Raw genomic sequence first — 461,373 nt, forward strand, 5'->3', positions numbered from 1 at the left:
CGGAATTGGCAGACGCGCACGGTTCAGGTCCGTGTGGGCTAACCCCCCGTGGAGGTTCGAGTCCTCTCGACCGCATCCTAAGTTAGAAGAGACTGTCGCATCCTTGTGATGCGGCAGTCTTTTTGCATATGCACAATTAAACAAGGCTGCATCGGCATCAAAGGGCACTCCGCAACCATTCGCGAAGTGCCTTTTTGCATGTATAGATTATTGGGCATCCCCGTTTCCCTGTATCGTTTGTATCACATATTTCTTGAACTGCTCGCGAAGCGGTGTCAGCGGCTGGTCCGAAGGGCTTGCAAGCACGCCGTAAACGGCCCGTTCCGCTTGTCCGGGCAGAGGCAGCGACTGGAGGGCACCCGAAGCAAGTTCGGCCCGAACGCACGATACAGGGAAGATGCTGATGAAGCCGCCAGCCTGCACCATGCTTTTCATCATCTCCGGCGAGTCGGTCACGGTCCGCTCCCACAGATGGATGCCGCAAGCGGCCGCGTACGAGCGTGTATATTCCATCATGTACGTGCCTTCGCCGTGCTGCACGAAAAACTGCTGGGCGAGCAGCTGCTGAGACAGCGCTTTGAGTCCGGCAAAAGCATGACTCTTCGAAAAGATGACGGCGGCTTCATCGGGGACGATCGTTTCTTCTTGTACCGTCTTCGCTGATTCCGGTCCGGGTGGAGCAGAATAATAGAAGGCCAGATCGATCTCCTGACCGAGCAGCAGCTCCCGGATCGCCCGGGTAGGCTTGACGCTCAGCTCGATTTGAACGCCAGGATAACGGCAGCAGAAACCGTTGATCAAGGGCGGGAGGATGTACGACCCCATCAGACTGTCCGCACCGATATGCAGATGCCCCTTGTTAAGATCCGCATAGTCCTTCACCGCCTTCCTGGCTTCAAGAGCCATCGCCGTCATTTTGACCGCATAGGGATAAAGCGCCTTTCCCGCCTCCGTTAACCAAATCCGGCCCCTCTTCGATTCGAAAAGGGCCACACCCAGATCCTCCTCCAGGCTTTTCATGTGAAAAGTAACCGTCGGCTGCTTCATATCTAACTCCCTCGCCACGTCGGTTACCTTCTTCAATCTCTCTATCAGGACTAAAACCTGCAATTTTAACAAATTCACGGATATTCCCTCCCGATAAACCCGTCTCTAACACTAATTATAGAATTAATCTATGGGATTATAAACATTTTGTATGGATTTTTATTTTTCATTTTACAAAACGCGTCATTTTCCAAAATGATAGAGAACTACAATGAGTTTGTCGGCAGCAAGTGATAGAGTTGCCATGACAAACACAGAACAGGGGGAAACAAAAAACGATGAAACTCAAAAAACCATTACTTATGATGTGTACGTTGGCACTGGTGGCTGTGCTGGCCGCCTGCGGTAGCAAAGATACGCAAGGAGACAGCAGCGCTTCGGGAACGGCGAATAACGATAAAGCAGCAGAATTGAGCGGCTCCGTTCTGGCGGTAGGCTCGACGGCCCTTCAACCGCTGGTTGAGCAGGCGGCCCAGAAATTCATGGCGGAATCCCAGTATTCCAAAATTCAGGTGCAGGTTCAAGGCGGCGGCAGCGGCACGGGGTTGACGCAAGTGGCGGGAGGCCAAGCGGATATCGGCAACTCCGACGTCTTTGCGGAAGAGAAGCTGAAGGATGAAGCGAAAGATCTGGTAGACCACCAAGTCGCGGTCGTAGCGATGGCTGCGGTAACGAACCCGGACGTCGGCGTGGACAATCTGACGAAGCAGCAGCTGGTCGATATTTTCACGGGTAAAGTGAAGAACTGGAAGGAAATCGGCGGAAAGGACGAAGCGATCGTCATCGTGAACCGTCCTGCAAGCTCCGGTACGCGCAAAACGTTTGAAAAATACGCACTGGGTACATCCACCGAAGACCTGAAAGGTTCAATCCAGGAGGAATCCTCCGGTACGGTCAAAAAAATCGTGTCCGAAAGCCCGGGCGCCATCGGTTACCTGGCTCTGTCCTACCTGGACGACAAAGTGAAAGTCGTTAAATACGAAGGCGTGGAAGCAACGGTGGAGAACGTGGCGGCAGGCAAGTATCCGGTATGGGCTTACGAGCATATGTACACCAAAGGCGAACCGAAGCCTGAAGTCAAAGCATTCCTGGACTACATCACATCGGATGCCGTACAAAACGGCGACGTGGTCGAGCTCGGATATATCCCGGTTTCCAAAATGGAAGTGAAGCGCGACGTTGACGGCAACATCACGAAATAAGCAGCCCTGATGGAACCATGAAAAGCATGAAAGAGGCGGAAGGAGCATTCTGCCTCTATTTTCACATTAGAAAGAAGGACAACGATGAAAGCTATGGATGAAAGGCCCGTTCAGATTGAACCCGCCCGTTCGCACCGCTTGAAAAAACATCATGCTGAAGATCTTGTCGGCCGGAGCTATACGTTTATTTGTGTGGCTTTGCTCATTGTCATCATCTTATCAATCGTATATTTCGTCGCATCCAAGGGGCTCGCGACGTTCTTTCGCGACGGCGTCAGTCTTGGCGATTTTCTGTTTGGCACCACCTGGGATCCGGAGGGCAATAATGGGGAACCGATGTACGGCGTGCTGCCGTTTATTTTTGGCTCTTTCGCTACCTCACTGCTCGCCGCGCTGATTGCCAGTCCGCTCAGCATCTGTGCTTCTTTGTTCATGACCGAAATCGTTCCCGGCTGGGGCAAGAAGCTGCTGCAGCCGGTCATCGAGCTGCTGGCGGGCATTCCTTCGGTCGTGTACGGCTTTATTGGCCTGACGGTCGTCGTTCCGGTTCTACGGGATATATTTCCCGGTCAAGGCATCGGGATCGCTGCCGGCGCGCTGGTGCTTTCCGTCATGATCCTGCCGACGATCACGAGCGTAGCCTCGGACGCGTTGTCCGCGCTGCCGCGCGGCCTCAAGGAGTCCTCGTTCGCCCTGGGAGCGACACGCTGGCAGACGATCTCCAGAGTTATTTTGCCAACGGTGCTGCCTTCGATTCTTACCGGGGTCGTACTGGGGATGGCGCGCGCGTTTGGCGAGGCGCTGGCGGTACAGATGGTGATCGGCAACGCGCCGCATATTCCGCGTTCCCTGTTTGAATCGGCATCCACGCTGACCAGCGTCATCACGCTTGACATGGGCAACACCGTCATGGGATCCGTACACAGCAACGCGCTCTGGAGTATGGCGCTCGCGCTGATGTTCATGACCTTTATTTTCGTAGTGATCGTACGGCTCTTGGAAAGGAGACATCGGATATGAAAGCGAAACTGACCGACAAAATTGCAACTTTTTTCATCGTGGTGTTTTCTTTGCTCATCGTAGCGGTGCTGGTGGGATTGATCGCATTCATTCTGGTGCGCGGCCTTAGCCACATCAATTGGACGTTCCTGACTTCGGTGCCGCAAACCATCCGCGCGGGCGGCGGTATTGGGCCGCAGCTGTTCAACTCACTGTTCCTGCTCGTGCTGACCTTGATCATCACGGTTCCGCTGGGACTCGGCGCAGGCATCTACATGGCCGAGTATGCGAGGCCCGGCAAAATTACGGGAACGATCCGGCTGGTCGTCGAAGTGCTGTCATCCTTCCCGTCCATCGTGGTCGGCCTGTTCGGCCTGCTGCTCATCGTCAATACGTTCGGATTCGGCTTCTCATTGTTCTCGGGGGCGCTGGTGCTGACGATCTTTAACCTGCCGCTCATGGTCCGCATTACGGAGCAGGCGTTCCGCAGCGTACCGAAGGAGCAGAAGGAGGCGGGGCTCGCGCTTGGACTTTCCAAGTGGAAAATCATTTCGTCTGTGCTGTTCCCGGTGGCTCTGCCGAGCATCGTGACGGGAACGGTGCTGGCCGCAGGCCGCGTGTTCGGGGAAGCTGCCGCGCTGCTGTTCACGGCAGGGATGTCCACGCCGCGCCTTGATTTTACTAACTGGAATCCGCTCAGCCCGACATCGCCCATCAATCCGTTTCGTCCGGCCGAAACGCTGGCGGTGCATATCTGGAAGATCAACAGCGAAGGCCTCGCGCCCGATGCCGCGGCGATTGCCGCAGGGGCTTCGGCCGTGCTCGTCATCCTGGTCCTGCTGTTCAATCTGTTTGCCAGATGGATCGGCGGCGTGCTGTATAAAGCTATGACGGCTTCGAAACGAATGGGATAGGGGGATACCATCATGCTAACCATGAACAATACATCTTTTCGTACAGAGCATCTCAGCGTATTTTACGGACAGTACGAAGCGGTTAAAAATATAAGCCTGAACTTTCCCGAACAGAGCGTAACCGCCCTGATCGGTCCGTCAGGATGCGGCAAATCCACGTTTCTGCGCTCGCTCAACCGGATGAATGACGAAATCACGCAGGCGAAAATCAAAGGACGCATCTGGATAGAGGGCGAGGACATCAATGACCCTTCAACCGACGTGATCCAGCTGCGCCAAAAAATCGGAATGGTGTGGCAGAAGCCGAACCCCTTCTACAAATCGATATACGAAAATATCGCGTTCGGTCCAAAATATCACGGGATCAAGGATAAGAAGAAGCTTGACGAGATCGTCGAATCGAGCCTGCGCAAGGCGGCGCTGTGGGATGAGGTCAAGGATCGCTTGAAGCAATCGGCATTATCCCTCTCCGGAGGTCAGCAGCAGCGTCTGTGCATCGCCCGCGCGCTTTCGGTGAACCCGCGAATTCTGCTGCTGGATGAGCCGGCGTCCGCGCTGGACCCGGTGTCGACTTCCAAGGTCGAGGAGCTGATCGTCGAACTGAAAAAGGAGCTCAGCATCGTGATTGTGACCCACAACATGCAGCAGGCGGCGCGCATTTCCGATTACACCGCATACTTTTACCTGGGCACCTTGATGGAGCATAACGAAACGGAAATTATTTTCACCAATCCGGAACAAGCCATGACGCAGGAGTATATTTCCGGGCGGTTTGGTTAATCGCATGAAGAGATCCGCAGCATTCGCTTCGAAGATTCGCTGCCATACGTAAAAAGGTATCCCCAGGTTCATAACCGTAAAGGGATACCTTTTTTAGGTTGTGCTGTTATCGTACAGCTTATCTGACGATCATGACCGGACAATGCGCGTGCTGCATGACGCTGTGGCTGACGCTGCCGATCAGCAGCTCGGACATCAGACCGATGCCGCGGCTGCCCATGATAATCAGGTCCGCGTGCTGCTCTTCCGCCGTCTGGCAAATGGCGGCAGCGGGATCGCCGGTTTTGATGAAGGTTTCAAAGGAGACACCCTGCTTGGAGAGAGATTCCGTAGCCGGAGCGAGAATGTTATCGCCCTCCTCCCGGATGCGCTCCTCAAGATCAATGCCGACCGGGGGCTCATTGATCGAAATGGAGGGATTAACGTGCAGGACGGCCAGTGCAGGTTCCTTTTTCAAACCTTGGATCAGCGAGACGGCTGCTTCCAGCGCACGCTGGGCGTGCGCGGAACCGTCAACGGGAACAAGAATGCGTTTATAAATATGTGTTTACCTCCTTTAGTGACCTTCGGCTCTGTCCACATGCGTGAGATGCCGGCGGCGGACAAGCAATGTGACTACACCTAGAAATACCATCAAGGCGCCAAAATAAAACGGTGTTTCCGGATGGTACCATTCGGACAGCTTGCCTGCGAGCCAAGGAGACACAGCACCACCCAAGAAGCGGACAAAGCTGTAGGAAGCCGAAGCGACGGAACGCTCGACGGGGGCTGCCTGCATGACGGCTGTCGTAATCAGCGTATTGTTGATCCCAAGGAAAATACCGGCGACGATGACGCTGACGATGACGGTTTTCGGAGAGTGATTGTACGTGCCGATCCCCATGACGATCAGAACGATGGTAAAGAGGGTAAGCACCGTACAAATTGACTTCACGACGCTAAAACGCTTTTGCAGCTTAGGGGCGACGAATACGGATGTGAAAGCAAGCAGAATGCCCCATCCGAAGAAGACATAGCCAAGGCCATGCTCGTCGAGTTCCATCACGTACGGAGAGTATGCCATCAGCGTAAAGAAGCCGAAGTTGTACAGGAAGGCCGTAATGCCGAGCGTCAGGAGTGCCGGATAGGAAAGTGCCTTGAACGGATCGGCTAAGGTACTGGCCTTCTTGGGCTTCGGTACGGATGGAAGCATGAAGATGACGAAAATAAATCCGACGAGCATCAGTCCGGCAACGCCGAAGAAAGGGCCGCGCCAGCTGATGGAACCCAGTTCGCCGCCGAGAAGCGGCCCGACCGAAATGCCCAGGCCAAGTGCGGCCTCGTACAGAATAATTGCTTTGGCTGTGCCGGACGTGGAGAGGCCGACGATGGCCGACAATGCCGTCGCGATAAACAGGGCGTTACCCAGCCCCCATCCGCCGCGGAAGCCGACGATTTGTCCGATGGAGCTGGAGAAGCCGCCGAGCGCAGAGAATATAATGATAAGAAAGATACCGGCAAGAAGCGTTTTTTTGATGCCGATCCGGCTGGAAATGACGCCCGTGATCAACATGGCGATGCCGGTAACGAGGTTATAGCTCGTGAACAGCAGGGATACCTGGCTCTTGCTCGCATGCAGCTGCTCTGCGATGGCAGGCAGGATCGGGTCGACGAGACCCAGCCCCATGAAGGAGATGACGCAGGCAAAGGCAATGGCCCAGACGGCCTTCGGCTGGGAGAGCAGCCCGGCTTTCCTTTGTTCAAGTTCTAACGGTTGTGAGTCTTCCGATTTCATAAAGTTCATGACCTCCGATGATGTAAATAGTTTTCATTTTTTCAACACTGCCCATCACAAATAAACGCCGTCATGAATGGTGGCGATTATAGTCGCTATGCTCCCGGCTGTCGATCCGGATACCGCCATCGCTCTAGCTTCCGGTGCAGGAAAGACGCCTGGCTCTTCGTGGTACCGGATCGTTCTCTTGGTCAAGCGGCATGTTTTGGCTGCGTCATCAAGTTTGTACTCATCCATGTCTTTCCTCCCTTTTCGTATGTTGTTCCTGACATACATCATTCTAATACTATCTAACGTTAACGTCAACGTTAACTTTAGGGGGATTTCCATTATTTTATGGGAACCTGTCTATATGTGGTGGGTGCAATAGCAAGCTTGCATCAGCTATTTGCGGTGGGTAGAAAGAAATCGCGGCCACAGGACGGTTATCGCAATTCCTGCTGCCGCTCCTGCCACGGCGCCAATGCTGACGCACCATATTAAAGAAACGGGCTCCAGCCGAAGCAGAAAGGCCCAGCCGCTGGCCATCGTCGTTCCCGACAGAATCCCCAGCGCAAGTCCGACGTCTTTTCCGATCTTCATGCAGTGTTTCTCCTTCCGGCATTCCTTCGCTTTACCAATTTGAAGCTTACTATGCCCAAAATAAAACAGCTCTATAAGCCGGGTCAGTACCGGTTCATAGAGCTGTTTGCCATGTATGGCTTATGAGTGGAGCAGCTTACGCGGAATTACATATCGTGAAGAATGCAATCCGCAAACAAAATGGATTTCGGAATGCGGAAGAAAAGCTCCGCGCGGTCCTGAAAGCTAGGTGAAGGCAGGGTTCCTTGGTGCAGCCATTTGCGGAACGTTCCCGGGTGGATATGCATCCATTCGCTGACGTCGCTGACGGACAGATCATGTACCATGCAAAGGCCGGTAAGAATTTTGTTATCCACGGGCGAGCGCGTCAATGTTCTGCGCATGAAACGCGATGAGGATGGTTGGCAGATAATCGGACTGTTCGCGGTAACCGAGCGGTTAAAAAGAATATGATGCGGATAGCCGAGGAACTGGCACACTTTGTCCAAATTCTTCTTGCCGGGAATGCGTCCTTCATACACCCATGCGCTAACGCTGCGTGAAGAGACGCCGAGCTCCTCGGCCAGCTGGGAAAGCTTGATGTCATTCGCCATCAGTACGGCCAAGAGGACCCTGTTGCGGATCTGGCAGCGGGAAGGCTTGCGGAAGCGCTTAACGCGTATGCCTTTGCCCAAATATTTGCGGTTGATCAGAGACCACGCCTGAATTGAATGCTGTTCTTGTTGTCTAGGCATATTTCCTCCGAAGTTTTTCTTAAAATTCTACATTTTTATCGCTCTTATTTCAATAGTAACTATCGCCCATTTATCCGTCCTTTTTCCTACCAAAATGCAGGTCACAACGGCAAAAGCAGGTAGTCTGGCATAGACAGGCACCTATCATTCTCCTCCATATCCTGAAATTACCGAAAAGATGACGAAAATGGTTACTGAATTGAAATTGAAACGCTGCAAGGATTCAGGGTACAATGCAGTGGAACTATTATCAATTGATAGTTTGATATTGTTTTATACTGGATTGCTAGATTCGAAAGAATAGAAGGAAGGTAGAAACACCGTACTCCTCCTCCGAAATCTATGCAAAATACGCAGAAAAAGGTTGGTAGAGAGATTTGAAAAAGCTTTTGCAAGGCTTCAAATGGTTCTTATCGTTTGTACTCATCTTCAGCTGCGTTCTTTACGCGGCAAACAACAATGCAACAGCGGCGGGAAGCTCGGCAAAACCGGTGAAGTATTCCGTTTTTGCAGCCGTGAATGACAATCTTGTTACATATCCGATGTCTCCAGTCATACATACAGGCACTTTATATGTTCCAATCGTGCAAACGGCGGCGGCCATGAACGTGACCGTGCAGTACGCCCAAGGAAAGGTCACTCTAACTCACAGCGGGGGGAAATCCGTGAAGCTGCCGGCTGACGGCAAGAGCACGTTCGTAAAGAACGGCAGAACGTTCATCTCGTTCCGTGTCATCAGCGAAACCTTCGGTTACCAGCTGTCTTACCTATCGAAACAGAACGTGTACCGCGCCATCAATGGCGGTGCATCTTTGACGGATGCGCAGTTTGCAGCCAAGTACAGCAGCTTTATCCAGCAGCATAAGGCTGCGTCTGGAACGAAGGCCCCTGCGGCTTCGGGATCAAGAACGATTTATATTACATTTGACGATGGTCCCTCCCCATATACGCCTCAGCTGCTGGATGTGCTGGACCAGTATCATGTGAAAGCCACGTTCTTCATGCTGGGCAAACAAATCGCCAGTCATCCGGCTTCTGCGGCGCGTATCGTCAAAGACGGCCATAGTGCTGCACTGCATGGCATGACGCATGTGAAGAACAAATTTTATGCTTCCCCGTATTCGGCGCTGAACGAAATGAATATGGATAACAACAAGCTGCACCAGGCAGCAGGGGTATATTCGAAGCTGATTCGTGTGCCATATGGCAGCAAGCCGTATTTTACGAAGGCTTACCGAGATCAGACGGCCGCATACGGGTACCATCTGTGGGATTGGAACATCGACTCCAACGATTGGAGATATCAGAGCAACCCGCAAAAAATTTATGATAATGTCATGAAAGACTTGAAGAACATGAAGAGCAAAGGGGTGACCCCGGTCGTGCTGTTCCATGATCAGCATGCGACGGTTACCATCTTGCCGAAGCTGATCAAGGCCATCCAGGCGGAAGGCTATACGTTCAAGCCGATCACGAAAGACATGACACCGCAAAATTTCTGGCATGACGAACGCTGATAGACAAGAATCTAAAGCCCCGGGACTCCGGGGCTTTTTTGAAGAGATAGGCTTAAGCAGGACTTTCGCTCTGTTTTTGTTTTTGGTAAGGTAAAGGTATGGAGATGAACGTTCAGTAGGGGGGCTTTCATGACAAGCGAGGGCTTGGGATCAGGGAGCGGAGGAAGTCTTCTGTTCGGAGGTGTGCCCTCTATATCACGCTGATTAATGCATTTACGGGTGGGAGGACAGACCATGAACATAGAAGATCAGGTCATGACGGGTTTCAGAGACTTATATAACAAGATCGTATGGCTTAATAAGGATAAGATGGAGGACAGTCTGAAAGGGTACACACCTTCGGAAGTACACTGCATTGAATACATTGAAAAAAATGCGGATTCTAACGTGACAAAACTTGCGGAGTCCTTTTACATGACCCGCGGTGCTATAAGTAAATTAACGAAGAAACTCATAGAAAAGGGCCTTATCGAAAGCTATCAGAAGTCGGACAACAAGAAAGAAATCTATTTCAAGCTTACAGAGAAGGGAAAAGTCGTATATCAAATCCATGAGGATCTGCACAAACAGTTTCAAGAGCGGGATAAAGCCGTCTTTGAGCAGGTCACCGAGGAACAATTGGATAGTATGCTTAGCTTCATGGACATGTACAGCAGACATTTGGATGCGGAAATCAAGAAAAAAGGTGTCGGCATGAAGCCTTAATACATTTGAATATAAAATATTCGAACCAAAAATTCGAACCCACAGGCAGTCTACTCCATGAAGGAGGGCTGTTTTTTTTGTTGATAATTTGTTGACAAGGAAACAAAAATACAATACGATGAATTTGTTTCCTGGGAACCAAAATCTAGTTTTAAGGGGAGGATATCATGTTCAAATGTAAATCACGTCTTAAGCGGGACGTAGAACGAACCGTGGATAAGCATGCTTTAATATTCGGTCTCATCTCTGTGTTCCTTTGCGGAATCGGCTTCAGTATTATCACGCCGGTCATCCCGTTCCTCGTGCAGCCTTATATCAGCCGTCCGGGCGAACAAGCGATCGTCGTAACGCTGCTGACCTCCGTTTACGCATTCTGCGTGTTTTTCGCAGCACCCGGACTTGGCGCTTTGAGTGACAAATATGGCCGTCGTCCATTGCTTTTATCATGCCTTTTGGGCTCTGCGATCGGTTACTTTGTTTTTGGCATCGGAGGAGCTCTATGGGTACTGTTTGCCGGACGCATCATTGAAGGCGTGACAGGCGGGAGTATAAGCACGATATTTGCCTATTTTGCAGACATCGTCCCTGCGGAACAGAGAACTAAATACTTCGGATGGTTGAGCGCGGTTGTGGGCGTAGGCACCGTCATCGGTCCAACGATGGGCGGACTGCTCGCGAAGTTCGGTTATTCGGTACCCATGTATGTCGGAGCCGTCATCACGCTGTTGAATGTGGTTTATGGATTCTTTTTCATGCCGGAGAGCCTTAAAAAGAAAAATAGAATCAAAGAACTGCCGTTTTGCAGACTGAATCCGTTTACGCAACTTGCAAACGTGCTTTCCGTGAAAAACTTGAAAAGGCTGCTTGTCTCGGCGTTTTTGCTTTGGCTCCCGGGCGGCTCCCTGCAGTCCGTTTTCTCTCAATTCACGATGGATACATTCCATTGGAAGCCAGTACTCATCGGGCTCGTGTTTTCAATTATGGGCGTCCAAGACATCATCTCCCAGGGTCTCATTATGCCCAGACTTTTGAAAAAACTCAGCGATGTATGGATATCCATTCTTGGAATGGTTGCGGAGATGCTTGGCTATGGCCTGATCGGACTGTCTGCTTTGTTCTCATTCTATCCTCTTATGATCGCCGGAATGTTCATGTTCGGATTTGGCGATTCGATCTTCGGGCCTTCGTTCAACGGGATGCTGTCCAAATCGGTCGATTCCAGCGAACAAGGAAGGATTCAAGGAGGTAGCCAATCCATTCAGGCTTTAGCGAGAATGATCGGACCTCTTATTGGAGGCCAAATCTATGTATCGCTTGGTCATGCCGCACCCGCTTTTATGGGGACGATACTTCTCGCAGCAGCCATCGGCCTTTTATGTAAGGGGACAGCGTTTGTAAAATAGCAAATATGAAATAGGCTTCGTGTAGATGATGTATGGCTTCGCGCACCCTTGCTCCCTTTCATACGATATACCAGATGATAGAAGGAGGAGGGGAAGGGATGAATTCACTTGCCGTTAACAGCATCAGCGCACTCGCGGGAAGCGTGATTACTGCCGCTTTCGGAAAATGGGATCAGCTGCTCTGGATCTTTTTGTTCATGATCGTCCTGGATTACGTTACTGGCGTTCTTGCTTCCATCAAGGACGGCACGGGGCTGAAGAGCGAAATCGGCTTTTGGGGGCTGACGCGCAAGGCGTTAATGTTGGTCGTTATTGTTCTTGCGCATCAGTTGGATCTGCTGCTCAGCGGTGGGACGGACGTGATCAAGACCGGGGCGATATACTTTTATATGTCGAACGAGCTCATTTCGATTACGGAAAATTACGGACGACTGGGCCTTCCCATGCCCTCCAAATTGCGAAAGGTGATTGCCGTCCTGCAGAACAAAGACGATAAAGACGAACGGCAGAAGCAATAAGGCATTCATAACTTCTCTTTTCCTGCGCGGGTGGATATGGTATATTTTTTTTGTAACCTTTCGATTGGGACAAGGAGAATGCATGCCATGATTAAACATATCGTTTTTATCAAGCTGAAAGACAGAACTCCGGAAAGCGTTGACAAAACAGCCGGGATTTTGCGCGCCATGAAGGGACAGATTCCGCAGCTGCTCGCCATCGAGGTGGGCGTGGATATCGTTCATTCGGAGCGTTCCTTTGATATTGCTCTCGTCACCGAGGTAGCCTCTCTGGAGGATTTGCAGGCCTATCAGGTGCATCCTGTTCATCAGGAAGTGGTTCGCCATTTGAATGAGGCAAAAGAAATATCCTTTGCCGTGGATTATGAAATCTAGCAGATAGGAAGACTGATTATGAGCGATTTGGAATACCCAATGGAAACATTGACTCTGCTTGTCGTCTTTGTCGTGGCTATTTTCGTCATGTTTTTCTGGCTGAAGCGCCGCGGTAAAAAAGGCAAATAATTATCTGCAGCTTGGAGGTACAGGCCGTGTACTATGTGAATAAGGAACAGATTCAGCAGCGGCTGGATGCGATTCCTGAGATTGCCGCTGGCTTGACGAAAGCAGCCGAATCATGGGATGGTGGCGTCGTGCTGGGCATGGTTCAGGAGCGCGCACTGCATTTGGCGATCGAGGTCGTGACGGATGTAGGGAGCTATCTGATCGACGGCTTTATTATGCGGGATGCCAGCAGCTACGAGGACATTATGGAAATCAACCACGAAGAGAAGGTATTCGACGGGGAGATTTATCAGGTCCTGCTTCAGCTGGTCAGCCTCCGCAAGCCTTTGGTTCAGGAGTATTATACGTGGAACCGCAGCGAGCTCCATCCGCTTACGGCGATGCTGCCCGGTGTTCTTGAGAAGTTTGCCGAGCAGGTCCGGGAATATATCCAGCAGGAGCTCGTGATGTAATTTCGGTTTTGCGATTGTTTGGTTATTGGAATCAAGTCAAGCCCATCCGGAAAGGCCGGATTGGGCTTATTGTTTTGTTACGGAATATTTTCCGTGAAAAGAAAGGATGTCCGCTGTGTCAGGACAATCTTCCCCTGCTTATAATATCCTACAAATAGGCATTAGCCCGTAAGGGCGAAGGGAGTGACACACCATGGCGGAATGGGGAGCAGTAATACTGGCTTGCGGGTTTATTCTGTTCGCCGCTGTAGCAATCATCCTTCTACATACGCTGCGAAGAGTGCTGCTGCGGACCGAAGACGTACTAGGCAAAGCGGGACTTGAAATATCGCAGCTGGCCTCCGAATCGAAGGAACTGCTCGTGCAGGCCTCGGCCACCTTGACGCTTCTTCAGAGCCGGGTAGAGGAAGTGGAGCCGTTCTGTGAATCGCTCAGGATGGCAGGAGTCAGCCTGACGAATACGATTCAGCGGGCCGATTCCATCAGCCGTCAGGTAACTGATTCTGCCATGGAACGCTTGGAAAGAGCCCACCGGGAGAACGAGCTGCGTTTCGCGGAAGCTTTCCGGTGGCTGGATGCCGGATTATCGGTATGGCATTCGTTCAAGCGCCAGTCACAACCACCCGCGGACGACCATGCCTGAGCCGAAGGAGAGATGAGCGATGAAGGAAAAGAACAAAAGCTTGTTGTGGGGCGCGTTAATCGGTAGCGTAGTAGGTTCGGTAACGGCACTGCTGCTGGCGCCAAAATCGGGCAAGGAGCTTCGCCAGGATATCGCTGAAGGCGCCAAAACAGTCGGCAGCAAAACGACGGAGCTCGCGGGCAGAGTCGGCGAGCAGGGGGCATTCCTGATCGGTAAGGTCAAAGATACGGCTGGCGGTGTGATTTCGGATATCCGGAGCTGGCGCAAATCGGAAGATGACCAAGACGATGCGGAGGATTCCATCGGGCTGGCCCAGATCTCTTCGTTAAGGAAAAGCAGCGGGGATGACAAGGCGGATGAGAAGAAGTTCAAGCAGGATAAGGAAGAATTGTAAAAGCCGAATTGTAAAGCGCGATGTATTCCGGGCAGGCTCGCTTCCCTCTAATTCAGAGAAGCGAGCCTGCTTTTGTGTGGGTTAATTGCAATCATAGCATTGCTAGCCATGCGGAATTGATTTATGATGTGAGGTACGTTTGTTTTGTTATTTTCATATGATAGAGAGCAGAGAGCATAAATCGACAAGAAGGAAGCGGTGTGTTCGTGCAGCAAGCAATCGCTATATTAGACTCGGGTGTAGGGGGCTTAACGGTCGCCAAGGAAGTCATGCGGCAGCTCCCAAGGGAGAAAATCATCTATTTCGGAGATACTGCCCGCACACCCTACGGACCCCGTTCGTCCGAAGAAGTGAGACATTTTACAGAACAGATCGTGGATTTTCTGACCCAATTCAGCCCCAAAGCCATCGTAATTGCCTGTAATACGGCAACGGCAGCGGCACTTGACTATATTTCGGAAAAGGTGCCGATTCCGGTGATCGGTGTCATTCATCCCGGTGCCCGCGCAGCCATCAGCGCCACCAAGACAGGCAATATCGGAGTCATTGGAACTTTAGGCACGATCCGAAGCGGCGCTTATACGGCAGCCCTGCGGCAGCTTTCGCCCTATGTGCATGTGGTGAGCGAAGCTTGTCCGGCGCTGGTTCCTTTGGTGGAGATGGGACAGTTTCGTTCGGAACAGACGACGGCTGTGGTGCAGGATTCGCTCCGCAGCATCAAGGGCTCCTCTATTGACTGCCTAATTCTGGGATGCACGCATTATCCATTCCTTAAGGATACGATCCAGGAGGTCATGGGAGATCAAGTGAAGCTGATCAGTTCCGCGGATGAGACCGCCCGTGAAGTCAGCACGATCTTGTACGACAAGGGACAGCTGGCCAGCGGCAACGAAAGCCCGGTTCATCAATTTTTTTGCAGCGGAGATGCGGATATCTTCCAGAAAATTGCCAAAACCTGGCTTGGAGAGCAGATTCAACGAACCCCTGTGGTTTGGCAGGTCTCCAGGTTTATGGAATCCACAACTTAAAAGGAAAACGCAGATGAGAGCTCCGGTATCCGGGGCTCTTTTTTTCGCATGGGCCAAGGCATGGTCGTCATACAATTTTCAAAAGAGGATTGAGCAGCAAGCAGCTTTAACGCATGAAGACGCGGGAAAGGAAGAAGCCTATGCAGCAGTATACCGTATGTAAAGGGGATACCCTGGAGCGAATTGCCGCAAGCCGTGGGTTAACCAAGGCTCATATTATCAATGCGAATCCCTGGGCAGAAGAGCAGCCGTACCTTATGCCCGGGCAGATTATTTTTTTACCGTCCACACCAAGAAGGAGATATGTGATTCAGCCCTGTGACAGCCTGGAAAAGGTAGCAGCCGCGTTTCAAGTGAGCGAAGTTTCGTTGATTGAAATGAATCCAGGCCTCTCCCGAAGTTATTTTCCGGAAGGACGCGTACTTGTATTGCCCCATGCCGAAAGAAATTGCATCGTATACCCGGAGGGGGAATACGGATACCGGCATTTAAACCGTGACATGGAACGGCTCGTGCACACCTATCCGCAGATACAGTCGGGAACGATCGGGGAAAGCGTCCTTGGAAAACCGATTCCTTATGTGAAGATCGGAGAGGGAAGCAGAAATATTCATGTTAACGCTTCCATCCATGCGAATGAATGGCTGACAACTCCCTGTATCCTGCGTTTTGTGGAAGAGTACGCGGCGGCGCTTATGGCAGGTAAGCGGTGGAATGGCTATAATCCAAGACACTGGTTCGCGCAGTGCACGCTTTGGGTCGTGCCCATGGTCAATCCCGATGGGGTGGAGCTGGTTCAGGAAGGGGTTCAGCCGAGCAATCCCTTTTACAGCCTGCTGACGGAATGGAATGGGGGACGAATTGATTACCGGCACTGGAAGGCCAACATGAACGGTGTCGATTTGGGAGACCAATTTCCCGCCCATTGGGAGGAAGAGGTACAGCGCCGCGGCAAGAAGCGCCCTGGACCAAGGGATTACGCCGGAACGGCTCCGCTTAGCGAGCCGGAAGCAGCTGCGCTGGCGGCTTTTACCGTGAAGACTTCCCCGGACGCGGCGATTTCGCTGCACAGCCAGGGACAGGAGATTTATTGGAATTACCGGAACTACGAGCCGAAGGAAAGCAGGGAGTGGTCGCGCCGGCTGGGCCAGGCGAGCGGGTACCGTCCGGTTAAGCTTGAAGGCAGTGATGCCGGGTACAAGGATTGGTTTATCCAGGAGTTCCGGCGTCCGGGATTTACCGTCGAGATCGGGCTTGGCAAAAATCCGCTGCCGCTGGAGGACTTTGAGAATGTGGCACTGGAAACCGGGCTGGTCGTAGCGGAACTGCTGTCGATATGAAAAGTATTTTGAAACATTTTCTGTAAATATACGTATAATACAGTAGAGGGAGCGGCCGTCAGCAACTGTGAGCGATCGTTTCCTCTTTTCAAACGTCTGCTGGCAAAAATTCATGATTTGTTCACAGGAAGGGGTCATGCGCGTGAAATGGAGAAAGCTGCTTTCGATCCGGCGCTGGTCGCAAATGACAGGCCAATTATGGCGGTACCTCGGCTCCTCCCAGGTTTCGATCGGGGACAAGCTTCTGTTTCTGGTTCCGGTGCTGCTGTACTGGGTTTTGCCGGACGTCATGCCTTTTGTGCCGATTGATGATATCGGTGTTACGTTAATCGTTATGGGGTGGTTCGTTACACGGATGGAAAAGAAGTATCCGTCGCTGTCGGGACCTGCCATACACCAACCGCCAAAGGGGCGGGACCGTTAAGCCGTCTTGCGAAGCGGTGTCCGTTTCTTTACAATAAATGCTGATGAATACCATTATCTAAAAAACAGGAGATGCAGCCGCAATGAAATGCAAAATTACACGTAATGCTGCCAAGGTGCTTCAAAAGGAACTGGAAAAAGAAGAGAACAGCGGTTTGAAGGTGCGCGTGCTGGTGACCCATGCCCATGGTGATCATGCCCACTATGGCCTCGATTTGGACAAGCCGGGCGAGAACGATGAGGTGGTAGCGACGGATAAGAATATCGATGTGCTCTTGGACCGCAGCGAACCGCTGCTGGACGGAGTAAAGGTCGATTATTTGTATTTTCCGAATGAAGGCTTTGTCATTACCAATCCGTCCCAAGGAAACCACGGCGACCACTAAAATAAAAAGGTGTCTGAGATCGAAGAAAAGGGTGCGAATCATGGCCAACGATATCCGTATATGCGACAAATGTAATCATATACAGCTGAAAAGCCTCGTTCCGAAGCTGAAGAAAATGGCTCCGGACAGCGAAATCCAAATCGGGTGTAAATCGTACTGCGGGCCTTGCGGCAAGCGGGCTTTTATTTATGTGAACGGGCGCTATATCAGCGCGCCGACAGAAGCGGAAGTGCTCGCGAAGATGGAGCCCTTCATCAAGCAATCCTCTTGAGGCAAATTGGAAAATGCTTACGGGATTGCCGTGCATAGATCCTTTCAGGAAGCTCCATCCTACTAGGTGGATAGGAACTTACGAGTGAAGGAGAGAGCAGCCCATGGCATCCAGATATGATTCCAGTCTGCAATCGCAAAATCCGATTTCCCAAGCACAAAATTCGGTGGAAAAGCTGCATTATGCCGTCTCCCAGGCGATGTCCCATCCTACGGGACAAATGGTGGAGCAGGCTCAAAGCAGGCTCGCCCGTACGGAGCGTGCGGTTGACCAGGCAGGCAACAGCCTGAGTGGACAAGCGGTCGAATTGGCGGAGGAAATGCTGGCAGAAGAGAAAAGCCGTCTGGCTTCCATCACTTCTGACTTGCAAGGAGATCAAACGAAATAAGGACCTGTCTAATCCTGCAGAGAACTTCTCTTTGCAGGATTTTTTGCGTGCAAGAAGAGAGGGGCTTTTTGGGAATCATTCACCGCTATGCTATAATGGACATGCTTACGAAATCATGCATCTCATTATACGTGGAAGGTTGTGAAGAACATGAAACACATTACGGACTGCACCATTCTGAACAACGGAGTAACCATGCCATGGCTTGGGTTCGGTACATACCAGGCGAAAGGCAATGAAGTGTATGAAGCCGTCAAAGTCGCGCTCGAAACAGGATACCGCAGCATTGATACCGCTGCCGTGTACGGAAATGAGCAGGAAGTGGGCAAGGCGATCGCCGAAAGCGGTATCGCCCGAAACGAAATTTTCGTCACGACCAAAGTATGGAACGATGATCAAGGCTACGATTCCACGCTGCGTGCGTTTGAAGAAAGCCAGAAGCGCCTTGGTCTTAATGTGATCGATCTGTATTTGATTCATTGGCCGGGTAAAGATAAATTCAAGGATACATGGAAAGCCATGGAACGTCTGTACGATGAAGGCAGCATCCGCGCCATCGGCGTCAGCAACTTCCATGTCCACCATTTGAAAGAGCTTATGAAAGACAGCAATGTCATGCCGGCCGTCGACCAGGTCGAGCTGCATCCGGGGCTGATTCAGCAGGAGCTTCAGGATTTCTGCGGCGCGCAGGGCATTCAGATTGAGGCGTGGAGCCCGCTCATGAAAGGGAAGCTGAGCGACAACACGACACTGCTGGGTATTGCCCAGAAATACGGCAAAACGCCTGCCCAAATCATCCTTCGTTGGGATATTCAGAACAAGATCGTGACGATTCCCAAATCGGTCACACCTTCGCGCATCCGTGAGAATGCGGAAATATTCGATTTTGAGCTGTCGCAGGACGAACTGAAACAAATCGATGCGTTGAATGGAAACAAGCGGATTGGCACTGATCCGGATAAACTGATTTTTTAGAACCGCATCAAGCGAAATTCATACCAAAAAACCCGGCTCGCCTTTTCCATGCGAACCGGGTTTTCTTTATTTACTCTATTGTCAAATCAATGCTTGCGCGGGGGAAGTGGGCCAAGGAACTGAAGATACTGGCATTCGATCCGGCCGTTATACAGCTTACGTCGTTTGTCGGCTTTGCGTCCGAAGTAGTGCTCGAACTGCTTCGTCGGACTGATGGCGAAGAAGGACCAGGTCGGAAGCTGAGCCGCGGTGTGTCCAAGCTGGCGGATCAGCTTCTCCACTTCGTTCTTCTCGCTCAGGCGTTCGCCATACGGCGGGTTGGTGATCAGGCAGCCGTATTCGCCTTCAGGCTTGGCTTTGGCCGCAGGCAGAACCTTGAAGGTGATTTCGCGTCCGAAGCCGGCGCTTTTGGCAGCGGCCTTGGCGACTTCAATCGCCTGCGGGTCGATATCGCTGCCCGTAAGCTGCAGCGGCTCGTCATCCTGCACAGAATCGAATGCCTCCTCACGCGCTTCGGTCCACAGCTCCTCTGGGATTATGCGCCAGTGCTCCGAAGGGAAGGAGCGGCGCAGTCCGGGAGCGATGTTCCATCCCATCATGGCGGCTTCGATCAGGATCGTACCGGAGCCGCAGCAAGGATCGTACAGCGGGCGGGACGCATTCCAGCGGCTCAGCTGCAGCATCGCAGCCGCCATCGTCTCCTTGATCGGCGCTTCTGTCACAAGCTTGCGGTAGCCGCGTTTATGAAGGGCAGGTCCGGTCGTATCCAGCGTCAGCAGCGCAACGTCTTTATGAAGGTTCACTTCGATGACATAACGTGCGCCGTTTTCCTGGAACCAGTCGGTGTGGTAGCTTTGCTTCAACTTTTCGACGATCGCTTTCTTGACGATTCCCTGGCAAGCCGGCACACTGCTCAGCTGGGATTGATGGGAGCGTCCTTCAACAGGAAATTCCCCGTCGGAGGGTATCCAGTCCTGCCAAGGAAGCGCTTTGGTGCCTTCGAACAGCTCGTCAAAGGTTTTGGCCGGGAATTCTCCCATCTTTACAAGAATCCGGTCCGAGGTACGCAGCCACAGATTACAGCGGCAAATATCCTTCAATTCTCCGGCAAAGGTGACTCTGCCGTTCTCGACCTCCAGGTCGTTGTAGCCCAACTCTCTAAGTTCTCGCGCGACGATGGCCTCGAGGCCCATCGGTGCGGTGGCAATCAATTGTAAGCGTGGCATTTAGCGGTTTCAACTCCATTTTTATTCGTGCTGTATTCCGTTCGTTAAATTAAAGGGATAACATCTGAGCCTGTGATTAACAAATGAATTGAAGCTCGAATTCGTCTTCCATTCATTCTATAATAGTATAGGTGAATGTGAGGCCGGAAACAAACATAATGTTTACGCCCCATCGTGCATTGAACGTTGAAGATGAAGGAGAGTTTATACATGAGTCCTGAAGAATATGCGGACCATTTTATGGAAAATGATGAACAGCTTGCCCGGGTTAAAGAGCGGATCGCCGAGAAGGGCATGCGGGATATTTCAATCGCTCCGGGTTACGGGCGCCTTCTGACCATGCTGGTGGCGGCTGCCAAGGCGTCGCAGGTACTCGAAATCGGTGCTTTGGGCGGTTACAGCGGCATTTGCCTCGCCAGAGGCCTGACCGCGGGAGGACGACTGACCTCCCTGGAGCTCAAGCAGGAATTCGCTGATGTTGCGCTGGAACAGCTGACCGAGGCAGGCTATGGCGACCAGGTCGATTACATGATCGGCCAAGCGGCCGACAGCCTGGAACAGCTGAAGCAGGAAGGACGGAAGTTCGACTTCTTTTTTATCGATGCCGATAAGGAGAACTATCCACGATATCTGGAATACGCGATCGAGCTATCGAATCCGGGTGCTATCATCGCCGGTGACAACACATTTTTGCGCGGCAGAACGCTCAATCCGGACAAGAACGGCCCGTCCGTACAGGCCATTCGCCGCTTTAACGAGCAGATGGCGACCGATGAGCGCCTGATCGGCACGATCCTGCCGGCATACGACGGTTTGGCCGTCGCATTGGTGAAGCCGCAGGCATAACCGGAAGTCCCTGCATACAAAAAGGTGGCGCAGGATATATCCTGGCCACCTTTTTATGGAATTATAGAGATCGACCGTCTAAACCTATGCATCGTTTGAGTCGGTTTTTTGAACATTCGACACCGCTGCAAACGGTTATTTGCGTCTAACGGTACTGCGGCGATTTACGGTTTTTGTAAAGCTTCATCCGCACCCATACCATGTTCAGCAGCAGGAGGCAGCCGGATATGATGAATAGGCCTTCGATTCCGATGAAGCCGGACAAGAAGCCGCCGACCAGCGCACCCAGCATGTTGCCGAGCGCGAGCGTACTCGTATTGAACCCGAATGCACGGCTCTCCATACCGTCAGGCGTATACGAGCGGATCAGGGCATTCACGCTTGGGAGCAGGCCTCCCATGAAGATGCCCATCAGGAACCGCACGACGATAAGCTGCCATACCGACTGTACGAATGCCTGCGGGATGAGCATCAGCCCGGCGCCGATCAAGGCGTAAGTCAGGATGCGGTGAGCTCCGACCTTGTCGCTGACCTTGCCGAGAATCGGCGAGGTAATCATATTGGACAGGCCCGTCACGGCAGTGACCATGCCGGCCCAAAAGGCAAGATTGACGGTCGATGCGTGCAGCTTCTCGACATAAAGCGGAAGGAGCGACATCGGGCTCATCATCGCAAACTGCAGCAGGAACGTCACGGCGAACAGCGCAGGCAGCTGCGGGATTTGCGCCAGTTCTTTGAATCCCTCCAGCACGGAAACCTGCGGCGCTTTCGCGGCCTCTTCGCGGTTAAAGTTCTCTTTGACAAGGAAGAGCGCCAGCAGCGAAGCGGCGAAAATCAGGATGCCGATAATGTAAAAAATAGGCCGGAATCCGAATATATCCGCGAGGCTGCCCCCGATCAGGGGACCTAGAATGGTTCCTGCTACGGAGCCTGACTGCATGATCCCCATCGCAAAGCCCATCCGTTCCTTCGGGGTCGTGCTGGATACCAGCGAGATCGAGGCTGGATTGAAACCGGATATCGTCCCGTTCAGCAAACGAAGCAGCAGAAGCTCCCATGGACTGCGGGCAAAGCCCATCAGTGTGATGACGATCGCCATGCCGAAGCCGGAGCGCAGCAGCATGATTTTGCGTCCGTAGCGGTCGGCGAGCTTGCCCCATAGGGGCTGAAAAATAAACGAGGTCAGGAAGTTGGCGGCGAATATTAAGCCCGCCCACATCCCGATGTTATGTTCACCCTGGACGCCCAGATCCTTCGCAAGGTACAGGGACAGGAACGGAGTGATCATCGTCATTCCGGAATTGACCAGAAACTGGCCAATCCATAGCACAAGTACATTGACTTTCCACGGATTCAATGTGCTTTTCACTTCCTTTCTTGTATGACTGAATGCTTCATGAAAAACACAGGTTATTCCAGTATATCATATTTACCCAAGCGAGCCGGACACAAGACGCCATGCCTTGAATGTCATACTATTGTCATGGGATGTAAGGAGCAGCCAGTTGTTACTTACTTTTAAAAAGGGCATAATATATATAAAATGAACTAAAGTTCAATATTCCTTCTCCTTGAATTCATGATGTTACCGGAGAAGTCTTCGCCCATTCTTTAGGTCAATTTATAAGATTAGAGTTATTTTAAAAAACATTGGAGGCCTCTTGATGACCTACAACGATACACTCATACAAGCCAGCTACAAAAAGAAAACCGATCATGTTCCGGTCTGGTATATGAGACAAGCCGGCAGGTACGACCCTGAATACCGCAAAATCAAAGAAAAATATACACTCCTTGAAATTTGCCGGCAGCCGGAGCTTGCAGCGGAAATCACCATGATGCCTGTGCGCAAGCTTGGTGTGGATGCTGCTATTCTGTATTCGGATATTATGAACCCGGTCGCTTCCCTTGGCGTCGATTTTGACATCGTCAAAAATATCGGTCCCGTCATCGATAATCCGATCCGCAGCAAGGCGGATGTGGAGAAGCTGCGTCCGATCGATATCGACAAGGATTTGTCTCATATTATGGAGACCATTCGTATCCTGGACCGTCAGCTGGAAGTTCCACTGATCACGTTTGCGGGTGCGCCCTTCACGATTGCCAGCTACCTGATTGAAGGACGTCCTTCGAAAAGCTATATTTTGACAAAAACGCTGATGTACAGTGAGCCCGAGGTTTGGAATCTGCTGATGAACAAGCTCGGTGATATGGTAATTACATACGTGCGTGCCCACATCCAAAACGGGGGCAAAGCGTTCCAGCTCTTTGACAGCTGGGTTGGCGCACTTGCGCCAAAGGATTTTCAGAAGTATGTGCTGCCTACCATTACCCGTATCTTTGCCGAACTTTCGGATTTGAATGTACCTAAAATTTATTTCCCTGGCGTAAGCTCAGGCGAGCTTCTTCCTACCCTGACCGAACTTCAGGCCAACGTGATCGGTTTGGATTGGAGAGTCTCCATTTCGGAAGGACGCAAGCGGACAGGCGGGAAATTTGCCATGCAGGGCAATCTGGATCCGTACATTTTGACCGCGCCGATGGATATCATCAAGCAGTATGCCAAAGATATTATAGATGAGGGGATTCAGGAGCCAGGATACATTTTCAATCTGGGACATGGACTGTTCCCTGAAGCTTCGCTCGACAAACTGAAAGAACTCACCGAGTACATCCATGAGTATTCGGCTTCCGCCTTGCAAAGCAGCAAGTAACAAATGCAACAGAACATTTAATGATGAGGTGATCGTTTCGTGAAAACTAAAGTAGGCGTGCTCGTAATGTCCTATGGAACCCCGGAAAGCATCGAGGGAATAGAAGCGTATTATACACATATCCGCCGCGGCAATGCTCCATCTCCCGAGCAGCTTGAAGAGCTGGTCGACCGTTATAAAGCTATCGTGGGCGGTGTTTTTCCGCTGCGTGAGAATACAAATCACCAAGTGGACAGCCTGCAGCAGGCGCTGAATGCCGATACCCGCCTGACAGACGTTGAATTTGTGTGCTATCAGGGTCTGAAGCATGCCAGCCCGTTTATTGAAGACGGTGTGGAGCAAATGGCCAAGGATGGTATTCAAAAGGCGGTTGGCATCGTGCTTGCGCCTCATTACTCAACCATGAGCGTGGAAAGCTACATCAAGCGCGCGCAGGCCAAAGCGGATGAGCAGGGCGTGGAAATTACATTCGTAAAAAGCTATCATCTGCATCCGCAGCTGATCGAAGCGCTCAGCAATCGGGTTAATGCGAAGCTGGATTTGTTCAAGGAGGCTGGAGCCGAGCGCGACGAGGTGCGCGTACTGTTCAGCGCACACAGCCTTCCGGAGAAAATTCTGGAGCTTGGCGATCCGTATCCGGAACAGCTTCTTGAAACTTCCCGGGCCGTCGCAGAGAAAACGGGCGTTACCTCGTGGCAGTTCGCTTGGCAGAGCGCCGGCCGGACTTCCGTGCCATGGCTCGGTCCGGATATCCTGGATACGCTTCGCAATCTCAGCAAGGAACAGGTCGAGAACGTGCTCGTGGCTCCGATCGGCTTCGTATCCGATCACCTCGAAGTGCTTTACGATCTCGACATTGAAGCTCAGGAAGTCGCCAAGGAGCTGGATATGCGCCTTATGCGCATCGACATGCTCAACAGCGATCCTTTGTATATGGAGACGCTTTGCGATTCCGTAATTAATCAGCTTAAACAAGCCAAAATCATTTAATATCCGGCATTAATAAATAGAACCCCCCGCGCAGCGGGGGGTTCTATTTGCTTGTGCGTGCCTGATATAATAGTATGGATTCTGGAAGGCAAATCTATGAAAATATGAAATCTTTAAGGAGGAACGATGTATCCGCCGAGATCGAAGAAAAAACGTTCCGGTCAGACCAACCGGAAGCTCCGGCAGAGGCGCTTGTGGCTGACCATGAACGCTGCGCTGCTGTTGATGATTGTTATAGTTGTATCTTTTTACTTTATTCAAGACCGCCAAAGCACAGCCGGGCGGAAGCCGCCGAATCCGGCTCCGGCAGCCATAGAGAAGAACGAGGATCCGCCGCCGGGCCAAGATAAGACAGATGCCGCGGTTTCCGAACCGAAGGACGACGAAACGGAACAAGCGGAGGATGCGATAAAGCAGCCTCCACCGGAACCGGTCAAGGAACCGGCAGCAAAACCTGATTCTTCTTCAGGCACCAATGCCAAGGAAGCGCAAACTGGGAAGGATCCGAAGGAAGAGTCTGCTGGGAACGGTGAAGCCACTTCCCTGGACAAAGGCGGGAAGAGCCCCGCCAAGGAGAATACCAAGCAGGAGGACTCCGGACGTGAGAAGGAACATAGTATAGTGGAGGATAACGGCAAGGCGGTTACGATCCATTTTGTAGGCGACATGATCTTTTCTGGCAAGGTGGAGACGCTGCTGGAGAAGAAAGGCTATTCATACCCTTTTCAATATTTAGGTGATACGTTCAAGAAGGATGATCTAACGCTTGGCAATCTCGAGACGCCTGTTACGACTGGCGGCGTAAGTGCCCAGAACAAGCAATATGTCTTCAAGTCTTCGCCGAAAGCGCTGGACGCGCTGCGAGCGGCAGGCATGGATGTCGTCAACCTGGGCAATAACCACATTCTCGACCAGGGTGAAGTCGGTTTATTGGATACGATCAAACATCTGGATCAGAGCGGCATCCAGTATGTTGGTGCAGGCAAAAATGCGGACCGTGCATACCAGCCGCTGTACATCAAGCGCGGAGGCATGACCATTGCGGTGGTAGGATGCAGCCGCGTATATCCCGAACCGGGGTGGGCTGCCGGGAGCACCAAACCAGGTGTGGCGAGCGCGTACAATGGCAAAGGCTATCGCGACCGGGTTCTGACAACGATTGCCAACGCCCGCAAGAAGGCCGATTTGGTCATCGTCATGACCCATTGGGGGATTGAACGGTCCCTGAATCCGGATGCCAACCAGAAGAAGCTGGCTCATGATTTCGTCGATGCGGGAGCCGATTTGATTGTCGGCGGACATCCGCATGTCCTGCAGGGGCTGGAGCAATATAAAGGAAAGTGGATCGCATACAGTACAGGGAACTTCATCTTCACGAAATCCAATACGGCATCAACTTGGAAGACGGCCGTTTTTCAGGCTACCTGCAAGCCAAAGAGCGGATGCAGCATGAAATTGACCCCTTATCATGCAGAACTGGGGCAGCCGGTGCCGATGAACGCCCAGGATGGAAGCAAGCTGATGAATGAGCTTCAGAATCTTTCGGTTGGCGGTGTGAAGATTTCAGGGAAAGGCGTAGTTACGCCAGGAATTTAGGGGGATAAGGCTGATCCTTTTGGCATTTCGCACAGTTTGGAGGTAGAGGGATGAATAATCTATGTGTAGCGCATCGCGGTTTTTCCGGGAAAGCTCCGGAAAATACGATGGCCGCCTTTCGTATGGCCGTCGCCGAGCCTTTTGTGCAGTGGATGGAAATCGATACACAGCTGACGGCGGACGGAATTCCCGTCGTTATACATGATTTTAGTCTGGACCGAACGACGAACGGCAGCGGGAAGGTTAAAAACCATACCTGGCAGCAGCTGCTGCGCCTGGACGCAGGCAGCTGGAAGAGCAGAGAGTTCCATGGAGAGCGGATTCCTTCGCTGGAAGAAGTGCTCCGCCTGAGCTGCGGACGCGTGCGTCTGAACATCGAACTGAAAACCTCCGGCAATATGTACCCCGGTCTTGAACAGGCGGTCATCGACCGTGTTTGCTCCTATCATATGGAGCAGGACGTCGTGTTGACCTCATTTGATACCGGAGCTCTTATTAAAGTAAAACAAATCAATCCAGACATCCAGACCGGACTCATCATCGATGCACGGCCCAAGGATCTGGTGGAACGATTGCAATCGCTGCAGTGCTCCTTCTTGTCGATCGGGCATCCTCATCTGGACCAGGAGCTTGCCTTCAGGCTGAAAGAAGCGGGAATTACGGTCATGGGGTGGACAGTGGACGATGCCAGACGCATGAAACGGTTGGCGGATATTTCCCCGGAAATTCTCATTTGCACCAATCGGCCTGATGTATGGAAAAAAACGTTTATGCGCTAGGGAACTTACTACAAAAAAGGATGAGATGATGATGATTCAAAACGTATACTGTGTTGGACGTAATTATAAGCTGCATGCTGCCGAGCTCGGTAATGACGTGCCTGATGAACCGATGATCTTCTTGAAGCCGTCTCATGCGGTTGCTGCGCTGGATGGACAGTCTCTGGTGCTTCCTCGGGACAAAGGGGATGTGCACTACGAAGGCGAGTTGGTTCTTCGGGTGAAGCGTGCTTACGAGCCAGGCCTCCGGGCGGACGAATTGATCGGAGATATGGCGCTTGGAATTGACTTTACACTCCGCGACGTGCAGACGGTCATCAAGAAAAAGGGGCATCCATGGACGGCAGCGAAAGGCTTCAAAAATGCTGCCCCGGTTTCCGGATTCGTGGATTTCCCCGGCGTAGAAGGCGCAGGAGCACAAGATTTTACCGTACATAAAAACGGCTCCGAAGTGCAGCGCGGCAATACCAAAGACATGATTTTCTCCATTCAGGAGATTGTTGATTATGTCGGTCTGAATTACGGACTTGGCGAGGGAGACGTGATTTTTACGGGTACGCCAGCCGGAGTGGGACCTTGTAATGCAGGTGACACATTCGAGCTCTATTGGGGAGAACAGCTTCTTGGAAGCTGCGTAATCGACTGATCATGGCCTGGCTGATCGGCGCCCTGTGCGCCCTGATCGTTGCCGGCGGAGCGTATTGGAAGCATTCACTGACGTTATCCGGGGCGGTCGCCGCTTGGATAATGGGCACCGTCTATTTCGGTGCGGGGAATTTGCTTTGGTTCGGTATTCTGCTTGTCTTTTTCCTCAGTTCGTCGCTGCTGTCGAAGTTCAAACAGGCCAACAAGGCGGAGCTGGAAAAGTCCTATGCCAAAACAGGCACGCGTGATGCGGGCCAGGTCTTTGCCAACGGCGGCGCCGGCATGATGCTGTGCATCCTGAATGCGATCTGGCCGAGCCCAGGCTGGGTGTACGCCTTTATCGGCGTTATGGCTGCAGCTACCGCTGATACCTGGGCGACGGAATGGGGGGGACTGAGCCGCAAAGCCCCGCGTTCTGTTTTAACGGGTAAGGTGGTGCCTCCAGGCACGTCCGGCGGCGTAACTCTGCTTGGAAGCACCGCAGCAGCGCTTGGCGGAGTAATGATTGCCTTGTTCGGATGGCTCTTTACCCATTGGACAGGCATGGAAGTCATGGCCGGTGGCATACTCCTGGCGGGTCTCGCGGGTGGTTTGGCAGGAGCCTTTACCGATTCCTTCCTGGGAGCGACCGTACAGGTGATGTATAGATGCCAGGTCTGCGGCAAAGACGTCGAAGTCCTGACGCACTGCGGGAAGCCAACGAAACGAATCCGGGGATTCCGCTGGATGAATAATGACGCCGTAAACCTGCTATCGTCATGCGTGGGCGCTTTGATAGCATGGGCATTAACCCTGTGGGCGTGATAGGACCCGAGCTATTCCGGCTCGGCCAAAGAAGGAACCGTCCTGTATATCAAATGGAACGCAAGTGAGTTCTCATGATATACAGCGGCGGTTTTTCTTCTGGCGCACGGTTTCGGCCTAAGGTTCCTTCGCCTGTGTGTTTATTACCGCCCATGCCATATGCTAAAATAGAGATCATGCATTCCAATTCAGAGAGATAAGTAGGGAAAACATATATGAATATCATGACTGTTGAACATATAACCAAAAGCTATGGCGAAAAAATTCTGTTCGAGGATGCCTCGTTCGGGATGGAAGATCAGGACAAAATCGGCATCGTCGGTGTGAACGGTACGGGAAAATCGACATTTTTACGCGTTATCGCAGGGCTTGAGCAGCCCGATGAGGGCAGCGTTTCGATCGGCAACCAGGTGAGAGTCCGTTTTCTCGCGCAAAACCCGGATTTTGAACCGGCAAATACGGTGCTTCAGCAGGTATTCGAGGGGAACGACCCCAAGCTGAAGGCTGTGCGGGATTATACCGAGACGATGGAGCTGCTGGAACTGAATCCGTCGGACGCCGGGCTGCAGGATAAGCTTCTGAAGCTGAACCAGCAGATGGAATCGCTGCAGGCTTGGCAGATGGAAAGTGAAGCCAAAACGATTCTATCGAAGCTCGGTATCGAGAATTTTGAAGCGACGATGGGCTCCTTATCCGGGGGACAGCGCAAGCGCGTGGCATTAGCCCAAGCTTTGATTGAGCCTTGCGAGCTGCTGATTCTCGACGAGCCCACGAACCATATCGACAATGAATCGGTCATCTGGCTGGAGCAGTATTTGCAGAAACGCCGCGGCGCGCTGCTGATGATCACGCATGACAGGTACTTTTTGGACCGGGTGGCGAATGTCATGCTGGAGCTGGATCATGGGCGTTTATACCGGTATGAGGCCAATTACTCCAGATTTCTCGAGCTCAAAGCCGAACGGGAGGAACGGGAAGAAGCATCCGAGCAAAAAAGGCAGAATCTGCTGCGGAACGAGCTGGCGTGGATCCGCCGTGGTGCGAAAGCCCGTTCGACCAAACAGAAAGCACGGATCGACCGTTTCGAAGCGCTCAAGGAACAGCAGGGACCTTCCCGGAGCGGCAGCGTCGACATGTCTGCAGCTTCCACGCGTCTCGGACGCAAAATTATTGAGCTGGATCATCTCGGCAAAAAAGCAGGCGACAAGGTGCTGATTCAGGATTTGAATTACATCAGCGTTCCGGGGGACCGGGTGGGTATTGCCGGGCCGAATGGCAGCGGCAAATCGACCCTGCTCAACATGATCGCCGGAAGATTGGAGCCGGATGCGGGTGAGGTCGTGACCGGGACAACCGTAAAAATCGGCTATTTTACCCAGGAGCATCAGGATATGGACGGCAGCATGCGGGTGATCGAATACATCAAGGAGGAAGCTGAAGTTATCCGTTCAGATGACGGCAGCAGCATTACCGCTTCCCAGATGCTCGAGCGTTTCCTCTTTGCTCCCGCGATGCAGTGGACTCCGATCGCAAGGCTGTCCGGAGGGGAGAAGCGCCGGCTCTACCTGCTGCGTGTGCTGATGTCTGCCCCGAATGTACTGCTGCTGGACGAGCCTACCAATGATTTGGACATCCAGACGCTCGCCGTCCTGGAGGATTACCTGGATGATTTTCCGGGTGTTGTTTTCGTCGTATCGCATGACCGGTATTTCCTTGACCGGACCGTGGACAAGATTATGGCATTCGAGGGAGACGGACGCATCCGGGTGCATGTCGGGAACTATTCGGAATACAGCGAATGGATGGAGAAGAACGGCGAGTCGGAAGTCGAGCGTCCGGCGGGCAAGGTTAAGCTGGCTGCGCAGCCTGCACCTGAAGCGGCTCCAAAGGAAAAGCTGAAATTCAGCTATAAGGAGCAGCGCGAATACGAGCAGATCGATGAAATGATTGAGGCCTGCGAGAACAAGCTGGCAGGGATTCAGCAGAAGATGGAGGAAGCCTTCAGCGATTCGGCGCTGCTGCAGGAACTGATGCAAAAGCAGCAGGAAACGGAACAGGAGCTGGAGCATCTGATGGAGCGCTGGACTTATTTGAACGAGCTGGCCGAAAAAATCGAAGCCAGCAAAAATTGACGCAAGTGGATAACACGCTGAATCGGCCGATTCAGCGTGTTTTTTAATCTTTTCTTAAGGTGAGGCAGTTCAATTTTGGGCTGACGCTTGGTTGACTTTCTTGATTACATGTGTAATATTGGGTTTGTGGATTACAGATGTAATCTCGGTTGAGGAGGAGCGACAGTGAACAAAATGCCAATCATTTCCGAAGCGGAGTGGGAAGTCATGAAAATTTTATGGCAGAATTCTCCGATGACTGCCGGTGAAGTCATCCATGCTCTCGCTTCCCGTATGGACTGGAGTCCGAAGACGGTAAGAACTTTATTGAACCGGCTCGTCGCAAAGGCGGCGGTTACCTATGATCCGGCCAGCAAGCCGTATTCCTATTTTCCGTTAATCTCGGAAGAAGAGTGTCAAAAAGCCGAAACCAAAAGCTTCCTGAGACGGATATACAGCGGATCTTTCAAACCGCTGATGGTGAATTTCTTAAAGGATGAGGAGCTTTCGGCGGCTGATATTGAAGAGCTCCGAAGACTACTGGATGAAAAGTCGGGTCCGGTGAAAGGGGAATGAGCATGGCGGAAATTCTCTCGAACCCTTCGCTTAACGTTTTTTTTGATTGGATCATCAAAACAACCGTGTTTGCGAGCGTGATGATCTTGCTGATCCTGATCATCAAGGTTATTTTGAATGATCGTCTGAAACCAGGATGGCACTATCTGCTATGGCTTCTGCTCCTGTTAAGGCTCATTATTCCCGCAGGTCCGCAAAGCTCCTTCAGCATTTATAATCTATTTCCGTGGGCAGGGAGTGCATCCAACAATACGGCTCATGTATCGACGCACACGGGATTCGGTGAACCGGCCGCTTCTGATCAGCCCGTCAGCCTAGACGCTGTCCCCTCAACTGAGGTACCGGGGCCAGTGATTACAAGTGAAGGCGGAAGCGGCGAGGCAAGCTGGAATGCCAAGAAGGCATTTATCGCCTTGTGGCTTATGGGTACGGGAGCTATGCTGATTCGTTTGCCGCTCTCACATGCTTTATTCTCCATACGGCTTCGTCGTCGGCTTATCGCAGCTTCTCCGGCCGAAGTGAGCCTATTGGAGAAGGCTCAGAGAACCATGGACATCAGACGCCATGTCCGTCTGAGCTTCTCGCCGCTTGTTTCTACCCCGACGCTGTTCGGTTGGATTCGTCCACGTCTCATGATGCCTTTAAGCAGCCTTGAGCTGGATGACGTGAGGAAGCATCATATTTACATGCACGAGCTGGCGCATATGAAGCACGCGGATATTTTGGTGAATTGGTTTATGCAGATTCTGTTGGCCTTGCATTGGTTCAATCCGTTGCTCTGGTATGGAATATACAAAATGAGGGAGGATCAGGAGCTTGCAGCCGACGCATCCGCTCTTCGGAACATCGATTCCGCGGGGATATCCGACTATGGGCACACGATCATCACCCTGCTTGAAAATAACCGGCTGCATCGAAGTATTCCCGGAGCCGCTGGACTATCCGGCTCGAAACAGCAGCTGAAACGGAGGATTCTTATGATTAAGACCTTTAGACACAAATCGATGGGATGGACAGTTGCGGGGCTTGCTCTCGTGCTTGCACTGAGCGGCTGCGCTTTAACAAACGGTACGACAGCCAATGATAATAGCGAATCGACGCCATCTGTAACGACGCCATCTGTAACGACTCCATCTCAAGAGGCCGTCCCGGAAACTCCAGAGAATGATGGGGCTGAGGACGGCGGGGGAGCTTCACAAGACGGTATGGATCATTCAAACGGGGCAGCCTCAAATGATGCTTCGGGTGGAGGCAAATCATCCGATTCAGGCGCTTCTTCCGGTATCAAGGAACAGCCTTCCTCCGGATCGAAGGTCACCCGTGGACATGAACAACAAATCCAGGATATTTATGCATTAGCCAAGAAAGGGAAAGTAAAGGGAGCGGACTTTGTTTCCGGCAAAACGACCATCGATGTGGTCCATAAGCTCTGGGGCGATCCAGATCGCCCTTGGCAGCCGAACGATGCCTACGCATACGATACGTATTCTCCCGGAGCAGGGAGGGGTTCTTATGCCTTTGGCATCGGCCGCGGTGAGGTCGTTTACGATATCCGGTATTTTGGACCGGGAGCGGATGAAAGCACGGCTTTCCGTCAGATCAGCTTGGCCGAAATTAAACAAACGCTCGGCAAGCCTAGCTCCATAAAAACGAGCGGCGGCGATGACATCCTGAATTACAAGGTAGGGGAGTACGAGCTTAAGTTCGTTGGCCCGCAGAAAACCGGACGCCTTGATCATATCTCGGTCTATTCGCCGCGAGCGGCTGCAACGCCAAGCGATATTAAATAACAGAAACTTCATATTTAGCCCACAAAAAACGGCTACCCGGTTCTTCATGACCGGATAGCCGTTTTATTGTGTATGCTTGCCCGTGAAATAGCAAGGGGCATAAAGCGGGAGGCTCTGCCTGTACTAGGCTTTTACGTACGCAGCAAGCAGCTTGGTCGTATTGAATACCGCCTGTTTGTGAGTACGCTCCATAGCATGGGAAGCATGGACGCCTGGCCCGATCAGGGCTGCCCGAATGTTGTTGCCGGCAGACAAAGCAGCGGAGGCATCGGATCCATAATGCGGGTAGATATCCACGGCGTATGGAATGCCTTCGGCTTTCGCCAGCTCGATCAGTTTACTCGTCATATCGTAGTCGTAAGGCCCCGAGGAATCCTTGGCGCATATAGACACGTCGGTTTCTTTGCAGCTGAGGTCGTCTCCGATGCAGCCCATGTCGACGGCGATCATTTCATCAATGTCGGAAGGGATATAGGCGGCCCCGTGACCGACTTCCTCATAGTTCGAGATGAGAAACTTCAGGTTATGCTTCGGCTTCCAGCTCTCGCGCTTCATTGATTCGAGAAGGCCGAAAAGAGCGGAAACACTGGCCTTGTCATCAATGTGACGGGACTTCACGAAGCCGCTGTCGGTAATGACCGCGCGGGAATCGAAGGAAACGAAGTCGCCGACTTCGATGCCGAGCTTCAGCACGTCTTCTTTGGAATGCACCAGCTCGTCGATGCGGACCTCCATATGGTCCTCGGAACGCTTGAAATCCCGGGCGTCGCTGTATACATGCACGGAAGGATGGGTGCTCAGAATCGTACCGGTGTATGTATGGCCGCTGCGGGTATGAATGACGCAGTATTCGTTCTCGATGCTGTTCATCATGAAGCCGCCGACGATCGTCAGGCGCAGCGTACCTTCGGATTTTACGGCACGGACCATGGCACCCAGCGTATCCACGTGAGCGCTGAGGCCGATCGTGCGGGAACCATCTTCGCCTTCAACTTCAAGAATCGCTCCGCCTTTTTGGTTCCAGGACAGCTTTACGCCAAGCGAAGCCGCTTCTTGTTCCACAAGCTTCATAACTTGCGCGGTAAACCCGCTGGGGCTTGGCGTATCCAGCAGCTTTTTTAAAAGGGTCAATATGTATTCTTCATTCGGTTGTATCGACATGGTCAAGTCCTCCAGTATAAATCGAAAATAAAGTAAAAAACGCAACAAATTTGGAAAAGGAGCCGTCCTGATAAGGGCTGAACAAACACAGCTCCATGAAACGCAGAGCGAAATCAGGATGTCGGCAGCTGATTCTTGTCTTTCGTATCAACCGCCCTGCCTTCTTCGGGCAAAGGCTCCGTATAGCCTGTTGCGGTCTGAATATGCGCGAGCTGAGCGGAAAGAGCCTTAATCTCTCTTTGGAGCTTATATTGCCTGAAAATACCGAAAGACCCCACGATAATTCCGCCGATCAGTGTACAGCCGACAATCAGCAGGATCAGCGGGATACTCACTTCACTGAAAATAAAGTTCACGGGCACCGGATCCACGTTAAACACGGCGAAGATTGCCGTCAACAGCGCAAACACCAGACCTGCGATAAGCCACCACTGAATTTTCATATGGACAACTCCCTCTCTACAAACAGTATAAAATCCCTTGACCGCTGAGGACAAGGGATTTTGTACCACCGACTTCATTCTTTATTTCGTCAGCTGCTCCAGCTGTTCGATCACATTTTCAAAGACGCTCATCGCTTCGCGAATCGGCTGCGGCGAAGACATGTCGACGCCTGCCTTTTTCAGAATATTGATGGAGAAGTCGCTGCCGCCGCTTTTGAGGAAGCCGAGATAACGGTCTACCGCAGGCTGGCCCTCTTCGAGAATTTGCTTGGAGAAGCTTGTCGCAGCGGAAAAGCCGGTCGCGTACTTATACACATAGAAGCTCGTGTAGAAGTGAGGGATGCGTGCCCATTCCATTTCGATATCCTTATCCACCGCCATGCCTTTGCCATGGTACTTGACGTTCAGGTCATAGTAAATTTCGGACAGCGCCTGCGGCGTCAACGCTTCACCGGATTCGGCGCGTTCATGGATAAGCTTCTCGAACTCGGCGAACATCGTTTGACGGAACACGGTCGTGCGGAATTGATCCGCATAGTATGTCAGAAGATACATTTTTTCTTTCGGATCCGTCGATTTCTTCAGCAGGTAATCCATCAGCAGCGCTTCGTTGGTCGTGGAAGCAACCTCGGCCAGGAAGATGGTGTACTGCGCGTCGCGGTACGGAAGCGTGTTGTCCGAGTAGTAGGAATGAAGCGCATGGCCCATTTCATGGGCCAGTGTGAACATGCTGTTCAGGTTGTCCTTATGGTTCAGCAGCACGAACGGGTGCGTGCCGTAGGCTCCCCAGCTGTATGCGCCGGTACGCTTGTTTTCATTTTCGTAAACGTCAATCCATTTATTGTCGAAGCCTTCCTGAAGGGATTTCAGATAATCTGGCCCCAGCGGCTTAAGTCCTGCGGACACGGTTTTCTTGGCTTCCTCGTAGGTGATGTCCATTTTGTATTCATCCACAAGCGGAGCGAACAGATCGTACATATGCAGCTCGTCGACGCCCAGCAGCTTTTTGCGCAAATTCATGTATCTGTGAAGCAGCGGCAGACTTTCATGGATCGTGTCGATCAGGTTGGTGTACACATCCTTCGGAATGTTGTCGCCATAAAGGGACATTTCCAGTACGGAAGGATATTTGCGCACGTTCGCGTAGAACATGTTTTTGTTGACGTTCGCGTTCAGCGTGGCGGCTATGGTGTTCTTTTGCTTGGCATAGGTAGCGTAGACGGCTTTAAAAGCGCGCTCGCGCACTTCGCGGTTCGGGCTTTCCAGGAACTGAATGTAGTTGCCGTGGGTGAGCTCAACTTCCTTGCCTTCTTCGTTTTTGATTTTTGGGAATTTGATGTCCGCATTGTTCAGCATGCCAAAAATCGTTTGCGGCGCCTGGGACAGGTTGCCGACCTGCGCAAGCAGCGCTTCTTCGTTCTTGGAAAGGATATGCGCTTTCTCGCGCTTCATTTCGGTCAAGGTAAATTTGTAGGCGGCAAGCTGCGGATCGGCAATGAATGCATCCAGCTTGTCGTCCGGCAGGGCGAGGATCTCGGGCGTAACGAAAGAAAGGGCCTCGCCGATCTGCACGTTCATCTTTTTGGCCTTTTGGGAAAGGGCTTGGTATGTAGGGTTGGCTGTATCTTCATCATGGTGCAAATGCGCATACACATATAGACGTTCCGTTTTGAGCGAAATGTCGTCCTCGAGGGCAAAGCATTCCTTAACGGTTTTGGCGTTATCCAGCTTGCCTTGGAATTCAGCAATTTTCTTCACTTCCTGCTGAAGCTCGGCGTAGGTTTGATCCCAGGCCTTCTGGCCGTCGAACAGATCCTCGACATTCCATTTGTTCTCTTCAGCTACTTCAGAACGCTTCAATAATTGTTCCATGGGAATCCTCCTTAAATGTTGGGATGAATAGTTATGGGCTCCACTTGACGAAACCGCGGGAGGAAAGAGGGGGACCGCACCCAGTGTGAACGTGAATGCGATGGCAAGCCTGAACGTCTTGTTGAAGTTCACAAGCAGGGAACCTCCTTATCAAGGAAATATAACCCTTAGTATGAACTTTCCCCCGGAATAATATTTATACTTTCCTTCAAGGGCTGGAACCCATGGTGAAGAGACTGTATACAATAAGGAAAAAGGCAAACAGGATCATGACGACAGCGATGGTCGCCAGGCCCCGTTTCAGCTTCTGGGGAACGGAATTTCTCATCAGGATGAGAACGATTCCGAGGCAGAAGGCTGAGATGATAAAAATAAGATTGTTATTATCCATCGGAAGGGCTAAACTCCTTTAAAAGCGGCCATGATGGAGCGCCATTCATCCATGTTGTCTTCGTACTCCTCTTTGGGGAAGCGGGTGTCAGCCCACTGCATGAGAGCCGGGCGGCTCATAAAGGTATGCGTTTCCTCACCCCATTGATCGGAAATTTCCCGAAGGACAATATATCGTCCCTGTACCTCTACGGTCATCATATTCCATTTGTCTTTTTTGTATATTTCATGTTTTTTGATCATATGCATTCTCCGTTTGCTCTTTTGGTAAAATGATACCGCAGAGGTAGCTTCAAAAGCAAATGAAAAGATGGAATTCATCAAAAGAGCGATTGCATTGTCAAGTTTCATGAAGTATAATGTACTTATTCGCCACATATGGCGGTATTTTTAGGAGGTTGTTCATTTGAAAGGTACAGTTAAATGGTTTAACGCAGAAAAAGGCTATGGCTTTATTCAAGTTGAAGGCGGCGAGGACGTATTCGTACATTTCTCCGCAATCCAAGGAGACGGCTTCAAAACTTTGGACGAAGGTCAAGAAGTTGAATTCGAAATCACTGAAGGCAACCGTGGCCCTCAAGCTGCAAACGTAACTAAATTATAAGATCGACTCCGATAACGGATTTCTTATAGCTTTGGTTAAACAAAAGCCTATAAAAGCACAGTTCTCCTCGTGAGAACTGTGCTTTTTTGTCGCTTATCGGCCGGCTACGGCGCCTGCAGCCCAGGGGATGATTCGTTGTCAGTCTGCAGTCCGGAATCGCCGCGTTTTATACTGCTGGCAATCAGAAACTGGGCGGCGTAATAAGTGGTCATGATCAGAATACCGGAATGAGGAACATCCGAAATGAACTTATTCCATGCCAGAATGGAATCGGAGGCGATGAACAGCATCGCGCCGAAGCTGGCCGAAAAATCACGCGACATGACGGCAAAGAATCCCATGGCTGTAATGACGGTCAGATACAGGAACACCGGGGCCGTCATATTCGCCTGTCCGCCGCTCTGGAGCCCCTCATACAGTCTCCAGCCCATAAAGGCGGCAAAGCCGCATAAGGGAATGAGCGCAGCCATACGGACGGCTGAGAATGTCCAGCGGGTGATAAAGGCGGAGAGGTAGAACAGATGGCCTATGAGGAAGGCCGAAAGCCCGATGAGAAACCAGTGCAGAAGCCCGTCTCCCAGCATGCAGAAGAAAAGGCCGGTTCCGATCAGCAATGCATACCTTCTGTGGACGGCCGGCTTTAGCGTGTAGGCATAAATCAGCATCAAAACCATGGGGATCAGTTTGAACACCATGCTGTGAAGCAGGAAAATATAGAGTAGTCCCATGATGAGGATGGCAGCGGGAAGCAGCCGTTTGATCATACTTTAGTCCTCCTTCGACTTGTCAATCTGGCGAATTTTAAATATATTTCGTGACATCGACAAAATAATCCTTTTCCTTGAATGGAACGCTTACACTCAGTGTTCAAGGCATTGTAAGCCCTTACTTCACAGTGTATTTTTGCTTTTTTCCTTCCATGACGTGATCTAGTTTATTTGTGCTATTTTGACGACCATATTATAATAAAGAACATTAGGATAGATATAAGTAGACAACAATGTGGAGGCACCGTCTTGAATGAAAATGGGCAAAGTCAATATCAAGTTCCCCGGAACCCTATAAGCTTAATGGGACGAGTGTACAAGCATATTCTGCCGGAAGTGCGGAAGGAATTGGATGGATGGCGTAAGGCTGCCGGACAGATTCCGGACCCGGAACTTCGCAAGCAGGCGCTTGCGAGCATTGAAACGAAACAGTTTCATTGCGAAGGCGGAGGCATCTATGCTGCTGTCCCTTTGCCGGACAGGCTTGTTCTGACCAAGCTGATTGTTGCCTATCAGACGATCAGCGACTATTTGGATAATTTATGCGACAGAAGCACTTCCATGGATCCGAATGATTTCCGGCTTCTCCATCAATCGATGCTGGATGCAACCGATCCGGAGGCGGAGCCGGTAAATTACTATGCGCTGCGTCAGGAGCAAAATGACGGAGGTTATCTGCATCGGCTGGTTACGACATGCCAGCACTGCATCCGTCAGCTTCCCGGCTATTCAGCGGCCATGCCTTATGTCAGGGATTTAGCGGGTTTGTATACCGACCTGCAGGTCTACAAGCATATCAAACCCGAACTCCGGGAACAGGCCCTGCTGGACTGGTGGGAACTTCATCGTGACCGGACTCCGCAGCTTCAGTGGAATGAATTCGCTGCAGCCACGGGCTCAACTTTGGGCGTTTTTATGCTGTTTCAAGCCGCGAGCGACAGGCACTTGAACGATACGGCTGCGGCCTCCATTCATGCGTCATACTTTCCACATGTTTGCTGTCTGCACATTATGCTGGATTACCTGATTGATCAGGAAGAGGATCGGCTTGGCGGAGATCTGAATTTTTGCAATTATTATGAATCTCCCGAAGCCATGCTGGACCGGATTGCCTTGATAGTGGAATCGGCGCGCAGGGACGTTTTGACCATCCCGGTGCCGCCTTTTCACCGGATGATCATTGAGGGATTACTGGCGATCTATTTGTCCGATCCGAAAGTCAGCGAGCAGCAGGAAGTTCGCTCCGTATCCAGACGCCTGATGAAGGGTAGCCCGCTTACAAGGCTCTTCTTTTTCGTCAACAGCCGCTGGATCCGCAAACATTTGTATGAGTGATTACGAGGAGGAATTTTTCATGACAGTGAAAAAGATTGCAGTACTGACCAGTGGCGGGGACTCCCAAGGGATGAACGCGGCGGTTCGCTCGGTTGTCCGCAGCGGGCTTTATCATGGACTTGAGGTGTATGGCATTCAGCGCGGGTATCATGGGCTGCTGAACGACGATATTTTCTCCATGGATTTGCGAAGCGTTGGCGACATCATTCAGCGTGGCGGAACGGTTCTTCAGTCCGCACGCTGCAAGGAATTCATGACAGCCGAAGGACAGCAGAAGGGTGCCGAGATTTTGCGCAAGCATGGGATCGACGGACTTGTTGTCATTGGTGGCGATGGGTCGTATCATGGCGCGAACAAGCTGAGCAAGCTGGGCATCAAAACGATGGCGCTGCCGGGCACCATTGACAACGATATTTCCTTTACGGATTTTACGATCGGATTTGATACCGCGGTGAGCATCGTCGTTGACGCGGTGAACAAGCTGCGCGATACGATGTCTTCCCACGAGCGTTCTTCGATCGTCGAAGTCATGGGTAGACATTGCGGCGACATCGCCCTTTATGCAGGTCTGGCTTCAGGTGCCGAAACGATACTCGTTCCGGAAGTGCCTCATGACATGGATGAGATCACGGAGCGTATGAAACAAAACTTTGCACTTGGCAAGCGCCACAGCATTGTCATCGTCGCTGAAGGCGTCGGCAGTGGTGAAGATGTAGCCAAAGCGCTTACCGACCGCTGCCCGACCCTGGAGCCGCGTGTAACGGTACTGGGACACATCCAGCGTGGCGGCACGCCGACACCTGCCGACCGGAACCTGGCCAGCCGCCTCGGCGATTTCGCCGTACGCAAGCTGATTGAGGGAGAATCCGATAAAGCCTGCGGCATTATCAAAGGCGAGCTTGTGCTGACGGACATCGATAAGGTTGTGAATAGCAAGAAAGAATTCAACATGGAATTATACGAATTGGCATCCCGGCTTTCGCAATAATCCGGTGCCTCATGATTTCGATCAAAAGACCTTGCAGAGCACTTCTGCAAGGTCTTTTTTCATGTTTTATGCGGCAGAGCCAGAAGCCTTCTGATGGTTCTGTTGGACTGTGATGAGCCTCCAGAGCAGAAGGGAGGCACCGGCTGCAAGTCCGGTGATCAGGCCGATCCAGAAGCCGTAGGCGCCAAGCGACGTGAAGGTGGCAAGCACGTATCCGACGGGGAGTCCGATGACCCAATACGAAATGAATGTAATGATAAATGCAGGATTGACGTCCTTGTACCCTCGAAGTGCCCCTTGAACCGGCGTGGCGATGGCATCGGAAATCTGAAAGAAGATGGCATATATCAGAAAATGCTGTGTCAACGCGATCACGTTGGCTTCGTCGGAATACAGACCAGCAACATACTTGCCAGCCACAAGCAGCACAACTGCCGTCAGAAGCGATAGAGCGACCGCTGAGGCGATTCCAAGCATGCTGTACTGGCGTGCGTCCTTCAACCGGCCGGAGCCTTTCTCGAAGCCGACCAGGATCGTAAGCGACATGCTAATGCTCAGCGGGATCATGTACAGCGTCGTGGCAAAATTCATGGCAGCCTGGTGGGCGGCGATCGTCATTGTGTCAAAGCGGCTCATGAGCAACGTTACGCCCGCAAACACCGCCGTCTCGAAGAAAATCGAAAATCCGATAGGTACCCCGATTTTCAGCAGTTCCTTCCAAGCTTTTAAGGAAATGCCGTGAAAGGTGCGGAAAATGCCGAAGGAAGTGAAAGGCTTAAGACGGGTGACAAAAATGACGGCAATGATAAACACGCACCAATACGTGATGGCTGAGGCAATTCCGGCACCCGCCCCGCCAAGACGCGGGAAGCCCCAGTTACCGAAAATGAGCAGGTAATTCAGGAACACGTTAATAGGGAGCGAAATCAGTGTAACCAGCATCGATATCCGGGTTTGGCCGAGCGCATCGATATAGCTGCGAATCACCGTATATCCGAACATGGGTATGATACCGATGGACAAAAAGCTCAAAAATCGGAACGCGATCCTCCGCACATCGTTGTCCAGATTCATCGCATCCAGAATCGTCGGCAGCAGCAGGCTTCCTAATGCCAGAATGGCAAGTGCGAGCAGAAGAGCGAGCCAGATGCCCTGCATCACATGGTAAGCGACTTTTTTGGCTTGCCCGCCGCCCACCAAATGGGATACGATCGGCGTCATGCCCATCAGGATACCGCTCAGCCCGGTTTGGAGTGGAATCCATAGGCTTGAGCCGATGGCAACGCCAGCCAAATCGGTAGAGCTCGCTTTGCCGGACATATTCGTATCGAAGAAGGTGATGGCTGACAAGGCAATCTGAGTAATGAGGATCGGAAGCAATATAACGAGAAACTGTTTGGATTTTTGTTGAATGGTCAAAGTTGGTTTCATTGCAAGCAGGCCTCACTGTAATTGAATTCTGACATCGAGATGACAGTAGTCTATTCTAGAGCATAAGATGCGGTTTGAACAGGGCAATCATGAAACAACCGAGAGCCGTGGAAAACAGCATAAAGCGGACGTATCAAACGCCCATGAGAAAACCCGGCTTGTTCAGCCGGGTTTCATGAGGTGATTCATAGCGATTCGTATTATTTGTAATTCACGCCTTGGGAATAGCGGTTTGTCGCGTTCCACAGCAGATACTCGTCGATTTTCATATCCTTCAAGGCACGGATTTGCTCCTCAACCTGAGTCTTGCCGTACTTGACGTAATGCCCGCTGCCAAGCCAACTGGCGGTGAAATCCTGAATCCAGGGACGAACGATCGGTTTTTGCTCCTTGAGAGGATCGAGCTTTTTGAAGGTATCCGTCATCGAACCCTTAATTGTTTTGTAAGGCTCCTTGTCGGGGTCCTTGGCTCCAAACCAGCCTGTCGTATAATGACTTGGATAAACCATGGGGCTGATGACGTCGACATTCTCGGAAATTTTGTTGAAGTCCTGGCCGATGCCTTCAGCCGCCGGAACCGAAGCGGCATAGCCGAAAATGTCAACCGAGACGCGGACGCCCAAAGGAGCGAGCTGCTTACGGGCGTACTGCACAAATTCCGCAACGGCATCTACGCGGGACTTGCCGTTCTTGATGTATTTCAACGACTCGGCACGCTTCTCGAATCCTTCAGGGAACCGGACATAGTCAAACTGGATTTCCTTGAATCCGAGCTTGGCTGCTTCCTTGGCGATCTCCACGTTGTAATCCCATACTTCCTTGCTGAACGGATTGACGAAGCTGTCGCCTTTGCCGTTTTTCCATACGGTTCCGTCACTGTTAACAAAGGATAGATCAGGACGTTTCTTGGCAAGAACCGTATCTTTAAATACGACGACGCGAGCAATCGGATATACATTATGTTTTTTCAGCCTGTCCATGAGTCCGTTGATGTCACGGATAAACGGCTGCGGATTTCCCTTTTTGATCAGATCAGGGTTGTCCGTCTTGTAGGTTATGTATCCGGCGTCATCCTTAATGTCGATGACCATTGCATTCAGGTCCGTCTTGTCCACCAGATCAAGAAGCTGGGTCATTCGGGAGCCTCCGGCGCTGTAGGCTGTCACGTAAACACCTTTTACCTTGGGAGCGGTCACTTGCGGGTCGATTTTGGCGGGCGGATTGTCCGCGCTCACCGCAACGTCCTTTTGCTGAGAAGCGATGATGGCTGAGTTGATGGAAGACTCGATGATTTTTGCAACTTGTTGATTGTCGTTCTGCGGATGATGAGTCGCGCTGCTGCCCAAAATCATCAGCAGAGCCCAGATGATGTTCATAAACAATTCTCTCCCTTGTTAGCGTTCACATTAAGATTATATAAGAACAAATGCGCTTAAAAACAACAGGTTTGTAACAATTTGGCGGAATTTTGCGAATTCAGGCAAGCCCCATGTTTTCTTAAACGGCTCGCGGATTTCTTAAACTTTCCGGTGTGCCTTAGCTTTGCCCTTACGGCGAGTAATTACGTGCCCGGCAAGGGATTGGCAACATTTTTACATTTTTGCAGATCCAGGCCAAAAACAAAAAAGCCGCCGCTTTTCAGTATGAATCAGGGACTGAAAAGACGAACGGCATGATCAATCTTATTGCTTGGGAAAATTAGCTTACTGAAGGAGCGCAGAGCTTTGATGTTCACAGATACTGTACTGGATAATCTCCATAGCATCATCCTGTTCCAGAATACCGAGTCCGTCTCGCAGCACAATGAGCGAATTCAGTTCATTTTGCTTCAAGAAAGGCATCATATCCGGGAACCATTTCATGACGATTTGGGATAACTTTACCGTTTCCACTTCCACAAAAATCACCCTTTCCTCTCTAGATTCTTTAAGCCCTGATGCTCTAAAGCCAAGGAGAATCGGAAAAGCGTTTAAGTGCTTTGGAAAATTCGGATCAAGCCTAATCTCATGGAACTTATGCAGGAACCGCGCACCTTTAATATACCACAAAACACGTAATTTTTACACCGCGGTACCTGAAAATCAGCTTCTGCGGAAGGAACCCATAACGCCGACGGTCTCCACAATATTGACGAAGGCCTTCGGATCGGTCTGTTTGATGATCCTTTTCAGCTCCTGCAGCTCGTATCTCGTGGTTACCGTCATGAGCATGTCTTTGGCTTCATGGGAAAATGCGCCTTCCGTCTTGATTTTGGTCACGCCGCGCGGGCGCACCAGCAGCTGGGTCAAAAGGGCTTCGGTCTCGTTGGTAATAATGTATACCGTAACCTTAAAGTGGCTGACATGAATCATGTCGACCACCTTGCCTGTCACGAAAATCGATACCATGGAAGCCAGTGCAAGGTTCCAGTTGCTCTGGAGATAGCCTGCGGCCAATATGACCAGACCGTTCATTGCCACGAGCACGTTCCCGACCGGAAAATCCCGGTATCGGGTCACGATGGAGCCGACAATATCGAATCCTCCGGAAGATCCGCCGGCCCGGAATGAAATGCCTGCCCCGATACCGACGAGCACGCCTCCAAATACGGCCGCAAGAAGTGTATCGGAAGCGAGCGGAGTGACGGGCACGAGAGCGATGAACCAGGTAGTGGCCACGACGGACACGATGCTGAGCACGATGAATCTTTTGCCCAGCATGAACCAGCCTGCCACGAGGATCGGCACATTAAAGACGAAATACAGTATGCTGAGATCCACGGGAGTAAAATAATTGACGAGCATGGACAAGCCCGATACGCCGCCGCTCAGGAGTTGCTGGGGAACCAGAAACAAATTGAATCCACAGGCGATTAATGCGGCGCCCAAGATGACTACAAGATACTTCCATATGTTTCCGAGCCGCAAAGTACTACACCTCTGTTCGTTAGTTGTTTTGTAAAGTGAAAAGAAAATGAACGTTTGTTTTCAAGCCGCTGGTGTTTACAATTTATTTTGTGATATAATGGATTGGATGTTCTTGAGTAGGCTTGTACAATAGTATTATTCTAACATTGTTTCAGGAGAAAAATTACCGTTTACTAAAATCTGTAGGCTGTTTTTGCCCTGGATAAACGCTATAGAGAATATAAGCCATGCAATATTTTTTGAAGAATGGCTAACCTATATATGTTTACCGCTACTTAAGAATACAGACAAGATTGTGGAATGTCCACTATATAGAAGGAGTATGAATATTTTGAAAAATTTCGCAGAATTAGGTCTTGAACCAAAGGTTCTTCAGGCCATTACAGAGCTTGGATTCGAGGAAGCTACACCGATCCAGGCACAGTCGATTCCGATTGCTATGTCGGGACGCGACATGATCGGTCAAGCTCAGACCGGTACGGGTAAGACTGCCGCTTTCGGCATCCCGCTGATCAACAAGATTTCCAAAGACACCGACAAAATCGTAGCACTCATTATGACTCCGACCCGCGAGCTTGCCATCCAGGTTGCCGAAGAGATCGGAAAGCTGACTCGCTTTAAAGGCATCGGATCGCTTCCAATTTACGGCGGTCAAGATATCGGACGCCAGATTCGCGCCCTGAAGAAGAAGCCGCAAATCATTATTGGTACGCCAGGCCGCTTGCTTGACCACATCAACCGCAAAACCATCCGTCTGGATGATGTCGAAACGGTTATTCTGGACGAAGCCGACGAAATGCTCGACATGGGCTTCATGGAAGATATTCAATCCATCCTGAAGCTTGTACCGGAAGAGCGCCAAACCATGTTATTCTCCGCAACAATGCCGCCAAACATTCAAAAACTGGCTCAGCAATTTTTGAAAAATCCTGAACACGTATCGGTTGTGCCTAAACAAGTCAGCGCACCTTTGATTGACCAAGCTTATATCGAAGTGCCTGAACGCCAGAAATTCGAAGCGCTTTGCCGCTTGATCGATATGGAGTCTCCAGAGCTTGCGATCGTATTCGGACGCACCAAGCGCCGTGTCGACGAACTGTCCGAGGCTTTGCAAAAACGCGGATATTCCGCAGACGGCCTCCACGGGGACCTGTCGCAGAACCAGCGTGATACCGTTATGCGCAAATTCCGCGACGGCAGTATTGACGTGCTCGTGGCGACAGACGTTGCCGCACGCGGACTCGACGTTTCCGGTGTAACCCATGTCGTGAACTTCGACCTTCCGCAGGATCCGGAGAGCTACGTACACCGAATCGGCCGTACCGGCCGTGCAGGCAAGGAAGGAACTGCTTGGTCCTTCGTTACACCACGCGAGATCGATCACTTGCACCTGATTGAACGCGTGACGCGTCACCGGATTACCCGCAAACCGCTTCCTACCCTTGCAGAGGCAATTGAAGGAAAACAGCGTATTATTGCTGAACGCCTGATGGAGACGATTGAATCCGGGGAACTTAACGAATATAAAGGTCTTGCGATTCAGCTTCTGGAACAGTACGATTCCGTACAGCTTCTCTCTGCTGCAATGAAGATGCTCACAGGGGAGAAACGTGATTCTGACATCCAACTGACTCCAGAGGATCCGATCCGCGTTAAACGTCGTTATAACAACGGCAAGCCAGACCTGCGCAATGGCCGTAAGCCTTCCGGCAACTACGGCGGATTCCGCGGCGGCAACGGCGGCGGCAGCCGCAGTGGAGGCGGATATAACCGTGACCGCGACGGACGCGGCGGGTACAACCGCGGCGGCAGCGGCGGACGCAGCGACTCCTCCTACGGCGGAGACCGCAAACCGCGCACGAACAACAGTGAAGGAAGACGTCCATCCAAGCGTGACGATTCCTATAATAAATAAGTAATTAATAAGTACGAAATATAAAGAGACGAAGTGTGCACTTGCACACTTCGTCTTTTTTAGATATCGGAGGCCTTCCAGAGCCTGCAGCCCGATATCATGAGTTTTTCAATGTTGATGAACCACTCCGTGAATGACGATGATTCATCCGAATGAACTAAGAGAAGGGATTAGTAAATGAATGCGCGGGTGATGATGACCAGCAGGATGAACAGCACCAGAATTGCTCCCGTGGAACCCCACAACCCCATACCAGCACCATAACCGTATCCGTATCCGCCAACGTTAGACATTGAGAATTACCTCCTTAAGTGTTTGTTTCCTTTGGGTTACGGTGTATATTATGTGGCATTGTGCCCGCTGGTATAGACCATGACCCAGTTCCCGGAAATTAGGCGCTGGCAATAGTAGGCTAATATGCGGTATATTATTAGTACAGGCATAGATAGTGGAGGAGGAGGCTTTTTCTTGGAATTTAAAGGTGCAATGGGCGGTATTTACAAAATTACAGAATGGATTACGCGCTTTGCTTACAGCAACATCCTGTGGCTGTTGTGTTCGTCGCCGTTTTTCTTTTTCTTGGTGACCAAATTGCTGGTAACCGGTGCGAACGAGTCACTTCAAATGAATTGGGCCATGGGTATTGTGGCACCGTTTACATTGTTTCCGGCTACAGCCGCATTGTTCGCGGTTGTCCGTAAATGGGTGATGGGGGATCCGGACGTCAAGATTTTCAGCATGTTCTTCAGATCCTATAAGGAAAATTATAAGCAAAGCATGATCGGCGGCATTTTCTATGTGCTTCTGCTGGTCATCATGCTGGTCGACTATACCGTTTATATGACGCAATTCAGCAATTTGCAGATCGTCGGTATCGTCATGCTGATTTTGCTGATCGTGCTGTTCGTTTCGCTGTTCAATTTCTTTTCCATGATCGTGCATTATCATATGGGGATTCTTCAGGTTCTCAAGAACGCGGTACTGATTACCATCATTCGTCCGCTGCGCGTCATTACGACCGTTGTCGGAAGTGCGGTTGTTCTGTTTATCGGTGCCAAATACCCGGCGATTATCTTTTTCTTCGGGGGAAGCCTGATTGCCTACTGGGCATTCTTCAATTTCTACGCGACGTTCACCAAAATGCAGGATCAGGCTGAACGGATCAAGCAGAAAGAGCTGGAAGAACAGGAGGCGGCTGAGCTCGAAGGGAATTCGGACGAGGAGGACTTTGCGGATCGTACTGTTTCGGATGATGATGTTTCGCTAGATAAGGAATCGGTTAAAAAAAGCTAAGACGTCATTCATTAAACTCGTATATTCGATACCTTCCAGAAGTTTCGCCATCAACATTTACATTCTGTTGAAATGGGTCTATAATAAGACTACATCCTGCGATGTTCGCCACGGTTAATCGTTGTTTTGAACCAATGATAATGTCTAGGGAGATCATTACGAAGCGCAGCTGAAAAGCCCTGTCTATATGACATGGGGACTTCAAACCCGCATCCGAGGTCACCCACCTGCTCAAGCAGGTTCAGAAGACAATTTAACCGGACGGCATAGGCGGGTTTTTATTTTGAACTATTACAAACACTCCGTTTGCGGAATTATTTCCGAAACAGGGGTGTTTTTTTGCCTGTATAAGGATATTTAACCCTTCTTAAAAGGAACCGAAGTTTTAACGATGCTCCTTCTTGATTTCATCTGAAAAATGGAGAAGTGCTTTCCCTTTCTTTCATTCAATTTATGATAGTAAGTCTTTTGTTCTGACCCTAACAATGATACACTGTTAAGTATTGATGATGCTTACTACAAAGGGGGAAAGGTCTTGTCGTTAAAGAGAGTTCTAGTGGGAGTCGTCCGAAGCCAGGAGGGTACAAGCGACCGGGCGAAGGATCCTAAGATGAAGACGCGCTATTACAATTTATCGAGAGACAAGGCATGGGAGGAAATATCCTCGACACTAAAGAAGATTCCGGGTTATAAGGTTCTTCATGAGGTTCCTTCCGTCGGTGAAATTACGCTGGAGAAAAGAACTTCAATGGGACGCACGGTGGATATCACGGTGTCTGTACTGTCCGTGGGACCTGTACGCAGCGCAGTTGACATGTATTCCGCTTCGAGAGGCTCGATGGGCGATCTGGGGGCTAACTACCGCATTATTCTGAATCTGTTTGCGGCGCTCGACAAGAAACTGGCTAAATACAAAACGAATCCATAATAAGAATGGAAAAGCGAGAGAAAGGACAAGGCTCTTTCTCCCGCTTTTTTTAGGGATCGGAAAACTTTGTAAGAGTAACCGAGAGATCCCCGATAAAAACTTTTGTTTTATTTTGATCAAACGGTTTGACGGCATATACTATATAAAAGGATCAGCTGCTTTAGAGCAGTTCCTTTACAGCGGCCACCGCTTTTTCGTAGTTCGGATGCTCTGTCATTTCAGGCAGATATTCGACGTAGGTGATCTTGTCGTTCTTATCGACAACAAAGATGGAACGCATATCAAGGCGGAATTCCTTGATGTGAACGCCATATGCTTGTCCGAAGGACATATCCTTATGATCCGAAAGGGTGACGACGCGGTCCACGCCGGCAGCGCCGCACCAGCGAGCTTGAGCGAAGGGCAGATCTGCGCTGATCGTCAGGACGATCACGTCGTCTCCGAGCGCGCCAGCCTCTTCGTTGAAGCGGCGAGTCTGCGCATCGCATACGCCAGTGTCAAGCGAAGGGACAACGCTGATCAATTTGATTTTGCCTGCATAATCCTGAAGGGTTGCTTGCTCAACGAGATTTTTGCTGACGGTAAAATCCGGGGCCTGGTCTCCTGCTTTGAGTTCGGGTCCTACCAATGTAAGCGGGTTGCCTTTGAAAGTGGCAACGCCTGTACGTTCTTGTGCCATAATGATTCTCCTTTCGAATATGTGGAATTGGTGAATCGTGCCAAGAATCATTATAATCTTTTTAAAATGGCATTGTCCAATCAGTTTGCTTGGGTTACTTAGAGGCTTGTGCAATCAAAGGGTGAGCGGATCCGTCAAGATTGGCAATATCCTACTTGCCCGAAGCAAAGGAAGTGTAGCATGTTATTCGTTCGTTACGAAAACTGGAAAAGTTATTTGAAATACTATCCCATTACGACGATCTTATTTGTCGCCAACATCATTATGTTTCTGGTATTGGTGTTTAATGGGGGCGCCGGAAATAATGAGACGCTCATTAAGTTTGGCGCTTTGACCAATGTGGAAGGCTACAACGAGTGGTGGAGATATATCACGTCGATATTTCTGCATGGAGGCTTTTCGCATCTTCTATTCAACAATTTCTCGATTCTGGTGTTTGCTCCGCCGCTGGAGCGGCTCCTTGGGGCTTGGAGATATGCGTTGCTCTATCTGCTGAGCGGTGTCATCGGCAACATTCTGTCCGTGGCGCATTACAACCGGATTGGAGACACGCTGCTCACGATTGGGGCTTCAGGAGCGATCTACGGCGTCTACGGGGCGTTTCTGTACATTGCCCTGCTGCAGCGTAACTGGATGGACGAATCCTCCCGGAAGACGGTCTACGCTCTGCTGGTGATCGGCATTGTATTTTCATTGATCAGTCCGGGAGCGAATATTAACTGGATGGCTCATTTGGGCGGTTTGGTCGGCGGATTTTTTATTTACGGTTTAATGGCGAGAATTGTGAAGAAACGGGTGAAACGGTCGAGCTAGCGGACTCCCGTAAAAGCAGAATGGAGCGAGTAACAGGTGGAATTAAGACAGTTGCAGTATTTTTTGAAGGTAGCGCAGAAAGAGCATGTCACCCAGGCGGCGGAGGAGCTGCATGTGGCCCAGTCGGCGGTTAGCCGCCAGATTCATCAGCTGGAGGAAGAACTGGGAGTCCAATTGTTTATGCAAAAGGGCAGAAACCTGCAGCTCACGCCAGTAGGACAATTGTTTTGTAAACGGGTGGACAGCATTCTGAAGGATCTGGATAAGGCTGTCTTAGAGGTTCATGAATTTTTGGACCCGGAGCAGGGAGAAATACGGATTGGTTTTCCGCACAGTTTGGGTATCCATCTCATTCCGTCTGTCGTTGCGGAGTTCAAGCGGCGGTATCCGAACGTGAAATTCAGATTCAAGCAAGGCATGTTCCCTTCGTTAATCCGGGACGTGATCTCCGCAGAGGTCGATTTGGCTTTTATATCACCGTTTCCTGAAAAGCATGAGCAGGTGGAGGGCGAAATTATGCTGACAGAAGAGCTTTTTGCGATTCTGCCTCCGAATCATCCGCTTGCCGGGGAAGAGAGCATTACCCTGAATCAGCTGAAGGAGGACAAATTCGTTCTGTTCAGCAAAGGGTATTCCCTGCGGCCGATTGTATGGCATGCTTGCCTCGAAGCCGGCTTTACGCCTAAAATCGCTTTTGAAGGAGAGGAGACGGATACGATCCGCGGCCTTGTTGCTGCCGGAATGGGTGTCAGCATACTGCCGGAGATGGCATTGTTCCAGACCAACCCCCTGCAGCCTGCGAGGGTGAGGATATCGGAACCGAAGGTGACACGCACCATCGGTCTCATCCACCGTTCCGATGATAAGCTCCCGCGTGTCGCGCAGGCGTTCCGCTCCTTTCTCCTCAGCTACTTCGGACTGCAGCAGCAAAACGGAAATCAAAAAAACACCCCGGTCGGTTCCTAACCGATCAGGGTGTTTTTATTATCTTAGTCGCGGTTGCTGTTCGTAAAAATCATGATATAGCGGAGCAGCTCCAATACGGAGATCAGCGCAGCGGCTACATAAGTTAGGGCAGCTGCGTTCAATACCTTGGCGACGCCTCGTTCCTCGTCATTCGATATATAGCCTTCCGACACCATAATGTCGCGTGCGCGGTTGCTGGCATTAAATTCGACGGGGAGGGTGATCAGCTGAAAGGCCACGGCAACCGAGAAAAAGATGATGCCGATGCCGAGCAGTCCCATCCATTGGAACAAAAATCCGGCGATGATGAGCAGCGGCGCGATCCCGGATGCGAAGTTGACGATCGGGAAGATACGGTGACGGAGCACCAACATCGGATAATGCTGCTTATGCTGAATCGCATGCCCAATCTCATGGCAGGCCACCGATATGGCCGAGATGGAGCTTTCATAGTATACCGGTTCGGATAAACGTACGACGCGGTGAATCGGATCGTAGTGGTCAGACAATGCACCCCGTACCGGCTCGATCGGAATATCCTGCAGACCGTTGCTGTCCAGCATGTGACGCGCGGCTTCGTAACCGGTCATACCGCTGGTTGCCGGTACCTCGGACCATTTATTGAATGTTCCTTTTACGCGGAATTGAGCCCACAAGGAAAATCCGAACGCGATAATGATTAAAATATACATTCCCATGTTACACCCTCCTGCTTGTTCATAAAATGATACCTGTAATGCTGTAGCTAAAGCGTCGGTCCCTGCTCAAGGAAGAGTCTGATGGCTTCGATGCATGCAGCTCCCTGGGGAAGCAAGTTCAGCATCAGGTGGCGGGCTTGCCCGGGCTTCATCTTCTTCAGCATAGGGCTCAGCTCCTTGACCTCACGTTCCAGCTGCTGCATATGAAGCTCCAGATAGGACAGCTTATCGGTTACCTGATGGATCTCAGGCGCAGCGTCCCACTTCTCCAGCGTCTGCCGGATCTCTTCCAGAGTATATTTCTCTTGTTTCAAATCATTAATACGTTGAAGGCGGAGCAAGGTTTCATGGCTGTACAAACGATAATTTTTAAGAGTGCGCTGTTCAGGGGAGATGAGTCCCAGTTTTGTATAATAATCGATTGTACGCTCGCTTACGCCAGCAGTTTTAGCCAATTCTCCGATACGGTACAGCTTTATATCCCCATCTAAAATCACCTCTTCAAAAGTAAATGAAACGATTATAGCCTAACTCATTTTAATATAAGATTTATGAAAATATGATACATGAAAGTTAACCATACAGTCAAACGTCACACTTTTAAATATTACAATAAATGTTATGTATAATTACATATTGGTATTTTTATAAAAACATCTTGTCAATTTTACCCCTTTCTGCTTATAATGTGATTAATAATTTCGTTTCATGTTATAAAACATAACATTAAAGAGGAGTGGGGAGTATGAAAAGAAAGTGGTTTGGCGGTGCATTGGCATTTCTTGCTTTGATGGCTTTTCCGGCTACGGTATTTGCGGATGACGGGCCGACTACGGTTCAATTGCAAGCGGGACTCAATACCTTTTTTGTTTTCATGGCAGCTATGCTCGTGTTCTTTATGCAAGCGGGTTTTGCTTTACTCGAGGCGGGCTCGGTACGCATGAAAAATGCAGGTCATATTGCTGGTAAGACGGTATTGACGCTGGGTATCTCCATTATCGTGTTCTGGGCTTTCGGTTTTGGGCTCGGGTTCGGTAATGGCAACAGTCTTTTCGGAACCACCGGATTTTTCATGACGGGCGATTCAATGGCCAAATCCTTTGATGCGCTGTCAGCATCCGATGTTTCCCTATCCGTCAAATTTTTGTTCCAGCTTTCCTTCGCGGCGGTTTCACTCGCGATTGCCTGCGGCGGTATGGCCGAACGCGCCAAGCTGAGCGTATATATTGTTTTCGGAGCTTTGTTCATGCTCGTCATTTATCCGGTCATTGCGCACTGGGTATGGGGCGGAGGCTGGCTTGGCCAACTCGGGATGCAGGACTTTGCGGGTTCCACGGTCGTCCATCTCACAGGAGCTACGGCTGCGCTGGTCATCACCTATATGTTGAAACCGCGTCTTGGCAAATACAATAAGGACGGCAAACCGAATAGCATTCCGGGCCATAATCAGGTTTTGTCCGTTCTGGGCGTATTCATTCTCTGGATCGGTTGGTTCGGATTCAATCCAGGCAGTACCTTGTCGGCAATGATGGACGGTTTCTTCGGTTACGTTGCACTGACGACCAACATAGCGGTTGCTGCCGGAGCTGTCGCCGCGCTGCTCATTTCGTGGGCGGTATTCGGCAAGGCGGACATTCCAAGCATGCTGAACGGGGTATTGGCTGCGCTCGTTGCCATCACAGGCTCCTGCGCCTTTGTGGACGCCTGGGCTGCTGTCGTCATCGGTGCCGTGGCCGGGATCGTGACCTTTTTTACAGCGCAGTGGTTTGAAAGAGCCGGTATCGACGATCCAATCTATGCTTTTTCCGTACACGGCATTGCCGGGATCTGGGGGGCGATCTCCACGGGGCTGTTTGCGACGCCTAAGCTGGTAGAAACAACGGGCATAGGTAAACCGGGCCTTTTCTACGGAGGCGGATTGGAGCAGCTTGGGGTTCAGCTGCTGGGCGTTCTCGGGGCGTTCGTATTCGTGCTGGTCGTTTCATTCATCATCATCGGCATCATGAAAGCCACGATGGGTATCCGCGTTTCGGAAGAAGAGGAAATGATGGGCCTGGATATCAGCGAACATGGTTCTTACGGTTATCCGGAGCAAATGAAGCTGATCGCTGACGCAGCGGCCGCTAAGCCTGCACCCGAGCTCACTGCGGTGAAGCCGGTGGCGGGAACCGGAGAGGCCTTTAATTAAGGAAGAAGGTCACTGCTGTATGATTCCATAATACTCGGGTGATACGACGCTATGGCGGCGGTATGGCAGGGAGGTGCGGCGATGGAGCCGATCAGGAATGCCGAGAGCGAACCGGACATTGAGAGCATCCGATATGCTGCTTCGCGTGAGCATTTAAAGGAAAGAAGGCTGGAATGCCAATCACAGCTGGAGCATCTGTATAGTCTATTACCGATTGCAGCATGGACGGTGCTTGTGAACGATATGCATGACGAGGTGATGAAGAGGGCGGCAGAGGTGTGCGAGCTTGAACTGGAGGCGGCGGGTTATGGTCCGCCCCCTGTGCCCTATGCATTCGTCGTATTTGGAAGCTCCGGGCGCAGAGAATCCACGCTGTGGAGCGATCAGGATAATGGGCTGATCCTCAGCGACCAGCCGCATGAAGACAAAGAAATGTACTTTCACGCATATGGACGCCATTTGTCCAATTTGCTGGAATTTTTGGGTTACGAAAAATGCAAGGGCAAAGTGATGTGTTCCGAGACGCTGTGGCGCAAGACGCTCGATGAGTGGAAGCGGCAGATCGAGCGCTGGCACCAGGACTTCAGCTGGGAGCCTGTCCGCAGCCTGATGATTGCTTCGGATATGCGATTCATTTATGGAGAGCTAAGGTTAGCTGCCGAGTGGAAGCAATGCTTCGCGCAGAACATGAACGATTCTCCCGATATGGCGACAGCGATCCTGAGAAATACCGTCAGGCATAAAGCGACGCTGAACGTGCTCGGGCAGGTGGTGACGGAACGATTCGGAGAGCATGCAGGGGATTTTGACGTTAAATACGGGGTATACATCCCATTGGTGAACAGTATCCGGTACATGGCTTTACAGGAGGGGATCGGAGAGACCTCTACCTTGAAGCGCCTGGAGAGGCTGACGCTGCTTGATGGCGGGAACATGCTGTTTGAAAACTGTCAGCGGGCTTTTCTGACAGCCTTGTCGCTTCGCGCCGCTGCTTCTTTTACCCTCATTAACGGAGTTTATTCCAGCAGCGGATATCTGCCGCAAGCGGAGCTCAAGAAAAAGACGCTGCTTTATAAGCTTCGTGACAGTCTGACAACGGTCAGACGCATACACCGGGCGCTGCAGCGGAGGCTTCGTTTTGCGGAGAGGAGAAAAGCATGAAGACGCCGGAACGCGGAAACGGCGGTTTCTGGAGCATGCTTCGCCAAGGCGGGGTACCGTCAGCCATCGCTTCCGTTATGGGAGGCACTTCAGCCCAGCAGATGGCCTTCATTCGGTCTTTAATGAGGGAACAGCGCCGGCCGGAAATGCTTCATACTCCTCTGCATAAGCTTAAAACCGTCATTTTCGATCTCGAAACGACCGGCTTCCATGTTCAACAGGGTGATGAAATCTTGTCGATTGGAGCCCTTAAGGCAGAAGGAGACAGCATCATGGAGGGGGAGCAGTTTTACACGCTGGTTCAGGCCAAGCGGCCGGTCCCCAGCCACATTACGGAGCTTACCGGGATTACGCAGCCGATGATCGACGAGGCGCCACCGCTGATTGACGGCCTGCATGATTTTATGAATTTTGTCGGTGACCGGGTGCTGGTGGCTCACGCGAGCGCTCATGACAAGTCTTTTCTGAATGCGGCACTTTGGAAAACGTCCAAGGTCAATCTGGGCCACCGGGTCATTGATACGATGATGATTGCGCGCTGGCTGGAGCCTTACCGTCAAAGCTATGCGCTGGACGCGCTGTTGTCGGGTAGAGGCATTCCGATTGAAGGCAGGCATCATGCGCTGGAAGACGCGAAAATGACCGCGAAGCTATGGGCTTCCTATTTGAAGGATATTGCAGACAGCAAAAAGGCCGAGACGCTCGGCGATCTGTATGCCTGTCTCAGCCATGCCTGATGGGGCAGGGACGAAGCGAATAACCGGCATCCGTCTCCCTGTGAATCATATAACCGTTAAGAGAAATTGTTCCATCGTTGTCACAAGGGCTGCCGACCAGATACACGCTGAGCATATCGGCGAATAAGGGCAGCTGCAGCACATCCTCTTCCGAAGGGACCGGCTCCGAGTGAGGATGCGAATGAAACAGGCCGATCAGTCCTTCACCCCGCAAGCATTCTTTCGTCCAATCCTCTGGGTGTAGAGTGAAACGGTGCAGCGGGTCAGGCGCTACGTTGCGCATCGGAATGAAGGTATCGATCCGCATGCCGCCCGCTGCAGCTTTACCCCGCAATACACCGCAGGCTTCATGTGGCAACCGGAGAAACAGGTGCTCGGCTATTTGCCTTCCGCACGAGGCGCTGAGCCAAATTTCTTGCTGGGTTCCACGGGGCTCTGTCAACCGTAGTTCTCCCCTCTCGTATGGCCTCTGCTATGAAGCAGGGGCATTTTTTTGTTTATTTCAGGACGGTTTGGCGCATTGCGCAAATTTCCTGCAAACCATTTGTAAGTTACGGTGAAAAGAGGGTACAATAGTTCATAGAATCTTTGATGAAAAGGAACGAAGACAACCATGAAGCGTAATCTATATATACTTCTTGGCGTCATCGTGCTCATCGGCATCGCGATTTATCAAAATGCGGGTCCCGGCATTCAGTCGGTATTCCAGCAAGAAAAACCGATGCCGACCGAAACGGGACCCAAGGCCGGGCTGCTCGCTCCGGCGTTTACGTCGCAAGGGCTGGACGGAAAAGAGTATCATGTCGGAGGACAGCAGGACAAGGCGATTTTGCTCAATTTCTGGGCGTCGTGGTGCAGTCCGTGCCAGCAGGAGGCGCCCGAGCTCAACGCGCTTGCCGAGAAATACAAGGATAGCTTGAATATTTACGGCGTCAATGTGACCAAATACGATAATACAAAGAATGCCCAAAAGTTCATCGAAAAATATAGCGTGAAATTTCCGGTGATGCTTGATTTGAAGGCCGATATCTACGAGACGCAGTATAAAGGAATCGCCTTCCCGACCAACGTGCTGATCGACAAGCGCGGGGTCGTGCAGGAGGTCGTGCTCGGCATTCTGCCTCCAAAGGATCTGGAGAAGAAAATAAAGCATCTGGTCAAGTCCTGACCTTTCAAGTCAAAACCCCGACGTCCAGCACGGACATCGGGGTTTTTGCGTGGATTCGCATATTAGTGATTAACGAGGCCGCGCTTCTCTTCGGAAGTCCCGTCCGGGTCGTTCTCGCTGTGGAGGATTTGTCCAAGCAGCGCGTACCGCATACTGTCAACCAGGGCTTCCCAGCTCGCTTCGATGACATTGCCCGATACGCCGACGGTATTCCACGAGTTGTTGATGTCCCGGGATTCGATCAGCACCCGAACTTTGGCTGCTGTCGCATCCTTCTCGTCCAGGACGCGGACCTTATAGTCGGACAGATGCATTTCCTTGATCGCCGGAAAATATTGAACAAGGGCCTTCCGCAGCGCATTATCAAGCGCGTTGACCGGTCCGTTGCCCTCGGCTGCCGTGTATACATTGTTGCCGGCTACGTTCAGCTTCACGAAAGCCTCCGAGACGACCGGCCGCCCGGCGGTTTTCTCCACGAGCATTTTAAAGGATTCGAAGGTAAACAGCTCCTTCATGTCCTCGCCGGCTTCGCGGAGCAGGAGCTCCAGGGAAGCGTCTGCCGCTTCGAACGTATAGCCTTGATGCTCAAGATCCTTGATTTTGTCGATGACTTTGCGGGAGTGTTCATTCGTTTGGTCGAAATCCAGGCCCATCTCATGAGCTTTCGAGACAATGTTGCTTTGCCCCGCAAGATCCGATACCAAGACCCGCTGCTTGTTGCCGACAAGCTCAGGAACGATGTGCTCGTAGGTGCGGGAGTCGCGAAGAATGGCAGACACGTGGATGCCGCCTTTATGGGCGAAGGCCGCGTTACCGACGTATGGCTGATTGACCGGCATGTTGACGTTTGCAATTTCGCTGACGTAACGGGCGGTGTTCGTGAGCTGCTTCAGGCGTTCCTCGCCGATGCACTCGTATCCGAGCTTCAGCTGAAGATTGGGAATGATGGAGCAGAGATTGGCGTTGCCGCAGCGTTCGCCGTATCCGTTAATGGTACCCTGCACCTGACGTGCCCCGGCCTGTACCGCGCTCAGCGTGTTCGCCACGGCGAGCTCGCAGTCGTTGTGGGTATGGATGCCAAGGTTCGCCTGCGGCAGCCCTTGATGCAGCGTTGTCACGATCCCGCTGATTTCATGAGGCAGCGTACCGCCGTTTGTGTCGCACATGACGAGCCAGTCCGCGCCGGCTTCCTGGGCTTTTTTCAATACGGAAACGGCATATTCGGGGTTGTTCTTGTACCCGTCGAAGAAATGCTCCGCGTCAAAAATGACCTCCATTCCCTGCTGCTTCAAATAAGCGATGGAATCAAAGATCATGGCCAGGTTCTCTTCTAGCGTCGTCTGCAGTGCGGTGTGCACGTGGAAATCCCAGGATTTCCCGACCAGCGTTGCTGCCTGGGCACCGGATTCGATGATGCGTTTCAGGTTCGCGTCCTGATCCGCATGGCTGTCTTTCCGTCTCGTGCTCCCAAACGCGGTGATTTTGGCGCGGAGTCCGAGCTGCTGGACCCTTTTGAAAAATTCGATGTCTTTGCTGTTGCTTCCCGGAATCCCACCTTCAATATATTGAACACCAAGATCATCGAGCTTTTTGGCAATTTTGAGCTTATCGTCCGCCGACAAGCTGATTCCTTCGCCTTGGGTGCCGTCGCGCAGGGTTGTATCGAAGATGGATATGGACTTAGACATGAAGCGTCCTCCTTTGGAAGTCTTATAAATTCGATTTTTATTTATAGTTTATTATTATAGCATTTTTACGCGGGAATGTAACAAAGAATTCCGGGATTTCCCGGCATGCCGATTTCTTGACCTCCTTTTCCGTGAACGTTATGCTGGAGATAACGAAAGTAGTGAAGGTGAGAAGGACTCATGAAGAGTGACGTTGACGCTTATTATCCACCGAACGGTAGAGTCATTTTGCATGTGGATATGAATGCTTTCTACTGTTCGGTCCATGAGGCGGAAGAGCCGGAGAAATACAGCGGAAAGCCAACGGCGGTTGCCGGAAGCATCGAGCTGCGCAAAGGCATTATCGTAACCTGCTCTTATGCCGCAAGGCAGCGGGGAATATCCACCGGCATGCACGTGAACCGGGCGCTGAAGCTGTGCCCGGACCTGATAATCATTCAGCCCGATTTCCATTTATACCGCAAGTACTCGAACGCATTCATGAAAATAGCCTATTCCTATACGCCGTTGATGCAGGCGACTTCCATTGACGAATGTTATCTCGACATTACCGGATCAAGGCAGTTCGGTACGCCGCAGTCCATCGCCGAGGAGATCCAGCGCAGAATCGGCGAAGAGCTTGCCCTGCCCTGCTCAGTCGGTATCGCCCCGAACAAGCTGCTGGCCAAAATGGCCTCGGATATGAAAAAGCCGCGGGGAATTTCGATACTTCGCATTCGGGATGTTCCCCGCATTTTGTGGGAGAAGCCGTGCGGTGAGCTTTTCGGCATCGGCGGAAAGACAGCCGAGAAGCTGCGAAAGCTCGGGATCTATACGATCGGGCAACTGGCGAGGACGGAAGAGGAGACGCTGATTCGGGCTTTTGGCGTGGTTGGAGCCTGGATGAAGCAGGCGGCCAACGGAATCGATCATTCGCCCGTGCTCGAGGAGCGCGAGCAGAACAAATCCATCGGTCATACGACGACGCTTCCGACCGATATTCAGGCCCGCGAGGACGTGAACCGGGTGCTGCTGAATATCAGCGACCAGGTTGCAAGAAGGCTGCGGCGGCAGGAGCTCGTGGCGGGCGGGGTACAGATCACGATTCGCACGCCGGACATGAAGACGATCACCCGCAGCCGGGCCTTGACGACGCCTACAGATATCGCGGGCGATATCTACGATGAGGCGCGCCGCCTGTATGCGGAGCATTGGAGCTGGGAGAAGCCGGTGAGACTACTCGGCATCACGCTGCAAAGTTTGACGCCGAAGAACGAGTCGGCCATCCAGCTTGACCTGTTCGAATATGAAAAACAGCCGAAAAAGGAGTCCTTGACCCAGACCATGGATATGCTTCGCAACAAATTCGGAGAAAATGCGGTCGTGACCGCAGGCATGCTGGGCGATGATCCATCTGTGCTGCTGCGCAATCACAAGGTAAGGGGAACTTCGCTTCAGATGGATTTCGTGAATAAAGAGGAGCTGGATCTCCCTTGAGTGATTTTTGTCACAGGTTATTCGGATGGAATGCGTTACGATTAGACTTGCGGCCGTTTCAGGGCCGATGAATACTCGTTACTTGCAATAGGGGGTAAAAGCACAATGGCAAAATACTGCTGGGTTGATAAGGATACATGCATTTCCTGCGGGGCATGTGGGGCTACGGCACCGGATATATACGATTATGACGAGGAAGGGCTCGCGGAAGTGGTATACGGCGGGGACGGCAACCAGGGCGTCACAGAAATTCCGGAAGACATGTACGACGATCTTCAGGACGCAGCGGACGGCTGTCCGACCGATTCCATCCAGATCGCGGATGAACCTTTTAAAGTCGCGGTCGAACAATAGAGTATGGCATAAAAACATCCTTGCATCGGGATAGGCCCGATGGAGGATGTTTTTTTATGCTCCTTCAGCCGATATATATAGAAAATAAACATTTATATCACATGAACCAAAGCAAATTTTAGGCATGCATTACCTGGATTACACTTTGTCTTTCTTTAATTCAATTTAACTAAGCGATGGAGGAACCCGTGGGAAACTCTCATTATCTTAAAAAATACGTACAGATGCACCCGGATAATAAAATGGGATGGTATCTGCTGGGCAAGGAATACGAAAAAAACGGGCAGCACGGCAAAGCGAACTACTGCTTCAATCAATCCGGCGGCGTGTTCGAGGCGTTTGAAACGAGCAAAATGCCGTCCGATATATGGCAGGAATACGAGAACAAGCTGCTCCAGCAGGCAGCGGAAAAAGACCGCCGCGCGCTGCGGATCCGCCGCACGCTTGTCGTCATGCTGCTCATGCTGCTTGCCTTGATTCCTTCCGTAGACGCGCCGGGCCTTGGCATGGTCGCGGAGAAGGAGCAGATAAGCGATCCGCCTGAAAAAGAAACAGCCGAAGTGAAACCGCAGAATACAGATCAGGACGATCGCCATGCAGCTGCCGACATTCAGGCTGTGTTCACCGCAGCGCAGGAAGGCAGCCTTGGAGGCGGAAATCCGCAGATCGAACCGGGTCCTTTTACCCATCCAGAACGTCTGAGAAAGAAGCTGGCCGTGCTGGAGATGAGAAAAAAGGGGAACTGGTTGATATGGGGCCGCAAGCTTCCGCTAGGTTATACCCTGAAAAATAACGGACCCGGCGCCTTAGCCTATCAATCGTACCATTCCAAAACATGCAATTGTCAGCCGCCGGATGGAGATCAGCTGGCAGGAGCGGCATATCAATGGACGGGAGAACAAGAAGAGCAGGCGCTGCTGTCTAGTGCCATTCAAGCGTATAAGAACAACACAGGGAGTTTACCCGGTAAACTCGAAGACCTGCTGCGGCCATTCCCTGGAAACTGGATATCAGGGACGACGGATGGCATGCGGGAAGCCTTTCAGCCGCTCCTGCAGCGAGCGAAAATAGCAAAGGGTGAGGAGCCTTCGGCTTCGGCCAAGGGTGGCAGCGACGGCGAGAATGGAAAAGGACCGTTTGCAAGCACCTGGGGAAATAAGCCGTTTTTCGAAGAGCCGCTGAAAATCATCGTGGATACAAGCCATCACCGGCTGGCTGTCGTCAGCGGGCGCGTGATTTTACGGAATTATAAGGTAGGGCTTGGCGGTACACGTACTCCGGAGGGCCGCTATGTGATTACGGATAAGGTGATGAATCCGAACGGCCGATCGGATGGGGAGTTCGGCAGCAGGGGAATGCAGCTGTCCGGCACGAATTATGCGATACACGGGACGAATGATCCGTCCAGCATCGGGGCAGATGAATCGCAGGGCTGCGTGCGGATGAGCAGGGCGGACGTGGAGGAATTGTTCGATCTGGTTCCGATGGGAACCCCGGTCATCATAAGCAAAGGGGGATTGCCTGAAGATGTGCTCGTTCCGGAGGAAAGATTCCATACGGAGCGGGAACAGGATCAGACAAACCCCCGGAAAACGTACCACTGGCTGTAATCAGGTGTTAAAGATAATCAGCACAACAATCAGCAGAATGAGAAGCAATAAACTGAGGCCGGACCAAAAAATCGCCTTTCTGTTCACTTCTTCCTTTTTTTGCTGAAGTGTCGGAGGCTTGCGCTTGGCTGCCATAGAGTTCAACCCTCTTTCTATCAAATTCAGTGGACACCCTCATTGTAATGGGTTTAACCCTAAATTACCAGTTGGACAAGGGAAGCCGGGGGGAATACATACAGGCTAAAAAACTTTTCTTTTATCCCGGAAAAGGATAAACTTATGGATAGAGAACACAACTGTGGATGGAGAGGAAGAGTAGCTGGTGCTGTACCGAAATGTGGGAAAACCAATTTTTTTTAAGATGGACCCGGAAAAGGCTCACCATTTGGTGATCGGAGGTTTACATACAGCAGGTTCCCTGCCCGGAGGACCCGGCATGCTGCGAAGCATGTACGGGGTGAGTGAAACGCAGGATCTCGCAGTCGATTTGTTCGGACTTCATTTTCCGACGCCGGTGGGACTCGCGGCCGGACTGGATAAGAATGCGGCTGCGGTTGAAGGCTTCTCTTCGATCGGCTTCGGGTTCATGGAGGTCGGGACCGTAACGCCGAAAGGGCAGCCGGGCAACGATCAGCCCCGCCTGTTCAGGCTGCCTCCCGATGAAGCATTGTTAAACCGGATGGGCTTCAACAACGAAGGCGCCGAAGCGATGGCGCAAAAGCTGTCGAAGCTGAAGGCCCGTCCCGTCCCCGTTGCCGTTAACATCGGGAAAAACAAAATAACGCCGAATGAAGAGGCCTATAAGGACTATCAGGAGTGCATTCGCACGCTGTATCCTTACGGGGACTTTTTCGTCGTGAATATCAGTTCGCCGAATACGCCGGATTTACGGAATCTGCAGTATGGCAGCGAGCTTTCCTCGCTGATCGCGCATATTATGGAAGAGATGCACCGGCAGGCACAGAGCTTCGGCCAGTCCAAGCCGATTCTCGTGAAAATCGCTCCGGACGTAAGCGACGAGGAGCTGGAGATGATGGTGGAAGCACTCGCCGTCAGCGGGATTTCAGGTATCATCGCCACGAATACGACGATCGGAAGGGACGGTTTGACCCATCCGAACAAGAAAGAGACAGGCGGAATCAGCGGCAAACCGCTTCGGGCACGCTCCACGGAGGTTATTTCCCGTGTTTACAAACAGACGGGCGGCAGGCTGCCGATCATTGGCTCCGGAGGGATATTTACGGCCGAGGATGCTTACGAGAAGATTCGTGCCGGAGCAAGTCTGGTTGAAATTTATACAGCACTAATATATGAAGGGCCCGAAGTGAACCGACGGCTGCATGCCGGTCTCAGGGAGCTTCTGCGCCGTGACGGATTATCGCATATTTCCGAAGCCGTAGGAGCTGCCCATCGCTAAAGGGAGATAGACAGGAGGCATGTGAATGGACGGCAGGGATTGGGGATTGTTTTTACTACCGTATGAGCAAACCGTTGAAGAACTTAAAGTCAAATTCAAGACCATGCGTGCGGAACTGAAAAAACGCGAAGAATACGCGCCGATCGAATTTGTGACGGGCCGCGTTAAACGGATATCCAGCATTTTGGAGAAGGCCAAGCGTTTGAACGTGCCGATGGATCAGCTGGAGACCGGAATCGAGGACATCGCAGGCATCCGCATCATGTGCCAGTTTGTGGAGGATATCCGGCGTGTGGCCGAATATATCCGCAAGCGTAAAGACCTGAAACTCTTATACGAAAAAGACTATATTACAAACTACAAGGAAAGCGGCTACCGCAGTTTCCACATGATCGTCGAATACCCGGTGCAGACCGCGCTCGGGCAGAAGCAGGTACTCGCCGAAATCCAGATCCGGACGCTGGCGATGAACTTCTGGGCAACGATCGAGCATTCCTTGAGCTACAAATACCGGGAGAGCCTTCCGGAAGAAATGCGCAGACGACTGCAGAAGGCCGCCGAAGCCGCCGCCGTTCTCGATAACGAGATGTCCAGCATCCGCGAAGAAATTTTGGTGGCGCAGAAAAAGTTTGAAGACGATTCGAACGTGACTTCCCGCGTGCTCACCTTAATCCATCAGCTGTATTTCTACAACCTTGTCAACGAGGCGATCGCGTACCAGGAACGGTTCAACCGGATCTGGGTCAATCAGGGCGCGGAAAGGGACATGGAGGAGATGAAGGAGCTGCTGGAGGATGTGCAGAAGCTCATGAAGGCTTACCGGAAAGAGGATTCGCAGGAGGACTAAAAGGTATACCGTTTAACGAATCCGCAATCACACAGCATTTGCAGCCTGCAGGTCTTTAGGGACCGCAGGCTGTTTTCTTGCATGACCCGCGTGCTTTGTCGCCAAATATGTTAAAATGGGACGGATTCACTTTAACCAAGACAGAACAGGATGATGAATGACATGGCACTGCAGCTGCCCGCCGCTTTTGAGGAGCGGATGAAGTCGATTTTGCAGGATCAATACGACCGCTTTATCGCATCATATGACCAGGATCCTTACAGTGGGATCAGAGTCAATACACTGAAGATTTCCGTGGAAGACCTGCTTGCGATAAGCTCTTGGCGGCTTAAGCCGATTCCATGGTGCCCCACGGGATTCTATACGGAAACAGGCGATAGACCGGGTAAGCATCCTTTTTATCATGCCGGTCTCTATTATATACAAGAACCCAGCGCCATGGCGCCGGTAGAGCTTCTGGACGTACAGCCGGGTGAGCATGTGCTGGATCTCTGCGCCGCCCCGGGTGGAAAGTCGACGCAAATCGCAGCCAAGCTTCAAGGTCAGGGCTTGCTGATCAGCAATGATCTGAATTCGGAGCGCACGAAGGCGCTGGCCAAAAATTTAGAGCTGTACGGCGTCCGTAACGGTATCGTTCTGCAGGAACATCCCGACCGGATCGCCGGCAAGTTTCCTGCTTTCTTCGATAAAATACTTGTCGATGCTCCTTGTTCGGGGGAGGGCATGTTCCGTAAAGACGAGGATATGGTGCGGCAGTGGGACGACCAGTCGCCTGCCAAATATGCCGCCATGCAGCGCGATATCCTGAAAACGGCGGCGGTCATGCTGAAGCCGGGCGGGCGCATGGTCTACTCCACCTGTACTTTTTCTCCTGAAGAAAATGAAGCGATCATTGCCGAGTTTCTGGCGGAGCATGAGCATTTTCATGTGCAGGCTCCGGCTCAAGAAGGACTTTTCGCCCAAGGTGAATGGGAGTGGCTCCAGAGCCATGATGGACAGGCGCATGCTATCCCGGCAGCTATCCGTGAGCAAACGAAGCATACCGCTCGCCTATGGCCCCATTTAATTAAAGGAGAGGGTCATTTTCTTGCGGTACTCCAGCACGGGACTTGCAAGGAAGAGCCCAAGGTCCTGGCGATCCGAACTTCATCCGATACAGCTGGAACGGAGCGCCTTCGAAGTAAGGAACAGGCACGGCCTGAACGAGGCCGCAGCAGCGGCAAGAAGGGAAAGGCACCCGCTAAAACAGCCTCTGCCCATCAGGCCGATCCGCTTGATGCCTACGAGCAGTTTATCAAGAGCCATATGAGCTTCACGCCGGAAGGCAGCACTATTGTGTATGGCCAGCATATTTACCAATCACCGCTGTCTTCCAGTGCGCTGGACGGTCTCAAAGTGGTGCGTCCCGGCTGGTATGTCGGAGATGCCAAGAATGGACGTTTCGTGCCGGCGCATCCGCTGGCTACGGCGCTGAAGGCGCACGAGTTCTGTCGCGTGCTGTCTTTGTCATCCGCAAACGGCGAAGCGGTACGTTATTTAAAGGGCGAAACGCTAGACGTGGATTCGGGCCGTATCGTTTGCTCGGACGGAGCGGGGGCAAAAGGATACGTACTTATTTGCATTGATGGATATTCGGCAGGGTTCGGCAAATGGCAGGACGGATTGTTGAAAAACGAATACCCGGCAGGGTGGAGGTGGACCTCGATATGAGCGGAAAAGGGAGAGCGACCCTGAGACTGGACAAGGTGCTGACCCACATGGGGCTCGGCAGCCGAAGCGAAATCAAGAAATACGTTAAACAAGGATTAATTACCGTGGGCGGTGTCCGGGTGAAGGACAGCGGAATGCATGTCCATCCGGAAACGGACGAGATTGTTCTGGACGGGGAAAAGGTCGTGTATAAGGAGTTTATTTACGTGATGCTGCACAAACCTCCGGGTGTGGTATCGGCTACCGAGGATCATCGCGACCGCACCGTCCTGGACCTGCTGGCTCCCGATCTGCTGGCTTTCGAGCCTTTTCCTGTCGGCCGGCTGGACAAAGATACGGAAGGGCTGCTGCTGCTTACCAATGACGGCAAGCTCGCGCATGAGCTCCTCTCCCCGAAACGGCATGTACCCAAAACGTATACGGCGCTCGTGTCCGGGGATGTAAACGAGGAGGATGTGAGGCGGTTTGCCGAGGGGGTCACGCTGGACGACGGCTATGTCACCCTGCCGGGAGAACTGGTGGTTCTGCACCAGGAGGAGCAAGCAGGCGAGGTGCTTTCGCGGATCGAACTGACGATTCATGAAGGAAAGTTCCATCAGGTCAAACGGATGTTTCAAGCTGTCGGCAAGAAGGTCGTATATTTGAAAAGGCTCCGTATGGGCAGCCTGAATCTGGATGAGGCTTTACCGCTTGGCGATTACCGTGAATTGACGGCGGACGAGCTGGCACGGCTGAGAACGGGCGAATAAACTTGTTGGTTCTATCCGGCAAGGAAAACGGAAATGGCAGCAACATACTGTAGAATAATCATGAGAATAGACATAAAGGATGGATGGAGAAGTGAAGTATAAGCTGATAGCGCTCGATGTAGACGGAACCCTGCTGAATGACAACCATGAATTGAGCGAACAAACAAAGAAAACAATCCAGGAAGTATCCCGAAGCGGGGCGGAGATCGTGCTCTGCACCGGGAGAGGGCCGCAAAATTCCATCCCTTTCATGGAGCAAATCGGATTGACGGGCTATGTGATCAGCCATAACGGAGCGGCAACGGTGGATGTCGTCACCAAGGAAGTCGTGCATCAATTTGCAATGGATACGAAGGCACTGCTGCCTTACATGGATTATTTCCGCAAGCAGCGCGTTCATTTTGACGTGAATACCGCTTTTCATATGTATGTGGATAACGTGGAAGGTATGGCTGTCGAGGTTCGCAGCATGTATGAGAATTTTTTGATGCTGCCGGTCAACCTGCCTCCGCTGGAGGAATTCACGGAACCCGTCGTCAAAGTGACTGCGTTTGACCATGCGGATATTCTGGACAAGGTGCATGAAGAGATTGGCAAGTGGACGCCGGAATTCAATATTTTGCGAAGCGGCGAGTATTTTGTGGACCTGATGCATCCGGACGCTTCGAAAGGCAACGCGCTCAAGCAGCTGGCCGAGCGCCGCGGCGTTAGGCAGGACGAGATTCTTGCGATCGGAAATTACTACAATGATATCACGATGTTAACCTTTGCAGGTTTAGGGATCGCGATGGACAATTCCCCGCTTGAGGTAAAGGCGGCAGCGGATGCACTTACATTATCCAACAATGAGGACGGGGTGCATGCAGCGCTCTTAAAATATTGCTTGTCCTAAAGCCAAATTCAACCTCAATCATTGATCTAAAAAAAGGGTGCCCGGTCGGCATAAGACCGGGCACCCTTTTTGGTCGTCATTCAGAATTGGCGGAGTCCCTTGGGGATATGGTTCTTTAATTGGCCGCCGCTTGCTTTGCCCCATCCCAAAGGCAGGCCATTCACTGTGACAAGCGCCCACCCGCGAAGCGAAGGATCCACGGGCAGCGTTTCGCCGCGCAGGAATGCCTCTACCTGGGGATCCTCTGCCGTAAGCTGGACCGAATGCTTGGCTTGCTCGGGTGCCAGCGCCATGGCGAGGGCATGAGCGGGCTCGATGCGGTTTTTCTTGATATGGGCAAGGTGAAGGCCGGCTCGTGGAATTTTGAGTCTACTGAGCGGCAGTGGTTCATCTGTAGGAAGCAGGTACAGAGACTCGCCGAACAGGACCGGAGTGCCGGTCGGCAGGCGGTATCCGGGGAGTTCCTCATCCGCCCACGCGGCAACATCGCTCAGCGCAGCCTGCTCGGCGCTGCCCTTCCCTTTATCCGGCATTTTACGGGAGCGCTTCTTGCCGCTCGCCGAATTGGAATTTGAACGGGAATTGAATTCAGACTCGTTCTTCTTCAGCAGCGCCACGAAATGTCCCTCTCCGGCTTCGAGATGAGGCCATAATCTTTTCATTTCGATGATTTCCATGTCCGGGTAAGCCTCGACGAACTGCTCCATCATCCCTTCATTTTCCTGCAAGTTGAAGGTGCAGGTCGAATACGCGAGCATCCCTCCGGGCTTCAGCATCACATAGGCGTGATCCAGAATATCACGCTGCCTCGAGGCGCACATGTCTACCATGGATGGAGACCATTCCGCAAGCGCCTTGGGGTCTTTGCGGAACATGCCTTCGCCGGAGCAAGGCGCGTCGAGCATGATCCGGTCGAAGGTCTCCGGGAAGCGCCCGGACAGCTCATCCGGTGCAGCGCTTGTTACAAGCGCGTTCGATATGCCCATTCTTTCCACGTTCTCAGCCAGGATTTTAGCGCGTTCAGGGTGAATTTCATTGGATATGAGCAGCCCTTGGCCGTTCATTTTGGAGGCAATGTGGGTGCTCTTACCGCCTGGCGCAGCTGCCAGGTCCAAGATGGTCTCACCCGGCTGCGGATCCAGCAGCTCTACCGCCGACATGGCCGACGGTTCCTGGATGTAATAGAGCCCGGCCTGATGGTAAGGATGTTTACCGGGTCTAAGGTTTTCTGCGTAATAATAGCCGCTTGGGCACCATGGCACGGGCTTTAGTCCGAATAGGGATATCACCTTTTCCTTTAGCTCAGGCGTCGCCTTCAGCTCGTTAAAGCGGAGACCCTGCGTACGAGGCTGATCATAACTGTGCAAGAAAGCGGGAAGATCCCCGCCGAGAATCGGTTTCATTTGTTCAATATATGTGGAAGGCAGCGTCTCTTTGCCCATGGTTCAGACTCCTTTGTCAATCATGTATGTTAGGGAATAGGCACTCCCTCAAGTAAGTATTTGTATGGAAATACGACTTATGTATGGGTTCCTGCGGGTTATGCTCCGGTCTCTGCTGCTTCTTTTCTGGACGGTGTCGTCCGGTAAGGGGAAACTTTATTTTTGCCTGTCGTTTTGGACTTGTACATGGCCTGGTCGGCTTGGGACACCAGCTCCTCTGCCGTGACGTTCTTGCGCAAGGAGCTATATCCTACACTTAGAGTGACGATGGATTCCTCCGCTACCCGAGCCCTGATGCGCTCTGCAATTTGCGCGACCTTGGCCCGTTTGTCCACGATCAGCGCCACCAGTTCCTCTCCGCCGAAACGGCCGCTAAGGCCAAACTCGGATACTTCTTCATCGATAATGGCGGCCACCTGCTTGAGTACCAGATCGGCACGGTGATGGCCTTGGGTGTCGTTCAGCTTTTTGAAGTTGTCGATATCGCAAAATATCATCGATACCTTTACCCCTTGGTTCACATAACGGTGAAGCTGTTTGGTGAAATAGCGCCGGTTGTACAAATTCGTCAAGCCATCCGTAATGGAGGAGCGGTAGATCGACTGCATCAGCTCGACAATCCGCTCAAACAGGATAAGAAATACAATCGTATAGTAAGCCAGCGGAAGCCAGATCAGCAGACCGCTCGTCCAGGTTTCGTGAACATCGGCATATCGTGCAAGCATTCCGGTCGCGGCATAGACAAAGTACACGGTCATTCCGGCTGAATATTTGAATCGCTGCCCGATTCGCGGAGTGATGAAGATGGCGCCTAAGAGCAGGATGCCCAATCGGTACACATCCCAATAAAGCGGTTGCCAGGTTGTTCCAGCGAGCGGAAGGAAAACGGACATGACCGGAACCGCGAACAGCAGCACCAAAACGGCAAGAATCGTATAAGATGCCTTGTTCATGCGCCTGTAAAGCTGATAAACCGAGAGATTCAGGAGCAGAAACGAGAAAATGTGCATGGATTGGGCCCAGCCGTATCCACTGCCTGGGTTCCGGTTTGGCGAAAAGGCGAAATGGATGTTCAGACTCTCATATGTCATAATGAAAAGAAAGGCAGCAACCATCGATAAATAGGCTTTTTTTCGCTGCTTGCTGTACATAATGAGGCACATCAGGCTCATCATGAGTATGATGTACAGACTGCATGCTGACGCGATCCCCGCCAGGGTGGCGGAAAAGGACCCAGGTATGTAAGGCATAATCATATATCGGCTCCCGAAAATGGTTTTCCTTTACTGAAACATATGTTCCAATATATCATATTTCCTAAGATCCTGAAACGAAAAGAGAATACGGAAAGGGGCGTTTTTCCCCATGAGATTACTGCAAGCACTCTTCTTTCCACCGGAACAGCCGGGTGGTGTATCTTCGATGATTCCCTATATGCAGGAGCGGTTCCAATCATCGAGATGGGATATGGAAATGTTCTGGCTGCCTAAGCGCATCCGCAACAAAGGCCATGAAGAAATCCGCTTTGAAACCTTCGACTGGACGGAGTATGGGGACAGCCCCACGGTTCAGAAATATATTCAGACCTACAGGGACTACTTATGGTGGACGAAGCTTCGCATTCAGAAGCCTTACGACTTGATCCATGCCCATCATCCGATTGCCGGGCTTGCGATGAAACAGGCTTTTCCTGAGGTGCCTCTGATCCAGACCATCCACTCCAGCTACGAAAAGGAGCTGATCCTCAACGGGAAAATTGATGTCGGCGGCCCCGAGCACCGCTTTCTCGTGTCCCTGTACCGTGAACTGGAGCGGCGAAGCGAGAAGATGCTGACGGTGTCGAAGTCATTCGCCGATTATCTGGGAGCCTACGTGGACCAGCCGGAGAACATCGTGGTTACGCCGAACGGATTCGACGAAAAACGGTTTAAGCCCGTTCCCCATGAAAATGAGGTTCCCCAGCTGATTACCGTATGCCGGCTCGTGCCCGCCAAGGGTCTCGACATTCTGCTCAAAGCCTGCGCGGAGCTGAAAAAAAGCAATCTGGATTACGTGCTCCATATTATTGGCGATGGTCCCTACCGCACGGAGCTTGAGACGCTGGCCAAACAGCTCGGCATCTATAACGAAACGATTTTTTACGGCTATACCCTCCACCCGGAAGAGTTCATGCCCTTCTTTGACATTTTTGTGCTCCCGTCCCGGGCGGAAGCCTTCGGCTCCGTCTTTGCCGAGGCAGCGCTCAGCTGTCTTGCGCTGGTAGGAACGGATGTCGGCGGCATCTCCGAGCAAATCGAGGATGGGGTCAACGGCCTGCTGGTGCCGCCGGAGGACTATATGGCGCTCAGCGAGGCATTGGAGAAGGTCATTACCGACCCTCTTTACCGCTACGATTTGGCGCGCACCGCGTGGGACAAAGCGAAGAGCCACTACTCGCTCACCTATGCGGTCAATGAACTCAAGAAATTATACTTACAATATTCTTCATGAGAGAGGGATGGAATGGTTCCTTTTAAGTTCATTCATACGGCGGATCTCCATCTCGACAGCCAGTTCAAGGGAATTAGCGGGCTGTCGGAGGGCATCCGCTCCTTTTTGCGTGAATCCACATTTGCTTCACTGGACCGGCTGATCGAGCTGGCGGTGACCCAGGAGGCGGATTTTATCGTCATCAGCGGCGATGTTTATGATGCACAGGATTCATCCCTGCAGGCTCAGCTGCGCTTTCAGGAAGCATTGGACCGGCTGGGTGAGCACGGCATTGGAGTATATGTCATCCATGGAAATCACGATCCCCTGGACAGTCCGCGCATGAAAACCGAGAAAAAAGCGCATGTGCATGTGTTCGGCCCTCATTTTGAACGGGTGACTGCACTGCGAAGGCGAGATGGTAAACCGGCTGCTGTCATCGGCGGCATTTCTTATCCGACCTCGAAAGTCATTGAAAATACATCGCTGCGGTTTCAAAGGGACAAGGACTCGGACTTGTTCCATATTGCGCTTCTGCATGCAAATGTGGAAGGGGACCCGGCACATGAAACCTATTCTCCGTGTACCTTGCAGGATTTGTCCGGTTCGGGCTATGACTATTGGGCACTGGGGCATATCCACACCAGAAGACGGCTGCAGGAATCTCCGGTCATCGCTTATCCGGGGAACATCCAGGGCCGGAGCATTCGTGAAACCGGTGCGAAAGGGTGCTATGTCGTTCAGGTGGATGAAGCCGGAGAAGTGAACATGAGGTTTCACGAGCTGGATACGGTTCGTTGGTTCCATGAAACGATTCCGATTGATGATTTGGATGGCGAAGAGGATTTGGCGCGGCAGGTCGACGATAAAATGGAGGCAATCCGCAGCGAATGTCCCGGCAAAATGAGCATCGTCAGATTTGTGCTGACCGGCCGCGGCCGTCTGCATGAGAAACTGGAGGAAGAACGCGCGGCGGAGGAGCTTCTGCATGAGCTGCACCGCAGGGCATTGCGTACGGCTTCCGTTCCTGACGGGTTTAAAGGACTCATCTGGGTGGAGAGCTTCGAGATCCGTTCGGGTCCGTGGCTCGACCGTGAGGCGCTGCTGCTGGAAGACAGCTTTCTGGGCGAGCTGCTGCGTTTCAGCGGGCAGGCGAAGGAAAACCCGGAGCTTAGCGATGAAATGCTGCAAGGGGCGCTGGCCCCACTCCTATCCAGCCGGGAGCTGCGAAGGCTTGTGAATGATGCGGGAGAGGAAGAACGGGCAGGCTGGCTTCATAGAGCCGAAGAGATGGCTGCGCTGCTGTTGTCTGGCCATGGAGACGTAGGGGGCGAGGGAAAGCATGAAGATTGAGCGCCTGCAGATTCACGGGTTCGGCAGGATGAAAGATACGGATATTAGGTTCGGTGCACCCCTGACTGTACTGAACGGCCCGAATGAAGCCGGCAAGAGCACGATCCTGCAGTTTGTCCGCGCCATGCTGTACGGCATTCCAAGCCGGGCGTATCCGGCAGAAAGGTACGAGCCGCCGGGAGGAGGGCGTCATGGCGGCGTCCTGACGGCGAGAGCCGCTGACGGTTCGGTCTGGACCGTTTCCAGATATGCGGCACCCGACCAGCGCATGCCCTCCGGGCGTTCGGAGCAGCTGACGATCATCAGGACAGACGAAAAGGGAACGGCCAACCCGATGTCGCAAAGCGACCTGGAAAGAGAGCTGCTGGGCGGCATGTCGAGGGATATGTTTAAGCAGCTATTTGCCGTGACTTTGACCGAGCTGCAGGAGATAAGGACGCTTCAATCCGATGAGATGGGCAGCTATTTATTCCATGCCGGGTTCGGCGGCGGCGGGGAAATCATGCGGGCGGAACGCGTGCTTTCCCAGAGGATGGACAAGCTGTACAAGCCCCGGGGCAGGGTTCAGGAAAGTGCCAAGGTGCTGCAGGCGATCGAGCGGCTGCAGCGGGAAATAGCCGAGAGCCGCTCGTATCTCTCGCAGTACATGGACGCGGAGGACAAGCTCCTTGAAGCGGAAAGAAACTTGAAGGATGCGGATCAGCGCAGGACAGACGCATCGAGGAGGCTCGTTATTCTGCGCAAAGCCGCTGAAATCCGTCCGCAATGGCTTGCCTGGCGGGAGGCGATCTCGGAACGGGATCTGCTTCCGGAGGCGGTGCCTTTTCCCGAAGAGGGACTGCAGCGCTGGCGGAAACTGCGGGATGACCAGGATCGGATACAGCTTCAGCTGCATTCGCTGGAGCGAAGAATCGAGGAAACGACAATGCAGCTGTCTCATCTCCGTACCGATGAGGAGCTGATCAGCCAAGGCCCGCTCATTGAGAAGCTGGCGGGCCGCCGCGAATATATCGAAATGAGGATGAAGGAGCAGCAGGAGCTGTTCGGGGAGGAATCGGCACTGCAGGGGCAGCTGCAGAGGCTGCTGCGGCAGATTCATGCGGAGTGGGGCGTTTCCGAGCTGAGGGACTTTTCCGGCTCCGTTCCGGAACGAGAAGCCGTGCGGCGTTATGCCTCCGGGTTCGCCGGATATGACCGCCGCATCGAGGGGCTCGCACAGGAACGGGAGCAAAAGGCCATTCAGCTTGCTTCAGCCGATGATGAGCTGAAACGGGCTGAGGCCACCTGTTCCGAACTAACGGCGGCTGGAAAGAGACGCTTTGACATGCTTCGGCCGCAAACGAAGCCCGAGCTTTTATCCGCCTGGAATGAGCTTCAATCCGCAGCCGAGCTTTGGCGGGAAACGAGGCTGGACCGGTTATCTCAAAAAGGGCTGGAAGAGCGGGAAGCCCTGATCAGCGGCAGGATGAAGGCATTGTACCGGAAGCTGCTGTGGGGAAGCGCTGCGCTTACATTGATCCTTCCTGCCTTGTTATGGACGTTTGGCTCGGCATGGGGAGCCGTATCGGTATTGCTCGTGTTGATCTTCGCCGACGGAATGCTCTGGCGGGGGAGCCTTGCATCAGGGAGCAGCCGCTCCCGAGGCCGAAGGGAGTATTCGCATGAGCCGCATACAGAAGAAGAGCGCCTATCCGCTCTAATGGCCGATTTGATCACTCATCCACTGGCGACTGCCGCTTCTGCGTCAGGTTCATTGGGCGGGAGTTTGACGCATTCCGAGGATTCGATCGAGTCTTCGCTGCGCGAGCTGCGGAAGCTTGTCGATGCCTGGCTGGCTTGGCATGACGATTTGGAGCGCTCCCGGGGGGAAGCTGGAGCGGCTAAGAGGCGTTCGGAAGCGCTCCGGCACGATCTGTCAGCTCTGACGCGCAAGATGGAGGAAGAGCATGGTATCTTCACGAAGCTGGAATCCCAGTGGCAAATGTGGCTGCAAGAACGGGGACTGGAAGCCAGCTGTTCGCCAGACGCCGTCATGGATATGTTCGGATTTGCCGAGCAGGGGATGGAGATCGTTCGGCGTATGGATGCACTCGAACGCAAGGGGCAGTTATTGTCACAGGAAATCGCCGCATTTAAAAAGGACTGCCTGTTCATCTCGATCCATGGCGAGGAGCGTGATGGCGCAGATCTGCTGATGCGGCTGGAGCTGAAGAAAAAGGAATGGGAAAGGCAGCAGGAGCTGCTGCGCCGGAGAGAGGCTGCCAGCATGAAGCTGGAGCCGCTGCAGGAGGAATTATTCGCATTAAAGGAAGAACAGGGCAGGCTGGAGCTTGCGGCGAAGCATCTATTGGCCGAAGGCCAGTCGGTGGATGGAGAGGCATTTCTGCGGACTGGAACGTCCATGGAACGCAGAAAAGAGCTGGACCGCAGCATCAGGCAGCTGGAGATCGGCATGTTCAGCGGATGGTCAGGCGAATCAGAGCGGAGTCTGCGGGAGACACTCGAGCAGTATGATGCCGCAGCATTGGATGAGGCATGCCGGAGTGCCGAGCAGCGTCAGGTGAAGGCTGACAAAGAATGGAACGAGCTGCAGCAGCTGCGGGGCAGATGGCTGCAGGAAAGGGACCATCTCGTGAAGCTGTGTGCGCATGACACCGCGCTTCAGCAGCTTGAGGAGCAGAAGGCGCTGCTCAAAGGAATTGCCGGAGAGTATGCGGTGCTGGCCATCTGCGCCGAAATGATTGGAAGAACGCGCAGCGTTTACGAACAGGAAAAGCAGCCGGAGGTGCTGAAGCTTGCCTCCTCGTATTTCAAAGCACTGACTGGGGGGAGCTACAGCCGGATCGTCATGAAGCTCGGGGAGAAGAAGCTGCTCGCTGAGCACCGCGAGGCGGGGCTGCTTGACAGCTCGCTGCTGAGCCGGGGAACAGCGGAGCAGCTTTATCTCGCGATGCGCTTCGCTTTTGCCGGCAGCATGAATGGCAGGGCGTCCGTTCCCCTGCTGCTGGATGATCTGTTCGTGAATTTCGATGAGGAGCGCTTGTGCAGCGCGCTGGATCTCGCCGGGAATTTGTCTGCCGACCGTCAGGTCATTATGTTTACATGCCACCGCTACATGGTCGATCATGCTGTAGCCCGCATACCTCACGCTGAAATTATTCGGATTTAAGCATGAGCTTTACCGACCAAATGATAGCCAGGCAGCCGAAAAGCGGGTACAGAACGGACAGCAGCGAGCTGAACCCGAATTGGCTGAGCAAAAAGCAGATAAACATGACCCCGACGGAAATGAGCTTTGGAGATAACGGGAGATGCTGCTGGAGTTGAAGCGTAATTCCATAGATGTCGGCGACGAACGTACTGAATATTTCCATAAATATGAGAACGACATATATGATTTGAATCGCAGCGCCGAGATGATTCGCAATGCTGCCCATCGGGATTTCGTATTGTCGGATGCCTGGCATGTGCGCTGAAATGGCAATATGGGCGGAGAGGAGCATCAGCCCGACGCCGACGCCTCCCGCGATGCCTCCCCATTTTACCGCTTTGGCGCTTTCCGTCTTGCTACCCAGAGGGACGAGCACCGCTTGAGCCATGACCAGGTTAAATGAGGTATAAATCAAGGGCGAGAGCCAGACCGCCACCATGTTGTGTTCCGTTGGCAAGCTGAGGAAGCGGTCTGCGGTCGGAAGCTTGAGGGTATTCAGCACAATCACCGCGGACAGGGTCAGCATAATGGGCACGACGATGCTGTTGATGTGCAGAATGGCGTTCATGCCTCTTTTCAGCAGGAGATAGGTTCCGATAACGGTGAGCAGCAGCCCGGTCTGATAGTGAAGGTTCAGATGCTCCATGAAAACCGAGCCCGCTCCGGCGAGCATGACGCTGTTGACTCCGATCAGGATAAGCAGCATCACGATGCTGATCACGGCTCCGGCTTTGGGGCCAAAGAGATGCTTGTTTAAATCTTCATAGGATCTGGCCGAGATGCGGCGCGACATCAGCATCATTTTCGTCCCGAGCCAGATGAACAGGGCGGTGGCCGCCATGATGGTGAGCGCCCCCCATTTGCCGTATTGGGTAAAAAACTGGATAATCTCCTGGCCTGTCGCAAAGCCCGCTCCGACAATCGTTCCGATGTATGTAAAAGCGATTTGAAAGATACGAACCCCGTTTTTCATTATGATCCTCCCTGCTTTAAAGCGGCACTATTGTGTCCTTCGCTTAGTACAGGTTATGATGGGGACAGGAAGGACATGACTCAACATGTCCGAAAAACGGTTAGACCTTGTCTGAGACGAACTTTGCGGCCGCATGGATTGTGTCATTTTAACTTGAATAGTGGACAAGAATTATGGTATTTTAACGTCAAAAAAAGAAGTGCCGCCTTGGGGGTTGAGGGAATGGATAAGTTAAAGCAAAGAATTGTTGAAGAAAGCTCGGTCATGTCTGAGCAGGTCCTGAATTTGGACGGTCTCTTGAATCATCAGGTTGATCCGGAGCTGACGATGGAGATGGGCAGGGAGTTTGCCGCCCGCTTCGCGGATGCGGGAGTGACCCGTGTTATTACGGTCGAATCCTCAGGCATTGCTGTCGCCTTCGCTACTGCGCTGGAGCTGGGTGTTCCTCTCGTGTTTGCGCGCCGCAAAAAAACGCTGCTGGCCGATCCTGACGCCCTGTGTGAGCGTGTTCCGTCCTTCACCAAAGGAATTGTCACCGATATCATGCTCTCGCGTAAATATATCCATGAACAGGATAAGGTATTGTTTATCGACGATATTATCGCCAATGGGGACGCCGCAAGGGGACTCGTCAAAATTATCAGCCGTTCAGGCGCTGAGCTCGTCGGTCTCGGCGTCGTAGTGGAAAAATGCTTCCAGGCCGGCGCTCGCGCCATCCGGGAACAAGGCATCCGCCTGGAATCGCTGGTAAGAATCGAGTCGCTTGACGAAGGCGTTATTACATTTGCCGACTAGTCTAAATTATAAACAATACCTTTCAAGTGGCGATCTTTTCGCTTATAATAGACTTGAGAACACGAAGAGGGGAGGCAGCACAATGGGGAAAGAACCGGTAACCGAGCAGTATTTCGTCGATAAACTGTCTGCAGCGAAAGATCATTTCGAGCGTGCACTCGATTGCAAACACACGGAGTTTGATGATCTTTATCCCTATATGATGGAGCATCCTCAGTTTTTCTGGTACAAACGCTACGTCGCCTGGTCAGAGCTGCTGACCATCGTGCGCATGTGTGATGAGCTTGACTATTCCTGGAAGGAATTGTTCACCCCTCATCAGGTGGAGTATGTTGAAAAACGGGTGATGTCTTCGACCGTGCTAGATTTTTGGTTTGAGAAAAACGACAGCAGAGAACATGCGCAACGTTAATTTGCCGTTTAGATAAGCTGCAGCAGATACGACCTAAATGAGCCCATTTAGGTCTTTTTTTGTGAATAAGTATGGAGAGGGGGACGCGATCTTGATTACCGATGAGCAGCTGAACAACTACCGGCTTTCCGGTGAAACGGTCCGGGTGGTGCGCGATCATATCGAGGATAACGATGTGAAGGGCATCGTTGTCGCCTGGAACGACGAGCAGGTGATGATCCGCCGCCGCAACCGCAAAGTGGTCAAGCTTGACCGGAATTATTCCTATCAGCCGGTGGATGAGCCACGGGCCAATCCGGAAGAATAACAACGTCTTCGGCATAGTTTTTTCTTTTCGGGGAGAAAGTAAACGGGCATGCGCACCGATAGACAGAAGCCTTTACTTTGACGAAAAGAGGATGAGCCGGAGATGGATTTGATGAATGATAAAATACAGGCATACAAAAATGAAGTAACCCAATTGGGGCAGACGATGCCGAATGTGGCCAGCGCCTATCACCAATTCACGGGGGAATGCATGAACGAGGGGGCGCTGGATGCCAAAACGAAGCAGCTGATTGCGCTTGGCATCAGTTTGGCCTCCAACAATGAAGTCTGCACGTATTACCACCTTGGCGAGGCCCGCTCCAAGGGAGCAAGCGAGCAGGATATCATGGAGACCGTTGCCGTCGCAGGTGCCGTGGGTGCAGGACATGCCTTTTCCCAAGGATTGACCCGCGTCCAGCATTCCTTGAAGAACGGATCGGTCCAGTAACATTGGACGGCACAGCCGCCTGGAGCCATCAAGCGATGCTTGAGGTTCGGGCGGCTTTATTTTTGATTCAAAGCCTCTTCGCCATAGGCATGGGCCGACAAAGGCTGTGTTGGTTCCATAAACAGGCTGGATGCAGCGGTTGGACGCAGTCCCAAATAAGCCCTCATCCGTGCCAGCATCTCGCTGCGGAAGGCCGGCCATAATATATTCATTTCGCCTGTATAGCCTCTGCAAACATATTCCGCCTCAATGCCCCGGTCGCTTTGTTCAATCCGGCAGATCCGGATGCGGCGGGTCTTGAATTCCCTTTTGACCCCGGATAACAGCATCTGCGTCTGCTTGTCGCCGCAGGCGAGCACCTCCATGTATAACTCGGGTGTTTTGAACACGCCGCTTTCTTTCATGATCCGAAGGTCTCTCTCGAATACTTTATGGATAAACTCCAGGAGCAAGTAGCTTTTGATGAGGGATTGCTCATCAGGAGTGATGCCTGTTGTTGTCATATTGATCACCGCCATTATACGAACTTATGTTCCTATTTCACCCTCGCCAAGGCCTTTTAATCAATACAGTTGAACTGGAATTTGATGCCTGCAATAATTATGGCAAAACAATTCAAAAAAAATGTTGACTATAATTTAAGTGCATGGTATGATCTATCTTGTCGCCGCGAAAGAGTGATAAACGCGGAGCTGACAAATACATATGCGGTCGTGGCGGAATTGGCAGACGCGCACGGTTCAGGTCCGTGTGGGCTAACCCCCCGTGGAGGTTCGAGTCCTCTCGACCGCATCTTATGGAAAGACGCTTTGGATAACCTCCAAAGCGTCTTTCTTTGCGTGCATATTTCCTCCTGCTTTCTCAAACAATGAGGTTAACGAGAACTGCTGTAACCACGAAGGAGGAAGATGCGATTGAAAACGTTATATGATTGGCGCGGCTTGCTTACCGCTGCAGGCCTTACGGTGCTGCTGACGACCGGATCTGCTTCTGCCGCATTTGCGGAACATTCAGAAGAAACGAAAACTGCTGCTGCCAACGCTTCTTTAGCAAGCGCGATATCCGGTGAGAAGACGCGGGCCGAACAGAGTCCGGCGAATAAAGGGGAAAAGAAGGTTGCCGTTATTATCGATGATTTCGGTAACGGGCAGGGTGGAACGGAAGAAATGCTGTCCATGCCGATCAAACTGACGGTTGCCATTATGCCGTTCCTTCCGACGACGCGCAGTGATGCGGAGCTGGCTCACCAAAAAGGCCATGACGTCATCGTCCACATGCCGATGGAGCCTAAGCAGGGGAATCCGAAATGGCTCGGCCCAGGTGCCATTACAGCCAACATGAGTGATGAAGAAGTGCGCCGAAAGGTTGAGGAAGCGATTGACAATGTACCGTACGCCATCGGCATGAACAATCACATGGGTTCCAAAATAACGGGCGATGAGCGGATCATGTCCATCGTGCTGAAGGTTTGCCGCGAAAGAGGCCTGTTTTTTATAGACAGCAAAACCAATTACCATTCCGTTGTCGGCAAGCTTGCCGTCAATATGGGGATGCCGCCTGTCGCCAATCATATTTTCCTGGATGACCTTCATACAACAAGTCACATCAGCAAACAATTGCATGCCGTCGAAGAGTTTGCAAGCACGCATGATAATTGCGTGACGATTGGGCATGTCGGGACCCAAGGCAAGAAAACGGCTGAAGTTCTAAGAAGCAGTGCGGCCAACATGCAAGAACGCGTGAGCTTTGTGGGCATCAGCGATCTGGTAAGGGACATCTGGGGCTGGGAGCCATCCCCTATATGGCCGTCAAATAATAATTGATACCATTCGCGATCGCCTCTGCGATCTGAAGCTGGCCTCTGCGGCTCGTCAGCATGCTGCGATCCTCAGCGTTGCTTAGAAAGCCGGTCTCGACGATGACCGCAGGGTCAGCCACTTGGTTCAGCAAATAAAAGGGTCGTCCATGCTGGATGATGCCTTTATTGCCGTACAGCTGGTCAAGCTGCTGTTGGATGGCGGAGGCGAGAAGGACGCTGCGGCCTTCATCCTGGAAAAGAACGAGCCCACCGCGTTTGGCGGTATTTCGCCCCCAATTGACATGCAGGCTCACCACGATCTGGGTAGGGATTTGTTGGCTTAGCTCTTTGCGTTGTGCCAAATCGCGGAGATGCCTGGATCTGCTGTTGAGCCAATGATTGTCGTCGCTGAGAGCGTAGTCCCCTGTCCGGTTCAGAACGGCGTGATATCCTTGGCTGCGCAGCAGCATGAACACTTTTTGGGCGATGGCAAGATTGATATCCTTCTCAAGGAAATTCTGAAATGAAGTTCCTCCGTCAATGCCCCCGTGTCCTGCATCGACGATGATCAAGTCTCTTGGAAACGCCGGATGATCTTTCACCTCATCGGATGTACGCGGATGTGACATCGCATGATCTGGGGAGGTAAAGGCGAGAGAAGCCGCAATAAGGGCTGAAAAGGTAAGCTGCAGAAACTTGTTCATTGGACATGGCCATCCCTTCATGGAATACAGTACAGCATTATGTTGTGCAAAAATCGGAAATAAATGCATTAAACGGGAATGGGATGGGATACAGGGATGCGAGGAGATTTTCAAGCTTTCTTAGCCGGAGTTTAGTTTAAAAGCAGGCGAATCTGCGCAAGCTATGAACATCACAGCTGCGGAGGGGATCGCGGATGGCCAGTGGAGACGAACTCGTCAAATACATTACCGAACGCGTCGTGACATTCATGGAGACGCCCAAGGAAGAGCGGAAGCGCAACAACAGGCCCAAGGAGCCTTGGGCTGAGAAATGGTTTGGCATGATACCGCTCGGACTCTCGCTCATGAAGCGGGAACCCCGAAGAAAACGCAAGGATTAAATACAAAAGACGCCTCGCCGAATCAAACGGCTGAGGCGTCTTTTTAGTTACCTGCGGGTCGGGACAACACTCCGGAGCTCACCGTGCGCCAGCAGGGAAGAGGCGGGCAGAAACCGGCTTCCGGCTTTGCCTGAGGCAGCGTAAAGGACAGAATCGTCCCTGCCGGCCGTGGACCAGGAATGGATCCCGGTGATGGCAAAGGGCGCTCCATAGTTGGCGTTATGTCCCGGAGAGCTGAATACGAGGCGGTTATGCCCCGTCTTGACGGCTTGGATCAGATCACGGTTCCCTTTGAACGTTAATTTAGGCGATGCAAGCCATGAAATATTGTCGTACGGGTCGCTCGTTCCGTAAGGCTCTGAAAGCGTACTGGCTGACAATTGATATCCCTTGCGCGAAGTCAGGCCGCCGATAGCGGATTCGATCTGGTCTGCATCAAGAGGCAGCTCCTCCGCCGTAATGGCGTTGATGTATAAAGTTAAATTTCCCGGCTCTGACACTTTCCAATAGGGAAGAAGCGCGGAATATTGCGCGGAAATGCTCAGGTCCGCCGGGAGTTTGTTTCCTGCGGGCAGGATGCCTAGCTGCTCCAGGCGATTGAACAGCGCCTGGACATTGTAAGGCATGGAATCCGCTTGCCCGTATTCGCTCAGCATATAGCTTCCGTCATCGGTCGAGGTCAGGATCAGATAGCCGACAGGCTTGCCGTTGTTGCTAAGCGATGCCAGCCAGCTGTGCGTTCCCGGACCGAGAGGAACTAGCGATAGGCTCGCATGCTTCCAAGACTTAAAGGAAACCTGCCGGGATAGCTCGCTGACGACGCCTTCCGTGAAGCTTAGGAGATCCGAAGGAGCGGCTGCCATTAGGCCTGAACCCGTATTACTCAGTAGGGCTGTATTTATCGTTACACTTTGCTTGGCGGATGCGTTCTTGCCTGCCGGTTCAGCAGCGGCCGTACCTGCAGATATCAGGCATTCAGCGAGAAGAAGCACAGCGGCTGCTTTTGCAGTGAAGGAGAGCAAGTGGTTCATTCGTTTCACCTTTCTTGTGTTACCGGAGTTTCCCCTAGTGTATCGGACAAGCCTTAAAAAGGCTGTTGCAAGCTGTCGCGCGTCAAAACGTCCATCCGGTTCTATTTTTGCCTTCTTTTGTCTAAAGTCAGCTACCGGGAAGCGCGCAGATGAAAGAGACCGCAGGTTATGGCGGACAAATGCACTTTCGGCTCGTACTGCCATGTCGTTTCACTGCGTCTGTTGGCATATTGCTCACGGATCCCCGTCAGCTTTTCCTCATCCGGTTCCTTGAGCAAATCGTCATAATAGATATCGATGACAGCCAGCTCCTCCTTTAAACGTTCCCTGGCCTGTTCAGCCCACCCGTAATCCATTTCTGCGAGCTGCCGGGACATATAGGCTTCAAGCGCGTCTGCGGCCTTTGAGAGGGTGATGGAAGCAGGCTGAATATGAATATTTTCGGGCAGGCGCGGGCTCAGGGTTTTTCCCTGCAGCTGTTCCGGGAAAGGAGAGACGATCTGTCCGGTGACTAGGGACATGCCGATGAAATGAAGTTCCTCCTTTTTGACGTCGCAGCTCAGCTCCACCTTGTAGCAGATTCCAAGCCAAGGCTCGTAGGCGGCTGAGAAGAGCGTTTCGCGCTGCAGTGCCGCCGGCTGCTCGAACAGATAGAGGCATGAGCCATCCTGACGGGCCGCATTCCAGATCTGCTGCAGCCTGCCGCTCCCGTACAGGACGTCCTCGCGCTGTATCCGTCCGGGACCGATGCGGGGCACCATGGGCGCCGTCCCGAAATAACGGGAAAGGATGTCCTGCTGCTGGGGCTGCTCGTCGCGCGACTGTTCATTCTTGTCGTATTGTTCCGGATCGAACACGAAAGTAAAAGAAAGCGTCTCGGGCTCTGCCCCGGTTCTTTCGACAAATCCCCAGTAATAAGGCCTGTTCGTCAGCTGCTTATCGGCCTGCGGCGATAGTTTGACCGTAACGTGGCATGGCGATTTCTCGATGATTTGGCATTCCGTGCTCTTGAGATAGGTCAGCATATGATCCTGAACCTGCTGCGGCGACATGCTCATGCTATGCCTCTTCCTCCCTTAGCGACTCCGATTCGTAATCGACCTCGCGTTTGATCTGGTCCAGGGTCTGGCCTAGCGTGCTGACTTTCTGCCTGATTTCTTCATTGGACCCAGACTCGAGGAACAATTTGTAGAGGCTCTTCTCGAGCGACTCTTGTTTCTCGAAACGCTCGAGAATGACGTCCAGACCGCCGATGACCATTTCGAACATATTGATTTTTTCGTGAAGCAAGTGCAGAATGTGTTCCTCGATCGTTCCGGAGGTGGAAAGGTTGTAAATCTGCACGTCCTTCTGCTGTCCGAGACGGTGTACGCGTCCGATTCTTTGTTCCACTCGCATCGGATTCCAGGGAAGGTCGAAGTTAATCATATTGTGGCAAAATTGCAAATTGATGCCTTCTCCGCCGGCCTCCGTGGCGATCATGACTTGTGCGCGTCCGCGGAACAGATCCATCATCCAGTCCTTTTTGCCCCGGTTCATGCCCCCACGGTAGGGTACGCAAATCAGTCCGTGCTTTTGAAAATACTGCAGCAGGTATTCCTGGGTCGCGCGGTATTCGGTAAAGACGATGACCTTCTCATTGACCTGTTTGATCAGCTCGATCGTTTTTTCTGCTTTCGTATTGGCTTTAATCGCCTTGATGGCGGTGACGAGTTCCCATACCTTGGCCGTGAGGGGCGACTCATCGGGTATTTTTTTCGACAGATTGACGAGCGTAAGGAATACGGCATCCCGGCTGCTGCATACTTCACGCTGCAGGGTAACCAGGGAGAGCATGCTGCTCAAATTTCCCCCGGAAGCCTGATATTGGTCTTTGACAAAGGCGGTTACGCCGTCATATAATGCTTGTTCTTCGGGTGAGAGCTGGAGGCTGACGTTGCTGACATGCCGTTTGGTAAAATGGACAGGTCCTTCGCCCCGGCGATTGCGGATCATGACCTTGGCGAGCTCGTCTTTTAGCTGGTCCTGATTTTTCGGCTGGCGTTTGCCCACCACGAAATTGGTTGCGAAATCGCCCTGGCGGCCGAGCTGCCCGGGCTTTAGCAGCGTAATGAGATTAAAAAGCTCGCTCATGTCGTTCTGTACCGGCGTCGCGGTCAGCAGAAGGCAGTATTTTTTGCGGAGCTTTTGAATGAACTGATAGTTCGTCGTTTTTTTGTTTTTCAGCTTATGGGCCTCGTCGATAATCAGCATGTCGTACTCCTGCTCCAGCAGAAAATCCTTATGCGGATCACGCTTGGCCGTGTCGATGGAGGCCACCACGATATCCGAATGCCAGCTGTATGCCTTCTTCTGGGCCACGGCAGGAATCCCGAATTTGCTGTTCAGCTCTCGGACCCACTGCAGCACGAGGGATGCAGGCACAAGAATCAGCACCTTGGACACGAGTCCGCGGATCAGGTATTCTTTCAGAATCATTCCAGCCTCTATCGTTTTGCCAAGCCCGACCTCATCGGCCAGGATCGCCCTGCCGGACATCTCGAACAGCACCTTATGCGCCGTATCCAGCTGATGGGGGAGCGGGGAAAGACCTTGCAGGTGCTTCAGGCACTGCAGTTCGTCGAAGCTTGTCACCAAGCGTGCTTCTTCTCCTTGAATGGCCAGCTGGGCAAGACGCCAGTCTCCCCAAGGCCCGCCCTTTTCGAGACGGCTATTCAGCTGCTCAAGCCAGCTGCGGTCGATGTGCAGCGGAACCGGAAGTTCCTGCGGCTGTCCGTTACCTCTGGTCTCGGAAGTATTCATGCCTTACCTCCTTATACATGTTCTACATACGTGTTGAAATTGCCATGCGTAGTCCGAAACCTTTTTTTCTATTGGATAGTGACGGGGAACAATTAAGATGAAATTGTGCAAAACCCTGGTATGCGTAGTATGCACGTAAACGGAAGAGTTCATAACATGCCTGGAACGCGGAGCTATAGCTGAAGACAGGAAGGATTTTCATAAAATATTTTCAAAGCCCGATTGTCAAAAAAGTGAGATTGGTGGAGAAAAGAAGAGGTTGTCCGCCATTGAAGAGCTTACATGCCTTAAATTTCAGGATTTGATTGTAGAGTTACAATATGTGGTATAGTATAATGTGTAACGCACACAATATATTGTACGTAATGAGCGGAAAACGTGGTTTAAGCCTTATATCTTGTTTAAGGGAATGCAGCGATAATTCATAGATTGGCTGAACGGCTGTGTTCATACGTAATCAAACAGGATTGAATAATACCATTATCGTGGGAGGTCGTTTCGTTTGGGTATGATTCAGCAGAAACAAAAGCTTGAAGGATTGAGCGAGAAAATATTTTTGGACCGTTATGCTTGGAAGGATCCGGATCCGAGTCATGCCAAGGTCGGAGACGTCGTGCTTGTGCTGACGAAGGATGATCCGAAGTTCCCTACCAAGGAAGTCGGCGAGATCGTAAGCCGTGACGGAAGCATCGTGACGGTCAAAACCCGCCGCGGAGAGCTTGTCGAATCCCATGTCGATAAATTGACGTTAAATATAGAGAAAACACCGGAAGAAATGTGGGACCGCCTGGCGGGAGCCATGTCTTCCGTTGAGGAAACCCCGGAGCTGCAGGAAGAGTGGCAGGAGAAGTTCCGTTACATTCTGGATGACTGGAAGCTGGTGCCGGGCGGACGCATCGCGGCTGGCGCAGGAGCAAGCGATGAGCTGACGCTCTTCAACTGCTATGTCATTCCATCCCCGAAAGACAGCCGCGGCGGCATTATGGCGACGCTGTCCGAGATGACGGAAATTATGGCTCGTGGTGGCGGTGTCGGCATCAACCTGTCTTCTTTGCGTCCGCGCAGATCGGTTGTCAAAGGCGTGAACGGTTCTTCCAGCGGTGCCGTATCCTGGGGCGGCCTGTTCAGTTACACCACGGGCTTGATCGAGCAGGGCGGAAGTCGCAGAGGCGCGCTGATGCTGATGATCAACGACTGGCATCCGGACGTCCTCGATTTCATTACGGTGAAACAAACGATGGGACAGGTTACCAACGCGAATTTGTCCGTATGCGTGAGCAATGATTTCATGAAGGCGGTCAAAGAAGACCTTGATTGGGAGCTCGTGTTCCCGGATACAACGGAGCCGGATTATAACGAAGTATGGGACGGCGATCTTGACAAGTGGAAAAAGGAAGGCCGCAGCGTTATCCATTACCGCACAGTCAAAGCGCGTGAAATTTGGCACACCATCATTGAATCGGCGTGGAAATCGGCCGAGCCGGGCGTGGTATTCTTGGAATACTACAACCAAATGTCCAACAGCTGGTATTTCAACCCGATCATTTGTACGAATCCTTGCGGCGAGCAGGGGCTGCCGGCTTGGGGTGTCTGCAATCTGTCCGCCATGAACCTCTCCAAGTTCTACGATGAAGAGAAGCATGACGTGGCTTGGGACGATCTGGCACTGACGACGCGTTATTCCGTCCGTTTCCTGGATAACGTCATCTCCAAGACGCCGTACCATTTCGAAGAAAATGAAGCGAACCAGAAAAAAGAACGCCGCGTAGGTCTGGGAACGATGGGCTTGGCCGAGCTGATGATCAAGCTTAACATCCGCTACGGCAGCCGCGAGTCTATGGCGTTCCTGGATAAGCTATATGGATTTATTGCCCGCGAAGCTTACCTGGCTTCCTCCGAGATCGCAGGGGAAAAGGGTGCTTTCCCGGCATTCGACGCCGAGCTGTATTTGCAAAGCGGCTTTATGAGAAACATGACCGAAGTATATCCGGAAGTCGGCGAAGCAATCCGCGAAAACGGCATGCGCAACGTCACCGTCATTACGCAGGCACCGACCGGAAGCACGGGTACCATGGTAGGAACGTCCACAGGCATTGAACCTTATTTCGCCTTTAAATACTTCCGCCAAAGCCGTCTCGGCTTTGACGAGCAGTTCGTGCCGATCGCCCAGGACTGGCTTGATGCCCATCCGGGCGAGGAGCTCCCGGATTACTTCGTTACCGCGATGGATCTGTCGGCAGAGGATCATATCCGCGCGCAGGCAGCTATTCAGCGCTGGGTGGACAGCTCCATCTCGAAAACGGCGAACTGTCCTGCAGACTTTACCGTTGAAGAAACGAAGCGCCTGTATGAGCTGGCCTTCGATCTGGGCTGCAAAGGCGTAACGATCTACCGTGACGGCAGCCGCGACGTGCAGGTCCTGCAAACCGAGAAGAAGGAAGACAAAAAAGAAGAAACAGCTGTACAAGAAGTGGCGAGCGCGAAAGAAACCGAAGCTCAAGAGCCTGCAGCCAAGCTGCAAGCCGCTGTGGCCGAATCCGGTGCGAAAGTGGTCGACAAGCAGTACAAGCGCCGTCCGCAAGTGCTGCGCGGGGCGACTTACAAAATCAACACACCGTTTGGCATGGCGTATATCACGATCAATGACCTTGACGGCATTCCGAGCGAGATCTTCCTGAACGTCGGCAAAGCCGGTTCGGACGTGTTTGCGATGGCCGAAGCTCTTGGCCGCGTCTGCTCACTGTTCCTTCGGTACGGGGATCATGGCCAGAAGGTGGAGCTGTTGATCAAGCACCTCAAAGGCATTGGAGGCTCGGGAGCCATCGGATTTGGCCCGAACCGCGTCGAGTCTATTGCGGATGCCGTGGCGAAAGCCCTTGAAACGCATGTGAGTTCCGGCTATGACGAAGAACATGACCCGGCTCCGGTTGCAGCGACACTCGCACCGGAAACGGCCGATCACGGCGGCGGTCACGACCACCGTTACGATGATCCCCAAGCTTCGCGCGATCTATGCCCGTCCTGCGGATCGGCGACGCTGATCAATATCGAGGGGTGCAAAACCTGCGGCAACTGTGGGTATAGCAAGTGCTCTTAAGCTGTAATAAAGAAAACTTAGATAAAGATAGATAGATAGAAAAATGATAAGATATGAAAAAGGTTAAAATCAGATAACCGAAAGAAAGGAGTAAGGGGGAACCCTTACTCCTTTTCTGCATTTCTATAGTGTGTTGTCATATGTAGTGCTTTTTTTATAGCATTTCGATCCGCTCCATACAATCCAATAAACCCTTTTGGCTCCGTGTCCTCGTTAGTATCATGCATATCTCCACTTCTTTTATCAACGTTGTACGCAAATATCAGGATTCAAAAAACGACATTTCACTTAAAAATCGGAGAATATGGTGGTAATTATCTAAAGGCTTGATTTGTAGCGATATCTTAGTACAATGGTTTTATGACTACTCAAAAAATGATAAATGATGAGCTTAGAGTCAAAATATTTAAGGCGTTAGCCGATGAAACAAGATTGGACATCATCCGAGCTCTATACACCAGCAGAAAGGAGATGAATTGTGGAGAAGTAGGAGACATTCGCGATACTACGAAATCAAATACTTCGTATCACTTGCGTACTTTAAAGGAGGCGAAATTGATCAAGGTACGAAAAGAAGCTCAAGCGAAGTATATGAGCATCGATTTGGAGACATTTCAAACTTACTTACCCGGATTTCTGGATACGTTGTAGAAAGAAATTCTTTTTTTTTATTCGTTAGTTCAATAATATTTGAACTATAGAACTAACTACAAAGGGTGAATAGAATGATCAAATTAACTGCTCTGTTTTTCCTCATCATGTTTGTTATTGGTACGGATACGTTTTTGATTTCTCCGCTTATCCCCACTCTTCAGGACTTGTTTCATATCCCGACCGAATATTCCGGTTGGATGGTTGGGGCTTATGCTTTAGGTTATGCCATTTTTGCATTAATCGCTGGACCGCTTTCCGATGGATGGGATCGCAAAAAAGTAATGCTTTTTGGCATGGTCTGCTTCTCGGTTTCAACCATATTATGCGGCTTTGCCACAAGTTTTTGGTCGATGTTCGTATTCCGGTTTTTAGCTGGAGTCAGCGCAGCATTTACGGCGCCTCAAGTCTGGGCATCGATCCCTGCTCTGTTTCCAACACCAAAAATAGCCAAAGTATCAGGAATCGTCATGGCAGGCTTAGCTGCTTCCCAGGCGTTCGGCATCCCTATTGGAAGTCTGCTTGCCTCAACCCATTGGTATTATCCTTTCTTTACAATCGGTGCATGTGCACTTTTGGGGGCGGTATTCATCTTCTATGCTTTGCCCGAAATGAAACCAAATCAAGGCCAACAAACCAAGACTCCGATTTTCAGTAGATACATCCCCTTATTGAACAGCCGAATGGCGAGAAGGGCTTTCCTCGCTCACTTCTTATTTCAGTGTGGATTCTTTGCTGCCTTTTCTTTCATTGGAAGATGGGTGACAGATCGCTTTCATCTTTCCATTGATCAAGCGGGGTACGTGATGTTTTTTCTTGGTCTCGGGAATATAGCCGGAAGCTTCGGCGGTGCCTATGTGATCAAAACGTTTAACCGTTTCAATACGCTGGTTGTGGGCTTTCTTGTCTCTATCGCATGTTTTATTGTTTTGCCTCACTTGCCATCGGTTGCGGCTTTCGAAAGTGTTTACTTTTTCATATTCGTTAATATGGGGATCGCATTTCCCCTAATATTAGGAATGCTGAATTCATTAAATCCAGCCATCCGCGGCACGATCTCCAGCCTGGCCAATTCAATCATGTATGCTGCGACAACGCTCGGTTCTTGGGTCGCTGGCCTTATTTACGCGGTTTTTAACGGTTTTTCCGCCGTAGGCATGTTTGCGGCTATATGCTTTGCCGGTTCGTTGTTATCTTTCATATTCAGCGGTATTTTGACCAGCCAAGCGAAAACAAAGAAGGAGATTGCATCATAAATGCATAGAAGAAACTCCTATGGATATTCTAAATCTTTCAAAATTTAACATCCTAAGTATTTGTGAGAATGAATTTGAATTTCTAATTCAAATGGTGACGAACTCTCCACCTTTGGCTTGCCCTCATTGTGGAAGTATAGCCAACCTCTACAAACATGACAGCAGAGAACAGATTTGTATGGACTTGCCTCTTCACGGCAAGCATGTAGTCCTTCTCATAAAGCGTCAGAGATATTGCTGTAGAGACTGCAATCGAACCTTTTGGGAACACTTAGACCACACCATAGACAAAAAGCGAAACTGCACCAAACGATTATTGTCTTATATAGAGACGCAAAGCATTGAACGTACATTTGTTAGCATATCCGAGGATGTTGGAGTACATGAAAAAACAATACGCAACATCTTTCGTGATTACATCAACCGTCTTAGAGAAACGCATCGATATGAAACTCCCAATTGGCTTGGGATTGACGAAATTCACATCATTAAACCAAGATGCGTTTTAACCAACATTGAGGAATGTACTTTGTTGGATGTTTTGCCCAACCGTAACAAGGAAACCGTTGTAGATTACCTCTTACGCCTTCCAAGTATAGGACGAATCCGATACGTCACTATGGATATGTGGCAACCGTATAAGGACGCCGTAAGGGCAGTATTACCAAAAGCTTTTATCATCGTAGATAAATTTCACGTTGTCCGTATGGCAAACCAAGCGTTAGAAACCATTCATAAGCAGATCCTTGAAGGATTATCGCCAAAAGAACGCCGCGGGCTGATGCAAGGCCGTTTTATCCTCTTAAAACGGGATATAGAGCTTACAGAGAAGGATAGGATGACTCTAGACCTTTGGGAAAAGAATCATCCGTCTCTCGTCACTGCTTATGACTTAAAGGAATCCTATTTGGATATTTGGGAATGTGATAGCAGACAAACGGCATTTCTTAAATACAACGAATGGAAAGCTAAAGTACCAACGGAACTGCAATCCGCTTTTGAACCACTGACAAAGGCTATGAAGAATTGGGAGGAAGAAATATTCGCTTATTTCGACCATCGCATTCCAGATGCTTATACGGAATCTCTAATTAGCCTTATTCGAGTCATTAATCGATTAAGAAGGGGATACTCTTTTGAGGCCCTAAGAGCCAAGATACTCTTTGAGGTTCCCACCTTAATCGATAAATTGGGGAAGGACGAATGATAAGGTCTCGAACGATTACACGATCATTACAATCTTTATCGAAAGTCAGAAGGGGTTTCTTCCCATCGGATAGCGTATTGTCTCCGCCGCTATATGTCGAATTAGAACCGGACAGCTAGCTCCGCGGTAGTCCGAAGCCCAGCTTCTATAATGACGTTGGAGTCGCCGCCATGCTGTTGATGACCTTCGATCACCACCACATCCGGATTCTGTATTCCCCACAAACCGATCATGTTCCGCATATAAGTAACTGCCATCTCATAAGGCGCCATATAATCGATTGAATAGTTACCGCCCCGAGCGTTGAGGAGTGCAACCTTCTTATCCGCCGCCAGTCCGATCGGGCCTTCCGAAGTGTAACGGAATGTCTTTCCTGCTTGTGTAAGGTAGGAGATATAAGTAATCAGCGGGGCAGGGACCGTACTGTTCCATAGCGGAAAGGCGAATGCGATCTTATCCATTTCGAGGAAATGGTCCAAATACCGATTGACCAGTTGGGCCGCTTTATCTTCGTTTGGAGTGGGTTCTACACCTTGATTCAACTTGTTAAGTCCACTGATGGCCTTATCGCCATAATACGGCAGTTCGACATCGTAGAGGTCAAGCACCTCCACCTGATCATCCGGGTGCGCTTCTTGGTAAGCCTGCAAGAAAGCTTCGTACATTCGAACACTTACGGATTGATCGGCTGGCCGATCATTTGCTTTAACCATCAATAGTTTTGCCATTTGTAAATCTCCTCCCAAGGTTCTGCCTCACATTTGTTTTTGACAACCTTAAGATAATCTAAAAAGTATGACATCTTACCGTCATACTTAGGAATATCAATTTATCATTTTTTCAATAATGCGGTAAAAACTCTTGGCTGAGAGTGAATGAAGGTTTTTTCTTGCTTGAGCAGCCGCTATTCCCTTTTTTCGATGACAATAAAACAAGTGCTGTCGGGTAATTTCACTTCATTGTAATTCGTATCCAATAGCGTGATTTTGGGAGCCAACGCTTCCTCATATCCCTGCTGCAGATAACTTTTAAGGACTACGATTTTCGCACTATCGCCACAGGTCTCCTCAATGGTTTCGCGGTATTCCTGCGGGGTGAAATATCCGAACTGCTCCTGAACCTCATGAGCATACGCCTCGGGCCCCCAAGTGTACGTATAAAGGAACTCCATGACATCGTTGACGGGAAGCCGCACATGAGTGATGCCACCTGCCGTTTTGAAGGTCTCATACTTTATGGTTCTCCCCTTGAAGTCACGCGCGTATTGATTGAAGATGTCCAAATCGGCAGGGTTAGCGAAACGGATCAGACGTTCCATATGTTCAGGTTCTGTTTTCACTCCGTCACGAATAATAATCCTCCCGCCACGTGCCAGAACTGAATAAGCTTCCTTGAGGATTTTCTTGATCACATCTGCATTAAATTTGGATCCCTCATAGGGGATGTATGAATAAAGCTCATGAAGTACGGAGCTGAAAATGAAAGTGGATACTTCCCCGGCTGGAAAGGTATCCGACAGGTTTAAAGCATCGCCGCGCCGGATATTCCAGCTGCGCCCTTCTTCAAATTTCCGCTTATTTAATGCCGCAATGACGTTTTCTGCAATATCCATTCCTATGATATTTTTCCCGGGAAAAGCAAGGGAAAGCTCATCCAGTAAAGCGCCTCCTCCAGGACCGATGTCAACAACCGTATCGCCGACAACGTAATCAAGAATCAAGCGTTTATGTTCCAACGAACCGTTCATGTCGTCCAGATAGCTTTCTTCATTCTGCAGCCGGTCGTAGGCATCTCGGCGAAATTGAAACAGATCGTACAGCATTACAATCGCTTTCTCGAACAGGGGTCCCGAATTTTCCGCCTCCATGCAGAAGCTGAGCAGGCTTTCGCTGACATTTGAAAAATGGAAATTAAAACTGGTGACATGGCCGTTCAGATCGGTGACGCAGTCCAGGCGGATATGATCATTGACAGGGAAAGCGTGGTTTACAATTTCGGCAAAGCTAATCTGGTCTAAGTAGTGCTCGATAATGCGCTGCCGGTAGACATTGAGAGTCTTCTTACCCTTCGACTGATAATAAAGCCCCACCATCAAATGTTCAAAAGAGATGTGATTACTGGATTGGCCGGCTTCGATGAGCGCAATCATCATCATTTTAATAAAATGCTCGTCAGAAAAACCGCTAAGTGCGGCCTCCACATACCAGAACGTTTTGCCGGGCATCCCATCATCGATACACTGTTTAATCTCAGGATGCTCTAACCAATGGGACAGCTCACCAGTATTATGGCTGCGAAGCTTAACCAAACGCTGAAACGGGGTTTCCGGAGCGAGGTCTCGGTTCAATAGTTGTTCCAGAGCGTCTAACACAAACGTATCGAGCTCTAACCAGAGCTTCTCTGACACGGCCCGAATCATGCACTTATTGTATATGTAGAGTGTCTTCGCCAGTTCATCACGGGTTAGAATTTTCCCGTCGATAATGCGGAGTAATGGTAAGCTTTCATGGAGTTCGACTTCGCCACGCAAGTATTGGCCGATTAAACCATGAGTGAGGATCATGAGGTAAATGATCTGGGACCGTTCATCGGGGAACTCTTCACAGTCAAGAGCTTTCTTGTAAAGCTGAGCCGATCCCACATTATGCACCACCAAGTTTATCCCTTCGTCAGCCCATTGTTTCCGGCGCTTAGTGGATCCGGCTTTGGCTGCATCCGACCATAGCAGCACTTCTGCGAGCAGATCACGCTGCCAATAAGATATATCCTCGTTTTTCAATAGCTCCAGCGTATGAAGTACATAATCCAGAACAGGATTCCGGTAGTGCTCCGCACTTAAGGAAGAAACACGCTCATAATTAATGATGGGCCGTTCAGCTTCAACCAAATATTGCAGTGCGACGTTAGAATACGGTTTATGATTTTGGTATGCAGATATCTCACTTAATACAGACATGGCATTTCCCCACCTTATGATGATTAAAATTTAAGGATATTTTACCACTTTTCAGCTGAGTTCTGATGCAGTCCGAGACCCCTAAATTTTCACCGTGAACCTGATTCCCCGCAAGTGATGATCTGTATCTATGTTTACACTAAAAAAGTGCCCTATCATAAGGGCACTTTTCGTTTCAATATTACATCCATGACAGGATACGAACAAAGCTTTTCAGCGCATGCGGCATACGACAAAAGGATCGTGCAGCGCCTGGATTGCCGCCGCAAGCTCTTCCTCCGGCTGTGCCGACTGTACACTAACATGGTACGTAAATTCATAAAACCCGCCCAGCGTCGCTTTGAAATTGGTTTCCCAGTAGTTGGTCATCAGCCACGCGTAGGCGGCAGGCTTCTCATCAGCGGGCTGCTGGGTATGTACCCGCCGCGTGCCATACTCCAGCGGACCCCACTGCATGAGCGGTGTATCCGGCGACGCAAGAAGCAGCGTGTTCTGCTCATCCTGCCAGGCGATGCCGGCTTGAACGCAGGCGTAATCGAGGCAGGTTCCCGGAATCTGATCTATCCACGGGCGGACCACCCCTCCCGGTTTGTCGGCATACAGCGTGTCTCTAGATGGGTTACCGCTCGTAAACGGCAGCGCGAGGTAGAGGTTTTCCGGACTCCATACGCTGTCCTTGTGAAAGCGCGCGGACACGTCCACCCGGTTCCGGCCTGCATGCACCCGCAGGAACAAGGCGAAATAGGAGAGTCCATCGAGCTGATAGGCCAGCTCCACCGACGCATACAGCGGTCCGTTCTCCAGGGTGCGTACCGATACGAGGCGTCCGGAGAAACGTTCGGCGTGGATGCCTTTACGGTTGCGCCCCATGCGTGCACGGGTGCTCCATACTTGGGAGGCGTCCGTCGGATCGGCAGGCCGGGTCACCTCGTAGATCGGGGTGAAGGCCCCGTACGGATCCTCGCTGCGCAGCATTTCAAGGCCTTGCTCCTTGTTGAACCAGGAGCGGATGCCGCTCTCGGACCAAGTCAGCCGGACGTATGGGGACTCCAGGCTGCCGCGGGTCACGCGGATTGGCGGGTGGCCGCTTGCTGTGTCTGATAATGGGGCAACGATATCGTCCATATCATAGACCTGATCGGCTCCGATCAGACGGGTGTTGGACGTCGTCGTCCCCTCGTGATGGCCCTTCACCAGCGGGCGAAGGAACAGGAAGCAGGTTTCCTGCGCCCCTAGCTTCAACTCGGTCACGATGGTCTGCGGATGGGAGGATTGCTGCGGCAGCACCTCTCCGGTATCCTCCCGCACAACTTCGACGCCTTCGCGAAGGGCGCCGGGTTCCCAGCCGTCCAGCTGGAGCGTGACGAGCTCCATGACTTCGCGCCCGGACAGATTGCTGATCCGGAAACGGTACGGCCGGCCGGGGTAGAGCGCAGCGCCTCCCTGAGACAGCAGCACCTTGTCCAGGGCGCGATAGGCTAGGCGGCTGGCCTCGGCCGCATGTGCCTGCTTGCGGACTTCCAGCAGCTGGACGTTCTTGTGCCACGGTTCATAGATGGAGGAATGGTAGCCCCAGGTATGCTCGGCGTACAGCGCCAGCTGCTGCTCCACATCATCCAGCTCTGCCCGGCTTACCGAGATTGCATCAGGGTCCAGCTTTTCAGCCTTGCGGAGCGTGCGCTGGGCATCCCGGTAGATTTGGGTATGCATCGGGGTAGAGCTGACGCCGTCTGTCCACCAGTCGGGCCAGTCTCCAAGGTGGACGGGGAGCGTGTTCAGATCTTCCTGTTTCAGACGGTCGAAAAAGCCGCTCAGGCTGGTCATTTCGATCGATATCTGCTCCCCGTTTTGCTCGTTCCAGGCCGCGATCCATTCGATGATCCGGCTGTTGGGCGCGCCGTTGTCCGTGCCCAGGCCGGACAGCATGACCGGCGCGAACGTGTACGGATACTGCTCGGCTTCGAGCTGCGCCAAATATCGGCGAATACGGATGGTGGCGATGGCATCATGGATGGCTTCGGGCTCGACCAGCTGATGGTCGAATTCGTCGCGGATCATGTATTTGCCAAGCGCGTCCGGGCAGAGACCCAGCTCGTTGCCGATCATGTAATGCTCGCCGTTCCAGACGAGAAGACGGCGGCCGTCACGCGTCTCCCACCAGAAGGGAGCCTGCTTGCGGCCGAGCGCATACATGCCGTGATGCGTGTGAATGCAACTGAACAAGTGCTGGATGCCGTTGTTCAGCAGACTGTCGGCATAACCCCAGCCGTAGCCGTTGATATCCGCGGTCATGGCGCTGTCCACGCTTGCGCCGATGGAGGCGGCATAAGCTTGGGCTTTGCTGTGGATGTTTCCGAGCAGGCGCTCGTCAGGGAGCTCCGTCATGTTCAGGTAGGTGCCGGACAGCTCCAGATCGCCGCGAAGGACGGCACCTGCAAACGATTGCTTCTCTTCGGGTGAAGCCGTCTTCAGGAACTGCTCGACGGCCCAGAACGTTTCGCAGGTCCAGCGGAATCCTTTCCATTCGGGTCTTGTGCCATCATGGGCGGCGTTCGCGATGTGAAGCGCCTGACGGATGAAATCGACATGGTACTGCTCGATTTTCTCCTGACGTTCGGTGTATCCGATGTCGGTATGGGAATGGTGAATGACGTAAATCGTCCACTTACGCTTCGGCAATGGCGCGTCGGCAAGTTTGATTTGTTGTTCTAATGACATGATTGAACCTCCTTGGGAGACAGGAATGTGAAATATTGGGTTATAACAACCGCATAAGCCGGAAGACCGCCGCATAACCGAAGAAGCCGGGTAAGTCCGGCAGCCCGGGGCAGCTTCATTCAGCCGTAGCCTTGCCTTTGCCTGTAAAGAGCAGGTCGATTCCGCCGAAGACCTGCGGCTGCAGATCTTCTTCATATTGAAGGGGCAGCAGTACCGGAAGCAGTGCCTCTGTCAGGGAAGTGCCGAATAACGGCAGGCTCCTCGCAATTTGGCCGCCCAGAACGAGGCGGTGCGGACGAAATGCGGATGCATAAGGGCGCAGCATCCGTCCGAGCCGCTCGCCGTAAGCATGCCAGACCCGGAGAGCTGCGGGCTCGTTCCGGGCGGCAGCATGGGCGAGGTCGACGACATCCTCGCCGGCCTGCCGCGCCTGCATCCCATCGGCCAGCGCAAGGATGCCGCGCCGTCCGAACTGCTCGTCGACCGGCCTGCCCTCAAACAACTCGGCGTACAGCATGCCGCCGGCTGGCACGCCGTCCGTGCCGCGGATGGCCTGCCCGCGTTCGATGAAGACCGAGCCGAGGCCGGTGCCAAGGGTCAGGCACAGAAGCCGCTCACCCGGGTACCGCTTGGCGGCGCCCAAACCGAACAGGGCGGCATCGTTGCCGAAAGCGATCTCCGCCGAGGCGAGCTCGCTCATCCATGCGCAGCTGCCCGGCAGCCGTGCCCGCCGGTACAGCTCTTGCCTGAGCAGGCTGCCCACCGACAGGCCATAAAGCTTCTCGTATTTGGCGAGTCCCTTGATAAGGCAAACGCCTCGTTCATAATCGAAGGGACCGGGAAATGCGGCGCCGATGCGGAAGGTTACCGGGTGCTCCGCCGCCGACCGGCTGCCCATATAAGCAGCGGCGAGCCGAAGGGTCAGATCGGCCAAACGGGCGGTGATGGTCTCTGCGTCCGCTTCCGAACACGAAGGCTGCTCCAGGCGCGGTTCGGGCAATAGGAGCCCGTTCTCAAGCACGCCGCCCTTGACGAAGGTTCCGCCGGCATCGAGGGCTAGCGTCACAACCGTCCGGTTCGGCAGGCTGCCGCTCATCCTCGTTCACCCGGCTTCCAATGATGCGGAAGCAGCGGGGTATGCCAGCCCGGCGATACTTGGGCCCGGATCAGCGTGCAGGGCCCGGGACCCACCGGCTCAAGCCGATAGCAGCCGGTCGCGGCGGGAATGATGTAGGATTCGGCATAGCTCCATTCCACGGCGGCTGCTGCATCATCGCCTGGGATCAGGCGGACGCGACTTCCTTCGACCAGGTTGTACATGACGAATCCGCCATCGGTATCGTCTTCCCATGGGCCCTCTAGCCGCAGCCTTTTCACTTGAAACAGCAGGTCATCCCGCTCGCCGAGAAGCTCTTCGGTGCTGTTTCCCTGTATGCTTGATATTTCTGGTTTCGCGATCAGATGCTTGTGGACATATCCCGTGTCGAAGCGATCGATCATGTTCTGCTCCGCATGCTCCCGGTTGATCGGACGGGGACGGCCGTCCTGGTCCAGGCGGAGATGATCGTAAATTTTAAAGGTGAACCACCAGGTCGTCGATGAAATTTCGAGCACGAGGTTATGCCTGCCGGCGAAATGGACAGCTCCCGGCGGGATCAGATAGAGGTCCCCTTTGCGGGCTTCCCACACGTTGACATACCGCGAAATGTCCAGCGGCTGGCCTGTATCATGGGCATGATCCACCGCTTGAAGCAGATCGCTGCCGCTTATTCCTTCTTTGAAGCCAAGGGCGACGAGAGGAGACGTTCCAGGCTTTTGTTCCATGATGTAATAGGATTCCTGCTGCGTCATTACCTCGTTGAATGTCCGCTCAATGTATTCCTGCTGCGGATGCACTTGTAGGGACAGACTGTCGCCGTCGATTGTATCCAGGTAATCAAAACGAATCGGAAAATAATCCCCAAACAGCTCCACGTTGCGTCTTCCCATGATTTCCACCGGGTGAGCGGATAGAAGGAGGGAGAACGGAACTTCGATCACGTGGCCGCAGGCTTCGATCAGCAGCGTGTTCTCAGGGGCGATCGGCTCGAATCCCCAGGCGCAGTTGGACAAGTCCGCAGGCAGCCCGCACAGCTCTTTCAAGTACTGACCGCCCCAGATGCCCGGAGCAAAGAATGGCTTGACCCGAAACGGTCTGCCCGCAATACCCTCCAGTACTTGCAGCAGGGACGGGAGGGCCGCCCAAGTGGGGGTATCGGGCTGATTCATGTCGATATAATAATCGAAATCATCCATGTGCTCCCGCCGATAGTTCTCCCACACGGGCCATTCCAGGAACAACGCCTGCTTGTAGGTTTCGACAGGATCACTGCATTCGCCAAGGCCGAGGCTGCCCATGCCCATGCGGTGCAGCTTCTGCTGATTTTCCCTGGACAGATCGCAGTAAGCGGAGACATGGGCCGAAGGAGAGAGCAGGAGGGCTCCGGGTCCCGCAATCACCACCACGGGGATCGGTCCTGCGCCGGCTTCGTTTAACGCGACGAGGTTATTCAGCTTCTGCTGGACATCAAGCAGCCATGTATCTTGCGCCCCCTCCTGAAAATAGCTTTGCGGCAAAGCATCGGCTGCTACCCTTCCAAAGGCGCGGTTATCGGTGAGGTAAGGATGGAATTGGCGAAGGAGCTCCTCCGGTCCTTTCATGTAATGGACCGTGTCCACCAAGACACAAGGGACATTCTGTTCCTGACAGTATGCGCGGAGACGGTTCATCCATCGCTCGTAGGAGGCTCCATGGGCAGCATCGATTGCTACGATGAAAGCCGGGCCGCTATGTTTGTTGTATATGTCGGACCATCGGCTTATCCAGGAGTCATATCCTTTCGATAGACCGGCAAGGACAAGGTCAGGGTTTGCAACGGAAGTGTAATTGATGGGTGAAGGGTTAAAGGATGAGGACATTGCTGAAGTCATGACGCTTCCTCCCTGTATATGAGTATGTGATCATTGTAAGGGGAGAGGGAGAGAGCGTCTTTAAACAATCTGGAACAGCTTTTGTACAATCAGGACATCTTCGGCGGATAATGCTCTTTGCCGGAACGGCCCTCGGCAAACTGCGAACGCCTGAATTTTGCCGGGGATACGCCTATTCGACGGGAGAAAATTTTGGTGAAATAGTGGACTGACTGAAATCCGCATTGTACTGCGATTTCCTTCACCGGCACATCGCCTTGGAGCAGCAGCTGGGAAGCGCGCTGAACCCGGCGTTCCTGAATATAGGGAACGAACGATTGATTCAGGTTGGCTTGAAACAACCGCGTTAAATGGCGGGGAGAAATATGAAGATGCCCGGCAACCAGGCTGAGCGTAAGCTCTTCGCCCAGATTGTCGTCAATGAACAGCTTGGCCTGCCGAAAAAGCGAGCTGTCTTCGGGGCCCTTGTCCGAAAGGTTGCCCGCAATATCCTGCCCCGTTCCGTGAAGGGAGAGAATCGACAGCATCAAGGACATGGAGATATGGCCCAGAATCGGCAAGGAGGGAAGCTTCGGACTCTGAAACATGGAGATAAGCGCTTGCCAGAGATGACCCGCCGGTTGTTTATCCGCATCATGCACCACCGGCCGCCCGTGTTCGGCCAAATGACGGTACGCTTCCAGGTGCGTCGCACCAGTCTGCTGGTCGTCCACTTCGAAGGCGGCGTAGGATAGCGTCAGTCCCGTCGCGCTCCGGATCTGGTGCCAGACGCCGGGCAGGGACAGGAAGGCAGTCCCTTTGCGCAGCGGATGCTCGGTGCCTTGCTCGATATACGATCCCTCCCCGTCCAATACGTAGCAGATTTCAAAGAAGGAGTGGCGGTGCATTGTATTGTCGTAATGGGTGGGCATAAATCCCCAGTACATGATGTTAAGGGATATATCGGCTTCCTCCAGCCGGGTCAGCTCGCGGTTGCAGACCTGATTGGCCCGGCGGAAAACGGTTTGAATGGTCATTTCAGGATGTTCTCCTTTAGGGTGAATGGTTGAATGGTTATGTTCCGTAACAAAATCATGGATCATGCCATTCATTATAGCGAAGATTCAAAGGGCTAACATCCAGAAGATCCTCATTTCGGTCCCTTCCGAATAAATCCTGCCATTTTCAGCCATCCTATAAAAACAAAATCTGGAACAGGATAGGGAGCCGTGCAATGAATATGGATGCCAACAAAACGACGGCTGCGCGAATGAAAGAATTGCTGGCGGCGAATGAGGATATCGTATATCAGCCCTTCCATGTTCATGGAAAGTCCTGCACGCTGGTGTACATCGCGTCCATCATAAATATGCAGGTCCTGCAGGATCGGATTGCCCAGGTCCTGGTCGAGGAATCCGCCAAAGAAGAGGAAGAACCCTGGGTCAGCCGGTTGGAAAAGGGCACATTTTTTCCGCTGCCTGCCGTTAAGGCCCGCACTTTGGAAGAAGCCATCAACCAGTTGGTTCAAGGAAAGGTCATCTTCTGCCTGAACGAAATCAGCGATATCTTTATGTTCGACCTGGTAAAGTACGAGAAAAGGTCGGTAACCCAGTCCCAAAACGAGCTTGTGGTCATCGGTCCCCAGGAGGCCTTCATCGAGGATATCGAGACGAATCTGTCCTTGCTGAGGCACAAGATCAAGCACCCTGATCTCAAAACGATCCGTTACGAGATCGGAGAATATACGAAAACGATCATCTATGTCGTATACATTGAAGGGATCTGCGAACCGGACATCGTGAAGGAGCTGGATCAGGAGCTGCGAAGCATTTCCATCGACGGTGTATTCGGTATCAGCTACACGGCCGAACAGATGAAAAGAGAAAGCCGTACGCCTTTTCCGCTGTTCCAATATACAGAGCGTCCGGATTCGGTTGCTGCATCCTTGCTCGAAGGAAGGGTAGGAATGATGCAGGACGGGACGCCATCCGCGCTCCTTGTTCCGGTAACGCTGCTGTCCCTGATCCAATCCTCCGAAGATTATTACCAGAGCTTCTGGTCCGCGAGCTGGATTCGCATCGTCCGGATTTTTTTTGCTGTCCTTTCGATGCTGCTTCCATCCTTATACGTGGCCATTACCACGTTTCAGCCTGAAATGATCCCGACGGATTTGCTCTTGACCATTACGGCTGCACGAGAGAATGTCCCGTTCTCCGCGCTTACGGAGGCGTTCATTATGGAGCTGACCTTCGAGGGCTTGCGGGAAGCGGGGACGCGGATTCCGAAGCCCGTCGGGCAAACCATTTCCGTCATCGGCGCCATCGTCATCGGACAGGCCGCAGTTCAGGCGGGCATCGTCTCTTCCCCCATGGTCATCGTTGTGTCGATTACGGGAATTGCCTCGTACATCATTCCGCATTTCGAGCTGGGACTGACGCTGCGGATGCTCCGGTTTGTGCTGCTTATCGCGGGCGGAACGATGGGGCTGCTGGGCGTATTCCTGATGGCGTTTCTCGTATTCGGCCACCTCGTCAACCTCAAAAGCTTTGGCGCTCCCTATATGCAGCCGCTTGCACCCTTGATCTTCAAGGAATGGAAGGATATTTTCGTTCGCGTTCCTTCGTCTGCCATGAAGACCCGAAGCACGTCTTACACCACGCGGAATACAAGGAGACAAAAGCCGAAATGAAATCCTGGATACGTTTGACCATCTGCATCCTCCTGCTGATGCAAACAGGATGCTGGTCCAAAGTCGAGGTGGATGAGCAAATTTTCGTGCTGGCACTGTACATCGACAAAGGGGAGAAGCCGGGAACCGTGGAAGTGACAATCAGCAGCCCCTTGCCAAACCGCATGATGTCCGGTCAACAGGCAGGCAGCGGCGGGGGCGGCAAGCCTTATGCGATGGTTTCCAATACCGATTTAACGCTGTCTGACACGATCCGAACGATTCAAAGGGATCTGACCCGGCGCCTCAATTTCGGACATACGCGTGAGATCGTTGTCGGCCGGGAATATGCGGAAGAGGGGATCGGCGAGCTGCTGGATTGGATCGACAAGGAGCCCAGCTTCCATATCAGCACGTTTCTCACTACGGCGGAGGGAAGAGCGAGGGAGATTGCCGGACTGCTGCCCCTGTATGAACAAATGCCGGCGGAAGTGCTGCGTAAAATGACCATGCAGCATACCTTGTTCACCACCAAGGTGAAGGAGTGCCTGATTTCCTACTACTCAAAAGTCGGATTTGCTACCAATTATATGTCTATCTCGGTTAAAAGGATGCCCAGCGAAAATGAACGTCCCGAAAAGTGGGGAGGGATTCACGGTGCAGCCTTGTATCAAGGAGACAAAATGAAAGGATCCCTTCCTGCCGAGGAGGCCAGGGTGCTCGCTTGGGCGACCGGAAGGCTCGGAAAGCAGGTCTTCACGGTGACCTGGGATGACGGCCAAAGCTATGCGAGCGTCATGCTCAAGGATATGGAGGCTGTCAGAAGAGTTAGGATGACCAAGCAGGGACCTCAATTTTCGATCAAGCTGAAGGCTGACGGGAGCATCGTAAACCAAAAGGATGCCAAACGCCGGAATGATACGGAACTGAGCCGCCTGGTCACCGATTTACTCAACAAAAAGGTAGTTCATGAACTTGAATCCGCGCTGGATATGACGAAAGAATCCGAAGCGGATGTATTGAAGCTGGGCCTGCTGCTGGAGTGGAAATACCCGGCATACTGGAAAGGCGTCCGGGATAACTGGCCCAAGGAGTACAAGCATTCGCGACCGGTTCGCATTAAAGCTCAGGTCGATCTCACGAATATAACCAACCAGCCTTAATGACTCTTAGTATGATTATTAATCGGAAAGGATGAGTTCTTCATGCTGGCTGTATCGTTTGCTCTCTTCGCGGCGGTGGAGTGGAAGCTATCCAAAAACAAGGCCTCGGGCAGCAAGGCGTTTTGGTGCATATTCTCCGTCTTTCTCCTCTGGAATCTCGGGGCCAACCTGATGCCTGGCTGGCCGAATTTGAACCGCCTGGTGATGTCGGTTCTTGGCTGGATCATCCAATCATGATCTGCTTGACCTTAATATAAGAGTGAAATGGGGCATATCCATGCGTTCGACATCCTTCCAAAGCTTCCGGTTCGCGTGCATCTATATGCTGACGATTCCGCTGGCCTTCATGATTCCACCACTCATCGCCACTTCCAATTACCAGGGATGGATTCCGATCCTGCTTGGCGGCGCGATCAATGTCGTGCTGATCTTGTGTACCTATAAGCTGGGGAAAAAGGCATCCAAAAGCTCGTGGGCTGATTTCGGAGAGAAAGTAGCCGGCAAATGGGGACATCGGATCATTCAGGCCGTTCTGCTATTTTGGAGCGTTTACTACGTATCCCTGGATATGGAGCAATTCACGCTGTTTTATGGTTTTGTCTATATGCGGGAGACGCCCCCCTGGTTTCTGCAGCTGATGGTCGGGATCGTCATCTGGATTGTGGCTCGCTGGGGGTTCACCTCGATGGTATATATTGCCGACGGCACGTTTATGATCATCCTGATCGGCATCGCCTTCCTTCTGGTCGTGCTCTCGGGTGATGCGGACTATCAGATGCTGCCGGCCCTGTTCAATCATTTCGATATCGGAACCATATCCAAGGACGTGATCAGCGTCATCTCCTGGATTGGAGAGTGGTTTGTCTTTCTTTACATGCTTCCGGAGGTGACTTTCGATAAGAAGACGCTGCGCAACCTGCTGCTATCGAATGCGCTCGTCATTTTCGCCGTGCTGCTTACCTGGCTGCTTGTTCTATTGAACTTTGGACCGCATTACGGAAGCCATCTCAAGTATCCCGTGCTGCAGTTGATCCGGGGAACCTCCTTTACCGGAATTATCGGCAATGCCGATCCTGTCTTCATCGGGTTATGGGTTATGTCGATGGTGGTGCATGACGCGTTTCTGATCTATATCGGGGTTACCTGCATGAGCAAGCTCTTTAAAATCAAGGAGACCAAGCCGCTGCTGACCCTGCTGATGGGCACGGCCATCGTTGCAGCATATCAGTATTCCAGAAATACGACAACGTACCAAAAGGACCTTGCCGAGCAGGCTTTCATTTTGTTTTGGGTCCTCATAGATGGATTGCCGCTCTATTATTTACTGCTGGGCCTGATCCGCAGGAGCGTGAAAAAGAAGAAAACTTCATAGGGAGCCATTCTCTGTCCACCTCATCATGCGGGTTCTTATGTACTGTACGAGATATAAAGAAACGGTACGTCACATGGACGTACCGTTTTTGATGATATATCGCTCCGTGAGATCTGTGGGGAAGACTATGGAGTCATCATCCAGTCGAGGTTGAACTCCGTGTAATAGGTATTGCCGGTAATCCGTTTGCCCGCGCTATTGATAATGGTATCTTCATATGCCAGCCCGATATTGCCGTTGGGAAGTACCGTGAGCGAAGAGTAGGCATAAGTCCCGGTCGTAATGACCTTGGAATACTTCCATGTCGCTCCGCCATCTTCACTGAGCCTTACCGTTCCGTTCGCTCTCGTGGTGCTGGCCGGATTGGCAAGAATGACGCGATCCTTTCCGTCGCCGAGATCCGGATAGTTGATCGCTGTCAGCTGACAGTTTGAATCGATTAATGCGTTATCGGCAAGAGCGGCCGACCATGTCGCTCCGCCGTCTTCACTGATGGAGACATGAACCTTACCGCCATGCCGCATGAACATCCGGAGGTTCCCGTTGCCGTACTCGACAATAGCAGCTTCCGAAATGCTGGATGATGAAGCCGGAGAAGCGCTTCTGGTCCAGGTTTGGCCATGGTCATCGCTGTAAACGACGGCCGTGGTCAATAAACCGTTGGCTGTGGTGGTGTAATAGACGGGAAATAACAATCTTCCTGCATGGGGGCCTTTTTTAATCTGCATGCCTTTGCTTGGCCCTGTGCCCAGGAACTTCATGTTCGGAGCCTTCACCTGAAAGTTGATGTCTACCGGTTCCGACCAGGTCACTCCGTCGTCGTCGCTCTTGATGTACTGCAGGAACGATGTTTTGGTCTCATGAAAAATTTCCGGTTTAATGCCTTGTTTCAAGTATATGTTACCCGAATAGGTCGAACCGTTGTATACATCGCCGTTGCTTCTTACGTTGTACGGGGTTTGAACACCGGTGCTGTTATACACATTTCCATTCGCCCTGATCGTGTATGCGGCATTGCTGTTATCGTATACAAGCTTATAACCGTTCGCATCGAATCCGGTACCTGCTGCGGAATTCAAAGCGCCGATCGCACCTGGGAAATGATCGAACATCATGAACAGGGTCCCTGTTGCCTCATCCTGAAGCATGCTGGGATCGATCGATGAGGAGCCGTCAGTCAGCGTTCCCGGATAGTCAGCAACAATCTGCATCGGTCCAAAGGTGTGGCCTCCATCGGTGCTTCGTTTGATGCCGGCGTTAATGTCGTAGGGAGCGTCGTTGTCATTAGGTATGCGCTGGTCAAATCCTAAAATCACCGTTTGGTTGATCGTGGTCAGCAGGGAGGGGATGCGGTACGAATTAGCGTCCGCAATGCCTTTTCCCAGCAGGGCGACCGGAGGGGATTTATACTGGTTTCCAGTAAAGGTCGTCGTCGTGACGGGAAGGCTCCAAGCCCCTGCTTCCGCTCCGTTTACGGCACGCACTCTATACGTATGGGCCGTGCCGGCCGAGAGCCCGGACTGCGAATACGAATTTGCCTTGCTGCTGATGACGTTACCGTCAATCTCAAGGTCATACCTCGCAGCTGCAGCAGAAGCGTCCCAGGTCACATAAACCTGACTGGAACTTACAGGGACAGCACTCAGGCCGGTTGGAGCCGGTGCTGTATTATTACTCCCTCCAAGCACGTAGACGCTTATTTCGGCCGCAGAAGCAAATCCGCCGACCCCGGCCACGCCTTTAAGCTTGACATATCGTACGTTTGGAACCGTAAATACGGCTGTTTTGAGCGTTCGGTCATTTGTCCAAATTCCGCGGGCCGCTTGCGTGTACTGGATACCATCTGCGCTGGTGTAAATTTCATAGCTTGTGATCGTTCCATTCCCTGATCCGGCATCCTGTCTAGGCAAATAAGTAAGCTTGGATGTGCTGAACGCCTGTCCCAAGTCGAGCGTAATTTCTCTTGTCGTATCCGAGCCGTTCCAAAGCGTATGCCAAATGGTGGATGCGCTTCCGTCCAATGCTTTGGCCGGTTCATTGCCCGTTTGAAAGCTGGATGCCGACGCCGTCATTTGAGACGGAGGGATGAGGCTATCCGAGCTGATGCTGAGCACCTCGCTTGGGCTTAAAGCCTTGCTGTATACGTTTACAAAAGATATGTCACCCGAGAAGTACCACTGGCCGCCTCCGTTGTCGGCATTCCGGCCGACCCACATGCCATTGATGCCTGTTACATTCGCGAAAAATTTGGCGGAAGGGCTGGATGCATTCAGGGCTCCGTCCACGTACATTTTGGTCCCGCTGCCGTCGACTGTGATCACAGCCGTATGCCAATTTCCATCATTGAAGGAGCCTTGGCCGCTTAGCTGGGTTGCGTAGACGTTGTTTTCCCTATTTTCGAAATAGACCGTGCCGTTGTTGACCGTTAAAGAAATATTGCTGGAAGGATCGAGCGTGTCGGAGGCGCTAAGTATGGTTTTAGCATTCGCGGTGCTTGAGGATTTGAATTTCCCGACGATGGAACCCTGCGTCAAGCCGGCCACAGAAGCGATATCCGTTGTTTTGTCCACATATTCGCTGGTGCCGTTGAAGCTTTGATTGATGCCGTAAGAGAGTATAAGCCCATCAGGTAATGCAGCCTTTGCCTGGTTTGTGAAGAAGAGCAGTGAAGACATGGCCAGGATGACAGTCCAAACATAAACTTTGGTTTTACCGTTGCTTCTGATTCCCATTCAATCTCGTGCCTCCTTTAAGATCAGGTGATGCAATTTACGCGATGGACACCGCGGTTCCTGTCCCCCCTTTTTTTGGATAAAGCAAAATTTGAATGTCTGTTATGACATTACAGCGGGTGAACGAACATGGAAATCCCTTTCTTTTTACTTTCGGTATGCTATTTTTACCTTTATGTTATCAAGAAACAGTTGTGAGGCCCGGATGTATAACATGAGGTATTCCAACACGGGACGCGAATATGTTAACATGATTAAAAATATGTGTTCCAGGGAGATGTAACATGAAGAGGAGAATTGTCTGTTTCGGGGATTCGAATACGTGGGGGTTTGACGCCCAGAGCGGCGGCAGATTTGATGAAGACACTAGGTGGACAAGCTTGCTCAGCTCACTTTTGGATGATTCATTTCAGGTGGTGGAAGAAGGTCTGCCGGGCCGGACGAGCGTGTGCGACGATCCATTGACCGAAGGGCTTTCGGGCATTTCCTATATTTATCCTTGCCTGATGTCCCATTCACCGCTAGAGCTCGTCGTCATTATGCTGGGTACGAATGATACCAAAGACCGGTTCGGTCTGACTTCATACAATATCGCCGAGGGGATTGTCAGACTTGCGACCAAAGCCAAAGGGATGGCCGTAGGCGTGAACGGAAAAGCACCGGAAGTTCTTGCCGTTGCTCCCCCGCATATTGGAGATGAGTATGTCCGTACCGAGATTGGAGGAACGATGGGAACCCAGTGCAGCGGCAAATCGAAAGAGATCGCCAAGCACCTCGGCAAGCTGCTGGGGCATACCGGAATACATTTTGCCGACGCAAGCGGGCATGTTCCCATGAACGACATTGACTACATGCATCTGGATCCGAAGGGGCATCGGCTGATGTCTGAATTTATGTATGACCAAATTGTCCGTATTTTACCGTAAAAAGGAATCTTGACCTAACAGGGAACCACGAGCACGCATAACCGTTTTTCGGTACGCTACCGCAGAACGGTTATTTTCTTTTTCCAAAAGCACCCGGAGGCAGTCATGCCTGTGGAATGGGCGGTTTTGTCATATCCGGACCTCTTATGTTAAGTTGATAGGGGGAGGAGATGGAATGAACCGTATTACGATTCTGATCGCGGACGACGATCCGGAAATTGCGGATCTGATCGCCTTGCATCTGACCAAGGAAAACTACCACTGTGTGAAGGTACATAACGGACAGGATGCCATCCAGGCTGTTCATTCGCAGCCGATCGACTTAGCGATTCTGGATATCATGATGCCGAAGTTCGACGGATATGAAGTTACGAGACAGATTCGGGAAAAGTATTATTTTCCGATCATCTTTTTGAGCGCCAAGGCCTCGGACTTGGACAAAATAGAAGGCTTGGTGCGGGGAGCGGACGACTACATGACCAAGCCGTTTAATCCGATGGAGCTGGTTGCCCGCGTGAATGCGCACCTGCGGCGTACGGCACAGCTGACTCAAATGGCCGCCGCGAGCAAGCCTGTGATTGAGGCAGGAGGGCTCGTCATTGATCCGGAACAGCGAACGGTCAACCTGTACGGCAGCAACATCGAGCTCACGCCGAAGGAATTCGATATTCTATATCTGCTGGCCCGGCATCCGAAAAAGGTGTTCAGCGCCGAGAACATCTTCGAGCAGGTATGGGGCGAGGATTACTTCGAGGGCGGAAATACGGTGATGGTACATATCCGTACGCTTCGCAAGAAGCTCGGGGAAGACAAGAACAAGTTTATCAAAACGGTATGGGGGGTAGGCTACACGCTCCATGCGTAAATTCATCAACAGCTTTCGAACACGAATGATATTGCTTTTGATGCTCAGCATGCTCGCTTCCGGCGCGGTGACCTTCACCATCTATAAAATTTTGCAGTATTATTACCGGTCCGAGGTGCAGTTCGAGAATCCGCTGACGCGAATCCGGTATTTTATGAGGGATGTCGGCGACGTCAACGCATTTTTGATCATTTTCGTGCCGCTTGCCGTCCTGTTTTTCTTTCTGTTTACGAAGCCATACGGAACCTATTTCAAGAAAATTTCACAGGGCATTCACGATCTCGCCGAGGGAGAGTTTTCGAATAGGGTACAGATTTCTTCGCGGGATGAGTTCGGAACGATCGGCAAAGATATTAATTTGGCCATGCAAAAGCTCAGGGATGCGATCGAAAGAGGAGACGAAGCGGAGAGCAGCAAGGATCGCCTGGTGCTGAATCTGGCGCATGATCTCCGCACGCCGCTGACCTCGATCATCGGATATCTCGATTTCATCCTTCAGGATCAGGACGTTTCGCAGGAGCAGGCAAGGCATTACACGCAGATCGCCTACAGCAAATCCCAGCGCCTGCAGAAGCTGATTGACGAATTGTTCGAAATTACGAGAATGAATTACGGCAAAATGAAGCTCGATAAAAAACCGCTGGATTTAAGCGAACTGCTGCTGCAGTTATGCGAAGAGCTGTATCCGGTGTTCGAGAAGCACGACATGACCGCCAATCTGTCCGCAGACCGGGAGCTTAAGGTTATCGGCGACGGCGAGCTGCTCGCGCGCGTGTTCGAAAATCTGCTAACGAACGCGGTGCGTTATGGGAGCGACGGACGAATCATCGATATTCGTGGTTATGTGGAGGCAAGCGACGTCGTCGTGCAGGTCATCAACTACGGGGATAGCATTGACGCGAAGGACTTGCCTCATATATTCGATATGCTGTATACAGGTGACCAAGCCCGCACGCACCAAAGCGGGAGCACAGGCATCGGGCTCTTCATCACCAAAAATATCGTAGAGCAGCATGGAGGAACCGTAACCGCGCAGAGCAGCTCGGAACGGACGCTGTTTGAAGTCAGACTGCCTCACAACGCGTAAATGCAAGGAAGGGCGGATATATGGTACATTGATACCAAGTTCGATAGATCGGGGTTGGAACAGGTTGCTGCATAAATTCGGATTTTCCCAGTATGAAAGCAAAGTATATGAAACGCTGGCTGCGACGATGCGGCCGATGGACGCGACGATGATCGTGAAGCATTCCGGCGTACCGAAAGCGAAAATTTACGAGGTAATCTCCCGGATGGTCGAAAAGGGCATGGTGCTTGAGTCCATTTCAGACAAGAAAAAGATGTATACCGCCTTGGCGCTTCCGCTCGTTATTGAAAAGCTGACGTCCGAATTTCAATCGGACATCAAGGAGCTGGAGCAGCAGAAGCAGGTTAAGGAGATTGTCGATGACCGGGTATGGAGCCTGAAGGCCGATACATCGATTGAATCACAGATCAGGCAGATGCTGCAGGACGCGAAGAGCTCGATCCGATACTCCTCCTGGCAGGATGATGTTCTGAAATACCTTCCCCTCTTGGAGCAAAAGGAACAGGCGGGGATACGGGTCGAAGCATTGTCCATCGGTGAGCTCCGCAGCACGCTGAACAATTTGGTTATCATGGAGCCGAGCGAGGAGCATGTGTCGCTGGAACGCTTCCGGCTGCTTATTGTGGATGATGCCGAAGTGATCTTTGCAGGTGTGGAGCATGAGGAGTGGCAGGCGATCATAACAAGATCGCAGCCGTTCGTCCGCGTATTCACGGAGTATTTTTATCACGATGTGCTCCTGAGCAAGATTACGACCAAATACCACGAAGTGTTAATGAACGACAAAGAGATTATGGACCAGCTTCTGCAGCTGCGTTATTAAGCCGAAAATGGAAAATGTCAAAACGGATAGAGAACAGCTCTGTCCGTTTTTTGTGCCGGAAATTTCCCCTTGCTGATGATGGTTATATAAGTTACTATTACGGTAGTAACCAAAGAGCGACATCTTAGAGAAGGGAGTATGCACAGCATATGAATGTTAAAATTTACATCTTGGCCATTGCCTGCTTCGTGACAGGCATGGTGGAACTGATCGTCGGCGGCATTCTTGACCTGATTTCAGGCGATCTTCATATATCCTTAAGCGCTGCCGGTCAGCTGATTACGCTGTATTCGGTTATTTTTGCGATTTCGGGTCCGGTGCTGCTGGCTGCAACCGCCCGCATGGAGCGAAAAAGACTATATCAGATTGCCCTGCTGGTCTTTATCGCGGGCAATGTGCTTTCTTCCGTAAGCTCAAGTTTCCTGATGATGATCATTGCACGGGTGTTGTCGGCTGCGAGCAGCGCGCTGATCACGGTATTATCCATTACGATGGCTTCACAAATGGCGAAGGAGGAATATAAGGCCCGGGCGATCGGCGTTATATTCATGGGCGTCAGCGGCTCGCTCGTTCTGGGCGTTCCCATCGGCATGATGCTGGGGAATGCTTTTGGCTGGCGCGCTCCATTCATGATGATTACGGTATTGTCCGTCGTATCGCTGATCGCAATCTCGCTGCTCATACCGAAGACGCAGCCCGAGGTGGCCATTCCGCTGCGGCAGCAGCTGGCCTCTTTGAAGAACGGGAAAATCATTTTTGGCCAGCTGATCACGGTGCTGATGCTGACGGGTCATTTGACGCTTTATGCATATCTGACGCCATTTCTGCAGGAGACGCTGCATTTGGGCGCATCGGCGCTCAGCCTGTTTTATTTGATCTTCGGCATTGCAGCCGTCCTGGGCGGCGGTGTCGGCGGCTGGGTAACCGATAAATTCGGGCCGCAAAAAAGCATTATTGCGATTGTGAGCACGTTCGCGGTGATCATGTTCCTGATGCCGCTTTCGACGGTTTCGGTTTATGTATGCCTCATTGTCATGGTTGTATGGAGCGCCCTCAGCTGGTCGATTTCTCCATCACTTCAGAGTTATCTGATTCAAACGGCGCCTGAGTCGGCGAATATTCAACAAAGCCTTAACAGCTCGGCCACGCATATCGGAATCGCGATTGGCTCGGCCATCGGAGGCATTGTCATCGAGAAATCCTCCGTATATTACAACGCTTGGGTTGGAGTTATTTTCGTCCTGCTGGCCCTGGGATCTGCTGTGCTGTCGATCACTTGGAAGAAGCGCGGTAAAGCTTCCAAAGCGGCAGGAGCAGCTCAGCCTTTACAGTAAACAGGAGAGGTGTACACATGAACGGGGCTTATCTGTTTGAATCCGCCAAATGCATGGCTTTAACCCTTCAGCTCATGCAGGGCGGTCCGGTAACCGGTTATACGGAGGATCAGGCATATATGGTGCACGAGTCCGGTTCGGGATCGGTATCGGGATACGCGGCAAGCTTGCCGGGCGGGGTTGCCGACTTCGAGGAAGGGACCCTGCCCGAGCGTGGACAACCCATTTACGCAGCGCATGTGACAGGGGAGATCAGCCGTGAATCGCTTCTCGAATTTTATGAAAGACTGTCCATGCTCCGCCAGGATGACGTCATCAACGGACTGCTGACAAGCGGGGAATTCAGGCTTGCGGCTCCCGAACATGCCCATGTCTTCGCTTATGAACGGAGACAATGCGGCAAAAGGCTTCTGATCGTATCCAATTGGAGCAAGGATTATCTCGACTTCAGCTTGGATCGCGATTTTGTGGAGGGAGATATCCGGGTATCGGTGTATCCGCATCTCATGCTCTCGGAAAGGATGCTGCTTCGTCCTTATGAAGCTTTTGCGATATTTGTCTAACCTCCTTGGTAACGTTTCAATAACGTATATATTTGCTCAACATAAGGCTGCCTGCTGAAATCGTGCTGGCAGTCTTTTTTGTGGCATTTTCGACGTCATTAAGCGCAAAAATAATTATCGTATATTTATTTCTAGAAAAACAATACAAAGTATATTATAATACGAATAAGAATACTTAATATGTTGACATAAAGAGTAAAATATATTTTTGTCGGTTGGTGCTCAACTATGCAAAATAGGGAAGTGAGGGATGGGAATCCAGTGAACGATCATCTCGAAACAGGTGTTTTTCCATACGGCGGCATCGACGGTTTAGGCAGGGAGCTTCCACGCAGGAAGCAAACGGGGCCGCAGCGACCTGGAAGGTACGTCGGTCTGTTTTATTTTCTTTGGCTCGGCCAGCATGGTACGGAAGGTCCCTTTGACAATACACGGATATTGGAAGAGTGGCCGGAGTCGGTTCACGACCCCGATCACCCCGCCTGGGGACCGGAGAAAGCCTTCCATTTCTGGGGCGAGCCTCTGTACGGTTATTACCTGAATGACGATGCCTGGGTGCTCCGCAAGCATGTGCAGCTGCTCACCTGTGCCGGAATCGACTTCATCGTGTTTGATACGACGAACGCTTCCACCTACAAACCGGTATATGATGTCCTGTTCCGCGTCATGGATGAACTCAGCGGCCAAGGCTTTCAAGTTCCGAAATTTGCTTTCTATACGAATACGGAGTCGGGCGAGACCGTCAAGGAATTGTACGAGGATATATACAAGCCCGGACGCTACCGGCATTTATGGTTCCATCTGAAAGGCAAACCGCTGATGATCGGCGATCCGGAGGAATGCGACGCGGAAATACGGCAGTTTTTCACGTTCCGGCTTAACCAATGGCCGAATGAGGCGGCCAAAACAGGCGGCTTTCCATGGATCGAGTTCGAACGGCCGCAGCGCGTATTTTTTAATGAAGAAGGCGAGAAAGAGATCATCAGTGTATCCGTCGCCCAGCATCCGAGCGTTGCCATGAGCGATACGCCGTTTTATCACTATGGGGACAATTGGGGGAGAGGGTACTCTGAAGGGGCCGCAGATGAAGAGAGCAGCTCCATGGACGCGATTCTGCAGGGGAGGAACATCACGGAGCAGTGGGAATACGCCCTTGAAGAAGACCCGCACATCATTTTCGTGACCGGCTGGAACGAATGGATCGCGATGCGGTTTAGAGGTGCGCCGGAGCGACCTGTTCTTTTTGTGGATCAAGCGACATTGAACTTCAGCAGGGACATCGAGCCGATGAAAGGCGGGTACGGGGACCTGTATTACATGCAAATGATCGGTTACATCAGGCGATTTAAGGGAATGCCCGATGGGACGGGATGCAGCCATCACATGAAAACCTCCATTTGGGAGGGCGAGCGCTTTAGCGCATGGGAGGATGTGAATCAGCCCTACCGCGATTTCGAAGGGGATACCGCTTCCCGCAGCCATCCGGGCTATGGCGGGCTCCATTATGCCCACGCGACAGGACGAAACGATATGATCCGTTTCAAGGCGGCGCATAACGATGAAAGCCTCTTCTTTTATGTGCAGACGAGGGAGCCGATCACACCCCACGCAGGGCGGCACTGGATGATGCTGCTGCTTCGTCTCGAAGGGCAGCCGCATAACGGATGGGAAGGCTATCATTTCATCGTCAACCGCTGCGTTAAGGATGCATCGACCTCGCTGCTCGAACGAAGCACGGGCGGCTGGAATTGGGAGCTTGCGGCAGAGGTCCGATACGACGTGCGGGGCAGCGAAATGCAGCTGGAGCTTCCGCGGGAAGCGCTAGGTCTCGGCTTGCCGCTATCAGAGCTGCGCTTTGAGTTCAAGTGGGTGGATCACATGCAGAACGAAGGAGACATCGCCGACTTGTACCTATATGGCGATGCCGCTCCGGAAGGAAGGTTGAATTTTGCGTACGACAGCCGCCGGGAAGGCTGACTGCGGCTAGGGATATCGAACCAGGGAGTCAGGGAGGAAACAGACATGGGAACAGAGAGATGGGCAGCAAAATGGATATGGGCGCAGGACGCAGCTTCGGACAACAATGTATACGTGGAGGCGAGATCAACGTTCGATGTTGTCCTGCCGGTGACTTCCGCTGTGGTAAGGGTCAGCGCCAATCAATCCTATAAGCTGTATATCAACGGCAGGCTGGTAGGAAGAGGGCCGGCGCCGGCGGACTTGGAATGGATGTCCTTCGACAGCTACGATGCTGCTGAATATTTGCAGGATGGATTGAACGCGATTGCGCTGGTCGCACATAACTTCGGCAAGGAGCCAATCGTCACCCATCAGCTTCAGGGTCCCGGAGGTGTCATCTGCCAGCTCGATTTCAGCGAAGGACATGGCCCGGAGGCGGGCAAGGTGCGGAGCATCGCGAGCGGCAATGACTGGAAATGCAGAAGGTCCCCGCGCTGGAAGGGCGACGTAAGCCGCCTGCACTTATGGGGCGGTTACCGGGAAATCATGGACCTCGCGGAGGAGGACGGCTGGGAGCAGACGAACTACGATGACTCGAAGTGGCCTTCGGCCGCCATCGTCTCTGAGGCAGAGCAGCCGGATTCGGTCTGGCCGCGTCTGATCCCAAGGGAAATCCCGTTACTACAGGAAACGCTGGTCAGTCCGGTAGCCGTGATTGCGGCCGAGTCTTATCTGGGAAGCGTCCGTTCAGCGGAAAAGCTGCTATCGGCGGGAAGCGAAGGAGATGGGAGGCATGCGGCGGAAATCGATGCTTCGGTGCCGGGTTCATACCCGCAGATAACATATGATTTTGGAAAAGAAGTCGTCGGGTATCCGGAGCTCGAGGTATATGCAGAGCAAGGAGGCGTCCTGCAGCTGTATTACGGCGAATCGCTCGAGCTGGCTTTGGCCGATACATACTTGCTCCGGCAGGGGCACAACCGGCTCACGCCTTTCGGAAGAAGAGCATTCCGTTACATGAAGGTAGCGGTGATGGGGACGCCGGTTCCTGTGCGCATCGAACGCCTGCAGACCCGATTCGTCCATTATCCGTTTACGGACCGGGGCATGTTCCGATGCAGCGATGAGCGGCTGAACCGGATCTGGGAGACGGGGAGGTATACGACGCTCGTCAACAGCCAACATCATTTTGAGGATTGTCCACACCGGGAGGCTGCGCTGTGGGTCGCCGACTCTGTGGTCATGGCCAAAGTGGTATATCAAACCTTCGATGATGCCGCGTTGATCCGGAAATCGCTATTGCAGGCCGCAAGGATTCAGAATCCTGACGGTTCGATTGCGGGTACGGGGCCGCAGCGAAACCCGTTCCTGCTGCCTGATTTTTGCGCGCACTGGCTGTTTGGGGCATGGGAATATTATGCCTATACGAAGGAACATGCTTTTTTAATCGAGGTGTGGCCTTATGTACGGAAGCTGGCATCCTGGTTCGAAATGCAGGAAGACGAGGACGGGCTCTTTGCCAAGGCGGACCGTGATAACTGGTGGTGTTTCATCGACTGGACCGACGATATTGAACGAAAAGACCGCGTGACAGCCATTTCCTGCTTTTATTATAAGTTTCTGAATACGGCCGGACGGATGGCAGAGGCGCTCGGGGAAGACGATCTGGCTACGGATTTCGCGAGAAAGGCGACAGTACTCCGCAGTTCCATCCGCAGCTTGCTGCGTGTACCGGGTACAGCCGTTTTTGCGGACTGCATGACGGATGAGGGCATCTCCGCCAGCGTAACCGCGCAAACGAACTTCGCCGCGGCTTGGTCGGGCATCATGGAAGAGGAAGAAGTATCAGCATTTATCAGAGACTACTATCTGGAGCACAAGCTGCCCCCAATCCGAGGCGCGTTCTTTCAATTTATCGTACTGGAGACAATGTTCCGCTCCGGATTTGCGGAGCAGGCCATCAGCCAGATTCGAAACTATTGGGGAGAGATGCTGGACCGGGGAGCGACGACCTGGTGGGAGACGTTCGATCCGTCGCTTCCCTTCGTCAAGACGCCGAGCCCATACCTGGGGCACACGCCTACGTATCTTCAGGATGCCATTCCGGTTAGCCTATCGCATGGATGGGGCGCATCCCCGACCTATTTGTTAACGAGAGAACTGGTAGGAATCGACATGTCGGAGGCGGGGACCGGGTCCATCTATTTCCGACCGACCGATGTGCCGGGTATCGGATGGGCCGAAGCCATCGTACCGAATGCATCGGGGGACATCCATGCCCGGTGGGACCGCCAGGAAGATGGTCAAATCCTGTTTAAGGCCAGTCTGCCGGCAGGTATGTCATGGGCTTCAGAAGGCCTGGAAAATATTACGGTCGAAAAGGTTGGAAGCAACGTGCATTTAACGGGAGAAATCCCGTCGCGATTAACGGGTCTGCGTTTATCATAACGATTATGATCGTGAACCGGGGCGGGAATAAAACACCCCGGTTCCGGAATTTAAGGCAGCACCTTGTCCTAGCCGGACGAATGCTGCCTTTTTACTTCAGCTGAGCACCATGCCATTCAAAGTATAATATTAGCGGGCAAGAATAAGGGAGAATCCCGAAAATATGCTTTGCATGTCGGTTTTGTGTAAACAACGGTTTATTCTTGCGAAAATCCATGCCTTAACGTATACTTAACTCATTCTATAGGGAGTGATTGCAGAATGGTCATGGAAAAATCGGACAAGACGCCGATGTATCAATATATCATGAATGATATTAAGCGCAAGATCGAGACGGGGGAACTGAAGCCGCATGATCCCCTGCCGACGCAGATCGATATGGCGAAAGAGTATAATACCAGTGAAATTACGTCCCGCCGTGCTCTCTCGGATCTGGTGCAGGAAGGCTTCATTTACCGGATTCGCGGGAAAGGCAGCTTCGTGAACGAGAATATGACGGCTTCTGCCGGGCAAGCGATCCGCACCATTTATTTCGCTCACAAAAACAATGAGGTGAGCACCTTCAACCATCCCTTTTTCACCGATATGTTTCAAGGCATCAAAGAGGTGTGCGAAGAGAACGGGATCGAATTTTATATGTGGAACTTCGGTGAAAACTATGAGCTGCCGGATGACCCCCAGGCGGGAATTATTCTGCTGACAACCAATCACACCTTTGATATTTCGCATCTGACGGCCTGGCAGGAACAGAAACGGCGTATCGTAACCGTGCATTTCTACTATCCGCATCTCGGCATTCCGTACGTGATTGTGGATAATTTGACCGGCGGATACCTGGCGACGCAGCATTTGATATCCCTCGGACACCGCGATATCGGTGTCATCCTGACCGGCAACTCCATTATGGAATTGAACCAGGAGTTTTCCTTGCGCCTGCAGGGATACCGTTTGGCTCTGTCACAGCATCAAATACCGTTCAACCAGGATCTGATCGCCGTGATGAAGGGAGAAGATGAGCGCGGGGATATGGGGTACCGGGGGTTCGAGAAGCTCATGTCCATGGAGCATCCGCCGACGGCCATTTTTGCGACAAGCGATTTCAAGGCGATTGGAGCCATGAACGCGGCAAGAGACATGGGGATTCGTATTCCGGATGATGTCAGCATATTAGGCTATGATGATGTGGAGATCAGTGAATTTACGTATCCTAGGCTCTCAACGGTGAATCAGAATACGCGCAAGCTTGGACAACGGGCGGCCGAAATTTTGCTATTCGAGCTGAAAGGCCAGGAAAACGGATCCGTCAGGGACGAAATCGTGCCGACTGTCATCGTGAGAGACTCGACCGCGCCGATCAAACCGCGCAAACCAGCCCGAAAGTAACTGTATAGTTTAAGATTGCAGCTCCCTGCTTCGCGGGGAGTTTTTTCATAACTCCTCTGCAATCCTTCCACCGGCTCGTTCAATAAGTATACTCTGATTAAAGTTAGTGATTCCGTGCACAGCTTGAAAGGCTTTAATAAAGCAAAAAATTGATTGCATTGGACTAAAGTATACTGTATACTTAATTATGAAAAGTATACATAGACCTTGTCTTTATACTTTGGAATCAGTATCATCCAGTGAAGACTTGAATGCGCTTTATTAATCTCGATTAATCCAGAGGGGGATTCAGGTGAAGAGAAGAAAAGGGTTCGCTGTTTTTGTCAGTGTGCTGATGCTGCTCTCCATGTTGACCGCGTGCACGAAGAGCGGAACGACGGAGACGAGCCAGTCGACGGATCCGGGCACGTCGAATGCGGAAACAAAGAATGAAGGGAAGACGGAAGAGCCCGCTGAATCAAAGCTGTCCGGTAAGATCAACATTTCCCTGCCGGGCGCCTCGGTTTCCGTATGGAATGCGGTTGCAGATGCCTATATGAAGAAGAATCCGGATGTTAAGGTTAAAGTGGACCAGAAGCCTGCCGAGGGTTATACGGAATGGCTCACGGCCCAGTTCGCCGCAGGCGTACCGGACGTGGATCTTGTCGCCAACAACTCCGTAGGCAATCTGATGGCTGACGGCAAATTCATGGATTATCTACCGTACCTGGACAAGACGAACCCGTATACGGGCAAGCCGTGGAAAGACTCGCTTGATACGAAAGCCATGGGGCTGAACATTGAAGCGCTGGGAGCGGAAGACCATCTCTGGAACCTGAACTTCGAATCCGTTCAAATTGTATGGGTTTACAATAAAGAGATTTTCCAAAAGGTCGGCATCACGGAAGCGCCGAAGACCTTTAATGAAATGATGGACGACTTCAAGAAGCTGAAAGAAGCAGGCTATACCCCGCTTGCGCTGGGCGGAGACTCCCAGTCGATGTGGAGCGGCCAGGCCGGATGGCTGGTGCGGGTGTACGCTGACCAGTATTTGCGCGATTACGTGAACATATCCCGTTCCCAGGAGCAGGATTATACGTATCTGCCGGAAGTGGATGAGAAGTGGAAGCTGGACCTGACGGATCCGTTTAACGATGCCAACAGCAACGTGACCAAAAATACGATGCGCCAGTGGAAAGCGATCAAAGACAAGGAAGGGCCATACAAAATCGCCGGCAACCCAAAATGGAAAGCGTATTCAGAAAATTTAAAGCAACTCTTCCAGTATGTTCCTGAAGGATTCTTCGGCGTGAAGGAAGAGCAGGCTTACAAGCTGTTCTTGACTGGTAAAGCGGCGACGATGATGGGAACACCGGCTTCTTACTGGCAGCTGCCGAAGGATTTCGCGGACAGTTCCAAGTCCGGCACGCAAGGCGGCGTCAAGCCTTTTGAATACGGTTTCTATAATATGCCTTCGATGGAAGGGCCGGAAGTCATGGCTCCGGCGCGCACGATCCAGATTCCGATTGGTTTCTATGGTTTCGTGTCCAAAGATGCGGAGCAAAATGCGCTTAATGCGGACTTTATGATGTATCTGACGAGTCCGGAAGGCTACATGGTATATGCCGAAGCGACCCAAAACAGCAAGGACGCCGCGCTGTCCGGCGCACCGGCCCTGAAGGACATCACGCTTCCGGAAGAAATGACGAAGGCCTTCGCCGATTTCAAACCAATCGGCAACATGGAAGGGATCGATATGCCTGCAACAATCATGGCGCGCGGACTCTGGGATCATCAGCCTTCCGTACAGGAATGGGTAGGCTCCGTGCAGAAATTCTTCGCAGGCAAGATCACGACGGACGAATACTTGAACCAGCTCCAGGCCAACATCGACAAATACTTCGAAGCGGCTCTAAAAGAAAAGAAATTTGATCTGAGTGATTTGGAACATCCGGACCGGCGTCCACCTGAACGCAAATAATCTGAAATAGAGATTCCAGTCGGCGCGAACGGCGCTGACTGGAATTCATTACATTAAGACATAGCTGAAGCAGGCAGGAAAGGATCGTGGCTGGATATGGGAAAAACCTTAAGAATATTGATCATGCTGACGATGATCGTCGGACTCCTTCCGCAGGCTGCACTCGCCAAAGACAAATGGTCGATTGATGGCGCGGGCGACATCACGTCCATTTCGGTCTCCCAGGACGGCAGCCGACTAGCCGTGGGAAGCCACGGAGCCAAGGCAAATGTGTTCAGCAGCGACGGAGAACCGTTGTTCGAGTTTGCCGCAAACAACGTCGTGACTGGCGTCCAGCTGCTCGCAGACGGAGAAATGATCGTCTCCTCGGATGATCGCCACCTCTATGCTTTTGATGCAAAGGGGGAGAAGCTCTGGGATAAGAACATGAGATCGCAGATTAAAGGGGTATCCGCTTCACTGGACGGTAAGTTGAGCGCGATCTTTACGCAGCGAAGCGAAGACCTCGTTTTCATTGATGCGGCGACCGGAGAAGAAACGGGAAAAGCTCCGATCGGCGCCATTTTGAAAACGGTTAAAGTGTCTCCGGGCGGGAAATGGATCGCGGTTGCAACGTCGGACCAATTCGTGCACCTGCTCGATGAACAAGGAAAGGTTATCCACAAATTCGGTGCTGGCGGGCAGATCATGGGGATCACCGTATCGGATAACGGGGAAACCGCCGTTGGTACGGATAAGAAGGCCGTTGAATGGTTCGATAAGGAAGGCTCTCCACTGCATAAGTATGCGACCCGCGATGTGGCGACAGACGTCACCTTTACCGCAGACGGCAAATATTTGGGCGTCTCCGACTTATCGGGCAATTTTTATCTGCTAAGCAGCAAGGGCAAGCGTCTATGGGAAACCAAAATGAACGGACAGGGACGAAACGTCGAGATTGATTCCGAAGGCAAGACGCTGTATGCGGGCACGGGGGACGGGCAAATCCTGAAGTTTGACGTCGGTGCCGTCGTCAGCCAGGCGCAGAAACAGGGAAAAGTGAAGGTGGGCCTGTGGGCTGCAGCCAGTCTGATTGTCATCGCGGCGATCTGGCTGGGATTGAATGTAATGAAGAAACGGAACCGTCTCGGCGTGTTCCGCGAGATTTGGAAGTCGAAGTGGGTGTACCTCGGACTTGCACCGACGTTTATACTGCTGCTGGCCTTTTTGTATTATCCGGCTTTCTCGGGTCTGTTCCACTCCTTGTACAAGTGGCAGCCTGGTGCCAGAACGACGTTTATCGGACTCGACAATTTCAATCGGATGTTCCATGATCCGTATGTCGTGAACGGAATCGGCAATTTGCTCATTCTGATTGTGACCGGACTTATAAAAGCGATTATTCCTCCGCTGTTGGTTGCGGAATTAATATATCATTTGCGCAGCAAGCGATTGCAGTACGGCTTCCGGACCATGTTCACGGCTTCCATGATCATACCGGGCGTCGCCATGCTGCTGGTATGGCAGAACTTGTACGATCCCAACCTGGGCCTGTTCAACAAATTCCTGGAATTGATCGGTCTTGGTTCCTGGGCGCATGCGTGGCTCGGGGATCCGAAGACGGCCATTTGGGCGCTGATCTTCATGGGTTTTCCGTTCGTCGGGATTCTGCAGCTGCTCGTATTGTACGCAGGGCTTCTCTCGATCCCGGTGGAGCTGATCGAATCCGCCAAAATGGACGGCGCCGGACTTCCGCGCATCATCCGTTCCATCCATTTGCCGCTGCTTGCCGGCCAGTTCAAATTTTTGATCATTTTGTCCCTGATCGGCATCGTGCAGGATTTCAACAGCATCCTCATCGTGACGGGCGGGGGGCCGATGGATTCAACCTATGTCCCTGCGCTGCAAATGTATTACGCGGCAACGAAGTTCAATGACCTCGGTTATGCATCGGCGCTTGGTGTGTCCATGTTCGTGGTCATCATGGTGATCACCATCATCAACATGAAGTTTATCCAGTCGGAGGAGAATTAAGGAGGGACGAAAGCCATGTATACCAGCCCGGCCAATACCAATGAAACATTGAACGTCAGACACAAAGTCAAATCGCGGAGGAATTTGAGGCTTAAAGCAAGCATCAACCAGGTGCTGATCATTATCCTGTTAAGCCTGCTCGTATTTTTCACGCTGGTGCCTATTTTGTTCATGTTGTTCAGCTCCCTGAAAAGCAACTCGCAAATATTAGGAAACTTCTGGGGGATGCCGGCACCGATCAGATGGGGCAATTACAGCGAAGCGTTCACGAGCATTTGGCGTTATATGGTGAATTCCATCAGTTATGCGGTCGTTGCCAGCATTCTGGTCATGCTTCTTTCGGCAGTGTCAGGCTATATTTTCGCGAAGAAGAGCTTTCCCGGAAAAGAGCTGCTGTTTATGCTGATGCTCGGCATGATGATGGTTCCCGGCGTGCTTACGCTGATTCCGTCATATGTTCTGTATGACAGCATGGGCCTGACGAATACGCCATGGGTCATACTCATCGCGAGTGCGGCAGGGGGGCAAATCTTTGGTACCTTTCTGTGCCGCAGCTATATGGCAGGGCTGCCCGGCGAACTCTTCGAAGCTGCGCGAATGGACGGATCGACCGAAATCGGGGTCTTTTTCAAAATCGTCATTCCGCTGTCGCTTCCTATACTCGCCACCTTATTTATCATGCACTCCGTCGGCGTGTACAACGACTACATTTGGCCGCTGCTGACGATTCAGGATCGGAACCTTCAGGTCATCGCGGTCGGATTGACGGTCTTTACCAAGCAGTTCGGAGTGACCGATATGGGAACGCAGTTCTCTGCGTACGCCATATCATCCGTGCCTCTGCTGCTGATCTTCTCCTTTGGGATGAAGTATTACATTCAAGGCATGACGCAGGGCGCGCTGAAGATGTAACACCCATGAATGCAGGAAAGGCGGTCATCATATGGATGAGTTGTTAACAAAGCTTCCAAAGTGGATATGGCACCAAGACCGTGAAGACAAGGAGCGGGTCGAGTTCGTTAAATCTTTCACGCTTGCGGCGGATGCCGAAAATGTCCGGTTTCAGATCGCGCTGACCGGTGCGGCCGAAGTCGAGCTGGACGGCAGGCTGGTCGGCTGGCTGGAGGAAAGCGCTGCCAATCTATGCTCGTTCCAGTGCCTGGAAGGATTTCCGGATCGGCTGGAAGCCGGCGAGCATTCGATTCGGCTCCGGATCGAATGCGAGTCGCCGATGCCTGTGGCGGGGATCAATATCCATCTGAAAGGCCGGCTGGCGGGTTGTATCGCATATCTGTCAGGGGACGGATTGTGGCTGCGGACGGATGAAACCTGGATTGACAGGGACGGGCAGGCGGCGGCAGTCGTATGCCTGCTTGGCGAGGAGCCTTACGGGGACCTCGAAGGAGGACCGGAATGGTTTGTAGCGGGGGGATTCGGCGATATTCGAACCTCGCCTTTGGTTGACGTTGCTCTGTTAGAGGCGAAGCATGCGGAGGTTACGGTCCGGGGCGGCGAAGTGCGGATAACCGGAAAAGCAAGAGGTAATATTCCGGTTCCGGCGCCAGAGCGGACGGAGAGGCATATCTTCTATCACGTACGCAAACAAACGGAATGGCGGGAAGCCCATCAATATTGGAAACAAACCCGGCTGCATGACATGCCGTCGGTTCTGCTAGACCTGGGCCGGGAATACAATATGCGTTTCCGGATGGAGAACGTTGGATCCGGCCATATAAGCATCGTCTGGAACGGGGCGGAGTCATTGCACGAGATGGAGCATTACGAAGGGTTGATGACCGAGTCCTTCGTGCTGGCAGCAGGCGAATCGGAAGTGACGCTGCCGCAGGGCTTGCGGTATGTCAGATTGTATATTTTGGCAGAGGGACATAGCCGGTTTGAATTGACCTGGCAGGGAGAAGAAGCGGGCGTGCCCATGATACAGCCAGGTTATTTCGAATCCGACTCCGAGCGGCTTCAAAGCGTGTTCGATCTTTCCCTGCATACGAACCGGATATGCCATCAGATCGGATTGTGGGACGGCATCAAACGGGACAGACTCAATTGGACCTATGATTTCTATTTAGCCGCGAAGGCGGATTATGTCATGTATGACGATTTATCCGTGCTTCGACGTTCGATGGAAGAACTCGGCCGGGGGACGCCTGCGGGCTACTGGATGAACGATCTTCCTTCCTATACGTTCTGGTGGCTGAATAACGTATGGGAGTATTATCTGCATACGGGAGACCGGGAATTTGTCTTGTCCTTAAATGAGGAATTAACAAGGCATACAGCCCAGGCGGAGAGCCTGATTGATCCGGTTTCCGGCGGACTGAACGGCCTGACATCGAACTTGATTGAGTGGGTGCCGATGCGGCAAAGCGAGAGCGAGCTCTGCATGCAGGCGTTGTACCGGATGACCGGAGGCAATCTTCGCAAGCTCAAAAGCTATCTGCCGGAGCTATCCCTGCCTGGACTGTCGGCATGGGGGCATATGGACCTGACAGCAGAGGAGTTTCTATCCGGAGAACAGTTGATCACGAAGCTGCTCGGCATCATGTCAGGTTATATCGGTGAGGACCAGGCCCGTTCTTTCCTGGAGGGGTACGCGCCGATGGACCCGATCACGCCGTTATCGGCCTACTGGCTGGCGGAATGCTGCTCCATGCTGGGACTTCCCGAAAAGGCGTGGGACGCCGTATCGACCGTATGGGGGAAAATGCTGGATGAGGGCGCAACGACCTGCTGGGAAGGGGTTACCCTCTCGCATGAAGGCGACTTTCATCATGCGCTGACAACGTATACAGCTTATGATTCCTACCGCATCAGCCTTTGTCACAGCTGGGCCGGCACCCCGATTCACTGGATCATGTCGCGGGTTATCGGCGTGCAGCCGGTCGAGCCCGGTTACGGAAAAGTGGTCTTTCGGCCGCAGGCTTTGGTTGGCGTAGGCACTTGCAAAGCGGCGATCCCGACTCCGCATGGACTCATCGAAGCCGGCTGGGAGCAAGGCCGGCAATTTATTAAGCTGCCTGCCGGGGTCAAGCTGGCGGAGGACGACCGCCTTGTGCGGGACCTTTCATCATCAGTCACGCAGGGCAAATATTCATGACGGGAGCCATCAGCATGAACAAGTATTTGGCCGTTGATATCGGCGCCTCCAGCGGTAGGGTGATCATGGGGACGGTGGAAGAAGGGGCCCTCAAGCTGCAGGAGATCCATCGTTTCGATAATGGATTCAAGGAAACAAACGGGCATTGTTATTGGGATATTGATCTTTTGTTTCATGAAATCATCCGTGGGCTTCAGCAGGCGAAAAGGCTCGGAGTCACAGCGTGCAGGCTCGGCCTGGACACTTGGGCCGTGGATTATGCGCTCGTCGACCCGAAGGGTGAACGGATCGGAGAAGTATTCTCCTACCGGGATCCGCGGACGAATGATGCCGCGCAGCGGTTTCACCAGAACATATCCTTTGAGGAGCTATACGCCAAAACGGGTATCCAGCAGCTGTCGTTTAATACGCTTTATCAGTTATCGGTACATGACCCGGAAGAGCTGGGAGCGGCCGCGCAGATCATGCTGGTACCGGATTATTTGCATTACCGCCTGAGCGGCATCGCCAAAAGCGAGGCGACGAACGCTTCAACAACCCAGCTGCTGAATTTACGGGCACAGGATTATGACCCTGATCTCCTCGCGCTGCTTGGACTGCGCAGGGAGCAATTTCCTGAGCTTGTGCAGCCGGGCTACCGGTTCGGACCCATTCGCGAGGAACTCGTGCAAACCTATGACCTTCCGCAATGCGAGCTGATCTGCGCCGCTACGCATGATACGGCGTCCGCCGTACTCGGTGTTCCTGCCCAGGGAAAAGCCTGGGGATATTTAAGCAGCGGGACCTGGTCCCTGATCGGTGTGGAACGAACGCAGCCTTTGACAAGCCGGACGGCGATGGAAGGAAATTATACGAACGAAGGCGGCGCCTACGGCACGTTCCGGTTTCTGAAAAACATGATGGGCATGTGGCTGGTTCAGCAGGTCCGCAAGGAGCTGGATAATGCGTATTCGTTTGCCGAGCTGGCGGAAATGGCTGCGGCATCGAAGCCTTTCCAATCGCTCATTCCATGCGGCGATGACCGGTTCCTGAACCCGCCGAGCATGATCGAAGCCATTCGGGGCTACTGCGCTCAAACAGGTCAGCCTGTACCGTCTACTCCGGGGGAGATGTCGAGATGTATCTTCGACAGCATGGCCCTCTCCTATGACGTGTATGTGCGGGAATTGGAGGAAGTGACGGGCGAGCGGCTGGAGCAGCTGCATATCGTCGGCGGCGGATCCAATAACGCATTTTTATGCCAGCTGAGCGCTGATCTGCTCGGCATGAACGTGTATGCCGGACCGACCGAAGCGACCGTTCTCGGCAATCTTGCCGTCCAGATGATCGCCTGCGGTGAAATCGCGGACATCCAGGAAGCCAGGGAGCTTATACGGAATTCCTTTACCATTCATACCTATGAGCCGGAGCCGGTAGAACCGGGCCTGCTGGCAGAGCTTCGTGCAAGATACAGAGGACTGGAAAAGGCGATATGAAACGCTGAATGTGAAGACCTTTAACCGATATGGGAGGTAACCATCAATGGACGCAGTCATTCAAAACAGCTTTAATGAAGCGAAAAAGCTTTACGAGAAGCATGGTATCAACGTAGAAGAGGTGCTGGAACGGCTTTCCCGAATCAAAATTTCGCTGCACTGCTGGCAGGGAGACGATGTGAGGGGATTCATGAATAAAGGGCAGGAGCTGAGCGGCGGCATTGCCGTTACCGGCAGCTATCCGGGACGTGCGGAAACACCGGATCAGCTCAGGGAGGATATCGACAAAGCGTTCGCGCTCATTCCGGGAAGGCACAAAGTGAATCTGCATGCGATCTATGCAGACACGGAAGAGCAAGTGGATCTGGATGAACTGGAACCAAGGCATTTTGCGAATTGGGTGAGCTGGGCGAAGGAAAAAGGATATGGGCTCGATTTCAATCCGACCTGCTTCTCTCATGAGAAAGCCAAGGATGGTTTTACGCTAAGCCACCCCGATCCCGAGATCCGGGATTTCTGGATCCGGCACGGCAAGGCTTCGCGCAGAATAGCCGAATCCTTCGGCAAGGAGCTCGGGCAGCCGTGTGTCACGAATTTCTGGATTCCGGACGGTTACAAGGATACGCCCGTCGACCGCAAATCACCGCGGGTTCGCCTGATGGAATCGCTTGATGATATCTTCAGCGAGCCGATCAGCGAGGAATACAACATTGATGCGCTGGAAAGCAAGCTGTTCGGAATCGGTTCAGAGAGCTATGTCGTCGGCTCGCATGAGTTTTATATGGGATATGCCCTTTCCAGGGGAAAGACCATATGCTTCGATTCGGGACATTTCCACCCTACCGAGACGATATCGAATAAGCTCTCTTCTTGGCTGCTGTTCGGAGATCAGCTGCTGCTGCATGTCAGCCGTCCGGTCCGCTGGGACAGCGATCATGTGGTGACGATGGATGACGAATTGCTGGACATTGCCCGTGAGCTTGTCCGTGGCGATCTGCTGGACAGAACGCATATCGGACTTGACTTCTTCGACGGTAGCATCAATCATGTCGCCGCATGGGTCATCGGAACAAGAAACACGCTGAAGGCGCTGCTGCGGGCGATGCTGGAGCCGATCGATACACTGAAACAGATCGAGCTGGAAGGCGATTTAACCTCCAGGCTGGCGCTCGTGGAAGAGTTCAAATCCTACCCTTTCGGGGCGATCTGGGATTATTACTGCTCGCAGGCAGGCATGCCCGTGAGAGAGGATTGGCTGGCAGAAGTCAAACAGTACGAGAAGGAAGTATTGGCCGATAGATAGTGGAGTTCATCTTACATGACCGTATTCTCATGGTGAGGGTACGGTCTGCTTTTTCAAGATATCAGAAAGTATAAATTCGAAGGTGAATTTGCCTGATAACGCAAGAAAAACAACATCTTGAAGCGGTCTATCTCCTTTGGAAGTATGTCGATAGACGTTTTTCTTATCGCCTGAAACCATTTTTACGAGCGTCCGATTGAAATGGAGGGAACGAACAACGTGACGGAAGCACTGTATGAACTTTTCGTTAATCCGCCTGCTGCTTATCGAGGCAAGCCTTTCTGGTCGTGGAACGGCAAGCTGGAAAAGGAGGAGCTGCTGCGGCAAATCCACGTTATCAAGGAGATGGGTTTCGGCGGCTTTTTCATGCATTCGCGAACGGGGCTGGCTACCGAGTATCTCGGCGATGAATGGTTTGAATTCATCAACGCCTGCTCGGAAGAAGCGGAGCGGCTGGGGCTTGAAGCCTGGCTGTATGACGAAGACCGGTGGCCGAGCGGCTCCGCAGGAGGCCTTGTCACGAGTGAACCCCGGTATCGCCTGAAGTTTATCAAGCTGGAACCCGTGCCGGCGGAGGACTTTGTTTGGTCGGAGTCTGTATTGGCCGCTTTTGAGTGTGAGCTGGACGGCATAGTGTTCAGAAATGGCAAGCAAATTCCAAGGAACCGGAACCCGGAAGTGGTTTCCGGGCAGACCATCCTCGCATTCTCGGTGGTGGAGCAGAAGTCGGAAAGCTTCTATAACGGACATACGTACCTGGATACGCTGAACCCGGAAGCCGTGGAACGATTTATCGAAGTGACGCATGAACAATACAAAGCACAAAGCGGTCAGCATTTCGGCAAATCCATCAAGGGCATATTTACCGATGAACCGCACCGCGGAGCCCTGCTGGACGGATTCGGCATCCAAAATGAGAACGGCCACTGGCATGTGCCCTGGACGTATACGCTGTTTGATCAATTCCGTTCAGTCTATGGGTACGATCTTACGGAGCATCTCCCGGAATTGTTCTTGATGCCGGAGGGCAAGGCGTTCTCTCAGGTGAAATGGCATTACGTTGATCTGCTCCAGAATATGTTTCTTGAAAGCTTTGCCAAGCCGATTCAGGCATGGTGCGAAGAGAACGGCCTGATTCTGACAGGACATACGCTCCATGAAGACAGCTTAACGGCCCAGACAGCGATGGTTGGATCGATGATGCGCTTTTACGAGCACATGGGTTATCCGGGCGTTGACGTCCTGACGGAAGGTAATGTGAATTATTGGATCGTCAAACAGCTGTCGTCCGCAGCCAGGCAGCTCGGGAAGACCTGGCTGTTATCCGAGCTGTACGGATGCACCGGCTGGCAGATGCCGCTCGAAGGGCATAAGGCTGTGGGGGATTGGCAGGCGCTGTTCGGCATCAATGTACGCTGCCATCATTTATCATGGTATTCGATGGCCGGGGAGTCGAAGCGGGATTATCCGGCCAGCATCTTTTATCAGTCGGCCTGGTGGCAAGATTACGGCTATGTCGAAGATTACTACGCCAGATTGGGCGTCATCATGACGAGCGGCGAGGCTGTCTGCGATCTGCTCGTGATCAATCCGGTTGAAAGCTTATGGGGGCAGATTTACCCGGGCTGGTCCAAGGGACTGTCGGCGCAGTCTAGCCGGGTTCAAGTGCTGGAACAGCAATATGCGGATACTTTTCATGAGCTGTCGGGTGCTCAGATCGATTTTGATTACGGCGACGAAGATATGATGAGGCGACTATCCCGCGTTGAAAAGGATAGCATAGGGACCCCGGTACTGCGGGTCGGCCGCGCGGCGTACCGGGCGGTTCTCGTCACGGGAATGCTGACCATGCGTGAGTCCACGCTCCGGATTCTGAAGGATTTCCGTGATGCGGGGGGCCACATCATCTTTGCCGGGGAAGTCCCCGCGTATTTGGATGCCCTTCGTTCGGATGAAGTCAAACAATTCGCTGCGACGGTGAATCATGTGGAGCGTCATGCCATGCTTGGCGCATGCAGGGAATCCGTCCGTACCTGGGTTACTGTCAAGGATGCTGCGACGGGCGCTGCTCTGAAAGATATATATGCTCAAGTACGGTCGGATCAAGGCCGCATGGTTGTTGTGCTCATGAACATGAACCGCGAGGAAACGCATGCAGGGGTTGTCGTCAGTATTGCAGGAAAAGGGTTTGTCGAGGAGTGGGATTGTGCGTCAGGGGAAAGAAAACGGGTGTCCACGATGAACCGAGACGGTTTCATGGAATGGATGACCGGGTTCGCACCGGTTCAGGAGCATGTATATGTTATCGGCAATGAATCGGATAGGACGCTGCCGGAAGTCACATGGACTGTGGATGAGCAATGGTTGGAAATCGAGGGGCCTTATGCGTATCGGCTCAGCGAGCCTAACGTATGCGTTCTGGACAGGGTGACCTATCGCTTGGATCAGGATGAAGAGACGAAAACTCCGGTCGAGATTTTGAAGGCAGACAGACAAATCAGGACACAACTGCATCTCCCGCTTCGGCATGGAGAGATGATTCAGCCTTGGTATGTTGAATCCTTTGGCCTTGCCCAGGCCGACAGGGAGAGGCCGCTTGTTCTTACCTACAGGTTCAATGTCGATTGTGTGCCGGACACGCTGCTGTATCTGGCGCTCGAAAGCCCTGAATGCTTTGAAATTCGGATCAATGGAATACTGCTCAATCATGACGATCGCGGCGAATGGTGGGTCGACCGCTGCTTCGTCAAAGTCCCGCTGCCTGCGGAAGTGCTGTGCCAGGGTGAGAATACCGTGGAGCTTCGCACCCAGTTCCATCAGGGCGTTCCGCTTGAAGCCGTGTATCTGCTCGGAGACTTTGGAGTTAGAATCGACAGCCGCATGTGCACGCTCATCCGTCAGCCGCAAACGCTGGCGGCTGGTTCGATTACCGAGCAGGGGTTTCCTTTTTACGGCGGAGCGATTACTTATAAGCCCATCATTGATGAGCAGCGGACAAGCGAGACGCTGAACATGAACGAGGTAACGGACGCGGGGATCTTCATTTCATTCTCCTCCTTTGAAGCAGCCTGCGTGAAGGTGCATCACGGCGAAGAGCATCAAATGATTGCCTGGCAGCCCTACGAACGAGAGCTTTCAATGGATAACGGGCCGTTGTCACGGCTCGAGTTCGATCTGGTTCTCACGAGAAGAAATACATTCGGTCCGCTGCACCAGCTTCCATTATTAGCGACAAGCTATGGTCCGGGGAATTGGACGACGGAAGGAGAGGAGTTCTCGGAGGAGTTCGTGCTGCTGCCTTCGGGCTTGCTTGATCCGCCAAGACTTGTCAAAAAGAAGACCGTTCCGCAGCATTCTGCCTCTGGATGAGAGTTAGGCATCCTGATTCAGCCGCGATAAGGCGAACAACAGAAGACCGTATCCTCATCGCGAGGAATACGGTCTTCTGTTTGCGAACGAACCGGTTATCTGGCCATCCAGCCGCCGTCCACGCAAAGCACGTGTCCATTGACGTAATCGGACGCAGAGGAAGCCAGGAATATGGCTGCGCCCTGCAGATCCTCGGGCGTTCCCCAACGGCCGGCAGGGATACGCTCGGTAATGGAAGCTTTGCGTTTCTCGTCGGCCTGAATCTGCGCGGTGTTATCCGTGATCATATACCCCGGGGCGATGCCGTTGACCTGAACGCCGCTTGCGGCCCATTCATTGGCGAACGCCTTGGTCAGCCCGGCTACCCCGTGCTTGCTGGCAGTATAGCCGGGTACATTGATGCCGCCCTGATAGGACAGCATGGAGCATATGTTGATGATTTTGCCGCTTCCGCGCTCAATCATATGTCTGCCCGCCATTTGCGATAACAGAAACACGCTGTTCAGATTGAGATCGATGACATCGAACCAATCCTTTTCGCTGTGATCCTTGGCTGGCGTCCGGCGGATGGTTCCTGCATTATTGACAAGAATGTCGATCCGGCCCGTCAGCGACAGGGCTTGATCGAATACGCTCTGAAGTTTGGAGGCATCGCTCAGGTCCGCTTCGATGGCAGCGGCCTCGCGGCCCATAGCCTGCGCCATGTCTACGGCCTCGCTTGAGGACCCTCGGGCAACGCAGACCACATCGGCGCCGGCTTCGGCAAGGCCGATCGCGATTCCTTGCCCAAGACCGCCGGAAGTACCGGTAATCAGTGCGGTTTTACCTTTCAGATTAAACAGATTCATGTGAATATCCGCTCCTTGAATAGGATAGGATCAATGGTTGCCGCTCAGCTCCACCGGAATACCCGCTTGACGGAATTGCTCCAGCGTATCTTCAGGCAGCCCATTGTCCGTGATTAAACAGTCCAGCTCCTGCAGTCCTGCAAAGGTACGGAGTGCCGTCTGTCCGAATTTATGATGGTCGATCACCGCAATGATTTCCCGGGCGGTGTCGATCAGTGCGCGCTTGAATGCAATCAATTCGCCGGTATATATGGTAAGCCCATGCTGCGGGTGTATGCCGGTTGCAGATATGAACGCTTTTTGAATGTTCAGATCTTTGACGTACGCAACGGCTTCCGGACCGGTCAGAATGTTGCGGACCCTGTAGCCTCCTGGAACGACGAGATCGACCTTGTCCTTTTTGGAAAGTTCGCTGATGATATGCACGTCGTTCGTGATGACGGTCAGCTGCTGATTAGGAAGCAGGCGGGCGATCTCAAGCGTCGTACTGCCCCCATCCAGCGCGATGATATCTCCAGGCTGAATCCGCTTCACCGCTTCCGCTGCAATGCTGCGTTTCATATCGAGGTTCCGGGATATCGGCTCCTTCGAGGGGAGGATGCCGAATTGATCTGCCTGTGCAAGCACGGCACCGCCGTGGATACGCCGGATCAAGCCCTGCTCCTCCAGCCGGGTCAGATCTTCGCGAATGGTTTTGCCCGTGACCTTCAGCACTTCGCTCAGTTCCGTCACGGTAACTTCCTTGTTGGTCAGCAATACTTCCATAATCTTCTCGTGCCGCAGTATCGGGTTCATAAACAAGCCTCATTTCGAATCAGGGTAAATAGGAAAGCGTGAGTTTATTTTAAATCCTTCATGTTGACGGGGTCCATATCGGAATATATCTTGTTGTCGCCGGCCATGCCCCAGATAAACGTATAGTTGCTCGTGCCGACTCCGCTGTGGATCGACCAGCTTGGGGAGATGACGGCTTGCTCGTTTCTCATGACGATATGGCGCGTTTCGTCCGGCTCACCCATGAGATGGAACACCACCGCATCCTCAGGCAGGTCAAAATACATGTAAGCTTCCATCCGGCGGGGATGTACATGGGCTGGCATCGTATTCCACATATTACCCGTTTTGAGAAGGGTCATACCCATGACGAGCTGCGAACTTTGGATGCCGTTTTGATGGATAAAGCGGTAAATGGTCCGGTCATTGGAATTTTCGATCGATCCCAAATCGGCTGATTCAGCCTCGGCAAGCGTGACTTTTTGCGTCGGGTAGGACTGATGGGCAGGAGCGGAATTCAGATAGAATTTTGCAGGGCTTTCCGTGTCCACACTCTTGAAGATAACCTCCTGATTGCCCATGCCGACGAAAAGGCATTCTTTATGATCAAGCTCATGTTCCTTGCCTTCCACGGTCACGATGCCTTTTCCGCCTACATTAATGATGCCGATTTCGCGGCGTTCCAGAAAGAAGCTGACGCCAAGCTCTTTTAAATCCGTATCCAGCTTGATCTCCTCGGCAATCGGATAAGCGCCGCCAATGATCAGCCGGTCTTCATGAGTCAGAACAAGCTCCAGATGATTCGGGATGAAGAGCGTAGGGATGTGGAATTCCTCCCGCAACCGTTCCGTATCAAACTGTTTAGCTTCACGTGGATGCGAGGCATATCTTCTTTCCATTAAAAACACTCCTTTTATGTTTAATTATGTTCATTTGGTTCATATAGGTTCACATTAATCCTTTTTTAAAATCTTGGCAACCCTTTTCTTGAGGCCGAAAAGAATTCATGGATGGCAGAATGCATGACCCCGGTGTGCTTTTATTCCCATTTATTGATAGAATAGGTGGAGTGCCTATCGAAGGAGGCGTTTTCTATTGAATGAAAGTAACATTTTAACCCGATTGAGAGAAGAGACGGCAGAAATGCATGTTCGGATGGAAGAGAACCGGTATGCGGAAGCCATTATGAAACAGTCTCTCACAATGGAAGGGTACAAGGAGTATCTGGAGAAGTTCTACGGCTTTATAAAGCCGGTGGAACGCATCATTTCGAATCGATACAATTCAAATATACTTGGGTTCGATGCTGCGGGTCGGGGGAAAGCCAAGCTTCTGGAGGAGGACTTGCTTGCGCTCGGCGTGACCCGTGAAGAGTTAACGGGCATGACTACCTGCGAACGACTTCCGGATGTGTCAAGCATACCCGGGTTGGTGGGTTACTTGTACGTTATGGAAGGCTCCACCCTGGGAGGACTGGTCATTACGAAGCAGCTGAAAAATTTTCTTCCCATAAATGAAGAAAGCAATGGCCGTTATTTTTATAGTTATGGACAGGAAGTTAGGCCCAAATGGAACGAGTTTCGCGAATGGGTCCTCGAGCTTCAATTAACGCCGGAACAAAACGAGATGATAACCTTGGCAGCCAAGGAAACGTTTGATTTGTTGTACCGCTGGGTGGAAGGTGAATAAAGCCATAGCAGATCATTATAATTCAAGGAAGGTTCTGGTACAATGACGAATCAAACCGGCAGAAAAGAAAAGGATATGCTTAACCGCACTTTGCTGACCGAAGGAGATTTTTTGCTCAAAGAATCCATCAATCTTACGAATTGCGACAAGGAACCGATTCATATCCCGGGACGAATCCAGCCCCATGGCATGTTGCTTGCCGTCACCCTGGAGGAGGATCATAAGATTGTACAATGCAGTATAAACGTGGATGAGTTTATCGGGATTTCCAGCGATAAGCTGCTCGGCATGCCCGTGGCAGGCATCATCGGTCAGAAGCAGCAGGACCAAATGCTTGCGGAGGTTCAGCGCTTAAAATCCGAACCTGCGCAGCTCCATTACATGAACATCGTGGTCGATGTGAATGGGGAAGCGAAGGATTTCTACGGAATTCTGCATGAGAGCGATAATTTAATCATTCTCGAAATGGAGCCGGCAACCGATGAACTGGGACCCGTGCTGAATGATTTTGAAATGATCCAGTCGTTTTTCGGCAAAATGAAGCAGACGGACAGCCGCGTGGAAGCCAGCATGCTTGCGGCAGAGCAGATCAAGGAGATGCTGGACTACGACCGGGTCATCATCTACGAATTTGATGAGCAATGGAATGGCAAAGTCATTGCGGAAGCCAAGGAAGAGGAGCTGGAAACCTACCTCGGACACTACTATCCGGCATCGGACATTCCGAAGCAGGCCCGCGAACTCTACTTGCGTAATTGGCTACGAACGATCGTGGACATCAATTACACCCCGGTGGACATCGTGCCGACGCTGCATCCGTTAACGGGCAAACCGCTAAATCTTAGCTTGTCCACGCTGCGGAGCGTTTCTCCGGTTCATATCGAATATATGAAGAACATGGGGGTCGGTGCCACGCTGACCATTTCCCTGATCCATGAAAACAAGCTGTGGGGCATGATTGCATGTCATCATTATTCCAAAAAATACGTCACGCACCGGGTAAGGAATTTGTGCAACTTCCTCGGAGCGTTCTTCTCCAGCGAGCTGTACCAGCGGGAGCAGCTTGACGACTTCCAGTCGGAGCTGTCACTCAAGACGTTGGCGAACCGGATTTCGAGCATTTTTATCGGCAATACGTCGGCAAGCCGGGTCATGAGCCAAATCCGGGAAGAGGAGGAGAATGTCCTTGCCCTGATGGACGCGACAGGGGCCGCCGTAAATTATCAGGGGCAGCTTACGCTGCTGGGAATCACGCCGTCCTCCGCGGAAGTGCGCGGACTTGCGGCTTGGATGTCCAAGCGTCTGTCGGATTATGCCTATCATTCTTCCTGTTTGAGCATCGAATACGAACCGGCCAGGCTCTTCAAGAAAGAAGCGGCAGGGGCCATGTTTATGTCCCTTTCGCCGGATGCTAACGATTATATTGTCTGGTTCCGGCCGGAAGTCATTCAGGTCGTGAACTGGGCTGGAGATCCCGAGAAGGCCGTGGTGAAGGAAGGGGACCTGGAACGGTTGTCACCGCGCAAATCGTTCGAGCAGTGGAAGCATACGGTGGAGTCGACTTCACTGCCTTGGAAGGCCAGGGAAATGCGCACGCTTTCTGACTTGAAGGCAGTTGTCCTCAAACGCACGGAAAACCAGATGCGTCAAGCGGAAGAGCAGGCAAAGCAGAACGCCCGCATCATGCGGGAGAACGAAAAGCGTTATCTTCAGCTGATGGACATGTCCCCCGTTGCCTTCTTCGCGATCACCGACGGGAACATCATGTACGTGAACCAGCAGACGGTCAAGCTGTTCCATGCGGCGAAACCGGAGGACATGCAGGGACAGCGATGGACATCCCTCGCCGATCCGGACTCGGGCAAGAACCTGCGGTATGCGATGATCGAGCTGGAGCACTCCATTGAACCGCTGGTATCGACCGAAGAGTATTTCACGGCATTCGATGGAACGGTCATGCAGCTTGAGGTGACTATGGCTCACGTGATCTATGCGAACAAGCCTTCCATCTTTGCAATTGCAAGAGAAAAGGCGATAGCGGAAAAAGTCGAAGCCGATTTCCATGAAGTTACCGGCCAGCTTGAAAGCTTCGTGTATACCGATACATTGACGGATGTGCCAAGCCGGCGCTATTTCGAAAAGTCGCTAAGCCGCGAATGGGAGCAATGCAGAACCCTTGGAGCGCCGATCTCCGTCATTATGCTCGACATCGACAATTTCAGCACGTACAATATGCTGTTCGGTGTCCAAGGGGCCGATACGTGTCTGCAGTGGATCGCTGACGTCCTGAATGCATTCGGCCGGCCCAAAGGGGCCGTGATCGCCCGATTCCAGGGAGGCACCTTCGCCGTTCATTTGACCCATGGGTCCATAGAAAAGGGGCTGGAAATTGCCGAGCAAATTCGGCAGGCCGTCCTTTCCATGCAAATACCGCTGAATCTCTCGGACGCTTCGGATTACATGACGATCAGTCTGGGGGTAAGCTCTGCGGTTCCCCATGCAGGGAATTCCAGTGTACAGCTGATCAATGAAGCGGAAAAGGCATTAATGAAAGCCAAGCACGAAGGAAGAAATCGTGTTGCCGTCCTGTAAGGCGGTTCCATCCAGACTTGCTTCCCCATACAATTTTTCTTCAGCCCTCTGCCCGTGTTTTAACGAGCAGAGGGCTTTTTGGCATGGAAGAAAACGATCATTTGCGACTTCTTTTCTGCTGAATTAATGAGGATACTAAAAATTTTAATAAATTCATTGTCCTTCGTGGATGTACAAATGAAATAAAAGATGCTACATTGAAGATACATAAACTCTTGTGTCGTAAGGCTTTTTAATAATGTTAATGTCCTTTGTGAGAAGACATATGTATATTCGGGAGGGATTCGCCATGTCCAGTCATGCACTGAATCAGTTTTTAACGGAAAATATTGAAGATTTGAAAAGCAAGGGCCTCTACAACGTCATTGATCCGCTTCAGGGCCCGAACGGACCGACCATTCTCATCGATGGGAAGACGCTGGTTAATCTTTCCTCCAACAATTATTTGGGGTTGGCTACCGACGAGCGCCTGATCGATGCTTCCATCCAGGCAGCCCGCAAATACGGCGCTGGGGCGGGAGCCGTCAGAACGATTAACGGTACGCTGGATCTTCATCTGGAGCTGGAGCGAAAACTTGCCGAATTTAAGCACACGGAAGCGGTAATTACTTACCAATCCGGCTTTAACTGTAATATGGCTGCGATTTCAGCGGTTATGGATAAGAACGACGCCATTTTGTCGGATGAGCTGAACCATGCCTCCATCATCGACGGCTGCCGGCTGTCGCGAGCCACAACCATTCGTTTCAAGCATTCGGACATGGAGGATTTGAGAGCACAGGCGAAGGCCGCCAAAGAATCCGGTCTGTACAACAAAATCATGGTCATTACCGACGGTGTCTTCTCGATGGACGGTGATATCGCAAAGCTGCCGGAGATCGTGGATATTGCCGAGGAATTTGACCTCATCACTTATGTAGACGATGCGCACGGTTCCGGCGTTCTCGGCGGAGGGGCAGGCACAGTGAAGCATTTCGGCTTGTCCGACCGCATCGATTTTCAAATCGGTACCCTGTCCAAAGCGATCGGTGTCGTCGGCGGATATGTGGCCGGTGCAAAGAAGCTGATCGAATGGCTGAAGCTTCGAAGCCGCCCATTCCTGTTCTCCACGGCCATGCCTCCCGCATCGGCAGCGGCATGCCTAGCATCAGTCGATATTCTGATGAACGATCAGACGCTGATCAAGAAGCTATGGGAGAACGGCGACTTCCTGAAGAGCGAACTGAAAAGGCTCGGATTTAACGTTGGCCACAGCGAAACGCCGATTACACCTTGTATTATCGGTGACGAAGTGAAGACGCAGGAATTCAGCAAACGCCTCTATGAAGAGGGCGTGTACGCGAAAGCAATCGTCTTCCCGACGGTGCCAAAGGGAACCGGGCGTATCCGCAACATGCCAACAGCCGCCCACAGCAAGGAGATGCTGAAGCAGGTCGTTTCCGTCTACGAAAAAGTAGGCAAGGAACTGGGCATTATCTAGTCGATCTGCCGGGAAGCCAAACGGGGAGGAATAACGATGAAAAAAATATTGGTGACGGGAGCGCTCGGCCAGATCGGCTCGGAGCTGGTTGCTGGGTTGAGACGTTTGTACGGGTCTGATTGCGTTATCGCGACCGACGTAAGAAATACGGGGCATGAGATTACCCGGTCGGGGCCTTTTGAAACGCTGGACGTGACGGATGACCAGGCGATGTTTGAAATAGCGAAGCGGCATCGGGTGGATACAGTGATTCATTTGGCTGCTCTATTGTCCGCCACGGCGGAAGAGAAGCCGCTGCTCGCCTGGAATCTGAACATGGGCGGCCTGATTAATGCGCTGGAGGTGTCGAGGGAGCTGGACTGCCAGTTTTTCACCCCGAGCTCCATCGGAGCGTTTGGCCCCTCGACCCCGAAGGATCAAACACCGCAGGACACCATTCAGCGTCCGACGACGATGTACGGCGTGAACAAGGTTTCCGGCGAGCTGCTGTGCGACTATTATTATCATAAATACGGCCTCGATACGAGAGGCATCCGTTTTCCTGGTCTTATTTCGTACGTCACGCCTCCTGGCGGCGGCACGACGGACTATGCGGTTGAGATTTATTATGCGGCGGTAAGCCAAGGACGTTATGCTTCCTTCATCGCGAAGGGTACCCATATGGATATGATGTATATGCCTGATGCCCTGGATGCGATTGTCGGGCTGATGGAAGCCGACGCGGCTAAGCTGAAGCACCGAAACGCGTTTAACGTAACTGCGATGAGCGTCGATCCGGAAGCGATCGCGGCCTCCATTCGCAAGTCGATGCCTTCTTTCGTGCTCGAATATGATGTAGATCCGAAGCGGCAGGCCATCGCCGAGAGCTGGCCAAACTCCATTGATGCCTCCGCAGCAGCGGACGAATGGGGTTTTCAAGCCAAGTATGACCTGGACGCGATGACCCGGGATATGCTGGCTCATCTGAGCTCGAAGCTAAGAGTTGCCAAGTAGCTTTAAGTATCCGGTTTGAATTTAACGCGAGGAAGACTGTCTGCTTCGTTCCATTTGGGGCGATGACGGGCGGTCTTTTTTTGATAGAAGGAGAGCCGTTTCTGGAGTTGGTATATTTGTTTGCATAATGGAATGTTAATTTGGTATAATCAATTTGATTATGTGAATAAAGGGACAGACTGGACGTGAGTATATGCAGTCAAACCATAAGCCGTTGTATATGGTCATCATGGAAGATTTGAAAGAAAAAATACAATCCGGTGAATATAAAGAAGATCAGCAGCTGCCGACCGAAGTGGAGCTTGCCGAACAATCCGGTGTCAGCCGGATTACGTCGAAAAGGGCCTTGATCGAGCTTGAACGCGCAGGATTGATATACCGCATTCGCGGCAGCGGAAGCTATGTCAAGAAGCAGGAGGCAAGAAGCCCGCAGGGGGAGTCCGGTGCGGGGACTCAGGCGCCGATCATTTCCATGGTTTTGCCTTATATGGCCACAAGCGAGCTTGATTTCATCAAGGGTGCATCGGATTATCTGGATACGAAGGGATATTACCTCAGCATCCACAACAGCAACTGGAGCAAGGACAGGGAGCGTGAATTCCTGCTCCGTATTCCGAAGAACGGCGCGAGCGGCATTATCCTGTATCCGATCAGCACCATCAGCAACATCGATGTGCTGAACGTGCTGTACTGGAACGATTATCCCCTCGTCATGATTGACCAGTACGTGGAAAGCCTGCCCGTAACGAGCGTCGTATCGGACAACATCAACGGAGGCTATTTGGTTGCGAAGCAGCTGATTGAGCTTGGGCATGAGCGGATCGCTTTCATTTCCAGCATCAGCATCGAATTCAGGAGCTCGGTCCGCGACCGGTATCAGGGCTACTGCAAAGCGCTGCGCGATCATGGCCTTTCCGTCGATCCGGAGCTGGTTATCGCCGATTTCTACCGCGAGGCCGATCAGGATAAAAGCAACACTTTTTATAAAAAGCTGATCAGCCGCATGATGGAGCTTGGAGTAACGGCGATTCAGGCCGAGCATGACCATTTGGCCGTTGATCTGCTGCGCAGCGCGCTGGAGATGGGCATTCAGGTGCCGGGACAGCTGTCGATTGCCGGTTTCGATGATCACATGATCTCCAGTCTTGTAGAGGTGCCTCTCACGACGATTGCCCAGGATTACAGCGAAATCGGCCGCAAAGCGGCAGAGCTGATCGTCCTTCAAATCGAAGGGAAGAGCAAGGGAGCCGAGCGGGCGGAAATACCTGTCCGGCTTATTGACAGAGCCTCTACTTCCGTCATATCCGACGAATTTTCTGTTCAAGAGCAAAGGTAGCGTATGCCGAAAGACCGTCCCTACAGGGGCGGTCTTTCGTTGTGGGAACGGGTAATTCACGGAATGTGAAGGGGGATTTGCGCAGGCAAGTAGGCCCAAGGTTAGAGAACGGCCGGTATGAATTGAATATACTCAACAAAATAATAAGATATATTCACTATTTACAAAATATAGGCACCCGATTATAATAACTCGTGTAAGCGATAGATAAGATATATCTAATATGGTATATAAAGCGACAATTTCTGATTTTCCCTTCAGGATGTACAGCGTATCGCTTATTTTCACAAGGTTGTTATGAAAGCGCATTCTTTTTTGCGGACTCCGCAAATCAAAGGGGGGGATCGGTTTTATTGCTAAGGTTTCATTGGTCTTTTCTGTATTGCGGTTCAACAATTTAATCCGAAACGGAAAATGGGGGATGAACGCGTGAAGAACATGAAGGTACTCTCCATGCTGCTCGTAGTTATGCTTTGTGTATTTACCATTGTTGGCTGCTCGGGCGGCGGCACCGAAGAAGGCAGTTCCAATGAAAGCGATAAAGCCGCACAGCAACCGAAGGAACCGGAGAAAGAGCCTGCGAAAGAGGAGGCGGCAGCGCCGGAAGAGCCCAAAATCGATTTGGGCGGAGACACGATCAAGATTGGCGTATGGTATGACGACGCCGACCCGCGGCTCGTGAAAGAAAAAGGGCCGGCCGAAGAAGAGCAGATCAAACTCATCGATGAAGTCGAAAAGAAATACAATACCAAAATCGAGTACGTGAAATTCGGAGATTACGGCAAATACGTAGAAAATTTCACCACGACCTCCCTCTCCGGCACGCCGTTTGCCGACATCGTCCTCCTCGAGCTGTTCTGGGCTTTCCCGACGCTCGCCAATAAAGATTTCATACAACCGGTAGACGACAAGCTTGACCTAAAGGATCCGAAATATATCGACTGGATGAAAAAAGGCGGAAGCTTCAAAGGCAAGCAGTACGGGATGACTGATTCTTCCCCTTCGCCATACGGCATTTTTTACAATAAAACGCTCGTGAAGAAGCTGGGCCTGGAAGATCCGTATGAACTCCAGCAAAAAGGCGAATGGACTTGGGATAAATTCCGCGATTTCGCCAAAAAAGCGACCAAAGATACCAATGGCGACGGCAAAACGGATGTTTACGGCATCGCGGGCGCCTACGGCAAAATCAACTCGTTCACGGAGCAGTTGATCTACTCCAACAAAGGCACGGTTGACAAGGATGCCGAAGGAAATATCAAATTCTCCCTGAACAGCGAAAATTCGATGGAAGCGCTCCAGTTCGTATCCGACCTGTATAACAAGGACAAATCCATCATGCAGCCGATTCCGGAAGATGCGAACAAGGAATTCGTTGCCGGCAAAGGCGTCATGTACGGCGGCTTCAGCTGGGAGCTGGGCGGACTGCTCGACGGCATGAAGAACCAGGAAATCGGATACGTGTTCTTCCCGAAAGGGCCGAAATCGGACAAATACGTTTCCTATACGCCGTTCGGCAACATGTTCATGGTATCGAAGTATTCCAAGCATGCGGACGTGGCCGCAAAAATTCTGGATGAAATCAGCCTGCATGATGCGGGCAGAAAGCTGTCGCAGCAGTCTTGGGAAAGCTCTTATCCGAACAAGGAATCCCTTGATACGCGCCAGCAAATGGCTGAAAGCATTGACTACATTTCCTATTACGCAATTCCGGATGGCGGAAAACTGTTCGAAGGCGTCGTCAAAGATATCACGACAGGCAAAATCTCACCGTCTACCGCCGTCGATAAGGTCAAGCCGCAGTTCGAAGCCAACATCAACAAGCTGCTGCAGGACAGTAAATAAGAGCCCGGCAGCATAGCAGCTCTAAGGCGTACCCCCATCCCCGGAATTTCCGGGAATGGGGTACATCCGAAGAGAGAGGGGGAGCCCATGCAGAGACCGATAATGAAGGCAGCATCCATCCTGGTTCTGCTGTCGCTTGCCGCAGGCCTTGCAACAGCCGCGCAGGGACCGACTTCCCGCGAGGCTTCAGCCTCGGCCGTACAAGCGCCGGTGCAGCTGGACCTGAGCGGCATCAAAGCATCATTAAAGGCAGGCGGATACGAAGCGTATTTGGCGAAACATAACACCGCCGCGCCTTCCGGCACGGATGTGGTCATTGAAGGAGATTCCTACAGCAAGGCGGAGGGAATGAGCGTGTCCTTGCTGCCAAGCCATGAGGGCATGGAGGGAAATTCCATTCTAACGCAGGATGCCGGCACTGTAGCATGGGACGTCGATATCAAGCAAGCGGGATTATATAACATACGCTTGAAGGTATACACGGAGCCTGGCAAGGACTCCGACATTGAACGGGAGCTGTCCATTGATGGATCGGTTCCGTTTACGGAAGCGAAAAGTCTTGTTTTTAACCGGATTTGGAAAAACGAAAACAACAGCTTTGACCGTGACGAACGCGGCAATGACCTCACGCCGGCACAGGTGGAGGAACATCTCTGGCAGGATTTGACCCTGAAGGACAGCAGCGGGGCGTATGAAGAGCCATTTTTGTTTTATTTCTCCGCGGGCCGCCACAGTTTGTCACTGACTTCGATCAAGGAACCGCTGGTGATACGCCAGATTACGCTGGCTGCACCCGTGAACGTGCCTTCCTACAAGGATATAGAAGCCAAGTATGCGCAAGAAGGATTGAAGCCTGCAGCGGATGTCACGATCAAGGTACAGGCTGAGCAGGCACTTTATAAATCTTCGCCAAGCCTTCTTCCTTATAACGATCGGTCGAATCCGGCGGTGGAGCCTTATCATGTATCCAAGCTCCGAAACAACGCGATGGGCGGTTATGCCTGGAGACTGCCGGGGCAGTGGATGGAGTGGGAGGTTGACGTGCCGCGGGACGGTCTATACCAGATCGCTATTAAAAATCGCCAAAACTATCTGCGGGGCCTTTCCGTGCTTCGTTCGATTTACATAGACGGCAAGCTGCCGTTCAAGGAAATGCAAACCGTCGCCTTCCCGTACGGGAGCGCCTGGCAGATGAACGTGATCGGACCGGGCGGGAGCGAGCCGTATCTATTTCATTTAACCGAAGGTAAACACCGCATCCGGATGGAGGTCACGTTAGGGGATATTGCTCCGATCCTCCGCGCGGTGGAATCCAGCATCCTGGACTTGAATGCGATGTACCGCAAAATTATCAGCTATACCGGCACCCTTCCCGATACGTTCCGGGATTACAACCTGGAGCAGCGGATTCCGGAAATGACTCAGGTATTCCGGGAGTCGAGCGAGCAGCTGTACAGCATCGCACGGGCGATTGAAGGGCCTTCGGGCCAAAGCGACGAACGGACATCCATCATCAATACGGTCGCCTACCAGCTGAAAGACATGGCAGATAATCCCGAATCCGTACCTTCACGCGTAGAGGCGTTCAAAACGAACGTCGGCGCGCTGAGTTCATGGATGCTGACGGTGAATGAGCAGCCCCTGTCGCTGGATTACCTTATCGTGAGCTCTCCGGGAAGCAAGCTGCCGCAGGCCCAAGCCGGTGCATGGTCGAAGCTGGTTTCGGGTACGAAATCCTTTGCGGCATCCTTCTATGAAAATTATGACGACTTCTCGAGCAGCGGCGACGGCGGGAATACGATCTCCGTATGGGTAACGTCCGCCCGGGATCAGGCACAGGTCATCAAAAGGCTGATCGATGACCAATTCACGCAGCAAACCGGCATTCGCGTGAACCTGAAGCTGGTCGCATCGGATGTGATTCTTCCTTCCACGGTTGCGGGCAAAGGCCCCGATGTCGCCATGCAGATCGGAAACGATCTGCCGGTAAATTACGCCAGCCGCAGCGCGCTGCAGGATCTGTCTGCCTTTGCGGATTTCGGCGAGGTGAAAAACCAATTTAACCAGAGCGCCTTCGTGCCTTACGAATATGGCGGTTCCTATTATGCGCTGCCGGAGCAGCAGACCTTCCCGATGCTTTTTTACCGCAAAGACATTTTGGAGGATGAACTGCACCTGAAGGTGCCGCAAAGCTGGGACGATGTGTACGACATGCTGCCGGTCCTGCAAAAGCACAATCTGCAGTTCGGCCTGCCGCAGCGGTCGCTGGATTCGTTCGGCAACGACGTGGCGACCAACAATATCGTCACGATGGCGCCTAATCCGGCCTTCACCATGTTCCTATACCAGAATCAGGGCCAGATTTACAAGAATGGCGGAGCGGCCGTGGATCTGGATTCCGAGATCGGGATTCAGGAGTTTAAGCAGTGGACCGATTTCTACGTCAACTATAAAATTCCGATCACCGTCGATTTTGCCAACCGTTTCCGTACCGGCGAAATGCCGATCGGCATCGTCGATTATACGATGTACAACAAGCTCAGCGTTTTTGCGCCGGAAATCAAAGGGCTATGGTCCTTCGCGCCGGTGCCGGGGACGACAGGGCAGGACGGCAAGCTGCATCGTGAAGTGGGGAGCGGAGGCTCGGCCACCGTCATGTTCAAGCACACGGAGCATAAGGATGCGGCCTGGCAGTTCATGAAGTGGTGGACCGGCAAGGATACCCAAATTGCATTCGGAAGGCAAATGGAAATCCGCATGGGCGCTTCTGCCCGGTACCCGACCGCGAACAAGGACGCGCTGGAGCAGCTGCCTTGGCCGACGCAGGATCTGCAAAAGCTGCAGGAGCAGATGCAGTGGGTGCGGGGTATTCCCGAGGTTCCGGGCGGTTACTTGACCGGACGGAATATCGACAATGCTTTCCGCCGGGTCGTGGTGCAGGGCGAGGATCCGCGCGAAACGATGGACAATTACGTCAGGGCCATGAACGAGGAAATCACGATCAAGCGTCAAGAATTTAATCTCCCGACCGAGAAATGAGGGACCCTTCCATGAAGCAGCAAATTGCCGAGCGTCCCGTCATGCCGGGGGCAGCTCTTCCCGGCAGCGGCTCGCCAGGACGCATGCTCCGGCGCAAAGCCGGGCGGGTATGGACTGAAATGAAGAAGAATCGGCATGCTTATGTGCTGATGGCTCCATATTTCATTATTTTTTGCACCTTTACCGTCATTCCGGTGCTGTTGTCCTTTGTGTTAAGCTTCACCAACTTCAATCTTCTGGAGCCTCCCCAATGGGTCGGTTGGCAGAATTATGCAAGGTTGTTCGTTCAGGACGATATTTTTCTCATCGCCTTGAAAAACACGCTGCTCTTCGCAGCAATCACCGGCCCGATCAGCTATATCGCCTGCTTTATGTTCGCCTGGCTGATCAATGAGCTGCCGCCGAAGCTTCGCGCGCTGCTTACCTTGGTTCTGTATGCCCCGTCGATATCGGGCAATACGTATCTGATCTGGACGCTGCTCTTTGCAGGCGATTCGTACGGCTATGCCAACTCCTTTCTCATGAAGTGGGGCTTTATCATGGAGCCGCTCCAATGGCTTCAGGATTCCCGGTACGTGCTGATGATCCTGATCCTGGTGCAGCTGTGGCTGAGCCTCGGCACCTCCTTCCTGGCCTTTATCGCCGGACTGCAGAACGTGGACCGGACCATGTACGAGGCAGGAAGCATCGACGGCATCCGCAACCGCTGGCAGGAGCTCTGGTTCATCACGCTGCCGGCCATGCGGCCCCAGCTGATGTTCGGTGCGGTCATTCAGATCGCTTCAGCCTTCTCCGTAGCGGAAATCTCGATCTACCTGATCGGATTTCCGAGCGTGGATTACGCGGCGCATACGATTGTGACCCATCTTGTCGATTACGGTACGATCCGGTTTGAAATGGGCTACGCGTCGGCGATCGCCACCGTTCTGTTCACGATTATGCTGACGGTGAACCTCGTTACCCAGAAGCTCCTTGGAAAAGTAGGTGAATAAAGCATGAAATGGGTACTTAAAATGCCGAAAAGACTGAACAGGTCCTGGGGCGTCGATCTGCTGCTGTTCGTGCTGCTGGGCGGCGTGGCCTGTTTTATGGCGCTGCCGCTCGTGTTCACGATCAGCAACGCATTCAAGCCGATCGACGAAATCTTCACTTTTCCGCCCAAGCTGTTCGTCCGCAACCCGACCTTTAAGAACTTTACGGATCTCGTCGGCATTTTCAGCGATTCCTGGGTGCCGTTTACGAGGTATGTATTCAATACGTTTTTCATCGCGATCATCGGGACGGTGGGCCATGTCATTTTGGCATCGGCGGCAGCGTATCCGCTCGCGAAGCTCCGTTTTCCGGGTAAAAGGCTTCTCTTTAACATCGTGGTGCTGTCGCTCATGTTTACGGTATACGTGACCCAGGTTCCGAACTATATGATCATTTCGTATCTGGGGCTGATCAATACCTATTGGGCGATCCTTCTTCCCGCATTCGGGATGACGCTCGGGCTGTATCTGATGAAGCAATTCATGGAACAGATCCCGGATGCGCTGCTGGAGGCAGGAAAGATTGACGGGGCGAGCGAGTACCGCATCTACTGGCAGATCGTCATGCCGATCGTCCGGCCCGCCTGGCTGACGCTGATTATCTTCTCCTTGCAAAGTCTCTGGACCAACGGCTCCGTGACGAGCCACAAATATATTTATAGCGAGCAGCTGAAGACGGTGGATTACGTGTTCGGCCAAATCGCGAGCGGCGGCCTGGTCCGGACGGGTCCGGTCGCGGCGGTTACACTGCTCATGATGATCGTGCCGATCACCGTGTTCATCGTCACGCAGAGCAGCATCATTCAAACGATGTCCACATCGGGCTTGAAGGAATAACAGGAGGACATGCAGATGAAGAGAAGGTTTGCTTTATTCATGATCGCGCTGCTCCTGACTTCGGGCATCGGCGCAGCTCCTGCCTCGGCGGGGGACACCGCCTACAACTATTCTTTCTGGGGGACCCCCGTACCCGCACCGGAGCCTTTCACGCTGGATCAGGTCATATACGGCAGCGAGTGGAGCATCGGGGCGTTATCGTCTCCCCAGGACATCTATGCGGATGGTGAAGGCAATCTGTATATTGCCGATACCGGCAACAACCGGATCGTCATTTTGGACCGGGATTTGAAGCTTATCGGCGCCATTGCCGAATTCGAGCATGAAGGCCAAAAGGACAGCCTGAACCATCCGCAGGGGATATTCGTGGATGCGGACCGGCATATCTACGTTGCGGATACGGATAACCGCCGGATCGTCGAGCTGGACCGGGACGGGAAGCTGGTCCGGGTCGTGAACGAACCGAAATCGACGCTGCTCCGGCCGGGTTTTCAATATCTTCCCGTCAAGCTGGCGGTCGATAAGGCCAAAAGGCTGTATGTGATCAGCCAAGGCAGCTACGAAGGCATTATGGAGTTTGACTCGGACGGCGCATTCAGCGGCTTCATCGGCACGAACCGGGTGAAGTTCAGTCCGGTGGACCTGTTCTGGAAACGGATATCCACCAAGGCCCAGCGCGAGCAGATGCAGCAGTTTATACCGATCGAATTCAACAACCTCGATGTGGACGACAGCGGTTTTATATATACGTCCACGTCGGAGGAGAACTCCGACCAGCCGCTGAAGCGCCTCAATCCTTCGGGAACGGACATCCTGCGCAGCAAAGGATATTTCCCGCCCAAAGGGGATGTGGGAAATCTGGAGGGAGGCAGCGTGCCCGGGAGCTCTATTTTCGTTGACGTTATTCCGGACCGGGGCGGCATGTACAGCGCGCTCGATTCGAAGCGGGGACGCATTTTTACCTATGACAAGGACGGCCATCTTCTGTACGAGTTCGGCGGGCTCGGAAGCCAGCAGGAAAATTTCCGGACGCCGGCGGCGATCGAGATGCATGGCGACCGGCTGCTCGTTCTTGACAAGGACAACAACCGTCTGTCGGCTTTTGTCCCGACTGTCTATGGCAGTCTGATCCGCAGCGCCGTTACCGCGCTGGGCGAAGGGAAGGCGGAGCAGTCGACGGCTGACTGGAAAAAGGTGCTGCAGCTGAACGCGAATTTCGACGTAGCCTACATCGGCATCGGCAAGTCGCTCCTGAAACAGGGAGACAACCGTGAGGCGATGACCTACTTCAAGCTGGGGAACAGCCGGGAATATTATTCCGAAGCCTTTAAGCGATACCGGAAGGAAGTTGTGTTCGAGCATTTCGGTACGATCGTTCTGGTCATCGTGTTCTTCATCGCTGTGGTGATTGCCGGCGTCAAGCTGGCGGGCCGCAAGACGAAGGGACAGTTTTATCAGGAATTCGGCATTGTCCGCAATCCGTTTTACACGATGCTTCATCCCTTTAACGGGTTCTGGGAAATGAAGTACGAGCGTAAAGGCAGACTCAGCGTCGCATTCGTTATTATGGCGCTGCTGGTGATCGCCACGATCGTGAAGCGACAATTCAATGGCTTCGTCATCAACTTCAACAATCCCGAGCAATTGAACAGCCTGGATGAGCTCAAATTCATCGTGCTTCCGTTCCTGCTCTGGTGCATCGCCAACTGGTCGCTGACGACGTTGATGGACGGCGAAGGCAAATTCACCGAAATCATTATCGCGACGGCATATTCTTTGCTGCCGCTGGTGCTGATCTACTTTCCTCAAGTACTGTACAGTAACGTCATTACCGCGGATGAAAGTTCATTCTACTATTTGCTCAATACGGTCGCCATGATTTGGTTCGTATGGCTCCTGTTTACGGGTACGATGACTGTGCACCAGTATTCGGCCGGAAAAACCGTCGTGACGATGCTGCTGACGCTTGTGGTGATGGGAATCATCATCTTCCTCGGCGTGCTGTTCTTCAGCATGCTGCAGCAGATGATCAATTTCGTCAGCTCCATCTATAAGGAAATTTCATTCAGGACGTAGACGCCAAGGAGGAGGGATGGAACGTGGGCATTCGCCAAAAACAAGCCGCAGGCATCCTGTGCGCACTGCTCCTGACAGCGGGAATCGCCGGAGCCGGCATAGGTGCATTTCCTGGAAAAGAAGCTGATGCATCCAAGGCAGAATCTGCTCCGTTAGCGGATTCGCCGGCTGCTGGAAAGGAACAGGCTCAGACTTCGTTAAATATAATCCCGGCATCGGCGCCGCTTCCGAATCTGCCTGCAACCAAGAATACGCCTCAGGAGCTGGAAGCGTTCGGCAAGATGGAAAAGACGGCGGAAAATGACCGGCTCAGCCTGTACGTGAATAAGGAGACCGCGGAAATCGCTGTTCAGGAAAAAGGAAACGGCTATATCTGGTTCTCGAATCCGCCTGGTCGAAGCGATGACGAGCAGGCCTCTCCGCTGTATCAATCCGAAATGTCTGCGCAGGTATTGCTGACTTATTACAACGAAAAAGGGCAGATCAACGCCTTCAACAGTTACGACGACAGCGTCGCTAAGAAACAGTTCAAAATGACACCTGTAGACCAGGGGATACGCGTGGAGTACCACCTGGGAAACATGGCTTCTTCCTTCGCCAACATCCCGAAGGTTGTCGGCAAGGAACGCTTTGAGAAGGAAATTCTGGACCGGATCAAGGATGCGGACCAGCGGGATGACGTGAAATTCAAATTCCGTTTCGACGAGAAAAAGCAGGTGTACGAAGTCCGCAAGCTGCAGGACTATATCGCGGAAGAGCTTTCCGCGGTCCTCGAGGCTGCGGGTTATACGGCAGAGGATGCAGCGCAGGACAACAAGGAGAATGGAGCGGGCGAAGCCGAAGCCTCAGCGGAGGCGGAATTCAAGATTCCACTCGTATATACGCTGGACGGCAGCAATCTCGTCGTATCGGTTCCGGCCAAGGAACTGGCCTTCAACAAAGCCTATCCGATCGCGTCGCTGCAAATCCTGAAATTTTTCGGCGCGGCGGATACGGGCAAAAATGGCTACATCTTCGTACCCGACGGATCGGGGGCCCTCATCCATCTGAATAACAAGAAGCTGAATGCGGAGCCTTACAGCCTGCCGGTGTACGGCAACGACGGAACCTTTGACGTCAAGGAGCGAATCCAGACGAACGAGGTTACGCGTCTGCCGGTATTCGGTCTCAAGCAAAACGACCATGCGCTGATCGGCATCATCGAAGACGGGGAAGCCGGGGCCAGCATCGCAGCGGACGTCAGCGGGCGCAACGATTCTTACAATACCGTCAGCGGCAAGTTTCAGGTGACGGCGATGGACTATTATACGCTGTCCTCCGGCACCAAAACGAGCGCGGTGCCCATGTTTCAGACCGGGACTTATCAAGGCAGCCTGCAGCTGAGATATGCCTTTCTCTCCGGCGCTTCCGCCGATTATTCGGGCATGGCAGCCGCCTACCGGAGCTATCTTGCAGCCAAATATGAATGGAAACCCCTTGATGGATCATCGGAGGCCCCGTTCATATTGGAGCTGATCGGCGCATTCCGCAAAAGCAAATCCATCCTGGGCATCCCTTACCAGTCGACGGAGCCTTTAACGACCTTCGCCGAAACGGAGGAGATGCTGGGCAAGCTGAAGGACGCGGGAATCGGCAGCATCAACCTTCGCCTGGTAGGCTGGTTTAACGGGGGAATCCGCCATTCTTCACCGTCGGACATTGATATCCCGGGCGTTCTGGGCGGAAAGAAGGGATTCATGAAGCTTTCGGATTACGCGAAAAAGAACGGCATCGGCTTTTATCCGGACGCCGCCTTCCTGGAGAAGTACAAAGGCAAAGCGGGAGCGGCAACGCTCCTTGACCGCGGCAAAGCGGAAGTGTACGCCTATAATCCCGTCACTTACGCGAAGGATACAAGCAGGTTCTCCCACTATATTCTGTCGCCGCGCCAGCTGCCGAAGCAGGTGGACGGCTTCCTGAAGGATTATGCCAAGCTTGGCGTATCCGGGCTTTCGCTGCGAGATCTCGGCAAAGAGGTCAATTCGGATTTCGATCCCGCGCATCCCGTAAACCGCCAGGACTCGCTTACAGCCTCGGCCAAGGAGCTTTCGCGCCTCCGCGATGCCGCTGGACCGCTCATGATCGACGGCGGCAATGCGTACAGCCTGCCCTATGCGGGCATGATCGTGAATGCTCCGGTACGCAGCAGCCGCCTGAACATCACGGATGAGGAAATTCCTTTTTTCCAGATGGCTCTGCATGGGTACGTCGATCTGGCCGGGGCTCCATACAATATGGATGAGCTGCAGAGTCCGCGCCACTCCATGCTTCAATCGCTGGAAACGGGTTCGTCCATGTATTATCAATGGTTCGCGGCCGATCCTTCTCAAGTGAAGGACACGGAATATAACGGTTTGTATGCGCTGCATTACAAGGACTGGTTTGACGAAGCGGTGAAGCTCTACCGTGAATCCAGCCCGGTTCTGTCCAAGGTGCGGAGCCAGGTCATTACGGCCCACAGCAAGCTCGCTCCCGGCGTGGTCCGCACGACGTATCAGAACGGAGTCAGCGTGACGATCAATTACAACCATACGGCGGTAGCCGTGGACGGCCTGCAGCTTCAACCGCTGAGCTATCACGTAGGGGGTGAATAACAATGTTCAGAAAACCACTCACCCTGTCCCAGAAAAAGCAGTGGTACGGCGTATTGTTCGTGTCGCCCCTGCTTCTTGGGCTCATCATCCTGTTTCTGCTGCCGCTCATCCAGTCCTTCCGGTTCAGCCTGAGCTCGATTCATCTGGTCGAGGGAGGATTTGCCGTCGATTACAAGGGCTGGTCCAACTATGGCCAGTTGTTCACGACGAATCCGGATTATCCGAGAAGGCTGACAGAATCGGTCACCAATATGGTGGTCAACGTCCCGATCATCATCATTTTCAGCCTGTTTGCGGCTGTGCTCCTGAACCAGAAGTTTCGGGGCCGGGCGCTGGCGAGGGCGATATTCTTCCTCCCGGTCATTCTGGCATCGGCCGCGATCGCGAATCTCGACATCAGCAGCTTCGTCGGGGGCTCGACTATGAGCGGCGGCAGCAGCGAAGGCAGCGGCGGGCTCATGCAGAGCTTTGAATTGAAGAAAATGCTGACCGAATCGGGGCTGGCCCCCATGTTCGTCGATTACATTACGGGCGCGGTCGACCGGATTTACGAGATCATCAGCTCCTCCGGCGTGCAAATTTTGATTTTCCTTGCCGGACTGCAGTCCGTATCGCCCGCTTTGTACGAAGCTTCACGCATCGAAGGAGCGACCGGCTACGAAATTTTCTGGAAGGTGACGTTCCCGATGATGACGCCGCTTATTTTGACCAACACGGTATATTCCATCATTGATTCGTTCAGCCACAATTCCATCAATTCCCTGATTTCCGAAACGGCGTTCAAATCGTTCGAATTTGGGCAGAGCGCAGCGATGTCTTGGGTCTATTTTGCGGTCGTGACCGTGATTCTGGGCGTATCCACGGCCATCATTTCCAGAAAGGTGTTCTACTACGACTGAAAAGGAGGAGAAGGCCATGAAATCGCCTGCCGCATATGCAGACATCATCCAATACCGATTCAACCCGCTGGAAAAATCCAAGCTTTGGCTTTGGGTGATCGTCCGCACCGTCATGATCGCCGGGTTCTGCTTTATCATATTGTTTCCGCTGTTTCTGCGCCTGTCGGTGGCCTTCCGCAGCAAAGTCGACATCTACGATCCGACCGTGCTCTGGATTCCGCGGCATTTTACGCTCGATAACATCAAGATCGCCATGGAGGCGACCCACTACTTCTCGGCGCTTCTGAATACCTTCCTGATCTCGGCGGGGACAACGATCATTCAGCTGGCTTCCTGCGCGCTTGCGGCCTATGCTTTCGCCCGGCTGAAGTTTAAGGGCAGCGGCCTGCTGTTCGGGCTCGTCATCTTCACGATCGTCGTGCCGCCGCAGACCATCATGATTCCACTGTATCTGACATACCGGTATTTTGACCTGTTCGGCCTGGTGAAGCTGTTCTCGGGCAAGTCCAGCCTGAACCTGATCGATACCTTCTGGCCGTTCATCATTTCCTCGGCGACCGCGATGGGACTCAAAAACGGGCTCTACATTTATATTTTTCGCCAGTTTTTCCGCGGGATTCCGAAAGAAATCGAAGAGTCGGCGTTTGTGGACGGTGCGGGCGTGCTCAAAACCTTTTACCGGATCATGCTTCCGAACGCCGTTCCGGCGATCGTCACCGTGCTTCTGTTTTCGTTTGTCTGGCAGTGGAACGACAGCTATTACGTGTCTCTATTCCTGAGCAAGGTCAAAGTACTGTCCACGCAGCTGATGGATATGGGCTCGGCGCTCGGCAAGGAACCGGATCTCGTCTACCAATCCATGCTGCTGAACACGGGCGTGCTGCTGCTGACGGCGCCGCTGATCATTTTATACCTGTTCGTGCAGCGGTATTTCGTCGAGAGCGTGGAGCGGACCGGCATTGTCGGCTAATACGGACGGACGACAAATAACCTGGGAAGAGAATGGGGAGCAGAACATTGACTGAATCGAAGACCGTGCATATCATTTCGCACACGCATTGGGACCGGGAATGGTATTTGCCTTACGAGAAGCATCATGTCCGGCTGATCAAGCTGATGGACAATCTGCTGGACGTGCTGGAAAAAGATGCAGGCTTCAAGAGCTTTCACCTCGACGGCCAAACGATCATGCTGGAAGATTATTTGCAGATTCGCCCTGAAAAACGTCCGCTGCTGGAACGCTACATCCGGGAAGGCCGCATTCATATCGGTCCCTGGTATGTTCTGCAGGATGAATTCCTGACGAGCGGGGAAGCCAACGTGCGTAATTTGCTCTACGGGCATCAGGATGCCCAAAGCTTCGGGGCCGTGAGCAAAACAGGATATTTCCCCGATTCCTTCGGCAACATAGGCCAGGCGCCGCAGCTTCTGCGCCAGGCCGGGATCGGCAATGCGGTATTCGGGCGCGGCGTGAAGCCGACCGGCTTCAACAATGAGGTCAGTACGGCTGCCGCTTACGAATCTCCCTACTCCGAGATGATCTGGGAGGCGCCTGACGGTTCGCGCGTGCTTGGCATCCTCTTCGCCAACTGGTACAGCAACGGCAACGAAATCCCCGTGGGGACGGACGCGGCGCGGACGTATTGGGAGCAGAAGCTGAAAGACGCGGGCGCTTACGCTTCCACGTCCCATCTGCTCATGATGAACGGCTGCGACCATCAGCCCGTGCAACGGGACGTGGCCGATGCAATCCGGACGGCAGAGGCGCTGTTTCCGCAGCATCAATTCGTCCACTCCAACTTTACGGACTATATCAGGGACGTGTCCGAAGCAGCCCCCGGGCATCTGTCCGTCGTGCGCGGAGAGCTGCGGAGCCAGCACACGGACGGATGGTCGACTCTGGTCAATACGGCGTCCTCGCGCATATATCTGAAACAGCTCAACAACCGGGGACAGACTCTGCTCGAAAAGGTGGCAGAGCCGCTTGCGGTATTCGCCCACCTGACGGGAGGTGCGCCTTATCCGCACCATCTGCTCGAGTATGCCTGGAAGACGCTGATGCAGAACCATCCGCATGACAGCATCTGCGGCTGCAGCGTCGATGAGGTGCATGAGGAAATGGTCACCCGGTTTGCCAAAAGCAGGCAAGTGGCCGAGGCGATTGCCGCGGACAGCCTGGAGGCATTGGCAGGTCAGACGGATACATGCATTTTTGAGGATTATCTCCATCTTCATGAACGAGATGCCGCATTTCCTTTTGTTGTATATAACACGACCGGCTGGCAGCGTACCGGAGCAGTGACAGCCGAAATCGAGCTCGAACGGATCTATTTTGGCAGCGGCATGAGTTTTCCGGAGATGAAAAGGAAGCTGCGGTCGCTTCCGCTCGCCCCTCTGCGCCTGGTCGATCCGGAGGGGCGTGACATCCCGATGCGCTTCGAGGATCAAGGAATCGCGTTCGGCTACGATCTTCCGGAGGACCGCTTCCGGCAGCCCTATTTCACGAGGCGAATCAAGCTTTATTTCGAAGCGGAACGCGTGCCTGCGCTCGGTTACAAAGCATTTGCCCTCATTTTGGGAGGTACGGAGGACACAGCCTCGAAGCTGAAGGGAACTACTTCATCCTCTGATGAATCCATTCCATCGGATCAGACCGGCTTTCGTCCGACTTCGCTGGTGACCGGCAATCAGCGCATGGAAAATGAATATTTGGCGGTTTCCATTGAGGCGAATGGTTCCCTGACGCTTGTGGATAAAGGGACGGGCCGGGAATACAGCGACTTATGCATCTATGAGGACACCGGAGATATCGGCAACGAGTACATGTACAGGCAGCCTGCCGGAGATAAGGCGATTACAACCCGAAGCAGCAGTGCCGTCATTACGCTTGCGGAAGATGAGCCGTTCCGGGCTTCCTTTGATATTCATCATACGATCCGCATTCCGGCATCGGCCGACGAGAGTCTGGGGCAAGAGCAGAAAGAGCTTGTATGGTTCACAGGCAGGAGCGCAGGCAGATCTGAAGCCGAAACGGATTTGCATATCCATACCCGAGTGACGCTTGAACGTTCCGGAAGGAGCGTGCAGGTGGAGTCGACGTTCATCAATGAAGCGGATGATCACAGGCTGCGGATGCTGTTCGGTACGGGGATGAACGCTTCGAAGCATAAGGCGGAGTCCATCTTTGAAGCGGCAGAGCGAAGTCATGTGCCGGCAGCGGAATGGGCGAACCCGAGCAACTGCCATCATCAGCAGGCGTTCGTTTCGATTCATGATGAGAAGCATGGCTTGACCATCGCCAATCAAGGGCTCCCGGAATATGAGATCCTGACGGAAGGGACGGCGGTCATCGCGGTTACCCTGCTGAGAGCGGTCGGGGAAATGGGCGATTGGGGCCACTTCCCGACGCCCGGAGCGCAGTGCCGCGGGAGTCATACGGTCCGGCTTGCGATCTTTCCGTTCGGAACGGCGGATCAGGGGCAGAAGGTGGTTTGGGCGGAGGCCGATACCATGATCGGCGCGCAGCAGTTCCAGGTTCCGTGGTCTGTACGTCAGACGGGCATTCATAGAGGCAATTTGCCTGTCGTACACTCCTTTCTGAACTGGAAGGGAGAAGATCTCATCTTCTCGGCGCTCAAAATGTCCAAGGATACCGGGAGCGTTATTGCCCGCTGGTATAATGAAGCACACGCGAAACGGTCCTTGACTGTCGAGCCTGCATTCGCGTACAGGGAGGCAAGGCGCAGCAATATTATGGAGGAGCCGCTGGACCTGGCAGACCTGAATTCCATCGAAGCAGGTCCCGCGGAAATTGTCACCATCAGCCTTCAGCTGCCGGAATGATATAATCCGGGAACGATAGAAAATATATAGCGAGGAAATAAACCGCAGCGGACACCTTCCGCCGCGGTTTTGCTATGTTTAGGGCTTCTGGCAGACTCTCGGTGTGTTCGTCCCCGTTGACTGATTTCGACACGCGCGGTTATTGTATAGGTACAACTCGGGGCGGCCTGAAGCTCCGGGAGATGACATAAACGTAAGGTGATTAAGATGCATAAGGACTCCTTGTACTCCCTGATCAAGAGCAAGTCTTTCGTTCTGAGGCGGCTTTCGATCAAGAACCGGCTGCTCGCCGCGTTCATCATCACTTCCATTTTGCCTGTCGTATTCGTCAGTGTGTATTCCAACATGAAATACGAAACTTCCGTGACGAATAAAATCAGCGCCTATTCGATGCAAATTCTGGATGAGCTGTCCCAGAACGCGACGCGCGAGCTGGAGCAGTATGAGACGCTGAGCGAGAACATCATTATCAATCCCTACATCCAGGAAGGGCTGCCCCGGTTTGATCAGATGAGCGACTACGAGAAAAACCAGCTTCAAACCCAAAATGGGGACGAGCTGGCACAGCAAATTTTTCAGCTGGGCAATATCAGCAACGTCATGATCCTGACGAACAGCGGCGAGTCGTTCTACGACCTCGGCTTCGAGCTGTACCCGGCCAAACAAATCCAGTCGATGCTGGAAGCGACGAAGCAATCCTTTGGAAACGCTTACTGGACGTACCTCCGTTCGGGCCGCGGCACCAATACGATTGCGCTTAGCCGCAGAATCTATGCCGAAGACAAGCTGAATAAGCAGCTCGGGTACTTGATCATTTTTATCGACGAAAAGGTGTTTTCGCGCAATATTTATAAGTTCGTCAATTTAGGTGCAGGAAGCAGCATTTATATTTCCGATGCCGACGGCATGGTCATCTCGTCTTTGTCTGATACTATTCCGAAGGGGAGCAGCTTTGCAGGCAAGGAAATTTTCGGACCGATCGACAAACAGTTTCATCAGGAGGAAAAGTTGACGGCCTTCCATACGAAGGTGGATAACCAGCAATTCCTGGTGGCAAGCTCTTATATCCGTTCGGCAAACTGGTTTTTCGTCGGCATGATTCCGCAGAAGTTCATATTGTCGGAGCTTTCGGAGATGCGGCGCAATATCGTGTGGATCTGCCTCGTTGTGCTGCTGTTGTCCGGCCTCATCTCGACATGGATTTATTTTACGATCAGCAATCCGATGCGCTCGCTGCTGCTGTACGCCAAGCAAATCCGGATGGGGCGGCTGGAAGCGACGACGAGCTCCCGGTCCTCTTATCCGGATGAAATGGACAAATTGACGGAGACGATCGACGGCATGGTTGAGCAGCTGAAGCAGCTGATCGGGCAGGTGCAGTCGGAACAGCAGGCCAAGCGGGATGCGGAGCTGAAAATGCTGCAGGCCCAGATCAATCCGCATTTTTTGTTCAACACGCTGAATTCGTTGAAATGGAGCGCCATGCTTGGCGGCAACGAATCGGTCACTAACGGCATCGAATCGTTGTCGGAGCTTCTGCGGAGCACCATTATGGTGAAGGATGAATTCATCCCGCTGCAAACCGAAATCGAGAATCTTCTGCATTACGCGACCATTCAGCGCATCCGCTACGGCGACTCTTTTGTTCTGCATACCGAGGTGGATGAAGAGCTGTCAGCCAATCTGGTGCCGAAGTTTATTTTGCAGCCGATTGTGGAAAATTCCATTTTGCACGGCGTGGGTGACGATGAGCGGAGAGTAGGCATATGGGTGAAGGCCAGCCGCCAGAACCATGTGCTGACCATTTGTATTACGGATAACGGAAAAGGCTTTGACATGAACCAAGCCAAGATAAAGCGTGAATCCCATTCCAAGCTGTCCGGTCTCGGCATTGGCAACGTGGACGAGAGAATCAAGCTGCATTTCGGTGCAGCCTTCGGGCTCGTCATGTCCAGCATTGTCGGCGAAGGCACGCAGACGGTCATTACACTTCCGGTTTATACGAACGAGGGGGATTTGGAGCGATATGTATAAAATACTGATTGTGGATGATGAAATGATTGTCCGGCATGCGGTAAAAACGTTAATTCAGTGGGAAGGCAGCCGATTCGTGTATGCGGGTTCCGCAGCGAGCGGCAAATCTGCGCTTAAGATGATGAAGGAACAGCCCGCGGACATCGTGATCACGGATATCAAAATGCCGGAAATGGATGGAATCGAGCTCATCAAACATTTATTGGCTTCGGGATTTGACGGAGAGATCCTGGTGCTCAGCAACTTCAACGATTTTGAGCTGGTGCGCGAAGCGCTGAAATGCGGTGCGCATGATTATATGCTGAAGCTGACGCTGAAGAGCGAGAATTTCATGCAGACGCTGGGAGAGATCGCCGAGAAGTTGGATGCGAAGAAGCGTCAGCCGCAAGCAGCCCCTGCAGCCTTGCCGCAGGAAGCGGCAGGCGGAATTCAAGAGGTGCTGTCTTCCCTGTACCGATTGAAGGAAGGGGCGGATGCGCCTTGCATCGAACGAATGGAAGACTTATGGCCGCATGATCATGCGGTATATACTTTCGCCATTCAGGTCGAGACCGTAGGTGAGACAAGAGATGCAGGGTCCTTGAAGCATTCGCTCAGCCAATTGTGGAGTGACGTATACCCCGGAAGCACATGGCAGTGCACCCTAGCGGACGAGGACCAGCGTTTCCTGTTCGCAGCAGCGTATCCTTCGGCTGCGGACAATGCCGAGCCGTCGGAAATGGCTGAGCGTATTCGCAGCCTGGCTTCGATGTATTACAGCATGAAGGTAGACATCATCTACGGGGATGCGGCATCCCGGGCACATGAACTGGCAGAGCAAATCCGGCTTTGCAAGGAAGCGCAGCCGCTCTTCTTCTATCAAGCTGCAGGTTCGTGCTGCCTATCTTGCCGGGATGCGGCCGTCGACGAGGACCCCGGTTATCAGCAGCTGGAAGCCGAATGGCTGGAAGAAATCAACAAAGGGCTTCCCGAGTTCCTCGCCAGCTGGGAGCGGCGCGCCCAGCATATGATCCGGGAAGCGGCCTTGCGCAGATTGTATCCACGCATCGTCAAACGGGTCATTTGCGAAGGCATGTGGACCTTGAGCCGCAAATTGGGCTTGGAGCCGCTCCGGGGCTTCGACCATTCGCTTTGGCTGGAGCGCATTACCGGGGCGAATGCCGATACGGAAATGATGACCATCATTGAGGAATTGGCACAGGAGGTGCTCACGCATGCCGGAAGCGTGGCGGGTGTCCGCGCAACCCGGCCGGAGGTACGCAAGGCGCTCGTTTATCTGGAGGAAAACTACCCTCGCGCTGTCTCCATCCATGACGTGGCTATGCATGTGAATCTGTCGGAGACCTATTTATGCCAAATTTTTAAGACGGATACGGGGAAAAGCATCATGACATTCCTCAACGAGCTGCGCATGGCCAAGGCCTACGAGCTGCTGTCATCAGGCCAATGGCTGGTGAAAGAGGTGGCGGCAGAGGTCGGCATCCATGATCCGTTTTATTTCAATCGCCTGTTCAAAAAGCATTACGGCGTGCCGCCTAAACAGGTCAAATCCAAAGAAACTACAGCTTTGCAATAATGCGAACCCAAACCTGCAGCATTCTAAGAGGCGATCATAGAATCGTCCATTTTTTTTGCGAACGTTTTCTGTAAGTGCTTAAAATCGTCCATGACATTCACAGGGTTTCTCCATTTGGCAGGGCTTTCAGCGAATGTATAATGACAACAAACAGACAAGGAGGTCATGAAATGAAATGGAATAAGATTCTATCCGCTGTAAGCGTTTGCGCATTGTCGGCATCCCTGCTGGCCGGATGCGGCAGCAGTTCGGATGAAGGAACAACGGATGCGGCCGGAACGGGTGATAGCGGCTCCAAAAAAGTAGCGAACGGCGAACTCAACATCGCCGTGTTCCAGGGCGGATACGGACGTGAGTACTGGGATCAGGTTTCGGAAGAGTTCATGAAGGAGCATCCGGGTACCAAAATCAACATTACGGCGAGTCCGAAAATCGCCGAGCTGGTCAGACCCAAAATCGTAGCGGGCAATCCGCCGGATTTGATGTATATTGCCGGGGGTGACAATCTGCCGATTCTGGACGGACTCGTTAAAGATAAAGCGCTGACGGATCTCAGCGACATTTTCAATAAAGATGACGGCAGCGGCGCGCTCAAGGATAAAATGCTTCCGGGCGTGCTCGAATCCCGTTCCATGGCTCCATATGGCGACGGTAAAATCTACCTTGCTCCATTCAACTTTGGCGTGCTTGGGCTTTGGTACAACAAGGCGCTGTTCGACCAGAAGAGCATTCAGACGCCGAAAACCTGGGAAGAGCTGTTCGCATTGAACGCAACGGCCAAGGACAACGGAAGAGCGCTCTTCACGTATCAGGGCCTCTATCCGGGATATCTCGATGAGGTGATCATTCCATCCATTTATGACCTCGGCGGGCAAAAGGCACTGGATCAATTTTTCGATTACGACCCTGAATTCTGGAAGAGCGATACGTTCAAGCAGGTATGGGGCAATATCCTGAAATTTGCGAATGAAGATAACGGCTTGATGAAAGGCACCGTTGCTTTGAACCACACCCAGGCGCAAACATCGTTCATGCAGGGGAAGGCCATGTTCATTCCGAACGGCACCTGGTTTGAGGACGAGATGAAAGACGCGCCGCGCGAAGACGGATTCCAGTTCGGATTCCTGGGCATTCCTTCGTTCAATTCCGGCAGCAGCGTGAAAGCGATGAGTCAGATTGAGCAGATCGTCATCCCGGCCAAAGCGAAGAATCCGGAGCTGGCAGCCGAATTCCTGAAATACATTTACACCGACAAGAGCATCAAGCTCAACGCTGAAAAATCCAAAGCCGTCATGGCTGTGAAAGATGCGGCGGATTTGGCCAAGCCATATATTTCCGAAACGACATACAACGTATATAAAGCCGTTGATAACGGCATGGAGCTTGTAAACGGCAGCTTTAAGACGGTGGCCAAAGGCAGCCGGTACAGTCCGAAGGACGAGGTTTACAAATCGATTTCCTCTCTCATGAACAAGCAAATGACCCTGGACGAGTACAGCGAGAAGATGTACAAGATGTATACCGAGGTCAGCAAGGAACTGAAGGACTCGGCGGAGTAATTCTCACATCCCTCTTTAGGCAGCAAGCTATTCAGACAGAAGAGGCTGGCAGTGCCCGGTCCAGCTAACCGGGCCGGGCAAGGCACAGCCCAGATCCAAAGTGAAGGAAGTGGAGAGAATGACTTTAAAAGCACGGCGGCGCTTTTTCATGGCCGCCTGTCTTATTCCCGGCCTGATTCTGTTCGCCCTGTTCAAGCTGTATCCGGCGATGCAGGTGTTCTACAAATCCTTTTTCCTGTGGACGGGGGTTGGGGATAAGCCCAAATTCATCGGCATTAAAAACTTTGTAGACATGTTCCAGGATGACGTATTCCTGCTCGCTCTGCGGAATACCGGATTTCTGATCGTCATCGTCCCTGTGTTTACGCTCCTGATCGCACTGGTCAACGCTTCCATACTGACCCGTACGAAGCTGAAGGAGAAAGGGCTGTACCGTACCCTGTTCTTCTTCCCGAGCATTCTGTCCTTTGTCGTGATTGCGATCCTCTGGTCGTTCATTTACCATCCGACGATCGGATTCTTGAATTCGGGTATGGAAATGCTCGGCCTCGGCGAATACGCCATGGCCTGGCTCGGCGATTCGCGGACCGTGCTGTGGGCACTTGCCGTGACGCTGATCTGGCAGGCAGCGGGCTATTACATGGTAATCTACATGGCGGGGATCGACAGCATTTCGCCGGATCTGTATGAAGCGGCAAGCATCGACGGGGCGACCCCGTTCGAGCAGTTCATTCATATCACGATTCCGATGTTGTGGGAGATTATCCGCATCACGATCATTTTCAGCATCAACGGGGTGCTCACGATCAGCTTCGTTATCGTCACAATCATGACGGCAGGCGGACCGGACCGACATTCGGAAGTGGTCATGACCTACTTGTACCAGCAGGCGTTCACGAACTCCAACTTCGGTTATGCGATGGCCATCGGTGTGTTCGTATTCGTATTCTCCGTGATCCTGTCGCTGATCAGCAACAAACTTACGGAAAGGGGATCCAACTGATATGACACAACTTCAGACCACCGCGGCAGTTCCTTCCCGTAAAGAGCATAAAACCGTGAAACCGATGATCATTATCCGAAACTGGCTGCTCCGTATTGTACTTATTATTCAGGCGCTGGCCGTCGTGTACCCGCTCCTGTGGAACGTGCTTGCCTCGTTCAAGACAAATGCGGAGGTCATGGAAAGTCCGTGGAGCCTTCCGAAATCGCTGCAGTGGGACAATTACGTCCGGGCATTCACTTCCGCCAACATCGGCGATTATATGCTGAACTCCGTTCTGGTCGTCATATTGTCAATGGCGATGCTGATTCTGATGGCCGTACCGACAGCTTACGTGCTTGGACGGATGCGTTTCCGCGGCCAAAAGCTGATATCCAACATTTATATGGCGGGTCTGTTCATTGGCGCGGTGTATATTATCGTACCCCTGTTCATCATCATGAATGACCTGCATATGCTGGACAATCGATTCTGGCTCAGTGCCGTTTACGCGACAGGCAGCTTGTCTTTCTCGGTGTATCTGCTGACGGGATTCATGAAGTCCATTCCGCCCGATTTCGAGGAAGCGGCGATGATCGACGGCTGCGGATACTTCTCCACCTTGTTCCGCATTATCATGCCGATGGTGCGTCCAGGGATCATTACGATGGTCGTATTCAGCTTCTTCGATTTCTGGAACGAGTATGTGCTTGCGATGACGCTGGTCACCAGCGATGCGAAAAAGACGATTCCAATCGGACTCAGCAACCTGATGCAGGTGCAGCAGTTCGCGACGGATTGGGGTTCTTTGTTCGCGGGTCTTGTCATCGTCCTGATTCCGACCGTCATTATTTACATGCTGCTGCAGAAAAAGCTGACGGAAGGCATGATGCTCGGAGGCGTGAAAGGCTAGAACGATAAATATTCAAAATATGCTATCCCCCTAGCCCTGATTCTGGCTTATAATAAGCCGGACAGGGCTAGTGGCGGGAATAGGGCCACAACAGGGCACCGAAAGGGAGAGATCAAACGCTAATGGCAGAGCTAAAGGTACAAGGAAATGATTTTGTGTACGAAGGGAGTCCCCTTCGCATTTTGTCGGGTTCCATCCATTACTTCCGCGTCGTCCCGGAATATTGGCGCGACCGGCTGCTGAAGCTGAAAGCTTGCGGATTCAATACCGTGGAGACGTATGTGGCCTGGAATGTGCATGAGCCGGAGGAAGGAACATTCGTATTCGACGGCCTTGGCGATATCGAAACATTCATCCGTACGGCAGGCGAGCTCGGTTTGCACGTCATCGTCCGTCCGAGTCCATACATATGCGCCGAGTGGGAATTCGGCGGACTTCCTGCATGGCTTCTGGCGGATTCATCCATGCGGCTGCGCTGCTACGACCGGGAATACCTGGCCAAGGTGGACCGCTATTTCGATGAACTGCTGCCGCGGCTGAAGCCGCTGCTCTGCACGAACGGCGGGCCGATCATCGCCATGCAGATTGAGAATGAATACGGCAGCTACGGCAACGATAAGCAGTACTTGAATTACCTGAAGGATGGCATGATCAGCCGCGGCATGGATGTGCTGCTGTTCACTTCCGACGGCCCCGAGGATCATATGCTCCAGGGAGGCATGGTCGAAGGCGTTCTGGAGACCGTTAATTTCGGTTCCCGTGCCAAGGAAGCGTTCGAGAAGCTTCGCGAATACCAGCCGGAAGGCCCTGTGATGTGCATGGAATTCTGGAACGGATGGTTTGATCATTGGATGGAAGAGCATCAATCCCGCCCTGCGGACGATGTGGCGGAAGCACTCGACGAGATGCTTCGCGAAGGGGGTTCAGTGAACTTCTATATGTTCCACGGCGGCACCAACTTCGGCTTCTATAACGGGGCTAATCACATTCAGCGCTATGAACCGACGGTCACGAGCTATGATTACGATACGCTGCTCAGCGAAGCCGGTGATCCGACGCCGAAATTTTATGCGGTTCGCGAGGTGCTCTCACGATATACCGACCTGCCGGAGCTCGAACTGCCCGAGCCGATTGCCAAAAAGGCATACGGCGAGGTGGCAATGACAGAGCAGGCCGGGTTGTTCGCGAATCTGGATCATCTGTCTCAGCCTGTCCGCCGCGCCTGCCCGGAACCGATGGAGAAGCTTGGGCAAAGCTATGGCTTCATTCTCTACTCGACGCGTATCAGCGGTCCGAGAAAAGGCTTTGGGCTTGTGCTCCAGGATGTGCGAGACCGTGCGCTCGTATTCGCGGACGGCAAATACGCAGGTGTGGTGGAACGCTGGAATCCGGCAGGCATTCCGCTCGAGATTCCCGCGGAGGGACTGCAGCTCGATGTGCTCGTCGAGAATATGGGACGCGTGAATTACGGACCGCTGATGAGGGATCCGAAGGGAATTACCGAAGGAATCCGTCTCGGCAACCAGTTCCTTTACGACTGGACGATCCGTCCGCTGCCGCTGAATGAGTTGTCCGGCCTGACCTTCTTGCCGCTGCAAGGCGAAGAAGGGGGAACGGAAGCGGAGGGGCCGGCATTCTACAAAGGAACGTTTGACGTTAACGGCACAGCGGATACCTTTATCCGTCTCGACGGCTGGAAGAAAGGCGTCGTGTACGTGAACGGCTTCAATCTCGGACGCTACTGGGAAGCCGGGCCGCAGCAGACGCTGTACATTCCGGCGCCGCTTCTGAAGGAAGGGCGCAACGAAATTACCATTTTTGAGCTTCATGGAACGAGCCGTCACTCCGTCAGTCTGGTCGACGCGCCCGTTCTCGGATAGACAAAAGCAAGCAATAAAGGGCTGCTCCCGGGTCAATGTTTATTGACTCCAGGGAGCAGCCCTTTGTTTGCTTGTTATTTTTTGGACGTTCCCGGTTGATCCTTGTTGACCGCGATGATTCCATATTTATCTTTAGCATCGGGCGATGCACCGAACCAGATTTCTCCGCTGCCGACCATAACACCTTTATAGTTTACGAACAGCGTGTCCAGCTTCTGATCCGCCAGCGCCTTCTTGACGGAATCCGTCATAATCGAATCGTAATCGGCCAAGAATGCTGTTTTGTCCTTATAGTTTTGGCTTGTGCCGTTCGCGTTCACGCGCAGCGGGTACAGAACGGCATCTGCAACTTGTTCCTTATCTCCGTCCGCAACCGCTTTCTGCACACTGGTGAAGAACTTGTTGAATTGGTCCGGATGATCGATGCCAGCGGTCTCGTAAGGGTTGCTGCTGCCCGGCGGTGTCTGCGAATTGTCCGGCGTTTCCTCCTTAGGGGTGGTGACGTTTTCAGTAGAATCCTTACTATCAACACTATTAACGTCTCCGCTTGCCGTACCGTTATCAGGAGCCGCATTGGAATCATTGGCACTGTTGTCTGCCGGCTCCGTAGTGGAGGCATTTGTGGGCGTATCCGTATTTGTGTCGGCGTCTCCACAGGCGGACAGGGCAAGGCTAAGGCTCAGGACAACCGCCGTTGACAGTATTTTTACCGGATGTTTTCCCGGACGTTTGTTGCAGCTCAATAGAATCATCCCTTTCCATCTTTATGAAATTTATGCGGGTTACTAAAAACCATAACCAATCCGTCATAAATCAAACTTTTTTCATGATAAGGGACAGGACGCAATCCTTTTACGATTCTTCTTCGCCTTCTTCATACCATGGGTTCAGATGCACCATTACGTCCCCCACCAGCTTCATTCGCTGCATAATCGCCTTTTTGACTTCACGGCTGACGTCATGCCCCTGCTTCACGGTGAGCTGGTTGGGGACAGACACCTTTACATCGACGATAATGGCATTGCCAAGCTCGCGTGCACGGATGCTGTCCACCCGCTTGACGTTTGGCACGGAGTAAATGATCGTGCTTAGCTCCGAAAGCTGCTCATTCGTAATGTTCTTATCCATCAGAATATCGATCGCTTCTTTGCCCATTTTAAATCCCAAACGGATGACCAGATAGGATACGATAATACCGGCTGCAGAGTCGCCATATTCGGTATAGGCCCAATGGTATTTGTCTCCGATCAGCGAAATGCCGATTCCGACAAAAGCGGCAGCGGAGGCGTACACATCAGCGATATGGTCGTATGCGGTTGCCATCAGGCTGCGGCTGTTCTCTGCTCTGCCGATCCGGATGCAGTACATGTACAGCGCCTGCTTCCAGATCAGGGAGACGAGAGCGGCGAACAGGGAAATCCAGCTGGCAGCAGCGGGAGGCTCGAAAAAGGACTCAACGGACTTATATACCATGAGCAGCGCCGCCATGATCAGAATAAGGGCAACCAGGCCTGAAGCAATGGCCTCGGCTTTGCCATGCCCGTACGGATGGTCTTCATCCGCCGGTTTTCTTGAGACCAGGGCGGAAGTAAGGGCGGCAATGGTGGCCACGACGTCTCCGGCATTGTGGATGCCGTCCGCCACGAGCACCTTACTGTTAAAAGCGAGACCTGTCACTATTTTTAAAATGGTCAGCAGCACGTTGCTGATCAGGCTGATCCATACCGCAAAAATTGATTTATTCGCCACAGATTTGATTCTCCCTTAGGAATGAAATGTAACTGTCGTCCATTTTCTTATGTAAGAGGGGAGCTAAAATGGGAACCATCCCTTATATAGAATAACCTATTTCCTTTACTTGTTAACCTGCGCACTTCCCCAAGTAAAAAGTATTCGGCAGGGCGGGAAAATATATGCATCCGCAACGGGCTGAAAATTAAAATCGTCCCCAAAAGTCACCCGCAGAGATTACTTCATATCAAACGGCGAAAAAATAATTCCTTCTCATCCGTCATTTATAGTATGTTAAAAGCATAAGGGAGGAGAGGATGATATGGTAATGGTTAAACAACTGATCGTCGGAGACGTTACACAGGAATTGGCCCAAACCCGCCGCGTTCTGGAACGCTTGCCAGAAGAGCACATGGCATGGAAGCCGCACGAGAAATCGATGACGCTTGGAGGACTGGCGACACATCTGGTCAACCTGCTGAACTGGCAACTTGCGATATTTCAATCCCCGGAGGTCGATCTTTCGACCATGCCGCAGCGGCGGAGCGCACTGGAAAGCCGCGCGGATGTTCTCGAGGAGTTCGATGGGAACGTTGTCAAGCTTGAAAAGCTGATTGCAGAGTGTGACGTGAACATGCTTGAAGAGGAATGGACGCTGCGTCACGGCGACCATATCATCCTGCGCGAGCCGCGGGCGATTGCGCTGCGCACCTTCGGACTCAGCCACATGGTCCATCACCGGGCGCAGCTCGGGGTATACTTACGGCTTCTCGATATTCCTGTTCCAGGTGTTTACGGCCCTTCAGCCGACGATACAGCCCAGGTGAACTAAGTTTGTTGTTCCGGGTACGAGCCAAAAAGCCGCAGGTCACCGGCATATCCGCCGGCTTGATGCGGCTTTTTCGTTGTCTTCAAGGTTCAAGCAGGATTTATCGGCTATTCAAATATCCGATTTTAATCAGGGTGTCCTCCCCGTCTGCCGTACCGATCAGCAAGGCGGCGTCCTGCTGCGCCATATTCCGCAGCGGCTGCACGAAGAGCCCGCTGTTGAAGGTCGTACGCTCAATCGCTTTGCTCCACAGGGTGTCACCATGCTCGCCTAGCTTCCAGACCCATTGTTTTGAAACCGTGCCATGCCAGTCCTGGTTGACCGTTCCGGTTGCTATGAAGCCGCCGCCGGGAACGGGCTGGATATCGTTTAACATGCTGCGCTCCAGCGACGGATCAGGTTTGTTGATCCACTTCAGCGCGCCGTCTTGTTGAAGGCTTATCGCATAACCGGTCGTCAGGTAGCGATATCCTCCATCCGGATTCGGGTGGTTATAGTAGCCGGACAGTCCAAGCGCTCCATCGCTTCCCTCGGATAACGCGGTGATCCACAGATTCTCGGTATCCTCTGCCGGCTCGAAACGCTTCTGCCATACGGTTTTCAGGTCTTTATCCCACTTGGCAACGAGAATCTGTTCTTTCCCTTCATTCATGAACGCTTCCCCCGCCAGCACAAAGCCTCCGTCTGATAGAGTCAAAAGCCTGCCCACGTTATCGAATAGGACTCCGCTCAGTTCCGTTTCTTTGATGACCTTGCCGCTGGCCGCAAGCTGTACCAAACAGAGCTTGCTGGCGTTAGGCATGTCGCCAGGCTCGGTAACCGCTGCAATGATGCTGCCGTCCTTCAGCTGAATAGCGGAACGAATTGTTCCGGTCGGAGCAGCGGAAGAAAGATCGTATTCCCATTCCGGCTTTCCCGACGCAGCGAACTTCACGGCGACAGGACCGCCGGCAATCACAAAACCTTGATCAGCGGTACGTTGGATAGAAGAAATGAATTCCAGCTTATGCTTCGCGAACGAAGCGATGGGCATGATCTGTCCGTATGCACCGATCACGGAGATGCGAACCTGACCATCCCCGATGGCTGCATAACGGATCTGGTTATCTCCGTGCTCAAATACGGCGCCCTCCGGAAGCTGAATCCCTGCATACGACAGCATTTCGGGAGGTGCCTGGACCGGCTCCGCCTGCGCAGGGGATGATAACGCAAAAACTACTGCGGCCGATATAGAGGCCAGCAGTAGTTTCCTTGTGGGTATTCGGATGTTTGCCGTCTTCCGTAAGTTCATTTCTGGTCACTCGCCTTCATATCAGTTTGCCCGGGCTGCCTTTATTATGGGCTCCGGCCAAACCGGCTGCAAGCGCTGTTGGTCTTGACTTTCTAAGGAAGAACCATCGACCAACGGACCGGTAGCATAGAACTAGTTGGTCATGCGAGCGGCAGTTTAAAAGACTTTTTGATGATCGGATACAGCCACTTGACGCCGCTTGGCGTCAGGGAATCGGCGACCAGATGGGACATGTACCCGAGGGTTGCGACCAGCATGATTCCTTCAAGCTGGAGCTGCTGTTCAAGACCCGAGCCGATGCCTGCCCATAGTCCCAGAGCCCAGATTGTGTGCGTCATGCCGCGGTGCTTCAGCCAGGGAGCGACAGCGACAAAAATACCGAAGCCCGCAAGCCACATCATATGATGCGACCAGCCGTAATAGAGCAGCACCAAGCCAATGATGCTGACGAGGATGTTGCGCATGAGACCGTCCTTGATGATCAGTCCAAGCAGAAACAGGCTAAGCGCAGTAAGCGAGTATTCCACGACGAAAAACTTCTCCGTAAAATAGAGCCACGCCAGTATCACAATAAGCAGCAAACCGGACCAATAGAGCATCTCCCGCAGCCACTTGGAAAACTGGCCTATCTTCGAACTCAGCATGCTTGGCCCGTCCAGATCCGCGCTGAGCGCAGAAAGTGCAGATACCGCTATGTAAATCGCGGCGTGTTTGAGCGTGAACGGGTAGTGGGCGGCCGCAGCCGCTCCGATCGCAACGCCGATGGCCAAATGTGTTGATCCTTTCATGATTCCTCCTCTGACTGACCTCGATGAATTGAATACAAACATATGTTTGCTTATTCTTTATTATACATGCTGATCCCATATTTGTGCAAAAATTGTTTCTAATATTTACATGTATGTAAGCTTCGTATCGGCTCATGATTCTGAATACTTCGGATCCGGGTCCAAACCAGCCCTGGGTAAATCTCTCCTTCCCAGCAAGTAATCAATGGAGACCTGGAACAAATCTGCCAGTCGATTCAGCGTTTCATAGTCCGGTTTCCTTCGGTTTTTCTCATAATGAGACAAAGCGGCCCTGCTAATGCCGATCGAAGCGGATAATTCCTCTTGTGTCCAGCCCTTTTGCTCCCGAAGCTCCGCAATCCGGTGACCGTACTTCATTCGTTCCCACCCTCCGCAAATGATTCCTTAAATAACCCTTGACATGATACAAAATGTATCGTAAATTAACAGTGTCGTCAATAGTTAAATTGCATTTTGAACCCATTTTCCTAATAAATCAGGTTCTGAACCCCCTTGTATAACCTTGGATTTTTCCTATTGGTGCAAGGAACTACCTGAATAGGGCTTCTCGTGAAGAGTTTGCAATATTCGTTCTTTCCCAACAAAAAAATCTGTCGAAACAACGATACATATTGTTACGTTATTGGTCATAATCAAAGGAACAGGTGCTGATACGATGATTGATACCCATTGTCATATCCTACCGGGGGTAGATGACGGTCCAAGTACCACTGAAGGTTCACTTCGGATGGCGGCGGCCGCCGTGAAGGAGGGACTACATACCATCATAGCCACACCGCATCATGCGACCAAGAGATATACCAATACCGCCCGGAAAATCCGGCGACGGGTCGAGGCACTGAACCGGAAACTATCCAAGAACAATATTCCGCTTCAAGTGCTTCCCGGACAGGAATTCCGGTTAACCGGTCAGTTTCGGACCGAGCATCGGGCTGGGCGGATTCAGACGCTTGCGGACAGCCCTTATGTCCTGGTGGAACTGCCTTCCCGCGGCATACCGTCTTATTTTCATGATTTCCTTGGTTTTATGAAGCAGCAGGGCATTCACACCGTGATCGCGCATCCCGAGCGGAACCTGGACATTATTGCAAATCCGGATCTGGTGCTCGGCTTGATTGAGGAGCAAGGGGTCCGCTTGCAGGTAACAACGCAGTCACTGATCGGATTCTTCGGTGAAGAGGTCAAGCGCACGGCATCGTACTTATGCCGAAAGCGCTGGATTCACCTGATCGGAAGCGATGCCCATAACACGCTGCGCAGAACCTTTTACACGAAGGAAGGCTATGAAGCGCTTGAGCGGCTGTGCGGCCCCTCTTATCTGCAGTCGCTGCAGGATCACGCCGCCCAAATCTTGATTGGAGGCAAAATCGGCCAACTGCATGCTTAAGCTCCGGGAAGTAGAGCCGCCCGGGGACAAATGAAGAGGTTGGGGGAGTCCTAATGGAATTGAAGCTAATGATCCAGATGCTGAGAAAGAGGCTGTGGCTGATCGTCATTTTTGTTGTCGTCTGCACCGCAGGAGCCGGCCTGTACAGCAAATACATGATGACACCGAAGTATGAGGCAACAAGCACTCTGATTGTGAACAAAATGAGCGTGGATCAAGGGGCACGCGGGCTCGACTTGAACGAGATCACTTCCAATATCATGCTCATCAACTCGTATAAAGTGATTATTACATCGGCATCCATTATGGACAAGGTTGTGCAGCAAAACCCCGGATTGAACGCGACATCCCGGGAACTGATCGACGAGCTGGAGGTTATCACGGTTCAGAATTCGCAGGTGATCACGCTGAAAATGAAGGATCCATCCTACGAGCGGGCCATGAATATCGTCAATGCCGTATCGAAGGTATTTAAGGAAGAAATCCCGCAAATCATGAAGGTTGACAACATTTCCGTCCTCGACAACGCCAAACCGGTGGCAGATCCGGCTCCGGTAAGTCCGCGGCTTAAAGTGAACATGGCGGTAGCTTTTGCCGTATCATTTCTGATTGCCGTAGGCATCGTTCTCCTGCTGGAATATCTCGATGATACGGTGAAAAACGAGCATGACGTTGAACGTTACCTGGAGCTGACGACGCTTGGCGCGATACGCAAAATGAAGAAAAGCGATCTGCGGACGCGATCCTCGGCCCGAACCAAAAAACAGGCAGGTGAAAAATATGCGCCGCTCAGCCAGTAAAAGCAAGCTGATCATGAATACCAACCGCAGATCCAACATTTCCGAAGGGTATCGAAATCTCCGCACCAATATTCAGTTCTCGGGCTGGAATCATAGACTGCAAGTTCTGGCCGTCACCTCTACCCAGGCAGGGGAAGGCAAAACCACCACAATCAGCAACCTGGCAGTGGCCTACGCACATGAGGGCAAGAAGGTGCTCCTGATCGATGCGGACCTCAGGCATCCTTCTCTGCAAACGATGTTCAACGTCTCCAACCGGATGGGGTTATCCAATATACTGGCGAATCAATGCACTTACGGTGAAATTCTGCACCAGACAGAGATTGAGAACCTTTCGCTTGTCACGGCCGGACCGGTGCCTCCCAATCCGACGGAGCTGCTCTCCTCGGATAAATTAAAGGAAATCATTGATTTCTGGAAAGAGGAATACGATGTCATCCTGATCGATACCTCGCCGGTGATGGCTGTCGCGGACGGTTTGATCGTGTCCTCCATCAGCGACGGCGTTATTCTGGTCGTGTTTGCGGGCAAGGTGAAGCGGGAGTATATCCAAAAAACGAAGGAAAAACTGGAGCTCGCCAAAGCGAACATTCTCGGCGTGGTCCTGAATCATAAAAAGTACAGCAAATCAGAAGCGCATCAGTATTACTATTACGGTCTTCCGGAATAGCTCTTCATTCGGCGCTCTGCCGAAGGTCATGTCTACTGCACCTTTATCACGGTAGGCACTCGATCATGCTGTGGGTATGCGGATACCTTAGACGTTAATCGTCGAGAGTGTGGTGTGAGGGCGGGTTAGATGCCCGAATCATACTTCGGTTGAAGTATGAGCTATATGAAGGCTGGACATGAAGCTCATACTTTAACATTGCTGAACAAAGAGAAAGCAGTACCTAAAGGGGGATGAAGGCAGTGCATAAAGTCAGAAAAGCGATTATACCGGCAGCGGGTCTCGGAACAAGGTTTCTGCCTGCAACCAAGGCGATGCCGAAGGAAATGCTGCCGATCGTCGACAAGCCGACCATCCAGTATATCGTGGAAGAGGCGATTGCCGCAGGCATTGAGGATATCATCATCGTGACGGGAAAAGGCAAACGTTCCATTGAAGACCACTTCGACCATTCCTTTGAGCTGGAGCATAATTTGCTGCAGAAGGGCAAGCTGGAGGTTCTTGAATCCGTCCGGCGTTCGTCGGCGGTCGAAATTCATTACATCCGCCAGAAGGAGGCGAAAGGGCTGGGACACGCGGTATGGTGCGCACGGAATTTTATCGGAAACGAGCCGTTTGCGGTGCTGCTGGGGGATGATATCGTCAGGTCGGAAATCCCCTGCATCGGACAGCTGGTCACTCAATACGAAACGTACGGGACTTCGGTCATCGGTGTTGGAGCGGTTCCAGCCGATCAGACGCATCGCTACGGGGTGATCGATCCTCTGCATGCTCTGGACCATGCGGGTTCAGCTTATGAACTGCGCAGAGTGGTGGAGAAGCCCGGGCCGGGCGAGGCGCCTTCCAATCTGGCCATCATCGGCCGTTACGTGCTGACGCCAGACATCTTCGGTTACCTGGAACGGCTTGAAGCAGGCTACGGCGGTGAAATCCAGCTTACGGACGCCATCCAGCAGCTCATCGTGGAAAAGGGCTGCGTCGGATATGCGTTCGAAGGAGAGCGCTTTGATGTCGGGGAGAAGCTCGGGTATATTTTGACAACGATTGATTTTGCGCTGCGTCAGGAAGACTTGAGGCTTCCGCTTCTTACGGCGATGGACCGTATTCTGCTGACGGAAAAACAGGAAAAATCATGATCTTAGTAAAAGGGAAGGGAAGCCAATGATGAATAAGGTTTGCGTGGTTGGACTCGGGTATATCGGACTGCCGACGGCCAGTCTGCTGGCGATGAACGGCTGTCAGGTCCACGGCGTCGACGTCAACATACATACGGTCGAGGGGATTAATCAAGGACAGGTTCATATCACGGAGCCTGACCTCGAATATGCGGTTCAAAATGCTGTCCAGAGCGGGCATCTGCGGGCTGCGATGGTTCCGGCGGAGGCGGATATCTTCATTCTGGCGGTGCCGACGCCGTTTCAGGCCGACAACAAGCCGGATTTGACTTATGTGGAGCAGGCAGTACGCGCTATCATTCCGTATCTTCGACCCGGAAACCTGGTTATTCTCGAATCGACGAGTCCGGTAGGGACGACGGAGAAGATCGCGAACTGGATACTGGAGGAGCGGGGGGATTTGAGCATTTCGGATTCGCTTCATTCCGCTTATCATCGCATCTTCGTGTCGTACTGCCCGGAACGGGTGCTTCCCGGACAGATTTTGCGTGAACTGGTCGAGAATGACCGCATTATCGGAGGCATTGACGAGGCATCCACGCGATGGACCGCCGACTTCTACAAGCAGTTCGTCAAAGGTGAAATACTTGAAACCAATGCCCGTACGGCCGAAATGGCCAAATTGACGGAGAACTCCTTTCGTGACGTGAACATCGCATTTGCGAATGAACTTTCCCTTATTTGCGATCACCTGGAAATCGATGTGTGGGAGCTGATCCGTTTGGCAAACCATCACCCGCGGGTCCAGATTCTCCAGCCTGGGCCTGGCGTCGGAGGCCACTGTATTGCGGTAGATCCTTGGTTTCTCGTCGATGCGGCCCCGGAGCAGGCTAAGCTGATCCACACGGCGCGCATTGTAAATGATCATAAGCCGTGGTATGTCGTTGAAAAAGTGCTGCAGCATGCCATGAAGCTGAGATCGCCGGTCATTGCCTGCCTGGGGCTGGCGTTCAAAGCGAACATCGACGATCTGCGCGAAAGTCCGGCCATGGCCATTGTCGAGCACTTGGCCCTGACAGGAATCGGGGCTTTGCATGTAGCGGAGCCGCATATTGAGAAGCTGCCGGATCGTCTTCGGCTTGGCAACGTGACGCTCACCGGGGCGGAGGAGGCAGTAAGGCTGGCGGATATCGTTCTGCTGCTCGTTAACCATGAAGCCTTTCGCGTGATTCAACCGGAGCTACTGCAGGAAAAGATCGTTGTGGATACCCGGGGCTTCTTCCTGCAGAAGCCTCGCGTGCAAGTGGGAGTGTGAAGGGATGTCCACGGTTCAGCATCAAATCAGGCAGCTGAAGAATATGCCTTTGCGGAAGGCCATGAAGAAAATTGCGGTTAAAGCGGTGCAGGAGGCACGTTTTGCGTACAGGCAGCACCGGATGCGCAGATCACCCATAGCGCTCCGTCCCGGGCACTTCCGGGGCTTCGAAACATCCAGCCGCTTTCTTAGTCATCCAGAGGATCTTGAGCTGTATCGGAACGTGCTGATTTCGGACGGTACAGCAGAGGAAATTCTTCGCGACGCGGACCGCATCTGCATGCATGTATTTGATCTGCTTGGTTCCGGCGAAACCGATCTTGGCCCCGCGCTCCCTTGGCATGAGGATTTTAAAACCGGATACCGGTGGGAGAACAAATATTATAAACGGATCGTACTTGTGGATTTGGACAATGCTGCGGACGTGAAGGTTCCCTGGGAGCTTTCGCGTTTCCAGCATTTTTTTACGCTCGGCAAAGCCTACTGGCTGACTCAAGACGAGAAATACGCGCTTGAATTCCGGGCGGAGATTGAGGATTGGATCGAGCGCAACCCTGTGGAAATGTCCGTCAACTGGACCTGCGCGATGGATGTGGCGATACGGGCGGCGAACTGGATTGCCTCCGCGTCCTTTTTTCGTAAGAGTCCCGTCATTCCGGAAGCCTTCTGGACAGATTTCGATGCGTCGTTATATTTACATGGGACATTCATCCGAACCAACCTGGAAAATACGGGAGAGCATACGGGGAATCATTATACGGCGAACTTGGCGGGCTTGGTAGCGCTCGGACTGTATTTCCGGGATTTCCGGGCGGATGGAGGTCAGCGTAAGGGCTGCGATCCGGCGGAGTGGCTTGCGTTCGGCATGCATGAGCTGGAGAAGGAGATGCTCGTTCAGGTTAATGAGGATGGGACGAACTATGAAGCCTCCACTTCCTATCATCGGCTGGTCGCGGAGATGTTCCTGGTGACCGCTATCTGGTGCGCAAGAAACGGTCTGCATTTCTCGGACGGCTATATGGAGCGGCTGGAGAAAATGCATGACTTCATCCTGCAGATCATGAAGCCGGACGGCAGAACCCCGCTTGTCGGCGACGCGGATGACGGGCGCTATGTGATCGCTTCGCGCTACGGCGGCTGGGTACGTAACGATTTCCGCCACCTGTTGGCCGTGGCCGGGGAATGCTTTGACCGGGATGATTTCCGGGCGGCGGGGCAGGTCAGCAGGGAAGATGCATTGTGGATTGCCGGTAAATATAGTCCTTTCACTTTAACCAAATATGATGAGCGGATGTCCGCCGCTTTTCCGGAAGGCGGCTATTATGTGCTGCGCAGCCCGGAAGCCTATTGTCTGATTCGGTGCGGAGAGCTTTCGTTTCACGGTCACGGAGCACACAGCCACAATGACCAGCTGAGCTTCGAGCTGAACGTGAAGGGGCAGGACGTTATGGTCGATCCCGGGTCCTTCATCTATTCCGCGGATTTCCGGGCGAGGAACGTCTTTCGCAGTACTTCCATGCATAACACGCTGCAAATCGGCAATCTGGAGCAGAATGATATCGAAGAACGGAAGCTGTTCTTGCTGAGGGAACAGACTTTTGCCGTGTGCGATGCGTTCAGGGATGGCTATTTTGCCGGGCGGCACCAAGGGTATCTGGAGAAGATCGGAATCGTGCATCAACGCGAGCTGACGCTTACGGAGGACGGGCTCTCCATCGTGGATACGCTTGAATGTGAAGCGGACGCGAAAGGTTTGGCGGCACCCGCGTGTGTTGCATGGGTCTTGGCTCCTGGCGTCACGGCTTCTGGTCAGGGGAAGGACTGGGTTCTAGAAGCGGGTGGGCGCTTGATCGCCATTAGCTTCGACGGAGCTGCCGAGGTGCAGCTTCATGAAAGTTGGGTTTCGACAGGCTATGGTACGAAAACGCCGAGCCGGTTGCTGCGGGTGCATATCCGCAATCACCGTCTGAAGACGGATATCCGTTGGGGATGAATCGGAGGAGCAGAAGCGATGAATCAAGTCATTATCAGGCAGGGAAACGCCGTCGTGGAACAAATACCCGCACCGGAAATTCGGAAGGGAACGGTACTTGTGGCGGTTGACCATTCGTGCATTTCGATCGGCACCGAAATCAGCGGCATTCGGACGAGCGGGGTTCCGCTCTGGAAGCGGGCGGTTCAGCAGCCTGAGAAGGTCAAGCAGCTGATGCGGATGGCCGCGTCCCAAGGCTTGTCGCATACGCGCAGCATGCTCAAAGTGAAAACGGGCACGGGGCAGCCTTCAGGCTATTCGGCGGCTGGCACCGTCATGGAGATCGGGGAAGGCATCACCGACCTGAAGGTGGGAGACCGCGTGGCCTGCGCGGGTGCGCAGTTCGCCCACCATGCAGAGATTATCCGGGTGCCGAGGAATTTGGTAGTTCCGGTTCCGGAAGGCCTCAGTTTGGAGGAAGCGAGCACGGTAACGCTGGGAGCCATAGCCATGCAGGGACTTCGCCGCGCCGCGCCGACCCTCGGCGAAACGTTCGTGGTCATCGGACTCGGCATCCTCGGGCAGTTAACGGTACAGCTGCTCAAAGCCAATGGCTGCCGGGTGATCGGAACCGACCTTGATACCGGCCGAATCGCCATGGCGAAGGGCTTAGGCATGGATGCGTCGATCATGCCCCGGGAGGAAAGCGGCGTTCAGACGGCGCTTCGGCTGACGGACGGTATTGGAGCCGACGGCGTCATCATTACGGCTGCCGCCCAATCGAGCTTAATCCTGTCCGAGGCATTTCGGATGACGAGAAAGAAAGGCCGCGTCGTCGTTGTGGGCGATGTCGGACTGGAAATTAACCGCTCGGACATTTATGAGAAAGAACTGGATTTTTACATCTCCACCTCCTACGGTCCCGGCAGGTATGATCCCGAATATGAGGAAAAAGGCCGTGATTATCCGCTGGGCTATGTGAGATGGACCGAAAACCGGAATATGGGAGAGTATTTAAGGCTGGCAGCAGCAGGGAAGATCCAGATTAAACCGATGGTATCGCGGGTGTTTCCGGTGGCGGAGGCAGCTTCAGCATATGAATATATCCAGCAGCCGGAGGCCAAGCCGATGATGGTGCTGCTCTCTTATCCGGAGCAGAAGGCCTCCGCCTCATTGCATAAAGTAACCGTGAACCCGAATCCTCCCCATTCCCTGAATGGCGGGCGAAAAATTCGCATCGGTTTGATCGGAGCCGGCGAGTTCGCCAAAAGCATGCATCTTCCGAATTTACAGGCACTGTCCGGCTCTTACGTACTGCAGGCTGTCATGAGCCAAACCGGTCATAATGCGGCCGAGACGGCCAGACAGTTCGGAGCCGTCTATGCGGCGACGAGCTATCCGCTGCTGCTGCAGGATCCGGAAATCGACGCCGTCCTGATCGCTACCCGCCATCAGACGCATGCAGCGATCATTCTGGATGCGCTTCGTGCAGGCAAGCATGTTTTTGTCGAAAAGCCGCTGGCGCTTACCCGGACGGAGCTGGAGGAAATTCAGCGCTTCTACGCGGATCTTCCGGAAGGCGCCTTTGCCCCGGTGCTGCTGACCGGCTTTAACCGGAGATTCTCCCCATATGCGGCGAAAATTAAGGAAATGATTGAGCAGCGCAGCAATCCGATGATATTGAACTACCGGATGAATGCCGGTTATCTTCCGCTGGATCACTGGACGCAGACGGAAGAAGGAGGGGGCCGCAACCGCGGCGAATGCTGCCATATTTATGATTTATTCACCTACTTGACGGGCAGCCGGGTGCAGCGTGTCCATGTATCCCATCTTCAACCGGCGACGAAGCATTACACCCATACGGACAACTTCGTGGCCACGATGGAGTTCGCGGACGGCTCCGTGGCCACGGTAACCTATGCCGCCTTGGGCTCGAGAGCATATCCGAAGGAGCAGCTGGACATTTATGTGGACGGAACGAACCTGTTTCTGAATGACTACCGGTCGCTGTCTGTCACAGGCAGCAGAGCCAAGGGACTGGATACGAAGATCAGCAGCAAGGGGCAGCGCGAAACGCTCGAACGCTTCGCCGAGGCGGTTCAGGGACGCAGCGAGTGGCCCATTCCATTATGGCAGCAGGTTCAGGCTACAGAAATCGCGCTTGAGGTGGAACGATCATTATCCAAAGGAATGATGAACCTATGAGCATAACCAGAGTGGCTGCGAAGCAAATTTTGTCATACTTTCCGTTCCGTTACGTCAACGTGGGCCGGGAATTTCATCAATGGCTGGACAAATTTGAGCAGATGAAGCGCATGAGCTATTCCGAAATCCGGGAGGCTCAGCTGAATTCGCTGAAGGAGATCGTCTCGCTGGCTTACGGACAAACGGCCTTTTACAGAAAGCTCTATGACGAACACGGCTTCCATCCCCGCATGCTGCAGGATTTCAGCGATATGGAGCGGATCCCGGTCATTCATAAGGAAGACGTGCGTAAGCACGGCAGGGAGATGGTCGTAAACCGGTATGCGCCGGATAAACTCAAAAAGCTGGGAACGAGCGGAACGACAGGCACCTCGTTGACCCTGTACTCAAACCGTGCCGTCGAGCAGCGGGAGTGGGCAGCCATCTGCTATCAGTGGGCGAATGTCGGCTACAAGCCGGGAGAAGGCCGGGTGGAATTTCGCGGTGCGCTGCCAAGCGGCAAGCTCTGTATCCTGGATAAGTACTCCAGAACGCTGAAGATCAACACGACTGCCATTACGGAGCATAATATCAGGGATATCGTGAATGCCATTGTGGCTTCCGGATATGAGTATCTGTACGGATTCCCTTCTGCGTTGGCACTGTTCACCAAGTTCCTGGTGGACCATCAGCTTACCGGGCTGTATCGGCCCAAAGCCATTTTGCTCGCCTGCGAAATGGTGCATGATTACCAGGTGTATCTGATCGGCAGCGTGTTCTCAAGCTCGCGGATATTTGCCCATTACGGCCAGACCGAAAAGGTGGCGCTGGGCGGTTGGTTGGATGATTCACGTTCTTATTATTTCCTGCCCTTGTACAGTTACGTGGAACAGAATCAGGAGACAAGCGCGATCATTGGTACCTCTTTTTTGAACGACGTCATGCCCTTGGTCCGCTATGAATTGACCGATGCAGCCGCGCGTTTCGACCAGTCGCCCCAGCCGGGAAAAGAGCATCTATTCCCCGTCATCCGCTCCATCGACGGCCGCATGGGAGAGATCATGTATAAGCCGAACGGGGATATGCTTCCTTCGCCGCTGATTGCGATCGCGCTCCGTGGCACCACAACCTTCAGTGCCTGCAAGCTGATCCAGCACCGCTATGATCTGATCGAGATATTGGTGGAATCGACACAGCCGGAAGCTGCCGTGCAGGAGGAGATCAAGATGATGGTCGGGAAGCTCGAAAAGCTCTTTACCATCGACATGAATTTTAAAATCACGATCGTTCCCCATATTGCCCGGACGGAAACCGGTAAGTTCAAGAACGTGGAGGTTCGGGTCGGAAAGGAATCGTTGATCTTATGAAGCTGATCCTGGTTGGTCCGGTTCCCCCGCCGCTCGGCGGCATATCGATTCATCTGCGAAGGCTGGCCGAGGTTCTGCGTTCCCGGCAGAGGGACTTCGTCATCTATAATGAATCGGGCACGGCTGACGCGGAGCTGCAGGTGCTGCCGATGGGCAGCTACAAAACGTTTCTATTGAAGGTCCCTTTTATTAAAGGGGATCTTTTTCATTTTCATTCGATTGATCCCAGGATTCGGATGCTGCTTGGCCTGTACAAGGCGCTCGGCAAAAAAGTGATGCTTACCGTTCATGGAGAAAGCTTGTCGCAGCAGCTCCAGCGTGCGCATCCCGTGGCGAAAAGGCTGCTGCTGGCAAGCCTGAAGCGGGTGGATTACATCGTCTGCGTCAGTGATGCCGCGACACAGATGCTTCTTCAGCTTGGCTTCCAACCGGACCGTGTGCGCACCATTCCGGCTTACATACATCCGGTGGAGCGGGGTGAGGATCATTTGGAATTTCCGCCTGAAGTCCACCGCTTCATGGAGCAAGCCGATTTCCTGATCGCAGCCAACGGCTTCGTACGGCCGCTTCGGGAAGGTGATTTGTACGGCATTGATCTTCTAATCGGGATGGTGAAGGAGCTGCCGGATTCGGTGCATCTGTTGTTTGCACTCCTGGGCGCAGCAGATCAAAGCGCGGAAGAGCGGGCTTATTATGAACGGCTCAAACGCAGGATTGCCGACGATGGCCTATCGGAAAGGATATTTATCTATGAAGCCGTCAATACCGAGCTGTACCCCCTTTTGCATAAGAGCAAGCTTTTTGTCCGTCCTACGCGTATGGATGGGTACGGGGTATCGGTCGCCGAAGCCCTTTATTTGAACGTGCCGGCGATCGCCAGCGATGCCTGCGTCAGACCGGAGGGTACCATTCTGTTTGAATCCGGGAATCTGCCGGCGCTGGTGACGCGGGTGAGGCAGGTCATGCTCGACTACCATACCTGCAAAGAGGCCGTCACAGGCATCATGGCACGGGACTACGCGGCCGATTTGATCGAAATCTACGACAAATTGTCAGGCGAAAGGATGCCTGCGGAAAGTAAAGGGATAGCCCGTGCCAACCGATAACCGGAAAATGCTGTCCAGCGGCGCCGTCTATTTGTGCTCCTCGATCTTGACGCAGCTCGTTAATCTGCTGCTGATTCCGCTCTACACCCGGAATCTGTCTCAGGAGCAGTTCGGCCAGTATGACCTGATCATCAGCGTCCAAATGCTGCTGTCTTTGATGATTACGCTCGGGGTCCACTCCGGAATGGTCCGCTTCTTTAACGAATTCGAGAACAAAAGGGAGCTGCGGAACACGGCACTGACCTTTGCGCTCCTATGGGGAGCCGTCTGTATTGGAATCGCATGGATTCTCAGTCCTTTGGTGTCCCCGCTCGTGTTTGACAGGGCTGAGGGCTCCGGCCTGTACGTTCCTTACGTGGTGATGATATCGGTATTCTCCTGCCTGAACCTGATTTATTCAAGCTTTTATTCCATGCAGTTCAAAGCGCTAAAGTCGAGCGCCATCCAGTTTGCGGTCGTTTTGTCTACGCTGTTATTTGCACTTTATTTTTTTCTTTCCAGGGATATGGGGATCGTCGGCATATTAACGGCTCAGCTGTTCAGCAACGTGCTGGTGTTTATCGTGCTGTTTGCGCTGAATCTCGGCACGTACCGACTGATCATCAGGAGGGATCCGATGCGCAAAATGCTGGGTTATGGCACTGGCCTCCTGCTCGGGGATATTTCCGCCTGGGTTCTCACCTTGAGCGACCGGTTCTTGATCAAAGGATATCTGAACTTATCCTCGGTTGCCGTATATTCCATCGGGTACAAGATCGGCATGCTGATCAATCCGGCCTTTATCACCCCGTTCATGTCCGTTTTTACGGCTTTCAAGTTCAAAGCGTATAAGGATGAGGATGGGCCTGAGCAAATACGGAGGATGTTCCGCATCTATAATTTCGCGGGCTGGTTGTGCATCCTGGGATTGACGCTGTTCGCTCATATGGCGGTCCGGCTCGTGGCAACGGAAGAATACAGCAGTGCCGGTACCTTGGTGCCGCTCATTTCATTCTCGTATTTTTTGTCAGGCAGTCTGGCTTTCTACTCCCTGGGACTTCATATTGCGAATAAAATGCGCATTAACTACCTGATTTCCTTGTTGGCAGCCCTTATTAACGTCGCCTGCAACATCGTATTGATTCCATGGCTTGGGATTTACGGCTCGGCTTTGGCAACGGTAATCTCGTATGCGGTCACGAGCGCCGTTTTCTATCATTACGGTTCCAAATATTATCCGCTCGGTCTCGGTATTTTTTATCCGTATAAATATCTTGCGATTTATGTGCCTGCTTACGCATTGCATGCCGCTTTCATGCGGATCGAGCATTCCTTGCTGATTGAGATTGCACTGAACGTGGTGCTTGTAGCAGCCTTTATTGCCTGCAGCCTGATCTTCAAATTCGTGTCTATCCGGGAACTGACCGGGGACCTGCTGCCGGCATGGAAACGCAAGCCCAACAACCTGCTTATGGAAGGAGCGAAATCGGAATCATGAATACGAAAATCATCTCCGACGTGGACGGTTTTCTGGCGATCCGGAAGGATTGGGAAAGACTGGCCGACCAGGATCCGGATGCGACCTATTACAGCACATTTGAGTTCAACTTTTCCTGGTGGCAGGCGTTCGGAGGCGACAAGAACAAAGAGCTGTTCATCCTGTGCCACTACCGGGATAACGTGATGGTTGCCATTGCACCGCTGATGATCCGCGTCATCGACAAAAAAATCGTGAAATGCAGGGTGCTGAGCTTTCTTGGAAAAGGGGACTATTTCAATTTCATTATCGATTCCAGCAAGTTCAAATCCTCCGCGATCATTCGGGAATTGATGAATACGGTAGAGGAGCATTCGGGAAGATGGGACAAAGTCGAGCTGACTCATCTGCGCATGGATACGCAGCTTCTCAAGTATTTGATGCGACATGACCGGTACAGCAAGCATACCGAATATCTGACCTCCTGCGCCCGGATCAACAGCGAGGATTACTGCTCGTATGCCGATTTCGAAAAACAAATGCTCAGCACCAAGCTTCGCCGCAAACGGGTAAAGCTGCAGGATGACACGGGATACCGGTTCAGAATCGTTACCGGCAGCCAAAGCGAGGATATGTACGATAAAATCGCCCACATTCATCAGCTTGAGAAAAAGTACCTGAATGAGGTGAAGGGCAGACATGAACGTGGCAGCCTGTTCGAAGACAAGAACAACGAGCATTTCCTGAAGCGTTTGTTCAAAGGTAATGATAAGATTTTGTTTTTCTACCTCGAATCCGATGATGGCGAAATCATTATATACAAGTGCTGCTATTTGTACCGGAACGTGCTGTACGGTTGGAACACGGGATATTCGCCCAAGTTCTCCCACTACCACGGCATTTCGGACGTGCTCCTGATGGAGATGGTCGAAAGTCTGTTCCACAGCAGCTGCACGAAGCAGATCGATTTCGGCGCGGGTACGTATTCATGGAAATTCCGCTGGACAAACCGGTTCTCGGTCAGTTATTCCTTCACCATGTGGAATGAATCCAGCCAGCAATCGCGGCTGCTGCGGCTGCTGATGCAGTCCAGGGAAATCGTGCGGGCCTTCAAAGGGCTTAAAAATGCATTATGAATAAAGACATGGAGTGAGAACGAGACATGACAACGGTAGTGATTCGGAGTCTGGAAGAGCTGCGCCGATGGGAACGGCCTTGGAGGGAGCTGACGGAGAACCTGGAGCATCCCGAGATTTTCAGCACGTGGGAATGGCTGCAATCCTATGTGTCCCATCTGTTCGGCTCAAGCCGGCAGCTGTTCGTCATTCTGGTCATCGACCAGGACCAATGCATCGCTGCCGCTCCGATGTGCATCGTCCAGCAGTCTATCCAATGGATAAGCATCAGATCCCTGCAGTTCATTGTGTCCGGAACGGGAGAGACCAACAGCTTCTACATACATAAGCACGTTCACTACATGAAGGCGCTTCAAGAAATATTCGGCGTGCTGCGTGCGCACAGGCAGGAATGGGACTGGATCGATCTGCATAACGTCCATTCGCTGGATCCCGTGGCGGGGCTCATCGGGCAGGTAAGCGGTGCCGATTATGAAGTATTCAGCCATCCCAGATCCATGTCCCCGTACGTGAATTTGGAGCGGTTTCATCAAGGAAAGCTGGCTCGAAGCCGAATCAAGGCGATCGAGCGCAAGGAGCGGAAGCTGCGGAATGACCTTGAGACAAAGCTCGAAATCCATGTGCCCGTGGACGATAGGACATGGGAAAGCCTGATTGACATGCACAAAGAGCGGTGGTAGCACAGCCTGTTCGGCGCTCAGGAGATGATGCGCTTCTATGGCGACATCAGCTCCAAGTTTCATGAGCTGGGCGGCGCGCATATTTCCTATATCGAGATTGACGGAAGCATAGCATCCGCCATGCTGACCTTTAGCCATAAAAGCAAGGTATATCTATATATCACGTCCTTCTCCCGGCAATATATGGAGTACGGCGTGGGTTTGATTCTCCTGAACAGAGTAATGGAGCATTACTTGCAAAGCGGGATCACGGAAATCGATTTGATGAGCGGCACCCAGGAATACAAATTTTTCTGGTCGGATACGGTTCGGATGAACAACCATATCCGCCTGATTGAAAGACACGGCGGGAAGAGATGGCTCAAAGCATACACCCTGCTGCAGGTGAACAAGGATCATCTTAAATCCCTTTTACCCGAGAAAGCGCAGCGCCGCCGGGTAAGCAGATGACGAATCAAGGAGAATGCTTCATGCAGATTGAACGATGCAAATGGTATAACAACGCCCGGTCGCCGGTTTTGTTCATGATCGATGACCTGGCGAATGCCTGGGTGGATATGAATGGCAACGGAACCGTGGAGGAAGGCGAGGACTGGGGATTCTTCAGGGATGGGGAACGGTCCTCGTTTCGTTTTTTGCAGGAACGGATTTTGTCGGATCATCCGGAGATCAAGGTTACCTTCTTCGTGCCGGTAGGAGCAAGAGTCGGCATGGTCAGGAATCCGGTGTGCACCATGTACGCGAAGCCCATCCATGCAGATGAGGCCAGCCGCGACTTTTTCCGCAGCGTCCATCGGCATCCGAATTTTGAGCTGGCTTACCATGGCACGACGCACGGGATCGTAGGGGAGAAAGCGAGGGATTTCGTGCAGGAATGGGCTTCCTTCGCAAGTCTGGATGAAGCGCTCGTCCGCATCGGCGAGGGTCTGGATATATTCATGGACGCCGTAGGCACGAGGCCAATGGGTGGTAAATACTGCGGATACACGAGCAATGCCTTTTCGGACGAAAGCATCGACGAATCCGGGTTTGAGTGGTGGTGCAGGTACTGGAACCGCGGGAAGTCCGAAGGTTTGAACGATGCGTCCTTCGGGAGCGACGCAGATCCCGTAACTAATTACGACATCAAGCGTTTCGGAAAACGGGGCGTTGTGGATATTCCCTCGACCGTGAACGGAGCGCTGTTGAACGGTGTTTATCATCGAAGGAATACGATTAAGGACATCGTTAAGCGCGCATTCAAAACAACCTTCATCCGCTGGAAGCTGCGTGAAATCGATGATTTGCTGGAGCGGCGGCTCGTGATCAGCGTGCAGGAGCATATCGCGCCTTCACGCGATGACGGCAAGAGACAGAGCCCGAACATTTTCGATGACCGCGAGAGCCTGCTCCAGATATTTCGGCATCTCCGGGGGAAAAAGGTGTGGTACTGCACCTGCTCGGAGCTGGCCGAATATGTGAATCTTCGCGATCATGTAGGCATAGAGCATCGGGATCAGCACCATTTCGAGCTGCGCCATGAAGCGCGGTACCGAAAGAAGCTGCTGTCGCTGCAGTTCGGCACAAAGCCGCCATCCCGCATTATGCTTCCGGACGGAAGCATCCTGAACGTGGTGGATGGTGTAGCCAACCTTCCGGTTCTGGAAGGAATATATTCGGTCGTGGATTGATCACAGTCTGCTTGGGAGGAGGTTGATGGAATGAAGGTGCTTTACCAGACCAGGTATAATATCTTCACGCGCAAAGGCGGGGACACGATCCAAATGCTTAAAACCAAGGAGTATATCGAAAAAAGGTTCCCGGAGATCCGGATCGACATGAACGACGATCCGGAGGCTGATCTGTCCTCTTACGATCTGGTCCATATTTTCAATATGCTCCGGCCTCAGGAAACGATTCGTTTCCTTCAGAACGCCAAGACGCAAAATAAAAAGGCTGCATTGTCCACAATTTTCTGGAGGAGCACGGAATTCGAGCGGAAGGGACAGATGGGTCTTCGCAAGGCCGTCAACCGGATGATCAGCTATGAAGGCATGGAAAAGCTGAGAGCCATGTACCGATACTTTCTGGACGGGGAGAAGCATGAAGGGACCTCGCGGCTGATCCGGCAGGGATACACGCGCCTGCAGCGCGAGATTTTGGAGCAGGCAGATCTCCTTCTTCCGAACGGCGAGGGTGAAATGGAACTCATTCATCGCATCTTCAATCTCCCCAAGCAGCTGGATTATTTGGTCGTTCCCAATGCCATCGATGCGGAGATATTCAAATATGATGCCGGATCGCAGCGGGATATCGTGTTATGCGTGGGACGGTTCGAGCCCCGTAAAAACCAGCTCAACCTGATCAAGGCCTGGAGCGGCCTTCCCTACAAGCTCATCTTGGCCGGAACAGCTCATGAAACCCAGCGAAAGTACCTGGACGCAATGCGTAAAGCCGCACGAAACCAGAATGTTGAAATCGTGGACGAGGTGGACCATACGGAGCTGCAAAAGCTGTACAGCCGAGCGAGGGTCCATGTCCTGCCCAGCTGGTATGACACGCCGGGGCTGGTATCGCTTGAGGCGGCGGTGAGCGGCTGCAATATCGTGGTGACGGCAAGGGGAACGACGCGGGAATACTTCGGAGAGGATGCCTTTTATTGCGAGCCCGGGGATATCTCCAGCATTCGGGAGGCCGTTGTGGAGGCCTATCATGCGCCCTTCAACCCGCGGCTGCAGGCCAAAATCATGTCAGAGTACACGTGGGAACAGGCGGCCGAGCGAACCGTTAAAGGATACGCCAAGCTGCTCAGCCCGGGAAATTCGGAGGTGAATGCCGGATGAAGGAGAGTCTGATCGTCATCTCCGACTACGTGGAAGGAGAGCCGGTGGTCGCGTCCGTACGGTTTGCGGGGCTTATGGAACACTTTCGGGAGAAATATGACCTGATCGTCATCCATGATGGAAAATATGGTGCCGGCGCAAGCAAGTATGCAGCCGAAGATTATCCGTATGCCACGATGGACAGCGTCCTCACCCAATCGATGAAAGGGGAAGCCGGCACGAACGGGAGGGGGGTGCTCGGTGAGCTTGCCGAGAATCTGCTCCGCAATCCTTGGACCCTATCCGCCTGGAGGAATTACAAATACAGCAAATTCAAGTTTGACCGGATGAATGCAGCGCTTTACGCGCAGCTGGACCAGGTACTCACGAACCGGATGATCGCAGCAATCTTTGTCACCGTACCGGATGTATACGCGTTATACGTCCTGGATTACATCAAACGCAAGGCCCCGCATTTGCAGGCGGTCATCGAAATCCGCGATATTCTCAACCACAACATCGGGGAAGGGAATCCAAGGTACGTATTCAGGCAAGCCGAGCAGATGGTCGGCAGGCTGGCCGAAGGCGTCATTGCCGTGTCGGAGGGCATCTACCAGCATTACCGGATACGGAATCCGCAGCTGGAAATGGAACTCATCCGAAACGGATACGATGAGCATTTGTTTGAGGACGCTGCATTCCGCAACTTCAGCCCGGATTCGGGTCACATGATGCTGGTTCATGCCGGTTCGATTTATAAAGGGAGAAATGTAAAAGGCTTAGTACAGGGCCTGGATGCATTTTACAAAGAAACGGGGATTTCCGTCACGCTTCATGTCGCAGGCCTGCTTGACCGTCAGGCGATGGACGATATAAACCACGCTGACCATGATGAATCCGGCGTTCAGATCATCATTCACGGGAGCCTTCAGCATCAGGAGGCCATCCGTCTGCTGAACGCAGCGGATGCGGCTGTGATCCTGACGCATCCCCGCGGAAGCGGCTTTGCCATTCCGGGCAAAACCTTTGAATACATCGGTGCATGCAGGCCCATTCTGGCCGTGACGGAGGATCTGGAACTGACATCACTGATTCAGAACCGCTACGGAGAGTGCGCCGGACATGACCCGAAAGCGATCGCAGCCGCACTCGGTCAATTGATCAGGAATCATTATGATTTTTCTGACAGGCACAGGTACTCAAGAAAATTGCAGGCAGAGCAAATTCTCGGATTTTTGGATCATATTACGCTGGATGGCGGAATGGATCCCTTGAGCAGAGAGGTTTGAGTATGCTGACGTTAACGCTGATTCTCCTACCGGTGCTTCTGGCGGGGCTGATTGTTGCGGTCCATATTTTGCCTTACGGCGCGGCAGCCTCTGCGCTGCTGTGCCTCCTGCTTGCCGCGATGGTGAGCAGCATACAGCTGAATATCGGCTATCAGGGCGTATACGTGGACGCGACGGTATTCGTTCTGTTCTGCGTGGATATGTCCCTGCTTGTCCATCTGGTGCTGAAGAGCAAATTCCATACCCTTCACAAAGACAAGGAACACCGTGACAGATTCCAGCTTGTACTGATTGCGTTTGCGGTACTTCTTGTCATGCTGGCGGTGCAAGGCTCGGCGCTTGAAATCATGGAGCCCGGTTTGTACATCTACACGATCAATCAGTTCCTGAATCTGCTGCTGCTGGCCCTGTTGTTTTATTTACTCAGCAAACTGCAGGTCAAGACCTCCACAATTTTGAGCTGCATCGTTGCTTTTTCGGTGTGCAATTCCTTGCTTGGACTCGTTCAATACGTGACGAACCGGTCATTGCTTCTATTCTCGGCAGAGGACTCCATCAATTATTACGAAGGCGTGAAGATCGCCAAGCGGGTGGTAGGCTTTGTCGGGGCGAGCAACGGGGCCGGCAATCTGGGGGCCATTTTGTTCCCGGTGCTGCTCTACGTTTTCATGGAAAGAAAGAACCTGTTCACCCTGGCGGCTGTCGTGCTCAATGCCGCGTTCCTGTTCCTGACCTTTACCCGCATCGGTTACTTGTCCGTCAGCGTCCAGTTCCTGATTTTCCTGTTCCATGCACGACTGGGGATTCGTTATCGCTTGTTCAAAAAACTGGGGGTGATCGCGGCGGCTGCCATTGCGGCCATCCTGACGTACCGGATCTTTTACGACGAGCTGTTCCAAATCCTCTTCCTGGACCGCGGGAATACGGAATCCCACCGCTTCGTCCAGTTTCATAACGCATTCCAATTGCTCCGGGAGCATGCGTGGTTCGGACTCGGTGCCGGACAGTACGTTCCCTATATGCAGAAGTACTACGGCATGGACGATATTGCCCTGCATTCGCAGTTTATCAATACGCTGGTTGAGCAGGGATTGTTCGGCCTTATGCTGTTTTTTCTGGTTTATGCTGCTCTCTTCCTTTGGAGCCTTCGAAAGTACAAAGGGGAAAGGTGGTTTCCGGCAGCTTTGTTTCTCGGCAACTTTATCGTGGTCAATTTTAATCCGAATCAATATTACAGCCTCTGCACCTACACCTTCTTTATGATCGCCTTTGGGCTTGTGTTTACCCGGAAGGATATACTTCCGAGTTCATTGGCCGAGGAAAATGGACGCTTGGACACGGCCAAGTACCCGGCGCCAATGGACCATAGCATCAATATAATGCAAGTGAATAAGGGGGCATGATCATCCGACAAAGGAGGTGCCTTGGATGGCGGATACGACGGGAGTCAATGTGAAGCTGTACGGCGCCAAAGGGGATGGGGTGGCAGACGATACCCCGGCTTTTCAGAAAGCGCTGAACAGTATTTCGCAGACGGGCGGAACGATTGTCATTCCGGACGGCACGTATAACGCGAACATAACCATTACGACATCGAACGTGTATATTACCGGGACAGGGACGCTAAATGGCTGCATTAACCTGTATGGCATACCCACGAACAGCACGGATAGGTTTGCAGGCACGGGCAACGTGAAAATAGACGGCATTACGATCCTGGGAGCGAAAAAGAGAAACGGGATCAACTGCAGATGGTATTACGGCGTTCTCATTACCAATGTCCGGTTCATCAACTGCCTTAAAGCCGTTTATTTTGAGAAGGTCAACAAAACGCAGCATTGTTCGCGCTATACGATAACGAGCAATCAGCTTGTAGACTGCAATTACGGGCTTTACGTCGATTATGCGGCACCTGACGACGGAGGCACCCATGTGGTGGGGGACGTCAATTTCTCCAACAATATGTACGAATCGAGAACGAACATACCGGGCGCGTTCAGCAATATTTTTCATATATGGGCCAAAGGGATCGACGGGCTCATATGCAAAGGCAACACATTCTTTTTTGGCCATACGGGGTTTGAGAAGACGAATATTTATATCGAAAATTTTAATTGGGTCATTATTGAGGGTAATCATTTATTCGAAGCGGTGGAAAGTGCCGTGACGGCGAAGGACGGTTTCAATCTGGTTATTGCGGGTAACAATGTGGCCTGGGCCAGGAAATACGGCATATACCTGTCGGGAATCGTGGGCGGCATCGTGAACGGCAACAACCTGACCTGGAAATCGGGTGAGGATATCCAGTCGACAGGGATTTACATCGAGAATAGTCCGTATTTCATCGGCAACATATCCGCGAATAACCTCTTCTTCCCCGGGGTCTACGCCATTCAGATCAAGGACAGCTCGCTCATCAATATCACGGGCAACAATGCCCGCAGCCAATACGGAAAATATCAGCCCTTAAAAATCGACTCTCCGGCGACCTGCACCTCGGTCAGCGTCACTTCCAACCAGTTCACGAATTATCCTGCAGTCTCCCTTAGTGAAGACTACTATTCCGCAAACCCTGTCAGCACGAATTACTTCAGCGGCAACACGGAAGGTGCGCCATCGGTGCCGATTAAGGGCGTGTTGTCGCAGGAATATATGGCTTTTACGAGTAATGCCTCCGCCGTAGATATTTCCAACCTTACTCTTGCCGTCTTTGCTTATTCCAAATCCACCGTTGTCACCCAATTGACGAAGGAAAATCTGTCCGATTCCCTGCCGCGGATGATCGTCATCTACTCCTACACGGGCAATCTGAAGATTTCGAGGCAAATTCCGAACGTCAAGCTGAAGGGAAGCGGCACTTACGTGACCTTTCCGGCGGACTCCAGCATGACGCTGCTGGTCTACGGATCGCAAATCATCGAGATTTCGCGAAACTTCACCGTATAGCCCAGCCTGGATATATACGACATTGATCGGACCCATACGGGTCTTTTTTTTGAGTTTCAGAGCCATTATAAAACGGAAGAGGTAAGTAGAAATGGCAAAGCATGTATTCATTATCGGTTCCAAGGGCATTCCGGCAAAGTACGGCGGCTTTGAAACCTTCGTCGATCAGCTGACCGCGAGGAGAATAAACAAGGAGACGCGTTACCACGTGGCCTGCCTGGCGGACCGGAGCGGGGAATTCGAGCATAACGGTGCCCGCTGCTTTCAGGTCCGGGTACTGGCGATCGGGAGTGCGCGTGCCGTCCTCTACGATCTCCTGAGCTTGAGGGAATGCATCCGATACATCGGGCAGCATCGGCTGACCGACTGCGTGATCTACATATTGGCCTGCCGGATCGGGCCGTTTTTTTATCCATATAAACGCAAGCTCGAAAAATTGGGAGTTACCATCTTGGTCAATCCGGACGGGCATGAATGGAAGCGGGGCAAATGGAATGCCTGGATCAAGCGTTACTGGAAACTGTCGGAGCGGCTGATGGTCAAGCATGCGGACCTTCTCGTCTGTGATTCGAGAGGCATTGAGACGTATATCCGGGACGATTATGCACGCTACCGCCCAAGAACGACCTTTATTGCGTATGGCGCCGATCTCGCTCCGTCGACACTCGGCTCCGGCCACGGGGAGCTTTCGCAGTGGATGAACGAGCATGGCCTACAGCCGGGCGAATACTATTTGGTTATCGGCCGGTTCGTGCCGGAGAACAATTACGAGCTGATGATCAAAGAGTTCATGACCTCGGAAACGACAAAGGATCTGGTCATCGTCACGGGTGTTGAGCACAACTCTTTCTATGAGGAGCTGCTTGAGAAATGCCGGTTTGACCTGGACCCCCGCGTCAAATTCGTGGGAACCGTTTATGATGAACAGCTCCTGAAGAAGATCAGGGAGCTGGCTTACGGGTACTGCCACGGCCATGAAGTGGGTGGGACCAATCCTTCTTTGCTCGAAGCGCTTGCTTCAACCAAGCTGAACCTGTTATTCGACGTGGTTTTTAACCGGGAGGTGGGAGGCGACGGAGCGGTGTATTTTTCGGCAGATCCGGGCTCGTTCGCAGGCCGGATCCGCGAGCTGGATCAATATGACGAGTTCAGGATCAAAGCGCTTGAGGCCAAAGCCAAGGCGAGAATTTCCACGGAATATACCTGGGAACGCATCGTCCGAAAGTATGAGCATCTATTTCATTCCTTTGAGGTGTTTCATAAGAAGCCGCAGTATGCCCGGAGATTTAAGGGAGAATACAGGGAAAAATTGAAACAGAGTCAGTGACCAGGGAAGCGATCCGGAATAGATCCAAGAATATGAGGTATGTGAATTCATATGGAAATCCTATTTGCCATGATTTATGTGCTGCATCAGGGGATTACGGCTAACCTGGATTTGTTCTATTTTTTGTCGATCATCTTGATTCTGAGGGATGTCATCCAGCGCAGAAAGCTGACATGGAAAGCGATGGGTTATGTGTATTTCGTCGTTTTATATGCATTTTTGCAGGTTACGGTAAACGATCAGGTGGATATGGGACGGCTGGTCATCAATCTCGCCAAGCTGTTTCTGAACGTGATGCTGTTTCTGCAGGTGAAAGAAATGAAGATGGATATGTCCTCCTTTAAAAAAATCATTTACTCCGCTTCCGTGATCAACTTGGCGCTTCTATGTGTGGGTATGGTGCATAAAACGAAGCTGCTGTGGCGCTTAGATGACGACGTGAACCTGTATCAGAAGGTACGTCTGGCTCTGTTTTATGCGGAACCAAGCGAGGCTTCGTTCCATGTGTGCATTTTGCTCACGATTCTGGGCGCATTCGCCCTGTGCGAGACCCGGCTTAAAGGCAACCTGGTGAACCTTTTTTTCATGCTGACCAATGCTTGCATCGTAATCATGTCCGCGGGAATGGGCGGGATGCTTTGTCTGGGATTGGCTTGCGGTGTGATGTACATTTGCTACCTTAGCGACCGTGTGAATATACAGAAGCTTTTGCTGACGATCCTCCTTGCCATGGCGGGGGCTGGAGCTTTCGCTTGGTTCGTGGTCAGCAAGGGCAGCTTTTACATGAGGCTGAGCGATATTCTCAGCGGTACAGACGGCTCCGTCTTTTACAGGTTGAACGTGAGCGCACGGATTATGGGGCAGATTCTGAACCATTCCAACTATATCGGGACCGGGCTTGGCAATTTGAATACAGACACGGTCCAGAATGCTTACTACAGCCAGGGCCTGGTAGGCGTGATTGCCAATTCCTTTATGTATGTCATCGCCGAGGGGGGAATCGGCGCGATCATGCTGCTTGTCATATTCCATGTCATGCTGGTCACGAGAATCCGAAAGCACGAGAGGGTATTCAAGGCCGGGCTGCTGGTGTTCATCCTTGCTTACCAAATCGCCGGCGGTTATTTCACCAATCCCGTGAACTGGATTGTCTACGGCCTTATCGCCAATCAAACGCTTCTTCGCAAGCGGGATGCGGTACAGCCGCATATTTTTAACCAGTCCGTCCCGACAATTAATCCGAATGACTACAGCAAACAAGAACCCGTCTGAATAATGTGTAATGCTATAACACGATTTATAAGATGATGGGTTGGACAGGGAGGTTGAGAACGATGGCTGACAGTATCCCGTTCGTTACGTTGACGGACCCTTCGCGGCTCGCAGAGGAGGTCGCTAAATTGAAAGCGTCCGGCGGAGGCGTTCTTGTTCTTTCCGGCGGCAGCTACCCCGTAAATGCGGACCTGACCGTAGATGCTAGCATTACGCTGAACTTCATGAATGGGGCCAAGCTGAACATTGCTGCAGGAAGAACGCTGACCCTGAACGGAAAAATCGAAGCGGGGATCACGCAGATTTTTGCGGGTGACGGCCAGATTAAGGGAGATCCTCAGGTCAAGGAATTCTATCCGCAGTGGTTCGGCGCGCTCGGCAACGGCAGGAACGATGACACGAAGGGCATTCAAAATGCCATTAACACGGCGGCATCCGTCGGCGGAACAGTCGTGTTCCCTCAGGCGGCGTATATTGCAAGCACCATCTATTTGAAATCCGGCATACGGCTGTCAGGTGAAAAAGGGGCTGTACTGCAGAGCGCCTCGACTTCGTTCCCGGACACGCTTTTTACGGGCAGCGGCATCTTCTCTTTGGAGATCGAGAACCTGGAGGGGAAAATCAGCTTCGATCTGAGCTCAAGCTCCGACTTTACCATCCAGCAGCTTCACATTACTGAAAATGCCGGAAACTGGGCTTTCACGGCGTGCACGAACGGCATGATACTGAACAACCGCATCATTAATACCAAAAACACGACCGAGCGGATCATTTATTTAAGCGGATGTACGGACGTGCTGGTTCAGGGCAACCGGATCAAAAACAAAACGCTGTTCAACAATGTGGAAGGAAACTTGAATACCGGCATTAACGCATCCTCCTCCAAGTATTGCCGGATCATGAACAACCATATAGAGAATTGCGGGGGCCAGGGCATTACGTTTGATACGAATATCGGCTTCACGGCTGCGGCAGATCGCAAATGCTACAGCAATCTGGCGGCGGGGAACATCGTCATCGGCAACGGCCAGGAAGGCATCACCGCTTTCGCCTCCAGCCAATACGAAACGTACGACATCACGATCACGGGCAACATCTGCATCAACAACCGCTACGACGGCATCGAATTATGGGGTGTACGTCAGTGCATCGTGGACAGCAACAGCATCAGCGCGCCTGCCGTCAAGGATTACAGCTTCGGGGCTGTCAACATCTATGCCTCCAAGGATATTATCGTCAGCGGGAATGCCATCGACAACGTGCCCACCTCAGGCATCGCGACCGTGAACGGCTCGAATTATCCGGAACCGAAATGCTCGAACATCATCCTGACGAACAACCGCATTCAAAACTGGAACTACCAGGACATGAATCCGGCCACGAACCATGACCAGATCTGCGCGATCAATTTGTTCGGAGCCGATTTCACCGTCGTGCAGGGCAATCTGATTCTCGACACCCGCGGCGGCAGGAAATACGGAGTCAAAGCCATATCGGTCGTGCAGGGAAGACACCACATCCAGGGCAACGTCAATCCGAGCAACCTTGCGGTGGACGACCATGTTGAAGCGGATATGTCCTGGGCAGGACGGCAGATTGCCGAGAGATTGCCGATGCTGCGCATGTCCCAGCTGCAGGGAGACGTAAACAACGGCAGCGCTTCGGGCATTGATCCGGGCTCCGTGTGGTATAACGCCAACAAATTCGCGCTGTTCTTCAAGGGGTACGAGAAAGCGATGCTGACCCCGATGATCGTTGACGAGACCAGCACTTCGGGCTTCCCCTCCGCGGATTACGCACCGGGCTATATGCATTATCAGAACCAAACGGGCCGTCTCTTTTTCCGCGGTAAAACAAGCAGTTCCAGCGGCAAATACACGGAATTTGTGCTAAAGGATAAATTCATCAATCTAAAGCGGTCGACGGAGGTGACGAAAAAACCGGTGGAAGGCGATACGTACTATGATCCGGTAAAGAAAAAGCCGGTCTATTTCGACGGAACGAATTGGAGGGACTACGCCGGCAACATCGTCAGCGTGAATCCGTAAACTGCCAAAGCTTATAAATAAACCTTCAGAACGGCTTCGGATGATGCCGGTTCTTTTTTTGTTTTTTTCTGCCGCATGACGTCATAACATTCAAATTCTAGAGAAGGTGGCATAGCAATGAATACAACGATGTATGGAATCGTCAAGGAGCACCGCGCCCCCGGAGCGGCCTTCAAGGAGGTGCCCCTCCCTGTTATCGGACCGGACGAGGTGCTGGTCAAGGTCAAAGCAAGCTCCATTTGCGGCACGGATGTACATATTTATAACTGGGATGCATGGGCAGAATCAACGGTGGTGACCGGCAACGTATTCGGCCATGAGTTCGCGGGAGTCGTCGTTCAGGCCGGTTCGCAGGCCGGAAATGTCAGGGCCGGGGACCATGTATCGGCAGAAGGCCATATGGTATGCGGAACCTGCAAAGCCTGCCGGACGGGCAACGCCCACGTGTGCCATCACACCCGCAGCTTCGGAATTACTGCACCGGGCTGCTTTGCCGAGTATGCGGTCGTGAAGGCAGGCAGTATCATCCAGAATGATCGGGATATGCCCTTTGAGCTGGCTTGCCTTCAGGATCCGCTGGGCAATGCAGTACATTCCGTCCTTGCAGGCGACATCGTGGGCAAGTCTGTACTGATCGTTGGAGCGGGGCTGATCGGGCAGATGGCCATATCGGTAGCCAAAGCTTGCGGCGCAGGCCTGGTCATGGCGGCTGATGTTCATCCGTATAGACTTGGCATGGCCCGGCAGATGGGGGCGGATTTCGTCATAGACAGTTCTAACACCTATCTCCCGGAAGCCGTCCACGAGGTGACGGGAGGAGAAGGGGCGGAGGTGGTTCTGGAAATGTCAGGGCACCCGGAAGGAATCCGGAACGCGTTTGAAGCGGCCGCCCGGGCAGCTCGCGTCTCCCTGCTCGGCATACCGACCCGGAACGTAGAACTGGATTTGGGACAAATCATATTCAAGGGCATCCGCGTGGAAGGCATCACGGGCCGCCGGATGTATGAAACCTGGTACCAAATGAAAGGGCTGCTTCGCGGCGGGAGCCTGGGGCTCGATAGGCTGGTGACACACACCTGCTCGCTGGACCGCTTCGAGGAAGCCTTTGCGCTGATGCAAAGCGGCGCCTGCGGCAAAGTCGTATTCTTGCATGAGAAGAACAACCATTTTGAACCGTTACGGGAGCATCCCCTTGCTGAAGCACTGCTGCAGGCGTAACCCAAAAGCGTACCGGAGTCCTAAAGGTCTCCGGTACGCCCGCATAACATTTCATCAATATATGTGTGATTACCCGTGGTTCCCGGCATCGGGGCTTTAGTATACCCGGTCAATCACATCCTCGAAATCGGGTTCCTCCATATGAATGTCCGCCACTTCGCCCCAACCGCTCACCATCCTCAGGATGTCCATTGCATTGACCTGCTGCCGGTTCGCTTCGATATGTACCTCGCGACTGCCGGCCTCCACGACGTGAAACGCGCGGCTTTTGTCCAGGCCGAGCTCGACCGGCAGATGCAAGCTTTCCGGAAAGGGCAGTTGATAGCTTCCTTGAAACGTCACCCGAATACGCGTAGGCAGCCCGATTTTGTGGCGCAGCTGCAGTGTCGTTCCTTCATAACTGAGCTGTCCATCGTTGATGACCATCACGCGGCTGCACAGCTGCTCGATATCATCCATGTCATGGGTGGTCAGCAGGATGGTCTTGCCGAACTCGCTGTTCAGCCTTTTCAGGAATCCCCTGATGCTTCGTTTGGCAGTTACGTCAAGTCCGATGGTAGGTTCGTCCAGGAACAGCACATCCGGATCGTGTAGCATGGAAGCCGCGATATCGGCTCTCATGCGCTGTCCGAGCGACAGCTTGCGGACCGGCGTCAGCCAAAATTCCTTCAAATCCAGCAGTTCCCCCAGCTCCTCAAGCCGTTTCTCTTTGTCGCGGGACGTTACCTTGTACATGTGCGCCAGAATATCGTAGGAATCCTTTACGGGCAGATCCCACCACAGCTGGCTGCGCTGCCCGAAAACGACGCCGAGCCGTTTGGCCACCTGGCGCCGCTGACGATGCGGATCCATGCCATTGATTTTCACCTGGCCTGAAGACGGGTGAAGTATGCCTGTCAGCATCTTGATGGTCGTCGACTTGCCGGCACCGTTCGGTCCGATATAGCCGACAAAGTCCCCTTTTTGAATCGTAAAGCTGATGTCCTTTACGGCTTCCTTCGTCCGGTATTCCCTGGTTATCAAGGTGCGAAGTCCGGATAATCGGCCTCCCTTGACGACAGGTGTCCGAAAATGCTTATGCAGCCCCGTTGCTTCAATCATCGGTAAGGTTTGGTTCATCATGATCATAAGGTCTCCTTTTCTCTTCTAGCTTCCTGTACTTTGATAACGGGTGAGCCCGAATTTCCACAGTTTCAGGCTTAGAGCAAGGCAAAGGCCGGCCAAAACGGCAATCGCGCAAATCAGCCAAGGTCCGTATTCTCCGCGCAGAATAAAGAGGGATGGGACGTAGTTCACAAAACCGACCGGCAGGATGACGAGCAGAACGGAACGAAGCCATGAAGGATATAAAATCAGCGGGTAACGAACCGCGGTCTGGGCTGCATCTTCCGTGAGCGTCTGCAGTTCATTGATTCTCGTGATCCAGAAACCGACCGCGGCGGTAGCCAGTCCGATCGAGAACAGGATGACGGCACCGGTAATGATGGCCAGCAGCGTGTAAGGAAGGGCAACCCAGGTAATTTGGCCGCCCGCCATCAGTCCGTGCATGGACCAGTACAGAATCGTGCCGCCTTGAAGAAGTTCGCCCGGCATGAGGCGGATATTCTGCGACATGAGGGCCATCAGGATCGGAACCGGGCGGGTTAACAGCTGGTCCAACTCTCCGGTTGTCAAATAGTTTTCCAGATGGTGAACATCGCTGGCAAAGGTCCGGTAGAGCGTTTTGGACAGCGTCATAACGGCGAAGAGATATCCCACCTCGTAAAGCGACCAGCCTTTGATAGCGCCGAATTTGTTCAGTACGATCGCGATCATGAGAAACTCGGCGATCTGAATGACCGCGGCCAGCACCGTTCCCAAGATGAAGTTCAGCTTGTACTGCATCCGGCTCCGGATGCTCGAACGGATGAGTACGGCATAAAGATCCAGCCAATATTTGATGGTCATCCGCCCTGCACCTCCACTTTCCGCCTGACGACGACCGTGACCAGGAAGCAGAGCAGTGTGAGCACGAGACACCAGGCAAGGGAACCCAGCAGTATGCCTGCTTGCTCATACCCCAGGTAGATCCGGGTCGGGACGTACAGCAGATACGGATACGGGGACATCCAGCTGACCGCCTGCAGCCAAGACGGCAGCCACTCCACGGGAATGAAGAATCCGGCGAGAAGATTGATCAGGGCGTGATTGACCCAATACAGCCAGCTGGATTCGGTCGTCCATAGAGACGTTGCACCGATCATGTAGTTGATGCAGATAGACATGTAAGCAGCCGCAGCCAAAGCGGCGAAAGCATACAGCAGCGTCGTCCAGCGGGTCGGCAGCGGCAGCGAGAACAGGAGCATGTACAGCAGATAGATGGGAAGGGACTTGTATACGAATTGATAAGCGATCTGTCCCCATTCCCTGCACATGTACAGCACAAATAAATGGACAGGCCGCATCAAGTCAAGCGAAATCTGGCCTGTCCTGACGGCCTGCTGAATGCCGAGACCATTCGAAATGAATCCGGTCACCCACAATGAAGCTTGGGTAAAAGCGATGTAGCCGATCATTCCGTGCACGCCGTATTCGCCCAGAGGGCGGTCCGCTCCGATGCCGATCCAGATACAGGCATAGAGGTAGCCGAAGAGAGCGCTTGCGACGTTGTGCAGCATGTGAGCGCCGCGATAATGCAAATTGCGGGCATAAGCTTTGGAAGCCAAAGTGAAATAGAGCATTGCACACCTCCGATAAGTTTTGCAGCGACGCGGAATCCGTCAACTTCAGTCAAGGCGAACGAGTGAGAAGGATTACATCATACCAAAATCTGGTTTTGGCCGCAATCAAAACTTTCGTAAGGAGCACATGCCGTGCCGGTAAAGGACTTACTTCGCGGCGAGCTGCTTTTTGACGTTTTGCAGAATACCGCTGATCTGGTTTTCAAGCGAAAGAACTTTCTGCTTCTGGGTTTGGATCTGACGCAGCTGGTTCACCAGCACGTTCAGGTCGGCGCGGATTTTTCTAGCGTCTCCGCTTTTAACGGACTGGGTCACGCTCTTCCACATGGGGCTGACATTTTTGTTCAGTATGGTAGCAGTGCTTTTCTCAGCCTTGATACGGGTGCGAAGCGGGTCGGCGCCTCCAAGCGCTGCGCGCAGCTTCTTCTGAGCTGCGGTTTTTTGGGTCTTGGCGGCTGTTAGGGCCTGCTCCTTGTTCTTGATGTCTGTTTTTGCGATCTGCACCGCGATTTTCATCGTTTCGGCCTCTGCTTTCAAGGCAGAGCTGAGCTGCTTGTTTTTGAGCTTGTTTGCGGCTGTAATTTGCTGATTCAGGCCTGTATACATCGACATGAGTGGTTTGTATTTGTCCTTCGCTTGTTTGACCGTTTGTTCCAGCTTCGCGATTTTGTCTGCATCGATGACTTTGATTTGCTTCGTCAGGGCAGACTGTGCTTCTTCATTTTGGTAATGAAGCGCGCTGATGCTTTGCTCTGTCTGCTGCAGCTGAGACTGCAGCGACGTAAAAGAACTGTAAAGCGTAGCAAGCTGGCTTCGCGCCGTTGAATCCGTGGCTGTGGCGCGGTCAACCGCTGCCTGCTGGGAAGCGGACCACTGCATGGTGGCGGCATACGCCGGTAAGGCGAGCAGCGACATGACCAAGACAACAGGAAGCACGGTAAAGCTGAACTTTTTGAACAATTTCATGAAAACAGCTCCTTTGCGGAAATTTCGGTGAACAGCCTATGCGCGCATGAACGCAAAAAACACCCGCAAAAGATAGGCAGGATCTGCCTTCTCTTACGGGTGCTTCAACGTAAGCTGGTCATCGATTAAATTGACACTAATATAGCCAATATGCCGGAAACTGTCAATCTATAGCCTATGCTTTTGCTGAATATCCTTATAACGGACATTAAAAATACACAAACAAAAATAAAACAATATAAATTTCTTTGTTTGTGTTGATTATATGCGTGGAGCGCAGTACGATGAGGGTGTAAAAATACAGATCATATTAAAGGAGAGGCTTGCTGTGAGCACTTCAATCATGGAACTGAACCGGAACGTGCCGACGCTGGAAATCCCGTTCATCCGGGAGATGGCCGAAATCACCTATCATATGTGGAAGTTTGGCTGGGATGAGCGCAATGGAGGAAACATCAGCCGCATTTTGGAGGAAGACGAGGTCAGTCCGTACATCGATTTGAGCGGAACGGGCCGGGTCATCGATCTGTCCTTTCCGGTACCGGAGCTGGCGGGCAAAATATTCGTCGTGACCGGATCGGGCAAATACTTCAGAAACGTCATATCGGACCCTGGCATGAATCTGGGTGTCATCCGCGTGACTCCAGACGGTGAGCATATTGATGTGTTATGGGGCTTTACCGGCAATACGTTTCCAACGAGCGAACTCGCTTCCCATTTCATGAGCCATATTGAGCGTCTCAAGGTCGATCCGAGTCACCGAATTGTCATGCATACGCATGCGACGAATGTGATAGCCATGACGTTTGTGCATGATTTAGATGAGAAAAAATTCACAAAGACCCTTTGGCAAATGTGTACGGAATGCATCGTCGTTTTCCCGGAAGGCGTCGGCATGCTGCCTTGGATGGTGCCGGGCAGCGCGGAGATCGGCCGCAAAACCGCGGAAAAAATGAAGGACCGCCGGGTTGTGGTCTGGCCGCATCACGGCATTTTCGGCAGCGGCTCCACGATGGACGAAACGTTCGGTCTGATCGAAACGGTGGAAAAGGCAGCGCAGGTGTATATGCTGGCATCCGGACACGGGATCAAGCAGAGCATAACCGACCGGGAACTGACGGATTTGGCGAAGGCATTCGGCGTTGAACCTGCAGCCGGAATTCTGGATGCGTAGCTCATCGAGTTGTATCATAAGGCGTTTCTCATAGATTGAATACGGCATTCGTGCAAGAGCGGCGCTTAAAGGCGTGCGCTCTTTTTATTTCCATTGTTACGAATCTGTTGCATACCATGACCTTAAAATATAACCGTTTTCGTCCGCTCTTTACTACGTGAACTTCCACAAATATTTTTGTGAAAATGAGAAGCAAATGCCATATTGACTTGGGCACCTTTGCGAGTAGAATGATGAGCAAAGAGAAGAAATTGCTGGGAATGTTGGGCCTGTTAACAATCCAATACACCGTAACTTCATAAGGAGAGCACATCATGATTTCAATGAGGACGAGGCAGCAGCATCAGCGAAAAGCGTCGGTTCAGCGGAAGAACCTGAGGATTGCCACCATGGAGGGCGTGCCGGCGGTCATGTTTCAGACCCTGCTTGGAGGACAGTTCCTCACCGGCTTTCTGCTCTATCTGGGAGCGAGCTCCAGTCAGCTGGGGTTCGTTCTGGCGATTACGACGTTTGTGAATATCGCACAGCTTTTCGCGGCATTTTTGATTCAACGGTTGAAGAGCCGCAAGTGGACGCTGGTGCTGTTCGTGGCCTTCCACCGAATATTGTGGGGCGCGACCGGCTTGATCCCTTTTCTGTTTCCCGAACCGTATTGGGTCACGGCATTTATTCTGCTCTACACGCTCGCTTTCATGTTCAATACGGTTGGAGGCATACTGTGGAACTCGCTGATCAGCGATATCGTCCCCGCACGCGTCAGGGGCCGCTACTTCGGCATACGGAACACGATGCTGAACGCCTTGGGGACGCTTATCATGTACGGCGGGGGCATTCTGCTCGATCATGAGCCGGGAGGCAAAGGCTTTTTGATTCTGTACATTTTTGTATGGATCTGCATTTTGGCGAATATCATGATGTTTTTCTTTTATCCGGATATGCCGTTCGAACGCTCCTCGGAGAACCGGTTCGTTCCGATGCTGAGGAAGCCGCTGAAGGACGGCGCATTTCTGAAGGCTACGCTGTTTCTTGGAGGATTCCTGTTTCTGCAAAATCTGGTGGTGCCGCTGTATTCATATGTCATGCTTCAGCTGCTGCATATCAACTACCAGACGCTCTCGCTACTGAACGTGGCGCAAACGGTATTCATGATGGGAAGTTTCTATATCTGGGGGAATCTGAACGCACGCTACAGCAACCGGAAGCTGCTGTTCTGGACGCTGCCGATTATCGCGCTCTCCTGTCTGCTGTGGGGTCTGTTATCGGTGCTGCCGATGCTCATCGTGCTGTTCGCGGCACATATTATTTTCGGCATCGGGGTCGGGGGCTTCAACCAGCTCGCCTTTAACTTTATGATCGGGGATACGCCCAAAGGCGAACGCCCGATGTATATGGCCATGTATGCCGCCATCACGGGGGTTGCCGCGTTCTTCGGGCCGCTCATCGGCGGAAATGTTCATGGGCTGATCCAGCATTGGCCGGTATGGACGCAAGTTTACGGCATGCAGCTGCTTGTGGGGATTTCCATGATCGTCGTGACCGTGACCTTGGGGCGGCGGATTTTGAGAGATGCCTGAATGAGCGTTATAATAACATTGAACCGACTTTCTAACTCTCTGGCCGGGCCAGGGAGTTTTTTGACGTTGACAGTCCGGTTTTGAGGGTATATTGGTAATAAGCATGAGGTTTGCCTACAGTCGAAAGGAGAGGAATTCAAGGATGTATATCCAGAACATGTATATTAATGGTCAGTGGAAAGACAGCGCGGAGAAGATGGAGGTGAGAAACCCGGCGACGCTTGAGGTGATCGGGTCGATTCCCAATGGAGGAGCCGGGGCGGCTTCCGCTGCGGTCGATGCGGCGCATGAGGCGCTGCAGTCCTGGTCGGCCATGACGGCGAGCGAGCGCGGCCGGCTTTTGATGAAATGGCATGCGCTGATTGAAGAGCAGACGGATGAGCTGGCCCGGATCATGACAACGGAGCAGGGGAAGCCGCTGAAAGAGGCAGCCGGAGAGATCGCGTATGCCAACAGTTTCGTATCATGGTATGCCGAGGAAGGCAAGCGTATTTACGGCCAAACGATACCGGCGTCTTCGCCAAGCAAAAGAATATGGGTGCATAAGCAGCCGGTCGGCGTGATCGCGGCGATCACGCCATGGAATTTCCCGGCTTCCATGATCACGCGCAAGGTGGCCCCGGCTCTTGCCGCAGGCTGCACCGTCGTCTTAAAGCCTTCAGAGGAAACCCCGTTCACGGCGCTGAAGCTGGCTGAGCTCGCGGGAAAGGCCGGAATTCCAGCCGGCGTGATTAATGTCGTGACCGGTGACGCCGCTCCCATCGCCGAGGCCTGGCAAAAGGATGAGCGCGTCCGCAAAATCTCCTTCACCGGTTCGACGGCCGTCGGCAAAATGCTGATGCAGGGCGCAGCGGAAACGGTCAAAAAGATATCGCTTGAGCTGGGCGGCCATGCCCCTTATATCGTTACCGCGAATGCGGATCTGGACAAAGCCGTCGAAGGCCTCATCTCGTCCAAGTTCCGAAACGGCGGCCAGACCTGCGTATGCACCAATCGGGTCTACGTGGAGGAATCCATCGCGCAGGCTTTTGCGGAAGCGGCTGCGCGGCGGACGGCTGAGCTGAAGGTAGGCAACGGGCTGGATGAAGGCGTGGATATCGGCCCGCTCATTAATGCCAAAGCCGTTGAAAAGGTTCAGCGTCAGATTGAGGATGCTAAAGCGAAAGGCGGACAGATATTAACCGGCGGCGAAGCCTTGAAAGATACCGCAGGTTACTTTGTAAAGCCGACGGTCATCATGAACGCAACCGATGAGATGGAATGCATGGTCGAGGAAACCTTCGGGCCGCTGGCGCCCATCACGACCTTTCGTTCTCTGGAAGAAGCGGTGGAGCGGGCGAATCACAGTCCTTACGGTCTTGCAGCCTATGTATTTACGGAAAATATCAAAGAGGCGATTTATGTCGCGGAAGCTTTGGAATACGGCATTGTCGGCGTCAATGATCCGCTTCCTTCCACGGCACAGGCACCGTTCGGCGGCTTCAAGCAGAGCGGACTCGGACGTGAAGGCGGCCATTTCGGTATTGAGGAATACCTTGAGGTCAAGTACATTTCGCTCGGAGTATAACACGGAACGGCTCTGGAGAGTCGGGTATAAATGGAATAGAAGCTCCTAGAAAAAGAATATAAAAAAACGGATGCACCCGTGTAACTTGGGTGCGTCCGTTTTTAATATCCGGGCAATTATTTGCCGCTGTCCTTGGATTCCGTTTTGGAAGCGTCCGAGTCGGAAGCATCCGTTTTGGCTTCATCCTTTTGCTTCTGTTCTTCTTCAAGCTTGTTCGTAATTTTCGCTTTTGCCTTCACGTCCGCAAGCCATGTTGGAGCCTTGGTCATGATGGCCTGGTAAACCAGCTGATCCTTGATGTCTGCCTTTTTCTCTTCCAGCGTGGCTGTGTGCGCTGCTTTGTAGCCTGTTCTCTTGATGATGTGGTAACCGGCATCCGTTTTGACCACGCCGCTCAGTTCGCCGTCTTTCAGCTTGAATGCAGCATCTTCGAATTCTTTGTACATTTGGTTGCGTCCGAAGTATCCCAGATCGCCGCCGTTTGCTTTGGAACCCGGATCCGTCGATTTTTCCTTGGCCAATGTCGCGAAATCCGCTCCGTCTTTCAGCTGTTTCAGGATGGCGTCGGCTTCTTCTTTGGTCGCTACCAGGATATGGGAAGCCTTAACCTGCTCCGGCGTATCGAAAGAAGCTTTGTTCTCATCAAAGTATTTCTTGACGTCGTCGTCGGAAACTTTCACGTCTGGTTCAATCAGCTTGCGCAGCTTGACCTGCATGTCCATTTGCTTATCAAATTGTTCCATCGTCAGGCCGTTTTGGAGCAAAGCCTGCTCGAAAGCTGCATCGTCACCGTAGTTTTTCTTAATGAAGTTCTTTTCCTTTTCGATGTCGTCCTTCGTCACCTTGATGCCTTTTTTGTCCGCTTCCTGGTTGACGAGGGTTTCGGAAATCATGCCGTCCAGCGTTTGGGTGCCACCGGCGCCGACGAGCTCGCCATAGAGCTTGTCCTTCGTGATTTTGTCACCGTTTACCGTTGCAACCGCTTCGTTGTCTCCGCCTTTGGCGAATGGCGGCTTGATCAGTACGATGACCAGCACGATAGCCAGAACAAGGGATACGATCATCCATACTTTGCTTCCCACCCCGGAGGAAGGAGACGGCGTCGGCGGAACGGCTGGCGTTTTATGAGCGGGTACGGTCGATTTATCAGGTTTGGCAGACGCCGTCGTTGCCTTTTCTGTCTGTGCAGGAACTGGCGTTTCTGCGATAGGCTTATCAGTTTGGGTATGGTCTTCAGGTTGTACGTTCGGCTCCAGGTTGCCCCCCGATTGTTCTTCTGGTGTTATGCCTTCTTCATTATTCAATGTGTCTTTTTCTTTGTCTGACATTAAATCTAACTCCTCCTTTGATATGAACAATAACACTTATGCGTATCACTTTACCAGATTCAGCCGAAATAATCCTTAAGAAGAAATAAATTGTGACGAAAAATTTTTAATACTGTTTTAAGAAACGGCAAAAAAACAGGCTGTCTCCCAACAGGAGTGGGAACAGCCATGATGTGACAAGCAGATGTATCGTTATTTATCGCGTTCGATCGAGACAGCGTGCGCGATGCACGGGATCGTCTCATTCTGCTGGAACGACAATGGAGAGAGGAGAGCACCCGTGGCAACGACCAATATCCGGTTCAGCTCGCCGCGGCGCATCCTGTTCAGCAGATGTCCGTAGGTAACGACGGCCGAGCAGGCGCAGCCGCTTGCACCGGCTTGGACATTTTGGGATTCGTAGTTGTAAATCATCATGCCGCAATCAGAATAGGTCGTTTTTTCCATGGGCACGTTATGCTTTTTGAACAAGTCGTTCGCAATCTCATATCCGACCTTTGAAAGGTCTCCGGTGACGATCAAGTCGTAATATTCCGGACCGATCTGAAGATCGCGGAAATGGGCTTCGATCGTATCCACCGCCGCAGGTGCCATGGCGGCTCCCATATTAAAGGGATCCTTGATGCCCATGTCAACGACCCGCCCGATGGTGGCGGAAGTGACGTATGGGCCGTCCCCTTCCTGCCCGATAACGGCAGCGCCTGCTCCCGTAACCGTAAACTGGGCGGTTGGAGGCTTTTGGGAGCCGTATTCGGTAGGATAGCGGAACTGCTTCTCTACGCTCCCGTTATGGCTGCACGTCGCCGCGAGCGTATGCTTGGCGCCGCCGGAATTGACGATGTAAGCCGCGAGAGCCAGGCTTTCCATGGAAGTGGAGCAAGCTCCGAACAGTCCGAGATATGGAATCGTCAGCGTGCGGGCGGCAAAGCTGCTGGAGATGATCTGGTTCATCAGATCGCCGCCGAAATGGAATTGGATTTGCCCTTCGGTCAATCCGGCATGCTGGATCGCCATTTTGGCAGCTTCCTCCAGAAAGGCTCTTTCTGATTTTTCCCAGCTGTCCTGTCCAAGATACAGGTCTTTGTGAATAATATCGAAATCTTCCGCCAAAGGGCCTTGTCCCTCGAAGGGTCCCACGGACGTGGCGGCAGACAAAATGGAAGGTTTGTTTTCAAATATCCAGCTTTGATGGCCTTTCAGCATAATCGGTTCAACCTCCTACAATATTGGGATCAAAAATGATGTAGGCGATGCCGACGGCAAAGGCCGCGACCGTGCCGAATACGATGACCGGGCCGGCAACCTTGAAAATGCTGCCGCCCATGCCGAGCACGATGCCGTCCCGCCGGTACTCAATGGCTGCGGAAGCCATGGCGTTGGCGAACCCTGTGACGGGGACGGCCGTGCCTGCGCCTGCCCATTGGGCGATTTTATCGTATACTCCAAAGCATGTCAGAATGACCGAAATGAGAACCAGGACGCCTACGGTCGGACTGGAAGCTTCTTTGACGCTGTATCCTCCGAAGTGTACGAACATCTGCTGGACGATCTGGCCCAGCAGGCAAATGAGCCCCCCGACAAGAAAAGCCCTGTACAGGTTTTTGAAGGTGAATTTGCTTGGCTCGCGTTTTTTGGCGAGCGCCTGATACTCCTGCTGGACCGGAGTGAGCTTTTTTTTCGTTTTGCTGGCCATGTATTTCCCTCCTAACGGGTTAATAGCGGCTTGACGTCAGAAATGACCTGATCAAGCTGGATGGAACAGTTCTCATAAAGCGATTTGGCCTCCTGCCGGTCTGTCGACAGGCTGAACATTTCCAGATCCGCCTGACATTTTTTCAGATCCGCATACAGCACGGCCTTTTGCTGCGGCTCAGGCACCTTGACCTTATCATCGAATAAATCCACATAAAGCTGCCCGTAAGCGTCCACCTGTCCGATGTATACGTTATCGAGGGAAACCCCTAATTTCTCCAGCTCCGTATGGATCCATCTGCGGTTTAACCCGCGCGTCGCCAGCGGCTCGTCCATCACTTTGCCGTCAAGAATGACCGTCTGCGGCTCCGCTTCGGGACCGACCTGAATGCCGAGTTGCGAAGGGGTGAGCGGCTGGTTTTGTTTTTTGAGAAGAACGTTGATTTCACCGTTAGGCTCCATGATCGCGAATTCGACCTCCGCTGCCTTGAAGACGTCTTTGCCTCGCAGCTGCTCAAGCAGCTCTTCATTGGTGAGACGCTCCTTTTTCAGGTTGTCCTCGAGGATCTTCCCGTCTTTGATCAGAATGGTGCTTTTGCTGTCGATAAAATCGCGGGCTTTTTTGCTTTTGAGCTGCAAAAACTCAATGCCGAGCGATACAATCACCCATACCGACAAAGAGATGATTCCCAGGTACCATGTCCCTTTAACATCCAGCGAGATGGTAGCAGCCAGGTCACCGATCGTTATGCCTGTGATATATTCGAAGAAGGACAATTGGGATATTTGCCTTTTTCCAAGCAATCGTGTGAGTGCGAACAGCACGACGACGGCCGCCAATGTACGGGTAACGACCTCGACCCATTCCGGCATTTTACATAACCTCCATTTCAGTCTGTATAAACAAATTATGTACTTCTCATGAGATTTTTATGAATGATTTGAAGGCATGGGGGTTAGATTAATTTTCGTACTTATTCCGCAAAGGAGGTGAGAACGGACCATGACAGTATCTTCCCAGGTTAAAACGACTCTCGCTTCTCTGAAGAGCGCGCAAGCCAGCTTGGAAACATTCGCGCTGAGCACGCAAAACCAAGAAGCCAAAAATTTGTTCACCAATGCTGCCCAGCAAACCGAGCAAATCGTGCAGCAAGTGGAGAGCAGAGTTCAGCAGCTTGAAACCGAAGAGCCGCAGTACAAAGGCTTCTAAGTCGAAACGAGTCTTGTTACATACAAGACATGACTCAGTGAAAAAGCAGCGGCGCCGCCGCTGCTTTTCTTTTGTTCATTTTGCACAATATGCGTGACAAAGGGAGTGGCTTTATGGATAATAGGAAAGGATCTTTTCGGAGCATCCAAAAGTTGGGAGGATTATCTTGCATATGAATTCACAGCCGAGCCGGCTGAAGAAGCTGGCGGTGACGAGCCTGATTCTGGGCTCCTTATTCGTCATCATGACCATACTTATCTTAACAGACCATATCGCCTGGTTTGACAACGCCGTCATTTCTGCGGTTCAGGGAATGGAAACAGGCTGGCTTACTACGATCATGAAATTTTTTACATTCCTCGGCTCCTCGCTGATGGCTTCGATTTTGTCGGTGCTTGCCTTTGTTTTCTTGATGGTCGTGCTGAAGCACCGCCGCGAGCTTATCCTTTTCCTGGTAGCTGTCGGAGGATCGGAAGTATGGAACATCATTCTGAAGAATGTGATTCACCGCGCCAGACCGAATACGCACCGTCTGATCGAAGTGACGGGCTTCAGCTTTCCGAGCGGACATTCCATGGCCGCATTTGCACTGTACGGGGCACTTACGTTCTTGCTGTGGAGACATATACCGTCGTTCGGGGGAAGGGTGCTGATGATCATCGTGGGTGTTGCCCTGACGTTATGGATCGGCATCAGCCGGATCTATCTGGGCGTGCATTATCCAAGCGACGTGTTCGGAGGGTATTTGGCAAGCGCGACCTGGCTGATGGTCTCCATCATTCTGTTCGAAAAATACTGGAAGCATCAGGTAAAAGCGAGGTGAAACGCCCGCAAGGGCATAAAACTTGCATGAAAACGGTGCACTCGCGTAATATGATCTCAAGAGGCTTTTGCCTATGAAATATTGGAGAGAAACATTAGAGATCAAAAGGAGTCTGGTTGCAAAACAATGACGTCGTTGAAAGAATTTCTACAGCTTCCCGCAGTGAAAAAAAGCGTGGTCCTCATCTTGCTCGTTCTGTTTCTCTACGTGTTCAGAAGCATGATGAACCTGATCCTGATTACGTTTATCCTGACTTATCTCGTGAACCGGGTCCATTCATCGATTACGCGGCGTCTGACGAACCGGATGGGCATCAGCAGGAAAATTGCGCTGATCCTGATTTATGCCGTGTTTGTGGCCCTTTTATCGGTCGGGGCATATCAATATGCGCCAAAGCTTGTCGCCGAACTGAACGGTCTCATCAATCAAGTGATTAACTTTTACAGCAATCCGCTCGTTCTTACGAACAATGCAGTGATGGATTACATTTTGGATTACATACACAAAATTGATCTGGCCGCCTATCTAAGCAAAGGTTACGATCTCTTGACCAGCACGCTCTCGAATGTCGGCAAATTCGGCTTGAATATTGCCCTCGCCATTATCATGAGCTTGTTCTTCATGCTGGAGAAAGAGAAAGTGACGAATTTCACGGAAAAGTTCCGGGAAAGCAAGTTATCTTATGTTTACGATGAGCTCGCTTATTTCGGTAATAAATTCACCTATTCCTTCGGGAAGGTCATCGAAGTCCAGTTTCTGATTTCGGTGATTAACGCCTGCTTCTCGACGCTGTTCCTGTGGATCATGGGCTTTCCTAATCTATTCGCCCTCGGAATTATGATTTTTCTGCTGGGGCTGATTCCGGTCATGGGTGTTATCGTTTCGTTGGTCCCGCTCTGCGCAATTGCCTTCGGGATCGGCGGCATTCCCAAGGTGATCTACATTCTGGTTATGGTCGCCGTCCTGCACGCCTTTGAGGCATATGTCATGAATCCGAAATTCATGTCCGATAAAACGCATCTGCCGATTTTCTATACCTTTGCGGTACTGATAGTGTCCGAGCACTTCTTTGGCGTATGGGGACTGATCCTTGGCGTTCCGGTCTTCATGTTCCTGCTGGATTTGCTGGACGTTCCGGTTAACCATTCCCCCAAGAACCCGCCGCCCGAGGAACCCAAAGCAAGGAAGCATATCGGATCATCCCGATTATAGGGTGATCCGGCATCCATCGCTCGCTTTGGACAGCTTTACAGCTTCCGTTCTGCAGTGACAATCCGTAATAATAAAAATCCTAACGCAATGGCCGTTAGGATTTTATTATAGTGACTGATGTTTAGATTTCGGAGTGAGCGGCAGGAAGTCTGCGGTCCTGAGGGGGATGGTAGGTGTGCTGCGAAAAGCGTTTGAGCGATTCAGGCAGCTTTTTCTTCAGCTGAACGGCCTGCTCCTGCGTCATCTTGCCGGCTTTGACGGCATTATCGATTTTTGCGCTTTGGACCGCAGTCAGCTTTTGGACAAACACTTCCGTGTCCCAGTTCTTTTTCTCTTTGGCGATTTGCTGGAGCGATTTGCCCTGCTTCCATTCTTTTTTCAGATCCTGTTCCGTCATGTCGAGCAGTGCCGCTGCATCCTTGAAGAGAACAAACTTGCGGCCGTGATGCCCATGGCGTCTGTGCTTGCTCTCGTCCTGCGGCTCCTTGTCGGCAGGAGGCGTTACCTCAGGCGTTGCGACACGGATCTCCGGAGCGGCAGCGGTTGTATGAGCAAAGGAGAAGCTGCCTGCAGTCAACATGCAGGAAACGGCTCCCGCCAATAGCGTTTTACTAAGGGAATTCATCTGGTCACCTCATTGATGTTATGGTTATTGTTTCATATTCTGTATTTATTATGGACTTGTTTGGTGAAAACATACTTCCCTTTTAACGGTCGCTGACGCCGAGTTGTATCATTAAGAGAGACATCGGGTAATATTCCGTATGTAGGAAAAAAACAGCAGCGGCCTATTCGAAAGCCATTGATAAGTTAGAGAGATAGGAGGAGATGCAGCCGTGACATTCGGGGCGCGTATGCTGAAGACGGGAATAGCCGTCACGCTCGCACTATATATCAGCCTGTGGCTACATTTATCCTCGCCGGTCATTTCTGCCGTAGCAGCCATATTTGCCATGCAGCCGTCGATCTACCGTTCCTGGCGCTATTTCCTGGACCAGCTCCAAACCAACACACTCGGAGCCGTCCTTGCCTTGATCGCAGGCTCGGTGTTTTCCAACGAACCGATCGCAGTAGGGCTTGTATGCATTATTGTCATTATGATTTGTTTGAAGCTTAAGATGGGGGATACGATCGGATTAACCCTAGTCACCGTAATCGTGGTCATGGAGGCATCCGGACAATGGCAGTTTGCCCTCACGCGTTTCTCACTGAGCTTGATCGGTATCGTATCGGCGTTCCTTATCAATATTTTACTGTTCCCGCCGAAGCCGAAAATGCAATTCACGGGGCAAATCCAGTCGACGTTCAACCAGATGTCGCTGTTGATGCGCACCGCCATCTCGGATGAGATCAAAGAAAATATTTTCCGGGATAAGAAAAGGGCGCTTGAGGATTCGATCAAATCGCTTTCCGATAAATACAAGCTGCTCGAGGAAGAGCAGAAGAAACTGAAGCGCGCCAAATTCAGCCAGACCCGGCATCTCGTCGTTTACAAGCAGATGCTGAATACGCTGCGAAAGGGCCGCGAGGTACTGGACGCCGTGGAAGAGCATTATTTCCAGTCCGAGCGTTCTACCGAGCTCGATCAGTTCTTCGATCAGCAGCTGGAAAAGCTGATTAAACTGCATGAGCATGTGCTTCTCAAATTCGATGAAAATTTAAAGCCGAATTCCATGGAAGCCCATGTGCTGCTGGAGGAAAGCGATCAATTTATCCAGCAGGTCCTCCAGTATGCGGCAGAGGTGCCTGAGAACAGATTGAGGCTGACGATCGTCGCTTCCACTATGTATGACTACGGGTATCAGCTGGAGCGGCTCAATCGGCTGGTAGAGCATTACCACAAGTCGGATGACGAGGCTTTGTGGCTGTCCTGGCTTAAAAGATAACTTGCAGCAATAAAAAGAGGCGTTCCCAAGAGTCTGAAGAAGGGGACGCCTTTTTTGGTATGCAAATATATCAGCTATTGAAGCGGTAAGCGAACGATAAATTCGGTCTGCTGCGGCGTGCTCACCGCCTCGATGCTGCCGTCATGCAGCTCAATAATGCTTTTGACGATCGCTAGACCAAGGCCCGCGCCGCCGGTATCAATCGAGCGCGATTTCTCCACGCGGTAGAACCGGTCGAAAATGTAGGGAAGGTCCATGGAAGGGATAGGTGCGCCGAAATTGACGATGCGGACGACCGCCTGTTTGCCTTCCCTGACGATTTGGACCTCGATTCGTTTGCCGTCTTTGCCGTATCGCATCGCATTGGTGATCAAATTTTCGAACGCCTGCATGATCTTGTCTCCGTCACCGTTGATCATCAGCTTTTCCTGGGGAGGCAAAAGCTTGATTTCCATTTTGTGATGATGCAGTTGAAGGGTGAATTCGGCAGTCAGCTGCCCGATCAGCTGCACCAGATCAATCGAGGTGCGGTTCAGGGGGATTTGGCCAAAGCCCATGCGGGTATAATCGAACAGATCCGTGACCAGCCGGTTCATCCGCTTCGATTTCTCGTAAGCGATATTCACGTAATACCGCAGTTCGACCTCGTCCTTGTATTTGTCCTCCTCAATCAGTCTCAAATAACCGATGATGGACGTGAGCGGGGTCCGCAGGTCATGGGATACATTCGTGATGAGTTCGTTTTTGGCCTGTGTAGCCATGCGTTCTTCCTGGATCGATATTTGCAGCTGCTTGGCCATGGCGTTGATCTGATCGGCCAGCATGCCGATTTCGTCATTGGACCGCACCTGAATCCGTTCGTCCATATTGCCGTCAGCCATACGTTTGACGCCTGTAATGATGCGGGTAAGTTTCCGGGTTGTGCCCCAGCTGAGCAGCAGCACGTAGAAAACGAACAGGAAAATGATGACCACCGCCTGCCACAGCGAAAATCCGACGATGTCGTTAAGGCCGATGATCTTGTCGACCAAGGGATACAGCTGTTTGAAATTGCTATAGTACATGTTGTTTAGCACTGTTCGCAGAACCAGGAGCGTGATGAAGGTCAGAGCCACGCTCGTAAAGAACATAAAAATAATTTTCCACTGGAGTTTATTGAACATGCTACGCATCGATTTTATAACCTACTCCCCACACGGTTTGGATCAGCTTGTACCCGAGCTCCTTCTCCAGTTTGTCTCGCAGGTTGCTGATATGAACCATGACCGTATTGTTGGATACATAATACTTTTCCTTCCACACCCTCTGGAAGATTTCCTCCGCGCTGAATACCCGTCCCGGATGCGATGCAAGCAGACCCAGGATGTCGAACTCCCTTCCGGTCAGCTGCACATCGTTGCCGTCGGCCGTGACTTTGTGGGTGCTGCGGTTGATCTCAACGCTTTGAATGCGAAGCAGCGTATCGTTTTCAGGCCGGGATTCTGAATTGTACTGAAAGGTACGCCGCAGCAGTGTTTTGACTCTAACCGTCAGCTCGAGCGGATTGAAGGGCTTGATCATGTAATCGTCGGCGCCGGTCATGAGTCCGAGAATTTTGTCCATGTCCTCCGTTTTGGCACTGAGCATGAGAATTGGAATGACTGAGGCCTGATTGCGCATCTGCCTGCACACTTCCAGGCCGTCTACTTTCGGCATCATGATGTCAAGCACGATGAGATCGAAACGACTTCCGGGATCATTTAATAACTCAAGTGCCTCTTCACCGTCATAGGCGCAAATAATATGATATCCTTCGTTTTTTAAGTAAATGGATATGAGGTTCGCGATTTCTTTATCGTCGTCTACCACCAGAATATTTCTCATTTATGTCCTCCAGGCGTTTATAAATTATGGGGTGGTTTGCGCAGAACGGTTCAGCCATCGGGCGAGTCCGGACCCGCTGCTCTTGTTGTCGAAACCGTAATTGAACATCTTGGCTGCGTCTTCGAAGCGCTTTTGGGTATCGGATGCTCCCATGACCACCGCGATAAAACGCTTGCCATCTCTTTCCGAGGTTCCCGTAAAGCAGTAACCTGCCCGCTCTGTATATCCGGTTTTGAAGCCGTCATTGCCGCTGTAAGCAAAACTCTCTCCCGGAAGCATCGAATTGGTAGTGTGAAGCGTTCGCTTCATTTCCGGGATGTATAATTCCGTTTTTTCGGTCACTTCGAGCAGCTCGGGATACGTGCGAATCAGATACCGCGCCATCTTGGCCAGGTCTTTGGCCGTCATTTGGGTCTCGCCCTCCGATGAAGCGGATTTAAACGCCGTCAAGTCTGCGGAAGAGAGCCCGGTGGCATTGGCGAATGCCGTAAGAGAAGATAAGCCGATTTCCCGGGCTGTCGCGTTCATTTGGTCCACGAACGCTTTCTCGCTGCCCGCAATATGCTCGGCAAGAGCGATGGCGGCGTCATTGGCGGAATGGATCACCATGGCCTCAAACATCGTGCGCATCGGAAGCGTTTGTCCCGGCCGCAGGCCGATTTCGGCACCGGTCACGTTGGCGGCATAACGGCTGGCTGTCACGGGCTCGTCCCAAGAGTTGTGACCTTCGTGCACGTTCTTCAGCACCAGCAGCTCCGTCATCATTTTGGACATGCTGGCCGGCGGCAATGCAGCGGATGCATTATGTTCATAATATACCTTACCGGTTTGGACATCCATAAGCACCGCGGCGGATGCATCAATTTTGAAAAGAGGGAAGCGCACAAGAATGGCGGATGCAGCCAGTACGGCCACAAAAAGCAGCGCCAGTGCAATGACAGGTTTCTTTTTCTTCTTTTTGATCGCTTTCATGAAATGCATGCTCCGTTCTTTATATTTTCGTAAACCATTGTTACCATCATAACCATGACTCTTTAAGTGCCTACTAAGATTTTCTTAAGAAATTTTAAAGATTTGATTTTCATTCCTGAGCGGTTGTATGATGGTGTGAATCTTAGCAAGACGTGACAGGCAAAAGACAGGGTACAGAGAGATGGAGGGTTTACATGAAAACTGCAGCATGGGGAAGACGTCCTTTCGCGGAATGTGTGCCTGAACTGGTCGCAGCGGCACGCGGAGATCAGAAGGCAAGCTTGGTCATTCAAAACGTCCGATTGGTCAATGTCATATCCGGGGAAATATTGCCGGGCATGTCCATCGCGGTGAAAGGCGCGCGAATTGTTTATGTAGGACGGGATGTCAGCCATACGATCGGGGAAGAGACACAGATCATTGATGCGGGCGGCAAATATGCTGCACCCGGTTTGCTGGATGGGCACTGCCATATCGAAAGCACGCAGATGACGGCGACGGAATTTGCACGGGCGGTACTGCCGCTAGGTACAACGGGCGGTTTTTTTGACGCGCACGAAATATCCAATGTCCTCGGTTTGGACGGACTCCGGTTTATGCTCGAGGAGGCGAGATCGACTCCGCTAGCTGCATACATGCAGGTCGCTTCATGCGTGCCGTCAACCCATCCGGGTCTTGAGACAACGGGGGCCTATATCGGTCCAGACGAGGTTGCCGAGGCATTAAGCTGGGGCGACGATATGATCGGTCTTGGCGAAGTCATGAACTTTCCCGGCGTGGTGTACGGCGAAGACAAAATGATCAGGGAGATCCAGGAGACGCTCCGTGCAGGAAAATATGCCGACGGTCATTTCACCTGGAAGTCTGACGACTGGCGGCTGCCCGTTTATGCGGCCAGCGGCGTGAGCGGCGATCATGAATGCGTCACGGCCGAGGACGTGATTGAACGCGTCCGGCTCGGGATGTATGCCAAGATGCGCCAAGGCTCAGCCTGGCACGACGTCGCGGCAACGATTAAGGCGCACACCGAGGGCGGACTTGATACGCGAAGAATGATCCTGGTTACCGATGACCGCAGCTCTGAATCGCTCATGAATGAGGGTCATATGAACTTCGTCGTGCGTCACGCGATCGCGCAGGGCGTCAAACCGGTGACAGCTTTCCAGATGGCAACCGTCAATACGGCCGAGCGTTTCGGCGTTTCCCGCGATATCGGAGCGATCATTCCCGGTGCGTATGCAGATATCATTCTGCTTGATGGCAATCTGGCTGACGTGAACGTCGTTATGACGATTGCGGCAGGCAAGGTCGTTGCGGAGAACGGGCAGATGACTGCGGATTGGGAACGTTATGAACTTCCGGCGCTGGCCTTTCATACCGTAAAGTTGGATCGCAAGCTGAATGCAGCGGATTTCGCGATTCAAGCACCGATATCGGATGGAAAAGCCGAGGTTCGTGCCATCGAAGTGGTGGAAAACCATGTGGAAACCATTGAAAGACGGGTACAGGTAGATGTGACGAACAGCGAGGTGCGGCTTGACCCGGAAAGCGGGTTATGCAAAATGGCGGTCTTTGAACGTCATGCCAAAGGCGGTGGTCAGGCGGTGGGGATTCTCACGGGAATCGGGTTTAACAAGCCGGCAGCGATTGCCATGACGGTAGCTCACGACAGCCACAATCTGACGGTCATCGGCAATGACGACGAATTGATGGCAAGGGCCGGCAATATCGTGGCTGATATGCAGGGCGGCGTCGTCATGCTGACGGAGGAGGGCGTATCCGAGTTCCCGCTTACGGTAGGAGGCATCATGTCGAGCGAGCCGTTCGAGACGGTGGCGCGGCAGTCGGAAGGAATCAGCCAGGCGCTGATTGAAGCAGGCTGCCCGCTGAACAATGCGTTCATGACGCTGTCGCTGCTGGCGCTGGTCGTCATTCCGGAAATACGGCTGTCAGACAAAGGCTTGGTACGGATCTCCGCGGAAGGCATCGATATTGTCCCGTTGTTTATAGAGCATGAATAAAGTAGACAGACTCACTTAGCAGATGTCTTGCTTGCGAGATCATGAGGTAAGGTTTAGTCTAAAGATTCTAATTGCATTAAAAAAGGGGAGCCGGAGGCTCCCCTTCATATTTGATTTCCTATTGCATTCTTGATAAAATAGAACGTACGGCTAATCATAAATGATAATGAACATAACAATTCCTTTTCGATTATAACACCGGGAGAAGGAAAAGTCAAATATATAAAAGGGGATGACATGCTGGCATGGACTTGAAGGATCAGGATTGGCAGTACGAGCAGCAGCGGGTCGACAAGGTAACCCGCAAAATCGAAGCCCGCAAAGGAATGCTTGAAGCGGAAGTGGGTCAGGTACGGGGCGATGTGGTCGAGCTGCGGAAGGACTTCTGGGACGAGGTCAGAGTCAATTTCAGCAGCTCCGATGATCTGGGAGAGACCTCAACCAGCTTGCGTCAGCAGTCCCAAGTATTATCCGAACGGGAACGTGCACATTTACAATCCTTTGAGACACTGAAGAAGCTTAAGCTGCTGGCCAAATCCCCCTATTTTGGACGGATTGATTTCAAGGAAGAGGGAGAAGCCGAGGCCGAGACGATATACCTGGGCATTGCTTCTTTTCTGGATGACGACCAGGAAACCTTCTTGGTGTACGATTGGCGTGCTCCAGTGTCCAGTCTGTATTACGACGGTGCTCCGGGTCCGGCATCTTATCAGACGCCGGGAGGCGAGATTAACGGCGAGATGGACTTGAAGCGCCAGTTCGTGATTCGGGACGGCCGAATCAAGGTGATGTTCGATACGGGCGTCACGATCGGGGATGAACTGCTGCAGCAGGTGCTCAGCCATTCCTCGGACAGCCAGATGAAAAGCATCGTCGCGACCATTCAGAAGGAACAAAATGCTGTGATCCGTAACGACAAAAGCCGGATGCTTGTCGTGCAGGGAGCTGCAGGCAGCGGCAAAACGTCGGCAGCGCTCCAGCGGGTGGCATATTTGCTGTACAAATACAGACAAACGCTCACGGCGGACCAGGTCATCCTGTTCTCGCCCAACCCGATGTTCAACAGCTACGTATCGACGGTGCTGCCTGAGCTTGGGGAAGAAAACATGCTGCAGACGACTTTTCAAGCTTATCTGGAACACCGGATTGGAAGGGATTTCGACTTGGAGGATGTATTCTCGCAGATGGAGTCGATTCTCAAAGCGGAGGAAGGACCATGGCTGCAGGTCAAGCAGGCATCGATAGCCTATAAATCATCATCCCTGTTCCTGGAGACCATTCGGAGGTATAAGGATCATCTGGAGCAAAGCGGCATGCAGTTCAAGCCGATCAGGTTCAAAGGCCGCCTTATCATGTCCGAGCAGGCCATGAGAGAGAAATTCTACAGCTATGACCCGTCCTTGAAGCTGGCCAACCGGGTGGAGTTGATGAAGGATTGGCTGCTGAAGGAGCTTGCGCAGTTTGCCAAAGCCGAACGTCAGGCCCCTTGGGTCGATGAGCAGATCGAGGTGCTGGATCCGGACGAATATCAAAAAGCTTACACGCGCATTCGCCGCAAGCAGGCAGCCAAAAAAAATGCGACCTTTGACGATTTCGACCGCGAGCGAAGCCTGCTGGCCAAAATGGTCGTGAACGAGTGGCTGAAACCCGTTCGCAAATGGATTAAACGGATGCGGTTTGTGGATGTCAAAAGGATGTATGAAGCCCTATTGACCGAAAAGGAATTGTTCCTGAGTGTTTCCGGGGACCAAGGGCTTCCCGAGGAATGGGAAGGAATGGGCGCACAAGCAGTGCAGCTGATGAACGAGGGCAAGCTTGCGTACGAAGACGTGACGCCTTATTTGTATCTTCAGGATTTGCTGAAGGGCTTCCAAATCAACAGCGTTATTCGCCATGTCTTTATCGATGAAGTGCAGGATTATTCGCCGTTTCAGCTGGAGTATGTGAAAAGGATTTTTCCGCGAGCACGCATGACCGCTCTCGGGGATCTGAACCAGGGAATTTACGCCCATACGGATGTGCTTGGGGGAAGCCTGGAGTCTCTGAAGCAGCTGTACGGAGCTGAAGATACCGAGGTCATTTCGCTGACCCGAAGCTACCGCTCGACATCAGAAATCGTCGACTTTACGCGCAGCATGATGCCGGGAGGAGAATCGATTGTTCCGTTCAACCGTCATGGCGAAAAGCCCATTGTCCAGAAGGTCGGCAGCCGTGATGAACTGCATCGCAGCATCGTGGCGGATATTCGCCGCCTGAGCGAGCAGGGATATGAGCACACGGCGATCATTTGCAAGACGGCAGAGGAATGCGAGCAGGTCTATGAAGCGCTGAAGGATGAGCTTCCGATGAAGAGAATCGCGAAGACGACGCCATCCTTCGTGACGGGTACGCTGGTGATTCCTTCCTACCTGGCGAAAGGGGTAGAGTTCGACGCAGTCGTTCTTTATGATGCCTCCAAGCAAACCTATCGCAGAGAGTCCGAGCGGAAGCTGTTCTATACAGCCTGTACGCGTGCGATGCACCAGCTGCATATTTACAGCTTGGGCGAGCTGTGCAGCTTTATCCGGGACGCCGGAAAAGATACGTATACACTTCGGTAACCCATTATATCAAGGCTTCCTTTTGCGACGGATCGGTCGCGGAGGGAAGCCTTTTTTCATAAAGAAGGACTTTGGTTCAGCTTAACCGGCTGCCTTTATCTATGGAGAGGGGTTCAGTCATAATAAGCGCGGCTTTATCGTAATAAGGCTTGCGGTATTTCGAAGGCGTACATCCTTTTGCCTGCTTAAATACCGTAATGAAGTAACTCAGGTTATCAAAGCCCGTTTCGAGCGCAATATCGACGATTTTCATGGTGCTGTTCTCAAGCAGCCTGCAGGCTTGCGCGATCCGGTAATGATTGATATATTCCACCGGGCTTTTCTGGGTGAGCTGCTTGAAAAAACGACAAAAATGTCCCTGGCTCATGCGGATTAAACCGGCCAAATCCTTCAGCCTCAAGGCTTCAGAATAATGTTCATGGATGAAATTCAGCACGGTTTTGAGCTTCTCGATTTTGTCGGGGCTGCCTGCGGAAGGCGTGCGGCCGGGTTTCAAGGGCTCGGCGTTGGCGATCAGCATGGCGATGATGCCAAGCAGGTTCGCCTTCGTGGAGAGTTCATAGGCCGGCGGCCGATGTTCGTTATCTTGAAGAATGCGGTCAAGCACGTGCAAAATGTCCTTTTCCCAATCCCGGACTCCTTGGATGAAGGGGGCAGGCCGAAAGCTCTGATCGAGAAGCGGTCCGATATATTTTTCCTGAATCACGTCAAAAGACGGGCTGGTTAGCAGGTCGGGCTTGAATACAATGGCGGAGAAAATGCAGGGCGCTTCTCCCTGAAGAGTGCCGGCGTGCAGCTGGCCGCTGTTAACGAACAGTGCCTGACCGGCACGCACCTCGATATAATCGGTGTCTAGCTGGAACAGTGCACATCCGTTGCGGATTATGATGAATTCCATCTCATCATGCCAGTGACAATCCAGAATGCTGTTGCCGCTGAGTTGTTCAATATCCGGATAGATGCTGACTGGGTACATGGGGTGCCCGTGCATACGGTTCTCCTTAAGCATTTCGCGGTTCATGGAAAGCCTCCTTCATGTGCTTGTATCATCGTTAATACATCAAAATAGTCAAAATAGTGATATAAATAATCAAAATATCAAGAGAAAAGATTTGAAAATATCAATATTATTATACTATATCCATGATGATGCAGGAGGGATTCCATTGAAATTTACAGACGGATACTGGATGACGCGCGAAGGATACGAGGTGCAGAACCCGGCGGATATTCGGGACATTACGATATCAGGAGATTCCATGACGGTGTATGCCGCAACGAAAGTCATACATACCAAAGGCGACACGTTGAACGGCACGCTGCTCAAAGCGACCTTCAGCTCCCCGATGCCCGGCGTCATCAAAGTGAAGCTGAATCACCATAAGGGAAAGTTTGAACGCGGTCCGGCATTTGACATTCAGCAGCAGCCGACTGACGTTCATATCACGATGGATGACGATCAAGCGGTATTGACCAGCGGGGGCTTGAGCGTCCTCGTAAACCGCAAGCAGGGATGGAACGTCGACTTTCTGTTCAACGGCAAGCGAATGACAGGCAGCGGCTGGAGGGGGCCAGCTTATATCAAGGATCCCGGAAAAAAAGCGTATTACCGGGAACAGCTCGATCTGAGCGTAGGCGAATATATTTACGGCCTTGGGGAACGTTTTACGCCGTTTGTCAAAAACGGCCAGGTCGTCGATATCTGGAACGAAGACGGAGGGACGAGCAGCGAGCAGTCCTACAAGAACATTCCGTTCTATCTCTCCAACAAAGGCTACGGCGTGTTCGTGAATCATCCCGAAAAGGTATCGTATGAGATCGCGTCGGAGAATGTTTCCCGCGTGCAGTTCAGCGTCGAAGGGGAGAGTCTGGAGTATTATGTCATCGGCGGCGGCAGTCCGAAAGCGGTGCTGGACAACTACACGAAGCTGACGGGTAAGCCCGCGCTTCCTCCGGCATGGACATTTGGACTCTGGCTGACCACGTCTTTTACGACGGATTACGATGAAGCGACCGTGAATCACTTTGTGGACGGCATGGCAGAACGGGACCTTCCGCTTGCCGTCTTCCACTTTGACTGCTTCTGGATGAAGGAATATCAGTGGTGCGACTTCGAGTGGGACCGGGATATGTTCCCGGATCCTGAAGGCATGCTGCAGCGCCTGAAAGCGAAGGGGCTCAAGATATGCGCCTGGATCAATCCGTATATTGCCGAGAAATCGATTCTGTTCGATGAGGGGATGGAGCATGGTTATTTGGTCAGAACGGAGGACGGCAGCATTTGGCAATGGGATCTATGGCAGGCGGGAATGGCACTTGTCGATTTCACGAACCCTGATGCGGTCGCTTGGTACAAGAGCAAGCTTGCGACCTTGATCGATCAGGGAGTGGACTGCTTCAAGACGGATTTCGGCGAAAGAATTCCGACGGACGTCGTTTATCATGACGGTTCGGACCCTCAAAAAATGCACAACTACTATACGTTCCTTTACAATAAAGCCGTATTCGAGGTGCTGGAAGAACGGCTGGGCCAAGGCGAAGCTGCCTTGTTTGCCCGCTCGGCGACCGTTGGCGGCCAGCAGTTCCCCGTGCATTGGGGCGGAGATTGTTCTGCGACCTATGAATCGATGGCTGAAACGCTCCGCGGCGGATTGTCGCTCGGACTGTCGGGCTTCGGCTTCTGGAGTCATGATATCAGCGGTTTCGAGAACACGGCTCCGCCGGACATTTATAAACGGTGGGTGCAGTTCGGTCTGCTGTCATCTCATAGCCGTCTGCATGGAAGCACTTCCTACCGGGTGCCTTGGCTGTTCGACGAAGAGGCAGTTGACGTCGTGCGCACATTCACCAAGCTCAAATGCAGCCTGATGCCTTATCTTTTTAACTCCGCAGTGGAGTCAACCGTATTGGGCCTGCCGATGATGCGCGCCATGATGCTTGAATTCCCCGAAGACCGGACTTGTGCCGTGCTGGATACGCAGTATATGCTCGGGGACTCCGTCCTCGTCGCTCCGATATTTAATCCGGAAGGCGATGTGGAGTACTATTTGCCGGAAGGAACCTGGACCAACTTCCTTACCAATGAGGTGCGGGAAGGCGGGAGATGGCACCGGGAGCAGCATGGTTATATGACACTGCCGATGATGATCAAGCCCGGCAGCCTGATCGCGGTCGGCCATGAAGACAGCCGCACCGATTATGATTATGCGGACCGTGTGGTATTTCACTTGTTCGAGCTTGCGGAAGGGAGAGAAGCGGCAGCAGACATTGTCAACTTGAAGGGCGAGAAGGAAATGACAGCATCCGCATTCCGAAGCGGAAATGTGATTGAACTGGAAACCCGGGGAAGTGACAAGGAGTGGTCCCTTATCCTGAGAGGCATTGCGGAAGTCGGATCGGTGATGGGCGGCAAGGCGGAAGCCAGCGAGCTGGGCAGCCGAATCATTCCTGATCAGGGCACTTCGGCTCTGCGTATCGTACTGAAATAAGCACATAGCGGTTGACCGATAAAAGGTCTGCATAGTTGCGCGCAAAACAAACCACACTATAACGAGTTATTAACGAACGTAAAGGTGGTTTTGTCATGGAAGACAAGAAGTGGGACTTAGTGGCGCTTGCATCGATTCCCTTGATCATGACGCTGGGCAATTCCATGCTGATTCCCATTTTGCCGCAAATCTCGAAGCAGCTCCATGTGAGCGCGTTTCAGGTCAGCATGCTCATCACCGTTTATGCGGTGGTAGCCATTCTGTTAATACCTATTGCAGGCTATTTATCCGATCGCTTCGGACGAAAAATCGTCATCATTCCGAGTCTGATCATTGCCGCCGTCGGCGGAGCACTAGCCGGAGTGGGAGCTTGGATGACGGACGGCATTACCGCCTACTGGATCATTCTGGGAGGCCGGTTTTTGCAGGGCATCGGCGCGGCCGGTGCTTTCCCGATCGTACTCCCTCTGGTCGGGGATATGTTCAAGAATGAAGATGACGTCAGCAAAAGCCTTGGAATTATCGAGACTTCCAATACATTCGGTAAAGTGCTCAGCCCCATACTCGGTGCTGCGTTGGCTATTTGGCTGTGGTATTTGCCTTTTCTGAGCATACCGGTGCTGTGCATCATTTCTATGCTGCTTGTCCTGTTTTTCGTCAAAGAACCGAAGAAGAAACAGGATGAGGACCACTCCATCAAGCAGTTCCTGTCAGATACCAAAAGCATACTCCGTGAAAAGGGCAGATGGCTTTATGCAATCTTTGCCGTCGGCGGAATCAGCATGTTCATTTTATTCGGTGTCCTGTTTTACTTGTCCGAAACGCTTGAGAGCAAGTACGGCCTGCACGGTGTGGTTAAGGGATTGGTGCTTGCCATTCCACTGGCCGTGCTCTGTCTCGCATCCTTCATCGCGGGCAAAGTCATCGGCAAAAGCAAGAAACGGATGAAATGGACCGGCTTTGCCGGAATGGCGCTCTCTACGGTTTGTCTTGTCATAACTGGATTCAGCAGCCAAATTTATTTCGTGGTCACTTTTTTTTCGCTGTGCGGTGCAGGGATCGGAACGGCGCTTCCTTGCACGGATGCTTTGATTACAGAAGGAATCGAGCAGAAGCAAAGGGGGACCATTACTTCCCTGTACAGCAGTATGCGTTTCATCGGCGTTTCACTGGGGCCACCAGCCGTTTCGCTGCTAATGAAAACGAATCACTGGGTCCTGTTCGGTGTCATGGCGGTGGTCGGAGCCATCGGGGGCCTTCTGACGCTGTTTGCGGTAAAACCTGAAGAGAATAAAACGGATGAACCTACCGAACATCACACCAAGCCGCAGTCAGGCATCATGAGAAAACGGGCTAAAGCCCGTTGATCTGCGGGGGAATTTACTGTCATGCGGCGCCGTCCATTTGAATACAATTTAGGGATGTCCCTGCCCTTGCGCCATTGTTTCATGTTCCGCATGTTCGCGCGAGGATGAAACGCCGCCCCAAGCTCCTTGGCCGAAAGTTCGCTAAAGTGAGCCCATGCAAGAGAGGCGTTAAAGCGGTGAAAATAATAAATATGCAGTACATGACAGCATCGACCGCCCAATGATTCCGTTTTCGTTGCCGCAGTGGACCTGCCGCCGGAAGCGCCCGCTGGCGGGCTGCCCCTTTAAATGTGTCTTTCGTTGTTCCAAGGGGAGGGACATCCAAGCAATTGATCGGTCCGCAGGAATGAACCAGAACAATAAAATGAGCAGAAGTTTAATCCTGCTTCTTCTTAATTTTCAGAACGCCGACTATGGCGTTCTTTTTGTTTATTTTAAAATTTTAACAAATGGGTGTAAAAACAAAAACTTATCTGCTATAATCAAGTCAATTCAAATAAAAACAAATGAAAACAAATCAAAACAAACGATATGGGAGGCAATTCATTCATGGTACAAAGCCGGTGGAATCACGAAGAAGCATCCAAGCAGCAAGCAGGAGTCGATCAATTGGTGTACCGCTCAAATCTGATCGGCAGCGACCGCAGCGTCTGCAACTGGGGCGGCGGCAACACGTCGCTTAAAACGGTCGAGAAGGATTTCCGCGGTCGCGATGTTGAAGTGATGTGGGTCAAAGGCAGCGGTTCGGACCTCGCGACGATGAAAGCGCAGCATTTTACGGGGCTTCGTCTGGAAGATATCAAGCCGCTGATCGAGCGGGATGAAATGCCGGACGAGGAGATGGTGGCTTATCTTTCGCACTGCATGATGGACAGCAAGCATCCAAGAGCATCCATTGAAACGCTTTTGCATGCATTCCTGCCTTATCCTCATGTGGACCATACGCATCCGGATGCGATTATCAGCCTCTGCTGCGCCGATAACGGCAAAGAGATCGCCAAAGAGATTTATGGCGACACCTTCGTTTGGGTGCCATACATCCGTCCGGGCTTTACATTGTCCAAAAAGATTGCCGAAGGCGTCAAAAACAACCCGAACGCGCAGCTCGTGCTGATGGAAAAGCATGGTCTCGTGACATGGGGCGAAACCTCTGAAGCGTGCTATAACCAGACGATTGCCATGATTTCGAAGGCCGAACAATATATTAAGGAGCATACCGAAGAGTCTAAAGTATTCGGCGGCAGCCAAGTGGAAGCGCTCGCAGAGGATTCGCGCAAAGCGATCCTGGCTGCCGTGATGCCTGTCATTCGCGGTGCGGTCAGCGACGTCAAAAAAATGATTTGTACGTATGACGGCAGTGAAGACGTGCTTCAATTCGTGAACAGCAAGGATGCGAAGGATCTTTCCCAGGTCGGCGCTGCCTGCCCGGACCATCTGGTCCATACCAAGCGTACGCCGTTGTTCGTGGACTGGACACCTTCCCCGGATGGAGCCGAGTCGCTCAAGCAGGCTGTGCGCGAAGGCATTGAAGCCTACAAAGAAGAATATAAAGCATACTTCGACCGCAACAAGCACGAGGGCGACGTCATGTTCGAAGCTGCTCCCCGCGTCATTCTGATTCCGGGCATCGGCATGGTGAATACAGGGAAAAGCATCGCGATGGCAGGCGTCAGCGGAGCGCTGTACCACCGGGCAATCGCCGTTATGAAAGGAACGACAGCACTGGGTAAATTCGTATCCTTGAATGAAAATGAATCCTATAACGTGGAGTACTGGCCGCTCGAGCTTTACAAGCTGACCCTGGCTCCTGCCGAAGCGGAGTTTTCCCGCAAAATCGCCTTCATTACCGGCGGTGCAGGCGGCATCGGCAGCGAAACGGCCCGCCGGTTCGTATCCGAAGGAGCTCATGTCGTATTGGCCGACCTGAATTTGGAAGGCGCCGAGAAGGTAGCCGCCGAAATTAATGCGCAGTACGGAGAAGGCCGGGCAAAGGCTGTCAAAATGGACGTGACGAGCGAAGAGATGGTTATCGCAGCCCTGGGCGAAACGGCCTTAACCTACGGCGGCGTTGACATTATCGTGAACAACGCAGGCCTTGCAACCTCGAGTCCGTTCGATGAGACTTCGCTGAAGGAATGGAACCTGAACATGAACGTGCTGGGAACGGGATATTTCCTTGTAGCCCGGGAAGCGTTCAAGCAGATGAAAGAGCAGCGCCTTGGAGGCAGCATGATTTTCGTCGCTTCCAAAAACTCGGTGTACGCCGGCAAGAACGTGACGGCATACAGCTCCGTCAAAGCGCTTGAAGCACATCTTGCGCGCTGCATCGCGGCGGAAGGCGGGGAGCATGGCATCCGCGTCAACACGATTATGCCCGATGCGATCCTGCAGGGCTCGGCGATCTGGAATTCCGGCTGGCGCAACGAGCGCGCGGCTGCCTACGGCATCGAGCCGGATCAGCTGGAGGAGCACTACCGCAAGAGAACGACGCTGCTCGTGAACATTTATCCGAAGGACGTAGCGGAAGGAATCGCCTTCTTTGCTTCCTCCAAAGCCGAAAAAACGACGGGCTGCATGCTGACAATCGACGGCGGCGTACCGGCAGCATTCACGCGTTAATTCCCGATAGGATGTACTTGTAATCATCCATTTATCCAGAAAAGCATCAATCCCCGTCATCACGCATGATTGGGGATTGATTTCTTCTATTGAAGGCCAAAGGAGGAGAAGCATGCGATGAAAGTATCGCTCTTTATTACCTGCATCAGTGATGCGCTGTTTCCGCCGATCGGCGAGGCGATGGCCCAGCTTCTTGCCCGGTACGGCGTCCGGCTTCATTTTCCCGAAGTTCAGACCTGCTGCGGGCAGCCGGCTTTTAACAGCGGTTATTGGGATGAGGCGAGAGCTTCAGCCAAGACCATTTTGGAAGTGTTTGATGACAGTGACTTTGTCATCGTTCCGTCGGGCTCCTGTACGGGAATGATTCATCATTATTACCCCAAGCTGTTTGAACAGGATGCCGTCCTGCTCGAAAAGAGCCGGCGTCTGATAGATAAAACCTACGAATTCACCCAATTCCTCGTGAAGGTGCTTGGCGTAACGGATGTCGGGGCTTATTTTCCGCATAAGGTTACCTATCATCCTTCTTGTCACGGCACGAGGCTATTGGGCATTAAGGAAGAGCCGAGCCAGCTGATGAGCCATGTGGAGGGGATGGAATTTATTCCGCTTCCCTACGCCGAGGACTGCTGCGGCTTTGGCGGTACATTCGCCATCAAAATGAGCGAAATTTCAGGGGCGATGGTGGAGGAAAAAAGCCAGCACGTGCTGGAAACCGAAGCGGAAGTGCTTGTCGGCCTGGACATGGGCTGTCTGCTCAATATCGGCGGCAACCTGAAATTCCAAGGCAAGCCGGTCCGCGTGATGCATTTGGCCGAGCTGCTGTACGAGGGGGTGAAGAACCGTGAGCAAACCGCAGGGGTCTAACGTCAAGGAGCGCGCCAAGTCGGCGCTGAAAGATGAATTTCTGATTGATGCCGTCAAGTTCACAACGGAAAAGCTGAAAAACGGCAAAAAGGCGGCGACCGCGGAGCACGGCAACTGGGAGGAATGGCGGGAGCGGGGCAGGCAGATCCGCCTTCACACCATCGCGCATCTCGATTATTACTTAAGCCAATTTATCGAAAATGCCCGCGCGCAGGGCGTACATGTCCATTTTGCGCCCGAAGCGAAGGATGCCGCCCGGATCGCGGTGGAAATCGCCAAGCATCGGGGAGCCAAGTCCGTCGTGAAATCAAAATCGATGGTGTCGGAAGAGGTTCATATCAATGAGGCCTTCGAGCATCTCGGGATCGAGTCGATCGAGAGCGACCTCGGCGAATACATCATCCAGCTTGCCAATGAGCCGCCGTCACACATTATCATACCGGCCATCCATAAGAATCGCTACCAGATTGCCGAGCTGTTGTCCAAGGAAGCCGGGGAGACTCTGCCGCCGGAGACCAAAATCCTGGCGGGCTTCGCCAGACGCAAGCTGCGCGACAAGTTTCTTGAAGCAGACATCGGGCTGACCGGCTGCAATTTCGGCATTGCGGAAACGGGAAGCGTCGTCATATTTGAAAATGAGGGCAACGCCCGCATGGTGAGTACGGTACCGAAGACGCAAATCACACTGATGGGCATGGAGCGTCTGATCCCGTCCTGGGATGACCTGGAGGTCATGGCGACGCTGCTGCCAAGGTCGGCAACCGGGCAGAAGCTGACGGTTTACATGTCGGGGATTACCGGTCCGAGACGTACACAGGACGGTGACGGTCCGGAAGAAATGCACGTGATCATTGTCGATAACGGAAGGTCGCTGCAGCTGGGTGATCCGGACTTCCAGGAGCTCCTGAACTGCATCCGCTGCGGGGCTTGCCTGAATGCCTGTCCGGTGTACCGGCATATCGGAGGACACTCCTATCCCGGAACGTACAGCGGCCCGATCGGGGCGGTGCTGACGCCGGCATTGAATAAAAATACGCAGGAATGGCATGACATCGCCAACGCTTCCAGTCTTTGCGGTGCCTGTTACGAGGCCTGCCCGGTAAAAATTCCGCTGCATGACATGCTTGTGTATTTGCGCAATCGCAAGGTAGAGCGCGGTTTCACGGCTTCCGGCGAAAAAATGGCCATGAAGGGCTTCAAAATGCTGATGGGCAGTCATAAACGGTTCCGGCAGGCGATCAAGGCAGGTCAAATCGGCCAGAAGCTGCTGGTGCGGGAGGGTTATATCCGCTCGAAGATCGGCCCGCTCGGCGGCTGGACGGCCAATCGCTACATTCCGGCGATGCCGAAGCGCTCGTTCCGGGAACAGTGGCCATCTCTGTCCGCCGAAGCGGATAAGGCTATGCGGCCGATGCCGGAGGCGATGAAATCGCGCATGGAAGAAATCGTTCAGTCGCGCAGGAAGGGAGGAGAACACGCATGAACACATCCGATCCGGAATTTCTTTCAAAGCTGAGAAGAGAATCGGAGGCAGCGCAAAAGCAGTTTATCGGCAACATTGCCGGTCGGCTCGGACGCTCTGCCGTCAGCCCGCAGCCGGCGCATCCGTTCCGGGGTGCGCCCGATTTCTGGACGGCTTACGAGCTGGGCCGTGAGGAGCAGATCGCCCGATTCATGAGCAATTGGCAGGCTGCGGGGGGATTTGCCGAAAGGGCTGCTGCCATGACGGATTTACCGGGCATGATCAGCCGAATTCTCGGGGAACTGAATGCGGCATCTACGGTTCGGCAAAACCTCCCCGAGCTGGAACAGCTCGGTCTTGAAGTACTTCTTCCCGGGCTGCGGCATGATGCGTGGAACGGTCTGGATGCGGACGCGTCTCTTCGAACCGCGGAGAAGGCCGATGCCGGCATCGTGCTTGCCGATTTCGCGGTCGCATATACCGGCTCCATCGTCGTGACTTCGTCCACAGAGAAAGGGCGCTCCGTTTCGCTGCTTCCGAACATACTGATTGCCGTCATTCCGGCGGAACGCATGCATACGCGCCTTGGGGAGGTCATGAGCCGCATAGCCTCGGTTCCCGGCGAACAATTCCCCGCAGGCGTGCATTTCATCTCCGGTCCGAGCCGATCCTCGGACATCGAGAACGACCTGACCATCGGCGTTCACGGTCCGGGCGTGGCTTATGCGCTGATCGTGGGATAAACCCGCCGCCCGCTGTGTTTTATGCGCCTGCCGCTGATCCGGCGGGCTCTTTTAATCGGGGAGGGGACGCGGTCTTGCACCCCAGAATTTACGTCGATAAAATTTTTTCTTTAGATAACAGGATGAGAAAGCGCCAATGAAAATTCTTCCTGTTATCGCAAAGAAAGTTACATTGAAAGGCGGTCTATCTCCTTTGATTTACTGCGATAATTATTTTCTTTATAATTATCATATACCAGCCGGCATCAGCCCGGCGACGAAAGAGGGTAGCTATGTTAGTTGCGGAAAGATACGATAAAATCGTGACGCTCGTAAACGATCGGGGAAGCATCCGCGTCTCGGAGCTGAGCGAGCTGTGCGGCGTGACGGAGGAAACGATCCGCCGCGACCTCGACCGCCTGGAGCAGCAGGGCAAGGTCCGACGCAGCCATGGCGGTGCCGTCAGCGTGAAGGAAGCCCAGGCGGAAACGCCTTATTTTGAACGGGAAGTCATGCATCAGGAGGAGAAGAAGCGGATTGCGAGAGCAGCGGTCGCCCTCATCGAGCCGTATGACCGGATAGCGCTGGATGCCAGCTCAACGGCATGGTACATGGCATCGATCTTGCCGGATATCCCTCTGACGGTGTTGACCAATTCCATTAAGGTGGCCTTGGAGTTATCCTCCAAGGAGAAGATTGAGGTCATCTCCACCGGCGGCATCCTGGCCGCTAGATCGCTCTCCTATGTAGGGCCGATGGCCGAACGCAGCCTGGAAGCTTATTACGTGGAGAAAGCTTTCATATCCTGCAAAGGCGTACATCCCGAGCGGGGGATCAGTGAGTCGAACGAACTCCAGGCGATGGTCAAGCATAAACTGATCAAACAGGCCGCGAATGTATACATTTTGGCGGATGCGAGCAAGATCGGGGTGCAGGCTTTTACTCATGTGGCCGGATGGGAAGACATCGACGCGGTCATTACCGACGGACAGATCGATGCAGCGGCGGCGAGGCTGCTCCGCGAAAAAAATCTTGAACTCATTGTTGCGAATGAGGCGTAAGGATACATGCGATGACGTACAGGACCCAAGTGAGGCTGTCCCGGTGAACTGGCTGACCAGTTGAAGGAGACAGCCTCTTGCTGTACACCAAAAACCTCAAGCATCCCGGAATGGGAAGCTTGAGGTTTTTGTGTGGCAACGGATCAGCGTTTCGGCAGAAGTTTAACGTATTCGTCGGAAAGCTTCATCTGAGCCAGGTTGTAGTCATAGTCTTTTTTATACTTGGCAAAATCCGTGACCGGTTCCAGCGTTTCAAGGTTAATCGCACTGCCTTCTTCAAACGTTTTGCCCGGAATGTACATAATCTCGTTGTTGAAGAAGGACCCGGTAGGCAGGTAATAACGGCTGCCCACGATATTGTTGTCAATGTTGAGCAAATCATGGCCGAATGCCGTGAAATTCTCATCCTTCAGCGATACGCCCAGGAGGTTGGCCAGCGTAGGCAAAATATCTACTTGGCCTCCGACCTGCTTCACTTCTTGCCCAGGTACGCCCGGTACGTGGATCAGCAGTGGAATGTTGAAGCGGGTTACGCGCGGGTCGTATTTGATGCCAAGCGCCTTGTTGATCATGCCTGGATCATTATCCTGCGGCTGCAGGCCGAAGTGGTCTCCGTAAATGACCAGCACCGTATCCTCCCACATCCCGTTTTGCTTCAGCTGATCAATCAAGGTTCCGATGGCATAGTCTGTGTAATTGATCGCGGCCAGGTAATTTCCGAGCTGCGTTCCCTTCAGATCGGCAGGAAGGGTAATCTTCATGCGGTCTTCCGGGATTTTAAAAGGAAAATGGCTGGAAACCGTCACGAACTGCGCATAAAACGGCTTGTTCTGTTCATGCAGCTTGGACAGCGTCTGGATTCCGAATTTGTAAAGTTCCTCATCAGAAGCGCCAAATTCATTGAAATGATCGTTTTTGTAATTCGGCTTGTCGTAATAATGGGTAAAATTCAAAGCCGGGTACAGATCGTCCCGATCCCAGAATTTGACGTCGTTAACATGGAACGTGTCGGCTTCATAGCCGTATTTTTCAAGCAGGCGCGGCATGCTTGGCAGCACCCGGTCCCCATACCCGGTCGACATGGCAACAGCGGCGGTCGGGTAAATGGACGTATTGCTCATAAACTCCGCATCGGAGGTATTGCCCTGGCCGATTTGCTGAAATACTTTTGGGAAATAGAAGCCGTCTTTAGCCAGTTTGTTCAGCACAGGCGTCAGTTCCTGTTGACCCAACGAGAGGTGGATCGGAAAATTCTGAAATGCCTCCATCTGGATGACAATGACGTTCTTGCCCTTGGCCGCTCCGAATAACTTGGCCTGCTGCTGCGGGTTGTTCTGGTATTTGAATTGTTCTTCCGTCAAATTAATCTTGTTCACGGTTTCCTTGATGTCGCCCTTGGCAATGACCTCAGCTTCCTCTTTGGCTTTGATGCCGGCGGCCACCTGGTAATTGAAGAACCCCAGATGCTCAGCCTGCAGCACCTCGTTCGCGATGGTGCGGTCCTGCCGGATAAAGAACACGGACACGGCCAAGGCGACGATGCCGATCACGGCCGGCCATCTTTTGCGAAGCGGCGTCGACATGCTCGGATGCCGTTTCATCAGCTTGCCGACGATCCAAACCACCGCGATTACGATGACGTCAACGAAAAACAGGTAATTAGCCGGTTCGATCGTGGACTGCACGCTATCCTTGATTCCAGCGACTTGCTTAAGCTCAGATAGGGCTGTATAGGTCGGCAGAGTGTTAAAGTGCTGGAAATACAGGGCCGATGCAAAAAAGATGAATGAGCAGAGCACATTGAAAATATAATACACGATTCCTTTGGCCTTGGATGGCGTCACCAGTTCGATCAGCGCGAGCAGCACCAGCACAGAGGCGGCATCTGCCGCCACACGGCTCCACATGATGTCGCCGAAGAAAAAGTAGCGTAAAAGCTGCAGCTTTAACAGCAGCAGTATAAAGATTCCGATGAAGGGAGTCTTTGGTTTCGGTGTGCGCAGATATAAGTCTTTCATACCGACTTCTTTCACATCCTCCGTTAATAATTTCCTATAGTTGTGCCAACCACTACTATATAAGTTTTTTTACACAATGAAAATACTAAATTAACATAGTTTTACCGTGCTGTTAATCACTTTTGGGGCCCTTCGCCACAAATGCCATAAAAAAACACCTCGACCATTTCCTCGATAAGCTTATCCTGGTTTTCGCCATATTGGGTAGATTCCAGCAGGCGATGGGAGGAATCGTTGAGCATGTTCAAATATAAGATCACGGTTTCGACGGAAATGTGATCCGATATTTCTCCTTTGGCCTTGCTCTTGGTAACCAGATCAACGACCATCGGCACGCTGCGCTGCTCGTAATTTTGTTGGACGAAATCCCGTATTTCGGGATCCTCCTTCATCAGCTCGGAGATCGCGGAAGGGTGAAAGGAGTGCGAGGTTTTCTTCTTCTGAAAAACGATGTACTCGATCTTTTCCTTCAGCGTGCCCTCGCCATGGATCAAGGCTTCGAATTCCTCCATCGTGCTTTCCAGATAATCCCGGAACACTTCTCTGATCAAGGCTTCCTTGCTGCCGAAATAATTGTATATGGTCACTTGGGACACGCCGGCTTCCACGGCGATATCCGCGATACGAATTTGTTTGGGACTGCAGGCGGAAAGCATGCCCAGTGTCCTCTCCTTGATTCTGTTCTTGATTAGTTGGGCCCTTCGTTCGAAACCGTTCATGCTTGGATGTCAACTCCGTCTCTCGGCCACTGCCGACTAATAATGAAATTATAGCACATTAATATTTCATATTTCTATTGACGATGAGGATGCGCCGACGTATGATCTGGTTATGAAATATACTGGGTCAATTATTTCATAATTATGTCCCAAGCGGGAGGTTCACACCATGCTCACAGTTTCGCATGTAACCAAGATATTTCCGGGAGGCAAAGGAATTCATGATGTCTCGTTCACCGTGGAGAAGGGCGAAGTGTTCGGATTTCTCGGCCCGAACGGCGCCGGCAAGTCCACGACAATCCGCCACATCATGGGTTTCATGAAGCCGGAGAAAGGCTATGTTCGGATCGGCGGATACGACACCTGGAAGGATCAGGGAAGCTTTCAAAAGCGGATCGGATACCTTCCGGGAGAGATCGCATTTATGGAAGGGATGAGCGGAAAAGGGTTCTTGGACTTCATGTCCAGCCTGCGGGGAGGCATAAACGAACAGCGGCGTGCCGAGCTCGTGAAAAGACTGCAGTTCGATGACCAGACGCCCATCCGCAAAATGTCCAAAGGCATGAAGCAGAAGGTCGGCATCGTCGCTGCGTTCATGCATGAGCCCGAGGTGATTATTCTGGATGAGCCAACGTCAGGCCTGGACCCGCTGATGCAGAAGGTGTTTATTGAGCTGGTTCTTGAAGAGAAGGCGAAAGGAACGACCTTCCTGATGTCGTCGCACAGCTTCGCGGAGATTGAGCGAACATGTGACCGGGCAGCCATCATCAAGGACGGCAGAATCATGGCCGTCAAAAACATTCACGAGCTGCAGGTTGTCCAGCGGAAGCTTTTTGAGGTCACGTTCGAGCATGAAGCGGACCGTGACGCGTTTCTTCAAAGCGGTCTGATGAAGGTTGATTCCTGTCAGGGACACAAGGTGCGTGTTTCGGTTCAGGGCGACTACAACCGTTTTATACAGGAGACTGCCAAATACCCTATTCGCGGCATCGACGTGTTTTCACAGAACCTGGAGGATATTTTTATGGATTATTACGACCGGGAAGGAAGAGAATGACATGAATATGCCATTATATCGCCAAATGATGTGGAATCATTTGCAGACGATGACGAGTTATGCGTTCGGATCGGCCTTTTATATACTGCTCATGTTCTGGATTTATCCCAGCATGGCGACGCAATCGGAAAGCCTGAATTCCCTCATTCAATCGATGCCGGAAGGGATCAGCAAGGCGTTCGGACTGGAAAACGGGTTCGGCAGCGTCGATGCTTTTATATCGGGTGAGTATTATGGCCTGCTGTTCGTGCTCATTCTTTCCATATTCAGCATCACGGCTTCGACCCAGCTTATGGCGCGTCTCGTGGATCAAGGCTCGATGGCGTATTTGCTGGCCGCCCCGACAACCCGTTTCAAGGTGGCTTTGACGCAAGCGCTCGTACTGCTGACGGGCTTGCTCTTCATTACGGCAATCACGACATTGGCCGGCTACGGAGGGTATGCCTGGTTTATCGGGGACTTAAAGGACTTTGATTCAAAAAGCTACTTGCTCCTCAATGTAGGCGCTTTTCTGCTATTCTTCGCCGTGTGCGGCATCAGCTTCTTCATATCGGCGGTTTCGAACGACGAGAAAAGGGCGCTGGGTCTGTCGGGGATCATCGTGTTCGGTTTCTTCAGCCTGAATCTTGTAGGAAAAATCACTGATAAACTCTCATGGATGCAGCATATTTCCCTGTTCTCCCTGTTCAATACGGCAGGCATCGTAAAAGGTACGGTGGAATGGGTACCGACATGCGCGATTTTGCTGGCTGTAGGCCTGGCAGGGTTCGCCGCAGGGGTCATTATGTTCAGAAAAAGAAGCCTGCTGTTGTAATTCAAGCTATACTAGGGACAGGAGATCGATTGACAGGAGGCTGATTATGAAAGCACTCATCCTGGCCGCGGGTTATGCGACAAGACTGTATCCGCTGACCCGGAACATGCCGAAATCCCTGCTCCCTTTAGGCAATGGCACGATTATGGACCTGATTATCCGTAAAATGGAGGAAGTGCCTGCCATTACGGAAGTCATCATTGTATCGAATTTGAAATTTTATGCTGCTTTTGAAAGATGGGCGTTCTCCCGGTCTTTTCAGAAGCCCGTCAAGATCATTCAAGATGGCTCCACAACCGAAGACAACCGGCTTGGAGCGATTGGCGATATCCGGTTTGCGATCGATCAAGAGGGCATCGATGAGGATCTGCTCGTATGTGCCGGAGACAACGTATTCACGTTTGATCTGAGCTCTTATGTGTCTTTTTTCCAGGAACAGCAGACCGATTGCATTCTGGTTCAGCATCTGAAGGATGCGGAGGAGCTCAAAAGAGTCGGGGTGGTCGAGCTCGATGAATCCGGCGGCGTCCTCTCCTTTGAAGAAAAACCCCAGCAGCCCAAAACGGATATCGGCGTGTTTGCGGTGTACCTGTACCGGAAAGATACGCTGCCCTTGTTCGGGGAATATTTGGAGGCCGGTCATCAGCCCGACGCACCCGGTCATTTTCCGGAATGGCTGTCCAGAAGAAAAGAAATAAAGGCCTATTTCGCAGAGGGTGCTAGCTATGACATGGGCACGCATGAGGCATACAGGCAACTGCAGGAGTTGGTAAGGAATGATGAATGACAAGCGAACGAATGTTCTTGTCATGGCGATGCTGAAAATGGTATGATCAGGAAGGAATTTATACCATAAGGAAGTGCGCAAAGGAGAGTAGCCAATGAAAACGAAGCAGGAAAAGCTGGAAGCCTTCGCGGAATTGATCGCCTTTTCCGAGATACTGAAGCGTTTGCCGGAGGAGCATTGGAATGGTTCCATTGCCGTGGGCAAATGGGCTCCGCGCGACATCATCAGCCATATGATGCTGTGGGACAAATATTTTCTGGAGCATGCCATACGGCCGATGGCCGCGCATCAGCCTTTGACGTTAAAAAAACTGGATTTCGACGAGTTCAATCGTGATGCTGCGGTGTATGGGCTCACCCAAAGCAAAGAGGAGCTGATTCGGCAGACGGTGGAGGTGCGCGGAGAACTGCTGGACGTGCTGCAGAGCATTCCGGAAGCAGAGTACGGCCACAAGCATGGAGATGTCATGTCCGTTGACGAGTACCTGCTTGATTTTTACGAGCATGACCGGCATCATATGGGGCAGATTCGCGCATACATAGAGGGCAAAGGATGATCCTTTTCTGTAAGGGGGATCTGCAGGTCAGATCTTTGGAGAAGGACGATGCTGCTCTTCTGGCGAAGTGGCTGAGCGATCCGCGCGTGCTTGAATTTTATGAAGGACGCGACCAGCCCCATGATCTGAAGCGGGTGTACGAGAGCTTTTACCTTGAGGAAAGCGATTCGATCCGCTGTATCGTCATGTATCACCATCAGCCGATTGGCTACATCCAGTATTATGAGATCGACGACGAGGAGCGGGAGCTGTACGGTTACGCGGCAGAGGAACGAATCTTCGGCATGGACCAGTTTATCGGTGAGCCGGGCTATTGGGACCGGGGCATCGGAACACTTCTGGTGCAGTCGATGGCGGCTTATTTGCTGGATCACTTGCACGCCGACCGGATCGTCATGGATCCTCAGACGTGGAACGCTCGTGCGATCCGCGTGTATGAGAAATGCGGTTTCGTGAAGTTAAAGCTGCTCCCGCAGCGGGAATGGCATGAAGGCGCCTACCGCGATTGTTGGTTGATTGAACGAAAGCGCAGTACGCTTGAGTAAAGCTGAGTAATAACATCCAGGGATGTTTCCGGGGTCCGGATTTGGGACCGAGAGGGACATTCTTTTTTTCGTTATGTAAAGTATGAATGGACAAATATCCGGAGAATATCCGGTCCTTTCTGGCATGAAAATGTACAGCCGGATCGTAAACTGGAAGAGAAGCAAGTGATTGGGACGAAGGGAGAAACGGCATGAAAGGAAAGAATCCGCTGGCCGATGTACGACAGCTCGATCTGGGCGCTTCCCTCCGCCTGCGCAGGGCAGACCCGGTGGAGTGGAGGAGGTACTTCTCCATTTATTATAATCAGGCAGCCGTCGGCTTTGACCGCCAAGCCGATTCGTATTCGCTTCTTCCTGACGAATACATGACTTATTGGCTGGAGGCTGAAGACAGCCTGATCGGCGGTGTGGCCCTCGCGCACGGCGCAATCCGCCATCTGTTCGGCATCCCTCCCTGGGGTCCGGATGGCGAGTGGCTCCGGATGCTTGTCCGCAAGCTTCGGCAGCTGGATCTGAATGGTGAGGGGCCGGCTTTCAACGCATATGACATTCTGGATGACCAGGAAGAAGTGTTTTATCGGGCCGGCTTTCGTCCTGAACCTTACCGTTACCGATGGATGCAGCGGGCTGCTGCAGACTTGCCTTCGTCAGTAGGCAGTATGGGAGAAGTCCGATCGCCGGAGGCTTATCATGAGGGACAGGAGCTGAGACTGAGACTGGAGCGGGAGATCGCACTGTTCCTGTTTAAGCATGCGTCTGAAGAAACCGGGCCGGATCAGGAAGAACGTACGTATGCCGCTGCGCTCCGTAGGCTTCGCCAGCTTGCTGTCCGAAGTTCCGAGGATGGCCTCCGGGCTTCCAGTCTGCTGTACGACAGGGAGACGCGCGCGCTCATCGGCATCTGCCTCATCGGCATGGAGACGGGCTGCCCTACAATTGAAGCGCTTGCCGTAATGCCGGCTTACCGGGGCAGGGGTCTGGCATCCGGCATGCTCGCGCGGGCTCTGAGCGTTCTGAGGGTGCAGGGTCAGCCGCTGCTGCGGATCCGGGTCATGCATGGGCATCCGCTCGAATCTCTTTGTTATCGGCTCGGCTTCATGCCGGGGCCCTTGTTCCTCCCTTCCATGGTTATGTATTGACCAACGAGTCAGCAACGTATGATTCCTTTTTACGCTGTGACAATATATATAGTGTGTTTTTGTCGATATCAATACTATATATAGTGATTGGCGGCAGGTCCGTCTGTTTATACACAGTAAGGGAGGAATCATGGTATGAATCACAGCAAGAACTCGACCGACCCATTATGGTTATCCATTCAGGAATTAATAAAAGCAAATAACACGGATTTACTCAAGGAAAATGCCAATGTGGACGGGAAGTCACCGATGGGACTCATGGGTAAAATCGGCAGCGAAAGCGCAAAAAGATATGCCATGGAACATTTGGTGTCACCGGAAACGAGAAGAGGGATCGAAGGCAACATCCTTTATCCGCATGATCTTGACTTTTATGCGGCAGGCACGACGACCTGCTGTCAAATTCCCCTGGGCAAGCTGCTGCAGGGAGGATTCAATACAGGCCACGGGTACATGCGCGAACCGAAGGACATCAAAAGCGCACTCGCGCTGGCGTCCATTATTTTGCAGGCGAACCAGAACCAGCAGCATGGCGGACAAGCCTTTCCGATGTTCGATACAGACCTCGCACCGTATGTACAAAAAACGTATGAACAGAAGCTGCACATGCTCATGGAGCTGCCTCTTGACGGTAATTTCGACCGTGAACGGCAGGCATGGACCATGACCGAACGGGACGTATATCAGGCATGCGAAGCATTCATACATAATGCGAATTCGATGCATTCCCGCGGCGGCGGCCAGGTTCCCTTCATCTCGATTAATTACGGGACGGATACCTCCCGCTGCGGCAGGATGCTGGTCCAGCAGCTGCTGCTCGCCACGCAGCGGGGGCTGGGACATGGCGAAACGCCGATTTTTCCGATTCAAATCTTTAAGGTGAAGTCGGGCGTGAACTTTCAGCCGAAGGATCCGAACTATGATTTGTACAAGCTGGCTCTGGAAACGACGGCACGCCGGATGTTTCCGAATTTTGCTTTCCTGGATTCCAGGTTCAACAGCATGTACGATCTGGGAACGCGGGAAAGCGAGGTGTGTTATATGGGCTGCAGGACCCGGGTGATGGGCAACGTGAACGGGGATGAAAATGCGATCGGGCGCGGAAATCTGTCCTTCACCACCATCAATATCGTCCGGCTGGCCCTTCAGTCTTCTACCGCCGCAGACTTTGACCGCCTGCTTGAAGAGGCGATGGATATGGCGGTTCAGCAGCTGATGGACCGGTACAGGTACCAATGCGAAAGGCAGGCCGGCAGCTTCCGTTTCCTTTACTCCCAAGGGGTATGGCGGGGCGGGGAACAACTGCGGCCCGAGGATAGTCTGGCGGGCGTGCTGGCCGAAGGCACGCTTAGTGTCGGGTTTATCGGACTTGCGGAATCGCTAACCGCGCTGTACGGTCAGCACCATGGGCAGAGTCCTGAGCTGCAGCGCAGGGGGCTCGCGATCATTCGCAGAATGCGCGGACGCATGGACCGGGAAATGCAGGCAACGGGGCTTAATTTCTCCTTGATTGCCACGCCGGCGGAAGGGCTGGCAGGCAAATTCGTGAAACAAGACCGCGCTCAGTTTGGCACCATTGCGGGCGTCACGGATCGGGATTACTACACCAATTCGTTCCACGTCCCTGTGTACTACCCGATCACGGCCGCGGACAAGATCCGGGTTGAAGCTCCTTACCATGAATTGTGCAATGCCGGACATATTACCTACGTCGAGGTGGACGGCTCCGTCATTCACAATACGGCCGCGCTTGACCGGATCGTCCGCTGCATGGCGGAGCATCAGATCGGTTACGGGTCGATCAATCATCCGGTGGACCGCTGCAAGGCATGCGGATACAGCGGAGTGATAGACCAGGATTGTCCTGTCTGCAGCGCGCCGGACCGGCAAATCGAACGTATCCGCCGCATTACGGGCTACCTGGTCGGCGACATGGATAAATGGAATCTGGCCAAACGCGCAGAGGAAGCAGACAGGCTCAAGCACGGGAAATAGGGAGGAGGGCGGACGAGATGCATGGCATGAAGGCTGGACCGATCTGCCCTGAGCAGAAGGATCAGGCGGGGGCATGGATCATGGACATCGTGCATGACAGCGTCGTAGACGGGCAAGGGCTGCGGACTGTCATATTCAGTGCAGGCTGCCCACATCAATGCGCGGGTTGTCACAATCCGGAATCGTGGAGCATGCGCAGCGGCCGCTGGCGGACCGTCATGGACATCGTTCGGGAGGCTGGCAGCAATCCTTTGACGGACATCACTTTATCAGGCGGGGACCCGTTTATCCAGGCTGCGGCGATGAGCCGGATCGCGACGGAGCTGCGAGGGCTCGGAAAAAATATATGGGCATACACGGGCTATACGCTCGAAGAGCTGTTATCCGCCAATGACCGCCATCAAAAGCAGCTGCTGGATTGCTGCGACGTCATCGTGGACGGCAGATTTGAAATCGAGCTGCGGGATTTGTCCTTGCCTTTCCGCGGAAGCCGCAACCAGCGAATTTGGGAGCAGCAGGACGGTGGGTGGAAACAAGCCTGCGACATTCCATCACCCCTAGGATCCCTATTGGAGTGCTTTATTAAGTTAACGTAACTCATTGACGCTTTCCGGATAATAATTTAAAATGTCATTTCGAAAGGTTCAAATCAACATCTAGATAGTGCAGCACCCTGCTTTTAAACTCCGATTCGTTCGCGAGTGGCGAAATTTTAACGAAGGCCATATACGGCCATCGGTTTCGTTCGCCCCCTGTCCTCACAGACAGGGGGTTTTTGGTTTTGGGTTGGCTGCACATAACTTGGCATCAGGAGGAATGAACTTGAACAAACTGAAATACTCTCTGCTCATCTTGCTTGGCGCTTGCAGCTATGGCGTGTTGTCCTCGATCATGAAGGTAGGCATGAAGGAAGGCTTTACGGTCAGTCAGATGCTTGGCGGCCAATATGTATTTGGTTGGCTGCTGCTGCTGGTCCTGATGCTTATGTTTTCCCGCAAAAAGGTAGCGCCCAAGAGCTGGCTCTCGCTGCTCGCGGTCGGAATTACCATGAGCGGCACGTCGATATTTTACGGCAAGGCTGTCGAGCTTCTGCCCGCTTCGATCGCGGTTGTCCTGCTGTTCCAGTTCACTTGGATCGGCGTATTGCTGGAGGCGGCGGCGGACCGCCGATTCCCGAGCCGCAGCAAAATCGTATCTATTATCATCCTGATTATGGGTACCTTGCTGGCGGGAGGCGTCATTGGTGAGAGCTCCGGCCCGCTGAATATAAAAGGTGTCGTGTACGGCTTGATGGCCGCGTTTACGTTTGCGCTTTACATGTTTGTCAGCGGACGCGTCGGCACGTCGGTACCTGTTTTTAATAAAAGCTTCTTCATGACGACCGGTTCCGGCATCATCGTGCTGTCCGTATTTTCTCCCGCCTTTATGTGGGATGGTGCGCTGGGAGCGGGCTTATGGAAGTACGCGATACTCCTCGGCGTTCTCGGCATTCTGATTCCCGTGCTTTTCTTCGCGATCGGCATGCCGAAGGTTGGCTCAGGTACTGGCGCTATTCTCGGGGCCGCTGAGCTGCCTGCTGCCGTCGTCGCTTCGGTGCTGCTGGTGCATGAGCATGTAAGCAGCCTGCAGTGGTTTGGCATCGTCCTCATATTTGTTGGCATTGCCGTTCCGCAGATCCGTTTTTCGAGGAAAAAGAGTGTTCCCGTCTTCGATAAGCAGGAACCGGCAGCCCATCTTTAGCTTTTATGCCAATTGGAAGATTAAGCTTGAAAGCAGAGGGTAATGTAAACATGTAGACTTCTCTTCTTATTTCGGCCTCGGCGCTTTAGCCGCAGGCTGTTTTTTTTGTATAATGAAAGAAAAAGAAGGAGGCTGCCCGGTTATTAAAAAAAGAACGATCGCATTTCCGAGGATAAGAAGCTGAATGGAGGCTGAAAATCAAGAATAAGCAAAGGAGTACAATTCAATGATCATTAGACCGATGCTTAGGGACGAGTCGGCGCTCATCCGCCATATCGACAGATCCGAAACGATTAATAAAATTTACAAAATGAACGACGGGGTGCTGGAAGAAATCGATGCCGGGCATGAGTGTCCCTCATGGGATGATGCCCATAAGGCGGAGCTGATTGATCGATTCGAAAAAGAACTGCAAAGCGGAGGTATGGCGTTCGGCGCTTTTGACGGTGAAACGCTTGCCGGCTTTGGCGTTCTTGGACACCGGTTACGGGGCAGGAATCAGGACAGGCTTCAGGTGGACTTAATGTACGTCAGCCGCGCCTATCGAAGACAGGGCATCGGTACCCGCATCCTGGAGGAGATTAGCAGGGAAGCACGAAAAAGAGGCGCTTCTTACCTATACATATCCTCGACGGAAACGGAATCAGCAGTGAACTTCTATAGGGCAAGCGGCGGTCACATTACCGATCAGGTGGATGAAGAGCTGTTCCGGATGGAACCCGAAGATATTCATATGCTGAAGAAGCTATAATAGGGATGGCGAAATATTTGCACAATTGGATGAGGGTGAAGAGTTGTTAGTATATATCGGATATGTATTGTTAGCATTGATTCTTGCAGCAGCCGGTATACTTGCCTGGAGAAATTCGAGGATCATCGCGGAGCAGCGCAAGGCCAAAGGAGCCGTACCGGCTGTTTCTTCTTATACGGTACAGGTGTCCCGCCAGGCTGAAGCGGATGATCCCGAACGCATAACACCGCTTTTTGAGGCGGTCTATCCTGAACCGCAGGGAACGGTACGCGTCTGCCTGTGCCGGGTGAACGGAACGATCAGCGAGCTGAAGCTTTCGCATGCGGTACAGATTATGGAGCATACCTGCTCCGAATTTGCGGTTAAAGCAGCCGCCGTTCAGGTCAATGCTTATCACGAAGCCGTCCGGAATGAAGAGGAGAGCTCGGCTGTTGCCCGGCTTGCCCAGGTACTCGGGGAGAACGGGTACTGATCCATCTCTCGGCTACATGTGATAGCCGCCGCTAGGCTCGTTCATAACCCATTCGAGCATGGTGATCATGTCCTCCAAACGCAGCAGCTGCGCCGTCAGCGAATCGTGTACTGTGCTCTCCGGGCGGGCGGCCTCAAGGCGGGTTACCAGCGATTTTTTTTGCAGGGTAAGCTCATTGATTTTGGATTTGATCTGGTTTTCGGTTCTCATGTCTGATTCCTCCAAGAGTTGTCATCTTATGTCTGATTATAGCAGGTTGAAGGCAGGATCCATAATCCGTCCTAAGGATGGACTAAATCTCGTAAGAGGAGTGTGTAGAGAATGAATCTGAAACAATTGGCTGCGGAAAAAGCGGTGGAATATGTTCAAGACGGCATGCGCGTCGGACTCGGAACGGGTTCAACGGCCTATTGGGCGATCCGCCGCATCGGCGAACGGGTTGCCAAGGAGGGATTGTCTATCCAGGCCGTGGCGACGTCGAAGTCATCGGAAAAGCTTGCCCGGGAGCAGGGCATTCCGCTGATTCCGTTCGACCGTCTGGATGGGCTTGATCTGACGATTGACGGTGCGGATGAGCTGGACCGGGATCTGCATCTGATCAAGGGCGGCGGCGGTGCGCTGCTTCGGGAGAAGATCGTTGCCTTCCACAGCAAGGAACTGATCATCATTGCCGATGAGAGCAAGCTGGTGGATAAGCTCGGACATTTCCCGCTGCCGGTCGAGATCGTTCCTTTTGCGAACGAATGGACGCTGGCTTCGCTGGAAGAACTGGGTGCAAGGCCGATGCTTCGGACAGAGGATGAGCGAATCTATGTGACCGACAACGGCAACTACATTGCTGACTGCCGTTTTGGCGTGATCGGGAATCCGAAGGAGCTGCACCGGATGCTGCTGGACCTGCCGGGCGTGGTGGATAACGGCCTTTTCATCGGACTGGCCAGAAGGGCCGTGATCGGACACAGCGACGGCACCGTAACAATCTTGGAAGCGAGATAAGTAACAACAGGCAGGACAAGCGTTACAAAAACCTTCCGACGGCGTTATAAATATGAAAGTAAGATTGACATTTGCGCAGCTTTCGGATATCTTTGCATTAAGATAGTACGTTTGGAGGTTTATTGTATGGCAGACAAAATGAACAATGACGACATGTCCCTGGAATTATTTATCGTACTCGCACGAGCCTATAATTCGGTGGTAGCCCACTCGACCCGGGATATTCAGAGCCATGGGCTGAATACTACTGAATTCGGCGTGCTGGATCTGCTGTACCATAAAGGCCCGCAGCCTCTGCAAAAAATCGGGGAGAAAGTGCTCATCTCCAGCGGAAACATTACTTACGTTGCGGACAAGCTTCAGAAAAAGAACCTGCTCGTACGCAAGGCATCGCCGGATGACCGCCGCGTGATTTTCGCGGACTTAACGGATGAGGGCAAAGCGTTCTTTGAAGAAATCTTCCCGCATCATCAGCAGGTGCTCGTCCATGCAGTCGACGGACTTAGCATAGAGGAAAAGCGGCAGGCCGCCGAGCTGCTGAAAAAACTCGGGCTGTCTGCCGAGGAACGCTTCAAGTCCGGTCCGATCTAAGTAAGTTTCGAGATTCATGCGGCCAGGATCGTCAACGACTGAAATCAGGAAAACAGCCCGATCACCGCGAGCGAAGCGGATGAACGGGCTGTTTTTATTCATGCTGCAAGGCTATAGCCTGAAACGCTTCACTTGTTCTTCAAGACCTTCCCGGAGCAAAATTTCCTTTTGTCTCGGACCCATCAGGTCAAAGTGAGGAAAGGGGTCACGGTTGTGGATATAACGGGAAGGCAGTCCGTGCTGCTCACACCAGCGCTTAAGGCGGGCGAGATCGGAACATCCCACCTTGGTGACGGTCGTCATGCCTGGAAAACGCGGGTCCAGCCAGAAATGCGTCAAAAAAGCCAGTTCACCGCGCCCAACCGCGTTTTTCCACTTGTTAAGCTCCTGCCTCTTAATGCCAAAAGCCATTGATGATCATCCCCAATAGTTATAAATAATCATTCATCCGTTTCATCATTCGTCCGATTTGTTCATCAGCCGTTGCAGCTTGGCTTCCGTAGAAGAACCCGCTGCAGGCGTATATACGCTGCACCGGAGATCGGCAGGACCTTGTACTTGCAATGAAGTGAGGTCAAAGAGCATTTTTCCCATTTTGGCGTGCCGGAATTCGATGACCACTTCAGGTGCGCTGCTGACCTGGCTGTGTTTCCAGAGCGGCAGGAATTCCGGGTCCACCTGCTCCATTTCCTGCAGGAATCGTTCGTACCATGCATCCTCCACATACTGTCCGTAATAAGAGCGGAAGATCGAGAGGAAGCCCATTACGAAATGCTCCCAGTTCACGGCTAAACGGCGGAATTCCTTGCGGGTGAAAAGGAGACGGATCATGTTCCTCTGGTCCGACGGGATGCGGTCGAAAGCAAGAAATACATGTGATGCAGCCTGGTTCCATCCCACGATCTGGCAGTGCCGGTCGGAGATGATCGTGGGGCAGTAATGCAGCTCGTCCACTATTTTCTGTAGCGAAGGGCTGATCTTCGGTTCCTCCTGGAAAGTCAAGCCTGCGCCAGCCGGTGTCTCCATCGCCAGCGAGAACAGGTATTTCCGTTCATCCGCGGTCAGCTGCAGCGCAGAGGCGATACAATCGAGCACGGAGGAGGATACGTTGATGTCCCTTCCTTGCTCCAGCCAAGTATACCAGGTGCTGCTGACGCCTGCGAGCTGGGCAACCTCTTCCCTGCGCAGGCCGGGCGTCCTTCTGCGGATACCGGGCGGAAGGCCGACGGATTCCGGCTGGATCTTGGCGCGCTGGGCAGTCAGGAATGCGGATAGCGCCTGTAATCGAGTATCTCGGTTCATAGGGATGCAAGCCTCCTTTCTGTATGGACATAAGCTTTCAGCATAGTATTCATTATACTAGGATAAACAATAACTTGTAATAGGATAACAGCTATGAAAAGATAATGCCATACAGGAATGTCCAAGGAGGAAGATGATTATGGAAAGAGTCGTCATTACGGGAATGGGTCTGGTTTCGCCGCTTGGCAATGAGGTAACGGCTTTTTGGAATGCACTGCTGCAGGGGAAGTCGGGAATCTCGGCAATCGATTCATGGGATACGTCGCAGATGAAGACGCATATGGCAGGCGTGGTCCGAGACTTCGATGCGGACGGCCGTTTCGGCAAAAGGGAGGCGCGGCGCATGGACCGGTTCTGCCAATTTGCGCTGGCCGCTGCCGAGGATGCGATACAGGATGCGGGTCTCGCCTTGGACCGGGTGGATAAGGAACGAATGGGTGTCTATGTCGGTTCCGGCATCGGGGGCATTTCGACCTTGATGGAACAAGCGGAACTTCTGCGCTCCCGCGGCGCATCGCGGATCAGTCCGCTGCTCGTGCCGATGATGATCTCGAACATGGCAGCGGCCATGATCAGCATCCGGACCGGAGCCCAGGGGCCGACCCTTTCGCCGGTTACTGCATGTTCCATAGGGAACACGGCCATCGGCGAAGCATTCCGGCTCATCCGCTCGGGCGGCGCGGACGTCATCATCGCCGGCGGAGCCGAAGCGGCGATTACGGAAATCTCAATGGCCAGCTTTGGCAATGCGACGGCGCTTTCCACCTGGGATGGCGATCCGGCGCTTGCCAGCCGCCCGTTCGATGCGGGCCGGGACGGCTTCGTGATGGCGGAAGGCGCAGGCATCGTCGTGATGGAGAGCCTGACTCACGCCGAGCAACGGGGAGCGGTGATTCTGGGCGAAGTGACCGGATATGGCGCGACCTCCGATGCCTATCACGTGGTAGCTTCCCATCCGGAAGGCAGAGGTGCATACCAGGCCATGAAGCTGGCGCTCGCGGAAGCGGGCTTGAAGCCAGGCGCAGTGGACGTCATCAGCGCGCATGCCACGAGCACGCAGGTGGGCGACCGGTCCGAAATGCTGGCCATCAAGCGCCTCTTCGGGGAAGAAGCCTGCCGGATTCCGGTGACCGCGAACAAATCGATGCTCGGCCATATGTTCGGAGCTGCCGGCGGTGCGCAGGCCATCGCGATGGTTCAGATGATCCGGGAAGGGCGCATTCCGCCGACGATCAATCAGGAAGTACGCGATCCCGAATGCGATCTGGACGTCGTGCCGAATACGTCCCGCGAGAAAGACGTCCGCGTAGCCATATCCAACTCTTTTGGCTTTGGCGGGCATAATGCGGTCATCGTGATGCAGCGGTACGAGGCTTGATTGGAAGACTAAGCGTCAGATAGGGATGTCTTAACGTTTTAGATTAATGGATCCTGCAAATTGGGTATATCTCTAGTAGCCATACCAAAAAGCAGGAGGAGAGCTTATGAACAACGAGCATTTTGAAGCAGCCCGGCAGTCCGAGGCCGACTATCATCAGCGTTTCTATGATGAGAACGATATTTTTGAAGACGGTACCTGGATGTCCGAGCCGGGACCGGTCGTAATGGACATGCTGGAGCGGCTGCTCCTGCACAAGGAGGATGTGTCGGTACTGGATTTGGGCTGCGGTGTCGGCCGCAATACGATTCCGGTCGCCGAACGCCTGCAGGGTTCCCTGAGCAAGGTCAAGGGGGTGGATTTGCTGGAGGATGCGATCGAGAAGCTGCGGAGCAATGCTGCGGAGTTTGGCGTGGAACATCTGGTCGAAGCGGAGGCGGCGGACGTGGAGCATTATACAATCGCTGAGGATGCGTACGACTATATCCTGGCCTGCTCCTGCCTGGAGCACACGTCCTCCATGGAAGCCTTGACCCGTACCCTGTCAGCCATGAAAGAGGGGACCAAGCTGGGCGGCATCCATGTCATCACGATGAGCACCGACGTGGAGGAAGTGGACCGGAGCACGGGCGAAAGCACAAAGGGCTTGATCGAGCTGAACCTTCCGCAGACCCAGGCGATGGAACTTTTGGACGAAACCTATCAAGAATGGAACGTACTCATCAAGCAGGCGGTTCCCCAGAGCATTGAAGAGGAGAAGGACGGCCGCCATATCGATTTTAGATGCAGCCTCATCACCTTTGTTGCGCAGAAGATCCAATAAGCAAAAAAGCAGCCCACAGGGGCTGCTTTTTCAATGACGAGCTACACGGCCGCCTCTCGGTGATGGAGACGCCCGAGCAGCATAGATAAGATCAGTGCGGCGATCAGGAAGCCGGCAATCAGGCTGACCACGCCTTGCCATCCATATGAGCTCCAGAAGGTTCCGCCGAGCGTGCCGCCGGCGCTGGAGCCTGCATAATAGAAGAACAGGTATAACGAGGATGCCTGCGCCTTTTCGTGCTTGGCACGGATGCCGATCCAGGAGCTCGCAATGGAGTGGGAGCCGAAAAATCCGAAGGTGAAAATGACAATGCCCGTGATTTTAACAGCCAGCAGCGGACTCAGCGTCAGCAGGGCGCCGGAGAGAAAAATGAGCAGTCCGATCCGGAGCATCAGGGGTCTGCCGTGGTTATCCGCCATTTTTCCCATCCAGGTCGAACTGAACGTTCCGGCAATGTAAACGATAAAAATAAATCCGACGAGGGCTTGGCTCAGCGAGTAGGGAGGCGCGATCAGCTGGTAGCCGATATAGTTGTATAGCGTGACGAAGCTTCCCATGAGCAGAAAGCCGAGCGCGTACAGGATGAGGAGCCCTGGATCCTTAAACTGGTTTCCGAGCGATGCCAGCAAGGATTTGAAGCGGAGCGGACGGGCTTCAAAATGCCGGGAGGGCGGCAGCAACAGGATGAAGATGAAGCTGAACACAAGGCCGAGCAGACCGATCGCGGCAATAGCAATCCGCCAATTCCACAGGTCGGTCAGCGCGCCCGTGATGACTCTGCCTCCCATTCCCCCGATAGAATTGCCGCTGATGTATAGTCCCATAACCGCGCCCAGACTCGCTGGGGCGATCTCTTCACCCAGGTAGGCCATCGCAATAGCGGGAAGGCCGGCCAGGACGATGCCGAGAATCATCCGGAAGACAAGAAGGGTGTGGAAATTCGGCACAAGGGCGGTGATTAACGTCAAAACAGAGGCGGTGATCATGGCTACCGCCATGATGGGCTTGCGCCCCCAGGATTCGCTCAGGGATCCTGCGATAATCATGCTGAAAGCCAGAACCAGCGTTGTCAGCGACAGCGAGAGACTGGCAGTGACCGGGGAAATGCCGAATTCCTTGGAAAACTCGGGCATCAGCGGCTGGGTATAATATAAAATAGCAAACGTGTTGAAGCCTCCCGCGAACAAGGCCAGGCTTGTGTTGCGGAAAGCGGATGTTCCGTGCTGGATATAGCTCATGATGTGATGCCTCTTTCTCTGAAAAAGTATGAAAACAAAGCAGCGATTTTCTTATCCAAGTGTACGCCTATGAACAAAGATTTTTCAATACCAGTATGGCATATCAATCATGCCTGGAGCCTATGGGCTTGAAATTATTCGCCCAAAAGGGTAAAGTAACGGAACGAAAACGTTGTACAAGCAACGATGAAGCGGAGGTCTTAGTGATGCTGTTAAATATTAAATCGTACATACGCAAACCGGAGGTTGCCGAATTGTTCTCCTATGCAGTCTTTCCCGACGATCAGTCGGTGGAGAAGACCATTCAGGCATACGAAAGCAATGAGGCCTGGAAGCTTGTCGGCTATGAAGACGGAGAACTGCTCGTCGGCCTGACCGGATACGAAAAATCGGGAAATGAGATTATCCTTCAACATATTGCGGTTATTCCGGAAAACAGGGGGCTTGGGTACGGCAGAGGAATGATTCTGGAAATCATGACGGATGAAAAGCCGGAAAGAGTCGTCGCGGAAACGGACGAGGAGGCGGTCGATTTTTACCGGAGCCTGGGGTTTGTCGTTCACAGCCTGGGGGAGCAGTACCCCGGTATCGAGCGTTTTCGGTGTGTATATGAAGTGGAGGATGAAGAAGAGGCCTGAGCAATGGGGTATTTTGTTCTGCGAAAGGAATCAAGGAGAGACAGCTTCCCTGCGGGAGCTGTTTTTTTTATGAAAAAATGCAACCAAACTTCTTGTTCAAGACGAAGCTTCATGACGGATCGGGTTATGCAGCATTAATAGCCTTCCTGGACGCTCTTGAGGACGTTAGGTAAGCGTTCAGTCTGCCCATTTTCAAAACGCAAGCGACTGTTTATGAGCATTGTCCCTTTCGTCTTTCCTGCCGCATTCATATACTGTTATGAATCAGTAGAGGGAAAGGAAGAGGAGGCGAGGACAAGTGGCGGTTCCCTACACGGCAGTCGGCGACTCACTGACAGTGGGCTTTGGAGCCATGCCGGGCAACGGCTTTGTACCCGTGTACCGGGGCATGGCGGAACGGAGAGTTGGAGAGTTTGTATCCTATGAGAATTTTGGCGTGAACGGTCTGACTTCCGCGGAACTGCTTGCAAACCTGAAGCGCAGCCCCCAGCTTCGCAGTTCGCTGAAAGAAGCCAGGATGATCACCATCTCGATCGGAGGCAATGATTTGATCCGGGCGGCCAAAAGCGCCCCTATGCAAAATGCGGCGCAGCATTTCAACAAGGCGCTGTCGCAGTGCGAGTCCAATTTTGCAGGTATCATGCAGACGATGAACCAGATCAAGCAGGGCGCCAAATCGCCCTATATCATTCGGGCCGTTGGGCTGTATAACCCGTATCCTCAAGTGGATGCGGCCACGAAGTGGGTTCAGCAGTTCAATCGTTACATTAACGGCTACTGGGGCAGCAACTATGCGGCGGCGGACATTTTTTTCGCGTTTTATGGCCGTGAGCGCGAGCTGCTGTCCTTCGATCACCTCCATCCGAACGGCAAAGGATATAAGGTGATCGCCGAACAGCTCAACCGGCTTGGATACTATCCGGTGGCTTGATGGATGAAAAACCGTCATCATAGTAAAAAACAGACCCGCTGCGGTCTGTTTTTTTGTACAATAATATGGAAAATATTCCATTTTAGCTTGGCCCTAAGACAAGGGAGGGAAATATTGAAAAAAGCTTGGATGATTATTGCTCTCACTTTGGGAGCGGCAGCGTTGATATACTTTTTCGGCGTGGACCATAACGTGGTCCGGATCAACAAAACCTTCGAAGGATACAGCTACATGGAGGACGGTTCGAAAGCTTCCGCTCCATCCCGGATTGAGCTTCAAGGTGCTTACAATAAGCGGGAAAAGGTGTTCGAAGGCCGTATGACTCTGGGTGATACGGTTTACGAGAATTGCATGTTCACTTCAGGGCAATCAGCCATTTCCTATGATCATGAGCAGCGCAACGTCATCGGCCGGGTTTATTTCGACGAAGCTATGGAGCAGCTATCGATCCAAATGCCGCTGCCGGTCCGTGTGACTACAGGAAGCAAGTTTCAACGGATTATCAGTGCCCCCGCGGATTCCCCGTCGGAAGCCGCCGATGTATACCGCACGCTCACGATGGATTCGGCCCCATAGCGAGATAGCCCGTACTCTATCTCTTCATCATGCTGAGCACGGCCCACTTGCGTTCCTGACGCTTTTTGTACTTGGGCAGAGAACGGTAGATGTCGATCGATTCCTGAAAAGCGGCCCTGGCCTCTTCCTTCCGTTCGAGTGATTTGTACATCATGCCCAGCAGGTAGTAACCTTCGCAGGAAGAGGATTGAATTTCCTGGAAGCGATGGACGTATTCTACGGCTTTGTCACGATCGCTGTTTTTGTATACGTCCGCGAGACGGAGATAAGGCCGTCCATATTTGACCCGCGGATTCAGCTCCAGGGCTTTCAGTATATAAGCTTCGCCTTGTTGAATGTTGCCCTGTCTCACAAGTACCGTTCCGAGATCATCCCAGAATTCTGCTGAATCCTCTGACTGCGATTCGATCGACTCCAGCAGCTTCTGCGCTTCGGCGTCCTTTTTGCGATCGATCAGAAGCCTTGCCAGCTCATGCTTGGATGAGACGTCGTTCGGGTTCATGCTGATCTGGGAGCGGAGCTTCGAGATTTGCCCCATCCGCTTAAAAGGCTTGGTCAGGCTGGGAAACACGCCAACAAAGCGGCGATCCAGCAAATACACGATGATCAATAACACAAGAACGGCCAGAAAAGGGTTTCCGAGCAGTCTCCATAGTAGAATGAATCCGAAAATTTTCCCCATACGAGTCCTCCTTATATGTTCCTCTTGATTCACAAGCCGCATGCTACGTCGATAATGCGCTGCGGACGCTTAAGATATATTTCGATTGGTCGAGCGGGCTTACGCCATGGCGCTTGCGTTCCGCCTGCACGTCCGCGGGGCATTCCTGGTACCCTGAGAACGATGAGGCCATGATGCCTTTGCCGCTGGTCATCGACCGGAGCTTGACCGGATATTCCAGCGAAGTGGCCGCAGGGATGATTCCCTCAATCGTGCATCTGCCATGCATGATGGATGGAGGTTCAAACTCCGCTCTCATCTGCACCAGATCACTTAAGATTTTCCCGCCGAACTCCTCCGAAGCGGTTATCCGGAAGCGGAGCATCGGCTCCAGCAGGGTGGTTCCGGTGCTGGCGAGACCGTTCATGATGCCCATCGGCGTGGCGACGACAAAGTCGAGTGGATGCGTATGCCACACATGATGCTCGCCGTAGGTGAGCGTCACCTTCAAATCCGTGACCTCCCATCCCCGCAGACCCTGCTGAAGGGCTTCCGGTACACGCCGCTGTACTTCATTCTGGTAGCTGGTCAGCAGATCCTCGCTGCGAACGTTCGAATGGTATTCAAGTCCACTGCCGCGTGGCAGGGGCTCGATCGCAAACCGGAGGATCGCCCAGCAGGGCTTGGGCATCGTATAAGCGATGAAGCCCTCGCCGGATCGTGCAGGCGTTTCCTTGTAAATAACAGAAGGCTGGCCGAAGCTGGCCTGCAGACCGAAGCGGGTGAGCAGCAGGCTGGAGAGAATTTCGAGCTGGATCGTGCCCATAACCTTCACATGCAGCTCACGTTCAGACTGCAGCCACTGCAGGCCTAGCAGTGGATCCTCCTCGGTCAGCTCCTGCAGCGCTTCGACGAGATCCTGATACCGCGCCTCGTCTGTCGCTTGCACCTGAACCGTCAGAAGAGGGACCGCGAGGGAAGGAGCGGGAGGGATGCCGACAGAGCTGCCGAGAATATCGCCGATCCGGGATTGGCTTAGTCCATAGACCGCCGCAATATCACCGGACTGCAGCTGCCCGATGTCGTTAAACTTCTGGCCGTTCATTTTGCGGATTTGCGTCACCTTCTCCTGCACGCCAAGGGTCAGATTGGTGACGGCATCCCTGTTCTTCAAGGAGCCATGATAAAGGCGGACGAAAGCCGTGCGTCCCATCAGCTTATCCCTTTCAATCTTAAATACGATGCCGGAGAGATCTTCCGACATTTCTCCTGATGGTGCAGGTAGATAGTCTATCGCCGCATCCAGCAGCTCGCGGATGCCGATGCCGCGCTGGGAGGAGCCGAAGCAAACCGGAAACGCATCCCCTTGGCGGCTTAGCTTGGTCAGCAATTGCTGAAGCTCCAATGTCGATGGCTCTTCGCCTTCAATGATCCGGACGAGCAGTTCATCATCCAGATCGGCCATCGTTTCGATCACCAAGTTACGCGTCATGCCCCATCCCTCACGATCAGCATCGATGTCCCAGATCGGAACGATGCCCCTGAACTCCTCACCTTCTCCAATGGGAGACTGCACGGGAACGATCTGACTGGATAACAACCGCTGGATGTCCTGCATGAAGCCGGGTACGGACACGCCGACGCGGTCCATTTTATTGACGTATATGAGGGTTGGTATCCTCATGGTTCGCAGCGCATGCCATACGGTTTCGGTCTGGGATTGCACACCATCCGGTGCAGAGATGACGAGGATCGCGCCGTCCATCACCCGCATGGAACGCTCCACCTCGGACAAAAAATCGACATGGCCGGGCGTATCGACCAGATTGAAGGAGATGCCCTTCCATACCAGGCAGGTGGCCGCAGAGCGGACGGATATTCCCCGTTCACGCTCGACTTCCAGCGAATCCGTCTGCGCGGTTCCCTGATCCACGCTTCCAAGCGCCCGAATGGCGCCGCTTTCATATAGCATGTGTTCCGTCGTTGTCGTTTTGCCTGCATCCACATGGGCGAAGATGCCTATATTTCGAAGTGGTTTTGCTGTCATATGCTTATGTAACACTCCATCAACTTATTTTAGTTTGGTGCAGCTTCATGGTGCTGTGGGGCACGAAAGAGATGCTTTATCATTATATCATGCTGCATCAAGCCGGGATGGAGAGTGGGGCGCAAGTGTGCTTAAGGATTCTACTTCTTTCTGGTTATTTCGTAACTGAATTTCCAGTAGGCTTGATTACCGGAGTAACGGCCGCGGTTTTCCGTGACGGTGACCTTCAATTCGATCTTGTTTGTGTTCTGCTTGAGCGAAGAGATTTGTACGGATTTGCTTGCCGTTCCGACATCAGGAATCTTGTCCTGCTCTTCGGCGTAGGCTTCAAGCTTGATCACTTTAGAATTGGAAAGAGTGACGGATTGTCCGGGCATCAGTTGTTTCTGGTTGACCGAGGCCTCCGTGTACCATTGATTTCCGACATGGTTGTTCTCAATGAGCTTCGCGCTTACCAGTTTTACGGTCCATTGAGCGTTCTGCTGCGCTTTGGCGTCGGCAGTGTTGTTTCCGGATGTCAGCATGGCGCATAGCCCGAACAACAATGTAAAGACGAGGATTGAAATCCTTGAACGCATCCTTACCTTCCTTTCTACCGTTTCATTATTGAGGAAATAGTCCACATAGAACTATAGCCCAACTTGTTAAAATATGCCATAATCTATTTCGCGCATCCTGAAACAGGTTCATATTTTCCCCCTTAAGCGTTAATATCGTTTATCGTTTGCAGCCAATAGCATTGGTAGTATAGAAGGGGAAGATCAGCGGCAAATAATACGAACTTCGAAGGGAGCAGACATGATGGAACGATTCTTTTGGAAGGAAGCCGTCGTTTACCAAATTTATCCCCGGAGCTTCAAGGACAGCAACGGTGACGGCTTTGGGGATCTTCAGGGCATTCATTCGAAGCTCGACTATTTAAAAGATTTGGGTGTGGATGTGATCTGGCTGTCGCCGGTGTACAAATCTCCCAATGATGATAACGGGTATGATATCAGCGACTACTACGACATTATGGATGAGTTTGGCACAATGAAGGATTGGGAGCAGCTGCTGGATGGTCTGCACGAGCGCGGAATGAAGCTGATGATGGACCTTGTGGTTAACCATTCCTCCGACGAGCATGCATGGTTCGCGGAATCCCGTTCGTCAAAGGATAACCCGTACCGCGATTATTATATTTGGCGTCCGGGCAAGGAGGATGGTTCGGCCCCGAACAACTGGACTTCCTTCTTCAGCGGTTCAGCATGGCAATATGATGAGCAGACGGAGGAGTACTACCTCCATTTGTTTACGAAGAAACAGCCGGACCTGAACTGGGAGAATCCCAAGCTTCGCCAGTCCGTATACGACATGATGACGTTTTGGCTCGACAAAGGCGTGGATGGCTTCCGCATGGACGTGATCAACCTGATCTCCAAGGTTCCCGGCCTGCCGGACGACGGCAAAGCCGGACTGAGCGACGGCAGTCCGTACTACATGAACGGTCCCCGTATTCATGAGTTTTTGCGCGAAATGAACGAACAGGTACTTTCTAAATACGATATTATTACCGTCGGAGAATCTCCGGGGGTTACGGTCGAGGAGGCGATCAAGTACACAGGCAAAGATCGCCACGAACTGCAGATGGTCTTCCAATTCGAACATATGGATATCGACTCGGGAGCGGAAGGCAAGTGGGATCTCGTGCCCTGGACGCTGCCGAAGCTGCGCGAGGTGCTTCATAAATGGCAGACCGGCTTGGCCGAGGATGGATGGAACAGCCTGTACCTGAATAACCATGATCAGCCGCGGATGGTTTCCCGGTTCGGCAATGATGGCGAATACCGCAAGGAATCAGCCAAAATGCTCGCGACCCTTCTGCATACGCTTAAAGGCACCCCGTATATATACCAGGGGGAAGAGCTTGGCATGACGAACGTGAAATTCGCCAGCATTGACGACTATCGCGATGTGGAGATCCACAACATGTACCAGGAGAAGGTCGTGCAGGGCGGGGCCGATCCGGGGACCATTATGCAGGCGATCGAAACCAAGGGGCGTGATAACGCGCGGACGCCGATGCAGTGGAGTGCGGAGCCGAACGCCGGATTCACGACGGGAACGCCTTGGATTGGCGTGAATCCGAACTACACAGACATCAATGCCGAACAAGCGGTAGCCGATCCGGATTCCATCTACCACTACTATCGCCAATTGATTGCCCTGCGCAAACAACATCCAATCATGGTATATGGCGACTATGAACTGATCATGCGGGACCATGAGCAGATTTATGCATATACACGCACGCTCGGCGAGGATAAATGGTTGATTGTCTTGAACTTTACTGGACAGAAGATTGAACTGCAGCTTCCTAAGAGCATAAGTCTGGAGGGAGGAAGCATCGTGATCGCCAACTATCCGGAGGCAGGCATGGATGACGGTCAGCTGCGTCCATACGAAGCAAGAGTGTACAGCATTAGAGCATAGCAAGGGATGCGGCCTTCTTGGAGAAGGCCGTTTTTTGCGTTTAAGAGACCTGCTTGGCTATACTTGCGGTAGAGTCCTTTGGACAAAGACTAGGGAATGGGGGAATACATATGGAAGGGCGATTGAGCCGCCAGATCGAGTTTATCAAAGAAATCGACCGTCTGAAGACCATAGTTCGGCAAACCTATCTGATGGATGCATCCCGTCAAGAGAATGATGCGGAGCATTCATGGCATATCACGCTGATGGCCTGGCTGCTTGAAGAGCATTGGAAGGAAAGCCGGGTGAATATACTTCGGGTAATGAAAATGCTGCTGGTCCATGACATTGTCGAGATTGATGCCGGAGATACGTTTGCTTACGACGTGAAAGGGCAGGAAGGCAAATGGGAAAAAGAACAACGGGCCGCGGAACGGTTATTCGGGCTGTTGCCGGAAGACCAATCCGGGGAGCTCATGGAACTATGGCTTGAGTTCGAGCAGCAGGAGACCGTTGAAGCGAGATACGCCGCTGCAATGGACCGGGTTCAGCCGCTTCTTCATAACTATTACACGCAGGGAAAAGCGTGGAGGGAACATAAGGTGACCTCGGATCGTGTACGGGAGCGGATCCGCTTCCTGGAGGCGGAGCTGCCGGATGTTCATGCGATGATATCCGGGCTGATTGATGATGCGGTACAAAAAGGCTATCTGCTGCCTTAGTGGGAGGGTGACCGAGTCTATATGACTATACGGATGAATTATTTAAGGAAAATGTATTTATTTTCCAAGGTAAACAAGGGTCTTTAGACCTATTTATCTGTTAGGGATGAAAAGAAGGTGTCCGTCCGCCGATAAATGAATTGAGGTGATACGGATGGCCAAAAAAGGACAGACTTTCTGCTCCTACAGTTTGGATACCAAGAAGAAGGCTGTGGACATGCGTCTTCAGGGGATGACCAAAAAGGAAGTGGCCGAAGCGCTTGGGATTGCCGATATCGGCCGGTTGAAGGTATGGATGAGAAAGTACCGGGAACAAGGGGATTCTGGCTTAATCGATCATAGGGGTCGATCCAAAGAAACGCTTCACAACATCTAATAAAACAAAAGCGAAGATGAATGTCTGAATACGCAAAGGAAAGAGGAGCCGGGATCTGCAGGCTTCTTTTTTTGTACGCCTTTACCGTGATGAATGCCTTTTTAACGGGAAATAGAGAGGTTCGTCCATACAGGAAAGTGGTTCTTTGGCATAACTATAGAGAGTATAGGTCGCTGAAAAGGAAATACTTCTCAGATCACAAGAGACGAATTGGAGGTGTCGGGCGTGCAGAGTCGAAGCGGCAATCATGCCAAAGGCATTGATGTATCACACTGGCAGGGAGTCATTGATTGGAAGCAGGTCAAAAATGCCGGCTATTCGTTTGCTTTTATGAAAGCCACGGAAGGAACAAAGCTGGTGGATGACCAGTTCAGGGCCAACGCAAGGGGCGCTAAAAGCGTGGGATTGCTAACGGGGGCTTACCACTTGACCCGGGCGAAGAAACCCGAGGACGTGAAGACGGAATTGGAGCATTTCGTGCAGATCATTGAAAGCGCAGGCGGAGTGGACTCCTTCAGGCTTCCATTCGTGCTCGATATCGAAACCAAAGAAGGGGGAACGAGGGCGAATATTTCGGCCATCGTCCATGAATGGGTCAGACAGTTCAGGCTTCGCACGGGAAGAACGCTCATGATTTACACGTACCCGAGCTTTATTGATTCATCGCTTGACAGCACGCTCGGCAGCATCCCGTTATGGTATGCCTATTACAGCAGCGGAACGCCAGCGAACAAAGGCGGCTGGAAAGCATGGGAATTTATCCAATATACCAATAAGGGCAAGGTACCGGGGATCAGCGGAAACGTGGATATCGACGAATTCAGAGGAAGCGAGGCGGAGCTTATGGATGCATACAAAACGTCCCAGCCTCCAGCCGGGACGGCTGTTCCCGCTTGGAAAGAGGCTGGAAGGCAGTGGCTGGTGGACCATGTAGGAATCAGCACGGACTGGAAAGCCGATGATCCGCTGGATATAGGCGCGCTCGGGGCGATCCTGTCGAAATATACGGAAGCCGTTATAAATAAGAAAGATTAATCCGACTGGGATATGACCCGAAAAATAGGCTCCTTTCGGAAGCCTGAAATGGGGAGGAGTCTATGCCAAACGCCCGCCTGCGACATACTTTAGAGTATGTTACAAGGAAGGAGGGAATGGAATGAGCGGAGTTGTTGGCGGAGTTGGTTGTTGCAATCCTTTCGCTTCTACAGGTGCCATTTTGGTTCTCTTTATATTGCTGGTCATTATTACACGATCTTTCTGGTGTTAGTCAATTTGATTCTCCTATAGATTGCAGCTTGTCAAAGGATCCGCTGGTACCGGCACATGCCGCTGTCAGGCGGGTTCTTTTTCTCTTTTGATTCAATTTCTCCCTGCCGGGTATTCAAGTGCAAGAGGTGAGGAGAAATGGATAAAAAGGAAACGGCCAAGGAGCCGGTTAACCGGTCCGAGCTGGAGAAGAAACCAACGCGGATGGATCATCCCGAGCAATACCCGACCGAGAAGGAAAGCCTGTTCGACCGCTTTGAAAGCGAACGCAACGTGGATCCCATACCCGTGGAAGAGCTCAATCAAAATATGAGGGATGAACGCGACAAAGATCATACGAAGGATTCGTCGTCGTCTGAGAAGAAGTACGGAGCAGATTAAGTTGTAGAAAAGAGGAGATACCGGCGTGATTGCCGGTATCTCCTCTTTAGTAGTGCATCATACTAAGTGCGTAGCCCAGGTGAAGTGGACGCCCCTGTTGGCTGGACAGCCTCTTACTTCAGATCCTGAAAGCAGGCCTTGTCATGAATCTCTTGCAGATAGGGTGATCAAATTGAGAAGAACGGTTACCGCACCCAGAATAATGCTGCTCCACATTACATTGGATTCGACAGTGTATACGAACGGGAAAACAATAAACCATACACCTGCCAAGAGGGAGAGCCAGTTTTGCCATGAGCCCCATCCCGAACTGGAGAAGGCCCATAAGGATACGATTAACTGCACTGCCCCGACGATGACACTCGTCCAAAGCGCGCCCTTGTCTTCGGAGTAGCCGGCAATCCAGGGAGCCATAATAAACCAGATACCGATCAGGGCGACAATGGTATTATCGACGCTTCTTAACTTCATCCACACACCTCCGTTTAAAATCGATGCCAACACGAGGGTACGTAAAAATCATATGCGGAAATAGAGGGATCATTACAAGAATATGTAACTTGAGGACGATATCCATATCCAAAAAGCGACGCATAAAAACGGTGCAGTCGTCTAATCGGCTTGTCTACTGACGGATGCTGCCAATCCGCCGCGAAGCAGATTGTCGGCATTCCACCATTTTCATGAGTCGGCTTCACATCAAGAAGGCGGCACGGGGCCGCCTTCTTTCCCGCTAGGACTTTGAACGCCGGTTCCCCCCGCGGGGTCCGCCGCCGTAATGGCCTCCGCCGCCGTGTCCGGGACCGCCAGGACCACCAGGACCACCAGGTCCTCCCGGACCTCCCGGACCTCCCGGACCGCCATGATGACCGCCTGGACCGCCATGATGACCGCCTGGACCTCCCGGTCCGTGATGACCAACAGGATAGCCTCCCGGGTAATTGAAATACCACCAAGGATAAGGGTAAGGATACGGATAATAAGGGTATGGATAGGGGTAAGGGGAAGGGTAATAGGAAGAGGACGGGCTGTATGGATTGTAAGACATTCGCATTCCTCCTGCACTTTCGATTTGTAACAGGGTATGCGAAAGCGGGCGACTCGTGATCATAGCCCGGTAAAAATGGGCGGATGCCAAGGAATATTTTATTCAAATGTTAGGAATGTTTTTTAATCGGAAATTCAGGTGGGAATAAGTAAGCTTTCATGTTTCACTGCACCGGGTTTTGTATATTAATATGTATAACCCCCTTTGATATATAGTACGGATTTGGCTCTGCCGTCTCGGAACGGTCAGAGTCCTTTTTTTTGCGCAGGGCATTTCTGTACGAAATGCCGAAACGGAAAACGGATATGCCCGTTACAGGCATATCCGTTTATTTTTGGTAAGCTCTCAATTTTAATTGGTCCTTGTAAAGAAGCGACTTATATAGATGCGGGTGGATTTTGTACCAGGTTGCCCGCTTGAAGACCTCGGCATAATTTTCGGCCGGCAGTTTCAATGCCTCCTGTCCTCGTTGCAAATCCGCGCGGTTTATCGCTATTCTGACCAGTTCTTTGCTTACAGGCTTTTCGCGTTCAGCACCGGGATTGCCAAGCAGGCAAATTTCAACCGTGCCGATCCCTTTGTTTTGAAGAAGGATTTGGCTGTAAGCGAGCAGGGTATCTGCCGCATCCAGCATCAATTGGTCCGGATCAAGGGCCTCATGCTTCAGGTTCACTGTAACCGTCTTATTGTTGGCTCCCTGAAGCTGAATGTCCTTCGCTTGTGCCACGTCGAGCACTCCCTCGCCTTGAGCGGCTGCAAGTACGTGCCTGACGCTGTCGCGGGTGACTTCAGCATTGGACCAGACGTCCCTTTTTTGCGCTATGTTCGCCTTGGCAGGGTCGGAATTACGCGAGCAGGATGCCAGAAGGAAACAAGCGGCAATCATCATGCATATAACCTTAAAAGGCGATCTGGGCTGCAACTTCATCCCCCTTTCCTCGAGCATAATACAAATGAAGTCTATCAGAAGCAGATCAAGAATGGAATACATCGACCAATTATGACAAATTAGACAAATCCGCGTTACAATTTCTTAAACTCTTGTACATATTCAATAACCGAACTTATAATACCAATATTAGTTAATTTTTATGCCATCATGTGGACGGACCCAAACCTTGATGAAGCCTGTTTGCGGAATTTTGTAAGCGCTATCCATATTGAGACGGTGATGGACATATATATATCATTACTGGATCAGGGAGGAGTGAAGACCATGTTTGATTTAATTATATTCGGAGGAGGCCTGGGAGGCTGTGCGGCTGCGCTTTCGGCCTGCTCGAAGGGACTTAAGGTACTCATGACGGAGGAGACGGATTGGATTGGAGGCCAAAGCACTTCGCAGGCCGTGCCGCCGGATGAGCACCCATGGATTGAGGAGTTCGGCTGCACTGCGAATTACCGCCGGTACCGCGATGAAATCCGCTCTTTTTATATGAAGAATATGCCGCTTGCAGCCGATATGCCGCGGGATGGCCTGAATCCGGGAGGCGCGATCGTGAGCAATATATCTCATGATCCGCGCGTTTCCGTGCATGTGCTGCATGAAATGCTTGCCCCATACCTGCTGACGGGTAGACTGACGCTGCTGCTGGAGACCGCGGCCGTTTCGGTGGACCGAACGGGAAGGGAGCTGCACAGCGCCGAACTGGTAGCTTTGAAAAGCGGGGAACGCCGAATTGTGGAGGGACGTTATTTCATTGACGCGACGGAAACCGGAGAGATATTGCCTCTCGCTTCCATGGAATACGTCACCGGCTCTGAAAGCCGGGCGGAAACGGGGGAGCCGCATGCCACCGAGGAAGCGGATCCTAACAATATCCAAGCCTTTACATATGTGCTTGCTTTGGAATATGACGAGCATGGCAGCCATGTCATTGAGAGACCTGAAATGTACGATGTGTGGAAGGAATATCGGCCTGTCCATTGGCCTGAGAAGATGCTCAGTTTGATCGGTCCGCATCCCGTGACGCTGGAACGCCGGGAGTATGCGCTGTTTGAGGATGGGGACAAATTCTCCTTGTGGAAATACCGCAGGGTATATGCGAAGGATCAATACGATCTGGCGGACGCGAACGAGGTTACGCTTCTGAATTGGCCGCAGAACGATTATTTCATAGGCAATATTTATGACGTTCCGGACGAGGACAAACAAAGGCATCTACAGGGCGCGCAGCAGCTTAGTCTGTCCCTGCTGTACTGGCTGCAGACCGAAGTGCCGAGACAAGGCGGTGGAAAAGGTTATCCTGGGCTGCGTCTGCGTGGCGACGTGCTCGGAACGTCTTCGGGCTTCGCCAAAGCGCCTTATATCCGCGAGTCAAGACGGATCAAGGCGCTATATACCATCACGGAGCAGGACGTTTCGCCGGAGAGCCAGCCTGCCAAATCGGCGAAAAAATACGAAGACCGTGTGGGCATAGGATCGTACAGCATCGATCTTCATCCGAGCTTTACGGGGATCTCTTATGTGGATATTCCTGCCCTGCCGTATCATATACCGCTTGGGGCCCTGATCCCGAGGGATATGGATAATGTGCTTGCCGGCAATAAGAACATCGGCACCACGCACATCACGAACGGCTGCTACCGGCTTCATCCGACAGAATGGAACATCGGCGAGGCATGCGGGGAGCTGGCGGCCTACTGCATCCGGCATGACCGCAAACCTGCGGAGGTGAGGGGGGACGCGGAGCTGCTGCGTGGCTACCAGCAAGTTCTCCGCGAGGCGGGCGTTCAGCTGGAATGGCCAGGCGAATTCTATGAACTGCGGTAGCGAGTGTATAAATATCGTCCGATGAACTTTATGCTTTTTTATTCGCCCAATATTTGCATAGGAAAAGATAATCGGGGGAACCTTATCATGGAAAATAAGTTCACCGGAGGAGGTGAAGCATCCATGAGAAAGAAAGCCGCGATATTACTGCTGTCTGTCAGCATTTGTCTGTTTCTTGCCGCACCGGCATCAGCGGAAGGAAACAACGGAAATATGAATCACCAGATGAATGATATGCATCAAACCGGAACGACAGTGAACAATGGCGCCAGGGATCTGCAGCATGATTTGAAGCGGGACACGATCCGAACCAATTCCCTCGATGATACCGGGGTCCATAAGACGGATTGGGGCTGGCTTGGCTTATTCGGTCTTCTCGGATTGGCAGGGTTGATGAACCGGAATCGGGAATCCAGACGATAAGCATCGGACGATTCTCTTCCCTTCACACGAGCGCCAAGCCTGATTACCGCATCCAATAAATTCACACTAAAAAGCACCTCCTGTCGTATACGGAGGTGCTTTTGCTTTTTGTTCAAATTCAGCAATTATAAAAACAAGTCCTAACCCAGAAGCTCATGTGAGCGAATCCATTCAAACATCCGCTGAATGGCCTTCATATGCATTTCGGGCGGCATGTGGTGCCCGTAACCCTCGTACAGATGCATATCCACATCCGCGCCGATTTCCTTTAGGCGCTCGTACATGTTCAGGCCATGGCTTACATCCACCTGGGCATCCTCTTGTCCGTGAATGATCAGTACAGGACAATGGATGCGTTCCGCCATGCAAACCGGAGAACGGGCTTCATAAGCCCCGGGTACCTTCGCCGGATTTCCCACCACTCTTTTCAGCATGCGCCGGAGCTCAACGCGTTCTTCATACGTTTTGGTTAAGTCGGATACGCCACCCCAAAGAACAAGCTGCTTTATGTAGTCCGTTTCGGCAGCAGCATATGCGGCATTGACGGAACCCCGGGAAAAGCCCATGGCCGACATGCGTTCCGGATCGATAAAATCAAGGCTCGCGAGCAGACGGCATGCCGCGGGAACATCCTCCATATCTCCGCCCCCGAATTCATCGCGGCCTTCGCCACCCTCCGTCCCCCGGTAAACAGGAGCAAACACAATAAAGCCGCACCGGGAAAAGCGCTCAAGCCATTCTGTCTTCACCTGTCCCACCCTGCCGATTCCTCCCCGGCAATAGATCAGAACGGGCCACTTCCTGCCCCTGATGTCCCGGGTTTCACGTTCTCTATTACAGGCAATCACCTGCATGGGCATCTCTTCCGCATCGTAATACTGACGGACCTGAGCCTGCAGTTGAACCAATTCGACGCTGTATCCGTCCGGAAGCGAAAGATATCCCTTTACTTTATAATCGCCGGAGCGATATGTCATATGAATCATCATGCTCGATCAGCTGCCTTTTCACATTGAAGTCGGTATGCAAGCGATTATAGTTCACTGGGATGATTGTACTCCAGCCGCTCTGAAAAGAGAAGCTTGGCAGGGAAGGGTCTAAGAGGGAATACTTAACTTCCGTAATAAGAATAGCCATCGCTGTGAAGGGATAACATATGTACGATTCCAATAAGCGGGGGTGAACAAATGAAAAAGCGATTAGCAGTATCCGTGATTACGGCGGCGATGTCGATCATGCTGGTGGTTCCTGCTTTTGCGAACGGCAACGGAAACGGTGGCGTTAGCAATGGAATGAACACCAACTCGACGGATGGACGTTACAATACGAACAGCGTCCACACCAATGCGACCAATGACAATGACGGTATCGACTGGGGATGGTTAGGTCTTCTCGGTTTGTTCGGTCTTGCCGGACTTCGTAACAAAAGACATGACCCACAGCGTTAAGGCTTACCCGAAAATGCCCCGAGTGGCCCACAGGCTGTCGGGGTGTTTTTTTTATAGGCGTGTAAACATAAAATCGGGCGCCCCTTTCGGGACGCCCTTTCATGGGAGAGGAGAAACCGGACGAAGAGCTTATGGGGAAACGTAAGCTTTCCGCGGTTGTCTACGACATTCGTTTGATGTCGATAGTTAAAGCATTCCCCGGATAAGCCGTTTTATACATGCCTTGCCAAAAATAGATGGCTGTGGTTCCATTTTTCAAATTCGGGGCGGTTGTGGTACGATATCGTCAGAAATAGACAGTTTTCGTAACCATCGAAAAATGTTGCTTGAACTTTATACGCAGAATGGGTGAGTAAACGCATGAGAGTGGTATCGGGTAGCGCCAAGGGAAGACCGCTGAAGGCGGTGCCTGGCATGGGGACGCGTCCGACGACGGATAAGGTGAAGGAAGCGATTTTCAGCATGATAGGCCCTTATTTTGATGGGGGAACGGCGCTGGATCTGTTTGCCGGAACGGGCGGACTAGCTATCGAAGCGCTAAGCAGGGGCATGGATAAGGCCATTTTTATCGATATGGATCCGAAAAGCATTGAAACGGTACGCGCGAATTTGAAAGCGGCAAGGCTGGAGGGCCAGGCCGAAGTATACCGCAATGAAGCGGAGCGGGCACTGAAGGTGCTGGAGAAGCGCGGGGTATCGCTGGATGTCGTATTTCTGGACCCGCCGTACCGGATGAAGAACGGGGATAAGCTGATGGAGCTGATGCATGAAAAAGGGATGCTGAAGAGCGGCGCCACGATTGTTCTTGAGCATGAATCCGGCTATGAATACCCGGAAGTGTTCGGTTCGTTCTCCTGCATCCGGCACGCGGTCTACGGCGAAACGGCGGTCTCCATTTATAAATATGACGAATCGGGAGCAGCCTTGTCCGAGGAAGAAGCTGCCGGGGAGGGAGAAGATCATGTCAATGAATAAGCGCGTTGCCGTATATCCGGGTAGCTTTGACCCGGTAACCATGGGACATCTGGACATTATTCAGCGTGCGGCTAGACAATTCGATGTCCTTGTCGTGGCCGTGCTGAACAACCGGAGCAAACAGCCGCTGTTTACGATTGAAGAGCGCATGGAGCTGATCCGTACGGTAACCGCGCATCTGCCGAATGTGGAAGTAGACAGCTTCAGGGATTTAACTGCTAACTATGTTCGCCTGCGCAATGCTCAGGCTATTGTGCGCGGTGTACGCTCCGTGACTGATTTCGAGTACGAACTGCAGATGGCTTCCACCAACCACAAGCTGAACCCGGATGCTGAAACGGTCTTTATGATGACGAATCCGAAATATTCCTATTTGAGTTCCAGCATCGTGAAGGAGATTGCGGCCTTTCATGGCGATGTGAAGGATCTTGTCCCGGTGGAAGTCGAAGAAGCGATCCGCCTGAAATACAACAAATCCTGACTGGTTAACGGGTGCGCTTTCGTCTGGTCTGCATCATGAGCAGGAGCGAACTGCCGAGCATCACGAGCAGCAAAACTCCTTGCCATTGCAGCAGCTCCGGGATGATACTCCATAAGTCGAACATGCTGTCTTTGTCAGGCATAGAATTTCCGGGACTGCTGAATACCGAGCTTGTGTTTCCTGGAAGGAAACGGAGAAACGGCCAAATGAACCATGTCGCCGCAAAGGCGAGAATCCCGTGGAGGAGACGGACCAAGGAGAAGCGAAGCCAGCTGACCCCGGTTTTTCTGAGCACGGACATCGATTGCAGGAGTGCGCTGATGCCGGTGAATCCCAGCAATCCCGACATCATGGACCACTGCGTCCTGTCTGCGGCAAAAGCGGTGCCGCTCAGATCCCTGGCTCCGAGATGTACTTCGAACAGCCCCGATAATCCGTAGGCGGGAAAATGCGGGACAAGCCTGCCGGCGATTTGGATAACAACGGCAAATATGATGATATACCCGCCGACCATCATTAATGTTTGCACCGCATTGGACACCGTATCGCCGAGGAGGCGGCCGAAGCTGCGACCATCCTTGACATGCGCCCGTTTGGCCGATTGCAGGGATTGGTAGACAAGAGACCGTTCCTTCGCGGGTCGGCCTAGCTGCTTCTCTGCCGCGTCCTTCGGAGAGATCCCGGCCTGCCTGCCTGATCTGCGGTTCAGGAGCAGGAAGGCAAGCAACCCGGTAAGCCAGTGTATCGCCAGAATGATATAACCGGCAGCGGGTTCGCGCATCAGTCCGGTTGCGATCACGATCAAAATCAGCATCGGATTGCAGAAGTGGGCAAGAGCGGCGAGCTTGTTGGCGTCCCTGGCGCTTAAATCGCCCTGGTCGTGCAGCTGGCGGGCTGCCCGGGCACCCCCGGGAAAGCCGGTGGTCATTCCCATCGCAAGCACCCATCCGCCGACGCCGGGGAGTTTGAATAGCCGGTTCATCAGCGGTTCAAGCCAGACGCCAAGCGCATGGACCCAGCCGTAGGCGATAAGGATTTCAGACAGCACGAGGAAGGGCAGCAGGGCGGGGAATACGATTTGCCACCACAGCTGCAGGCCCTGCAAGGAAGCCTGAAAAGCCGGAGTCGGATTACTGACGACGGCTGCCACCAATGCCAGGGCACCCGCACCGAGCAGAAAAGTTGCGGATGCGGGCGTAAAGCGGAGCAGGGCTTTTTTTTTCATGATTTTCACCTCTTTTGAGTAAACATAGCTAGTACCCAATCTATGCGGGGAAGACAACCATCAGACCAGGGGAGCAGGATGAATGAGAGAAGGGAAAAGAATGCAGATAGTAAAAAAACGCGAGGGCCTGCGCCTGATCCTCTACCTTTTCATGGTGGCCCTGCTGGTGTACGTAACGGTTTATATGCCGACGCCGTACATTGTTTACCAGCCGGGCAGCGCCGATGTAGTGAAGCCGATGCTTTCGGTTCAGAAAGGGGATCATCAGGAAAAGGGCGCGTTTATGATGACGACGGTATCGGCCAGCTATGCCAACCTGGTCCTGCTTGTCGTTTCAGCGTTTAATCCGAATGCCGAAATTGACCGGAAGCAGGCGAGGCTTGGGGACATGAGCGAGGATGAATACGCGGCGGAACAGGTGTATCTCATGAGCGATTCGCAGTCCTCGGCCATGGAAGCTGCGTATCACGAAGCAAAGGTGCCATACAGCATCGTTCCTCAATACTTATTTATTTTTTCTACGCCTGAGGGAGAAGAAGCAAGGAAAAACTTCAAACCAGGCGACCGGTTGTCAGAGGTGGACGGAAAAGAAATAACCGACAACGAGAGTTTAAGCAAGCTATTGAAATCAAAGAAGGTAGGGGACCAGGTATCCGTGACATTGATCCGAGACGGAAAGCCGCTTGAAGAAAAGGTAACCCTGATCGAGCTGAAGGACAAGGATACGAACCAGACAAGACCGGGATTCGGAGTCTCGATTGCCACAATGCAGAAGGTCGAGGCGAAGGATCCGGGACTGCAGGTGGATTTTGCCAACACCCGCGTGGGCGGACCGTCCGCAGGACTGATGTTCACGATGGAAATCTTTAACCAGCTGACGCCTGGAGATTTAACCAAGGGCTACCAGGTCGCCGGAACAGGGACGATCGATAAGGATGGAAAGGTCGGGCCGATCGGAGGCGTTCAGCATAAAATCGTGGCCGCCGACCGCAAGGACGCGGAAATTTTTTTCGTTCCGAAGGATAACTACGCCGAAGCCAAAGCCAAAGCGGACAAAATTAAAACCGGCATGAAGCTCGTGCCGGTGAATACGCTCGAAGACGCCGTCGCGTATATGAATGCGCTGAAGGACAAATCTTAGGTAGACCATCGGATCGGCGTCTCCAGGTAATCCCTGAACATCTGGTGGACGTCGGGAGATGGATAGGCATTGGCATATGCAGCCGATGCACGAAGATCCAGCTCCAGCTGCGGGTGCTCGAAGGATGAGGGCCTGACGATAACGGGCAGGGAAGCCGTTTGTTTCATCCGTTTGAGCAGCATTTGGCCACCGCTGCTGAAACCGAGTACCCGTATGTAGCCAGGGCCTTCCGCGAGCGATGAGGGGGACATGACATCCTTGCCATGGCGAAGCAGGATGTGGGTGATCATCCGCTGCAGCTTGGTGTGCGTGTAGCGCTTGGTCTTTAGCGCCTGCAGGAGCTCGGCCGCGCTCGCTTCCTTTAAGGTATAGATCAGCTTCTTAAGGCGATGCTCCAGCCCTTCCGTGACCTCGTGATAGCTTTCCAGCTCCTGCGGAGAACTGGTGAGGAGCAGGTGCATCAGCGGAGCGCGGAGGGATTCCCAGGTTACCGGACCGCGTCCCTCGCGAAATTCGCGGCCGAGGATGTCCAGCGTGGACGCGGGAAGATAAGGCGCTGCAGCGGACAAGTCCTGTGTCAACAGCATGCGGCGCACGGCGGTGGCACTCGCCACGGCTGAGTGGGAGGGCATTTCATCATGATATCCCGCATGGATTCTCGGGATGGTGTAAGGTCGAATCGGGCTCTTCAGACGATTCAGGGCAATAAGATAGTGAAGCCCAAGCGTATGATTCGGCTTTTGGAGCACCTCCAGAATTTCATTTTCGTTCTCCGGCATTCCGGCTGCGGCTGCTGCGGCTCTGCTGTATGCCGCCGGGTAATTCATGCCTTCGCGAAGATGAAATCCGATCCGCTCCTGCAGCTCGGGGCTTTCCTCCGCGAGCGTGCGGGAGAGAGGCAGCAGCAGATCCAGCGTGCCGCTCTCGGTTCCGAAGCACAGGCTGTCCACGACGCCTGTGGCATGAAGAAGGGCAACGCCCCCGTATGCGAACCATTCGGCCGGCTGGACGGCGTAGGAAACCGGCAGCTCAATGACGAGATCGGCGCCCATGGCGAGTGCCATTTCGGCCCGGGCGAATTTGCTGACGATGCCCGGCTCGCCGCGCTGAAGGAATGGGCCGCTGAGCACAGCGACAGAATACTCTGCGCCAGAGATTTCCTTGGCTCTGGTATAATGATGTACATGGCCGTTATGTAAAGGATTGTATTCGACGATCAAACCGACTGCGGACACAGAAATGCTCAACTCCATCCTTTTGGTTTATTCTTATAATATATATCATAAAGGAATGCATCCGCCGAATCCATTTTCATGGGATCGTATACTGCTTCAAGGAATGAGAAAAAAGAGCAAAGTAAAGGTCAAACTATTGACAAAGCTTCCCGATAATCGGTATAATAATTTTTGTTTGTTTGGAGTGATACTTATGCACTTTCAATTTAGAAAAATGGCAGCCAGCAGCGAGCCGCTGCAGGTCCATCAGCAAGTGGATGTAAGCCGATTAGTTCAAGGGCTTGGCGATATTCGGGTACCGCAGCCGCTTCTAGCGGAACTGAGTGCAACCTATGTTGGTCCGGATACGGTAGATGTGCAAGGAAAGCTTACGGTTGAGCTGGACATGTCCTGCTCCCGCTGCTTGAAGCCCGTGCATCAGCACCTGAACATTCCCTTCCACGAGCAGTTCAAACTTGTGAAGCCGTCTGAAGAGACGGAGGACGAGGATGATGACACCAATTACGTGAATGATGAAAATGTGGATCTCATTCCGTACGTGGAGGAATCATTCGTGCTTCATATCCCGCTCACCGTCGTGTGCAAGGAAACTTGCAAGGGCCTATGCCCGAACTGCGGTACGGATTTGAACGAAGGCACCTGCGAATGCGACACGGAAGTAGTCGATCCAAGGCTTGCGGCGCTAAAAGATTTTTTCAAATGAGCATGCAAGCAATTCGTACCGAGGCTTACCAAGCTATCGGTTTATTGAAATAAGGAGGTGGGAACATGGCAGTACCTCAACGGAGAACGTCCAAAACACGTCGTGACAAACGTCGTACTCACTTTAAACTGGCAGTGCCGGGCATGGTGAAATGTGAACAATGCGGAGAATTGAAGCTTGCTCACCACGTATGCAAAGTGTGCGGAACGTATAAATCAAGAGAAATTATTTCGCAATAATGCGGAAGATCAAGTAGTACTTCATCTATGGTGAGGTGCTATTTTTTTTGTCCGCTCTTCCTTTTTGGCTTGCCATGCTTTATACTGTTTTAGTACCAGGTTCTAAAATGATTCGGAAATTTTGCTCGTTTTGCATGCGATCTTAAACGGCCCTCACAAGCCGAATTCATACAAAAGAAGACGTAGGAGGTGCCTCTGATCGAACGGTTGCCCAAGAAACAGCGACATCAGCATCTATTAAAACTCATTGAAGAGAATCCGTTTGTGACGGACCGCGAATTAACCCGCGAGCTGAAGGTCAGCATACAGACGATCCGGCTTGACCGGATGGAGCTCGGCATTCCGGAGCTGCGGGAACGCATGAAGCAGATGGCCGAGCACTCGTACGACCAGGTGCGTTCGCTTCCGCTCGATGAGGTCGTCGGCGAGGTTGTGGACCTGCAGCTGGACAAAAGCGGCATCTCCATTTTTGAAATTCGGGACGAGCATGTTTTTTCACGGACACATATCGCGCGCGGACATTATGTTTTCGCGCAGGCCAATTCGCTTGCAGTTGCGCTCATCAATGACGAGATCGCACTCACAGCGTCTGCCGATATCCGCTTCCTGCGCCAGGTTCATCTGGGGGAGAAGTGCATTGCGAAAGCATATGTAAGATCGATGAACGGGCATAAGGGAAAAGCAAAAGTCGAAGTGTTCACATACGTAGGTGATGAAATGGTGTTCCAAGGCAATTTCGTCATTTACCGCTCAACAGGGGAAGATAACATTGAAGGGGGAATGTAATATGCGGATCGCCATCGATGCCATGGGCGGCGACAATGCTCCCGAATGCAATGTCGAGGGAGCGCTGGCCGCTGCGGCGGAATGGAAGGACACTCATATTATACTGGTGGGGGATGAATCCAGGATTCAGCCTTTGCTAAGCAAAAACGGCGGACAGCTTCCTTCCAACATCAGCGTCCATCATGCAGGCGAAGTGATCGAGCCGGAGGATGAGCCGGTCAAGGCTGTGCGGCGCAAGAAGGATGCCTCAATGGTCGTAGCCGGACGCATGCTGAAGGAGAAGGAAGCCGACGCGATGATTTCAGCCGGGAATACCGGTGCTTTGATGACGACGGGCCTTCTGGTCGTCGGACGGATGGAAGGCATCGAACGGCCGGCCTTGGCGCCTATGATACCGACACTGGATGGAGCCGGGGTGCTGGCGCTGGATCTCGGCGCGAATATGGACGCCAAACCGGAGCACTTGGCACAATACGCCTTGATGGGCAGTCTGTACCGCCAAAAGGTGATGGGGGTTGAAAAGCCGCGCGTAGGTCTCCTTAACGTAGGCACCGAGCCGGGTAAAGGAAATGAGCTGACGAAGCACGCCTTTCCGCTGCTTGATCAGATGCCGATTCATTTTGTCGGCAATGTGGAGGCACGTGATATCATGAACGGCACGTGCGACGTGCTCGTTTGCGACGGCTTCGCCGGCAACATTTTGCTGAAATCGATAGAAGGCACGGCGGGGGCCATGTTCAAGCTGCTTAAGGAGCAATTCAGCCAGAATTTGAAAAGCAAGCTCGGGGCGGCGATGCTGATGCCTCAGCTGCGCGGTCTCAAAGACAAGCTCGACTACAAGGAGCACGGCGGAGCACCGCTCCTCGGTCTCAGCGGCCTTATTGTTAAGAGCCATGGTTCCGCAGACGGCAATGCCATCAAGAACGCCGTCCGCCAAGCCAGAATCGCCCTTCAGAATCAATTGGTTGAGAGCATTTCAAACGAAATTAGCGGGAAGAGAGTGACGATATGAACAATTTACGCCCCGTAGGGATTATTGGCACAGGGATGTATGTACCGGAGAAGATTTTGACGAACGCCGACCTTGAGAAGATGGTGGAAACCAACGATGAGTGGATCGTATCCCGTACAGGCATCCGTGAGCGTCATATCGCCGCTCCGGACCAGGCGACTTCCGATTTGTGCTATGAAGCTGCCGTCAAAGCGCTGGCATCTGCAGGCATGACCGCAGACCAGCTTGACTTGATCATTATCGCAACCGTGACGCCGGATACGTTCTTCCCGTCGACGGCCTGTATCCTGCAGGATAAGCTCGGCGCAAAGCAGGCGGCCGCTTTCGATTTGTCTGCCGCTTGTTCGGGATTTGTGTACGGACTGGCTACGGCCCGGAATTTTATCAGCACAGGCATGTACAACAACGCGCTGGTCATCGGCGCCGACTGCCTGTCCCGGATTACCGATTATACGGATCGCAACACCTGCGTGCTGTTCGGCGACGGAGCGGGCGCGGTAATCCTTGGCGAGGTGCCTGAAGGCCGCGGTTTCCAATCCTTCGATCTGGGCGCCGAAGGGGCTGGCGGCAGTCTGCTGAAGCTGGAAGCGGGCGGCTCCAGAATGCCTTCCTCTGCCGAAACCGTTGAAGACAAGAAGCATTATATTTACATGAACGGACGTGAGGTGTTCAAATTCGCGGTTCGCGTTATGAACACGGCAACGGCAGACGTCCTGAAAAAAGCCGGCAAAACCAAAGAGGACATCGATTTGTTCGTGCCTCACCAAGCCAACATCCGGATTATCCAATCCGCCATGGAACGTCTTGATCTGTCTCCGGACAAATGCGTTGTCAATGTGGATAAGTACGCCAACACGTCGGCTGCGTCCATTCCGCTTGCTTTGGTCGAAGCTGCTGAGCAAGGCCGCATGAAGGAAGGGGACTGCGTGCTGATGGTCGGCTTTGGCGGCGGTCTGACTTGGGGAGCATCCGTACTCATCTGGTAATGATTGAATCTAGTAATTATAGAATCTGTTCATGATTTATTCTAAGGAAGCATCGTAAGGGGAGGAGCCGGACAATGGGGAAAACAGCATTTGTATTTCCTGGACAGGGAGCCCAGTCTGTCGGAATGGGTAAAGACTTATATGAGGCGGTGCCCGCTTCGAAAAATACGATTGACAGTGCGGACCGCACGCTCGGTTTCTCACTTTCTAAACTGATGTTTGAGGGGCCGGACGACGAGCTGAAGAAGACGTACAACACGCAGCCTGCGCTTTTAACGGCCAGCGTTGCCACTCTGGAAGCACTGCGCGAGAAAGGTGTAAGCCCCGACTATGTCGCGGGTCACAGCCTTGGGGAATACAGCGCGCTTGTCGCAGCCGGCGTTTTGAGTTTCGAGGACGCGGTTGCTCTCGTGCGTGCCCGCGGCGAGTACATGGAAGCCGCCGTTCCAGGCGGACAGGGCGCCATGGCCGCCGTATTGGGCGCGGACCGGGCGGCTCTTGAGGAACTTTGCCGTAATATCTCTGAAGGCGGGCAGCTGGTAGAAATGGCCAACATCAACTGTCCGGGTCAGATCGTCGTATCCGGATCCAAAGAAGGCGTAGCTGCTTGCGGCGAGCGCGTCAAGGAAGCCGGAGGCAAGAGAGCGATTCCGCTTGAAGTCAGCGGGCCTTTTCACTCATCACTGATGAAAGAAGCGGCGCAGCGGCTGGCGGACAAGCTGGGTGCGGTATCTTTTCATGAGCCTTCGATCCCGGTTGTGGCCAATGTCACCGCTCGTCCTGCAGAAAGCGCGGAGAGTATCCGCGGACTTCTGGTGGAGCAGGTTTATTCTCCTGTCCTTTGGGAGGACACGGTTGCTTACCTGATCGCTGAAGGTGTCGACACATTTGTTGAGATTGGTCCGGGTAACGTCTTGACCGGTTTGATCAAAAAAATGGATAAGACCGTAAAGCTCATCAATGTGAACACACTGGAGAGTCTTTCCGAGAACTTCTAAGCCTTCATGATGGGAAACCGTATACCAAGAAGAAAGGAGAATCGTGCATGTCTAAACCATTGCAAGGACAAGCTGCGCTGGTGACCGGTGCTTCCCGCGGAATCGGCCGCAGCATCGCACTGGCCTTGGCAGCCGCTGGAGCCAACGTAGCCGTCAATTACTCGGGCAGCGAAGCTGCAGCCCAGTCGGTGGTTGATGAGATCAAACAGCTTGGCGTTGAAGCTTTTGCCATTCAGGCGAATGTGGGTCAAGCAGATCAGGCCGAGCAATTGATCAAAGAGGTAAGTCATGTTTTTGGCCGAATTGATATTCTAGTGAATAACGCTGGCATTACCAGAGACAATCTGATTATGCGCATGAAAGAGGAAGAGTTCGACCAAGTGATCGAAACCAACCTCAAAGGCGTATTCAATTGCCTGAAATCCGTCAGCCGTCCGATGATGAAGCAGCGTTACGGCCGCATTATCAATATATCGTCTGTTGTTGGCGTGCTTGGTAATGCAGGGCAGGCCAATTACGTCGCCGCGAAAGCGGGAGTGATTGGCCTGACGAAATCCTCTGCGCGCGAGCTTGCCTCCCGCGGCATTACAGTGAACTGCGTGGCCCCGGGCTTCATCGATACCGATATGACCCGCGAGCTTTCAGAAGAACTGAGAGGAAAGATGATACAGGATATTCCGCTCGCCCGTCTGGGACAGCCGGAGGAAATTGCCAAGGTTGTGGTTTTCCTGGCCTCCGAAGGGGCATCCTATATGACAGGACAGACTCTTCATGTAGACGGCGGCATGTATATGTAACATCCAAAACAGGCTGAAAGCCTGGAAGAGAACCGTTTTCATCGCCTCTGGCATTTTGAAAACTTTTCTCGTATAATACCAAAGAGGAGGTGAACCGGATGTCCGATGTATTGGAGCGTGTAAAGCGCATCGTCGTGGATCGTTTGGGTGCTGACGAAGCTGAGGTAACACTGGAAGCATCTTTTAAAGATGATCTTGGTGCTGATTCTCTCGACGTTGTTGAACTAGTCATGGAATTGGAAGACGAATTTGATCTGGAAATCTCTGATGAAGATGCAGAGAAAATTACGACCGTAGGTGAAGTTGTAAATTACATACAATCTCATACCTAAGTCATTTGATAAGTCCCGTACTGCTCTACAGGCGGGACTTCTCCTCATTTTTGAATGCAAACCGCAATAACATGAATATATTTGCATCGGACCCGTCACATGGGGGGACATGCAGTCGATATAGAGGTGAGAGTGTTTGAATCATAGAGTGGTTGTAACCGGAATGGGCGTTGTGACGTCACTCGGCCATGACCTGGATACGTTTTGGAATAACTTGATGGCTGGCAAATCCGGCGTTTCCCTGATCGAATCCTTTGATGTCAGCGAATACCCTACACAAATTGCGGCTTCGATCAAGGACTTCAACCCGGAGGACTTCATGGACCGTAAGGATGCCCGTAAAATGGACCGTTTTGTCCAGCTTGCCGTGGCAGCAGGGAAATCCGCGCTTGCGAACAGCGGCCTCGACATCCAGAAGGATGCAGATCCGAATCGCGTGGGCGTTTCCATCGGGTCAGGCATTGGCGGACTCGGAACTTGGGAAGACCAGCATAATGTTTTGCTTGAAAAGGGTCCAAAGCGCGTCAGTCCATTCTTCATTCCGATGATGATTGCTAATATGGCTTCCGGCCAATTGTCGATCATGCTCGGAGCGAAAGGCCCGAACACGACGCCGGTAACGGCATGTGCAACGGGGTCTCATGCGATTGGCGACTCTTATAAGCTCATCCAGCGCGGCGATGCCGATGTTATGGTATGCGGCGGAGCTGAAGCGACGATCCGTCCGACGGGCATGGCCGGTTTTTGCGCGATGCGCGCGATGTCGACCCGCAATGATGAGCCTGAAAAGGCGAGCCGTCCTTTCGATACGGGACGCGATGGTTTCGTGATGGGTGAGGGAGCAGGCATTCTCGTGCTCGAATCGCTGGAACATGCACAAAAGCGCGGTGCCCATATTATTGCAGAAGTGCTGGGCTATGGCCTCAGCGGTGACGCTCATCATATGACCGAGCCGGATCCGGACGGACCTGCACGCTGCATGGCCATGGCGATGCGCGACGCTGGAATCCAGCCGGAGGAAGTGGACTATATTAACGCCCACGGCACATCGACTCCGGTAGGCGACCGTTCCGAGACGATTGCGATCAAGAAAGCTCTGGGAGACCATGCCAAGAAGGTTGCGGTCAGCTCGACCAAATCGATGACTGGCCATCTGCTTGGCGCTGCCGGCGGCGTTGAAGCCGTTATTTGCGGCTTGTCCCTGCAGCATCAAAAAATCGCGCCGACGATTAACCTCGACGATCAGGATCCGGAATGCGATCTGGATTACGTGCCGAATCATGCACGCGACGCGAAGCTTGACGTTGTCATGTCCAACTCTTTTGGCTTTGGCGGCCATAACGCCACGATTATTCTTAAAAAATTCGATGAGTAAGGGGACGATTTGTTGAGTGGAGATCTGAAGCAGTTACAGCAGAAACTTCATATCCAATTTCACAATCGGCTGCTGCTGAAACAGGCCTTTACCCACGCTTCTTATGTCAACGAACACCGGTTTAGCCAGCAGCAGGATAACGAACGCCTGGAGTTTCTGGGCGATGCCGTGCTGGAGCTGACGGTATCTGAATATTTGTATCAACTTTTTCCGAACCGTCCGGAAGGTGAGCTGACGAAGCTGCGCGCGGCAATTGTTTGCGAGCCGTCGCTCGTGAAATTCGCGGAGAGCCTGGAATTCGGGCAGTATGTGCTGCTCGGCAAAGGGGAAGAACTTACCGGCGGGCGTACCCGCCCGGCCCTTCTTGCAGATGTGTTTGAATCGTTTGTCGGGGCTCTGTATCTCGATCAAGGCCTGGAAGCAGCAAGGTCCTTTCTGGAAGCCTATGTGTTTCCGCTGGTCGAGGCAGGAGGCAATCTGCAGATGAGCGATTTCAAGACAGAACTGCAGGAGTTGACGCAGCACCATAACATGGGCGCTCTGGAATACCGGATCGTGGAAGAACGGGGTCCGGCGCATGAGCGCGAGTTTGTCTCCGAGGTTTATATGGGCAATGAGCGTGTGGGAAGAGGATCGGGCCGCTCCAAAAAAGAAGCTGAGCAGCAGGCTGCAGCGGTTGCGCTAAAGCAGCTGAAGCTGGCGGAAATTTGACGGCTCCTGTGTAAATAGTCAAGGACAAACAAAGAGCAAAGAGCAGTCGCAAATGATGAATGGCAGTAGCCTTCAGACTGCTTTTTGCTCTTTCTTCGTTGAAATCAGGCTAATCTCCACCGGGGCCTGGGGTTATGGTATTATAAGGTTTAGAGGTGATTTGGGAAATATGTTTTTGAAGCGGATTGAATTAGCGGGTTTTAAATCGTTTGCCGACAAAACCGAAATGGAGTTTGTCCGCGGCATCACCGCGGTCGTAGGTCCGAATGGCAGCGGTAAAAGCAACATTTCCGACGGCATCCGCTGGGTTCTCGGGGAACAAAGCGCCAAATCGCTGCGCGGAGGAAAGATGGAGGACATTATTTTTGCAGGCAGTGATGCGCGTAAAGCCGTTAACTTCGGCGAAGTATCGCTTACCCTGGATAATGAAGACCATGCCCTGTCCCTGGATTTTAATGAAGTCACGGTTACAAGAAGGGTGCACCGAAGCGGGGACAGCGAGTATTTTATCAATAGGCAGTCCTGCAGGCTCAAAGACATTACGGAGCTCTTCATGGATACCGGCATTGGCAAAGAGGCCTACTCTATTATTGGACAAGGCCGGATCGAGGAGATATTGAGCACGCGATCGGAAGACCGGCGGGGTATTTTTGAAGAAGCGTCTGGAATCGTTAAATATAAATCCCGGAAAAAGGATGCGGTACGCAAGCTGGATGAGACCGAGCAAAACCTGCTCCGGATTCATGACCTGGTGACCGAGCTGGAGGATCAGATCGGGCCGCTGAAGGAACAGTCGGAGAAGGCTATTCATTTCAAGCAGCTGCGAGAACAGCTCAAGACCAAAGAAATTTCGCTCTATGTATATCAAATCGAGCAAATTCATGCGGCTTGGAGCGAAGCGAACGCGAAACTCGCGGTGCTGCAGGAAGAGCAGCTGCAGCTTTCGACGGTCGTATCCGCGCATGACGCGAAGCTGGAAAGTGACCGTGCCGCGCTGCGCAAACTGGAGACGGAGGTCGAGACCCTGCAGGGCGAGCTGCTGCAATACAGCGAGGCCTATGAGAAGAGCGAGGGCTATGCCGAGGTGCTGCGCGAACGCAAGCGAAATCTTGAAGCGAACCGCGAGCAGCTGGCAGGTACGCTCAGCGCCGGCGACGAACGTTTCGAAGACCGCAGGGCGGAAATCGAGCTGCTGGAAACCAAGCTCGAAGCTTCGCAGGAGGAGCTGAAGCAGCTCCGTGACCACCTGTCGGCCGAGGAAACGAAGCTGACCGGACTTCTGGGCGGCATCAGCCAGCAGCAGGAGGAGGACTTGAAGGGGAACCTGCTCGAGCTGATGAACCAGATGGCTCAAGCACGCAACGAAATCCGGTATACGGACCAGCAGCAGGAAACGCTGAATCGCCGGATGAGCCGGGCGGATGAAGAAACCGGCAAGTGGGAAGGCAAGAAGGAAGAGCTGGTGAGCCGCAAACAGCAGCTCGACAGTGCCATTGAAAAGCTCGGGCAGGAAATACGCGAGCTTCGCGGCAGCTACATAACCGAGAGCGAGCGTTACCAGTCCCTGCAGCGGCTGTTCGACGAAAGCCAAGGCATGCAACGCAAGTGGGAGCAGAAGCGCGAAGCGCAAATTTCCCGCCGGGACACGATGAAGGAAATGGCCGATGATTTTGACGGCTTCATGCTGGGCGTTAAGGAAGTGCTGAAGGCTGCGCGCAAATCGGTCCTGAGCGGCGTTCACGGTGCGGTTGCCGATCTGGTGCGCGTGCCTGAACGGCTGGAGCTCGCCGTGGAAACGGCGCTGGGAGCTTCGCTGCAGCATGTTGTCATGGACAACGAGGCGGTATCGCGCCAAGCGATTGCCTTCCTGAAGCAGCGTCAGCTCGGCAGGGCAACCTTCCTGCCGCTCGATGTCATTCGGGCCCGGAACATCGCGTCCGGTGACCGATCTATGGTCGAAGGCGTCGAAGGTTTTGTGGGTATTGCGGCGGACCTAGTGAAGTATGATCCGCAGTACGCTCCTGTCGTCGGAAGCCTCCTTGGCAATGTCATTTTGGCGGAAAGCCTGGAAGTAGCCAACAAAATTGCTGCCCGCTGCCAGTACCGCTATCGGGTCGTCACGCTGGAGGGCGACGTCGTCAACGCAGGCGGTTCAATGACAGGCGGAAGCCAGCACAAAAAGAACAGCAGCCTGCTTGGACGCAAACGCCAGCTCGAGCAGCTGGACCAGGAAATCTCCGATACGGAAGCCCAGCTCCGCAAGCTGGTGCAAAGCATTCAGGATGTGAAAAGCCAGCTAGGAGAAACCCAGGATAAGCTGGACGGCCTCCGCCAGTCAGGTGATGAGAAGCGGGTCGAGGAGCAAGCGTTAACCAGCGATCTGAAACAGCTGGAGCATGAGCTGCGTCATGTTCTGCAGCAGGTTGAAACGGCAGGTCAGGAGAAAACCGGCTTTAATGAAGAAAGCCAGGCACTGCAAAAGACACGCGACGAAGCCGTCAAAAGGCTTGCACAGCTGGAAGAGGAAGAGAAATCGACCCATCAGGCAATCCAGGCCGCGGAGTTTGCCCGCAAGGCAAGCGAATCGGCCAAGGAGGAGTTGCAGACCCAGCTGACCCAGCTCAAAGTCCGGGAGGGCAAGCTGGATCAGGAATGCTTCTCGCTGGAAGAGCAGCTGCGCCGGATGCAAAGCGATTTCAGCTCCCAGGACAAGGAGCTGAGGCAGTCGAAGACGCTGCTTGCTTCCATTGAAGCGGATCTTGCGACCAATGCCAAGGAATCGATCCAGCAGATCGAGGACTTAAACCGGTATAAGCTGAAGAAGGAACAGGCGTCTGAGCAACTCGATTTCAAACGGGCGGCACGGATGCAGCTCTCGAAGAAGCTGGAACAGGACGAGAGCGAGACGAAAGAACAGCGGACCCGCCTCAAAGCGGTGGAAGATCAGCTCCGGCAGACGGAGATCGGCGTTAACCGTCTGGACGTGGAGCTTGAGAATATACTCAAAAAGCTGAGCGAGGATTATGAGCTGAGCTATGAGCTTGCCAAAATGAGATATCCGATTCCGGATGATGTTCCTGCGGTGCAGACCGAGGTTCGTGAGCTGAAGCGCGGCATAACCGCGCTTGGGGACGTGAACCTGGGTGCCATCGAGGAGTATCAGCGCGTTAATGAACGATACCAGTTCCTTAGCGAACAGAAGGAGGACTTGGTTGAGGCCAAAACGACGCTGTACGAGGTCATCCGGGAGATGGACGACGAGATGTCCAAGCGGTTCAAGCATACCTTCGACGCCATCCGTCACGAATTCGGCACCGTGTTCGTCAAGCTGTTTGGCGGCGGACGGGCTGACCTGGTGCTGCTGGATCCCGAGCATCTGCTCGAGACGGGCATCGATATCGTGGCACAGCCTCCGGGCAAAAAGCTGCAGAACCTGCAGCTGCTATCCGGCGGTGAGCGCGCTTTGACAGCGATGGCGCTGCTGTTTGCCATCCTACAGGTCAAGCCGGTGCCCTTCTGCGTGCTGGATGAAGTTGAGGCTGCGCTGGATGAAGCCAACGTCGTGCGTTTTGCCCAATATTTGCGTGAGTTTTCTGAACAAACGCAATTTATCGTCGTCACGCACCGTAAAGGCACGATGGAAGAAGCGGACGTGCTTTATGGCGTAACGATGGAAGAGGGCGGGGTATCCAAGCTGGTATCCGTCCGATTGGAAAATGATGAAGCCGAAATCGCCTGATGGAACGGAAGAGCATTCCATTAGGCAATGCCGATAGAGATGGAGGAGACATATGAGCTTTTTCAAAAAGCTGAAAGAAAGCATTTCCAGCAAAACGGAATCCGTTACGAATAAATTCCGGGACGGACTCGAGAAAACGCGTAAAGGCTTCGTCGAGAAAGTGACGGACCTGATGGTACGCCGCAAAAAAATCGACGAGGAATTTTACGAGGAGCTTGAAGAGATTCTGATCGGTGCCGATGTAGGCGTCAATACGGTCATGGATTTGATCGACTCCTTGCGGGCCGAGGTGAAGAAGCAGCGGATCGAGGACGCGGCCGAGCTGCAGCCGATCCTGTCGCAGAAGCTGATGGAGCTCTTGCGCGGGGATGACGATAACGCGATCCGCATGAACCCGGACGGAATTACGGTTATCTTGTTCGTGGGAGTCAACGGCGTGGGTAAGACCACCACGATCGGGAAAATGGCTCACCGGTTCAAGCAGGAAGGCAAGAAGGTACTGCTTGCCGCCGGCGATACCTTCCGTGCAGGCGCGATCGAGCAGCTGGAGGTATGGGGCGAGCGCGCAGGCGTTGAAGTGATTAAGCAGCACGCCGGTTCGGACCCTGCGGCGGTCATGTTCGATGCCGTTCAGGCCGCGAAGCAGCGCCAGGCGGATGTGCTGATCTGTGACACGGCGGGTCGCCTTCAGAACAAGTCGAATCTCATGGAGGAGCTGAACAAGATTTTCCGCGTCATTCAGCGGGAAATTCCGGGAGCGCCGCATGAAGTCCTGATGGTGCTGGATGCAACCACCGGACAAAATGCGCTGAACCAAGCCAAGCTGTTCGGAGAGAAAAGCGGCGTAACGGGTCTTGTGCTCACGAAGCTGGACGGCACCGCAAAAGGCGGCATCGTCGTTGCCATTCGTCAGGAGCTGAATCTGCCGGTAAAATTCGTCGGTCTCGGCGAGAAAATGGAAGATTTGCAGCCGTTCGATTCCCAGCAGTTCGTCCATGCCCTGTTTGCAGGCCTGATCCAGGAGGAGCAGGGAGAACAAGGGGATCCGGAAGGAACAGAAGCATAGAAGTTACAATCCAAACCGTTGGTTAGTAGAAGCAGCGTAGGTTTGCAAGGAACGCGCGACTTTACCCAATAAGAAAAGCACTGCCTCCCTCGGCAGTGCTTTTTTGCGTTTCTCCAGTACATCAATCGGTAAGTACACGCACGTACTCAATGGCTTTTAGCGGAACAAGAGCAATTTCCCCTGGAGGACCGTACATGACCGGCGGAATCTTCATCATCAGCGAAGCATGGTTCACGGAAACCAGCGTGCCTGTGATCAGGTCTCCCGATGTCATAATTTCGATCTCCATACCGGTGAAGCTGTGAATCAAGGCGATGAAATCCATGAAACGATTACCTCCTATTGAACGGAATTTATATGGCTAAACGGAATGACGACAAGATCGCCATGGCTTTCGCGAAGCTGGACGGCATCCCGGGCAACGGCTAGGATCGTTCCCTGCAGCGAGGTGCCTGCCGTTTCGATTTGAACCTTTGCGCCGAGCTTCAGCTTCAGAAACGCCTCCAATTCCGGATTATCCGTCAGACCGGTCAGGATTTGCTCCTGCAGCCTTTCCACGAGCGGCTGCAATTCCTCCAGCTTTTTCACCTTTTCCGCAAGCCGGAGCACTTTCTCCTTAAGAAACTCCAGCTGTTCAAGCTCATCCTCCAGGTGAAGCATTTGTTTTTTCAGATGCTGGATTTGATGCTCCAGATGGTGAAGCTGATGCTCAAGCTCGCGGATAGACTTGTACAGGTGACCATGCTTCCCAAAAAACCACATCGACACATCTCCTCCTTTTGTTTCTGGGTGTCCCGGTAAGGCTCTGCTAACTGTTTTCTATTTCCTGCTTAAGGGCTGTAAGCTGCCGGAAGCTGTCAAGCTCTGCTGAGCGGATCGCGGCAGCCTGCAGCTTTACTGAGGAAGAGCCGTGCTCTAAGAAATCATTGACGCGTTCTTTGATCGTTTCATAAGGCAGCAGGTAGTCGCAATAATAGCTTTCCATGCCAAAGGATTCGAGAAGGCTCCATACTTTGTTCATCTGGCTCAAGGCAAACACAGGTTTACCTGCCCGGAGCGCTGCGATGGCTGGATGGAGTTTGAACGTAATCAGATAGTCGACATGCTGAATGTAGTTATAGGTGAGGTCGAGCTCCATGAGCATGGGAAGCGTTTCTGCGGAGGCTTTGGGGTTCTTTTCCTTCACGCGCGCAAGCAGCTTTTGGCAGGTGGATAAGTCGGAATACATGTTGGTGGGGTGGTTGATGACGGGAATAAACAGCAAATGATAGCCTTTGTTGGTGAGTTCTCTGGAGAGCCTGACCATGTTTTCAAAAGGAAAAGAGGGATAGGAAAACACGCAAATACCGATGGTGGGACGCTTCGAAAAAGGACGTACCGGGTAATGCTGTTCTTTATAGGCAAACACGATATCCTGGGCCTGCTGCACATGGTGGTGGAAATTCGCTTTCTTTGCGATCTCGGCGGACCTTTTGTCACGGAAGACGGCACGCCTAGCTTTTCCGATATATTCCCTGTAGCGGTCAACCTGTTCCTTGGGCCATGTTTCTTCCGGATATTGGTCGACGATGCCTACCCCGTATACCCAGAGTGGATGGTGGATAAGCTCTTTGGGGAAATAATAGGAGTTAAAGGAATAGGGCGTAATCAAATCCCCTCCACCGACGATCACCCGGTCTACCTCGGAGGGATTCATAAAGCCGTTCCAAGGAAAAACGGTGTGCTCGGCAAAAACCTGCTGGAGCGTCCGCAGAAACAGATCATCGCCGAAATTGCCCATCCCGTAGTACCCGCAAGCTGCGATCTTCACGGTTCATTCCTCCTTTTTGCAGTCGTTGGCGTATCATACACCTTTCCCTTTCACAGGCCTTTCCGTTTCAGGACATGGATAATGACGTTATGTGCCGCCTCTCCACGCTCGACCCAGCGGTTGGCACGGGCAAACGCCACTCTTTGCTCGCGAAGGGCAGCATCATCCGGACGATCCAGCATGAGCCCGAGCTTCTCGATAAAATCAGCATGCGTCGTTGCGGTGGTCACATAAGGCTCCATGCGGATGCATTCCGGCAGCGCGGTGGATAGTACAGGCACGCCTGCAGCCAGATATTCATAAGCTTTAACAGGATTTGTTGCAAGTGTAATGGGATGATATTGAAACGGGATAAGGGCTACATCAATATACGGAAGATAGGACTTCAACTCCTGATGGGGCTTCTCTCCCAATACATGTACGTTAGGCAGACGGGTGTAATCGGGAATGTCGCCGTAGGGTGCCCCGATGGATACGAAATGAATGTCCGGGTGCGCCTCCGCCGCTTTGACCATGAGCTCATGATCGAGCCAATATGCCCAAGCGCCGATATAGGCGACAATTTTACCGGCGGGTAGATCCTGCGGCCGTTTTGTTGCGGCGATATTGAAGAATCCTTCGTCCGCCCCGTTGGGAATCAGCGTCAACGGTTTATCCGGGTAGGCGAGGGAGAGGCGGGAGCGGATGTTTTCGGCTGTACACACGAGATGATCTGCAGCTTCCACCATTCTAGGCTCGTATTTGGCCCATTGCGGAAATTCGTCGCAGCAGTCGTAAATCACGGCATCGGGTCGGTACAAGGAAGTGAGTCTTGTCCGTTGCCTTGCCCAAGTCGTCCATCCGATTACCGGCTGGGATTTTCTTAGATGGCGAAGCTCCTGTCTGACGAATCGATGCGTGTCGGTGAATAAAAACACGTTCGGGGCCGCTTCTGTGAGTTCCCTGCCGAGCGGAGCCAAGTTTTCGAAGAAGACCCGATGCCCCAAGGAACCAAGTTGAGTTAGAAGCTGCTGCGGTCGCTGCTTCATGTAGGTCCAGTTCATCGTTTTCGGATAGATGATGATGGCCACCGTGTACATACCTCCTTTCTCGTGAGTCATTGACAATATATGTTTCACAGTATGGTTAGATTGGATATAGTTACCAATCAAGAAGGAATTGGTGACCAGCCTGCATAAAAATCCCTGCCTTTGACATTCTATGAAACAGCCGGAACCGCGAGTGGAAATGGAAGGAGTGGAAAGGGTATAATGATAAAAAAAGAAACATTGAGAGGATTACTCATGGCAAATACGCATACCTACAGCCGGAGGGAAGAAGTGGCCAACGCCATTACGCACGGAATCGGGGCTCTGCTCAGCATCGCCGCCTTGGTCCTGCTTGTCGTTTTTTCGACGATGAAAGGAACGGCCTGGCATATCGTCAGCTTCTCGGTTTACGGCACAACCATGCTGATTCTGTATCTGAATTCAACGCTGGTCCACAGCTTCAAAGAAGGCAAGATGAAAGATTTGTTCGAGATTTTCGATCACTCCTCGATTTATTTGTTCATCGCAGGCACCTACACGCCGTTCATGCTGGTAGCCGTACGCAGCCCTCTCGGATGGGCCTTATTCGGAACTGTATGGGGCATTGCCATTCTCGGGTGCATATTCAAAGCATTTTTTACGAAGCGCTTTTTGTTCATGTCGACGATTTTTTATCTCCTGATGGGCTGGATGGTCGTCATCGCCTGGGGTCCGCTTACGGCTTCCATCGCCACGGGCGGGATCGTACTGCTGGCAGCAGGCGGACTTCTGTATACGCTGGGTACCGTTTTTTATGTGTGGCGGGGATTTCCGTTCCACCATGCGATTTGGCACTTATTCGTTTTAGCGGGAAGCATCGTCCATTTCTTCGCCGTACTGATCTATCTCCTACCATGGTCATAACGGATCGTTTAGGGCTCTGAAAAAGAAAATAAACAGACAGCAGAAAAAACATTGGGAAGATGACAAGGATAAATGCTTGACATCTTTCTTTGTTTTATGTATGATAATGAACGTTAAAGAAGTGTAAAGTGTTTTTCCTTGACGAAGGGAGTGCCCCTGGATGAGTCAGGAGAATAGGCTCGAGAAAACGAACCGAATCAATCTGTTGTTTGACTTCTATGAACTCCTGCTGACAGAGAAACAGCAGACGTTCCTCAAATATTACTTTCATGATGATTTTTCCCTCGGGGAAATCGCTGCCGAGTTTGAAATTAGCCGGCAAGCGGTGTATGAGCATATCAAACGCGCCGAGCAGGTGCTGGAGCAGTATGAAGAGAAGCTCGGGCTTTTAAGAAAGCATGATCAGCGCACACGGAGGCTGACAGAGCTGCGTAAGCTGCTGGATGCCAGTGCGATGGAACAGGATAATAAATCCCGAATCCAGGATATCGTGGATGAATTGGGAGCATGGGAATAAAGGAAACGAAGGAGGTGGCGGTCCATGGCATTTGAAGGATTAACCAGCAGGCTGCAGAACGTGTTCAGCAAGCTTCGCGGTAAAGGCAAGGTATCCGAGGACGATGTGAACGAGGCGATGCGCGAGGTGCGCCTTGCCCTTTTGGAAGCTGACGTTAACTTTAAAGTCGTCAAGGATTTCGTTGCCAAGGTGAAGGAGAAGGCCATCGGTACGGATGTGATGGAAAGCTTCACCCCTGGCATGGTGATCATTGATATCGTGAACAAGGAGCTTACCGAGCTCATGGGCGGCAGCCAATCGAAGCTGGCGAAGGCGAACAAGCCTCCAACCGTCATTATGATGGTCGGCCTGCAGGGTGCTGGTAAGACGACGACTTCGGGCAAGCTGGCGAAGATGCTGCAGAAGCAGAATCATCGGCCGCTGCTCGTTGCAGGCGATATTTACCGGCCGGCAGCGATCAAGCAGCTGCAGGTGCTTGGCGAACAGATCAACGTGCCGGTGTTTGCTTTGGGAGACAAGACAAGCCCGGTAGAGATTGCCAAGCAGGGCTTGCAGCATGCCAAGGATAACGGCCATGATTATCTGATCGTGGATACCGCCGGACGTCTTCATGTCGATGAAGAGCTGATGGAGGAACTGCGTCAGATTCACAGCGAGGTCAAACCGGACGAAGTGCTGCTCGTGGTTGACGCCATGACAGGTCAGGATGCCGTGAATGTGGCGGACACCTTTAACAAGCAGCTTGAGCTTTCCGGCGTAGTCCTCACCAAGCTGGATGGCGACACCCGTGGCGGTGCGGCGTTGTCCGTTAAAGCCGTCACCGGATGCCCGATTAAATTTGCCGCACTCGGCGAGAAGATCGATGCTCTTGAGCCTTTCCATCCCGAACGGATGGCTTCGCGGATTCTGGGTATGGGCGACATGCTGTCTCTGATCGAGAAAGCACAGTCCAATATCGACACCGAGAAGGCCAAGGAAATGGAACGGAAAATGCGCAACGCGGAGTTTACGTTCGACGATTTCCTTGAGCAGATGGAACAAGTCAAGAAGCTGGGGCCGATCGATCAGATCATGGACATGATCCCGGGGATGGGCAAGCTGAAACAGACGAAGGACCTGAAGGTTGACGATAAGCAAATGGGGCGGATTGAAGCCATCGTTCGCTCGATGACCAAAGCCGAGAAGAGCAGTCCAGACATCATCAACCATAACCGCCGCAAGCGGATCGCTACAGGCAGCGGCACATCACTCGCCGAGGTTAACCGCCTGATCAAGCAGTTCGATGAGATGCGCCGGATGATGAAGCAGTTCTCGGATATGATGGGACCGAAGGGACCTAAAGGCAAGGCATTGAAACAGCTCAAAGGATTAGCCGGCAAAGGCGGAATGAAGTTCCCGTTCCGTTAAAAGCCTGGGAATATATTATTATTTTGTTGAAGGAGGTGAATTTCGTGGCAGTACGTATTCGTCTGAAACGCATGGGTGCTCATAAAGCTCCTTTCTACCGTATCGTGGTATCGGATTCCCGTTCCCCGCGTGACGGCCGTTTTATCGAAGAAATCGGTTACTACAACCCGGTTCAACAACCGGCTGAAGTGAAGATCGATGAAGATAAAGCTCTTGCATGGCTTCAAAATGGTGCACAAGCTTCCGACACCGTTCGCAACTTGCTGAGCAAAGCGGGCGTTATGAAGAAGTTCCATGAGTCTAAGCAGCAGAAATAATGACTGATTGTGAGGGTTATCTATGGAAGAATTAGTTGGTGTTATTGCTAAGGCTTTAGTGGATCATCCCGAAGATGTGACCGTGAAGAAGGTGGAGAAGGACCACCTGGTTGTGTATGAACTGTCCGTACATCCGGATGATGTCGGCAAGGTCATCGGCAAGCAGGGACGGATCGCCAAAGCGCTTCGCACGGTCGTCACTTCTGCAGCAGTCAAAATGGATAAACGCGTGACCGTGGATATTATATCTTAAGGTATACGAAGGGGGTTAGGATACATTTCCTAGCCCTTTTTTGAAAGTATAAGCATGCGGGTTTAACAACCCTTATCTCACAAGAAAAACATCCCTTATCGCGGTCTATCCACTTTGAAAGTACGTCGATAGGCGTTTTTCTTCAGATTACAGGGTGTTTCACCATGAAGAGCGAAACATTCTGTGATCTTATAAATACAAGCTGCGATTTAAGCAGTTCAACACTGGTTAACATACGTCGACAGACGTTTTTTTTATATACGAAAAAAGAGACAGGAATCATTCCGTCTCACATTTGTGCATCTTATATAAAAATGAACTAAAGTTTAACCCTGCTTCTCCTTTCTTTAGTTCAATTTAATAATAAAAGCCGCTCTAGTCCAACGGACGGGCGTTTTTGTTGTCCGGTCCGTGAGGACTGTGCATAAAGCGATTTTATGGCCAGGAGGAAACTATGCCGCAAACACTGATGAATGTAGGCAAAATTGTAAATACACATGGAATCAAAGGGGAAATCAAGGTGTTGCCTCATACGGATTTTCCGGAGATCCGCTTCGCTGCGGATAATGAGCTGCTGCTCGTTCCTGCGGACGGAAAAGCACCGCTGCCGGTAACCGTTCAATCATCCCGATTTCATAAGAACATGTACATCGTGAAGCTGGTGGGATACGATAATATTAACGATGTGGAGAAGTTCAAAGGGAGCATGCTGAAGGTCACGCAGGAGGATTTGGTCGAGCTGCCGGAAAACGAGTTTTACTTTCATCAGATCGTCGGGTGTCAGGTCGAGACGGATGAAGGCCAGGATCTGGGTGTGATTACCGAAATTCTCACGCCTGGCGCGAACGATGTCTGGGTCGTGAAATCGCCGGACGGCAAAAGCATTCTGATTCCGTACATCGACGATGTGGTGCTCGAGGTCAATGTGACTGACAAGAAGGTGCGCGTGCATTTGATGGAAGGACTGCTGTAACATGATGAAGGTGGACGTGCTGACGTTGTTTCCGGAAATGATGGACGGCGTATTTCGCTCCAGCATTCTTGGGAAAGCGCAGGAAAAAGGCATTGTTAACCTGAATGCCGTTAACTTTCGCGATTATTCGGGTAACAAGCATGGTACGGTGGACGATACGCCTTATGGCGGGGGAGGCGGCATGGTGCTGAAGCCGGATCCGATTTTTTCCGCCGTGGAGGACCTGCTCTCGCAGACTTCGGCTGCGCCGCGAGTAATTCTGATGTGCCCGCAAGGAGAGACCTTTACCCAGCAGAAGGCTGAGGAATTGTCTGCGGAGGAGCATCTCATTTTTATTTGCGGGCATTACGAAGGGTATGATGAGCGGATTCGGGAGCATCTGGTTACCGATGAATTATCGATCGGCGACTATGTACTGACAGGCGGTGAACTCCCGGCGATGGTGGTAATTGATTCGGTCGTACGGCTGCTGCCGGGCGTGCTCGGGAATGAAACTTCCGCGGTAACGGATTCGTTCAGCACCGGTCTGCTCGAGTACCCGCATTACACCCGCCCTGCCGAGTTCAGGGGCTGGAAGGTGCCTGATATTTTGCTGAGCGGACATCATGCCAATATTGAGGTTTGGCGGCGGGAGCAGGCCTTGAAACGCACGCTGCAGCGCCGACCGGATCTATTGGAAAGGATCGAGCTTACCGATCAGGATCGCAAGGCGATTAAGAGGCTGCAGCAGGAGCTTGAAGAAGGCGGCGATTAGGCCGCCCTGCTACCACCATCATGAACATTTTGAGGAGGATACCCATGGATTACAAAGTTTATTTTCAAGACAATCGAGACAAGCATTTGAATGAACTGAAGGACTGGTTGTCCATTCCGAGCATTTCGGCGCTTTCCGAGCATAAAGCAGACGTGAAAAAAGCTGCCCAGTGGCTGGCAGATACGATGGCAAAAGCAGGTTTGGAAAATATCAAAATTCACGAGACGAAAGGTCATCCGATCGTTTATGCCGACTATATGCATGCCGAAGGCAAGCCGACAGTGCTCGTATACGGTCATTATGACGTGCAGCCGGTCGATCCGCTGAATTTATGGAAGACGCCTCCGTTCGAGCCGGACATCCGGGACGGCAAGCTGTTCGCCAGAGGTGCGACAGACGATAAAGGCCAGCTGTTCTTACATATCAAAGCGGTAGAAGCGATTCTCTCGCAGGAGAAAGAGCTGCCCGTAAACATCAAATTCTGCGTCGAAGGCGAAGAAGAAGTTTCGAGTCCGAACCTTCCAGGTTTCCTGGAATCGAACCAGGACCTGCTGAAGGCCGATGTCGTGCTTATTTCCGATACTTCGCTGCTTGAAAAGGGAAGACCTGCCATCTGTACAGGACTTCGTGGCCTCTGCTCGCTGGAAGTAGCGCTTCATACCGCGAATACCGATCTGCACTCCGGGTCATACGGCGGAGGCGTTCCGAACGCGCTGCATGCGATGGTCAGCCTTCTCGATTCCCTGCATGACCCGAATGGCCGCGTGAGCGTTGAAGGCTTTTACAAAGGCGTGCTTGAACTGACGCCGGAGGACCGCGAGGAATTCAAAAAGCAATCTGTGGATGAGAATAAGCTGAAGCAGGATCTGGGCCTCGAAGAGCTGTTCGGCGAAGAAGGCTTCTCCTTCGCTGAAAGAACGGGCGCGCGTCCGACGCTTGAACTGAACGGCGTGTGGGGCGGCTTCCAGGGCGAGGGCAGCAAGACGGTCATTCCGAAGGAAGCACATGCCAAAATCACGTGCCGTCTGGTCGGTCATCAGGATCCGCAGGACATCCTCGACAAAATTGAAGCGCATATCCATAGCCACGTGCCTGCTGGTGCCAAGGTGACTGTGAAGCAGATGGAAAAGGGAAATCCATTCACGATCGATCCAAGCATCCCCGTGCTGCAAAAGGCGGCCGAAGCCTATGAGCACGTGTACGGAACGCGTCCGGTATTCACCCGCGACGGCGGATCGATTCCGATCGTCGAAACGTTCTCCCGCGTGCTGGAAGCTCCCGTCGTCTGCATGGGCTTCGGTCTGCCGGACGAAAACCTCCACGCGCCAAACGAGCATTTTAACCTGGAAAACTTCGATCAGGGTCTGCTGACCATCGTGGATTTCCTCAAAAGAGTATAAGACAACCATTTCGAGCTGCCGGTCTGCAAAGGGAATCTTTGCGGCTGGCAGTTTTGCTTTTGGGTTAATTTCTCCTAAATGGTTGCTGCCGCCTTGGATTTAAAATATAATTTTAGTGTGTGAAATAAAATTTTATATTTTTAATTACATTCTGAAATATTCATTCTAATTCTCGGGAGGACTAATCGTGAATATCATTCCGTTACATGAGGACTGGCTGGTATCGATGTGCAAGCTGTGGAACGAGGAAATCGGCGATCGGTTTCCGATGCGCGAGCAGCTGATGCGCCAAAATACGTTTCAAGATGAGAACGTTTACCTGGAAGGATCCAAGCTTGCGATCAACGAACAAGGTGAGCTGATAGGCTTCGTGGTCGCGAAAAAATGGCAGGAAACGCAGCGCGAAATGCGTCTGGGCGACGGTGGAGGCTGGATTCAGGCGATATTGGTGAGGTCGGATGCCAGAGGGAAGGGACTCGGTAGCCGGCTGCTTGAGCACGCCGAACAAGCACTGAAGGAGGCGGGGGCAGAGCTCGCGTATGTAGGTCGGGATCCTTGGCATTACACACCGGGAATTCCGAAGGATCTGCCTGACGCAAAAGGTTGGTTTGAACGCAGGGGGTATGAGCTTCTGTATGAAGCTTTTGATCTGGTCAACTCAACGAGCAGCGCAAACGCTGTGCGGCAGTCGTATGCCGATGGGGCTTATTCGCGGCTGCTGGAAGAGAAGGACAGGGAGGAAATGCTCCGCTTCTTCAAACGCTGCTTCCCGGGCCGCTGGTATTATGAAGCGCAGTGCTACTGGGAACGTGGGGGCCGCGGACGGGAATTTGTGGGGCTGTTCATGGGTGAGGAAATGATCGGCTTCTGCCGGGTGAATGATCCGGAATCGCCGCTGATCGCGCAGAACACCTATTGGGCGCCGCTGTTTGACGGACCGATGGGAGGCATCGGGCCGCTGGGCGTCGATGACCGGTTCCGTGGAAAGGGCTACGGTCTCGCGATTGTCAAGGATGGAGTTGCGGAATTGACGGGCCGCGGCCTGGAGCATCTGGTAATCGACTGGACCGAGCTGGTGGATTTCTACGCCAAGCTGGGCTTTACGGTGTGGAAAGGTTATGATCTGGCCAAAAAAACGCTGAAGTAGTACGGGGATTTGCATGCATGTGGGAATGGTGTAAAATGGGATATTAGGAAGTTTTCCGTTTTTTTGCATTCGTTTTGAATCGATAAGCGAGCAGACGATCAAAGGAGGAGAATGATGAAAATTCTCGAATCCATTTGGAGGTTTTTCGTGCCCAGAGAACGGACGCTCATTTTTACATCTTTTAAAGTGGAAGATTATACCCGGGTGAAGATTCGCCTTTCCGCAAGCGGCATACGGCACCGTTCACGTATCGCCAATTGGAAGGCCGCACAAAGCGGGGGTCCGCCAACCAGAAGCTCGCAGTACTCCATTTATGTAGCAAAGGAAGATGAGGACTTGGCACTCCAGGCTGCAAGGTCCCGATAATATACATGTATAATTGACTATAATTCAAGATGTCACACAAAGAATCCCCGAGCAATTGGCTCAGGGATTCTTTGTGTCCGCATTAATCCACCGATTTGGCGATGGTCGTAAAAATATCGTATTTGATTTGCTCCGGACGCTTGCGCTTGTGATGCTCATCCACAAAACGGTTGATCCAATCGAAAAAATCCTTGGCTTCCTCTTCCGTCAGATAGACTTCGGAATTTGTGAGATTGCCGTAAGGCTTCTCATTGTTTTGGGCATTCAGGAATTTCTTCTTGTTGTCCTCGTAGAGATCGGAAAGAAGCTTCTGCGTCTCCGAAATGAAAATCTTCTTCGCCGCTTCGTCCGCCGCGTCATCGCGCTTGATCCGGACGGCTCCTTTAAACGCATCGTAATATTTGGCGTTAATGCCGTTGATTTCTTTGGTGCTCACGATGTGGATCAGACCGATGCTTTCCAGTTTCTTGGCGTGGTAGTAAACCTTCGCCGGGACCTCGCCCATTTCGTCCGCGATTTCCTTAATGGTTGCCGGGTGGTCCATCCGCTGGAAATGGCTTAATATTTTCATCCGGTAAGGATCCGAATATATTCTTATTTCCTCTATCGTGCTCAGTTCCTTCGTCTCCAATACAAACGCACCTCATCATTTCCTGCATTATCAATATGCTTATTATAAAGCCCGAGGGAATAAAGCACAAAGAATGTTTATGATATGCGGCTCCTCTATACGCCCATAAAGCTCTTCTGTGTCAGAAGCAGCAGGCCCGGGATCATCATGAGAATGCCGAAGATGAGAAACAGCATATCCACGGTGACCCATGTTCCGGCAAACCCGGCGATCAAGCCGCCAAGGGGGATCATGCACGTCCCGAGCATGCTGGACAAGGCTCCGATGCGTCCAAGCATCTCCCGTGGGGTGACTTCCATCAGGTACGTCGAAACCGGGGTGTTAACGAACGAAATCGCGATCCCCATGCCGAAGCAGAAGACGGTGGCGGCGTACAAAGGATACGAAGGAATAAGTGAAGGCACATATAGAAGACCGTAGCAGGCTCCCAGCAGCAGATAGCCGAACACGATGAGCGAGCTCTTTTTGTAATTGGCGCCCTTCTGGCCGATCCATAGCCCGCTTATAATCATGCCCACGACCAGACTGATGCCCATCAAGCTTAAGCCAAACGGTCCGGCATGCAGAATTTCCTTCACATATACGGGCTCAAGTACATTGTAAGGCGTTAGGCAAAGATTCACGAAGGCGGCTGTGAGCATGGTCAGAAGGATCATCTTCTGTCCTTTGACAAATAACAGACCCGATTTGAACTGAGGCCAAAACGTTTGTGGGGACGCGTCATCAACGTCATGCTCGGATGTCTTCGCATCTTCCAATTGAACAGTCGGGCGAACCCAGAAAAAGAGCACCGCGGCGATCAGAAACGTGAATGCATCGATGATCATGGCCCCGGAGACGCCGACCCATGCGATAAGTCCGCCAGCTGCCCCAAGTCCGGCGAGCTCTGCGGTACGGGCGGCGGAAGAAGTCAGGGAATTTCCGCTCAAAAGCAGCTCTTTGGGAAGAACGCTCGGGACAAGGGACATCTCGGCAGGCGTAGAAAAGCATTCAAAGGTGGAATTAATGAAGGTAAAGATGAACAAATGCCATGGCTGCAGGTAACCCATAAAATAGAGAAGCGCCGTCAGCATGACCGTGATGCCTCTGCCCGTATTGGCAATGATGACGATCTTTTTCTTGGACCATCGGTCGACCAGCACGCCTGTAAACAGGCTGAAAGCAATGCCGGGTATAAAGTTCAGGGCAAACAGCGTCCCCATGAGTACTTCCGACCCTGTCAGCACATAAACCATCCAGCTGTAGGCGATCGAATCGATGGAATCCCCGAAGCGGGAAATGATTTTGGCAGCGATCATCATCAGATAAGACTTGTGAACGCTAAGTGCGCGAATACCTTGCCGCGGCTGCGGCTGAATCAGGACCGATTGACTCATAAGGGACAACTCCATTCAACTTTTATTAACGTTAAAATATTTTTGACGTTACACTTATTTTATTCACAATCATTAAAAAAGCAAGAGGTTTTTGAGACTTTTTTCTCCGGATATTGGAAGGTTTGTCCCATTCCTAATTCCTCTTTATAAGCTTGTTCAATTTGCTGTTGCAAATGTTTGAGTTCATGTGTTACAATTAACGCTGTTGTGTGGAATACGGTGGTCCGCTGCGGATGATGAAGGAGAACAGAGGGTTCTCCGGAAGAGGCAAGAACACCTGTACGGAAGGAGGGAGTCCTAGATGAATATCCTACAAGCGATCACTCAAGAACAGCTTCGTAAAGATATCCCAAGTTTTCGTCCTGGCGACACTTTGAAAGTGCACGTTAAGGTAATCGAGGGATCTCGCGAACGTATTCAGTTGTTCGAGGGTGTTGTAATTAAACGTCGCGGTGGCGGAATCAGTGAGACTTTTACGGTTCGTAAAATTTCTTACGGTGTTGGTGTGGAAAGAACTTTCCCGATCAACTCGCCAAAAATCGAGAAAATCGAAGTGGCTCGCCGTGGTAAAGTGCGTCGTGCGAAGCTTTATTATCTTCGTGAACTACGCGGTAAAGCAGCGAGAATTAAAGAAATTCGCCGTTAATAAACGGACAACGTCAAAGGGCTTGATTTCAAGCCCTTTTCGTTTTAGGATAATAAATGTTGAAGGGCTCCGTATAGGGGCTTTTCTTTTCGGCAAAAAATGAATATGCGCGGGACGCATGACAATGTTGCAAGGAGAGGACGGTGAAGTATGCAGCAGGACATTCAGAATGATGGGGTGGAGCTTCGAGAGCAGGATCACAAACCACCCAAAAAAGCGAAAAATGAAGTTGTGGAATGGCTAAAAGCCATTGTGATTGCTCTAATTCTGGTGGCTCTCATCCGCTGGCTTCTCTTTAAACCGTTTATCGTGGACGGGCCATCGATGCAGCCTAATTTTCATACTGGAGAACGGCTTATCGTTAATGAAATTTTGTACGATATCCGGGCGCCGCATCGCGGGGAAGTCATTGTGTTCCATGTACCTTCCGAAGGGAAGGACTTCATCAAGCGCGTGATTGCGGTCGCGGGGGATACGGTGAAGGTAGAAGGCGATAAGGTAACCGTGAACGGCAAACCGGTGAATGAAACCTACATACAGGGCGCGATGGATCAAAGTCATAAAGCAGGTCAGCTGTATAACGACAAGGATTTTCCGAACAGCGCGTTTCCTGACGGCAAAGTGCCCGAAGGACATGTATTTGTCATGGGGGATAATCGTTCCGACAGTACGGACAGCCGGATGATCGGCTACGTGCCGCTTGGCGATATCGTAGGACGTGCAGATTTGATTTTCTGGCCGGTCAAGGACGTACATTTGATCAAACATTAAACAATCCACCGATGCAGCGGCTGGTTGTAGGCAAAAATGAGGTGATGACGGTGACGATTCAATGGTTTCCTGGTCATATGACAAGAGCGCGCCGCCAAATACAGGAAAAGCTGAAGCTGATTGATGTGGTCATCGAGCTGATCGATGCCCGTCTTCCGCTGTCCAGTCGCAATCCGATGATTGACGAAATATTGCAGGGCAAACCGCGGCTTATCATCATGAACAAAGCAGATCTTGCGGATCCTGCCGTAACGAAGGAATGGCAGGCTTTTTTTAAGGAGCAGGGACATACCGCTTTTCCGGTTGATGCTTCCACCGGGACCGGCGTGAAGGAAATCCCGGCTCAGCTGAAGCTGCTCCTGAAGGAGAAGATCGACCGGCAGATTGCCAAGGGCATGAATCCAAGAGCTATTCGGGCGCTGATTGTCGGCATTCCGAACGTCGGCAAATCCACGCTGATCAACCGTCTTGCAGGGCGGAGCATCGCCGCAACAGGCGACCGTCCCGGCGTTACCAAAGGACAGCAATGGATCAAGGTAGGCGGCGAAATTGAACTTCTGGATACTCCCGGCATTCTCTGGCCGAAATTCGAAGATCAGAACGTGGGCTATAAGCTGGCTGTGACGGGTGCGATTAAGGAAGAAATCCTCAATGCGGAGGATATCGCCTTTTTCGCGGTAAAATATCTTGTGAGTTACTATTGGGATTCCTTCCGGGAGCGGTTTGAGCTCGATGAGAATACGCCGCATAATCCGGATGAAAGCGATGAAGTGGTTGCCATTATGGAAGCTGTGGGCCGCAAACGCGGCTGCCTGATCAGCGGGGGAAGGGTCGATCTTGAAAAAGCCTCACGGACGCTGCTGAGAGAGCTTCGCGCCGGAAAAATGGGCCGCTTCTCGATGGAATCACCGTACTAAAAGCAGGGTCGCTTACAGTCAGATAACCGAAGTACAAAGGTAAGAGTTAAAGCCGCCGCAAGGCGGCTTTTTTGCTGTGTTTGGCGAGCCTCGAAGTAGCAGGAAAAAAATGGATGATGGCATGTGGAAGTTATGGTAACCTGATGGAGAGCAGGGGAATGCATGACGTGAGGGGAGAAGAAATTGAAGCGGAAATGGCTAACGGCGACAGGGCCGTGCGTTGTGTTGTTGGCTGCAGCTATAAGCGGCATATGGTTTATGGAACTCGCTCCGGACGTGCATTCTTCAAGGCAGCCGCCAAAAGCGCGGGGGGTCTCCATTCAGCAGGAGTCCATGCAAACGATCAGTCACGAACAATTGTCATCCGAAGTGGTAGACGGAAAGGCCGAAGGCTCAAGGACGTACCCAAGCTCTCTCCGCTCCCTGACAGAAGCGTCTTCCAGGGCCAACTCGCTTCAGGATACGTCATGGCAACAACAAATGCCGTCTCACATGTATTACAGGAACAAGGTCATCGTACTCATGTACCATGAAGTGACGCCTGGCCAGAAAAATAAACAGAGCCTCAATGTTGCCAAGTTCGAACAGCAGTTGAAGCTGATGCAAGCGAACGGCTTTCAATGGATTACGATGAACCAATATGTTGAATTTGTACGGCATGCAAAACCAGTTCCCCCGAATGCGGTGCTAATGACATTCGATGACGGTTATGAATCTTTCTATGATTACGTATACCCTCTTCTTCTTCAATACCACGTGCCTGCTACCAGTTTTCTGATCGTGAATACGATCGACAATCCCAAACATGTCGGTATCCCGAAGTTGACCTGGAACCAGATTCTGCGAATGCATAAGAGCGGGGTGGATTTTTACAGCCATTCCTTCGATTCCCACGCATATGCTCCGCTCGATGCAGCAGGTAACCGATCCAAAGCCTTGCTCCGGGGGGCGGTCTACGTAAAAAAACTCGGCCGGAAGGAAACGACCGCGGAGTACATGGCGCGCGTGCGCACGGATTTGGAACAGGCCAATGCGATTCTACGGGAAAAGATAGGAAACGACAAAAATGTGATCGCGTTTCCTTACGGCGTCTTCTCTCCGGCTTTGCTGAGGGTGTGCAAGGAACTGGATATGCCCGTATCCTTTACCGTGCTTCCAGGGATTAACAGACCCGGCGATCTGAATGGATACCGTTTGAATGCGGGAGGTGCGGACAACGATCCGGAAAAGCTGATGGCTCTGATGAAAAATGCGGCAGCAGGGAATAAGCTTAACGCCGTCAAATCCGAGAGGGAACCGGTGTCTGCCGTAAAGTTCGAAACACCCCATCCTAAGAAACGTGGAAATTCCATCATGGCTGATTAGCAGAAGATCCAGGAAAATGCCATGCAGCAACTCCCCGGATCAAGTATAATGTTCAGAGTGGAAGCTTACGGACAGGGGAAGAATGCGGTCCGGGGAGGGCAAGGAGGAACAACATGACAGACTTGTTGAAATATGAGAAGGAATGCTGGGAGAAATCCTATGAATATATAGCAGGCATCGATGAGGTCGGAAGAGGATGCTTGTTCGGGGATGTGGTAGCCGCCGCGGTCATACTACCGCCTGGTTTGGTGCTCGAAGGCGTGGATGATTCCAAAAAGCTGAGCGAAAAGAAGCGCGAGGCGCTGTTCGAGGTCATCGTGGAGCATGCTGTCGCCATTTCGGTCGGTTATGCCGACGCGGAAACCATTGATCGGATCAACATCAAGCAGGCAGCGCGGCTTGCGATGAAGAAAGCGGTTCTTGGGCTTCCGGTCGCCGCTGATTATTTGCTCGTGGATGCCGAGAAGGTGGACGTGGATCTGCCCCAGCTGTCCATTATCAAAGGAGACGCCACCAGCCAGTCGATCGCGGCTGCTTCTATCGTTGCCAAAGTCACGCGGGATCGGCTTTGCAAGGGAGAATGGGAGGCCAGATATCCCGAGTACGGAATTGCAATACATAAAGGTTATGCAACCAAGCTGCATCGTGAACAGATCACCGCGCTGGGACCTACGCCGATGCATCGCAGGAGCTTTCTGAAGAATCTGGAAGTCGTACAGCAAACCTTGTTCTGAAAGACGTTTATTCACAGCCGGTCGTCCGATGCCGATAAATAAAGGTATGAGGTTTGCTTCGATCGAAGGAGGAAGAGACGTGAACATCGGTTCATTAATTCGGGGCCTGCTTGGCGATACCAAGGCGGGCGATCCGAAACAGCTGGATATGAAGACTGGCCAGGTGGTCAGAGGCGTGGTGTTGAGCGTCTCGGAGGATGGTCAAGAGGCCGTGGTTCAGATTCAGGGCGTCAAGGTAAGAGCCGCGCTGGAGACACCGCTGCAGGCGGGTCAGGCAACGCTGCTGCAGGTACAGCCGCCCGCCGGGAACGGCATGATGGTGCTGAAGCCGCTTGCCGAGTCGCCCTATAGTGCTCTGCCAAGCCAATCGCTGTCTGATGTGCTGAGCTCGCTCGGACTTCGGGATACCGAAGAGGCACGGACGATGGTTCAGGCCATGCAGTCCAGCGGCGTGCCGCTCACGAAGGACAATGCGGAGCTGTTCAGCCGCATCATGTCCTTCAAGCCTCCTTCCGTGCCTGCAGAGCAGTGGGTACAGTCGGCGGCTATCGCCATGCAGCGCGGTTTGCCGGTCACGGCAGAAAGCGTGCGCGGGCTGCAGCAGGCTGTCTTTGGTGCGCCTGTACACGAGCTGCTGGCGGTCCTGGACGAGCAGGTGGAGAACCTTCAGGCGGCGTTAGGACAGGGCAGGACAACTGAAGGCGGCAAATTGGCAGCTTCTGCTCCGGCTATTCATCAAGCTCAGAATGCTCCGGAAGGTGCGGGGAGTACCCCACAGGCAGTACCGGCGCAGCAGCAGGATACGGTTAAGGCCGGAGCTGCAGCCCGGATGGAGAATACCGCCCCAGCAGCGGGCACAGTTAATTCTGGGCATGCTGCTGAGGATGCCGGAGGGCTGCAGCCGCTGCTGGGCAAGCTGCAGCAGGTGCTGCAGCAGCTCCGCACCGCGCCGCTCGCTGGTGCAGGGCCTGTGATGCCGGCACAGCCCGGCATCCCTGAGGGAGCCGGCGCCCATCCTGCGCCGGCCCAAGCGGCGCCGCCGCAGGCGACGGCGGCGCAAGGGGGCTCTGGCGGGCAGACCGCGCCAGAGCCAAGTCCGCCCCTATCCCACGGCGCAGAGCCGTGGGTGGGGCGGATCTTGAAGCTGCTCGGTGCGGAGCACGAGCAGCAGGGCGTGCGCGCGGCCGGCATGGCGCCGCCCGCGCAGCAAGAGGCCGCGGCGGGGAACGCGCGGCCAGCTGGGGCTGCACCGGCCATGGGCCCGGGTGCAGCTGCGCAAACGGCGGGCCAGGCTGCGCCGGGGCCCGCAATCGGCGGCGGCTTGGCTGAGGCCGCCGCAGCCGCCTCGCGGCAGTCCGCGCCCGCGTCAGGTTCAGCGGGCGCAGCGGCTCACGCGCAGCCGGCCGCCGATGCGGTGCCGGGTCATGAGCCGCTGGCCCGCCCGCTGCAGGCTGCTGCATCTCACGCGGCCGCAGCCACCGTCCCGGCCTCGGAAACGGCCGGGATCCGCTCCGAGCATGCCCTGCACAGCTCGGGCTCGCAGGATACGCTCAAGGGTATTCTGCTTCAGCTAGTCGGTCATGAGGATGCCCCGCCGGCGCTCAAGGAAGCAGCGCAGCAGCTCATTTCCCACCTTACCGGCCAGCAGCTGCTGCTGAATACGGACCGGACCGCGCCTTTCGCTCAAGTCACGCTGTTTCTGCCGCTGAACGGGCCGGACGGACAGGAGACAGCATCCGTACAAATCCAATCGCGGCGAGGTCAAAAGGGCGAACTGGATGCTTCCAACTGCAGACTTTGGTTTGATCTTCAGATGAAGCATTTGGGGCAGACGCTGGTGGATGTGCAGGTGGTGGACCGGATCGTCAGTTTAAAGGTGCATAACAATTTGGAATGGGCGGGTGAGCTGCTGGTGAACCGCAGGGATGAAATTTCCGCGGCCATGGAGTCTCTCGGCTATCAGCTGCTAACGCTAAAGGCAGAGCCGCTGCCCGAAAAGGTATTGGAGCCGGCCCGGGGCGCAGCAGAAACGGCTGCCGTTAACGATTATGTACCCCAAAGCTATAAAGGGGTGGATTTCCGGATATGAATTCGAACCCGAAGGATACGGGCGTGTCTTTAAAAAAGGCGGTTGCCCTCAAATATGCCCCTGGCGAGGCCGAAGCGCCTGTGGTGGCTGCCAAAGGCAGAGGCCGGGTTGCCGAAGCGATTCTGGAGAAAGCCAAGGAACATGGCGTGCCCGTTCAGGAAGATGCAGCCTTGGTGGAGGTGCTATCCAAGCTGGATCTGGATCAGCAGATCCCTCCTGAGCTGTATCAGCTTGTAGCGGAAGTGCTCAGTTATATCTACCGTGCGGATCGGCTGGTACAAGAAAGGGAGAGCGAATGGAAGAACGGTTGAACGAAGGAAAACCGAACCGGCGGGAGAAGGGCGCGGCGGCGGAACAAGCCGCCTGCGACTATCTGGCGTCCTACGGATATCGCATAAAGGATCGGAATTGGCGCTGCCGCAGCGGCGAGTTGGATATCATTGCTGAGCTGGGGACGCTCCTGGTTATTGTCGAGGTGCGAAGCCGCAGTCATAGCTCCAGATACGGGACAGCAGTTGAGGCGGTGAATTTCCGCAAGATCAGGCAGGTGAGGAATACGGCTCTTGCGTATCTTCATTACCGGCAGCAGGGGGACAGAGAGCTTCGTTTCGATGTCATTGCGATTGAGCTAGGGACCGATTTAAGCGTCATTTCATTGCAGCACATTGAAGGCGCGTTTTAAGGTTGCTTGATTTTGCATAGATTTAGAAATAGATACATCATACAGATATAAGCGATCAAGAACAGACTTCCGGGAGCCTCCATGGGAAGTCTTTTATTATGCGTAACGTATACATAACTACCACTTGGCAAGGCGGGAGCTTAGCACAACTGTCTTCATGAACCCCGGCAAGGATCACCAGGCGGTCGTAAAGGGGAGATGAAGCATTTGATTAAACGAAAAACTCCGAGAATAAACAGCGGTTCAAGGTCGGTTTCCTGCCTGGAAAAGGTTCGCATCGGCGGCATGGAGCAGTGGCTTCTGATGAGAGGGAAAAGCGTCAGATTACCGGTGCTGCTATGGCTGCACGGAGGGCCAGGTTCTGCGCAAATCGGCTTTGCGCCTTCATTCCAGCGGGATTTGGAGCAGCACTTCATTGTGGTTAACTGGGATCAGCGCGGAGCGGGGCTGTCCTTCCGCAAAGATATCAGCCCGGATACGATGCGTGTGGAGCGGTTTATATCAGATGCTCGCGAAGTGATCGAATACGTTCGGAATAAATTCCGTCAGAACAAAATTTTCATTGCGGGTCATTCCTGGGGCAGCATTTTGGGGATAAAGCTGGCTGAGCGTTACCCTGAACTGTTCCATGCCTATATTGGAATCGGACAGGTCGTTCATATGGAAAAGGGCGAGCGGATCTCTTACCAGTACGCGCTTCGGAAAGCGCGGGAAGAAGGCCATGCGAGGGCAGAGCGGGAACTTTCCGCCCTAGGTGAGAACGCTTATACGGACTACCGTAAGCTCGCAATTCAGCGCAAATGGCTCAGGACATTTCATGGTGTGATGTACCGCCAGCGTGTGGATCAGCTGCTCGTTCCCCGATTGCTGCGTTCTTCAGAATACAATCTCATGGATCTGTTCCGCTTTGTACGGGGCTCCCTATTTTCGATTAAGCACATGTGGGAAGAAGTATGCCGAACCAACCTGGAGAATGTCACACAGCTGCAGATTCCTGTATTTCTATGCATGGGCAGGCATGATTACAACACGCCGTTCGAGCTGGCAGAGGCTTTTTTCAACAATCTGCAGGCACCCGTCAAGACATGGGAATGGTTTGAGAATTCCGCCCATTGTCCCCATTTCGAAGAGCCGGAGAAGATGAACAAGCATTTGATTTATCTGCTCCGCAAAGAGATGAACGGCTTGTCGCTTGTACAACCGGACAGGATCACCAAGAGGACTCCATAAAGAGTCCTCTTTGTCTATTCGACTTCCCAGTCTGCTTGTGCCGGGACAAGCAGAGGCGGTGGAAGTGTGCGCTATGCAAACGTCTCCAGCTGCGGACGATCGAGGTTCCGATATTGAATGGCTTCGGCAACATGATTGGATTGAATCGGTTCCTGCCCGTCCAAATCGGCAATTGTGCGAGCAAGCTTCAAGATGCGATCATAGGCCCTCATGCTGAGCCCCAGCGCTTCGATCGTCTGATGGAGCATGTCGGCTGTGCCCGTATCCAATCTGGCAAATCGCCGGAGCGCGCTGCCTGACAGCTCGCTGTTCCAGCCGATTTGAGGGAGGTGGCTGTATCTCTGCATCTGTCTTGCATGAGCATCAAGCACCTGTGCGCGCATCTCGGCGGAGGAGAGGCTGAACTTCTCACGCGTCCATTCCTTCGGACGCGGGACATCGACCTGAAGATCGATCCGGTCTAGCAGCGGTCCGGAGATTTTGGAACGGTACTGAGCGATTCTTGCAGGACTGCAGGTACATGAATGCCCCGGATGATCGCTTCCGAGATAACCGCACGGACAAGGATTGAGCGACGCTGCGAGCATGAATTTGGCAGGGAAGGTGTGCACAGCCCTGGCCCTGCTGATGGTGACGGACTTGTCTTCAAGCGGTTGTCTCAGCACCTCCAGCACCTGCCGGTTGAACTCGGGGAGCTCGTCAAGGAAAAGAATGCCCCGGTGAGCCAGGCTGACTTCGCCGGGCTTCGGGATCGTGCCTCCCCCGATCAGCCCGCCAGCCGAGATCGTATGATGCGGAGAACGGAAAGGCCGGGTGCGCATCAGTCCCGCAGCGGGTCCTTTAAGCTTGCCTGCCGCACTGAATATTTTGGTCGTTTCCAGTGCTTCCTGCTCCGTCATGGGCGGAAGAATGGTGGGCAGGCGCTTGATCAGCATCGTTTTTCCGGTGCCAGGCGGGCCCATGAGCATAATATTGTGCATGCCAGCTGCGGCGATGGTCAAGGCTCGCTTCACATGCTGCTGGCCGAGCACGTCGGCATAATCGTCGGTTTGGGGCACATGTCCCTGCTCGGTGTGAACGCAACCTGAACGGAGTGCTGCGAAGGAAGCGATGCGGAGGGGTCCGCCTTTTTCTTTGGGAGCCATATCCGTATCCTGTCCGCCTAAGTCGAACAATTCCTTCAGATGGGAAATTGCATAAATATTCATATCCTGGATCAGGCCCGCCTCCGCCGCATTTTCTGTCGGCAGAAGAACGGCAGTGAACCCTTCGCGTTTGGCGCGGTCGACCATCGACAGCACCCCCGACACCGGTCGGAGACTTCCATCCAGTGCCATCTCGCCAATCAGAAGCAGCTTTTCATTCTGGGGGAGCATGAGCTGCCCGCTCGTGCACAAAATACCGAAGGCAATGGCCAGATCGAAAGCGGAGCCTTCTTTTCTGAGGTCCGCAGGGGCCAGGTTGATCGTAACCCGCTGCAGGGGGAAGGTGAAGCCGCAGTTTTTCAGTCCGGCCCGGACACGCTCCACGGCTTCGCGTATGGCTGAATCCGGCAGTCCGATGATGGACGTTTGAGGCAGCCCGTTGGAAATGTCGACTTCGACCTGGATCAACACGCCGTCAATTCCGTATAGACATGCGCTGTACATTTTTCCGTACATAGTTAAAAAAGCACCCTTTCTCTTCGGATCAAGTGAGCTGCTTTCACAGCGCCTAGCTTCCGGCGAAAAAAGGTGCTTCCTTATTTTCAGCGAATGAATTTGAACAAATTGTATGATTGGCAGAGCAAATTGTCAAGAAAATTAGGCCGTGATCTTTGCGGTTTAAAGCTATTCTTATGGTTGCTTGTTTAAAAAAAAGATAATCGTAGTAATGTAAAGAAAAGAAGCGGGCAATTCAATTGCGTGCGTAAAGGTTGATTGTTTAATATTTTATGTTCCTTGTGATAATATTAGCGAATGAAGGCAGGTGATGGAGTAACATGAAATCCAAGGAAATCGTTCCTCAGCTTCTACTTGAAAACCAGTTGTGTTTTGCCGTTTATGCATGCTCGCGAGAAATTACGAAACTGTACCAGCCGTATCTGGATGAGCTGGGAGTCACGTATTCACAATATTTGGTGCTGATGGTGCTGTGGGAGAAAGAACAATGTACTGTTAAGGAGCTCGGAGAAGCGCTGTTTTTGGACTCCGGGACGCTGACTCCCCTTTTGAAAAGGCTTCAAGCCGCCGGGCTGATCAACCGGGAGCGCTCCGCGCAGGACGAACGGAAGGTCATTATCACACTTACGGATGAAGGACTCCGCTTGAAGGACCGGGCGAAAAATGTCCCGGGGGCCATGCAAAATGACGTGTGCATGAATGGGGATGAATTTAGCCGATTGTTGAATGAATTCAGAGGTCTGCTTGATAGGGTGCATCAGATCAATGTGCAAAGAGACGGAAAAACGGCTGAATCCAAAGTAAAATTAACATAAAATTCCAAGTATTCTCTCAAACGGATTATATCGATATCAAAAAGCTGTCGATGTTTACACAGTTTGTTAAGGTAAGCGTTTTAAAAACATGATACAATAGCTTGGGTTTATATTATTTTCCAAGAGATGAGACCCGCCTTGTAGCAGTCATGTTGATAGGAGGATTCCGTAAATGAATATCCATGAATATCAAGGAAAACAGGTATTGAAGCAGTATGGAGTTGCCGTTCCGAACGGAAAGGTGGCCTATACGGTGGAAGAAGCTGTGGAAGCCGCAAAATCGCTGGGCAGCCAGGTTACGGTTGTCAAAGCGCAAATTCATGCAGGCGGTCGCGGCAAAGCGGGCGGCGTTAAGGTTGCCAAAAATCTTGACGAAGTACGCGCATATGCCGAAGAAATCCTCGGTAAAGTGCTTGTCACGCATCAAACCGGTCCGGAAGGCAAAGAAGTCAAACGCCTCCTGATCGAAGAAGGCTGCGATATCCGCAAAGAGTACTATGTGGGCGTGGTCGTTGACCGTGCTACCGGCCGCGTCGTGCTGATGGGCTCGGAAGAAGGCGGAACGGAAATCGAGGAAGTGGCTGCGGCGACTCCCGAGAAAATTTTCAAAGAAGTTGTTGATCCGGCCGTGGGACTACAGGTATTCCAAGCCCGCAGACTCGCGATTGCCATCAACATTCCTAAAGAACTGGTAAATAAGGCCGTTCAATTCATGTTGGCCCTTTATACAGCTTTTGTGGACAAAGATTGTTCGATCGCTGAGATCAACCCTCTGGTTGTAACTGGTGACGGCAACGTCATGGCGCTGGATGCCAAGCTTAACTTTGATTCCAATGCATTGTTCCGCCATAAGGACATTCAGGAACTGCGCGATTTGGACGAAGAGAACGAAAAAGAAATCGAAGCATCCAAATACGACCTGAGCTACATAGCTCTTGACGGAAACATCGGCTGCATGGTTAACGGCGCAGGCCTGGCCATGGCAACGATGGATATTATCAAATACTATGGCGGCGACCCGGCCAACTTCCTCGATGTAGGGGGCGGTGCGACGACAGAGAAGGTAACCGAAGCCTTCAAAATCATTCTCTCCGACGAACAGGTTAAAGGCATTTTCGTCAATATTTTTGGCGGAATCATGCGCTGCGACGTGATCGCTGAGGGTGTTGTTGAAGCGGCGAAGCAGCTCGGCCTCACACGGCCGCTGGTGGTGCGTCTGGAAGGAACCAACGTGGACCTGGGCAAGAAAATTCTGGCCGAATCCGGCCTGAACATCGTGCCTGCCGATTCCATGGCCGACGGCGCGCAAAAAATCGTTTCGCTCGTAAAATAGGTACCTTTAAAATCGAACAGGGGATGTGAACGAATCGTGAGTATTTTGGTAGATAAAAATACAAAAGTGATTACCCAGGGCATCACCGGGAAAACCGCCCTTTTCCATGCAAAAGGCGCCCTTGATTACGGAACGCAAATGGTGGGAGGTACCTCCCCGGGCAAAGGCGGCACAACCGTGGATATCGAGCTTGAAAACGGCAGCTCCGTCAGCCTTCCGGTTTTCAACACCGTTGTTGAAGCCAAAAATGCGACAGGCGCTACCGCGAGCGTTATCTACGTTCCGCCGGCTTTCGCGGCGGATTCGATCATGGAAGCCGTTGAGGCTGAAATGGATCTGGTCATCTGCATCACGGAAGGCATTCCCGTGCTGGACATGGTGAAGGTTGCCCGCTACATGGAAGGCAAAAAGACGGTCCTGATCGGACCGAACTGTCCGGGCGTCATCACGCCGGGCGAATGCAAAATCGGAATCATGCCGGGATACATTCATACTCCGGGGCATGTAGGCGTCGTATCCAGAAGCGGAACCCTCACTTATGAGGCCGTTCATCAGCTGACGACCCGCGGTATTGGCCAATCGACTGCCGTAGGCATCGGCGGCGACCCTGTGAAGGGCACGGAATTCATTGATGTGCTGAAACGCTTCAACGAAGATCCGAACACGTATGCGGTCATCATGATCGGCGAAATCGGCGGGACGGCTGAAGAAGAAGCGGCCGAATGGATTCGCGATAACATGACGAAACCCGTCGTGGGCTTTATCGGCGGCGTAACGGCTCCTCCGGGAAAACGCATGGGCCACGCAGGTGCGATCATTTCCGGCGGCAAAGGTACAGCCAAAGAAAAAATCGCCAAAATGGAGGAATGCGGCATTAAAGTCGCTCCGACACCTTCCGAAATGGGCTCCACGCTGGTCAGTGTTCTTGAAGAACGCGGCATGCTGGATAAATGCTTGACACATTAATCCGGTATCGGGTTATGATAGCTTGAAAGGTAAGCAACCTTTTATTTCCTGCTTCAGGGAATAAAGGGTTGCTTTTTTTGCGTTGTAGTTAAAATTCCGATTAAAGGAGTGAGCACGAATGGAGCTGCGAATGCTGCTTATCGCGTTGCATCAAACCCCGGGGGTGGGGCGGAGAAGTATTGCACGATTGATTGCGGACGGTTTATTGACGGAAGAGCTTCTTCAATTTTCTTGTGAACAATGGGAGGGACTTGGCTTTTCGATCGAAATTTCGGAGAGGCTTGCGCAGCATTTGTCTGCAGACGCGAATTCAATGAAGCAGCAGGAGGAAGAAAGGGCTTGGGGGATGCAAATCATGACGATTTTGGATGAAAGTTATCCCGAATTGTTGAAAGAAAGTCCCGATCCGCCGTTAGTCCTGTATGCCAAAGGCGATACCGGATTATTGAGGCAGCCCGCAATCGCGATGGTCGGGACCCGGGTCCCGACTGCCTACGGAAGGAAGATGAGCGAAGAACTGGCCCAAGGTTTATGTTCTGGAGGTTTTAGCATCGTAAGCGGTCTGGCCAGAGGAATCGACAGTATTTGCCATGAAGCTGCGCTATCATGCGATGGAGGGACGATCGCCGTGATGGCGACGGGCATGGATGTCGTCTATCCCCCGGAGAACAGGGCTTTATATGCCAAAATGGTTCAAAAAGGCTTGGTTCTCACCGAGTACCCGCCGGGCACAAAGCTCCATCCCGGCCTGTTTCCGCAGCGCAACCGCATTATCGCCGGACTGTCGCTCGGAACGCTTGTTGTGGAGGCGGATGAACGCAGCGGGTCGCTTATTACGGCGGATGCTGCGCTGGATGCGGATCGGGATGTTTTTGCGGTTCCGGGACAAGTGACTTCGCCCAAAAGCCGCGGCGCCTTGAACCTGATTCGACAAGGCGCGAAAATGGTCTGCGGCGCTGCCGACATTTTGGAGGAGTATGATTCATGGTTGCCAAAGGGGCTTAACAATACATACAATAGGGAACGTCAGGTAAATGAGGCCTCCGCGGGCGGAGAAGGTCATTTGACAACGGATGAGCTGCGACTATACCATATACTGGAGCAGGGACCGTTCACGCTGGATGAGCTGCTGCAGCGCAGCCGGTGGGATTTTGGACATTTGCATTCAGTTCTGTTATCTTTAATCATAAAAAAGCAGATTACCCAATTACCTGGTGCTATATATAAAACGATATAACAGAAACGTATTAATGAAGCTTTTCAATGTTGGAGAGGAGGATGAACCGATGGCTGATTCACTGGTGATCGTGGAATCGCCCGCTAAGGCGAAGACGATCGGCAAGTATTTAGGCAGCAAATTTATCGTAAAGGCTTCCATGGGCCATGTTCGCGATTTGCCAAAGAGCCAAATCGGGGTTGAAGTAGAAAACGAGTTCAATCCAAAGTACATTACGATCCGCGGCAAAGGGTCCGTGTTAAAAGAATTGAAGGATGCCAGCAAAAAAGTGAAAAAAGTATATCTCGCAGCTGACCCCGATCGTGAGGGAGAGGCGATCGCCTGGCATTTGGCGCATGCCCTGGAACTGGATAACACAGATAGCTGCCGGGTCGTGTTCAATGAGATCACGAAGCAGGCGGTCAAGGATGCATTCAAGACACCGCGCAAAATTAATATGGATCTGGTCAATGCCCAGCAGGCACGGCGGATTCTCGACCGTCTCGTGGGTTATAAAATCAGCCCTCTATTATGGAAGAAAGTCAAAAAAGGGTTGTCGGCGGGACGCGTTCAGTCCGTTGCGGTCAAGATCATTCTGGATCGCGAGAACGAGATCGACGCTTTCGTTCCCGAAGAATACTGGTCCATCACGGCCAAGCTGGCCAAGGGCAGCTCGGTATTTGAAGCCAAATTCACCCAGCTGGACGGGCAGAAAAAAGAGCTGAACAAAGAAGCGGATGTCGAGGAAGTCTTGAAAGCCATCAAAGGCGCGACATTCAAAGTGGCTGAAGTGAAGGAGAAGGAACGCCAGCGGCATCCGTCGCCGCCGTTTACGACGAGTTCACTGCAGCAGGAGGCAGCCCGCAAACTGAACTTCCGTGCGGCAAAAACGATGTCCGTGGCCCAGCAATTGTATGAAGGCGTCGAGCTTGGCAAGGAAGGCACGGTTGGTCTCATCACCTATATGCGTACCGATTCCACCCGTATTGCCGCCTCCGCCCAGGAAGAAGCGAAAGAGTATATCAACGGGAAATTCGGCGATGCGTTCGTACCCGAAAGCCCTCGCGAATATTCGAAGAAAGCGGCGAACGCCCAGGATGCGCACGAAGCGATTCGTCCAACCTCGGTGCTTCGTGATCCGGAATCCGTGAAGTCCTTTATGAGCCGTGACCAGTTCAGATTATATAAGCTGGTCTGGGAGCGTTTTGTGGCGAGCCAGATGTCCTCGGCCGTCCTGGATACCCTGTCGGTCGACATCGCAGCAGGAAGCGCCGTATTCCGGGCGACCGGCTCGAAAGTTCGCTTCCCCGGCTTCATGAAGGTGTACGTCGAAGGAAACGATGACGGAACGACGGAGGAAGAAAAATTTCTGCCTGCGCTCGCACCGGGGGATAAGCTGAAGAAGGAAGAGATCGATCCGAAGCAGCATTTTACCCAGCCGCCTCCGCGCTACACCGAGGCAAGACTTGTTCGCACGATGGAGGAGCTCGGGATTGGCCGGCCGAGTACGTATGCTCCGACGCTGGAAACGATCCAGAAGCGTGGTTACGTTGCGATCGAGGAGAAAAAGTTCGTTCCGACGGAGCTTGGAGAGCTCATTATAGAGCAGATGGAGCAGTTTTTCCCTGAAATTCTGGATGCCGAGTTTACCGCGCATATGGAGGAAGATCTCGACCATGTGGAAGAAGGCTCGGAAGACTGGGTCAAGGTTTTGAAGGAATTTTACGCCTCCTTTGAGAAGCGGCTTGAGGTCGCCGAGGAGGAAATGAAAGAAATTGAGATCGCAGATGAGGTTTCGGATGAGATGTGCGACAAATGCGGCAAGCCTATGGTTTATAAGCTCGGCCGCTTTGGCAAGTTCCTTGCCTGCTCCGGTTTTCCGGACTGCCGCAATACGAAACCGATTGTCAAGGATATCGGCGTGACATGCCCGAAATGCAAAGAGGGACATGTCGTGGAGCGCCGAAGCAAAAAGGGACGTATTTTTTACGGCTGCGACCGGTATCCGGAATGTGATTTTGTATCATGGGACCGTCCGTCCAGCAAGCCTTGCCCGAAATGCGGCAATTGGATGGTGGAGAAGCGGAATAAGCAGGGAGCAAGGCTTCAGTGCACATCCTGCGACCATGTAGAGGAAATTGAAGAGAACGAAGACAATGACGAGATTGTATAACAGCATGTTGCATGAAGCGTAGGAGGTAATCAAGTTGACTGAAACAAAAAAGGTAACCGTCATCGGCGCCGGTCTGGCGGGCAGCGAAGCTGCCTGGCAGATCGCGAGCCGCGGCGTTCCCGTGAAATTATATGAAATGCGCCCTGTCGTCAAAACACCGGCACATCATACGGACAAGTTTGCCGAACTGGTATGCACCAACTCTCTCCGGGCGAACGGCCTGACGAATGCGGTTGGGGTCCTTAAAGAAGAAATGCGGATGCTGGATTCCATCATTCTGAAGTCGGCCGATAAAAATGCGGTTCCTGCCGGCGGTGCGCTGGCGGTAGACCGCGACGGGTTTTCCGGAGATATCACGAACATTCTTCACAATCATCCGCTGATTGAGGTCGTAAATGAAGAAATTCAGCATATACCTGAAGATGGGATTGTTGTCATTGCGACCGGACCTCTGACTTCACCTTCTCTCTCCGCAGAGATTAAAGCGTTGATGGGAGAGGAGTATTTCTATTTTTACGATGCGGCAGCCCCGATCGTCGAAAAAGACTCCATCGATATGAGCAAGGTATATTTGGCTTCGCGCTATGACAAGGGAGAAGCGGCTTACTTAAACTGTCCGATGAACGAAGAAGAGTTTAATGCGTTTTATGATGCTCTCGTAACGGCTGAAGTGGCGCAGCTTAAAGAATTCGAAAAAGAGGTTTATTTCGAAGGCTGCATGCCGATCGAGGTCATGATGAAACGAGGAAAGCAAACGGCCCTTTTCGGCCCGATGAAGCCTGTCGGCTTAATGAATCCGCACACAGGCACGCTGCCTTATGCCGTCGTTCAGCTTCGTCAGGATAATGCGGCGGGGACGCTGTACAATCTCGTTGGGTTCCAGACACACCTGAAATGGGGAGAGCAGAAACGCGTATTTTCAATGATTCCAGGCCTGGAAAACGCGGAGTACGTTCGCTATGGCGTCATGCACCGGAACACGTTTATTAATTCGCCGCGTCTGCTGGAGCCTACATATCAGCTCAAAACGAATGAGAACCTGTTTTTCGCCGGGCAAATGACAGGGGTGGAAGGATATGTCGAATCCGCCGCATCCGGGCTTATAGCCGGCATTAATGCGGCTAGAATGGCTAAGGGAGAGGAATTGGTAGTTCTTCCGGAAACCAGTACGATTGGAAGCATGGCTCACTATGTTACGCACGCCGACCCCGCACACTTTCAACCGATGAATGCAAACTTCGGTCTGCTGCCCGGGCTCGAGAAGAAAATTCGCAACAAAAAAGAAAAGAATGAGGCACTCGCTAACCGCGCGCTGGCCAGTATCGGTAAGTTTGTCGAAACCTTTGGCGCAGCGAAAACACAAGCAGGAAGTCTAGACTAGGGGGCTTGACGGGTATGGAGATGTCATTCCACGCGACGACGATTTGCGCCGTACGCCACAATGGTAAAGCAGCCATTGCCGGCGACGGCCAGGTGACGTTCGGAGAAAATATGATAATGAAGACGACGGCGAAAAAAGTGCGCAGGCTCTACAGAGGACAGGTTGTAGCCGGCTTTGCCGGATCTGTAGCCGATGCTATTACGCTGTTTGAAAAATTCGAAGGCAAGCTGGAGGAGCATCACGGCAATTTGCAGCGGGCTGCTGTCGAGCTGGCCAAAGATTGGCGTTCGGACCGCGTCCTGCGCAAGCTGGAGGCTCTGATGATCGTGATGGACAAGAGCGGCATGCTGCTGATTTCCGGCGGCGGGGAAATTATCGAGCCTGATGACGATGTTCTGGCGATCGGATCCGGAGGCAATTTCGCGTTGTCTGCGGCACGTGCGCTCAAACGCCATGTCCAAGACCTTGAAGCGAAGGATATCGCTCGCGAGGCCCTGACCATTGCTTCCGAAATTTGCGTTTACACCAACGGCAACATCATCGTGGAAGAGCTGTAAAAGGGGGATGCATATGGATAACCAAAACTTGACTCCGAGACAGGTAGTCGCCGAATTGGATAAATATATCGTCGGTCAAAAACAGGCTAAGAAATCCGTGGCCGTTGCGCTGCGCAACCGTTATCGGCGGAATCTTCTTCCGGAAGAGGACCGCGATGAAATTGTTCCGAAAAATATTCTAATGATAGGACCTACCGGCGTAGGCAAGACTGAAATCGCCAGACGTCTGGCGAAGCTGGTTAACGCGCCTTTCGTCAAGATCGAGGCGACAAAATTCACCGAGGTCGGCTATGTCGGCCGTGATGTGGAATCGATGGTCCGCGATCTGATCGAAACGTCCATTCGGATGGTGAAATCGGAACGCACGGAAAAAGTGAAGGACCGCGCTGAGGAGCTGGCGAACGATCGCATCGTGCAGATCCTCGTCCCACCAAGCGGCAAGAACAAAAACCAGCGGAATCCGTTCGAAATGATTTTTGGAGGCGGGAACAACCATCAGCAGGAACCGGAAGAAGACAAAGAGCAGGATACGGGCATTGTCGAGCGCCGGCGCCAGGTCAAATTCAAGCTGCTTTCAGGCAGCATGGAGGATGACCTGATCGAGATCGACGTGGAGGACACCACGCCGAACATGATGGATATGCTGGCGGGTCAAGGCAATGACCAAATGGGCATGAATATGCAGGAGATGTTCGGAAGCCTGCTTCCCAAACGGACCAAAAAACGGAAGCTGCCGATCAAGGAAGCGCGCAAGGTGCTGACACAGGAAGAGGCGACGAAGCTGATCGACATGGATGACGTGATTGCCGAATCCATCACCCGTGCCGAGCAGTCCGGAATCATATTCATCGACGAGATCGACAAGGTGGCGAGCCAGGGCAAGGGATCAGGCCCTGACGTATCCAGAGAAGGCGTGCAGAGGGATATTCTGCCAATCGTCGAAGGATCAACGGTCATGACCAAATATGGCCCTGTAAAGACAGATTTCATTCTGTTTATCGCTGCGGGGGCATTTCATATCGCGAAGCCTTCGGATCTCATCCCTGAACTTCAGGGACGTTTCCCGATTCGCGTCGAATTGAACAGCCTTTCGCTGGACGATTTCGTGTCGATCCTGACAGAGCCGAAAAATGCGATTACGAAGCAGTATAAAGATTTGCTCAAAACCGAGAACATCGAAATTGACTTCTCGCCCGAGGCTATCCGGGAAATCGCCAAGATTGCCGCGTCGGTAAATGACAATATGGAGAATATTGGCGCCCGCAGGCTGCATACGATCCTGGAGAAGCTGCTTGAGGACCTTTCATTTGAAGCCCCGGAGCTGACACTGGAACAAATGTCGATTACCCCGGAGTATGTCCGTGAGAAGCTCGCAGGAATCGCTCAGGACCGTGATTTAAGCCAGTATATTCTTTAATCACACCAATACCGATGACTGTTGTCACAGTTTATCCCGATTACATTGCAAAAGTGAAAATAACCCGGTCGGAAGCCTAAATGGCATATATTCTGATCGGGTTATTTAGCTATTAAGTAGGTAAATTAGAATCATTTTTGAATGAATGGAAGGGGCTCGCATTTTTTCCTTTCGCAAATCCGAAAAACCGGGACCAATCAAGATTGATTTTGACGAAAAGTGGCGATGCGCAAGATTGATATGAACCTCTGATCCCTTATCCGGAGCAGTTTTAGGAATATCTTAACATAAAATAAGAAAAAAGCCCTCCTTTTGACAAAAAGATAGGGCTTTTTTCTTATTGTAATATAGTCCAATCTCTAAGAAACTTAGGATATACGACAAGTTAGTAAAATTTTCTACTTAAGTCCTAGAAATTTTGATTTTTTTGATTACTTTTGTCGAAAAAAACAAGAAATCGGGAAAACGGTATTGTTAAATCTCTTAAATAAAATATGGAAAAGGGGGACAGCAATATGGATCTCTTGAACAGTACCAGTTTTCAACGCATGGAGGCTGGCCTGCAAGCGGCAAACCTCAGGCAGAGCGTCATTTCCAACAATATTGCCAATGAAGAAACGCCATACTTTAAAAGGTCCGATGTGTCGTTTGAAAACTTGCTGCAGCAGGAAATGAATGGCAGCATGCCCCAGTTGCGAGGGAAGGTCACCAATCCCAAACACTTTGTCATAGGTCCTACAAGTTCTATACCGGGTCCTGTCGTTTCGGTAGACCAATCCACAACGATGAACAATAACCTCAATAATGTGGATGTCGACAGTGAAATGGCCAATCTGGCAGCGAATCAAATCCAGTACAACTCTTACATTCAACAAATCAACGAGCAGATTAAGATGATGCGCGTCGCGGTAGAAGGGAGATAAACGGGAATGAATTTGAACAGCAGCTTTGGTATCAGCGCCTCAGGCTTAACTGCGCAGCGTCTTCGAATGGACGTCATCTCTTCCAATATAGCCAACGCGGAAACGACAAGAGCGTCAGTGGTAAACGGACAAGCGGTCCCTTACCGGCGCAAGATGGTCGTTTTTTCTCCGAATGAGTCAAATTTTGCTAACATGCTTCAGGCTAAAATGAACGGAGAAGACTCAACGTCTGCACGCGGCGTAAAAGTAACTTCCATTCAAGAGGACTCTACGGCTTTTAAGCCGGTGTATAATCCGAATCATCCGGATGCCGATGCAGAAGGGTATGTATACATGCCGAATGTCGACTTGACCAAAGAAATGGTGGACATGATCGCTGCCTCGCACTCCTATAACGCTAACGTCACGGCAATGAATGCTTCGAAGGCCATGGTCATGAAAGCCCTGGAAATAGGTAAATAGGTTCAGTAATTTGAAATAAAAATATGTAAGGAGGGACATTGATGATTCAAAACACCATGTTTTCCACTCAGGCAGTACAGCCGCTGAAAATGCTGGAGGGTGCTCAAAGCAGCGCATCAACACCTTCGGAGTCTCTTAGCAAGTTCGGTTCTTACCTGGAAGATGCCATCAATCAAATCGCCGAACAGGAACAAGCGTCCAAGGATATGAGCAACAAATTCATGCTCGGGCAAGTCGATGTTGACCAGGTCATGATTTCCGGTGAAAAAGCGCTTTTGAGTCTGCAGCTTACGTCTCAAATCCGCAATAAGGCTATTGAAGCCTATCAGGAAATCATGCGTACGCAAGTATAACCGTAGATTGCTAAGATTCGGGTAGGGTGGGTGACGTTGTGAATGAAAGAATCGCCCAATATAAGGACAAGATCGTCCAATATTGGAATCAGTTCAGCAAAAAACAAAAAACAATATTTTTCTCAACACTGGCTTTAATCATCATTGCTATTGTGGTGCTGACCATGCAGCTTTCCAAAACGGAATATGAGGTCGCGTTCAAGGATTTGAACTCAAGCGACTCTGCAGGCATCATGAACTACCTGGATACGAATAACATTCCGTATAAGCTGGGTTCCGATGGTAAAACGATCTCTGTACCGAGTACGCAAGCTGCCCGCATAAAGGTTGATGTAGGCTCACAAGGGATTGTCCAGAACGGATCGATCGGATTCGGCGCATTTGACACTTCTTCTTCCATCGGTACGACGGACAGCGAGTTTAATGTCAAATACAACAATGCTTTGAACGGGGAAGTTCAGCAGCTCCTGACGCGAATGAACGGCATCTCGGAAGCGAAGGTGCTCGTCACGTTGCCGAAGGAAAGCGTGTTTGCCGGGGCGGAAGACCAGGAAAAAGGGAATGCTTCCGTCGTGCTTAAATTCAAGCCGGGATATCATCCGAATCAGGAAACGATCGATGGGTATTTCAATCTCGTCAAAACGGCCGTGCCGAATTTGCCCATTGAGAACATCACGATGATGGAAGGCGACACCGAGCTGCTGCCGTCCTCCAGAGGCGGACAGGGAACGCTCAGCAGTTCCGTGGAAGAGAACTTCGCGCTGCAAAAGAAATTCGAGAATGAAGTGCGTCAGAACGTCAGACAATTCTTGGGACAATTCATGGGCCCGAATAAGGTCGATGTGCTGGTTGTATCCAAATTGAATTTCGATAAAATGCAAAGCAAAGAAAACATGGTAACGCCGGTAGATGCCGAGAACATGAAGGGCATCGAGATCAGCGTACAGGAAATTTCCAAGAATTATACAGGAAAAGCGAATCCGGACAGCGGAGTGGCGGGTACAGGACAGACGCAGGTACCAACCTATCCAAGTGGTTCATCAACAGGCGATGTGACTTCCGAGGATTTGTCCAAGACAGTGAACTACGAAGTGAATCACATAACGCGGGATATTATTTCCAGTCCGTATTCTGTAAAAGATTTAACCATTAATGTGGCGGTTGAACCACCTACCGGACAAAAAACGGTAGATCAAGCAACAAAGGACGCCATTCAAAATATTTTGGTCAATATTGTCAGAGCGTCTCTCGCAGATACAGGTGCTACATATACAGACGCTGACCTAGCTAAAAAAGTTTCGGTGTATTCGCAACCATTTAGTGGAGAAACGACCGAAACGAAAGGTTTGAATCTTTCCAAAGGAGTTCTGTGGGGCATCGGCCTCGCCGCACTCGCTCTGCTCGCAGGCGGTGCTTTCCTGATATTCCGCCGACGCAAACAGAAAGAAGAACTGGAAGAGGATCTTCCGCTGCCGGCTCCGACAGAGTTCCCATCCATTAATATGGAAAGCTTGACGAACGAAAGTCAGGTGCGCAAGCAGCTTGAAACGCTGGCCAAGAAAAAGCCGGATGAGTTTGTCAATCTGCTGCGCACATGGCTTGCTGACGAATAGAGGTAGAGGTGAATCCATTGGTAAAACCAAACAGCCAGGGCCTCAGCGGGAGGCAAAAAGCGGCGATTCTGCTGATTACCCTGGGGCCGGAAGTATCGGCGCAAATTTTCAAGCATCTCCGGGATGAAGAGATCGAACAGCTGACTTTGGAAATTGCGAACGTCCGTAAAGTGGACAGCGTCGAAAAAGAGATGATCCTGTCAGAGTTCCATCAGATCTGCCTGGCTCAGGAATATATATCGCAGGGCGGCATTAACTACGCCAAAGAAATATTGGAAAAAGCGCTCGGGTCGCAAAAGGCTATCGAAGTTATCAACAGGTTGACGGCAACGCTGCAAGTTCGACCGTTTGACTTTGCCCGCAAAGCGGACCCGAACCAGATTTTGAATTTTATCCAGAACGAGAATGCGCAAACCATTGCCCTCGTCCTATCCTATTTGCAGTTTGAACAAGCGGCAGCGATCCTGTCTTCGCTCCCTCAGGACAAGCAGGCGGATGTAGCGAGAAGGATTGCTGTTATGGACAGCACTTCGCCTGAAGTCATATCGCAGGTTGAAAAGGTGCTCGAACAAAAGCTGTCTGCAACGGTTACGCAGGATTACACGAATGCAGGCGGCATCGAATCGATCGTTCAGATATTGAACGGCGTCGACCGGGGGACGGAGCGCACGATCCTCGATTCGCTCGAAATTCAGGATCCGGAGCTTGCCGAAGAGATCAAGAAACGGATGTTCGTTTTCGAGGATATCGTCAACGTGGACAACCGTTCCATTCAGCGGATTATCCGCGACGTGGAAAGCGCGGATCTGCAGCTTGCCCTCAAGGTGGCAAGCGAGGAAGTGCGGGATGTCATTTTCCGCAATATGTCGAAGCGTATGTCCGAGACATTCAAAGAAGAAATGGAGTACATGGGTCCGGTACGGCTGCGTGATGTGGAAGAAGCTCAAACCCGCATCGTAGGTACGATCCGCAGATTGGAAGAAGCCGGTGAGATTATTATCGCTCGTGGCGGAGGGGATGACATCATTGTCTAATTTGATTAAATCTTCCCAATATGTGCCCGTAGAAATGCTTAAAAAGCTGGATTTGGGCCATCGTTACGTTTCTCTCGAATCGACTGAGGATGCGGGAGAAGAAAACGTGGAGGAGCTCCGGAAGATTGAAGCCGACCAAGAATCCAAACGGCTCAGCAAAGAGATGCTCGAGGATGCGCGAGAATTCGCTGAACGACAGGTGCGAGAGGCTTCCGATCAAGCTGAAAGCATATTGAATGATGCCAAAGAGCAAATCGATAGCTGGTGGCAGGAACGGCGGCTGCAGGATGAACACCTGGTGGAGGCTGTAAAATCCGAGGGTTACGATACGGGTTATCGTGAAGGCTCCGAACGAGCGATGGCAGATTTGCAGGAACAAATAACGCAGATGATGGAAGAGGCCCAAACGGTCCTGAAGCAGGCCTATTTAATGAAGGAACAGATTATTCAGGAGGCCGAACCTTTCCTGGTCGACCTGAGCTGCGCAATTGCCGAGAAGGTAATCGATAAGCAGCTTACTCTCGAATCCGGGTACGTGGTCGACCTGATCAAGAACAATTTGCTGCGCAAGCGGGAACAAGGCATCATCACGTTGTGCGTTGCGCCGAAGCATTTCGCGTTCGTACAGGCGGCCCGGGAGGAGCTTGGGGCAGCGATCGATTCGCAGGCTGAGCTGCAAATATTGCCTGACTCTACCGTTCAAGATCGCGGCTGCGTCATCCGGTCTTCGTTCGGCAGCGTGGATGCAAGGATCGATACGCAATTGACGGAGATCAAAAAGGAACTGATCCGGATTGCGCTGGATGACGAGGAGCGGAGTAACCAGGATGAAGATGCTTAACAGCGGAAGATACAAGGAGCACCTGCGTAACCTGGATCCGGTGAGAGTGAACGGGAAGGTTACCCAGGTCATCGGGCTGATGGTGGAATCCGAGGGGCCGGACGCCAGTGTGGGGGACGTATGCTACATTTACCCCACGAAAAGCGCCAAGCCGCTTCAAGCCGAGGTGGTCGGGTTTCGGGACAACAAAGTGCTGTTGATGCCGCTCGGAGAGCTTCAATCGATTGGTCCGGGCTGCGATGTCGTGGGTACAGGAAAACCGTTAAGCGTTCAAGTCGGTTCCGAATTGCTCGGGAAAGTGCTGGACGGCCTCGGTCAACCGCTTGACGGGTCGCTCGTTCCGACGCGGATGCCCTACAGCTCGACTTACAACGAGCCTTCCAATCCATTGAATCGGCCGCGCGTCAAAGAACCGATCAGTATTGGTGTCAGAGCTATCGATGGACTGCTGACGATCGGCAAAGGACAACGGGTCGGCATTTTCGCAGGTTCCGGGGTGGGGAAAAGTACCCTGATGGGAATGATCGCCAGAAATACTTCCGCCGACGTCAATGTGATCGCCTTAATCGGCGAACGGGGCCGCGAAGTGCTGGATTTCATTGAACGGGATCTCGGACCGGAAGGGCTGCAGCGTTCCGTCGTGATTGTAGCCACTTCGGATCAGCCTGCGCTGGTTCGAATTAAAGGGGCCTTGATTGCAACGACCATCGCGGAATACTTCCGAGACCGGGGCATGAATGTCATGCTGATGATGGACTCGGTAACGCGTTACGCCATGGCACAGCGCGAGGTGGGACTGGCTGTCGGCGAGCCGCCTGCGATGAGAGGCTATACACCGTCCGTATTCGCCAGTCTGCCGAAGCTGCTGGAACGGGCCGGAACAGGGCCGACAGGTTCGATTACCGCATTTTATACGGTGCTGGTGGACGGCGACGATATGAACGAGCCGATCGCCGATGCGGTGCGGGGCATATTGGACGGACACATCGTGCTGGACCGGAACATTGCCAATAAAGGTCATTTTCCAGCCATCGACGTCCTTGCAAGCATCAGCCGCGTGATGAAGGATATCGCTCCGGAGGAGCAGATCGAAGCGGCCGACAACTTGAAACGCCTGATGGCGGTATATCGCGATTCGGAGGATCTGATCAATATAGGCGCGTACCAAAAGGGTTCGAACGAGCAGATCGATGAATCCATTGAACAAATACAGCATATTTGGGATTTTACGAAGCAAAAGGTGAATGAGAAAGTAACACTGGAACAGGTGCAGCAACGTTTGATTTCCGAATTTTCGAGGAGATGAACCTGAAGAATGAGATTTAAGTACGCATTCCAAAAAATCGTGGACTTGAAAACCAACGAGAAAACGCAGGCAGAGTGGATGCTCTCCAGCGCTATCGGAGTTCTGCAGGCCGAGGAAAAATCCCTTGGTGAACTGCTGGATAACAGGGAACGCATGGCAAACCAGCTGCAGCTGGCTGCCGAGCAAAGAGCCCCGGTTTCGAAAATTCGCGAATATCAAATGTATGTTGAGCATCTGGAACAATGCATTGAGCGGAAGCATACCGATGTGCACCAGGCGAACGCGGAAGTGGAATTGAAAAAAAGTCAGCTGTCGCATAAGGTGCTCGACGAAAAGGTTTGGCTCAAATCAAGGGATAAAGCAAAGAGTTCCTTTCAGAAAAGCATGCTCCTGAGGGAACAAAGCGAACTGGATGAAATGGCAACGGTAAGGTTCGCGATGAAAGCGAGATAGACGGAGCCGGATGGAGATCAAGCGGTTGCCTCGGGGGTGGAAGAGTTTTGGCAGAGAATGATTTTGAGGTGGAAAAGGAGTCCGCAGGAGGATTTGAGAGGTTTCTGTTTTTCATGATACCCATCATTTTTACGATTGTCCTGATCGGGGTCCTTCTTACCTTATTTAATGTAGATATACGAAACAACATGATGGAATTCGCCAACAAGATACCGGTCGTGAAGAACTGGGTGCCTGACCCGGTTAAAGATCCGGAGAAGACGAAGCTGCAGGATGCTAAAGATCAGGTTAAAAGCGCTAAGGCCACGATTGACGAGCTGAAAAGCCAATTGGCTGCCAAAGATGCCAATCTTCAAAAAGCCAGGGAAGAAAAAGCGCAGCAGGATCAAAAGCTGAAAAGCGTGCAGGACCAGCTGGAGTCGGCGCAAAAATCCGAAGCGGATTCATCGGCGGACGGGAATGAAGGTCAAGAAGATCCTTATGAGAAGCAAATCAAGGACCTCGCGAAAATGTATGCGGATATGAGTCCGAGCAAGGCTGCTCCGATTCTGCAGAATATGACTACCGAAGAAATGGTGCAGCTCCTTAGCGCCATGAAAAACGATAACCGGACGGCGATTTTGGCTAAGATGGATCCGAAGGTTGCAGCCGACGTAAGCATGAAGCTGAAGGATGCGGTGTCCTCCAGCGAACTGGCCATTGCGGCTTTACAGTCGCGGCTGGACAAGGATGCGGGGGAGAAGCAATCAACGAATACCGCAGGACTCGATAAGGCGCAGATTAGTCAAACCTTTGCCAGCATGCCTGCCAAGAGCGCAGCCAACTTGCTGCTGTCGACCTACAAAATATCGCCGGATAAGGTATTGACGATCCTGCAATCCGTAGAAGACGCTACCCGGTCCGGAATATTGGATGCCATGAGCGTGCAGGATGCCAAGACGACCGCTGTAATATTGAACAAACTGATGAGCAAATAGTTTCAGCCGATGTTCCTTTGAAAGGAGGTGAGAACATATGAGTCTCGTTTTTCAAAATATTGCTGGCGGTAACTCGGCTGCAACAAAGACTGCTGTGGCAGGCAACAAGACATCCGCAGGAACGGCGGCCGGTTCAGTCACTTTTAACCAATCGCTTGACCAGCTGATGACGGGTGAAGGAACGCCGCAAAGCGCTGCCGCACTTATCGGAGCAGGATCGCTGCTTGAAGGCTTGATGAAGCTCGTTGGCATGAGTTCCGCAACCGGCGATGAAACGAGTTCCGAAGGACAAGATGCAGTGAAGCTTTTGGATAGCATGCTGGGTGATGCAGAACAGCTTGATGAAGCGGTGACGGCCGATCCGGATCTGCTGGCTGCGCTGCAGGGCTGGCTTGGACAAATTCAGAATATGCTGAACCAGCAAGCGTCCGAAGGTGAGGAAACTGCACCGGTGAACGGCAGTGCGTTGACGGGTCCGCTCTCCGAGCATCCGGCGACCATCCGTTTTGTCGTTCAAGACGGTTTAGCTCAGCTCGTTACCATGCTGCAAAAGAGTGAAACGAATGAAAGCGATCCGCTGCAAGCCATCAAGCTGCTGCAGTCCTTTCAGAACATTCTGACAGACGCGGCGGCGGTGAAGCTGAAGCCATCATCTCCGGCACAAGGCGATTCGGCATCTCAGAATCATCTGAATAACCCAATGCCTGCATTAGCTGGTGGCGAAGGGAAACGCCTAAGCTCCTTGCTGGAGTACATTCAGAAGCAAAGCGCAGGCGAAGCCAATCCATCGGAAGCAGCACCTGCCGTCGCGCTTAAAAACCAGGTTGTGAATACTTCTGCGAATAACATTCCGAAAACCGAGCAAGCTTCCGCAGACGAGCTGACAATGAACCCGGCAGAGAAGGAAACTTCGGATGATGTCTTTACTGCACAAAACACGATTACAGCAGGACAGCTGACGCTTCGGCAAGGAATTCAATCACCTGTCAAGGCATTGACTGCAACTCCGGTACCTGTAGAGAAGTTTTCCGAGGAAATGAGCGGTTTTGTTGTAAGCAAGATGGATTTCATTAAGCAGCAGGGAGTGTCAGAGGCGCGTATTACGCTTTACCCGGAAAATCTGGGACAAGTGGACGTTAAGCTGACCATGCAAAATGGACATCTCGTGGCCCAATTTACGACAGAGCATGCTGCGACCAAAGATTTGCTTGAGCAGCAGATGAGCCAGCTCCGATCTTCTTTACAGACCCAAGGCGTACAGGTTGAAAAATTGGTTGTGAGTCAGAACCAGTCGCTACAATCGCAAATGTACCATGACGGCAGGCAGCCAAACTCGGGTCAGCAGCAAGGGAACCGACGCTCGAAGGAAAAAGAGGCTCCTTCGGATGACGCGATGAAGATCGCGGAAATCGGAGAAGAGCTGAACGAATGGCTGGCCGAGCAGGAAAAGATGCAGAGCGGGAATTCATTTACGGCAAAAGCTTAAATTGGAGGTGAAAAAAGATGGCTGATAATTTTTCAACATCGAATATTTGGCCTAACTACTCCGCTTCAAACGTTGCCAAAGCAAGTTCGAAAACGCAGACGTTGGGCAAGGATCAGTTTCTCAGCATTTTGATCACCCAGCTGCAAAATCAGGATCCGATGCAGCCGATGGAAGACAAGGAATTCATCGCGCAGATGGCACAGTTCTCTTCCGTAGAGCAGCTGATGAATATTTCCAATCAGATTACCGCGATGAACCAATCGCTCGGGAATGTATCCGGACTGATCGGCAAAGAGATTACGTGGAAGGATGAGGGGAATGAGGAGAACGGCGGTACACCAGAGCTTAAAACCGGCATCGTGGACTCCATTCTCGTAAAAGACGGCGTGCAGTACGCATCTGTCGGATCCGTGGCCATTCCATTGACCAAAGTTCTCGAAATCAAGGCAGCGCCGAGTGGAAAGGATTCAACCGGTCCTGTAGAAGAAGCAAACGGCAGCCCGGCACAAGAACCGGCAGATAACAATGCAGGCGGAAACGGCGGCACAGAAACGGCTGGAAGTGGTGAATCCATATGAGCGAACGACTGACGATCGGGCAGCTGTACCCTTCCAAGATCCATCCGGCAGCGCAGAATGCGGCCCAGAGAAGTTCGCAGCAGGATAAACCGCAAGCATCCTTTAACCGAATTTTGCAGGATGAGCTGCTGAAATTCAGCAATCATGCCGCCAAGCGGCTGGAACAACGAGGCATTGAACTCAAGGGCGAACAGCTTGCCCGGATACAGAACGCGGTAGACAAAGCCGCGGCCAAAGGCAGCAAGGAATCACTGATCCTGATGCAGGACATGGCACTCATCGTTAACGTCGCAAACCGGACCGTTGTTACGGCAATGGACGGAAGCTCCATGAAGGATAATGTGTTTACTCAAATTGATAGTGCGGTTGTCATTTCATGACCTGGCTGGCCCGACAGGAGAGCCAGTGGACCGCTGACCGATTGAAGCGGTCCATGACCTATAGAGGAGGAAATTATTAATGTTAAGATCCATGTATTCAGGTGTTTCGGGTATGCGCGGATTTCAAACCAAGCTCGACGTGATCGGCAACAACATCGCAAACGTGAACACCATCGGTTTTAAATCCGGCCGTGTCATGTTTAAAGATGTAATGAGCCAGACGATTTCCGGTGTGACGGCTCCGAATGGAACCGAGCAGGGCGGCGTGAACTCCAAGCAAATCGGACTCGGTGTTTCGGTGGGCTCCATCGATACGGTTCATCTGGGCGGCAGCGCCATGACGACGAACCAACCGACCGACGTACGGATCGACGGCGACGGGTTTTTCCTGGTGAAATTGAATGATGCGCAGGAAACGCCGTTTTTGACACGTGCAGGCGATTTTCATGTGGACGCGGCCAAAAACCTGGTAACATCAGACGGATTTTATGTTTGCGACTCCACAGGAGCTCCGATTACGCTGCAGGAAGATGCTACGGCTTTTTCGATCTCCCAAGACGGCACTGTGGTGCAGAAGCTTGCTGACGGTACGACCGATACGGCCGTGAAACTGGGCATCGGCAAGGTCGTCAACCCGGAAGGTCTGGAGAAGATCGGCGGCAACTTGTTCCGCATGACGATCAATGCCAATCCGGATGGAGCTCTCGATCCCGTGGAGGCGAATGACGCAGAAGCAGGTACAGGAGCGATCGTATCCGGACAGCTTGAAATGTCCAACGTTGACCTGACCGGCGAATTTACAGAAATGATCGTCGCGCAGCGCGGGTTCCAGGCAAACTCGCGAATCATCACCACTTCAGATGAAGTGCTTCAAGAAATCGTTAATCTGAAGCGTTAATTGACTGAATCCTGGGGAGGGGTCATCCTCTCCCTAATTTCCATAGGAGGCCTGCTATGATTTCTGTTACCCGGTTAAACGGCTCACCATTATGGCTGAACGCATTGCTTATCGAAACAGTGGAAGAAACGCCAGACACATATATTACATTGGTCACGGGCAAACGCATGATCGTTTTGGAAAAAGCAGCTGAGGTCATTTCCCTGGTGAAACAATACAATCAGGAAATCGGCGTTCATAACGCAACCATTAAAGTGCAACAATTGGAGGAAAACTCATGAAAAAAATGCTGCCTTGGCTAATTACTATACTTCTGGCTATTACACTGATCGTCGTTGCAGTCGTTCTGCTTACGCCACAGCTGCTCGGGAAAGACGATACCCCGAACACGGCGGCCCAGACGATCGAGGTTCCTAAATTATCGGCGGACGAACTTGTGGAAATGACATCTGAAATCAAGGAAATCAAGACCAATCTTTCGGATCAGGATTATATCGTATTGATGAATTTTGCGTTCCAATTGAACGATAAAAAGTCCAAGGAAGAATTCGACAAGATCAAAGAGTTCAAAATCAAACCGATCATCATCAAAACGCTTGCCGATACCAAGCCGGATGAACTGAAGGGTTCGAAAGGCAAGGACCAATTAAGCGCAAAATTGATCAATTTGATCAATAAAACACTGACTCGAGGAAAGCTCGCTCAAATTGAAATTACAGATTTCGTCGTAACGCCGCTCTAAAGCAAGGATGCAGCCTAAATGCTAAGGAACAAGAGACAATCCTTTTAAGGGGGTGAGATGTTTGGTTGAAGTATTATCGCAAAATGAGATCGATGCCCTGCTGGCTGCGCTTTCCTCCGGCGAGATGGATGCGGAGGAACTCAAAAAGGAAGACACGCAGAAGAAGGTCAGATCCTATGACTTTAAACGTGCAGTCCGTTTTTCAAAGGACCATATCCGAAGCTTGACGCGTATCCATGAAAACTTTGCTCGGTACCTTACGACGTATTTCTCTGCGCAGCTCAGAACTTTTGTGCAGATCAGCGTAGTGCAGGTAGAACAGCTTCCTTATGATGAATTTATACGTTCCATACCTAAAATGACGATCCTGAACATATTCGAAGCCGAGCCGCTTAAAGGGAGAATGGTGCTTGAAGTTCACCCTAACGTAGCCTATGCGATGCTGGATCGTCTGCTCGGCGGTGTTGGCAATGCTCCTGCGAAGGTTAATACGCTTACGGAAATTGAAACGACGATTATGGAACGAATATTCAGCCGGGCTTTCGAGAGCCTTGCCGATGCATGGAAAACAGTTCTGGATATCTCCCCTCGCCTTGAAGCGATGGAGACCAATCCGCAGTTTATGCAAATCGTATCCCCGAATGAAACGATCGCACTGATATCCTTAAGCACTAAAATAGGGGACACGACAGGAATGATCAACCTCTGCATACCGCATGTTGTATTGGAGCCGATCATGTCGAAGTTGTCGACGCATCAGTGGTTCGTATCGGAGAAGAAATCCAGCGTACCGGAGGAAGCCGAGTCTTTGAAATACCGGATCAGCCAGGCGCAGCTGAGCATTATCGCGGAGCTTGGGGATTCAAATATTTCCATCTCAGAATTTTTGGGTTTAAGCGTAGGAGATGTCATCAGCCTTAACAAAACGGTAGATACCGGGCTGTCGATCAAGGTAGGAGACCGCCTTAAATTCATAGGAAGTCCAGGCACACTCAAGGATCGGGTGGCTGTTCAAATTGACGAGATCGTCAGCGAAGGAGTTGAGGAACTTGACGAGTAACGATTATTTATCACAAGAAGAAATTGATGCTTTGCTTAAACAGTCCGAGGCGGGGGCGAGTGCAGGTGCCGGTATGACGAGCGGCTCCTCTGTCGACGATTATTTGACTCCGCTGGAGCAGGATGCTCTAGGCGAAATCGGGAACATCACATTCGGCAGCGCGGCTACCGCACTCTCCACTTTGCTCGGCAAGAAGGTCGAAATCACGACACCGAAGGTTTCCATTATTACGCGCCAGCAGTTCGAGTCCGAGTTCCCTAAACCGCATGTAGCCGTTCACGTCACGTATGTAGACGGCTTTGAAGGCATCAACTCGCTTGTGATCAAGACGCGCGATGCCCAGGTTATCGCAGACCTGATGCTCGGCGGAGAAGGCAATCCTGAAGATCAGGAGCTGAATGAAATCCATATCAGCGCCGTCCAGGAAGCCATGAATCAAATGATGGGGTCCTCCGCGACATCGATGTCCACAATCTTTAACCGGTTCGTGAATATCTCTCCTCCGGGAATCGACATTCTCGACATGGCGAGCGGTGACGGGGTCAGCAGTCTTCCAGAGGAGCAAACGCTGATCAAAATTTCTTTCCGGCTTACGATCGGAGAACTGATCGATTCGACGATCATGCAGCTTCTTCCGATCCATTTCGCCAAAGATATGGTCAATATGCTGATTCATGGCACGGAACCAATAGAACAAGCCGTGCAGGAAACCGCCGCTGAGGTCCCGGTGCAAGAGGCACCGGCTGCAGTTTCACAGCCCGCTCCTGGACAGCAGCAGCATGTACAGCAGCAGCATGTACCGCAGCAGCAGGCACCGGTATATCCTCCTGGGTATGGCGCTCCTATGCAAGGAATGCCAGGAGATATGCAGGGGTATGATCCAAGCCAGCAAATGCCGCAGTACAGCACGCCTCAACATTACGGTGCGCCACATAACCGCAACGTGAATGTACAGCCTGTGCAGTTCTCGAATCTGCAATCCGGTGGATACGGATCCGTCGATCAAAATAATTTAAACTTATTGATGGACATTCCTCTTAAAGTCACCGTAGAATTAGGAAGGACCCAAAAGCAAATAAAGGATATCTTGGAAATGTCTCAAGGTTCCATCATCGAGCTGGACAAGCTTGCTGGTGAGCCTGTCGATATTCTTGTCAACAACAAACTGATCGCCAAAGGCGAGGTTGTGGTTATCGATGAGAACTTTGGCGTGCGTGTCACGGACATCCTTAGCCAATGGGACCGAATACAAAAATTACAATAAGCAAAATTTAGGGAGGATTTTTAATCAATGGCTAACCGTATTCTTATCGTGGATGATGCAGCTTTTATGAGAATGATGATCCGTGATATTTTGTCTAAAAATGGTTTTGAAGTGGTAGGAGAGGCTCAGGATGGAGCACAGGCAATCGAGAAATTCAAAGAGCTTCGCCCGGATCTGATCACAATGGATATCACCATGCCCGAAATGGACGGGATTGCCGCGCTGAAAGAAATCAAAAAGCTGGATCCTAGCGCAAAAGTCATCATGTGCTCTGCCATGGGTCAGCAGGCTATGGTTATCGACGCAATCCAAGCCGGGGCCAAAGATTTCATCGTGAAGCCGTTCCAGACGGATCGCGTTATCGAAGCCATTAACAAAACATTGGGTGTTTAAGCTCTATGCTTAGCGCCGATATGGCTACACCCCAAAGTCCGGGGAATTATGCCCTGTATCTGGTCTATGTCATTGTTGTTCTCGCCGTCATCGTGGCACTGATCATTTTATTGATCCGTTTTCTGGGTAAGAAGAACAAGACATGGTTCACCAGCCGTGCGGTTCGGACCTTGGGGGCTGTAGGGCTCGGTCCGAACAAATCCCTTCAGGTCATTGAAATCGGCAGCAGCTTATATCTGGTTGGCGTCGGCGAGGACATTCGCCTGGTAGACAAGATTACGGATCCAGAGGAAGTCAGTGTGATTCTCGAGGCTTTTGAGCAGGAGTCGGCTGCCCAATCGGGGGCAATCCCTCCGCTCGTTGAAAAATTGATTTCCCGTCTGCGTAAGCAGCAGGGTCCGGTCTCGGAGGACATTGAACTGGAGGATACATCATCATTCCACGAGGTGTTCGACGAGAAGCTACGCAAAATGTCGACACGGAAGGAAAAGATGGAAGAACTTCTTCGCGAAGACAATACTACAGATCGGTTGAGGGATCCATGAAAAAGAAGGTTTTGCTTGCTTGCATCGTTTTGTCGGTTATCAGTTTGCTTGCAATAACAGCGGCTTTTGCAGATCCCATTCCGAATATTGATATCAAGGTGGGCGATTCAGGAGGCAAACCGAGCACCAGCTCGTTGTCAATTTTGCTCCTGGTTACTGTCATCAGCATCGCGCCGGCGCTTCTGGTGCTGATGACAAGCTTCACCCGGATCGTGGTCGTTCTGGGGTTTGTAAGAACGTCGCTTGGAACGCAGCAAATGCCGCCCAATCAGGTGCTCATCGGTTTGGCCCTGTTCCTGACGCTGTTTGTGATGACACCAACGTTTTCATCGATCAACGACGTTGCCCTACAGCCTTACCTCAAGGGCGAACTAACCCAGACACAAGCTCTGGATAAAGCGGCAGAGCCGATGAAAAAGTTCATGTTCTCGCAAACGAGGGAAAAAGACCTGCTGTTATTTATGAAATATACCAAGACGGAAAAGCCTCAAAGCTATAAGGATATTCCGCTCACAGTAATGGTGCCTGCGTTTGCAATCAGCGAATTGAAAACGGCGTTCCAAATGGGCTTTATGATATTTATCCCTTTTCTTATCATTGATATCGTTGTTGCAAGTACCTTGATGGCCATGGGGATGATGATGCTCCCACCGGTCATGATATCGCTGCCTTTCAAAATTTTGCTGTTCGTGCTTGTCGACGGATGGTATCTGGTCGTTAAATCGCTCCTCATGAGTTTCAATACATGAGCAGAGCAAGGCAAAAGGAGGCCGGCCATGACTTCTGATTTCATTATCGGACTTGCGGGACAAGCCGTTTATACCGTGTTGAAGGTCAGTGCGCCCATGCTGCTTCTCGGATTGATCGTGGGTCTGATCGTCAGTATTTTTCAGGCGACAACCCAGATTCAGGAACAAACGCTTGCGTTCATTCCGAAAATCGTGGCGGTATTGCTGGCTATTCTATTGTTTGGTCCTTGGATTTTAACGACGCTCGTGGATTTTACGTATAACATTTTCAATAATCTATACAAATATATCGGTTAGGCGGAACGGTCTATGAACATGCTTCTGCAAAGCCTTCCGGTCTTTATGCTTATTTTTTGTCGAATTACCTCTTTTTTTGTTGTGGCTCCCGTGCTGTCTTCCAAAGGAGTACCGAATACGTTTAAAATCGGCATGTCCTTTTTTCTGTCGGTGCTCGTGTTTTTGACTTACGGGGCGAACCAGCAGCTTCCGTCTGACATGACGTACATTCTTCTCATTATCCGGGAAGTTCTGATCGGTCTGCTGCTCGGCTTTGTGGCCTATCTTCTATTCATGGTGATTCAGACGGCCGGAGCCTTTATGGACATTCAAATCGGTTTCGGGATTGCCAATGTCATCGATCCGATGACCGGCGCTTCTTCACCTGTGCTGGGCAACTTCAAATATATGTTTGCCGTACTGCTGTTCTTAACGATGAACGGGCATCATTACCTCCTTGATGGCATCATACGAAGCTATGACTGGGTACCGTTATCCAATGATTTTTTCCTGAGGCTCTATAACGGGAGCATTTCGGAGTTTCTGGTCAAAACCTTTGGCCAATCGTTCGTTCTGGCCTTTCAAATGTCGGCACCGATCGTCACCGCGCTTTTTTTGACGGATCTTGGTCTCGGGTTTCTGGCTCGGACCGCTCCGCAGTTTAACGTGTTCGTGATCGGCATGCCGTTAAAAGTCATCGTAGGCTTGGCTGTGCTGATGCTGCTTGTTCCCACGTTTTCTTATATCTTCGGAGAGTTGTTCAATATTATGTTTGAATCCATGCAGAAGCTGCTGGGGATTATGGGGCAGAGGCCGACGTAGCAGGATGGGGGAGCGACAGAGTGTCCTATAGGTATCCACTGGATTTGCAGTTGTTTGCCGGCGAGAAAACGGAAAAGGCGACGCCCAAAAAGCGGCAGGATACCCGCAAAAAAGGACAGGTCGCCAAAAGCCAGGAGCTTTCAGGCTCCATTGTATTGCTTGCGTCTTTTTTGAGCCTGCTGATGTTCGGCGGCTTTATAAAAGAACACCTTGTGGAATTGTTCAGGGACGTGTTCATCAATCGGATGAATACGGAAATTTCGATCGGTAACGTGATGAGCATGTCGATGAAGTACGGCATCGAGATTCTGATTCTGCTTGCTCCGCTGTTTGCGACGACCGTGGTCATCGCGCTGGTGGCCAACGTGGCGCAAGTCGGTTTCATGCTTACCGGAGAATCGCTGAAGCCCAAGTTCAGCAAGCTGAATCCGATCAAAGGCTTTAAAAATATATTTTCGGTTAGATCGCTTGTAGAGTTTCTTAAGTCGATTTTCAAAATTGTGATCATCGGGTTGCTGGTTTACCAGACCTTATCGGGGGCGCTGCCGCAGATTGGCAAGCTTTCGGAAATGAACATCGAAAAAACGTTTCATTTTGTGGCAAGCCTGACGATGAACCTGGGGCTGAAAATCGGAGCAGCCTTGTTTATCATGGCTATTCTGGACTACTTATATCAGAAGTATGAATTCGAGAAGAGTATCAAGATGTCGAAACAGGATATCAAGGACGAGTATAAAAAAATGGAAGGCGATCCGCTGATCAAAGGGAAGATCAGGGAGCGCCAGCGCAGAATGGCTATGCAGCGCATGATGCAGGAGGTTCCCAAAGCGGATGTGGTCATTACGAACCCGACTCACTTTGCCGTCGCCCTGAAATATGACGGTTCGCAAATGGAAGCTCCGCAAATCGTTGCCAAAGGGCAGGATTTTGTGGCGCTGCGCATTAAGGAAATCGCCAAAGACAACGGCGTCATTACTATGGAAAACAGACCTCTCGCCCGCGCGCTGTATCAAAGAGGGGAGATCGGGGATGCCATTCCCGCCGATTTATTCCAGGCCGTGGCTGAAGTTTTGGCATATGTATACAAATTAAAAGGCAAGGTTAAATAATCCCATGGGATCGGAGGCATGAAGCCATTGAAAATGAAAGAGATTACGGTATTACTTGGTGTCATCGGCATCGTTCTCATGATGATTCTTCCGATCCCAACATGGCTTTTGGATATATTGCTCGTCATCAACATCTCGCTGGCCCTGCTTATTTTGCTGGTGGCCATGAATACGAAAGAGGCGCTGCAGTTCTCCATCTTCCCATCTTTGCTATTAATCACTACCCTGTTTCGGCTCGCGCTAAACTTATCGACAACCAAGCTGATCTTGTACAATCATAATGCCGGTGAAGTGGTCGCTACCTTCGGGAGCTGGATTGCCAGAGGACAGATCGCAATAGGATTTATCGTCTTCTTGATTTTGGTGGTCGTACAGTTTCTTGTCATCACAAAGGGCTCGGAACGGGTTGCTGAAGTGGCTGCGCGGTTTACGCTCGACGCAATGCCGGGTAAGCAGATGAGTATTGACGCAGACCTGAACGCCGGCTTGATCAACGAACAGCAGGCTCGCGAGCGCCGGAGAAAGGTCGAGCGCGAGGCCGACTATTATGGAGCCATGGATGGTGCCACCAAATTCGTCAAAGGCGATGCCATAGCGAGCATTATCATCCTCATCATCAATCTGATTGGCGGTTTCATTATCGGAATGACGATGCATGGCATGTCGTTTCAAGATGCATTGTCCACATACTCCGTCCTGACGATCGGCGACGGTCTCGTTTCGCAGATTCCGGCTTTGCTGATCTCGACCGCATCCGGTCTGATCGTTACACGCTCTTCTTCGGAAGGCAATCTGGCAAGCGATCTGACGGAACAGCTGATGTCTTATCCGAAGCTGCTGTATATCGTTGGCGGCACGATTGCCCTTCTCGGATTTTTCACACCGATTCATATCATTACCACGCTGCCGCTCGCTTTAATTCTGTTATACGCCGCGTACAGCATGCAGAAGAACATGGAACGCAAGCAGATCGAGGTGGAACAGCAGGAGGAAGAGCAGCAAATTGAAGAGGTTCGAAGTCCCGAAAGTGTCATCAACCTGCTGCAGGTGGACCCGATCGAATTCGAGTTCGGCTACGGACTCATCCCGCTTGCGGATGTCCAGCAGGGCGGGGACCTACTGGACCGGATTATCATGATTCGCAGGCAGTGCGCACTTGAGCTGGGCCTTGTCGTTCCCGTGATCCGTATTCGCGACAATATTCAACTAAAACCGAATGAATACGTCATAAAAATTAAAGGAAATAATGTCGGAGGCGGTGAATTATTACTTAATCACTACTTGGCGATGAGTCCCGGGTATGAAGACGAAAGCATTTCGGGCATTGAAACGATGGAACCGGCCTTTGGTCTCCCTGCTTTATGGATCGACGAAGCGACTAAAGAACGAGCCGAGCTTTCGGGTTATACCGTGGTAGACCCGCCTTCCGTCGTTGCAACGCATTTGACAGAGCTGATTAAGAAGCATGCCCACGAGCTCATCGGGCGCCAGGAAACCAAAACCCTTGTCGACAATTTACGCGAAAATTATCCTGTGCTTGTCGACGAGCTGATTCCAAGCGTATTGGCGATCGGCGACGTACAGAAGGTCCTTGCCAAGCTTCTGCGCGAGAAAATTTCCATCCGAGATCTTGTCACTATTTTCGAGACGCTGGCTGACTACGGACAATATACGAAGGACCCGGATGTTCTTACAGAATATGTGAGACAAGCTCTCTCGAGACAAATCACCCAGCAGTTCTCCCAAGAGGGGGAGACGATGAAGGTGATTACCGTAGGACCTTCGTTGGAGAAGAAAATAGCCGAGAGCGTGCAGCAGTCGGATCAGGGAAGCTATCTGGCAATGGATCCGATGTCCACTCAAACGGTATACCAAAAGCTCAGCGAGCAGGTGAACCGGCTATTGCAGTCCGGACAGCAGCCGATCCTGCTGACATCCCCTACGATCCGCATGTATTTGCGGCAGGTGATCGAACGGACGATGCAGGACATTCCGGTGCTTTCCTACAGCGAACTGGAGCCTAACGTTGAAATTCAAAGTGTCGGAGTGGTGAATTTATGAGAGTAAAGCGATATCTGGTCGATACGATGCCTGAAGCGATGCTCCAGATCCGCAATGACCTTGGCGGTGATGCCGTCATACTCAGCACGAAGGAGACCAGGATTGGCGGTTTCCTGGGCATGTTCAGACAGAAGAAAATCGAAGTTATCGCGGCTGTGGAGAATGAAGAGCAGGCTAAGCCCGCGAAGAAGGACGCCCCTCCAGTGCGTCCATCCATGGCCGTGCCGAAAAATGCAGTACCACAGGCCTACAAAAAGACCGTTGAGGTGACCTCGCAGTCAACGCACAACCCAGCGGCTCCCCTTACGGAGGAACAAACCGCTGCCGCGTCGGATATCCGTCCGAAGCTGAATCAAAAGGCGGAGACGGAATATGGATCTCAGCCCGATTCCCGTCAGGCCGATCTGCTGAAGCTGCTGATGGCGGATGCGGAATCGAATGAGTTTCAGCCAGTGAAGGAGCCGATTCGGCCAACCGCTGACAGACTTGGAAACTCGCCGCAAACCGATGGTGGTACGCCTGTCAGTACTTCACCGGCAGAGGATAAGCTCCTGGAGGAGCTGCGAGACATGAAAGCCTGGATGGCCAGGATTTCCCGGCAGACCGCGATGCAGCAAAGTCTTCCCGATCCGCTGCAGAAGCTTCAGGACCGGCTGCTGCAGCAGGATGTCGATATGGTTTTGGTCCAACAATGGATCGAGGCCACTTATCAACACTGGGAAGATAGAGGAAGAACCCTCGATGCATCAGAATTGGAGGCCTTTTTAGGCGAACAGATTAAGTCGTTTTTGGCAGGCCGGTTTGGCGGAGGAATAGCCAGCAATACCCGTATGGTATACGTGGCGGGGCCGACGGGCGTCGGCAAAACGACGACAATTGCCAAAATGGCCGCAGAGCAGCTGTTCAGATACCATCGCAAAGTGGGGTTCATTACGTCGGATACGTACCGGATTTCAGCGGTGGAGCAGCTTAGAACCTATGCTTCCATTCTGAATGTTCCGCTAGAGGTGGTGCAATCTCCCGGGGATATGCAGCGGGCTCTTCAGCGGCTGAGTTACTGCGATCTGATCCTGATGGACACCGCAGGCCGGAATTACCGCAATGAACTGCTCGTTTCAGAGCTTCAGAGCCTGTTCTCTCCGGTGGAACACAGCGAAACCTATCTGGTGCTCAGCTTGACCTCGAAGACGCAGGACATGAAGAAAATAACCGAGCATTTTAGCAAATACGGGCTGGACAAGGTGGTTTTCACCAAGCTCGACGAGACAGGCAGCTATGGCTCCATTATGAATCTGATTCATGAGTATCCGCTGCATCTTTCATACATGACCAACGGCCAGAACGTTCCGGACGATCTGCTGCTGCCAAGCGAAGGAACGCTTAGCCGTCTGCTGCTGGGAGAAGAAGGGATATGACCGATCAAGCACAGATGCTCAGGGATCTTGTCATGAAGCGCGAGCAGGAACGTGCCGTGCAACCCGCCGGCGATGCTCCGATGCGGACCGCGAAGCTGATCACCGTGACAAGCGGCAAGGGTGGAGTGGGCAAATCAAACTTCACGCTGAACTTTGCGCTGGCCCTTCAGGCTATGGGGAAAAAGGTGCTGGTGTTTGATGCCGATATCGGGATGGCAAACATTGACGTCCTGATGGGCATTTCCGCCAGGTACAACCTGTACCATCTGCTCCGGCGCGAGAAAACAATCGGTGAGATTATCGAGCGTGGCCCCGGCTTTCTTTCCTTTATTGCCGGCGGTTCCGGCATGTCGGATCTCTTCTCCTTATCGCAGAACGATCTCGACTATTTCACCGGTCAAATCGAAAGCATCGCCGGCGAAATGGACTATATTATTTTTGATACCGGAGCAGGATTATCGAAAGAAAACTTCAATTTCATTCAATCGGCAGATGAATGCTTTGTCGTGACCACCCCGGAGCCTACGTCCATTACCGATGCGTATGCACTGATCAAAGTGGTCAGCGGCAAAGAGCAGGGAACCTCCTTTAAGCTCATCGTGAACCGGGCGGGGGATGAAAGAGAAGCTGTGCAAACAGCCGATAAAATCAAGATGGCAGCTCAGAAATTTTTGAACGTCGATATCTCCATGATGGGATACGTCAGCGAAGACCACCATGTGGTTCAGGCAGTAAAAAAGCAAGTTCCTTTTTCCACGGCTTTTCCGAATTGCATTGCGGCGCGGGATATACAGCGAATAGCTCACCAATACATGCTCATCCCGGCTACCCCGGAACCAGGTGCCTTGACAGGAATCAAAGGATTTATGCAAAAGTGGCTTCGTCGAACAAAATGATTCTTCTGCAATAGGGAACAGGGGTGGAAATGGCATGTCGCCATATAAGGTCATAGTCGTTGATGACTCGGCATTTATGCGGAAAATATTCTCGGATTTGATCGAGAAGGATCCCGCGTTTCAGGTCATAGACTCAGCTGTGAATGGAAAGGAAGCAGTCGAGAAAATAACGAGGCTAAAGCCTGATGTTGTCACAATGGATGTCGAAATGCCGGAGATGAACGGCCTTGAAGCGCTCAAGCTTATTATGGCCGAGCATCCGTTACCGGTCATTATGCTGTCGGGAATCAATGAGGAAGGTATGAAGGAAACGATTATGGCTTTGGAATCCGGAGCCTTTGATTTTATCCGAAAGCCTTCCCTAACCTATGCCCAGCATATTGAACAGGTCGGGGATGCCCTTCTGGAACAGCTGAAGGCGGCCATGAGCGCGCGCGAGCGCAGAGCAGCCTTCCGGGCGGAAGAGGAGAAGCGGCAGCAGCAAAAGGTGGAATCCGTTTCGATGCCTTCACATGCCGCGAATGTGCCAAAGGTAATAGGAAAGAATCAGGAACCTCATAAGCGCGAGGCTGCACTTCCCCTAAAGCAGGAGCCTGCTGCGAAGATACAGGAAAGCCGTGCTAAACCTAAAAAGGAAAAGCCGGTTCCTCCCGTTTCCAAATCCAAGCGCGAACCTGTCTTCGGGCAGGAATCTGCCGTTTCGGCACCGCCTCATGGACTGCATGCGCAGGAACAGCAGGAAGGATTCCGACAGATCGTGGCGATCGGCTGCTCCACAGGAGGGCCGAGGGCACTCAAAGCAGTACTGGAAAAGCTTCCTGGGGATTTGCCCGCACCGGTCGTAATTGTGCAGCATATGCCGCCCAATTTCACCAAATCCCTTGCACAGCGCCTCAATACCTTCAGTGCCTTGGAGGTCATGGAGGCCGAGCATGGCATGACCCTGAAGGCGGGCTGTGCTTATGTTGCACCCGGTGGACGGCATATGCGTGTAGCCCAAGGATCTGGGGGAAGGTACACACTGGTTCTCTCGGACGATGAGCCGTTGAACGGCCACAGGCCATCGGTGGATGTTTTGTTTGAATCGCTGCTGCCGCTCGCACCGCTGAAGCGTCACGCCGTCCTGATGACGGGCATGGGCAGCGACGGAGCGCGGATGATGAAACGGCTTTACGATTCGGGAATCACGAGCACGTTCGCCGAAAGCGAAGAGACATGCGTCGTGTACGGCATGCCGCGATCTGCGGTAGAAATGAATTGCGTAAGCCATGTTTTACCCCTTCAAGAAATCGCAGCCGGCGTCGTTCGTGCTGTGAGATAACGGAAAGTGAACCTATAAAGGAGGTGTCTCACAATGGACATGAACCAATACCTATCCATGTTTATTGATGAGTCCAACGATCATCTGCAATCATTGAACGAAAATATGCTTCTGCTTGAAGGCAGCCCGAGTGATCTTTCGATCGTTCAAGTGATTTTTCGTTCAGCCCATACGTTAAAAGGAATGGCCGCTACGATGGGATTCGAGGATCTCGCCGCGCTCACCCACCAGATGGAGAACGTGCTGGATTTGGTCCGCAACGATAAGTTGGCCATGCAGGATTTTATTTTCGACACACTGTTCAAAAGCTTGGACGCACTGGAATCCATGGTGCAGGATATAACCGAAGGCGGCGAAGGTAAGGCTGATGTATCCCAGATCGTGTCTTCGCTTCAGGCGATTGTCAGAGGGGAAGACCTCTCAGCCAAAGCTTCCGCCGGCGGTGAGGAAGTAAGCTCAGCCGCTGCTGTTTCTGCCGCGAATACCGCTATTCAGCTGGATGAGTTCCAATATTCCGTATTAAACCAGTCGATCGCGGATGGACATCGCGTGTTGTATCTGGACGTTCATATCCGTGAAAATTGCCAGTTGAAGGCCGTACGAGCCTACATGGTGTTCGATTTGCTTGAAAGATCCGGCGAGGTCGTCAAATCCTCTCCTTCCGTGCAGGACATTGAGCAGGAAAAGTTCGAGTTCAGCTTCTCCCTTTACTACATAACACTAAAGGATCCTGCCGAACTACAGCAGCAAATTTTAAGTGTGTCGGAGATTGACAAAGTCACCGTCATGGAGCTTGATCAGGAAACATTGCAGCAAATGAGCGAGCTCGGAGCAGCATCGCAGGAAGCTGCGGCCGCGGTTGCTCCGGCTAAGGAAGAAACCGCTGAGAAACCGCAGGCTGCGGCAGTACCCGTTCAGGAAGTAAACAAACAGGCCCCTAAGGCGCCTGCTGCCAAATCCCCTACTAAGGCCGGAGGTGCGGCTCCATCGCGCACCATCCGTGTAGACATCGAACGGCTTGACGTCCTCATGAATTTATTCAGTGAATTGTTGATTGACCGTGTTCGCCTGGAACAGCTTGCCACCGAGGTTCAGAATCATGCACTGACGGAGACGGTAGAGCATATGAGCCGTGTCAGCTCCGATCTGCAGGATATCGTCATGAAACTGCGGATGGTCCCAGTCGATACGGTCTTCAACCGCTTTCCGCGGATGGTGCGCGACTTGGCCAAATCGCTGGATAAGAAGGTTGACCTGATCATCACCGGCGCAGAGACCGAGCTCGACCGGACTGTCATTGACGAAATCGGGGATCCGCTGGTGCATCTTCTGCGTAACGCTGTCGATCATGGCATCGAGCCTATCGCCGACCGGATCAGCGCAGGGAAACCGGAAACGGGAACGGTCCATTTGCGGGCTTTCCACAGCGGAAATCATGTTTTTATCGAAATCGAAGAAGACGGGCGCGGCATTTACCGGGAAAATATCTTGAAAACCGCTCTTAAGAGAGGCGTGGTTACCGAGGAGCAGGCATCGGGTATGTCCGATGAAGAGGTTCATCAGCTGCTGTTCGCTCCAGGATTCAGTACGGCTGAGAAAATATCCGATGTCTCCGGGCGTGGGGTGGGCCTTGACGTGGTCAAAGCAAAAATCACGTCGCTCGGCGGCCAGGTTACCATCTATTCGACACCGGGCAAAGGGACGAATTTCTCGGTACAGCTTCCGCTCACCCTGTCGATCATTGCGGCTATGCTGGTCAAAATGGGCTCTGAAAAATACGCCATTCCGCTGTCATCGATCGTGGAAACCGGCTTGGTGCGCAAAGAACAGATCCGCACGGTTCATGGCAATCGCATGGTCGAGTTCCGCGGGCAGCATATTCCGCTTATTTCGCTCAGCCGTATTTTCAGCATTGCCGATTTTAATGAGAACGAAGAGGCGGAAACCGAGATTATCGTCATTCACAAGGGCGAACGTCTGGCAGCGCTGGCGGTTGACGAATTTATCGGTCAGAACGAAATTGTTCTGAAAGGGCTTGGCAAATATCTCCCGCCGATTAAAGGGATTTCCGGGGCTACTATCCTGGGTGACGGTCAGGTTGCGCTCATTCTTGATCCAAATGTGTTTATAAAATAGACAAGCCATTCTTTTCCGCATCCGAGCTTGTAATCATAAAGGGAGGTTTTTCTCATGGGAGAGGAAATCAAAGTTATCGTATTTAAACTTGGCAGCGAGGAATACGGGATTGAAGTGGACAAGGTCCAAACGATTGAACGTATGCTTCCGATCACCAGAGTACCTAAAACGTACACTTTTGTAAGAGGCGTCATCAATTTGCGCGGTGTTGTGATTCCGGTCATTGATCTGCGCGGCCGTTTCGGACTTGAAGAAGGCGATTATACCGATCAGACCCGGATTATTATCGTAGCCGTGAACGACATGGAAGTCGGTTTTATCGTAGACTCGGCCAATGATGTCATCGATCTTCATACAGACCGCATCGAAACGCCGCCGGAAGTGGTTGGGGGCATCAAGGCGAAATATTTGGACGGAGTCGCCAAAATCGGCGATGACCGCTTGCTCATCATGCTGAATCTTTCCGAAGTGCTGAACAAAAGTGAAATTATTCAATTGGAAAGCTTAGAGGAGTAGTGGCCGGTGGAGGTCTTTAAGCATTTTAAGGAATTTAAAATGGATGTCTTAAAGGAAGTGGGGAATATCGGCGCCGGCAATGCGGCGACGGCATTATCGCTCCTTTTGAACAAACCGGTGGACATGGCAGTACCCAAGGTGCAGCTTCTTCCGTTCGAAGCGATTTCAGACAAGGTGGGGGGAGCCGAGCAGGTTGTGATTGCGATTTTCCTCCGCGTGGAAGGGGATGCGCCGGGGAACCTTTTCTTCATTCTGAGTCCTGATGCCGCCAAGGGCTTGCTGAACCGGCTGGTTGGCGTGCTTCCCGATACGGAATCCCTTTTCGATGAGATGGAGCAGTCGGCATTATGCGAAATCGGCAATATTTTGGCGGGTTCGTATTTATCCTCACTGGCCGATTTCACGAAGCTGTCCATGTCTCCGACGGTTCCGGCCATGGCAATGGACATGGCAGGTGCCATATTGAGTTATGGTTTACTGCAGTTCGGACAAATGGGAGACGATGCCCTTTTGATCGATACGACGTTTCTGGAGGACGACCACGAGGTGGAAGGGCAATTTTTCCTCATTCCGGATCCGGACTCGTTCGCCAAGATTTTTCAATCGCTGGGAGTACCTGTGGATCATGATTGAAGAGCAAAGCATAGTGAAAGTAGGCATGGCCGACCTGAACGTTGTGCAGCGTTCCGGAGTGATCCGGACGGTCGGCTTGGGCTCCTGCATCGGTCTCACGATGTATGACCCTCAGCTGAAGGTGGCCGGTATGGCGCATATCATGCTGCCGTCATCGGACATTGCCCGCGAAGGACAGCTGAACATCGCCAAGTACGCGGATACGGCTCTGCCTGCTCTTCTGGACAAGCTATTGCAAATGGGTGCTTCCCCCTCGCGCATCGTCGCCAAAATGGCAGGAGGCTCGCAGATGTTCGCATTTGCCGGCACCGGGGACACCATGAGAATCGGACCGCGGAATGTGGAGTCCTGCAAATTGAAGTTGGCAGATCTTCAGATTCCGCTCATTGCTGAAGACACGGGCGGTAACTACGGGCGTACGATCGAACTGGATGCAAGTACGGGAATCCTGTATATCCGCAGTGTACAAACAGGTGTAAAGGAAATGTAGCCATGAAAGGAAATCTGCGGTTTAATCTGGTTTTTGGCGTTATAGGTTTTATATGGACCTTGCTGTTTTCTCTGACAAATAATCTGTTTATGACAAGTGTTATACGTGGGCTGGTGTCTTTTGTCGCATGGTTTCTATTGGCATTCTTGCTTAGATGGGTCTGGACTGTGATCAGCAGCCCGCAGGAACATGCTACGCCGCAGGGCGGAAAGGAAGAGGACAAGCTAACGGGAAACCGTTTGGACTTGACGACCCCAGATGAAAGTGACGAGCTGAACGAGCTGCTGAAGCCAAAACCCGATCAATCCAATGAAAACGGTAATGGTTTTACACCACTCAATCCGCCGAAACTGGTCTCGACAAAGGATCCTGAAGAATTGGCCAAAGCGGTTCGTCACCTGACAGAAAAATAAGGAGGGTGAGGGTAGTGAACGATCGTAAAACTTCTCATCTGAATCACGCCGAGCTTTGGGAACAGTGGAAAGAGCATGGAAATCTGGAAGCAAAAAAGAAATTGATAGAGAGCTATCTGCACATTGTGGATTATGTATCGAGCCGCCTGGCTATCGGTCTTCCGAAGAATGTGTCCAAGGACGATCTGGCCAGCAACGGCGTTATGGGCTTGATCGATGCGGTTGATAAATTTGATTATAAACGCGGTCTCCAGTTCGAGACCTACGCATCCTTTCGGGTCAGAGGGGCGATTCTGGATTCGCTCCGCCAAGGAGACTGGGTGCCCCGTTCGGTTCGTGAAAAGGCGAAAAAGATCGAGGATGCATACCAGCAGCTGGAGCAAAAGCATCTCCGCACCGTATCGGATGCTGAAATGAGCGATTACATGAACGTTTCAGTCAAAGAATTTCAGCATATGCTGCAGGAAGTGGCTGTCATGTCTCTGTGCTCGCTCGAAGATCCTATCAGGGAAGAAGAGTCGGAAACCAGGCTTTCTATTATGGTAGACGACAAAGCGAAGAATCCGGATTATAAGGTCAACGAATTTTATTTAAAAGAATCGCTCGTCAAGGGGCTTGAGAAGCTCACAGAAAAAGAGCGTACCGTCGTTTCGTTGCTATATTACGAAGATTTATCACTCAGCGAGATTGCCGAGGTGATGTCTCTTTCGCCTTCGAGAATTTCTCAACTGCATTCCAAAGCGATTTTACGTTTACGGGGAACGCTGGAAAAACATCGGGATTTGCTGATGCAAAACGACTGACCGCTGTAGAAATGGAAGGGAGGAAAAGGATTGACAGCCCAATTAGCATTGGATAGCTTTTTGAGTGTTACGTTCTCGGACGATAAAAGCGTTGCATATATACAGTTTTCAAAGCGTGAAGAGGGCTTCAAGTGCACAGAAGACGAATTGATGCTTTTTTTGCGCACCCACCAGGTTCAATACGGGATCGAGCGGGATATTATCAGCAGAATTGCGAGCCACCCGGAAGAGTATATGTTCAATCGTACGCCGGTCGCCATGGGGGAGCAGCCTGTCAGTGGAACGGATGGTTACATCGAGTATGCGTTCAAGCTGCGGGAGGAGCGGGAACAAAAGCCGCTGGAAACGGAAGATGGCAAGGTGGATTATAAGGAACTCTTGAATCTGAACAATGTGAAAAAGGGACAGCTGATCGCCAAGCGGATGCCGCCTCAGCCCGGTAAGCCCGGTACGTCGGTAACGGGTGAGATCATTCCGTTTAAACCAGGGAAAGAGGCCTATTTTAAAGTCGGGAAGAACGTAGTGCTCGATGCCGAGCAGACCTCCATGTATGCGGCGATTGACGGATTGATTGCCACGACAGACAAAGGTAAGATCAACGTGTTCCCGGTATATGAGGTCAACGGTGACGTCGATTACAGCGTCGGCAACATCGACTTCGTCGGAACGGTCGTGATCCGCGGCAATGTATTGACCGGATTCCGGGTAAAGGCTGCAGGCGACATTCGCGTCGTCGGCGGCGTTGAAGGGGCCGAACTGGACGCGGATGGTTCAATCGAGATCACGAGCGGCATCATCGGTTACAACAAAGGCTATGTCAAAGCGGGAAGAAACGTCAAAAGCTCGTTTATTCAGGACGGAACCGTTGTCGCAGGCGAGGATGTCATCGTATCGCAAAGCATTATGCATTCAAATATCCGCGCAGGCAAAAACGTGATCTGCAACGGAACCAAAGGCTTGATCGTCGGAGGAAGCATCCAGGCTGGCGAGAGGGTAACGGCGCGGACGGTAGGAAATAGCATGTCCACCATGACCTCGATCGAAGTGGGCGTTCAGCCGGAGCTCCGAAACGAGTTGACCGATTTGCGCGGACAGACGAAGCAGTTCAAGGAAGCGCTGGATAAAACAGAAAAGGCCCTGACTTTATTGAACCAGCTTGCGTCCACGGGACAGCTGACACCGGATAAGGTGGCTCTCAGGGTGAAACTGAACGCGACCCAAAAATCAACGCAGCGGGAGCAGGCTGCGGCAAGAGAACGGATACTTGAAATTGAAAAAACGCTTGAAGATACGGTCAAGGCGAGGGTCGATATCATAAAAATGATCTATGGAGGATCCAAAATCGTCATTGGCAGATATACAAGATTCATCAAGGATCCGGCCGAACGCGTCTCTTTTTATTATCATGATGGCGACATAACGATGGCCCCATATATTTAGAACGTTGCATGGAGGCTAAGAAGTGAAAACTTACCTCTAAGGCGGGTGAATATTCGTGAGTCTGAAAGCGGTAGAAATGCAAATTGCCATTCCCCGTACCACGGAAGCGGGCAAAATACAAAACGATGTTCATCATAGATCCTCACAAGAGCAGCAGTTTATGACAGGACAGCAGATCAAGGAAAGTCAGGATCTCCGTCAGCGGAGTACGGGGATTGATGAGACTGCGAATGCTGCCGTGCGTGAGGACGGGAAGCAGCCTGATTCCAAACGCCAAGGATCTCATGGGCATAAATCAAAGCCGGAGCAGGAGGAGCATCCCGATGCGGAGCACCCGTATAAAGGTCATCATCTGGATGTTTCTCTGTAGCCCGAGGTTTCTCGTCATACGGCATCTAAAATAAGCAGGTAAAGGAGAACAACAGGTTTGAAACCGTGGATGATTGTCGTTTTATTGGGCGCCGCCGCTATAGTTTATGCTCTCATGCTGCCTAAACGGCAAGTCGACAAATCTTCTTCTGATAAAGATAAAATGGTTCAGGAAGTAGAAGCGACACTGGAGCAGTACATGTCTGATATCGAACGCGAAAATGAAGAGCTGGTCGACCTGATCAGCCAAATGAAACAGGAGTCGGCATCCAAACAGCTTGTCCTTCAGGAACAGCTTTCCGAAATGAGGCAGAGACTGATTCAGCTGGAGCAGCAGACGTTTCATCAGGAAGCCCGTCTGGCCGCGGCAGAGCAAGGAAACCATCAGGCAGCATCCGTGCTGCTGACGCAAGCTCAAGAAGCGGCCGCTGCTCAGATGAGCCTCTTTCAGCAGGATCAGGCGAAGGCAGTTATTATAGAAGAGGAAGCAAAGGAACCCTCCATACGGGAACGTTACCCGGAGCTGTTTGAATTGTATGCTCAAGGAAAATCCGTGGATGGCATTGCGAAAGTTGTAGGTATGCAGAGCGGTGAAGTACAGCTGATTCTGCAGCTGGCCAAGCAGGAGGGATCGTTGTGATCAAAAATCGTTCATTCATGACCGGTCTGGGCAGCGGTTTGGTGGCAGGAGCGCTTTTACTGCAGCTGATGAATGTCGGGGCGGGCCAGCAAACGATCGCCGATACACCGGCAGCGGCCAGTCTGACAAAGGAGCAGCTTGAGGAACAGGCGGAAGCAATGGATTTGAAGCTGGTTGACGCTGACGAGAAGCGAATGACGGAAGAGGAATGGAAGCAGCAGATGATCGATCAGAGCTCCAAGCCCCAGGGCAGCGAAGTAAAGGCCCCCGAGTCCGGGAAGAAGACCGAGAAGCCTGCCACGCCGTCGGAGCCGGCTGCCCCGGATTCCAAGGCGAATGGACAAGCGCCAAAGACCGTAAATCCAGCCGCAGGCAAAAGCCCCTCTACGCCCAAAGCTCCATCCGTTAAAGTGAAAATTACGAGTGGAAGCAATTTGACCGACGTTGCCGCCAAGCTGAAGCAGGCAGGTGTCATTTCCGACACGGCCTCTTTCGTAGCAAAAGGCAGAAGCCAGAAAATGAGCACCAAAATCTTATCCGGAACGTACGAGTTTGCGCCCGGGGAAGATTTCAGCAGCATAATCGCCAAAATTACGACAAAACCGCCTAGCTGAATGGACATGCAGCCTGACGGTTTTTTTAATGTTTCCGCGGGAAGGAAAAACACGTGAATAGGCGTTGCAACAGTCATTCACTTATGGTATATTAAATGACGGTGTTAAAACACACGCTGTCGGATTTCGTAAAGGGTGCTTTCCTGATGGAGAGTCTTGACGGGAAATGAAAGCAGCGGAGGACACAATAAAAAACCAAACTTAGGAGGTGTGTGAAGATGGCAGTAATCTCCATGAAACAGCTTCTCGAAGCTGGCGTTCACTTCGGTCACCAGACTCGTCGTTGGAACCCGAAAATGGATAAATATATCTTCACTGAAAGAAACGGCATTTACATTATCGACCTGCAAAAAACAGTTAAAAAGGTCGAGGAAGCTTTTAACTTCGTTAAAGGCGTAGCTGAAGAGAACGGTACAATCCTGTTCGTCGGCACGAAAAAACAAGCTCAAGATTCCGTGAAAGAGGAAGCTGAACGTTGCGGCATGTACTACATTAACCAACGCTGGCTCGGCGGAACTTTGACTAACTTCGAAACTATCCAAAAACGTATCAATCGTTTGAAAGAGCTTGAGAAGTGGGAAGAAGACGGCACATTTGCTGTTCTGCCTAAAAAAGAAGTTATCCTTCTCCGCAAAGAGAAAGATCGTCTTGAAAAATTCCTTGGCGGTATCAAGAACATGAAAGGCCTTCCTAGCGCCTTGTTCATCATTGATCCTCGCAAAGAGCGTATCGCAGTTGCCGAAGCCCGCAAATTGGGTATCCCAATTGTAGGTATCGTTGATACGAACTGTGATCCGGACGAAATCGACTACGTTATTCCTGGTAATGACGACGCGATCCGTGCCGTGAAACTGTTGACTGGCAAAATGGCTGACGCTGTGGTGGAAGCTCACCAAGGCGAAGAAACAACTGCCTAAGTTCAGCAGGATAGCAAGCATAGACATGAATTAAATGAAAAGGGTGGTTGGTAGGTGGATAACCTCTCACTGCCCTTTTTTTAAGATTACAGATGAATTCGGCTCTGTCGAATACATTCGGTTATCGCAATGAAACGACCGAAATGCGGTCTGAACAAACAAATTTAACGAACAATTTTTGGAGGGAATATTCCATGGCAGTTAGTGCTAGTGCAGTAAAAGAGCTTCGTGAAAAAACAGGCGCAGGTATGCTGGATTGCAAAAAAGCGCTTGAAGAAGCAAACGGCGATATCACCAAAGCAATTGAAGTTCTTCGTGAAAAAGGTCTTGCTGCAGCTGCAAACAAAGCCGGACGCGTAGCTACTGAAGGCGTTGTAGAATCCTACATCCACGGCGGCGGCCGTATCGGCGTTCTGGTTGAAATCAACTGCGAAACCGACTTCGTAGGCAAAACCGATCAATTCAAGGAATTCGCTCGCGACATCGCAATGCACATCGCGGCTTCCAATCCGCGTTATGTAGCCCGCGAAGAGGTTCCTGCTGAAGAAATCGAGAAAGAAAAAGAAATCCTGAAGGCACAAGCCCTGAATGAAGGCAAGCCTGAAAAGATCGTTGAAAAAATGGTTGAAGGCCGTATTGGTAAATACTATGAAGAATTCTGCCTGCTTGAGCAGTCCTTCATTAAAGATCCGGACAAAACCATCGCTACCCTGCTGAAAGAGAAAATCAGCACGATCGGCGAAAACATCTCGATCCGTCGCTTTGTTCGTTACGAGCTGGGCGAAGGCATGGAGAAAAAAGTGGATAACTTCGTTGAAGAAGTTATGGCACAAGTTAAGAACTAAGCATTTCCATAGCTCGCTTGAGCGTTTGAATACACAGGTACGATAAAGAGCGGAACACGCCAGTGTTCCCTCTTTTTTCAGAGATCAGCAAGGTTTGCTTTCCATGAAATACCGCCTGATCTCGTAAGAAAAACATCCGCTGCCGGGGCATGCGCCCCCCATCGGAAGTTTTTCTTTAGAGTATGAGAATGACATCAGTTCTGGTATGCTCTGCTTAGGCAGAGCAGGAAGCAAAGGTTTCTTAAACTGGCACCAGACAGGTGCTGTCTTAAAGTGGAGGGTAAACATTTTGAAAGAGCCTATTTTTAAACGAGTTGTCTTAAAGGTCAGCGGTGAATCGCTCGCAGGCCAAAACGGATATGGCATAGATGCTGTCACCATCGCATCCATTGCTGAACAAGTGAAGGAAGTTGTGGAACTGGGCGTTCAAGTCGCGATTGTATGCGGCGGCGGCAACATTTGGCGCGGCATCGCCGGCAGTTCGAGCGGTATCGACCGTGCAACGGCCGATTACATGGGAATGCTGGCTACCGTCATGAACTCGCTCGCGCTTCAGGATGCGCTGGAACAAATCGAAGTGCCAACGCGCGTACAAACGTCGATTGCCATGCAGCAGATCGCTGAACCGTACATTCGCCGCAGAGCCATCCGCCATCTGGAAAAAGGCCGCGTGGTCATTTTTGCGGCAGGAACAGGCAACCCGTTCTTCTCGACGGATACGACAGCTGCGCTGCGTGCAGCTGAAATCGAAGCCGAAGTGATTTTGATGGCCAAAAACAAAGTGGACGGCGTATATTCTGCAGATCCTTTCAAAGACAGCACAGCAGAAAAATACGAGCAACTGACGTATTTGGACGTTCTTAACAAGAATTTGGGTGTGATGGACTCCACGGCATCCTCCCTCTGCATGGATAACAATATTCCGCTGATCGTATTTGCGATTACCGAGCAAGGAAACATCAAACGGGTCGTTCAAGGTGAGAAAATCGGGACGATCGTTAAAGGGAGTGTAGACTAATGCCTCAAACGGTGAAAAAACACGCGGAGGAGCGCATGGAAAAGGCGATCTCCGCTTTGAAAAGAGATTTGGCGACACTGCGCGCCGGACGCGCGACTCCAGCCCTGCTGGACCGCATTCAGGTGGAATACTACGGAGCAATGACTCCGCTGAACCAGCTGGCAAACATTAATACCCCGGATACGCGTACATTGATGATTCAGCCATGGGACAAATCCTCCCTGTCTGACATTGAAAGAGCGATCATGAAGTCTGATCTCGGACTTACACCAGCCAATGACGGAAATACCATCCGCTTGGTCATCCCGCCGCTGACAGAGGAACGCCGTACGGAACTCGTCAAAATGACGAAGAAGTTCGGTGAGGAATCCAAGGTTGCTATCCGTAATATTCGCCGCGACGCTAATGACGATATTAAAAAAATGGAAAAAACCGATATATCTGAAGATGAATCCCGTCGTCACCAGGAAGACATCCAGAAGACGACGGATAAGTTCATCGCGGAAGTCGACAAAGTGCTCGTAGCTAAAGAAAAAGAGATCATGGAAGTATAAGAGACTTGCGGCCCCTCCTATTATGGTGGGGTTTGTGTCTTTTTTTGCAGAAACCCGCATGGAGGAACTAGAATGATCAAACGAGTTCGATCGTGGTGGACACGGGAAGACCAAATACAGCCGCCGGAGCGGTCTATGGACAATGTGCCAGAGCATGTCGCCATCATCATGGATGGTAACGGACGCTGGGCAAAAAGCCATGGACTGCCGCGCTTTATCGGGCATCAAAATGGAATGAAGGCCGTGAAACGAACGACAATTGCTGCGGATAAGCTGGGAGTCAAGTATTTGACGCTGTATGCCTTTTCGACGGAAAATTGGAAGCGCCCCAAGGACGAGGTCGATTTTCTGATGCGTCTGCCTCAGGAGTTTTTGGCTCTGGAGCTGGATGAGCTGATCGAGAAAAACGTGCAGGTTCGGATGATGGGTGACCGCGAAGGACTTCCTTCCTACACGCTTAGCGCCATGGAAGAAGCGGTCAGACGCACAGAGAAAAATACCGGTCTGGTGCTTAACTTTGCGCTTAATTATGGCAGCCGCAAAGAAATTTCGGACTGCATGCGAGAGTTGGGGCGGGAAATTGCGTCCGGAGCTTTGGACCCGGATGACATCACGCCGGAATTGCTGAACCGTCATATGCTATCCAGAGATCTTCCGGATCCTGATTTGATCATACGAACCAGTGGAGAAATGCGGATCAGCAACTTTATGCTGTGGCAGATGGCTTATAGCGAAATGTGGTTTACCGATATTTACTGGCCTGATTTCAATGAACAATACTTATATGAAGCGGTCGCTGAATACCAACGCAGGACGCGAAGATACGGCGGCCTGACTTAGCCTGATGGAGGATGGAGATCGTTGAAACAACGACTGATTACCGGAATAATAGCTGGGGTTGTTTTTTTGGGGCTTTGCTTGCTCGGCGAACTGCCATACCATCTCATCGTCCTGGCGATGGCGATGGTCGGGTATTATGAATTCGTGCGTATGACAAAGGTTCCGCCTTTTAGCGGGACGGCATGGCTGGGTTATTTGGGCGTTCTGATGTTTATGTTTCCCTGGAAGCTGCTGGACATCGAGTTCCCGTTCTCTTGGGACCATGCCATATGGCTGCTCATGTTCCTGTTTATGCTGGTCACGGTCATAACAAAGAACAAAATCGGAATACAGCAGGCTGCGATGCTGTTTTTGGGTGCCGTTTATGTCGGAGTCGGCTTTTTCTATATTGCCGACTCCCGCAATGCTCCGGACGGTCACGGGTTGTTCTGGACCTTCCTGCTGCTTGTATCGATTTGGGCCAGCGACGCTGGCGCGTATTTTGTAGGCAAATGGATTGGCAAGAACAAGCTATGGCCTGCGATCAGCCCGAATAAGACCATTGAAGGAGCTCTTGGCGGTGTAGTCATTGCCATGCTCGCCGCCGTGGTATTCTCTCTGTTTTCCGGCGGTATTCTTTCGTTCGGAAGAGCTTTAGCGATCGGGCTTGCCTGCGCGGTAGCCGGACAGCTGGGTGATTTAATTCAGTCGGCCTACAAGCGAGTCTACGGCATCAAGGACTCCGGGACGCTGCTGCCGGGACACGGAGGAATCCTTGACCGATGCGACAGCTGGATCATCGTTTTTCCGTTCGTACATATCATGATGTTGATGCCTTATTAAATGCGAGAGAAGGTTCGTTATGAAGAAGATTAGCGTGCTCGGTTCCACGGGCTCGATCGGAACGCAGACACTGGATGTGGTGGCGAAGCATTCTGACCATTTTCAAATCGAAGGACTGGCGGCAGGCTCGAATACGACGCTCCTTCTGGAGCAGGTCCGGAAGTTCAGACCACGCAAAATTTCGGTGGGAAGCCGCGAGCTGGCTGAGCAGATCAAATCGGAGGTGCCGGAAGGGACGGAAGTGTTCTACGGGGATCAAGGTTTGATCGAAGTTGCTGCCGGTACGGACGCCGAAATGGTCGTCACGGCGGTGATGGGGAGTCTGGGGCTTCCCTCCACGCTGGCCGCGATCGAAGCGGGGAAAACGATCGGACTTGCCAATAAGGAGACACTCGTGACGGCCGGACATTTGGTAACGGCGCTTGCGAAGCAAAAGGGCGTTAAGCTGCTGCCTATCGACAGCGAGCATTCCGCGATATTTCAATGCTTGAACGGGGAGAACCGCCAGGATCTGGCCAGCATAACGCTTACGGCATCCGGCGGCTCTTTCCGGGACCGGACCCGCGAAGAGCTGAAGCAGGTGACGGTTGAGGATGCTTTGAAGCACCCGAATTGGTCGATGGGAGCCAAGATTACTATCGACTCGGCGACGATGGTGAACAAAGGCCTGGAAGTCATCGAGGCCCACTGGTTATTCGGACTTCCTTACGAGCAGATCAACGTGCTTTTGCATCCGGAAAGCATCATTCATTCTTTTGTGGAATTCAAAGATACGAGCATCATTGCACAGCTCGGCAACCCGGACATGCGGGTGCCGATTCAGTACGCGCTCACATATCCGCAGCGGTGGGACTCTCCTTCAAAGCGCCTGTCGTTGGCTGAAGCAGGAAGCCTCCATTTCCGAGAAATGGACTTCGAACGCTTCCCTTGTTTAAGACTGGCTTATGATTGTGGTAAAATGGGTGGTACAGCCACAACAGCATTCAATGCTGCAAACGAGGTGGCCGTAGCGCGGTTTTTACGCAGGGAGATTTCATTTTTGCAGATTGAGGATATTATCGAAAGAGTGCTCGAGCGGCATCACAACATTTCTGAACCTATACTCGCGGAAATCGAAGAGTGCGACACACGCACACGAGAAATCGCGGCCAAGCTGTAAAGTCGCTTGAGCATATGTTTATCGCCAATGACCCACTCTTCTCCCTTATCTAAAAAATGACTCAAAAGTGATTCTCTTGTGCGGGACCGGAGAATAATGATAATCTATATAGACTGAATTGCGGGTCGAGCCCTTTCGTGAAATCATCGAGGCGGGCCCCAAAGGCTCAAACAGCTCCAGGCGGGCAATAATTCATTCTATGAGGACGGTGCCGCAAGGGTCCGTTCATGGATTATAGAGATTCGGTCTCAGACAATAAAGGGGGATGCTACGAATTGGAAATGGTGCAGGTAGTTTTCTTAACGGTACTCATGTTTTTCGTCATCGTGACCGTACATGAATGGGGACATTATTATTTCGCCAAACGTGCGGGCATTTTGGTACGGGAGTTTGCGATCGGTTTCGGTCCGAAACTGTTCTCTTATAAACGAGGGGAGACCCAGTTCACACTTCGCCTGCTTCCGTTCGGTGGCTATGCGCGCATGGCGGGCGAGGATCCGGAGCTGGTAGAAATCCACCCTGGACAAACCGTTGCCATCCGGGTGAAGGACGGCGAAGCGAAAAAGATTTATCTGGATCAGCTGGATAACCGCAAAAACGTGATTCGTGGTGAAGTGGAATTCATCGATTTGACGGACAGTCTGAAGATCCGGCTCGATGTCGACGGCGAAATTCAGCAGTACCCCATCCATCCGCAGGCTATGCTGGTGGCCAAGTCCCAGGAAACGCAAATTGCGCCGCGGGACCGCCAGTTCGGGAGCAAAACGGTTGGACAGCGCGCCATGTCCATTTTTGCCGGACCGCTGATGAATTTTATCCTTGCTTTCATTCTTTTCGGCGTGCATCTGCAAATGGCCGGTATGCCTTTGGAAAATCCAACCTATGTTCAAATCGGGGAGGTTTCCAAAGATATGCCTGCGGCCGAAGCCAATCTGAAAAAGGGCGACATCGTCGATACGATCGACGGCGTCAAAATCGGTGCGGACTACCAAAAGATGATCGACCTGACGTCGAAGTCCAAAGGCAAGCCGATGAAGTGGACAATCCGCCGCGGTGACGAAGTGTTCAACGTGACCTTGATTCCGCGTGCGATGGAAGGACAGGAAGGCGGAAAAGTAGGGATTACGCCTCAGCTTCCGACCCGCAAAGCAGGGTTTGGCGAAACCTTCACCGGTGCAGGAAAAGACATGGTCGATACGACCAAAATTATTTTCCAGGGATTTGGCCAGTTGATCAAACAATTCAATATGGACGATATTGGAGGGCCGGTTCGTACCTTTGAAGTGACGGGGCAGATTGCCAAGCAGGGCATCGTTCAATTGACGTATTGGGCGGCGATCCTGAGCTTGTATCTCGGAATATTTAATCTGCTGCCGATTCCGGCTATGGACGGAAGCCGGCTGGTCTTCCTCGGAGTCGAAGCTTTACGCGGCAAGCCGGTGGACCCCAGCCGGGAAGGCATGGTCCATTTCGTAGGCTTTGCGATGCTCTTCCTATTAATGATTGCAGTTACCTACAATGATATATTACGATTAATTAACGGATAAATGATGATGAAGGCTCCGCCGCTGCTCGCGGGGAGCACATTCTTGGGAGGAAATCCACTTTTATGTCAAACGATAAACAATTTGTGACCGAGATTACGCCGCAGGGAGAGGATTTTTCCCGCTGGTACATCGACGTGATTAAAAAAGCAGATCTCATGGATTACTCGCCGGTCCGCGGCTGTATCGTATTCCGTCCGGACGGTTATGAAATTTGGGAGCACATCCAGCATGAGCTGGACCGCCGTTTCAAAGAAACTGGCCACCGGAACGCTTACTTCCCGCTCTTCATTCCGGAGAGCTTCTTCCAGAAGGAGAAAGAGCATGTGGAAGGTTTTAATCCGGAACTGCCTTGGGTTACTGAAGCGGGTGGAGATAAGCTCGAGGAGCGTCTCGCCATCCGTCCAACTTCCGAGACCATGTTCGGCCACATGTATTCGAAATGGATCCAATCCTACCGCGACCTGCCTGTTCTGATTAACCAATGGGCAAACGTCGTAAGATGGGAAAAGCGCACGCTGCCATTCCTTCGCACAAGTGAGTTTTTGTGGCAGGAAGGCCATACGGCACATGAGACGGAAGAGGAAGCGCGCGAAGAAACGATGAAAATGCTCGAAGTTTACCGCGACTTCGTGGAAGAATATTTGGCGATTCCGGTTATCACGGGACAAAAGACGCCATCCGAGAAATTTGCGGGCGCCGTGGATACCTTCTCCATCGAAGCGATGATGAAGGACGGCCGCGCGGTACAGGCGGGCACATCCCATTATCTCGGAACGAATTTTGCGGTTGCTTTCGATATTCAGTATTTGAGCCGCGAAAACAAGCAGGAATACGTGCATACGACTTCATGGGGAACGAGTACGCGCCTGATCGGTTCGATGATCATGGTGCATGGCGACGACCGTGGTTTGGCACTGCCGCCGAAAGTGGCTCCAACCCAAGTCATCATGGTTCCGATCGGACCGCCAAAAACATGGGAGGCCGTTGTAGGCCGGACGGACGAGCTTTTTGCGGAACTGAAACAAGCGGGCATCCGGGTTCGTGTTGACGACCGCAGCGATGTGCGCCCAGGCTGGAAGTTCAACGAATATGAAATGCGCGGCGTACCGGTACGTCTTGAAATCGGGCCACGCGACATGGAAAACGGTGTTTGCGTATTGGTATCGCGCATTACCGGCGAGAAGAAAGTCGTTCAGCAGGCGAACCTGGTCGAAGAGGTTCAAACGATGCTGGATCAAGTGCAGCGCGAGATGTTCGACCGTGCCAAGCAGTTTATGACGGACAACTTCTATTCGGTGGATACGCTTGAAGAAATGAAAACGAGCATGGAAGAGAAGCGCGGGTTCTCCCTGGCCGGCTGGTGCGGTTCTGCGGAATGCGAGAGCAAGGTGAAGGAAGAGACAGGTGCAACGAGCCGGAACATTCCATTCAGTCCTGCGGAGGAAAAGCACACCTGCCTGGTTTGCGGACAGCCTGCCAAGCATACGGTTGTTTTTGCCAGAGCTTACTAAGTTTATGATGCATCAATCTATGATAAGATTTGAATAGATTCAGGAATAGACCATGAGGAGCTTCTGCCAGAAATAGGCCCGGTGTGCTTGAGTAACCCGGAATTTATGACTGGGTACAGAAGCTTTTCATTTTTGAGCAAGGGGGAAGAGTACGTGGACAAGTCTGACGAGAAGAGAAAACGGTTTGAACTTCTGATGAAACAGGGTGAAATCCCCCCCGGATTAATTGATCCTTATTTTTTGGATGGATACATTGAACAGGTCGAAACAAGCCGGAGCAATCAGGAATGGGTCATTACGATTGTGAAGGAAACGCTCGTGCCGGCGGAAGTGTACCGAAGTTTCAGCTTGAAGCTGCGGGAGAAAATGCAGCACATCGCCAAAATCTCATTGATCTTTAAATATGGGTCCAACGTGGACCATGAGGAAATTGTTGATACGTACTGGAACTTGTTCCTGGAATGGATTCACAGGGAGATCCCTTCCGTAAACGGCTGGATGGCCAGGGCGTCCCATGAGCTGGACGGGGAAACCCTCATGGTGACGATGACAGACAATATGTCGCTGGAGCTGGCCCGAAAGAAGCAGATCGATCAGGCTCTAACGCGTTTTTACGCTCAGTATTTTGCCTTGCCGCTTCGGGTCAAGGTCCAGGTGGGAGAAGTCAGCCGAGAAGCCATTGAAGCGTTTGAGCAGAAGAAGCAGCAGGAAGAACGTGAAGTGATTCAGCAAATGATGACCTCGATGGAAGCGGAAGCGCGCATGGCCGAGGATGACGGCGAAGAGGTGCGTTTGCAGGTCGGCTATGACATCAAGGAGCAGCCCGTGCCGATCCAAGAGATTCAGGATGAAGAGAAAAAGATTACGGTGCAGGGAACGATCTTCGGACTCGACAGCAAGGAGCTTCGCAACGGCAGCACGTTGTTCATGTTCAACCTGACCGATTTCAGCGATTCCTTGCAAATGAAAATGTTCGCGAAGACCAAGGAAGACTTGAAAATCATGAGCCTGCTGGCCAACGGTAAGTGGGTGAGAGCGCGCGGGCGCGTCGAGTACGACCGCTTCATGCAAATTCCGGAGCTAGTCATGATTCCCTCTGATCTCGTGGAAGTTCAGGCCCCGCCTGCCCGCAAAGATAACGCACCTGAAAAACGGGTGGAATTCCATTTGCATTCGACGATGAGTACGATGGATGCTGTTACGCCTGTGGATCAGTACATCAAAACAGCTGCCAAGTGGGGGCATAAGGCCATCGCAATTACAGATCACGGCGGCGTGCAGTGTTATCCTGACGCTGCCAAGGCAGCGAAGAAAAACGGCATCAAAATGATTTATGGCGTGGAAGCCAACGTGGTCAATGATTCGGTGCCTGTCGTCCTGCAGCCTCAGCCGATCGAACTGAAATCGGCAACATATATCGTATTCGATATCGAGACCACGGGTCTGTCTATTACGAACAGCAAAATCACGGAGCTTGCGGCGGTCAAAATGCATGAAGGCCAGGAAATCGATCGGTACGCCACGTTCGTCAATCCGCATGAAAAGATTCCCTATCATATTCAGCAGCTGACGAACATTACGGACGATATGGTCAAGGATGCGCCGGATCTCGAGCCTGTTTTGCAGGAGTTCGTCAAATTTGCTGGTGACGGCGTGCTTGTAGCGCACAATGCGCGGTTTGACGTAGGCTTTATTCAGGCCTCCTTAAAAGAGTACGGCATGCCGCAGCTGGAGAATCCGGCACTGGATACCCTCGAGCTCGCCCGGCTGCTTCATCCAAGCATGAAAAATCACCGCCTGAATACGCTGGCGGATAAATATAAAGTCCTGCTCGAGAGCCATCACCGTGCCATTGACGATACAATCGCTCTGGCGGGAATATTGAACGGACTGCTGGCGGATGCCGAGAAGATCATGGGACTTACGATGCTTGATCGGCTGAATGATTATGTCGGGAAGGATCTGTCCAATACCCGTCCATTCCACTGCGGCATTTATGCGCTCAATATGACAGGCAAGAAAAATCTGTTTAAACTCATTTCGATGTCGCATACGGAATACTTTAAGCGCGTTCCATGTATACCGAAGTCCAAGCTCGTTGAGATGCGTGAAGGACTCCTTGTCATCTCGGGCTGCGAAAAGGGCGAGTTTTTCGAAACGGTATTAAACAAGACGGTGGAAGAAGCCATCGAGGTTGCTGAATTTTATGATATCCTGGAAATTCAGCCGCTCACGATGTATATGCATTTGGTAGATAAAGGCCTGGTAGGAAGTCCTACGGAACTGAAGTCGGCCATCAAGACGATTTGCGAAATCGGTGAGAAGCTGAATAAGCCGGTCATAGCGACAGGCAACGTGCATTATCTGGATCCCCGTGACAAGCTATTCAGGGACATTACGATCCATGGCATCACCGGCTTCAGCCCGCTGAAGGATATCCGCAAACCGGATGCTCACCTGCGGACGACGGATGAAATGCTGGAAGAGTTCGAGTTTCTGGGCAAAGATAAGGCAATGGAAGTCGTCGTCAAGAACACGAATGAGCTGGCCGACCGCTTCGAGGAGCTGGAATTGTTCCCGGACAAGCTCTTTACCCCGATTATCGAGGGCGCGGATGAAGAGATTCGCAACACCTGCTATGAAACGGCAAGATCCATTTATGGGGAGGACCTTCCGGAGGTTGTGGTCGCACGCCTGGAGAAAGAACTGGAGCCAATTATCAAATACGGTTTCTCTGCCAACTATCTCATATCGGAGCGCCTGGTTAAGAAGTCGAACCGGGACGGATATCTGGTAGGCTCGCGGGGGTCCGTCGGATCATCCGTAGTTGCGACGTTCCTCGGGATATCCGAGGTTAACCCGCTGCCTGCGCATTATATATGCCTGAATGCGGAATGCAAATACAGCGAGTGGTTCCTGGACGGAAGCGTGCCAAGCGGCTTTGACCTTCCTGACAAGACCTGTCCGCACTGCGGAAGCAATCTGAAAGGCGAAGGACAGGACATTCCGTTCGAAACCTTCCTTGGTTTTAAAGGGGACAAGGTCCCCGATATCGACCTTAACTTTTCCGGCGAGTATCAGCCGCATGCGCATAACTATACGAAAGAAATTTTCGGCGAGAAATGCGTATTCCGGGCAGGTACGATCGGTACGGTCGCGGAAAAGACGGCGTTCGGTTATACGAAGAAATACGAGGAAGATCATCATCAGAAATGGCGGGGAGCGGAGCTGAGCCGCCTCGCTGCGGGCTGCACGGGTGTGAAGCGCAGCACGGGGCAGCATCCGGGCGGTATCGTCGTTGTTCCGGATTACATGGAAGTGGAGGATATCACACCGGTGCAGTATCCGGCAGACGATACGAACGCGGAATGGAAAACGACGCATTTCGATTATCATGCCTTTGATGCGAATCTGCTGAAATTGGATATACTGGGTCATGACGACCCGACGATGATGCGGATGCTTCAGGATTTGACGGGCGTGGATCCAACGACCATTCCGATGAATGATCCCAAGGTCATGAGCATGTTTAACTCGACCGAAGCACTTGGCGTCGAGCCCTCCCAAATTCGTACACCTGTTGCCACATACGGTGTGCCTGAGATGGGAACCAAGTTTGTGCGTCAGATGCTGATTGAATCAAAACCATCATCCTTTGCCGACTTGCTGCAAATCTCGGGATTGTCGCACGGAACGGGCGTATGGCTCGGCAATGCGCAAGAATTGATCAAGAATGGCACCTGTAACATCAAGACGGTTATCGGCTGCCGGGATGATATCATGCTGTTCCTGATTTACAAAGCGGGCATGGATGCCAGTCTTGCCTTTAAAATTACGGAAAGCGTCCGTAAAGGCAAGGGCCTGACGCCGGAATGGATCGACGAGATGAAGAAATGCAAGGTGCCGCAATGGTACATTGACTCCTGTCTGAAAATCCAGTACATGTTTCCGAAAGCCCATGCTGCCGCATACGTTATTTCAGCGGTACGTACTGCATATTTCAAGCTGTATTATCCGATTCATTATTACGCAACCTATTTCTCCGTGCGCGCCGAAGATTTCGACATTGAACTCTGCTGCCAGGGATACGAAGCCATCAACCGTCAAATCGACGAGATTGAACAAAAAGGCTTCCAGGCTACAACGAAAGAAAAGAGCATGCTGCCGGTGCTGGAGATGGCTCTGGAGATGACGGCACGAGGGTTCAGCTTCAAAAGCATCGATCTTTATCGTTCGGAAGCAACGCGTTTTATCGTGGATGGCGATTCCCTGATACCTCCGTTCTCGGCGATGCAGGGCATCGGCGACAACGCGGCACGCAACATCGCGGCCGCGCGCGAATTTGGAGAATTCCTGTCCATTGAGGACTTTCAGCAGAAGTCCAAGGCAAGTAAATCCATCATCGAGCTGCTTACCCAAATGAACTGCTTCCGGGGACTTCCGGAAAGCAATCAGCTCTCCTTGTTCTGAGCCCCGGGGGAAATTCCGGTGGATTTCGGCAGGTCTTGACAAGTCCGAAAGGACGCGCATCCCTTGCTGCGTCTAAAGAGCAGTCAAGGAGAGATACTTGTCAGTGTTGCCAGACTATGTTATAATTTTTTTGGCAATCATGGAGATAAAACCGTTGTTTAAAGAGTGGGGCGACCCACTCTTTACTCTTTGGTATATAGGATATTGAAAGTCTTGGAGGTAATAATCTTTGAGCACACCGAAGATCAAGGCAATTGTAGAAGAAATGGTCCAGCCTTTTCTGGATGAGCATAACTTTGAACTGGTTGACGTGGAGTATGTAAAGGAAGGAAGCAATTACTTCCTGCGCGTATATGTTGACAAGGATGGCGGCATTGACATCGATGACTGCGGCATGGTCAGCGAACACCTGAGCCAGAAGCTGGATGAGAATGATCCTGTTCCTACCGCTTATTTTCTGGAGGTATCCTCCCCTGGCGCCGAGCGTCCGCTGAAGAAAAGCGAAGACGTAGCCAAAGCTGTCGGCAAAGATGTGTTTGTGACGGTGTACGAGGCGGTTGACGGCTTGAAGGAATTCGAAGGCCGGCTTCTTTCGTTCGAGAATGAAGAGCTTGTGATTTCGGCGGGCAAGAAGCAGCACACCATTCCGTATGCCAAAGTTGCCAGTGCAAGACTGGCCATTATTTTTTAAGATTGTAGAATTTATCAGTTTTTCAGTGAAAGCTGATGCGATTCTGTAATCGCAAGAAGAACACTCTCTAGACGCGGCTTTTCTTAGCAAGAATACTGCGATAGACGTTTTTCTTACTAATCCAGGAGTTAATAAGGCATGCACCGATTGTGAATTTCTGGATTTTTTACGCGAAACGCAAACTTCACCTGCTGCGACGGCGAAGCCGTTTACGCTTTGGGTGCATGTGATGAAAGGGGGAACTGATTTCCAATGAGTATGGATTTTATTGAAGCGATGAATGAGCTCGAAAGAGAGAAGGGAATCAGCAAGGATATTCTGTTTGAGGCTATTGAGGCCGCGCTGATTTCCAGTTACAAACGCAATTTTAATACGGCGCAAAATGTACGTGTCGATATGAACCGGAACAACGGGGTTATTAAAGTATATGCCCGTAAGCTGGTCGTGGAAGAAGTGCTGGATCCGCGCACGGAAATTTCCGTGCCAGCCGCACGCGAGATCAATCCCCATTTTCAACTCGAGGATATCGCTGAAATCGAAGTCACTCCGCGTGATTTCGGACGAATTGCCGCACAAACGGCGAAACAGGTCGTTACGCAGCGCATCCGCGAGGCGGAGCGCGGCTTGATCTATAACAAGTTCGTGGACAAAGAGGAAGATATCGTAACCGGTACCGTTCAGCGCCAGGACTTGCGTAACTTCTACGTAGACCTGGGCAAGGTGGAAGCCGTCCTTCCGATTGGCGAACTGATGCCGAACGAGAAGTTCAAGCATGGAGACCGCATTAAGGCTTACATCACCAAGGTCGAAAATACCACGAAGGGTCCGCAGATTATGCTGTCCCGCACGCATCCGGGTCTCTTGAAGCGTTTGTTCGAGCTCGAAGTGCCTGAGATTTTCGACGGCGTTGTTGAAATCCGGTCCGTGGCTCGCGAAGCGGGCTTTCGTTCCAAAATCGCGGTATACTCCCGCAATCCTGAAGTGGATCCTGTCGGTTCTTGTGTAGGACCGAAAGGGCTCCGTGTGCAGACCATTGTCAATGAGCTGCGCGGAGAAAAAATCGACATCGTACGCTTCTCGGAGCAGGTGGAGGAATATGTGGCGAATGCCCTGAGTCCTTCGAAGGTTCTCGAAGTCATCGTGTTCGAAGAAGAAAAGATGGCACGTGTCATTGTGCCGGATTACCAGCTGTCCCTTGCCATCGGTATCAAGGGTCAAAATGCCCGCCTTGCGGCCAAGCTGACAGGCTGGAAAATCGACATCAAGAGCGAGAGTCAGGCGGAACAGGAATTCGGCAGACCGAAAACTTCCTCGGCTGAAATGCATCAGGATTCCGTCTCCGTCGATTAATATTAGAAGGACGGGGGTCACGCCATGATGAAGCAAAGAAAAGTGCCGCTGCGCAAATGCGTGGCGTGCCAGGAAATGATGCCGAAGAAGGAACTGATCCGCATTGTAAAGACGCCGGAAGACGAAGTGCTGATTGACCTGACTGGCAAGAAGTCGGGCCGTGGCGCCTATCTGTGCGGTAAAGTTTCATGCTTTAAGCTGGCACAAAAGAACAAGTCACTGGACCGTGCCTTGAAGCATCACGTAAAACCGGAAATTTATGAACAGCTTGCCGAAGATTTCATTTCGGTAGAGGATGAATTCCTGGCGGTCAAGGAAAGCTCGGGCGATGAATAAATTCTTCTCCCGCCTCGGTCTCGCCATGCGTGCGGGAAAGGTGCAGACCGGTGACGAAATTGTGCTGAAAGCGATACGGTCCTCTGAAGCAAAGCTAGTCATACTTGCGGGTGACGCCTCAGCAAATACACAGAAAAAGTTCCGTGACAAATGTGGAACATACAACATCCCTCTGGTGATCGGATTTGACCGCGAAAGTCTGGGCACAAGCATCGGTAAACCCGAAAGAGTTGTGCTCGCAATTACGGATCAAGGATTCGCAGAAATGATCTCCAAAAGCTTGGAGATAATGTCGGAGGTGGAGTATATTGAGTAAACAAGACAGTAAAGATAAACTGCGCGTGTACGAATATGCCAAATCACTAAATATGAGCAGCAAAGAAATTATTACCATTTTAAAGAGACTGAATATTCCCGTGAACAATCATATGAGCGTCATGGAGAATGATTCGGTCTCAAAAGTGGAACAATTTTTTCGAGATATCAAATCGAATGCCGCTGCGAAAAGAGAAAGCGGGGAAGTTCAAACGACAGCCAATACATCTTCCATAAAAAACGACAATCGGGCAGATAAAAATCAGGGCAGCAAGCCGACAGGCCAAAGCCAACCCCAAAAACAACAGGAAAAGCAGGTAAGTATGAATAATAAATCCAATCAAACTACATCCACTGGTTCCCAAAGAACCCAAGGCGGGCAAGATTCCCGCAGAAGCAACGGCTCGTCTCAAGGCGGGCAGTCTAATAGCAGACCGCAAGGACAGCATAACGGAGCAGGTAACCGGAGCCAAGGCACAGGCACGAACTCGGGTAACCGCAGCCAAGGGAATTCCCAGGGCAACCGTACGCAAGGATCTTCACAAGGCGGAGCAAATCGCGGACCGGGCGGACAACAGTCCGGCGGTCAGCGTCCGAACAACAATTCAAGCCGGCCGCAGCAATCCGGCGGCCGTCCACAGCAGTCTGGCGGGCGTCCGGGCGAAGGCGGATCGAGCGATAACAGATCCAACGACAACCGCGGCAACCGCAACTCTGGCCAGAACCAAAGCCAGAATCGCGGCGGCAAAGGTGGAGGCGGAAGACGCTTTGAAGACGGAAACAACAAGTCGGGTTCGTTCAACCGTAACAACCGCGGCGGCAAAAACAACCGCGGCCGTCAACAGCAAAATCAGCCTCCGCGCGAAAAAATCGACAATACGCCGAAGAAAATCATTGTACGCGGTACGATGACCGTTGGCGAAACCGCCAAACTTCTTCACAAGGATGCATCCGAAGTCATCAAGAAACTGATCCTGATGGGCGTTATGGCTACCATCAACCAGGAGCTTGATATCGATACGATTCTTCTTCTTGCAGGCGAATTCGGCGTTGAGGTGGAAGTGAAAATCGTCGTTGAAGACGACCGTTTCGAAACGACGGAAGAAAATGACGATCCGGCTGATCTGAAAGCCCGTCCACCGGTTGTAACGATTATGGGTCACGTCGACCATGGTAAAACAACACTTCTCGATGCCATCCGTTCCACGAACGTAACGGGCGGCGAAGCAGGCGGAATCACGCAGCATATCGGTGCCTATCAAGTCGAGATCAATAACAAGAAAATTACGTTCCTGGATACGCCGGGTCACGAAGCCTTTACGGCTATGCGTGCACGTGGTGCCCAAATTACCGATATCACGATTATCGTGGTTGCAGCCGATGACGGTGTTATGCCGCAAACGGTAGAAGCCGTGAACCATGCGAAAGCGGCTGAACTGCCAATCATCGTAGCCGTGAACAAAATCGACAAGCCGGACGCAAATCCCGATAAAGTCAAACAAGAGCTTACCGAGTACGGTCTGGTTCCGGAAGAATGGGGCGGCGACACCATTTTCGTTAACGTTTCGGCGAAACAGAAGATGGGGCTTGAAGACTTGCTTGAAATGATCTTGCTCGTTTCTGAAGTCAACGACTACAAAGCCAACCCGGATAAACGCGCACGCGGTGCCGTTATCGAGGCTGAACTTGATAAGGGCCGCGGTCCTGTCGCACGCATTCTGGTACAGCACGGTACCCTGAAAGTCGGGGATGCCTTCGTAGCGGGTAACTGCTTCGGACGCGTTCGTGCCATGGTGAACGATAAAGGCCGCCGTCTCAAAGAAGCCGGACCTTCCACACCTGTGGAGATCACGGGTCTGACGGAAGTGCCGCAAGCTGGCGATCCGTTCATGGTATTCGAAGATGAGCGCAAAGCGCGTTCCATTGCCGAGAAACGTTCGATCACCCAGCGTCAGTCCGATCTGGGCAGCAATGTCCGCGTAACCCTGGACGATTTGTTCCAGCATATTAAGGATGGCGAGATCAAAGACCTGAATGTCATTATTAAAGGTGACGTGCAAGGTTCGGTCGAAGCGCTGAAAGGCTCTTTGGCGAAAATCGAGGTCGAAGGCGTTCGCGTCAAGATCATTCACAGCGGCGCCGGAGCTATTACGGAATCCGACATTATCCTTGCGGCAGCATCGAATGCGATCGTGATCGGCTTTAACGTCCGTCCAGATCCGCAAGCGGGAGCGACCGCCGAACAGGAAAAAGTTGATATCCGCCTGCATCGCGTTATTTACAATGTTATTGAAGAAATCGAGCAAGCTATGAAGGGCATGCTTGATCCGGAATATAAAGAAGTGGTTATCGGTCATGCCGAAGTCCGCAACCTGTTTAAGATCAGCAAGGTCGGCACCATTGCCGGATGTATGGTCACTCAAGGCAAAATTTCGCGCAATGCCGAACTTCGCTTGATCCGTGAAGGCATCGTCGTTCATGAAGGCAAAATTGACACGCTCAAACGCTTCAAGGATGATGCCAAGGAAGTTGCCCAAGGATATGAATGTGGTATTACCTTGGAGGGTTATAATGACCTCAAGGAAGGCGACGTCATCGAGGCATTCATCATGGAGACCGTCGAGCGCAAGTAGGTAAAGAGGTGAACAGGTATGGCTAAAATACGTGTAGGACGCGTTGGAGAGCAGATCAAGAAAGAACTGAGCCAGCTCATCCAAACAGAACTGAAGGATCCGCGTATCGGTTTCTTGACCGTAACCGGCGTGGATGTAACCAACGATCTATCCCAAGCCAAAATTTATCTCAGTGTGCTGGGTGATGAGGAACAAAAAGCGAATTCATTAAAAGCTTTGGAGAAAGCGAACGGCTTTCTCCGTTCCGAGCTCGGCAAGCGAATTCGACTCCGCCACACGCCGGAGCTGATTTTCAAATTCGATGAATCAATTGCCTATGGCTCTCATATCGAAAAGCTTCTCGGCGAGATCGGCAAAAACGAATCGAACGAAACCGAATGAATTGAAGGCAAAATGATGTAAATACGGTTTTAAAGGAGAAGGCAATGCAGACCTATGAACAGTCGCTTGAGCTCGCTAAAGAGTTTTTGCTTAAGCATGATGATTATCTAGTAGTGTCGCATATTCAGCCAGATGGAGACGCAGTCAGTTCCACCGTTGCAGTGGGCTGGCTTCTCTCATGTCTGGGCAAAAAATTCACTCTGATCAATGAAGGGCCCATTCCGGAGCGGATGCGCTTTTTGCTTATGTCCGATCAAATCGTGAATATGGAGGAGCAGCCGTTAGAACGCACCTTCAAGCATGTGGTGTGCGTGGATTGTGCCGATTTTGGCAGAGTCGGGCTGACCGCCAAGTATTTTGAAGAGGATGCTCTGCTTCTGAACATCGACCACCATCCGACCAACAACGGGTACGGAACTGCAACGCTGATCAAGCCGGAGGCTGCTGCGACCGCCGAAATTCTTTACGATCTGATCCAAACCTTCGGGTTTAAATGGACAACCGATGTCGCATCTGCCATTTATACCGGGCTGTTAACCGATACTGGCGGATTCCGCTATGCCAACACGTCTCCCAAAGTGATGCAAATCGCTTCCGAGCTGCTCGGATATGGCGTGAACGGACCAGAGCTCTCTGAAAATTTGCTGGAAGCCATGACGTTTCCGCAAATGAAAGTGCTTGTGAAAGCGTTGAATACACTGGAAATGACCCCGGACGGAAAAGTCTGCTGGGTGTATGTGACTCCTGAGCATATGGCAGAGACCGGAGCGGCGAACGAGGATCTTGAAGGGATCGTGAACTATCCCCGCAACATACATGGCGTGGAAGTAGGCATTTTATTTAAAGTCATTCATGAAAATGCGGTGAAAGTAAGCCTTCGATCGGCAGGGAAAGTCGACGTTGCAGCGCTCGCCCAAAGCTTTGGCGGCGGCGGGCATGTACGGGCAGCCGGGTGTCGCATTGAAGGATCCTTGGAATCGATTATTCAGCAGGTGGTAGAGCGGGTGAAATCACAATTATGAGTTTTGAAGGAGTTTTGGCTGTCGCGAAGCCGGCAGGAATGACTTCTCATGACGTCGTAGCCAAAACGCGCCGGATTTTGAAAATGAAGCGTATTGGACATACGGGCACGCTGGATCCGGAAGTGACGGGGGTGCTGCCTTTATGTCTCGGTAGAGCCACGAGAGTCGTAGAATACATGCAGGAACTGCCGAAGGAGTATGAGGCGACCTTGCGCCTTGGAATGTCTACGGATACGGAGGATTTGACCGGCACCATTACGGAGCAGGTTGACGAAGTGAAGGTGACTCCGGAGCAAGTGGAAAAGGTGCTTGCAACCTTCCTTGGCACCATCTCACAGATTCCTCCAATGTATTCGGCGGTAAAAGTAGACGGCAAACGTCTTTACGAGCTGGCGCGCGAAGGGAAAACCGTGGAGCGCAAAAGCCGTGAAGTGACGATATATGAAATTGAAATGAAAGGCTTTGAATGGAATGGGCCCTTTTTGGACGTTTCTTTCAGGGCCCTTTGCTCCAAAGGAACCTACATCCGGACGCTTTGTGTGGATATTGGACGGGCTTTAGGACTTCCGGCGACGATGGTGAAGCTGGTCAGAACGATGTCGGCGGGCATTACGGCAGCGGATTGTCTGACGTTCGAACAGATCGAGCATCTGGTGCAGACGGGCGATCTGCAGGACCGCTTAATTAAGGTGGATCATGCTGTCCGCCATCTGCCTGCCCATACGGTGCTGGAAGAGAAGGCTTCTGCGGCATTGCAGGGGCAACGCCTATCCGGCAGAGCCGTTGTTCCTGAAGTTGCGGCTCCCGGCTGTATTCGCCTTTATAACAGCGCAGGCTTGTTCCTGGGTATCTTTGAAAAGCAGGAAGACACGGGGGCAATCGCCCCGGTGAAGGTATTTCTACCGGAGACGTGATCTTTCTGGATATCAAAATCGAATTGCAGGTGAGAACGTTGTGAAGACTGTAAATTTATCCTATCCTCTGCCCTCCGGCATTATTGAAGAGTATGCTGGGCCGCAAATCGCTGCGCTTGGACAATTCGATGGCGTGCATCAAGGTCATGAAAGCGTCATACGGTCCGCTGTCCGCCTCGCTGAACAAAAAGGAATGCCGTCCGCGGTAATCACCTTTCATCCGCATCCGAAGGATGTCATGAAGAAAGGGAATTATGAAGGGAACCTGACACCGCTGCGGGAGAAACAGGAGCTGCTCGGCGCCATGGGCGTCAACATTCTCTACGTGGTGGAATTCAGCGAAGCCTTCTCCCAACTGAGCCCGCGGGCTTTCGTGGAAGGTATGCTCCTGGCTTTGGGTATCCAAACGGCTATCGTCGGATTCGACTTCCGTTTCGGACACAAGGGTGAAGGTCATGCGGAAATGCTGCGTGAGCTTGGAGGAGGCAAAATGACCGTGGAAATCATTCCTCCCTTTGAACTGGAAGGCGGGAAAGTGAGCAGTTCAGCGATCCGCAAGGCGCTGCAAAGCGGAGAGCTGGAAGAGGCGAACCGTCTGCTCGGTCATTCTTACCGCCTCCGCGGCGAAGTTGTCGATGGGGATAAACGCGGAAGAACGATCGGCTTTCCAACGGCCAATTTGCGGCTTCAAGATCAGTTCGTCGTTCCGGCCAAAGGTGTATACGCCGTACGTACCTTGGTCGAAGGGGAGTGGGTGCCTGGCGTTATGAACATGGGCGTGAAGCCTACGTTCCAGGAAGGCGTCACGGCGCCTAGCTTTGAAGTTCATCTCTTGGATTTCGACCGAGATATTTATGGAGAAAGTCTGGTGGTAGACCTGATCTCGTATATTCGTCCGGAACGGAAATTCCCTTCCATCCAGGAGCTGGTCGCTCAAATTCAAGCAGATGCCGACACCGCGAGGCGGATTTTGGACTCGTCCAAATAACGCGCTCGCGAACGTTTACTTTTACCAGTAAAGTGTGCTATACTGATAAACGTCGCTGGCAAACCAGCGGCAATAACCTTGGCTTGGTTACACGATCTCACCGACGGTAACGAGGCTAACGGCGATTATTTATTTTAAGGAGGTGAACAGGATGGCATTGACTCAAGAACGTAAACAACAACTGATCGAAGAGCACAAAACTCATGAGTCCGATACAGGATCCCCAGAAGTGCAAATTGCTATCCTTACGGAGAACATTACGAACCTGACTGATCACTTGCGTTCGCACAAGAAAGATCATCATTCCCGCCGTGGATTGCTGAAAATGGTTGGTCAACGTCGTAAGCTGTTGGCTTACTTGAAAAACAAAGATGTTAAACGTTACAGCGCTCTGATTGAAAAACTCGGATTGCGTCGTTAATATCCGTATGGTCTACTTAAAGCAGCCTGGTTGTTCACCGTTTGTCCTTTTAGGAGTGACAGCGGGGGCAACCGGGTTGCTTTTTATGCAGGCCCTTATATGAATTTACCCATAACTGGGAATAATGTGTTATGAAAAGGAGGGATTTCATGGAAAGTCGTGTAGAAATGCAGTTGGGAGGCAGACCCCTGATTCTTGAAACCGGGCGTCTTGCCAAGCAGGCCAATGGTGCCGTAATGGTACGCTACGGGGAAACTGCTGTCCTTTGTACTGTAACTGCTTCCAGTGAACCTAAGGATTTGGACTTTTTTCCGTTGACCGTTAACTACGAGGAAAGATTGTATGCAGTAGGCAAAATTCCAGGGGGATTTATCAAGCGTGAAGGCCGCCCGAGCGAAAAGGCGATTCTTTCGAGCCGTCTGACGGACCGTCCGATTCGTCCGCTTTTCCCCGAAGGTTTCCGTAACGATGTACAAGTCCTGAACCTCGTGATGAGCGTGGATCAAGACTGCTCTCCGGAGATCGCTGCAATGATCGGAACTTCCGCATCCTTGAGCATTTCCGACGTGCCGTTCAACGGTCCGATTGGCGGGGTTGTGGTTGGCCGCATTGACGGACAATTCATTATTAACCCTACGATCGCTCAGCAGGAAATCAGCGACGTATACGTGGTTGTTTCCGGCACGAAAGACGCGATCATGATGGTGGAAGCGGAAGCCAACGAAGTACCAGAGGACGTGATGCTTGAAGCGATCATGTTCGGTCATGATGAAATCAAAAAAATCGTGGCTGTCATCGAGCAATTGGTTGAGCAGGTAGGCAAACCGAAAATGGAAGTCAAACTGCACGCGGTGGACGCGGAAGTCAACAAGCAGGTGCGTGATTTTGCCGAAGCCCGTTTGGTTGAAGCCGTACGCATTGCCGAGAAGCATGCGCGCCAGGATGCCATTGATGCCATTAACGACGAAACCGTCACTCACTTTGAACAACAGTACATAGAGACGCCTGAGCTTTTGGGTGATGTTAAAGAGGTTCTCCATGATATTGTCAAAGAAGAAGTAAGACGATTGATTACTCATGACAAAGTACGTCCTGACGGACGCAAGCTGGATGAAATCCGTCCGATCGAGTGCGATACCAGCATTCTGCCACGGACGCACGGAACCGGTTTGTTTACTCGCGGTCAAACCCAGGCGCTTAGCGTATGTACGCTTGGAGCTCTTGGCGACGTACAGATTCTGGACGGAATTGATCTGCAGGAAACGAAACGCTTCATGCATCATTACAACTTCCCGCCGTTCAGCGTAGGCGAAGCCCGTCCGCTCCGCGCTCCGGGACGCCGCGAAATCGGCCATGGCGCGCTTGGCGAAAGAGCTTTGTCCAAGGTCATTCCTTCGGAAACGGAATTCCCGTACACGATCCGTCTGGTGTCCGAAGTGCTGGAATCCAATGGTTCAACATCCCAGGCTAGTATCTGTGCCAGTACGCTGGCTATGATGGATGCAGGCGTGCCGATCAAAGCACCTGTAGCTGGCGTAGCGATGGGTCTGATCAAGGATGGCGAGCATGTTTCCATCTTGACGGATATTCAAGGCATGGAAGACCATTTGGGCGATATGGACTTTAAAGTAGCCGGCACCGCCGAAGGCGTAACCGCCATCCAAATGGACATCAAGATCGATGGTATCGACCGCCAGATTCTGCAAGAGGCGCTGAAGCAGGCCAAAGAAGGACGGATGTTCATTCTCGGCAAAATGATGGAAGCCATTCAGAAGCCAAGAGAATCGTTGTCTCCGTATGCGCCAAAAATCATCGTGATGAACATCAATCCGGACAAAATCCGTGACGTTATCGGAGCAGGCGGTAAAATCATCAACAAAATCATCGAAGAAACCGGCGTGAAAATCGATATTGAACAGGACGGTCGCGTGTTCATTGCTTCTTCCAACGAAGAAATGAATCAGAAAGCTCGTTCGATTATCGAAGGCATTGTCCGTGAAGTTCAAGTCGGCGAAATTTATGTCGGTACGGTGAAGCGGGTCGAGAAATTCGGAGCCTTTGTGGAAATTTTGCCGAACAAGGAAGGTCTTGTGCATATTTCCCAATTGTCCACGGAACGCGTTGCAAAGGTTGAAGATGTGGTTGCAATCGGCGACCCGATTACTGTGAAGGTAACCGAAATCGACCAGCAAGGCCGTATCAACCTGTCCCGCAAAGCGGTATTGACAGCGGAAACCAAAGCATAATCGATGTAACACACCATTTGAATGACAGTACAACAAGACAATCATGGTCTTGCGAAAGAGGCAGAATGTAACCACTTCTGGCTCTTTTTTTTCAGGGTAAGATCAAGTAGCCTCATGCTGCTTACGCAGTGCATTTCCTTATTCATATTCCGCATAACTTGTTCATATGATGGGACAAAGCGGGTAAGGGAGATGAGCGGCGGTATGAATGGAAAAAAGAGTGCGGTTTTGCTGGCTTGTTTTGCAACCGTGGTGGGGATTGGCCAAACCGGCGTAGTCGGGGAATATATACAAGAGGCCAGACAGCAGCCGGCGGCAGTCAGCACATGGGGTCCCAAACTGGATGACGTTCAGCAGGACCCCCTCTATAAACAGATTCTGGAGAAAAGGGAACAAACCCGGATTCAGCCGGTGGACGCGGTAGTGGACCGCGTATGGAAGGCGATTCCCGGTTATAACGGACTGGAAATTGATGCGGAAGAGACGTATAAGCAGGCCAAATCGGCCGGAGTCTCATCTCCGATTACATATGTGTACCGCCAGATTCCTCCGAAAGTCAAACTTGAGGATTTGGGGGCAGAGCCGATTTACAAGGGCAATCCGAACAAGCCGATGGTCGGGCTGATGATCAACGTAGCCTGGGGCAACGAGTTTATCGTGCCGATGCTGGATATATTGGATGAGGAGAAGGTAAAGGCTACCTTCTTTTTTGATGGAAGCTGGCTGAAGAAAAATCCTGACATGGCCAAGGAGATCCAAAAACGCGGTCATGAGCTGGAAAACCATGCCTATACGCACCCCAACATGAGCCAGCTCAGCGAGTACCGTGCTTCCATGGAAATCAGCAAAACACAAAAGCTTTTGAAGGAAAGCCTGGGCGTTGACAATACTTGGTTTGCACCGCCATCCGGGGATTTCAACCAGCAAACGGTGCGAATTGCGCATGGGCTCGGTTTGAAAACAGTTCTCTGGACATTGGATACGGTGGACTGGCGGAATCCTTCACCGGATTCGGTCGTGAATAAAATTTCGAATAAAGTCGAGGCGGGTACGCTGATCCTGATGCATCCGACGGCATCCTCTTCCAAGGCTCTCAAGGGAATGATCCGGGCGATCAAGGCAAAGAGCCTTATACCGGGAACGGTAGGCCAAACTTTGTCACCGGAACGCGTCATCCCCCCGAGCAGTTGAGTGGGCATGATTTTTTTGGTAGCATAGGGAATGTTCAAACCCGGTGGATAGATATTATTTTAGGAGGGCCTTTCGCGTGAAAAAAATTAAACTTACCAACGGCCTGCGAGTTGTCATGGAAAAAATACCGACATGCCGGTCGGTTTCTTTTGGGATTTGGGTAAAAACGGGGTCACGGCATGAAACTCCCGATAATAACGGCGTTTCGCATTTCATCGAGCATATGCTCTTCAAGGGAACGGAGCGTTTCGACGCCAAAGACATCGCAGAGCAGTTCGATGCGATCGGCGGCAACGTGAACGCTTTTACGTCCAAAGAATACACTTGCTTTTATGCAAAAGTTCTGGATGAGCATCTGCCGATCGCGGTTGACGTCTTGTCGGATATGTTCTTCCGTTCGACGCTGGACGCGGGAGAGCTTGCCAAAGAGAAGAACGTCATTCTTGAGGAAATTTCCATGTACGAAGATACGCCGGACGATCTCGTGCATGATTTGATGGCGAAAGCCGTTTATGGCGATCATCCGCTGGCCTATCCGATTCTGGGCACGAAGCAGCAGCTTGATCCGATGGGCCCTGCAGAGCTGAAAGCTTATATGGATGAGCATTATACGATCGAAAATACGGTGGTCAGTGTCGCCGGCAATATCGACGAAGACAGCATCGTAGAGCTTCTGGAGCGCCACTTCGGGCAATTCGATAATCATCAAGCGGTCAAAGAAATCGAAGCTCCAGGCTTTCACAGCAATCTCGTATACCATAAAAAGAAAACGGAGCAGAATCACATCTGCCTTTCGCTTCCGGGATGTTCGATTCATGATCCGCTTCAGTATGCCATGATTCTGCTGAACAACACGATTGGCGGCGGCATGAGCTCCAGGCTGTTCCAGGAAATTCGTGAAAAAAGAGGGCTGGCTTATTCCGTTTATTCGTACCACAGCTCGAATGAAGACAGCGGGCTTTTCACGGTGTACGCGGGAACGGCTCCGAAACAAACGAAGGAAGTGCTGGACCTTACCAAAGAGGTTCTCTCCGACATAGCGCAAAACGGTATTACGGAGGAAGAGCTGAAGAAGGGCAAGGAGCAGCTGAAGGGCAGCCTGATCCTGAGCCTGGAGGGAACGGGCAGCCGGATGAACCGCTTGGGCAAAAATGAGCTTATGCTCGGCAAGCACAACTCCTTGGATGAAATGATCGAAAAAATAGAACGTGTAAGCATGAAGGATGTCGATGCCGTGCTGGACCGGATGTTCAGTGAACCGTTTGCGCTGGCTATGGTTGGGGCATCCGACAAACCGATTGCGGGACTTAGAAGGGATGATTTCGTTGCATTACGTTCAAATTCATAAACTGCCAGGACATGAGGATGTATCTCTTCCTGAGAAAATGTCTTCGGCGGCGTCAGGATATGATCTGTACGCAGCCGTGGAAGAGCCTGTCCTGCTGAACCCGGGAGAGCGCAAGCTGATTCCTACGGGTATTGCCCTGGCCATGCCAGAAGGCCTGGAGGCACAGATCCGCCCCCGCAGCGGACTCGCTTTGAAGCATGGCATAACCTGCCTTAATACGCCTGGAACGATCGATGCCGATTACCGCGGCGAGATCAAGGTGCTGCTGATCAATCTGGGGCAGGAGCCGTTTGCGATTGCGCGCAACGAGCGCATCGCCCAAATGGTGTTCCAGGAGGTGCCGGAGGTTCAGTTCGAGCGGGTGGAAGTGCTGTCTGATACCGTTCGGGGCGCCGGAGGGTTCGGTCATACAGGGAAGTAAACAAGAAAGTCTGCCACGTTCCTGCAACGGAACGCCGGCAGGCTTTTTTTGTGGTTAAATCATTCATTTTGCCCTTCTGTTTATTCAGGCGTTTTCACCGAATGCTAGGCAACGGCATAAGATGCTCCATAACAGTGTTTTATTGAAAGGAGTGACATCCTTATGCTGACAGGAGTCCAAATCCTATTCCTAGGCGGGGATGCGCGTCAGGTTGAGGTGATCCGCAAGTGTTCGGAGATGGATGCCACCGTGAGTGTCGTCGGTTTCGACAATCTGAAGCAAAAGCTCCAGGGAGTGACCAGGGATCATCTGACGGCCGAATTGCTTGCTGCCGCGGATGTCCTGGTCCTCCCTGTCGTGGGCTGCGACGACCAAGGCATGATCCACACGCAGTTTTCGAATGATCCGCTGAAGCTTCAGGATGAGCATATGGCGTCACTGCGCAAAGGATGCAGGGTATATACCGGCATGGCCAAACCTTATTTGCGCAGCTTGTGCGCGCATCATGAGATCAAGCTGGTCGAACTGCTGGACCGGGATGAGGTTGCGATAAGCAATTCCATTCCTACGGCTGAAGGCGCACTCGTCATGGCAATACAGAATACGGATTTTACGATACATGGATCGGATTGCATGGTGCTCGGATTGGGAAGAACAGGGTTTACGATGGCCAAAACGCTGCAGGGCCTGGGAGCGAAAGTCAAGGTGGGAGTCCGTTCGGAAAAGGACATCGCCAGAGCGGAGGTGATGGGCTGGGAGCCTTTCCTGACAAGGGATTTGGCGGATCATGTGAGCAATATTGACTTGATTTTTAATACGATTCCGACTATGATAGTCACAGCACAAATCCTGTCTAAAATGCCTCTAAGCTCCGTCATTATTGACCTTGCTTCCGCTCCCGGAGGATGCGATTTCCGGTATGCGGAGAAGCGGGGAATCAAGGCGCTGCTTGCCCCCGGACTCCCAGGAATCGTAGCTCCCAAAACGGCTGGCCTGATTATCGCCAGCTCGCTTGTACAGTTGATTTCGGATGAGTTCAAGACTCGGGGGGATGGAGAATGAATTGGCAGGGTAAGACGGTAGGATACGCGATTACGGGATCTCACTGCACGCTGGAAGAAATCATGCCGCAGGTAAAGCGGTTTGTGGACGAAGGAGCCAAAGTGGTGCCGATCGTATCCAATTCGGTGCAGGTGACTGATACGCGCTTTGGAACCGCTCAAAATTGGCTGCAGCAGTTGAAGGACATTACGGGCAGTGATATCATTTCAAGCATTGTTGAAGCCGAACCGCTGGGACCATCCAAATTACTTGATGTGCTGGTGATTGCCCCATGCACCGGAAATACGACAAGCAAGCTGGCAAACGCGATGACAGATAGCCCGGTTCTTATGGCCGCCAAGGCCCAAATGAGAAACCTTCGTCCGCTTGTGCTGGCTATTTCCACAAATGACGGGCTCGGGCTGAATGCAGCCAATATCGCCAAGCTTTTAGTGACGAAGAATATTTATTTTGTCCCTTTCGGTCAAGATAGCCCTCATCAGAAGCCGAATTCACTTGTAGCCCAAATGGATTTGATTCCCGAGGCCTGTTACGCCGCACTGGAAGGAAGACAGCTTCAACCGATGATTCTTCAACGGATTTTCTCTGCGTAATGCTGTCTTCTATAAGGGAGACCGTCAAGCGTGATCTATAGGGAGAAACGGTTATAAATGTTCGAAGATCGGCGGCCTTAAAGCTTTTAAGGTATGGATATTGCCCTGTTCAGCGCCGGAGGGGATGCCAGGCTGCGAGCTTGCACCCCAGGGTGCCGGCATGGAGCGGTTTGCATAGACAACACCCACGCTTTTCGTATGGATCCGGATAGGCGGCGGGTTGTTCCAAGGCGAATCCGGAACAAATGATAAACATAACGTCATGATCGTAAGTACGAAACCAGATGAAAATGAAAACATCGGCGCCGGACCGTGTTCGAATTGCTGTTGTATAAAGGGATTCCGAATCGGTTTAGCGTCGAATTGAAGAAGGACTATGAACTAAGAAGACGTAAAAAGATATTTAGCGGAAGCGCCCGGCTTCACCACTTGCGGTTGATCCGGCTTCCCGAACCTATCCGCTTGCGACCGATGCCGCAGGAAAACCGGACGTTTTTTGTAGTGCGTTTAAGCCGCGATCTCGGTGAAGCAATGCCCTAACGTAAGTTGGTGGAGGGTGCGGCATGGAATGCTGCTTGAGGATCGCCGAGAATATCGCTGCTAAACGTTCCGCGCGTTCTTAGTCGTATGGAGGAATGGAAATGAGCATTTTAGTTCAAAAATTCGGTGGCACGTCGCTATCGACACCGCAGGCAAGAGAACTTGTCATCAAACACATCAAGCGCGAACTGGCAGCAGGATACCAACTTGTCGTTGTCGTGTCCGCCATGGGACGTAAAGGGGAGCCATATGCTACCGATACGCTTCTCGATTGGGCGGCTCAGAATGGCGATGCCCTTCCTGCACGCGAAAAGGATTTACTGCTGTGCTGCGGTGAAATCATTTCGGCTTCAACCCTGTGCAGCCTGCTCGAGCACGAAGAAGTCAAATCTACCGTGCTGACCGGAGCCCAGGCAGGCTTCATTACCGATAATCATTACGGGAATGCGAGAATCATGGATGTACGTCCGGATCGGGTTGTGGCAGAACTCGAAACCCATCAGGTCGTGATCGTGACCGGTTTTCAGGGTCAATCCGATTCCGGCGACTTTACGACGCTGGGCAGGGGGGGCAGCGACACTTCGGCTACGGCACTGGGTGCTGCGCTTCATGCCGAAATGGTCGATATTTACACAGATGTAAACGGGATTTTGACGGCTGATCCAAGAATCGTGGAAGATGCCAAACCGCTGCCGTACGTCAGCTATGCCGAAATTTGCAATATGGCCCAGTACGGAGCCAAAGTCATTCATCCGCGCGCGGTCGAGATTGCCATGCAGGCTCAAATTCCGGTCCGGGTGCGCTCTACATTTTCGGAAGACGAAGGCACGCTGGTTACCCAGCCGGAAGGCTTTAAAGACGTTCAACAAGGGATCATGGACCGTTACGTAACCGGCATCGCGTATGTGAGCAATGTGACTCAGATTACGGTGGACTGCGAAGGAGCAGGACATAACCTGCAGCTGCAGGTATTCAAGGCAATGGCCGAAAATTCCATCAGCGTTGACTTTATTAATGTTACCCCAACGGGTGCCGTCTATACCGTATTCGACTTTGATGCAGATCGTGCTGTCAGTGTTCTGCGCGACCTCGGACTGAGTCCCAAAGCGCTTTCGGGCTGTGCGAAGGTTTCCGTCATCGGTGGAGGCATTAATGGAGTACCGGGAATCATGGCCAAAATCGTGGAATCGCTCAGTGAACAAGATATACAAATCCTGCAATCAGCGGATTCAAATACGACGATATGGGTGCTTGTCAAAAAAGAAGATATGGTGCAGGCTTTGCGTGCTCTTCATACCAAATTTGAACTTCACCGTTAAGGGCCGACTGCTGCTTCTAGCGCAACCTATCGTTTGAGGAGGTTATACAAGTGGATTTCGGAAGACTGATTACAGCAATGATCACGCCTTTTAACGAGCAAGGGAAAATCAACTGGTCTGAAACGTCAAATATGATTGAATATTTGATTGAGGAACAGAGATCGGATTCTTTGGTGATTTGCGGAACGACGGGCGAATCCCCAACGCTTCGCGAAGAGGAGAAACTTGAATTGTTTGCGTTCGCGCTCGAGCAAGCCAAAGGCCGCTGCAAAATTATAGCGGGAACCGGCAGTAACAGTACCGAGCATTCGATCCATCTGACGCAGGAGGCTGAAAAGCTGGGTGTCGATGGAGCTTTGCTGGTTGTGCCTTATTACAATAAGCCCAGCCAGGAAGGGATGTACCGACATTTCGAAGCGATTGCCCGCAGCACAAGTTTGCCTATCATGCTTTACAACGTTCCAAGCCGAACCGTAGCGAGCCTCAGTACCGCGACGACGCTTCGCCTTGCCGAAATTCCTAACATTGTGGCGACCAAGGAATGTGCATCCATTGAACAGGTTACGCTGATTGCCGCCGGCGCCCCGGACTCGTTCAGGGTCTATTCGGGTGACGATGCTTCCACACTGCCGGCGCTAGCCGTCGGTGCCTATGGTATCGTAAGTGTCGCGAGCCATCTGATCGGATCTTCGATGAAGGACATGATCGAGGCTTATCTGAATGGAAAAGTTTCCGAAGCAGCCAAGCTTAATCAGAAGCTGTTCCCGGTATTCAAGGGCTTGTTTGAATGTCCAACACCCGTTCCGAATCCTTCAGCGTTGAAATATGCGCTTAATTTGCAGGGGCATTCCGTAGGCGGCGTCCGTTTGCCGCTGGTAGACCCGAACGAATCGGAAGCGGCATTTATCCGTGAACTTGTAGCATCTATATCGAAGTGAACTTAATGAAAACGAAGCAAAGCGCCCCTGAAGGGGCGCTTTTTTGAATTATCAGAACTTCCAAAAAAGTGCCCGGGTTCAGTATCGGAGCAAGTCCCGGTTTGGCGGGGATATTTTGCAAATAACGCCTGTTTTTTTGGGAGAGGATAACTCTTGCTTGGAGGGTGACTTGTGTTTTGCGTTTTTAATCATGTATAATGGGGTCAAGTGACTGGGTGCGGTATATTTTTGAAATATAAATACTATAAAATGGTACGACGTCCAAGACCATAGGAGGTTTAGATTCATTTGTCTAAAAAAAATAATAGCGATAAATTGGCGATATTTGCATTGGGCGGCGTCGGTGAAATCGGGAAAAATATGTATGTCATTCAATATGCGAATGATATCGTGGTAGTTGATTCCGGTTTGAAATTCCCTGAAGAGGACATGCTGGGTATCGATATTGTTATCCCTGATATCAGCTACCTGACGGAGAACCGCGACAAAGTAAGAGGCATTTTGTTAACACATGGACACGAAGATCATATTGGCGGATTGCCATACGTTCTCAAACACCTGAATGTTCCCGTTTACGGAACGAAGCTTACGCTCGGGCTGGTAGAGAACAAGCTGAAGGAAGCCAATCTGCTTGGCGAAACGAAGCGGATTCTGATCAACGAAGATTCCGAGATCGAGCTCGGCTCGACGCTGAAGGCGACATTCTTCAGAACAAATCACAGTATTCCTGACTCTGTCGGTATCTGTATTGCAACACCGGAAGGCAATGTTGTTCATACAGGTGACTTCAAGTTTGACCATACGCCGGTTAACGGCCAGTACGCGAACTTGCAGCGCATGGCAGCTATCGGCGAAGAGGGTGTTCTAGCTCTGTTGTCAGATAGCACCAATGCCGAAAAACCGGGGTTCACGCCTTCGGAGAAGAACGTCGGAGTTGTCCTTGAAGACATTTTCCGCAAAGCGTCGCAGCGCGTCGTCATTGCGACCTTCGCTTCGAACGTGCACCGTATCCAGCAGGTGGTTAATGCTGCTGAATCGACGGGGCGTAAAATTACCGTCATCGGACGCAGTATGGTGAATGTGGTCTCCATCGCTTCCGATCTGGGTTACTTGCATGTACCTGACGGTATGCTGATTGAGCCGGAAGAAGTCAACAAAATGGCTGCAGACCGTGTAGTTGTTTTGTGTACAGGCAGTCAGGGCGAGCCGATGTCGGCATTGACCCGCATGGCCCGCTCCACGCACCGCAAGGTTGATATTTTGCCGGGTGATACCGTTATCATCGCCGCTACTCCGGTACCGGGCAATGAGAAATATGTAGGCCGTACGATCGATGAACTGTTCCGTTTGGGTGCTGATGTCATTTACAGCGGGTCCAATTCCGGGGTTCACGTTTCGGGACACGGCAGCCAGGAAGAGCTCAAGTTGATGCTCAACCTGATGAAACCGAAATTCTTCCTTCCGATCCACGGCGAATACCGTATGCAGCGCAGACACTCCATTCTGGCTGAATCGGTTGGCGTTGATCCGGATAACATTTTCATCACGGATATTGGTGAAGTAATCGAAATTCAGAACGGAGCAGCTCGCAGAGCCGGTAAAGTCACTGCTGGTAACGTACTGATCGACGGTTTGGGCGTAGGCGACGTAGGCAACATCGTTCTTCGGGATCGTAAACTGTTGTCGCAGGATGGTATTCTGGTCGTTGTCGTGACCCTGAGCAAGCAGGACGGCACGATCATGTCAGGTCCGGATATCATCTCCAGAGGCTTCGTGTATGTTCGCGAATCCGAGGGGCTGCTGGACGAAGCCAATCGCATCGTATCGAGCACTTTGCAGAAACTGATGAGCGAGAACGTAAACGAGTGGGCTTCCCTGAAGACAGGCGTCAAGGATGCACTGGGTCGGTTCTTGTACGAGCAAACCCGCCGCAGACCAATGATCCTGCCGATTATTATGGAAGTGTAACTTGAGACCTACCGTGAACAGGTACAGGCTTTATATACCAGCACTTGCTTTTACCGTGTTCGTCACTTAACCAACCACACCATCTGAATACATTCACTCATGCGGCTTACCTTTCATCCCAAGCATAAAGTTATGGACGAGACTTTCTTGGATGAAGGAGCAGCCATGAGCGTACAAATAGCATGAAAAGAAGCGCAGCTATCCGATTTATATCGGGAGCTGTGCTTTTTTTTTGTTGGATTCTTTTCGCACCATCGGCATCGCTTTACTCTCTCGAATGGAAGCGGGTTAGGAAGGGTACAATACGGGGGATCATTTTCAAGGGAGGCATTTTCAAAGATGACAAAGGTTCTCGATGTAATGACCAAAGACGTAAAGACTTGTTCGCCTCATGATCCCGTGACGGCGGCAGCGCAAATTATGCGTGACATCAATTGCGGATCGGTGCCGATCTGCGAGGGAAGAAAAGTTGTGGGCATGATTACTGACCGTGACATTGTGCTGAATTGTGTAGCTTCAGGCCAAAATCCGAACGAGGTTCACTGCCATGACTGCATGACGGGCAGCGTAATTACATGTTCGCCGGAAGATGATGCTCATGAATGTGCCCGTATCATGGCGGACCATCAGATTCGGCGCATTCCTGTGGTGGACAATGGCGAAATGGTCGGCATATGCGCGATCGGGGATTTGGCTACGATCAACATCCATGTGAATGAAGCAGGAGAAGCGCTAAGCCGCATCTCCGAACATCTTCACTAATAGGTTTCAATGTAAGCGAGCACCCGTCTTCGGGTGCTTCTTTTATGACTTACATGCTTTCGCGAGGAATGAGGCTTAAGCAAGGAATAATATTGCTCCGGGTACCGCCATACTAACACAATGAATAAATACGCTTAAGGGAAGGATGAGTTAGCATGTCGCATGAATACCGACAACCTCAAATGGAGGAGCCGGCCACGCCGGAACAGGAGCCAGAGAATCCAACGAAAGCGGCGCTTGACGCGATTCAGCAGTTGGGTCAAATGAGCGTACCTGCAACGAATGAATCCAACATTTTTTGCATGACCATTGTCGGCCAAATCGAAGGGCACATGGTTCTGCCGCCGCAAAATAAAACGACCAAATATGAGCACATCATTCCCACGCTGGTAGCTACGGAACAAAATAAAAATATTGACGGCATACTCATCATTCTGAATACAGTCGGAGGAGATGTGGAAGCAGGGCTTGCCATCGCCGAAATGATCTCTTCCTTGACCAAGCCGACGGTAACGGTAGTCGTGGGCGGCGGGCACAGCATCGGTGTTCCGATTGCGGTATCCTCCACATATTCGATTATCGCCGAGAGTGCGACGATGACCATTCATCCGATTCGTTTGAACGGACTCGTCATCGGCGTACCGCAAACGTTCGAGTATATGGAAAAGATGCAGGAGCGGGTCGTCCGCTTCGTGACCTCCCATTCACGCATTACGGAATCAAAATTCAAGGAGCTGATGTTCCGCACAGGGGAGCTCAATCGGGATGTCGGAACGCCCGTTGGCGGCTTGGATGCAGTTAAATACGGCCTGATGGACGAAGTGGGCGGCATCGGCCAGGCCCTCGCCAAGCTGAATCGTCTGATTGATGACCGGAAAAGAACACAGGATGCGGAGGGAATCAAGCAATGACCTTGCATACAATCATCCCCCTGGAAGCTGTCTGGGAGAAGCAGGAGGAAGCCGAGCCTTCCGCAGAGGTACGAATTCAGGGCATGCTGATGGAAGTTCGGCCACTGGACTTCAATAGAGTTCAGATTATCCGCCTGCTCGACGGTCCTTTGGACAGTTATCTGAATCCCGCCTTCTCGCCGGGACAAATTATTCAATATGTTCCCTCGTTCTAAAATTACTCAGGAATAAAAAACAGAACATAGGTGCCCACGGTATTATATGGTATAATGAGGTTCCGGGGGTGACATTTCTTGGCCAAACGCAAAAAAAGGAAAAAGGCTTTGTTGACCAATGTTCTGAAGTACGAGATATACGGCATTATTCTGATCACCCTTTCCGTCATTGCCTTATCCGGTGAAGCGGCGGTAGGGTGGTCGCTCTCCAAAATGTTCGGGCTATTGCTTGGCCGGTTCTATTTTGTGGTTCCGCTGGTAGGCATTTATTTGGGGCTCAGCGTTATGATTGCCCGGAAGTGGCCCAGTCGCTGGAGCACGAGAAAAAGTGGAATCGTTCTGTTGATCCTTGCTTTAACACTGATGAGCAGCGTTTCATCCTTGGAAAAAAAGCTGTCGCACGTACCGGGCGTCAGTGCCGGACATATTATATCCCAAGTACATAATGATTTGGAGGGTTCGCTGCTGTCATCGGCAGCCGCCCAGGATCATTCCATGATGAATAAAGATATCAGCGGTGGTTATGCCGGTGCCCTGCAGTATGCCGTGTTATTCTGGTTGTTTGGCAATACGGGAACCAAGCTGCTGATGATAGTGATGTTTATCATCAGCTTTATGCTGATCACGAATTTGTCGTATGTGGATTTGATGCGAATTATCCGGAAGCGAATGGTTCAGGCAGGAACCAATGTGCAAAAAAGAATGGCAAATCAGAAAAGGCAAGCGGTCGCATCCGCTCCGAAAGCAGCTCCCCGCAAGCGGCAGCTGCAGCTCCCGGACGAGGATGAAGAGGACGAGCTGGATGAATTTGTGGCTCCCAAAGCCAAACGCGCTACTCCGGTTTTCTTCCAACTGTTCGGCAGCAAATTCGCCAAGCCGTCTGCTGCTGAACCTGTGCAGGGTGAGGATGACGAACTGGACGGAAGCGACATATTGGAGCCTATTGGCCGCCATTCGGGAAATGCATCGCAGCAAGTCGCGGTGTACAACCATCAGGACGATGATGAAATCGATGCTTCTCTTGCAGGCTCATGGGACAGTAAAGGAGAAGATCATCCGCCGTCTCCGATTATCCGTGATTTCTTCGAACAGGTGAAATCGGAAGGGAATGTGGAGGACGAGGATTGGGATGAGAATGAACCGATGCAGGAGATGCCGATGGGTGCCCATAACCATGCGGACGTTGCCGAAGCGGGACTGGATCCGGCGATCGAGGAGAACGCTGCGAAGGCACACAACGCAGAACATCCTGATGGCGATGATTTGGCTGAAGCCATCGATATGACGCCGCCTGCACCACCTCCCAAGCCGTACAAGCTCCCGCCATTCAAGCTGCTTGCCAAACCGCAGAATGGCGGTAAGCCAGGGGATCAGAATGATTACATGCAGACCGCTCGCAAGCTTGAGGCAACGCTCGAGAGCTTTGGAGTTCGGGCGAAGGTGCTGGAGGTCGTACGGGGACCAGCGGTAACAAGATATGAAATTCAGCCGGACATCGGGGTTAAGGTAAGCCGGATCGTCAGTCTGACCGATGACATCGCGCTTGCGCTCGCCGCGAAGGATATCCGGATGGAGGCACCGATTCCGGGGAAATCCGCCATCGGGATCGAGGTTCCGAACAACGAGGTATCGCTTGTAACGATGCGTGAAGTGATGGAGACGCCGATTTTCCAAGACGCACAGTCTAAATTGTCGATTGCTTTCGGCAGGGATATTTCCGGACAAACTATCGTCGGCAACTTGGCCAAAATGCCCCATTTGCTCGTGGCCGGCGCCACCGGTTCGGGTAAATCGGTTTGCATCAACGGCATCATCACAAGCGTTTTGTATAAAGCCAAGCCGGACGAAGTCAAATTTTTGATGGTCGATCCGAAAATGGTCGAGCTGAATGTATATAACGGTATCCCGCATTTGCTGGCACCGGTCGTAACGGATCCGAAACGCGCCTCCCTCGCGCTCAAGAAAATTGTCGTAGAGATGGAGAAGCGATACGAACTGTTCTCCAAATCGGGTACCCGGAATATTGAGGGCTACAACAACCTGATGAAGGATAATCTGCCGGCCGTGCTGCCTTATATCATCGTAATCGTGGACGAGCTCGCAGACTTGATGATGGTTGCAGCCCATGATGTGGAAGAGGCCATTACGCGTCTTGCGCAGATGGCGCGTGCCGCGGGCATTCATTTGATTATCGCCACGCAGCGCCCTTCGGTAGATGTCATTACCGGCGTCATCAAGGCGAACATTCCTTCAAGGATTGCTTTTGGCGTATCTTCCCAGGTCGATTCCAGAACCATTCTGGACATGGCAGGGGCAGAGAAGCTGCTTGGCCGCGGGGATATGCTTTTCATGCCGATGGGCTCCTCGAAGCCGATTCGCGTTCAAGGCGCTTTTATGACGGATCAGGAAGTGGAGACGATCGTGAATTACGTGCGTGAGCAGGGCGAAGCGAAGTATGACGAGTCACTGGTTCCCGAGATTGACGAGAGCCAGCCTGGCGGAGACGAAGAGCTGGACGAGTTGTATGATCAGGCTGTCCAGATCGTGCTCGAAGCCAAACAAGCCTCGGTTTCCCTTCTGCAAAGAAGGATGCGGGTCGGATACACGCGCGCTGCAAGACTGATCGACTCGATGGAAGCGAGGGGCATCATCGGGCCGTACGAAGGCAGCAAGCCGCGTGAGGTACTCGTCTCCATGGAGCAATACCAGCAGCAGAATCGGATCAGCTCCTAATAGGCAGCAAAAAGGCGTCCAAGGGAAATTTCCTTGGACGCTTTTTTCTATTACATTCCGATTTCCGACGATAAACCGTTCATCAGAAATCAAAATTGTCAGGATGGCGTGTGAATTCAAGCAGCTCTTTTTGTGTCAGATAAGGATGAAATCGACCTGGTTGACCATCGTTTGATGTCAGCGTCCTGAAGCACATCCTCCAGAGAGCTTTAGTTTTCTGCTCCGATTTGAATTCATAATCCTAAAATTAAACCGTTCCGAATCGCTTGGATACAACAGCGTTCCGAACGGTTTTTTTTCTTTTAACGGATCTTTTGTCCAGGACAGGTGCTGGATGATTCCGGTAGTCTGAGTTGTTTACAACCTTTCTTTCGTCATGTGCATAGTTCATGGTGGCTATTGTCATAATAACCGTAGCCATCCTAGTCAAACTCACAAGAGAAAGGTAGAGCTGCCATATGAAAAAAGCAAGGTTGTGGATTATCTTTGGACTTTTGGTCCTTTTGTCAACTGCGGTATTTGCGGGTCTGAAGCCTCGGACGGAGGATAAGGCCGAATCCGATAGACAGTCCGTTACAGAGGAAGCAGTACCGACGTTCGGCACGACAATCCTGAAGTACGGGTCATCCGGGCAGGACATTTATGAGCTACAAGGACGCTTGAAATTTCTCGGATTCTATAACGGCAAAATCGATGGCCAATATGGCTGGGCCACTTTAAAGTCGGTGAAATGGTTCCAGTCCGAGTTCGGAATGAAAGCCGACGGTACGGTTGGCGCCAAAACAAAGCTGAAACTGTACAACGCCACGAAAAACTGGAAGCCTTCCGAATCGGCCGCAGGCAATGGACAAGCGGCTGCGAACAATAATAAGGGCAACGAAGGCGGGAAAAGCGAGCCGATGGCTTCCGCGAATACGATGGGCTTGTCCGAGAACGACTTGAAGATTATGGCGAACGCGGTATACGGAGAATCGAGGGGCGAACCCTTTGAAGGCCAGGTAGCGGTAGCTGCCGTCATTCTGAACCGCGTCAAATCGCCAAGCTTCCCGAACACGGTGCACGGCGTCATTTTTCAGCCAGGAGCATTTACGGCGGTAGCGGACGGACAGATTTGGCTTGATCCGAACGACGTGGCCCGCAAAGCGGTTCAGCAGGCTTTGAATGGTTGGGATCCGACGGGAGGCTGCCTGTATTACTTCAACCCGAAAACGGCCACCTCGAAGTGGATTTGGTCCCGCCCGCAGGTCAAAACGATCGGACAGCATATCTTCTGCATGTAGGGTTGTTTTTTGCCCGGAAACAGCAACCGGAGGGTTTGTCTTCGGTTGCTTCTTGACTTTGTAATGGTATAGAATGGAACATATTCATGAAGGTAATGGAAAAACAAATTCATGGCTAAAGGAGTTATGGACCTTGAATAAAACAGCATTCCAACACGGCAACGCGCGGCGTATGCGGATTCACGTCCTCCCTACAAAGCGCTTCAAAACGTTTGCCATATCGCTCTATGCCGGCATACCGCTCGCAGAGGAAACGGTAACGGCGACCGCCCTGACTCCGTTTGTATTAAGACGGGGAACGCAGTCCTATCCGGAAACGAGACAGTTCCGTGAGCAGCTGGAGCAAATGTACGGAGCGGGTTTTGGCTTTGACGTATATAAAAGAGGCAACTATCAAATGGTCCAGTTCCGCATGGATACCATTAATGATTCCTTCGTCAAGAATGAAGGCAGCCTGCTGGAAGCTTCCTTTGCCTTCCTCGGGGAAGTGGTGACTCGTCCTGCACTCGAGGACGGACGCTTTCGGAGCAGCTATGTGCAGGCTGAAAAAGAGAACGTGCGCAAAAAGCTTGACTCCATTGTAAACGATAAAATCAGATACGCTTCCGAGCGCTGCATCGAGGAAATGTGCCGCAACGAGCCTTACCGTCTGCATCCACTAGGACAGCGCAAGGATCTCGATCAGATTACACCGGAAAGCTTGTATTCTTCGTATCAACAATGGCTGAATACAGCGAGCATGGATTTATATGTGGTCGGCGATACGAGCCTCGAGGAAGTACAGCAGCTGGTTGACCGGCACTTTGTCTTCGACACGTCTTCGAATGACGTCAACTACAAACAGGAGAACTCGACGCGCAAAGCAGAAGAAGCACGCACCGTTGTCGAGAAAATGGAAGTAAGCCAGGGGAAACTCAATTTGGGACTTCGGACGTCCATTACCTATGCCGACGAGCAATATGCCGCTGCGCTTATGTATAACGGTATTTTGGGCGGTTATCCACACTCCAAGCTGTTCATGAACGTTCGTGAGAAGGAAAGCCTGGCATACTATGCTTCTTCCCGGTATGACGGGCATAAAGGCATCGGCACGATTCAGTCGGGCATCGAGATTCAAAACTACGAAAAGGCATTAGAAATCATCAAGAAGCAACTGGAAGAAATGCGCTCCGGCAGTATAAGCGATCTTGAGATGTCGCAGACGAAGGCGATGATCCGCAACCTGCTGCTCGAAATCGATGATTCTGCTTTTGAAATGATCGCATATGATTTCAATCGTCAATTTTCCGGTAAGGACCGCCCGCGCGCCGAACTGCTGCAGCAGGTGGAAGCCATTCGGATCGAGGACGTCAAGGCAGCCGCGGCTACCTTTGAGCTGGACACGATCTATTTCCTGAAGGGGCAGAAGGAGGAATAACACGTGGAAAAACTTCAGTTCGATAACTTGCAGGAAACGTTGTACAAGGAAGTCATGGACAACGGGCTTCACGTGTATGTGCTGCCCAAGCCCGGATTCCAAAAAATGTATGCAACGTTTGCCACCAAATACGGCTCCGTAGATAATCATTTTCGGGTAGAAGGCGAGGAGGAAATTTCGGTACCTGACGGTATCGCCCATTTCCTGGAGCATAAAATGTTCGAGGAGCCGGAAGGCGACATTTTTGCGACGTTTGCCTCTAACGGCGCTTCCGCCAATGCGTTTACGAGCTTTGACCAAACCGTTTACCTGTTCTCAGCGACGGAGAATGTGGGGAAAAACCTTGAAACGCTGATTAACTTCGTGCAGCATCCGTATTTCACGGATCAGAACGTGGAGAAGGAAAAGGGCATCATCGGCCAGGAAATCAACATGTACCTCGATAATGCCGACTGGCGGGTATACTTTGGCTTGATCGAAGCGATGTACTCCATCCATCCGGTACATATCGACATTGCCGGTACCGTGGAATCCATCAGCACGATTACGAAGGAGACGCTGTATACCTGCTATAACGCATTTTACCATCCGAGCAATATGCTGTTGTTTGTGGTGGGCGGAGTGAAGCCTGAGGAAATTTTTGAGCTTGTCCGCTCCAATCAAGCCGCGAAGGACTACAAACCGCAAGGGGATATCGAGCGGATCTTCGATCCGGAGGAAGTGGGGGTCGCTGAAGAGCGTCGCGTAGCCAAATTGGCTGTCTCCATGCCGAAGTGCCTGTTCGGTTTCAAGGAAAAGCAAGTCGGGGCTACAGGCAGCGTTTTGCTTCGCCGGGATTTGACGAGCAAGCTGATGCTCGATCTGCTGTTCGGCTCAAGCACTGCGCTGTATCAGAAGCTGTACGATGAGGATCTCATTTCCGACAGCTTTTCGCATGAGTACAACAGCTCGCCGCAGTACGCATTCTCCGCGGTTGGGGGAGATACTCCGGATCCTGATAAGCTGCTCGCGCGCGTGCGCGAAGAAGTCGATGCGATTTTGAAGAACGGCTTCAACAAAGATGACTTTGAGCGAGCACGCAAAAAGAAAATCGGCGGCTATTTGCGGATGCTGAACTCCCCGGAAAATATTGCCCATGAATTTACCCGCTACCAGTTCCGCGGCAGCGACTTCTTCTCCGTGGTGCAGGTGTACGAATCCATTACGCTGCAGGATGTCAACGACCGTCTTCATGAGCATATCGATTGGGATCAGCTGGCGGTTTCGCTTGTGGTGAATCCGTAATGGGCATGGGAGAGGAAAGCTTCACAAAAGCACTGGGGGAAACGACGGTTCTCGTTACAGGCGCAAGCCGCGGAATCGGTGCCGCGATTGCCGAACGCTTTGCGCAAGTCGGCATGAACGTAGTCATTCATTACGGTGCATCGCATGAGGCGGCCAATGATGTTGCCCGGCGCTGCATGCAGCATGGTGCGAAGGTTCTGACGGTTACCGCCGATTTGAAAGACAAAATGCAGATTCTGCGCATGCGTGATAAGCTGGAAAGCCACGGGCTCATGCCGGATATTCTGATTAATAATGCCGGCATTTCCCATTACGGAATGCTGGCGGATGTGACCGAAGACCAATGGGACGAAGTCATGTCGGTTAACCTGAAGGGCCTGTTCTTGTGCACGCAGGCCTTTATGCCGTACATGATCTCCCAGCGATACGGCCGCATCATCAATATGTCTTCGGTATGGGGGATTTCGGGCGCTTCATGCGAAGTGCTGTATTCAACGACCAAAGGCGGCATCAATGCCTTTACCAAGGCCTTGGCCAAAGAGCTGGCGCCTTCGGGAGTTACGGTGAACGCCGTTGCTCCCGGGGCAGTCAATACGGAAATGCTCGGGCATCTCGATGCTGAGGAAAGACGGATGCTGGAGGACGAAATTCCTGCCGGCAGACTGGCGACGCCGGACGAGATTTCCTCATTGGTGTACTTCCTGGCGCTGCCGGAATCCGGTTATATCAACGGTCAGGTGATCAGCCCGAACGGGGGATGGATAACTTGATTCAGGGTGTTCCGTTAAGGTAACGGTTGGAGGGTTCGACCTTGTATAGGGACGGGCTATTGAGGTTATATTACAATTGTTGATTTCAAATCTCAATCGCGCCAAGCCAAGGGAGGACTTATCAATGACTGTACTCAAAAATTTTGATACCTGGAAAAAATTTCTGGGCGAGCGTGTCGTACAAGCCGAAAAAATGGGAATGAGCGAGGATACCATCGCCAGTCTTGCCTATGAAATCGGCGATTTCCTGGACGAGAAGGTTGACCCTCAGAACTCCTCGAACCGCGCTCTGAAAGAGTTATGGGAAGTCGGCAACAAAGAAGAGCGTCACACCATCGCCCGTTTGATGGTCAAGCTTGCTAAGAGAAACGCTTAGCGATCAGACCGTGTCCGCAAGGCCTGTTCATCAATGCATTTCAGAAAAAAGCCCCCGTTTGGGGGCTTTTCTCTAATGGTTACAGTATTGAACTTGTTTTTCACTAACATTTTATATATCATTAACGTGACCCAACATTATGGCAGTGAAATTGGAGCCTCTCCCGCAAGGGCAGTAGGTTTATTTTGTCGAAATAAGTGGGAAAAGTTCAGACGAGGTGTCAAGGTGGAAGCTAATCAAAATAAGCTAACGAAACAATGGTATATGGAATACAGGATACATAAGAACCGTCCGGGTTTGCTCGGGGATATCGCATCCCTGCTCGGTATGCTGGAGGTTAACATATTAACGATTAACGGCGTGGAGGGCAAGACGCGGGGGATGCTTCTGGAAACGGATGATGACGAGAAGATCAGCCTGATGGGCGCCATGCTTAAAAAAGTAGATAACATTACCGTGTGCGCTCTTCGTGAGCCGAAACTTGTGGATATCCTTGCCGTGCGGCATGGACGTTACATTGACCGGGATTCGGATGACCGCAAAACGTTCCGCTTCACCCGTGACGAGCTTGGATTACTTGTCGATTTTTTGGGTGAATTATTTAAGAAGAATGGAAATCAGGTCATCGGCCTTCGCGGCATGCCGCGGGTCGGAAAGACGGAATCCATTATCGCAGGCAGTGTGTGCGCGATGAAGCGCTGGACCTTCGTATCCTCGACTTTGCTCCGTCAGACGGTCAGAAGCCAGCTTTCCGAAGATGAAATGAATCCGGGCAACGTGTTTATTATCGACGGGATCGTCAGTACGATCCGTTCCAACGAACGCCATTATAATTTGCTGCAGGATATTATGGGCATGCCGTGTACGAAAGTGATCGAGCATCCGGACGTATTCGTCCAGGAATCCGAATATACGTATGACGACTTCGATATCATTGTCGAACTTCGGAATAATCCGGCAGAAGAAATCATTTATGATACTTTTACCAGTTCCTATAATGACGACCTATAATACAAATTTTGGATGAGGGGGTGATGGTATGTCCGAACTGGGACAACAGCTAAGAGAAGCCAGACTGCAGAAAGGCATGAGTCTGGATGATGTACAGGAAATGACAAAAATCCGCAAAAGATATTTGGAAGCCATCGAAGCAGGGGATTATAAGGTGCTTCCCGGCAGTTTTTACGTGAGGGCTTTTATCAAAACATATGCTGAAACGGTCGGTCTAGATCCGGATTTATTGCTCGAAGGCCATAAGCAGGAAACACCTGCGGAGCCGGAACCGACAATGGAACCGGTCATTCAGAAGCGCAGCAGCACCCGCTCCTCGGAACGCAATGTCAAGTGGCTGTCAACAACTTTAATGTGGATCTTTCCCATATTGATTATCGTCGTTATTTATTGGTATGCAAGCAGTGCCAGCCATACGAAAACAGATAAGGTAGACCCATCCAAGGTGACGGAAACGCAGCAGGATCCTTCGCAAAAACCTGCTCAAACGACTCCACCTGCAACCGACCCGGGTAAAACCGACGAAGGAACGGATACAAAGGCGCCGGATTCGGGAAATAAAGGCGGCGATCAAACGACGACCCCGCCAAGTGACGGATCGGAAAGCACCGATACTCCAGGGGACGGAACAGGCACGACACCGTCTGATAATGGGACCACAACACCGCCAAGCGACCAGACTGTCACGATTCAGCAGGACGGCAAGAAGGGCAAAGATACGATCTTTAAGGTTGCTGCGGCTCCCGGAACAACAGTAACGGTTGAAATCAAGGCGACCGGAAAGAGCTGGCTTGAAGTTTATAACGACGAGAGCAAGAAAGGCAAGAAGCTTTCGTTCGGCAACACGGAAGAAGGGAATACATTCTCCTTCCCGCTTGAATCATCCGGCATGTACATCAAATCCGGTTACGCGCCAGCGACGACCATTACCGTTGGCGGCCAGGTCATTACGGATGGAAAGACGTCTTCAAGACTCGTTTTGAAAAGAGTGGATCCCAGCAGCGTAGATACCCCCGGCGATTCATCTTCGGGCAGTAATAGCGGCGATGGAAGCAGTTCCAGTGGTACCGGCTCCAGCGATACAGGCTCAACGGATACCAACGGCTGATTTATGCCTTGAGTCAGGAATAAGCTTGCATTTGCAGGGAGAGAATAGGACTAGCTCCAATTCGAGTTTTGTCTTATGATCTCCCATGGAAATGAGGTGTATGGATTATGACAGTCAGCTGGATCGTGACCGGTCTAGGTATCATTGTCAGCCTCCTCGGTTATTATCTGACTCCCAATGCATGGGGTTACGGCATATTGGGCTTCGGACTCGCACATATCGTGCTCGGCATTTTGGACATGTTCAGACAGCCCGCGCGCAGCCGCTAATATGCGGAGTTTTTGCCCATAGAGACATTCCTGTCAACCGGTTATGCCGTCGGGAATGTCTTTTTGGCATGATTTGCACCCCGCCCAAAAGTTTAAATTAGACTTGTCCGCTACATTTTCATATAATATGACATGAAAGTTTTAAGAAAGGACGTGTAAAGATGAGTTCGGAAAGTTCATTTGACATTGTTTCCAAATTTGATTTGCAGGAAATGAATAACGCCATTAACCAGGCGGAGAGGGAAATCGAGACCCGCTTTGATTTTAAAGGCAGCAAAAGCAGCCTGAAGCTGGAAAAGGACGCTCTTGTCATCGTTTCGGATGATGAATACAAGCTGAATTCGGTCATCGATATTTTGCAGACGAAAATGATCAAAAGAGGTCTCTCGCTTAAAAACGTGGATTACAGCAAAATCGAGCCGGCTTCTATGGGCACAGTCCGCCAGCGCATCACTTTGAAGCAGGGGATTGACCAAGAGAACGCCAAGAAAATCAACGTGCTGATCCGCGATTCCAAGCTGAAGGTCAAAAGCCAGATTCAGGGCGATCAGCTTCGCGTTACCGGCAAGAGCAAGGATGATCTGCAGGCAGTGATGCAGCTGCTCCGGAAAGCGGACTTGCCGCTCGATTTGCAGTTCACGAATTTCAAATAACGCTCGTAAAGAGCGCCCGCCAGACTGCCGCTTCATGTTTTTGACAGGTGATAAAACGTTATATTATACTTGTGAGGATTAGTGTAATAAGAACGTTTTTACATAGTTTGTTCCGGTACGATCGTACCGAATTTTTTGAATCTTATACTTTTAGTTTGTTTTATCCGGGGAGGGTGTACATTGAATTTGCCCAACCGTATTACCATTGCAAGAATATGTCTGATTCCGATCATGATGGTGTTTCTTCTGGTGGACTTTAGCTTCTACCCGGAACCTTTGGTCTGGAATTCATACGAGCTGCCCCTGAATCAGTTGATTGCGGTATTCATTTTTATCGTGGCAGCCAGCACAGACGGTATAGACGGTTATTTGGCACGCAAGAACAACATGGTAACGAATCTGGGCAAGCTGCTTGATCCCTTGGCGGATAAGCTGCTTGTGGCCGCGGTTTTGATCTCTCTCGTCGAGATGGGCAAATGCGATTCCTGGATCGCTGTCGTGATCATCAGCCGCGAATTTGCCGTTACCGGACTCCGCCAGATCGCGCTTCTGGACGGCTCCGTCGTAGCGGCGAGCAAGTGGGGCAAAGTCAAGACGGTGATTCAGATCATCGCCATTGTGCTCATGCTGATCAACAATTTCCCGTTTGAGCTGATTGGAGTTCCGCTGGATATTATTGCGACGTGGGCGGCAGCGATCATCACGATTTATTCGGGAATCGATTATTTTGTAAAAAACAAACATCTGCTTCGGCTGACGAATGCGTAATTGGCAATAGGGCTATCCTATTGCTTTTTCTTTCCAATGCGGGCGCCTGTTTGTTTCGGGCGCTTCGTGTGGTAAAGAATAGGGAGATATAGAAAAGCAACTTTAGAGGAGGAATGACAGCATGAAAGCCGAAATCATTGCAGTGGGCACCGAGCTGCTGCTTGGACAAATCTTGAATACAAACGCGCAATACTTGTCCCAGGAGCTAGCGGGAATGGGAATCGATGTATATTACCAGACGGTCGTCGGGGATAACATGCAGCGTCTCCAACATGCGATTGAGAATGCCGCACAGCGAGCGGATATCTTGCTTTTAACCGGAGGCATTGGCCCTACCCAGGATGATCTCACGAAGGACGCTTTGGCAGCTGTGCTGGGCCGTTCCCTTCATATCGACCGTCTGGCCATGGATCAGGTGGAGAAGTTCTTCGTCAATCGGGGGATCGATATGACCGAGAACAACCGACGTCAGGCGCTCGTCATTGACGGCAGCACACCGCTTCCGAATGATACGGGCCTTGCGGTGGGGATCGCGATTGCAGAGGAGAATAAGTTCTACATCGTCATGCCGGGTCCTCCAAAAGAAATGAAGCCGATGTTCGAAGGACAGGTCAAACCGTGGCTGCTCCAGCATGCCTTGACGGATGAAATGCCGATCTATTCCAAAATGCTGAAATTCGCCGGTATCGGCGAATCGCTGCTGGAAGATAAGCTGCTCGATCTGATTCAGGCGCAGAGCGATCCTACCATCGCGCCCTATGCCAAGGAAGGCGAGGTCTCGGTACGCATCTCGACCAAGGCAAGCAGCGAGCTAGAGGCGATGAAGAAGCTGGAGGCGCTCGAGTCGCAAATCCAGAAGCGTCTTCCTAAGCATTTGTATGCCAGCACGGACGTGCCGATCGAAAAAATCATCGTGGACATGATGGCGGACCGGGGGCTTACGCTCAGCGCGGCGGAGAGCTGCACGGGCGGGCTGCTCATGGAGAGCATCACCTCGATTCCGGGAAGTGCCACAATGTTTCTCGGCGGCATCGTATGCTACTCCAATGCCATGAAGGAAAAGCTTCTCCATGTGCCGCATGCGCTGCTTGAAGGCGACGAAGCTCCCGGAGCCGTGAGCCATGAAGTCGCCGAAGTGCTGGCCGAGCATGTCAGAATGATCACGGACAGCGATTTCGGCCTTTCGGTAACCGGAGTCGCCGGCCCCGGATACTCGGAGCGCAAGCCTGTCGGACTCGTGTATGTCGGACTCGCGGAACGCGGTAAGAAAACGGAGGTCTTCGAGCTCCGGTTCAACGGAAACCGCGAAACGATCCGGATTCGGACGGTCAAGACCCTTCTTCATCATTTGTGGCTGAGACTCGTCTCCCACAAGCCGGAATCTGCTTCGGACGAAGTTGTACAATAGGGTGTGAAAGAGGTATAATATAGGTATACGGAAGAACCGTGCAAATTCGATATTTTGCTGCGGTTCTTTTCTTTTCCCGGGGCTGCGGCGAAAAGCCGGAAGGGGTATGATCGGGATAAAAAACGAATGTATGTTCGAAAAAATGCTTGGCAAACGTTCCAAAACAAGGTATGATATATATATAAACGGTGAAGGATGTGAGTTTATTGTCAGATCGTCGTGCTGCGCTGGAAGTCGCGCTTCGTCAAATAGAGAAACAATTCGGTAAAGGTTCAATTATGAAGTTGGGTGAGTCAACTCATATGCAAGTGGAAGTTGTTCCCAGCGGTTCCTTGGCTTTAGATATAGCATTAGGTATTGGCGGTCTTCCAAGAGGCCGTGTTGTTGAAGTATACGGACCGGAATCATCCGGTAAGACGACAGTGGCTCTCCATGCCATTGCCGAAGTTCAGAAGACGGGTGGACAAGCTGCATTTATCGATGCTGAGCATGCACTCGATCCTTCTTACGCAAGCAAGCTTGGGGTCAACATCGATGAGCTGCTGCTGTCCCAACCGGATACAGGCGAACAGGCGCTGGAGATTGCTGAAGCCCTTGTACGCAGCGGCGCTGTAGATATCGTTGTAGTCGATTCGGTAGCGGCACTTGTGCCTAAGGCCGAGATCGAAGGCGAAATGGGTGATTCCCACGTGGGTCTTCAAGCGCGTCTCATGTCGCAGGCTCTGCGCAAGCTGTCCGGTGCAATCGCCAAATCGAAGACGATTGCGATCTTCATTAACCAGCTTCGCGAGAAGGTTGGCGTTATGTTCGGTAATCCGGAGACAACTCCAGGCGGCCGTGCCTTGAAGTTCTATTCTTCGGTACGTCTTGACGTGCGCCGGATCGAGAGCATCAAGATGGGCAACGATGTCGTAGGTAACCGTACCCGCATCAAGGTCGTAAAGAACAAAGTGGCTCCTCCTTTTAAACAGGCTGAGATTGATATCATGTACGGCGAAGGGATTTCGAAGGAAGGCAGCATCATTGATATCGGTACCGAACTGGATATCGTTAACAAGAGCGGCGCCTGGTATTCCTACGAAGGTGAGCGTTTGGGACAAGGCCGTGAGAATGCCAAGCAGTTTTTGAAAGAAAACACGCAAATTTCCGATGTGATCGAGAACAAGATTCGGGAAGCAAGCAATCTTACGACTCTGGTTCCTGCGCCTTCGTCCAGCGAGCTGGAAGAAGAACAGAAGGAAGAACAGGAATTGCTGGAGCTTGAATAGTCGTTAGCCTATATAGAAGGCGCCCTGGTGATCCTGTCCAGGGTGCCTTTTTGCATACCTGCTTGGGTAGGCACTACAGGGATGTACCTGCGAAGACTACATGCTTTTAAATAAAGAATCGTGATCAGGGGGAGACGATATGCAGGAACAAGGGCTGCAAAGGCAGCAAGATCTGATGGATATATCTCATTTCCCTGACGGTCAGGAACTGGTCATAACGGCTGTGGAGCGGCAGCCCAGGCAGAAGGGACGGTATTTGATTTCTTTTGGCGAATACACGCTGTCCATTCATGAAGATGTTATGATCAAGTACCGGATGCTGAAAGGCAATGTGTTTACGAAGCAGGAGCTGGAGGACATCGTCGTCGCCGACGAGAAGCAGCGGGCTTATGTGCAGGCACTGAAATATTTGGAGCACAAGCAGCGTACGCGAAAGGAGCTGGCCGACAGGCTGCGGGAGAAGGAGTATACGCAGGCCGTGATTGAGCATGCTCTTCAGCGCTTGGAGCAGGAGAGCTTGATTAATGACGAGCTGTACGCGAAGCAGTGGGCCGAGCAGCGCATTACGAGCCAGCGGAAGGGGAAAGCTTGGGTCAGGCAGGAACTGCGTCAGAAGGGCGTTGACAAGGCTCTGATCGGTGAGGCGCTGGCTGAGGTAAGTCAAGAACAGGAATATGAGAGTTGTTTGGTCGTCGGAAGGAAAAAATGGAATCAGACCCGCGGGGAAGTCGTGGACAGGAAGCGGAAAACAGGCGCATTTTTAATGCGAAGAGGCTTCTCAGGCGAACAAGTTCGCAAGGTCATCAACCAGCTGATTCGTGAAAATGGGGAAGCGGAAGAGGATATGGAGTATTTTTCATTCGACTGAGGCAGAAGTTAACATATTATGAAATGCACTCTCTTGACAATATCTTTTGACAAATACTAAAATGAATATGAATCTTGTACCGAAAAGAAACCCTTTTTCCTTCCAAGAAAGGCTCGTTTCTGTAAGATTCAGTAGCGCCAATTCATATGGATAATGCCCGTGATGAACGGGAGATAAGAATCGTTGACTTACGATTTGTGTATGATGATGAACGTGTTGATTGAACGACTGTACAAAAATCCCAAGGAATACCTTGGAGGAACCAACGAGGGGGTGAACTTATGCCTGCATGGCTTTCGATCATTCTCGTTGTTGCCGGATTGTTCTTGGGGTTCGTGATTGGATATTTTATTCGCAAATCTCTTGCAGAAGCTAAAATTTCTAGTGCTGAACAAGCTGCATTGAATATTGTTGAAAATGCGAAGAAGGAAGCTGAAGCACTGAAAAAGGAAACGGTATTGGAAGCTAAGGACGAAGTCCATAAAATCCGTACCGAAGCTGAAAAAGACACTCGTGAGCGTCGGAATGAAATTCAACGGCAGGAAAGACGATTGTTGCAGAAAGAAGAGTCGCTGGATAAAAAGATTGAATCGCTGGAACGCAAAGAAGAACAAGTGGCTAACAAAGAGAAGCGCATTGAAGAGACACAACAGCAGATTGATCTGATTTACAAGAGCCAGGTCACTGAATTGGAACGCATCTCCAATCTGACGATGGAGGATGCAAGAAGCATCATCTTGAGCAATGTGGAACAGGAAGTACGGCATGAAACCGCTCAAATGATCAAGGACATCGAGCAGCAAGCCAAGGAGGAAGCGGACAAGAAGGCACGCGAAATCGTGACTCTTGCCATTCAGCGCTGCGCTGCCGATCATGTCGCTGAGACGACGGTGTCTGTCGTGACATTGCCAAATGAGGAAATGAAAGGTCGGATTATCGGTCGTGAAGGCCGTAACATCCGTGCACTTGAAACCCTTACTGGTATTGATCTCATTATCGATGATACGCCTGAAGCCGTTATTCTGTCAGGATTCGATCCGATCCGTCGTGAAATCGCCCGTACCGCTTTGGAGAAACTGGTATCGGATGGCCGGATTCATCCGGCACGGATTGAAGAAATGGTGGAAAAATCACGCAAAGAGGTCGACGAACGCATTCGCGAATACGGCGAACAGGCGACCTTCGAGGTGGGAGTTCACGGACTGCATCCGGATCTCATCAAGATCCTGGGCCGCTTGAAATTCCGTACCAGCTATGGACAGAACGTCCTGAAGCATTCCATGGAGGTTGCTTACCTCACAGGTCTGATGGCCGGAGAGCTTGGGGAAGACATCGTCCTCGCCAAACGTGCCGGTCTGTTGCATGACATCGGTAAAGCGCTGGATCATGAAGTGGAAGGATCACACGTTGAAATTGGCGTGGAACTGGCGAAGAAATACAAGGAACATCCGGTGGTTATCAACAGTATTGCATCGCACCACGGTGATGTAGAAGCAACTTCTGTTATCGCAATGCTGGTTGGCGCGGCGGATGCTTTATCCGCGGCGAGACCGGGAGCAAGACGTGAAACGCTTGAAACGTATATCAAACGTCTGGAAAAGCTCGAGGAAATCTCCGAATCCTTCGAGGGTGTAGAAAAATCGTTCGCGATTCAAGCCGGACGCGAGGTTCGCGTCATGGTACAGCCTGAGAAGATCGATGATGCGGAAGCTTTCCGCTTGGCAAGGGATATTACGAAGACGATCGAAAATGAACTGGATTATCCGGGACATATTAAGGTTACTGTTATTCGTGAAACCCGGGCCGTTGAATACGCTAAATAATTGCTTATTTGAAAAGTGGCCGCGAACTTCCGGCCACTTTTCATCTTTTTACAAAGTAAGCAGACATGAATGAAGGAGGAGAACGTTATTAACGTTTTATTTATTGGAGACATCGTAGGAAGCGTAGGCAGAAAGGCGTTAAAGGACACACTGCCTTCTCTCAAATCGAAATATAACCCGCACATCATTATCGTCAACGGGGAAAATGCGGCTTCCGGGCGCGGGATCACGGAAACAATCGCCAAGGAATTTTTTGAATGGGGCGTCCATGGCATCACAATGGGCAACCATACTTGGGACAACAAGGAGATCTTTGATTTTATCGATGACGAGCCTCGGATGATTCGTCCTGCGAATTTTCCGCCGGGAACGCCTGGTTTAGGGCATACGATCATTAAGGCGAACGGGAAGGAGCTGGCGATTGTGAATCTGCAGGGCCGGACCTTTTTGCCTGCGATTGACTGTCCATTCCGCAAAAGCGATGAGATTGTCGATCAGCTGCGCAAGAAGCATAAATGCATCCTTGTCGATTTTCACGCCGAAGCGACCTCGGAAAAAATCGCCATGGGCTGGCATCTGGATGGACGCGCATCCATCGTGGTAGGTACACATACTCATGTGCAGAGCAATGACGATACGATTTTGCCCGAAGGAACGGCCTATTTGACGGATGCTGGCATGGTGGGACCTAAGGAAGGGATTCTGGGAATGGAACGGGAAGCAGTCCTGCGCAAGTTCAAAACTCAGCTGCCCGTCAGATTCCAGGTGGATAAAGGAAAGTGGCAGTTCCACGGCCTGTTCGTGCAGCTGGATGACGCGACCGGAAAGGCGAAAAAGATGGAAAAGATCCGTTTGCTTGAGGACGACTGGATTATGGACTAAGGAATCTCTCTATAGGGAATGAGAAATGGAAGCCTAAGACTATCGATGTATTTTTACAGGTAAAATTGACAAAAAGAAGGAATTATTTTACCACTCACGAATAACATCTAGTATGTGGAAGCGAACCATTCATCATTCCCAGGGGAGGTACTTACCATGGAAGTATTAAAAGTTTCAGCAAAGTCCAATCCAAATTCTGTTGCCGGTGCTCTAGCTGGCGTGCTTCGTGAACGTGGTGCTGCTGAACTGCAGGCAATCGGAGCGGGAGCGCTAAATCAAGCCATTAAAGCGGTTGCCATTGCCCGGGGATTCGTCGCGCCAAGCGGAGTTGATCTGATCTGCATTCCAGCCTTTACGGATATTGTGATTGATGGGGAAGACCGGACCGCAATCAAGCTGATTGTGGAACCTAGATGAGTCGGTAGGCATGAATCGTTGTTGAAACCTGTTTATTGATATAAGCTGAATCGAGTCGGCGTATGTGAGGGAGCTTCCCTCAGACTTGCATTCAGTTTATATGGGATAGACAGGTTTTTTTGCATTCATCATCGAAAAAAGAAAGGAGAATGTCGTCATGAGCATTCCCGTAATCGATTTTCATTGCGACGTGTTGAGTAAATTGAGGGAGGATGCGGGCATATCCTTTCTGAACGACCCCAAGCTCGACGTAACCTATGAACGCCTCGTTCAGGGTGATGTATCGCTGCAGTGTTTTGCTATTTTTTTGTCCGAGCAATGGGGAATCCCCCGCTACGAGTTTATATTGGACCAGATCGACGCTTTCAAGACAAGGGTTATGACGACGGCAGAGGGGGTACGCTGGCTTCGGTGGAGGGAAGAGGCATCTATGCTAGCTGAAGAGATCCAAGCGGCTGGCAGCCCGATGGGCGCCCGCAGCAAGCCTTGGGGCCTCTTGTCGGTAGAAGGGGCGGATGGGTTCGAAGGCAGTTTGTTCTATGTGCGTATGTGCTATGAGCTGGGAGTCCGCTTTCTCGGCATCACCTGGAACTATGCGAACTGGGCGGCGGATGGTGTGCTTGAGAAGCGCAAGGGCGGTTTTACCGAAAAGGGCAGAAAGCTGATTGATTTAAGCAACGAACTGGGGCTGCTGCTGGATGTGTCGCATCTTTCCGAGACCGGATTTTGGGAACTGACCGAGCAATCGTCCAGACCATTCATAGCTTCCCATTCCAATGCCAAATCAATATGCATGCACCCGCGGAATTTGAACGATGAGCAGATCCGTGCGATCATCGCTATGGATGGCCGCATTGGAATGACCTTTGTGCCCTGGTTCGTCCGCGAAGGCGGAGAGGAGCCGGTGCGGCCGGAAGAGCTTTTGCCACATATCGAGCATATTTGCGCGCTTGGCGGAGCCGGGAGCCTTATGATCGGATCGGATTTCGACGGTATCGATACCTGGATCCAGGATTTGGAGCATCCGGGGAAATTTCCGGCGTTTGCTGAACTGCTATGCAGGCATTATCCGGAGAATTTGGTTCGCCAATGGTTTTCGGGAAATGCGTTGTCTTATTTAAGCAAACATTTACCGGAAAAAGGGGCACCGGACAGCAAATAAAGCGTGAACCGGAGCGATATGCCATGATGCAGGACATGCAAAAAAACCTTGCTATTTGCTTCGGTTCCTCATAAACTTTTACATAATTATTAGCCGTTTTTTGGGTATCGTGCCTGGGTGATAATCGGATGGCACGCAGGGAGCGGTAGAAGGAGTGGGCTTTTTTGATCAGTCAATTATCATGGAAAATAGGCGGGCAGCAAGGGGAAGGCGTGGAGAGCACGGATCGGATCTTTTCGACGGCGCTCAACCGGCTCGGATATTACCTCTACGGCTACCGCCACTTTTCGTCTCGGATTAAGGGTGGACACACCAATAATAAAATTCGTATCAGTACGCGGCCGATTCGGGCGATTGCGGATGATTTGGATATCCTGGTCGCCTTTGACCAGGAAAGCATCGATTTGAATGCACATGAGCTTCGTCCCGGAGGCGTGGTCATTGCGGACGCCAAATTTGGACCGCTGCTGCCGGAAGGCGCCGATGCACGTCTATTTCCCGTGCCGATCACGTCCTTGGCAGAGGAACTTGGAACTTCTCTGATGAAGAACATGGTTGCTTCCGGAGCGTCATGGGCGCTCCTCGGATTGCCGATGGACGTATTCAACAAAGCCGTCGAAGAGGAATTTGGCCGGAAAGGCGCAGCAGTCGTGGAGAAAAACATCGAGGCTGTGAAGAGCGGCGCGGATTACGTGCTTGAATTGGCTGGAGGTCCGCTGGAGGACTTCAGACTGGAGCCGGCCGACGGCAAGCAGAAGCTGTTCATGATCGGCAACGACGCGATCGGGCTGGGATCGCTTGCCGCGGGCTGCCGGATCATGAGCGCCTATCCGATTACGCCGGCTTCGGAAATTATGGAATACCTGATCAAGAAGCTGCCTAAAGTCGGGGGAACCGTTGTTCAAACCGAAGATGAAATCGCCGCCATCACGATGGCCATCGGTGCAAACTATGCAGGTGTCCGCTCCATGACGGCTTCTGCGGGCCCAGGCTTGTCCCTGATGATGGAAGCGATCGGTTTATCCGGAATGACCGAGACGCCGGTCGTGATCGTCGACACGCAGCGTGGAGGGCCGAGCACGGGACTTCCGACGAAGCAGGAGCAGAGCGACATCAATGCCCTGATTCACGGCACCCACGGCGAAATTCCCAAGATCGTACTGGCTCCAAGCTCCATCGAAGAATGCTTCTACGATATGATCGAAGCATTCAACCTGGCAGACAAGTACCAGCTGCCTGTGATCGTGGTCACCGATTTGCAGTTGTCTTTGGGCAAGCAGTCCTGCGAGCCTCTGGATTACGACCGGATCTGCATCGACCGCGGAAAGCTCGTAGAGGAAGCTCCGGAGCTTGCAGCTGGGGATTTGTTCAAACGATACGAGCTATCAGAGGATGGCGTATCACCACGGGTGCTTCCGGGCCAGAAGCATGGCATTCATCATGTCACGGGCGTTGAGCATGATGAAAGCGGTCGTCCATCGGAAAGCGCCGTGAACCGGAAGCTGATGATGGATAAGCGTCTGGGGAAAATGGACCGAATTACGGTGGAAAACCCGATTCACATCGACGCGCCTTACGAAGAGCCTGAGCTCTTGATTATCGGCATGGGATCAACGGGCGGCACGATCCAGCAGGCTAGGAACATGCTGGGACAAGAAGGAATCACGACGAATCAGATGACGGTCAGACTGCTGCATCCGTTTCCGGCCGAATCCGTCAAGCGCTATGTAGAGAAGGCCAAACAGGTCATCGTTCTTGAACATAATGCAACGGGCCAATTGGCAGATCTGATTAAGCTTCATGTCGGAAGCCGGGACAAAGTGACGAGCGTGCTGAAGTACGACGGCAACCCGTTCCTTCCTTCCATTGTGGCGGACGAGTGCAGAAATGCCTGTATGGCGAGTAAGGAGCTGGTATAACGATGGCTACATTCAAAGAGTTTCGCAACAATATCAAACCGAACTGGTGCCCGGGCTGCGGGGACTTCTCCATCCAGGCCGCCATTCAGCGTGCAGCAGCCAACTCGGGCCTCGAGCCCGAACAGCTGGCGGTCATTTCAGGCATCGGATGTTCCGGGCGCATTTCAGGCTATATTCATGCCTATGGATTTCATGGCATTCACGGCCGTTCACTCCCGATTGCGCAAGGCGTCAAGCTGGCCAACCGGGATCTGACCGTCATCGCCTCAGGCGGGGACGGCGACGGCTTCGCGATCGGGATGGGGCATACGATCCATGCCATCCGCAGAAACATTAACATGACCTACATCGTCATGGACAACCAGATTTACGGTTTGACCAAGGGCCAAACCTCCCCGCGCAGCGCGGAAGGCTTCGTGACCAAGAGCACACCGCAGGGCGCGGTGGAAACGACGCTGTCTCCGCTTGAGCTGGCTTTGTCTGCAGGCGCGACGTTTGTAGCGCAATCCTTCTCCAGCGATATCAAACAGCTGACAGCGCTCGTGGAGGAAGCGATCAAGCATGAGGGCTTCTCGATTATTAACGTATTCAGTCCCTGCGTGACCTTTAACAAGGTCAATACGTACGAATGGTTCAAGGACAATATCGTGCCGCTCGATTCCATGCCGGATTACGACCCGTCGAGCCGGATTGCGGCGATGACCACACTGATGGAGACCGGGGGCATGGTCACCGGACTGATTTATCAGGACAAAAACAAGAAGAGCTATGAGAACCTGGTGCCAGGCTTCCGGGAGGAGCCGCTGGTGCGGCAGGAAGCGCTCCTATCGCGCGAACAATTTGACAATCTTGTAGCGGAATTCAAATAAAAAGCCGAAAAGACGCCCGCATAAGCGGTAGCGTCTTTTTATTTTCGGGTAAAAGGATGTATAATGATGTCTGGCGTACAGATCATAGAGAAAAAATAAGGAGTGATCCACGTGAGTAAAACTGTACCTGTTGGCGTATCTGCAAGACATATTCATCTTACCCAAGAACATATTGAGGCTTTGTTTGGAGAAGGCTATCAGTTGACTGAGTTTAAACCGTTGTCCCAGCCGGGCCAATTTGCCGCTAATGAAACGGTAGCGGTGATCGGATCGAAGGGGCAATTCGATAAGGTGAGAATTTTGGGGCCAGCCCGCAAGGCGAGCCAAGTGGAAATTTCCCGCACCGATTCCTTTGCGATCGGCGTCAAGGCACCGGTTCGCGAATCCGGAAATATTGAAGGAACGCCTGGAGTCAAAGTCGTAGGTCCGAAGGGTGAAATCGAACTGGAGCAGGGCGTGATCGTTGCTGCTCGCCATATTCATTTCCATACCTCGGATGCACAACAAATGGGAATTGCCGATCAGCAAATGCTGAAGGTGCGCGTCGGAGGCGAACGTGGCGTCGTATTCGAGAACGTCATCGCACGCGTGTCGGATTCCTTTGCACTGGACATGCATATCGATACCGATGAAGGCAATGCGGCCGGAGTGAAAACCGGGGATACCGCTGAAATTATCGACTAATACGGTATCACTATATAGACTGCTTCAAGAGAAAAACGGGAGAGAAATCTCCCGTTTTTTGTTGCTTTTGGAGGTGCCGGAAAGTAGATAACAGGAAAAGTTCATGGTATAATTTATTGGAATGCCTATTTAGGCTTGAGGTTTGTTCCTAAGGGAATTGAAGGAGTGATCGACAGCATGGCCAAGGAAACCAAGGATTACTCCAAATATTTTGATTTTTCCGATGCCAAGGTCCTGTCCGAGGATGAACATGGCAAGACCATCCGGATCAAAGGCCGGGAGATTCATATTATTTCGGAGCCTAACCATAGACAGAGCAAGAAGCGCCGCCGGGAAGATGTCCAGGTGCTGTACGATACAGCAATCCCCGAAGACCTTCGGGAGATCGGCAAAGGCAAGCATTACATTGTATATACCTTCGGATGCCAGATGAACGAGCATGATTCAGAGACGATCAAGGGCATGCTGGAAGAAATGGGTTATACGTCCACGGAAGAGCGGAAGGAAGCGGATATTATCCTGCTGAATACTTGCGCGATTCGTGAGAATGCCGAAGACAAAGTGTTTGGGGAACTCGGGCATCTGATGCATTTGAAGAGGGAAAAGCCCGATATGCTCCTTGGCGTTTGCGGGTGCATGTCCCAAGAAGAGAATGTGGTCAACCGCATCATGCAGAAGCATGGCTTTGTGGACCTGATCTTCGGAACCCATAACGTTCACAGACTTCCGCATCTCATCAAGGAAGCGCTGCTCAGCAAGGAAATGGTGGTCGAGGTATGGTCCAAAGAGGGCGATATCATTGAAAACCTGCCGAAGAAAAGGGAAGGACTGCGCGCCTGGGTCAACATTATGTACGGCTGTGACAAGTTCTGTACATACTGTATCGTTCCGATGACCCGAGGAAAAGAACGCAGCCGCAGACCGGAGGACGTCATTGCCGAAGTTCGCGAACTGGCCCGCCAGGGCTTCAAGGAAGTAACGCTGCTCGGACAAAACGTCAATGCTTATGGCAAGGATTTTACCGATATGACATACAGCTTCGGCGATCTGATGGACGATATTCGCAAAATCGACATTCCGCGCATCCGGTTTACGACTTCACATCCGCGGGATTTTGATGACCATCTGGTCGAGGTGCTCGGCAAAGGCGGCAATTTGGTGGAGCATATCCATCTGCCGGTGCAATCGGGCAGCAGCGAAGTTCTGAAAATTATGGGACGGAAATACACCCGGGAAATTTATCTGGAGCTTGTCCGCAAAATCAAAGCCGCCGTTCCCGGCGCAGTTCTCACCACGGATATCATCGTAGGCTTTCCAGGCGAAACGGATGCGCAGTTTGAAGAAACGCTGTCTCTCGTTCATGAGGTGGGCTTCGATTCGGCATATACCTTTATATACTCGCCGCGAGAAGGAACTCCAGCCGCGACCATGGAAGACAATGTGCCGATGGAGATGAAGAAGGAACGACTCCAGCGTCTGAACCGCGCCATCGAGATGCACAGCCGCAAGAGTCACGAGAACCTTCGCGGTCAGATCGTCGAAGTGCTGGTGGAAGGCGAGAGCAAGAACAACGCCTCCGTGCTTGCCGGGCGCACCCGTACCAACAAGCTGGTCCATTTTGAAGGCGGACCGGAGCTGATCGGCAGCTTTGTCCGCGTTAAGATTACGGATGCGATGACCTGGTACATCAAGGGTGAGATCGTCCCGCACACCAATGCAGCTCCCGCATTAACAAGGTAGAGTCAATCCAACGGAATAGGGGTAATAGAAAATGATTGAAAAGGGCCATCTCAACAGTTTGGGCATGATGTCTTACGATACGAAGGACCTGATTATCCGCGACGATATCATGGCAAAAGCCAAGGAATTGGCTGAACTGATTTCGAGCAGCGAAGAAGTGCAGCAGTACCAGAAAGCGGAGGAGAAAATTCGCAACCACGAGCATGTGCAGCAATTGATCGCCACGCTTAAAAAGCGTCAAAAAGAAGTGGTAGCTTTTGAATCTTTTCAAAATCCGCAAATGGTATCCAAGATCGAACAGGAAATGGAAACGCTCCAGGATGAAATCGACGGCATTCCGGTCGTTGTTGAATTCCAGCAGAGCCAAAGCGATATTAATTACCTCCTGCAGCTGGTAATGTCCGTGATTCGCGATACGGTCTCCGAGAAGATCAATGTGGAAACAGGAACGGAAGCCCCACCTTCAAGCTGCGGTTAAGTCAATGAATTAAGGCTGTGGATCTTGGATCCGCGCCTTTTTTTGTGGATGCGGACCGGCCTTGGCCGGCCCGCGGTCACTTCCAACAGAAAGGATGGCCATCCAAATGAGAGGAGAAGCGGACATACGGCGTAAGCAGCCGGATGAGCTGCTCCCGCAGGAGCTGCTTCTTCTGGCTGACCCCGAATGGACTCAAGTAGAGATGTACCTGCATTCATGCGATTGGTTTCTTGCAGAGTCAGACGGCAGGATCATTGGTGTGTGCGGCTTAATGGGATTGGAGCACGATACTGCCGAAATTATGAATGCAGCGGTGGATCCCGCTTATCAGGGCAGAGGACACGGGAAAAGGCTCATTTTGCACACTTTGGCTCAGGCTGCAATAATGGGATATGAAAAGGTGGTCGTCAGGACCGGAAATTCAAGCCTGGACCAGCTGGGGCTGTACCAGAAATGCGGATTCCGAATGACCCGGATAGAGCGGGACTATTTTGTGAACAACTATCCTGAACCGATTTATGAGAACGGTATTCCGTGCAGGGATCGGATTACACTGGAAATGAATACCCGAGAGTAACAAGGACATCATCAATAGAGACAGCAATGGGGGAATCATAATGAATGCATTGGAACAAATGATCGCGCGCGGCGAAAACACGTTTTGGTCGTATCTGGGCTGTGAATTTGTGTCGGCGGACGAGGACAAGATCGTCATCGCTCTGGATGCGAAGGAGCATCATACCAATTCTATGGGTATCATTCACGGCGGCGTCCTGACGTCCCTGATGGATCAGGCCATGGGCATGGCAGCCACGGCTGCCAAGGATCAAGACAGCTGCGTCACGACCAACATCAACGTACATTTCACGTCCGCGATGAAGACAGGAAGACTTACCGTCACGGCTCGCATCCTGCATATGGCTGGACGTTCCATGACGACAGAAGCACGCATACACGATAGCGAAGGTACGCTCGGCTGCCTGGCCACCGGAACGTTCAGGGTCATTCATCGTAAGTAACGCTGCACGGGCCGGTATTTTCCGAAAAACACTTGACATTTCTTATCTGTAAATCATAATGAAAGTATCAAAAAGAGATTATGTGGTGATGAAATGAAAGAACACGGGCAGCAGGCTGATGCTTCACTGGAAGCAAAAGCTTATTCAGCTAAAAAATATCGTACGCCGGACGGCGTGCCGGCGGATATCGTCATGTTTACACTAACCAAGAAGGAACGGAAAACGGTAACCAAGACGCTTCCCATCCGCGAGCTCAAGGTCATGCTGATTCGGCGCAAATCGTGGCCGTTTGCCGGCATGTGGGCGCTTCCCGGCGGCTTCTGCCAAGAAAGCGAGTCGATCTATGATGCGGCAACGCGCGAGCTTAAGGAAGAAACGGGGGTCGACGGCGGCCATCTGGAATACTTAGGTGTTTATAGCACACCTGGAAGAGATCCGCGCGGCTGGATTATCAGCCATGCTTTTTTTGCCCTAGTGGAGGAATGGATGCTGGAAAGCAGACAATCAGCGGACGATGCCGGAGAGGTCGGCCTATTCGGCATCGAAGAGGTGCTGAGCGGATTGGAGCTGGCTTTTGACCACAGGGAAATCATCCGGGATGCATACCTTCGCATACAGCAGCAAATGCTGCATTCCACCATCGCCCGCCAGTTCCTGCCGGAACAGTTCACGCTGAGTGAATTGTATCAGGTCATCCAAACCGTGGTGCCCGAGTTCAGTGAACCGAATTTTATCCGCAAAATTACATCAACCCGCAGCAGACAGGGCATTCTGGAGGAAGTACGGGACGAGGACGGCAAGCCGCTGAGTTCCAACCAGTATTCCCAGCGTCCGGCGCAGTTGTATAAATTTACGGATTACGCGCCGCTGTTATCGATTTATACCTAAGCGGATTGCAGACCGAAGATGATTGGCCGAATGCCGCATTTTACAGGCGGTTCTAAAGCCCGGTATGACAAAGGAGCAGAAGAAGCCGCTACTTGGAGGCTTCCTGCAGACACCGCGGTCAGGGACTGGAAGACAAAGGAGGAAGCCTGCCATGCAAACCGCAGGATTGGCATTACATACGGATAAGTATCAAATCAACATGATGTATGCGCATTGGGTAAACCGTTCGCATCAACAGAAGGCTGTTTTCGAGGCCTACTTCCGCAAACTTCCCTTCGGGAACGGGTATGCGGTCTTCGCCGGACTGGAGCGCATTGTGCATTATATCGCCAACCTGCGTTTTACGGACGATGACATCAAGTATTTATCTGAGCAGGAAGAAAATTATGATTCAGCGTTCTTGGAGGAACTGAGGCAGTTCCGTTTTTGCGGAAATATGTACTCCATGCGCGAAGGGGCGCTCGCGTTCCCGAATGAGCCTCTGATCCGAGTAGAAGGCACTATTATGGAAACGCAGCTGGTTGAGACGGCGCTTCTCAATTTCATGAATTTCCAGACCTTGATCGCTACGAAGGCCTCACGCGTTAAGCAGGTTGCGGGTAACGACGTCCTGCTTGAATTCGGAACACGCCGGGCTCAGGAGGCTGATGCTGCGGTGTGGGGGGCCAGGGCGGCTTACGTCGCCGGTTTTGATGCGACCTCGAATATGCTGGCTGGCCAAAAATTCGGGATACCGACAAAGGGAACACATGCTCACTCCTGGGTGCAGAGCTTTCCGTCCGAGCAAGAGGCGTTCGATACCTACGCGAGAGTCATGCCAGATGACGTCACGCTGCTGGTGGACACCTTCGACACGCTGAAAAGCGGTGTTCCGCATGCCATCGAAACCGCGAAGAAGCTGGAAGCCGAGGGCAAGAGAATGTCCGCGATCCGCCTCGACAGTGGTGACCTTGCATACCTGTCCATTCAGTCCCGTAAAATGCTGGACGACGCCGGACTGCCTTATGTCAAGATCGTCGCATCCAATGATTTGGATGAGAATACGATATTTAACCTGAAGGCACAAGGCTCCCGCATCGATACCTGGGGCGTCGGTACCCAGCTGATTACAGCTGCGGACCAGCCGGCCCTGGGCGGCGTATATAAGCTCGTGGAACGCGAAGTCAACGGGAAGATGATCCCCACGATCAAAATTTCCGGTAACCCGGAAAAAGTATCAACGCCGGGCAAAAAAGACGTGTACCGCATCGTGGATCGGGTTAGCGGAAAGGCAACGGCTGATTACATTATGTTTCCGGACGAAGAAGTGCCCCATGACGGCATGCGCCTGAAGCTGTTCAACCCGCAGCATCCTTATCTGCACAAATACGTGAAGAATTACGATGCGATTCCGATGCTGACCCAAGTATTCCGGAACGGACTGCAGGTATATGAGCTGCCTTCGTTGGAAGAAATCCGGCAGTATCATCGAGAACAGATGGATTTGTTCTGGCCGGAATACCTGCGCAAACTTAACCCTGAAATCTATCGCATTAACATTAGCGAAGAAGTATGGGAGCTCAAGCAAAAGCTGATGGCAGAATATATGCAGGTGGAAGAATAGGAAGAAGAGATTCAGCATTTCGAATGCTGGGTCTTTTTTTATACTGGGGAAAAATCGCTGTGAGAGCATGATAGAATATGGACTCCCCTACCCCGGATTATTTCTCGGGAAAGCGCACAAACCGCCAATTATTGCAAAAGGATGCTTTTGATCGACATGAACAGCGTGCTGCAGATCAATGATTTGTCAGATCGGGCGGTGCTATAATGGAAATGGAACATTACTCAGGGGAGGGAATAGACAATGGAATCATTTCGAGCATTCGTCATCCGGGAGGAAGCGCAAGCACTAGCGGGCAAGGTCGAGGAGCTGACGATGGATCAACTGCCTGAAGGCGACGTACTGATAAAGGTTCATTATTCGGGCGTCAATTACAAGGATGGCCTGGCGAGCCTGCCCACCAGCAAAGTCGTGCCGAACTATCCGATGATCCCGGGCATTGATCTTGCCGGTGAGGTTGTTGAATCGGATCATCCGGACTTCAGCGCAGGCGATTTGGTCTTGTGTACGGGATACGGATTGGGAACGAATCATTATGGCGGTTTCAGCCGGTATGCCCGTCTTTCGGGTGATTGGCTGGTACGGCTGCCTGATGGACTCAGCACACGTGAAGCTATGGGGATTGGCACGGCGGGCTTTACGGCAGCCTTATCCGTCGATCGTTTGCTGCACTGCGGGGTAACACCGGACATGGGGCCTGTTCTGGTTACTGGCGCGACCGGGGGCGTAGGGAGCTTCGCCGTTAATATTCTTGCCCTTGAAGGCTTTAACGTGACGGCAAGCAGCGGTAAGTCGGAGGAACAGAGCGCCTGGCTGAAGGAGCTTGGGGCAGCGGAGGTAATCAGCCGTGCTGAAGCAGCTGTCTCAGCTGCAGGCCCGCTTGTCAAAACGCGCTGGGCAGGTGTTGTCGATCCGGTAGGCGGTGAGCAGCTGGGTGGCCTTCTGAAGAGCATCCAATATGGGGGAGCCGTTGCGTTATCGGGACTTACAGGCGGAACCTCGTTCGAAAGCACTGTTCATCCTTTTATTTTGCGCGGAATTCAGCTGCTAGGCATCGATTCGGTCTATTGTCCGAAGCCATGGAGGAACCGAATTTGGGAGAAGCTCGGGCAAGATTGGAAACCGGTACGGGCTCTGGATCAAGGCATGAAGGAATGTACGCTGGAAGAGCTCCCCGGCATTCTTCAAGCGATTCTTGAAGGAAAGGCCGTCGGAAGAACCATCGTTCGTCTGGAATAAAGCAGCAGGTGCCGCGGGGTGACGGGTTCGCATAATATGCAGGCAATGTAGGCATTCTAAAGCCCATAACAGGCTGTCCTTCGCTCGATCGGCAGCAGTGAAATGGGAAGGGATGAACCGACATGAACAAACCGTTTGCATGGCTGCTGGCCTGTATGCTGTTCATGGCCGCGGTTGGCTGCGACCAGCATACCGTCATTAAAAAAGAAACCAAACTGTATAATTTCGATTCTTATTCCGAGGGAAATATCAGAGCACAATCTCAAGGCAAGGGTTTAAACGGGCAATTGCTGAATGAGCTGCAGCTGACTTTTGGCGCGAAGAAAATACCGCTTACTCATGAAATGTACGCAGAGGATGGCCGCGGAAATATCAGCTATATGTATTATATCCGGGGCAACCCGCAGCAGTACATTAACCTGCATGTGTTTACGGACGAGCAGGAACGGATCAAGCGAATCCATAATTGGTACGGGGATCAGCATCAGATTGATAAGCATAACATGCACACGGTTATATACAGCCATAACCGGGCCTCTTTGATCTACACTTCTTCCGGGAAAGACAAGGGGATGTACGACAAGCAGGTGCATGAGGTGTTTAATTCCTTGTTGAGCCGTATGGATTTTAACGATTAAATCAGACGAAATGCCGGTTCGCTCCATGGAGCTGACCCGGCATTTTTGGTGTGTTTGTGAAGCGAGATTATTCTTTTTTGTAAATCTCTCTCATGACATGGCCCAGCTCAGGAATAATGATCCGCTCCATAGCCAGTTTAACCGCACCTGTGGAGCCCGGAATGGAGAACACGGCGGTGCCTCCTGACGTCCCGGCGATGGCGCGGCTTAGAATAGCCGCTGCTCCGATGTCCTCCGTAAAGCTTAAGTATCTGAAAATTTCTCCGAATCCCGGCAGCTGCTTGTCCAGCAAAGAGGAAACCGCTTCATATGTTGTATCCCGCGGCGAGATGCCGGTACCTCCGGTTAATATAACGGCTTCCACTTTCGTGCTGCCGGATGCCTCATGGATCAATTCGCGGATGCCTTCGTAGTCGTCTTTGACAATTCGGTAGTCCGTAACGCGGTAACCCGCCTTTTCCAAATAGTAGCGAACCAATTGCCCCCCTTTGTCGGTGTCCGGTGTTCGCGTATCGGATACCGTAACGATCATACAGTTAACCATATCCGGGGCCTCGCTGCGGTGTTGGTCTGCTGATTTCATTTCTCTATACTCTCTCCTCTCCCAAGTTTGCATGTCTTTATAGGATATTCCTTTGAAAGACTCAAAGCAATATTTGGTGAGCATAGCGGGTTCAGCGCTCATCGCCGGCAGTTGCGGTGCAGCCGAGGCTGTAGTACACTTTGCTAAAAAACGATTGCCAGCGCAAGAGATGAAGAGGAGAACGAAAAATAAATGTCCAAGTCAACGGTAACGCCAATTTACATACTTTCCGGATTTTTGGGAAGCGGGAAAACAACCCTTCTCCAGAAGCTGGTCTCATACTGGCAGGACCAGAACCTGCTTCCTGCCGTCATTATGAACGAAGTCGGGGACGTCAATCTGGATGGACTGCTTGTATCAGAGCAGGTGCCCATGACCGAAATGCTGGGGGGCTGCATATGCTGCTCGATCCGCGGTGACCTCAGCATGGAAATTGCTGGCTTGATCCAGAGAGAAGCCCCGGACGTGATTGTCGTCGAGGCCACCGGCATTGCGAATCCGATGGAGATTCTGGACGGGGTCACGGAAGCGGCCCTCTATTTGAGAATCGAACTGAAGGGGGTTATAACGGTCGTTGACGCGCCCCATTTGCTTGAGCTCTATCACAATCAAAAGGGTAAAACCTTCCGTTTGATGCAGGAGCAAATCCGCACGGCGTCCTGTCTCATCCTGAATAAAACGGACCGTGTCAACGCAGACGAGCAGGGACTTCTGTCCGCCGTCATGGCCCGCTGGAATGAGTATGCTTCCGTCCTGCCTGCTGTCCGCTGCGAGGTTTTCATTCCTCATGTGCTGAAGTCGTTGAACGGTCCAATGGGAGACCTTCATGAAGGTTCTGAAGGGCATATCGGCGCAGCAGGTGAAGCCGCTGAATCCCATGATCACGAGGAGGCGCATTCACATACGCATCATGAACACGTAATGGTATACACGCATTACTTGAGCGGACCGGTGGACAGCAGTGAATTTGAAAGCTTCATCGCCCAGTTGCCTCGGGAGGTGTACCGGGCAAAGGGCGTCCTGACATTCAGCGATACGGCAAGCCGTTTTCTTTTCCAATATGCATTCCGGGAACCTGACTTTCTGAGCATAAGACCGCAAGGAGACGTGCCTGATGTCGTTGTGTTTATCGGTGAGCATTTTTCAAAAACGGCCATCGAGCAGGGCATGCGGGCGCTTGAAGAGGCCTGAGTGGTTCCACTTCATACTGATTTTTCCTGGTTTCTCCTTCCTCCGATATGGTTAATAGAGAAACAGAGCCAATAATAAACTGGAGGTTGGAAATGATGATGAACCAGGATTTGCAATATAAAGATTGTATCGAGGCTTGCCTGCAATGCATGAACGCTTGTAATGTCTGCTATGTTTCTAGCCTGAAGGAATATGAACTGGCAATGCTGCGCGAGTGCATCCGTTTGGACCGTGAATGCGCGGATATTTGCGATTTCGCCGCCCAGTCCATGATTCGCCAAAGTCCTTTTGTAACCGAAATTTGCGAACTATGCGTTAAAGCCTGTGAAGCCTGCGCCGAGGAATGCAGCAAACATGAGCACACCCACTGCAAGGAATGCGCCGAAGCTTGCCGCCGCTGCGCCGAAGCCTGCCGTCAGATGATGACTGCAGCGTAAGGCCTTGACTCCATAGATTACATAAGCCTGAAGTTCTCTTGGACAACCGTTCAAGCTGCACTTCAGGCTTTATTTGTGCCTAGCGATTGAAACCGCCTCGGATTGAATTCCAGTGGATTGGGGCACTATATGGTTGTTTACCGTATAGCCTCAGACACCTATGGAAGGAGAGACGTTCGTGAGCACACAAGAACGTAAAGCATCTGAATCATTTGTACCGTACATACCGGCATCGAAGTCGCTGCCGGAATTAACGCTGTTATCCATAATTCTTGGGATCGTGCTGGCAGTTGTATTCGCGGCTGCCAACGCCTATCTTGGTCTAAAGATAGGGTTAACCGTCAGCGCTTCCATACCGGCGGCAGTCATCTCCCTCGGGGTGCTACGTGGAATTTTCAAGCGCAAATCGATTCTCGAAAATAATATTGTCCAGACGATGACAACCGCCGGCGAAGCCGTTGCGGCGGGCGCCATTTTTACGATTCCCGCTCTCTATATGTGGAATCAGGTTCCCCATATGAGTACCGTCAGCTTCATCGTGCTGGTCGGCGGTTTCCTCGGCGTCGCCATGATGATTCCCCTGCGGCGGCTTCTCATCGTTAACGAGCATGAGACGTTGCCGTATCCGGAGGGGACAGCCTGCGCCGAAGTGCTGATTTCCGGGGAAACCGGAGGGAAGAGCGCCAAAATGGTCGTGTTCGGCTTTTTGGCCGGCGGATTGGTAAAGGCGCTTGGGGACGGATTCAAATTTTTCAAGACTGAAATTGAAACAGGCATTTATAAGTTCAAAAACTCATTGATCGGTATGGACACGTACCCGGCGCTTCTCGGCGTAGGGTATATCATCGGACCGCGGATATCGGGACAGATGCTCGCCGGGGGCATCTTGGCCTGGCTCGTCTTGATTCCGATGATCGGATTCTTCGGAGCAGGGGATCCTTCGGTGCTGCCACCGGGAGACAAACCTATTCCTGGTCTTGACCCATGGGGAATTTGGGAAGGATACATCCGGTATATCGGAGCAGGAGCCGTCGCGGCAGGCGGGATCATTACGCTGGTCAAATCGCTGCCTATGCTGTTCAGCTCGCTCGCGGCCACGCTCTCCGGTTTGCGGAAAAAGGATCATGAGAAGGTCACCTTGGACCGGACGCATTTTGATATTCCCGGTTTCTGGGTCACGATCATGATCGCGATGCTGGTTATCGTAATTGCTTTCGCCCCGCTAACGGACGTAGGTATCGTAGGAGCCATCGCCATCGCCATCTTCGGCTTCCTGTTCGTGACCGTTGCATCGCGGATCGTAGGCCTGGTCGGCAGTTCCTCGTCGCCGGTATCCGGCATGACCATTGCAACCCTCTTAATTGTGACGATTATTTTCAAGCTGACGGGCTTAACTGGCATGACCGGTATGATCGCCTCCTTAACGGTCGGCGCGATCGTTTGCGTCGCGTTGGCCGTAGCAGGGGATATCTCGCAGGACCTGAAGACCGGCTACCTGGTTGGCGGTACGCCGTGGAAGCAGCAGGTAGCGATGATGATCGGCGTGCTGGTCAGCGGCCTGGTCATCGGATTCATCCTGTCCGTGTTGAACGAGAGCTACGGGCTCGGTTCTGAAGATTTGCCGGCGCCCAAAGCGGTGCTGATGCGTTTGATCGTTGAGGGCATCATGTCCGGCAACCTGCCGTGGGATTTGATTTTTATCGGTGTTGCGGCTGCGGCCGTATTCGAGTTTTTGGGTCTGAACTCGCTGACGGTTGCCGTCGGAATTTATCTCCCGGTCCATGTCAGCACGCCGATCATGGTCGGCGGGATCGTGCGCTGGTTCGTCGAATGGCGTTCCCGCAAACATGACGCCCTGCTGAAAAGCCGAGTGGAGACAGGTACGCTGCTTGCCTCGGGGTTAATCGCCGGCGAATCGCTCATTGGCGTGATCATCGCCATTCTGATTTGGCTGAACGTCCCGATTCCGGGCAATGTCCTGATTGAGAACAACTGGCTGCCTTTCGTCCTGTTTATGCTTGTCGTTATTATGCTGACCTGGATATCCATAGGCCGTAAAAACAAATCCGTTGTTTCGAAGCGGGAGGTGTAGCTGATGATCGGGTTTCGGTCGAAAAAAACAGACATTACCGCAGCGTCCTCCAATTTGCTGGATATGGTACCGGTGTTAACCGATCGGATATCGTCCGTGCAGCAAAACGAACATCGGGTTTCACTGGTGCTTCCAAGACGCAGCTGGCTGGAGCGTCAATCGGTCAAATGGCTGAAGCAGCCTGAAGCCGTGCAGATTCATCTGGATGATCTGGGGAGCGCCGTGGTGCTCCGCTGCAAGGGAGATCAAACGGTTGGACAGATCGCGGAGGATATCCGTCAGAAATTCGGCGAGGCGGCCGAACCCCTTCTGCCCCGGCTCGCAAAATTCATGGACGTTCTGGAAGCGAACAGCCTGCTTGCCTTGCAGCCTTCGGAAACGGTGGTATCTGGCCATATGGCTGCAAAATAAATTGTTTGCCCTTGCGTCCTGATCGAGCGCTGTGTATAATGTTAAAAATTGAACGTCGGTGATCGGGAGAGTAAGGGAGAATAAAGCATGGACAGCGAGCCGGAGAGAGTGAAAGCCGGTACATGCTCCTTCGTGAAACGCACCCGTGAGACGGCTGATCCAACGCTTTTGCCAGCAAAAGTCAGTAGACCAGTCCGGTTAGCCCCGTTAAAGGCTCTGAAGGGAAGCGAATGGATGGATGTTCACCGAAGCCGGATATTCGTTTACTTAGAGTGGTACCGCGGGAATTCAAGGCTCTCGTCTCTATAATGGAGATGAGGGCCTTTTTTGTTTATACCGTAAAGGAGATGTATACAGATGATGTTGTATCAATGGGCAGCCGAGGCGCTCAAAGCGCATGTGCCGCTGGAGGTAACGCGGATAATGGAACTGCTGGAGACACCGCCTTCAGCTATGATGGGGGACGTGGCCTTTCCTTGCTTCGCGCTCGCGAAGCATTTCCGCAAAGCTCCGCAGGAAGCGGCCAAAGAGGTGGCGGACACCTTCAACCATACCTTCATCCATGCCGAATCCGCCGGACCGTATGTTAATTTGAAATTCGATCGTGCACGATTCAGCGGCATGCTGATGCAGCAACTGGAGACGGGCAACATCCCTGAAACGGGGAAGGGTGTCAAAGTCGTCATCGATATGTCTTCCCCCAACATCGCCAAGCCGTTCGGAATCGGCCATCTGCGATCCACGATGATTGGGGCAGCCCTGTATAACATGCATAAGCTTGCGGGGTACGACGTGGTGAGCGTCAATCATCTCGGCGACTGGGGGACTCAATTCGGCAAGCAGATCGCCGCTTACAAAAGATGGGGAGATGACGAAGCACTGTCCGCGGATCCGATTGGCGAATCTTTGCAGCTATATGTGCGTTTTCATGAGGAAGCGGAGCAGGACGACACCCTTGAGCAGGAGGCCAGAGGCTGGTTTCGCAAGCTGGAAGCCGGGGATGAGGAAGCCCGTAAGCTGTGGGCGTATTTCGTGGACGTGAGCATGAAGGAATTTAACCGCATGTACCAGCGTCTGGGCGTCAGCTTTGACTGCACGCTCGGCGAAAGCTTTTATAACGATAAAATGCAGTCTGTGGTGAATGAATTGCGGAACCGGGGACTCCTTGAGGAAAGTGATGGAGCGCTCGTCGTTCGCCTTGAAGAGGAAGGCATGCCGCCTTGCCTGATCATCAAAAAGGACGGTACGACAATTTACCCTACTCGTGACCTGGCTACGGCGATCTACAGGCATGAAGTCATGCAGGCGGACCGAATTCTATACGTGGTGGGAAGCGAGCAACGGCTTCACTTTCAGCAGGTGTTTGCGGTACTCCGCCGAATGGGAATGGAATGGGCTGAAAGCTGCATGCATGTGCCGTTTGGACTGATGAAATTCGAAGGCAAGAAGATGTCCACGCGCCGCGGTAAAATCGTAGTTCTGGAAAAGGTGCTGGACGAAGCGGTCGCCCGCGCAATGGCTATCATCCATGATAAGAACCCCGAGCTTGAGCAAAAAGAACAGGTAGCCGCCGCAGTGGGGATCGGAGCGATTATTTTCGGAGATTTGAAAAACAATCGCGTGAATGAGGTTGACTTTTCGCTGGAGGATGCACTGAATTTCGACGGGGAGACGGGGCCCTACGTTCAGTACACCTATGCCAGAACGCAAAGCGTGCTTGCGAAAGGTGAGGCCTCGGCTAATCCGGATGATATATGTCAGGCGGGATCCGCCGAGGCCGCCAATATATTGGGGGATTCCGGCTGGGAGCTCTTGAAGCTGCTGACGGAATTTCCCGAGAAGCTTGAGCGCGGAATCCGCCTTCAAGAACCTTCAGTTCTCACACGTTACGCGCTTGACGTGGCACAATCCTTCAACCAATTCTATAATAAGGAAAGAATTGTCACGAATGAGCGCGCGGCGCGCCAAGCCAGATTACGGCTTACGAGGCTTGCCGGCGAATCCTTGTCGCGGACGATGAGATTGCTGGGCGTAAAGACGCCCGGCCGCATGTAAAACCGGCAAATGACGGAGAGGAGCAAAGGGATTGACGGGTTCAGCAAAGTACAAAAAGGCGGATTCAGCCGAACTGGTGTCCTTGCAGCGTGCCGCCAAGGTTTATGGTAAGAGCCAGGTGCTATTTGATATTGATTTGAAAGTGCAGACAGGGGAATGCACCGCGCTGGTTGGCAGGAATGGCTCGGGGAAAAGTACACTGCTGCGGATGCTGGCAGGTCTGACCCGGCCAACGCAGGGGCTTCGTCAGACCCGTACTGGTCGGCTGGTTATCGGCTACGTCCCTGAAAGATTTCCGCCCCTTCCCTTCACGCCGTCTGAGTTCCTGCTCAGTACGGCGGACGTAAAGGGGATGGAGAAGACCTCCGGAGAACAGGAAATGATGGATTTACTGGGTCAGCTGGGATTGGAAGGATACCTGAACGTCAAAATGAACCAATTTTCAAAAGGGATGCTGCAAAAGGTTAATTTGATTCAGGCCCTCATGGGCAGGCCGGATTTGCTGCTGCTGGATGAGCCATTGTCTGGACTTGATGTCAAAGCGCAGGAGAGTCTTCTCCGTATATTAGCTTCATTAAAGCTTCAAGGAACGGCTATCGTCATGTCGGTGCATGAATCCACGCTGATCGAGCAGATCGCCGACCGGGTGCTGCTGATGAGAAACGGCAGCATCGTCAAGGAATCAGGGGAACTGTCCTCCGCACAGTTAAATCCGACGCGCATCGTTGCGCGGGGGCTTAACGAGAATGCCGTCAAGCATATGGCAGAACATCCCGGAATTGTGAATTGGACGAATCGATCCGGCACCTGCGAACTCGAAGTCCTTCCCGGCATGACCGACCTGCTCCTGCGGCTGGTTCTGGATAGCGGCGGATCTGTTGTATCGGTGCTGCCCGCTGGAAGCATGGAGCTTCATATAGGCGAAGGAATACAGGATGCGGTGAAAGAAAGGGGATGCATGTAAGTGATTGCCTTAGCCCGGTTTCTGCTGAAAAGCTATACCCGTAAGCATGCTTATTTTTCCCCGCTTGCCGCAACCTTGATTGCCATGTTCATCCTTTATTCCTATAAGCCGAATCCGATTATGGACAGCTATGCGGTTACGTCCGTATTTTTGTTTATCGGGGCCGCTTGGATGGGGCTTACCTTTCTGAATCATGGCAGCCCACAGCAGGAGCAGCTGCACATCATACATATCGGAAGCATGAGAAAGTATCTGCTAAGCCAAATTCTGGCGCTGGTCGTTCCCGTCGTTTTCTTGACGGTAATTTTTATCCTGTTTCCCATTCTGATGCATATGTTTGCAAGACCGGTCCGCGCGGATGAGCTGCTGCTCGCGGTTAGCGGCCATTTGATATTGGGCATGCTTGGCGTGACGCTGTCTCTCTTTTTTCAATCGGCCCGGATGCGAAACGGCACACAGGCCACGGCGCTGCTGCTGATCATGATCATTGTGTCCATCGGTGCCAAATCCATTGCCGCCCTGCTCCCCTCCTCGCTTGTTTGGCTGCCGTGGCTGTTGCCGCCGGTATCACCGATGATGGACGGGCTTCTCCATGCAGGCAGCGGATCGGCTCATGGGGAATTATGGGCGATGTTGGGATACGGCTTCGTATACAGCCTGCTTCTGGGCTTGATTTATGTGTATATTTCCATGCGCAGGGACGCACGCACCTGAGCCTTTTGATGCGAAATTTACGCCGTTTAGTACCTGATATTACTTTCTTGGTTGATGATTGGAGGCACATCCTTTAACATGGAAGCATACGAAGTCATCGCGAATGATGGGTAGGAGGGTATGATGAAACAGACACGGCTCTTGGATAGCGAACATTCCAGAGAATTATTTGCCTATTTCGGACTCGCGGTATACTATTCACAGGCACTCGAGCAGCAGCTCGTCAACTTGTTAATGCTGATGAAGATCTCGCAAGGAAAGGTCCCGACCGAGGAGGATCTTGCCGATCTGTATCATCAGAAGCTGAGCAATTCGCTCGGCCAGCTCGTCAATGAAATCCAGCATCACTTCCCTTTCTCGGAAGAGGAGACCGTCATGCTGAAAGACGTATGGAAGCAGCGTAATTATATCGTTCATGATTACTTTAAGGAGCGTATTCAGGAAACCTTCAGCCCGGCTGGCCGCTCCAGAATGATCCGGGAGCTGACAAGCTTCAAGCAGCAGGCACAGGAGCTCGAACGCAAGCTGCAGCAGTACACGAGCGATTTATATATCAAGCTCGGTCTGGACAAGGAACAGGAAAAGGCAGGCACGCAGCCTCAAGTATAAGGGGAAGAATGCAGGACTGCACTTTTGCCAAAAAAATGAAACCTTTATGAGATCGTCCCCGTCTGAGAAAGTGGAGGTGATCGTTTATGCGTCATATGAAAAAAGCGGCTGTGGCATTGATCGTGTCCTGCTCCCTGATTACAGCGTCATCGGCCTATGCTTTTTCGGACATTAAAGATTCCCGGCAGGAACAAATAGCAACCGTGCTGCACAGCAAAGGCATTATACAGGGCGTGGCTGCGGATAAGTTTGCGCCTATGGACAAGTTGACGGCGGCACAAGGTGTTCAGATGGTTGTGAAAGCGATGGATTTGAAAGCCAACGACCGAGGCCCGGAAACCGGGACAACGCCGTCTGGAGCATGGTACGCTCAAGCTGTGCGAATTGCAGCGCAGAATGGCCTGCCCGTTGCGTCCTTTAAGAACTGGAATGCCAATCTGACAAAAGAACAGTTTGCCGGCATGCTGTATAAAGCCGTCTCGGCGACCGGAACTTATCCGACCATTGAAATGTATATGAAGGTGACGGATGAGGATCAGATCGGGAAGGAAGCCAAAGGGGCCATACAGTTTCTGCTGCTGACCGGCATCGCTTCCCTGGATGCTCAGGGCAGCTTTCATCCGAAGCAGTATTTGACGCGCATGGAGGCAGCCGAGCTGACGTATCATGCGCTGCAGTTCATCCAAAAGCATCAGTCCCAGCCAATTCCGGAAGAAGCGGAGGACGGGGTTTCCGTTCAGACGGTAAAGGTTAACGATCAGGTCAATGAGGTGATCCTCTCAAAATCGGATATGCCGAATCCGGGCTATGGGATGATGCTGGACCGCATCGAATTTCTTGCAGGACAGAAGGCCGTAGCTTACTATCATTTTACGACACCGGAGCCGGGAAAGATGTATCCGCAGGTCATTTCGACCGCTAAAATTTCCTTTTATATCGATAGTGATTACAAGGTTAGCATCCAAAAATTACCCGATGAGGAACGGTTGCCTATATCGATTCCCAGGACAGATCAGGTAACAGCGAAATAAGAGTTCTAGTTGAGTCCTTCTCCGGTTCACGGGGAAGGGCTCTTTCTATTGTCAACGAAGCATCGGTTAAAAGTATAAGATTTCGTTGACGAGGCAAATAGTATTCCCCACTTGCAAGCGATTACAATAATAGCTGAGGGGGGAAGCATATGGCGCAGCTCGCAACCATAACAAAAGCGAAGGACGAAAAGAAAAAGCGGGGAGTCGCTTACCGGATGATCAAGCAATGGGATATCCAGCTGATGGTCATACCGGCGCTGTTATTGATATTTATTTTTTCCTACATACCGATGTACGGCGTTTTTATGGCATTTCAGGATTACAGTATTTTCGAAGGCTTTTGGGCAAGTCCATGGGTTGGATTCAAGCATTTCAGCATGTTTTTTCATTCACCGGAGTTTTGGACCATCCTGCGCAACACGATTGTGATTGCTTTCCTGAAGTTCTGTATCGGATTTCCGGCACCGATTTTTCTTGCTTTGATGCTGAATGAAGTAAGGCACATGGCGTTCAAGCGGGTCATTCAAACCGTCAGCTATTTGCCGCATTTTCTATCCTGGGTCATCGTTGCAGGTTTTGCCATGTCGATCCTGTCCACGGATAACGGAAGCTTGAACATTCTGCTGCAGAAGCTTCATGTGATTAAAGAGCCTATCGGATTTCTGGGGATGGCGGAATATTTCTGGGGAATCCTTGTCTCCACCAACGTCTGGAAGGAAATCGGCTTTGGCTCCATCGTATATCTGGCAGCCATTGCCGGCATTAACCCGAGTCTGTACGAGGCGGCGGCAATGGACGGAGCGGGCCGGATCAAGCAAATGTTTATGATTACGATTCCTTCCATGACGCCCGTCATTGCCATCTTCATGATTCTGGCGATCGGCAATCTTCTGAGCGCTGGCTTTGAGGATATTCTCCTGCTGGGAACCAATCCGGTGCTGAGGGAAGTTTCAGACGTCATTGATACTTACGTATACCGAATGGGCATTACCAATCAGCGCTTCTCTTACGCGACTGCTGTAGGCTTGTTTAAAGCCATCATCAGTGTCGGACTGCTTACCTTTGCAAACATGTTCGCACGCAGATCCGGAAACAGTCTATGGTAGGTTCGGTTAACGTTGGCATGGAATAAGACAGGGAGGCTGCAATCGGATGCATAGCACAAGCTTAGGAGACCGGTTTTTCAGTATTTTCGTCTATACCTTTTTAATCTTGCTTGGCTTCAGTACGTTCTATCCATTTTGGAATGCGCTGGTGATATCCTTCAACGACGGACTGGATACCTCGCTTGGAGGCATTACCTTCTGGCCGCGGGTGTGGTCACTTGAGAACTATAACGTCGTTTTTAAAGACGAACGCATTTTGAACGCTTTTTTGATCAGCGTGATGCGTACCGTGGCAGGAACGATTCTATCGGTTTTTTGCACAGCGGTTTTTGCTTATGGGATGACCAAAAAAGAACTGATCGGCCGCAAGTACTACATGCTGATGTGCATTGTAACGATGTACTTTGGCGGCGGGCTGATTCCAACCTTTCTCGTGGTACGCGGACTGGGCCTGATGAACTCGTTTTGGGTGTTCATTATCCCGAGCTTGATCAGCGTATGGAACATGATTATTTTCCGGACCTTTTTTATGGGTCTACCGGATGGACTGGAGGAATCAGCCAAAATTGACGGATGCGGCAACTGGTCTACCTTTTTCCGGATCATCGTCCCGCTCTCCGGTCCGGTCGTCGCGACGCTCGGTCTGTTTACGGCGGTATTCCACTGGAATGAATGGTTTCTTCCTAGCATTTATATCACCCAGGAAAAGCTGCTTCCGATCCAGTCGATGCTGCAGCAGATTCTGAGCAGCAACATTATGAGGGAGCAATTGTCTCAGCTGGATTCGGCGGCGCAGGCTCGCATGTCGGCGATGCAGAGCGTAACGACCAAGTCGCTGTCCATGGCGACGATGATGGTCGCGACCATTCCGATTATCGCGGTTTACCCATTCCTGCAAAGATATTTTGTCAAAGGCGTGCTGGTCGGATCGCTGAAGGAGTAGCGTTTAGAGCTTTATGCTTTGAACATCAGGATGCTGGCGCAGCTTGTGAATACGGCTTTATTCTTGGCACGGCCTATTCACTGTTGCGTCCTCCTGACATAAATCGATTCTTATAGGAAAAGGGGTTATGTAGAATGAAGAGCTGGAAAAGATCGCTGATTGTGTCACTCGTCTTCTTGTGCACAACGGCCACTGCGCTGGCAGGCTGCGGCGGAAGCAGCGGCGGGGACAGCAAAACAGCCGAGGGAACCACGGGCAACGGCGCGAAGGCCGAAGAGAACAGCGGGGACAAGGAAAGCGGCAGCTCCGGCAAGTTTGAACTCGGCAGCGAGCCTATTGAGTTCAGCTTCTATGGTCACTATGATTGGTACACGATGCCGGCATGGGGCGAAGATGAAGCGAGCAAATGGATTCAAGAGAACAAGAAAGTCAACATTACCGCTATCAATTCCGGCGGTGGCGAAGGCTCAGCCGATCGGAAATTGAATACCATGATCGCTTCCAAAGAACTGCCCGATGTAATCTGGACGGAAAAAGGCAAGGATGTGGAACGGCTGCGGGAAGCAGGAATGCTGGTGGCTTTCGACGATTACCTGGATAAATATCCGAATCTCAAAAAATGGGCAGGGGACTCGACGCTGAATATGCTCCGTTCCAGCGACGGCAAGCTGTATCAATTCCCGAACTGGTATACTTCCCAGCCGGCAGGTAACGCGGGTTACTTGATGAACAGCAAAATATATAAGGACCTCGGCTCGCCAAAGCTTGAAACGACGGACGATCTGTACAACTACCTGAAGGCTGTTAAGGCCAAGGATCCGAAGATCATCCCTTTCGAGCCGGATCTGGCTAAGGACGGTCAAGGTTTGGACATTCTGTACAGTGCCTTCGGTGAAGACCATTCCCCGGTATACGTGAGAGAAAGAGCGGTACCGAATGGCGACAAGCTGACGTCCATTTTCCTGGATCCGGTTTACCGTGAATCCATGCAGTTTGCTTCCAAACTGTTCCGCGAGAAATTGATGGATCAGGATGCGTTGACGCAAACGAAAGATCAGTTGAACGAGAAGGCCTACACGGGACGTTTCGCGATCGCAGCCGGCGCAAGCCCGACGGAATATGGCAGCAAGGGCGACGTGGAATTGAAGAAGAAGGATCCTACGGCAGGTTACGAAATGATCTGGCCGATTCATAAAGAAGGCCTCGACAAGAACAAAATCTTTACGGGAAGCTACAATCAGCTCGGCTGGAACGTGGCTTTGATCACGAAATCCGCCAAGGATCCCGAGAAAATCTTCGCATTCCTGGATTGGCTGACGGGCGAAGAAGGAAGCCGCAACATCATGTGGGGACCTGAAGGCATTCTTTGGAAAGGAACGGACGAGGAAGGGTATCCGGTCTTTACCGATACGTATTCGAGCGATCAACAGAGAACGAGTAAAATTATGGATGCAACGGTGAACCTGCAATGGGTAGGCAATACCGTCTACATCGACAAAGCCAAAATGAAGTTTGAAAAAACGCTGCCGGTAGAAAAACAAAACTGGGAGACCCGTTATCAGTCCAGCATTACCTGGAAAACGCAGTATAACGCAACAGCCTTCGTCAACCTGAGCCCGATGCCGGATACCGAGGAAGGGATTATTCAGGACCGCATCAAGGATATTTTCTCCGAGTCCAGAGCAAAGGCGCTGTATGCGAAGAGCGACGAAGAAGTATTGGCTATATTGGACAAAGCCGAAAAAGACGCCATGGCTGTAGGCTATGATAAATTACTTGCATTTAAAACCCAAAAATGGCAGGAAAACCTTAAAAAAATCGGCGGTTAATATTCAAAAAATGCTATATTAGAATCAGAGAGAGCGCAGGCCGTCCCCCATGGGACGGCTCATGCGCTTTCTAGTTACATATTGAATTTCATGATGACGTTGCGGATGCCTTATACAAGTACATGGGCAGTGAAATTTTCGGTCAGGAGATGATTTCATGTATAAAACCTTGATTGTCGACGATGAAATCCTCGATCTCGATGGGATGAGATCCTTCATACCTTGGACGGAACTGGGTCTGGAAGTCGTGGCTGCCGTTCATAATGGTTTTGAGGCTATGAGTGTCATGGAGCGGGAGAGCATAGATATATTAGTTACGGACGTACATATGCCCAGCATGTCGGGGCTTGAGCTTGTCAAGAAGGCAAAGGAACGGTTTGACCGGGTCAAAGTGATTTTTGTAAGCGGTTATCAGGATTTTAATTACGTAAAGGAAGCCATATCGCTGAATGCCTACAGTTACGTCCTGAAACCGATGGATGACGAGGAGCTGATTGGAGCCTTAAGAAAAATCGTCATGGAATTGGATGGGGAGAGACAGAGGGAGAGAAACGAGCAGGCCTACAGGCAAATTGCAAAAAACGAATACTTGCTTCAGCTGCTTGAAGGCATGGTCACCGAGGATACAATAGATATTTTGCTGGAGCAATACGAGCTGAAGAATGTCTGCTGGCCGGCCCGGGCAGCTGTGATGGAACTGGATGACTTGTCCTGGAAACTGGACCCGGTCTCCGGCCGTTCCAAGCAGGAATGGTTCAACCGGTTCTATGAATCGGCGCTTCCGCTGCTTGAAGCAGAGGGAATACGTCATTTGTGCCGCACATCGAATCAGCGCATTTTTCTTATTGCGGAGTACGGAGGGCGTGTGCCGGATTTGGCATCCGTGGTGCAGCAGCTCCATGAGCTCCATCCATTTACCGTCACCGTTGGCATTGGAGAAGAGACGGAGTATCTGCTCGGTCTCCGGGAATCTTATGTCGAGGCGCTCGCTGCGCTCGATTATAAGCTGATGCTGGGCAAAGGGAAAGTAATCGAACATCATAAGCTGAAGAATGAGGATCCGCAGGAGAAGCCGAACACGGACATCCCGCTTGAGCCGCTTCTGAATGCAGTGCTTCATTATGATTTGGTGAACATCAGCGATGAAGTGGATCGATTCTTCGCCATAGCAGCGGGAATGCGGTCCAGGGTCCAGATCCAGTTTTACGTCTTGAACCTGTGGGCGAGGCTGGAAAGCCAATTGAAATCCGTCAGCGAAAATATGTTTCAGGCTCTGCAGCATGACGGATTGGGCAGGCCGGATCGGATGCTGAACTATGAAACCATCGATGATATGCGCTCCTGGCTGAGATACCGGCTTTTTAGTGCGGCCGAAATCATTCAGTCGAAGCGGCAAAAGAAGAGCGCCAAGCTCGTGGAGGAAATGATCCGCTATGTGAAGCAGCAGCTGAACGACAATGTCACGTTAAAAGAAGTTGCCGATCATCTGTCCTTTTCCCCGAATTATTTGGGTTCGTTGTTCAAGGAGGTTACAGGGACCAATTTCAGTGAATATGTCATTGCGATGCGCATGGAGAAAGCGGGAGAGCTGCTGAAAGATCCGCGCATCAAAATATATGAAGTCGCAGACCAGGTGGGCTACCGCTATATGCCCTATTTCAGCCGTCAATTTAAAGAAGCGTTCGGCATGACGCCGGGCGAATTCAGGAGAAAAATGTAGGTATGGGCAGACCTTATCGGACAAATCCACATCAGCGCATGTTTTTGCCTTTTGGCATGAAGCTGTTTATTTCGTATCTCATTCTGATCATGGTCCCGATTTTTATTTTTGGATATATGGCGAACGCCATTCTCGTCAATCTTTACGGCAAGCAGATGACGACGAACCTGACAGGGACGCTGGCGCAAATCCGCGACAATATCAATTACAAGCTCGAGGATACGGAGCGGCTTTCCGATACGCTTTATTTTGATGAAGGCATGCCGCTTGAAATTATGCGTTATGAGGAGGGCTGGGTCAGCTATCAGACAACGACCAAACAGCTGATACCTAAATTCAGGCAAACGGTCGCTTCGACGAATCGGCAAGTTTGGATGAGCGTATACCTCAAAAATGAGACCCTTCCGGAAATATACAATAATGACGATACCGGATCGGATGCGCTCGCCAAAGGAAAGCACTGGGGCTTGTTTCATTTGCGGCGGATCGAAGACAAGCCTTGGTACAAAAGCTTCCCGGAAGAGGATTATGGCAAAACCGTGGTTTGGCAGCAGGTGGATGACGACAGCCGTTACGGCCGTATCTCGCTATTGCGCAGGCTGGTAGATACGCGGAATCCCACCAAGCTGGAGACGATCGGATTCGTAAGAATCAGCGTGTATCTCTCGGATATTTTCCAAAGCGTCGACATCGACAAAATCGGCAGCGGCAGCATGCTGCTGATCCTGGATGATAACAGCCGAGTCCTGTATGGCTCAGGGAATCACGTGCCGGATATCAAGTCTGATTACAGGATGATGGACGTATCCGGATTCACGGTACTGAGTGAACGAGTACCCGATCTGAACTGGAGATTAACAGCATTGATACCCAATACCATCATCCAGCAGGAAACCCGCAAAATCAATATCTTAACGATCGTGATTTGCCTTGCAAGCTTTGGGGTCATTCTTTTGGTGGCGCTGGGCGTATCGAGATTCTTCTCGAAGCGGGTATCCAAGGTGGTGTCCGTGCTGAGTTTATTTCAGCAGGGAGATTTTCATAAACGGGTGCATTACAAGGGCAACGACGAGTTTACGCTGATTGCGGAATCGCTGAACAAGCTGGGCGAGCATACGGAGCATTTAATTGAGGAAGTGTACATGACGAATCTCAAGAAAAAAGAGGCGGAGCTCGAGACGCTTCAAGCCCAGATCAATCCGCATTTCCTTTACAATACATTGTCATCGATCAGCAGACTGGCGAAGTTCGGCCAGGTGGACAAACAGCATCAGATGGTGATGAACCTAGCTAAGTTTTATCGGCTTACGCTGAACGATGGACAGACGATCATTGCCATTCACAAGGAGATGGAGCAGACTCAGGCCTATATCGATATACAAAAAGTTAAGTATGGCGACCGCATGGATGTGGAGTTTAACATTGAACCAAGCATCGTCAATTTCGTGACTGTAAAGGTCATTCTTCAGCCGTTCCTCGAAAATGCGATGCAGCATGCCTGGTGCGGGGACCGGATATATATCCGCATCAGCGGCTTTTACGAAACGGAGACGGATTCGATCTGTTTCGAGATCATGGATGACGGCAACGGTATGCGCAAAGAGATGCTCCAGCAGGTCATCACAGCCATGAATCAACCCGTGACGGATAAAGGGAGCGGCCGCGGAAGAGGATATGGAATTCGGAATGTGAATGAGCGGATCAAGCTGTATTTTGGAAAAGAATACGGGGTCCAGCTGTTCAGCAGGCCGGGCATCGGCACGACCGTATGGATTCGAATTCCGGTTCAGCGTGCAAAGCAGCAAGCTTCGGAGCGAATCGATGCACAATCGGCGGGATAATGGATTTCGAGAAGCTTCTGTTTGCGCCAAGCAGAAACGGAAGGATTCAGGGAATCGGGGTTGGCTCAAGAGAGAACACGTGCTTGGGGTTATATCCGTTTATGTGTTACGATAGCGCTAACGAATGATGGAGAGCAGGTTTAGTTAGAATGACAGAACATAGACAACAGCGCTTCCGTTTCAGCGAGGCCCCGATTTGGGAACTGCAGCGGAAGTATTTTGAGGACCAGGGGCTTCGCGCGTGGAACAATGACCAGGTCCCGCAGTACATTACGAGCAATCCGATGATCGCGGAAGCATATGCCGGCATGATCTTCGGCTTTCTGCAGGACCGCGCAGGGAAGGGGGAAACGGCGGAACCGGTGACGATTGTGGAACTGGGTGCGGGCGCGGGGCGCCTCGCTTTTCATGTGCTGCAGACGCTATGCGAACTGCGTGATTTCGCCGGTATTCCGCTGCCACCTTTCCGGTATGTCATGACCGATTTGCCCCTGAAAAACGTGAAGAGCTGGGAGAGCCATCCCGCTCTACAGAAATACGTTTCCGAGGGAGTTCTCGATTTCGCGAGATTCGATGCCGTGGCGGATGATGCATTGAACCTGACCATATCCGGAGAGACGATCCGGCCGGGCGATCTGGGACAACCGCTGCTCATTGTGGCGAATTATTTCTTTGACAGCATCCCCCAGGAGCTGATTTATGTAGGCGATGGGCATATTTACGAATGCGACGTCGTCATTGATTATCCCGAGAATGCAAAGCGGCTTTCGCCGGCCGAGCTGCTGGAAAGCATGCATTTGGAGTACTCGCATCGGCGGGCCCCTGCTTATGAAGAGGAACATTTCGCTTATCATGATGTGATCAACCTGTACCGGCAGGAGCTTGAGGATTCCCATATTTTATTTCCCGCAGCCGGACTTGAATGCCTGGAAAGGCTGAACCGATTATCGCGGGCAGGCTTTCTCCTCGTTACTGCCGATAAAGGCGACCATCGCCTGGAAAACTGGAAGTTTGCGGAGCCTCCCGAATTGATTTTGCACGGAAGTTTCTCGTTGACGGCGAATTATCATGCGATACAGCAAGTTATGGAGCAGCGGGGAGCGCATGCCCTATTCACTTCCCATTATTATAAAAATCTGAACGTTGGTTGCATTCTGATGCTGGAAGATCCGATGAGCTATGCGAACACGCGGCTGGCCTACCGGCGTTCGATCGAACGCTTCGGACCGGATGAGTTTTTCTCGCTGAAGGAGTGGGTGGATCGTCACCTGGATACGATGGGTCTGCAGCAGCTGCTTTCTTTCTGGAGGCTCGGCGGATATGACGCGGAATTTTTCATCCAAAGCGCGAAGCGGTTCTCAAGCCTGCTGCCGGAGGCTGGTGATGAGGAGATGGTTGATATTCAGCGCGGCATTCACCGGATGTGGTCCTCGTATTACGTGATGGAGCAGCGGTATGATCTGGCGCTTGACGCCGGGCTGCTGCTGTTCGAAATGGAGATGTACGAGGACGCGAAGGTTTACCTGGAAGCATCCTTGGACGCCGACGAAGACGATCCGGTACCGACTGTGCTGTACTGTCTGGCCATATGCAGCTATGAACTAGAGATGCTTGACTTGGCGCTGGAATACACCCGTAAGGCATTAGTCCTGGAGCCCGAGCATGAGGAAGCGCTGGACTTGCTGCAAGCTCTGGAAGCGGAACAGTAACGATATAGCGTTGCTTGAAGCGGTTATTGTGTGTACATCGGCTCCACTTTGGTAAAAGAAGACCCGCAGACGGGCCGCTTTTGATAATAGCGGCCGCCTGCGGGTCTTGTGCATTCCAGACAGGACAGCAAATTTTATGCAAGGGAGGGTGCGGTAGGCTGCACAGGCGCATCTTCACTGGCTGCCGATGCACCCTGCTGGAGCTGATACATTTGATAGTACCGGCCGCCGTGCTGCATAAGCTCGTCATGGTTGCCCCGCTCAACGATTTCCCCGCGATGGAGCACGAGAATCTGATCGGCGCTGCGGATCGTCGAGAGCCGGTGCGCGATAATGAAGGTCGTACGGCCTTTTTTCAGTACTTCGAGCGCACTCTGAATCAGGCTTTCCGTCTCGGTATCGATATTTGCCGTCGCCTCGTCCAGAATCAGGATCGCCGGGTCATAGGCAAGCGCGCGGGCAAAGGAAATCAGCTGACGCTGTCCGGCGGACAAGGTGCTGCCTTTTTCGACAACAGGCTCGTCAAAACCTTGAGGCAAGTGGGCGAGGATTCGTTCTGCGCCGACATCGCGAAGTGCCTTTTCAATCTGCTCGCGGGTGATTTTCTCATCGCCGAGACTTACGTTCGAAGCAATGGTACCTGTAAAGAGGTAAGGATCCTGAAGTACGATCCCCATATGATGGCGAATCCACTGCTTGGGAAGGTCTTTCACATTCTGGCCGTCGATCGTGATCGTGCCTTTTTGCGGATCATAAAACCGGAATAACAGGTTAATGATCGAGCTTTTGCCTGATCCCGTGTGGCCGACGAGCGCGACCGTCTGTCCCTGTTCTGCTTCAAAGTTAATGTTTTTCAGCACGTAATTGTCTTTTTTGTATGCAAAGGACACATCTTTGAACTCGACATTTCCTTTGTAACGCGGCATCGTGCCATCGGTCACATCCTCGCCCGGCTCATCCATCAGCGTGAATACGCGGCCGGCGGATACCATCGAGGAGTCGAGCGCTGCCAGCTGATTGACCATCCCGGTAATCGGCTGGAACAAACGGCTGAGAACGTCTACGAATGCGTACAATACGCCAAGAGAAACAGCCGTACCGCCGGAAAGCGAACCGAAGCCGAAATAGGCAAGGATCACGGCGAACGAAAAGCTCCGGAGCACGTTGACCAGGTTATGGGTCGTAAAAGCGTTCAAATTCAGCATTTTGTTCTGATGCTTCATATAATCATCGTTCAAGGTTTCGAATTCTTCCCGGGTCTGCTTCTGACGCCGGAATACGCGGATGATGGACATCCCTTGTATGGACTCGTTGATAATGGCATTGATTTCACTCAGGCGCGAGCGGATGATCGTATTGTATTTGGTGGCGAACTTCCGGTAAAGGATAATCCAGACGATCAGCAGCGGGATGATAAACAGGCAAACCATGCCCAGCCGGACATCCAGCAGGAACAGGGCGATATAGACGCCAGTTATATAGATGACACCCGAACTGAAGTTGGCAAGCACGGCCACGAACAAATCTTTGACCGCCTCCGTATCGTTCGTGATCCGCGATACGACTTTACCGGCAGGCAGCGAATCGAAGAAATACACCGGCAGGCGCTGCATATGCGCGTATACGTCATTTCGAAGCTTCTGAATGACTTTGTTGGCCGAAGATTGAAGCCAGTAGGTTTTGCCGAATTCCGTAAAGATGCTGATCAGCAGGAAGATGCAGTAGAGCCCCACCAGCTTCAGAATACCTGGAATCTCAGGCTTATAAAAGGAATAAAGCTCGGCTGCGGACAGCTTCTGCGCCGGATACTGCGATACTTTGTCGCCGTATTTGATGGTCATCGTGCCATCCGCAAAGGTACGCTCACCTTGGGGTGCATCTACAGACTGATTGATAAAGTAGAAACTGCGTCCCGATTGCACCAGTTGAACTTGGGAGCCTTTGCTCTCATCCGCATCGAAACGGTCTCCCCGTTTGTAGTAATGCCCATTATATTCAGCGGCTTGTTCAGCCGATGTCGTCTCAAAATACGGCCGTTCGATGCCCAGCATATGATCGTCGATCATGCTTTTGGCGATGAAAGGCCCGGCCAGCTCTGCGCCTACGCCAATGGCGAGGGCAATGAAGGCTGCAATAAAGATGCCTTTGGCGGTTAAGGCGTATTGGAACAGACGCTTTCCCGTCCTGGGTTTAGGAGTCATAGGATGATTCCTCCTCGCTGCTTAGATTGTTTTCGACCTGCTGCCGTTCGAACTGCTCCCGGTACCAGCCGCCACGTTCCAGAAGCTCTGCATGGGTACCTTCCTCGACGATGCGGCCTTCGTCCAGCACGACGATCCGGTCCGCATGTTCAATCGCGGAGAGACGGTGGGTCGAGATGAGCGTCGTTTTGCCGGAGCGGTGCTCGCGAATGTTATCGACGATGCGTGCCTCCGTGCGGGCATCGACTGCGGAGAGGGCGTCATCAAGAATTAGAATCTCCGGATCAGAGATGAAAGCCCGCGCGAGTGAAACGCGCTGTTTCTGGCCGCCCGACAAGGAGACGCCTTTCTCGCCGACGAGGGTTTCGAGACCGTCGGAGAGCGTGTGCAGATCCTTGTCAAATGCCGCGGTGGCGATGGCCTGCATGATGGTGTGGTCATCAGCCTGATGCTTGCCGAACTGAATGTTCTCCCGAACCGACTTGGAGAAGAGGATCTGCTCCTGCGGCACGTATCCGATCCAGCCGTGAAGCTGATCTTTGGCGATGAGCTCGATCGGGGTGCCTGCGATGAGAATATCGCCTGTGCCCGTCGGGTATTCATGCAATAGCTGCTTCAGCAGCGTGGATTTGCCGCTGCCCGTTCTGCCGACGATGCCGAGCGTCTGCCCGCGGTGCAAGGTCAGGTTTACATGCTTCAAGTTATCAACCGTCGAGGTCGGGTAACGGAAGGTGACGTCTTTTAACGTAATCGAATCCGGCGCTTTCACCAGGGACGGATGCGGAACGTCCTGCACGTCCGGCACGACGGATAAGGTTTCATTCACGCGGTCGAGGGAAGCGCTACCGCGCTGCATGACGTTGATCAACTCTCCGATGGCGAACATCGGCCAAATCATCATCCCGAGGTACATATTGAACGATACGAGGTCCCCAAGGGTGATTTGGTTCTTGAATACGAGATAGACGCCAAAAGCAAGCCCGATCACATAGCTGAGTCCCACGCATAAGCGAATCGTGGGCTCGAACAGCGCATCCATTTTGGCAACGCGCATGTTTTTGCGGTACACGTCATCGGCGATATCCCGGAATCTCTGCTCATCGGATCTTTCTTGGACATAAGCCCGGATGACGCGCACGCCGGCAACGGACTCCAGTACCTGGTCGTTCATGTCGCCGAAGGCATCCTGTGCTTCCGTATAGCGTTCATGAACCTTCTTGCCATAGATCTTCATCGCAAGTGCGATGAAAGGGAGCGGCAGAATGGCCGCAAGCGTCAGCTTCCAGCTGATGAGAAATCCCATGGCGAACAGGATCACAGTCAGGTACGCCGTTGAATCGGTCATGACCAGCATCCCGAATCCGGCGGTATTGGCTACGGCGCGCAGATCGTTAGTCGCCCGTGCCATTAGGTCACCGGTGCGATTCCGCTCAAAGAACGGCGGAGTCATGCGGAGAAGCTGATTCATATAACGGGAACGTAGGATGCGTTCCACAAGGTTTGCCCCACCGAACAGCTTGTGCATCCATATGTACGTGAACAAATAAATCAGGATCAAGGTGATGAGGATCAGGACGATGTACTTGGTGAGTGAGGCCCAGGTGATGGAGCCGCGGACGATTTCGTCTATGGCATTCCCCAGCAGACGCGGGGGGAACAGCTCACCGATGCCGCAAATAATAAGCATGAACAGCCCGATCAAATAGCGTTTCTTTTCCTGGCGGAAGAACCATCCCAGGTTTTTAAGTACGGAAAACAAAGCGTTCACTTCCTCTCTTGTTGGGCCAAAGCCGGTATAGGCTGCAATCAGAACCAAGAAATTAAAAAAGGCATATCGCCCGTATACGGACGATATGCCTTGCAATCCTAACATATATCATGCGCACGGTTGATGCGTAGGGCAACCGTGACCGAAGGAATAGTTAATGTTCAATGGCTCCTTGAAACCTGTTTCCAGGCTTCAAAAGTCAGTTCCACCAGCAGGGCTGCACCCATATTCAATTGTCGTTTGGTTAAAATGATCAGGATAGAAATTGAACACGTTGCTCACCCTTTCTTATGGTAATAATTTGAATTCGGACCTCGTATGCAGAGAATTTTATCACCCGCCTCACAAGTATGTCAATTTATATTTTTAGGAGTTGATCCATTAATGTTATGATATATTGTATGTAGGCAACATGGATACCGAACTAAAATGGATGGAAGGGAATGAAGTCGGATGATGCTTCGGATCAGTCAAGACGCGGCAAAATGGTATATCAAGGAATTGGGGCTGCAAAGCGGCAGTGCGCTTCGCTTCTTTCCACGTTACAGCTCTGGAGGAGGACTTCATCCAGGTTTTTCGCTGGGAATATCGGTGGAAGAACCGGATCGTCCGGTGCTTCGGGAAGAGATCGAAGGCGTCGTATTTTTCATGGAGGAACAGGACGGCTGGTATCTAAGAGGCTATAACCTGGTTGTTCGTTACCTGGAATCCCAGGACGACATTGAATATATTTATGAAGAGGTTCAGGAAAATACGACTTCGAACGCCGGGTAATTGTAAATGAAGGTTTGCGGAAGGAGGGAGAAGCTTGTCTCATTTGGACCGTGATTTCCGCCAATACATTAAGAAAACGTCCAAAATTACCGTACATGTAGCTATTCTCGTCAAGAATAAAGCCGGAGAAGTGCTGCTGCAGCAGCGGGCGGGGGCTGAGGAATGGGGGCTTCCCCTCGGTTCGATGACACCCGGAGAATCGCTGGAAGACGCGGCACGCAGGGAATTGTGGGAGGAAACGGCGCTCACGGCGAAGGATATGACGCTGCTAAGCATGTTTTCCGGCCCGGAATTTAAAAGGTCGAGAGGCGGGGACGAGGAATTTTTGATCATTGCGCTTTATGAGGCTAAGGGCCTTCAGACCGAGCTCAACTTTAAGGCGGATGTTAACAAGGCGCTGCGTTTTTTCGGTGAGCCCCGCCCGCCGATCGATCTGCTGTCAATCGCGCTTCTGGACGGAATTCACACGATGAAGGACCCGTCTTGACAGCAGCCTGTGCATGCCGCAAAAACTCCTTTCCGAAAGGAAAGGAGTTTTTGGCTGCTTAGATGTTCCCGTGCATGTTCGCGGAGCTTATATATGATGAGTAAAATGGTCGCTTTCCACGGCAAACTGAAAGTCGTCAATGTCGAATACCTGGACAGGCACCGCGGCGTCGATGATCCGGTGGATCAGCTCCGGCTGGTCAGTCAACAGCGGGGTTTGCTCCCGCTGGGAAACCAGGAGAAGCTCGGTTTCGACGGGATCAAACAATTCCCCGTATGGCGCGGTATCCATGGCATTCACCACGGTTACGCGCGCGCTTTCGCCGATGAGAATATAAGGGCTTTTTGCCCAAGGCATGTTCAATGCCTTTTGGATTTTTTTCTTGTTCAGAGGCTCATCCAGGTAATCGACGAGTTCCCTGACTTTTGCTTTGACATGCTTGTCATCTTCATCATTGCTCATCAGAGGCTCATCGCTTGACAAAAACTCATAAAGCTCAAGCAGGCTGGTGTACGGTATCATATATTCGACCGGCACGGGAGTCAGCAGCAGTTCTCCGTATATAGCCAGCATGACCGCTTCCGTAACGAATTGTCTTGACATTTAGGGCCTCCTGAGGTCCCTGCACGGCGGCAGGGTCTTTGGTTACAGCGCTTCTGGTTCCATGGAACGAGTGCTGCAGCTTAAAAATATCTAATCATTGTAAGAAGCAAATGTCAACCGGGTGATCCTACGGGTGGCCCGGGTAATATAGAAATATGCCGCGAGCGGCACGTGTTCAACTTAGAAAGGGGAGTCGCAAGGCATTGAATCTCTGGAAAGCTTATTATCAATTCGTAAAGCCTTATACCAAGTGGATTATCTTGACGCTGATCATCGGGATGGTGAAGTTCGCCATTCCGCTGACGCTACCGATGATATTGAAATATGTCGTGGATGATCTCCTCATGAATCCGAAGATGACCGTTCAGGAGCAGGCGACACAGCTGTTTCTGATTTTGGGAGGGGCCTTCATTCTGTTCGTCATCGTTCGTGGACCGGTCGAATATTTAAGACAATACTTCGCCCAGCTGATTACAAGCCGGATCTTGTTCGACATGCGAAACAAGCTGTATGCCCATCTGCAGCGTCTGTCCATGCGCTATTACCAGAATACGAAGGTCGGGGAAGCTATTTCACGCTTCATCAACGACGTGGAGCAGACGAAGAACATCGTGGAAGTCGGGATGATGAACATTTGGCTGGACATGTTTACGCTGCTGTTCGTGCTTGGAGTGATGTTCTTTCTTAATCCGGTGCTGACACTGGTGTCAATCGCGATTTTGCCGTTATACGGGATTGCGGTCAACATGCTCTACAAAAGACTGAAGAAGCTGACCAAAGACCGCTCCCAGGCACTGGCCGGCATTCAAGCATACCTGCACGAACGGATTCAAGGCATATCGGTCATTCGCAGCTTCACACTGGAGAAACATGATCATCAGCAGTTCAAGGGGATTAACCAAAACTTCCTGGACAAAGCGCTAGCTGCTACACGCTGGAACGCGCTTACCTTCTCCATCATCAACACGCTGACCGATATCGCCCCACTACTAGTAATCGGTTACGGCGGTTATCGCGTGATTCATCACAGTTTGACGCTGGGAACGTTCGTGGCATTCTTCGGCTATTTGGACAGGCTTTATGCCCCTCTGAAAAGGCTGATTAATTCATCGACCGTGCTTACGCAGGCTTCGGCATCCCTGGAACGGGTCATGGAGCTGATGAATGAACCATACGATATCGTGGATGCACCTGACGCCAAAAAACTGCAGGCGCCTGCGCGAAATATTACGTTTGACGGCGTTTGGTTCAAATACAATGATCATGGGGACTGGGTTCTGAAAGACGTTAACCTGGAGATTAAGCAAGGGCAAACGGTAGCTTTTGTAGGCATGAGCGGCGGCGGGAAATCCAGCCTGATCTCCCTCATTCCGCGGTTTTACGATATTCAACAGGGCAGCGTGCGACTCAACGGGGAGGATGTCCGCAATTTGACGATGGAGAGCGTTCGGGGCTCTGTCGGCATGGTGCTTCAGGATAACTTCCTTTTCAGCGGTTCCGTGAAGGACAACATCCTTGTGGGCAATCCGGGTGCGGACCCTTCGTTGGTTGAAGCAGCCGCCTTGGCGGCAAATGCCCATGATTTCATCATGAATCTGCCTCAAGGCTATGATACCGAGGTAGGAGAGAGAGGGGTCAAGCTATCCGGCGGACAAAAGCAGCGGATTGCCATCGCGCGCGTCTTTTTGAAAAATCCCGACATTCTGGTCCTGGATGAGGCAACCTCGGCGCTGGATCTGGAATCCGAGCATCTGATTCAGCAGGCACTGCAGTCGCTGACGGTGAACCGCACGACATTAATCGTTGCCCATCGGCTGTCGACCATTACCCATGCGGATCAAATCGTTGTCATGGAGCACGGGACGATTACCGAGCAGGGAACACACGCCGAGCTGATGGCATTGGACGGCAGCTACGCAAGGTTGTTTAATGTGCAGCACCTAGAAGTCTGATGGGGTTCGAAAAGGAGCAGAAATCACAAAGAGCCTTGGCTAAGCAGCCAAGGCTCTTTGTGATGCCAATAAGTTCAGGTTCGCCCGATCAACAGCGACAGAATGCCTGCCGCAATCAAGGGGCCAACGGGTACGCCTCGGAATAAGGCGACACCGAGCACGGTACCCACCAGAAGTCCGGCGACAATCGTCGGATTCATGGACATCAGAGTTGCCCCCCGTCCGCCCAGATAAGCGACGAGCATGCCGACGGCAATTGCGAGCAGGGATTTCCAGTTCAAGAACGACTCGCCGATGGTTAGCAGGCTCATTTTACCGCTGGCAAGCGGCGTCATGACCCCAATGGTCAGAATGACGATCCCGAGGGTTAAGCCGTATTTCTCCAGCCACGGAAATACCTGTTCCGCATGCAGTACCCGCAGCAATAGCAGCACGATCATTGCGATCGTAATCGGCGCATTGCTGCTGATGACGCCAAGCGCCGCCAGCAGCAGCAATATGAGTGCCGTCACATCCATCCGGATTCGCCTCCAAGCCATTCATTTATGCTGACACGCGTATTTTCTATTCAAGCCGTATTCTTTACCTCACCGGAGTATGCCTCGTTGACGGTCTTGACGGGTAACGGGTTAATATCTTTGAACAGGCCGTTTACTTGGCGGCAGTGATGTGCTCTGCAATCAGCACGCCGTGGTTACGCCCAGTTTCGATGAACACTTCGTTCGCATTGCGACCGGAGGCGATGACACCTGCAACGTACAACCCCGGTACATTGCTTTCCATCGTTTCCGGGTTATAGAGCGGCTTTTCCATATCCCCATCCAGCTCAACGCCGCAAGAGGACAGCAGCTTGCGGTCGGGACGGAAGCCGGTCAGGGCTAACACGAAGTCATTTTCGATTTCGCTGGTCTCCCCGTTTTTGCTCTCGATGATGACGGACTCCTCAGTAATTTCAGTCACGCGGGATTGCACGTGAACGGTGATTTTCCCTTTGGTCACCATCGCTTCGAATACGGGACGGACCCAAGGCTTAATGTTCTCAGACACCGTTTCGCCGCGATAGATCATATCGATCTGAGCTCCGACACGGATCAGCTCCATGGCTGCATCGACGGCAGAGTTGCTCCCTCCGATAATTGCAACCTTCATCCCGCTGTATGGATGGGCTTCACGGAAGTAATGGGTCACTTTCTCAAGGTCCTCTCCCGGAATTCCTATGTAGTTCGGATGATCAAAATAACCGGTAGAGATCACGACATGGCGTGCTTCGTACTGATGATGCTTTCCTTTGCGGTCAACCGTCTTTACGACAAACGTTTGATCGGGTCTCCGCTCCAGCGTCATGGCTTCTTCATACTGCGAGATGGCCAGGCCATAATGCTCCGCAACCTTCCGGTAATAGGCAAGGGCCTCATAACGGAATGGTTTATCATTGGATGTCGGGAAAGGGATGCCCCCGATCTCCAGCATCTCGGCTGTGCTGAAAAACTGCATGTGGGTGGGGTATAAAAATATGGAATGCACCAGGCTGTACTTCTCGATAATTCGGGTGGACAACCCTCTGCGCTCGCATTCGATCGCGGCGGACAATCCGCATGGTCCCGCACCGATAATGATGACGTCTTGCATCGTTTCTTCCTCCTCTGACTGTAAACAATTCAATTACCATCGTATCGTAATTTACTTACAAAAACCAGCCGCACACCCGGGATTGGACCTTTACAAAAATGTGAAATGCGAATTGACAATATGAATTCAATCATCATATAATTAAACAAACATCAAATTAGATAAACATCAAATTAGTTTTTCTTTTATGATTTCGGAAGCCTATTCTATATTCGGGAAGTGATGATATGCAGCTTGAAAAGATCGTGAATTACCACAAGGCACTCGCAGATCCGACGAGGCTCCGCATTTTGCTGCTGCTGTCTGAAGGAGAAATGAACGGCCAGACTTTGGCTGAGAAATTGAACATTTCTCAGCCGACGGTGACCCACCACGCAGCGAAGCTTAGAGAAGCGGCACTGATTACGGAGCGGCGCGACAAGAATACGGTATATTTTGCCCAGAACCGCTATTTTATCCAGCAGCATGCAGAAGCTTCACTGAAATTTATATTCAAGGAAGGAGGGAAGGACATGATCGAACCCGAGAACGAGCAGGTTAAAGCTGCGGTTCTTCGCAATTTTTTTGCCAAGGACGGGCGCTTGCGCCAGATTCCTGCCCAATATAAGAAAAAACTGATTGCCTTGGAGCATGTGGTGGAGCAGCTGGAGCCGGGACGCAAGTATACAGAAAAGGAAATCAATGAATTTATCAAACAGTTCCACGAGGATTTTGCAACGATTCGCCGGGAATTTATCATGCATCAGTTCATGTACAGGGAAGACGGAATTTATGAACTGAACCCACGTGAGCAGTGGACGAATTGGGAGAACGTGAAATAAAGGGCTTGACACGCGCTTAATAAACTGGTTATGATGTCAGCATATGACAGGAAAGGAGACGATAAAACATGAATAACAACACATTAATTGTCACCGTCGTTCGCTTATTGCATGTATCGGTCTCCTTTCAACGGCCCAAGAAGGTTCCTCTGTTCTAACACAGCATGAGGTGTTCTTTCGATATGCCGCGGAGACTGAATGTCTCCGTGGCTTTTTTATTGCGCATGTGCCGCGCAAGTAAACCCCCCGGAGCTTCTGGCTTCGGGGTTTTTGTCGTTCACAAAGGATTACTGCACGGAGGCAGACAGCAACGTTACATCTCTAACGGTTTTACTAAAAATGAGATAAAGCTGATGCTCAGTACTTTATTTCTTTTTATGGATATAAACAAATCGAAATGATTATAGGGGGCTTTTTATTTGAACGAATTAATGAAATACGGTTGGAATGAAAGATGGGAACAAGAATGGAGCAAGGAGGAACGGAGCCTGCACAGGCCAGGCCGGATTCTTGCCGATTTTGGTCAGAAATACCGGGTGTTCACTGAGGAAGGTGAGATTTGGGGCGAAATGTCCGGCAAAATGAAGCATGCACTCTTGAATGGAAGCACCTATCCTGCTGTAGGCGACTGGGTAGAGCTTCAACGGCTGGATGGCGAGGAACGATGCGTCATTCACGGCATTCTGGACCGGCAAACCTGCATTTCCAGGCAAAAGGCGGGCGTCAAGTCTGCACAGGAACAAATTATCGCGTCCAATGTCGACATTCTGTTCCTGGTGACGTCGCTGAATGACGATTACAATCCGCGAAGAATGGAGCGTTATCTCATTATGGCCTGGAACAGCGGGGTTACTCCTATCATTTTGCTTAGCAAGGCCGACTTATGCGGGGATCCCGAAGTGAAGGCGGCAGAGATGGAGCTGATCGCCCCAGGCGTACCGGTGCATGCGGTGAGTGCAATGGAGGATCAGGGAAAAGAAGCGGTCATCGGTTACTTGAAAGAAGGCGTGACGGTGGCGTTAACCGGCTCATCCGGCTGCGGCAAATCAACGATCGTGAACTGGCTGGCGGAGTCGATCGAGCAGAAGACTCAAGGCATACGAGAGGACGACAGCCGGGGACGGCATACGACCACTCACCGCGAACTGTTCCTGCTGCCCCAGGGCGGGCTGTTGGTGGATACGCCGGGAATGCGCGAGCTTCAGCTGTACGATGATGACGGCGGCGGCTGGGAGCAGGTATTTTCCGATATCGAGGCAATCGGCGAAGGGTGCCGTTTCGCGGACTGTCAGCATCGGAATGAAGCCGGTTGCGCGGTTCTGGCTGCACTGGAGTCTGGGGAACTCGATGAGAAGAGGCTGCAGAATTACCGCAAGACGCAGCGCGAGCTTCAATTCCAAATGAAAAAGGAGGCGAGGAGCGAGCGGAAGGTGAGCCGAAAGGACCGGACGGCGAAGGAACCGGCACGACGCAAATCGTCGTTCTGGAACAACCGCATGCATGATGAATGATCCATATGATCAAGTCGTTTCACCAATGCAATAAATAGTTACATTTATTGGATGTAGAGGCTTTCCTGCGGAGTTATAATTAGGCTTGCCCTACCAATATATAATAGTAGGAAGCTTGCGGGAGGTGGAGGGAGTGGGATTTTTACACTTGTTTTGGGGACTTCTGTTCCTGATTGATATCCGGATTAACGGTTTCGATGTGTTGCCGGATGTGATTGGCTATGTTTTATTCTTTCTCGGGTTCATGAACCTGGAGAGCAAATCGCGGCATTTTCACTTGGCGAAAAATATGTCGCTCGTCATGATCGTCCTATCCGTCGCATCGCTCGTCATCACATGGGCATCCCCCGGAGCATGGCTGTTCAATTATCTGTATCAGCTGGTTGAGGTCATCCTGAATCTGTATATCGTTTTTCATATGTGCTACGGGATCAGTGAACTGGCGGGCCGCAAAGGGTTTCATGCATTCCAGAACAAAGCGATCCAGCGTTGGAGATGGTATTTCTCCGTTGTGATTGCTGCGTTTATCGTCGTGCTGTTCGCCCCGTTGCTTCCTTTTCTGGGTATTGTCTTGGGCGCTTTATTGCTGATCGCGATGGTGGTCATCTATATTCTGATGATGCTGCTGACGCGGGAAGCGGAGCAGGTGCTGCATCGTTAACCGGCGGGTGATTAAAAAACAGGTTTGCGGGTAAATATCTAAAACAGGAAAAAAGTTCCTGAATGAATCTTAAGGGAGAGGATTGATATGTCCATTGATCGGTTTATATTGAGAAAACTGGACTCCTGCCCGGAAGAGCATACCCGATCCAGTTTGCTGCAGCTGTTCAAAATCCGAATTCAGAAAGCACAAAACAAAGTGGAATGGTATTCCTTCAAATAAAGCGATGCAGAAATGAATCTTTTTGGGAGCCTGCTTGACAGGCTCCTTTTTTGTGCAAAAAAAAGCCCCTCTTAGTAGAGGGACAGTGCCAGCGTGTCATTTTCACTTTTGCTGTGCAAAATGGCTTCAGAGCCTTCGATTTCGATGCTGATTAAGGAATTCAGGCATTTCTTTAACGCTCTTTTACCATACTGAATCTTATTTTCTAAGGTGCCGCTTAGCAGCTTCATTATTTTTTGGACAGATTGTTTGTTTTCGGTAGTGAAATAGACTGGGACCAGCTGGTTTTGGAAGCTAATTAACATTCTCATAGAAAAATCACCTCATTCGTGTTATTCCATAGTAGCATTGTAAACTCCGATTATTAAAAATACCTTAAAAAAAGCTTATAAATACTTAAATTGCACACAATTTTCACAGATTCATAGAAATTAACCTACAATGAAGATGAAAAATGGTAAAGTGAAAGTATCGTTTAGAGTTTACTTGAAAAAGGTTATTTTATCACTATTAGGAACAAAAAATAAATGGAAATGATTCTCTGCGCCTATTTTATTTCAAATTTGAATGATTTAAACTAGTTAATTTGTCACAAATTGACATGTTTATGCACGAGTGTTACATTATCATAGAAGTAATTCTATCTTATGAATCATAGATTTGCAGGGGATGAGAGGTGTAGAATATTGATTCTGACTGTGTTGAAAAGCCGCCAGGAGAGAGATTGGTTCGATATTGATGTGCCGGACGACTATCCAGTCATTCAATTAAAAGAAATGCTTGGCATGCGTGTTTACGGGGAAGCACCGCGGGCAGGCCAGCAATATATATTGGAAGGTAAATTTCCGGATGGCCTCTGGTTTACGGTTCGCGATTCGCAGGATATCGCTGAAGCAGGCATACGGGAGGGCTGCTGGATCAGGCTGCAGCGTGCTTTTTCCACCACGGAAGAAGAGGCGCCGGTGTATGGGAAAAGAAGCCTGTTTCAAGATGGGTCAAACGGGGTAATGGGCGATTAAAAGAACAACTTTGGGCAAAAAAACACGTACAAAATACATAGAACCGTTTGGAAGCTAAAGGAGGAGCTGACGCATCGTGAATGTGTTGTATCAACGCTCGCCAAGGATTAAGCCGACGCTGAAAGAAGAGAACATCGAGATTTTGAGGCCGCAGAACGAACCGAGCAAGCCGTCATTTTCGCTGATTTCCATTCTGCTGCCGGCGGTCATGACGTTATTCAGCATCGGGTTTTTTATATACATGAACTTGTCAGGCAAAATGGGCAACAACAACTATATCATGTTTCAGATGGTTTCGGTCATGATGATGCTTACTTCGTATACCATTCCCTTCTTTGTCTACCTCGGCAACAAGAAAAAGTATAAGGAGCAGCTGAAGGAGCGGGTTCGGCTTTATCATGCGGAATTGGATAAACATAAGGAAGAATTCATTCTAGGGCATAAGGAACAGGTGAACGTGCTTTTTGAAGTTCACGGTGATCCTGATGTCTGTTTTCATGTTGTCAAAAACCGCAGCAGCGTACTCTGGGAACGTTCCTTCGAAGATGACGATTTCCTGCATACGCGTGTCGGAACGGGCAGTCTTCCCTTTTACATGAAGATCAAGACGCCACGTCCGGACGGTTATGTAAAGGATCCGCTGCTTGAAGCGGCGCAGGAGCTTGCGGATGAATATGAAACGGTCTCGAACGCTCCAATCGCCCTGCCGCTGTTCCAGGCGAAGGTGATCGGCATCGTGGGGGACCGCGAGGCGGTCATGAATTCACTGCGCGTCATGATCGCTCAGATGGCTGTGAGACATTCTCCCGATGAAGTGAAGCTCGCCGCCTTTTATGAAGAGAAGGACGCCGAGGACTGGGACTGGATGCGGTGGCTTCCGCATACATGGGACGAACAGCGGAGCCAGCGGTATATGTCGGACCGCCGGAGCAGCGCCCATCAGCTTGCTGATGAGCTGTTTCAGCGTTTGATGCGGCGGAAAACGTCGCGGAACGAGCAGAAAAAGAAAACGGCCGAACTGCCGATTCAACTGGTTCTTTTGTCGAGCAGCCAGCTGATCGAGGAAGAGCCGCTGCTTCCGCTTCTGCTCGAGGAGCCGGGGAATGTCGACGCCTGCACCATCATATTGTCTGACCGCAAAGAGACGCTGCCGATGCAGTGTCATTTGATCGTGGATGTAAGTCAGGAGGAAGGCCACTTCTCTTTGAAACGCGAGGATGGCACATTCGACCAGATGAGCTTTGTGCCGGATATCCTTACCTTGGAGAGAGCGGAAGCATTGTCGCGTTACATGGCACCTGTTCGCCTCAAACGCTCCCTGGCTTCAGATATTCCGGATGTCCTGTCTCTATTCGAGATGATGAACATGAAAACCGTCTCTGATTTGGATGTGCAGCAGCGCTGGAGAAACAACCGTTACCCGGACAGCTTGCCGGTTCCGATCGGTGTGCGCGCCGGCGGTAAAAAAATCAATTTGAATATTCATGATAAAATAGAACGAGCGGGTCATGGCCCGCATGGCCTTATCGCGGGAACAACCGGGTCAGGAAAGAGTGAGGTCATTCAGTCGATCGTGGCCTCCCTGTCCGCGGAATTCCATCCTCATGACCTGGCATTCATGCTGATCGATTACAAGGGCGGCGGCATGTCGAATACGTTCATTGATCTGCCGCATGTCGTGGGGACCATTACGAACTTAAGCAGCAGCTTGATGGAGAGAGCCAAGGTTTCGCTCAAGGCGGAGCTGGTCAGACGCCAAAAGCTTCTCAATGATGCAGGCAATTTGCAGCATATTGACGAATATTATAAGCTTCTCCGCCGTGATGGCGGAGAGCCGCTTCCGCATCTGGTCATCATTATCGATGAATTTGCACAGCTCAAAAAAGACCAGCCCGAGTTCATGGATGAATTGATCAGCATTGCGGCCATAGGCCGTACGCTGGGGGTTCATTTGATTCTTGCGACTCAGAAACCGGCTGGCGTTGTTGACGATAAAATATGGAGTAACGCAAGGTTCCGCATCTGCCTGCGCGTGCAGGATGAGGGAGACAGCCGGGATATGCTCAAAATTCCGAATGCGGCCTGGATCAACAAGCCGGGACGCGGATACTTGCAGGTAGGCAGCGACGAAATTTTCGAGGAGATGCAGTTTGCCTGGAGCGGAGCTCCTTATGTGGAGCAAACGGATTCCCCGGGCCGGATCGTACCGACCGAAATCGCGTTGAACGGAAAACGCGAGAATTTGCTGACCACCAGCATGTCGGCTGCGAATTTGCAGATGGAGCAGCCGCCGAAGCAGCTTCAGGTGTTTATTGACAAGCTGGCTGAAGCCGCTGAAGCAGCAGGCATCCCGCGGCTGCAAGGACCTTGGCTGCCTCCGCTTCCGGAGCGGCTCGAGCTGGAGGAATTGACAGGCATAGCCGGTATGGATACGCAAGAGCTTGTGGGCACGGTGGGGATTATTGACGATCTGCCGAACCAGAGTCAAAGACCGCTCCAGATCTCGGTTCAGCAGGGTCACTGGGCGGTATACGGCATGCCGGGACTTGGTAAAACAACGTTCGTGCAGACGCTGCTGATGTCTTTGGCGAGCCGTTTCTCGCCGCAGGCCTGGAACGGCTACATCGTGGACATGGGCCGCATGATGCGCGACTTTGCAGGGCTTCCTCAGATCGGCGGAGTCATGATGGCCGAAGAGGATGACCGGATCAAACGGCTGTTCCGCTTCCTGGTTAAGACAGTATCCCGGCGCAAGGAATTGTTCGCCGAAGCCGGGGTAAAGACAGCCGTAGCGTACCGCAGAGCCCAAACGGCCGAGCTTCCGCAAATCCTCGTCGTCATTGATGGTTATCTGAATTTCCGGAATTCATTTCCGGAAGAGAATGAAATGCTTGAATTTATTATGCGCGAAGGCGGTAACCTAGGCATCACGTTTGTAATTACATCGAACCGCATTTCGGATATATTCGAAAAGGTGCGGAGCAATATAGCCCATGCGGCAACATTTGAGCTTGCAGACGCAGCGGATTATTATTATGCGGTCGGCCGGCCGGCCAGAAACCCGGGTAGCATGCCTCCGGGAAGAGGCCTGGTTAAGGGCCATATCCCTCCGCTTGAATTCCAGGCAGCGCTGCCGGCAGCCGGCGATGACGAAGCCGGCCGTTCAATCAGCCTCCGCAACCAGATTCAGCTGATCGCTCGGTATTATCCGCATGAACAAGTGCAGAAGATTGAGAAGCTGCCGGAACGGATTGCCCTGCGTGACCTCATGCCGTGCATGGCAGGTTTTGATGCCGAGCATCATCGGAAAACTTCCCTGAAGGTGCCTGTCGGTCTGCTGACAGATGATTTGGAGCCATTCGAGCTGGATCTGCGGGAAGGACCCCATTTCATCGTCGCAAGTCCGATGGAAGGCGGAAAAACATCGTTTTTACTTGCATGGATGCTGTCCTTGGCCTATCATTACTCTCCGGAGCAGCTGCATATGTATACGGTAGATTCCCGTTACGGAAGCCGTGGACTATCGCAGATGAAGGAACTCCCTCACGTGCAAGGCACGGCAGCCCGCGAGGAAGAGCTCTCTATGCTGATCAGCCGGGTATATGAGCAGGTACAGGGCCGCGGCAGCGAGGAGAATGAAGGTCCTGCCATTCTTTTGGTCATTGACGATGCGGATATTTTAGCTAAACAATTAAATGACTTTACGATAAAAGATCAGCTCGGATCGATTGTGCGGCTGGGACGTGACCGGAATGTTCACGTACTGCTCTCAGGCGTTCCGGCCGATTTCCCGACATTCGGGGTGGATTGGTTTAATGATGTGAAATCTTGCCAAAGCGGATTTCTGTTCGGGACTTTAGACCCTAATGATTTATCGTTCTTTCGAATTCCTTTTTCGGAGTCCGGTCATGCTCCTGGCGGCTTGAAAATTCTTCCACCGGGACAAGGGTACTACATTAAGCGGAAATTTGCCAGGGTTAAAGCGGCAATTCCGTTTAACGACCCATGGGACAGCAATCACTGGGTCACAGAAATTCGCGACCGATGGCATGTTGTCGTTTGAGGGGAGGTGGCTCATAATGTTGACGATTCATGCTTCCAAACAGGATACAATCACGCTGGATAACAAGGAATTCTTTTTTCTGGCGGGAATTTTGGGTTCGGATCGCCTATTGGGGATCGAGGACCCGTTTCAAGGATATCTGGCGGAGGAAATCGCGGAGGAATGGGATATCGCGAAAGCGTCTCTTCTGGAAAAGGGTTACCTTATAGAGGAGGAGGACAACGGCGTCGAGCTGGCCATGCCTCCCAAGGTCTTCTCACGGGTGGCTATCGCAGGGTTAGCTGAACGCTCCTGCTGGTTAAAGTATAAGCAGAACAACGAAACCTTTGAAGGTTACCTGCACGCAACCAATGAGCGTGTCGTTCAAGTCTGTAAATCCGAAAAGGATTTCCAATATAAACTGGATGAATTGGGCACGGTGGATGAAGCATGCGGCAAGCTGGTCGAGGAAATGGACCTGAAAGACTATGCTCCGGCCGATACGCCAGCCCTTCTGCTGTCCAAGAAAAAATTCGGCGACATCTACAGCCGGGCGTCTGCCCTTTCGCTCGAAGAACTGAGCGATGAACTCGCTGTCGCGACGAATGATATGGAAGGCTCGATTGCACTGGCCCGCTGTTTGAAATACCGGACGGCAGAAGGCGAAATGCACTTATCCACATGGAACGGAAGCAATTGGGAGACCCAAAATGCAGCATTCGTCGTGAATGAATCCATGAACTGGCTTGTCCGCATGAGTATGAGCGGCGATCAGGACTGGCTCATGGCCAGTCCGGCCAGTAAACAACAATTTCAAGAGATGCTGCTTCTATGGCTGAAGCAGTCCGCAGAATCAGATGGAAGGTGATGATCCGTGCGTATTTCTGTTGAACCGGAGGCACTCCGGGCATTAAGTCGTCAGCTGGAGCAGAGCGGCGAGCAAATCCGCCAAATTACTGCTTCTTTAAATCAGGCTTTAGGATCGTTAATATGGGAAACTTCTATCCGTGAATCTCTCTTGAATCAGTGGCAGGCAGCGAATCAGCAAGGAGAGCAGATTTACGCCCTCCTCAGCGAAATGGGAAGAAACGTCCTCAAGAAGGCGGGGCAGTTTCAAACCGCAGACCAGCAGCAGCACTCCATTTTGGGGAGCGCAGCCTTGTACAGTTCTCCGGTGGCCAGCTTTAGGGCAGCGGGCATGCAGGGCGCAGCCTCGATTCTGCCAGGCTACGGCGGACGCAGTGTGCCGATTTCCAATCCTTCTTCCGCAGTTATGGCCGTAAAAGGGCAGAACGAAAACGATGAAGGGATCGATGTCGGCTGGGGATACCAGGGACCGACACCGGCAGGCTGGGCCACAATGGGCTATGGCGCTCTCATGTTAGGAACGATGGTGAAAAGCGGCTTTAACGTTAACATGCGAAATAACGGTTCTGTTGCAACAATCAAAGGAGCGCGTTCACCGTTTGCGTTGAACGAAGGCATCCGCGGAACGCGGTATACGCTGAATAACGCAGCGAAGAATCCCCAGGTGTGGAAATTTGTCGATCCCAAGATCGCTGCAAAGGAATCCTTGTCGATCAAAGGAATCGGTGGGAAACTGGGTTACGCGGGTCTTCTGTTTGATACAGGCGTTTCGGGATTTCAGGACTATGAGCGCGGCGGCGCGACCCGCGCGGCGGCCAGCGTCATCGTCAACGGAGGACTTGGCCTTGGGACGATGGCCAGCAGCGCTGCCATCGGAGCCGCCGTCGGATCCGCGGTTCCCGTGGCAGGTACGGCGGTCGGAGCGGTTGTCGGACTTGCTTCCGGTGTCGTGATTTCTGCGGTTACGGATATTGAGATTAACGGCAAATCACTCAAAACCTATGCGGTGGATGGCGTTGATGCTGCCATCGATGGAACCGTAGAGGGCGTGAAGGCAGCTGCGGAAGGGATCGGGCATGCGGCCACGGAAACCTATGAAGCCGTTTCGGATTCGGTCAAAGCGGTATCCCGCGGTGCGAGCGAGATTGCTGATCAGGTGAAGGATAGGCTCGGCAGCCTGGGCAAGCTATTTGGCTGAAGATGAACAAAGGGGTGAGGGATCGTTGAACAGCAGTGTTCCACAGCACAAGCAAGGTGCCATTGATGATTTTGGCGGAGTATATCCGCTCCGTATCATACGATCCCAGAGCATCAGCCTGCTGCTGCTTCCCAATTTGCTGCTACTCGTTTTGGCCTTTGCCGATCCCTTTGTTCCGATATGGGCTTGGATACTGCTTGTTCCGCTTGTTGTCCTTGATGTTTTGGGGCTCATGATCCTGGTTTCGCCCCGCAAGATGCAGACATTCCATTTGTTTTTTCTCGGCGTACTCGGCATATTGGGTTCTGCAGCTTTTACGGCTGCCGCGAATAAATTGGCTTATGCGACGCTTGGCATGACATCTCCTTGGTTCCTGATCCTCACCGGAGCAGGGTATGTCATCGTATTCGGCCTGATGTATGTCATTCATATGAAACTGTTATATAGCGGTTACTATTTCCGCGAGAATCAAGATTCGTTTACTGGAGAAGAAAAGGGCCTGAGAAAATCCCAAGGCTTGATTCTGGCATGCTCGGGCGCAGGTGTTCTGATCGGAAGCATTCTGATCAAGACATTCGGGGGGTACAGCATGAAAATGATGCTGATTATCATGCTGCTTCTGCTGTTTGCGCTCGCCTATATGATGCTTGCCGGCAATTTGCATAAATATATTTTGCTGAAGAGAAGAGGTTAGCAGGATCTGCGACTCCAGCAAGACTTGTACATATGGTCAATAGAGAGGATGGTTGAACAAACGATGGATGAACGGGAACACACGCAATCTTTGCTTCCGCTCGGATCGGTAGTTCTGCTCAAAGGCGCTCAAAAAAAGCTGATGATCTATGGGCGCAAGCAGATCCAAATGGAAAGCAGCACCTTATATGATTATTTAGGTGTTGTTTATCCGGAAGGATATATCGATCCCAACTATACTTTTTTGTTCAATCATGAGGATATCGACAAGATCGAGTTCACCGGATTTTCCAATGATGAGGAAGAAAGATTTCAGAGACTTCTGGAAAATGTTTCAATCGGATAACATCCGGGTATAAAGAATCAGGACTAGCGACTTTTGAAGAATCTGACAATTTACAGTATAGTCTTGAAGAAAAGAATAGAATTCAACCGAACACTGAAGGAGGCACATTATGGCAGGACGTATTTTAATTACCCCCGAGCAGGTCGATCAGGTAGCGAATCAATTCAAGCAGAGCGGTGAGCAAAGCCAACAAATCGTTTCCAGCTTGACTCAGGCCATTCATGGCATGGAAGGACAATGGGAAGGTATGACCAAACAGCGTTTCTTCCAAGAGTTCCAGGAAGCAGGCAAGCAAATGCAATCATTCGTTCAAATTTTGAACAGCATCAGCCAAGAGCTGACCGCCATTGCTCAGAAATTCCGCACCGTCGACGAATCCCGTTAAGGTGTATTTTCATAGGAACAGAGTATATCGGGATCCGAAGAATCCTAAATATATGCGAAGAAACCGGGTGTTCATGGACTCCCGGTTTTCTTGCAGTCGATTTTGTTTTTGGATAAAGAGAGGGGATGTCTATGTCTTTTCAGCCTAATCCGGGGGAAACGATTCACATCAACGGAAAAGCGTATACGGTAGGCCAGCATCCGGCCGCACCCGGTTTGGCCTATGCCCAAGCTGGGAGGCAGGGAATTGTCTATCAGCTCATTCCCGT

Annotated in this window: 424 protein-coding genes, 1 tRNA gene, 1 other RNA gene and 5 pseudogenes (1 of these 431 only partly in view); 342 read left to right on the forward strand and 89 right to left on the reverse strand. The window is 52.0% G+C overall.

What is annotated here, in order from left to right; all coding sequences use genetic code 11:
- Window positions 1-207 precede the first annotated feature (207 nt).
- Entirely contained in the window at window positions 208-1,125 is a 918-nt protein-coding gene (locus ACTHPM_RS00005; protein ID WP_440393160.1) for a LysR family transcriptional regulator, read from the reverse strand.
- A gap of 224 nt (window positions 1,126-1,349) precedes the next feature.
- On the opposite strand from ACTHPM_RS00005, the gene ACTHPM_RS00010 reads away from it, so the two are divergent.
- The 4 genes from ACTHPM_RS00010 (at window position 1,350) to pstB (ending at window position 4,942) form a co-directional block, all read left to right on the forward strand.
- Window positions 1,350-2,249: a phosphate ABC transporter substrate-binding protein gene (locus tag ACTHPM_RS00010; RefSeq protein WP_440393161.1), complete on the forward strand. Its 900-nt coding sequence runs from the start codon at window positions 1,350-1,352 to the stop codon at window positions 2,247-2,249.
- A gap of 93 nt (window positions 2,250-2,342) precedes the next feature.
- Complete coding sequence (gene pstC, locus ACTHPM_RS00015; protein ID WP_440395296.1) at window positions 2,343-3,269, forward strand: phosphate ABC transporter permease subunit PstC; 927 nt, start codon at window positions 2,343-2,345, stop codon at window positions 3,267-3,269.
- Window positions 3,266-4,162, forward strand: coding sequence for a phosphate ABC transporter permease PstA (gene pstA, locus ACTHPM_RS00020; protein ID WP_440393162.1), 897 nt, complete (start codon window positions 3,266-3,268; stop codon window positions 4,160-4,162). The genes pstC and pstA overlap by 4 nt, the downstream gene beginning before the upstream one ends.
- A gap of 12 nt (window positions 4,163-4,174) precedes the next feature.
- The gene (pstB, locus tag ACTHPM_RS00025) at window positions 4,175-4,942 is read left to right on the forward strand and encodes a phosphate ABC transporter ATP-binding protein PstB (protein WP_440393163.1); all 768 of its coding nucleotides are present in this window, start codon (window positions 4,175-4,177) and stop codon (window positions 4,940-4,942) included.
- A gap of 118 nt (window positions 4,943-5,060) precedes the next feature.
- Here pstB and ACTHPM_RS00030 read toward each other — a convergent pair whose 3' ends face one another.
- The 5 genes from ACTHPM_RS00030 to ACTHPM_RS00050 all read right to left on the reverse strand — a co-directional run bounded on the left by ACTHPM_RS00030 (window position 5,061) and on the right by ACTHPM_RS00050 (window position 8,032).
- Complete coding sequence (locus ACTHPM_RS00030; RefSeq protein WP_440395297.1) at window positions 5,061-5,483, reverse strand: universal stress protein; 423 nt, start codon at window positions 5,481-5,483, stop codon at window positions 5,061-5,063.
- 15 nt (window positions 5,484-5,498) lie between these two features.
- Window positions 5,499-6,716: an MFS transporter gene (locus tag ACTHPM_RS00035; RefSeq protein WP_440393164.1), complete on the reverse strand. Its 1,218-nt coding sequence runs from the start codon at window positions 6,714-6,716 to the stop codon at window positions 5,499-5,501.
- Window positions 6,717-6,770: 54 nt separating this feature from the next.
- Entirely contained in the window at window positions 6,771-6,953 is a 183-nt protein-coding gene (locus tag ACTHPM_RS00040; protein ID WP_440393165.1) for a hypothetical protein, read from the reverse strand.
- 147 nt (window positions 6,954-7,100) lie between these two features.
- Window positions 7,101-7,298 (reverse strand): hypothetical protein, encoded by a 198-nt coding sequence (locus ACTHPM_RS00045; RefSeq protein ID WP_440393166.1) that lies wholly within the window; start codon window positions 7,296-7,298, stop codon window positions 7,101-7,103.
- Window positions 7,299-7,444: 146 nt separating this feature from the next.
- Window positions 7,445-8,032, reverse strand: a complete 588-nt coding sequence (locus ACTHPM_RS00050; protein WP_440393167.1) for a helix-turn-helix domain-containing protein — start codon at window positions 8,030-8,032, stop codon at window positions 7,445-7,447.
- A gap of 377 nt (window positions 8,033-8,409) precedes the next feature.
- Between ACTHPM_RS00050 and ACTHPM_RS00055 the strand changes: the two genes are divergently transcribed.
- The 15 genes from ACTHPM_RS00055 (at window position 8,410) to ACTHPM_RS00125 (ending at window position 18,979) form a co-directional block, all read left to right on the forward strand.
- A complete protein-coding gene (locus ACTHPM_RS00055) occupies window positions 8,410-9,549 on the forward strand; it encodes a polysaccharide deacetylase family protein (RefSeq protein WP_440393168.1) in 1,140 nt (379 codons plus the stop codon).
- Window positions 9,550-9,783: 234 nt separating this feature from the next.
- The gene (locus tag ACTHPM_RS00060) at window positions 9,784-10,254 is read left to right on the forward strand and encodes a MarR family transcriptional regulator (RefSeq protein WP_440393169.1); all 471 of its coding nucleotides are present in this window, start codon (window positions 9,784-9,786) and stop codon (window positions 10,252-10,254) included.
- A gap of 167 nt (window positions 10,255-10,421) precedes the next feature.
- Window positions 10,422-11,657 (forward strand): MFS transporter, encoded by a 1,236-nt coding sequence (locus tag ACTHPM_RS00065; protein WP_440393170.1) that lies wholly within the window; start codon window positions 10,422-10,424, stop codon window positions 11,655-11,657.
- A 98-nt stretch (window positions 11,658-11,755) separates the two neighbouring features.
- Entirely contained in the window at window positions 11,756-12,175 is a 420-nt protein-coding gene (locus tag ACTHPM_RS00070; RefSeq protein WP_440393171.1) for a phage holin family protein, read from the forward strand.
- A gap of 87 nt (window positions 12,176-12,262) precedes the next feature.
- Window positions 12,263-12,550, forward strand: a complete 288-nt coding sequence (locus ACTHPM_RS00075; RefSeq protein WP_440393172.1) for a Dabb family protein — start codon at window positions 12,263-12,265, stop codon at window positions 12,548-12,550.
- A gap of 155 nt (window positions 12,551-12,705) precedes the next feature.
- Window positions 12,706-13,131: a DUF86 domain-containing protein gene (locus tag ACTHPM_RS00080; RefSeq protein WP_440393173.1), complete on the forward strand. Its 426-nt coding sequence runs from the start codon at window positions 12,706-12,708 to the stop codon at window positions 13,129-13,131.
- Between the two features lie 193 nt (window positions 13,132-13,324).
- Window positions 13,325-13,774, forward strand: coding sequence for a hypothetical protein (locus ACTHPM_RS00085; protein WP_440393174.1), 450 nt, complete (start codon window positions 13,325-13,327; stop codon window positions 13,772-13,774).
- Window positions 13,775-13,793: 19 nt separating this feature from the next.
- Entirely contained in the window at window positions 13,794-14,168 is a 375-nt protein-coding gene (locus tag ACTHPM_RS00090; RefSeq protein ID WP_440393175.1) for a YtxH domain-containing protein, read from the forward strand.
- 206 nt (window positions 14,169-14,374) lie between these two features.
- Window positions 14,375-15,196: a glutamate racemase gene (racE, locus tag ACTHPM_RS00095; RefSeq protein WP_440393176.1), complete on the forward strand. Its 822-nt coding sequence runs from the start codon at window positions 14,375-14,377 to the stop codon at window positions 15,194-15,196.
- Window positions 15,197-15,336: 140 nt separating this feature from the next.
- On the forward strand, window positions 15,337-16,536 hold the full coding sequence (locus tag ACTHPM_RS00100) for a M14 family zinc carboxypeptidase (protein ID WP_440395298.1): 1,200 nt from the start codon (window positions 15,337-15,339) through the stop codon (window positions 16,534-16,536).
- 142 nt (window positions 16,537-16,678) lie between these two features.
- Entirely contained in the window at window positions 16,679-16,960 is a 282-nt protein-coding gene (locus ACTHPM_RS00105; RefSeq protein WP_440393177.1) for a hypothetical protein, read from the forward strand.
- 82 nt (window positions 16,961-17,042) lie between these two features.
- Window positions 17,043-17,345, forward strand: coding sequence for a HesB/IscA family protein (locus ACTHPM_RS00110; protein ID WP_440393178.1), 303 nt, complete (start codon window positions 17,043-17,045; stop codon window positions 17,343-17,345).
- 40 nt (window positions 17,346-17,385) lie between these two features.
- Window positions 17,386-17,616, forward strand: a complete 231-nt coding sequence (locus ACTHPM_RS00115) for a DUF1450 domain-containing protein (RefSeq protein ID WP_440393179.1) — start codon at window positions 17,386-17,388, stop codon at window positions 17,614-17,616.
- A 103-nt stretch (window positions 17,617-17,719) separates the two neighbouring features.
- The gene (locus tag ACTHPM_RS00120) at window positions 17,720-18,004 is read left to right on the forward strand and encodes a hypothetical protein (RefSeq protein ID WP_440393180.1); all 285 of its coding nucleotides are present in this window, start codon (window positions 17,720-17,722) and stop codon (window positions 18,002-18,004) included.
- 150 nt (window positions 18,005-18,154) lie between these two features.
- A complete protein-coding gene (locus ACTHPM_RS00125; protein ID WP_440393181.1) occupies window positions 18,155-18,979 on the forward strand; it encodes an aldo/keto reductase in 825 nt (274 codons plus the stop codon).
- Between the two features lie 86 nt (window positions 18,980-19,065).
- On the opposite strand, the gene ACTHPM_RS00130 is transcribed toward ACTHPM_RS00125, so the two are convergent.
- Window positions 19,066-20,205, reverse strand: coding sequence for a THUMP domain-containing class I SAM-dependent RNA methyltransferase (locus ACTHPM_RS00130; RefSeq protein ID WP_440393182.1), 1,140 nt, complete (start codon window positions 20,203-20,205; stop codon window positions 19,066-19,068).
- Between the two features lie 210 nt (window positions 20,206-20,415).
- On the opposite strand from ACTHPM_RS00130, the gene ACTHPM_RS00135 reads away from it, so the two are divergent.
- Window positions 20,416-21,051, forward strand: coding sequence for a class I SAM-dependent methyltransferase (locus ACTHPM_RS00135; RefSeq protein ID WP_440393183.1), 636 nt, complete (start codon window positions 20,416-20,418; stop codon window positions 21,049-21,051).
- 145 nt (window positions 21,052-21,196) lie between these two features.
- On the opposite strand, the gene ACTHPM_RS00140 is transcribed toward ACTHPM_RS00135, so the two are convergent.
- Window positions 21,197-22,408: an MFS transporter gene (locus ACTHPM_RS00140; protein WP_440393184.1), complete on the reverse strand. Its 1,212-nt coding sequence runs from the start codon at window positions 22,406-22,408 to the stop codon at window positions 21,197-21,199.
- A 307-nt stretch (window positions 22,409-22,715) separates the two neighbouring features.
- On the opposite strand from ACTHPM_RS00140, the gene hemE reads away from it, so the two are divergent.
- The 9 genes from hemE (at window position 22,716) to ACTHPM_RS00185 (ending at window position 33,056) form a co-directional block, all read left to right on the forward strand.
- On the forward strand, window positions 22,716-23,765 hold the full coding sequence (gene hemE / locus ACTHPM_RS00145) for a uroporphyrinogen decarboxylase (RefSeq protein ID WP_440393185.1): 1,050 nt from the start codon (window positions 22,716-22,718) through the stop codon (window positions 23,763-23,765).
- Between the two features lie 39 nt (window positions 23,766-23,804).
- Window positions 23,805-24,755, forward strand: a complete 951-nt coding sequence (hemH, locus tag ACTHPM_RS00150) for a ferrochelatase (RefSeq protein ID WP_440393186.1) — start codon at window positions 23,805-23,807, stop codon at window positions 24,753-24,755.
- Window positions 24,756-24,881: 126 nt separating this feature from the next.
- Window positions 24,882-26,351, forward strand: coding sequence for a CapA family protein (locus ACTHPM_RS00155; protein ID WP_440393187.1), 1,470 nt, complete (start codon window positions 24,882-24,884; stop codon window positions 26,349-26,351).
- A gap of 50 nt (window positions 26,352-26,401) precedes the next feature.
- On the forward strand, window positions 26,402-27,130 hold the full coding sequence (locus tag ACTHPM_RS00160; protein ID WP_440393188.1) for a glycerophosphodiester phosphodiesterase: 729 nt from the start codon (window positions 26,402-26,404) through the stop codon (window positions 27,128-27,130).
- A gap of 25 nt (window positions 27,131-27,155) precedes the next feature.
- Entirely contained in the window at window positions 27,156-27,776 is a 621-nt protein-coding gene (locus tag ACTHPM_RS00165; protein ID WP_440393189.1) for a fumarylacetoacetate hydrolase family protein, read from the forward strand.
- A gap of 2 nt (window positions 27,777-27,778) precedes the next feature.
- Window positions 27,779-28,579 carry a DUF92 domain-containing protein gene (locus ACTHPM_RS00170; RefSeq protein WP_440395299.1) on the forward strand — a complete coding sequence of 267 codons (801 nt, stop codon included), beginning with the start codon at window positions 27,779-27,781 and terminating at the stop codon, window positions 28,577-28,579.
- 215 nt (window positions 28,580-28,794) lie between these two features.
- Complete coding sequence (locus ACTHPM_RS00175) at window positions 28,795-30,711, forward strand: ABC-F family ATP-binding cassette domain-containing protein (RefSeq protein ID WP_440393190.1); 1,917 nt, start codon at window positions 28,795-28,797, stop codon at window positions 30,709-30,711.
- A gap of 174 nt (window positions 30,712-30,885) precedes the next feature.
- Window positions 30,886-31,266 carry a BlaI/MecI/CopY family transcriptional regulator gene (locus tag ACTHPM_RS00180; protein ID WP_440395300.1) on the forward strand — a complete coding sequence of 127 codons (381 nt, stop codon included), beginning with the start codon at window positions 30,886-30,888 and terminating at the stop codon, window positions 31,264-31,266.
- 2 nt (window positions 31,267-31,268) lie between these two features.
- Window positions 31,269-33,056 carry a M56 family metallopeptidase gene (locus tag ACTHPM_RS00185; RefSeq protein WP_440393191.1) on the forward strand — a complete coding sequence of 596 codons (1,788 nt, stop codon included), beginning with the start codon at window positions 31,269-31,271 and terminating at the stop codon, window positions 33,054-33,056.
- Window positions 33,057-33,179: 123 nt separating this feature from the next.
- Here the strand turns inward: ACTHPM_RS00185 and ACTHPM_RS00190 are convergent, their stop codons facing one another.
- The 5 genes from ACTHPM_RS00190 to ACTHPM_RS00210 form a co-directional block, all read right to left on the reverse strand.
- A complete protein-coding gene (locus ACTHPM_RS00190; RefSeq protein ID WP_440393192.1) occupies window positions 33,180-34,217 on the reverse strand; it encodes a M42 family metallopeptidase in 1,038 nt (345 codons plus the stop codon).
- Window positions 34,218-34,330: 113 nt separating this feature from the next.
- Complete coding sequence (locus ACTHPM_RS00195) at window positions 34,331-34,660, reverse strand: LapA family protein (RefSeq protein WP_440393193.1); 330 nt, start codon at window positions 34,658-34,660, stop codon at window positions 34,331-34,333.
- Between the two features lie 81 nt (window positions 34,661-34,741).
- Window positions 34,742-36,532: an oligoendopeptidase F gene (gene pepF / locus ACTHPM_RS00200; RefSeq protein ID WP_440393194.1), complete on the reverse strand. Its 1,791-nt coding sequence runs from the start codon at window positions 36,530-36,532 to the stop codon at window positions 34,742-34,744.
- Between the two features lie 208 nt (window positions 36,533-36,740).
- Entirely contained in the window at window positions 36,741-36,923 is a 183-nt protein-coding gene (locus ACTHPM_RS00205) for a hypothetical protein (protein ID WP_440393195.1), read from the reverse strand.
- Between the two features lie 8 nt (window positions 36,924-36,931).
- On the reverse strand, window positions 36,932-37,165 hold the full coding sequence (locus tag ACTHPM_RS00210) for a hypothetical protein (RefSeq protein ID WP_440393196.1): 234 nt from the start codon (window positions 37,163-37,165) through the stop codon (window positions 36,932-36,934).
- A 163-nt stretch (window positions 37,166-37,328) separates the two neighbouring features.
- Here ACTHPM_RS00210 and ACTHPM_RS00215 point away from each other — a divergent pair, with 163 nt between their 5' ends.
- Window positions 37,329-37,526 carry a cold shock domain-containing protein gene (locus tag ACTHPM_RS00215; RefSeq protein WP_127599896.1) on the forward strand — a complete coding sequence of 66 codons (198 nt, stop codon included), beginning with the start codon at window positions 37,329-37,331 and terminating at the stop codon, window positions 37,524-37,526.
- Window positions 37,527-37,630: 104 nt separating this feature from the next.
- Here ACTHPM_RS00215 and ACTHPM_RS00220 read toward each other — a convergent pair whose 3' ends face one another.
- Window positions 37,631-38,290, reverse strand: a complete 660-nt coding sequence (locus tag ACTHPM_RS00220) for a lysoplasmalogenase (protein ID WP_440393197.1) — start codon at window positions 38,288-38,290, stop codon at window positions 37,631-37,633.
- Between the two features lie 306 nt (window positions 38,291-38,596).
- Here ACTHPM_RS00220 and ACTHPM_RS00225 point away from each other — a divergent pair, with 306 nt between their 5' ends.
- On the forward strand, window positions 38,597-39,628 hold the full coding sequence (locus tag ACTHPM_RS00225; RefSeq protein ID WP_440395301.1) for a tetraprenyl-beta-curcumene synthase family protein: 1,032 nt from the start codon (window positions 38,597-38,599) through the stop codon (window positions 39,626-39,628).
- Between the two features lie 19 nt (window positions 39,629-39,647).
- The gene (gene pfkA / locus ACTHPM_RS00230) at window positions 39,648-40,616 is read left to right on the forward strand and encodes a 6-phosphofructokinase (RefSeq protein ID WP_440393198.1); all 969 of its coding nucleotides are present in this window, start codon (window positions 39,648-39,650) and stop codon (window positions 40,614-40,616) included.
- Between the two features lie 66 nt (window positions 40,617-40,682).
- Here pfkA and ACTHPM_RS00235 read toward each other — a convergent pair whose 3' ends face one another.
- From ACTHPM_RS00235 to ACTHPM_RS00250, 4 genes are all read right to left on the reverse strand, one after another.
- Window positions 40,683-42,047, reverse strand: coding sequence for an MATE family efflux transporter (locus ACTHPM_RS00235; protein WP_440393199.1), 1,365 nt, complete (start codon window positions 42,045-42,047; stop codon window positions 40,683-40,685).
- Window positions 42,048-42,247: 200 nt separating this feature from the next.
- Window positions 42,248-43,423, reverse strand: a complete 1,176-nt coding sequence (locus ACTHPM_RS00240; protein WP_440393200.1) for a putative glycoside hydrolase — start codon at window positions 43,421-43,423, stop codon at window positions 42,248-42,250.
- Between the two features lie 327 nt (window positions 43,424-43,750).
- The gene (locus tag ACTHPM_RS00245) at window positions 43,751-43,954 is read right to left on the reverse strand and encodes a hypothetical protein (protein WP_440393201.1); all 204 of its coding nucleotides are present in this window, start codon (window positions 43,952-43,954) and stop codon (window positions 43,751-43,753) included.
- Between the two features lie 174 nt (window positions 43,955-44,128).
- Window positions 44,129-44,953: a YitT family protein gene (locus tag ACTHPM_RS00250; RefSeq protein ID WP_440393202.1), complete on the reverse strand. Its 825-nt coding sequence runs from the start codon at window positions 44,951-44,953 to the stop codon at window positions 44,129-44,131.
- A 331-nt stretch (window positions 44,954-45,284) separates the two neighbouring features.
- On the opposite strand from ACTHPM_RS00250, the gene ACTHPM_RS00255 reads away from it, so the two are divergent.
- Window positions 45,285-46,868 carry a DEAD/DEAH box helicase gene (locus tag ACTHPM_RS00255; protein WP_440393203.1) on the forward strand — a complete coding sequence of 528 codons (1,584 nt, stop codon included), beginning with the start codon at window positions 45,285-45,287 and terminating at the stop codon, window positions 46,866-46,868.
- Window positions 46,869-47,038: 170 nt separating this feature from the next.
- Here the strand turns inward: ACTHPM_RS00255 and ACTHPM_RS00260 are convergent, their stop codons facing one another.
- Window positions 47,039-47,161, reverse strand: a complete 123-nt coding sequence (locus tag ACTHPM_RS00260; RefSeq protein WP_440393204.1) for a YjcZ family sporulation protein — start codon at window positions 47,159-47,161, stop codon at window positions 47,039-47,041.
- A 175-nt stretch (window positions 47,162-47,336) separates the two neighbouring features.
- On the opposite strand from ACTHPM_RS00260, the gene ACTHPM_RS00265 reads away from it, so the two are divergent.
- The 3 genes from ACTHPM_RS00265 to ACTHPM_RS00275 all read left to right on the forward strand — a co-directional run bounded on the left by ACTHPM_RS00265 (window position 47,337) and on the right by ACTHPM_RS00275 (window position 49,089).
- Window positions 47,337-48,161: a YesL family protein gene (locus ACTHPM_RS00265; protein WP_440393205.1), complete on the forward strand. Its 825-nt coding sequence runs from the start codon at window positions 47,337-47,339 to the stop codon at window positions 48,159-48,161.
- Between the two features lie 90 nt (window positions 48,162-48,251).
- Window positions 48,252-48,442: non-coding RNA, 6S RNA (ssrS, locus tag ACTHPM_RS00270), on the forward strand.
- Window positions 48,443-48,696: 254 nt separating this feature from the next.
- Entirely contained in the window at window positions 48,697-49,089 is a 393-nt protein-coding gene (locus ACTHPM_RS00275) for a DUF1499 domain-containing protein (protein WP_440393206.1), read from the forward strand.
- Window positions 49,090-49,249: 160 nt separating this feature from the next.
- Here ACTHPM_RS00275 and tpx read toward each other — a convergent pair whose 3' ends face one another.
- Entirely contained in the window at window positions 49,250-49,768 is a 519-nt protein-coding gene (gene tpx, locus ACTHPM_RS00280; protein WP_440393207.1) for a thiol peroxidase, read from the reverse strand.
- A 180-nt stretch (window positions 49,769-49,948) separates the two neighbouring features.
- Here tpx and ACTHPM_RS00285 point away from each other — a divergent pair, with 180 nt between their 5' ends.
- Both ACTHPM_RS00285 and ACTHPM_RS00290 read left to right on the forward strand, forming a co-directional pair.
- A complete protein-coding gene (locus ACTHPM_RS00285; protein WP_440393208.1) occupies window positions 49,949-50,581 on the forward strand; it encodes a rhomboid family intramembrane serine protease in 633 nt (210 codons plus the stop codon).
- 36 nt (window positions 50,582-50,617) lie between these two features.
- The gene (locus ACTHPM_RS00290) at window positions 50,618-51,547 is read left to right on the forward strand and encodes a LysR family transcriptional regulator (protein ID WP_440393209.1); all 930 of its coding nucleotides are present in this window, start codon (window positions 50,618-50,620) and stop codon (window positions 51,545-51,547) included.
- A gap of 23 nt (window positions 51,548-51,570) precedes the next feature.
- On the opposite strand, the gene ACTHPM_RS00295 is transcribed toward ACTHPM_RS00290, so the two are convergent.
- Window positions 51,571-52,245, reverse strand: coding sequence for a zinc metallopeptidase (locus ACTHPM_RS00295; RefSeq protein WP_440393210.1), 675 nt, complete (start codon window positions 52,243-52,245; stop codon window positions 51,571-51,573).
- Window positions 52,246-52,292: 47 nt separating this feature from the next.
- Complete coding sequence (locus ACTHPM_RS00300; protein WP_440395302.1) at window positions 52,293-52,724, reverse strand: MerR family transcriptional regulator; 432 nt, start codon at window positions 52,722-52,724, stop codon at window positions 52,293-52,295.
- A 266-nt stretch (window positions 52,725-52,990) separates the two neighbouring features.
- Here ACTHPM_RS00300 and ACTHPM_RS00305 point away from each other — a divergent pair, with 266 nt between their 5' ends.
- The 3 genes from ACTHPM_RS00305 (at window position 52,991) to ACTHPM_RS00315 (ending at window position 56,331) form a co-directional block, all read left to right on the forward strand.
- Complete coding sequence (locus ACTHPM_RS00305) at window positions 52,991-54,433, forward strand: ammonium transporter (RefSeq protein ID WP_440393211.1); 1,443 nt, start codon at window positions 52,991-52,993, stop codon at window positions 54,431-54,433.
- An 81-nt stretch (window positions 54,434-54,514) separates the two neighbouring features.
- On the forward strand, window positions 54,515-55,594 hold the full coding sequence (locus tag ACTHPM_RS00310; RefSeq protein ID WP_440395303.1) for a DUF294 nucleotidyltransferase-like domain-containing protein: 1,080 nt from the start codon (window positions 54,515-54,517) through the stop codon (window positions 55,592-55,594).
- A complete protein-coding gene (locus tag ACTHPM_RS00315; protein ID WP_440393212.1) occupies window positions 55,591-56,331 on the forward strand; it encodes an exonuclease domain-containing protein in 741 nt (246 codons plus the stop codon). Before ACTHPM_RS00310 ends, ACTHPM_RS00315 begins: the two co-directional genes overlap by 4 nt.
- Here the strand turns inward: ACTHPM_RS00315 and ACTHPM_RS00320 are convergent.
- Window positions 56,318-56,773 carry a M67 family metallopeptidase gene (locus tag ACTHPM_RS00320; protein ID WP_440393213.1) on the reverse strand — a complete coding sequence of 152 codons (456 nt, stop codon included), beginning with the start codon at window positions 56,771-56,773 and terminating at the stop codon, window positions 56,318-56,320. The two genes, ACTHPM_RS00315 and ACTHPM_RS00320, sit on opposite strands and share 14 nt — an antisense overlap.
- Before the next feature lie 171 nt (window positions 56,774-56,944).
- Between ACTHPM_RS00320 and ACTHPM_RS00325 the strand changes: the two genes are divergently transcribed.
- Window positions 56,945-57,499 (forward strand): TlpA family protein disulfide reductase, encoded by a 555-nt coding sequence (locus ACTHPM_RS00325; protein WP_440393214.1) that lies wholly within the window; start codon window positions 56,945-56,947, stop codon window positions 57,497-57,499.
- A gap of 62 nt (window positions 57,500-57,561) precedes the next feature.
- Here ACTHPM_RS00325 and cimA read toward each other — a convergent pair whose 3' ends face one another.
- Window positions 57,562-59,187: a citramalate synthase gene (cimA, locus tag ACTHPM_RS00330; protein WP_440393215.1), complete on the reverse strand. Its 1,626-nt coding sequence runs from the start codon at window positions 59,185-59,187 to the stop codon at window positions 57,562-57,564.
- A 180-nt stretch (window positions 59,188-59,367) separates the two neighbouring features.
- On the opposite strand from cimA, the gene ACTHPM_RS00335 reads away from it, so the two are divergent.
- The 8 genes from ACTHPM_RS00335 to ACTHPM_RS00370 all read left to right on the forward strand — a co-directional run bounded on the left by ACTHPM_RS00335 (window position 59,368) and on the right by ACTHPM_RS00370 (window position 68,242).
- Entirely contained in the window at window positions 59,368-60,663 is a 1,296-nt protein-coding gene (locus tag ACTHPM_RS00335) for a DNA polymerase IV (RefSeq protein ID WP_440393216.1), read from the forward strand.
- A 105-nt stretch (window positions 60,664-60,768) separates the two neighbouring features.
- A complete protein-coding gene (locus tag ACTHPM_RS00340; RefSeq protein WP_440393217.1) occupies window positions 60,769-61,017 on the forward strand; it encodes a ferredoxin in 249 nt (82 codons plus the stop codon).
- A 242-nt stretch (window positions 61,018-61,259) separates the two neighbouring features.
- On the forward strand, window positions 61,260-62,627 hold the full coding sequence (locus ACTHPM_RS00345) for a L,D-transpeptidase (RefSeq protein WP_440393218.1): 1,368 nt from the start codon (window positions 61,260-61,262) through the stop codon (window positions 62,625-62,627).
- A 322-nt stretch (window positions 62,628-62,949) separates the two neighbouring features.
- Window positions 62,950-64,044, forward strand: coding sequence for a quinone-dependent dihydroorotate dehydrogenase (locus ACTHPM_RS00350; RefSeq protein ID WP_440393219.1), 1,095 nt, complete (start codon window positions 62,950-62,952; stop codon window positions 64,042-64,044).
- Between the two features lie 25 nt (window positions 64,045-64,069).
- A complete protein-coding gene (locus ACTHPM_RS00355; RefSeq protein WP_440393220.1) occupies window positions 64,070-64,891 on the forward strand; it encodes a GTP pyrophosphokinase in 822 nt (273 codons plus the stop codon).
- A gap of 162 nt (window positions 64,892-65,053) precedes the next feature.
- The gene (locus ACTHPM_RS00360) at window positions 65,054-66,601 is read left to right on the forward strand and encodes an RsmF rRNA methyltransferase first C-terminal domain-containing protein (protein ID WP_440395304.1); all 1,548 of its coding nucleotides are present in this window, start codon (window positions 65,054-65,056) and stop codon (window positions 66,599-66,601) included.
- Window positions 66,598-67,350: a pseudouridine synthase gene (locus ACTHPM_RS00365; protein ID WP_440393221.1), complete on the forward strand. Its 753-nt coding sequence runs from the start codon at window positions 66,598-66,600 to the stop codon at window positions 67,348-67,350. Before ACTHPM_RS00360 ends, ACTHPM_RS00365 begins: the two co-directional genes overlap by 4 nt.
- Before the next feature lie 91 nt (window positions 67,351-67,441).
- On the forward strand, window positions 67,442-68,242 hold the full coding sequence (locus tag ACTHPM_RS00370; protein WP_440395305.1) for a Cof-type HAD-IIB family hydrolase: 801 nt from the start codon (window positions 67,442-67,444) through the stop codon (window positions 68,240-68,242).
- A gap of 80 nt (window positions 68,243-68,322) precedes the next feature.
- Here ACTHPM_RS00370 and ACTHPM_RS00375 read toward each other — a convergent pair whose 3' ends face one another.
- Together ACTHPM_RS00375 and ACTHPM_RS00380 are read right to left on the reverse strand one after the other, a co-directional pair.
- A complete protein-coding gene (locus tag ACTHPM_RS00375) occupies window positions 68,323-69,684 on the reverse strand; it encodes an RsmF rRNA methyltransferase first C-terminal domain-containing protein (protein WP_440393222.1) in 1,362 nt (453 codons plus the stop codon).
- Between the two features lie 98 nt (window positions 69,685-69,782).
- Window positions 69,783-70,934 carry a GGDEF domain-containing protein gene (locus tag ACTHPM_RS00380; protein WP_440393223.1) on the reverse strand — a complete coding sequence of 384 codons (1,152 nt, stop codon included), beginning with the start codon at window positions 70,932-70,934 and terminating at the stop codon, window positions 69,783-69,785.
- A gap of 115 nt (window positions 70,935-71,049) precedes the next feature.
- Here ACTHPM_RS00380 and ACTHPM_RS00385 point away from each other — a divergent pair, with 115 nt between their 5' ends.
- From ACTHPM_RS00385 to ACTHPM_RS00395, 3 genes are read left to right on the forward strand one after another with little or no spacing between them, the layout of a single operon-like run.
- Window positions 71,050-72,174, forward strand: coding sequence for a glycosyltransferase family 4 protein (locus ACTHPM_RS00385; RefSeq protein WP_440393224.1), 1,125 nt, complete (start codon window positions 71,050-71,052; stop codon window positions 72,172-72,174).
- 12 nt (window positions 72,175-72,186) lie between these two features.
- Entirely contained in the window at window positions 72,187-73,506 is a 1,320-nt protein-coding gene (locus ACTHPM_RS00390) for a metallophosphoesterase family protein (RefSeq protein ID WP_440393225.1), read from the forward strand.
- Window positions 73,496-76,675, forward strand: a complete 3,180-nt coding sequence (locus ACTHPM_RS00395) for an AAA family ATPase (protein ID WP_440393226.1) — start codon at window positions 73,496-73,498, stop codon at window positions 76,673-76,675. The genes ACTHPM_RS00390 and ACTHPM_RS00395 overlap by 11 nt, the downstream gene beginning before the upstream one ends.
- Here ACTHPM_RS00395 and ACTHPM_RS00400 read toward each other — a convergent pair.
- Entirely contained in the window at window positions 76,662-77,690 is a 1,029-nt protein-coding gene (locus ACTHPM_RS00400; RefSeq protein ID WP_440393227.1) for a YkvI family membrane protein, read from the reverse strand. The genes ACTHPM_RS00395 and ACTHPM_RS00400 overlap by 14 nt on opposite strands.
- Before the next feature lie 222 nt (window positions 77,691-77,912).
- On the opposite strand from ACTHPM_RS00400, the gene ACTHPM_RS00405 reads away from it, so the two are divergent.
- The 4 genes from ACTHPM_RS00405 (at window position 77,913) to ACTHPM_RS00420 (ending at window position 79,651) form a co-directional block, all read left to right on the forward strand.
- On the forward strand, window positions 77,913-78,485 hold the full coding sequence (locus ACTHPM_RS00405; protein WP_440393228.1) for a xanthine phosphoribosyltransferase: 573 nt from the start codon (window positions 77,913-77,915) through the stop codon (window positions 78,483-78,485).
- An 82-nt stretch (window positions 78,486-78,567) separates the two neighbouring features.
- Window positions 78,568-78,897, forward strand: coding sequence for a hypothetical protein (locus tag ACTHPM_RS00410; RefSeq protein WP_440393229.1), 330 nt, complete (start codon window positions 78,568-78,570; stop codon window positions 78,895-78,897).
- A gap of 91 nt (window positions 78,898-78,988) precedes the next feature.
- Window positions 78,989-79,204: a hypothetical protein gene (locus ACTHPM_RS00415; RefSeq protein WP_440393230.1), complete on the forward strand. Its 216-nt coding sequence runs from the start codon at window positions 78,989-78,991 to the stop codon at window positions 79,202-79,204.
- A 102-nt stretch (window positions 79,205-79,306) separates the two neighbouring features.
- On the forward strand, window positions 79,307-79,651 hold the full coding sequence (locus ACTHPM_RS00420) for a carboxymuconolactone decarboxylase family protein (RefSeq protein ID WP_440393231.1): 345 nt from the start codon (window positions 79,307-79,309) through the stop codon (window positions 79,649-79,651).
- 56 nt (window positions 79,652-79,707) lie between these two features.
- On the opposite strand, the gene ACTHPM_RS00425 is transcribed toward ACTHPM_RS00420, so the two are convergent.
- Window positions 79,708-80,169, reverse strand: a complete 462-nt coding sequence (locus ACTHPM_RS00425; RefSeq protein ID WP_440393232.1) for a hypothetical protein — start codon at window positions 80,167-80,169, stop codon at window positions 79,708-79,710.
- A gap of 189 nt (window positions 80,170-80,358) precedes the next feature.
- Here ACTHPM_RS00425 and ACTHPM_RS00430 point away from each other — a divergent pair.
- Together ACTHPM_RS00430 and ACTHPM_RS00435 are read left to right on the forward strand one after the other, a co-directional pair.
- Window positions 80,359-80,443, forward strand: a tRNA-Leu gene (locus ACTHPM_RS00430).
- 116 nt (window positions 80,444-80,559) lie between these two features.
- On the forward strand, window positions 80,560-81,474 hold the full coding sequence (locus ACTHPM_RS00435) for a divergent polysaccharide deacetylase family protein (RefSeq protein WP_440393233.1): 915 nt from the start codon (window positions 80,560-80,562) through the stop codon (window positions 81,472-81,474).
- Here the strand turns inward: ACTHPM_RS00435 and ACTHPM_RS00440 are convergent.
- Complete coding sequence (locus ACTHPM_RS00440; RefSeq protein ID WP_440393234.1) at window positions 81,449-82,153, reverse strand: N-acetylmuramoyl-L-alanine amidase; 705 nt, start codon at window positions 82,151-82,153, stop codon at window positions 81,449-81,451. The genes ACTHPM_RS00435 and ACTHPM_RS00440 overlap by 26 nt on opposite strands.
- A gap of 194 nt (window positions 82,154-82,347) precedes the next feature.
- Here ACTHPM_RS00440 and ACTHPM_RS00445 point away from each other — a divergent pair, with 194 nt between their 5' ends.
- Window positions 82,348-82,533 (forward strand): YqzE family protein, encoded by a 186-nt coding sequence (locus ACTHPM_RS00445; RefSeq protein ID WP_440393235.1) that lies wholly within the window; start codon window positions 82,348-82,350, stop codon window positions 82,531-82,533.
- A gap of 47 nt (window positions 82,534-82,580) precedes the next feature.
- Here ACTHPM_RS00445 and ACTHPM_RS00450 read toward each other — a convergent pair whose 3' ends face one another.
- The 3 genes from ACTHPM_RS00450 to ACTHPM_RS00460 all read right to left on the reverse strand — a co-directional run bounded on the left by ACTHPM_RS00450 (window position 82,581) and on the right by ACTHPM_RS00460 (window position 86,366).
- A complete protein-coding gene (locus ACTHPM_RS00450; protein ID WP_440393236.1) occupies window positions 82,581-83,564 on the reverse strand; it encodes a hypothetical protein in 984 nt (327 codons plus the stop codon).
- A 131-nt stretch (window positions 83,565-83,695) separates the two neighbouring features.
- On the reverse strand, window positions 83,696-84,622 hold the full coding sequence (locus ACTHPM_RS00455) for a YqhG family protein (RefSeq protein ID WP_440393237.1): 927 nt from the start codon (window positions 84,620-84,622) through the stop codon (window positions 83,696-83,698).
- Between the two features lies 1 nt (window position 84,623).
- Window positions 84,624-86,366, reverse strand: coding sequence for a DEAD/DEAH box helicase (locus ACTHPM_RS00460; protein ID WP_440393238.1), 1,743 nt, complete (start codon window positions 86,364-86,366; stop codon window positions 84,624-84,626).
- Between the two features lie 508 nt (window positions 86,367-86,874).
- Between ACTHPM_RS00460 and ACTHPM_RS00465 the strand changes: the two genes are divergently transcribed.
- The 4 genes and pseudogenes from ACTHPM_RS00465 to ACTHPM_RS00480 form a co-directional block, all read left to right on the forward strand.
- Window positions 86,875-89,463, forward strand: coding sequence for an adenosylcobalamin-dependent ribonucleoside-diphosphate reductase (locus tag ACTHPM_RS00465; RefSeq protein WP_440395306.1), 2,589 nt, complete (start codon window positions 86,875-86,877; stop codon window positions 89,461-89,463).
- 375 nt (window positions 89,464-89,838) lie between these two features.
- The gene (locus ACTHPM_RS00470; RefSeq protein ID WP_440395307.1) at window positions 89,839-90,114 is read left to right on the forward strand and encodes an ArsR/SmtB family transcription factor; all 276 of its coding nucleotides are present in this window, start codon (window positions 89,839-89,841) and stop codon (window positions 90,112-90,114) included.
- A 74-nt stretch (window positions 90,115-90,188) separates the two neighbouring features.
- Window positions 90,189-91,370, forward strand: a complete 1,182-nt coding sequence (locus ACTHPM_RS00475) for an MFS transporter (protein ID WP_440393239.1) — start codon at window positions 90,189-90,191, stop codon at window positions 91,368-91,370.
- A gap of 19 nt (window positions 91,371-91,389) precedes the next feature.
- Window positions 91,390-92,535 (forward strand): annotated as a pseudogene (locus ACTHPM_RS00480) (ISL3 family transposase); the annotation flags it as partial.
- Between the two features lie 143 nt (window positions 92,536-92,678).
- On the opposite strand, the gene ACTHPM_RS00485 reads toward ACTHPM_RS00480, so the two are convergent.
- From ACTHPM_RS00485 to ACTHPM_RS00510, 6 genes are all read right to left on the reverse strand, one after another.
- On the reverse strand, window positions 92,679-93,305 hold the full coding sequence (locus ACTHPM_RS00485) for an FMN-dependent NADH-azoreductase (RefSeq protein ID WP_440393240.1): 627 nt from the start codon (window positions 93,303-93,305) through the stop codon (window positions 92,679-92,681).
- Window positions 93,306-93,481: 176 nt separating this feature from the next.
- Window positions 93,482-95,533 (reverse strand): class I SAM-dependent methyltransferase, encoded by a 2,052-nt coding sequence (locus ACTHPM_RS00490; protein ID WP_440393241.1) that lies wholly within the window; start codon window positions 95,531-95,533, stop codon window positions 93,482-93,484.
- 213 nt (window positions 95,534-95,746) lie between these two features.
- Entirely contained in the window at window positions 95,747-98,251 is a 2,505-nt protein-coding gene (locus ACTHPM_RS00495) for a glycoside hydrolase (protein WP_440393242.1), read from the reverse strand.
- Between the two features lie 115 nt (window positions 98,252-98,366).
- Window positions 98,367-99,347: an ROK family protein gene (locus ACTHPM_RS00500; protein WP_440393243.1), complete on the reverse strand. Its 981-nt coding sequence runs from the start codon at window positions 99,345-99,347 to the stop codon at window positions 98,367-98,369.
- Entirely contained in the window at window positions 99,344-101,221 is a 1,878-nt protein-coding gene (locus tag ACTHPM_RS00505) for a class I mannose-6-phosphate isomerase (RefSeq protein WP_440393244.1), read from the reverse strand. Before ACTHPM_RS00505 ends, ACTHPM_RS00500 begins: the two co-directional genes overlap by 4 nt.
- Window positions 101,222-101,310: 89 nt before the next feature.
- Window positions 101,311-102,237: a helix-turn-helix domain-containing protein gene (locus tag ACTHPM_RS00510; protein ID WP_440393245.1), complete on the reverse strand. Its 927-nt coding sequence runs from the start codon at window positions 102,235-102,237 to the stop codon at window positions 101,311-101,313.
- Window positions 102,238-102,440: 203 nt separating this feature from the next.
- Between ACTHPM_RS00510 and ACTHPM_RS00515 the strand changes: the two genes are divergently transcribed.
- From ACTHPM_RS00515 to ACTHPM_RS00530, 4 genes are read left to right on the forward strand one after another with little or no spacing between them, the layout of a single operon-like run.
- Window positions 102,441-103,889, forward strand: a complete 1,449-nt coding sequence (locus tag ACTHPM_RS00515) for a spore germination protein (protein WP_440393246.1) — start codon at window positions 102,441-102,443, stop codon at window positions 103,887-103,889.
- Window positions 103,886-105,031, forward strand: a complete 1,146-nt coding sequence (locus ACTHPM_RS00520; protein WP_440393247.1) for a Ger(x)C family spore germination protein — start codon at window positions 103,886-103,888, stop codon at window positions 105,029-105,031. The genes ACTHPM_RS00515 and ACTHPM_RS00520 overlap by 4 nt, the downstream gene beginning before the upstream one ends.
- Window positions 105,032-105,073: 42 nt before the next feature.
- The gene (locus tag ACTHPM_RS00525) at window positions 105,074-105,268 is read left to right on the forward strand and encodes a hypothetical protein (protein ID WP_440393248.1); all 195 of its coding nucleotides are present in this window, start codon (window positions 105,074-105,076) and stop codon (window positions 105,266-105,268) included.
- 40 nt (window positions 105,269-105,308) lie between these two features.
- On the forward strand, window positions 105,309-106,403 hold the full coding sequence (locus ACTHPM_RS00530; protein WP_440393249.1) for a GerAB/ArcD/ProY family transporter: 1,095 nt from the start codon (window positions 105,309-105,311) through the stop codon (window positions 106,401-106,403).
- A gap of 125 nt (window positions 106,404-106,528) precedes the next feature.
- Here ACTHPM_RS00530 and ACTHPM_RS00535 read toward each other — a convergent pair whose 3' ends face one another.
- Window positions 106,529-109,135, reverse strand: coding sequence for an exo-alpha-sialidase (locus ACTHPM_RS00535; RefSeq protein WP_440393250.1), 2,607 nt, complete (start codon window positions 109,133-109,135; stop codon window positions 106,529-106,531).
- 284 nt (window positions 109,136-109,419) lie between these two features.
- Between ACTHPM_RS00535 and ACTHPM_RS00540 the strand changes: the two genes are divergently transcribed.
- The 16 genes from ACTHPM_RS00540 to ACTHPM_RS00615 all read left to right on the forward strand — a co-directional run bounded on the left by ACTHPM_RS00540 (window position 109,420) and on the right by ACTHPM_RS00615 (window position 133,755).
- Window positions 109,420-110,061, forward strand: coding sequence for a GDSL-type esterase/lipase family protein (locus tag ACTHPM_RS00540; RefSeq protein ID WP_440393251.1), 642 nt, complete (start codon window positions 109,420-109,422; stop codon window positions 110,059-110,061).
- 175 nt (window positions 110,062-110,236) lie between these two features.
- Window positions 110,237-110,926, forward strand: a complete 690-nt coding sequence (locus ACTHPM_RS00545; protein ID WP_440393252.1) for a response regulator transcription factor — start codon at window positions 110,237-110,239, stop codon at window positions 110,924-110,926.
- Window positions 110,919-112,013 carry an ATP-binding protein gene (locus tag ACTHPM_RS00550; RefSeq protein ID WP_440393253.1) on the forward strand — a complete coding sequence of 365 codons (1,095 nt, stop codon included), beginning with the start codon at window positions 110,919-110,921 and terminating at the stop codon, window positions 112,011-112,013. The genes ACTHPM_RS00545 and ACTHPM_RS00550 overlap by 8 nt, the downstream gene beginning before the upstream one ends.
- Window positions 112,014-112,077: 64 nt before the next feature.
- Window positions 112,078-112,836: a TrmB family transcriptional regulator gene (locus ACTHPM_RS00555; RefSeq protein WP_440393254.1), complete on the forward strand. Its 759-nt coding sequence runs from the start codon at window positions 112,078-112,080 to the stop codon at window positions 112,834-112,836.
- A gap of 149 nt (window positions 112,837-112,985) precedes the next feature.
- Window positions 112,986-114,170 (forward strand): MFS transporter, encoded by a 1,185-nt coding sequence (locus ACTHPM_RS00560; protein ID WP_440393255.1) that lies wholly within the window; start codon window positions 112,986-112,988, stop codon window positions 114,168-114,170.
- A 17-nt stretch (window positions 114,171-114,187) separates the two neighbouring features.
- Window positions 114,188-114,733, forward strand: a complete 546-nt coding sequence (locus ACTHPM_RS00565; protein WP_440393256.1) for a hypothetical protein — start codon at window positions 114,188-114,190, stop codon at window positions 114,731-114,733.
- Window positions 114,734-114,994: 261 nt separating this feature from the next.
- Entirely contained in the window at window positions 114,995-116,710 is a 1,716-nt protein-coding gene (locus ACTHPM_RS00570) for a hypothetical protein (RefSeq protein WP_440393257.1), read from the forward strand.
- 45 nt (window positions 116,711-116,755) lie between these two features.
- Window positions 116,756-119,140 carry a family 78 glycoside hydrolase catalytic domain gene (locus tag ACTHPM_RS00575; protein WP_440393258.1) on the forward strand — a complete coding sequence of 795 codons (2,385 nt, stop codon included), beginning with the start codon at window positions 116,756-116,758 and terminating at the stop codon, window positions 119,138-119,140.
- A gap of 261 nt (window positions 119,141-119,401) precedes the next feature.
- Window positions 119,402-120,523, forward strand: coding sequence for a GntR family transcriptional regulator (locus tag ACTHPM_RS00580; RefSeq protein WP_440393259.1), 1,122 nt, complete (start codon window positions 119,402-119,404; stop codon window positions 120,521-120,523).
- A 292-nt stretch (window positions 120,524-120,815) separates the two neighbouring features.
- Complete coding sequence (locus tag ACTHPM_RS00585) at window positions 120,816-122,483, forward strand: ABC transporter substrate-binding protein (protein WP_440393260.1); 1,668 nt, start codon at window positions 120,816-120,818, stop codon at window positions 122,481-122,483.
- Window positions 122,484-122,579: 96 nt separating this feature from the next.
- Window positions 122,580-124,496 carry an outer membrane protein assembly factor BamB family protein gene (locus ACTHPM_RS00590; RefSeq protein WP_440393261.1) on the forward strand — a complete coding sequence of 639 codons (1,917 nt, stop codon included), beginning with the start codon at window positions 122,580-122,582 and terminating at the stop codon, window positions 124,494-124,496.
- A gap of 15 nt (window positions 124,497-124,511) precedes the next feature.
- Entirely contained in the window at window positions 124,512-125,408 is an 897-nt protein-coding gene (locus ACTHPM_RS00595) for a carbohydrate ABC transporter permease (RefSeq protein WP_440393262.1), read from the forward strand.
- A gap of 31 nt (window positions 125,409-125,439) precedes the next feature.
- Entirely contained in the window at window positions 125,440-127,608 is a 2,169-nt protein-coding gene (locus tag ACTHPM_RS00600) for an alpha-L-rhamnosidase C-terminal domain-containing protein (protein WP_440393263.1), read from the forward strand.
- 14 nt (window positions 127,609-127,622) lie between these two features.
- On the forward strand, window positions 127,623-129,083 hold the full coding sequence (gene rhaB, locus ACTHPM_RS00605) for a rhamnulokinase (protein WP_440393264.1): 1,461 nt from the start codon (window positions 127,623-127,625) through the stop codon (window positions 129,081-129,083).
- A 46-nt stretch (window positions 129,084-129,129) separates the two neighbouring features.
- Window positions 129,130-130,386, forward strand: a complete 1,257-nt coding sequence (gene rhaA, locus ACTHPM_RS00610) for an L-rhamnose isomerase (protein ID WP_440393265.1) — start codon at window positions 129,130-129,132, stop codon at window positions 130,384-130,386.
- 219 nt (window positions 130,387-130,605) lie between these two features.
- Window positions 130,606-133,755, forward strand: a complete 3,150-nt coding sequence (locus ACTHPM_RS00615; RefSeq protein WP_440393266.1) for a glycosyl hydrolase — start codon at window positions 130,606-130,608, stop codon at window positions 133,753-133,755.
- A gap of 95 nt (window positions 133,756-133,850) precedes the next feature.
- Here ACTHPM_RS00615 and kduD read toward each other — a convergent pair whose 3' ends face one another.
- The 3 genes from kduD to kduI are packed head-to-tail and all read right to left on the reverse strand — an operon-like array spanning window position 133,851 to window position 136,276.
- On the reverse strand, window positions 133,851-134,603 hold the full coding sequence (kduD, locus tag ACTHPM_RS00620) for a 2-dehydro-3-deoxy-D-gluconate 5-dehydrogenase KduD (RefSeq protein ID WP_440393267.1): 753 nt from the start codon (window positions 134,601-134,603) through the stop codon (window positions 133,851-133,853).
- A 30-nt stretch (window positions 134,604-134,633) separates the two neighbouring features.
- A complete protein-coding gene (locus ACTHPM_RS00625; RefSeq protein WP_440393268.1) occupies window positions 134,634-135,398 on the reverse strand; it encodes a DeoR/GlpR family DNA-binding transcription regulator in 765 nt (254 codons plus the stop codon).
- 44 nt (window positions 135,399-135,442) lie between these two features.
- Window positions 135,443-136,276: a 5-dehydro-4-deoxy-D-glucuronate isomerase gene (gene kduI, locus ACTHPM_RS00630; protein ID WP_440393269.1), complete on the reverse strand. Its 834-nt coding sequence runs from the start codon at window positions 136,274-136,276 to the stop codon at window positions 135,443-135,445.
- A 196-nt stretch (window positions 136,277-136,472) separates the two neighbouring features.
- Here kduI and ACTHPM_RS00635 point away from each other — a divergent pair, with 196 nt between their 5' ends.
- From ACTHPM_RS00635 to ACTHPM_RS00735, 21 genes and pseudogenes are all read left to right on the forward strand, one after another.
- Entirely contained in the window at window positions 136,473-137,066 is a 594-nt protein-coding gene (locus tag ACTHPM_RS00635) for a biliverdin-producing heme oxygenase (protein ID WP_440393270.1), read from the forward strand.
- A 75-nt stretch (window positions 137,067-137,141) separates the two neighbouring features.
- Window positions 137,142-139,658 (forward strand): diguanylate cyclase domain-containing protein, encoded by a 2,517-nt coding sequence (locus ACTHPM_RS00640; protein WP_440421399.1) that lies wholly within the window; start codon window positions 137,142-137,144, stop codon window positions 139,656-139,658.
- A gap of 289 nt (window positions 139,659-139,947) precedes the next feature.
- A complete protein-coding gene (locus tag ACTHPM_RS00645; protein WP_440393272.1) occupies window positions 139,948-141,138 on the forward strand; it encodes a glycine C-acetyltransferase in 1,191 nt (396 codons plus the stop codon).
- A 36-nt stretch (window positions 141,139-141,174) separates the two neighbouring features.
- Window positions 141,175-142,131 (forward strand): L-threonine 3-dehydrogenase, encoded by a 957-nt coding sequence (locus ACTHPM_RS00650; protein ID WP_440393273.1) that lies wholly within the window; start codon window positions 141,175-141,177, stop codon window positions 142,129-142,131.
- 193 nt (window positions 142,132-142,324) lie between these two features.
- Window positions 142,325-143,467 (forward strand): GntR family transcriptional regulator, encoded by a 1,143-nt coding sequence (locus ACTHPM_RS00655; RefSeq protein WP_440393274.1) that lies wholly within the window; start codon window positions 142,325-142,327, stop codon window positions 143,465-143,467.
- 438 nt (window positions 143,468-143,905) lie between these two features.
- Entirely contained in the window at window positions 143,906-145,312 is a 1,407-nt protein-coding gene (locus tag ACTHPM_RS00660) for an ABC transporter substrate-binding protein (RefSeq protein ID WP_440395308.1), read from the forward strand.
- An 87-nt stretch (window positions 145,313-145,399) separates the two neighbouring features.
- A complete protein-coding gene (locus tag ACTHPM_RS00665) occupies window positions 145,400-148,351 on the forward strand; it encodes an extracellular solute-binding protein (protein WP_440393275.1) in 2,952 nt (983 codons plus the stop codon).
- 83 nt (window positions 148,352-148,434) lie between these two features.
- Window positions 148,435-149,343 (forward strand): carbohydrate ABC transporter permease, encoded by a 909-nt coding sequence (locus ACTHPM_RS00670; RefSeq protein ID WP_440395309.1) that lies wholly within the window; start codon window positions 148,435-148,437, stop codon window positions 149,341-149,343.
- Window positions 149,344-149,346: 3 nt separating this feature from the next.
- Complete coding sequence (locus tag ACTHPM_RS00675; protein ID WP_440393276.1) at window positions 149,347-150,219, forward strand: carbohydrate ABC transporter permease; 873 nt, start codon at window positions 149,347-149,349, stop codon at window positions 150,217-150,219.
- Between the two features lie 15 nt (window positions 150,220-150,234).
- Window positions 150,235-152,295, forward strand: a complete 2,061-nt coding sequence (locus ACTHPM_RS00680; protein WP_440393277.1) for a YIP1 family protein — start codon at window positions 150,235-150,237, stop codon at window positions 152,293-152,295.
- Between the two features lie 23 nt (window positions 152,296-152,318).
- Entirely contained in the window at window positions 152,319-154,928 is a 2,610-nt protein-coding gene (locus ACTHPM_RS00685) for a DUF5696 domain-containing protein (RefSeq protein WP_440393278.1), read from the forward strand.
- 2 nt (window positions 154,929-154,930) lie between these two features.
- Entirely contained in the window at window positions 154,931-155,827 is an 897-nt protein-coding gene (locus tag ACTHPM_RS00690) for a carbohydrate ABC transporter permease (RefSeq protein WP_440393279.1), read from the forward strand.
- 16 nt (window positions 155,828-155,843) lie between these two features.
- Window positions 155,844-156,797: a carbohydrate ABC transporter permease gene (locus tag ACTHPM_RS00695; protein WP_440393280.1), complete on the forward strand. Its 954-nt coding sequence runs from the start codon at window positions 155,844-155,846 to the stop codon at window positions 156,795-156,797.
- A 47-nt stretch (window positions 156,798-156,844) separates the two neighbouring features.
- Window positions 156,845-159,670 (forward strand): alpha-mannosidase, encoded by a 2,826-nt coding sequence (locus ACTHPM_RS00700; protein WP_440393281.1) that lies wholly within the window; start codon window positions 156,845-156,847, stop codon window positions 159,668-159,670.
- 207 nt (window positions 159,671-159,877) lie between these two features.
- Window positions 159,878-161,704 carry a sensor histidine kinase gene (locus ACTHPM_RS00705; protein WP_440395310.1) on the forward strand — a complete coding sequence of 609 codons (1,827 nt, stop codon included), beginning with the start codon at window positions 159,878-159,880 and terminating at the stop codon, window positions 161,702-161,704.
- A pseudogene (locus ACTHPM_RS00710) lies at window positions 161,697-162,002 on the forward strand (response regulator); the annotation flags it as partial. The gene ACTHPM_RS00705 and the pseudogene ACTHPM_RS00710, both read left to right, overlap by 8 nt.
- 876 nt (window positions 162,003-162,878) lie before the next feature.
- Window positions 162,879-163,280 carry a helix-turn-helix transcriptional regulator gene (locus tag ACTHPM_RS00715; protein ID WP_440395311.1) on the forward strand — a complete coding sequence of 134 codons (402 nt, stop codon included), beginning with the start codon at window positions 162,879-162,881 and terminating at the stop codon, window positions 163,278-163,280.
- A gap of 170 nt (window positions 163,281-163,450) precedes the next feature.
- Complete coding sequence (locus ACTHPM_RS00720; protein WP_440393282.1) at window positions 163,451-164,839, forward strand: carbohydrate ABC transporter substrate-binding protein; 1,389 nt, start codon at window positions 163,451-163,453, stop codon at window positions 164,837-164,839.
- Between the two features lie 118 nt (window positions 164,840-164,957).
- Complete coding sequence (locus ACTHPM_RS00725; protein WP_440393283.1) at window positions 164,958-165,842, forward strand: carbohydrate ABC transporter permease; 885 nt, start codon at window positions 164,958-164,960, stop codon at window positions 165,840-165,842.
- 1 nt (window position 165,843) lies between these two features.
- Entirely contained in the window at window positions 165,844-166,734 is an 891-nt protein-coding gene (locus ACTHPM_RS00730) for a carbohydrate ABC transporter permease (RefSeq protein WP_440393284.1), read from the forward strand.
- A 122-nt stretch (window positions 166,735-166,856) separates the two neighbouring features.
- A complete protein-coding gene (locus tag ACTHPM_RS00735) occupies window positions 166,857-168,614 on the forward strand; it encodes a glycoside hydrolase family 35 protein (protein ID WP_440393285.1) in 1,758 nt (585 codons plus the stop codon).
- A gap of 74 nt (window positions 168,615-168,688) precedes the next feature.
- Here the strand turns inward: ACTHPM_RS00735 and ACTHPM_RS00740 are convergent, their stop codons facing one another.
- Together ACTHPM_RS00740 and ACTHPM_RS00745 are read right to left on the reverse strand one after the other, a co-directional pair.
- Window positions 168,689-169,357 (reverse strand): hypothetical protein, encoded by a 669-nt coding sequence (locus ACTHPM_RS00740; protein ID WP_440393286.1) that lies wholly within the window; start codon window positions 169,355-169,357, stop codon window positions 168,689-168,691.
- A gap of 109 nt (window positions 169,358-169,466) precedes the next feature.
- Window positions 169,467-170,372 (reverse strand): cation diffusion facilitator family transporter, encoded by a 906-nt coding sequence (locus ACTHPM_RS00745; protein WP_440395312.1) that lies wholly within the window; start codon window positions 170,370-170,372, stop codon window positions 169,467-169,469.
- 301 nt (window positions 170,373-170,673) lie between these two features.
- On the opposite strand from ACTHPM_RS00745, the gene ACTHPM_RS00750 reads away from it, so the two are divergent.
- Window positions 170,674-171,177 carry a DinB family protein gene (locus ACTHPM_RS00750; RefSeq protein WP_440393287.1) on the forward strand — a complete coding sequence of 168 codons (504 nt, stop codon included), beginning with the start codon at window positions 170,674-170,676 and terminating at the stop codon, window positions 171,175-171,177.
- A 97-nt stretch (window positions 171,178-171,274) separates the two neighbouring features.
- Here ACTHPM_RS00750 and ACTHPM_RS00755 read toward each other — a convergent pair whose 3' ends face one another.
- The 3 genes and pseudogenes from ACTHPM_RS00755 to ACTHPM_RS00765 form a co-directional block, all read right to left on the reverse strand.
- The gene (locus ACTHPM_RS00755; protein WP_440393288.1) at window positions 171,275-172,465 is read right to left on the reverse strand and encodes a hypothetical protein; all 1,191 of its coding nucleotides are present in this window, start codon (window positions 172,463-172,465) and stop codon (window positions 171,275-171,277) included.
- A 140-nt stretch (window positions 172,466-172,605) separates the two neighbouring features.
- Window positions 172,606-173,253: a metal-dependent hydrolase gene (locus ACTHPM_RS00760; protein WP_440393289.1), complete on the reverse strand. Its 648-nt coding sequence runs from the start codon at window positions 173,251-173,253 to the stop codon at window positions 172,606-172,608.
- A gap of 153 nt (window positions 173,254-173,406) precedes the next feature.
- A pseudogene (locus ACTHPM_RS00765) lies at window positions 173,407-173,631 on the reverse strand (helix-turn-helix domain-containing protein); the annotation flags it as partial.
- A gap of 298 nt (window positions 173,632-173,929) precedes the next feature.
- On the opposite strand from ACTHPM_RS00765, the gene ACTHPM_RS00770 reads away from it, so the two are divergent.
- The 22 genes from ACTHPM_RS00770 to tdh all read left to right on the forward strand — a co-directional run bounded on the left by ACTHPM_RS00770 (window position 173,930) and on the right by tdh (window position 201,366).
- Window positions 173,930-174,661, forward strand: a complete 732-nt coding sequence (locus tag ACTHPM_RS00770; RefSeq protein WP_440393290.1) for a tyrosine-protein phosphatase — start codon at window positions 173,930-173,932, stop codon at window positions 174,659-174,661.
- A 53-nt stretch (window positions 174,662-174,714) separates the two neighbouring features.
- On the forward strand, window positions 174,715-175,461 hold the full coding sequence (locus ACTHPM_RS00775) for a YveK family protein (RefSeq protein ID WP_440393291.1): 747 nt from the start codon (window positions 174,715-174,717) through the stop codon (window positions 175,459-175,461).
- A gap of 13 nt (window positions 175,462-175,474) precedes the next feature.
- Entirely contained in the window at window positions 175,475-176,131 is a 657-nt protein-coding gene (locus ACTHPM_RS00780; RefSeq protein WP_440393292.1) for a CpsD/CapB family tyrosine-protein kinase, read from the forward strand.
- A 242-nt stretch (window positions 176,132-176,373) separates the two neighbouring features.
- Window positions 176,374-177,267, forward strand: coding sequence for a UTP--glucose-1-phosphate uridylyltransferase GalU (galU, locus tag ACTHPM_RS00785; protein WP_440393293.1), 894 nt, complete (start codon window positions 176,374-176,376; stop codon window positions 177,265-177,267).
- Between the two features lie 25 nt (window positions 177,268-177,292).
- The gene (gene wecC, locus ACTHPM_RS00790) at window positions 177,293-178,561 is read left to right on the forward strand and encodes a UDP-N-acetyl-D-mannosamine dehydrogenase (RefSeq protein WP_440393294.1); all 1,269 of its coding nucleotides are present in this window, start codon (window positions 177,293-177,295) and stop codon (window positions 178,559-178,561) included.
- Between the two features lie 4 nt (window positions 178,562-178,565).
- Complete coding sequence (locus ACTHPM_RS00795) at window positions 178,566-180,554, forward strand: alginate lyase family protein (protein WP_440393295.1); 1,989 nt, start codon at window positions 178,566-178,568, stop codon at window positions 180,552-180,554.
- Window positions 180,555-180,572: 18 nt separating this feature from the next.
- A complete protein-coding gene (locus ACTHPM_RS00800) occupies window positions 180,573-182,741 on the forward strand; it encodes a bi-domain-containing oxidoreductase (protein WP_440393296.1) in 2,169 nt (722 codons plus the stop codon).
- Complete coding sequence (locus ACTHPM_RS00805) at window positions 182,738-184,087, forward strand: hypothetical protein (protein ID WP_440393297.1); 1,350 nt, start codon at window positions 182,738-182,740, stop codon at window positions 184,085-184,087. The genes ACTHPM_RS00800 and ACTHPM_RS00805 overlap by 4 nt, the downstream gene beginning before the upstream one ends.
- The gene (locus ACTHPM_RS00810) at window positions 184,084-185,193 is read left to right on the forward strand and encodes a glycosyltransferase family 4 protein (RefSeq protein ID WP_440393298.1); all 1,110 of its coding nucleotides are present in this window, start codon (window positions 184,084-184,086) and stop codon (window positions 185,191-185,193) included. The genes ACTHPM_RS00805 and ACTHPM_RS00810 overlap by 4 nt, the downstream gene beginning before the upstream one ends.
- Window positions 185,180-186,670 carry a lipopolysaccharide biosynthesis protein gene (locus ACTHPM_RS00815; protein ID WP_440393299.1) on the forward strand — a complete coding sequence of 497 codons (1,491 nt, stop codon included), beginning with the start codon at window positions 185,180-185,182 and terminating at the stop codon, window positions 186,668-186,670. Before ACTHPM_RS00810 ends, ACTHPM_RS00815 begins: the two co-directional genes overlap by 14 nt.
- Window positions 186,667-187,785 (forward strand): GNAT family N-acetyltransferase, encoded by a 1,119-nt coding sequence (locus ACTHPM_RS00820; protein ID WP_440393300.1) that lies wholly within the window; start codon window positions 186,667-186,669, stop codon window positions 187,783-187,785. Before ACTHPM_RS00815 ends, ACTHPM_RS00820 begins: the two co-directional genes overlap by 4 nt.
- Before the next feature lie 26 nt (window positions 187,786-187,811).
- Entirely contained in the window at window positions 187,812-188,465 is a 654-nt protein-coding gene (locus ACTHPM_RS00825) for a GNAT family N-acetyltransferase (protein WP_440393301.1), read from the forward strand.
- 6 nt (window positions 188,466-188,471) lie between these two features.
- On the forward strand, window positions 188,472-188,915 hold the full coding sequence (locus ACTHPM_RS00830) for a GNAT family N-acetyltransferase (RefSeq protein ID WP_440395313.1): 444 nt from the start codon (window positions 188,472-188,474) through the stop codon (window positions 188,913-188,915).
- Window positions 188,916-188,935: 20 nt separating this feature from the next.
- Window positions 188,936-190,135, forward strand: coding sequence for a hypothetical protein (locus tag ACTHPM_RS00835; RefSeq protein ID WP_440393302.1), 1,200 nt, complete (start codon window positions 188,936-188,938; stop codon window positions 190,133-190,135).
- Between the two features lie 30 nt (window positions 190,136-190,165).
- A complete protein-coding gene (locus ACTHPM_RS00840) occupies window positions 190,166-191,287 on the forward strand; it encodes a glycosyltransferase (protein WP_440393303.1) in 1,122 nt (373 codons plus the stop codon).
- Window positions 191,284-192,555, forward strand: coding sequence for a hypothetical protein (locus ACTHPM_RS00845; RefSeq protein WP_440393304.1), 1,272 nt, complete (start codon window positions 191,284-191,286; stop codon window positions 192,553-192,555). The genes ACTHPM_RS00840 and ACTHPM_RS00845 overlap by 4 nt, the downstream gene beginning before the upstream one ends.
- A gap of 2 nt (window positions 192,556-192,557) precedes the next feature.
- Window positions 192,558-193,958 carry an O-antigen ligase family protein gene (locus tag ACTHPM_RS00850; protein WP_440393305.1) on the forward strand — a complete coding sequence of 467 codons (1,401 nt, stop codon included), beginning with the start codon at window positions 192,558-192,560 and terminating at the stop codon, window positions 193,956-193,958.
- A gap of 25 nt (window positions 193,959-193,983) precedes the next feature.
- On the forward strand, window positions 193,984-195,501 hold the full coding sequence (locus ACTHPM_RS00855; RefSeq protein WP_440393306.1) for a glycosyl hydrolase family 28-related protein: 1,518 nt from the start codon (window positions 193,984-193,986) through the stop codon (window positions 195,499-195,501).
- Between the two features lie 91 nt (window positions 195,502-195,592).
- Window positions 195,593-196,828 (forward strand): beta 1-4 rhamnosyltransferase Cps2T, encoded by a 1,236-nt coding sequence (cps2T, locus tag ACTHPM_RS00860; RefSeq protein WP_440393307.1) that lies wholly within the window; start codon window positions 195,593-195,595, stop codon window positions 196,826-196,828.
- Between the two features lie 51 nt (window positions 196,829-196,879).
- Window positions 196,880-198,100, forward strand: coding sequence for a hypothetical protein (locus ACTHPM_RS00865; RefSeq protein ID WP_440393308.1), 1,221 nt, complete (start codon window positions 196,880-196,882; stop codon window positions 198,098-198,100).
- Window positions 198,101-198,162: 62 nt separating this feature from the next.
- Window positions 198,163-200,148: a right-handed parallel beta-helix repeat-containing protein gene (locus ACTHPM_RS00870; protein ID WP_440393309.1), complete on the forward strand. Its 1,986-nt coding sequence runs from the start codon at window positions 198,163-198,165 to the stop codon at window positions 200,146-200,148.
- Window positions 200,149-200,265: 117 nt separating this feature from the next.
- Entirely contained in the window at window positions 200,266-201,366 is a 1,101-nt protein-coding gene (gene tdh / locus ACTHPM_RS00875) for an L-threonine 3-dehydrogenase (RefSeq protein ID WP_440393310.1), read from the forward strand.
- A 96-nt stretch (window positions 201,367-201,462) separates the two neighbouring features.
- On the opposite strand, the gene ACTHPM_RS00880 is transcribed toward tdh, so the two are convergent.
- The 4 genes from ACTHPM_RS00880 to ACTHPM_RS00895 form a co-directional block, all read right to left on the reverse strand.
- Window positions 201,463-202,467: an ABC transporter ATP-binding protein gene (locus ACTHPM_RS00880; protein ID WP_440395314.1), complete on the reverse strand. Its 1,005-nt coding sequence runs from the start codon at window positions 202,465-202,467 to the stop codon at window positions 201,463-201,465.
- A gap of 45 nt (window positions 202,468-202,512) precedes the next feature.
- Window positions 202,513-203,313, reverse strand: a complete 801-nt coding sequence (locus ACTHPM_RS00885) for an ABC transporter permease (protein WP_440393311.1) — start codon at window positions 203,311-203,313, stop codon at window positions 202,513-202,515.
- Window positions 203,310-204,086 (reverse strand): ABC transporter permease, encoded by a 777-nt coding sequence (locus tag ACTHPM_RS00890; protein WP_440393312.1) that lies wholly within the window; start codon window positions 204,084-204,086, stop codon window positions 203,310-203,312. The genes ACTHPM_RS00885 and ACTHPM_RS00890 overlap by 4 nt, the downstream gene beginning before the upstream one ends.
- A 147-nt stretch (window positions 204,087-204,233) precedes the next feature.
- Window positions 204,234-205,052 carry a hypothetical protein gene (locus tag ACTHPM_RS00895; protein WP_440393313.1) on the reverse strand — a complete coding sequence of 273 codons (819 nt, stop codon included), beginning with the start codon at window positions 205,050-205,052 and terminating at the stop codon, window positions 204,234-204,236.
- Window positions 205,053-205,395: 343 nt separating this feature from the next.
- On the opposite strand from ACTHPM_RS00895, the gene rhaD reads away from it, so the two are divergent.
- The 3 genes from rhaD to ACTHPM_RS00910 all read left to right on the forward strand — a co-directional run bounded on the left by rhaD (window position 205,396) and on the right by ACTHPM_RS00910 (window position 209,367).
- A complete protein-coding gene (gene rhaD, locus ACTHPM_RS00900; protein ID WP_440395315.1) occupies window positions 205,396-206,226 on the forward strand; it encodes a rhamnulose-1-phosphate aldolase in 831 nt (276 codons plus the stop codon).
- Window positions 206,227-206,540: 314 nt separating this feature from the next.
- Window positions 206,541-207,800, forward strand: coding sequence for an MFS transporter (locus tag ACTHPM_RS00905; RefSeq protein WP_440393314.1), 1,260 nt, complete (start codon window positions 206,541-206,543; stop codon window positions 207,798-207,800).
- Window positions 207,801-207,942: 142 nt separating this feature from the next.
- The gene (locus ACTHPM_RS00910) at window positions 207,943-209,367 is read left to right on the forward strand and encodes an NAD-dependent succinate-semialdehyde dehydrogenase (RefSeq protein ID WP_440393315.1); all 1,425 of its coding nucleotides are present in this window, start codon (window positions 207,943-207,945) and stop codon (window positions 209,365-209,367) included.
- A 116-nt stretch (window positions 209,368-209,483) separates the two neighbouring features.
- Here the strand turns inward: ACTHPM_RS00910 and ACTHPM_RS00915 are convergent, their stop codons facing one another.
- From ACTHPM_RS00915 to ACTHPM_RS00930, 4 genes are all read right to left on the reverse strand, one after another.
- Window positions 209,484-210,695 (reverse strand): peptidylprolyl isomerase, encoded by a 1,212-nt coding sequence (locus ACTHPM_RS00915; RefSeq protein ID WP_440393316.1) that lies wholly within the window; start codon window positions 210,693-210,695, stop codon window positions 209,484-209,486.
- 192 nt (window positions 210,696-210,887) lie between these two features.
- Window positions 210,888-211,898: a stage V sporulation protein AD gene (spoVAD, locus tag ACTHPM_RS00920; RefSeq protein WP_440393317.1), complete on the reverse strand. Its 1,011-nt coding sequence runs from the start codon at window positions 211,896-211,898 to the stop codon at window positions 210,888-210,890.
- A gap of 7 nt (window positions 211,899-211,905) precedes the next feature.
- Window positions 211,906-212,388, reverse strand: coding sequence for a stage V sporulation protein AC (gene spoVAC, locus ACTHPM_RS00925; RefSeq protein WP_440393318.1), 483 nt, complete (start codon window positions 212,386-212,388; stop codon window positions 211,906-211,908).
- A gap of 11 nt (window positions 212,389-212,399) precedes the next feature.
- Window positions 212,400-213,260, reverse strand: coding sequence for a DUF421 domain-containing protein (locus tag ACTHPM_RS00930; RefSeq protein WP_440393319.1), 861 nt, complete (start codon window positions 213,258-213,260; stop codon window positions 212,400-212,402).
- Between the two features lie 130 nt (window positions 213,261-213,390).
- On the opposite strand from ACTHPM_RS00930, the gene ACTHPM_RS00935 reads away from it, so the two are divergent.
- The 3 genes from ACTHPM_RS00935 to ACTHPM_RS00945 all read left to right on the forward strand — a co-directional run bounded on the left by ACTHPM_RS00935 (window position 213,391) and on the right by ACTHPM_RS00945 (window position 215,632).
- Complete coding sequence (locus ACTHPM_RS00935; RefSeq protein ID WP_440393320.1) at window positions 213,391-213,597, forward strand: DUF1657 domain-containing protein; 207 nt, start codon at window positions 213,391-213,393, stop codon at window positions 213,595-213,597.
- Between the two features lie 172 nt (window positions 213,598-213,769).
- A complete protein-coding gene (locus ACTHPM_RS00940) occupies window positions 213,770-214,420 on the forward strand; it encodes a phosphatase PAP2 family protein (RefSeq protein ID WP_440393321.1) in 651 nt (216 codons plus the stop codon).
- Window positions 214,421-214,546: 126 nt separating this feature from the next.
- The gene (locus tag ACTHPM_RS00945; protein ID WP_440393322.1) at window positions 214,547-215,632 is read left to right on the forward strand and encodes an AI-2E family transporter; all 1,086 of its coding nucleotides are present in this window, start codon (window positions 214,547-214,549) and stop codon (window positions 215,630-215,632) included.
- A gap of 121 nt (window positions 215,633-215,753) precedes the next feature.
- Here the strand turns inward: ACTHPM_RS00945 and ACTHPM_RS00950 are convergent, their stop codons facing one another.
- Window positions 215,754-216,257, reverse strand: a complete 504-nt coding sequence (locus ACTHPM_RS00950; RefSeq protein WP_440393323.1) for a hypothetical protein — start codon at window positions 216,255-216,257, stop codon at window positions 215,754-215,756.
- A gap of 211 nt (window positions 216,258-216,468) precedes the next feature.
- Between ACTHPM_RS00950 and ACTHPM_RS00955 the strand changes: the two genes are divergently transcribed.
- Window positions 216,469-217,518, forward strand: a complete 1,050-nt coding sequence (locus ACTHPM_RS00955) for an aromatic acid exporter family protein (RefSeq protein WP_440393324.1) — start codon at window positions 216,469-216,471, stop codon at window positions 217,516-217,518.
- A 74-nt stretch (window positions 217,519-217,592) separates the two neighbouring features.
- Here ACTHPM_RS00955 and ACTHPM_RS00960 read toward each other — a convergent pair whose 3' ends face one another.
- Genes ACTHPM_RS00960 through ACTHPM_RS00970 form a run of 3 tightly spaced genes read right to left on the reverse strand, consistent with a single transcriptional unit; the run spans window position 217,593 to window position 220,353 of the window.
- The gene (locus tag ACTHPM_RS00960) at window positions 217,593-218,681 is read right to left on the reverse strand and encodes a sensor histidine kinase (protein ID WP_440393325.1); all 1,089 of its coding nucleotides are present in this window, start codon (window positions 218,679-218,681) and stop codon (window positions 217,593-217,595) included.
- A gap of 1 nt (window position 218,682) precedes the next feature.
- The gene (locus ACTHPM_RS00965) at window positions 218,683-219,381 is read right to left on the reverse strand and encodes a response regulator transcription factor (RefSeq protein WP_440393326.1); all 699 of its coding nucleotides are present in this window, start codon (window positions 219,379-219,381) and stop codon (window positions 218,683-218,685) included.
- 24 nt (window positions 219,382-219,405) lie between these two features.
- Window positions 219,406-220,353: a D-alanyl-D-alanine carboxypeptidase family protein gene (locus ACTHPM_RS00970; protein WP_440393327.1), complete on the reverse strand. Its 948-nt coding sequence runs from the start codon at window positions 220,351-220,353 to the stop codon at window positions 219,406-219,408.
- 194 nt (window positions 220,354-220,547) lie between these two features.
- Here ACTHPM_RS00970 and ACTHPM_RS00975 point away from each other — a divergent pair, with 194 nt between their 5' ends.
- Window positions 220,548-222,374: an adenine deaminase gene (locus ACTHPM_RS00975; protein ID WP_440393328.1), complete on the forward strand. Its 1,827-nt coding sequence runs from the start codon at window positions 220,548-220,550 to the stop codon at window positions 222,372-222,374.
- A gap of 245 nt (window positions 222,375-222,619) precedes the next feature.
- The gene (gene helD, locus ACTHPM_RS00980; RefSeq protein WP_440393329.1) at window positions 222,620-224,974 is read left to right on the forward strand and encodes an RNA polymerase recycling motor HelD; all 2,355 of its coding nucleotides are present in this window, start codon (window positions 222,620-222,622) and stop codon (window positions 224,972-224,974) included.
- Window positions 224,975-225,050: 76 nt separating this feature from the next.
- On the opposite strand, the gene ACTHPM_RS00985 is transcribed toward helD, so the two are convergent.
- Entirely contained in the window at window positions 225,051-225,995 is a 945-nt protein-coding gene (locus ACTHPM_RS00985; protein ID WP_440393330.1) for an AraC family transcriptional regulator, read from the reverse strand.
- Window positions 225,996-226,140: 145 nt separating this feature from the next.
- Here ACTHPM_RS00985 and yicI point away from each other — a divergent pair, with 145 nt between their 5' ends.
- From yicI to ACTHPM_RS01020, 7 genes are all read left to right on the forward strand, one after another.
- Window positions 226,141-228,462 (forward strand): alpha-xylosidase, encoded by a 2,322-nt coding sequence (gene yicI, locus ACTHPM_RS00990; protein WP_440393331.1) that lies wholly within the window; start codon window positions 226,141-226,143, stop codon window positions 228,460-228,462.
- A 95-nt stretch (window positions 228,463-228,557) separates the two neighbouring features.
- Entirely contained in the window at window positions 228,558-229,829 is a 1,272-nt protein-coding gene (locus ACTHPM_RS00995; RefSeq protein WP_440393332.1) for an MFS transporter, read from the forward strand.
- A gap of 549 nt (window positions 229,830-230,378) precedes the next feature.
- Window positions 230,379-232,448: a bifunctional aldolase/short-chain dehydrogenase gene (locus tag ACTHPM_RS01000; protein WP_440421401.1), complete on the forward strand. Its 2,070-nt coding sequence runs from the start codon at window positions 230,379-230,381 to the stop codon at window positions 232,446-232,448.
- 117 nt (window positions 232,449-232,565) lie between these two features.
- Window positions 232,566-233,315 (forward strand): (Fe-S)-binding protein, encoded by a 750-nt coding sequence (locus ACTHPM_RS01005; RefSeq protein WP_440393334.1) that lies wholly within the window; start codon window positions 232,566-232,568, stop codon window positions 233,313-233,315.
- A complete protein-coding gene (locus tag ACTHPM_RS01010; protein ID WP_440393335.1) occupies window positions 233,293-234,798 on the forward strand; it encodes a LutB/LldF family L-lactate oxidation iron-sulfur protein in 1,506 nt (501 codons plus the stop codon). Before ACTHPM_RS01005 ends, ACTHPM_RS01010 begins: the two co-directional genes overlap by 23 nt.
- Window positions 234,795-235,520 (forward strand): LutC/YkgG family protein, encoded by a 726-nt coding sequence (locus ACTHPM_RS01015; RefSeq protein WP_440393336.1) that lies wholly within the window; start codon window positions 234,795-234,797, stop codon window positions 235,518-235,520. The genes ACTHPM_RS01010 and ACTHPM_RS01015 overlap by 4 nt, the downstream gene beginning before the upstream one ends.
- Before the next feature lie 272 nt (window positions 235,521-235,792).
- The gene (locus ACTHPM_RS01020) at window positions 235,793-236,560 is read left to right on the forward strand and encodes a DeoR/GlpR family DNA-binding transcription regulator (RefSeq protein WP_440393337.1); all 768 of its coding nucleotides are present in this window, start codon (window positions 235,793-235,795) and stop codon (window positions 236,558-236,560) included.
- Between the two features lie 143 nt (window positions 236,561-236,703).
- Here ACTHPM_RS01020 and ACTHPM_RS01025 read toward each other — a convergent pair whose 3' ends face one another.
- Both ACTHPM_RS01025 and ACTHPM_RS01030 read right to left on the reverse strand, forming a co-directional pair.
- Window positions 236,704-238,578, reverse strand: coding sequence for an LTA synthase family protein (locus ACTHPM_RS01025; RefSeq protein ID WP_440393338.1), 1,875 nt, complete (start codon window positions 238,576-238,578; stop codon window positions 236,704-236,706).
- Window positions 238,579-238,694: 116 nt separating this feature from the next.
- Window positions 238,695-239,234 carry a TetR/AcrR family transcriptional regulator gene (locus ACTHPM_RS01030; protein WP_440393339.1) on the reverse strand — a complete coding sequence of 180 codons (540 nt, stop codon included), beginning with the start codon at window positions 239,232-239,234 and terminating at the stop codon, window positions 238,695-238,697.
- A 232-nt stretch (window positions 239,235-239,466) separates the two neighbouring features.
- Between ACTHPM_RS01030 and ACTHPM_RS01035 the strand changes: the two genes are divergently transcribed.
- The 11 genes and pseudogenes from ACTHPM_RS01035 to ACTHPM_RS01085 all read left to right on the forward strand — a co-directional run bounded on the left by ACTHPM_RS01035 (window position 239,467) and on the right by ACTHPM_RS01085 (window position 249,153).
- On the forward strand, window positions 239,467-240,354 hold the full coding sequence (locus tag ACTHPM_RS01035) for an ABC transporter ATP-binding protein (RefSeq protein WP_440393340.1): 888 nt from the start codon (window positions 239,467-239,469) through the stop codon (window positions 240,352-240,354).
- Between the two features lies 1 nt (window position 240,355).
- Window positions 240,356-241,168: an ABC transporter permease subunit gene (locus ACTHPM_RS01040; RefSeq protein ID WP_440393341.1), complete on the forward strand. Its 813-nt coding sequence runs from the start codon at window positions 240,356-240,358 to the stop codon at window positions 241,166-241,168.
- Window positions 241,169-241,214: 46 nt separating this feature from the next.
- Window positions 241,215-241,955 carry a nucleotidyltransferase family protein gene (locus ACTHPM_RS01045; protein WP_440393342.1) on the forward strand — a complete coding sequence of 247 codons (741 nt, stop codon included), beginning with the start codon at window positions 241,215-241,217 and terminating at the stop codon, window positions 241,953-241,955.
- 94 nt (window positions 241,956-242,049) lie between these two features.
- Entirely contained in the window at window positions 242,050-242,511 is a 462-nt protein-coding gene (locus ACTHPM_RS01050) for a DinB family protein (RefSeq protein ID WP_440393343.1), read from the forward strand.
- The gene (locus ACTHPM_RS01055) at window positions 242,508-243,056 is read left to right on the forward strand and encodes a GNAT family N-acetyltransferase (protein WP_440393344.1); all 549 of its coding nucleotides are present in this window, start codon (window positions 242,508-242,510) and stop codon (window positions 243,054-243,056) included. Before ACTHPM_RS01050 ends, ACTHPM_RS01055 begins: the two co-directional genes overlap by 4 nt.
- Before the next feature lie 191 nt (window positions 243,057-243,247).
- Window positions 243,248-244,195: a GNAT family N-acetyltransferase gene (locus ACTHPM_RS01060; RefSeq protein ID WP_440393345.1), complete on the forward strand. Its 948-nt coding sequence runs from the start codon at window positions 243,248-243,250 to the stop codon at window positions 244,193-244,195.
- Between the two features lie 135 nt (window positions 244,196-244,330).
- A complete protein-coding gene (locus tag ACTHPM_RS01065) occupies window positions 244,331-246,190 on the forward strand; it encodes an anaerobic ribonucleoside triphosphate reductase (RefSeq protein WP_440393346.1) in 1,860 nt (619 codons plus the stop codon).
- 80 nt (window positions 246,191-246,270) lie between these two features.
- Window positions 246,271-246,696 (forward strand): annotated as a pseudogene (gene nrdG, locus ACTHPM_RS01070) (anaerobic ribonucleoside-triphosphate reductase activating protein); the annotation flags it as partial.
- A gap of 316 nt (window positions 246,697-247,012) precedes the next feature.
- Window positions 247,013-247,930, forward strand: coding sequence for an EamA family transporter (locus ACTHPM_RS01075; protein ID WP_440393347.1), 918 nt, complete (start codon window positions 247,013-247,015; stop codon window positions 247,928-247,930).
- A gap of 226 nt (window positions 247,931-248,156) precedes the next feature.
- Window positions 248,157-248,681: a GNAT family N-acetyltransferase gene (locus tag ACTHPM_RS01080; protein WP_440393348.1), complete on the forward strand. Its 525-nt coding sequence runs from the start codon at window positions 248,157-248,159 to the stop codon at window positions 248,679-248,681.
- 67 nt (window positions 248,682-248,748) lie between these two features.
- A complete protein-coding gene (locus ACTHPM_RS01085) occupies window positions 248,749-249,153 on the forward strand; it encodes a hypothetical protein (RefSeq protein WP_440393349.1) in 405 nt (134 codons plus the stop codon).
- Between the two features lie 12 nt (window positions 249,154-249,165).
- On the opposite strand, the gene ACTHPM_RS01090 is transcribed toward ACTHPM_RS01085, so the two are convergent.
- Window positions 249,166-249,363: a hypothetical protein gene (locus tag ACTHPM_RS01090; protein WP_440393350.1), complete on the reverse strand. Its 198-nt coding sequence runs from the start codon at window positions 249,361-249,363 to the stop codon at window positions 249,166-249,168.
- Window positions 249,364-249,474: 111 nt separating this feature from the next.
- On the opposite strand from ACTHPM_RS01090, the gene rpiA reads away from it, so the two are divergent.
- Both rpiA and ACTHPM_RS01100 read left to right on the forward strand, forming a co-directional pair.
- A complete protein-coding gene (gene rpiA / locus ACTHPM_RS01095; RefSeq protein WP_440393351.1) occupies window positions 249,475-250,149 on the forward strand; it encodes a ribose-5-phosphate isomerase RpiA in 675 nt (224 codons plus the stop codon).
- 126 nt (window positions 250,150-250,275) lie between these two features.
- Complete coding sequence (locus tag ACTHPM_RS01100; RefSeq protein WP_440393352.1) at window positions 250,276-250,740, forward strand: MarR family winged helix-turn-helix transcriptional regulator; 465 nt, start codon at window positions 250,276-250,278, stop codon at window positions 250,738-250,740.
- A gap of 111 nt (window positions 250,741-250,851) precedes the next feature.
- Here the strand turns inward: ACTHPM_RS01100 and ACTHPM_RS01105 are convergent, their stop codons facing one another.
- The gene (locus ACTHPM_RS01105; RefSeq protein ID WP_440393353.1) at window positions 250,852-251,151 is read right to left on the reverse strand and encodes a hypothetical protein; all 300 of its coding nucleotides are present in this window, start codon (window positions 251,149-251,151) and stop codon (window positions 250,852-250,854) included.
- 45 nt (window positions 251,152-251,196) lie between these two features.
- The gene (locus ACTHPM_RS01110; protein WP_440393354.1) at window positions 251,197-252,042 is read right to left on the reverse strand and encodes a helix-turn-helix transcriptional regulator; all 846 of its coding nucleotides are present in this window, start codon (window positions 252,040-252,042) and stop codon (window positions 251,197-251,199) included.
- Window positions 252,043-252,181: 139 nt separating this feature from the next.
- On the opposite strand from ACTHPM_RS01110, the gene fabF (ACTHPM_RS01115) reads away from it, so the two are divergent.
- Window positions 252,182-253,420: a beta-ketoacyl-ACP synthase II gene (fabF, locus tag ACTHPM_RS01115; protein ID WP_440393355.1), complete on the forward strand. Its 1,239-nt coding sequence runs from the start codon at window positions 252,182-252,184 to the stop codon at window positions 253,418-253,420.
- A gap of 106 nt (window positions 253,421-253,526) precedes the next feature.
- Window positions 253,527-254,243, forward strand: coding sequence for a class I SAM-dependent methyltransferase (locus tag ACTHPM_RS01120; RefSeq protein WP_440393356.1), 717 nt, complete (start codon window positions 253,527-253,529; stop codon window positions 254,241-254,243).
- Window positions 254,244-254,284: 41 nt separating this feature from the next.
- On the opposite strand, the gene ACTHPM_RS01125 is transcribed toward ACTHPM_RS01120, so the two are convergent.
- Entirely contained in the window at window positions 254,285-255,481 is a 1,197-nt protein-coding gene (locus ACTHPM_RS01125) for an MFS transporter (RefSeq protein WP_440393357.1), read from the reverse strand.
- Window positions 255,482-255,687: 206 nt separating this feature from the next.
- Between ACTHPM_RS01125 and ACTHPM_RS01130 the strand changes: the two genes are divergently transcribed.
- The 3 genes from ACTHPM_RS01130 (at window position 255,688) to ACTHPM_RS01140 (ending at window position 257,626) form a co-directional block, all read left to right on the forward strand.
- Window positions 255,688-256,119: a GNAT family N-acetyltransferase gene (locus tag ACTHPM_RS01130; protein ID WP_440393358.1), complete on the forward strand. Its 432-nt coding sequence runs from the start codon at window positions 255,688-255,690 to the stop codon at window positions 256,117-256,119.
- 298 nt (window positions 256,120-256,417) lie between these two features.
- Window positions 256,418-257,050: an SGNH/GDSL hydrolase family protein gene (locus tag ACTHPM_RS01135; protein ID WP_440393359.1), complete on the forward strand. Its 633-nt coding sequence runs from the start codon at window positions 256,418-256,420 to the stop codon at window positions 257,048-257,050.
- Between the two features lie 114 nt (window positions 257,051-257,164).
- Window positions 257,165-257,626: a hypothetical protein gene (locus ACTHPM_RS01140; RefSeq protein ID WP_440393360.1), complete on the forward strand. Its 462-nt coding sequence runs from the start codon at window positions 257,165-257,167 to the stop codon at window positions 257,624-257,626.
- Window positions 257,627-257,642: 16 nt separating this feature from the next.
- Here ACTHPM_RS01140 and ACTHPM_RS01145 read toward each other — a convergent pair whose 3' ends face one another.
- From ACTHPM_RS01145 to ACTHPM_RS01155, 3 genes are all read right to left on the reverse strand, one after another.
- Window positions 257,643-258,308: a tetratricopeptide repeat protein gene (locus ACTHPM_RS01145; protein WP_440393361.1), complete on the reverse strand. Its 666-nt coding sequence runs from the start codon at window positions 258,306-258,308 to the stop codon at window positions 257,643-257,645.
- Between the two features lie 43 nt (window positions 258,309-258,351).
- Window positions 258,352-260,334, reverse strand: a complete 1,983-nt coding sequence (locus ACTHPM_RS01150) for a GTP-binding protein (RefSeq protein WP_440393362.1) — start codon at window positions 260,332-260,334, stop codon at window positions 258,352-258,354.
- 140 nt (window positions 260,335-260,474) lie between these two features.
- On the reverse strand, window positions 260,475-260,912 hold the full coding sequence (locus ACTHPM_RS01155; RefSeq protein WP_440393363.1) for a hypothetical protein: 438 nt from the start codon (window positions 260,910-260,912) through the stop codon (window positions 260,475-260,477).
- Between the two features lie 223 nt (window positions 260,913-261,135).
- Here ACTHPM_RS01155 and ACTHPM_RS01160 point away from each other — a divergent pair, with 223 nt between their 5' ends.
- From ACTHPM_RS01160 to ACTHPM_RS01185, 6 genes are all read left to right on the forward strand, one after another.
- Window positions 261,136-262,806, forward strand: coding sequence for a glycoside hydrolase family 13 protein (locus ACTHPM_RS01160; protein ID WP_440395316.1), 1,671 nt, complete (start codon window positions 261,136-261,138; stop codon window positions 262,804-262,806).
- A 110-nt stretch (window positions 262,807-262,916) separates the two neighbouring features.
- On the forward strand, window positions 262,917-263,507 hold the full coding sequence (locus ACTHPM_RS01165) for an HD domain-containing protein (protein WP_440393364.1): 591 nt from the start codon (window positions 262,917-262,919) through the stop codon (window positions 263,505-263,507).
- Between the two features lie 154 nt (window positions 263,508-263,661).
- Window positions 263,662-263,883, forward strand: coding sequence for a helix-turn-helix domain-containing protein (locus ACTHPM_RS01170; protein WP_440393365.1), 222 nt, complete (start codon window positions 263,662-263,664; stop codon window positions 263,881-263,883).
- A 225-nt stretch (window positions 263,884-264,108) separates the two neighbouring features.
- Window positions 264,109-264,918: a glycoside hydrolase family 25 protein gene (locus ACTHPM_RS01175; protein ID WP_440393366.1), complete on the forward strand. Its 810-nt coding sequence runs from the start codon at window positions 264,109-264,111 to the stop codon at window positions 264,916-264,918.
- A 121-nt stretch (window positions 264,919-265,039) separates the two neighbouring features.
- Window positions 265,040-265,150 (forward strand): YjcZ family sporulation protein, encoded by a 111-nt coding sequence (locus ACTHPM_RS01180; RefSeq protein WP_237391675.1) that lies wholly within the window; start codon window positions 265,040-265,042, stop codon window positions 265,148-265,150.
- 137 nt (window positions 265,151-265,287) lie between these two features.
- Window positions 265,288-265,530 carry a hypothetical protein gene (locus ACTHPM_RS01185; RefSeq protein ID WP_440393367.1) on the forward strand — a complete coding sequence of 81 codons (243 nt, stop codon included), beginning with the start codon at window positions 265,288-265,290 and terminating at the stop codon, window positions 265,528-265,530.
- Window positions 265,531-265,671: 141 nt separating this feature from the next.
- Here ACTHPM_RS01185 and ACTHPM_RS01190 read toward each other — a convergent pair whose 3' ends face one another.
- The 3 genes from ACTHPM_RS01190 to ACTHPM_RS01200 form a co-directional block, all read right to left on the reverse strand.
- Window positions 265,672-266,001 (reverse strand): SPW repeat protein, encoded by a 330-nt coding sequence (locus ACTHPM_RS01190; RefSeq protein ID WP_440393368.1) that lies wholly within the window; start codon window positions 265,999-266,001, stop codon window positions 265,672-265,674.
- A 262-nt stretch (window positions 266,002-266,263) separates the two neighbouring features.
- Window positions 266,264-266,578, reverse strand: coding sequence for a hypothetical protein (locus tag ACTHPM_RS01195; protein ID WP_440393369.1), 315 nt, complete (start codon window positions 266,576-266,578; stop codon window positions 266,264-266,266).
- Window positions 266,579-266,906: 328 nt separating this feature from the next.
- Window positions 266,907-267,467, reverse strand: a complete 561-nt coding sequence (locus tag ACTHPM_RS01200) for a hypothetical protein (RefSeq protein WP_440421403.1) — start codon at window positions 267,465-267,467, stop codon at window positions 266,907-266,909.
- 327 nt (window positions 267,468-267,794) lie between these two features.
- On the opposite strand from ACTHPM_RS01200, the gene ACTHPM_RS01205 reads away from it, so the two are divergent.
- Window positions 267,795-269,351, forward strand: coding sequence for an FAD-dependent oxidoreductase (locus tag ACTHPM_RS01205; protein WP_440393371.1), 1,557 nt, complete (start codon window positions 267,795-267,797; stop codon window positions 269,349-269,351).
- 123 nt (window positions 269,352-269,474) lie between these two features.
- Window positions 269,475-269,774, forward strand: a complete 300-nt coding sequence (locus tag ACTHPM_RS01210; RefSeq protein ID WP_440393372.1) for a WGxxGxxG family protein — start codon at window positions 269,475-269,477, stop codon at window positions 269,772-269,774.
- A 140-nt stretch (window positions 269,775-269,914) separates the two neighbouring features.
- Here ACTHPM_RS01210 and ACTHPM_RS01215 read toward each other — a convergent pair whose 3' ends face one another.
- The gene (locus ACTHPM_RS01215) at window positions 269,915-270,763 is read right to left on the reverse strand and encodes an alpha/beta hydrolase family protein (RefSeq protein ID WP_440421405.1); all 849 of its coding nucleotides are present in this window, start codon (window positions 270,761-270,763) and stop codon (window positions 269,915-269,917) included.
- Window positions 270,764-270,961: 198 nt separating this feature from the next.
- On the opposite strand from ACTHPM_RS01215, the gene ACTHPM_RS01220 reads away from it, so the two are divergent.
- The 3 genes from ACTHPM_RS01220 to coaD all read left to right on the forward strand — a co-directional run bounded on the left by ACTHPM_RS01220 (window position 270,962) and on the right by coaD (window position 272,678).
- Complete coding sequence (locus ACTHPM_RS01220) at window positions 270,962-271,222, forward strand: WGxxGxxG family protein (RefSeq protein WP_440393374.1); 261 nt, start codon at window positions 270,962-270,964, stop codon at window positions 271,220-271,222.
- Between the two features lie 360 nt (window positions 271,223-271,582).
- On the forward strand, window positions 271,583-272,197 hold the full coding sequence (gene rsmD, locus ACTHPM_RS01225) for a 16S rRNA (guanine(966)-N(2))-methyltransferase RsmD (RefSeq protein ID WP_440395317.1): 615 nt from the start codon (window positions 271,583-271,585) through the stop codon (window positions 272,195-272,197).
- A complete protein-coding gene (coaD, locus tag ACTHPM_RS01230) occupies window positions 272,184-272,678 on the forward strand; it encodes a pantetheine-phosphate adenylyltransferase (RefSeq protein WP_440393375.1) in 495 nt (164 codons plus the stop codon). The genes rsmD and coaD overlap by 14 nt, the downstream gene beginning before the upstream one ends.
- A gap of 4 nt (window positions 272,679-272,682) precedes the next feature.
- Here coaD and ACTHPM_RS01235 read toward each other — a convergent pair whose 3' ends face one another.
- On the reverse strand, window positions 272,683-273,903 hold the full coding sequence (locus ACTHPM_RS01235) for a nucleoside recognition domain-containing protein (protein WP_440393376.1): 1,221 nt from the start codon (window positions 273,901-273,903) through the stop codon (window positions 272,683-272,685).
- Between the two features lie 100 nt (window positions 273,904-274,003).
- Here ACTHPM_RS01235 and ACTHPM_RS01240 point away from each other — a divergent pair, with 100 nt between their 5' ends.
- Complete coding sequence (locus tag ACTHPM_RS01240) at window positions 274,004-275,044, forward strand: SepM family pheromone-processing serine protease (protein WP_440393377.1); 1,041 nt, start codon at window positions 274,004-274,006, stop codon at window positions 275,042-275,044.
- On the opposite strand, the gene ACTHPM_RS01245 is transcribed toward ACTHPM_RS01240, so the two are convergent.
- Window positions 275,041-276,279 (reverse strand): nucleotidyltransferase, encoded by a 1,239-nt coding sequence (locus ACTHPM_RS01245; RefSeq protein WP_440393378.1) that lies wholly within the window; start codon window positions 276,277-276,279, stop codon window positions 275,041-275,043. The genes ACTHPM_RS01240 and ACTHPM_RS01245 overlap by 4 nt on opposite strands.
- Window positions 276,280-276,472: 193 nt before the next feature.
- Here ACTHPM_RS01245 and ACTHPM_RS01250 point away from each other — a divergent pair, with 193 nt between their 5' ends.
- From ACTHPM_RS01250 to ftsY, 12 genes are all read left to right on the forward strand, one after another.
- Window positions 276,473-276,982: a YceD family protein gene (locus ACTHPM_RS01250; RefSeq protein ID WP_440393379.1), complete on the forward strand. Its 510-nt coding sequence runs from the start codon at window positions 276,473-276,475 to the stop codon at window positions 276,980-276,982.
- 65 nt (window positions 276,983-277,047) lie between these two features.
- Window positions 277,048-277,221 (forward strand): 50S ribosomal protein L32, encoded by a 174-nt coding sequence (gene rpmF, locus ACTHPM_RS01255; protein WP_036645943.1) that lies wholly within the window; start codon window positions 277,048-277,050, stop codon window positions 277,219-277,221.
- A gap of 207 nt (window positions 277,222-277,428) precedes the next feature.
- Window positions 277,429-278,007, forward strand: a complete 579-nt coding sequence (fapR, locus tag ACTHPM_RS01260; RefSeq protein ID WP_440393380.1) for a transcription factor FapR — start codon at window positions 277,429-277,431, stop codon at window positions 278,005-278,007.
- Window position 278,008: 1 nt separating this feature from the next.
- On the forward strand, window positions 278,009-279,019 hold the full coding sequence (gene plsX / locus ACTHPM_RS01265; protein ID WP_440393381.1) for a phosphate acyltransferase PlsX: 1,011 nt from the start codon (window positions 278,009-278,011) through the stop codon (window positions 279,017-279,019).
- Window positions 279,016-280,005, forward strand: a complete 990-nt coding sequence (locus ACTHPM_RS01270; protein ID WP_440393382.1) for a beta-ketoacyl-ACP synthase III — start codon at window positions 279,016-279,018, stop codon at window positions 280,003-280,005. Before plsX ends, ACTHPM_RS01270 begins: the two co-directional genes overlap by 4 nt.
- A 74-nt stretch (window positions 280,006-280,079) precedes the next feature.
- The gene (gene fabD / locus ACTHPM_RS01275) at window positions 280,080-281,003 is read left to right on the forward strand and encodes an ACP S-malonyltransferase (RefSeq protein WP_440393383.1); all 924 of its coding nucleotides are present in this window, start codon (window positions 280,080-280,082) and stop codon (window positions 281,001-281,003) included.
- 47 nt (window positions 281,004-281,050) lie between these two features.
- A complete protein-coding gene (fabG, locus tag ACTHPM_RS01280) occupies window positions 281,051-281,800 on the forward strand; it encodes a 3-oxoacyl-[acyl-carrier-protein] reductase (RefSeq protein ID WP_440393384.1) in 750 nt (249 codons plus the stop codon).
- 98 nt (window positions 281,801-281,898) lie between these two features.
- Window positions 281,899-282,132, forward strand: coding sequence for an acyl carrier protein (gene acpP, locus ACTHPM_RS01285; RefSeq protein WP_019638123.1), 234 nt, complete (start codon window positions 281,899-281,901; stop codon window positions 282,130-282,132).
- Between the two features lie 136 nt (window positions 282,133-282,268).
- Complete coding sequence (gene fabF / locus ACTHPM_RS01290) at window positions 282,269-283,507, forward strand: beta-ketoacyl-ACP synthase II (RefSeq protein WP_440393385.1); 1,239 nt, start codon at window positions 282,269-282,271, stop codon at window positions 283,505-283,507.
- Window positions 283,508-283,519: 12 nt separating this feature from the next.
- Window positions 283,520-284,218 (forward strand): ribonuclease III, encoded by a 699-nt coding sequence (gene rnc, locus ACTHPM_RS01295; protein ID WP_440393386.1) that lies wholly within the window; start codon window positions 283,520-283,522, stop codon window positions 284,216-284,218.
- 169 nt (window positions 284,219-284,387) lie between these two features.
- Window positions 284,388-287,957, forward strand: coding sequence for a chromosome segregation protein SMC (gene smc / locus ACTHPM_RS01300; RefSeq protein ID WP_440393387.1), 3,570 nt, complete (start codon window positions 284,388-284,390; stop codon window positions 287,955-287,957).
- 52 nt (window positions 287,958-288,009) lie between these two features.
- Window positions 288,010-289,023 (forward strand): signal recognition particle-docking protein FtsY, encoded by a 1,014-nt coding sequence (gene ftsY, locus ACTHPM_RS01305; RefSeq protein ID WP_440393388.1) that lies wholly within the window; start codon window positions 288,010-288,012, stop codon window positions 289,021-289,023.
- Window positions 289,024-289,144: 121 nt separating this feature from the next.
- Here ftsY and ACTHPM_RS01310 read toward each other — a convergent pair whose 3' ends face one another.
- The 4 genes from ACTHPM_RS01310 to ACTHPM_RS01325 are packed head-to-tail and all read right to left on the reverse strand — an operon-like array spanning window position 289,145 to window position 291,912.
- Window positions 289,145-289,348: a hypothetical protein gene (locus tag ACTHPM_RS01310; RefSeq protein ID WP_440393389.1), complete on the reverse strand. Its 204-nt coding sequence runs from the start codon at window positions 289,346-289,348 to the stop codon at window positions 289,145-289,147.
- Between the two features lie 14 nt (window positions 289,349-289,362).
- The gene (locus tag ACTHPM_RS01315; protein ID WP_440393390.1) at window positions 289,363-289,785 is read right to left on the reverse strand and encodes a hypothetical protein; all 423 of its coding nucleotides are present in this window, start codon (window positions 289,783-289,785) and stop codon (window positions 289,363-289,365) included.
- A 46-nt stretch (window positions 289,786-289,831) separates the two neighbouring features.
- Window positions 289,832-290,833, reverse strand: coding sequence for a polysaccharide pyruvyl transferase family protein (locus tag ACTHPM_RS01320; RefSeq protein WP_440393391.1), 1,002 nt, complete (start codon window positions 290,831-290,833; stop codon window positions 289,832-289,834).
- A gap of 50 nt (window positions 290,834-290,883) precedes the next feature.
- Window positions 290,884-291,912: a glycosyltransferase gene (locus tag ACTHPM_RS01325; RefSeq protein WP_440393392.1), complete on the reverse strand. Its 1,029-nt coding sequence runs from the start codon at window positions 291,910-291,912 to the stop codon at window positions 290,884-290,886.
- 204 nt (window positions 291,913-292,116) lie between these two features.
- On the opposite strand from ACTHPM_RS01325, the gene trhA reads away from it, so the two are divergent.
- The 10 genes from trhA to ACTHPM_RS01375 all read left to right on the forward strand — a co-directional run bounded on the left by trhA (window position 292,117) and on the right by ACTHPM_RS01375 (window position 299,898).
- Entirely contained in the window at window positions 292,117-292,764 is a 648-nt protein-coding gene (gene trhA, locus ACTHPM_RS01330; RefSeq protein WP_440393393.1) for a PAQR family membrane homeostasis protein TrhA, read from the forward strand.
- A 160-nt stretch (window positions 292,765-292,924) separates the two neighbouring features.
- On the forward strand, window positions 292,925-293,281 hold the full coding sequence (locus tag ACTHPM_RS01335) for a putative DNA-binding protein (RefSeq protein WP_440393394.1): 357 nt from the start codon (window positions 292,925-292,927) through the stop codon (window positions 293,279-293,281).
- 24 nt (window positions 293,282-293,305) lie between these two features.
- The gene (gene ffh / locus ACTHPM_RS01340; protein WP_440393395.1) at window positions 293,306-294,688 is read left to right on the forward strand and encodes a signal recognition particle protein; all 1,383 of its coding nucleotides are present in this window, start codon (window positions 293,306-293,308) and stop codon (window positions 294,686-294,688) included.
- A gap of 44 nt (window positions 294,689-294,732) precedes the next feature.
- Entirely contained in the window at window positions 294,733-295,005 is a 273-nt protein-coding gene (gene rpsP, locus ACTHPM_RS01345; protein ID WP_127599456.1) for a 30S ribosomal protein S16, read from the forward strand.
- Between the two features lie 22 nt (window positions 295,006-295,027).
- A complete protein-coding gene (locus ACTHPM_RS01350; protein ID WP_440393396.1) occupies window positions 295,028-295,258 on the forward strand; it encodes a KH domain-containing protein in 231 nt (76 codons plus the stop codon).
- Window positions 295,259-295,712: 454 nt separating this feature from the next.
- A complete protein-coding gene (rimM, locus tag ACTHPM_RS01355) occupies window positions 295,713-296,231 on the forward strand; it encodes a ribosome maturation factor RimM (protein WP_440393397.1) in 519 nt (172 codons plus the stop codon).
- 4 nt (window positions 296,232-296,235) lie between these two features.
- Window positions 296,236-296,985 carry a tRNA (guanosine(37)-N1)-methyltransferase TrmD gene (trmD, locus tag ACTHPM_RS01360; RefSeq protein WP_440395318.1) on the forward strand — a complete coding sequence of 250 codons (750 nt, stop codon included), beginning with the start codon at window positions 296,236-296,238 and terminating at the stop codon, window positions 296,983-296,985.
- Between the two features lie 44 nt (window positions 296,986-297,029).
- The gene (locus ACTHPM_RS01365; protein ID WP_440393398.1) at window positions 297,030-298,385 is read left to right on the forward strand and encodes a dipeptidase; all 1,356 of its coding nucleotides are present in this window, start codon (window positions 297,030-297,032) and stop codon (window positions 298,383-298,385) included.
- 187 nt (window positions 298,386-298,572) lie between these two features.
- Complete coding sequence (locus ACTHPM_RS01370) at window positions 298,573-299,532, forward strand: GNAT family N-acetyltransferase (RefSeq protein ID WP_440393399.1); 960 nt, start codon at window positions 298,573-298,575, stop codon at window positions 299,530-299,532.
- A 114-nt stretch (window positions 299,533-299,646) separates the two neighbouring features.
- The gene (locus ACTHPM_RS01375; protein ID WP_440393400.1) at window positions 299,647-299,898 is read left to right on the forward strand and encodes a hypothetical protein; all 252 of its coding nucleotides are present in this window, start codon (window positions 299,647-299,649) and stop codon (window positions 299,896-299,898) included.
- A gap of 82 nt (window positions 299,899-299,980) precedes the next feature.
- Here the strand turns inward: ACTHPM_RS01375 and ACTHPM_RS01380 are convergent, their stop codons facing one another.
- Entirely contained in the window at window positions 299,981-300,529 is a 549-nt protein-coding gene (locus ACTHPM_RS01380; RefSeq protein WP_440393401.1) for a helix-turn-helix domain-containing protein, read from the reverse strand.
- 95 nt (window positions 300,530-300,624) lie between these two features.
- Window positions 300,625-301,905 carry an MFS transporter gene (locus tag ACTHPM_RS01385; protein ID WP_440393402.1) on the reverse strand — a complete coding sequence of 427 codons (1,281 nt, stop codon included), beginning with the start codon at window positions 301,903-301,905 and terminating at the stop codon, window positions 300,625-300,627.
- A 301-nt stretch (window positions 301,906-302,206) separates the two neighbouring features.
- Between ACTHPM_RS01385 and rplS the strand changes: the two genes are divergently transcribed.
- The 9 genes from rplS to ACTHPM_RS01430 all read left to right on the forward strand — a co-directional run bounded on the left by rplS (window position 302,207) and on the right by ACTHPM_RS01430 (window position 310,339).
- Entirely contained in the window at window positions 302,207-302,551 is a 345-nt protein-coding gene (gene rplS / locus ACTHPM_RS01390; RefSeq protein WP_127599436.1) for a 50S ribosomal protein L19, read from the forward strand.
- A gap of 150 nt (window positions 302,552-302,701) precedes the next feature.
- Window positions 302,702-303,322, forward strand: coding sequence for a signal peptidase I (gene lepB / locus ACTHPM_RS01395; RefSeq protein WP_440393403.1), 621 nt, complete (start codon window positions 302,702-302,704; stop codon window positions 303,320-303,322).
- Between the two features lie 50 nt (window positions 303,323-303,372).
- Window positions 303,373-304,239: a ribosome biogenesis GTPase YlqF gene (gene ylqF, locus ACTHPM_RS01400; protein WP_440395319.1), complete on the forward strand. Its 867-nt coding sequence runs from the start codon at window positions 303,373-303,375 to the stop codon at window positions 304,237-304,239.
- Window positions 304,240-304,422: 183 nt separating this feature from the next.
- Window positions 304,423-305,604, forward strand: a complete 1,182-nt coding sequence (locus ACTHPM_RS01405; protein ID WP_440393404.1) for a polysaccharide deacetylase family protein — start codon at window positions 304,423-304,425, stop codon at window positions 305,602-305,604.
- A gap of 38 nt (window positions 305,605-305,642) precedes the next feature.
- Window positions 305,643-306,338: a ribonuclease HII gene (locus tag ACTHPM_RS01410; protein WP_440395320.1), complete on the forward strand. Its 696-nt coding sequence runs from the start codon at window positions 305,643-305,645 to the stop codon at window positions 306,336-306,338.
- A gap of 79 nt (window positions 306,339-306,417) precedes the next feature.
- Window positions 306,418-308,427 (forward strand): hypothetical protein, encoded by a 2,010-nt coding sequence (locus ACTHPM_RS01415; RefSeq protein ID WP_440393405.1) that lies wholly within the window; start codon window positions 306,418-306,420, stop codon window positions 308,425-308,427.
- Window positions 308,424-308,738 carry an EscU/YscU/HrcU family type III secretion system export apparatus switch protein gene (locus tag ACTHPM_RS01420; protein WP_440393406.1) on the forward strand — a complete coding sequence of 105 codons (315 nt, stop codon included), beginning with the start codon at window positions 308,424-308,426 and terminating at the stop codon, window positions 308,736-308,738. The genes ACTHPM_RS01415 and ACTHPM_RS01420 overlap by 4 nt, the downstream gene beginning before the upstream one ends.
- Window positions 308,723-309,109, forward strand: coding sequence for a YraN family protein (locus ACTHPM_RS01425; RefSeq protein ID WP_440393407.1), 387 nt, complete (start codon window positions 308,723-308,725; stop codon window positions 309,107-309,109). The genes ACTHPM_RS01420 and ACTHPM_RS01425 overlap by 16 nt, the downstream gene beginning before the upstream one ends.
- Before the next feature lie 207 nt (window positions 309,110-309,316).
- A complete protein-coding gene (locus tag ACTHPM_RS01430) occupies window positions 309,317-310,339 on the forward strand; it encodes an alpha/beta fold hydrolase (protein ID WP_440393408.1) in 1,023 nt (340 codons plus the stop codon).
- Between the two features lie 71 nt (window positions 310,340-310,410).
- Here the strand turns inward: ACTHPM_RS01430 and ACTHPM_RS01435 are convergent, their stop codons facing one another.
- The gene (locus ACTHPM_RS01435) at window positions 310,411-312,000 is read right to left on the reverse strand and encodes a YifB family Mg chelatase-like AAA ATPase (RefSeq protein WP_440393409.1); all 1,590 of its coding nucleotides are present in this window, start codon (window positions 311,998-312,000) and stop codon (window positions 310,411-310,413) included.
- A gap of 320 nt (window positions 312,001-312,320) precedes the next feature.
- Here ACTHPM_RS01435 and ACTHPM_RS01440 point away from each other — a divergent pair, with 320 nt between their 5' ends.
- The 108 genes and pseudogenes from ACTHPM_RS01440 to ACTHPM_RS01975 all read left to right on the forward strand — a co-directional run bounded on the left by ACTHPM_RS01440 (window position 312,321) and on the right by ACTHPM_RS01975 (window position 420,691).
- Window positions 312,321-312,815 (forward strand): MarR family winged helix-turn-helix transcriptional regulator, encoded by a 495-nt coding sequence (locus ACTHPM_RS01440; RefSeq protein WP_440393410.1) that lies wholly within the window; start codon window positions 312,321-312,323, stop codon window positions 312,813-312,815.
- 172 nt (window positions 312,816-312,987) lie between these two features.
- Window positions 312,988-314,148, forward strand: coding sequence for an ADP-forming succinate--CoA ligase subunit beta (gene sucC / locus ACTHPM_RS01445; protein ID WP_440393411.1), 1,161 nt, complete (start codon window positions 312,988-312,990; stop codon window positions 314,146-314,148).
- 36 nt (window positions 314,149-314,184) lie between these two features.
- On the forward strand, window positions 314,185-315,114 hold the full coding sequence (sucD, locus tag ACTHPM_RS01450) for a succinate--CoA ligase subunit alpha (protein WP_440393412.1): 930 nt from the start codon (window positions 314,185-314,187) through the stop codon (window positions 315,112-315,114).
- Between the two features lie 118 nt (window positions 315,115-315,232).
- On the forward strand, window positions 315,233-316,351 hold the full coding sequence (dprA, locus tag ACTHPM_RS01455) for a DNA-processing protein DprA (RefSeq protein WP_440393413.1): 1,119 nt from the start codon (window positions 315,233-315,235) through the stop codon (window positions 316,349-316,351).
- Between the two features lie 49 nt (window positions 316,352-316,400).
- Window positions 316,401-318,503: a type I DNA topoisomerase gene (gene topA / locus ACTHPM_RS01460; RefSeq protein WP_440393414.1), complete on the forward strand. Its 2,103-nt coding sequence runs from the start codon at window positions 316,401-316,403 to the stop codon at window positions 318,501-318,503.
- A 34-nt stretch (window positions 318,504-318,537) separates the two neighbouring features.
- The gene (trmFO, locus tag ACTHPM_RS01465; RefSeq protein ID WP_440393415.1) at window positions 318,538-319,884 is read left to right on the forward strand and encodes an FADH(2)-oxidizing methylenetetrahydrofolate--tRNA-(uracil(54)-C(5))-methyltransferase TrmFO; all 1,347 of its coding nucleotides are present in this window, start codon (window positions 318,538-318,540) and stop codon (window positions 319,882-319,884) included.
- Window positions 319,885-319,898: 14 nt separating this feature from the next.
- Window positions 319,899-320,441 (forward strand): ATP-dependent protease subunit HslV, encoded by a 543-nt coding sequence (gene hslV, locus ACTHPM_RS01470; protein ID WP_440393416.1) that lies wholly within the window; start codon window positions 319,899-319,901, stop codon window positions 320,439-320,441.
- 13 nt (window positions 320,442-320,454) lie between these two features.
- On the forward strand, window positions 320,455-321,858 hold the full coding sequence (hslU, locus tag ACTHPM_RS01475; RefSeq protein WP_440393417.1) for an ATP-dependent protease ATPase subunit HslU: 1,404 nt from the start codon (window positions 320,455-320,457) through the stop codon (window positions 321,856-321,858).
- Between the two features lie 515 nt (window positions 321,859-322,373).
- Complete coding sequence (flgB, locus tag ACTHPM_RS01480) at window positions 322,374-322,781, forward strand: flagellar basal body rod protein FlgB (RefSeq protein WP_440393418.1); 408 nt, start codon at window positions 322,374-322,376, stop codon at window positions 322,779-322,781.
- A gap of 6 nt (window positions 322,782-322,787) precedes the next feature.
- A complete protein-coding gene (gene flgC, locus ACTHPM_RS01485; protein WP_440393419.1) occupies window positions 322,788-323,243 on the forward strand; it encodes a flagellar basal body rod protein FlgC in 456 nt (151 codons plus the stop codon).
- A gap of 41 nt (window positions 323,244-323,284) precedes the next feature.
- Window positions 323,285-323,596 (forward strand): flagellar hook-basal body complex protein FliE, encoded by a 312-nt coding sequence (gene fliE / locus ACTHPM_RS01490; RefSeq protein WP_440393420.1) that lies wholly within the window; start codon window positions 323,285-323,287, stop codon window positions 323,594-323,596.
- A 38-nt stretch (window positions 323,597-323,634) separates the two neighbouring features.
- Window positions 323,635-325,209, forward strand: coding sequence for a flagellar basal-body MS-ring/collar protein FliF (gene fliF / locus ACTHPM_RS01495; protein ID WP_440393421.1), 1,575 nt, complete (start codon window positions 323,635-323,637; stop codon window positions 325,207-325,209).
- A gap of 17 nt (window positions 325,210-325,226) precedes the next feature.
- On the forward strand, window positions 325,227-326,243 hold the full coding sequence (gene fliG / locus ACTHPM_RS01500; protein WP_440393422.1) for a flagellar motor switch protein FliG: 1,017 nt from the start codon (window positions 325,227-325,229) through the stop codon (window positions 326,241-326,243).
- A complete protein-coding gene (locus tag ACTHPM_RS01505) occupies window positions 326,236-327,084 on the forward strand; it encodes a FliH/SctL family protein (protein WP_440393423.1) in 849 nt (282 codons plus the stop codon). Before fliG ends, ACTHPM_RS01505 begins: the two co-directional genes overlap by 8 nt.
- Window positions 327,071-328,390, forward strand: a complete 1,320-nt coding sequence (fliI, locus tag ACTHPM_RS01510; RefSeq protein ID WP_440393424.1) for a flagellar protein export ATPase FliI — start codon at window positions 327,071-327,073, stop codon at window positions 328,388-328,390. The genes ACTHPM_RS01505 and fliI overlap by 14 nt, the downstream gene beginning before the upstream one ends.
- A 9-nt stretch (window positions 328,391-328,399) precedes the next feature.
- The gene (fliJ, locus tag ACTHPM_RS01515) at window positions 328,400-328,843 is read left to right on the forward strand and encodes a flagellar export protein FliJ (RefSeq protein ID WP_440393425.1); all 444 of its coding nucleotides are present in this window, start codon (window positions 328,400-328,402) and stop codon (window positions 328,841-328,843) included.
- Between the two features lie 47 nt (window positions 328,844-328,890).
- Complete coding sequence (locus tag ACTHPM_RS01520; protein WP_440393426.1) at window positions 328,891-329,820, forward strand: MotE family protein; 930 nt, start codon at window positions 328,891-328,893, stop codon at window positions 329,818-329,820.
- Window positions 329,821-329,857: 37 nt separating this feature from the next.
- A complete protein-coding gene (locus ACTHPM_RS01525) occupies window positions 329,858-331,306 on the forward strand; it encodes a flagellar hook-length control protein FliK (protein WP_440393427.1) in 1,449 nt (482 codons plus the stop codon).
- A 17-nt stretch (window positions 331,307-331,323) separates the two neighbouring features.
- Entirely contained in the window at window positions 331,324-331,884 is a 561-nt protein-coding gene (locus ACTHPM_RS01530) for a flagellar hook capping FlgD N-terminal domain-containing protein (protein WP_440393428.1), read from the forward strand.
- Entirely contained in the window at window positions 331,881-332,264 is a 384-nt protein-coding gene (locus ACTHPM_RS01535; protein ID WP_440393429.1) for a TIGR02530 family flagellar biosynthesis protein, read from the forward strand. The genes ACTHPM_RS01530 and ACTHPM_RS01535 overlap by 4 nt, the downstream gene beginning before the upstream one ends.
- Before the next feature lie 79 nt (window positions 332,265-332,343).
- Window positions 332,344-333,162: a flagellar basal body rod protein FlgG gene (flgG, locus tag ACTHPM_RS01540; protein ID WP_440393430.1), complete on the forward strand. Its 819-nt coding sequence runs from the start codon at window positions 332,344-332,346 to the stop codon at window positions 333,160-333,162.
- 56 nt (window positions 333,163-333,218) lie between these two features.
- Entirely contained in the window at window positions 333,219-333,443 is a 225-nt protein-coding gene (locus ACTHPM_RS01545) for a flagellar FlbD family protein (protein ID WP_244719180.1), read from the forward strand.
- Window positions 333,440-333,904 carry a flagellar basal body-associated FliL family protein gene (locus tag ACTHPM_RS01550; protein ID WP_440393431.1) on the forward strand — a complete coding sequence of 155 codons (465 nt, stop codon included), beginning with the start codon at window positions 333,440-333,442 and terminating at the stop codon, window positions 333,902-333,904. Before ACTHPM_RS01545 ends, ACTHPM_RS01550 begins: the two co-directional genes overlap by 4 nt.
- A 61-nt stretch (window positions 333,905-333,965) precedes the next feature.
- Window positions 333,966-334,964 (forward strand): flagellar motor switch protein FliM, encoded by a 999-nt coding sequence (fliM, locus tag ACTHPM_RS01555; protein ID WP_440393432.1) that lies wholly within the window; start codon window positions 333,966-333,968, stop codon window positions 334,962-334,964.
- Entirely contained in the window at window positions 334,954-336,228 is a 1,275-nt protein-coding gene (fliY, locus tag ACTHPM_RS01560; RefSeq protein WP_440393433.1) for a flagellar motor switch phosphatase FliY, read from the forward strand. Before fliM ends, fliY begins: the two co-directional genes overlap by 11 nt.
- Before the next feature lie 27 nt (window positions 336,229-336,255).
- Window positions 336,256-336,621 carry a response regulator gene (locus tag ACTHPM_RS01565; RefSeq protein WP_127607528.1) on the forward strand — a complete coding sequence of 122 codons (366 nt, stop codon included), beginning with the start codon at window positions 336,256-336,258 and terminating at the stop codon, window positions 336,619-336,621.
- 5 nt (window positions 336,622-336,626) lie between these two features.
- A complete protein-coding gene (locus ACTHPM_RS01570; protein ID WP_440393434.1) occupies window positions 336,627-337,166 on the forward strand; it encodes a flagellar biosynthetic protein FliO in 540 nt (179 codons plus the stop codon).
- Window positions 337,163-337,915 (forward strand): flagellar type III secretion system pore protein FliP, encoded by a 753-nt coding sequence (fliP, locus tag ACTHPM_RS01575; protein ID WP_440393435.1) that lies wholly within the window; start codon window positions 337,163-337,165, stop codon window positions 337,913-337,915. The genes ACTHPM_RS01570 and fliP overlap by 4 nt, the downstream gene beginning before the upstream one ends.
- Window positions 337,916-337,942: 27 nt before the next feature.
- Window positions 337,943-338,212: a flagellar biosynthesis protein FliQ gene (gene fliQ / locus ACTHPM_RS01580; RefSeq protein ID WP_440393436.1), complete on the forward strand. Its 270-nt coding sequence runs from the start codon at window positions 337,943-337,945 to the stop codon at window positions 338,210-338,212.
- 12 nt (window positions 338,213-338,224) lie between these two features.
- Complete coding sequence (gene fliR / locus ACTHPM_RS01585) at window positions 338,225-339,013, forward strand: flagellar biosynthetic protein FliR (RefSeq protein WP_440393437.1); 789 nt, start codon at window positions 338,225-338,227, stop codon at window positions 339,011-339,013.
- 20 nt (window positions 339,014-339,033) lie between these two features.
- Complete coding sequence (gene flhB, locus ACTHPM_RS01590; protein WP_440393438.1) at window positions 339,034-340,122, forward strand: flagellar biosynthesis protein FlhB; 1,089 nt, start codon at window positions 339,034-339,036, stop codon at window positions 340,120-340,122.
- 18 nt (window positions 340,123-340,140) lie between these two features.
- Window positions 340,141-342,183 (forward strand): flagellar biosynthesis protein FlhA, encoded by a 2,043-nt coding sequence (gene flhA, locus ACTHPM_RS01595; protein WP_440421407.1) that lies wholly within the window; start codon window positions 340,141-340,143, stop codon window positions 342,181-342,183.
- Window positions 342,180-343,598, forward strand: a complete 1,419-nt coding sequence (flhF, locus tag ACTHPM_RS01600; protein ID WP_440393440.1) for a flagellar biosynthesis protein FlhF — start codon at window positions 342,180-342,182, stop codon at window positions 343,596-343,598. Before flhA ends, flhF begins: the two co-directional genes overlap by 4 nt.
- Window positions 343,595-344,494 carry a MinD/ParA family protein gene (locus tag ACTHPM_RS01605; RefSeq protein ID WP_440393441.1) on the forward strand — a complete coding sequence of 300 codons (900 nt, stop codon included), beginning with the start codon at window positions 343,595-343,597 and terminating at the stop codon, window positions 344,492-344,494. Before flhF ends, ACTHPM_RS01605 begins: the two co-directional genes overlap by 4 nt.
- A gap of 34 nt (window positions 344,495-344,528) precedes the next feature.
- Complete coding sequence (locus ACTHPM_RS01610; protein ID WP_440393442.1) at window positions 344,529-345,815, forward strand: protein-glutamate methylesterase/protein-glutamine glutaminase; 1,287 nt, start codon at window positions 344,529-344,531, stop codon at window positions 345,813-345,815.
- Between the two features lie 33 nt (window positions 345,816-345,848).
- The gene (locus ACTHPM_RS01615; protein ID WP_440393443.1) at window positions 345,849-347,951 is read left to right on the forward strand and encodes a chemotaxis protein CheW; all 2,103 of its coding nucleotides are present in this window, start codon (window positions 345,849-345,851) and stop codon (window positions 347,949-347,951) included.
- 54 nt (window positions 347,952-348,005) lie between these two features.
- Window positions 348,006-348,467 carry a chemotaxis protein CheW gene (locus ACTHPM_RS01620; protein WP_440393444.1) on the forward strand — a complete coding sequence of 154 codons (462 nt, stop codon included), beginning with the start codon at window positions 348,006-348,008 and terminating at the stop codon, window positions 348,465-348,467.
- 39 nt (window positions 348,468-348,506) lie between these two features.
- Window positions 348,507-349,100: a chemotaxis protein CheC gene (locus ACTHPM_RS01625; protein WP_440395321.1), complete on the forward strand. Its 594-nt coding sequence runs from the start codon at window positions 348,507-348,509 to the stop codon at window positions 349,098-349,100.
- Complete coding sequence (locus ACTHPM_RS01630; RefSeq protein WP_440393445.1) at window positions 349,093-349,590, forward strand: chemotaxis protein CheD; 498 nt, start codon at window positions 349,093-349,095, stop codon at window positions 349,588-349,590. Before ACTHPM_RS01625 ends, ACTHPM_RS01630 begins: the two co-directional genes overlap by 8 nt.
- Before the next feature lie 2 nt (window positions 349,591-349,592).
- Window positions 349,593-350,003, forward strand: a complete 411-nt coding sequence (locus ACTHPM_RS01635) for a hypothetical protein (RefSeq protein WP_440393446.1) — start codon at window positions 349,593-349,595, stop codon at window positions 350,001-350,003.
- A 14-nt stretch (window positions 350,004-350,017) separates the two neighbouring features.
- Window positions 350,018-350,806 carry a FliA/WhiG family RNA polymerase sigma factor gene (locus ACTHPM_RS01640; RefSeq protein WP_440393447.1) on the forward strand — a complete coding sequence of 263 codons (789 nt, stop codon included), beginning with the start codon at window positions 350,018-350,020 and terminating at the stop codon, window positions 350,804-350,806.
- 30 nt (window positions 350,807-350,836) lie between these two features.
- Complete coding sequence (locus tag ACTHPM_RS01645) at window positions 350,837-352,246, forward strand: DUF342 domain-containing protein (protein WP_440393448.1); 1,410 nt, start codon at window positions 350,837-350,839, stop codon at window positions 352,244-352,246.
- Between the two features lie 55 nt (window positions 352,247-352,301).
- On the forward strand, window positions 352,302-352,616 hold the full coding sequence (locus ACTHPM_RS01650; protein WP_440393449.1) for a hypothetical protein: 315 nt from the start codon (window positions 352,302-352,304) through the stop codon (window positions 352,614-352,616).
- 57 nt (window positions 352,617-352,673) lie between these two features.
- Window positions 352,674-353,255, forward strand: coding sequence for a DUF6115 domain-containing protein (locus tag ACTHPM_RS01655; protein ID WP_440393450.1), 582 nt, complete (start codon window positions 352,674-352,676; stop codon window positions 353,253-353,255).
- On the forward strand, window positions 353,252-353,869 hold the full coding sequence (locus ACTHPM_RS01660) for a hypothetical protein (protein ID WP_440393451.1): 618 nt from the start codon (window positions 353,252-353,254) through the stop codon (window positions 353,867-353,869). The genes ACTHPM_RS01655 and ACTHPM_RS01660 overlap by 4 nt, the downstream gene beginning before the upstream one ends.
- Window positions 353,870-354,087: 218 nt before the next feature.
- Entirely contained in the window at window positions 354,088-354,786 is a 699-nt protein-coding gene (rpsB, locus tag ACTHPM_RS01665; protein WP_127607489.1) for a 30S ribosomal protein S2, read from the forward strand.
- A gap of 194 nt (window positions 354,787-354,980) precedes the next feature.
- The gene (gene tsf, locus ACTHPM_RS01670) at window positions 354,981-355,631 is read left to right on the forward strand and encodes a translation elongation factor Ts (RefSeq protein WP_160497015.1); all 651 of its coding nucleotides are present in this window, start codon (window positions 354,981-354,983) and stop codon (window positions 355,629-355,631) included.
- A gap of 289 nt (window positions 355,632-355,920) precedes the next feature.
- Window positions 355,921-356,649 (forward strand): UMP kinase, encoded by a 729-nt coding sequence (gene pyrH, locus ACTHPM_RS01675; RefSeq protein ID WP_136604734.1) that lies wholly within the window; start codon window positions 355,921-355,923, stop codon window positions 356,647-356,649.
- Window positions 356,649-357,203, forward strand: coding sequence for a ribosome recycling factor (frr, locus tag ACTHPM_RS01680; protein ID WP_440393452.1), 555 nt, complete (start codon window positions 356,649-356,651; stop codon window positions 357,201-357,203). The genes pyrH and frr overlap by 1 nt, the downstream gene beginning before the upstream one ends.
- 72 nt (window positions 357,204-357,275) lie before the next feature.
- Complete coding sequence (locus ACTHPM_RS01685; RefSeq protein ID WP_440393453.1) at window positions 357,276-358,043, forward strand: isoprenyl transferase; 768 nt, start codon at window positions 357,276-357,278, stop codon at window positions 358,041-358,043.
- 21 nt (window positions 358,044-358,064) lie between these two features.
- Window positions 358,065-358,865 carry a phosphatidate cytidylyltransferase gene (locus ACTHPM_RS01690; protein WP_440393454.1) on the forward strand — a complete coding sequence of 267 codons (801 nt, stop codon included), beginning with the start codon at window positions 358,065-358,067 and terminating at the stop codon, window positions 358,863-358,865.
- A 19-nt stretch (window positions 358,866-358,884) separates the two neighbouring features.
- Window positions 358,885-360,024 carry a 1-deoxy-D-xylulose-5-phosphate reductoisomerase gene (locus tag ACTHPM_RS01695; RefSeq protein ID WP_440393455.1) on the forward strand — a complete coding sequence of 380 codons (1,140 nt, stop codon included), beginning with the start codon at window positions 358,885-358,887 and terminating at the stop codon, window positions 360,022-360,024.
- 275 nt (window positions 360,025-360,299) lie between these two features.
- Window positions 360,300-361,571: an RIP metalloprotease RseP gene (gene rseP / locus ACTHPM_RS01700; RefSeq protein WP_440393456.1), complete on the forward strand. Its 1,272-nt coding sequence runs from the start codon at window positions 360,300-360,302 to the stop codon at window positions 361,569-361,571.
- A 62-nt stretch (window positions 361,572-361,633) separates the two neighbouring features.
- Window positions 361,634-363,082 carry a proline--tRNA ligase gene (gene proS / locus ACTHPM_RS01705; protein WP_440393457.1) on the forward strand — a complete coding sequence of 483 codons (1,449 nt, stop codon included), beginning with the start codon at window positions 361,634-361,636 and terminating at the stop codon, window positions 363,080-363,082.
- 105 nt (window positions 363,083-363,187) lie between these two features.
- Complete coding sequence (locus tag ACTHPM_RS01710) at window positions 363,188-367,552, forward strand: PolC-type DNA polymerase III (protein ID WP_440393458.1); 4,365 nt, start codon at window positions 363,188-363,190, stop codon at window positions 367,550-367,552.
- Between the two features lie 229 nt (window positions 367,553-367,781).
- Entirely contained in the window at window positions 367,782-368,243 is a 462-nt protein-coding gene (rimP, locus tag ACTHPM_RS01715; RefSeq protein ID WP_440393459.1) for a ribosome maturation factor RimP, read from the forward strand.
- Between the two features lie 252 nt (window positions 368,244-368,495).
- Window positions 368,496-369,593 (forward strand): transcription termination factor NusA, encoded by a 1,098-nt coding sequence (gene nusA / locus ACTHPM_RS01720; protein WP_440393460.1) that lies wholly within the window; start codon window positions 368,496-368,498, stop codon window positions 369,591-369,593.
- A gap of 27 nt (window positions 369,594-369,620) precedes the next feature.
- Window positions 369,621-369,929: an RNase P modulator RnpM gene (gene rnpM / locus ACTHPM_RS01725; RefSeq protein WP_160498183.1), complete on the forward strand. Its 309-nt coding sequence runs from the start codon at window positions 369,621-369,623 to the stop codon at window positions 369,927-369,929.
- Window positions 369,922-370,245, forward strand: a complete 324-nt coding sequence (locus ACTHPM_RS01730) for a YlxQ family RNA-binding protein (protein ID WP_244719373.1) — start codon at window positions 369,922-369,924, stop codon at window positions 370,243-370,245. The genes rnpM and ACTHPM_RS01730 overlap by 8 nt, the downstream gene beginning before the upstream one ends.
- A complete protein-coding gene (infB, locus tag ACTHPM_RS01735; RefSeq protein ID WP_440393461.1) occupies window positions 370,238-372,877 on the forward strand; it encodes a translation initiation factor IF-2 in 2,640 nt (879 codons plus the stop codon). Before ACTHPM_RS01730 ends, infB begins: the two co-directional genes overlap by 8 nt.
- A gap of 18 nt (window positions 372,878-372,895) precedes the next feature.
- Window positions 372,896-373,258 carry a 30S ribosome-binding factor RbfA gene (gene rbfA, locus ACTHPM_RS01740; protein ID WP_440393462.1) on the forward strand — a complete coding sequence of 121 codons (363 nt, stop codon included), beginning with the start codon at window positions 372,896-372,898 and terminating at the stop codon, window positions 373,256-373,258.
- 44 nt (window positions 373,259-373,302) lie between these two features.
- The gene (locus ACTHPM_RS01745; RefSeq protein ID WP_440393463.1) at window positions 373,303-374,280 is read left to right on the forward strand and encodes a DHH family phosphoesterase; all 978 of its coding nucleotides are present in this window, start codon (window positions 373,303-373,305) and stop codon (window positions 374,278-374,280) included.
- Window positions 374,277-375,194 carry a tRNA pseudouridine(55) synthase TruB gene (gene truB / locus ACTHPM_RS01750; protein ID WP_440393464.1) on the forward strand — a complete coding sequence of 306 codons (918 nt, stop codon included), beginning with the start codon at window positions 374,277-374,279 and terminating at the stop codon, window positions 375,192-375,194. The genes ACTHPM_RS01745 and truB overlap by 4 nt, the downstream gene beginning before the upstream one ends.
- A gap of 40 nt (window positions 375,195-375,234) precedes the next feature.
- Window positions 375,235-376,182, forward strand: a complete 948-nt coding sequence (locus ACTHPM_RS01755) for a bifunctional riboflavin kinase/FAD synthetase (protein ID WP_440393465.1) — start codon at window positions 375,235-375,237, stop codon at window positions 376,180-376,182.
- Between the two features lie 151 nt (window positions 376,183-376,333).
- A complete protein-coding gene (rpsO, locus tag ACTHPM_RS01760; protein WP_127607303.1) occupies window positions 376,334-376,603 on the forward strand; it encodes a 30S ribosomal protein S15 in 270 nt (89 codons plus the stop codon).
- A gap of 149 nt (window positions 376,604-376,752) precedes the next feature.
- Window positions 376,753-378,849 (forward strand): polyribonucleotide nucleotidyltransferase, encoded by a 2,097-nt coding sequence (gene pnp, locus ACTHPM_RS01765; RefSeq protein WP_440393466.1) that lies wholly within the window; start codon window positions 376,753-376,755, stop codon window positions 378,847-378,849.
- Window positions 378,850-379,053: 204 nt separating this feature from the next.
- Complete coding sequence (locus tag ACTHPM_RS01770; protein ID WP_440393467.1) at window positions 379,054-380,040, forward strand: polysaccharide deacetylase family protein; 987 nt, start codon at window positions 379,054-379,056, stop codon at window positions 380,038-380,040.
- A gap of 76 nt (window positions 380,041-380,116) precedes the next feature.
- Window positions 380,117-381,388, forward strand: a complete 1,272-nt coding sequence (locus ACTHPM_RS01775) for a M16 family metallopeptidase (protein ID WP_440393468.1) — start codon at window positions 380,117-380,119, stop codon at window positions 381,386-381,388.
- Window positions 381,357-381,809: a dUTP diphosphatase gene (gene dut, locus ACTHPM_RS01780; protein ID WP_440393469.1), complete on the forward strand. Its 453-nt coding sequence runs from the start codon at window positions 381,357-381,359 to the stop codon at window positions 381,807-381,809. Before ACTHPM_RS01775 ends, dut begins: the two co-directional genes overlap by 32 nt.
- Window positions 381,810-381,971: 162 nt before the next feature.
- Window positions 381,972-382,871, forward strand: coding sequence for a dipicolinate synthase subunit DpsA (dpsA, locus tag ACTHPM_RS01785; RefSeq protein WP_440393470.1), 900 nt, complete (start codon window positions 381,972-381,974; stop codon window positions 382,869-382,871).
- Window positions 382,868-383,464 (forward strand): dipicolinate synthase subunit B, encoded by a 597-nt coding sequence (locus ACTHPM_RS01790; protein WP_440393471.1) that lies wholly within the window; start codon window positions 382,868-382,870, stop codon window positions 383,462-383,464. Before dpsA ends, ACTHPM_RS01790 begins: the two co-directional genes overlap by 4 nt.
- Window positions 383,465-383,554: 90 nt before the next feature.
- Window positions 383,555-383,692: pseudogene (locus tag ACTHPM_RS01795) on the forward strand (aspartate-semialdehyde dehydrogenase); the annotation flags it as partial.
- An 84-nt stretch (window positions 383,693-383,776) separates the two neighbouring features.
- Window positions 383,777-384,004, forward strand: coding sequence for a hypothetical protein (locus ACTHPM_RS01800; protein WP_440393472.1), 228 nt, complete (start codon window positions 383,777-383,779; stop codon window positions 384,002-384,004).
- A gap of 101 nt (window positions 384,005-384,105) precedes the next feature.
- Window positions 384,106-385,323 (forward strand): aspartate kinase, encoded by a 1,218-nt coding sequence (dapG, locus tag ACTHPM_RS01805; protein ID WP_440393473.1) that lies wholly within the window; start codon window positions 384,106-384,108, stop codon window positions 385,321-385,323.
- 50 nt (window positions 385,324-385,373) lie between these two features.
- Window positions 385,374-386,261: a 4-hydroxy-tetrahydrodipicolinate synthase gene (gene dapA / locus ACTHPM_RS01810; protein ID WP_440393474.1), complete on the forward strand. Its 888-nt coding sequence runs from the start codon at window positions 385,374-385,376 to the stop codon at window positions 386,259-386,261.
- 288 nt (window positions 386,262-386,549) lie between these two features.
- A complete protein-coding gene (locus ACTHPM_RS01815; RefSeq protein WP_440393475.1) occupies window positions 386,550-388,229 on the forward strand; it encodes a ribonuclease J in 1,680 nt (559 codons plus the stop codon).
- Between the two features lie 339 nt (window positions 388,230-388,568).
- Entirely contained in the window at window positions 388,569-388,991 is a 423-nt protein-coding gene (locus tag ACTHPM_RS01820) for a CBS domain-containing protein (protein ID WP_440393476.1), read from the forward strand.
- 155 nt (window positions 388,992-389,146) lie between these two features.
- Window positions 389,147-389,902 (forward strand): ClpP family protease, encoded by a 756-nt coding sequence (locus tag ACTHPM_RS01825; protein WP_440393477.1) that lies wholly within the window; start codon window positions 389,147-389,149, stop codon window positions 389,900-389,902.
- Window positions 389,899-390,117 (forward strand): YlzJ-like family protein, encoded by a 219-nt coding sequence (locus ACTHPM_RS01830; protein ID WP_440393478.1) that lies wholly within the window; start codon window positions 389,899-389,901, stop codon window positions 390,115-390,117. Before ACTHPM_RS01825 ends, ACTHPM_RS01830 begins: the two co-directional genes overlap by 4 nt.
- A gap of 78 nt (window positions 390,118-390,195) precedes the next feature.
- Window positions 390,196-392,850 carry a DNA translocase FtsK 4TM domain-containing protein gene (locus ACTHPM_RS01835; RefSeq protein WP_440393479.1) on the forward strand — a complete coding sequence of 885 codons (2,655 nt, stop codon included), beginning with the start codon at window positions 390,196-390,198 and terminating at the stop codon, window positions 392,848-392,850.
- Between the two features lie 458 nt (window positions 392,851-393,308).
- Complete coding sequence (sleB, locus tag ACTHPM_RS01840; protein WP_440393480.1) at window positions 393,309-394,130, forward strand: spore cortex-lytic enzyme; 822 nt, start codon at window positions 393,309-393,311, stop codon at window positions 394,128-394,130.
- Window positions 394,131-394,263: 133 nt separating this feature from the next.
- On the forward strand, window positions 394,264-395,547 hold the full coding sequence (gene yfmF / locus ACTHPM_RS01845; RefSeq protein WP_440393481.1) for an EF-P 5-aminopentanol modification-associated protein YfmF: 1,284 nt from the start codon (window positions 394,264-394,266) through the stop codon (window positions 395,545-395,547).
- A 3-nt stretch (window positions 395,548-395,550) separates the two neighbouring features.
- Entirely contained in the window at window positions 395,551-396,831 is a 1,281-nt protein-coding gene (yfmH, locus tag ACTHPM_RS01850; protein ID WP_440393482.1) for an EF-P 5-aminopentanol modification-associated protein YfmH, read from the forward strand.
- Entirely contained in the window at window positions 396,831-397,601 is a 771-nt protein-coding gene (gene ymfI / locus ACTHPM_RS01855; RefSeq protein ID WP_440393483.1) for an elongation factor P 5-aminopentanone reductase, read from the forward strand. Before yfmH ends, ymfI begins: the two co-directional genes overlap by 1 nt.
- Window positions 397,602-397,725: 124 nt before the next feature.
- Window positions 397,726-397,977 (forward strand): DUF3243 domain-containing protein, encoded by a 252-nt coding sequence (locus ACTHPM_RS01860; RefSeq protein ID WP_440393484.1) that lies wholly within the window; start codon window positions 397,726-397,728, stop codon window positions 397,975-397,977.
- A 264-nt stretch (window positions 397,978-398,241) separates the two neighbouring features.
- The gene (locus tag ACTHPM_RS01865) at window positions 398,242-398,988 is read left to right on the forward strand and encodes a DUF3388 domain-containing protein (protein WP_440393485.1); all 747 of its coding nucleotides are present in this window, start codon (window positions 398,242-398,244) and stop codon (window positions 398,986-398,988) included.
- Window positions 398,989-399,016: 28 nt separating this feature from the next.
- Window positions 399,017-400,096, forward strand: a complete 1,080-nt coding sequence (locus ACTHPM_RS01870) for a RodZ domain-containing protein (RefSeq protein ID WP_440393486.1) — start codon at window positions 399,017-399,019, stop codon at window positions 400,094-400,096.
- 107 nt (window positions 400,097-400,203) lie between these two features.
- Window positions 400,204-400,365 (forward strand): hypothetical protein, encoded by a 162-nt coding sequence (locus ACTHPM_RS01875; RefSeq protein ID WP_164766748.1) that lies wholly within the window; start codon window positions 400,204-400,206, stop codon window positions 400,363-400,365.
- Window positions 400,366-400,526: 161 nt separating this feature from the next.
- On the forward strand, window positions 400,527-401,018 hold the full coding sequence (locus ACTHPM_RS01880) for a YajQ family cyclic di-GMP-binding protein (protein ID WP_440393487.1): 492 nt from the start codon (window positions 400,527-400,529) through the stop codon (window positions 401,016-401,018).
- A gap of 180 nt (window positions 401,019-401,198) precedes the next feature.
- A complete protein-coding gene (gene pgsA, locus ACTHPM_RS01885; RefSeq protein WP_440393488.1) occupies window positions 401,199-401,786 on the forward strand; it encodes a CDP-diacylglycerol--glycerol-3-phosphate 3-phosphatidyltransferase in 588 nt (195 codons plus the stop codon).
- A 121-nt stretch (window positions 401,787-401,907) separates the two neighbouring features.
- On the forward strand, window positions 401,908-403,194 hold the full coding sequence (locus ACTHPM_RS01890) for a competence/damage-inducible protein A (RefSeq protein ID WP_440393489.1): 1,287 nt from the start codon (window positions 401,908-401,910) through the stop codon (window positions 403,192-403,194).
- A gap of 206 nt (window positions 403,195-403,400) precedes the next feature.
- Window positions 403,401-404,462: a recombinase RecA gene (gene recA / locus ACTHPM_RS01895; RefSeq protein ID WP_440393490.1), complete on the forward strand. Its 1,062-nt coding sequence runs from the start codon at window positions 403,401-403,403 to the stop codon at window positions 404,460-404,462.
- A 139-nt stretch (window positions 404,463-404,601) separates the two neighbouring features.
- Entirely contained in the window at window positions 404,602-405,330 is a 729-nt protein-coding gene (locus ACTHPM_RS01900; RefSeq protein WP_440393491.1) for a regulatory protein RecX, read from the forward strand.
- A gap of 281 nt (window positions 405,331-405,611) precedes the next feature.
- Window positions 405,612-407,153, forward strand: coding sequence for a ribonuclease Y (gene rny / locus ACTHPM_RS01905; protein ID WP_440393492.1), 1,542 nt, complete (start codon window positions 405,612-405,614; stop codon window positions 407,151-407,153).
- Between the two features lie 69 nt (window positions 407,154-407,222).
- On the forward strand, window positions 407,223-408,035 hold the full coding sequence (locus ACTHPM_RS01910; RefSeq protein ID WP_440393493.1) for a TIGR00282 family metallophosphoesterase: 813 nt from the start codon (window positions 407,223-407,225) through the stop codon (window positions 408,033-408,035).
- A gap of 156 nt (window positions 408,036-408,191) precedes the next feature.
- A complete protein-coding gene (locus tag ACTHPM_RS01915; RefSeq protein WP_006286829.1) occupies window positions 408,192-408,452 on the forward strand; it encodes a stage V sporulation protein S in 261 nt (86 codons plus the stop codon).
- Between the two features lie 157 nt (window positions 408,453-408,609).
- Window positions 408,610-409,614 carry a dipeptidase gene (locus ACTHPM_RS01920; RefSeq protein WP_440393494.1) on the forward strand — a complete coding sequence of 335 codons (1,005 nt, stop codon included), beginning with the start codon at window positions 408,610-408,612 and terminating at the stop codon, window positions 409,612-409,614.
- A gap of 164 nt (window positions 409,615-409,778) precedes the next feature.
- Complete coding sequence (locus tag ACTHPM_RS01925) at window positions 409,779-411,533, forward strand: 2-oxoacid:acceptor oxidoreductase subunit alpha (RefSeq protein WP_440393495.1); 1,755 nt, start codon at window positions 409,779-409,781, stop codon at window positions 411,531-411,533.
- 2 nt (window positions 411,534-411,535) lie between these two features.
- Window positions 411,536-412,402: a 2-oxoacid:ferredoxin oxidoreductase subunit beta gene (locus tag ACTHPM_RS01930; RefSeq protein ID WP_440393496.1), complete on the forward strand. Its 867-nt coding sequence runs from the start codon at window positions 411,536-411,538 to the stop codon at window positions 412,400-412,402.
- A gap of 111 nt (window positions 412,403-412,513) precedes the next feature.
- Entirely contained in the window at window positions 412,514-413,086 is a 573-nt protein-coding gene (gene pduL, locus ACTHPM_RS01935) for a phosphate propanoyltransferase (protein ID WP_440393497.1), read from the forward strand.
- 177 nt (window positions 413,087-413,263) lie between these two features.
- On the forward strand, window positions 413,264-414,826 hold the full coding sequence (gene miaB / locus ACTHPM_RS01940) for a tRNA (N6-isopentenyl adenosine(37)-C2)-methylthiotransferase MiaB (RefSeq protein WP_440393498.1): 1,563 nt from the start codon (window positions 413,264-413,266) through the stop codon (window positions 414,824-414,826).
- 64 nt (window positions 414,827-414,890) lie between these two features.
- Window positions 414,891-415,304: a RicAFT regulatory complex protein RicA family protein gene (locus ACTHPM_RS01945; protein WP_440421410.1), complete on the forward strand. Its 414-nt coding sequence runs from the start codon at window positions 414,891-414,893 to the stop codon at window positions 415,302-415,304.
- Between the two features lie 106 nt (window positions 415,305-415,410).
- Window positions 415,411-415,881, forward strand: a complete 471-nt coding sequence (locus tag ACTHPM_RS01950) for a GNAT family N-acetyltransferase (protein WP_440393500.1) — start codon at window positions 415,411-415,413, stop codon at window positions 415,879-415,881.
- Window positions 415,882-415,921: 40 nt separating this feature from the next.
- On the forward strand, window positions 415,922-416,323 hold the full coding sequence (locus ACTHPM_RS01955) for a PaaI family thioesterase (RefSeq protein WP_440393501.1): 402 nt from the start codon (window positions 415,922-415,924) through the stop codon (window positions 416,321-416,323).
- 93 nt (window positions 416,324-416,416) lie between these two features.
- On the forward strand, window positions 416,417-417,211 hold the full coding sequence (locus ACTHPM_RS01960; protein WP_440393502.1) for an NUDIX domain-containing protein: 795 nt from the start codon (window positions 416,417-416,419) through the stop codon (window positions 417,209-417,211).
- A gap of 151 nt (window positions 417,212-417,362) precedes the next feature.
- A complete protein-coding gene (locus ACTHPM_RS01965; RefSeq protein WP_440393503.1) occupies window positions 417,363-418,814 on the forward strand; it encodes a nicotinate phosphoribosyltransferase in 1,452 nt (483 codons plus the stop codon).
- Between the two features lie 243 nt (window positions 418,815-419,057).
- Window positions 419,058-420,053 (forward strand): acrylyl-CoA reductase family protein, encoded by a 996-nt coding sequence (locus tag ACTHPM_RS01970; RefSeq protein WP_440393504.1) that lies wholly within the window; start codon window positions 419,058-419,060, stop codon window positions 420,051-420,053.
- A gap of 122 nt (window positions 420,054-420,175) precedes the next feature.
- The gene (locus ACTHPM_RS01975; RefSeq protein WP_440393505.1) at window positions 420,176-420,691 is read left to right on the forward strand and encodes a hypothetical protein; all 516 of its coding nucleotides are present in this window, start codon (window positions 420,176-420,178) and stop codon (window positions 420,689-420,691) included.
- Window positions 420,692-420,758: 67 nt separating this feature from the next.
- Here the strand turns inward: ACTHPM_RS01975 and ACTHPM_RS01980 are convergent, their stop codons facing one another.
- Window positions 420,759-421,274 (reverse strand): MogA/MoaB family molybdenum cofactor biosynthesis protein, encoded by a 516-nt coding sequence (locus ACTHPM_RS01980; protein WP_440393506.1) that lies wholly within the window; start codon window positions 421,272-421,274, stop codon window positions 420,759-420,761.
- 192 nt (window positions 421,275-421,466) lie between these two features.
- Here ACTHPM_RS01980 and ACTHPM_RS01985 point away from each other — a divergent pair, with 192 nt between their 5' ends.
- The 15 genes from ACTHPM_RS01985 to ACTHPM_RS02055 all read left to right on the forward strand — a co-directional run bounded on the left by ACTHPM_RS01985 (window position 421,467) and on the right by ACTHPM_RS02055 (window position 439,926).
- Window positions 421,467-422,465 (forward strand): CobW family GTP-binding protein, encoded by a 999-nt coding sequence (locus tag ACTHPM_RS01985; protein ID WP_440393507.1) that lies wholly within the window; start codon window positions 421,467-421,469, stop codon window positions 422,463-422,465.
- Between the two features lie 98 nt (window positions 422,466-422,563).
- On the forward strand, window positions 422,564-422,902 hold the full coding sequence (locus tag ACTHPM_RS01990; protein ID WP_440395322.1) for a four-helix bundle copper-binding protein: 339 nt from the start codon (window positions 422,564-422,566) through the stop codon (window positions 422,900-422,902).
- Between the two features lie 178 nt (window positions 422,903-423,080).
- Window positions 423,081-424,994, forward strand: coding sequence for an OPT family oligopeptide transporter (locus ACTHPM_RS01995; protein WP_440393508.1), 1,914 nt, complete (start codon window positions 423,081-423,083; stop codon window positions 424,992-424,994).
- Between the two features lie 3 nt (window positions 424,995-424,997).
- Window positions 424,998-425,405, forward strand: coding sequence for a PqqD family protein (locus ACTHPM_RS02000; RefSeq protein WP_440393509.1), 408 nt, complete (start codon window positions 424,998-425,000; stop codon window positions 425,403-425,405).
- Between the two features lie 360 nt (window positions 425,406-425,765).
- The gene (argS, locus tag ACTHPM_RS02005; RefSeq protein WP_440395323.1) at window positions 425,766-427,460 is read left to right on the forward strand and encodes an arginine--tRNA ligase; all 1,695 of its coding nucleotides are present in this window, start codon (window positions 425,766-425,768) and stop codon (window positions 427,458-427,460) included.
- Window positions 427,461-427,491: 31 nt separating this feature from the next.
- Entirely contained in the window at window positions 427,492-428,424 is a 933-nt protein-coding gene (locus ACTHPM_RS02010) for an ATP-binding cassette domain-containing protein (RefSeq protein WP_440393510.1), read from the forward strand.
- Window positions 428,425-429,138 (forward strand): hypothetical protein, encoded by a 714-nt coding sequence (locus tag ACTHPM_RS02015; RefSeq protein WP_440393511.1) that lies wholly within the window; start codon window positions 428,425-428,427, stop codon window positions 429,136-429,138.
- Between the two features lie 123 nt (window positions 429,139-429,261).
- Window positions 429,262-429,747 (forward strand): hypothetical protein, encoded by a 486-nt coding sequence (locus ACTHPM_RS02020; protein ID WP_440393512.1) that lies wholly within the window; start codon window positions 429,262-429,264, stop codon window positions 429,745-429,747.
- Between the two features lie 86 nt (window positions 429,748-429,833).
- Complete coding sequence (locus ACTHPM_RS02025) at window positions 429,834-430,778, forward strand: S-layer homology domain-containing protein (protein WP_440393513.1); 945 nt, start codon at window positions 429,834-429,836, stop codon at window positions 430,776-430,778.
- Between the two features lie 149 nt (window positions 430,779-430,927).
- Window positions 430,928-431,884: an ABC transporter permease gene (locus ACTHPM_RS02030; RefSeq protein WP_440393514.1), complete on the forward strand. Its 957-nt coding sequence runs from the start codon at window positions 430,928-430,930 to the stop codon at window positions 431,882-431,884.
- A gap of 46 nt (window positions 431,885-431,930) precedes the next feature.
- Complete coding sequence (locus ACTHPM_RS02035) at window positions 431,931-432,827, forward strand: carbohydrate ABC transporter permease (RefSeq protein ID WP_440393515.1); 897 nt, start codon at window positions 431,931-431,933, stop codon at window positions 432,825-432,827.
- A gap of 134 nt (window positions 432,828-432,961) precedes the next feature.
- Window positions 432,962-434,656 (forward strand): extracellular solute-binding protein, encoded by a 1,695-nt coding sequence (locus ACTHPM_RS02040; protein ID WP_440393516.1) that lies wholly within the window; start codon window positions 432,962-432,964, stop codon window positions 434,654-434,656.
- A gap of 157 nt (window positions 434,657-434,813) precedes the next feature.
- Window positions 434,814-436,376 (forward strand): response regulator, encoded by a 1,563-nt coding sequence (locus ACTHPM_RS02045; protein WP_440393517.1) that lies wholly within the window; start codon window positions 434,814-434,816, stop codon window positions 436,374-436,376.
- A gap of 56 nt (window positions 436,377-436,432) precedes the next feature.
- The gene (locus tag ACTHPM_RS02050) at window positions 436,433-438,217 is read left to right on the forward strand and encodes a sensor histidine kinase (protein WP_440393518.1); all 1,785 of its coding nucleotides are present in this window, start codon (window positions 436,433-436,435) and stop codon (window positions 438,215-438,217) included.
- Window positions 438,218-438,366: 149 nt separating this feature from the next.
- Window positions 438,367-439,926 (forward strand): tetratricopeptide repeat protein, encoded by a 1,560-nt coding sequence (locus ACTHPM_RS02055; protein ID WP_440393519.1) that lies wholly within the window; start codon window positions 438,367-438,369, stop codon window positions 439,924-439,926.
- A 134-nt stretch (window positions 439,927-440,060) separates the two neighbouring features.
- Here the strand turns inward: ACTHPM_RS02055 and ACTHPM_RS02060 are convergent, their stop codons facing one another.
- Window positions 440,061-442,127: an ABC transporter ATP-binding protein gene (locus ACTHPM_RS02060; protein WP_440393520.1), complete on the reverse strand. Its 2,067-nt coding sequence runs from the start codon at window positions 442,125-442,127 to the stop codon at window positions 440,061-440,063.
- Window positions 442,117-443,886, reverse strand: coding sequence for an ABC transporter ATP-binding protein (locus tag ACTHPM_RS02065; protein ID WP_440393521.1), 1,770 nt, complete (start codon window positions 443,884-443,886; stop codon window positions 442,117-442,119). Before ACTHPM_RS02065 ends, ACTHPM_RS02060 begins: the two co-directional genes overlap by 11 nt.
- A gap of 462 nt (window positions 443,887-444,348) precedes the next feature.
- Here ACTHPM_RS02065 and ACTHPM_RS02070 point away from each other — a divergent pair, with 462 nt between their 5' ends.
- Window positions 444,349-444,669, forward strand: coding sequence for a HesB/YadR/YfhF family protein (locus ACTHPM_RS02070; protein ID WP_440393522.1), 321 nt, complete (start codon window positions 444,349-444,351; stop codon window positions 444,667-444,669).
- A 34-nt stretch (window positions 444,670-444,703) separates the two neighbouring features.
- The gene (locus ACTHPM_RS02075; RefSeq protein WP_440393523.1) at window positions 444,704-445,156 is read left to right on the forward strand and encodes an NUDIX domain-containing protein; all 453 of its coding nucleotides are present in this window, start codon (window positions 444,704-444,706) and stop codon (window positions 445,154-445,156) included.
- 87 nt (window positions 445,157-445,243) lie between these two features.
- On the opposite strand, the gene ACTHPM_RS02080 is transcribed toward ACTHPM_RS02075, so the two are convergent.
- The gene (locus tag ACTHPM_RS02080) at window positions 445,244-445,759 is read right to left on the reverse strand and encodes an ADP-heptose synthase (RefSeq protein WP_440393524.1); all 516 of its coding nucleotides are present in this window, start codon (window positions 445,757-445,759) and stop codon (window positions 445,244-445,246) included.
- 203 nt (window positions 445,760-445,962) lie between these two features.
- Here ACTHPM_RS02080 and ACTHPM_RS02085 point away from each other — a divergent pair, with 203 nt between their 5' ends.
- The gene (locus tag ACTHPM_RS02085) at window positions 445,963-447,711 is read left to right on the forward strand and encodes an ABC transporter ATP-binding protein (protein WP_440393525.1); all 1,749 of its coding nucleotides are present in this window, start codon (window positions 445,963-445,965) and stop codon (window positions 447,709-447,711) included.
- Between the two features lie 74 nt (window positions 447,712-447,785).
- On the opposite strand, the gene ACTHPM_RS02090 is transcribed toward ACTHPM_RS02085, so the two are convergent.
- Together ACTHPM_RS02090 and ACTHPM_RS02095 are read right to left on the reverse strand one after the other, a co-directional pair.
- Entirely contained in the window at window positions 447,786-448,229 is a 444-nt protein-coding gene (locus ACTHPM_RS02090) for a DUF441 domain-containing protein (RefSeq protein ID WP_440393526.1), read from the reverse strand.
- A 133-nt stretch (window positions 448,230-448,362) separates the two neighbouring features.
- Entirely contained in the window at window positions 448,363-449,340 is a 978-nt protein-coding gene (locus ACTHPM_RS02095; protein WP_440393527.1) for a YpdA family putative bacillithiol disulfide reductase, read from the reverse strand.
- 227 nt (window positions 449,341-449,567) lie between these two features.
- Between ACTHPM_RS02095 and ACTHPM_RS02100 the strand changes: the two genes are divergently transcribed.
- The 3 genes from ACTHPM_RS02100 (at window position 449,568) to ACTHPM_RS02110 (ending at window position 452,333) form a co-directional block, all read left to right on the forward strand.
- Window positions 449,568-450,161 (forward strand): metalloregulator ArsR/SmtB family transcription factor, encoded by a 594-nt coding sequence (locus tag ACTHPM_RS02100; protein ID WP_440393528.1) that lies wholly within the window; start codon window positions 449,568-449,570, stop codon window positions 450,159-450,161.
- Between the two features lie 431 nt (window positions 450,162-450,592).
- A complete protein-coding gene (gene rsgA, locus ACTHPM_RS02105) occupies window positions 450,593-451,672 on the forward strand; it encodes a ribosome small subunit-dependent GTPase A (RefSeq protein WP_440395324.1) in 1,080 nt (359 codons plus the stop codon).
- A gap of 133 nt (window positions 451,673-451,805) precedes the next feature.
- Window positions 451,806-452,333, forward strand: coding sequence for a hypothetical protein (locus ACTHPM_RS02110; protein WP_440393529.1), 528 nt, complete (start codon window positions 451,806-451,808; stop codon window positions 452,331-452,333).
- 293 nt (window positions 452,334-452,626) lie between these two features.
- Here the strand turns inward: ACTHPM_RS02110 and ACTHPM_RS02115 are convergent, their stop codons facing one another.
- Window positions 452,627-452,866 carry a hypothetical protein gene (locus ACTHPM_RS02115; RefSeq protein WP_440393530.1) on the reverse strand — a complete coding sequence of 80 codons (240 nt, stop codon included), beginning with the start codon at window positions 452,864-452,866 and terminating at the stop codon, window positions 452,627-452,629.
- 375 nt (window positions 452,867-453,241) lie between these two features.
- On the opposite strand from ACTHPM_RS02115, the gene ACTHPM_RS02120 reads away from it, so the two are divergent.
- The 8 genes from ACTHPM_RS02120 to ACTHPM_RS02155 form a co-directional block, all read left to right on the forward strand.
- Window positions 453,242-453,574 carry a hypothetical protein gene (locus ACTHPM_RS02120; RefSeq protein WP_440393531.1) on the forward strand — a complete coding sequence of 111 codons (333 nt, stop codon included), beginning with the start codon at window positions 453,242-453,244 and terminating at the stop codon, window positions 453,572-453,574.
- Between the two features lie 76 nt (window positions 453,575-453,650).
- Window positions 453,651-457,637: a type VII secretion protein EssC gene (gene essC, locus ACTHPM_RS02125; RefSeq protein WP_440393532.1), complete on the forward strand. Its 3,987-nt coding sequence runs from the start codon at window positions 453,651-453,653 to the stop codon at window positions 457,635-457,637.
- 16 nt (window positions 457,638-457,653) lie between these two features.
- Window positions 457,654-458,484 carry a hypothetical protein gene (locus ACTHPM_RS02130; RefSeq protein WP_440393533.1) on the forward strand — a complete coding sequence of 277 codons (831 nt, stop codon included), beginning with the start codon at window positions 457,654-457,656 and terminating at the stop codon, window positions 458,482-458,484.
- Window positions 458,485-458,490: 6 nt separating this feature from the next.
- Complete coding sequence (locus ACTHPM_RS02135) at window positions 458,491-459,681, forward strand: WXG100 family type VII secretion target (protein ID WP_440393534.1); 1,191 nt, start codon at window positions 458,491-458,493, stop codon at window positions 459,679-459,681.
- Window positions 459,682-459,706: 25 nt separating this feature from the next.
- Window positions 459,707-460,375: a hypothetical protein gene (locus tag ACTHPM_RS02140; RefSeq protein WP_440393535.1), complete on the forward strand. Its 669-nt coding sequence runs from the start codon at window positions 459,707-459,709 to the stop codon at window positions 460,373-460,375.
- A gap of 63 nt (window positions 460,376-460,438) precedes the next feature.
- On the forward strand, window positions 460,439-460,720 hold the full coding sequence (locus ACTHPM_RS02145; protein ID WP_440393536.1) for a DUF4176 domain-containing protein: 282 nt from the start codon (window positions 460,439-460,441) through the stop codon (window positions 460,718-460,720).
- A 109-nt stretch (window positions 460,721-460,829) separates the two neighbouring features.
- Entirely contained in the window at window positions 460,830-461,105 is a 276-nt protein-coding gene (locus ACTHPM_RS02150; RefSeq protein WP_440393537.1) for a WXG100 family type VII secretion target, read from the forward strand.
- 131 nt (window positions 461,106-461,236) lie between these two features.
- Window positions 461,237-461,373, forward strand: the 5' portion of a protein-coding gene (locus tag ACTHPM_RS02155) for a hypothetical protein (protein WP_440393538.1). Its footprint extends 1,915 nt past the window's final position; the window shows 137 of its 2,052 coding nt (coding positions 1-137); the start codon lies at window positions 461,237-461,239; its stop codon lies beyond the right edge, outside the window.

Origin of the sequence: Paenibacillus sp. SAFN-054 (genome assembly GCF_051966755.1) — a bacterium.
Classification (GTDB): Bacteria; Bacillota; Bacilli; order Paenibacillales; family Paenibacillaceae; genus Paenibacillus_AQ.

Coding starts and splice junctions, on each gene's coding strand:
- ACTHPM_RS00010 (WP_440393161.1), top strand. CDS start 1,350: ATGATGTGTACGTTGGCACTGGTGGCTGTGCTGGCCGCCTGCGGTAGC.
- pstC (WP_440395296.1), top strand. CDS start 2,343: ATGGATGAAAGGCCCGTTCAGATTGAACCCGCCCGTTCGCACCGCTTG.
- pstA (WP_440393162.1), top strand. CDS start 3,266: ATGAAAGCGAAACTGACCGACAAAATTGCAACTTTTTTCATCGTGGTG.
- pstB (WP_440393163.1), top strand. CDS start 4,175: ATGCTAACCATGAACAATACATCTTTTCGTACAGAGCATCTCAGCGTA.
- ACTHPM_RS00035 (WP_440393164.1), bottom strand. CDS start 6,716: ATGAAATCGGAAGACTCACAACCGTTAGAACTTGAACAAAGGAAAGCC.
- ACTHPM_RS00040 (WP_440393165.1), bottom strand. CDS start 6,953: ATGGATGAGTACAAACTTGATGACGCAGCCAAAACATGCCGCTTGACC.
- ACTHPM_RS00045 (WP_440393166.1), bottom strand. CDS start 7,298: ATGAAGATCGGAAAAGACGTCGGACTTGCGCTGGGGATTCTGTCGGGA.
- ACTHPM_RS00050 (WP_440393167.1), bottom strand. CDS start 8,032: ATGCCTAGACAACAAGAACAGCATTCAATTCAGGCGTGGTCTCTGATC.
- ACTHPM_RS00060 (WP_440393169.1), top strand. CDS start 9,784: ATGAACATAGAAGATCAGGTCATGACGGGTTTCAGAGACTTATATAAC.
- ACTHPM_RS00065 (WP_440393170.1), top strand. CDS start 10,422: ATGTTCAAATGTAAATCACGTCTTAAGCGGGACGTAGAACGAACCGTG.
- ACTHPM_RS00070 (WP_440393171.1), top strand. CDS start 11,756: ATGAATTCACTTGCCGTTAACAGCATCAGCGCACTCGCGGGAAGCGTG.
- ACTHPM_RS00075 (WP_440393172.1), top strand. CDS start 12,263: ATGATTAAACATATCGTTTTTATCAAGCTGAAAGACAGAACTCCGGAA.
- ACTHPM_RS00085 (WP_440393174.1), top strand. CDS start 13,325: ATGGCGGAATGGGGAGCAGTAATACTGGCTTGCGGGTTTATTCTGTTC.
- ACTHPM_RS00090 (WP_440393175.1), top strand. CDS start 13,794: ATGAAGGAAAAGAACAAAAGCTTGTTGTGGGGCGCGTTAATCGGTAGC.
- ACTHPM_RS00100 (WP_440395298.1), top strand. CDS start 15,337: ATGCAGCAGTATACCGTATGTAAAGGGGATACCCTGGAGCGAATTGCC.
- ACTHPM_RS00110 (WP_440393178.1), top strand. CDS start 17,043: ATGAAATGCAAAATTACACGTAATGCTGCCAAGGTGCTTCAAAAGGAA.
- ACTHPM_RS00115 (WP_440393179.1), top strand. CDS start 17,386: ATGGCCAACGATATCCGTATATGCGACAAATGTAATCATATACAGCTG.
- ACTHPM_RS00120 (WP_440393180.1), top strand. CDS start 17,720: ATGGCATCCAGATATGATTCCAGTCTGCAATCGCAAAATCCGATTTCC.
- ACTHPM_RS00125 (WP_440393181.1), top strand. CDS start 18,155: ATGAAACACATTACGGACTGCACCATTCTGAACAACGGAGTAACCATG.
- ACTHPM_RS00130 (WP_440393182.1), bottom strand. CDS start 20,205: ATGCCACGCTTACAATTGATTGCCACCGCACCGATGGGCCTCGAGGCC.
- ACTHPM_RS00135 (WP_440393183.1), top strand. CDS start 20,416: ATGAGTCCTGAAGAATATGCGGACCATTTTATGGAAAATGATGAACAG.
- hemE (WP_440393185.1), top strand. CDS start 22,716: ATGACCTACAACGATACACTCATACAAGCCAGCTACAAAAAGAAAACC.
- ACTHPM_RS00155 (WP_440393187.1), top strand. CDS start 24,882: ATGTATCCGCCGAGATCGAAGAAAAAACGTTCCGGTCAGACCAACCGG.
- ACTHPM_RS00160 (WP_440393188.1), top strand. CDS start 26,402: ATGAATAATCTATGTGTAGCGCATCGCGGTTTTTCCGGGAAAGCTCCG.
- ACTHPM_RS00165 (WP_440393189.1), top strand. CDS start 27,156: ATGATGATGATTCAAAACGTATACTGTGTTGGACGTAATTATAAGCTG.
- ACTHPM_RS00170 (WP_440395299.1), top strand. CDS start 27,779: ATGGCCTGGCTGATCGGCGCCCTGTGCGCCCTGATCGTTGCCGGCGGA.
- ACTHPM_RS00175 (WP_440393190.1), top strand. CDS start 28,795: ATGAATATCATGACTGTTGAACATATAACCAAAAGCTATGGCGAAAAA.
- ACTHPM_RS00180 (WP_440395300.1), top strand. CDS start 30,886: ATGCCAATCATTTCCGAAGCGGAGTGGGAAGTCATGAAAATTTTATGG.
- ACTHPM_RS00185 (WP_440393191.1), top strand. CDS start 31,269: ATGGCGGAAATTCTCTCGAACCCTTCGCTTAACGTTTTTTTTGATTGG.
- ACTHPM_RS00190 (WP_440393192.1), bottom strand. CDS start 34,217: ATGTCGATACAACCGAATGAAGAATACATATTGACCCTTTTAAAAAAG.
- ACTHPM_RS00195 (WP_440393193.1), bottom strand. CDS start 34,660: ATGAAAATTCAGTGGTGGCTTATCGCAGGTCTGGTGTTTGCGCTGTTG.
- pepF (WP_440393194.1), bottom strand. CDS start 36,532: ATGGAACAATTATTGAAGCGTTCTGAAGTAGCTGAAGAGAACAAATGG.
- ACTHPM_RS00205 (WP_440393195.1), bottom strand. CDS start 36,923: ATGGATAATAACAATCTTATTTTTATCATCTCAGCCTTCTGCCTCGGA.
- ACTHPM_RS00210 (WP_440393196.1), bottom strand. CDS start 37,165: ATGATCAAAAAACATGAAATATACAAAAAAGACAAATGGAATATGATG.
- ACTHPM_RS00220 (WP_440393197.1), bottom strand. CDS start 38,290: ATGATCAAACGGCTGCTTCCCGCTGCCATCCTCATCATGGGACTACTC.
- ACTHPM_RS00225 (WP_440395301.1), top strand. CDS start 38,597: ATGGGACGAGTGTACAAGCATATTCTGCCGGAAGTGCGGAAGGAATTG.
- pfkA (WP_440393198.1), top strand. CDS start 39,648: ATGACAGTGAAAAAGATTGCAGTACTGACCAGTGGCGGGGACTCCCAA.
- ACTHPM_RS00235 (WP_440393199.1), bottom strand. CDS start 42,047: ATGAAACCAACTTTGACCATTCAACAAAAATCCAAACAGTTTCTCGTT.
- ACTHPM_RS00240 (WP_440393200.1), bottom strand. CDS start 43,423: ATGAACATCATCTGGGCTCTGCTGATGATTTTGGGCAGCAGCGCGACT.
- ACTHPM_RS00260 (WP_440393204.1), bottom strand. CDS start 47,161: ATGTCTAACGTTGGCGGATACGGATACGGTTATGGTGCTGGTATGGGG.
- tpx (WP_440393207.1), bottom strand. CDS start 49,768: ATGGCACAAGAACGTACAGGCGTTGCCACTTTCAAAGGCAACCCGCTT.
- ACTHPM_RS00285 (WP_440393208.1), top strand. CDS start 49,949: ATGTTATTCGTTCGTTACGAAAACTGGAAAAGTTATTTGAAATACTAT.
- ACTHPM_RS00295 (WP_440393210.1), bottom strand. CDS start 52,245: ATGGGAATGTATATTTTAATCATTATCGCGTTCGGATTTTCCTTGTGG.
- ACTHPM_RS00305 (WP_440393211.1), top strand. CDS start 52,991: ATGAAAAGAAAGTGGTTTGGCGGTGCATTGGCATTTCTTGCTTTGATG.
- ACTHPM_RS00310 (WP_440395303.1), top strand. CDS start 54,515: ATGGAGCCGATCAGGAATGCCGAGAGCGAACCGGACATTGAGAGCATC.
- ACTHPM_RS00315 (WP_440393212.1), top strand. CDS start 55,591: ATGAAGACGCCGGAACGCGGAAACGGCGGTTTCTGGAGCATGCTTCGC.
- ACTHPM_RS00325 (WP_440393214.1), top strand. CDS start 56,945: ATGAAGCGTAATCTATATATACTTCTTGGCGTCATCGTGCTCATCGGC.
- cimA (WP_440393215.1), bottom strand. CDS start 59,187: ATGTCTAAGTCCATATCCATCTTCGATACAACCCTGCGCGACGGCACC.
- ACTHPM_RS00335 (WP_440393216.1), top strand. CDS start 59,368: ATGAAGAGTGACGTTGACGCTTATTATCCACCGAACGGTAGAGTCATT.
- ACTHPM_RS00340 (WP_440393217.1), top strand. CDS start 60,769: ATGGCAAAATACTGCTGGGTTGATAAGGATACATGCATTTCCTGCGGG.
- ACTHPM_RS00345 (WP_440393218.1), top strand. CDS start 61,260: ATGGGATGGTATCTGCTGGGCAAGGAATACGAAAAAAACGGGCAGCAC.
- ACTHPM_RS00355 (WP_440393220.1), top strand. CDS start 64,070: ATGGACGGCAGGGATTGGGGATTGTTTTTACTACCGTATGAGCAAACC.
- ACTHPM_RS00360 (WP_440395304.1), top strand. CDS start 65,054: ATGGCACTGCAGCTGCCCGCCGCTTTTGAGGAGCGGATGAAGTCGATT.
- ACTHPM_RS00365 (WP_440393221.1), top strand. CDS start 66,598: ATGAGCGGAAAAGGGAGAGCGACCCTGAGACTGGACAAGGTGCTGACC.
- ACTHPM_RS00375 (WP_440393222.1), bottom strand. CDS start 69,684: ATGGGCAAAGAGACGCTGCCTTCCACATATATTGAACAAATGAAACCG.
- ACTHPM_RS00380 (WP_440393223.1), bottom strand. CDS start 70,934: ATGCCTTACATACCTGGGTCCTTTTCCGCCACCCTGGCGGGGATCGCG.
- ACTHPM_RS00385 (WP_440393224.1), top strand. CDS start 71,050: ATGAGATTACTGCAAGCACTCTTCTTTCCACCGGAACAGCCGGGTGGT.
- ACTHPM_RS00390 (WP_440393225.1), top strand. CDS start 72,187: ATGGTTCCTTTTAAGTTCATTCATACGGCGGATCTCCATCTCGACAGC.
- ACTHPM_RS00395 (WP_440393226.1), top strand. CDS start 73,496: ATGAAGATTGAGCGCCTGCAGATTCACGGGTTCGGCAGGATGAAAGAT.
- ACTHPM_RS00400 (WP_440393227.1), bottom strand. CDS start 77,690: ATGAAAAACGGGGTTCGTATCTTTCAAATCGCTTTTACATACATCGGA.
- ACTHPM_RS00405 (WP_440393228.1), top strand. CDS start 77,913: ATGGATAAGTTAAAGCAAAGAATTGTTGAAGAAAGCTCGGTCATGTCT.
- ACTHPM_RS00410 (WP_440393229.1), top strand. CDS start 78,568: ATGGGGAAAGAACCGGTAACCGAGCAGTATTTCGTCGATAAACTGTCT.
- ACTHPM_RS00420 (WP_440393231.1), top strand. CDS start 79,307: ATGGATTTGATGAATGATAAAATACAGGCATACAAAAATGAAGTAACC.
- ACTHPM_RS00425 (WP_440393232.1), bottom strand. CDS start 80,169: ATGGCGGTGATCAATATGACAACAACAGGCATCACTCCTGATGAGCAA.
- ACTHPM_RS00435 (WP_440393233.1), top strand. CDS start 80,560: ATGCGATTGAAAACGTTATATGATTGGCGCGGCTTGCTTACCGCTGCA.
- ACTHPM_RS00440 (WP_440393234.1), bottom strand. CDS start 82,153: ATGAACAAGTTTCTGCAGCTTACCTTTTCAGCCCTTATTGCGGCTTCT.
- ACTHPM_RS00445 (WP_440393235.1), top strand. CDS start 82,348: ATGGCCAGTGGAGACGAACTCGTCAAATACATTACCGAACGCGTCGTG.
- ACTHPM_RS00450 (WP_440393236.1), bottom strand. CDS start 83,564: ATGAACCACTTGCTCTCCTTCACTGCAAAAGCAGCCGCTGTGCTTCTT.
- ACTHPM_RS00455 (WP_440393237.1), bottom strand. CDS start 84,622: ATGAGCATGTCGCCGCAGCAGGTTCAGGATCATATGCTGACCTATCTC.
- ACTHPM_RS00460 (WP_440393238.1), bottom strand. CDS start 86,366: ATGAATACTTCCGAGACCAGAGGTAACGGACAGCCGCAGGAACTTCCG.
- ACTHPM_RS00465 (WP_440395306.1), top strand. CDS start 86,875: ATGATTCAGCAGAAACAAAAGCTTGAAGGATTGAGCGAGAAAATATTT.
- ACTHPM_RS00470 (WP_440395307.1), top strand. CDS start 89,839: ATGATAAATGATGAGCTTAGAGTCAAAATATTTAAGGCGTTAGCCGAT.
- ACTHPM_RS00475 (WP_440393239.1), top strand. CDS start 90,189: ATGATCAAATTAACTGCTCTGTTTTTCCTCATCATGTTTGTTATTGGT.
- ACTHPM_RS00485 (WP_440393240.1), bottom strand. CDS start 93,305: ATGGCAAAACTATTGATGGTTAAAGCAAATGATCGGCCAGCCGATCAA.
- ACTHPM_RS00490 (WP_440393241.1), bottom strand. CDS start 95,533: ATGTCTGTATTAAGTGAGATATCTGCATACCAAAATCATAAACCGTAT.
- ACTHPM_RS00495 (WP_440393242.1), bottom strand. CDS start 98,251: ATGTCATTAGAACAACAAATCAAACTTGCCGACGCGCCATTGCCGAAG.
- ACTHPM_RS00500 (WP_440393243.1), bottom strand. CDS start 99,347: ATGAGCGGCAGCCTGCCGAACCGGACGGTTGTGACGCTAGCCCTCGAT.
- ACTHPM_RS00505 (WP_440393244.1), bottom strand. CDS start 101,221: ATGACTTCAGCAATGTCCTCATCCTTTAACCCTTCACCCATCAATTAC.
- ACTHPM_RS00510 (WP_440393245.1), bottom strand. CDS start 102,237: ATGACCATTCAAACCGTTTTCCGCCGGGCCAATCAGGTCTGCAACCGC.
- ACTHPM_RS00515 (WP_440393246.1), top strand. CDS start 102,441: ATGGATGCCAACAAAACGACGGCTGCGCGAATGAAAGAATTGCTGGCG.
- ACTHPM_RS00520 (WP_440393247.1), top strand. CDS start 103,886: ATGAAATCCTGGATACGTTTGACCATCTGCATCCTCCTGCTGATGCAA.
- ACTHPM_RS00525 (WP_440393248.1), top strand. CDS start 105,074: ATGCTGGCTGTATCGTTTGCTCTCTTCGCGGCGGTGGAGTGGAAGCTA.
- ACTHPM_RS00530 (WP_440393249.1), top strand. CDS start 105,309: ATGCGTTCGACATCCTTCCAAAGCTTCCGGTTCGCGTGCATCTATATG.
- ACTHPM_RS00535 (WP_440393250.1), bottom strand. CDS start 109,135: ATGGGAATCAGAAGCAACGGTAAAACCAAAGTTTATGTTTGGACTGTC.
- ACTHPM_RS00540 (WP_440393251.1), top strand. CDS start 109,420: ATGAAGAGGAGAATTGTCTGTTTCGGGGATTCGAATACGTGGGGGTTT.
- ACTHPM_RS00545 (WP_440393252.1), top strand. CDS start 110,237: ATGAACCGTATTACGATTCTGATCGCGGACGACGATCCGGAAATTGCG.
- ACTHPM_RS00550 (WP_440393253.1), top strand. CDS start 110,919: ATGCGTAAATTCATCAACAGCTTTCGAACACGAATGATATTGCTTTTG.
- ACTHPM_RS00560 (WP_440393255.1), top strand. CDS start 112,986: ATGAATGTTAAAATTTACATCTTGGCCATTGCCTGCTTCGTGACAGGC.
- ACTHPM_RS00565 (WP_440393256.1), top strand. CDS start 114,188: ATGAACGGGGCTTATCTGTTTGAATCCGCCAAATGCATGGCTTTAACC.
- ACTHPM_RS00575 (WP_440393258.1), top strand. CDS start 116,756: ATGGGAACAGAGAGATGGGCAGCAAAATGGATATGGGCGCAGGACGCA.
- ACTHPM_RS00580 (WP_440393259.1), top strand. CDS start 119,402: ATGGTCATGGAAAAATCGGACAAGACGCCGATGTATCAATATATCATG.
- ACTHPM_RS00590 (WP_440393261.1), top strand. CDS start 122,580: ATGGGAAAAACCTTAAGAATATTGATCATGCTGACGATGATCGTCGGA.
- ACTHPM_RS00595 (WP_440393262.1), top strand. CDS start 124,512: ATGTATACCAGCCCGGCCAATACCAATGAAACATTGAACGTCAGACAC.
- ACTHPM_RS00600 (WP_440393263.1), top strand. CDS start 125,440: ATGGATGAGTTGTTAACAAAGCTTCCAAAGTGGATATGGCACCAAGAC.
- rhaB (WP_440393264.1), top strand. CDS start 127,623: ATGAACAAGTATTTGGCCGTTGATATCGGCGCCTCCAGCGGTAGGGTG.
- rhaA (WP_440393265.1), top strand. CDS start 129,130: ATGGACGCAGTCATTCAAAACAGCTTTAATGAAGCGAAAAAGCTTTAC.
- kduD (WP_440393267.1), bottom strand. CDS start 134,603: ATGAATCTGTTTAATCTGAAAGGTAAAACCGCACTGATTACCGGTACT.
- ACTHPM_RS00625 (WP_440393268.1), bottom strand. CDS start 135,398: ATGAACCCGATACTGCGGCACGAGAAGATTATGGAAGTATTGCTGACC.
- kduI (WP_440393269.1), bottom strand. CDS start 136,276: ATGGAAAGAAGATATGCCTCGCATCCACGTGAAGCTAAACAGTTTGAT.
- ACTHPM_RS00640 (WP_440421399.1), top strand. CDS start 137,142: ATGCTTAACCGCACTTTGCTGACCGAAGGAGATTTTTTGCTCAAAGAA.
- ACTHPM_RS00645 (WP_440393272.1), top strand. CDS start 139,948: ATGTCCAGTCATGCACTGAATCAGTTTTTAACGGAAAATATTGAAGAT.
- ACTHPM_RS00650 (WP_440393273.1), top strand. CDS start 141,175: ATGAAAAAAATATTGGTGACGGGAGCGCTCGGCCAGATCGGCTCGGAG.
- ACTHPM_RS00655 (WP_440393274.1), top strand. CDS start 142,325: ATGCAGTCAAACCATAAGCCGTTGTATATGGTCATCATGGAAGATTTG.
- ACTHPM_RS00660 (WP_440395308.1), top strand. CDS start 143,906: ATGAAGGTACTCTCCATGCTGCTCGTAGTTATGCTTTGTGTATTTACC.
- ACTHPM_RS00665 (WP_440393275.1), top strand. CDS start 145,400: ATGCAGAGACCGATAATGAAGGCAGCATCCATCCTGGTTCTGCTGTCG.
- ACTHPM_RS00670 (WP_440395309.1), top strand. CDS start 148,435: ATGCTCCGGCGCAAAGCCGGGCGGGTATGGACTGAAATGAAGAAGAAT.
- ACTHPM_RS00675 (WP_440393276.1), top strand. CDS start 149,347: ATGAAATGGGTACTTAAAATGCCGAAAAGACTGAACAGGTCCTGGGGC.
- ACTHPM_RS00680 (WP_440393277.1), top strand. CDS start 150,235: ATGAAGAGAAGGTTTGCTTTATTCATGATCGCGCTGCTCCTGACTTCG.
- ACTHPM_RS00690 (WP_440393279.1), top strand. CDS start 154,931: ATGTTCAGAAAACCACTCACCCTGTCCCAGAAAAAGCAGTGGTACGGC.
- ACTHPM_RS00695 (WP_440393280.1), top strand. CDS start 155,844: ATGAAATCGCCTGCCGCATATGCAGACATCATCCAATACCGATTCAAC.
- ACTHPM_RS00705 (WP_440395310.1), top strand. CDS start 159,878: ATGCATAAGGACTCCTTGTACTCCCTGATCAAGAGCAAGTCTTTCGTT.
- ACTHPM_RS00715 (WP_440395311.1), top strand. CDS start 162,879: ATGACCATCATTGAGGAATTGGCACAGGAGGTGCTCACGCATGCCGGA.
- ACTHPM_RS00720 (WP_440393282.1), top strand. CDS start 163,451: ATGAAATGGAATAAGATTCTATCCGCTGTAAGCGTTTGCGCATTGTCG.
- ACTHPM_RS00725 (WP_440393283.1), top strand. CDS start 164,958: ATGACTTTAAAAGCACGGCGGCGCTTTTTCATGGCCGCCTGTCTTATT.
- ACTHPM_RS00730 (WP_440393284.1), top strand. CDS start 165,844: ATGACACAACTTCAGACCACCGCGGCAGTTCCTTCCCGTAAAGAGCAT.
- ACTHPM_RS00735 (WP_440393285.1), top strand. CDS start 166,857: ATGGCAGAGCTAAAGGTACAAGGAAATGATTTTGTGTACGAAGGGAGT.
- ACTHPM_RS00750 (WP_440393287.1), top strand. CDS start 170,674: ATGGTTAAACAACTGATCGTCGGAGACGTTACACAGGAATTGGCCCAA.
- ACTHPM_RS00755 (WP_440393288.1), bottom strand. CDS start 172,465: ATGAACTTACGGAAGACGGCAAACATCCGAATACCCACAAGGAAACTA.
- ACTHPM_RS00760 (WP_440393289.1), bottom strand. CDS start 173,253: ATGAAAGGATCAACACATTTGGCCATCGGCGTTGCGATCGGAGCGGCT.
- ACTHPM_RS00770 (WP_440393290.1), top strand. CDS start 173,930: ATGATTGATACCCATTGTCATATCCTACCGGGGGTAGATGACGGTCCA.
- ACTHPM_RS00775 (WP_440393291.1), top strand. CDS start 174,715: ATGGAATTGAAGCTAATGATCCAGATGCTGAGAAAGAGGCTGTGGCTG.
- ACTHPM_RS00780 (WP_440393292.1), top strand. CDS start 175,475: ATGAATACCAACCGCAGATCCAACATTTCCGAAGGGTATCGAAATCTC.
- wecC (WP_440393294.1), top strand. CDS start 177,293: ATGATGAATAAGGTTTGCGTGGTTGGACTCGGGTATATCGGACTGCCG.
- ACTHPM_RS00795 (WP_440393295.1), top strand. CDS start 178,566: ATGTCCACGGTTCAGCATCAAATCAGGCAGCTGAAGAATATGCCTTTG.
- ACTHPM_RS00800 (WP_440393296.1), top strand. CDS start 180,573: ATGAATCAAGTCATTATCAGGCAGGGAAACGCCGTCGTGGAACAAATA.
- ACTHPM_RS00805 (WP_440393297.1), top strand. CDS start 182,738: ATGAGCATAACCAGAGTGGCTGCGAAGCAAATTTTGTCATACTTTCCG.
- ACTHPM_RS00810 (WP_440393298.1), top strand. CDS start 184,084: ATGAAGCTGATCCTGGTTGGTCCGGTTCCCCCGCCGCTCGGCGGCATA.
- ACTHPM_RS00820 (WP_440393300.1), top strand. CDS start 186,667: ATGAATACGAAAATCATCTCCGACGTGGACGGTTTTCTGGCGATCCGG.
- ACTHPM_RS00825 (WP_440393301.1), top strand. CDS start 187,812: ATGACAACGGTAGTGATTCGGAGTCTGGAAGAGCTGCGCCGATGGGAA.
- ACTHPM_RS00835 (WP_440393302.1), top strand. CDS start 188,936: ATGCAGATTGAACGATGCAAATGGTATAACAACGCCCGGTCGCCGGTT.
- ACTHPM_RS00840 (WP_440393303.1), top strand. CDS start 190,166: ATGAAGGTGCTTTACCAGACCAGGTATAATATCTTCACGCGCAAAGGC.
- ACTHPM_RS00845 (WP_440393304.1), top strand. CDS start 191,284: ATGAAGGAGAGTCTGATCGTCATCTCCGACTACGTGGAAGGAGAGCCG.
- ACTHPM_RS00850 (WP_440393305.1), top strand. CDS start 192,558: ATGCTGACGTTAACGCTGATTCTCCTACCGGTGCTTCTGGCGGGGCTG.
- ACTHPM_RS00855 (WP_440393306.1), top strand. CDS start 193,984: ATGGCGGATACGACGGGAGTCAATGTGAAGCTGTACGGCGCCAAAGGG.
- cps2T (WP_440393307.1), top strand. CDS start 195,593: ATGGCAAAGCATGTATTCATTATCGGTTCCAAGGGCATTCCGGCAAAG.
- ACTHPM_RS00865 (WP_440393308.1), top strand. CDS start 196,880: ATGGAAATCCTATTTGCCATGATTTATGTGCTGCATCAGGGGATTACG.
- ACTHPM_RS00870 (WP_440393309.1), top strand. CDS start 198,163: ATGGCTGACAGTATCCCGTTCGTTACGTTGACGGACCCTTCGCGGCTC.
- tdh (WP_440393310.1), top strand. CDS start 200,266: ATGAATACAACGATGTATGGAATCGTCAAGGAGCACCGCGCCCCCGGA.
- ACTHPM_RS00880 (WP_440395314.1), bottom strand. CDS start 202,467: ATGATTGAAGCAACGGGGCTGCATAAGCATTTTCGGACACCTGTCGTC.
- ACTHPM_RS00885 (WP_440393311.1), bottom strand. CDS start 203,313: ATGACCATCAAATATTGGCTGGATCTTTATGCCGTACTCATCCGTTCG.
- ACTHPM_RS00890 (WP_440393312.1), bottom strand. CDS start 204,086: ATGCTCTATTTCACTTTGGCTTCCAAAGCTTATGCCCGCAATTTGCAT.
- ACTHPM_RS00895 (WP_440393313.1), bottom strand. CDS start 205,052: ATGAAATTGTTCAAAAAGTTCAGCTTTACCGTGCTTCCTGTTGTCTTG.
- rhaD (WP_440395315.1), top strand. CDS start 205,396: ATGGAACTGAACCGGAACGTGCCGACGCTGGAAATCCCGTTCATCCGG.
- ACTHPM_RS00905 (WP_440393314.1), top strand. CDS start 206,541: ATGATTTCAATGAGGACGAGGCAGCAGCATCAGCGAAAAGCGTCGGTT.
- ACTHPM_RS00910 (WP_440393315.1), top strand. CDS start 207,943: ATGTATATCCAGAACATGTATATTAATGGTCAGTGGAAAGACAGCGCG.
- ACTHPM_RS00915 (WP_440393316.1), bottom strand. CDS start 210,695: ATGTCAGACAAAGAAAAAGACACATTGAATAATGAAGAAGGCATAACA.
- spoVAD (WP_440393317.1), bottom strand. CDS start 211,898: ATGCTGAAAGGCCATCAAAGCTGGATATTTGAAAACAAACCTTCCATT.
- spoVAC (WP_440393318.1), bottom strand. CDS start 212,388: ATGGCCAGCAAAACGAAAAAAAAGCTCACTCCGGTCCAGCAGGAGTAT.
- ACTHPM_RS00930 (WP_440393319.1), bottom strand. CDS start 213,260: ATGCCGGAATGGGTCGAGGTCGTTACCCGTACATTGGCGGCCGTCGTC.
- ACTHPM_RS00935 (WP_440393320.1), top strand. CDS start 213,391: ATGACAGTATCTTCCCAGGTTAAAACGACTCTCGCTTCTCTGAAGAGC.
- ACTHPM_RS00940 (WP_440393321.1), top strand. CDS start 213,770: ATGAATTCACAGCCGAGCCGGCTGAAGAAGCTGGCGGTGACGAGCCTG.
- ACTHPM_RS00945 (WP_440393322.1), top strand. CDS start 214,547: ATGACGTCGTTGAAAGAATTTCTACAGCTTCCCGCAGTGAAAAAAAGC.
- ACTHPM_RS00950 (WP_440393323.1), bottom strand. CDS start 216,257: ATGAATTCCCTTAGTAAAACGCTATTGGCGGGAGCCGTTTCCTGCATG.
- ACTHPM_RS00960 (WP_440393325.1), bottom strand. CDS start 218,681: ATGTTCAATAAACTCCAGTGGAAAATTATTTTTATGTTCTTTACGAGC.
- ACTHPM_RS00965 (WP_440393326.1), bottom strand. CDS start 219,381: ATGAGAAATATTCTGGTGGTAGACGACGATAAAGAAATCGCGAACCTC.
- ACTHPM_RS00970 (WP_440393327.1), bottom strand. CDS start 220,353: ATGAAAGCGATCAAAAAGAAGAAAAAGAAACCTGTCATTGCACTGGCG.
- ACTHPM_RS00975 (WP_440393328.1), top strand. CDS start 220,548: ATGAAAACTGCAGCATGGGGAAGACGTCCTTTCGCGGAATGTGTGCCT.
- helD (WP_440393329.1), top strand. CDS start 222,620: ATGGACTTGAAGGATCAGGATTGGCAGTACGAGCAGCAGCGGGTCGAC.
- ACTHPM_RS00985 (WP_440393330.1), bottom strand. CDS start 225,995: ATGAACCGCGAAATGCTTAAGGAGAACCGTATGCACGGGCACCCCATG.
- ACTHPM_RS00995 (WP_440393332.1), top strand. CDS start 228,558: ATGGAAGACAAGAAGTGGGACTTAGTGGCGCTTGCATCGATTCCCTTG.
- ACTHPM_RS01000 (WP_440421401.1), top strand. CDS start 230,379: ATGGTACAAAGCCGGTGGAATCACGAAGAAGCATCCAAGCAGCAAGCA.
- ACTHPM_RS01005 (WP_440393334.1), top strand. CDS start 232,566: ATGAAAGTATCGCTCTTTATTACCTGCATCAGTGATGCGCTGTTTCCG.
- ACTHPM_RS01015 (WP_440393336.1), top strand. CDS start 234,795: ATGAACACATCCGATCCGGAATTTCTTTCAAAGCTGAGAAGAGAATCG.
- ACTHPM_RS01020 (WP_440393337.1), top strand. CDS start 235,793: ATGTTAGTTGCGGAAAGATACGATAAAATCGTGACGCTCGTAAACGAT.
- ACTHPM_RS01025 (WP_440393338.1), bottom strand. CDS start 238,578: ATGAAAGACTTATATCTGCGCACACCGAAACCAAAGACTCCCTTCATC.
- ACTHPM_RS01030 (WP_440393339.1), bottom strand. CDS start 239,234: ATGCTTTCCGCCTGCAGTCCCAAACAAATTCGTATCGCGGATATCGCC.
- ACTHPM_RS01035 (WP_440393340.1), top strand. CDS start 239,467: ATGCTCACAGTTTCGCATGTAACCAAGATATTTCCGGGAGGCAAAGGA.
- ACTHPM_RS01040 (WP_440393341.1), top strand. CDS start 240,356: ATGAATATGCCATTATATCGCCAAATGATGTGGAATCATTTGCAGACG.
- ACTHPM_RS01045 (WP_440393342.1), top strand. CDS start 241,215: ATGAAAGCACTCATCCTGGCCGCGGGTTATGCGACAAGACTGTATCCG.
- ACTHPM_RS01050 (WP_440393343.1), top strand. CDS start 242,050: ATGAAAACGAAGCAGGAAAAGCTGGAAGCCTTCGCGGAATTGATCGCC.
- ACTHPM_RS01055 (WP_440393344.1), top strand. CDS start 242,508: ATGATCCTTTTCTGTAAGGGGGATCTGCAGGTCAGATCTTTGGAGAAG.
- ACTHPM_RS01060 (WP_440393345.1), top strand. CDS start 243,248: ATGAAAGGAAAGAATCCGCTGGCCGATGTACGACAGCTCGATCTGGGC.
- ACTHPM_RS01065 (WP_440393346.1), top strand. CDS start 244,331: ATGAATCACAGCAAGAACTCGACCGACCCATTATGGTTATCCATTCAG.
- ACTHPM_RS01080 (WP_440393348.1), top strand. CDS start 248,157: ATGATCATTAGACCGATGCTTAGGGACGAGTCGGCGCTCATCCGCCAT.
- ACTHPM_RS01090 (WP_440393350.1), bottom strand. CDS start 249,363: ATGAGAACCGAAAACCAGATCAAATCCAAAATCAATGAGCTTACCCTG.
- rpiA (WP_440393351.1), top strand. CDS start 249,475: ATGAATCTGAAACAATTGGCTGCGGAAAAAGCGGTGGAATATGTTCAA.
- ACTHPM_RS01100 (WP_440393352.1), top strand. CDS start 250,276: ATGGCAGACAAAATGAACAATGACGACATGTCCCTGGAATTATTTATC.
- ACTHPM_RS01105 (WP_440393353.1), bottom strand. CDS start 251,151: ATGGCTTTTGGCATTAAGAGGCAGGAGCTTAACAAGTGGAAAAACGCG.
- ACTHPM_RS01110 (WP_440393354.1), bottom strand. CDS start 252,042: ATGAACCGAGATACTCGATTACAGGCGCTATCCGCATTCCTGACTGCC.
- fabF (WP_440393355.1), top strand. CDS start 252,182: ATGGAAAGAGTCGTCATTACGGGAATGGGTCTGGTTTCGCCGCTTGGC.
- ACTHPM_RS01120 (WP_440393356.1), top strand. CDS start 253,527: ATGAACAACGAGCATTTTGAAGCAGCCCGGCAGTCCGAGGCCGACTAT.
- ACTHPM_RS01125 (WP_440393357.1), bottom strand. CDS start 255,481: ATGAGCTATATCCAGCACGGAACATCCGCTTTCCGCAACACAAGCCTG.
- ACTHPM_RS01130 (WP_440393358.1), top strand. CDS start 255,688: ATGCTGTTAAATATTAAATCGTACATACGCAAACCGGAGGTTGCCGAA.
- ACTHPM_RS01145 (WP_440393361.1), bottom strand. CDS start 258,308: ATGGGGAAAATTTTCGGATTCATTCTACTATGGAGACTGCTCGGAAAC.
- ACTHPM_RS01150 (WP_440393362.1), bottom strand. CDS start 260,334: ATGACAGCAAAACCACTTCGAAATATAGGCATCTTCGCCCATGTGGAT.
- ACTHPM_RS01155 (WP_440393363.1), bottom strand. CDS start 260,912: ATGCGTTCAAGGATTTCAATCCTCGTCTTTACATTGTTGTTCGGGCTA.
- ACTHPM_RS01160 (WP_440395316.1), top strand. CDS start 261,136: ATGGAACGATTCTTTTGGAAGGAAGCCGTCGTTTACCAAATTTATCCC.
- ACTHPM_RS01165 (WP_440393364.1), top strand. CDS start 262,917: ATGGAAGGGCGATTGAGCCGCCAGATCGAGTTTATCAAAGAAATCGAC.
- ACTHPM_RS01170 (WP_440393365.1), top strand. CDS start 263,662: ATGGCCAAAAAAGGACAGACTTTCTGCTCCTACAGTTTGGATACCAAG.
- ACTHPM_RS01180 (WP_237391675.1), top strand. CDS start 265,040: ATGAGCGGAGTTGTTGGCGGAGTTGGTTGTTGCAATCCTTTCGCTTCT.
- ACTHPM_RS01185 (WP_440393367.1), top strand. CDS start 265,288: ATGGATAAAAAGGAAACGGCCAAGGAGCCGGTTAACCGGTCCGAGCTG.
- ACTHPM_RS01190 (WP_440393368.1), bottom strand. CDS start 266,001: ATGAAGTTAAGAAGCGTCGATAATACCATTGTCGCCCTGATCGGTATC.
- ACTHPM_RS01195 (WP_440393369.1), bottom strand. CDS start 266,578: ATGTCTTACAATCCATACAGCCCGTCCTCTTCCTATTACCCTTCCCCT.
- ACTHPM_RS01200 (WP_440421403.1), bottom strand. CDS start 267,467: ATGATGATTGCCGCTTGTTTCCTTCTGGCATCCTGCTCGCGTAATTCC.
- ACTHPM_RS01205 (WP_440393371.1), top strand. CDS start 267,795: ATGTTTGATTTAATTATATTCGGAGGAGGCCTGGGAGGCTGTGCGGCT.
- ACTHPM_RS01210 (WP_440393372.1), top strand. CDS start 269,475: ATGAGAAAGAAAGCCGCGATATTACTGCTGTCTGTCAGCATTTGTCTG.
- ACTHPM_RS01215 (WP_440421405.1), bottom strand. CDS start 270,763: ATGATGATTCATATGACATATCGCTCCGGCGATTATAAAGTAAAGGGA.
- ACTHPM_RS01220 (WP_440393374.1), top strand. CDS start 270,962: ATGAAAAAGCGATTAGCAGTATCCGTGATTACGGCGGCGATGTCGATC.
- rsmD (WP_440395317.1), top strand. CDS start 271,583: ATGAGAGTGGTATCGGGTAGCGCCAAGGGAAGACCGCTGAAGGCGGTG.
- coaD (WP_440393375.1), top strand. CDS start 272,184: ATGTCAATGAATAAGCGCGTTGCCGTATATCCGGGTAGCTTTGACCCG.
- ACTHPM_RS01235 (WP_440393376.1), bottom strand. CDS start 273,903: ATGAAAAAAAAAGCCCTGCTCCGCTTTACGCCCGCATCCGCAACTTTT.
- ACTHPM_RS01240 (WP_440393377.1), top strand. CDS start 274,004: ATGCAGATAGTAAAAAAACGCGAGGGCCTGCGCCTGATCCTCTACCTT.
- ACTHPM_RS01250 (WP_440393379.1), top strand. CDS start 276,473: ATGCACTTTCAATTTAGAAAAATGGCAGCCAGCAGCGAGCCGCTGCAG.
- rpmF (WP_036645943.1), top strand. CDS start 277,048: ATGGCAGTACCTCAACGGAGAACGTCCAAAACACGTCGTGACAAACGT.
- plsX (WP_440393381.1), top strand. CDS start 278,009: ATGCGGATCGCCATCGATGCCATGGGCGGCGACAATGCTCCCGAATGC.
- ACTHPM_RS01270 (WP_440393382.1), top strand. CDS start 279,016: ATGAACAATTTACGCCCCGTAGGGATTATTGGCACAGGGATGTATGTA.
- fabD (WP_440393383.1), top strand. CDS start 280,080: ATGGGGAAAACAGCATTTGTATTTCCTGGACAGGGAGCCCAGTCTGTC.
- fabG (WP_440393384.1), top strand. CDS start 281,051: ATGTCTAAACCATTGCAAGGACAAGCTGCGCTGGTGACCGGTGCTTCC.
- acpP (WP_019638123.1), top strand. CDS start 281,899: ATGTCCGATGTATTGGAGCGTGTAAAGCGCATCGTCGTGGATCGTTTG.
- smc (WP_440393387.1), top strand. CDS start 284,388: ATGTTTTTGAAGCGGATTGAATTAGCGGGTTTTAAATCGTTTGCCGAC.
- ftsY (WP_440393388.1), top strand. CDS start 288,010: ATGAGCTTTTTCAAAAAGCTGAAAGAAAGCATTTCCAGCAAAACGGAA.
- ACTHPM_RS01310 (WP_440393389.1), bottom strand. CDS start 289,348: ATGGATTTCATCGCCTTGATTCACAGCTTCACCGGTATGGAGATCGAA.
- ACTHPM_RS01315 (WP_440393390.1), bottom strand. CDS start 289,785: ATGTGGTTTTTTGGGAAGCATGGTCACCTGTACAAGTCTATCCGCGAG.
- ACTHPM_RS01325 (WP_440393392.1), bottom strand. CDS start 291,912: ATGTACACGGTGGCCATCATCATCTATCCGAAAACGATGAACTGGACC.
- trhA (WP_440393393.1), top strand. CDS start 292,117: ATGGCAAATACGCATACCTACAGCCGGAGGGAAGAAGTGGCCAACGCC.
- ACTHPM_RS01335 (WP_440393394.1), top strand. CDS start 292,925: ATGAGTCAGGAGAATAGGCTCGAGAAAACGAACCGAATCAATCTGTTG.
- ffh (WP_440393395.1), top strand. CDS start 293,306: ATGGCATTTGAAGGATTAACCAGCAGGCTGCAGAACGTGTTCAGCAAG.
- ACTHPM_RS01350 (WP_440393396.1), top strand. CDS start 295,028: ATGGAAGAATTAGTTGGTGTTATTGCTAAGGCTTTAGTGGATCATCCC.
- rimM (WP_440393397.1), top strand. CDS start 295,713: ATGCCGCAAACACTGATGAATGTAGGCAAAATTGTAAATACACATGGA.
- trmD (WP_440395318.1), top strand. CDS start 296,236: ATGAAGGTGGACGTGCTGACGTTGTTTCCGGAAATGATGGACGGCGTA.
- ACTHPM_RS01365 (WP_440393398.1), top strand. CDS start 297,030: ATGGATTACAAAGTTTATTTTCAAGACAATCGAGACAAGCATTTGAAT.
- ACTHPM_RS01375 (WP_440393400.1), top strand. CDS start 299,647: ATGAAAATTCTCGAATCCATTTGGAGGTTTTTCGTGCCCAGAGAACGG.
- ACTHPM_RS01385 (WP_440393402.1), bottom strand. CDS start 301,905: ATGAGTCAATCGGTCCTGATTCAGCCGCAGCCGCGGCAAGGTATTCGC.
- rplS (WP_127599436.1), top strand. CDS start 302,207: ATGAATATCCTACAAGCGATCACTCAAGAACAGCTTCGTAAAGATATC.
- lepB (WP_440393403.1), top strand. CDS start 302,702: ATGCAGCAGGACATTCAGAATGATGGGGTGGAGCTTCGAGAGCAGGAT.
- ACTHPM_RS01420 (WP_440393406.1), top strand. CDS start 308,424: ATGAATTCGAACCCGAAGGATACGGGCGTGTCTTTAAAAAAGGCGGTT.
- ACTHPM_RS01425 (WP_440393407.1), top strand. CDS start 308,723: ATGGAAGAACGGTTGAACGAAGGAAAACCGAACCGGCGGGAGAAGGGC.
- ACTHPM_RS01435 (WP_440393409.1), bottom strand. CDS start 312,000: ATGTACGGAAAAATGTACAGCGCATGTCTATACGGAATTGACGGCGTG.
- ACTHPM_RS01440 (WP_440393410.1), top strand. CDS start 312,321: ATGAAATCCAAGGAAATCGTTCCTCAGCTTCTACTTGAAAACCAGTTG.
- sucC (WP_440393411.1), top strand. CDS start 312,988: ATGAATATCCATGAATATCAAGGAAAACAGGTATTGAAGCAGTATGGA.
- dprA (WP_440393413.1), top strand. CDS start 315,233: ATGGAGCTGCGAATGCTGCTTATCGCGTTGCATCAAACCCCGGGGGTG.
- topA (WP_440393414.1), top strand. CDS start 316,401: ATGGCTGATTCACTGGTGATCGTGGAATCGCCCGCTAAGGCGAAGACG.
- hslV (WP_440393416.1), top strand. CDS start 319,899: ATGGAGATGTCATTCCACGCGACGACGATTTGCGCCGTACGCCACAAT.
- hslU (WP_440393417.1), top strand. CDS start 320,455: ATGGATAACCAAAACTTGACTCCGAGACAGGTAGTCGCCGAATTGGAT.
- flgB (WP_440393418.1), top strand. CDS start 322,374: ATGGATCTCTTGAACAGTACCAGTTTTCAACGCATGGAGGCTGGCCTG.
- flgC (WP_440393419.1), top strand. CDS start 322,788: ATGAATTTGAACAGCAGCTTTGGTATCAGCGCCTCAGGCTTAACTGCG.
- fliE (WP_440393420.1), top strand. CDS start 323,285: ATGATTCAAAACACCATGTTTTCCACTCAGGCAGTACAGCCGCTGAAA.
- fliI (WP_440393424.1), top strand. CDS start 327,071: ATGAAGATGCTTAACAGCGGAAGATACAAGGAGCACCTGCGTAACCTG.
- fliJ (WP_440393425.1), top strand. CDS start 328,400: ATGAGATTTAAGTACGCATTCCAAAAAATCGTGGACTTGAAAACCAAC.
- ACTHPM_RS01525 (WP_440393427.1), top strand. CDS start 329,858: ATGAGTCTCGTTTTTCAAAATATTGCTGGCGGTAACTCGGCTGCAACA.
- ACTHPM_RS01530 (WP_440393428.1), top strand. CDS start 331,324: ATGGCTGATAATTTTTCAACATCGAATATTTGGCCTAACTACTCCGCT.
- ACTHPM_RS01535 (WP_440393429.1), top strand. CDS start 331,881: ATGAGCGAACGACTGACGATCGGGCAGCTGTACCCTTCCAAGATCCAT.
- flgG (WP_440393430.1), top strand. CDS start 332,344: ATGTTAAGATCCATGTATTCAGGTGTTTCGGGTATGCGCGGATTTCAA.
- ACTHPM_RS01545 (WP_244719180.1), top strand. CDS start 333,219: ATGATTTCTGTTACCCGGTTAAACGGCTCACCATTATGGCTGAACGCA.
- ACTHPM_RS01550 (WP_440393431.1), top strand. CDS start 333,440: ATGAAAAAAATGCTGCCTTGGCTAATTACTATACTTCTGGCTATTACA.
- ACTHPM_RS01565 (WP_127607528.1), top strand. CDS start 336,256: ATGGCTAACCGTATTCTTATCGTGGATGATGCAGCTTTTATGAGAATG.
- ACTHPM_RS01570 (WP_440393434.1), top strand. CDS start 336,627: ATGCTTAGCGCCGATATGGCTACACCCCAAAGTCCGGGGAATTATGCC.
- fliP (WP_440393435.1), top strand. CDS start 337,163: ATGAAAAAGAAGGTTTTGCTTGCTTGCATCGTTTTGTCGGTTATCAGT.
- fliQ (WP_440393436.1), top strand. CDS start 337,943: ATGACTTCTGATTTCATTATCGGACTTGCGGGACAAGCCGTTTATACC.
- fliR (WP_440393437.1), top strand. CDS start 338,225: ATGAACATGCTTCTGCAAAGCCTTCCGGTCTTTATGCTTATTTTTTGT.
- flhA (WP_440421407.1), top strand. CDS start 340,141: ATGAAGCCATTGAAAATGAAAGAGATTACGGTATTACTTGGTGTCATC.
- flhF (WP_440393440.1), top strand. CDS start 342,180: ATGAGAGTAAAGCGATATCTGGTCGATACGATGCCTGAAGCGATGCTC.
- ACTHPM_RS01605 (WP_440393441.1), top strand. CDS start 343,595: ATGACCGATCAAGCACAGATGCTCAGGGATCTTGTCATGAAGCGCGAG.
- ACTHPM_RS01610 (WP_440393442.1), top strand. CDS start 344,529: ATGTCGCCATATAAGGTCATAGTCGTTGATGACTCGGCATTTATGCGG.
- ACTHPM_RS01615 (WP_440393443.1), top strand. CDS start 345,849: ATGGACATGAACCAATACCTATCCATGTTTATTGATGAGTCCAACGAT.
- ACTHPM_RS01620 (WP_440393444.1), top strand. CDS start 348,006: ATGGGAGAGGAAATCAAAGTTATCGTATTTAAACTTGGCAGCGAGGAA.
- ACTHPM_RS01625 (WP_440395321.1), top strand. CDS start 348,507: ATGGATGTCTTAAAGGAAGTGGGGAATATCGGCGCCGGCAATGCGGCG.
- ACTHPM_RS01630 (WP_440393445.1), top strand. CDS start 349,093: ATGATTGAAGAGCAAAGCATAGTGAAAGTAGGCATGGCCGACCTGAAC.
- ACTHPM_RS01635 (WP_440393446.1), top strand. CDS start 349,593: ATGAAAGGAAATCTGCGGTTTAATCTGGTTTTTGGCGTTATAGGTTTT.
- rpsB (WP_127607489.1), top strand. CDS start 354,088: ATGGCAGTAATCTCCATGAAACAGCTTCTCGAAGCTGGCGTTCACTTC.
- tsf (WP_160497015.1), top strand. CDS start 354,981: ATGGCAGTTAGTGCTAGTGCAGTAAAAGAGCTTCGTGAAAAAACAGGC.
- frr (WP_440393452.1), top strand. CDS start 356,649: ATGCCTCAAACGGTGAAAAAACACGCGGAGGAGCGCATGGAAAAGGCG.
- ACTHPM_RS01685 (WP_440393453.1), top strand. CDS start 357,276: ATGATCAAACGAGTTCGATCGTGGTGGACACGGGAAGACCAAATACAG.
- ACTHPM_RS01695 (WP_440393455.1), top strand. CDS start 358,885: ATGAAGAAGATTAGCGTGCTCGGTTCCACGGGCTCGATCGGAACGCAG.
- proS (WP_440393457.1), top strand. CDS start 361,634: ATGTCAAACGATAAACAATTTGTGACCGAGATTACGCCGCAGGGAGAG.
- ACTHPM_RS01710 (WP_440393458.1), top strand. CDS start 363,188: ATGACTGGGTACAGAAGCTTTTCATTTTTGAGCAAGGGGGAAGAGTAC.
- nusA (WP_440393460.1), top strand. CDS start 368,496: ATGAGTATGGATTTTATTGAAGCGATGAATGAGCTCGAAAGAGAGAAG.
- rnpM (WP_160498183.1), top strand. CDS start 369,621: ATGAAGCAAAGAAAAGTGCCGCTGCGCAAATGCGTGGCGTGCCAGGAA.
- ACTHPM_RS01730 (WP_244719373.1), top strand. CDS start 369,922: ATGAATAAATTCTTCTCCCGCCTCGGTCTCGCCATGCGTGCGGGAAAG.
- rbfA (WP_440393462.1), top strand. CDS start 372,896: ATGGCTAAAATACGTGTAGGACGCGTTGGAGAGCAGATCAAGAAAGAA.
- ACTHPM_RS01745 (WP_440393463.1), top strand. CDS start 373,303: ATGCAGACCTATGAACAGTCGCTTGAGCTCGCTAAAGAGTTTTTGCTT.
- truB (WP_440393464.1), top strand. CDS start 374,277: ATGAGTTTTGAAGGAGTTTTGGCTGTCGCGAAGCCGGCAGGAATGACT.
- rpsO (WP_127607303.1), top strand. CDS start 376,334: ATGGCATTGACTCAAGAACGTAAACAACAACTGATCGAAGAGCACAAA.
- pnp (WP_440393466.1), top strand. CDS start 376,753: ATGGAAAGTCGTGTAGAAATGCAGTTGGGAGGCAGACCCCTGATTCTT.
- ACTHPM_RS01770 (WP_440393467.1), top strand. CDS start 379,054: ATGAATGGAAAAAAGAGTGCGGTTTTGCTGGCTTGTTTTGCAACCGTG.
- dut (WP_440393469.1), top strand. CDS start 381,357: ATGATTTCGTTGCATTACGTTCAAATTCATAAACTGCCAGGACATGAG.
- dpsA (WP_440393470.1), top strand. CDS start 381,972: ATGCTGACAGGAGTCCAAATCCTATTCCTAGGCGGGGATGCGCGTCAG.
- ACTHPM_RS01790 (WP_440393471.1), top strand. CDS start 382,868: ATGAATTGGCAGGGTAAGACGGTAGGATACGCGATTACGGGATCTCAC.
- dapG (WP_440393473.1), top strand. CDS start 384,106: ATGAGCATTTTAGTTCAAAAATTCGGTGGCACGTCGCTATCGACACCG.
- ACTHPM_RS01820 (WP_440393476.1), top strand. CDS start 388,569: ATGACAAAGGTTCTCGATGTAATGACCAAAGACGTAAAGACTTGTTCG.
- ACTHPM_RS01825 (WP_440393477.1), top strand. CDS start 389,147: ATGTCGCATGAATACCGACAACCTCAAATGGAGGAGCCGGCCACGCCG.
- ACTHPM_RS01830 (WP_440393478.1), top strand. CDS start 389,899: ATGACCTTGCATACAATCATCCCCCTGGAAGCTGTCTGGGAGAAGCAG.
- sleB (WP_440393480.1), top strand. CDS start 393,309: ATGAAAAAAGCAAGGTTGTGGATTATCTTTGGACTTTTGGTCCTTTTG.
- ymfI (WP_440393483.1), top strand. CDS start 396,831: ATGGGCATGGGAGAGGAAAGCTTCACAAAAGCACTGGGGGAAACGACG.
- ACTHPM_RS01860 (WP_440393484.1), top strand. CDS start 397,726: ATGACTGTACTCAAAAATTTTGATACCTGGAAAAAATTTCTGGGCGAG.
- ACTHPM_RS01865 (WP_440393485.1), top strand. CDS start 398,242: ATGGAATACAGGATACATAAGAACCGTCCGGGTTTGCTCGGGGATATC.
- ACTHPM_RS01870 (WP_440393486.1), top strand. CDS start 399,017: ATGTCCGAACTGGGACAACAGCTAAGAGAAGCCAGACTGCAGAAAGGC.
- ACTHPM_RS01875 (WP_164766748.1), top strand. CDS start 400,204: ATGACAGTCAGCTGGATCGTGACCGGTCTAGGTATCATTGTCAGCCTC.
- ACTHPM_RS01880 (WP_440393487.1), top strand. CDS start 400,527: ATGAGTTCGGAAAGTTCATTTGACATTGTTTCCAAATTTGATTTGCAG.
- ACTHPM_RS01890 (WP_440393489.1), top strand. CDS start 401,908: ATGAAAGCCGAAATCATTGCAGTGGGCACCGAGCTGCTGCTTGGACAA.
- ACTHPM_RS01900 (WP_440393491.1), top strand. CDS start 404,602: ATGCAGGAACAAGGGCTGCAAAGGCAGCAAGATCTGATGGATATATCT.
- rny (WP_440393492.1), top strand. CDS start 405,612: ATGCCTGCATGGCTTTCGATCATTCTCGTTGTTGCCGGATTGTTCTTG.
- ACTHPM_RS01910 (WP_440393493.1), top strand. CDS start 407,223: ATGAAGGAGGAGAACGTTATTAACGTTTTATTTATTGGAGACATCGTA.
- ACTHPM_RS01915 (WP_006286829.1), top strand. CDS start 408,192: ATGGAAGTATTAAAAGTTTCAGCAAAGTCCAATCCAAATTCTGTTGCC.
- ACTHPM_RS01920 (WP_440393494.1), top strand. CDS start 408,610: ATGAGCATTCCCGTAATCGATTTTCATTGCGACGTGTTGAGTAAATTG.
- ACTHPM_RS01930 (WP_440393496.1), top strand. CDS start 411,536: ATGGCTACATTCAAAGAGTTTCGCAACAATATCAAACCGAACTGGTGC.
- miaB (WP_440393498.1), top strand. CDS start 413,264: ATGGCCAAGGAAACCAAGGATTACTCCAAATATTTTGATTTTTCCGAT.
- ACTHPM_RS01945 (WP_440421410.1), top strand. CDS start 414,891: ATGATGTCTTACGATACGAAGGACCTGATTATCCGCGACGATATCATG.
- ACTHPM_RS01950 (WP_440393500.1), top strand. CDS start 415,411: ATGAGAGGAGAAGCGGACATACGGCGTAAGCAGCCGGATGAGCTGCTC.
- ACTHPM_RS01955 (WP_440393501.1), top strand. CDS start 415,922: ATGAATGCATTGGAACAAATGATCGCGCGCGGCGAAAACACGTTTTGG.
- ACTHPM_RS01960 (WP_440393502.1), top strand. CDS start 416,417: ATGAAAGAACACGGGCAGCAGGCTGATGCTTCACTGGAAGCAAAAGCT.
- ACTHPM_RS01965 (WP_440393503.1), top strand. CDS start 417,363: ATGCAAACCGCAGGATTGGCATTACATACGGATAAGTATCAAATCAAC.
- ACTHPM_RS01970 (WP_440393504.1), top strand. CDS start 419,058: ATGGAATCATTTCGAGCATTCGTCATCCGGGAGGAAGCGCAAGCACTA.
- ACTHPM_RS01975 (WP_440393505.1), top strand. CDS start 420,176: ATGAACAAACCGTTTGCATGGCTGCTGGCCTGTATGCTGTTCATGGCC.
- ACTHPM_RS01980 (WP_440393506.1), bottom strand. CDS start 421,274: ATGAAATCAGCAGACCAACACCGCAGCGAGGCCCCGGATATGGTTAAC.
- ACTHPM_RS01985 (WP_440393507.1), top strand. CDS start 421,467: ATGTCCAAGTCAACGGTAACGCCAATTTACATACTTTCCGGATTTTTG.
- ACTHPM_RS01990 (WP_440395322.1), top strand. CDS start 422,564: ATGAACCAGGATTTGCAATATAAAGATTGTATCGAGGCTTGCCTGCAA.
- ACTHPM_RS02000 (WP_440393509.1), top strand. CDS start 424,998: ATGATCGGGTTTCGGTCGAAAAAAACAGACATTACCGCAGCGTCCTCC.
- argS (WP_440395323.1), top strand. CDS start 425,766: ATGTTGTATCAATGGGCAGCCGAGGCGCTCAAAGCGCATGTGCCGCTG.
- ACTHPM_RS02020 (WP_440393512.1), top strand. CDS start 429,262: ATGAAACAGACACGGCTCTTGGATAGCGAACATTCCAGAGAATTATTT.
- ACTHPM_RS02025 (WP_440393513.1), top strand. CDS start 429,834: ATGCGTCATATGAAAAAAGCGGCTGTGGCATTGATCGTGTCCTGCTCC.
- ACTHPM_RS02030 (WP_440393514.1), top strand. CDS start 430,928: ATGGCGCAGCTCGCAACCATAACAAAAGCGAAGGACGAAAAGAAAAAG.
- ACTHPM_RS02035 (WP_440393515.1), top strand. CDS start 431,931: ATGCATAGCACAAGCTTAGGAGACCGGTTTTTCAGTATTTTCGTCTAT.
- ACTHPM_RS02040 (WP_440393516.1), top strand. CDS start 432,962: ATGAAGAGCTGGAAAAGATCGCTGATTGTGTCACTCGTCTTCTTGTGC.
- ACTHPM_RS02045 (WP_440393517.1), top strand. CDS start 434,814: ATGTATAAAACCTTGATTGTCGACGATGAAATCCTCGATCTCGATGGG.
- ACTHPM_RS02050 (WP_440393518.1), top strand. CDS start 436,433: ATGAAGCTGTTTATTTCGTATCTCATTCTGATCATGGTCCCGATTTTT.
- ACTHPM_RS02055 (WP_440393519.1), top strand. CDS start 438,367: ATGACAGAACATAGACAACAGCGCTTCCGTTTCAGCGAGGCCCCGATT.
- ACTHPM_RS02060 (WP_440393520.1), bottom strand. CDS start 442,127: ATGACTCCTAAACCCAGGACGGGAAAGCGTCTGTTCCAATACGCCTTA.
- ACTHPM_RS02070 (WP_440393522.1), top strand. CDS start 444,349: ATGATGCTTCGGATCAGTCAAGACGCGGCAAAATGGTATATCAAGGAA.
- ACTHPM_RS02080 (WP_440393524.1), bottom strand. CDS start 445,759: ATGTCAAGACAATTCGTTACGGAAGCGGTCATGCTGGCTATATACGGA.
- ACTHPM_RS02090 (WP_440393526.1), bottom strand. CDS start 448,229: ATGGATGTGACGGCACTCATATTGCTGCTGCTGGCGGCGCTTGGCGTC.
- ACTHPM_RS02095 (WP_440393527.1), bottom strand. CDS start 449,340: ATGCAAGACGTCATCATTATCGGTGCGGGACCATGCGGATTGTCCGCC.
- ACTHPM_RS02100 (WP_440393528.1), top strand. CDS start 449,568: ATGCAGCTTGAAAAGATCGTGAATTACCACAAGGCACTCGCAGATCCG.
- rsgA (WP_440395324.1), top strand. CDS start 450,593: ATGAAATACGGTTGGAATGAAAGATGGGAACAAGAATGGAGCAAGGAG.
- ACTHPM_RS02115 (WP_440393530.1), bottom strand. CDS start 452,866: ATGAGAATGTTAATTAGCTTCCAAAACCAGCTGGTCCCAGTCTATTTC.
- ACTHPM_RS02130 (WP_440393533.1), top strand. CDS start 457,654: ATGTTGACGATTCATGCTTCCAAACAGGATACAATCACGCTGGATAAC.
- ACTHPM_RS02145 (WP_440393536.1), top strand. CDS start 460,439: ATGGATGAACGGGAACACACGCAATCTTTGCTTCCGCTCGGATCGGTA.
- ACTHPM_RS02150 (WP_440393537.1), top strand. CDS start 460,830: ATGGCAGGACGTATTTTAATTACCCCCGAGCAGGTCGATCAGGTAGCG.